The sequence below is a fragment of the Apibacter sp. B2912 genome, from assembly GCF_009827835.1.
In the GTDB taxonomy this organism is placed as follows: Bacteria; Bacteroidota; Bacteroidia; order Flavobacteriales; family Weeksellaceae; genus Apibacter.
Genome location: NZ_WINV01000002.1, coordinates 1 through 461,373, shown reverse-complemented (window position 1 = coordinate 461,373; position 461,373 = coordinate 1). Strand labels below are relative to the sequence as shown.

The following is a 461,373-nucleotide window of genomic DNA, read 5'->3' as shown; positions in this document are numbered from 1 at the left end:
TTTATTCAGAAATTAAAAACAAAATTACTACAGATATTGAAAATTTTGTAGATAAATATTATAAAAATGTATTTATCGTAACCTCAAGATCGGGGGGCAATGCGGAATCTTTATCAAGATTTGATAATTTTGAAGTACAATCTTTAGAAGAATTTGAAATACATGAATTTATAAAAATGCAACTAAGATTACAAGAAAATCATGAGTTAGAAAGAAAAATTATGTATGAAATTAATAAACATGAAAATGATGAGTATAGAGATTATTTATCTAGTCCCCTTTTATTGTCAATGTTTATTTTCACATTTAATAATTATCCGGAACTCCCTAAACAAAAAAGTAAATTTTATTGGAATGTTTTTGATACGTTGTGTAGTAAGCATGATTCTTTTACTAAAGCAGGGGGATGGCAACATGAACGAAAGTCCGGTTTAAAAAATGATGAATTAGAAACAATTTTAAGGTGGTTTTCTTATGTTTCTTTATTTGAAGGAAAATATAATTTTGATGAAGAATATTTAAGTAATTTATTAAAAAAAATTAGTACTAAACTGAGTATAAATATTGATTTTGATAATGTTCTGTACGATCTAACCACATCTGTTTCAATTTTAATACAAGATGGAATAGAATATACTTTTCCTCATAGATCTTTGCAAGAATATTTTGCAGCATCTTTAATAAAATCTCTTAATAATGATCAAAAAATTAAAATATATACAGAAAGGTTCTCAAAATTTTTTGATTTTAGTAGTGGAGGTAATAAAAACTTTTATAAATTATGTTATGAATTAGATAAAATTAATTTTTTGAAATTTTTTTTAATACCTCAGTTAAAATTAGCTTTTCCTGAAAATATAAATGATAAAATTGAAATATTCAATATAATTTGTGATAATATTGGTATTGAATTTACATTTTTTTATGATAAATATAAAATAATCAAAACTGGATTTATCCATTTTTCAATTACAAAATATGATGATATATTTTTGAATTCAATTGAAAGATTTGAATTAATAGAACCAAAAACAATCAAAATATTAAATGAAGAGTTCAATAACTATTTATTCATAAAGTATAAAGATTCAATTAGTAATAAGAAAATTGGAGTATATCACATTAGATTCGAAAATTTCAACCATATGGATCATCAAGTTATTGACTTTATAAAAAAAAATGAAATTATAGATGATGCATATAATTTCTATAATAATATTTGGAACTATATTGATAAATTAGAATTAGAAATAGATAAAGACGAAAAAGGAATTTCAGAATTACTTGATATTTTATAATATTTCATCTAAAAACATTTAAATTTTTTAGGTGAATAAAAATAGAATAATTGAAACGCCTTAGATAAAAAACTAATCAATGAATAATAAAACAAAAAAATCCTTACAATTTTGTAAGGATTTTAATTTTAATGTGGTCCCACTTGGGCTCGAACCAAGGACCCTCTGATTATGAGTCAGATGCTCTAACCAACTGAGCTATGGGACCGCTGCTGCTTTGCGTTTGCAAATATAGTTATTTAATTTATTACTGCAAATTTTAAATACAAAAAATAAAGGCTATTTATACAATAAATAGCCTTTGTACTTTAGTATCAGGTAAATAAAAAATTATTTTCCTAAATAAGATTTTAAAATTTTACTTCTACTGGTATGTTTTAATCGGCGAATAGCTTTTTCTTTTATTTGTCTAACCCTTTCACGAGTAAGGTCAAAAGTTTCACCAATTTCTTCTAAGGTCATCGGATGTTGACCGCTTAAACCGAAATATAAACGGATTAAATCGGCTTCTCTTTGAGTTAAGGTAGAAAGAGATCTTTCAATTTCAATCTGAAGAGATTCCAACATCAATTCTTTATCAGGACTTGGAGATTCACCCGAACGTAAAACGTCGTATAAATTAGAATCTTCCCCTTCCACTAAAGGCGCATCCATAGATAAGTGACGACCTGAATTTTTCATGGATTCTTTAATATCGTCCTCACTCATATCCAATACCTCACTTAATTCGGCAGCAGAGGGAGCCCTTTCATGTTCTTGTTCAAGATGGGCATATGCTTTATTAATCTTATTAATAGAACCGATTTTGTTTAAGGGCAGACGTACAATTCTGGATTGCTCTGCTAATGCTTGAAGTATGGATTGACGAATCCACCAAACAGCATAAGAAATGAATTTGAAACCTCGGGTTTCATCAAAGCGTTTAGCCGCTTTAATTAATCCTAGATTTCCTTCATTAATTAAGTCAGGTAAACTAAGTCCTTGATTTTGGTATTGTTTAGCCACAGAAACAACAAACCTAAGGTTTGCTTTAGTTAATTTTTCCAAAGCCACCCTGTCACCCGCTTTAATACGCTGTGCCAAATCAACTTCTTCATCAGCAGTAATTAGATCCACTTTTCCAATTTCTTGTAAATACTTGTCAAGAGAGGCTGTTTCTCTGTTCGTTACCTGCTTAGTAATCTTTAATTGTCTCATTTAATAGTAACTCTTTTTATCTTAAACAAAAGTAGATGAACTGTTTACTCACCTACAAATTATACTTACTTACTTATATATACGAAAATTACTTGTAAAAGGTTACAATACCTGCATTAATTTGTGAATATTTCGAATAATCTTGTTAAATTGCAAAGAATAATTAAACATTATCTTAAATGATAACCTTAATTCAACTGCAATATGTATTAACTGTTGCCGAATATAAAAATTTTACGATAGCAGCAGAAAAAGCTTTCGTAAGTCAGCCTACTTTGAGTATGCAGATACAAAAGCTTGAAAAAACGTTACGAGTTGAGCTTTTCGACAGAACAACCAATCCTATAAAAATAACTCCTATAGGAAAGAAAATTGTAGAACAGGCCAAAATAATTTTATCAGAAGCTAATAAATTATCACAAATTGTAGAAGAAGATAAAAAAAGTATGAACGGAACGGTTGTCATTGGTATTATACCAACAATAACCCCCACCTTAGTGCCACTTTTCTATAAAACTTTCAGGAGTAAATACCCGGAATCCGACTTGGTTATTAAAGAAATGAAAACTGAGGACATTTTAAAAGGCATTAAAGAAGGCTATTTGGATTTTGGAATTGCAAGTACACCTTTACATGACAATCAAATTATTGAAAAGCCTATTTATAAAGAGCCATTAGTAGCTTACGTTTCTCCGCAAGATGCTAAAATGTATAAAGAAACAGTTTTAGATGTTGATAAATTAGACTTCAATTATCTTTTAATGTTGGAAGAAGGCCATTGCTTTCGGGATGTTGTGTTGGATCTTTGCAAGCATAGAGAAGCCATTAATTCTAATATAAAATTAGAAGGAGGAAGTTTTACTACACTGATTAACTTAGTTAATGAAGGGTTCGGATTTACCATTTTACCTTTATTAGAATCAGAAAATTTATCGGAAGAAGAAAAGAAAAATATCAGATATTTTTCATCTTCACCCTCCAGGGAAATATCATTAATTTATTCTACCAATCAAATTAGAACGACTTTTGCAGAGAAATTTGTGGATTTAATTAAAAGTATTTTAAGAGGGAAATTGTTTTTGGAAGATAAAATAGAACATAAGCCTCAATTAAAAGTAATTTAATATTTATTTGGAAATAAGTTATCTATAAGTTTCAGCATTATTTAAAAATGTTTTATCATTAAGAAGATAAAAAATAAGAACTTATTTTCCTTAAGAAAAATAGATTTTAAATAAACCTTTTATACATTGTTACTATATAAAAATATTTAGAAAAAATTATGATTGAAACAGATATTTTGATAATAGGAGCAGGTCCTACAGGACTTTTTGCTGTATTTGAAGCGGGATTATTAAAATTAAGATGTCATATTATTGATGCGCTTCCAAACATTGGAGGGCAATTAACAGAACTCTATCCTAAAAAACCGATCTTTGATATTCCGGGATATCCTTCCATTCAGGCAGGTGAATTAGTTAAAAATTTACGCGAGCAAATCAAGCAATTTCAACCCGGGTTTACTCTCAATGAAACAGCTAAAACCATTGATAAACAAGCAGACGGAACTTTTATTGTTACTACAGATAAAGGTACCCGGCATCATGCTAAAGCTGTGGCGATTGCTGCCGGATTAGGGAGTTTTGAACCTAGAAAACCTTTGATAGATAATATTGCCGATTATGAAGAAAAAGGGGTTGAATACTTTGTAAAAGATCCCGAAAAATATAAGGATAAAAAAATAGTAATTGCAGGAGGAGGAGATTCGGCGTTGGATTGGACCATTGTTTTAGCAGATATCGCTAAAGAAGTAACATTGGTACATCGTAGAAATGAATTTAGAGGCGCTTTGGATTCCGTTGAGAAAGTTCAATCATTAAAAAATCAAGGAAAAGTAAATTTAATCACTCCTGCCGAAATTGTAGGAATCAAGGGGAACGGTAAGGTAGAATCCTTAGTTATTGAAAAGGAAGGGCAAACCTTTGATAAAGAAGTGGATTATTTTATTCCTTTATTTGGACTTATTCCTAAATTAGGACCTATTGCCGATTGGGGATTGGAAATTGAAAAAAATGCTATCAAGGTAAATAATGCGTTGGATTACCAAACCAATATTGAGGGGATTTATGCCATTGGAGATATCAATATATATCCGGGAAAATTAAAATTAATTCTTTGCGGTTTTCATGAGGCCACCTTGATGTGTCAAAGTATTTACAATAAAATATATCCCGACAGAAAATACGTTTTAAAATATACTACCGTTGGAGGTGTACAAGGATTTGACGGAACAGTAAAAGAAGCAGAAAAACCGGTTGTTAAATCAATTCAATAATTTTAACAAATTATATGTCAGAAGTAACCATCAATATCACCGATAGGGAAGGAAATAAACATGCGGTTTCAGCGCCGACGGATATGTCCATGAATATCATGGAATTAATACGAGCTTATGAATTAGTACCTGAAGGAACGATTGGAATTTGTGGAGGTATGGCGATGTGTGCATCATGCCAAATCTATATTTTAAGTAACAATATTCCTTTACCGGAAAAAGGAGATGAGGAAGAGGCTATGCTTTCAGAAGCATTTCATGTAAAAGAAAATAGTCGCTTAGGATGTCAAATTCCAATTACCAATGATCTAAATGGGTTAGAGATTCAAATCGCTCCTTTTAGCTAATTTAGATTATTGGGTAAATAATACACGTGGAAAAAATTCTGAAATTGAAGCCCTTTTTAGATGAAAAGGTAGAACAATACAATACTCTCAATTTTATTGAAACAGATCCCATTCAAATTCCTCATCGATTTAGTAAAAAAGAAGATATTGAAATTTCAGGTTTTCTGACAGCAATTATAGCTTGGGGAAACAGGAAGTCTATAATTAAAAATGCAGAAAAAATAATGCATTTTTTAGACCATGCACCCCATGATTTTATCTTAAATCATTCTTTTCAAGATTTAAAAAAGATTGAAGGAAGTATACACAGAACTTTTAATTCACACGATTTAGTGTTTTTTATCAAATCTCTGCAAAATATTTATAAAAATCACGGAGGACTTGAAAAAGTTTTTTCTGCAGAAAAAGAAGAAGAAGACACTTTCTTAGTAATAGAACGATTTAGAGAAAGATTTTTCGAAATAGAACATTTACAGCGAACCCAAAAACATATAAGCAGTCCGGCCAAAAATTCATCAGCTAAGAGAATTAATATGTTTCTTCGATGGATGGTACGAAACGACCCTAATAAAGTTGATTTTGGATTATGGAATTCCATTTCTCCATCCCAATTGGTTTGTCCACTGGATGTGCATTCCGGAAATGTAGCAAGATTTTTAAATTTGTTGTCCAGAACTCAAAATGATTGGAAATCAGTTTGCCTTCTCATGAAAAACTTAAAAATGCTGGATGCCGATGATCCCGTGAAATATGATTTTGCCTTATTCGGACTGGGAGTTTTCGAAAAATTTTCAAGTTAAGTGGATAAATAAATTATTGTAATGGCTGCAAGCGCAAGTACCAATCCCAAATAATTGAGTTTATTCATTTTTTCCTTAAAAACTAATATTCCAACTAGGCTGCCCAATACAATTACTCCTAAATTCATCGAAGCAAAAACAAGAGATGGATTATCTTTAAAAGTTTGATGCGCTTTTAAATAAAAATATACATTTCCGAAATTAAAAATACCTAAAGCAATTCCCCATAAAATTTCTTTAAAAGTAAACCGTATTTTTTGTGCGAAAGTAATAATACAACCAACTATAAAAGAACCAATGAAAATAAAAAAGGTGGAAGTTGTAAACGAAAAATTTTGATTTACCGCTATTAATTTATATAAGATGTTAATAATCCCTAATCCGAAAAATATAAGAATAAGGAGATACAATTTAGTATAAGGAAAAGTTTGATCTCCTTTTTTAGCGTAAAATATAAAGAGTATTGAGATAAATCCAATCAATAATCCCAAGATTTTAAGAGAATTGATAGACTCATTAAAAAATAAAAAAGAAGCACTCACTGTTAATAGTAAAGACATTCTTTGCGCTATGTCCGTTCGTGCAATTCCCGTATATTTAATAGATTCTGCAATCAATAAAAAAACTACGGGCATTAAAATACTCATCAGAAAATAAATGAACCACGGAGCCGATGAATAATTTAAAGAAGGTAGATCGGGTTTGAAAAGTATATAGCAAAAAATTGCTGAAAATAAATAATTGTACGTAATGACTAAAGAAACCCCTTTGGATTTCTTATTATATAGTTTTAATAGGATTGAAACAACTATATTGAAAAAAATACTAATTATAATTTCTTTCATAATTTTTTAAATAGTTAACAAAAATACAATTACAAATTCTAATTTTTTTGAGAAGCAAACTACAATTAATAAAATTTATTAGCAATCATGTAAACTTATCAAACATGAATTATGTACAACTTATATTTCGTATGGTAGAAAAACGAAGAAGCAAATTATTTTATTTCATTCTCTTTTGCAGTTTTTACTAAAACACTTCTCATATAAACATAAAAAATTCATTTAAAATGCAAAATACTTTATGACATTTAATAAAAAAATTTTAGATTTACATACTTTTAGAAAACATATTTATGAGTTTACAAGATTTAGACCAGAATTGGATTAAACAATTCGAAAAGCCGTTAGTAATAGCAGGGCCGTGCAGTGCAGAAAGTGAAAAGCAAGTTATGGAAATAGCTGAGCGAATGGATCGGAATTATATGCAGGTGTTTCGTGCCGGTATTTGGAAACCTCGTACTAAACCCGGAAGCTTTGAAGGGGTAGGGGCTATAGGTCTTAATTGGCTTAAAAGGGTAAAAGATGAATTTAATATGCCTATAGCTACGGAAGTAGCGAATGCTTCTCATGCTAAATTAGCTTTGGAATTTGATGTGGATTACCTTTGGATCGGAGCTCGTTCAACTGTAAACCCTTTTACCATACAAGAAATAGCAGAATCTTTACGAGATACAGATAAAATTGTTTTAGTTAAAAATCCTGTTAATCCTGATTTAGATTTATGGATCGGGGCATTGGAAAGATTGGCTGCTCAAGGAATTAAAAATTTAGGGGTTATTCATAGAGGTTTTTCTTCACACAATAAATCAAAATATAGAAATAACCCTCAATGGCAGATAGCCTTAGAACTTAAAGACCGATTTCCCAATATTCCTATTTTAGGAGATCCGTCACATATAACAGGAAGACGAGATTTAATTGCAGAAGTTGCTCAACAAGCTTTTAACTTAGAATATAACGGATTAATGGTTGAAGTCCATAATAATCCGGATGAAGCTTGGAGTGATGCCAAACAACAAATTACGCCTGAAGCCTTGAAGGATATTTTGGTAGATATTACTTTACGAAAAAAGAATGATAATTCGGATGATTTTTCAGCCAAATTAAACCGATATAGAGGAGAAATAGATGAGTTGGATAATCAATTGTTAGGTTTATTAGCAGCCAGAATGGATGTAGCCAAAAAAATCGGAAATCTTAAAAAAGAACATAATGTGGCTATATTTCAACCCGATCGATGGAATGTGTTAAAAAACTTAGCCATTCGCAATGGAGAAAGAATGGGATTATCAGAAGATTTTTTAGAACATCTTTTAGTTTCCATTCATAAAGAATCCGTTGAATTGCAGAATAAAATTATGGAAGAATAATCATAAGTTTTAGATAGTAATAAAAATGCATCAATCTAGGATGCATTTTTTTATATTTTTGAGTTATGAATGAAGCAATCGTATTAAAATCTACAGGAAGTTGGTATTTGGTAAAAGACATAACAACGGGAAAAGTTTATGATGCTCGAATTCGCGGGAAATTTAAAAAAGATAAAATTAGAAATACCAATCCGTTAGCTGTAGGAGATCGCATACAATACGAATTAGAAGATCATGATATTGCTTGGATAACGAAAATTTATCCTCGAAAAAATTATATTATTCGCAAATCGGTTAATTTATCTAAAGAAACACACATTATAGCATCCAATATAGATTTGGCTTGTATAGTTTTTACCCTAAAACATCCTCAAACCTCTTTAGGTTTTTTAAATCGATGTTTAATTACTTGTGAAGCCTATCAGATTCCTGTTTTGATTGTGTTTAATAAAATCGATTTGTTATCCGAAACGGAGTTAGAAGAATTGCAAGAGATTGAAAAAATATATCAAAATATTGGATATTCAACCTTACGAATTTCTGCTTTAACGAATCTTCATATAGAAGAGTTGAAAAATAAAATAAAAGATAAAACTTCTGTATTTATAGGACATTCAGGAAGTGGAAAATCTTCTACCATCAATGCTTTACAAGAAAATTTAAATTTAAAAGTAGCGACTATATCAAATTATAATGAAAAAGGAAAACACACCACCACATTTGCGCAAATGTATGAGTGGGATTTTGGGGGGGCAATAATTGACATACCCGGAATTAAAGAATTTGAATTAGTAGACATTCATAAAGAAGAATTACAAGATTATTTTCCCGAAATTTTACGCGAAAAGGTTTATTGCAAGTATTATAATTGCTTACATATCAATGAACCGCAATGTGCCGTTATTGAAGCAGTCAAGGAAGGAAGAATATCAGAAAAAAGATACTCACATTATTTAAAGTTAATGCAAGAGTTAAAATAATACGTGTGTTCACATTTTAGCATACCGGTAATTTACAGCATAAAATAAAAAAGTCGGATTTTTATAAAATCCGACTTTTTTAATACATTACATCTTTGATTTAGTTAACACCTCCACCTAAAGCTTTGTAAAGGTTAATTGAAGCTTGTAATTGTTGAAGTTTATCATTTACTTGACTTAATCTTGCATTTAATAAGTCTCTTTCAGCATTTAAAACTTCTGTATAATTAGCATCGCTGTATATTAATAATTGTTTAGTATAATCAACAGATTTAACTAAAGAATTTATCTGTAAACTTCTGTCGTAGTCTTTACTTTTAGCTTTTTCATAAGCAAATAAAGCATTAGAAACTTCAACACTTGAATTTAAAACCGAATTTTTGAAATTAAGCAAGGCTTCTTCTTGTTGAGCTTGTCTTATTCTCAGTTGGCTTCTTAATTTTCCTTGATTAAAAATAGGTTGTGTTAAACCTCCTACCACACTTGCAAAAAGACTGGAGTGGTCAAAGAAATTATCTAAATTCTTTAAGGTAGAATACCCGGCGTTACCGGTAATTGTTAAAGATGGATATAAGGATGCTTTCGCAACATTGGTATCTTCAAATGCAGCACGATATGCAAGTTCATACATCATTACATCAGGTCTTTTTGACAATAATTGAGCAGGCACTCCATAGTCAAATTGACTAGGAACTGTTTGTTGTGCCATTGAAGATCTTTGTATAGGTCCGGGAGTTCTACCCAATAAATAACAGATGTTGTTTTCCAAAGCTTTGATATTATTTTCCAAATCAGGAACACTCACTTGAGTAGAGTATAATAAAGCTCTGCTTTGTTCAACAGCTGCACCGGTAACAATGTTAGCTTCTTTTAGATCTTCCATAGTTTTCACATTATCTTCTAATAATTTAATGGTGTTTAGCGTTATTTTTAATTGTTCATCTTGAGCAATTAGAGAATAATAATTATTTGCAATATTTGCCACTAAAGAAGTTTGAACTAAACGTCTATACGCATCACTTTGAAGATAAGAAGCCAGAGCAGATCTTTTGGCACTGGAAATTTTTCCCCAAATGTCAAGCTCCCAGCTTGCAGATGCTCCCAATTGGAAAACTTCTGAATGAGTTTTAACTCCGTTTCCTTGAACAGTATTTAATTTACTGTTAGAGTAAGAAGCGTCTGCAGACAAACTAGGCAAATAACCTAGTTTGGCAGAACGAAGCGCAGCTTCTGTTTGTTTTATTCTCGTAACAGCAATTTTTAAATCATAACTGTTTTGAATACCTTCATTAATCAAGCTTTGCAAATTAGGATCTTTGAAGTAATCACTCCAAGGAATATCTGCAATAGTAGTACTATCTTTAACAGGCATATCCCTGTACAATTGATTATCGGTTATCTGAGGTTTCTCATATTTAGCGGTAATACATGAACTAAGTACTACTGAAACTAATAATAAGGTTGTATATTGAATTGGTCGAATTTTCATTCTTAATTCTTTTATTTTGTTATACTTATTCATCATCATCATCATCGTTATCGTTTTGTTCTCTTAAAACCACGGAAGGTTTATGCGTTGTCTTTTCCTGTAAAGATTGGAATACAGCAAACAGCATAGGAGTAACTACTAATCCAATTACAGTACCAATTAACATACCACCAATAGCAGCTGTACCGATCGAACGGTTACCAACAGCTCCTGCACCGGTTGCTACCATTAACGGGAATAATCCGAAAATAAATGCAAAGGAGGTCATTAATATAGGTCTTAAACGGGCAACGGCACCTTCAACGGCAGCATCGATGATACTCATTCCATGCTCTCTTCGTTGAACGGCATACTCTACGATCAAAATAGAGTTTTTCGCTAATAAACCGATAAGCATAATTAAACTGATCTGTAAATAAATATTGTTTGTAATTCCGAATAATTTAGCGAATAAGAAAGCTCCTGCTAAACCTATAGGTAAAGAAATGATAATAGCTAAAGGTAAAATGTAGCTTTCATATAAAGCTGATAATAAGAAATATACGAAAATCAAACACAATAAGAATATATAAACAGTTTGTGAACCACTGTTGTTCACTTGCTCTCTGGTCATTCCTGAATATTCGAAAGAATATCCTTGAGGAAGCGTTTGTTTAGCAACTTCTTCAATAGCTCTAACCGCATCACCGGCACTATATCCTGCATTGGGTTGTCCATTTACAGGTATGGATTGGTAAAGGTTAAATCTTTGTAGAGATTGCGGACCGTACACTCTAGTCAAGGTAATAAATCCGGCAATTGGTGCCATTTCACCACTATTGGTCCTTACATACATTCCATTAAGATCTTCCACATTTTTTCTGTATTTAGGATCTGCCTGGATCATAACCTTATATTGTTTACCGAATTCATTGTAATTAGAAGCATATACACCACCAATGTATCCTTGTAAGGCACCTAAAATGTCTGTTACGGCTAAACCGGCTTGTTTAACTTTAGCAACATTTACATTAATTTGGTATTGAGGATAGTTCGGGTTGAATGAAGTAGTTGCATACATGATTTCAGGACGTTGATTTAACGCTCCTAAGAACTTACCGCTGATTTCAGAGAATTTACGGATATCACCTCCGGTTTTATCTTGAATTTGGAATTCAAATCCGTTACTGATACCGAAACCTTGAAGGGTAGGAGTTCCGAAGAAGATAATCTTACCACCTTGTATTCCTGCTGTTCTAATGAACAGTTGTTTTACTACATCGTTTATTTGGATTTTAGGACGCTCTTTCCACGGTTTTAATTTTACTAATATTACGGAGTAGTTTCCTCCCGCACCACTAATAAAGCTCATACCGTTAATTTGAGCAACATTGGATACTCCTTCAATTCCTTTCGCAACTTCAAATACTTGTTTAGCAATAGCTGTTGATTGCTCAAGTGTTGAAGCCGGAGGAAGACTTATATCCCCGATGATAAATCCACTATCTTCTTGAGGTACAAAGTCGGTAGGAGTTGTTTTCATTAGAAAATATAAAATTCCGCAGAAAACTATAATAATTGCAAATGCAGACCATTTAGCTTTAGAGGTCCAAATTAAAACTTTTTTATATCTGTTGGTTAAACTTTCAAAAGCTCCGTTGAATCCGTCTTTTAATTTTTTAACAACAGAATTTTGTTTTTTGTCATCATGAGGTTTTAATAATAATGCACATAATGCAGGACTCAACGTAAGCGCATTAATCGCAGAAAGTACAATAGAAACCGCTAAGGTTAACCCGAATTGTTTATAGAAAACTCCTGAAGTTCCACCAATAAAACTAACCGGAATAAACACCGCAGACATTACTAATGTAATGGCTACAATTGCTCCCGCTATTTCGTCCATCGCATGTAAAGAAGCTTTTTTGGCATCTTTCATTCCGTCTTCCAATTTAGCATGGACGGCCTCGACGACCACAATCGCGTCATCCACCACGATACCAATTGCCAAAATTAATGCGAATAAGGTTAAAATATTAATGGTAAATCCAAATATTAACAAGAAGAAGAATGTACCTACGATAGCCACGATAACTGAAATGGCAGGAATCAAAGTAGATCGTAAATCTTGTAAGAATACCAAAACAACGATAAATACTAATACGAATGCTTCAAATAAGGTATGAATAACTTTTTCAATGGAAGCATTAAGGAAATCGTTCGCATTCATCATATATACAGTTTCTACTCCCGGAGGATAAGAACTTTTTGCATTATCTAAAACTTTTTCAACTTCGTTGATAATTTGTTGTGCATTAGAACCTGCAGTTTGCGCAATACTGATAATTACAGATGGATTTCCATCGATGGTAGAAGTAATTTGATAGTTTTCAGAACCAACTTCCACTCTTGCTATATCTTTTAATCGTAAAACATCTCCATTTGGAAGAGATTTTAAAACCATATCACCGAATTGTTCAGTACTTACTAAACGACCGGTGTATTTTAACGTATAGGTAAATGTTTGTGCACTATTTTCACCTAATGCACCGGGAGCTGCTTCTAAGTTTTGCTCTGCTAATAAAGCATTTACGTCAGCAGGAGTAATACCGTACGTTGCCATTACGTCAGGTTTCAACCATATACGCATGGAATAGGTATTAGCACCTCTCGCTTGAGCATCACCCACTCCGGAGATTCTTTTTATCTGAGGTAATATGTTAATGTTGGCATAGTTTTGTAAAAATTTTTGATCGTAGTTTTTACTTTTACTAACTAAACCGATAAACAAGATATTACTACTTTGTGTTTTTTGTACAATCACCCCGTTTTTGGTTACTTCCGATGGAAGTAAACTGTTGGCACGAGCTGCCAAGTTTTGAACGTTAACGGCAGCAATATCCGGGTTCGCATCTTGTTTAAAATAAACAGTAATGGTAGCACTACCGTCATTAGTTGCACTCGATGTTATATAAGTCATGTTTTCAACTCCATTGATTTGTTCTTCCAATGGAATAATAACACTTTTCATAACCACGTCAGCATTTGCTCCCGGATAGTTAGTAGTTACCTGTACCGTCGGCGGAGCAATTTCGGGATATTGGGCAACCGGTAGAGAAACTACCCCTAAAATACCCAGAATCACAATTATAATGGATATAACTGTGGAAAGAACGGGTCTTTCTATGAATGTTTTAAGCATTGTTTTATTTCTTTTTTATTATTTAAAGTTATAATACTTCTTTTTACGATAAAAAAATTAAAGTTGAGGTTTGATCTCCATTCCCTCTTTTAAATTCTGAATTCCATTAACAACTATTTTATCGTTTTCGTTTAATCCTGAATTTACAATAAAGGATTGTCCATCCGGCGTTGGAGTAACTTTGATGGTTACTTGTTTCACTTTATTATCTTTTTGAACTACGAAAACAAAGGTTTGACCTTGAATTTCAAAAGTTGCTTTTTGCGGGATAACCAAAGCATTTTCAACAGTTGTACTGATTCGTATGGATCCGGTTGAACCGCTTCTTAAAATACCTTGCGGATTAGGAAAACTAGATCTGAAATTTGCAGAACCTGTAGAAGTGTTTACAATACCGTTGATAGTTTCAATTTTACCTTTTTCATTGTATTCGGTACCGTCAGCTAAAATTAAAGTAACCGGTTCGGATTTTTTAATTTTTTCTGCTTGAGTTGCTCCCGGTGTATTTTTAAGGAAATCCAATAATTGCTTTTCATTTAAAGAAAAATATACATATACATTGGAAGTATTCGCCACAGTGGTTAAGGTAGTGGTACTATTAACTAAACTACCTAAACGAAAAGGTATGGAACCTACAATTCCATTAACCGGACTGGTAAGAACGGTATAAGATAAATTGGTATTCGCAATAGCTAAAGCAGTTTGTGCTTGATTTAAAGCGGCACGTTTAGTCTGTAAAGCATATTGCGCGGATTCTAATTGATATTTACTTACAATACCTTTTTCAACCAAAGGGGTAATTTTAGTTACATCCATAACTGCATTGTCAACTTGGGCTTTTGCTGTTTTAATGGCAGCTTCTGCATTCAATACATTTTGTTTGTATTGTGGAGCATCCAATGTAAATAAAACTTGTCCTTTTTTAACTACAGAACCTTCGTCAACATTAATTGTTTTTATGAATCCTTCAACCATTGGTCGAATTTCAATGTCTTCTTCCCCTTTTATGGTTGCCGGATAATCTGTTTCCAAAACAGCAGTTTGTGAACTAACTACTTTTACCGGATAGGGTAGCACTTGATTTGCTTGCCCGCCCATAGCAGCCATACCTGCTGCATTTTTCTTATCACCGCCACAAGACACATACAATGTGGATGTTGCAGCAGTGAATAGCAAAGCTATAATTTGTATTTTTCTGAGTTTCATATTTATGATTTTTCTAAATTATTGATATTATTATATTCGTATTCTTTACAACAAGTTTGTTTAATTTCATCAGTATAGATATCGTCATCTAAAAGAGTTACCAAATTTTGTTGAAATTGGTTTTGTTGATCTTTTAATGAACTAAAAAATGATGTATTGAATTTTTTTATAATCTTAGTTGCATCTTTAATAATTGATTTTCCATCTTCTGTTAATGAAATTAGTTTAGTTCTCGAATCTTTTTTATTAAATTTTCTTTTGATCAAGCCTTTTTTTTGTAAAGTTCGTAAAACGGTAGAAGTAGTCATGGGATCAATACCCGCTTTATCTGAAAGACTTTTTTGAGTTACTTCAGTTTGGTTAGTTTCCCCCCATAAAATAGATAAAAGCAATACTAATTGGCTATGTGTCAAATCTAAGTGTTCAAAGTTTTTTTTAAATTCTCTTTGCCAAAGATTATTTACTTTCCAAAGCAGAAATCCTGTTTTGTCGCTATCGGTGATATTTAGGAGAAATCCCTTATAATTAGTTTGCATATTTTTTCGTTAACAAAAATTGAAAGTGCAAATATAATATGTATACTTACTAAAATGCAAATTATTGTTTGTTAAATTTATAAGTTTCCATATAATAAGTGTGCTTATTAATCGTGTTTTACAATATCAAATACTGGGCCAAAATGTATTTGACCTAAATATTTGACGGTGCAAATATATAGTTATTTTAACAATATAAATAAATTTTTAACTTAAATTTTTAAAGACATTCGTAAAATTTTTCAAAATAATTAAGTTAGTTTAAAGGGAAGCTAGATTTTTAAAAAGCTAGTTTTAGCTATTAATTATCATTAGCCATATGCACGGTAAGCTGAGGGAATGGTATATTAATTTTGGCATGTGTAAATTTCTCATAAATGTTTTCATTGAGAAAGAAATAGACAGGCCAATAGTTGGATGATTCAACCCAAACCCTTATCACAAAGTCAATAGAACTGTCATTTAATTTTAATAATCCAATGAAAGGTTCAGGAGAATTTAATATGGAGGTATTAGATCTGATAATTTCATTAAGAATGTCTTTGACATCTTGAAGTGAAGTTCCGTAATCGACCCCTATGGTTATATCTATTCTTCTTTGTGGTTGCGTTGAAAAATTAAGTATGGATCCTGTGGATAATGGTCCGTTAGGGATATATATGGTTTTATTATCACCGGTAGTTAAAACTGTATATAATATACCAATGGATTGCACTACTCCTTCTTGATTTTGAGCTAAGATGTGATCTCCAATTTTTATAGGTTTGTTAAAAAGAATCATGACTCCTCCGGCAAAATTTCCAAGATTATCTTTCATTGCCATACCAATAGCCAAACCGGCAGAAGCAATTAATGCAGCAAAGGAGGTGGTTTGAATTCCTAAAATTCCAATTATGGACATAACCAACAAAATGGTTAATGTAATACTACATAAACTTCCCAGAAATGACTTGACAGAAGGATCAATTTTTCTCCTTTCTAAAAATTTATGAAATAATTTTTCAATCCATTTTATTAAAAACCTTCCCAGGTAATAAACCACTAAGCAGGTAACAATTTTTATTCCCAGATCATAAACCAAATCAAGTAATTTATTTAGCAATTTTTCAATAGCTGTGGGATTGATTATTTCATTGGAAATTGATTGATGATTTACTTGGTACAAATTCATTTTTAATTTATTTATTATCTATTAATTATACATTATTTTATATATAAGCAAAAATAATACTATTTTATAATTAAATCTTCGATTTGTTAAGATATTAGTTAAAAACAGTTTATCCGTCTGAAATTTTTATTTGTTGAATGTTTCAAATTTTTCGGATAAATTATAATTTACCGGTTAGATTAATAGAACTTTATTTATTTTGGTAATTAATTACTAAAATCCATATAGTATATTATAAAAAATTGATACGTATAAAATAAAAATTAATAATTACAAATTAATATAAATTATAGATATAATGTAGTGATGATAAAATAATATGAAAATTTAAATAGAAATAAGATTATAAAATTAAAATTTTTGCAGTACTTAAAATTATCTAAATTTGTAAAATAGTTATGGAAAGCAATAGACAAAAGAAAATAAATCAATTATTACAAAAAGAGTTAGCTGAAATTTTTAGGAAACAATCAGCGGAGATGAATTCTAAAATACTAATATCTGTTACCGAAGTAAAAGTGTCTTCAGATTTAGGAGTGGCTAAAGTCTATTTAAGTATTTATCCGCAAGAGTACAGAGAGGCCTTAATGAAGGAAATACAAATTCTTAATCCAAAAATTAGAAAAATTTTAGGTAATAGAATTGCTAAACAGGTAAGGCAAGTTCCCGAATTGATATTTTATCTTGATGTAACTTTAGATACAGTTGAAAAGATAGAGAAAGCTTTAAAAGGCAAAGATGAAAATCCTATTTTGTAATTTGTGAAAAATCTATCCTGGTACATAGCCTTCAGGTATTTTATATCCAAAAAGAGCACTCAAGCTGTAAGTATCATTATGTATACTTCTTTAACAGCCATAGCGATTGCTACCTGTGCTATGTTTGTTATCCTTTCGGTGTTTAGTGGATTAGAAAGTTTTAATATTAAACTTTTTAGTGATGTAAATCCGGATATAAGAATTTTACCTGCAACAGGTAAAACCTTGCCTGATATTGAACGGGTTGAAAAAATTCTTTCTTCTCATTCAGAAGTTAAAGCATTTACGAAAGTCATAGAAGAGAAAGTTTATGTCTTGTTTTATGAAAAGGATGAAATAGCATATCTTAAAGGGGTGGATGAAAATTTTTTGAAAGTTGTTAAAATCGATACTTGTTTTCAAGCGGGTAAATTTCCTAACACATCTTCTGATAATGAAGCGGCTTTTGGTAATGCTTTAGCTTATCGACTGGGTGTTCCTATTGATAAAGAATATTACGCTTCATTATATATGCCTAAGCCGGGAAAAAAATTGATATCTAATACGGATGATGCATTTAAAAAAGCAACGGTGCATATGACGGGTGTATTTGCTTTAAATGATCAATATGAAAATTATATTTTTGTACCCATACAGTTATCACGCAATCTTTTGAATTTACCACCTAATAGTGCTTTTTCAATTGAATTAAAAGTTAAGAATAATGTAAAATCGTTGCAAAAGCAATTAAAAGACGAACTGGGAAAGAACTATATCATTCAAAATAGACAAGAGCAAGATGCTTCTTTTTTAAAAATGATGAAAGTGGAGCAATTGTTTATTTATTTGATATTTATTTTAGTAATTATAATTGCCTCATTTAATTTAGCGGGGGCTATTATTATTATTATATTGGATAAGAAATATCAATCCAAATCGCTTATTGCTCTGGGATATAGCATTTCAGGATTAAAAAAATTATTTTTTACCATTGGTATTATCATAACCATGTTTGGAGTTGTTATAGGTATAGTACTAGGAACCTTTTTGACCTGGTTACAATCTAATTTCGGACTAGTAATGGCAAATCCTTTTATGCCATTTCCGGTTAAATTCGATCTTACTAACTATCTTATTGTATTGATTACTGTATTATTTATAGGATTTTCTGTATCATTTTTATCGTCGAGAAAATTAAATTTTTAAAATGTTTTTTTATTTAAATAATTAATTTAATATTGTTCATTGAAAGAAATTGAAGTTCATTTTTTCTATATTTGTATAAAATAAAATATGAATTAACAAACATAAATAAATCATTTATATATTTTATTGAACTAGCTATTTTTAACCGTTATTTATAAAATTATGAAAAAAGTAAAAAAGGCCGTTATTCCGGCTGCTGGTTTAGGTACCAGGTTTTTACCAGCTACAAAAGCATTGGCTAAAGAAATGCTTCCTATTGTAGATAAACCTACTATCCAATTTATAGTAGAAGAGGCTATAAACTCCGGTATTGAAGATATCTTAATTGTAACCGGCAAAGGAAAACGACCTATAGAAGATCATTTTGATTCCAATCCTGAATTAGAAGCTAATCTTAGAGAAAAGCATAAAACGGAATTATTAAAACTCGTTGAAGAAACGACTGATATAAATTTACATTTTATTAGACAGTCTCATCCTAGAGGATTAGGACATGCTGTATTACAAGCAAAAGCATTTGTAGGTAATGAGCCTTTTGTGGTAATGTTAGGAGATGATATAATGGAAGATAAAATACCATTAACAAAGCAATTAATTATGGATTTTGAAAAAACCTATGCTTCTACCATTGCAGTAATGAAAGTTCCCCATGAGGAAACTTCAAAATATGGAATTATCGCTCCTGAAAGAGAAATTGAAAAAGGGTTGTATAATGTGCTCAACTTTGTAGAGAAACCCAAGCCGGAAGATGCTCCCAGTGATCTGGCAATTATCGGTAGATATTTATTGACACCTGAGATATTTAGTATTTTGGAAAATCAAGCTCCCGGAGCTGGTGGTGAAATTCAATTAACAGACGCAATTGATACACTAAATAAAATTCAAAGAGTCTTTGCTCGTAATTTTTGCGGTACGCGTTATGATGTAGGAGATAAATTCGGTTTTATGAAAACTAATATTCAATATGGTTTAGTCCATCCACAAATAAAAGATAGTTTGCATGACTACATTATTGAATTGGGCAAAGAACTTGAAAAAAAACAAATTGCAGAAAAAGAAAAATTAGCAGTAGTTAGCAAAAAATAATAAAATAAAAAATCTTTCAACTTCATGAAAGATTTTTTTTATTTAAATTTGCTTCCAAATAATTTATACAATCTAAAGTGAAATTTCTTCATTTCAATAAAATACGAATTATCTATCTTTTATTTTCGATAGTATTCGTATTTAAGATATTTTCTATACAGGAATATATTCACTTAGAACAACATAAAGTAAACAAAATTAGTCATGATCATTGCCAACAATGTCATACTATTTTTCATTTAGGAAAATATCAATTATTTGATGTAGCGGAAGACCCAACATTTATACTTCATCATCACTCTGAAATAATTAATCACCCTGAAGATATTTATACCTTTATATTTTATAAAAATATAAATAAATCTAATTATTTCAACAGGCCACCTCCTAAATTTTCATAAAAATAATAATATGATGCGGATTTTTTAATAAAAATTAAAAAAAAAAGATTCGTATTTATATCTTTTTAAAGGATATAACTTTTTTCAATTAAGTCATACCTTATAATAATTATTTTATGAAAAAGACAATATACGTTTTTTTTACATTTTTTATTTTATTGAATATAAAATCGTATGCTCAATGTACCTTGCATATTAAAGGAAAACTTACCGATTTACATTCCACTCGTGGAATAAAAAACGGTTCTATTCAGCTCATAGCAACTAATGGAAAAGAATCCATAACAATAACTGATTTATCCGGAGAATATACTATTTCCAATGTTTGTCAAGGAGTGTATCGACTTATCATTTCACATCCTAACTATAGTTCTCAAACATTAGAAATAACAGTAAAGAATAATTTAAATCAAGATATTTCATTAGAACGTAAAGAAAAAGAATTACAACAAATAGTAACTGTTGGAAAATCTTTAGGAAAAACTAAAACTTCAACAGAAAATAAATTAACCAAAAATCAAATTAATGAATTTTCGGATACTAACTTAGCTAGTGCATTAGCTTCGATTGCGGGAGTGAGTATATTAAAAACGGGAAATAATATAGCTAAACCTATTATTCATGGATTGCATAGCAGTCGTGTGCCCATATTTAATCATGCCATAAGGCAGGAAGATCAACAATGGGGTGTTGAACATGCTCCGGATATTGACCTTAATGTTGCCAATTCCATTTCAATCATTAAAGGAGCGGGAGCTTTACAATATGCGGGCGATGCTACCGGGGGAATCGTATTGGTTGAACCAAAAAAATTATATACAAAAGATACTCTTACGGGGAATCTTATAACTTCCTATGTTTCCAATGGCAAAGGAGGAAATACAACAGCCCAAATTGAAAAAGGATGGAAAAAAGGATGGGCTATGCGCTTACAAGGTACTTATAAAAGATCCGGAGATCTATCAGCGCCTAATTATATTATGTCTAATACGGGGCTTAAAGAAAATGATTTTTCAATTCAAGTAGGTAAAAATCAAAGAAATTACGGCATAGAATTATTCTATAGTTATTTCGGTTCAGACACTGGTATTTTAAAAGCAGCGCATGTAGGTAACCTGGAAAATCTTTTAAATGCCATCAATAATAAACAACCCTTAGTTATTGATGATTTTACGATGAAAATAGATGCGCCCAAACAGAAAATTCAGCATAATTTATTTAAATTCAATACTCATTATAATTTTAATTTTGGTAAATTAAGTTTAGTGTACGGATATCAATTTAATAATCGGAAAGAATATGATATCAGAAGAAGCGAACTTGCCGACAAGGCATCTCTCAATTTGGATTTAACTACACATACTCTCAATTTAGATTATGAATCGATTGTCCATACTAAACTTAAAACAAAATTAGGAAGCGGCTATTCTTATCAAGAAAATTTTCCAAATGCTGGTACCGGCGTAAGTCCATTAATCCCCTTTTATGAAAAAAATAATTATTCCTTCTATTGGATTGAATATTTTACCATAAGTAAAAAATTACTAATCGAAGGAGGAATACGATTTGATCATCAAAAAATAGATGCTTTAAAATTTTATAAAAAAAGCCGATGGGTATCTTTGGGTTACGATAAAAAATATTCAAAAAAAATACTTAAAGATACCGGTCTTAATTATTTGGTAAATCCGATTCTTACCTATAACGGTTTTGCATCTACTTTAGGCTTAAAATTAAAGTTGGGAAAGTTTGATGAAATTACATTCAATTATTCATTAAGCAGTCGAGCACCCAACCCAAGTGAATTATTTAGCGACGGATTGCATCATTCAGCCGCAGCTATTGAATTGGGAGACTTAGACTTAAAAAATGAGAAGTCTAATAAGTTCATGACGACCTATAAAGGGTTTGGATTGGATAATAAGCTAACTTTTGAATTAACGGCTTATTATAATTATATAAATGACTTTATAAACTCTATTCCTGTAAGTGCAGAATATACTATTAGAGGAGCATTTCCGGTTTGGCAATATAAACAAACCAATGCTAAAATTTACGGTATCGATGTAATGGCTGATTATCAAATATTGGGACCATTGAAATTTTCTACTAATTTTTCTTATTTGAGAGGAAAAGATATAAAAAATAAAACGTCCTTAATTTCCATGCCTCCTTTGCAATGGATCAATTCAATAGAATATAAAAATAAAAAATGGAGAAATTATTTTGCAAAACTTACTTCCACTTCGGTGTTTAAGCAAACGCACTTTCCTAATTATAATTTTGAAATTGACATAGTGAAAAATGGAGCACTGGTTTCGGAAACATTAGATATTAGTTCTCCTCCTGCTGCTTATCAGCTATTTGATTTTATTACCGGTTTTTCATTCGATATCACAACCATACATACGATGAATATTTCATTAGGTGTAAAAAATATTTTTGACACTGCATACAGAGATTATATGAATCGGTTGCGTTATTATACGGACGAAAGCGGAAGAAGCTTTTTATTAAAAATACAATTTAACTTTTAAAAATATACAATACATATATGAAAATTAAAAATTTAATTTTTTGGTTACCGTTAACCTTACTTTTAGTTACTATTTTTTCTTGTTCTTCCCATGACAGAGATGACATTTTAAATTCCCTACCGGAACACGATCACGATGAAATGTCAAAGGTGATATTGCAATTTAGAAATAGTTCAGACCCAAATTTAATTCGAGAATATGTTTACGAAGTACCGGAAGGAAGCAACGAAATACCGATTACGGATATTAGCTTACCCACAGGAACGTATAATGTTGAAATAAAATTTTATTCACAACATGAAAATCATTTACACGATGTGACCGATGAAATTTTTATTGAAGATGCCGATGATCATTTTGTATTTTATCAGAAGGTTGATTCTAAAGGGTTAAGCATTACCTATGCTGATCATGATAATATTGATACATTAGGCAGAAAGTTAGGACATCATACAGTGTGGACCGTAGAAGATCAAGCTTTTTCAACGGTGTATATTTATTTACTGCATCAACCGGCAAAGAAAGATCCTGAAGCCACTTCTGCAGCATTATTAGGTGGTGAAATTGATTTAGAAGCTCATTTTAATGTTAATTTACAAAATAATTTATAAAAAATTGTATAATCTATAATAAAACTCATACAACTTTTGTTTATATTATAAATTAATCTTAATAAGTTAATCAAATTACTTATTAAGTATATTTTATATATACTATAAAATTATAGTAAATAGAAAAACTAACGTTGTATGAAAATTAACTGTTTATTATTGGCAATATCGTGTTTATCTGTAAGTAAAATCAATGCACAAATTAATGCATGCTGGAAGTATATATCTGTAAAAAATTATTACAGTTTGGGTATACATTATAATGGATCTTTATGGGGCTGGGGAAAAAATGATAAACGACAATTAGGAGATGGCTCCGACCAAAATAAGTCCCTCCCAACCGAAGTGGATCTTTCCAAAAAATGGAAATTGGTGTATTCCGGTTACAATCATTCATTAGGTATAAAGTCAGATGGTTCTTTATGGGGCTGGGGATTGAATGATAATGGTCAGTTAGGTCAAGGTACTAACTATACCAAAATTTATCCGGTTCAAATTGATCATTCCAATTGGAAAAGTGTTTCCGCCGGAGAATATCACTCATTAGCTATCAAAGAAAATGGTACTTTATGGGCATGGGGAAGCAATGAAGAAGGTCAGTTAGGAGATGGCACTACCGATGATAAAAATAGACCGATTAAAATAGGAAATGCAAGATGGAAGTCTATAACGGCCGGTTTTAATTATAGTATGGGAATACAGGAAGACGGGACATTGTGGGGGTGGGGTAATAATGAAGACGGGCAATTAGGGACTGATCAATTTAGATATTCGACTATTCCTGTTCGAATTGGTTACAGTAAATGGAAATGCATTGCGTCCGGATTCGATTATACTTTAGGAATTCAAGCAGATGGGAGCCTTTGGGCTTGGGGATACAATGAATTTGGCCAATTAGGAGATAAATCCAATCGGGATAAGGATTTTCCTGTACGTATCGGTCATTCTAAATGGAAAATGGTTGCTGCAGGAGAATACCATTCCTTAGGTATTCAAGAAGACGGTTCACTTTGGGGATGGGGAAAGAATAATAGCGGACAAGTAGGAGACGGAACTCAAGTTAATAAAAATCTCCCCGTATTATTGGATCATTCCCAATGGAAAACAGTTTCCGCCGGTTTTGAGCATAGTATAGGCATCCAAGAAGATGGGAGCTTATGGGGATGGGGGAGGAATGATTACGGAGAACTTGGATTTGGAATTGAATTTAGCAGAAATATACCTACGCAAATATCCACATGTGCTGTGAAACATTGATTAATAATAATCTCTCACATATTCCAATACTTTTTGCATCTTCTCCTTTATTTCCCCGGATGAACCTTGGAAATTGTTATTCATAAAGCTAAATATCAATACTTTTCCCGAATTGGTTTCTAAATATCCGCTCAGGTTTGATACTCCTTTCATTCCTCCTGTTTTTGCAAATATATACGGCGGATTCCCTTTATAATAATTTTTTAAAGTTCCACTAACTCCTCCTGCCGGAAATAAAGAAATTAATCTTTTATACGGAATTTCTTCATAGAGCTTAGTTAAAACATAAACCATATCCTTAGGAGTAAAATTATTATATCTGGAAAGTCCGGATCCATCAACCCATCTGGGTTTTTGTGGCAAATCTTTTAAGTAAGAAGATAACATAAGATTTATTGCAGAGGAGCTGTTTAATTTATCTGAAATGGAAAGACTTCCCATCAGTAGAATTTGTTCTGCTAAAAAGTTATCACTTACAACCATCATTCTCCTGTATAAACTGTCGCCGGGTATGCTATATAAATAGGAAGGTTTTTCTTTGGGAAATTTTTCGGTTAAATAAACGGATTTATTTAGTTCTCTTTCTAAAAGTATTTTAGTTAACGAATCGGAAGTAATAAAGGGTATCTCCATTTTTTTATTATCGGAGTAATGAAACTTATTTTTTCTTAAATCTCTTACAATTTCTTTATGGTCCAATAGTACATCATTTATAAAATAAGAGGGATATACTTGAGTTGGTGAAGAAATAGTTACTAAATTTCCGTACATAGGAAAAGAAGTGCGTTCGGGTGAAAAATATTCTTTATAATCTTCCCAAGACCAACCGGGGCCGTAAATAGTATCATCAAAATTTTTTGTAAATAAAGCTATAGTTTCTTTTCGATTTTTTAAAAATTCAATTACTTTATTTTGTTTAAAATAGGGTTCCAATAGAGTTGGATCTCCTGTTCCACAAATATAAAGCGTGTCATTTTTGGAAACATATTTTAGGGAAGGTATAGAATCAGAAATTAATTTCAATCCGGTATATAAGGTAAAAATTTTTACATTGGATGCCGGAATAAAATACTTATTACCATTATAATTAAAAATTTCCTTTTTTTGCACAGGATCATATAAATAAAAGCCGGCCCACTGTTTTGCATAAAAATCAGAATCAAAATGTTTAATTAAAAATGTTTTTTGTGAATAAAGAGATATACTAATCAAAATATAATAAACTATAAAAAATATTTTTTTCATATGATAACTAATTTATAGCATTTCATTCAAAAGTACTAATATGAAATCTTAAATTCTAATTTTTTATCTTAAATTTAAAATTTATAAAATTTAAGCTAATCAATCTATCTATGAATATCGAAGAATTTAGAGAGTATTGTTTACAATTTTCAGATGTGGAAGAATGTTTTCCTTTTGATGAAAAAACTTTAGTTTTTAAAGTAAAGGGTAAGATGTTTGCATTAACGAATCTATATGATCCGGATTTTAAGATAATTTTAAAATGTGAAGCAGATTATTCGTTGGAATTAAGAGAAAATTACTCGGAAATACAACCCGGATATCACATGAATAAAAAGTATTGGAATACAGTTTTTATGAATGGGAATTTAACGGATGTTTTTATAAAAAATCTAATTAAACTATCTTATACAGAGGTGCTTAAAAAAATAACTAAAAAGAGAAGAACAAAATTTTAAAATTTTGGTTACTCAAAAATCTTATTATATCTTAGCATAATGATAATTACCAATTATATTTCAAATGATGTATTAACTCTTTATGAAAATGACAGCGTTGCAAGAGCAGAGCAATTGATGATTGATCTGGGAGTTAGCCATTATCCTGTTATAAGTAAAGGAAGAGTAAAAGGAAATATAGGTTTAAATATCATTAGAGATTTAGATAAATCAGAATCATTAAAAGATCATCTTTTAGATTTAGAACAGTTCTATCTACTTGATAGTGCTATACTTTTTGATTCCTTACGCGTTTTTAGCGAAAATGAAACTAATATAATCCCAATCTTATCCTACCAAGAAAAATTTTTAGGAGTAGTATTAGAAGAAACAGTTATTGATGAATTAGCCTCCTTTCAATTTACTACCGAATATGGAGTTTATATGATCATTACGACTCCTATAAAAAAATATTCTACCAGTGAAATAGCAAATATAGTAGAAAGCAATAATGGAAGAATATTAGGGATGTTATTAGTCAATACCGATGAAGACTCAACTCAAATAGTACTTAAGATTAGTGCAGAAAATATAAGTTCCATTGGAGATACTTTCGAGAGATTTGGATATCAAATTTCCAACAAATACTTTGAAGATTCCAAGCAAGAACTTTTAAAAGAGAGATTTGATCAATTGCAAAAATTTATGGAAGTATAAATTAATTATAATTCAATGATAGTAGGTGTATATGGAAAAGTAGTTCACAAAGAAGATTATGAACTTTATTCGGCTTTTTTTCAACAATTAGAAAAAAAAGGTATAACCATTTATGTATATGAATCCTACGTGAAGGAATTAGAAGAAATGTTAGGATTAATAAATCCCGGCTTTATTCCTTTCACCAAAAAGAAAGGGCTTCCAAAAGAAACCCAATTATTATTTACTTTTGGTGGAGACGGAACTATTTTGTCTACTGTTGCTTATATTAAAGGATCTAATATTCCGATTGTGGGAATCAATACAGGGAGATTAGGATTTTTAGCCACATTTCAGAAAAATGAATTTTTGAAAGAATTGCCCCATATTTTAGATGGTAATTGCACTATAAGTGAACGCTCCGTATTAGAAGTAAAAAGTAATTTTCATAAATTCTTGCCTTATGCCATAAATGAAGCTGCAGTAATGCGTAAGGATACAACCTCAATGATAACCATAGATGCCTATGTAGATAATATATTTCTGAATACCTTTTGGGCAGATGGTTTAATTATATCCACACCTACCGGTTCAACGGGCTATTCTTTAAGTTGTGGAGGACCCATCATTTATCCTAAAGCCGATATTGTTGTTATAACCCCAATTTGTCCGCACAATTTAAATGTAAGACCATTAATTTTAAAAGATGATGTAGAAATACGGTTGAAAGTTCATAGTAGATCGGAAAAATATTCTTTGTGTCTGGATTCACGATATAATACGGTAGGAATAGACGATGAAATAATCATAAAAAAAGCACCATTTAAAATAAAAATAGTCAAGTATAATAATTACTCTTATTTTAAAAATCTTCGAGAAAAATTAAAATGGGGAACTGATTCGAGGAATTAAAAAACTTGTTTTTTCAATTCAAAATAAAATTGTGTGTTTATAACTTCTTAATATCTTTTGAAATTCTCTAGGGTCAAGTATGTTAAATATTTTTAATTTTAAATACATAGTAAGTGCCTAAAACAAAAGAATTAATTAATTGAAAGAAAGTTAATTATAAAAATCATAAGATTATAAAATTTGAATATAAGAGTTTGTATATGTTAAAAATTATACACGAGACCGGCTCTTATAAAGAATTTTCTGTCTTTTAAAAATAAAGTAAAAATTATAAAAAAAGAAAAATAAATTAAGGATTATGTCAATATTTGATAGAAGAATTAATTACAAGCCTTTTGAATACCCTGAAATTTTACAATTTACAGAGGCAATCAATCATGCCTATTGGGTACACTCTGAAGTAGATTTTACCGCCGATATACAGGATTTTCATTCGCATTTAGAAGACAGAGAGCGAAATTCAATCAAAAACAGTTTATTAGCAATTGCCCAAATTGAGGTCGCTGTTAAAAGTTTTTGGGGAAATATATATCAGCATTTTCCGAAGCCGGAGTTCAATGGATTAGGAAGTACTTTTGCGGAATGTGAATTTAGACATTCAGAAGCTTACTCAAGATTGTTGGAGGTTTTGGGATATAATAATGAATTCGAAAAGTTGTTGGAAATTCCCGTTATCAGGGAAAGAGTGGAATACTTAGATAATGCATTAAAATATGCTAAATCCGATGACCGAAAAAAATACGTAGTATCACTTATTTTATTTACTATTCTTATTGAAAATGTATCTTTATTCAGTCAATTTGCCATAATCTTATCATTTACAAGATTTAAAGGTCTGATGAAAAATGTTAGCAATATCATTGGTTGGACTTCGGTAGATGAGCAAATTCATGCAAATGCGGGAATCTATTTAGTTAATAAAATTAAAGAAGAATATCCCGACTTTTTTGATGAAGATACCATTAAGCACATTCAAGATACCGTTAAGAATTCAATCATCATTGAAGGTAAAATATTAGATTGGATATTTGAGAAGGGAGAAGTAAACTCAATTGAAAAAGAAAATCTCCTAAACTTCATGAAATTCAGGGTAGATGAAAGCTTACAACAAATAGGAATGGAACGGTTATATCATGTTACACCTGAGCAATACAAACCTATGGCATGGTTTGAAGAGGAAGTATTTGCCAATAGTTTGGACGACTTTTTTGCGAAAAGACCTACCGAATATACCAAATATGATAAAAGTATAACTGAAAACGATTTATTTTAAATGGGAGATTTTTATTTAATTAAAGCCAATTTTATATATCTTGATTTTAATGCAACCATCGAAAGAGAAATTGCTACCAAATTAGAAGACAGAGATCGTCATATAGAAATATGGGAGGAGTTAGTAGAAATAATTTCAGGATATCTTCGAACATTTTCTTTATCTGAAATATATGAAATGCCTTTTATTGATGAAGAAGGAAAAGATAACGGGTATTTTTTAAGAAGAATGGCAGTAAATAATGAAACCGGATTAAAAGGTAAATTAGAATTAATGGTTAAAAGATTAGATTAATATATATTATGAGCGAAAAACTTTGGTGGAAAAATTCGGAAAGTGAACAAATATTAAATAGGGGGTATCTTCTAAAGGGAGAGACGGTTGAAGGTGCAATTGATCGTATTACTTCCGCTGCAGCTCAACGATTATACAAACCTGAACTAAAAGAAGCTTTTCAGGAAATGATTGAAAGGGGCTGGATGAGTTTAAGCTCACCCATATGGGCAAATATGGGAACAGAAAGAGGATTGCCTATATCATGTTTCAATGTTCATATTCCTGACAGTATAGAAGGAATAACTCATAAATTAGGAGAAGTAATCATGCAGACCAAAATTGGCGGAGGTACTTCCGGTTATTTTGGAGCTTTAAGAGAAAGAGGATCAGCGGTTTCGGATAATGGCAAAAGTAGTGGAGCGGTAAGTTTTATGAAATTATTTGATACTGCCATGGATACCATATCTCAAGGGGGAGTGAGAAGGGGGGCTTTTGCAGCTTATTTGGATATTGATCATCCCGATATTGAAGAATTTTTATCCATACGCGATATAGGAAATCCGATTCAAAATTTATTTTTCGGTATATGTGTTCCTGATTATTGGATGCAGGAAATGATTGACGGAGATATTGATAAAAGAAAAATTTGGGCTAAAGTTTTAGAAAGTCGTCAACAAAAAGGGTTGCCCTATATATTCTTTACTGATAATATTAATAAAAATAAGCCACAAGTATACAAAGATAAAGGAATGGTTATTCATGCTTCTAATCTTTGTTCTGAAATCATGCTTCCTTCCACAGAAGAAGAATCTTTTATATGTTGTCTTTCATCCATGAATTTGGAATTATATGATGAATGGAAAGACACGGAAGCAGTAAAATTAGCCGTATTCTTTTTGGATGCCGTTTTACAGGAATTTATTGTAAAAACAGAAGGTAATTATTACTTGTCACCCGCAAATAAATTTGCTAAAAAACACAGAGCACTAGGCTTGGGAGTTTTAGGATGGCATTCTTACTTGCAGAAAAACATGATTCCTTTTGAAGGAATGGTTGCTAAACAAAAAACCGTTGAGATTTTTAAATATCTGCAGGATAAATCCAATAAAGCAACTGAAGATTTAGCCAGGATTTATGGAGAACCAGAATTATTAAAAGGTTATGGAAGAAGAAATTCTACTTTATTGGCTATTGCGCCAACCACTTCATCTTCTGCGATCTTAGGTCAAACCTCGCCGGGGATAGAGCCGTTCAGTTCCAATTACTACAAAGCGGGTCTTTCCAAAGGTAATTTCATGCGTAAAAATAAGTATTTGGATATGCTTCTTACAGAGAAAAATATTAATAATGAAGATACTTGGAGAAGTATTATGCTAAATGGTGGAAGTGTACAACATTTAAAAGATTTATCGTATGAAGAAAAACAAGTTTTCAAAACTTTTAAAGAGATCAGCCAATTGGAAATTGTTCAACAGGCCTCTATAAGACAAAAATATGTGGACCAATCCCAGTCTTTGAATTTAAATATACCTGCTGAACTTCCGGTAAAAGAGGTAAACCGATTATTAATAGAAGCTTGGAAATTAGGTATTAAAACTCTTTATTATCAAAGAAGTCAAAGTGTGGCCAAAGAGCTGGTGGTTAATTTGGTTAATTGCAGCAGCTGTGAATCGTAGTGATTATAACTATCTTATATCTTAAAAAAAGACTATTTTTAAATAGTCTTTTTTCGTTTAAATGTTTATCAATCGGTGTAAATGTATTTTAAATAGCTTATATTTGTGCCGAATGTTCTTTTTAATACTGGTTGTAGCCTAAAATAATGAAAGATTTTTATACTATATTAGAAGTCGATCCGACTGCATCGCGTAAGGAAATTAAAAAATCTTATAGAAGATTAGCTCTTAAATATCATCCGGATAGGAATTTAAATAATAAAGATAATGAAAAGCTTTTTATAGATATTAACGAAGCATATCATATTTTATCCAATGAAGAATTTCGTAAAAATTATGACGTAAGGTACAGAAAAAAAATTTCTTATTATTCTCAACCTATTACACCTTATATTTTTTTGAAAAAGTTTCAGGATATTCGTAAATTCATTTATGATAGAGGTATTAATAAAATAAGTAAAAATGCGTTATATTCAGGGTTGGAAAAATTATTGTCTGATGAAAATATCAACTTCTTACTTTTAAAAAGTGATAAAGAAGTTCGTAAGCAGATTATAATTGAAAATTTAAAATGTATAAAGTTTTTACCATCTTTAGATAAAGAAAAAATCATAATCAAGCTATTAAAATTAGCCGATAATGATCATAGTCTTGTAGCTCTTATTAGTTTCTCTACTAATCATACGGAAAACAAGTATTTTTTTACCTCTATTTTTTCAAAGTTTACTTATAAAATAAAACAAATGTTTGTTCCATAAATTAATGGAATTAAACAATAGGCTAAAACAGACGTTACCGTTTGAAATTGTAATCTTAAAGCCAAAAAATTAGATATATTGTAAGATACTAAAATAATTATAATGAAAAAAATTGTATTCGTTTTCACTCTACTAATGATTTTAAACAGCGGAGAGCTGTTTTCACAAAATAAAACCAATAGGATAACAACTACTAAATTAAAAAAGAAAAGCCTTATTTTAGGTCCCAAATCTGCGGCTAAAATTAAAGAATTATTTTTTACTGCTAAAGGATTTAAATTACCGCAAAAAATAGAGGCAATCAATACTATAGCTACTTATACGGGTGCAGAACCCATTGAAGGTTCAGGAAACATATATACTTGGGATTTCACGAATGGTTTTCAAATTAGTGCAATATCAGAGGGTGGCGGGCGATTAGGAAGTAATGATAAAATTTCATTGGTTAGTTTCAATTACGGAGGAATCAATTCAGTGGAATTATCAAATTCAATTGTCTTACATCAATCTTCTCTAAGTTCCATTGAAAAAATATATGCTAAGCGTTTAATAAAATTTAAAAATACGAAACAACCTACATATAAAGTAGTGTCAGATAAAATTTATACTACTTTTTACTTTAATGAAAAAAATATTTTAATAAGTTTAACTATCTCTAATTATGATTTAGAATTTTAAATATTTATTTCAAAAAATCGACAAAATTTACTGAGAATGAAATAATCAAGTTATATTAAACTTACTTGATTATTTATATAGATTATTGTTTAATTAAATATTCTTCGGTATCGTATTGACCTGTATTGTCAAGATAGTACAGTTTTTTCTCAAAAGCTTTAAATTTAAAACCAAATTTATCTAAAGCTATCGTTGAATTTTTTCTATCCCAATTGAAATTACCTTGTTCATAGATAATTGATCCTTTAGAATCTTCGTCATTAAAAAGCTGAATTTTTAACATATACGAATAATTTTGATCTAAAGTAAGAACCACAAATTCACAATCATCACATGAAATACTTCCTTGATAAGTTCCGATAAATTTCTTAGGTAAAGTATCCCTAATTGAAGAAGATACTGATAAAGAATCAGTTTGGTTAGAAGCTTTAATCGTTTGTTTCTTATCGCAACTGTTCAAAAGGCAACTAAATATAATTAGCAGTATATAATATTGTATTGAATGGATGTTCACAGGAAACAATCAATTTATTAAATATATTTCAACTTTAAAATTTTGTATTAGGATCAAATTTTTCCAAATAATCAGAAACCCTCTTAGCAAAAGCACCTCCTAAAGCTCCATCTATGACCCTGTGATCATAGGTATGTGAGATAATCATCATATGGCGTATACCTATCATGTCTCCTTGAGGAGTTTCAATAACTGCCGGTTTTTTAACAATCGATCCAACAGCCATTATAGCAACTTGAGGTTGGTTGATGATCGGCGTTCCTGCAAGGTTTCCAAAACTTCCAATATTACTCAAAGTATACGTTCCATTATTGGTATCTTCCGGTTTTAGCTGATTATTTCTTGCACGATTTGCTAAATCATTTATTGATCTTGCAAGTCCGGATAAACTCAACTGATCAGCATTTTTTATAACAGGGACTATTAAATTGCCATTGGGAACAGCTGTTGCTATACCTATATTAATATTTTTCCTTTTTATAATTCTATCCCCATCTACGGAGATATTAATCATAGGAAAATCTTTTATTGCTTTAACAATTGCCTGAATAAACATAGGCATAAAAGTGAGCTTAACTCCTTCATTTTTGAAGAAAGAATCTTTATTTTTATTTCTCCAAAGCACTATATTGGTAACATCTGCTTCAACAAATGAAGTAACATGGGCTGAAATTTGTCTGCTTTGCAGCATATTTTTAGAAATAAGCTTACGCATACGGTCCATTTCTATGATTTCGTCACCATCCGATATGGAAGGAGAAGAATTTAATATAGAGGTTTCAGATGTATTTTCTGATACTTTAGGGCTATTATGAACCGGTTCCAGTATAGGTGATACTTTTATGGTAGCGGAAAGATTTCTACTTTTTAAATAGGAAAGGATATCTTCTTTTGTAATTCTACCGTTTAATCCCGTACCTTGTAGTAAATCTAATTCCGATTGAGAAATATTTTCTTTTTTACAAATAGATCTAATTAAGGGTGAATAATACGTACTTTTAGAAGCATTACTATTATGTAGTTCAGAGTTAGAAACCAAAGGTTTTTCTAATTCAGCTGTTATATTAGGTACATTTATAGATGTATTGATTGTTAGAGTATCATCCTGATTTAAAGATATTTCGGTTTTAGAAACAGCAGATGATTTTTCATCAATATCTTCAATTTCTAATATAGCAAAAGCTTCTCCAATTTTGCAAATGTCATTTACTTCTTTAAGCTTTTTTAGTAGTTTTCCCGAAATGGAGGAAGGAACATCTGAATCGACCTTATCTGTCGCAATTTCAACAATAGTTTCGTCTTCTTCTACATAATCTCCTTCATTTTTTGCCCATCCGGTAATAGTAGCTTCCATTATACCTTCTCCCATAGGAGGTAATATAAGTTTATATTCAGCCATAATTAATAATTAGAAAGACAAAACTAGGAAAAAAATATGGAATGAGATTAAATTTTTTAGGTTGTACTAAGATACACTATTAAATTATTAAAAAAACCAAATTTCATTGATTAAATTGATGAAAAATTGTATAGTTTTGAATTACTAACTATTCAATTCTTATTATGAATTATAAATTAAGTATAAAATTGCTATTGCTTAGATTATTATTCTTAATTTTTTGTTATCAGCTTTGTAGAACAATATTCTATCTATTCAATTTACATTGTTTTGAAAATATAGGATTATCGGAATTTTTAGGAGGCTTACGATTTGATCTAGCGGCAATTTTTTTAAGTAATATATTAATAATTGTATTATGTACGATTCCGGGAAACTTCAAATATAAACTTATTTATCAAAAAAGTTTAAAAATACTATTTTTTTTAATCAATGCCTTTTTTATAGGTTTAAATTTCATTGATATAAAATATTATATATATACTAATAAAAGAAGTACCTATTCATTGATTACTGCTTCCGGTATGGAAGGAGACATACTCAGACTAATTCCTGTATTCCTAACTCAATATTGGTATATGCTTTTAGGATATTTATTGGCTATGTTTTGTTTTTGGAAATTTATTCCTGAAATTTCATATAGACAAGAAAAAGAAAACGGATGGAAAGGTATTTTCGTAAGCTCATTAGTTTTTTTATTATTTATCGGCTTAATTATATTATTAGGAAGAGGAGGAATCCAAAGAGCTCCAATTAAAACGGTTGATGCTATCAATTATACCGATTATCCCCAAAATACCGCAGTGGTATTAAACACAACTTTTACAATTTTTAAAACTTTAAATAAAAAAGATAATTTAAAAAAGAAGAATTATTTTACCCCTCTACAATTAAAAACTTTTTATCAACCAATTATAGATATCAATTCTTATGGAATTTTTAATAAAAAGAATTTAGTAATTCTTATTTTGGAAAGTTTTGGAAAAGAAAATATTAATCAACAATTCGAAGGAAGGAAATTAACTCCGTTTTTAGATTCTTTATTTACAGAGGGCAGGTATTATACCAATGCTTTTGCTAACGGATTAAAATCTATAGATGCTGTACCTTCAATAATTACATCTATACCTTGTCTTATGGAAGTTTCTTATATATCTTCACCATATTCCTTTAATCAAATTGATGGTTTTAATGCTGTTTTAAAAAAAGAAGGATATAGTACTTCTTTTTTTCACGGTGCATTTAATGGAAGTCAAAATTTTAATGAATTCGCCCTTATTTCCGGCTATGATCATTATTATGGTAAAAATGAATACACGGAAAAAGGTGGATATGATGGAGTATGGGGGATTTTTGATGAAGAATTTTTACAGTTTGCATTAAAAAAATTTAATACATTTAAACAACCTTTCTTTTCAACTATTTTCACCATTTCATCACATTCTCCTTATACCATTCCTGAACAATATAAAAATAAATTTCCTAAAGGAAACAGAGATATACACGAAAGTATCGCTTATTCCGATTTTGCTTTAAGAAAATTTTTTGAGAATGCTAAAAAACAAGAATGGTATACTAACACGGTCTTTGTTATAACTCCCGATCATACAAGTAGAGGAGGGGCTAAACCTGAATACTTTTCAACAGAAATTGGTAATTATTCAATACCCATATTACTATTTGACCCTTCTAATTCTAAATTAAAGGGAAAAGAAAATAAATTAGTGGGTCAAATTGATATTTATCCTGAAGTTTTGAGTTATCTGAATTATAAAGGACAAATTTTTTCATTTGGCAATCCCGTTGAAAGTGAAGATCGAGTTGTTGCCAATTTTAATGAGGGTATTTATAGATTTTTAATCAATCAGTATTTTGTGGCTTTTGATGGTGAAAAGATTTTACGTGTATATGATTATACAAAAGACAGTTTATTACAACATTCAATTTCAAATTATCCTAAAGAAAACTTTGAATTTAAAATAAAATCGTATATTCAACAATATAATAACAGGCTGATAGATAATGAATTATCTTTAGTTAACTCAAAGGATTAAATCGACTACAAATCCCTCATGATTTCTAACATTAAACACCATATTATTATCTAAAAGCAAATATTGACCTTTAACACCTTTTAGAATTCCTTCAAATTCAAAAACCTTTTTAAGGTTTACCGAATTTACTTTATGTGGGTATGAGATCACAGGATATTGAAAATTAAAAATTTCGTTATCCTCTAAAATATAATTTTCTAATTGATCGGGTATAAATGTTTTAAGCTCATTTTTCACAATTGATAAATCTATATAGGGAACTGATTCTCTCAACATTTTCCTATAATTGGTTTTATCTGAAACGTGCTTTTTAAGAATGGATTCAATGACTCCTGCTTCATATCTATTTTCAGTTTCTGCTAATTTTATGGCATACTCGGCACCTTGATCGATCCATCGATAAGGTAATTGTGATTTTCTAGTGACACCTACCTTAACTCCTCCGGAAATAGCTAAGTAAACTATATGAGGCTGAAGTTGAGCTTGAGATTCAACACTTAAATCTCTGTCTTCCTTTCCTAAATGGGCTTTTGATAACTCGGGCCTTAGGATCCAATCTCCTGCATAGGGAGACGTAAAATAACATTCCTTACAATATCCCATGGCAAAGATTACTTTATCTAAACCACATCCCAGACATTTATAATGGTCAAATCGAATTTTTATTTTTTTATCTAATAGTTGATTTATAATAATAATTTCATCATTAAAATTTAGATAATATTGAATAGGAGAATTATATTCGGTTATCATTTTGGTTAGTTGTCCGGTTAGATGCATAAAGAATAATTTATTTACATTTAGTCTGTATTGTAATCTTGAATATTACAAATGTATTAAATATGCATTTATATAATAGTTTAATATTAAGTTTATATTAAAATATAATTTTTAAATATATGGGTTTAATTTACTTTAAGATAATAAATTAGTAATAATAAACGTTATACGACGTATAGGGAAAATTTATATTAGTTAAAAAAAAATCTAAAAAAATAGTTGTTATTGCAGGTTTTTTATATCTTTACCTAATATTTATTTTGCTCAAAAAGTTAATTAATCGTATAATACATACTTAAATATTATGAAAAAAAGTTTATTGAATTTTCATTTGATCTTCTTAGGGTTATTTCCATTATTTCTTATTACAAGTTGTGGAACATCAAAAAAAGCTATAGTTTATAGTGATGAAGTTGAGATTAATCAACACGAAGATGTAATAGATAGTTTAGAAATAATTGAGAATGGTAATGAAGATAAAATAATTGAAGTTAAAGAAACATTAAATATTAGAAAACCTAAAGGTAAATTAGATAAAATTTTAGTCTATTTAGGCGATGAAAATGTTGTGAAATGGAGATTAGTAAGATTGAATTCTCAAAATGTTGAAGATTTATATGAGAATGTTCCCTTGATGAGATTTGATGAACCTTGGAAACAAATTTACGGAACAACAGGTTGTAATAAATTTACTGCCTATTATACTTGGGAGAATACTATTTTTAACATTTCAAGATTAACTTCTACTGAATTGTCTTGTGATTTTGATGAATCACAATTTCTAAATGCTATGCAAAGTATTGATGAAATAAGAGAAGAAGATTCTATTTTATCATTTTATAATGATGGTCAAGAAATTTTGGTTTTTGAAAGATATAATCAGTAAAATTTGATTAAAAAAATATTATAATAGCTTCGTGTTAAAATACATGAAGCTTTTTTTATATTTTCATTTTGTAAACAGAAACGTCTGTTGTTCTACGGTTAATTCGTGTTAAAACTTCTTTGAATTTTTTAAAATCTCTACAGGTAAAAACTACTTCATTACGTATTATTTTTTCTGTACTTAAAATAGATCCATTTAAGATTTGATTTTTTATTTCAAAATTAAATTTTAAAGGAAAATCATAATTGTTTTTAATTTTTAAATCTTTTGATTCGTATAAAACCAATGCTTCAGCACCTAATGGGTATATTCTTTGTTCTTTAGTGAAATGATCTACAGATGAAGGATGTCTCTCAAGTATTGCTAATCCACTTACTAGTGCTAGATGGTAAATAATACTGCTGTATATCTCGTATAGTAAGATTGAGTCAGAATTTTCTGAAATGTGAGCTGGATTTCCTAAAATTTTCCAAAAAGAAAATTCCTGTTTGGGTTTAACTACTACATTAGACAATTTATTTTGTATCCATAAAATCTGACAAGCTAATTGTTCTACAGAAACAAAAAGATGATCTATAATCCTATATGATAAGAGAATTTTATAAGGATAAATATTTAAATCTTTTTTTTGTTGTTTTGCATAATTAATAATTGAAAAATATTCCTTAAAGATTTTAATTGGGTTTATCATAAAAGTTATTAATCATATAATTAGAAGTAAAAAGACATCACTAAATTTAATTAAAAATAATTAATGATTAAATTTGCAAAACTAAAAAATTATGAGAATAAATTATTCTACAAGAATATATATAATTTGTCCTGCAAATATCTCAACCGGAGGGCCTGAAGCATTACATCAATTAAGCCATAAATTAAGAACTGTTTTTAAATTAGATGCTAAAATGTATTATATACATAAAAAGTCTAATGAAAATCCCAAACCGCAAGTTTATAATATCTACGATACATCAGAGATTGAAACTATTGATGATCATCCTAATAATATTATTATCATTCCAGAATCTCTTACTAATTATATTTTTAAGTTTAAAAAAAGTAAGAAGATTATTTGGTGGTTGAGTGTTGATTTCTATTCAATTTGTATGAAGAATAGGCACAGAGGATTAAAATTTTATATTTCAAAATATTTTAAAGGTCAATTAGAAGAGCAGGAGTACCATTTGGAAAATCTTCCAGATGTGTATCATTGGGCGCAATCTTACCGATCCTATATATATCTTGTCGAAAACCATATACCAGAAAATAAGATATCTTTTGTATGTGATTATGTTAATCCACTTTTTTTAGCAGAAAGTAATCGAATTAAAAATTTAGTAAATAAAGAAAATATAATAATCTATAATCCTAAAAAAAATAATAAAGATTTAAAATCCATACAAAAGAAAAGCTCGAAGTATACATGGATAGCCATAAAGAATATGACACCCGATCAAGTGGTTGAAACCATGAAAAAAGCAAAAGTATATATAGATTTTGGATACAATCCCGGAAGAGACAAAATGTTAAGAGAATCATCTGTAATGAAATGTATTATTATTTCAGGTATGGGTGGATCTTCAAAATATCAACAAGATTTGAATATTTCAATTGGATATAAGTTTAAATATACAAAAAATGAACTTTCAAAAATTATTGATAAAATAGAATATTCTATAACCAATTATGAGCAAGCAATTTTGGAATTTAATGAGTACAGAAACGAAGTTCTAAATGAAGAATTAGAATTTGAAAATCAATTACAATTATTTTTTAATATAAATCCGGCTAAGAAATGATATCAGTTATAATTCCCATCTATAACGTAGAAAAATATTTAAGTAGATGTTTAGATTCTGTAATAAATCAAACGTATTCAGATTTGGAAATACTATTAATTAATGATGGATCTACAGATTCTAGCGGATTTATTTGTGATGAATATGCAAAAAATGATTCCAGAATTGTTGTTATTCATCAGGAAAATAAAGGTCCCTCACATGCAAGAAATAAAGGATTAGACAAAGCAAAAGGAGAATATATTAGTTTTATTGATCCTGATGATTTTATCTCTTTAAATTTTTTTGAAATATTACTTAATCAGTTAATTGAAACAGATAGCGATATTTGCATATGTAATTTCCAAAGTTTTTCTAATACAATACAAATTAAAAGTTCCGATTTAATAAATACATATAAAAAAGTATATAATGGGAGTATTTTTATTACTGAATTTAAATATACTAAAGATACTGTTCGTTATGTGGTATTGTGGAATAAACTATATAAAAAATGTTTATTCGATAATTTAAGAATGCCAGAAGATGTAAAAATTTGTGAGGATGAATATATATGGTATAAGTGTATGTATAATGCTGAAAAAATTTGCGAAATAGATACAATATTATATTATTATTATAAAAGAGAAAATAGCACAACCAATAGATTATATAAAGAATTTTCATTTAAAAAAGAAATAGCATTTTTAGAGGCCTTAGAAGATCGCATTAATTTTTGTGAAAAAGAGGGTTTAAATTATTTTATGAAAGATACAATTTTATACCGAAATAAAATTTTAAGAAAGATTTATATTTCTACTCCTAAAAATAATGTTCCAGAATATATTAAAATAGAATTAGAAAAAAGTATAAGAAAAATTTCTTATCTGAAAAGAATTAAAATATATTTGAAGAAAATTTTTAGCTAATAACATGTTCACTTATTCAATCATAATTCCACATAAAAATATACCTCATTTACTAAAAAGATGTTTAGATTCTATACCATTTAGGAATGATATTCAAACTATTATAGTTGATGATAATAGTGATCCTACAATTGTTAACTTTGATAAATTTCCTGGATACGATAAAGAGAATATTGAAATTTATTTAACTAAAGAAAATAAAGGAGCTGGTTATGCTAGAAATATAGGTTTATCCAAAGCCAAAGGAAAATGGATATTATTTGCTGATGCAGATGATTTTTTTAATACAAATTTTTTAACCGAAACAGATAAATATGTTGATACTGATAATGATTTAATATATTTTTTAGCTACTAGTGTCTATAGTGATACATTGAATAAAGCTTTTAGAAATAAATATTTGCTTTCCACTCGTAAAAAATATTATAAAAAACTTATCAAAAATGAGGTAGAAGCAAAGAATGAATTAGTATATAAAAATTGGGAAGCTTGGGCTAAAATGTTTAATCGAAGTTTTATTGAAAAAAATAATTTATTTTTTGAAGAAGAGAAAATAGGTGAAGATGCTATATTTGTAATTAAAGCTGGAGAATTATCAAGAAAATATTATGTAAGTGATTTTCCAATTTATTGTATTACTTACAGAAAAGATAGTTTATGTTTTAAAATGATCTCTGAAGATGATTTTGATCATAATTTTTTAGCTAAAGTCCGTATAAATAAATATTTAGAAAGCGTAGATAAGAATTCGTTTAAAATAGATTTATATCATGATATTATATTGTCATATCGTTTTGGAAGGAGAAAAAAAATGATAAATATATATAAAATTGCGAAAGAAAATGGTAATAAAATCCGAATTAAAGCTATATTAAAATATTTTTTAATTTCACTAAAAAAAAAATTTTAATATAAAAAAAAATCATAATAGTTATTTAATATAAAATATTTCATTTAGATAAAATAATTGAAGTATTTTATATAAGTTCTTTTAATAAAATTTTGTTATGTTATTTAGTTTTTAAACATTTTGTTATAATATTTAATTAATATATTTTTTGCAATACTATTTTAACCAAATTTTAATTATATTTTATATTAGAATAAAGCATTTTTTAAATTTTTTACAATCTATTTACATACTATTTGTTCTTTAAAAGTTAGAATATAAATATTTTATTAATTTATATTAACTTATTTAAGTTATATTAGCTTAATATTTTTTTTAAAAAATATTAAGCTGATATATTTTAAATTATAACTTTAAAACATTGTTGCTTATGTAATATCGAAAATGTTTTAGATAATTAATTTTAGGATAAAAAAAGACAAATAAATGATTTACATTTTAAAATATAAAAAAGTTATATCCTATCAAGCATAGCTAATCAACATAATCATATTTAATCTTGATAATAATAAATGAATACTATCTTAATATATTTCAAAGTTTACTGTTTTTTAGGATTTATTCCATATATTTCATTATAATTAGCGGTGATATTTCCTTTAGTTATAGTAATTTTACAAGTATTATGATCTATTCTAAATAATGAGACGTAATCATTCAAATATTGTATATGCGCTATTTCACCTTTTCTAGTTCCACCTATTGTAATTTTTTTATTCCAATAAACGGTAAATAATTTAATAATTAATTGAGTTGTTCCAGTAATCTCAACACTATCAACTAAATATACTTTTTCTTCCTCATCCCCGTATTCGCTTGCAAAATAACCTATTATATCGGTATGAGGTATAAGATTAAATTTAACTTTTAAATATTCGTTTTTAGAAGAAACAACAGGTATATATTTTTGACTTATATATTTTTCTTTAACTATGTAATCATTTGTGGGGGTTAAATTCATATAATCCTCTTGCAAAAAAAAGCTGAATTTAAAATTAATAAAATTATAGTCTATTCCTCTAAATAAGGTAAAAAATCTATTATTTGACATACCATATAAAGATTGTCGAAATGTATCATATAATTTAGGAGTAGGTTCATTTTTATTTAATTGAATTTTTAATAAACTATCTTTTTCTTTTTTTAATTTCTGTTCTTCCATGAATTTTATTTTTTGAATACTATCTTTAATTTTATAAATGCTATCTTGCTTTTTTTTCAATATTTGCTTTTTGATTTCATGGGCATTCCAAACACTATCTATAAATTGTTTTTCCTTTTTTAAACGTTTTTCATTTTTAGATTTTTCAATTTTATCTTGTCTAATTTGTTTAGCATATAATAATGGGAATAATATCAAACTTTTGATTTGTGCAGAAGTAAATAAAGGAATTAAAATTAATAATAAGGTAGGCAGTATTTTTATTTTCATAATTATTTTTTTTCAAATATATAAATATGAATAAAAATGCGATAAATATTAATTTTTATTTAGAAATTAATAATTTATATTTATTATTAAATTATGATATTAATTAGATTATTTTAATTTATAAACATGTTATATTTTATTATGTATGACATTAAAAATGTTATTTTTAAAAATATTCAATTAATCAAAATAATTAAAAAAAAATAAATATATAATGCCATTATTAATTAAAATTGACAAATCATAAGCAAAATGTGAATAATATGATGAATATCTATAAAAAAACATAATAATAACAACCTAAATGAATTAGTCTTATTACTTAAAATTATATATGGTAAAATTTTGATATACGAGTATTATAACTATTTAAAACTAAGAAAATGTGTTTATTAATTTTCTATAAATATTTAATTAATTTTTCAGTCAGAAATTTTCTGTGAAAATTGGAAATTTTTGATGATGGGACATGCGCAGTATTGCTTTTCCAATTTTTAAACTCAGTTAAAATGAATTGTTTTAGATGATCGTTATCGTTATAAGTAAAATGTTTACCGGATTCAGTTTCAATTAATATTTTTTCAACATCAGCATTTTGTGGTCCTATAGATAAAATGGTTTTACCAGTTGCTAAATATTCAAATAATTTACCCGGAATGATACCTTTGGAATTTACATTATTAAAATTGGTTAATAGCAATAAATTAGAATTATTCATTTCATTAATCGATTCAACATGAGGTAAATATCCTATATTGATCCAATTATTTTTTAAAGCCGAATTATTTAACTCTTCTATAATCGAATCAGAAATTTTTCCCACAAATTTTAAACGGAATTGAGAGGCAAATGCTGGATTCTCTAAAATTAATTCCATTAATACTTTCCATAAATTAGTGGGATTTCGTAGCGTCTCGAGCATTCCAACATACGAAATGGTGAATACAGAAGTTGGTTCATCTGCTCTATTTACTTCTGAATCAAAACCATTAGTAATACATTCAACATTTTTAGCTCCTAATTTTTTAAAATTTTCTTTATCTGTATAACTGGTTGAAAGAATCAGATCGGCATTTTGAAAAACTTCTTTTTCCATTTTCTTATGTTTTAGATCTGATCTTTGAGTTAGTTTTAGTTGAGAGTAGTAGGAAATTTGAGTCCAAGGATCTCTAAAATCGGCGATCCATTTGATTTTGTCTTTTTTTATTTGCTTTAATCCTAATCCTATTAAATGCATACTATGAGGAGGCCCGGTTGTTACTAAAGTATCTATATTGTATTCATCCATATATTTTTCAAGAAACTTAATAGAAGGTTTAATCCAAAACATACGAGCATCGGGAATAAAAAAATTTCCTCTTATGAATACGGAAACCCTGGATAAAATGCCTTGTTTTTTAGCGGTTTCAAATTGACCGGCTTTAAAATCTTTATTTTTCTTGGTGAGTGTCTCAGCTAAACGGTACGGTTCCCATATAGGTTTTTTGATAATTTTTATTTTAGGATTTATTTCATCAACCAAGCTTGGGTCTAAAATAGGATAGGAGGGATTTTCGGGAATATAAACATGAGGTTCAATACTGAATTCCGGCAGATATTTTGTAAATTTTAACCATCTTTGTACCCCTGGGCCTCCGGCCGGAGGCCAATAATAGGAAATGATCAAAACCTTTTTACACATGTCTTACAAAGATTTTGAAATCTCAGAGGATTTACTTCTTTTTTTGTAGTCATATATCAATAATATACTGCTTATAATTACAAAAAGAAGACAAGTGCCCAGAGTTATATATTTTCCTTTTTGAATTACGGGAGGATTAAAGGAAAAATTTATAGTATGTTTTCCTGCAGGTATTTTTAAGGCACGTAACGTATAATCGGCTCTATAAATAGGAACTTCTTTTCCATCGATTGAAGCCTTCCAACCATGTGGATAATAAATTTCCGAAAAAACTCCTAATTTTTCCTCTTTACTATTAGAAACATAGGTTAAATTATTCGGTAAATATTCTTTTAATTCTATAGAAGACAAACTATCAGAGGAAGATTTTATGGTAAGGTCTTTTTTATATTTTGAATTTATTACTGCTTTTCTTTTGTTATCAATCTTTCCCAATGCTAATAATTCCTCATCGGCATTGTTGGCAAAAACAATTTCATTTACAAACCAAGCATTTCCATTATTATTAGGATTAGGAATAGGTCTGATTATAGAATCGGCAGTGATGATGTACTTAGTATTAAGCATATCAAGTATAGGTAAATTTAAGCTGTCCGATAAATAAAAATCTATTAAATCTTGATATCTCCTTAATTTAGCACCATGATATCCACCAATCGATTGATGAAAATAAGAGGTATTAGTTTCATTAAAAGGACTTAACAACAAATTGAATACTCTGTAATGAGCATGATCGTTTTGTTTAATTATATCTAATGCATGGTTAATAGGTGCTGCATTGACAATACGAGCCAAGGTTGGATCGGTTTGTGCTTTTTCTAATTGACTTTCTGTTACTTGAGTAGGAAAAGGATTTTTATAAAATTGTTTGTCCACAAAATTATCATCATTTAAATAACGTTTATCCACTCCCCATAAATCAACTAAAGATAATGCGGCAATAGCTAAAACTGCATAACTTGATTTAAAGGACTTAATTTGAGCAGCCCAAAGAAGTACAGAACAAACTAAAACGAAGAAAAAAGTTCGTAAAATATCTGATTGGAAAAGGGCAAAACGATCTTTTCTAATAGCTTCAAGTATTTCAGATTTTATAGCATTACCTTCTAAAGTAGTATGAAAGCTAAATATATGTAATCCTAATACATACAGAAGTAATAATATAACCAATATAAAACCGGAACTTATATATAAAATTTTAGTTTTATAAACTTGGGTAAGAGTTTCATCCATAAAATATGAATACGTACCCAATAAAGCTAATAAAGGAATAGTAAATTCAGCAATCACAAGAGCGGAAGAAACAGCTCGAAATTTATTATATAATGGGAAATATTGAATCATGAAATCAGTAAATATCCCAAAATTTTTACCCCAAGCTAAAAAGAAACTTAGAACGGTTGCTGCAACCAACCACCATTTATATTTGCCTTTATAGTAAAATAAAGCTAAAAAGGCTAAGAATATTACTACAGAACCTTGATAAGCAGGGCCTACGGTACCCGGTTGCTCTCCCCAATAAGAACCATTAAAAGCACGTTGAAATTGAGTATATTCTTCCTGTGATCTAATATTTTCCTGTAAAGATGATTCAAGATTAGAGGTTTTAAATCCTTTTTCATTGTTGCCACCCCCCATAAAATTAGGAACAAATAAATTTGCCGTCTCTAAAATCCCGTAGCTCCAATGAGTAATATAATCTGTATCTAATCCCTGATTAGAGGAAATGTTATTTTTACTTATAGTTAAATCTGACTTGCCTCGCGTGGTTTCCTTTGAATATTCATAGGTTGATAGTAAACGGGTAGAATTCATTCCTAGCGCCAGTAAAATGGCCAGAAGAAAAAAGCCAGAAGAAATACCAAAAGATTTTAATGTTTTCGTTTTAAAGCTGTGAATAAGTTCAATCAAACCAAAAATTCCTAAAGCTAAAAACAGATAATACGTCATTTGTGGATGATTGGCTGCAATTTGTAACGATAAGAATAAAGTGGTAAGAATAAATCCGGTAACATATTTTTTTTGATACAGTAAATATACACCTGCAATAAATGGCGCAAAATAGGCTATCGTATGAATTTTAGCATTATGACCGGCTCCAATTATGATAAAAAAATAGGTTGAAAAAGAGAACATAATACTTCCCAACAAAGCATATTTCCAATTTTTTAACCATACCATACCTAACAAGTAAAAACCGGATAACAACAAAAATAAATAACTTGCGGGAGTAGGAAAAGTTCTTAATAAACGATCGATACTTTTAATTATATCTGAAGGATAATTAGCTCCCATTTGGTAGGTGGGCATTCCCCCAAACATGGAATTGCTCCAATAGGTGTCTTCTCCATGAATAGATCGATACTCTTCTAATTCATGCGCGCCGCCTTTATAATGGATGATATCAGGTTGAGAAATATATTTACCTGATAATAATGGACTAAAATACATAAAGGAGAGGATGACAAAAAAAAGCAAACATCCTACAACCGGCAAAAAATAACTATTTTTTTTCATTGTCTTTAGTTTCTACTTCTTCGTAATCAATTGTTTCTGCATCCCATTTAATACCCTTATTCTGAGAAGAATTTTTTCTTTGGTTATTAAATTGATGGGGCTTGGACCTGGAATATTTCTTTTTTGCACGAATACCCGAGAAAATTTTATTTAAAATATTAAAAACAAAATAAGCAACTGTTGCAAAAAATATAAATTCAATTAATCTTCCCATCGATAAATATATAAATTAATTAGTAACCTATCAATTAATATACGTGTTATTTACAGATTTTTGCACCACCTTTTCAGTTTCATTACCTTTACTGGCTGATTTGGTTTCCGTAACAGTCATAGTAAAATTGGCATTGGAAATCCAACCTGATTTATTATTTATGATAATTTTTCCACTTTGAGTGCCCTTTACAGACAATTTATAAGTTATCCCTTCTACCACTTTAGAATCTGTTTTAGAAGGTAAAATTCCCTGAATACGAACTTCAGTTAAACTGTCACCCACTTTTACTAACTGATTATACCCTTGATCTTTCAATTCCGGATGAGTATTCCATTTCTCTCCAATTTTTAATCCTTTTGAAGGAAATTTCATAATGGATCCTTCAAATTGAGCTTTAAAAGTTTCAGGATTCAGACCCAATTTAAAAGCATTAATAAAATCATCCAGTTCTTTTCCTTTCAATTCGGATTTTAAGGTTGATTTTGCTTTTTCATAAATAGCGTCCATACCCTTTATGTTGGAAGCATTTCCGTAAATATCCATCGTTAATGTAAAAGTAACATTGCTGATTGCCCTGTATATTTTCCACAATTTTGCTTGATCGGGATTTTCCGGTTTTTTACCGTTGGTATCAAATACCACTACTTTACCATCCGCTTTAGTAATAACTTTTTTGCCTCCCATGGATACTTGTAAGGTATATATATCATTTTTGATATCTAATACCGTAAAGCTTATTGGATCTATGGATTCTTGCGAAACAGATTGACTTTTATCTCTAAAAGTTACTGTTTGCTTATTAATTTCTCTGGAATTAAAAGAATAGGTTTTACCTTTTTCAAGAATATATCTAAGATGATAAAGGCTATCCGCATCTTGATAGATTCCGGTTATAATTTCAGGACTACTTTTTTCTTGTTTATGAGTATCATTACTCGGTAAAGAAGATTCCGCGTTCAAAGATATTCCTGAACGGTTTGTTTCATCTTTTTTTGAAATGGAAGTATCTGGTAATTGTTTGGATTTTTCTTCATTTTTGCATGAAACAAGACCACCACCCAATAAAATAGATATAAACAAATAAGATACGACTGACAATTTTTTCATTACGTCAAAATTTTCTGCAATTTACTAAAGATAATTAGTAAACAAATGATAAAGCTCGGAAAAACCTAAGTTTTTTCTCAGTTGTTTACAATAATTTTGAAAATTATATATTTTGAAAATTCTATCAGGCTAATTAATTTGTATTTTAGCGCTAAATATTATTTATTCGAGGATTTTTGAAAAATCGTTTAGAACTTAAGACATACAAAGACCAAGAGCTTTTAGATAAATATAGGGAAACTCAAGATATCGAATATTTTGGTGTTTTATATAGCAGGTATATTCCTTTACAATATGGACTTTGCCTTAAATATTTAAAAGATGAGCATAAAGCCCAAGATGCAGTAATGCAACTGTTTGAAAATTTACTTCCTAAAATTTTAAATTATAAAATAGATTATTTCAGATCATGGTTATATACAGTTTCCAAAAATTATTGTTTACAACAATTAAGAAGAGAAGGTATAGAAATAAATATAGATCATGCTATGGAAAATGTGCAATCTGAGGATGTTTGGGACTTATTGGATGAAAATAATGATGATAAAAAATATCAAATGTTAGACGATTGTTTATCCAGGCTACCCCAACCTCAAAAGACATCCATTGAAATGTTTTTTTTCAAAGATAAATCGTATATGGATATTTGTGATGCTACTCAATACAGCTTGAAAAGTGTTAAAAGTTATATACAGAACGGTAAAAGAAATTTAAAGCTTTGCTTAGAAAAAAATCTTAAATGAAAAAATTACTTAACTATATAGGAGGTAGAAAAAGAGGTAAAGATGCCAGAGATATTGAAAGGCAATCCATGAAGGATGACTTTTTAAGAGAAGCTTTAGAGGGTTATGAAGAAGTTCAAGGAGACCCAAATAAGGATATTAAAAAGCTCGAAAGAAAAATTTTAGATAAAACGAATCCTCGAAAGAATATATTTCCAATTTATGTCGAAGCTGCCGGATTAGTTCTTCTAGTCAGTATAAGTATACTATATAAATTAACAAACGGTCAAAGAAAGGAAAGAAATTTAATCGCTTATGAAAAATCAGGAAGTAACGACAAGAATACGAATATTCCCTTTGCAATCAATGAATACAACAATAGTTCAAACAATGAAAAGAAGGATTTTTCCGATACTTTCAAAGTAAAATCACAAAATAAAAGTAAACCTTTGACTATCGTATCTAATCATACATTGAAACAAAAAATTGGTCCTAAAGAATTTATTCGAAATATAGAACCGGAATCAATCGAAGAAGATACCGATACCTTTGAAAATAAATTTATTGCACACCGGGATATAAGCGCTGAACTCAGTCAAGAAAAAGTTGAGGAACCGTTATTATCTTTGAAAACAATGAATAGAGATTCCTCTCTTGAACCGGTAAAAAAACTCAACAAAACTGATCGAGAAATAAATCAGACTTATTTAAGAGATTCTTTAGTAAGAGATTCACAATCTAATGGTATTACACATAAAAGTTTTGAATCTCAGCCCACTATTGGAATGGACAATTTCAATACCTACATCTATAAAAATCTGTCGGTTAAAAAAGAAAAATGCGATACTAATGAAGTTGAGATAGTTATCGGATTTACTGTAAGTAAAGAAGGCATACCGAAAAAATTACACATTCTTCAATCCAATTGCGATAAATTAGCCAATAGAATCATTAAATTAATTAAATCGGGAAGCAGTTGGACAGAAGGAGAAGGAATATATCATTTTGTCAGATAACTTGATTATTTACTAAAATTAATTGGAGTTTCTAAATTTTTATAACTACTTAAATCGGCTTTTAAAGATCCAACGGCTAATTCAGCTTTAATTTGAATTGGAACATGATTTGAGTCATCGGTTACCCACATAGTTACACTTTCTTTCTCTTTAAAAACTCTTCCTGCAAGGACATAGGGTCTGATTTTTAAACATTTTACTTTTCCAAAACTTGAAGAGACTGTTTCTCTATTCAAAATTTTAAGTTTAAAATTTAGAGTTTCACCGTCCATAAATATATTAAGACTGATATAATCTCCCGCTGTATAATTATCGGTATTCATATGTCTTAAATAATAAAATGCCGATAACATATCGTGCATTTCTCCCGTATAATTATAGGTTTTGGAAGTATTGGATTTATTATTGGTATAAGTAATATTTTTATTAGTATGATCAATGACCATCGTTTGATCTCTTACATAAGAACCTTCGCGAATTTTACGGATAAATTTAGAAGAAAGCAAAGTGGATTTATCTATATAAGTTTCATATAGATCTTCCACTTTAAAAAATAATTTTACCGCTCCGGTAGAATATCCTTTACCAACCACATGATAGTGAGTTTTCTCATTAAAAGTTACCACATTTGTGGTAAAAGTAGCATATCCGGCATTTAAAAAACCATAATGAATCCTGTACTTTAAATATTCCCCGTCTTTAAATTGAGTAGGAGAGGGCGTTGAATAATCCGCTGATATAAATATAAAAAAGAATAAGAACGTAACGACTATCGTAAATAATTTTTTCATTCCAAATTTTTGGTTATTAGTTATAGCTCATAACATTTATTAAATAAAAGTAATTAATATAAAAATAGATTAAAATATCATAATTCTATCAAACTTATTGCCAAAAATTAAATAACAAAAGAGCAGGATTAAATTTTTTATTCGCTTATACTTATTACTTCTTCAATTTCGGGTACATGTTTTTTTATAGTTGTTTCAATTCCTAATTTTAATGTACTTTGATTAATTGAACAATCAGAGCATGCGCCGGTAAAGCTTACAAAAACCTTATTATCTTTGATTTCAATAAGTTTAACATCGCCGCCATCGGACATTAAAAAAGGACGAATTTCTTCTAATGCTTGATTTATTCTGTCTGTTAATGTATTCATTTGCATGTAAAATAATAAAATTAATTGTTAGAACATCCCGCCATTGTTGTAATTCTTACCGCTTCTGAAGGTGGTAAATTTTCATTTCTTTTAACCAGGCTGCTTATCATATTTTTAGCCAATTTCATATAAATTCCGGATACCATTTCATCTTCTTGCAATACGGCCGGTCTTCCGTAATCAGAAGCCTCTCTGATGGATTGTATGATAGGAATTTCACCGAGGAAAGGAAGGTCCATAGACTCAGCTAATTTTTTAACACCTTTTTTTCCGAAAATATAATATTTATTATTCGGTAATTCTTTTGGCGTAAAATAAGCCATATTCTCAATTAAACCAAGAACAGGTACATTAATTTCCGGCATTTGGAACATAGCAACCCCCTTTTTTACATCCGTCAGGGCCACATGTTGCGGTGTACTAACTATAACGGATCCGGTTACGGGAACTTCCTGAACGATCGATAGATGTATATCTCCGGTTCCTGGAGGAAGGTCTATAAAAAGGAAATCCAATTCGCCCCAATTGGCATCATGAAGTAATTGGTGGATCGCTTTGGAAGCCATAGCTCCTCTCCAAATAACCGCCTGGTTGGCTCCTGCAAAAAATCCTAAAGAAAGAAGCTTTACTCCGTAACTTTCCACAGGTATAATTTTATTATTATCTGATAAAGGCTTTTCATTGGTAACATCAAACATGGTAGGAACCGAAGGCCCGTATATATCAGCGTCCAATAAGCCCACTTTAAATCCCATTTTAACTAAGGCTGTTGCCAAGTTGGATGCAACGGTAGATTTTCCGACACCGCCTTTTCCTGAAGCAACTGCTATTATATTTTTAATACCCGGAATAGCATTTCCTCTGGAATCCTTTTTTTCCGGTACTTCTACTGAAATATTCAATTTAAGCTGTACATCTTTTCCAAACTTTTGTTCAAAAGCTGTATGCATAGCTGTTTCCATTCTTTTCTTTTCATGTAGGGCAGGTGAATGAGAAAGCATATCGATTATAACGGTATCACCCATTATTTGTACATTCCTGACTAAGTCATCAACCTCTATTTCCTTCAAAAAGTTTTTAATTTCTTCTTTACTTGCCATCTTGTATTTTCTTAAAATAAAAAAGTATAATTCCTTTTTATTGTCTGTACAAATGTATTAATCTTTATGGATTTATGTATACTTTTTACTAAAGAAAATCTATAGTTGAATAGTTTAAATGAATCAAAGTATATTAAATTTTTAAACTTGCCTGGTGAAGGGTATTCGGATTTAATTTGAGTTTAAGCTAAGATAAAAAACTTATGTTGAATGAAAATTTAATTTTTAATAAAAATTAATAGTTAGAAAAAAATGTATCTTTACCGAGGATAACCCATTCACTATGGAACTGAGAAGCGTACACGTTACAAGATACATTACCCCGTTGAGAGAAGGAGGTTCCTTACCTGCCTTGGCAGAAGCTGATGATGGGTTTAATTACGTGATCAAATTCAGGGGAGCAGGACACGGAACTAAGGCTTTAATATCTGAGTTAATTGGAGGGGAAATTGCAAGATTGTTAGGATTGAACATTCCTGAAATAGTATTTATTTACTTAGACGAAGCGTTTGGTCGCACGGAGGCTGATGAAGAAATACAAGATTTACTTAAAGCAAGTAGAGGTTTGAATTTAGGTTTACATTTTTTGTCAGGAGCGTTAACTTATGATCCGGTGGTTACAAAGATTGATTCCTATCTAGCCTCAAAAATTGTATGGTTAGATGCGTTTTTAACTAATATTGACAGAACGATTAAAAATACGAATATGCTTATTTGGCATAAAGAATTATGGCTGATTGATATGGGAGCTTCCTTATATTTTCATCATTCTTGGATAAACTGGGAACGATTATCGGTTACACCTTTTGCCGAAATTAAAAACCATGTATTATTACCTTTTGCCTTGCACCTCGAAGAAATTGATCAACAGTGCAAAGAACTAATAAGTTTAGATAAAATCGGTGAAATAGTAAATTTAATACCCGATGATTGGTTAGATTGGAGAAGTTCAGAAGAATCCATACAGGATATAAAAAATATTTATCAAGAATTCCTTTCTAACAGATTAAATAATTCACAACTATTTATAAAAGAAGCTAATAATGCAAGAAAAACGATTATATGAATATTCCGTTATAAGATTGGTGCCGAAAGTAGAAAGAGAAGAATTTATAAATGTGGGAATTATTTTGTTTTCAAAAGAAGCTAAATTTATCAAAGTCGAATATATAGTTGATCAAGAGAAAATAAAATGTTTTAGTAAAGATAATACTTTTGATATTGATTGTATTATAAATGCATTGGAAGCATTTAAAAAAATTAGTATAGGAGATTCTACAGGACGAGGCATAGCTGCTATGGGTATTGCAGAAAGATTTCGTTGGCTAACTTCTGAAAGAAGTACTATGATTCAAACATCCAGACCACATCCCGGCATTTCTTCGGATCTTAATCAAACATTTTTAAAATTATTTAACGAATTGGTATTGTAAAACAAATTGCTTGTTATCACAAAGATCATTTTCATTTATCTTTTCATTTAAAATTATATGTAATTTTTACGCTAAAATTCAGCAATCATAGTTAGATAATTAGTTCTAATACGAATAATTGTTCCTTAGCTTTTTTTATTGTATTATATAATATTATATCATATTATCAATTAAATTTATTATTACTTTATCCATGTATAAGATTTATTTTTTAAAAAATTATATAGAATCTTTATGGAATTTAGTAATTTAAGCATCTTTATTGTAATAAATTAAGATTAGATATTTTATAATTTGAAATAAAATCATATGAAATCGATTTTTTTATTTTTAAGTTTTTGGATAATTCAAATAGGTATGGCACAAGTTATAAATTATGATAAAGAATGGAAGGAAATTGATATAGAAATGAAGAATGGAGAGTTTAAATCTTTACTTCCTAAAGTTTATCAACTATACATTCAGGCAAAAAAAGAAAATAATTCTTCGGAAATTATTAATTCCTTGATATATCAATATCAAATCTTATCTCAAACTCAAGAGGATAAAGATAATGATCCGTACAAACTTGTAATCCAAAATTTTGAAAAGGAAATGAATTCTTTTAAAGGGATTACTTTATCCTTAACAAAATCGATGTTAGCAAAAATTTATGAAGATTATTCAATTAGAACTCGTTGGGAAAGAAGAAATATTACAGAAACTGAATTTCATTCCAATGATATTAGCGATTGGTCCACTCAACAACTCATGCAAAAGAGTTTTTCCTTGTATAAAGAATCCATTAAAAAAGATCAATTACTTAAGAAAGAAAAAACATTACTTTGGAAAAACATTTTAAATTCAGATGAAGATATAGAATTATACCCTACTTTATACGATATTTTAGTGTTTCGATATATCCATGCGTTAGAAAAAAACGATTTACCAAGCGAGTTTATTTTAACGCAGAATACAACAGATACCAAGGGGTCTTTGGATAAAAAGAATAAAGAAGAAGAAATTAACGATCTTTATAGAGATTTATACGAATTTCACAAAAATGATTTGGATAAATCAGCTTTTCTAAACGGTAAATTAAAACAAATTGAGAATACTATTTATTCTTCTGAAACTTTGGAGAAGAAAGCAGCTTTAGTAGAGAATTTAGCAAATTCTTATCCGACTCAAAAATTTTCCGCCTATTTATATTACAAAGCTGCGAGTATGAATATGAATACAAACAAAGAAAAAGCATATTCAATTTGTAAAAATGTTACCTATTCTGAAAATAATCCGTGGTCTATAAATTGTAAAAATCTTATCGAAGAAATTCAAAAAATATCCCTCAATGCCTCATTGGATGAAGTTCAATTACCAAATGAAAACATCCCGTTGATAATTGAAGCAACCAATATCAATAAAGTTTATTATCGAATTTTTCAGCTAAGTACGGATAATAATACGATATTAAATTCGACTAATTCAGAATTTATATCCAATGGAATTTATTCCTTGGTAAATAAAAAACAGATCAGAAATGGTGTGTTGGAATGGAAATCGTTTTCAGATTTTAAGACTCATTCTACGTTAATTAAATTGGAAGGTCTTTCAGAAGGAAATTATATGTTGGAATTGTCAACTAATTCATCATTTATACCCAATCAAGAATTAAATTCAGAGTTCAATGGAACCTTATACTTTATGGTCCATGATTGGAGTATTGTTAAATTAGGAAGATACGTAAATCCATTATTTCAATTATTAAATCGTAAAACGGGAAAGGTCTATCCAAGTAAATCTATAACTGTATACAAAAAACAAAATAAAAATATAGATTCGAAAAATTTACTTGAGCCCTATACCATTACAACCGACTCACACGGACTTTTTGATTTATCTAAACTCAGCTCAAAATTTGGAGATACTTATATGTATATTCATTCTTCACATTCCTATATGAAACTTCCTTCAAGCATATACAATGATGAAAATGATGTAATTAAAAATGATATTCAAAAGATGAGTGCTTTTTTTACGGACAGATCAATCTATAGACCCGGACAAAAAGTTTTTTTTAAAGTAATACTTTATACTAAAGATAAGGATAAAACCTTAGTAGTAAAACAGCAAAAAGTGACTCTATTATTAAATAATGCGAATGGACAGGAAATTTCAACATTAAATTTAACTACAAATGATTACGGAAGTATATTTGGAGAGTTTATTCTGCCTCAAGAAGGTTTGACAGGAAATTATTATATATCTTCCAATTTTAGTAATGATACTCATTATTTTTCAGTAGAAGAATACAAAAGACCTAAATTTGAAATCACATTTGATGATTTTTCAGGAAATTATAAACTAGATGAACAGGTGGTAAGTAAAGGTAAAGCATTATCATATAACGGATCGCCTGTTTCTGATGCAAAAGTTATTTACAGGGTTGAAAGAAAAGGTTTAGTACCTTTATATAGGATGTATTATCCCATGCCTTATACGGATCAATCCGAAATAATAGCACATGGAGAAGTAAATACAGATAGAGATGGAACTTTTACAATATCCTATCTCGCTAAGGCTAAAGATGTTAAAAAGGATAATGAATATAGATATTATACCTATATTTTAACCGTAGATGTTACAGATAATACCGGAGAAACCCAAACTAAAAAAACTAAAATTTCATTGGGAGATATCCCTCTGCAACTAACCTTACATATACCGGATGTATCCACTCAAAAAGATTTTACTAAACTAATCATACAATCAACTAATTTAAATGAGGTAAAAGTATATGCTCAAGGGATGGTTAACCTATTTAAATTAGAAGGTCCATCCAGAATACTTCTTCCAAATAAATTGTCATTCGTTCCGGAATATCAATTATACGATAAAGAAACATTTGAACGTTATTTTCCACATTTACCTTATGCTAAAGATGAACAGGATCCGTCGGCGTGGAAAAAAGAAAAAATAAATACCTATAAATTTGATACTCAAATATCTGATACTCTTAATCTTTCTTCTCGTGTATCTAAAGGATTTTATTTAGTGGAAGCTGAAACTGTATTGGGTACTGATACCGTTAAAACTCAAAGAATTATTGAAATAAAAGATGATAAAACATTAAAATCATCAGAATATGAATATTTTAGCGTCAATGCCTCTCATTCATCATATCAGGTAGGAGAAAAAATTGAACTCAACTTTTTTTCTGATTTAAAAAATTCAACAGCCATTTTACATTTAGAAAGTAATGGGAAATGGATAGTGCACAAAGAAATACCTTTAATTAAAGGTAGAGGAACCTATTCATTTATTGCAACTAAGGATTTTATTAGCAATGGACTATTTGTTTTAACTTATTTGGTTAATGAAAATGGATATCAAGTAAAAAGCTTTCAAATTGAGGTTGTTGAAAAACCTAAAGACTTAAAAATTAAAACTGATGTATTTAGAAATAAGCTAATTCCAGGACAAAAAGAAACTTGGACTTTGACTATTAGCGGGAATGATAAAGATAAAATTGCTGCAGAATTACTGGCTACAATGTACGACGAGTCTTTAGACCAATTTGTTCCAACTACTTACACATTCACTCCTTGGAAATATTATACGTATGGGGTATTATATCAATCGGCTTCTACCATAGGTTATAATCTCATTTCAAACAGATTATCAGAAAAGTTACCTAATTTAATTTATAAAAATCCAAAAAAAGTTGATTTGAAGGATATATCCATAGGTACTTTATACGATGGGGAAGTGGTAGCTACTTCTGCAATTGCCATTCCTAAAAACGCAGATTATATGCAATCCGATTCAAATTTGGAAAATGGACTTATAGGAAGAAATAATAAGCAAAAGATAATAAATCAAGATGCAGATGTAGATAAGAATCTTTCTCAATTGAAGTATCGTACGAATTTAGAAGAAACCGCATTCTTTTATCCTAATCTTTATACTGACGAGAAAGGTAATGTTACATTTTCATTTACCACACCTGAGGCTTTAACTCAATGGAAACTTCTTATTTTAGCTCACACCAAAGATTTACATACGGGAACAGCCGAATTTCATACACAAACTCAAAAAGATCTCATGGTAGTGCCTAATCTTCCCAGATTTTTAAGAGAAGGGGACGAACTAACGATACGTACAAAAATTAATAACTTAACCGGAAAAAATATAACCGGAAATGCCCGACTTTTTCTTTTTGATGCATTTACTCAAAAATCGGTAGATGATACATTTAATAATTTATCCCCTGTTATACCTTTCAAAGCAGAACTTTCTAAAAATACCGAAGTAAGTTGGAAAATTAAAGTTCCAAAAAATATTCAAGCCGTCAGTTTACGCATAGTTGCAAATGCAGGTAATTTTTCGGATGGAGAAGAAAGTGTACTTCCCATACTTTCCGATAGGGTATTAATCACCGAATCTGTACCTATCAACATAAAAGAAAATGAAACAAAAGAATATCATTTAGATAAGCTTAGTACTCATTCTTCAAAGTCGTTATCTCCATTAAGTTTAAATCTGGAGGTTGCTACTAACCCTGTATGGCTGGCTGTATTTACCATTCCTTATTTAAAGGAATATCCCTATGAAAATTCGGAGCAAGTGTTTAGTCGTTTATATGGGAATATATTGGCCTCTTTTATAGTAAATACCGTTCCGAATATTAAAAATGTATTAAATGATTGGAATTCTAAAGGGATCAACATATCCAATTTAGAAAAGAATCAAGAATTGAAAAATATACTATTAGAAGAAACCCCTTGGATACGTACCGGTGAAAATGAAACCGAAGAGAAAAAGAGAATCTCTTTGCTGTTTGATTTAAACCAAATGGCTCAAGAAAATACGAAAGTTCTAGAGAAACTCAAAAACTTGCAGAACCCTGATGGCGGTTTTGCTTGGTTTGAAGGAGGAAATTCCAATGCATATATAACTGATATTATTATTGCCGGAATTGGTCAACTTAGAAAAATGTTGGGCATTCAGTATTCAACATATATATCGAATGATCTGGAACAGGTGATTAAAAAATCTATTGCATATTCCGATCAAAACGCTTTGGATTATATCCATAAAATTCAAATGGAAAAAACAGGAGAGGAGGGCGATTTATTACAATATTATTATGTAAGAAGTTTTTGGAAAGATCGTTATCCATTACCGTTAGAAACAGAAAACTACAGTAAAGAGATTAACAGAAATTTTTCAAAGTATTTTAAAAAGTTAGATACACAAAATAAAGCGATGTTGGCCGTCACTTTATATAGATTTGGATATACAACATCAGCGCAAACTGTGCTTCATAACCTGAAAGAAACATCGGTGAAATCAGAAACTACAGGTATGTATTGGAAAGATAATCTAGCCGGTTGGTCCAGATACCAAACACCGATCGAATCTCAAACTAAAATTATAGAAGCCTTTGCAGAGGTAACTCCCTGGGATATTAATTCTGTAGAAGAAATGAAAATTTGGCTGCTAGATAATAAACAGACTAATTCTTGGGGCTCTACGAAAGCTACAACCAATGCTTTGTATGCTTTATTGAATTTTGGAAAAGATTGGTCTGAAGGAGAAAAAAATGTGAGCATTTTTAGTGGAAACAAGCAAATTTATCCATCAGTCGATGCTTCCTTGACTCAAACTACAGGATATTTTAAAAAAACATGGAATTCTGAGCAAATGAAATCGGAAATAGGAGATATAAAAATTGAGAAAACATCTCCCGGTATAGCTTGGGGAGGATTATATTATCAATATATCGAAGATTTAGATAAAATAAATGATGCAGGAAATGCTATTAAAATTCAGAAAAAATTATTTAAAAAAACGGTATCCGATCAAGGTTTTATATTACAGGAAATTATGAGTAAAAATTATATATCCATCGGTGATGTAATTACTGTAAGACTGATACTAAAAGCAGATCGTGATATGGATTTTATTCATATTAAAGATTTGAGAGCATCAGGGTTTGAACCAGTTAATATTGTTTCTTCGTATAAATATCAAAACGGATTAAGTTATTATGAAAGTACCCACGATTCATCTACTAATTTTTTCTTTGAACATATAAGAAAAGGAACGTATGTGTTTGAATATGAGGTAAGAGCTACTAATAAAGGAGAATTTTCAAACGGGTTTACTTCAGTGCAATCCGTGTATGCGCCTGAAATGTCCGCTCATAGTGGTGTAGATTATATAACAATCAACTGATTTAAAATATTGAAATTTTAATTTAAATTTAAAAAAATATAAAAAACAAATAAACTATTGTGTGTTTTTTATATTTGTGACGAAAAATAGAATCTATGAAAAAGTATTTTAGCCTAATCGTTATATATCAATTTTGTTTTGTTTTTTCTCAAAGTTATAGTTCATTTACATTTGATTTAAAAGATGGAGATTTACTGTTTCAAGAATCCTATGCTAAAAATATGGATAGCGCGATTAAACAGGTTACTTCAGGCATAGATAATTATAATTTTACCCATGTTGGAATGGTATATAAAGATTCTATAACAAATTCATTTTATGTAATTGAAGCAACTCATCCCAAAGTAAAAATTACACCGCTGGAAGAATTTTTAATTCCAAAAAAATATGAAAATAAACCACCCATTTCTGTTGTTGGGAGATTGAAAGCACCCTATCAAAAGTTAATTCCACAAGCGATAAAAGAAGCTCAAAAATTAATAGGTAAAGAATACGATGATGCTTTTGATTTAACTAATGATCAATACTATTGTTCAGAGCTTATATATAAAATTTTGTATATATCCAATGGTAATAAAGAAGTATTTCCTTTAAATGTAATGACATTTAAATCCTCCGAGACAGGAAAATTTATTCCGTATTGGGAGAGTCATTTTAAAAAATTAGGAATTCCTATTCCGGAAGGAGAATTAGGAATTAATCCGGGAGCTATGTCTAAATCTGATGTCATCGATATCGTTTATTATTATAAACCCTAGATATCAATATGAGGTTTTACATACATCATTTATATGTTCTCATTTGTAAATCATTAATTTAACTAATAAATTAAATTTTTCTTAAAATTATTTCAATCTCCTTTCTTCAGCTAAATTATTTATCATACATTCAGTTTTAATAATCTTCATTTACCTTTGAGTAGTTTATTTAATTAGTATCAAAAATTTATAGATTTTTTGATTGTTTAATATATTATTAAAAAAATTATTTATATACTATTCAATATTCTCAATGTTCACCCAACTAAAATAGAATAAAATTTAAAAATCTAATCTAGTTTTTAAAATTTAGTAATATTATAATAAGATATATAATTTTTTCCATATTAAAAAATTCTTCACTTTCATTTCATGTATTTATATCAATTTTTTTAATAAATATCTATATTTATTAATTAGTTAAACTATTTTACTTGTTTTATATAATATAACTATCACAAAATTTACATAAATACTATATAAAAATATATTTTATTATTGTTTGTTTTTAGTGTTATAACAAATTATTTATAATATTTAAAATTAAATTTAAATAAAATAAATATAAATTAATAATTATTGTATATTTGTATAAATTATATAGTAATTATTGTATATAAATATAATTTATTTATATATTTTAATGCTTTAATTATTTAAGACATTTAATTTTACTAAAATAATTAATTTATGAAACGCTTTTTACACTTTATTATTTGTTTTCTAATTTTTCAAAACAATAGTATAGCACAAACTTTTAATTATAACTTTTCTAGCAATCAAATACCGGAAAAAGAGTATCAAGCCTTGGTTGATATCTATAACCAGCTTAATGGAGCGAACTGGAAAGGATATAATTCTAGTTGGATAAAATGGAACGTAACAGAGAATAACTTACATGAGGTAAAATGGGATGGAGTTAAAGTAGAAAAAGGTCATATAACTGAATTAAGTTTAAATAATTTTTACAATGTAAAAGGTAAACTACCGGAAAGTATAAAAAACTTGGAATATTTAAAAACTTTAGATTTATCAATTAATTCCATAGAACAAGAAAATGATTATCAAGGCACAGACTGGAGTATATTATCCGGATTAAAAAATTTAAATACTTTAGTTCTAAATGGATGTAATATACAGGGGCCGTTACCAGAAAGTTGGGGGGATTTACAAAATCTTGAAAATTTATCAATAGCCTTCGCAAATGTGACCCAAATAAATTCCACCATAGGAGATATGTCAAGTTTAACAACATTTATAATAGCTGGAAATCAAATACAAGAATTACCCACATCAATTTCTAAATGTAAATTTGGATTCTTAGATCTTTCCTTCAATTACTTAAAAAAAGTACCTAAAGAATTGGAAGAAGTAAAAACCTTATATACTTTGAGACTTAGTGAAAATCAAATTTCAGAGATAGAAGGTTTCTTGCCTTATAGCATTGGAAACTATGATTTAAGATATCAAAAAATAACCTTACCCTTGTTAGAATATAAAGGAGAAGATATAAAAATAAGCTTACCCCAAATATTTTCATATAACAGAGATAAAAATGATTTTAGCTATGCAGCAGAAATATATCCCGTCATTAGAGATTCTATCATAGAGTCTAGTTTTTTGGAATTTAATCAAGGGGTACTTACCATATCTAAGGAGTTATTGGCTACCATTAAAGAAGGAGATGACATATATTTTTTTCAATCTACCTATTATCAAAACGGTACCAGCATGGGAGGAAATATTCTACGATTTGATGAAGTAAAAGTAGATAATTCTTTGTCCATTGATGAAATTGAAATAGCTGATACTAAAACGTTAAAATTAGTACCGGTTCCTAATAAAGGAATTTTTACCTTGTTGATGAAAGGTAAAGAAGGAAATTTCAATTTGTCAATTTATGATTTAAGCGGACGTAAAATTTATGGTGAAGAAAAAATAAAAGTAACTGATAACTTTAAGAAACTAATTAATATAAGTCCAATTCAGAGTGGAGTATATTATCTGATTTTACATAACAGTAAAGAAGCATATAAACTTAAATTTACAGTAGAATAATTGATTTAATCTCACTAAAAAGCCCTTTTTTTAAAAGGGCTTTTTTTATATATTATAAATTATAAAAAAATTAAACAGAGATAAAATTATGTGATATATAAAAATGTAAACTTATTGTAATGTTTAACATATTTTTTATAAATATATTTCCAGTACAAATTTTGTATAATTAAAACTATAACTTTACCAAATATAATGTATATATTGAGAGGTTTGTAAAATTATCTTGTGATTTATATAAAAAATGACAGAAAGAAAAGTTTCAAAATATTTACCTTGGATAGCTGCAATGGCTATATTTATGCAATTTCTGGATTCAACCATATTAAATACAGCCCTTCCTTCCATAGCAAAAGACTTACATAAATCTCCTCTCGAAATGCAATCGGTATTGATAGCTTATGTATTAACGTTAGCATTACTAATTCCTTTAAGCGGTTGGCTTTCAGATAAATTCGGATCTAAAAATATATTTATTATTGCTATTGCTGTTTTTACCATAGGATCTTTCTTATGTGTAGTTTCTGTATCTCTGAAAATGTTGGTTTGCATGAGAATTGTGCAAGCCATTGGAGGATCTATGATGGTTCCCGTTTCAAGATTAACGTTGATCTATTCCTATCCTAAACATCAACTTTTGAAAGTTATAAATTTTATTACTATTCCCGGATTAATAGGACCGGTTATTGGTCCAACTTTAGGAGGCTGGTTAGTTGAAATTGCTAGTTGGCATTGGATATTTTTAATTAATATCCCTATAGGTATCATAGGAATTTTAGTTGCCTGGAAAGCCTTTCCAAACTATAAAAAAAATACAGGCAAATTTGATTTTTTCGGATTTATTTTATTCAGTTTAGGGTTAGTATTGCTTTCGTTAAGTTTAGAATTTGCCGGAGAAGGAATGACCGATATAATTAATGTTTTGATTTTATTACTCATCAGTATTAGCTTATTAAGTGTATATGTGATGTATTCAAAAAAAATAGTTCGGCCTATTATCGATTTAAACTTATTCAAAATAAGGACGTTAAAAATTGGAATCATTGGAAATTTGATCACTCGATTAGGTATTGGAGGCGTTCCGTTGATGCTTCCACTTATGTTACAAGTCGGATTCGGTAAATCACCCACAGTATCAGGAATGATGCTTATATTTTCTGCTATTTCAACCATTTTTGCTAAATCTTGGGTAATCCCGTTGGTAAAGAAATTTGGTTATAGAAATTTATTAATTTCGAATACGATAATTTTAGGTTTGTCGATTTCATTATTTTCATTTCCGGATAAAAATACTTCATTGTTTTGGTTGATTCCTATTTTAGTTTTATATGGCTTTTTTAATTCTATTCAAATGACCTCAATGAATAGCATTTCTCTGGCTGATTTAACACCCGCTAATGCAAGTGGAGGTAATACGATACTTTCAGTTACACAACAGTTATCCGTGAGTTTTGGAATATCCTTAAGTTCTCTAATTTTAAGGGGATTCAATCAATCGGAAATATTTACCGAAGTAAGTTCAAGCTTTAAAGCAACCCTATTCATTTTGGGTATTATAACCATACTTTCATCCTTCACATTTAAATATTTAAATCCCGAAGATGGAGCAGAGATGTCAGGAATAAAAAAATTTAAGTAACTGAACAGTAAAAATAAAAAAATACTTATTCATTCTATTTTTAATATCATTATTTAATATTGTAATAAATTAATTAAATTTTATATTATTATTAATATAGGTTAAATAAATATAATTCATGATAGGATTAATATTTAAATTTTTTTGATATTTATGGATGCAAATGTCTTATATACCCAACTTTTAGCTTAATTTGTTTTTTTAAAAAACCATGTTTATATAAAAATAGACATAAATATATAAGGTAAATTTGAGGTTATACATATTTGTGTATTTTTGCATTAATAAACATTTTTATATGAAAAAAGTATTTTTAGTTGTAATGGTATGTATACCTATTTTTTTTATGGCACAAAAAAAAACAATTTATTCGCAAAGTGGAATGAGAGTTGATCCCTCTTTAGTTGATGAGAAAGTGGGAGATAGTGTTACTAAAATAAATACCGTTTTTCATTTCAAGAATGATACAAAAAATTACTTCATTAAAATTTTAAATCTAGACGGTAAAACATATGCACAGGGAATAAGTGAGTTTATTAAACTTGATTTTAACAGCAGAAAAGGGGGCGATTTACACCGTAAAGTACAAAAATTAACCAATATTAAGATAGAAGACGGTAATTTTATTTCAGATCAGGTCAAAGCATCTTTTATATTTTTAAAAGAAAAGGATAAATCTCACAACGAAAGTAATTCGAAAATCAAATTAATGGTTTGTACCAAAGATAAAATCGGAAACAGGAATTGTCGTATTAATGATGATGAAGTTATCTTAACCCCCCAAGAATTTCCCGGAAAATATCCACAAACTGCATTTACTCGTTTAGGTATCGAAGATTTGAAAGATAAAAAACCGAAAGAGTTGGAATTGATGAAAAATGAAATTTTTGCTAGATATGGATATCGTTTTTCAAATCCGGATGATGTAAAATATTTTTACAAACAAGATTGGTATGAACCGATTGTTGATAATAAAAATATTGAATTAAATGATTTGGAATCCGATAATGTAGCTATGATTGATTTATTCAAAAAATTGATTACTTATAAAGATATTAATAAGAAAGCGTACAGTCATATTATTCCCTTAGAAACTACCAGTAACACTTTATATGATCAAAAGGCTCTAAAAAGTATTCAATATATTGTTAAAGATAGTCTTTACGGTAAAAAATGTAAATTAACAGAATTCAATAAACAGGGTATTGCTTTGTTTCAGCACGATTGTGTGGATAAGAAAGATGTGTATGTAAATTATTTTTATAACGATTTTCTTATACAGCACATAGATGATTTAAATGATACCTTTTATTATTATAATGAAAATGGTTTACCTTATAAATCTGTGAAACTCGACTATGCTAATCAAACTACCGAAGAAGCCTATTTTGATTATGATGCAAATGAAAATATAACTAAAAAAAATATTTATCAAAATAATGATTTTAACAGCTCCGTTTTATATGAATACGATGAGGAAGGAAATCTAAAAAAAGAATATTATAAAGATGATGATGGATCGGAACACATGGTTACAGAATATATTTATGATGACGAAAATTTAATGACGGGATATATTAAGGATAAAGACCTTCATTGTGATTATACCTTTAACAAATTTAATGATGTAATTGTGGAAACCAAATGTTATAAAATAGTTGATGATATAGAAAACATCAAACAACGAACGGATGTTAAGGTATTAGTGACTAACAGGGGCAAAGACAATCGATTGCTTTCGGTAATATTTAATGAAAAAGACAGCAGAAATTCATCATTAAATATGATTGAAGTTAAATATAACAACTAGCCGTTTACTGCTATTTAATTATAAGGTATAATTATACTATTAATTATATCTTATAATTGGCTTTATAAAAATAAAAAGTATCTGATTATTAAACAGCTACTTCTGCTTTAATATGAGGATGAGGATCATAGCCATCAATGGAAAAATCTTCGTATTGAAAGCTAAAAATATCCTTCCTATCAGGATTGAGTTTCAATGTTGGAAGCGGTCGAGGATCACGCGTTAATTGAAGATTTACCTGATCAATATGGTTATTATAAATGTGAACGTCCCCGAAGGTATGTATAAATTCTCCCACTTTTAAATTACATACTTGAGCCACCATATGTAACAGCAAACAATAAGAGGCAATATTAAAAGGCACACCAAGAAAAACATCTGCACTTCTTTGATACAACTGTAAAGATAACTTTCCGTCAGCCACATAAAATTGAAAAAGTGCATGACAAGGTGCAAGGGCCATTTGAGGAATATCTGCTACATTCCAAGCGGAGACAATAATTCTACGAGAATCAGGATTATTTTTAATTTGATCGATGATTTCCGAGATCTGGTCGATATGTTTTCCATTCGGAGCCCCCCAGCTTCTCCATTGATGCCCGTAAACTGGACCTAAATCTCCATTTTCATCTGCCCACTCATTCCATATACGAACTTTATGATCGTTTAAATATTTAATATTGGTATCTCCTTTTAAAAACCAAAGTAATTCGTAAATGATGGATCGTAAATGGAGCTTTTTAGTCGTAACAAGAGGAAATCCTTTTTGTAAATCAAATCGCATTTGATATCCGAAAGTACTGATTGTACCCGTTCCGGTTCGATCTTGTTTACGAGTTCCTTTATCTAATATATGTTGTAAAAGTTCTAAATAGACCTGCATGAACAATGAATTTAAATTATATTTTTTTTCTTAATCTTGCTACAGGAATATTGAGTTGATCTCTATATTTTGCAATAGTTCTTCTTGCTATATTATATCCTTTATCATTAAGTATTTTCATCAAGTTATCATCGGTTAGAGGTTTTTTAGTGTCTTCATTTTCAATGACTTCTTGTAAGATGGTTTTAATTTCCCGTGTGGAAACTTCATCGCCTTCTGAATTGGTAAGACTTTCAGAAAATAAATCTTTTATAAGCAAAGTTCCATACGGAGTATTCACATATTTACTGTTGGCAACCCTTGAGATAGTGGATATATCTAAACCGGTGATTTCGGCAATATCTTTCAAAATCATTGGTTTAATTTGTTCTTCATCTCCCGTCAAAAAATATTCCTTCTGATAATCCATAATTGATTTCATGGTAACATACAAGGTTTGTTGACGTTGTTTAACTGCATCGATAAACCATTTAGCAGAATCTAACTTTTGTTTAACAAACATTACCGCATCTTTTTGCTCTCTCGATTTATGTTCGGTATTTTTATATGTATCCAACATTTCAGAATATTCTCTGGAAATTTTTAATTCAGGAGCATTCCTACCATTGAGCGTTAATTCCAAATCTCCGTTTACAATTCTGATTGTAAAATCAGGAATAATTTGTTCCGTATTTTTTGAATTATTAGTAAAAGCCTTTCCCGGTTTAGGGTTCAAGCGTTCAATTTCATTCACCGCGCATTTAAGCTTTTCTTCAGAAATGGAAAATTTTTGCTGTATTTTGCTGTAATGCTTTTTTGTAAAAGCATCAAACATTTCATTAATAATCTTGTAAGCCAGTTCCGTGGATTCTGAAGGATTTTTTGCTCTTAGTTGCAATAACAGACATTCTCTGAGGTCTCTGGCTCCAATACCGGTAGGATCTAATCTTTGAATATAATTAGTTAACAGTTTTTCAATAGTAGGAACATCAGTATAAATTCCTTGGGTAAAAGCCAGATCATCCACAATGGATGATAAATCTCTTCGTAAATAGCCATCATCGTCTAGATTTCCGACAATAAAATCGGCTATTTCTTCTTCATTTTCCGTTAATCTAAATGTGTGTAATTGAGAACATATATGTTCTTGAAATGATTCATATTGAGCATAGGGTAACTCTTTATCATCATCGTCATCGCTGTGATTATTGGATTGAACCCGATAGCTGGGTACTTCATCATCACTTAGATAATCATCGATATTTATATCCGGAGCTTCAATAATCTCATTGTCTGCGGAATCATCATATTCTTTTTCGGAATCAAAGGAATCAGCAGAATCATAATAATCTTCATTAGAATTATCTTCCAAGGCAGGATTTTCTTCGATTTCTTGTTTTACTACTTCCTCAAATGCAAGGGTGGGAAGCTGAACTAGTTTCATTAGCTGAATTTGCTGAGGAGATAGTTTTAAAAGTTGTTTTAGTCTTAAATCCTGTTTTAACATAAAATAGTTTCTTTATAAAAGTAGATTAAGTAAGGTTTATAAATTCAAATTTACATTATTAATATGTAAGATACAAATAAAGGCATAATTTTTGTAATGAATTTTTTTTTGCTAAAGTCTTAAATTTTTTAATTTATATTAAATTAAAACTTCACAATATTTTTTTTGGTTGTTTTATTTTTTTTAAAGCAATTTTTACTAGTTATTATATAGTAAACATATAATAAAAATATCGTTATCTAAGAGATGATTTAATTAAATTTTTTAGAAATTGCTTTTCATTTAATGGATTTTAGACTAGTAATGAATATATTTTATTCATCAATTCTTTAAGTAAATAGTAAAAGAGTTAAAAAAATATAAATTTTAAGATGATAATAAATAATAATAAAAAAGATGCTTATATATAATAATATAAGCATCTTTAAAATAATTATTAATCAATTTTAAAATTCAGCGTTTTTAGGGGTTCTAGGAAAAGGTATAACGTCTCTAATATTACTCATACCTGTAACAAATAAAACGAGGCGTTCTAACCCAAGTCCAAATCCTGAATGAGGCACTGTACCGAATTTACGTGTATCTAAATACCACCATAATTCCTTTTCGTCAACATTCATATCTTTCATTTTTTGTTTTAAAATATCAATTCTTTCTTCTCTTTGTGATCCTCCAATAATTTCACCAATACTCGGAAAGAGAACGTCCATAGCACGTACGGTTTTATGATCGTCATTTAAACGCATATAGAAAGCTTTTATTTTTGCCGGATAATCATATAACACTACCGGACTTTTAAAATGTTTTTCAACTAAATATCTTTCATGTTCAGATTGTAAATCTGCTCCCCATTCATCAATAAGATATTTAAATTTTTTCTTTTGATTCGGTTTCGAATGTTTAAGAATATCAATAGCTTCCGTATAGCTAAGTCTGATAAATTTATTATTTAATACGAAATCTAATTTTTCAAGTAAATTTTGTTCTGATTTTTCTTCTTTCGTTTTTTGTTTTTGTTCTTCTTCAAATCGTTTGTTTAGAAATTCCAAATCTTCTTTACAATTATCAACAGCATATTGGATGCAATATTTTAGAAAATCTTCTGCAAGATCCATATCTTGATTCAAATCATAAAAAGCAACTTCCGGTTCAACCATCCAAAATTCCGCTAAATGTCGAGTAGTATTTGAATTTTCAGCCCGAAAAGTAGGACCGAATGTATAAACTTTTCCTAGACCCATAGCAGCAGTTTCTGCTTCCAATTGTCCTGAAACGGTCAGATTGGTCTTTTTTCCAAAGAAATCTTGAGTAAAATCTGTGTTTCCCTCATCATTTTTAGGAAGATTATCTAAATTGAAATTGGTAACGGTAAACATTTCTCCCGCGCCTTCAGCATCTGACCCGGTAATTATAGGAGTATTGATATAGCAAAATCCATTTTTATTAAAATATTGGTGAATGGCAAAACTTAAAGCATTTCTAACCCTCATTACCGCAGCAAAGGTATTGGTGCGAAAACGAAGATGTGCTTGCTCTCTCAATTTTTCCAATGAATGTCTTTTTGGCTGTAAGATAGTTTCCTGAACATCTTCAGGATTTGCATATCCGTAAATTTTTATTGTATTGGCAACGACTTCAATCTCTTGTCCCGCTCCTTTGCTTTCAGTAACTTTTCCTTCAACATAAAGAGAAGATGCTGTTGTAATTTGTTTTAAAGTTTCAGTATCAAAATCGTTGTAATTGATTATAATTTGAATATTATTTTGCCCCGAACCATCATTAAGAGCAATAAATTGATTGGAACGAAAAGATCGCACCCATCCTCTAATTACTACTTCTTCCTGTAAAGCTTTTTTTCCTTTAGCTAACAATTCTTTAATACTGTAATCGTTCATTTAATATATTTTAATCGGTAAGCAAATATAAATAAATTTCAACGTATTTTATGGTATTACTCCATCCAAATATACTTAAGGTTGACTACTATACTGTTTATTAATAAGTAAATTTAATCGTACTTATATTTATTCATATTTGGTAAAGGGTAGTCGCCGAATAGAGGTGCTAATCGAATAGCCGAATAGATCATATTTGAATATTTATTTCCAATGGCTATAATAGTGACTTTCTCATCCACAAGATGAATAAATATGGCATTGCTTCCATGCCACCATCCGGTATGGTAGATTAATTTTTTGCCGTTTTTAAATACCATTAATCTCATACCCAATCCGTAATTTTTAATATTAGGTATTTCATTACTGTACGGAGTGTACATTTGATCTAATAAGTCTTTTCGTAAAAAATTTGGAGCAAACATGGCCTGACTTAATCGGAACAGATCTTCAGGAGTGGTATAAATGTTTTTATCTCCGTAAACTAAATCCAGGTGATTGAATTTATAGGGTCTGCCGTCAGGATAGTAGGATAGATTAGCTTTTTTTAAATCCTTTTCTTGAAGTATATACGAATGTTTCATTCCCAAAGGGGTAAATATCATTGTATTTATGACTTCCGGAAAAGACATGTTGGTTGTTTTCTCAACGATTAAGGCTAACAGAGCAAAATTAGAATTTGAGTATGAAAAATGAGTATTCGGTTTATATTGTAATAATGGAGTATGAGTTGAAAATAAATCTAAAACATCTTCATTAGACATTTTCTTTCTTTTATCCCAAGTGTTAAGCAAATCAACCAAATGAGTATATTCCGGAAGACCGCTTCGATGTGTCAATAAATCATGTATGGTTATATCCGAATAGGGAAAATCGGTAAGTATGGTATTTACTTTCTGATCTAAATTTATCTTGTGTGCTTCAACTAATTTCAATACAGCTAAAGAAGTTAAAATTTTGCTTACCGAAGCTACGTGCAGAGAGGTTTGGGGTGATATTAATGTTTTATCTTCCCAATTGGAATATCCATTATATTTTTCTAACAGTATGGTGTTGCCTCTAGCGACTAAAATACCACCGCTTAAATTTTTTGATTTCCAGACATGAGTGAAATATTTATTCAACTGATATACAATGGTATCGTCTTCCGGAGAATAATTATCCTTTTTAGTAAATATAGAATCAAAATTTATATTGTAATATCCGGGAATTGAAGGTTTTTTATTATGAACACTTTTATTTACTTCGTAATTTGATTTTTTGCAATTGGTAAAGGTTGTATTAAAAAGGCTTATTAATGATATAATATATATAATTTTTTTATACATTTTTTAATGAATGTTTGAATAATTAGTTCTTCTAAAATGATTTTGCAAGTTAAATTTAATAATCTTAATTATTTCTTAAATAAAATATAAAATGTTATAAAATTAAGTTATATTAAATTGGCAATCTAGATACTTTCTGCCAGCATGCAAATATTTCCTTGTAAAGAACGTGTAAAAATTAAATACTTAGTTCCGCCATCAACAAACTTATATTTTTTCTTAATTTCTTCAGGTTTTAACGGATAATTTCGACTGATTATATTAAATTTTTTTTGACTAGTTTTTTTAGGATTAAAATTTTTGTCAATAAGTATGAAAGTACGTCCCGGAAAATTTTCAATTTTGTTTTCTGAAGTGTACATATGGGAATTGGAATGTAATTTATCAATAGTAAATTTAATACCTAATTGTTTAAAGGCTCCTGATTTTAATAGGGATGAATTGGGTATATATAGGTACGATTTCGGAATGGAATAGGAGGGAACTGGAGATATTTTTTCCTCTTGCCAAAAATAACAATAATCAGGCTGTCCTGATTCCAGATTGATACAATGTACGTAAGGATTGGATAGGTTTAACTTATCCTCAGGATTCAATTGCACTATTAATTCTTTGGTTTCATTTTTAACTGATACAATATAAATTTTTGAAATCGGTAATTGATCTATTGCTCTTTGAAGATCAAGAAGAGGAGAAAGCTTAATAAAAATGGATTTTGAAAATTTGAATAATGTATCTTTTAGGTTTAATATATTGGGGAATAGGTCTTTTAAATCGATTTTTTTATTTTTATTTTCATCACGTCTGGATGGATCTAAATAAACAAAATCGAAATGTGTAGAATTAGTAGAAATAAATTCCTCGGCGGTTTTGTTAATAAAATTCACATTTTTTTTACCAAGTACTTTAAAATTATGTTTTACTATTTCAAGCAAATCGAGATTCGGCTCGACATAATAAAATTCATTGGTTTGTTCCGATAAAAAAAAACTATCAATACCCGTACCGCCTGTTAAATCAATACCGGTTTTACCGTTTATAATTGATTGTTTAAATAATGCCGTACTTTGAGATGAAGCTTGTTCAAGGTTAATATGCGGAGGGTATATGATCTCATTATTCTCATAAAGAAATGGAAATTTTTTTTGAGAAATTTTCTTTCCTTGAATTTGTTGAATTAATTCAAGAGAAGAAATCCCCGTAAAAGGAGATTTTTTAAACCTTAACTCCGATATATTAGAATTAAGGTGGTTGGCTATATATTCTTGAACTTCTTTATGTAGTAAATGAGTATTTATCACAATTCTTGAATGCTATATATTAGTTACAAAATTACATGATTGTAAATAATTTAAATATTGATTTATAAAAAGTACTTTATTTAATTTTAAAATAGATTTTTACCAAAAGACATTAATAGAATCTTTGCAAGATTGAAAGTTTTTTAACTACAAATTTTTTGTAATGGCTTGTACAATTTTAAAACGGTTGAAGAAGCTTTTCATAACGACTCTTAATACCGTATAACCGGGAATTGCGAAAGTAACACCGATAGCACCAAATAAAATACCGAAGATTAGCATAACTAAAAAAATTTCCAATGGATGAGATTTGACACTTTTAGCATAAATTAAAGGTTGAAATATCGCATTATCAATTAATTGGGCAATTAAATATAAAATACTGATCCAAAATATGGTAGGTATAATTTGAGTATTAAAGTCCATACCTAAGGAAAACATACTGCTCATGCTGAGCAAATTGATAATAAAAAAACCAAGCAAAGGTCCTAAATAAGGTATAAGGTTACAAAACGCACAAAACATAGCTATAATTACCATATCTTTAATGTTAAAACCGCCCAAAATAGCTAAATAAAGTAAAAACATCGAACATATTTGCAAACACAATCCAAGAAAATACCTGGTTAATAAATCTTTAATATTAGAGAGCACCTGAATGACTTTTTTTATGTCATTGGTTGGAGCTGCACCAATGATCATTCTGTTAAATAAGTCTTTTTCTCTTAAAAAGAAAAAAGTAATAAATGTTACAGAAAATATGGAAATACCTAATTCAGCTAAAATCGAAAATCCACTTTGCAGCGTATCCATATGTATTTTAAAATTAAACTTTGAAGTAAATAATTGTGCATAATTATCTTCAAATAAATAGATATGCTTGCTTCGTAAGGCTTCATCAATTAATTTTACTTGTTCTGTTATTGAATTTTGTAATTTATCTGTATCCAACAAAGATAAATTTCCGGCTTGTTCGATGGCTAAAGGAATTACAAAGCTTAAAAAAGTAAGAAGAGTACCCACCATAATTAATAGAGTGATACAAGCAGAAATGGTATTAGATATTCGAACCTTTTCACTTAGAAAATTCATTAAAGGTCTTCCCATTAAAGAAAAGGCAAATGCAACAAAAATATAACCTAATACAAATCGAATTTTCCATAATAAAAAAAATAAAAGAACTGTAAGTGCAATAACGGATACAGCGCTAATTATACCTTTACTAATATCTTTGTAATTCATACACATTATAAATATCTTTTACCTTATTAATATTATTCTTATTATTAATCCCATTAACTGGTATTTTTATTTAATATATAGTATACCTTATATGATGCAGTTACTATAAAATTGTTAAAAGTCATAGAATCATATCTTTTTATATTATACTAATTTTTTTTAAAATTATAAAAATATACGTTGTTTTAAGGCTTATTAATTAATTTAATAAAGTAATAACGAAATAAATGTTAAAATATGCATTTTAAATGTATTTATTTTAAAAATCTAAAAAAATATGTAACTTTTTAATTTATGTAAGATTTAAGGGTTAGATTTTGGCGTTATAGAATCATCTTTCGTTACCATGATGAAAATATCTTCATTATTTTTTTTAAAAAAATAATTTTCTCGAGCATATTTTTCTCGAGCTTCTTTATTATTTTTTAAATTTTTATACTGAATATTTTCAGAATCTAGTTTACTTTTATAATATTCTTTTTCGTGTTTTAATTTGGAAATTTCATTGTTTAATTCTTTATGAGTTAAATAAGAATTTGTATCAAAAAAAAGCATCCAAATAATAAATAAAATGGAAAGAATTAAGTAAATACTGGAATACCAATGTTTACCGAAGATAGATTTTTTATCTGACGATTTATTGCCTTTTTTTTCCATTCTTTAATTAGAACGATTTTTTAAAGTATTTTGGATTACCGTACTTAATACATCAATTGCTACTGTATTTTTTTTCATTGTTGGAATTATAATGTCAGCATAAGCCATAGAAGGCTGTATAAATTCTTCATGCATAGGTTTTAAAGTTGATTGATACCTACTCAATACTTCTTCCAAATCTCTGCCTCTTTCTTGAATATCTCTTCTGATTCTTCTAATTAATCTTTCGTCAGAATCAACATTGACATATACTTTAACATCAAATTCTTTTCTTAATTCAGGATTTGTCAATACTAATATTCCTTCGACAATAAGGATTTCCTTAGGTTGAATAATTGTAACATCTTCCGTTCTGGAATGGGTTATAAAAGAATAAAGAGGCTCTTCAATAGCTTGCCCCGCTTTTAACTTTTTTACATGGTCGATTAATAAATCAAAATCAATAGCTCTCGGATGATCGTAATTTAACAGTTCACGCTCATCAAATGACAACTCAGGATTGTAATGATAATAATTGTCTTGAGTGAGTACATTTACACTGTTGGAATCCAATTGATTAAGGATGTTGTTTACAACGGTTGTTTTTCCGGAACCAGTTCCTCCGGCAATACCAATGGTTAACATTTATTTTATTATATTTTTGAGTTTATTTTTTTAAGCAGAAAATAGTGTACCAAAATTTAGCTAAAGTAAATATTAAAGTTCTTTAAGCATACCTTTAAAATCGGATAATGTAACGTAATTTTTGGTTTTCATAATTTCTTTTAATTCAGAAGATAATTTGGAAAAAATTTTAGTATCGTCTTTCATTAACTGTGTACCAACCTGAACCATGGAAGCCCCGCATAAGATGTGTTCAAAAACATCTCTACCGGTTTCAACCCCTCCACATCCGATAATAGAAATATCTTTTCTTAATAATTTATAAAACATTCTAACATTAGCTAAAGCAGTAGGTTTTACATAAGCTCCTCCAATTCCTCCAAATCCTCCTTTAGGTTTTATAACAACGGATTCATCTTCAATATACAAGGCATTTCCAATACTATTGATGCAGGTTACGAATTGAATCGGGTATTTATTTAAAATTTCGGCAACCATTTCAAAATGTACCATATCAAAGTATGGAGGAAGCTTAACCCCTAAAGGTTTTGTATAAAATGAAAATACCTTATTCAAAACTTCTTCAGTTCTTTCAAAATCATAACCCGTTTGTGGTTTTCCCGGTATATTTGGGCAAGATAAATTTAATTCAACCAAACCTTGAAAATCAGACTTTTCAATTTGGTTCAACATTTCTATATTATCTTCTAAGGTTAAACCGGCAACTGAAAAAAATAAGTTATCATTTCCTTCTTTGTGTTCATTAAGAACATAATCAAGATAAAATTCAAAACCTAAATTTGGTAATCCCATGGAATTAATACTTCCTAATTTTAAATCAACATATCTAGGAGACGGGTTACCTTCTCTAGGAGATAGGGTACAACTTTTAGTTATCCAAGTTCCTGATCCTGAGTTTTTCATGTTCGATAACTCTTCTAACGTCATACATTTTACACCCGATGCATTCATCAAACAGTTACTGAACTTTTTATTGGAAATGGTTGTTTCTAAAGATATCATTACTATATTTTTTGCAAATATCAGAATATTTATGGTGAATAGAAAGTTATTTACTATTCACTCTTTAAAAAAGTTATTACTTGCTTTATAATAGATGCTTAGAATATTTTATTTATAACTAATCTAATCTTTAGGATCATGGTTTAATTAATATAATTTATTTAAATTAACATTCTAAGATTATAAATTTATGATAAAAGGTATAATTTTTGTAATTATTGAGATTAATAAAAAATAATTTTTATTTTAATCATTTTTTTACTAAATATTGATTTACAAATAAGAATATATTTCATAAATTAATAAATATTTAAAAATTATTGGTTTAATAAAAAATTATAAAAAATAAAAAATTTTATTTATGGAAGATCAACATTCAAATTTGCAATATGAAAATTCAGCTTCTTCGACAGTTCCAACTGACAAAAAAAACGATAGCTTGCCTAATAATCATATGGTTTTAGCGGTTACTTCTACCATACTTAATGTTTTTTCTTTTAGTTTAGTAGGAATTATATTTGGAGTTTTATCTATAATATTTGCTAATGAGGTAAAAACTATTTACAATTCCGGAGATCATTTTGGAGCAATGCTAAAATCAAAAGACACTCGAATTTTATCAATAATTTCTTTAATTATCTTTTTTTTCAATGTATTAATATACATTTTACTTATTCTCTTTATTATATTTTTTGGAAATATATCTTATTACCAAGGATGGTTTAGGAATGGTTAATTTTTTCTTAAACCACTTATAATATTAAAAATAAATTGATAACTATTTCTGTAATTTATGTTAATCAAAATACTTCGAAATAGGGGTTTAGTGTGGTTTAGCTTACTAACTCTTATTACTTTCTTATGTACCTATTATTATGTTATAAATCCCAATAAAACAAATTTAGCGTTACCATGTCTTTTTAAATTATTAACCGGACTAAATTGTACGGGTTGTGGCGGGCAAAGAGCATTTCATTTTTTATTACATGGAGAATTTTTACAAGCATCACGTTATAATATTTTAATATATTTTCTTCCTTTTCTTTTATATGCATTATTTGCATCAATTCAGATGTATATTTTTAATAGTAAAAAGTATGTTATCAAATTTATATTTTCAAATGAAATTGGAATACTGATTTTAGTGTTTCTAATTATTTTTACTGTTTTAAGAAATATCCCTTATGAACCATTTATATATTTAGCTCCTCCTAAATAAAGACAATTTAATATAATAGGATAAAAACATAAAAATAAGATAATCCTTTTTTAGTATTTTGTTACTTTGTACCTTTGTTAAAGATTGCATACTGCATTTTTTAAACAAAAAACATAATATTAAATGAGTAGATATACTATAACTACAGCACTTCCCTATGCAAATGGCCCTTTACATATAGGTCATTTAGCAGGAGTATATATACCTGCGGACGTATATGCCCGATTTTTAAGAAGAAATGATCATGATGTTATATTAATAGGGGGGTCAGATGAACACGGAATTCCAATTACGATAAGAGCGAAAAAAGAAGGTGTTACTCCTCAAGATGTGGTAGATAGGTATCATGAATTAATGAAGCAAACATTTACGGAATTAGGAATTTCGTATGATAACTATTCGCGTACTACGGCTCCTATACACATTAAAACAGCTCAAGAATTTTTTTTAAAACTATACGAGGATGGAAAATTCATTGAAGAAGAAACAGAACAATATTTTGATGAAAAAGCAAATGAATTTTTAGCAGATCGATATATTGTAGGAACCTGTCCTAAATGTGGTAATACAAACGCATATGGAGATCAATGCGAAAAATGTGGTTCCACATTAAGTCCGGATGAACTAATCAATCCTCATTCCATGTTAAGTGGTGAGAAACCTATTTTGAAAAAGACGAAGCATTGGTATTTGCCTCTTAATGAATATCAAGAATTTATTTCCGATTGGATATTAAAAGGTCATAAAAAAGATTGGAAATCTAATGTTTACGGTCAAGTGAAATCATGGTTGGAAGAGGGACTTAAACCTCGTGCCATGACTCGAGATTTAGACTGGGGAGTGCCCGTTCCTTTAGAAGGAGAAAAAGGTAAAGTTCTATATGTTTGGTTTGATGCCCCGATAGGGTATATTTCCTCCACCAAAGAGTGGGCGGAAAGAACAGGAAAAGATTGGAAACCTTATTGGCAAGATAAAGAAACTAAGCTGGTTCATTTTATTGCAAAAGATAATATTGTTTTTCATTGCATAATTTTTCCGGCTATGTTGAAAGCTCATGGGGATTATATATTACCGGACAATGTACCGGCTAATGAGTTTTTAAATTTAGAAAACGATAAAATATCAACCTCAAGAAATTGGGCGGTTTGGGCGCATGAATATCTTGCTGATTTTCCGGGAAAACAAGATTCTTTACGATATACTTTACTAGCCAATGCCCCTGAAACAAAAGATAATAATTTTACTTGGAAAGATTTTCAAACTAAAAATAATTCTGAACTAGTAGGTATTTTTGGAAATTTTATAAACAGGGTATCCGTTCTAATTAATAAATATTATGATGGAGAAATACCCGAAGTTGGAAATAACTTTCATTCCGAAGAATTAGAATATCTTTCTAAAATATCCAAAGAAATATCAACTTATTTATCTAACTACGAATTCAGGAACGGTTTAAGTTCTTTAATGAATTTAGCTCGTTTAGGTAATAAATTTTTACAAGAGCAAGAGCCGTGGAAAAAAATTAAAGATGAACCGGAAAAAGTAAAAGAAACTTTATACGTATCAGCTCAAATTGCTGCTTATCTCGGGGAATTATCTGAGCCATTTATACCTTTTTCTTCCCAAAAAATAATGAATGGTTTAAATTTAAATTATCATTCATGGAAAGATCTTGAATCAGGTAAAATCTTGTTACCTTCCGGAAGTAAAATAAATCTTATACCCCTTCTTTTTGATAAAATTGAAGATAAACAAATTGATTATCAAATTGAAAAATTAGAAAATTCAAAAAAACAAAATGCTTCTCTAAATAATAACCGGGCCGAACCTCAAAAAGATAATATCACATTTGATGAGTTTGATAAAATTGATTTAAGAATAGGTACCATATTGGAAGCCAAAAAGGTTGAAAAAGCTGATAAATTATTGCAATTTAAAGTAGATACAGGAATAGATGTTCGAACTATTGTATCGGGAATTGCAGAAAGCTTTACTCCTGAAGAATTAGTTGGTAAGCAGGTTACCGTACTTGTTAATTTAGCTCCTAGAAAAATACGCGGCATTGAAAGTCAAGGGATGTTACTTTTATCAAAGAATATAGATGGAAAATTTTCATTTATAACCCCTGATGATGACATTGAGAATGGTACCTTAGTTAAATAAATGAGCTGTATTAAAATAATAAAAACTCCTTATATAAAGGGGTTTTTATTTTATTAATTTATATTATTTAAATATAATAAATAATATTTATTTTATTGTTAAAAAGGGCAGTGGTATAATTTTTGCATTTTTATTAAAAATTTTAACACTAAAAAATATGGAATGTTTATTTAATTCAATTTCTGAATTTATTAGTCCGGAAATTGTGTCCAATATTTCTAAAATTTTAAATGAAAAGGAATCAAACATTATTCAAGCCCTTCATACTACAACAGCAAGTTTACTTGAATTAATTTTAGAAAAAGGAGAGCAAAAAAAACTTGAATCTATATTTAAAGGTATAGGTACAATGAACATATTATTTAGTGTTTCAAATTTATTTTTGGATCCAACGAATTTAAAGAAGCATTGTGCAAGTTCTAAGTTTTTAATTTTTTTACTTAAAGATCGATTAGAAGAATATTATTCGTTAATTGCCTCTTCCTCTCAAATATCTATAGTAAATTCCAAAAATATAGTAAATAAATTAGGTTTATTAATATCCGCCTTCCTAGGTGAAAAAATAATTTCTAATATAAGTTATGTTACTATTTTAAATCAATTGCAAGATGAAAGGAATGACTATCAGATATATATACCTTTTGAAATGTCAGAGATTTTAGATGAATTTAATGTTAAGGCTTACCTAGAACAAAAATTTTGGATATCGTTTTTTTGATGATAGCAATTAATTTAATAAACCAATTTTTTGACTTTTCTAAATAATCAATAAATTATATATATTAAATAAGTTTACATTATCTTACCGATTATTTATACTGCTAATTAAATAAAACATTTGATATATAAAAAATATTTATGCATCATACCATTGCATTTTACAATGTTGAAAATTTATATGAATCCGGAAATAATAAAAATATTGGCGATTTACCTTTTCAGGGTAGTCGTTCCTGGAACATTTCAAGATATAAAAATAAATTAACTAAAATAGCCAAAACCATTAGTCGTATAGGAGAAGAGGAAACTCAAAAGTTACCAACGTTTTTTGGTTTATGTGAAATTGAAAATAAAAAGGTGATAGATGAACTTCTTGAAGAATTTCCTTTTAAATCTAATTATGGCTATGTTCATAAAGACTCATTGGATGAAAGGGGTATAGATACTGCTTTTTTTTACAATAAAGAATTCTTTACTATTGAAGATTCAGAATTTATAAGAATTCCTATATTTAATAGTGATGGTAGTAGAGATTATACAAGAGATATTACGTATGCAAAGGGAAAACTAGAAAATATTACCATTCATTTTTTTGTATTGCATTTACCCTCTAAACGAGAAAATAATATTAATGTATCTAAACGTATTCATATTCTTCACGAATTAAGAAAAAAAATAAATGAAATTTTTGATAAAGATATCTTAGCAAATATTATTATAATGGGTGATTTTAATGAAGATCCTACCACCACCTATTTATATCAACAACTCTGGAATAAAAAAACGATACAAGAATTAAAAGAACGCGAATTATATAATCCCTTTGAGAATTTATATAAAAGAGATTTATACAGTACTTTTCATGAAGGAAAAGGGATGCTTTTTGATCAAATTATTTTTTCCAAATCTTTTTTCGATGAAAACAGCAAACTCAGATATTCAAATTCCAATGTATTTAATCCTCCATTTCTTCAAAATCCGGATAGGGAAAAATTAGGAACCCCTTGGCGGACCTATACAGGAAGTAGATATTTAGGGGGGTATAGTGACCACTTTCCTGTATATGCTATTATTGAAAATATAAAGTAAAAATAAGATTTTATATTTTATACTTTGAAATATTTCTTTTTCAACATATAGATAATATCTTTTTGAGTAATGAATATTTCATCAATAAGGGTATCTGACTCATTCATTACCGGTTTATCTTTAGAAATATCATTCGAATCTAATAACATAGATCCATTACCTGTAAGCAGCCAAGTAGGATTTAATTCTGGAAACGTATGTAAAATTTTTTCAATCGTATCTGTATGTAAACCGGACTTGTTCCTTCTAGCCCTTCCGATAAGTCCAACAGATAAATTTGCTAACTTAGTTAGTTTGTTATCATTTAGGTTTTTATAAACCATAAAATCTAGTAATCTGTCAATAGTAGTTTTATGTTTATTTTCCATAATTTAATGAATAAAATAATGAATATATAAAAAATAAGGTATGTTTATTAATAGTACAAAATTAAAAAAAAAGTTTTATATTGATAATTTTCAAGATTAAATATTTATATTTACAATTAAAATAGTTGTGTAACTGCTTCAATATATGATACAAAAAGATTTTTTAGAGAATATTATCGAAATTTTTAAACAGAATGATAAATTTGAATATGTTGACTTTAAAGTTGATATAAATCAAAATACTATAAAAATTATATATTTAATAGAACCCAAATATTATATTTTATTTAAAGATGAAAATTATTTCATTGAAAAAAAAGATAACGAAAAATACACTATTTCAGGAGAAGCAGTTCCCGGCAGATTTTCAATGCATGAAGATTTCATTATAGATTCAATTGCTAACGTATATGTAAAAATAGAAAAGTGGTTGGAAGTTATTTGGAATGAAATTTCATTAGCTTCACCATTAGGTCTTTTGGCTGAAGAACAAGAACAAATAGACAAAATTTGTGAAAAATTTGATGAATATGATGATTATTTCAATACGGAAGAAATTATAAGAATTAAACAAAAACTTAAACTCCTTAGAAAAAAGCTTGAAGAAGAAATAACATCTATTGTTGATGACGAAGAGATTAGCAGATTGGAAATTCAAAAAATGAATAAGAATTTTGATACATTGGAACAAATATTACCTTCACTAAAAAAGAAAGGGTGGGTGAGAAGCCTGACCGGAAGAGTATTCCATAATATGAAAAGGTTATTGGATCTTAGACAAAAATTAATATTGGATTCCTACAATATGCATAAAGAAGAATAGAAAGTTAATTTATCTATTAGTAATTTTTATAATGCTATTATAAATTTCTATATGGAAAAAAATCTATTAAATAAAGATTCAAGGATAAAATATATAGTTAAAATTTTCTAAAATTTTATACACATAATTTTATAATAATTTTAACATTGCTCATTTTTTGTCTCTTTTTGTTGTATAATTGCTTAATAATCAAATAAATATTTTTTTTTCAGAATTGAAAATATATAGTTTTTTGTCAATAATTGATTAAATGAATTTAAGCGGTTTTGGATATTAGAAAAAAATCTATAACTTTGTAATCAAATAAATGAGGCTAAGGAAAATAAAGATTAATGTAAATAAATTAAAAACTAAATATAATATTATATTAAGATATAAACACTAAAAACTAAAAATTATTAATTTAACACTAAAGCTTAACACACTTTAACACTAATAACTTTATTAGAATTAATTAATTAACGCTTTTAACACTAAAATTATTAATTAACACTAAGACTTAACACACACACTTTAACACTAAAAGCTTAGAAGAATTATTAATTAATTAACACTAAAACTCAATTTTGAAATTGAAAGATCATAATTGATTGAGTATTTATTAGAAAAGTCATCTTTTTAACACAAAAAGGTGACTTTTTGCTTTGCAATATACATATAATAAATTAAATGATATTTATTTTTTTATAAAATTTATAAAAAAAACAGACTATTAAAATAGCCTGTTTAAATATATTATTAAGAATGAGATTAATACATTATATCATAATATATACTACAATGTTTTAACTTATTTTTTAGCTCCCTTTTCTTCTGATTCTTTTTTCAGTATTTCATCAAACTTTTCTAAAGTAACAGTTTTTTCTTTTTTCTGAATTTTTGAATCAAAAATTTTGAATAATTCTTGTTGAATTAAGTTACCGGACGATTGACGAACATGTTCTTCATTTTTCATTGCATTCGCAACATATTTGTCTAACTCTGAATCAGGAATATCTACATATCCATACATTGCAAATTGTTGTTTCATTTGATTTTTAGTGAATTCAACCAAATCATTATATTGTACGCTTATCTGATTATCTGAAAGAATTTGACCTTCAATTAATTGATAACGTAAAGCTTTTGCAGATTTTTCATATTCTACATCCGCTTCTTCGTCGGTCATTGGTTCTTTGGACTTGCTTTTAATGAATTTTTTCAAAAATTCAGTCGGTAAATCGAATTGTATAGTATCTAATAACCATTCAACAGAATCATTCATGAATTTAGTATCAGATTCCTTTTTATAGTAATTTTCGATTTCTTCTTTAATTTTAGCTCTTAATTCTTCTTCGCTCTTAATTTTATCTTTACCGTAAACTTTATCAAAAAGATCTTGATTTAATTCCGCTTTTGTTCTAATAGAAGTTTTTTCAACAGTAATTTTTAAATTGGCATTAAAGTGATGAGCATCTTCATGGGAAAGCCCAAAGAAATGTTGGAGTTGATGTACATCATTAAATAAATCTTGAGCCTTGATAGTAATTACATCACCTTTTTTCTTACCTAAAAAAGAATCTTTATTCTTTAAATCGTCTACCATAAAAGTTATAGTAGTATTTACACCACCTTCTACAGGGTTTCCTTCAGCATCAATTTCTTCTACTTCTCCTACAAAATTTCCACCTTCTTCAATAGCGTCGGCATCTACAACTTCTCCAAATTGAGTTTGCATTCTTGCAACAGTATCATCAATTTCTTTTTCAGTAGCCTCAATTTTATAATAAGGGATTTTAGCTTTTGAAAGATCAACTTTGAATTCAGGAGCTAAACCTAATTCAAATTCAAAGGTCATATCTTGAGCATTGGTATCCAATTCATTATTTTCTTTAGGCAAAGGCTGCCCTAAAATGGATAATTTATTTTCAGAAATGAAGTTACTTAAAGCATCATTTAAAACTTTGTTGATTTCTTCAAAAGTTACCGCACCTTCATATTGTTTTTTAACAATACTCATCGGAGCTTTTCCTTTTCTGAAGCCAGGCATATTCAGCTTTTTACGATAATCATTAAGTGATTTCTCAACGTTGGGTTTATAATCTTCCGGCTTAATGGTGATTTTAACAATAGTATTTAAATCATCTATTTTGTTTTGTGTAACGTTCATTTATATTCTAATTTATAAGCGGGCAAATTTACAAAAACTATTTAAAAAAAGGAAATATTTTAATACTAAGGATAAAATTGAAATCATATTTAATTCTCAATAAATCTGTCATTTATCAAAATTATACTTCCTAGATTTTATGTATTTCTTTAAGTAATTAATAAAAAATGTTTAATATCTTATTGTTTACTATTGTATAAATAAATGGTTCATAAAGACAAACATGAATATTAAATTATACAGTTTTATAAATGGTTTAATCAAATTTATTTAGATTAATAAAAAAAATCTGATCAATCACTTAATTTTAAAAAAGAAAATATAGTTTTACTATCAAAATATACAATTAGTTAATTAAATACCGGTCCATAGACTAATTTCATAAAGTTTATAATGTATATAAAAATTGTGTATGATGTTGATATGATTTATATTTGCTATTCATAATAATAATCAAGCTTTGAAAAAAAGTAAACGATTACATACCTCTAATCCATCATTATCTACTACAGTAAATTTTTTATTTGAAGATAAAAAAGCTTCTTATATCATAAATAATGAAAAAAAAATTATACATTATGAAAATTTAGTGAACCAAGTAGATAAAGAAACCTTAACACATAAACTCTTAAAAAATAATTTTTTTAATACCAAGTGTAATTTTTTAGACATTACACTATTAAATGACAAATTTACCCTTATTCCCAATGAATTTTTTGAAGAAAGAACTGCAGAAAAGTTTTTAAATCTTAATGTTCCGCATTTAGAAAATTTAGGAATACGATTTAATTTAATCCCCAATTTTGATTTAGTTTTAGTTTTTTATTATCCCGAAATAATTGAAACTCTCTTTACCTCTTATTCCGAAAAAATAAGAATTTCTCATACGGGATTTAAATTTTTATCAAAAATTAACAAAAACCTTTACAGTAATGGATTTTTTATACACATTTACGATCATTATTTTGAGATATCCTTCATAGAAAATCAAAAATTAATTTTATATAATATATATCCATACAAAAAAGTTGAGGATATAGAATATTTTTTGAAATTTATTGCAAACACTTTATCCCAAAATCTTTCAACCCATATATTATATTATTACCATATACCGCACCATCTGAATGCAATAAAAAAATTTGAAAAGCTTTTTCAAAAGGTAGTACCCGGTGATGAAAACACTTTTAAAAGAGAAAATTATACACTATTAGATATATGATACGAATTATATCAGGAAAATTAAAGGGAAAGAAGATCTCAGCCCCCAAACATTTTGATGTTAGACCCACAACTGATTTTGCAAAAGAAGCATTATTTAGCATTATTTCCAACAGATATATGATATCGGATATTTCAGTGCTCGATTTATTTTCCGGGATTGGTTCAATAGATTATGAATTTGCTTCGCGTGGTTGTAAAGATATTACCTCGGTAGAACTGAACGGAAAGCATGTTAAATTTATTCAAGATACCATTAAAGTCTTAGGAATAAATGAAGTAAATGTGATAAAACAAAATGTTTTTAGTTTTTTAGAAAAAGAAAGCTATAAAAAATATGATCTCATATTTGCAGATCCTCCTTTTGATTTAGACGATAAACAATATGAAAATTTAATAAAATCTGTATTTGAGAATCATTTTTTATCCGAACAAGGGGAATTTATTTTAGAACATAACACAAGAAAAGATTTTTCCGAATTTCCAAATTTTACAGAATCCAGAAAATACGGTAACGTTCGATTTTCTTTTTTTAGTTTATCTCAAGAATAACCAATAATACATGTTTATACGAATTATCTTAATTATAGAAGATATAAGTTTTATAATTAAAAATAATTTTAAAAATTCATAAAGGATAAATTTGTTTCAATTTCTTTTCTAATCATTTAAAATTTTAAAATGATCTCGTTCTTCTAAAAAATTATACTGAGATCTCCATTTCTTTATTTCATCTAGTGAAATAATGTGACTATAAATTGCATTACGTTTATTTGTTAAATTTAACTTTTTACCAACGGGTGTGTAAATAGATGAATGACCAATATAATTGAGCCCGGTTGGTTCAGAACCGATTCTGTTTACTCCGCAAACATAACATAAATTTTCAATGGCACGAGCTTTTAATAATGTATCCCAAGTATCTATACGAGAATCCGGCCAATTAGCAACATTTATCAATAAATCATAATACTCCGTATTTCTGAACCAAACCGGAAAACGAAGATCAAAGCAAATCATTGGACAAATTTTCCATCCTCTATAGGAAAAAACAACGCGCTTATTTCCCGATGTATAAAATCGATTTTCTCCTCCATATGAAAATAAATGTCGCTTATCATAATACGTTACTATTTTTCCTTCAGCAACAAAAATATATCGGTTATAATATTTGCCATTATCTTCAATTACTAAACTTCCACAAATAGCGGTGTGTTTTTTTAAAGAAATTTCAATCATCCACTTTATTGTTCTACCGTCCATTTTTTCAGCGATTTTAGTATGATTAAGACTGAAACCGGAATTAAACATTTCAGGTAAAATAATAAGATCCGATGAAGTTAAATCTTCTAAAAGTAATGATAAAAAAGAAAGATTTTCAGAACAATTTTCCCACTGAGGAGAATATTCGATTAAATTGACAAATAAATCGTTCGTAATCATACTATAAATTTTACAAAAACGTATCTTTTTAAATACTAATAAATACTTTAACCCAATTTATAAAATATATTTAACATTAATATTTAAGAATCAAATTAGTAATATAAAAAATAGTCTAAGTATAACCTAAAAAATTTATTGATCCTATATTCAATTACCGCGAAAATTTAATATCTAACTGCATGGATAATTAGATTTTATTCTTTTATAATACAAATCTACGAATTTATTAATTTTTAAAGATAAATTTAAGTTGTAAGTTGTGAATTAAATTAATAACTTTGAATAAATTTTATTAGTATGAGCACAAAAATTGATTATATCCCTTATAAAGTAAAGGATATCTCACTGGCCGATTGGGGAAGAATGGAAATAGAATTAGCTGAAGCAGAAATGCCCGGATTAATGGCCTTACGTAAAGAATATAAAGACGAACAGCCCTTGAAAGGCGCAAGGATAGCCGGTTGTCTTCATATGACTATACAAACCGCTGTTTTAATTGAAACCTTACAAGCATTAGGAGCTGAAGTTTCTTGGAGCTCATGTAATATTTTTTCAACTCAAGATCACGCAGCAGCTGCTATTGCAGCTAAAGGAACATCTGTATATGCTTGGAAGGGAATGAATGAAGACGAATTTAACTGGTGTATTGAACAAACTCTTTTCTTTGGTGAAGATAAAAAGCCGTTAAACATGATTTTAGATGATGGAGGAGATTTAACAAATATGGTTTTAGATAAATATCCCGAGTTAGTACCGGGAATTAAAGGTTTATCAGAAGAAACTACTACAGGGGTACATCGTTTGCATGAAAGAGTAAAAAACGGTACGTTGTTATTACCGGCCATCAATATAAATGATTCCGTGACCAAGTCTAAATTTGATAATAAATACGGATGTAAAGAATCTGCTGTTGATGCAGTACGCAGGGCAACAGATTTAATGATTGCGGGAAAAGTAGTTGTAGTTGCAGGATATGGTGATGTAGGAAAAGGTTCAGCTGCTTCATTTAGAGGAGCAGGAGCCAGGGTTATAGTTACTGAAATCGACCCGATTTGTGCCTTACAAGCCGCTATGGATGGATATGAAGTTAAAAAGATGGATTATGCCATTACCAAAGCTGATATTGTAATTACTTGTACTGGAAATTGCGATATTATTCAAAGTAAGCATTTCGAGAAAATGAAAGATAAAACCGTAGTTTGTAATATAGGACATTTCGATAATGAAATTGATATGGCCTGGTTAAATGCCAACTATAGATCTACAAAGGTTACTATTAAGCCGCAAGTAGATAAATATACGATCAATGGTAAAGATATTATTGTTCTTGCCGAAGGTCGATTAGTAAATTTAGGTTGTGCAACCGGTCATCCAAGTTTTGTGATGAGTAATTCTTTTTGCAATCAAACGCTGGCTCAAATAGAATTATGGCACAATTCAAATAACTATGAAAATAAAGTTTATACCTTGCCTAAACATTTAGACGAAAAAGTTGCCATGCTTCACCTGGCTAAAATAGGGGTTGAATTGGATACTCTTTCAGAAAAACAGGCAAAATATATTGGAGTTCCTGTTAAAGGACCATTTAAATCGGATGAATATAGATATTAATAAATTCATTACTACACTAATTATGATCCGGAATTTCTCCGGATTTTTTTTTGCTTTAACTAATTTAAAGCATTATTTTAATTTGAACTAGTGCTTATCAATCCTTAAAATTTGAATAAATATTAAATTCTTTAATAAGAATACAAATTGTATTATTTAATTGGATATTTATCATTTTTAATTAAACTTTTTAAATGAATTATCTTTTAAACATACTAATTAGAAATACTAACTTTTATGAAGTAAAAAGATTAAAATAAGATAAATAATAAAAATATTAATCTACAAGATTCATTTAATTTTTTGCATAAAAATTTAAAAGCTATACTTTTGCATTAAAAATTATAAGGATGTTAATATTAGTTATTAATGCGGGAAGTTCTTCTATAAAATATCAATTGCTTAACATGGATTCAAACTCCGTTATTGCTAAAGGATTGGTAGAAAGAATAGGTACGACTGGCGGAATTATTACACACAAATATCTGAAAAACGGCATTTCAGATAAAAAACAAATTCATCAAGAATTTCCTACACATGTTGAAGGAATGAAACTTATTGTTGAATTGTTAACAGCAAAAGATGTTGGAGTTATTAATGATCCATCAGAAATAAAAGGAGTAGGACACCGAATTGTACAAGGCGGGGGGAAATTTAACGTTCCGGTTTTAATTACTGATGAAGTAAAAAACGAAATTGATGAAATGAGTGCATTAGCACCCTTACATAATCCTGCTAACTTGTTAGGTATTGAAGTTGCGCAAAAATTTTTTCCAAATACCCCTCAAGTAGCTGTATTTGATACAGCATTCCATCTTACTATGCCACCTAAAGCATACAGATATGCAATTCCGAACCATTTTTACACAGATCACAAGATAAGATCTTACGGAGCGCATGGAACAAGTCATAAATACGTAAGAAGGCAGGCCGTAAATTACTTAAATAATCAAGAAGCTAAAATCATTACTATTCATTTGGGAAATGGATCAAGCATTACCGCTATTAATGAAAAAGGGGAGAGTATTGATACCTCAATGGGCTTTACCCCGCTTAATGGTTTAGTTATGGGTACTAGAAGTGGAGATATAGATCCATCCGTTCTTTTTTACATGGTTAGAGAATGCGGAGTAAAATTCGAGGAATTGGATGATCTGCTAAATAAAAAATCTGGAATGTTAGGTCTTACCGGAAAAAGCGATGCAAGAGATGTTGACGAGATGTATTTAAACGGTGATCCAAACGCTATTTTGTGTTTAGACTTGTATTCTTATAGAGTTAAAAAATATATTGGAGCGTATATAGCCGCTTTAAATGGTGTGGATGCGATTGCTTTTACAGCCGGAATTGGTGAAAATGATGCGCAATTACGTTCATTAATTTGTAAAGACTTAGATTACTTAGGTATTAAATTGGATGAAAATAAGAATGTTGAATTGAGCGGTCCGGAAAAGGTAGAAGAAGTTCAGGCTTCCGATTCAAAGGTTAAAATAATGATAATACCTACTAATGAAGAATTAGAAATAGCTAATGAAACTTTGAACATTTTAAAGAAAATGTAACAGGTAATAGTAGATGTAAGATAAAAAATAAAAGCTGCAAATTATTGCAGCTTTTATTTTTTATTAAGTATAAATAACTTATCAATTTTGTATAAACAACTTCCACATTTTGTTGTTGAGGAAGAGTTATAGTAGAAATATAGATATTATTTTATAAAGAAATATTGAAAATAATTACGTATTCTTGATACTTGTTTTTTTAACATTATATAAATTGTGAGTACGCAATTGAAAGAAATCAAAATTAAATGTATTTAAGATTTTATTCCTAATAATTGATTTTTCTTAGCTTTAAATTCCTCATTAGTGATAATACCTTTTTCTAGAAGTTCAGCAAATTTAGAAATTTCATCTGCGCCACTTTTAAATTCGTTTATTGGGTGGGATAAATTATTTTTGTTTTTAGCATTGTTCATTGCTGTATCAAAGATACCTATAAGTTTTGTTGCGACACTTGATTTATATGATACAAGTACTTCAATAGATTTAGTATTAGAATTTAGCTTGATTTTACTCCCAGTTAATCCATTAGAAAAACTATCTATAGAATCCAAATCTATCAAATTAAAACTTTCCATTCTTACATTAAAAAGAATTTTACTATATACAAAAACTCTTTTGTCAGTAAATACAAAAATACCTGGAAATCTTTTCTTTTTTGAACCTGTATATATTTTAGCATTTGTAGGAGCTATATATAATACAGTTTCATCGGAACGTAATTGCTCAACAGCTCTATTAATTTTTTTTTTGTTAAATAAAGTACTTATTCTGTACTCATTAATTATTTTTTCAACATCTTTTCTCATAAAGTTAGTTTTAATAATTTTTATGTTATATCATTGTAGATTCGTAATTAACACATCCAAATAAGTAAAATTATAACTTTAATTAGTATTTAAAGCATCAAAGATAGATATTTAAGAATGAGATATATTTTTTTAATTTTTTAATATAGAACAACCTTGAAGTTTGAATATTACTTTAAATTTTAGATTTAATAAAATAAAAAGCACTAAAATAACAACTTTAATTTCTGGAGAACATTTTATGTAGCCCACAAACTTATTTTAAATAAACAACTTCCACATTTTGTTGTTGAGGAAGAGTTTTAGATCTCACCTCATCAGGAGCTATATGAGCATTTATTTTACCTTTATTTTCTGCAATACCAAAAGTTAACCAATATGGAAGGATACATACTAAAAAAGTAAGACACCAAAAACCTATAAAGGCAATTAATAAAAATAAAATAAATCCTATAAATTTCACAAATGGCCAAGCGCCTATATAAAGCAATGTTACCATAATACAATTATTATATATTGTTTTGCTCAAATGTAATAATTAATTTTAATCAAAACAAAAAATAATTCAGGTTATTATAGCTCAACTTATCAAAAAATTATTTTGAAAGATGAATTGCTCTATTAGTATCAAGTATGGCCTTATTATTTTTATAATCAATCCATTTTTGCCCCTGTCTTTTTCTCATAAAATTATCGTAATTCCTTTTAATGAAAATATTCAATACAGCATTAGCAAAATTTGCAGGTCTTTTAGCCAAAGATCGTAAACTCATTGAAAAACTCGGAGTTAAATATTGCATATAGTGCCACCAACCCTCAGGCATGTATAACATTTCACCATGAGATAAATGAGCCTTATATGGAGTTAAGTATTTTAATCCGGGCCATTTATCAAAATCCGGATTATCAAAATCTATGTCTTCTCTGCAAATTGTAGCATATGGTATCTTATACATATACTTCGTATCTTGAGGCTTCATCAATATGCATTGTTTTTCACCTGCAAAATGAAAATGTAAAATATTGGCTAAATCTATATCAAAATGCATAAAAACATTGGAACCCGCACCTCCGAAAAACAACATAGGTAAATTTTTAAATAAATTTAGACCTAAATCCGGAAACTTAAAATCGTCTTGCATGGCCGGTACTTGTTTCAGTATATTAAATAAGAATATTCTTAAATCAGTCGGGCCTTTTTGAAGTAAATCAATATAGTCGGACATTTTCATTCTGGCGTCCGGTTCATTTACTTTTTTATCAGCACTAACCGGATCATTATTATACAGAGGAACAATTTTATCACCTGCAACTTTTTTAATATAGTCAAAATTCCATTTTTTATAAGCAGGCCAATCTTCAGTCAGTTTTTCAATTACTACCGGTTTTTGTGGTTTATAATATTGATTATAAAAGTCTTCTTTGGATATTTTTTCAACTCGGTCAATAGGTTTATAAGTAAACATAGGTTTAAGGTTTATAGTTTTTTATAGTATCATGAATTCATAAGATCTTCTAATTCTTCAATTTCGATAGGTATATTTCTCATTAAATTGTGCGGATTTCCATTCGATTGAATCACTACATTATCTTCAATTCTAATCCCGAATCCTTCCTCCGGAATATAAATACCCGGTTCAACGGTAAACACCATATTAGGTACAAATGATTCCGTCAGTATACCATAATCGTGTGTATCAAGGCCCAAATGATGAGAATTGCCGTGCATAAAATATTTCTTATAAGCGGGCCATTTCGGGTCTTGATTTCTAACTTCTTCTGTTGTTAAAAGATTTAATTTTAACAATTCTTCCGTCATTATATTACCCACTTCTTCATGGTAACTGTACCAATTATTACCCGTAATTAAAAGCTTAGTAGATTCATTTTTAACATTTAAAACCGATTGGTATACTTCTTTTTGTCGGGGTGTAAATTTTCCGTTCACGGGAAGAGTACGTGTCATATCCGAAGAATAATTAGCATATTCGGCCCCCACGTCTAACAATACAACATCACCGTCTTTACATTCTTTATTGTTTAATATATAATGCAAAACATTGCTGTTTTTCCCGGAAGCTATAATAGGTGTATAAGCCCAACCTTTAGAACGGTTTTTAATAAATTCATAAATTAACTCCGCTTCAATTTCATATTCCCAAACTCCCGGTTTAATAAATGGAAGAATCCTTCTAAACCCTTTTTCCGTTATATCACAAGCTTGTTGAATAGCGTTTATTTCTTCAGGTTCTTTAATTGAGCGTAGATGTTGTAAGATAGGATTGCTTCGTAAATAACAATGACCTCTGTATTTATTTTGTAATTTTTTTATGAATCTGTCTTCTCGGGTTTCAACAACTTTTTCGGCTCTGTAATGTTCATTAATATTTATATATATATTATCCATTTGAATAATAACCATTTCAAGAATTTTATCAAAATCTTGTAACCAATACACATTTTTAATTCCTGAAACCTCTGTCGCTTGCTCTTTAGAATATTTTTCTCCTTCCCAAATGGCAATATGTTCATTAGTTTCCCGTAAAAAAAGCATTTCTCTATGTTCCTCTAAATAAGCATAGGGACATAATACTAAAATAGATTCTTCTTGATCTATTCCCGAAAGATAAAATAAATCTCGTTGCTGTTGAAAAGGGAGAGTACTGTCTGCACTGATAGGATAAATATCATTACTGTTGAATATTGCAACTGATTTTGGGGCCATTCTTTGGACAAATTTTTTTCTATTTTTAATAAATAAATCTTTGTCTAAAGCATTATATCTGGTATTCATTTAACTAATTTTTATTTATCAAAAATAACAATAATACTTCAACTCTTTATAATTTTAGAAAAGTTAAAAGAGCTTTTTTAGTTTATTTACTTTATTGTTATATAGATAAATTTATTATTTCAAAAGAGCATATGAATGCATTATTAATAAAATAAAAGGCTATTTTTCTAAATATTATCAATAATCATTGAATTGCCTAAATGCTAATTATTAGAAGTTAAATTATGTTTTTCTTTTTTTCATGTATTTAAAAGCAAAAAATGTGTGTATAATCATCTTTAAATTTTGTATTATGTCATTTATATTAAGATTAGAAATTGTAAGTAAAAAGTACAACATTTTAAATGTGAATTAATCATTAGCACAAGATATGGACGTTCCGTGTTTTATATCCATTAAAATCTGGTTAAAAATTTTAATTATTGTTGAGTCAACATCTTAAACTAATACTTATGATTGTTAATTCAATAATTAGTAAACTTACTATTTCGGCTATATTGATCACTTTGGGAACGAATTCATATATTAATTAATGGATATATATATTTCTTATAAATCTTACGAGAGTATGCTTCATCGGTTGACATCCCTTTGAATCCTTCGATTGTAATAATGTTTACTTATAATGAATAAATATGGCTAAATATATCTTTCATGGCAATTTATTTTTATGTTTTTAGTTTTAATAGTATCATTAATTAGTTAAATAATTTTTACATTATTACCCTATCTTATTACCTCTAATTCGTCAGAGCCTTCGGGTATATGGACACTGAATAAATAACATCCATTAATTTCGAGCTTATCTTCTTTATCAATTGCTTTAAAATAAAAAACAGAAAAAGAAGGATATTTTTTTTCATTTTTTAATCTCTTTTATAAACTTCAGTCATTTTATTATCCATAAAGTCTGGTGATTGAAAATAATAATTTTTATCCTTAATAAACAGGGTAAAGATAAAATCGCCTTGTGTTTGTTCTTTTGCTAATCCTTAATAGGCGCAAATATTGTCATCGTCTTTTAGGAATAATGGTAAATCATAATCAAGCGTATTGAGTTTAATCTTAGTCATTTATAGGTTTTTGACATGAAGCACTATCAATGGATATAGTTGGTGATAATTGTATCAAGCTAATATCTTTTTCTATATAAATGTAATTTTTATCTTGCTGATAATCTTGAGGTATATATGAGTAACTTACTATTAATTTTTTCTTTAATTTAAAGGTAAATGTATCTTTTTGAAATGAAATAGACATAAATTCTTTTAATAAATATCTATCTGAGTCACTTCTTGGTTCATTAATTAAAAAATCTGATATGATTTTCTCATTTTTAATTATGATAACCTTATACCATTCAGTACCTATATCTGCTGTTGCTTCAATGACAAAAACTATATAAGGAGATTGTTGTGAAGATGAATATTGATAGATCTTGAAACCAGGACCGTCATATTTTAGGGGAGCATAATCGATCACACCTATCTTTTTGTTATTTGTAAACAGGTTAAAGGTTTCACTTGTATCACTGTAGGTAAACCTATATTTTTTACTTTTAAATAAATTTCCGGACTCATCAGAATCTAACACTTTGAATTGATTAAAATCAATTCTAGTTGTCTTACTATATTTTTGCTTGTCATTATTTATTTTAGATATTTGGTTGGATGTAGAATTTCCTTTACACCCAAATAATAATAAAATATAAAGAAATATAATTAATTTATTCATTTTCTTTGTCTTTCCTTTTTTACTTTAGTTTGTTCTTCTTCATTTATAGTATTTAATCTTACGAAAAAAGCAGGATTATATCTATTTATTAAACCCTCACCATTACCCAAAGGTTTTTTTGCGATTTCAAAATGTAAATGAGGATTTATTACACCTTCTGCATTTCCTGTATCTCCAGAATAAGCTATGATACTTCCACTTTTTACTTCACCAGATGTTAATACAGCAGAGTTTAAATGAGCATATCTTAAATAAATATAATCAGCATTAATATCAAATTCTGGTCCAGATTCTATTTCTTTAGTAAATTCTAGTTGATAGTCTCTTCTTCTAGACGCTCTTAAATCTTTTCCTTGAACTTTTAAAACAAGAACATTACCATAACCTATTTGACCTTCATTTGAATAACTCACTATTTCACCATCTAAACATGCTTTACATGGTGTATTTATATTAGCAAATATATCTAATCCTTGATGAGCTTTATCTGAACCATCATCGTATTTTCGTACCATACCAAATGCTCCATTTTGTTCCTTATGAACACCTGAGGAATTATAATATGTTCTTTGAGGGTTATCGATTGGATCATGCCATATAATGGGGGTAATTTGAAAACTTTCATTTTCACCGATTAAAAAATCATAATACCTTGCCCCTTTAACAGCATCGAATTCACCTGTAAGAATACCTTTAAAATTTACCTTAGTTGCGTTGGTATCTTTTATTTCTGTTCTTATGGTTAAACGGGTACTTTTATTTTCTAGACTATTTAATTTGTCTTGTAATTCCTGATGCTCTTTATCATCTTTAGGACGAATTTCAATCTCTTGGATATACTCAATTTTCTCATCAATGGTAAATTGTAGTTCGGTTTTTTCAACTCCATCCACTAAAAAGGTAATGGGATTTTGTAGATAGAGGTTTTGCTGAGTACCTTTTCTTTCAAGTTCACGAATGCTGATAACCAAAGATTCTTTAGGGGGCTTACCGTAACATTTAACAACAAGATAAATTTTGTCACCCAAACGGGCTTGATTTAATTTTAAATAGGTATATTCATTGGGTTCATTCAGGGCATTTACTTTTTTTGCAAAATAGGCATCCGCTACATTAATATCAAAATCAGATTGATGTAACAAATCATAAACAATTTGGTTAGGATTGGCTGAATAAGAATCCACTATTTCGGATTGATCGTTAGAGGATTTTATATTTTCTGTCGGAAGGCTATCGTTTTCCATTATAGGATGTTTAAGTTGTTATGTTTATTTTTTTATTTATTGTTTACTTACCACCGTTCATAATTATGAGGGTGATAAGCAAAATAATTGTGTGTTTAATATACTATCGTTACTTCAATTCATCAATTTCTTTATCCACAAATTTGCGTTCGACAAGCTCACCGTCTTTATAGGTTTCTGTGTACAAAAGTTTGCCTTTTTTACCAGAAGATAGATCGATAGAACTGTCAGGTTTCTTTTGATAATCTAATTTATAAAACTTCCAAATTCCAATCGGTAATCCTTTTTGGTAATTTGCTTCAAGATAAGTATAACCGAGAGGATAAGTATAATAACCATTCGGCTTCATCTCAATCCACAAACCTTCACGGGTATGATTTTCGACTAACCCTTGTTCTTCTTCATTTTGGAAAAATCCGTTTTGGTCGTAATATCGAATAAATTTGCCTTCAGGCGAAATTTGAAATTTTTCATAACGAAAAAAGTTGACGTCTTCAACATCATAATCAAAGTATTTAATATGAATAATTCCTTTTCTGTCAATATACAGGCGTTTTGTTTTAAGATCGTATCCCCTATTAGTATCCAGATAAGCATTCATTGAATCTAATTTGTTTCCGTGATTATCTACAACCATTAATTGCATTTTTTGGAAGTAAATTGTATATGGTTCAATTTGATCACTATAACCTTGACTAAAAAGCATTATTAGAGATTGGTTGTTTGACAAATTAATTTTCCATAATGGATATAAAATTTCTTCAAAATTGTAAAGTATATCTGTTTGTTTTTTTATAAACTGATAAGGAAAAAAGTAATCATAATAGATATTAGGCATATTAGCATTAGTATAAGTATAAGTAATACTATCGGTAGGTTTTAAATCTCGATTTTTATTTTTGTAAACATCGTAAAATAAATCTGAATTATTATAAGCTAAATCTATAGGTGTTTTATACCATGTATTGCTTGGATAATCGTATGTTTTCCAATTTGCTGGGAATTGGACGTCAATTAACTCTTTAGTTCCGAAAGGTAAAGTAATTACGGGAATTGAATTCTTCTTTTTCGAATCTGAAAAATCCTGAGATTTTATGCCTTGACAAGAACATAGAAAAATAACTAAAAGTAAAAGATAATTTTTTTTCATTACAATAATTCCTTATATAATTGAATGAACATAATCTCTAGTAAAATTAACATACTTTGCTTTATAAACAGAAGAATGTAAATGATCTTCATGTCCATCCATCTGAATTGAGTGATTAATTTTTGGATACCAATTGCTTTTCCCTACACCATGTCTTAACAAACCATAGTTTCTCAAGCAATTAACAAATGCGTTTTGTTGTTTAAGATTTTCCAAATAAATGGTATCAACAGCAATTCCATCAACATGTTCAGCACTTGGATAACAAGATCCATCTTTATACGAAAAACCACCACTTTTAATATAAATGTTACTCATTGATTTAGTTTGATTTAACTGAGCTAAAGCCCCCAAAAATGCTGCATAAAATGCCGGATTGGCGTATCGCCTTCTTGTATTTTGAAATGCAAAGGTAATAAGAAAGCTACCGTCTGGACTTTCATAATTTAAAGCTCTAAAAGCTTCACTACCTATGCCCGGATCTTCAAGAATATCGGCAAAAACCAGTTCTACATCATTTTCTTTGTTTTTATACCAAATTTTACCATGAGCATATCTACTTGGAGTACCTAGTGTACCATTCTCATATATTTCAAGAGTTTGCGCATGAATTATTTCTCCAGCATTTATATTTTTTGAATGATCAATGGTATCAATAAGATTTCCTTTATCTTCATCCTTTGGAATATTAATTGATCTTATTTTTGATTTTATAGTTATTTTCTTGGACTCACACACAAAATGTTCGTTATCATTTTTATCATAATAAAAATAACAAACCTTAGAGTTAACGCTGTTATTTAGTTCACCTATCGGCTTTCTGGTATTGGGTAAGGTTCTTATCGGTAAAAAATTAAATAAATTATCTTTGTGATAAATTTCTAGAAAATGTCTATTTACTACTCTAAATTGTTGCTTATCGGTTGATAAAAAAAGCCCCCCTTTGCTTCTCTCTTTGTTGTCGTTACCATACGCACATTTATCTTTTTCTAGTTGTACCGACACTTTTATCGTACCATTGGCATCTTTCAAACGGTTTGCCCAATTATCAAAAGCGGGACGGGTGCTAGGGCGCAGTTGCAATTTCACAATGGCACGGTGAGAATGATCGGCTAAGTTGGTATAAGGACAACTACCGTTATTATTATGTAAGGCATTAGTATTACCTACCACAGCCGTGATATTTCGAGCTGACACGTATTGACGAGATTCATTAAACTGCATGACTTCGAGTACTTCGGAGTTTCCTGTGAGTGCTTTACTTTGTAATTGAACTTTAATGGACTCATTAACTGTCAAATTTCGGGTTTCAATTACTAAATAAACCGTTTTTCCTAAAATAGAATCATACGTTAGCAAATTATTTCCTCCGTCTCGTTGAGGATGTAGTGAATCTATGGGGTCAAATGATACTTCATTTTTTTGTACTTTTTTTTTCGCAAAATATACACTGTATATCCTTTTTAACCCATCGTTTGGTGGGTTAACTGGGTTAACACTAACGGTTTGCCCTGTTTGGATAATGCTAACATTTGTACTTCCACTTTGAGATTGACCGGTGCTGGTACTTGTTTGGGTACTGGAAGAAGAACTTGCAGCTTGTGAACTGCTGCACGAGGTGAAAAAGAGGCAGAAAAACAGAGCTATAATTAAAGCAGCATGAAAACGGCTCGTGCCGTATTTACGATCCAACTGTTTTTGTAATTGTACGGCATGTTTTAATTGTTTATATTTCCTCATGGCGTAAAGTTTTAAGTTGATAGTTTATTTTTTTTTCATAGTGTTTTCCAAAGGTAAAATGAATGTCAAAGGAAGCATCCTTTACCGTGCCTGATGAAGTAAGATTATAGTTTCCTTGATATTGTTCTAAGCAAGGAAGAGCCTTTTCGGATGAGATTTTAATACCTTTCAACGCAAAAAGTTTACGTAATCCGTCAAGGTCGGGCGTTTGGTGTAAACTACCGTTTATTTGGATATTAGTTGAATTTTTTTGCAACGTTTCATGTATATAAAAAATGGTATTGGGTATCAATTGTGTATTCCTAACGATAGGATCTTGTTCATGAGCAAGCGGTAAATATAAGGAAATAGCAGGGTAGTAATTAAGGGTGAGTAAAACCCGTTGTTTATCAGTATATAAATTTCTATATTCCAAAAAATCTGTATTGTCTGTGTATTTTTTAGATAGTTGATCTAAAATTAATTTTGCTTTCATTTGGACTTCGTTAAAGTTCGTAAGGTCGTGCAGAGTGCCTTGTGATGAGATTATAATTTGCAAATCGGAAGTAATAAGATCTAATTTCTTATGTAATATCTTATCAGTTTCCGACATACGAGTACTCCAATATTGATTCTTAAACGTTTCCCAACGTACTTTAAAAAGCTCTTGTGTAGAACAGCAGGTGCAGTATATGAGTGCAGTTTGTACCTCACGTTCTTCGATACCATTAATACGGATCAACTCTTCTTTTTGAAAGTCGTAAAATCTTTGTGTTGTGATTGGAAACGATCCTAAAATTATTTTAGATTTCTGCATGTATTTAGTTATATTTTTGGATAAAAAGGTAAATTTCTTTACTTGTTTCCATAAGACTTTTATTTTTCAAATTCAGCAATAAAAAGCCTTCCACCTCCGTCATCACTCTCATTTTTATCATAAAAAGTAGCATCTAACATGATAAACTTATCTTTATAAAATCCGACAGGTTCAGAGGCAATAAACATGCCTTTTAACTCATACTTATACCAACTATGTCCATAATCATACGAATATCGGATCGACGGGTAAATAGATGATACCAATGTATAGTCGCATATAAAGTTTTTATATTCATAGTATCTATGTTTACTATCTCCCTCAAAAGTATATAAAAGTTCTTCTTTATTGTTATAATAAGAACCACCACCTAAAGGCATATTGAATTTAATTAAGAAATATTCACCATTATCATAATCCAACAAATCATAATTATCGTTAAATTGCTGAATGATTTTTTGCGTATTGTTTTTCGGATCGTATCGAATCAGTTTATTGGAATCAAGAATAAATAACGTATTATCAGAAGTTAATCGATAAGAAAGGCTGTTTAGATTGCTTGGTAAAGGATATTCTTCTTCTCGATTAAAAAGATTAATCAGTTTTAGTTCGCCTTTATTAGAATAAATAACATATTTTCCATTAAATTTTATATAACTGATATCATCTACATATAAATATTCATCTATTTTAACTATTTTTAAGCTATTATTATCTAAAAGATACGTGAAATTTTTTTTAGTGTTATCGGGTAAAACACTTTGTGTTTCAAATAATGAATAATCATTACTAGGGTTTAACCATAATACATTTTGTTCGGAAAGCGTTAACTCTTGATAACTTTTGCCCCGATCTTTCGATACAAGTAAGACTCCTTGATATCCACTTTGGATTGAATCAAAGGCATTAAGATCTTTATTTCCAATCAAAATAATGGTGTTTTCATTAGGGGCTATAAAATCTTTAAAACGAAAAGCAGACATTGGGTCTAAGACAGTTGCTTGATCGGTTAATTGGTATAATTGATTAAAATCGTATTTGGCTATCCATTTCATATTTCCTTGTTTAACGGGGTTACAGCTTAATAAAGCAAAGCTTACTAAAACTGTTATCAGTATTTTTTTATTCAAACTTATCATCCTTTAAAATATATTTTTTAAACAGTTTTTGCATCGTGTCACTTCTAATTGATTGATAATCTAAATTTCGAGCCATAATAAGAGCCTGCCTCCATGTATCCCTACCTAACCACTCTTTCAGATCGGGAGTTAATATTATTTTTATTAAATCATCTGCCGGTAATTTTTTCATTTCCTTAGGATTATACGCATCGGGATGAGTGGCAAAAGCAAATTCTTGAAATCGGTCATTATCTAACTCTATATCAGTATAATATTTTTCTAATTTTTTAGCACGAATTTTATCCAATTCAACTATATTATCTCTAAATTTCCTTTTTTCATTTTCGGATGGTTCAAATTTTTTGTTAAAATTATTTTCCCATTTATTTAATCTTTCTGGTAATATCGTATCATAATTAGCTCTATAAGATTTATTAATCACTCCTTGTTCCATATATTCTTGCAACTTTAATCTTGCTTTTATTAACCACCGTTGACCTCTTTGGGTCAAAGTTGGCATTAAGACTTTAGAGAAGCGCACGCAATATTTATATCCGTAACTGGTAGCGGGAACAGGTTTATATGAACTCCCATTTTTCTTAACTTCTGAGATTACCATTTTGTCCATCTCTTCGGTTAAACTTTTTGTCAACCACTCTTTAGCAGTATTAATAAAATCATATTCACTGATTTCTCGCATTTCTCCAAAATAATAAACCGGAGGCATATGATTGCATAAACTGTGACGTCTCATAAAATCTTCATATCTAAATTTATAAAATTCACAATTTCCATAATTTCCATTATTGTATCTGATAATTACATTTCTATCACAACCAGTTACAGTTATTTTTTTCACTGTAGGAATGGGTTTTGCAACTGCCTTGTTTGGGTATGGGTTACAACATATGTAAGATTCTTTTACTAAAACTCTTTGCTCTTGAACTAATGTCTTACCTAAATTTTGCCATGGCGATAAGTTGATTACACTTTGACAAGCTGGTTTTTTTTTACCCCATTTGGGATGATTACAAATTCCTGAAAATTTCAGATTAATCATATTATTTCCGTCGCCTTCTGTAGCACAGATGCGATCTTGTAATAATATTTCGTTAGAAGTAACCTTTAGTTTTCCTTCTGACTGTGCGTACGGACAATACAAAGTTGCGCCATTAATTACCATTTCTCGTTTTTCTTCGGGCAGTCCTTCCTTTAGTAACTTGTCATTTTCTGCTCTTAATTTATTAGCAATCTCTTCTTTCTGGGTGGCATCTACTTTTTTATTTTGACTTTGAATATGTTGACCCTGACTTTGCATACTTAGGGTTGATTCTTGAAAATTTGCCCATAAGCCTGTTTCAGATTCTTCAGCTAAAAATGAAAATTTCTTTTCTTTATCCATTATATTTTTTATTTATTAGCCTTTACTGATTTTTACATCATCCCCACCTTGTAAGACAGATAGTGTTGTTCCTCTCATCAGTAAACTGCCTTTTAATGTTTGAATATTGGCATTTCCAGATTCTTGATAATAATAATTTCCTATCCTTTCAGACTTATTATCATCTATACTATTGCTCAAATTTTTTGAATAATAATTAGTGTTATGATTTATACGTTCAGTTTTATCATTTTGTACTAAAACATTCATGTTTTCACCTACTTTTATGAAGAGATTTTTTACAACGTTCAAAGTAACATTACCGTCGCCTTCAAACTTTATAAAGCTTCCTGCTGCATCTTCTTCTTTTATGCTGCCTTCTTCATCATTGACAATACGTTTAGTTCCGCTTCGGGTTTGAAATACTTTCAGATCATTATTTTTAGTATGAAATCCGCTTTTCTGATTTCCACTATATAGACTACCTAATACGATAGGTGCTTCGGCATTGTGACCAAAAAAATCCACCCATACCTTATGTCCAATTTCTGGGATCACATGCGCTCCTTGTCCTGCCCCCGAATGCCCTTGTATTAAAGGAATCCACAAGGTACTTTCATGTTCTTTTTGCCAATAAAACCGAATTTTTAGTCGGTTTAAAGATTCGGGATCGTTATTGTCTACCACTATCGCAATTTGACTATCAATATGCGGAAAGGCATTTTCATCTAAATAAGGAGTAAATCTTTGTTCGAATGGTATTCCTTGACAACGATTAGTATATCCTTTATCAGTAAAGCTGTGTTCGATTTCCGTTATACGGTAACTTTCAACGGGTTCAAGTTTATTTTTTTCTTTAGTCCATGTTTTCATTTGCATCGTATCGCCTAGACGAAGACGAGGGTTATCGGTTATAGCAGTGGCTAAAATGGTTGATTCATGACTAAGTTTTTTTCGTTCTACGGCTCTTTCTAATTGTTGAGCATCTCCATAGAATAAATCTGGAGAAGAATAACCCGATAGAGGTTGTATAGAGTTTTTTTCTGATGCACGAACTGATTTAAAATGAAATAGATTTTTTTGATCGGGATACGAAAGTTCAGTTGATTCTTGTTTTAAAACAACATCTCTGCGTAAATCATAACGTTCACGGATAAAATTTTGAGGTTTACTGATTACGTTTAAGGAATATTCTTGAAAATCTTCTCCTTCGCAAATTTCAACTCTTTTTTGATTGCCTTTACCAAAAACAAAATATTCACCATTATGATACATGTATTCACCATACCGTTTAGCTAATCGTTTTAAAAACTGAAAATCGGTTTCATTGTAACATACTGTATAGGGTAGGATCTCTGTAGTTTCGGGGGATATAAGTACCTGTAAGCGATTATCATTATATTTACTGGTAACTTTTGTTACAATTTCCTTCAAAGTATTATTAATAAAGGTTTGGCAGTTTATATTCTGATCCATAAGATTCGTTGCAGCTTCTCCTGTTAAAAGTATATATGGATATCCATCCTGAGAAAGATATTTCACTCCGGTAATTATACCTTCAAATATCGCCATAGTTTGATTAAAGCGAATTAATTGTACGGAAAAGGAAGCATAATGCAGTTTTTGGGTATTGGTAAGTGGATAGCTATTTTTTTCAGCAAAGGCTTCACTCGGACATAAAAACTCAAAATAATTATGGGTTAGTAACTTTTGCACAATTTTCACTTGAATATGATTTTCTCGTGATATTTCCACTCCATCAATACTGACGTTGGCATAGGTTTGAAAGGATTCACCTAATGTATTGCTATAATGTATATTCATAGGATGATTTTTTGGAATTAATTTGATTATTTATAGGGATAGCTTCCAGTTTTTTTCATAAATTGTCTTAGAATTGAACTTTAGTGTACGTGCTACTATAGTAAAATCTATTTTCATAGGAGAAGAGCCCGTTGAATTGAAGGTTTCTTTGAAATCTATACAATAGGCTTTTTCAAATTCAACAGTATAAAGTCTACCCATTCCATCTCGTCGAAAAAAAATGATTTTACCATCTTTAGTATTGTCTTGTGATAAAACCCAGTCAACAAAATCAGTTTTTCCGTTGCTTTCTATACTTAAGTTTATTTGTCCGCCTGAGGTTTCTCCTGTTGGTTTTGAAGTACTATCTTTTTTTTTGTGGAAGAAATAATCGCATTCTAATACTGTATAATTTTCTCCATCCAATTCTAATTTAGCTGAAAATGATGACATATTTATATATTTTAATATTAAAAATTATTTTTTTAATAAATTAATTAATTTGAATAAAATTCATATATTTTTTAATAATAACTATATCTTTTTTTGTATATTTATTATTGTTTTATATTGTAATAGAATTATTTAGCTAATATATTAAATTTTTAATTAAAAAAAATAAATTATGCTAAAAAAATATTTAAAATTATATTTTGATATTAAAAAATAGTATTTTAAAAAAAATATATTTTCTTTCAATATATTAATTGATTTTATGTATATTTTTTTAGTAAACTTAAAATTGGTTCAAGGTTTAGTAAAAGAAATAGCTGGAAAGTAAAACAGTCAAATTATATTTTCATATTTATAATAATGTTAATTTTGCACATATAAATTAATATGATAGTTTTTTTATAGATTAAAACTTATATATAATACTTCAAAGAAAAATTGAAAACCTGTAAGATATATTGTGGAGATACTACAAAAAAATAATTAAACTAAAAATAAGATAACATATAAATATATTTTTTTATAATACTTAGTAACAAACATTAAAACTTAAATCATATTATTTAAAAAAAACGAAATTTGTTCAATAAAAAATTCCTCTTAATAAGATAAGATATGAATAACAACACTATTAAGAAATTGAAACCCGAGTCTATATGGAATCATTTTGCGGATTTGAATTCCGTACCAAGACCTTCTAAAAAAGAAGAAAAAGTTATTAAATTTATTAAAGACTTTGGAGCATCTTTACATTTAGAAACTATTGAAGATATCTGTGGAAATGTGGTAATAAAAAAACCGGCAACCCCGGGATATGAAAATAGAAAAAAGGTGGTTTTACAATCCCATTTGGACATGGTCTGCCAAAAAAATAATGATGTTGATTTTAATTTTGAAACTCAAGGAATACAAATGACTTATGAAGGAGATTGGGTTCATGCATTAGGTACAACCTTAGGGGCAGACAACGGAATAGGAGTTGCTGCCATAATGAGTGTTTTATCTTCAAAAGATATTGAACATCCGGCTATTGAAGCTTTATTTACCATTGACGAAGAAACCGGTTTAACCGGAGCATTTGAATTAAGTAAAGATATATTATCAGGAGATATTTTGCTTAATTTGGATACAGAAGAAGACGATGAAATTGATATAGGTTGTGCGGGAGGAATTGATGTTACAGCGAAAGCAAATTATGAAGAAAAAGAAATCAATAAAAATTCTAAAACTTACCGAATTAATTTGTCCGGTTTACATGGAGGTCATTCCGGAATGGAAATTCATAAAGGTTTAGGTAATTCTAATAAGATATTAAACCGTTTTTTATATGATTTTTTAAAATTTAATATTCAATTGATTTCTTTTGACGGAGGAGGCTTGAGAAATGCTATACCTAGAGAAGCTTCTGCTATATTTTCAATATCCTCTGAATTTGAAAACAAATTACAAGAACAATTTAATCAACTATATTTAGAGATCAAATCAGAATTTAGTAGTATAGATAGTAATCTGACTATTCAGCTTTCTCAGATAGATCATGTAAAAAAAGGATTGAGCGTTGAAGACAGTAAAAAATTTATCTCAAGTCTACAAGCTGCTCCCAACGGAGTATTTCGAATGAGTCAGGATATCGAAGGATTAGTTGAAGCCTCAAACAATATTGCAAGAGTAAAATTGGAAAAAGGAAAGGCTGAAATACAATGTCTAACGCGATCATCAGTTGAAAGTTCCAAAATGTGGGTAGCAACGTCACTTGAAGCTGCATTACAGTTAGGAGGAATGAAAGTTGAATTAACCGGTTCATATCCCGGATGGAAGCCAAATCCTTCTTCAGAAATATTAAAACTGGCGGAAAGTATTTATGAAAAAAAATACGGGGAGAAACCTTCTGTTCAGGCTTGTCATGCAGGATTGGAATGTGGAATTATTGGTGAAAAATATCCATCAATGGATATGATTTCATTCGGGCCAACTATTAAAGGAGCCCACTCTCCTAAAGAAAGAGTTAGTATATCATCGGTTCAAAAATTTTGGGATTTCTTACTGGAAATTCTTAAAAACATTCCGGTAAAATAAAATTTCTTTTATGAGCTTGTTAAAAGAGGAGTAATTTTTTTGCAGATATACCATCATTAAATAAATAATGATCCGTAAGATACTTAAATAAATTAATTTTAATAAGCTCATATTTTAATATATGGTAATAAAAAGTCAAATACTTTTTAAGTAAAATAGCAGCGATTAATATTAATCAATTAATTTTGCAAAAAGAGTTGCTTTTTTAAGTAATTTCTATAAAATAATAAAACTATTATAAATTAAACTATATATGTCAACATATGTTGTTGTCGGCTTACAATGGGGCGACGAAGGAAAAGGAAAAATTACAGACGTTTTAGCGGAAAAATCAGATTATGTAGTACGCTATCAAGGAGGAAATAATGCAGGACATACAGTATACGTAGGAGAAGATAAATTTGTATTACATCTTTTGCCTTCCGGAGTTCTTCAATGTAAAGGAAAATGTATCATAGGAAATGGGGTGGTAGTAAATCCTGAAGCTTTTTTCAATGAAATAGAACAAATTGAAAAAAGAGGCTTAAATACCGATCATGTTTTTATCAGCAGCAGGGCTCATATCATTATGCCGTATCATATTTTACTTGATACCTATAGAGAAGAATTTGCAGGAAGTTCTCAAATTGGAACAACCAAAAGAGGGATAGGACCTTGTTATGAAGATAAAATTTCAAGAACAGGGATCAGAGCCATTGATTTATTAAATCCTGAAGTTTTAAAAACTAAAATAAAGGAAAATCTTAATGTTAAAAATGTTTTATTTGAAAAGCTGTTTAACAAAGAACCATTAAAATTTGATGATATATACACAAAATATCTTGAATTTGGAAAAAAACTTAAAAATCGCATTATAGATTCAGAATACGAAATTAATCATGCGATAAAAGAAGATAAAAATGTTTTGTTTGAAGGTGCTCAGGCACTTATGCTAGATATAGATTTCGGAACCTATCCTTATGTAACCTCATCGTCTCCCACTACCGGAGGCACAACCGTAGGAGCAGGGGTTCCACCGACCAGTTTAAAAAATTTAATAGGAGTATCTAAAGCTTATTGTACACGAGTTGGTAACGGGGCTTTTCCTACAGAATTGGAAAACGAAACAGGAGAACTTATACGTAAAATAGGTAATGAATATGGGGCATCAACCGGACGCCCACGTCGTTGCGGTTGGTTAGACTTAGTAGCCTTACGCTATTCATGCATGATTAATGGGATTACGCATTTAGTAATAACCAAATTGGATGTATTAAGTGATTTTGATAAAATTAAAGTGGGAACCGCCTATAAAACGCCTGAAGGAACTATAACTGATATTTTCCCGTCTACTATTGAAGAATTAGCAAATTATAAAGTTATTTATCAAGATTTAGACGGTTGGAAAGAAGATATCTCAAAGGTTACCTCTTATGAAGAATTACCTATTTTAGCTAAAAAATATTTAGAATTTATTGAAAATTTTCTTGGAGTTCAGATATATTTAGTTTCTGTAGGTCCTGAAAGATCACAAAATATCATTAAATCTAATTTAAAATAATTCTTATTATTACATTTTTTCAAGTACTCTGTTCAAGCCATTATAAATAAAATTTAAATAATATATTGAACATTGTATTTTATTGAAGAATTAATAATTGAATCATAAATATATTCACTTAACATACCAAAAAGGAGAATGAAATCAAATATTATTGATATCATTCTCCTTTTTATGTTATTTACTTATTTTATTTGATATAGTTATATATTCTATATCAAATATTTAGTTTTTAAAATTTAAAAAAGAATTGTAGCAGTAAAAATCATTTTTATATATTATAAAATTTTGTAAATGATTTTTTTTATATAAAAAATATAAATTGAATATTTATATATTATTAATTTTTCATTTCAAAATGCTAATTATATGACAAATATTATTCTATTTTATGAAAATAAATTGCTATTTATGATAAATTATTGTTTATATTGCAAAGTATTTGAGAGAATATATCAGTATCCATAAGATTTACTCTAAAACATTACTATTAAAAGCGAGTTTTTATATAAAATGTTTCGAGCGTTTTATATTGCTTTTTAATGTAACACTGATTACTATTATGAAAAAAACTAATATTATATGCGCTTATGAGAGAAAAATTTTTACTTATTATTCTATTGATTTTTAATATTTATATTGCTCAAGAAACTGAAAATAACATTTCGATTGATTCAACTAATATAAAAAGTATAAATCAAGAAGAACGTTTAAAAAATTCAATACCATCTTATAATTTATCAAAAATTGAAAAGTTGATTTCAAAATTATCATCAATCAATGATACTGAATCAAATGAATATAATGATAGGTACTTATCGGAAAAAGATTTTGATAAATTGACAATTAAAGAAAAATTTACCTATACTATGGTTTATCCCGAAATTAAATCTTCAAGCGAAGATATAGGTTCCCTAGCGATCTATGAGGAAAATAAAATTTTCGGAAAGCTGCCTACTTCGGTTAATGATCCCAAATGGAGTGCAAGACAAAAAAAGTTTTTAAAACAATATCGAAAAAATATTCAAGAATTTATACGTGAAACCTCTTTAAAAAATCAATATATGGGTCTCAACTTTAAAAAAGCTTTATTGGAAATTAATGCTATTGAGTCCATACCATTTCTTGTTGATTTTTATAATTCAACAGATAAAAATGATAAAGATTTATTAACGGTGTTAATGCTATTAGTTAAAAAAGGAAAATATTATCCATTTGTTCGATCCAATGTGTATCGCCAATTATATAATGACGATGTAAATTCTCAAGTCAGCTGCATAGACTATTCGGATATAAATGAGGAATATATATTAAAAACGGCCCATAATTTTTATTTACAAGCGCCAAAAATTAAATAGATTTAATTTTTACATAAAATAATAAAACAGGAAGTATATTCCTGTTTTTTTTATTTTAAAAGTTAAAAATTTATTCTACGATAAGTTTACCTCTCATTGTCGCACTATGCGCGGGAAATGTACATAAATATTCGTAAGTTCCTTTTTCATTAATTGTAAAGGTTATCGTATCTTGTTCACCTCCTCCTAACAATTTGGTATGGGCAACAATTGACGGATCATTTTTAGGAATATAATCATCAGCCGCATCCTTAGCTGCTCGATTTGCAAAATCATTAAAATTGGTACCCGGTTTTATAATTACTATATTATGTCCCATATCTTTAACACTTGCTTTGCCCACATGTTTAAGTGTAAGGGTTATAGGTTTTCCTGCTTTTGCTTTTAATTCGTGTATATTAAATTGCATTGCATCATCTCCCTCTACTATAAAAGTATTTTAAGGAAGATTAGCAATCTCTTCCTCTTTGGATTTTTGAATATCTTCTTTTGTCATAGAAGCGGCTGCAGATAAAGGATCAATTTTATGTGATGAATCCTTTTTATTACAAGAAGTATAAAGATTTAATGAGGTTATTAAAAATAGTGCTAATAGAATAATCTTTTTTTTCATGAATTCTTAAAATTTTAGGGTTGACTAAAAGTGTTCAGATTTTAAGGAAAAATAAATGTAAAAGAGTATAAAATTAGTTTCTTCAAAATTAGTAATTTTTTATTATAATAAAATTAATAATTAGCTATTTATAATTAATATATCGATAAAAATCAATATTTACATAGAAATTGATATAACAATTAAAATTAGTTAAGAATTAATTGTTGCATGTATCCAATTATTTTATAGTTTTATTTGTTTTTTATATTGATATATTAGTATGTTAGAATATTATAAAATAGTAATACAATTTTGTATATTTTTTGATATTATTAATAAACATTATTTTAAATTATAAAAAATCAAACATGAATCTACAAAATATATTTAAACGTTTACCGATTAAGATAACTAGTTATAAGCCTATTTCGGGCGGAGACACAAATAAGTCATACGTTTTACAATCTGAGGAGGGAAATTTTTTTATGAAAACCAATAGTACAAAAGAATTTCCCGGAATGCTCAAAGAGGAAGCAAAAGGACTAAAATCTATAGAGGAAACCCATACATTAAGAACCCCTAAGATTATTAAAATAGATGATAGTGGCAATGAGCAATATTTAATTCTCGAATTAATTTCCAAGGGTCAAGCTAATGAAGAAATATGGGAAAATTTTGGTAAATCTCTTGCTTCGATGCATAAAATTCCTCAACCGTTTTTTGGATTCAGTAGCGATAATTATGTGGGACGTTTACCTCAAAAAAATACTAAAGCGTCTACATGGGGTGAATTCTATGCTCAATATCATTTACAACCCTTAATAAAAAAATTGACTGATATGAATGCTCTAACTAATCAAGAAGTACGAGCGGCAGAAAATTTTTATCAACAAATTGATGATATTTTTCCTAAAGAAACTCCTTCACTAGTCCATGGAGATTTGTGGAGTGGCAACTTCATAATTTCAGATACCGGTGATCCGGTGGTTTTAGATCCGGCCGTTTATTATGGACATAGAGAAATGGATTTGGGCATGACCCGCCTGTTTGGAGGATTTTCCGTCGATTTTTATGAAGGTTACAATTCTAAATACCCATTAGAAAAAGGATGGGAAGAACGTATACCCTTTACCCAATTATACCCTTTGCTGGTTCATTCTATTTTATTCGGCAATTATTATTTAGAGGAAGTTAAAAGTATTTTAAGTGATTTTTAGATTATTAGAATCTCAAATGCTTACAATATTGCGTAATTAAGAAGCTTCACTTTTATTTCTTTTGTAAACCAAGGAAGAAACCAATATACTGGCTTCATATAATAAATATAAAGGACAAGAGGCAACGAGCATTGAAGGAATATCACCGGGGGTGATAAATCCGGCAATTATTAAAATAATAACCAAGGCATGTCTTCTGTATTTTTTTAAGAAATTTGGAGTTAAAATACCGATACTGGTAAGAACATATACAATAACAGGCAATAAAAAAATCAAGCCCATTCCTAATACGGTTTGTAATAAAATTCTTATATAACTGGACAGATCAATGTTAACTTTAATGGTTTCAGAAATATTAAAAAAATATCCAAAGTGCATTGTCAGAGGAGTAACAAAAAAATAGCCGAAACAACATCCGAGAATAAAGAGAAAATAAGTTGATATGAAAAAAGTCAAAGAATTTTTCTTTTCATTTGGTTTTAGTCCGGGAGAAATAAATTTCCATAATTCATAAATAACATAAGGAAACACTAAAATAAAACCTCCTACTATAGATACATAAAAGGCTGTATTTAATTGCTCAAAAATTTTACGCACTTGGATGGGAAATTCATCGGGCATATCAAATACATCACTAGAACCAAAGATCCGACCGAAAAAATTCATAAGTTTAAAAGTCAAAAAATTCTTATGAATCGGACCGAATATAATATGATCCATTACAAAATGAATTTTATATCCAACGAAACATGCCCCTAAACATATAGCCACTAAAGATCGTAAAATATGCTTTCTTAAAACGCCAATATGAGCAAGAAACGGCATATTCGCATTATCATTCTCTTTTTTTTGAGCCATTGAATTTTTTTAGTTAAAAAAGATACTAATTTAAATAAAATTATTTAAATCCATTATCCAATAGAGTATGCAGGTCTATAATACCTACATAATTTTCTCCATCAAGTACAACTAATTGACCTATTTGATTATTTTTAAGCTCTTCAAAAGCAACACTGGCTAATTCATTTTTTTGAATGGTTTTAGGTGTAACAGACATTATATCTTTAGCTGTAATTTGATTGTAATCCACATCTTTAGCTAACGTCCTTCTTACATCTCCATCGGTAATTACTCCTTTAACCTTATGATCCTCAATAACGACAGTGATACCATAAGATGAATACGTTAAGGAATTGATAATTTCTTTAAGATGAGCAGATAATTGAACTTCAGGTTTTCGGTCAGGTTTTACCAATTGTTCCACTTTTAGAAGCAGTTTTTTACCTAAAGCTCCTCCCGGATGATATTTTGCAAAATCGGTAGAAGTGAAATTTTTAGCCTGAAGTAAGGCGACTGCAAGAGCATCCCCCATAGCTAATTGTACTATAGTGGAAGTGGTGGGTGCCAGATTATTAGGATCGGCTTCTTTTTCCACTTGAGTATCTAAAACCACGTCAGCAAGTTCTGCCAATAAGCAATTTTTATTAGAGGTCATGGCTATTAATACTGAAGAATATTCTTTAAGAAAAGGAGCTACTTCTTGAATTTCTGAGGAAGTACCGCTGTTAGAAATGCAGATGACCACATCATTTTTTGAAATAATACCTAAATCGCCATGCTTTGCCTCGGCAGCGTGTAAAAATTGTGATGGTGTTCCGGTAGAATTAAAGGTGGCTACTAATTTATTGGCTATATGTGCACTTTTTCCGACTCCGCATAAAACAAGTTTACCCTTAGAATCAAGTATATAACGTACCGCTTTAACAAAATCATCATCTAAACGATTATATAAGGATTGTAATTCGGTTGTTTCAAATAAAATAGTATCTTTGCCTGCTTTTAAAATCATTTGATCATCCAAAATAAATAATTTTTTTTGTTTAAGAAATTTGTTGTATATTTAATTTAATAAACAGCAAATTTAATAAAAAACTAAAGTTTAAGAATGAAATCTTTGGAAAAAGACTTGCCTAAATTATTAAAAAAATTTTTTGGTTTTAATTCATTTAAGGGGCCGCAAGAAGAAGTAATTACGAATTTGTTGAGCGGCAACGATGTATTTGTATTGATGCCTACAGGTGGCGGAAAGTCCTTGTGTTACCAGTTACCTGCCTTATTATTAGAGGGTACAGCGATTGTTGTCTCTCCCTTAATAGCCTTAATGAAAAATCAGGTTGACGCTGTCAGAGGTATATCCTCAAGTGAAGGAATAGCACATGTCCTTAATTCTTCATTAAATAAAACAGAAATAAAAAGAGTTAAAGATGATATACTATCCGGGACAACCAAATTGCTTTATGTAGCTCCCGAATCTTTAACTAAAGAAGAATATATAGAGTTCTTAAAAACTATAAAATTATCATTTTTTGCGATTGATGAAGCGCATTGTATTTCTGAATGGGGGCATGATTTTCGTCCTGAATACAGAAATTTACGATTCATAATTGAAAAAATCGGTAAAACACCTATAATAGCCCTAACGGCTACAGCAACGCCAAAGGTTCAGGATGATATCCAAAAGACCTTAGGAATGACGGATGCTAAAATTTTCAAATCTTCTTTTAACAGGCCGAATTTATATTATGAAATCAGACCTAAAATAAATCCTGAAAAACAAATTATAAAATATATAAAAGACAATCCGGGTAAATCCGGAATTATCTATTGTTTAAGCAGAAAAAAGGTAGAAGAACTAGCTGAATTATTAAAAGTCAATGGTATAAACGCTTTACCTTATCACGCCGGATTAGACAGTAAATCCAGAGCAGCCCATCAAGACAAATTCTTAATGGAGGAAACGGATGTAATTTGTGCAACCATAGCTTTCGGAATGGGTATTGATAAGCCGGATGTGCGTTTTGTGATTCATTATGATATACCCAAAAGTTTAGAAAGTTATTATCAAGAAACCGGAAGAGCCGGTAGGGATGGAGGAGAAGGTTATTGTCTTGCTTTCTACGATTATAAAGACGTTGAGAAATTAGAAAAGTTTTTAGCTTCAAAGCCTGTTTCCGAAAGAGAAGTAGGCTTACAACTTTTACAAGAAGTGGTAGGTTATGCGGAAACATCCATGTCCAGACGAAAATATTTACTTCATTATTTTGGAGAAGATTTTGACGAAAAAAATGGCTTGGGAGCAAAAATGGATGATAATTCCATGAATCCGAAAACAACGGTAAATGTTGCGGAAGAAATGAAACAAATCCTTACCGTAGTTGAAAAAACGAAAGAAAAATTAAAATTAAAAGATCTGGTTAATGTAGCTGTTGGAAAAGAAACAGCCATTACCAAATCCTATAAGTTGGGATTTGAAGATTATTTTGGTTTTGGTAAAAATAAATCGGATAATTTTTGGAAATCCATCATCAGACAGGCCATTGTCCATAATTTTCTTACTAAAGATATAGAAACTTACGGACTATTAAAATTATCAGAATTAGGCAAAACATTTATTAATGATCCCAAAGAAATTTTAATAGCCGAGGATGTTGATTTTGAAAAGGAAATGGAAACTCCGATCGTCACCCCTCAAGCGGCGGGTAGCAATGCATTAGATAAAAAATTATTTGATGATTTAAAAGATATCAGAAAAAGAGTTGCCAAGAAAAATGCAATTCCTCCGTTTGCTGTTTTTCAAGATCCAAGCTTGGAAGATATGGCTTTACATTATCCGACCACCCTTTCAGAACTTTCCAATGTGTTTGGTGTAGGAGAGGGTAAAGCAAAGAAATTTGGAAAAGATTTCGTTGAATATATTGCCAAATATGTTGAAGAAAATGAAATTGAACGTCCTGATGATTTAGTCATTAAGCAAGTAGCCAATAAATCGTCCCATAAAGTATTCATAATTCAAAGTACGGATAGGAAATTGGATTTTGAAGATATTGCAAAAGCAAAAGATTTAACAATCAATGATTTACTTAATGAAATGGAAAGTATTGTTTATCAAGGAACTAAACTAAACATTGGTTACTATGTAGATGAATTATTGGATGAAGAGCAACAAGACGAAATTATAGATTTTTTGATGGAGTCTGAAAGTGATAAAATGTCCGTCTTGTTGGATGAATTTGGAGAAGATTATTCAGAAGATGAATTACGAATAATGAGAATTAAATTTATTAGCGAAGTTGCTAACTAAATTTAGTTGGATAAATAGTACAATTATTCACCCTATAGACTATAAATAGTAAATAATTTATTAAAATTATTTACTATTTTTTTAAAATTTTAGAGAGTATAATTTTAATCGTATAAAGACGGAATTCTTTTAAAATAAACCGTGAATATTAGCCTCTACTTTATCAATAATTTTTCCTAAATCTTCCTTATTGTCAACAAAATCCATATTATCAACATCGATGATCAATAATTTTCCTTCAGTATAATTTGAAATCCACTCTTCATATTTTTCATTTAATCTTTGAAGATAATCAATGCTAATGGACGTTTCGTATTCTCTTCCTCTTTTTTGAATTTGATTTACTAAAGTAGGAACGGTGGCGCGAAGATAGATCAGAAGATCCGGAGCTTGGATATACTCTTTCATTAAATTAAATAGATTCAAATAATTGTCATAATCTCGAGTTTGCATCAATCCCATTTCATGAAGATTTGAAGCAAAAATATATACATCTTCATATATAGTTCTATCCTGGATTGTATTTTTCTTATTTTCTCTAATTTCTTTTATTTGTTTAAAACGAGAACTTAAGAAATAGATTTGCAAATTAAATGACCATTTTGCCATATCGTAATAAAAATCGTCTAGATATGGATTTTGTTCGGTGTCTTCAAATTGTGCAATCCAATTGTAATTATTTGATAATAATTTAGTTAATGTAGTTTTTCCTGCGCCGATATTTCCGGTTATAGCAATATGCATTCTTAATAAATTTATTTTTTAGTTTCTAATGTGTAAAGGTACATAACCTTAGATTTCCATAGAAATAAATGTTTATTTAAAATATAATATTTTTCACCTAAATTCGGCAAGGGTATTTGAACGGGTTTGTTTTCAAAATCATAGATATATAAATAACCTTTATGTATCCAATAAAAATTTTGTTCCATCCATCCATAGTTTTCCATTTCGGGTATTACATAAGTATAAACATTTTGATTATTTTGCTTATAAATTTTGTATTGATAAGCTTCGTTGGATTCATTATTACTTTTTAAAAGAAGAAATTTTGATTGTTTAAAACTGTAGATATCCTTTAAAACAAAATTATCTGAAAGTTCTTTAGACAAAGTATTTGAAAAAAGTATTGTATTTTTTGATCTGTAATCGTATTGAATAAAGCTTTGAGAGTTCAACTCATCAAAATATAATAAAGAATGGTTATCTTGAACATAAATTAAGTCAGGATTTATAATTTGATCGGTTAAAATAGAAACATTATCCTGAGTATTGATCAGCTTATCGTCATAAAATTCAAGAACTTGGTTCATCTTATCAAAAGTTACTAAAAATAAAGGATTTACGATAAACAGTTTTTTGGATGTATTAAAATTTTTAAGTATAAATGTTTTTTGTGAAGTTAGATCGTATTTTAATAATGTGTTATCCTTTTGAGAAACGAAATATAATGAATTGAAGATATCTGCTTGTTGAAAATTAAACGATTCGGGAACTTCAATTTTAATACTATCTTGTAAAACCAATTGTTGTCCCAATGAAATGTTGATAGATAGTAGTAAAACCAGCAAATTGATGAATCGTGACATTGAAATTTCAAAAAATATAAAGTAAAAGTAAAAAAATAATTTTATTTGTTTGATTCCAAAAAATCTTCTCAAAGAAAATAATTTTCAATAATTGGATAGTGATTTTCAGCTATAGATTATCAACCATTAACAAAGCGTAGCTATAATATATAACGTGGATGAATTTTATAGTTCCTTAAGAAAATAAGCTATTAATTTTTTAAATTTGCGATACTTAAATGATTCCATGAAATATACAGAATACCATTTCAACGTAAAACCATTAGAACCTTGGAGAGACATTTTAATCGCGTTTTTATCAGAGTTGCCTTTTGAAAGTTTTGTTGAAACCGAACAGGGTTTTTTAACTTATATTAAGGTTGAAGAAGAAGATGATCAATTAATTAAGGAATTACCTATTATGTCTTCTCCTGAAGTTGAAATATCTTACGAAAAAAAATTATCTCCCGATATCAATTGGAATGAAGAATGGGAAAAAAATTTTCCACCGGTAGTCATTGAAGATCAAATTTATTTACATGCAGATTTTCATCCTGTCAGAAACGATCTTCCTTTTTCTATTAAAATTGATCCGAAGATGTCTTTTGGTACGGGGCATCATGAAACCACTTATAACATGCTTCATGCAATGTTGACAATGAATTTTGAAGGTAAAGATGTTTTAGATATGGGCAGCGGAACCGGAGTGTTGGCAATTTTTGCAAAAAAGAGGGGAGCCCATTATGTTGAAGCAATAGATATTGATGAATGGTCTTACGGTAATGCTCTGGAAAATTCTAAAAAAAATGAAGTAGATATAGATATTAAATTGGGAGATGCCGATTTATTAGGAAATCACTCATTTGATATAATTTTAGCCAATATCAATAAAAATATTTTATTAAAAGATATGTCAAAATACGTTGAAAATCTGCGTCCTAATGGATACGTATTGGTAAGTGGTATCTTTGAACATGATTTTGATGACATTATTGCAGAAGCTAACGGGAATGGCTTAAAATTTGTTCAGAAATTAAGTAAAAATAATTGGATTTCAATATTATTAAACAAAATATGATTTACAATAATCAACCCCATTGGAAAGAGCAGGAGAGTGTTGATACGTTGGTAAAAGAAGCTGCTCCTCATGTAATTGTTTTGCATAACGATGATTTTAATACATTTGACTATGTCATCGATTGCTTAATAGAGATATGTGAACATACTTTAGAACAAGCCCAACAATGTACTTTTTTAGTTCATTATAAAGGAAAATGTGAAGTTAAAACCGGATATTTAGAAAAACTAACTCCGATCCATCAAGCATTATTGAAAAAAGGGCTTTCTTCACAAATTGTCTAAATTATATAAACATTCTTATATTTTTTTATTTTATTTACTTTAATTTCTTAGTAAAAGAAGTAAATAAATAAAAATACTTTATTATTTTTACTTAATTTAGTTACAGGAAAAAATACGTTGATGAAAATATTAGTAGCTATTAGTAGCGTACCGGATACTACATCCAAAATTAATTTTACGAATGATCAAAAAGAATTCGATACCCATGGAATTCAATATATTATTAATCCTCAAGATGAATATTGCCTAAGCAAAGCATTATATTTTCAAGAAAAACAGGGAGCTGAAGTAACCATTGTTACGATTGGAGATACTACTGTTGAACCCGTAATGCGTAAGGCCTTGGCAATCGGTGCTAATAATGCCATTCGGGTTAATATTCGACCTACGGATAGTGAATTAGTGGCTAAAGAAATTGCAGCAGTAGCAAAAGAGGGAGCTTATGATTTAATACTTTTAGGTAAAGAATCGATTGATTATAACGGAGGGTTGGTTCCGGGTTTAGTTGCCGCTGAATTAGATTACCCATTTGTTAATGCCGTTACCGGTTTGGAAGTTGAAGGAAAAACCATACAGGTGGTACGGGAAATAGATAATGGAAAAGAAACAATTTCAATTGAATTACCTGCTGTTTTAGCAGGTCAAGAAGGTTTTGTTCCTGAAAATCAATTAAAAATTCCTAATATAAGAGGTATTATGACTGCTAAAAATAAACCCTTTACGGTTGTTGAACCTAAATTTTCCGGAAATAAGGTTACCATTGCAGAATTTGAAAAGCCAAAGACAAGATCTCAAGTGGTTTATGTAGATAAAAATAACTTAGATGAATTGGTTCGCTTGCTTCATGAAGAAGCGAAAGTAATTTAAGTATAAACTTACAATCAATTTTGTAATACAAACGTTGAAATAAATGATTTACGCATATATAGAAAACTCTAAAGGAAAATATAAAAAAGAGGCCTACGAATTAATAACATACGCTAAAATTTTGGCATATGAAATTGGAGATTCAGTAACGGCACTAACTATAAATTCTGAGGATTCTTCAGAACAATTATACAAATTTGGAGCAACTAAAGTTATAAATATTCAAGATGAATCTTTGCAATCTTTTAATCCAAAAGTGTATGCTTCGGTTTTATCTAAAATAATTGACGGTAACTATATTCTTTTTGCACATACTAATGAAAGTGTTTCTATAGCTCCTTATATTGTCAAAGAAAAATCTGCGGCTTATATTACACAAGTCATTTCGAGGCCGCTGTCCGTAACACCGTTTAAAGTTAAAAGATCTGTTTTTTCAGGAAAAGGAATTGCTGTCGTTGAAACTCAAGAACCTACTATAGTTTTAACCCTTTCCGTTAATTCTGTGGGAGCAAAAGAAAATCCCGTTTCCGGTATAGAAGAAAAAATTACGGTAACTACCATTGCAGATCCAACATATCAAGTAAAACAACAAGAAGTAGCTACAGGGAAATTAGATGTTAAAGTGGCTGAATTGGTAGTTGGAGCGGGTAGAGGAATGAAAGGACCGGAAAACTGGGGAATAATTGAAGATTTAGCAAATGTACTTGGAGCAGCTACAGCTTGTACTAAACCGGTAGCCGATTTAGGATGGAGACCTCATGCTGAACATGTAGGACAAACAGGGAAAACTATTTCTCCTAAACTATATATAGCAATCGGTATTTCGGGAGCTGTTCAACATGTTGCCGGGATTACTAAAAGTAAAACCATAGTCGTTATAAACAACGATCTTCAAGCACCTTTTTTTAAAACGGCCGATTATGGTATAGTTGGTGATTTATTCGAAGTTGTACCGGAATTGACCAAAAAATTGAAAGCTTTTAAAGATGCTCATTAATTGATCGTCTTTACTCTATACTATAATTATATAGAATCAGTTTAATTACCAAGCTGATTCTTTTTATTTATACTTATTTATCAGTGAGTTTTACTTTTTAATTTTGCTTTATAAAACTGACTGTCTGCTATATAGATTTTTTTCTCTAAATAACAATAAATTTGACCTTCTGAATTAGTAATGTTCATTTGCTTTTTGATAACTATTTCTTTATCATTTTTAACCATTTCTTTTATCTTTTCTATTTCTTCTTTTTGAAATTCAAATACAGCTATGGCTTTTTTATTAATCGGCCTTATGTAATCAACATAAGCAGATTTATCCCAAACGATATAATTAGTTCCCAGAATATGTATGAGCTGCAACATATAGATAGGATCCGTAGCTGAAAGTATGCTTCCGCCAAACATAGTTCCCGAATAGTTTCGGTTTTTGTACGTAAGAGGAATTTCGACTATTATTTTATGTACATCATCTGAAACATATTTGATATTTCCTGTTGTTCTAATGTAAAGAGGAGAAATATTAAAAAAATATTTATAAATGGTTGAGGGTTTAAATAAAGTAGTAAGGAGCTTATATATTTTTTTGTACATACCAATTGATGTCTTTATCCCTATAAAAATAGAGTTTAAAAATTATTTATACAAATAGATAGATAAAGGTTACATTATTGAGGAAAATAAGGCTTGCCAATTTTAGGTGTAATCTTTTTCTCGTTGTTTTTTCTTGATTTGTAGAGAAGAATATTTTTATCGAAAATATTTAAAATCTGGAAGTAATTATTATGATCGTAATAAAACTTTAAATTATGATTTAAATAAGCATATAATATAAAATCATTGATTTCATTTTTTTTCAAACCTATTTCCTCAAAGTAAGGATCTCCAAAATAGTCTCTAACATTTTTGATTATGGTTGACTGTTCTTCAAAAATTGATAAACGCTCTTTACGTTTACCCTCTCCGGATATAAAATCCAAAATACCTTCAATACCAAATTTCATGGAAGATAACTTTGCAGCTTCGGAATCAACATCCGTACTTCCATCCATTTTTTGTGATGGATTTAAACTGCCTAATTTTTTTAAAATCTCGTTGGTTTTATTCATCATTGGAATTCGTTTGACATCCAATTCAAGGCTTCCAAAAGTTTTAAAAGGAGTAACATAAATATCCTCTAATTGCTTTTCTTTAAGATCTAATTGAATTTTCATTTGCAAATGATCAAACATGTCTTGCGTAACCAAAATAGTTCTTTTTTCGATATTGAATGATTGAAAAGTAATGGCATCTCCAATAAGTGCAGGAATGGAAAATTTACCGGTTATATCGGTTAACGTAGTGTAATTGGTTGAAAGATTTTTAACATAAATACCGGAAACCATTTCATGATACTTATCAAGAATATATACTTTTCCTTTAATTTGTTTTCTATCTTGAGAAAAGATGATTATGGTAAATAAAAGTAAAAAATAAGTATAGAAAAGTTTCATGTATTGAAATTACCTAACAAAAATACATTAAATACAACAATTATCTATCAACTCATTAAAAATTAATTATTATTATTGAAAAAATTATATATTTTATTTTTTACCCGTCAAAAAAGATTTAATATTTGAGGATAGTATTTCTTTTATCGGAATAAATTTAAATACACTATTGGCAACGAAAAATATGCATAAAATGAGTAGGGGCTTAGTAATTAAATTAAATAAATTATTGGAAAAATCGGGTATATAATTTACAAGTAAAACACCCATTATTCCGGTTACTATTATATACGTATACTCTTTTGAAAACGGTTGTATGCCGAACTTACGGTAATTAAAGCCTAATTTTATTAAATTAAACAATGTTAAAGATAGGGCCGTTGCTAAAGCAATACCTTCGATACCTAATTTGAAATATGAAATAAAAATAATATTTGAAATAATTGTAAAAATCGCTAAAAACAGCATTGCATAAATATTAAATCTAAAATACTTTGAATAAGAAATAATATTACTGTTAAAACCGGTTGCCAAATCAAATAAGGTGGCTGCTCCTAGAATGTAAATAATAACTTTTGCATCCGATAATTCTTTTCCGTTTTTCATGAATAAGAATAGATAGTCTATTCCGACTAAAATACAAGACAACAAGACCGTACCAAATAAGAATAAAAATTTGGATACTTTTTTATAGAAATCATTTAGTTCATCTAATTTATTATTTTCCAGCTTTTCAACAATTATAGGACCAGATATGGTGAAAATACCCATCAAAGGAACGGTAAGAAAACCCACAATAGACGTTAAAATAGAATAGATCCCGTTTTGTTTAAAATCCAACAGTTCGGGAATCATCAGGTTGTCAATTTGTAGAGCCAATCTATTTCCAATACTTCCAAGAACTGAAAATATACAGAAATTTAATAAGTTAAGTCTAAAATTTTTATCTTTCAATATATCTAATGATCCGCTCTTATGATCTTTGTTTAATTTTACAAAATAATATACCAGCCCAATCATAGCAATCACAAAAAATAATACGAATATATATAGAGCATTTTTTTGTGATATTCCTATATACACACAGGAGATAAAAGCCGTAAGAGCTCCCAGTTTAGGAAAAAAATTTTCAAAAATTCCGGGAACTGTTATTCTTTTTAAATTAGAGATATATTTTGAAAGTAATTGAGTTAACGCAAGAGACAAAGCGACCGGCAAAACATACTGTTTCATTTTCCAGGAATCAGATTCTTGAATACTTGGAATCACTCGAGTGATTATCCAATATACTAATGAGATAAAAATAAAATTGAGACACACAAACTTAATTGAAGCATAAAGAAAGTCGACCTGTTGATTTTTTGCTTTAAGTTTTTGATGGAATTTTATGTTTGCATAACTAAGTCCAAAAAGGATGAAGGGACAGATCAGTTCAGCAGATGGCTGAATGAACCTTAATTTACCCAAAAATTCAGGATTGGAAGGATAGATAAAAATGGTTGAAAATGTACCCAGTAAAAAACTTAGATAACTAATTAGACTGTATTTTATCCCTTGACGTGCTACTATTCCCATTTAATATATGCTAAATAAGTTTTCCTTTTGTTGTTTACGATTCAATCGGATCTTTTTAGAGAAAAGCAAATGTATATAGTGAATCCCTAATTTATAAAATAATACGGAAGTATTTTTAATAGATAACATTTTAAAATAATACTTAGGTATTCCCCAAACATTAATAAAAGCTTCAAAATATGCTTTGTAAAGATTATTATTTGGATTTAAAAGTATACAATCCAATTTTATTTTTGATAATCTTTGTATTTTACTAAAATCTGTCGTTTTACTCCTATCATGATTGGCTTTAGCCGTGGTAACAATTCCTATTTTTAATCCGGAATAAATGACTCGATTACAGTAATTTTTATCTTCTCCGTAATGGGTGAAATAAGGATTAAAAACACCCGTCTTTTCCAAACATTTTTTACTAATTAACCAAAAAGCGGCATTAACGAAATTAGTTTCTAAAATAAATTGATTTTTCTTTTTACTTTTCGCTAAATATTCCTTAAAATTAAAATCCATTTCAGAGAAATCATGATTATAATGTATGGGACTTAGTATACCATACTTTGGATTTTTAATGTAAACATCAGCTAAATATTGTAGACAATTTTTGTCTACCCAAGCATCTTGATTAATGAGAAAATAATGGGTATAGTTTTTTTCTTTATATAATTTTTTTAAAAGGATATTGTTAGCTTGTCCAAACCCTATATTATGTCCACTTTCCATATAAGTTACAGCGGGATAATTTTCGACAATTTTTAAAGTGCTATCGGTCGATCCATTGTCTATAAGGTAAATATCTGTATGTATGCTAGATGCCAATAAAGAATCCAAACATTTTTTTATCCATTTTTCCCCATTATATGTAACAATTACACTTACAATGTTGTACATTTACATGATATAAAACCTATTACAAATATATAAATAATAAAATAGTAGAAACCTTATGATTACTAGAGTTGATGTTTTAAATTATTTAATAAAAGTAAATAATGTTAAAAACTATTTGGAAATCGGTGTAAACAGAGGAAAATGTTTTTTTAATATCAAAGGAGCAAAACAAAGAATTGCAGTGGATCCTTATTTTAATTTTAGCTTTATCAAAAAAATTAGATATTTAGTTAAAAATCCGCATAATTTTAAAAACAAATATTTTGAGATGACCAGTGATCGTTTCTTTGACATGCATCATAAATTTCTTAAAAATAATCCGATAAATCTAACCTTTATCGATGGGTTACACACTTTCAGTCAATCTCTCAAAGATACGCTAAATTCGCTTAAGTATTTGTCTGATCAAGGAATTATAATCTTACATGATTGCAATCCTCAGGATAAAATTGCAGCCTTTCCTGCGAGTAATATTGAAGATGCAAGAATTAAATTTTCATCTCATAAAAGTTGGAAAAATATTTGGAACGGCGATGTATGGAAAACGATCGTTTTTCTTAGAAAAAATCATCCTGAATTAACAGTAAGTGTTTTAGATACCGATCATGGATTAGGAGTAGTCAAAAAAATTCCGACCCAAGAAGTTTTACCTCCTGTTATTGATTCAATATCAAATGAAGATATTCCACAATTGGAATACTCTTTTTTGGCTTCACATAGAAAAGAACTTTTAAATCTAGTACCCATTGAAATTTTTTTAGGAAAAGAATAATAGTTTTTCATATAAAATAGTATAAAAGGAAAGTTGAAAAGTTTACCTTTTAAACTTTTTAATCATTTCATTCCATCGAAATTTGCGAATGAAATTCATTTCCTCTTGAGTGATCACTCGTTCTTTTTTTTCTTTTTCTAAAGAAATAAAAGTTTTAAATGAAATTATAAAATGTCGTAAAGATTTTTCTTTCCATGAAGATTTTGCACAGGATATAAAGGCTAATTTTTTGGATAGTCCGATATTGTAAAAATATTCTCCCAATTTTCGGGATTTAGTTTCTTGATAAACGTATGCAGTTGGTTTTAGATGTTTTACGAAAAGATTCTTTAAGACTTTAACTTCCCAATGATGCATACGGGCAAGTAATATATCGAGATTATCCCAACCCAATGTCATACGAAGGCCACCAATATCAATAAAACATTCTTTTCTATAGGTTTTTATGGGGCCGCGCACGTGATTTTTATTTGAAATATTTTCATAAACCCACTGATTCCCTTTTTTTATGTAAACCAATCCACCGATTATGCCAATTTTTGGATTGTTATGTAACTTATTTATGATTAGTTCAAAATAATTATCAGGGAGAATTATATCGGCGTCCAGTTTAACTAAAACATCATACTGTTTCCAATTAGCTGAATTTAATCCGGCATAAAACGTTTTAACGACTTTTGCACCCGGTATATGTTCAGAGCTATTAATTAAATTAATAAGGCGGAAAGTAGGTTTATCTTTAATAAATTCTTCTATAATTTCCTTTGAATTATCCGTTGAAGAATCATTAACTAAAATCCAATCAATATTTTTATAGGATTGTTCATAGAAAGATTGTAAACATTTCAATATATGTTTAGACTCATTAAATACCGGTATTACAACTAAAATTTTCAAATAGTATATTCTTTCAATATGATTTTAATTTACTATAACATTTTCATTCTAACTTTTCAAAACATATTTTTCGAGTTTATCGGCAATAGCTCGATCATTAGACAAACGAGGAAGTTTATTTTGACCTCCTAACTTACCGATTTCTTTCATATATTCATTAAATCCACCTTTTTTGATAATTGAAATTTTTAAAGGTCTTAAGATAGAACCCGTAATAAGATCATTATAGTAAGAATTTCTTTTTCTAAGAGCCTGATCTAAATTTGATTCAAATTCATCAATGTTGATCGGCGGTTTTTCAAATTCTATGAACCATTCATGATAGGGCAGCCCTTCCGCAGGATTCACCTGAGGAGCAAGAGTAAATTCTTGAACAATACATCCCGTTACTTCCATGGTTTCTTTAATAGCTTCTTCTACTTCGAAAGAAATGACATGTTCGCCAAATGCAGAAGTAAAATGTTTAGTTCTTCCGGTGACAAGAATTTTATACGGATCTTTACTGATAAATCGGACTAAATCACCTATTTCATAAGCCCACAATCCGGCATTCGTTGTCAATAGTATAGCATAATCCGTATTCAATTCCACCTGTTCCAGAGTAAGACGTCTCGGATTATTTTTACCAATATCTTCTGAAGGAATAAATTCATAAAAAATACCATGATTCAACATAAGCAATAATCCTTCATGGTCTACATCATCCTGAAAGGCTATAAATCCTTCCGAAGCCGGATAGGTTTGGATAATATCCAACTTTTTACCAATTAATTCATTTATTTTATCTTCATACGGCTTATAATTTACACCCCCCGTTACTAAAAGCTGTAAATTGGGAAAAATTTTACTTATAGATTTACCCGATTTTGCAATTAATCTTTCAAAATACATAACCAGCCAAGGAGGAATGCCGCTGATTAAAGTCATATTCCTATCAACAGTTTCCTCTACAATTTTAACAACTTTAGTTTCCCAATCTTCAATGCAATTGGTTTTCCATGAAGGCATACGATTGTATTGAAGATATTTCGGAACAAAATGGGCGGAAATTCCTGACAGCCTTCCCGTCATGATCCCATTATTATTTTCCAAAACAGGACTTCCTTGTAAAAAAATCATTTTACCATTGATAAAATTAGGATTTTTTCTTTTATATATATAATGAAGTAAAGCACTTTTAGCTCCTTCTATATGAAAGGGCATGGATTCTTTAGTAATAGGAATGTATTTAGTGCCTGAGGTGGTACCTGAGGTTTTTGCAAAATAAAGGGGCTTATTAGGCCATAAAATATTAATTTGTCCCGATTTAATTTTTTCTATATAAGGTCTTAACGTTTCATAATTCTGAACAGGAACATTTTTTTGAAAATCTGAAATAGAACTTATTTTAGAAAAAGAGTAATCAACGCCAAAATTTGTATTTTGAGATTCTTTAATGAGTTTTTCAAACCAATAGTTTTGTGTTTCCACCGGATTGTCAATCCATTTTTGCTCTTTTTTATGGTGAAGGGATGCCCACCCTTGTGCCAGTTTCTTTTTTAAAAAACCCATGGTAACTAGTATGAATTTATCAGGTAACAAATATCGTAATTTAATTTTAGTATGTTAAATTCTAAAGAATAATAAAACTTATAATTTTTTATAAATAACTTTCTAACAATTAATATAAAAAGAGAATAAAATATAAAATGAAAACTTTTAAAATTAATATTATTAGTATATTCGCAAACAAGAATTAAGGTAAAATGAAGTTAAATTACAATAAATTAAATAACCTTACCGGATGGGTTGTTTTTATTATAGCAGCAATAACTTATTTATTAACTATTGAACCCAATTTCAGTTTTTGGGATTGTGGTGAATATATATCTTCAGCGGTTAAGCTGGAAGTTACTCATTCACCGGGAGCCGTATTTTTTCAAATATTGGGTGCCGTTTGGGCGATCTTAGCCTTTGGCGATCCCACTAAATATTCTATAGTTATAAATGCTATGTCTGCTATTATGAGTGCATTTGCCATATTATTTTTATTCTGGACAATTACTCATATGGTTCGTAAAACTCTATTTTTACAAACCGAACCCAAAGAATTTACTTCCTATCAGATTGCTACCATCTTATTAAGCGGGGCAGTAGGGGCGTTAACTTTTACTTTTACCGATACTTTTTGGTTTTCAGCAGTTGAAGGAGAAGTTTATGCGGCGGCTTCCTGTTTTACCGCTTTGCTGTTGTGGCTTATGTGTAAGTGGGAAAATGATTTATCTGATTCCCGATCCAATAAGTGGCTTATTTTAATTTCCCTGCTTATCGGTCTGTCGGTTGGAATCCATTTAATGGTAATACTAGTGGTTCCTACGTTAGGATATATTTATTATGCTAAAAAATATACCTTTACTTGGAAAAGTTTTATATGGGCCAATATTGCTATTGGTGGTGTATTTTTAGCCGTTTTCAAAATTATATTTCCTTTTACGATGTCTTTCTTCGGAAAATGTGAAATATTTTTTGTAAATAATCTTCAAATGCCATTTAATACAGGTTCGGTAGTGGCATTCATACTTTTAATTGTTGCTTTTTATTTTGCCTTACGATATACATCCAATCATGGATATAAAACAGGAAATACCATTATTTTATCGATTTTGTTTATGCTTATCGGTTTTTCAAGTTGGGTGGTACTTCCCATACGTGCTAAAGCAAATCCTCCTATTAATTTAAATGATCCCGACAATGCAATAGGTATGTTGGATTATTATAACAGGGCTCAATATGGTGATTGGCCGGTGTTTTACGGAGCTAATTATACTGCATATTTAGATACTAACGGAATTATTGGAACCGAGGATAATGGCCCTATTTATGAAAAGGATGAAAATTCAGGCAGGTATATTGAAACAGGCAGAAGGATTAATTATAAGTTTAATCCGGAGCAAGTCAGTATATTTCCCCGAATGTATAATCCGGATCCTAGTGTTATTGAAAATTACGGATTAATGGAAGGATACCCCGATTTTACTTTAAATTCGAAATATATTGGTAATCCTGAAGCACAAAAGGTTTTTGATGAGTTAGTGAGGAAAAAGAAAACGGGAGAAATATCTGTTCGTGATTATCAAATGGCTAAACAAAATGAACTAATTAATGTTAAAAAACCAACTTTAGGCCAAAACTTGGATTTTATGATGACCTATCAAATGGGATATATGTTTATACGATATTTTCTATGGAATTTTGCCGGTCGTCAAAATGATTTACAAGGTAATTATGAATCCACCAAAGGAAATTGGATCAGCGGTATTAAATTTTTAGATAATTTACGTTTGGGAGACCAAGACAAATTACCACAAGCATATGTAAATAAAGCTACTAATAAATATTATTTTTTACCATTATTGTTAGGTTTAGTAGGATTCTTTTTTCAACTAAACAGAGATCCGGGTAGAAACTTTTCTTTAATAGCTTTATTTTTATTAGCCAGCGTGGGTATTATCTTATACACCAGCATAAAAGCATTTGAACCCAGGGAACGTGATTATGCGTTAGTGACTTCCTTTTACACTTTTGCTATTTGGATAGGGATGGGAGTGACAGCAATTATGTTTTTATTAAATAAACTTAAACAAAGGCAAATAGGACTTATTATTGGTTTTCTTGCCTTAGGAGTTCCTGTTCTGGTTGGATTCCAAAATTGGGACGATCATGATAGAAGCAGGAGATATACGGCTTATGATTTTTCAAAAAGCTATTTACAAAGTTTAGATTCAAATCATCCTATACTTTTTGTATATGGAGATAACGATACGTATCCTTTATGGGCATTACAAGAAACCGAAGAATTTAGATCAGATGCCAAAGTGGTTAATTTTACTTTGTTGGGTACTGCATGGTATATTGATCAGGTTCAGAGAAGAACTTATAAAGCACCCGGTATTCCTTCTTCTTTATCTCATGAAGAATTCAGAGATGGCGTTAATGATCAGGTTATTTTATTAAATAGAGATTTTTGGAAGCAAATTTTTGATAATCTTCCGGCAGACAGTATACCTGCGGATATTCTTCCATTTAAGAAATATGCAATTTCAGATACTATATCTGCTAAAGAAGCCATTAATTTTCTTAGAAACAAAAAAGAACAATCTGCTATTAAAGATTTATATACATATGTAACCGAAAGGGATTATAGAGGAACAGATGTTGGATTTATTCCTGTTAACAAAATATCTTTGCCTGTAAACAAGGAGAATGCGTTAAAATATGGAATAGTTAAACCCGAAGATTCTAAATTGATGGTAAACAAGGTAGTACTATCAATAAATAAACAAGCTTTATATAAAGACGGTTTAGCTATGTTAGATTTACTTGCCAATTACAATTGGGATCGTTCCATTTATTTTAGTTCAGGGGGAACCTATTCTCAATCTAATATCATGTTTGCACAAAATTACTTAGAGTATCAAGGTTTAATTTCAAAATTAGTACCTATATACACTCCCGAAACCAACAACGGGGAACAAGGAAGAATAAATCCTAATACGATTTATAACTTAGTTATGAATTATAAATTTGGAAATTTAAAAGATCCGAAAGCTTATTTTGATGAAACTTGTAGAAGTAATATTTTAAATTATAGAATGTCTTGTGGAAGAGCTGCTATCGCTTTAGCTAAAAGTGGAGACAAAAAAAGGGCCAATGATATTTTAGAGTTAATCAATAAAGAGATTCCAATATCTATGTATCCTGCTACGCCTTCTTATAATTCTATCATATCCGGTTATTTTCTTATTGGAAAAGAAAAAGAAGGGTTAAAACTAGCAGAAGCATATAAAGATCAAATTTTTAAGGAATTAAATTATTATTTATCATTACCACTACACGATCAAACGTTTGCTACCGATGATATGAGTAAACTATCCAGTTATTATACACTTATTGTTGATAATATTGTAAATACTTATCTGGAATTAAATCAAAGAGATAAAGCTATAGCATATATCACAGAATCAATGAAACCTTTAGATAAAAGATTAAAAACTTTTGAGATGTTAGGTAAAAATAATGCGAAAGATCAAAAAGTATCTCTTCAGAATTTGATGTATTCCTATGGACAGATGCTTCAAGTTTTGCATCCTATTGATTCTGTATATGAAAAAGAAAAAGCAGAAGAAATTTCAAATATTATTATGAAGTTAGACTAAATTATTAGTATACTTGCAGAAAATATTTTCGGCTACGTAGTTCAACTGGATAGAATATCAGATTTCGGCTCTGAGGGTTGGGGGTTCGAATCCCTCCGTGGTCACAAAACAAGAAAAAAAGAACACTAAAATTCAAGTAACCTACTGAAATAATAGGGTATATAAGTAAAATTCGTTTAGTTATAATTTGGCTTTTTTTTAAATTTTTAGAACAGAATATAGAACAAGAATTTTTTTTGTTCTAAAATAAAAAAAAGTTTGTGCTATTTTATCTGTCACTAACTGTAACACTATCTAAATTAATAAGTTAGATAGTATGGAAGAACTTAGAAATAAACATTTTCAAACGTGTACAGGTATATACACAGCTATGAAAGCCAGATTTTACAGAAGAAAGAATAAAAATAAAAACGGAGAATACCTTATGTATCTTCATGTATGTGGTAATGGAAAGCAACTAAAGTTATCTTTAGGCTTTACAGTAAAAGATAATGAGTTTGATTCATCAACTCAAAAAATTATCGGCAAAGAATCAAGACATAAAGAATTACAGCTTTTACTAGATAATGTGCAGTCTAAAGTAACCGCCGTAAAAACTTTTTATTGGCTTTCCAACAAAATATTAACCCCCGAAAAATTAATAGAAGAATTAAAGAATAACATACCCAGAGGGGAATTTACTTCCTTTTTTGAGTATGAATTAAGCCAAGAGAAAACCATTTTAAAAGATGGCACGTATCGTAGACATCAAAGCGTTCTTATGAATTTAAGAAAATTTAAAAAGGAAATTTATTTTTCAGAAATAGACGAAACCTTTTTAGATAATTATAAAAGCTATTTTTTAAAAACAAGAAATTACAATACCTTTTACTCCAACCTAAAAGTAATAAAGAAATATTTAAGGAAAGCATCCAAAAAAGGAATTCCTTTAAAGATAGACATAGATACCATTAAAATAAAAAATATAAGATCCAATCGGGTAGCATTAACCCCGGAAGAAGTAAAGAAATTGTACAATTTTTATATATCGGAATTTATATTACCGGGAGAAAAAATACCGATCGGAATTTTTCTGTTTTCATGCTATACCGGATTGAGGATATCCGACCTTAAAAAATTAACAAGAGAACAAATATTTACCGGAATATTAGAGTTTATACCGGTAAAAACAGAACTGTCAAAACCGTATATGCATCGCGTACGAGTCAATAACAAAGCCTTATCGATTGTTGAGCAGGTACCCGATTTATTTACCAGATGGATAGCAGAACAAAATATAAATGAGGTTATAAAAAGAGTGACCCAAAAATTAAATATAAAAAAAGAAGTTTCATTACACGTTGGAAGACATACTTTTGCCACCAATTATTTACGCGCCGGAGGCAAAGTTGAGCAGTTACAAAAACTGCTCAATCATACCTCAATAAAAGAAACCATGATTTATGTACATATGGTAGAAGCCGAGGAGGACGAATCTATTTTTTTATTGGACAATTTATTCTGAATAGGTCTCTACTTCAATTTTAACTACCTGATCGGATAAATCCGTACGGGTTATTTTTTTAGGAATATGTACTTTATGGTATGCAAATAATTTCTTTTTAACGGTAATATCTTTTATTTTTTCTTTAAGGGCCGTAAAATTCCAGGTAAAAGAAATGGCATTGATTCTAAATTTCTGTTAATTACAAAAGTATTTGATAAATTTTAAAAGACATCAAAAAATTATAAAAGTATTTAATATATTTGAATATTGATGTCTAAAACAAATATATTATATTTTTTTAAATTATAGATTTAGTGTATTTGTGTAGATATGTTGATAAATATTAATAAGTTTAAAATATAAATATATTATAATGGAGATTCCTATTGCTTTATTAGATCAAATTAAACAGGGGAATGTCGTTTTGTTTCTTGGAGCAGGTGCTTCATTTGGTGCAACTCATCCCAAATTTCAAAAGATCCCTTTAGGGAATGAATTGTCGAATATGATAGCAAATAAATTTTTAGATAATGATTATAAAGATCATCAATTACACTATGTATCTGAAATTGCTATTTCAGAAACAGACTTATTTACAGTACAGAATTATTTATTTGAGTTATTTGAGCCTTTTGAGCCTGCAGAATATCATAAAAAGATTAAAAATTTTACTTGGAAAACAATTGTAACAACAAATTATGATTATATTATTGAAAAAGCTTACAAAGGAAAATCACACCAAAATTTAAAAAGGATCATTAAAGATGGACAAAGAATCAGAGATATAATTAAAACACAAGAGGATTTGCCTTTTTATAAAATACATGGGTGTATTTCAGAAATTAATGATAAAGATTTACCATTAATATTAACCCCGGAACAATATATAACACATAAAAAAAATAGAGAGAGGTTGTTCTCTAGAATTCAGGATTTATCTAAAGAGTATACTTTTTTATTTGTTGGGTTTAGCTTCGCTGACCCAGATATTAGAGCAATTTTTTTAGAGTTAGATTCTTTAATTGATGCTAAACCAAGATCATATATGATAGGTCCAAATATAAAAGATCCTGATGCTAGATTTTGGGATCAAAAAAAAATAACTTCGATAAAATGTACTTTTGAAAATTTTCTTATCGAATTAGAAAATAAGATTGATATAAATTATAGGAAGATAGCATTAGCTAAACCTTTAACAAGTAATATTCATAAAGTGTTTGAAAAATCTGTAATTAATATAAATGATTTAAAACCTTCAGATAATTTAGTGAATTATTTAAATAATGATTTAGAATATATACATTCTACTTTCGCGGAATCAAACACAGAACCTAAACAATTTTATAAAGGTTATTTTAATAATTGGGATCCCATAATAAAAGGATATGATTCAAAAAGAAATATCATTGATACTATATTATTAGAAATATTTTTAAAGGATAATTTACATAATGGTAATGAACTAAATTTTTATATGTTATTAGGATATGCTGGATCTGGTAAATCTGTAAGTATAAAAAGATTATGTTGGCAAGCTTCAACTGAATTAGATCGTATATGCTTATTTTTCAAATCAAACTCTTTAATAAGAGCAGAGCCAATAATTGAGTTATATAATTATTTAAAAGAGCGTATATATTTATTTATAGATGATGTTTCAGATTATAATGAAGAATTAATTTTATTTATAAATAAGATAAAAAATGAAAATATACCAATAACAATTTTTGGAACAGAAAGAATTAATACTTGGAACGTAGATTGTAATGAGCTATCCCTTTTGCTTGATGATTATTATCAGTTAGAATATTTAAACGATAGAGAGATTCAATCTTTATTAGATAAATTAGAACAATATGATTCTTTAGGTTATTTAAAGGGGAAAAAATTGGAAGAACGAGTAAAGGCTCTTTCATATAGAGCAGGTAGGGAGTTACTTGTAGCTTTGTATGAAAGTACAATGGGAAAACCTTTTACAGAAATTGTCGTAGATGAGTATAATTCAATATCAAATGTTACAGCTAAATCTGTTTATTTGACAGTTAGTATTTTACATCGACTAGGTTCAGTAGCTAGAGCAGGATTGATTTCGAGAGTTAATTATATTTCTTTTACCCAATTTAAAGAAAAATTACATAAACCATTGGAATTTATTGTTTTTGATAAAAAAGATAATAAGATTAATGATATTGTATATGTTACTAGACATAGACAAATTGCAGAAATAATATTTTCAGAAGTTTTAAAGGATAAACAATTAAAATTTGATGAGTATAATAGAATATTAAATTGTTTAGATGTAGATTATGAGAATGATAGAATACCTTTTTTAGCAATGATAAATGCTAAAAATTTGATGGAGTTATTTAGTGATCCCAATATGATTAGAGAATTGTATAAGACAGCTATAAAAAGAAATCCTAATGATGCAAAACTTTTACAGCAGTTTGCTATTTTTGAAATGAATGGTAAGGGAGGAAGTATATATGAAAGTGAAAAGATACTTAAAGAAGCTAATGAATTGTCTAAAAATGACCGTTTAATAAACCATTCATTTATAGAATTATCTATAAATAAGGCAGAAAGAGCTAAAAATAAATTAGAAAAAAATAGATTCTTATTAGATGCAGAAAAGGCGGCAAATATTTTAAAAAATAAATTTAAAGAAAACCCTCATACATATCATTCTTTAATAAAAATTAAGCTAATAAAATTAAAAGACATTTTAGAAGACGGTGATGTACCAACAATTGAAAGATTGATAAAAGAAACAGAGGAGTTGTTTAATCATGCAAAACAAAAATTTCCTTATCAAGAATTTATACTTGAGAGTGAGTCAAATTTTAATAAAATTTTAAATAATGCACCTGAAGCAATTGCGCTTTTAGAAGAAGCATATTCTTTAAATAAGAGGAGTCCTTATTTAAGTTTAAGGTTAGCTAATTTGTATGAACAAAATAATGATTGTTCTAAAGCCATAGAAATATTAGGAGAAACATTGAATTATTTACCAAACGATAAAGATGTTAACTTTAAGTATGCGCAATTATTAATTGTAAATAAATCTGATGATTTAGAATGTATTAGACATCATTTAAATAGATCGTTTACAAGAGGAGATAATAGAATTCAAGCTCAATTTTGGTATGGAAGAACACTATATTTAATGAATAATATAACTGAATCTGATGAAATATTTAGAGAGCTTTCAAAAGTTAAGATTGAACCAAAGTTAAAAAGTAAACCACGAGGGAAAGTTAGAAAAAATGGTACTTTAATAGAATATTATGGGGTTATTACTAGTATAGAGTCAAAATATGGATTTATAAAAATTAATAATGTTCAAGATGAAGTTTATTTTTATAGGTATGAAAAAAATAAAGACTATCTGAATTGGGATAAATTCAGGCAAGGAGATAGGGTTTCATTCTATCTTGGGTTTAATTATAAAGGAGCCATAGCTATTAATGTTAAATTAATCAATTAGACACCTTCATGATTAATTAAGTTGAGAGAATTTGTTGTTATCAATCCTATAAAAAGTGGTTTTGCTAATCCCAGCTAATTTTCAAGCTTTATCAATCGGCATATCTTTTTTTCATAAAGATTTTGAGCATAATTATACTTTTCAATAGTTTCTTTTTTTGCCACCCTTTGGTTTACCTAATAATTTCTTTCTCTTTCTAGGATTTGTTAATCCTAATTTAGTCCTTTCATTAATTAAATTTCTTTCAAATTCTGCCACTGCTCCAAATATTTGTAATATAAATTTCCCATTAGATGAAGTAGTATCAAATTGAGGTTCACTTAAACTTTTAAAATATACTTCTAAATGATTGAACTTTTCTATAAGATCAATCATATTTTTAAGAGAACGGAATATATCCTATCATATTTATAAATAATTACTGTGTTTCCTTTTCTTAAGGCTCTAATTTGGATAATTATCCAGGACTATCAATTCTAACTCCACTAGCATGGTCGGAAAATATTTTCTCACATCCATGTTCCTTTAATATGTCAATATAAGATTGAATATTTTGTTCTTCTGTAGAAACTCTAGCATATCCTATTTTCATGTTGCATTTATTTTATTGAAATTTAAAACGACCGTTTTTTATGGAACTCCTTTTAATATAATATTATTTTCAAAAGAATTTAGAATATCCAAAATTCGAATAGGTATTATTTAAAAAGAAATTTTTAGGTAATTGAATTTAATATTTATAATATTTCTTGTAGAAGTTTTTTTAAGAATATAATTATTTTTTTACATCTAAATACCTCGGATAGGTTACTTACTTTTCTTAATAAAAGATTAAATAATCATAAATCTTAAAACAATTTTAATTTTCCTCAAACATTAAATTTCTTCTTTAATTTCAATCAATTTAATCATTATATATTCAGTTATTAATTTAAAAATCCTTAAAAAACTATTTATCTTTTATAAATATTTATTTTGAAAATTAAATAAAATCCTGAGCAAATGCTCAGGATTATTTAAAGACAAATCAGACAGTTTTTGCAAGTGATTAATTAGTTTAAAAAATAATTTTTTTAATTAAATTATTATTTGCTTTTTTATGAAGTTATAAATAAATAAAATGGTTGCATTACGGAAATCCGTAAAATAAAAAACAATATTAAATAATCTTAAATTATATCTTTTTCAAATACCAAATTAAATATAAGAGTGACTATTTATAGAATTTTTAAAATAAAGTATTATTTTGTCTTAATATAAATAATATTTAATTATAAATATTTAAATAACTGTAAATTATTTTATCAATTTAATATTTATAATTTTTTTTAACGAGATTAAATTTACTTTTAGCATGATTTTAGTATAAAAATATTGTTTTATTTTTTATATATAAGATAAATAATATAACATTATAAATTATATGAATTAGTATTAATATTATACATTAATACTAAAATCATATTTTATAATATTTATACATGATAAATATTATATTTATATAAATAAAATAATTTTATATATTTGTAGTATTAAAATAACAGATAATTTATTTATTTTAATTTTTATAATTGAATTTAGTATAAACCTTAAACACTAAACTTTATGAAGCATATTAGACCCTCTATTTCATTACTCACCTTAATTTATTTTATAGCAATGATTTGTGCTGTATATGTTAGTATACGTATTTTAATTAGATAATAAAATAATTATAGATTAATTTTATTTTTTGAGTTTTGTATTATAGCCTCCTATTATAGGAGGCTCTTTTAATTTATTAAGCAATGATTTAAATGAATCGACAGTTATTTTTTTAATTTTAAAAGCAAACTATTACTAACCACACTAACGCTGCTTAAAGCCATGGCAGCACCGGCAACCATTGGATTTAATAAAAAGCCATTGATAGGATATAATATACCCGCAGCGATAGGAATACCTATTATATTATAAATAAATGCCCAAAATAAATTTTGTTTAATAGTTTTAACCGTTTGCTTGGAAAGTTTAATTGCCTCAGGTATTTTTTGAAGATCTCCTGAAATTATAGTCATTTTAGCAACATCAATGGCAATATCAGATCCACGACCCATTGCGATACTAACATCCGCTTGGGCGAGGGCAGCACTATCATTAATACCATCACCAACCATAGCCACAATTTTATTGTTAGGCGAAGCTTGAAGTTTTTTCACATAATCAATTTTATCCTGTGGTGAAACCTCGGCTTTAAATTTGTTAATTCCTGTTTCCTTAGCTACATAATTAGCAGTAGAAGGATTATCACCCGTTAGCATATGAACCTCAATTCCTAACATTTTAATCTGCTTAATAGCAGTTAGGGAAGTTGGTTTAATCTTATCTGAAATAGATATTCCTGCAAGTATAGTATTTTCATTGGCAAATAAAATAGTAGTAGTAGCTTGTTTAAATTTATTATCCAACCAATTTTTAACTTCTTTATCAATGGGAACGGAATATATAGATAACAAAGAAAGATTTCCAATAAAATATTTTTGATTATTGTAAATACCAATAATTCCTTGCCCTGATACATTTGTAATTTCCATGTCAGGAATAAAAGTTATGCTTTTATCATTCAAATAACTTACAATAGCCCCGGCTAAAGGATGTTCAGAGGATCGTTCAATACTATATAAAATGTTTTTTTCAAGATCATGCGTTGAACTAAACCATTTAAAATCTTCAACCTGAGGTTTACCTTCTGTAATCGTACCGGTTTTATCCAAAACTATCGCATTTATATTTTTGGTATTTTCCAAACTTTCTGCATCTTTAATTAAAATACCTTTTTCTGCACCTTTACCGATACCAACCATAATAGCTGTTGGAGTAGCTAATCCTAAAGCACACGGACAAGCAATAACCAATACAGTTACAAAGCTTTGAAAACCATAAATTAACCCTTGTTTACCGCCGAAAATAATCCAAATAATCAACGATAAACAAGCAATAATAAAAACTGTGGGAACAAAAATTCCGGCAATTATATCAACCAATTTTTGAACAGGAGCTTTACTGCCTTGGGCTTCTTGCACCGTCTGAATAATTTGAGATAAAAGAGTTTCTTTACCCACTTTATCTGCATGAAATTGAAAACTTCCTTTCTGATTAATCGTTCCTGCAAATACTTTTGAACCTTTCACTTTTTCAATTGGAATGGGCTCACCACTGATCATACTTTCATCAACATACGAATTACCCGATAGAACAGTTCCATCCACCGCAATCTTTTCACCCGGTTTAACTAAAATGGTCATTCCAATTGAAACTGACTTAATGGGAATTTCATTTTGCTCATTTCCTTGAATTACAGTAACTGTTTTAGGTTGTAAACCTATTAACTTCTTGATGGCATAAGATGTATTTCCTTTTGCTTTTTCTTCTAATATTTTACCTAATAAAATAAATGCAATAACTACAGCCGAAGCTTCAAAATATACATGCGGTTGCAATCCGCGTTTAATCCAAAACGAAGGAAATAGTGTATTAAAAACGCTAAAAATATATGCGGTTCCCGTACTTACCGCTACCAGGGTATCCATATTGGCGGATCTATGTTTTGCTTGTTTATAAGCTCCCGTAAAAAATTGTTTTCCAAAAATAAAAACAACCGGAGTAGCTAAGATCCACATGATGTAATTTGCCCAATGTTGATGCATGAGTGAAGGTGTCATCCCTATAATTAATAAAGGAATGGAAAATATCATGGCACCGATAGTTTTCCTTTTTAGAGCTTTGTAATGATTTTTTTGTATTTCTTCCAATGAATTTTGCGAATCATCATTTTCTTTGATAATCAAATCATAACCGGCTTCTTGGAGAGAGTCTTTCAATTTTTGCGGGGTTATCATTGAAGGTATGTATTCAATGTATGCCATTTCATTTGCATAATTTACTGAGGCGTTTATCACTCCCGGTTGCATTTTTAGAATATTTTGACTGCTATTGGCACAAGATGCGCAGCTTAAGTTGAGTAAAGGAAAGTTGTTTTTGGTAACCGGAACTTTAACTTGTAAGTCTGTGAGAATCGGAACAGCCTTGGCTATGGCTTCATCAGGGTATTTACTGGTTATACGAATCCTTTGATTATTTAATTCTAAATTGCATGTATCAATTTCTTTTATAGATTGTAAAGCATGGGTAATCTTGGAAATATCAGATTCGTCAATGTCATTTTTGAAGGGTATGTAATAATATACCGGATTATTTTTTTTAGAAGAAATCATAATTTTATTTCAGACTGAATATAAATTTAACTATCTATTTACCTATACAAAAGTAGGTTGAAAAGTAGTGGAATATGTTATACAATTATGGAATAAATTTATAGTACAAAATTTCCATAGTTTTTCATATTTTTGCAAAAGATTTTAAAAAAGGCCTCATAGTTCAATGGATAGAACAAAAGTTTCCTAAACTTTAGATGTGAGTTCGATCCTCGCTGGGGCTACTATGAAAAAGACTTAATCTATTGTTTGCAGTATTTTGAGTCTTTTTTTATGTACTTGACCTTCATCATTATAATTTATCTATACTACGAAACAATTGAATAAAGAGCAACTTACATATTTCATAAAAGAAAAAGCCAAAGAATATTCTTTTATAGGATGTGGGATATCTCGTTCAAGATTTTTGGAAGAAGAAGCTCCAAAATTAGAAAAATGGCTTAAAGAAGGTTATCATGGAAACATGAAATATTTAGAAAATAACTTTGATAAAAGGCTTAATCCCGGATTACTTGTAGACGGTGCAAAATCAGTTATTTCCTTCTTATATAATTATTACCCGCAAGAAAAACAGAATACAGAAAGTTACCGTATTGCTAAATATGCATATGGAGAAGACTATCACTTAGTAATACGTAAAAAATTACAAAAATTTGTAGAAGAAATCCAAGATAAAATCGGTCAATTTTCCTATAGAGTATTCACAGATTCGGCTCCCGTGATGGAAAGAACATGGGCGCAAAAATCCGGCTTAGGTTGGATCGGAAAAAACTCACTCTTATTATCCAAACAAAAAGGTTCATTTTTTTTTCTTGCTGAAATCATTTGCGACCTCGAATTGAACTATGATGAAGCTTTTCCAACCAATCATTGCGGAAGCTGTACCCGTTGCATGGATGCTTGTCCCACCCAAGCCATCATATCCGAAAGGGTCATAGATTCCACAAAATGTATATCCTATTTAACCATAGAATTAAAAGATCAGATCGGAGAGGAGTTTAATGGAAAATTGAAAGATTGGATTTTTGGATGCGATATTTGTCAGGATGTTTGTCCGTGGAATAGATTTTCTACACCGCATACAGAAGATAAATTTAATCCGCATCCCGATTTGTTATCATACACTAAAAATGATTGGAATGATATAAATGAAGAAGCCTTTAAAATACTATTTAAAAATTCAGCTGTTAAACGAACCAAATTTTCAGGTTTTCAAAGAAATATTCTTTTTAACAAAAAAACATAGCTGTATCTACTTAATTATTCTTATATACGGGTTTAAAATAAAAAACTGTAAATATTAAATACTGTATCTTTGTTACTTAAAAAATATATCAATTGGAGTTTGCAAACGTAATTATTCCACTTTCATTAGAAGGTGTTTTCACCTATCATATACCTAAAGAATTACAAAACCACATTCAAGTCGGGCAACGGGTGGTTGTTTCATTTGGAGAAAAAAAATTATACACGGCTATAGTGGAAAGTCTCCATGATAAGAAGCCGGAACTATATAAAACCAAAGAAATATATACCATCCTTGAAGATTACCCCTTAGCAACTCCTAAACTGATTGAATTTTGGAAATGGATTGCTGATTATTATATGTGCTCTTTAGGAGATGTATTTAGAAATGCTTTTCCTTCAGCTTTAAAATTGGAAAGTGAAACATTTATCCGAAAAACATCTCAAAATATAATTTGGGAAGAGTTGGACGAAAAGGAAACGTTCATTATGCAAAATCTCGAAATTAAAACTGCAATTAATTTAAAAGAAATAGAAGCTTTTTTAGCGAAAAAATACATCATTCCTACCATAAAATCTTTATATGATAAAAAATTAATTGAATTAGATGAGCAAATCATTGAGAAATATAAACCCAAGAAACTTACTTATATCAAATTAAATCCTTTATTTGAAGATTCAGAACTATTTCAAAAAGCATTAGTAGATATTAATAGGGCGGAAAAACAAAGAGAAGCGTTACTATTATTTATTAAAATGCAACAACAGAGAGCAACATTCATACAAAAAAGAGAGCTGATAGAAATATCATCAACCTCTGTCGTTAAATCTCTGATCGAAAAAAAATATTTAGAAGAATTTAAACTCCAAAAAGATCGTATAGAAGAATATGATGATCATATTGAAGATTCTTATAAACTTTCTAACGCTCAAGATATAGCATTAAGAGAGATTGAAAAGCAATTTCAAAAATTTTCGACGGTTTTATTGAATGGCGTAACTTCTTCCGGAAAAACCGAATTATATTTTCAATTGATTGAAAAACAAATTTCTAATTCTCGTAATTCCCTTTTTTTATTACCGGAAATATCCATCACAACGCAACTGGTAAGTAAAATAAAAAAACGTTTTGGCGATGAAGTAGGAGTTTATCATTCTAAACTCAATCAAAATGAACGAGTGGAAGTTTGGAAAAATACTTTAAAAAATAAATATAAAGTAATTATCGGAGCTCGTTCGTCTATTTTTTTACCTTTATCTAACATCGGATTGATTATTGTAGATGAAGAACATGACAGCTCGTATAAACAAACGGACACAAAACCCTTTTATCAAGCAAGAGATTGTGTTCAAATTTTAGCGCAACAAAATAATTCAAAAGTTCTATTAGGATCTGCTACCCCCTCGATGGAAAGTTTTTATAATCATGAGCAGGGAAAATTCGGTTTAGTAGAGCTTAAGGAAAGGTTTGGCAATGTAAAACTTCCTGAAATAGAAATGGTCTCTTTATGTAAACCTACAGTAACCCCCAATATATCGTATCGGTTACAAGAAGAAATCCATCAATGTTTAATTCAGAAAAAACAAGTTATTCTTTTTCATAACCGACGTGGATTTTCACCTATTTTGGAATGTAATGACTGCGGACATTCACCGTCGTGTCCTAATTGTGATGTTACTCTTACGTATCATAAGGTAAGCTCAACCCTTCGTTGTCATTATTGCGGATATACCATGGCATTTCCCCAATCATGCCCAAGCTGTCATTCCCATGCTTTAGAAACGAAAGGAATTGGAACCCAGCAAATCGAAGAAGAGGTAAAACAGCTTTTTCCCGATGCTAATATTGCCCGTATGGATGTTGATACTATGAAACGCAAACATGCCTATGAAATATTATTTGAAAATATGGCTCTTAAAGAAATTGATATCCTTATCGGCACACAAATGGTAACCAAAGGACTTGATTTTGATGACGTTCAGTTGGTAGGAATCATACGTTCGGACTCTTTATTAAATCTGCCCAATTTCAGAGCAGAAGAAAAAGCGTTGCAACTCTTGACTCAAGTAAGTGGTAGAGCAGGAAGACGAAAAGAAGGAAAAGTATTAATTCAAACTTTTGACCCGGAAAATCCGTTTTATTTATTTATTAAAGAGAATAACTATAATTTGGCAAAAGAAGGTATTTTAAGAGAACGTAAAGAATATTTATATCCTCCTTACTTTAGATTGATTGAATTGACTTTCAAGCATAAAAATAATGAAAAGGTTAAAAAAGCAGCTGCAATTGTAGGAGATTATCTAAAAAATTTTATTCATGAACCGTTCATTTTAGGACCGGAAGAAGGATTGATACCGAGGATAAATAATCAGTTTATATATAATATTCTTTTAAAAATACCATCTACAAAATCTACTAAAACTAGTAAAAAGTTCATAAAAGAAGCTATTTCAAAATTACAAAGTCTCTCGTCGTTTCGTTCGGTAAAAATTGATGTAGACGTTGATCCTTCTTAATCAATTTATATATCCTATTTTTTGAATTACAATTAGATAAAGCTGAATAAAACAGTTGGGTGGGTTTTATATTGAGTGAAAGTAGAAATAGTTAAAATTAGAATTATGGAGCATACCTTTGGCTAATCCAATCCATATCTTGCAATGTATAAACAATCCGATCGTGTAGGCGATTAGGTCTGCCTTGCCAAAATTCAATTTGATATGGTTTAACTAAATATCCTCCCCAATGTTCGGGTCTTTTGATTTCATCCTTAGTTTTAGTAGAAAGTTCCAATTCCCTTAATTTATTTTCCAAATAATCTCGGTTAGGTATTACTTCACTTTGTGGAGATACAATTGCACCTAACTGACTACCCAAAGGTCGGGAATGAAAATATCCATCAGATAAATTAGGTGCCAATTTTTCTGCTATTCCATTAATGGTAACTTGTTTTTCAAGACTTTCCCAATAAAAATTCAGGCAAACATTAGGGTTTTTACTTATTGCTCTGCCTTTCCTACTGTGGTAATTAGTATAAAAAATAAATCCTTCCCAAGTATATTGTTTTAATAAAACTCTGCGAGTTCGGGGAATCAAATTATCTTCAACAGTTGAAAGAGCCATAGCATTGACTTCAGAAACTTGATCGCTTTGTTCAGCTAGTAAATACCATTCTCTGAATAGTTCCATCGGATTGTCTGTTATATCCGATTCGTTTAGCGAACCTAGTTTGTATATTTTTCTGCGATCAGATAAGTCTTCCATTAGTAAAAAATATGTAATTTTATGTCTCTAAGTTATAAAAGAAGATAAAAATGGATTACAAAGGTAAATTTTTAATTTCAAAACCTATCAGCTATGATTCTTTTTTTTCTAAAAGTGTAATTTTTATTACTGATTATGATATGTTAAAAGGAACTATAGGTTTCACTCTTACAAAAATATATCATCAAAAACTATCGGAGTTAGTCCCTGATATTGATATAGATATGGATGTTTATGTGGGAGGGCCGGTTGATTCAGATCATCTTTTTGTTATCCATTCTCGACCTGATGTAATTGGGGACAGTATCTCAATTAACGATAAATACTATTGGTCCGGAGATTTTGAAGACATTAAAACAGCTTTAAAAGAAAAGCTTATAAAACCGGATGAAATTCGTTTTTTTATTGGATATTCCGGTTGGAAAGCTAATCAATTAGAAAATGAAATTAAAAATGATGATTGGTTGATAAGTGATAATAAAGAGTTAAATGTATTAAAATGGGAAGATCATTTATGGAAAAACCAACTGATAAAAGTAGATAAAAAGAATATTATTTGGATAAATTCTCCTAAAAATCCAAAATTAAATTAATATACTTTAATATAAATATTTTTTTATAAAACAATTATATGATATAATAATCAAAAATTATTTGTTTAATTTTTAATTTTTCACCATTAAACCTTGCTATAATGAAATTTATAATAAAATTGTGAATTTTAACAATTTTTTTAATATTTTTGCAGATAAGTTAACATTATCTTATTTAGCTAACCAATATTATCATGAAAATTCACAAATTATTATTAATTTTAATATTAATAATTTTTGCCTGTTTTAATAGAATAAATTATTTCAATGGGCAAACTACTATTGGTAAGTCATATTCTAATCTTTACTTCAATAATTTACATCAAAATAAGAAATCAACAGATTTAAAAATTCATACTGAAAATTTTGTTTCAACCACCTCAAAAAAATTAGCAAGGAATTACGGAATTAAAAATATTTTTCTATGCTGTTTCCGCGATTTATGTAATCAATATATATTCAACACTTCATCTACCAATAAAGGCATTACAACCCATGCATTTAAAGTAAACCCATTCAAAACTCAAATCGTAACTAACTATAAATTATATATAATAGATGTCTTTGAATTATCAGAGACCCACTTTGTTTATTTTTCCAAAATATCATAAACTATTTAAAACCATTGATATCACACAATGGAAATAACAAAGAATGTAAAAGGAGCTATTTTTGTAGCTCCTTTTTAAATTTATATTACAAATATTTAAAACTTTGATTATCTTTAATTGATTTTAAAGCATTATAAATCATAAGAATAGTGCTTTCAACATCTTTTTTATGCACCATTTCAACCGTTGTGTGCATATAACGCAAAGGAAGAGAGATCAATGCAGAAGGAATACCTCCGTTCGAATAAGCAAAAGCATCTGTATCGGTTCCGGTTACTCTACTGGAAGCTTGTCTCTGAAAAGGGATATTATTTTTTTCTGCACTCTCAATTATTAATTCCCTTAAATTATTTTGTACGGCCGGCGCATAGGAAATTACCGGACCTTTACCACATTTTATTTCTCCGTGCTTCATCTTATTTATCATGGGAGTAGTAGTATCATGAGTAACATCCGTAACAATAGCTATATCAGGTTTAATGGTTTGCGTGATCATTTCAGCTCCTCGCAATCCAACTTCCTCCTGAACAGCATTAGTGATATATAAACCATAATCGAGCGTATCTTTATTCTCCTTAATAAGCTTAGCTACTTCTGCAATCATAAATCCGCCAACACGATTGTCTAGAGCTCTGCCGACAAAGTATGTATCATTTAATATAAAAAATTCATCCGGATATGTGATGATGCATCCCACATGAATCCCTAATTCTTCAACTTCTTCTTTAGTGGTGGCACCACAATCAACCCATATAGTTTCAACTTTAGGCGGTTCTTCAACTCCGGTATAATTTCTGGTATGAATTGCCGGCCAACCGAATACACCACTTACGATGCCTTTTTTAGTATGTATATGTACTTTTTTAGAAGGAGCAATCATATGATCGGATCCCCCATTACGAATAACATAAATTAAGCCGTCATCAGTGATATAATTTACAAACCAAGATATTTCATCTGCGTGAGCTTCTATTACTACCTTATACTTTGATTCGGGATTAATAATTCCGTAAGCAGTTCCGTAATTATCGGTTCTGACTTCGTCCACATAAGGGGTAATATAATCTATCCATAATTTTTGTCCCTTACTTTCGGCTCCGGTGGGTGAAGGAGTATTAATATATTTTTCTAAAAATTTCAACGAATTTTCATTTATAATTGAATTTTTCATATTAACCTGTTTTTTTACAAATGTACAAATTTGGGAATAGTTTTTGACGGGATAAAATTTATGAACTTAAGAATTTTTACTCTTTTATTTATCTTGATTTTCAACATCGTTCTATGTCAAAAAACAGATTCATTAGAAACTAGTATTCATTTTAATTCTGATTCAGTAATGCGTTATGAATCATCCCAGTACAGCATTAGGAAAGACAGTGTATTAATTGACTTAAAAACAATACAAGTAGAAGGTATGCCTAAGTTTAACAACAACTTAGATAAGAATCAGTACAACTGGCTTAAAAAAAGAGTTTTTAGAGTATATCCGTATTTTCTTATAGCACTCAAACAATATAATAATTTACATGATTCCTTAAACTTGAATTTAAATAATGCTGCTTTTCGTAAATATTTAAAAAAAAGGCAAAAGCAACTGTCCGAAGAATATGAAGGTAAACTAAAAGGATTAACCAAAACAGAAGGCAAAATATTTTCCAAATTAATGTATCGTTACACCGGTAAAACCGTTTATGAAATTATTAAAGAATTAAGGAACGGTTGGTCGGCCTTTTGGTGGAATGCAAAAGCGGGAGCTTTTGATATTGATTTAAAAGAACCTTTTGATCCTTATCATATCCGTGATGATGCATTTGTAGAATCGATACTTCAAAGAGCTTTTCAACGAGGAGAGTTGATTCCGCCCAATGAATCACATGATTAAAAAATTAAAAAAAATCATGTTTTAACTATTTATTTTATAAACATTTTGATGAAGAGGTAAGTTGATGTATTTTTGGGAGTTTATATAAAATAATATAAAAAAACCAATGAAGAAAATTCTTGACTTGTTGTTTTCTACTAAAACAACAGCGATTATGTTGGTCATTTATGCTCTCTCTATGGCATGGGCAACTTTTGTAGAAAATGATTACGGTACTTCAGTTGCCAAGGCATTAATATACAATTCGAAATGGTTTGAACTCATCATGCTCATTTTAATTTTAAATTTCATAGGAAATATTAAAAAATATAAGCTTTGGTCCTTAAAAAAATGGCCCATTTTAACTTTTCATTTATCTTTTATCTTTATTTTTTTAGGAGGTGCAATTACAAGATATATTAGTTATGAAGGACAAATGCATATTAGAGAAGGAGAGACAAGTAATGAAATTATATCAGATGCAACCTACTTTAAAGTACAAATTTCAAATTTTCAAGGAGAAACCAGAGCATATAAAGATATTCCTTTCACTTTAACCTCAGAAAATATCCCTTTTTTACTTAAGCCGTTTCAAAAGAAATTTTCTGCCAATTACGATTTTTTAGGTCAAAAGGTAAAATTAGAATCTGTAAAATTTATTCCAAGAGCTCAAGATTCATTACAAATAACACCTTCAGGTAAAAAAATATTAAAAGTAATTTGTTCTGGATCAAAGGGAAGAGAAACTATTTATATTGAAGAAGGAAGTGCCCGACAAGTTCAAAATTCAACCCTAAGTTTCAATAATTATCTTCAAGGAGCCATAAATATTACCACAGAAAATGAAGAAATCTATATTTCTTCGCCCATGATGGGAAGGCGTATGATCATGACAACACAGGAAGAACTTCCGGTAGAAGGAAGCGATAAAAAACAAAAATTACATTTTGCCAGTCTCTATCAATTTCCCAATGTAAGTTTTGTGATACCGATTACTCCTCAATCGGGTAAAATTATTTATTATGAAGGGGATAAAAATAAAAATTCTGAAGATCCCGATCTTATTTACATGAAAGCCTCAACCAATCAACAATCTAAAGAATTTTTATTTTATGGAAAAAAAGGGTTAACCGGGGTTCAAAAACAAGTAGCCCTAGATAATTTGCTCATTTCTATAGGTTATGGTTCTAAAATCTATACCACTTCTCCATTTTCATTAAAACTGAATAAATTCATTATGGAACATTATCCAGGAAGTAACAGTCCATCTTCGTATGAATCCGATATATCCATTTTAGATAATGGAAAAGCAACACCTTTTAAAATTTATATGAATCACATACTCAATTACAAAGGATACCGATTTTTTCAATCCAGTTTTGATTCAGATCTAAAAGGAACCGTCCTTTCCGTTAATCATGATTTCTGGGGGACAACTTTAACCTATATAGGCTATGCATTATTAATAGTGGGAATGTTTATGACTTTATTTTGGAAGGGTACAAGATTTTCTAAACTTAATGTTCAACTTAAAAAAATAGCTGCTCATAAAAAATCATTTCTTTTTTTATTTCTTTTATTCAGTCAATATGCTTTTAGTCAAAATCTGGAGAAGAACGATCTGGACACCTTACCTAAATCTTCCGTCCATAAACCGGAAATTCATGAGCATACCCATAGTAAAAATACAAGGTATTCAAAAGTAGTAGACGGGGAAACTTTTAGTAAAAGTATACACATTCCAAAATCACATTCAGATAAATTTGGGGCACTTTTGGTTCAATCATCCGAGGGACGAATAGAACCGGTGAATACATTGGCTTTAGAAATTTTACGAAAATTACATAAAAGCGAAAAATTTTATGAGTTGGACGCTAATCAATTTTTTATTTCCATATCTACCAATCCTATGCTTTGGGCAAATGTTCCTTTACTCAAAATAGGAACTAAGGGAGGGGACCAATTAAAAAAAATTACTAAAGCAAATACAGAAGGTTATACCTCCTTAATTAATTTATTTACTACCCAACCGGATGGATCTCCCGATTTCATTTTGGAAAATGATTTTAAAAAAGCTTTTAGAAAAAAGCCAGCAGAAAGATCAAATTATGATAAAGAAATAATTGAGTTAAATGATAAACTCCAAGTAATGCAAGGATTAATTAGTGGGTATTATTTAAAATTTATTCCGATAACCAACGATAAAAATCATACCTGGACTTCCGGGATTTTACCCAATATGAAAACTGATAGCGTTGCTTTGAACTTTTTGGGAGGGTATTTTAGAGCGATAGTAATCGCTGAAAAAAATAACAATTGGAATCAAGCGGATGAAGCCCTGGAAAAGATATCCGATTATCAACTCAAATGGGGGAAAGAAATTATACCTTCTCAAGCCAAGATCAATTGGGAATTAAGATACAATAATTGGGATCTATTTTTTAAAATAATGATAGTATATGCCGTACTGGGATTTGTATTACTAATATTGGCATTTACCAAGCTATTTACTGAAAACTATAAGCTTTATTCTTGGTTAGAGGGTATTTTGTTAAGCCTAGTTGTACTAACTGCTCTTATACATGGAATGGGATTAGGAATTCGATGGTTTGTTTCGGGGCATGAACCCTGGTCCAACGGATACGAAGCGGTACTATTCATAAGTTGGATAAGCGTATTGGCCGGTTTTCTCTTATATCGAAACAGAAATGGATTTATTCCTGCGGCGGGTTGTTGGGTAGCAGTTATTTTAATGGGATTTGCTCATGGGGGAGATCAGATGAATCCACAAATTACGCCGTTAGTTCCTGTGTTGAAATCGTATTGGCTAATGATTCATGTTGCGGTAATTACATCCAGCTATGGTTTTTTCGGATTGAGTGCCTTAATAGGAACCGTAGTTTTATTTTTGTTTATAATAAACCGTAAAGATATTTCTTATAAAGTTGAAAATTCAATTAAAGAATTAACTATTGTTAATGAACTATCATTGACGATTGGTATTTTTTTATTAACCATCGGAACATTTTTGGGCGGTATCTGGGCAAATGAAAGCTGGGGGCGGTACTGGAGTTGGGATCCTAAAGAAACTTGGGCATTTATCTCCGTAATAGTTTATGCGGTTGTCTTACACCTGCGATTAGTTCCTAATTGGAGGGGTAAATACCTATTTAATTTTTTATCTTTAGTAGCTTTTTCGACCATTATAATGACATATTTTGGTGTAAATTATTATCTATCGGGTTTACACTCTTACGCACAAGGAGATCCGGTTCCTATACCTTTATGGGTATATATTGTACTATTATTGGTTGCTATATTAGGATTTACTTCATATATAGCCCAAAAAAGAAAATTCAATTCCTAAAAAAGTTAAATAAATAAACAAAATATAAAATATAGTTATAAATATTCTAAAAAGATAAATTAATAGAGAATCAAGCTTGTTAAAATCAATTACATTTCTAGATAACCTTATTAATTGCATAAAAATAAAATTATTTACATCAATTAATTATTTATTAATAAAAAAAAAATAACTATATGATAAATAAATATTAAAGACAAGGAAAATATCAAGAATTATGATTATATTTGCAACCTACAAATAGTAGATTTATAATTTACTAAAACTATTGTTCCTTTTAAAAAAAATTTCCGATGACATTATTTATAAGTCCCATAAATGTTTATGATTTATTCTGGAGTTTACAGTATACTATATAATAAAAACAAAAATATACTTTAAAAGGCTAAAGTATAAGCTAAAAAAAGAGACTCAGAAATTTTTATGATAAAAATTTCTTTAAGGCAATTTGTTTATGTTAATGTAATTTACACGGTCTTATATATAAACCATTAGCTTACCTAATAGGTCGGAAAAAAGGAGTCTTTTCTACAGTAAATTTTACACAAAATAATATTTGTATTATTAATTTTAAAATTAAAATATGGAGTATAATACTCAAAGAAAAAAATTAATTATTCCGGAATATGGAAGACATGTTCAACAATTAGTTGATCATTGTATGACGATCGAGGACGATGATGAAAGAAATAAATTTGCCAAATCAATCATTGATGTTATGGGAGATTTAAATCCTCATTTAAGAGATGTGCCGGATTTTCAACATAAACTATGGGATCAACTTTTTATAATGGCCAATTTTGAATTAAAAGTAGATTCACCTTACCCGATTCCAACCAAGGCAGAAATGAATACGACTCCCAAAAAAATGGCTTATCCTTCCAATGAATCTAAATACAGATATTATGGAACGAATGTGAAAAAAATGATTGAAATAGCAAAATCATGGGAAGAAGGTGATAAAAAAGAAGGATTGAAATATGTGATCGCTAATCAAATGAAAAAAAATTACCTGAAATGGAACAAAGATCAGGTAGAAGATGAAGTAATATTTAATCATTTAGAAGAATTATCTAACGGTTCCTTAAAATTGAGTTCAAAAGAAGCTTTAATGAATGTGCCGGTTCAGACTAATTCAAATACTTCTTATAAAAACAAGAATAGAAACAACAATAGTAACTATAGAAATCAAAAGAAAAATAATTTTTCTAAAAACAAAAATAAATAATGAATACTTTTCAGATTTGCGGTGGAAAGCCTCTTCATGGTGAATTCTTTCCGCAAGGTGCCAAAAACGAAGCTCTTCAAGTTATCTGTGCAACCCTTTTAACATCAAAATCAGTTAGGATAAAAAATATACCCGAAATTCAAGATGTTTTAATACTAATTGAAATATTAAAAACAGTGGGTGTAAAAGTTACCCGAAACGTTAAGGGAGATTATACCTTTTGTTCTGAAGAAATTGATTTTGAATTTTTGAAAAGTAAAGAATTTAGAAAAAACGGAGCTCAGCTAAGAGGTTCCATTATGCTATTAGGTCCTCTTTTAAGTCGATTCGGAGAAGCTTATATTCCCGTTCCCGGCGGTGACAAAATCGGTAGAAGAAGATTAGATACTCACTTTAAAGGATTTATTGATTTAGGAGCTCAATTTGAATATGACGAAGAAGAGAAGTTTTATTCCGTAAAAGCTAAAAAGTTAAATGGTAATTATTTACTTTTAGAAGAAGCTTCCGTAACAGGTACTGCAAACATCATTATGGCTGCAGTTTTGGCTGAAGGAAAAACTCAAATATATAATGCCGCTTGTGAACCCTATATCCAGCAATTATGTAAGATGTTAATTAAAATGGGTGCAAAGATTGAAGGAATTGGCTCTAATTTTTTAACTATTTATGGCGTTTCCGAACTTAACGGTGCCGAACACACTGTACTCCCTGATATGATTGAGATTGGAAGTATCATTGGCTTGGCTGCCATGACTAAATCGGAAATTACAATCAAAGAGGTTAGCTGGGAAAATTTAGGTAATATACCGGATACCTTTAGAAGATTGGGTATTCAAATCGAAAAAAGAGGTGAAGACCTATATATTCCTTCACAAGAACATTATAAAATTCAAAATTTTATAGACGGATCTATATTAACGATTTCCGATGCTCCTTGGCCGGGATTCACTCCCGATTTATTAAGTATTATTTTAGTTGTTGCCACGCAAGCTAAAGGAAGTGTTTTAATACACCAAAAAATGTTTGAAAGCAGACTGTTTTTTGTTGATAAACTCATTGACATGGGGGCTCAAATAATTCTTTGTGATCCGCACAGAGCAACAGTTATCGGATTAAATCATGAAATTCCTTTACGAGGAACAGTAATGACTTCTCCGGATATCAGAGCCGGCATATCTTTACTAATTGCCGCCATGTCTGCAAAAGGAACCAGCCGAATACATAATATCTATCAAATCGATAGAGGATATGAAAACATCGATGAGAGATTAAGGGCCTTGGGCGCCGATATTGTTCGGATTGACCTATAATCTATAAAACAAAACTATGCATGGAGATTTACATTTAAAAATTTCAATTATTATAGCAGTCTATAATAGAAAAGATGAACTACAGGAATTACTGTTTAGTTTAATTAATCAAACGGATAAAAATTTTGAAATTATTATTGTTGACGATGGATCTCAAGAAAAGTTAGAACCTATAGTCTCCACTTACGCAGAAGTATTGGATATTAAATATTATTACAAATCGAATTCCGGAGCAGGATTATCAAGAAATTACGGAGCGGAACATGCTTCAGGAAATTATTATATTTTCTTAGATTCAGATTGTATTGCTCCGGTTCATTATATAGAAAATGTGCGTAAAGAATTAAGATTAAATTATGTGGATGCTTTTGGAGGAGCTGATTCGGCCGATAAAAATTATAATGATTTACAAAAAGCAATTTCATATTCCATGACTTCTTTATTAACCACGGGAGGAATTCGTGGCAATAAAAAAGCGATAAATAAATTCCAGCCCAGAAGTTTTAATATGGGTATATCCAAAGAAGCATTTAAAAGTGTTGGCGGATTTTCGGAACTGAGGGTAGGAGAAGACCCCGATTTAAGTCTTACTCTTTGGGAAAAAGGGTTTAAAACCCGATTTTTTCCTGAATGCAAGGTTTTTCATAAAAGAAGAACTTCCCTAAAGAAATTTGCTAATCAAGTATATCATTTCGGAATTGCCCGTCCCATATTGAACCAAAGACATCCTAGCTTTACAAAAATTACTTTTTGGTTTCCTTCTCTTTTTTTGATATTCACTGTTTTGTCCTTAGTATTATCGATAGTTAATTATAGGTGTATCTTTCCTTTGCTTTTTTATTGCTGTGCTATTTTCCTCGATTCAAGCTATAAAAACAGGAGCATCAAAATCGGTCTCATATCTTTACTTACAACATTTATTCAATTTTTTTCCTATGGATTTGGCTTTTTACAATCCTATATAAAATTAAATATCTTAAATAGGGAACCTAAAGAGGCATTTCCATCACACTTTTATTAGTTTTATTTAAATGAAGCATGATTACTTGTTTTAAGCAATCTTCCTTCTCCCATAATTTCTTTTTTACCATCAAAATAATAGGTATTATAGTATAAAATGTTTTTTTCAATTTTAACAGTCTTTACTTTAATCCCTCCATTTTTATTGATAAATCTTTTAAAACTGTCCTTTTTAGCGTCTCGATTTGAGAAAAATAATATATAATCGCAATCATTTAACCATTCAATCCTTTTAAAAGATTCAACTCCGTTGGTAACTTCCAGCTGTTTATTGCCATTTCTCACAATAAGGGAACTTAAGTTGGAATTTTCGCTAATATTTCTGAATTCACCCCGATTAAAGTCAAGACAGGTAAGGTTCTTTTCCTGAGCATAGCAGATAAAAGAAGTATATAAAAATAAAAGTACTGATAGTTTTTTCATGTCTCAAATATAGTAAAATAATATCTCCAAATTTAAGTCCCTGTTAATAACTTTACTACCTAAATGCTGATCTTTTAAAATGTGATTATTTATTATTTTGACTTATTTATTTTTTTAGACGATTCGATCAATAATTGATATTTTTCTATAAATTTTAGTAATAATATCATAAGAAATAATTATGTTGAAAATTAAATTCTTAAATAAAAAAAGCTAAGTAAAAATAAAATTATCTTTGTACTAACATATGAAGCTTTATCGAATACATGACCAATAATGGGAAAAAATCCTGTATTCTTACTACCTTAAATTATTGAATATTCAATAATTACGTTACAATTATTAGTATTCCAAGTTTCATATATAACCCTGTATTTGGCGACAATTAAATTTTATGTCTCCAAGTATAAGGTTTTCATCTTACATAAATTGCAATAGATAAAGTAAACATAAAATGATTCAGACAGTTATTAAAAGAGATGGACGCATTGTCGAGTTTAATAAAAATAAGATTTTTAATGCGATTAGCAAAGCTATGCAAAATACGGAAAATGGAGTGGATTCTTTTTTAATACAAAAAATTACTGAAGATATATCCCAAACAGGCAATGTAGAAATGACGGTTGAAGCCATTCAAGACATGGTAGAGATGGAATTAATGAACAGTCCCCGTAAAGAAGTTGCAAAAAAATATATCTCCTATAGAGATCAAAGAAATGTTGCAAGAAAGGCTAAAACTTGCAATATGTTTTTGGAGATTATTGAAACCAAATCCAATGAAGTTACAAGGGAAAACGCAAACATGAATGCAGACACCCCTGCAGGAATGATGATGAAATTTGCCAGTGAAACTACCAAACCCTTTGTGGATGATTATCTTTTAAGTCCTGAAGCCAAAGAAGCGGTCCTTTCCAACTATATACACATTCACGATAAAGACTATTACCCGACTAAAAGTCTAACCTGTGTACAACATCCATTAAATAAAATTTTAGAAAACGGTCTTTTTGCAGGACATGGAGAATCAAGACCGGCAAAAAGAATTGAAACCGCCAGCATGTTGGCTTGTATTTCGTTAGAAACCGCTCAAAATGAAATGCACGGAGGACAAGCAATTCCGGCATTTGACTTTTATTTAGCGCCGTTTGTAAGAAAAAGCTATATCGAGGAAATAAAAATTCTTGAAAATATAAACGGTCAAAATTATGAACACCTGTATGACTACGCGATTAAGGATTATGTTAAGGAAGAACTTGATCAAAAACAAGGTGATGAAAGAATTGTACAACATGCCATCAATAGAACCGTAAGCAGAGTTCATCAATCTATGGAAGCATTTATCCACAACATGAATACGATCCATTCCAGGGGAGGAAATCAAGTAGTATTCAGTTCCATTAATTATGGTACGGATACTTCTCCGGAAGGAAGATGTGTGATAAGAGAACTTTTAACAAGTACGGATGAAGGTGTTGGAAACGGTGGAACTGCAATTTTTCCTATCCAAATATGGAAGAAAAAGCGAGGAGTAAGTTATTTACCGGAGGATCCGAATTATGACCTGTATAAATTAGCATGCAAAGTTAGCGCCCGACGTTTTTTTCCAAACTTTTTGAACTTAGATGCTACGTTTAATCATCATGAAAAATGGAATGCACAAGATCCTAAAAGATATCAATACGAAACAGCCACTATGGGATGTCGTACGCGTGTGTTTGAAAACAGATTTGGAGAGAAAACATCCATAGGTAGAGGTAATCTTTCTTTTACAACAATCAACTTAGTTAGATTGGCATTAGAAACCCGCGAAATAAATGATGAAACTGAAAGAAAACGTCAATTTTTCCAAAAGCTGGATCATACGTTACAAATAGCTGCCGAGCAACTGCATCAACGTTTTGAATTTCAAAAAACAGCAGCTCCCAAACAATTTCCTTTATTGATGTCGACATTATGGAATGGATCCGAAGAACTAAAGTCTGAAGAGACAGTAGAAAAAGTAATCAACCAAGGTACTTTGGGAATCGGATTTATAGGACTTGCCGAAGCATTAGTAGCTTTAATAGGAAAACATCATGCGGAAGATGAGGAGGCTCAAAAATTAGGACTGGAAATAGTTACATTTATGAGGGATAAGTCTTTAACTTTTTCAGAAAATTATAAACACAACTATAGTATTCTAGCCACACCGGCAGAGGGCATAGCAGGTAGGTTTACCAGAAAAGATAAAAAAGACTTTGGAAGCATTAAAGGTATCACGGACAGAGAATATTATACTAATTCTAATCATGTACCGGTATATTATAAATGCAGCGCTCACTTAAAAGCTAAAATTGAAGCACCTTATCATGATTTAACTCGCGGTGGACATATTTTCTATGTTGAAATAGATGGAGATGCTACTCATAATCCCGAATCAATCATGACTGTAGTGGATATGATGGATAAATATAACATCGGCTATTCTTCTGTGAATCATACTCGAAACAGATGTTTACCCTGCGGGTATGAAAATGCTTCTGCGCATTTAGACGAATGTCCAAAATGTGGAAGCACCCATATTGACCGTTTGCAACGAATTACGGGATATTTAGTAGGGACAACCGATAGATGGAATTATGCTAAGTTAGCGGAATTAAACGACCGAATTATTCATGACTAAACTATCTATACTAGATATTATAAAGGATACAACGGTGGACGGACCCGGCTTTAGAACTTCTATTTATGCGGCAGGATGCATTCATAAATGTGTCGAATGCCACAATCCGGAATCTTGGGATATTGATAATGGAAAACCCTATACGATTAATGAGCTTATTGAGATTATAAAACAATCAGAATTTTCAAATGTAACTTTTACGGGCGGTGACCCGTTAATACAAGTAAAAGAATTTACAGAACTAGCCAAAGAAATTAAAGCTACTTCGCATAAAAATATTTGGTGTTACACAGGATTTACCTTTGAGCAAATACATAAATCCAAAAAATTATCACAAATTTTACCTTATATAGACGTACTTGTAGACGGTAAATACGTGAATACTTTATACGAAGAAGGATTACCATTTAGAGGAAGTACCAATCAAAGAATAATTGATGTCCAAAAAACACTTTTGCATAAAAGTATAGTAATCAGAGAGAACCAATTTATATAAAAATTTAATTAGTAAATATTCCATTGAGATAAATTCAATTGAATCCAAATTGATATATAAACACGAACTATAATCGCACAAAATCCTTAAAAGGCATGTCTAATTGCGTGTTCGATAAAAATTCATTATCTTTACGGTCTTATATACTAAAGAAAAAATAAACAAGTACACTTATGATAGGAGAAGGGGAAAAATTAATTCCTATTAATATTGAAGATGAAATGAAATCATCATACATTGATTATTCAATGTCTGTGATAGTTTCCAGGGCTCTACCCGATGTAAGAGATGGTTTGAAACCCGTACATAGAAGGGTTTTATATGGGATGTATGAATTGGGAGTTACTGCCAACAGTTCTTACAAAAAATCTGCAAGAATCGTTGGGGAGGTTATGGGTAAATACCATCCTCATGGAGACTCGTCAGTATATGACACTATGGTAAGGCTTGCTCAGGAATGGTCTATGAGGTATCAGCTGGTAGACGGTCAAGGTAACTACGGTTCCGTAGACGGCGACCCGCCTGCAGCAATGAGGTATACTGAAGCCCGACTAAAAAAGATTTCTGAAGAAATATTATCGGATATAGATAAAGATACGGTTGATACTCAACTTAACTTCGACGATACATTAGAAGAGCCTAAAGTGATGCCTACCCGTATTCCTATTCTGTTAGTGAACGGTGCATCAGGGATCGCGGTTGGTATGGCTACCAATATGGCTCCTCATAATCTTACTGAATCTATTAGTGCCATTTGTGCGTATATTGATAACAGAAATATTACTATTGATGAATTAATGCAGCACATTAAAGCTCCCGATTTTCCTACCGGTGGTATCATATACGGTTATGAAGGGGTAAAATCTGCGTTTGAAACTGGAAGGGGGAGAATCATTTTACGAGGTAAAGCCAATTTCGAAGAAGTACACGGCAGAGAAGCCATTGTAGTTACAGAAATTCCATATCAGGTAAATAAAGCCGATATGATTGCTCGTACGGCCGAATTAATCAAAGAAGATAAATTACAAGGTATTTCTGAAATCAGAGACGAGTCTGACAGAAATGGAATGAGAGTAGTTTATGAGCTTAAACATGATGCCATCCCGAATGTAGTTTTAAATCTTTTATACAAATATACTGCATTACAAACCTCATTTAGTGTCAATAACATTGCACTAGTAAACGGAAGACCCGTTCAGCTTAATTTAAAAGATATCATTCATCATTTTGTTGAGCACAGACATGACGTCGTGGTAAGACGTACTCAATACCTTCTTAAAAAAGCTCAAGAACGAGCCCATATCTTGGAAGGATTTATGAAAGTTATTGCTACTCAAGATACTTTAGATTTAGCTATTAAAATAATCCGTGAAAGTTCAAGTCCAAGCGAAGCAAAAACGGGCTTAATTCAAGAATTTGAATTAACGGATATACAAGCTCAAGCGATCCTGGATCTTAGATTGGCTCGTTTAACCGGAATGGAGTTGGATAAAATCCGAGATGAGTATAATGCTATTATGAAAGAGATCGAATACCTTAAGACTATTTTAAATGACGAAGGACTAAGATATTCTATCATTAAAGAAGAATTAGAAGAGATCAAGCAAAAATACGGTGACGAGCGTAAGACCGAAATCAATTTTGCGGGTGGAGAAATGAGTATTGAAGATATTATTCCTGACGAAAAAGTTGTTTTAACTATTTCTAAAATGGGATATATCAAAAGAACTTCTCTTTCTGAATATAAGACCCAATCAAGAGGTGGTGTTGGAAACCGTGCAGCATCTACCAGAGATGAAGATTTCCTTGAATACGTTGTTTCCGCTACTGCACATCAGTATATGCTTTTCTTCACAGAAAAAGGTAAATGTTTCTGGTTACGAGTATTTGAAGTTCCAGAAGGTTCCAAAATAGCTAAAGGACGACCTATTCAGAATTTAATAAATATCGAATCAGACGATAAAATCAAAGCTTATATTTTAACTCATGACTTAAAAAATGAGGAATATATAAATAATACGTTTTTAGTAATGGTTACCCAAAAAGGAACCATCAAAAAAACAACATTGGAAGCTTATTCCAGACCACGTGCCAACGGAATTAATGCTATTAATGTTAGGGAAGGAGATACTTTGGTAAGCGCAAGTTTAACTTCCGGTAACGATGAAATAATGATTGCTACCAAATATGGAAAAGCTATTCGCTTCCCTCAAGAAAAATTAAGACCCATCGGTAGAAATGCTTCAGGTGTACGAGGTATTACTCTTGGCGATGAGGATGATGAAGTTATTGGAATGGTTATTATTTCAGATCCTGAAAATGACACTATTTTAGTTGTATCAGAACAAGGATATGGAAAACGAACTCACGCCGATGCATATCGTATTACTAACAGAGGAGGAAAAGGAGTCATAACTTTAAATATAACTGATAAGACCGGTAATCTGATAGCTATCCAAAAAGTTACCGATGATAATGATTTAATGATTATTAATAAATCCGGTGTTGCCATCAGAATGTCTGTGGAACAACTTAGAGTTATGAGCAGGAACACTCAAGGAGTTAAATTAATTAATCTTAAAAAGAACGATGAAATTGCTGCCATAACTAAAATTGAAAAAGAAGAAGGGGTTGATGAAGAAGAATATGATGAAAATGGAAATACTATTAATGGTGAAACCTCGCTAAACGTTACAGAAACAAATGAAAAATTAAATGATTCTGACGATTCAGAAAATGATTTAAATGAATCAAACGAAGAAAATAATTCAGAATCACAGGATTAAAACCATTATATGAAAAAAATATCAGTTTCTCTATTTATATTAGTTAGTTTATGGTCTTTTGGCCAAGAGAAAGAAATAAAAGATGCTTTTAATGCATTAGAGAAAGGAAATAAAACTCAGGCTGAGTCATTAATTCAACAAGTAGAACCAACGGTTAGTTCTAATATATCCGGAATCAATCCTGACGTATATGCTAAATATTTATATGTAAAAGGAAATTCCTTATTGGAACAAGGAAAAACTCTTGAATCTGCTAAAATATTTTCTAAATTAGCTCTTTATGAAAAAGGCCCTATTTATTCTTTAAAAAATAAAAATACTAAAGAAAAGGCTTTTGTTCTTACTAAAGAAGAAGCAGAAAAACTTAAACCCGAAGGTTTTACAGGTTTAAAAGAAACTAAATCGGGTACAAACTATATTCAAAAAATAATTCCGATTTTAGAACAAAAAAGACAAGAATTATCCGGCAGGGCAACTTCTGAATATAATGCGAAACAATTTTCGAAAGCGGCTGATGATTTTTTAGAATCCTTTTATTTAACTCAAGCAGCTGGAAATGCGGATGAAGTTTTCAAATATTATGCAGCAATTTCTTATCATGCAGCCAATAATAATAAAAAAGCTCTTGAACTGTACTTAGAATTACTAAATGAAGGCTATACAGGTAAGACAACCACGTATACAGCGTTACAAAACGGTAAAAGAGTCGGTTTAAGCGAAGAACAATACAATTTATTCAAATCGGCACCCAATTCCGGATTTTCAGACTTTAAAAAAGAGGAATCACCATCCGTTGAAGCAGATTTATACAATTATGCAATTTCCTTATTAGTTGCAGATAAAAGGTATAATGAAGCTATGACTTTAGCTGAAAAAGGATTGAAAAAATTTCCGAATGATACTAATTTAAATTCTCAAATAGGAGAATTATACTATCAAACCGGTCAAACAGATAAATACATTGCTAAATTAAGAGAAGCTATTGTAAAAAAACCTAATGATTATGTTTCTTATTATAATCTAGGAGTATTATACAGCAAAGATCCTAAAACAGCTGAATTAGCTAAAGAATATTATAATAAGGCTTTACTTATTAAACCGGATTATCCGGCAGCATATCTGAATTTGGCAGCTTTATTATTAGCTCCTGATAAAGAAATTGTAGAAAAGATGAAAGCTTTAGGATCTTCTAGAGCTGATCAAGAAAAATATGATGCTTTAGTCGAAAAAAGAAAAGCAATGTTCAAACAGGCCTTACCTTACATGGAGAAAGCATACAGTTATGATCAAAAAGATAAAGGTATTATTCAAGCGTTAATAGAAGCGTATAGAGTTTTACAGATGAAGGATAAAATGGAAGAAATGAAAAAAGCAGAATCTGCTTTATAAAGAAAATAATATATTACAACATATTGTAAGGGAAGTAGTTGAAAACTTCCCTTACTTTTTAGGAATAATATTTGATATTGGATAATATAATTAATTAATCGTAAATATAAATTTAAGTAAAAATTATGAAAAAAGGATGTTTAATCGGAGGTGGTATTATAGGATTAATCGCTATAATTGTAATCGGAGTATTTATGTGGGGGGTAAGCATTAATAATAATATGATTGAACTAAATAACGATGTAAATTTAAAATGGAGTGCTGTAGAAAGTTCATATCAAAGAAGATCAGACTTAGTACCCGGTTTAGTAGCAACCGTTAATAAAGCAACTAATTATGAGAAAGAAACTCTTACTTCTGTAATTGAAGCCAGAGCAAAAGCATCTTCAGTACAGATTGATCCTTCAAATTTATCTCCTGAAAAATTAGCTGAATATCAAAAAGCGCAATCCGGATTAGGTTCTGCTTTAGGCAGATTATTAGTTACTATTGAAAAATACCCTGATTTAAAAGCCAATCAAAATATTTTAGGACTTCAAAATCAATTGGAAGGAACAGAAAATAGAATTAAAATCGATAGAGATAACTTCAACCAATCTGTTACAACCTATAACAATTATATACAAAAGTTCCCCGCAAGTATTGTTGCTAATTTTAGAAATTTTAAAGAAAAAGGAACATTTAAAGCAGATGCAGGTGCTGAAAAAGCCCCAAATGTTGATCAATTGTTAAACGGTAAATAATTTAAAAAAACTACTTTTAGAATGTTATTTTCACCCCGGGACGAAGAAGATATTATTGAAGCCATTAGACAAGCCGAAGCGATGTCTACAGGGGAAATTAGGGTACATATAGACCAAAACCTAACGGGGGATGCGTTAGCCACGGCGCAATCCCTTTTTACCAAATTGGGTATGGAAAAAACAAAAGATAGAAATGGTGTCTTATTTTATGTATCCGAAAATAAGAAAAAAATTGCTGTAATTGGAGATGTCAACATTCATAAATATGTGCATCAAAATTTTTGGGATGGACTTTTAAAGGAAATTACATTTTCATTTAAAAAAGATAATTATAAAGAAGGTTTAATCAACGCAATTTTAAAAACCGGAACTAAATTGAAAAAATTTTTTCCAAGAGATGGAAAAAATATAGAAAATGAATTACCCAATGAAATATCCCGTTAAAATTATTTTAGTCCTTTTTGGCTTATTATTTTTAAATAACTTTATTTACAGCCAAACGGAATTTAAAATCCCGGAAAAACCAAAGATAATTTATCCCGTTAATGATTATGCTAATATTCTTACGGAAGAGCAACAAAATAAATTAAATAATAAGCTAATATCTTATAGCGATTCAACCTCCACGGAAATAATTGTTTGTATTGTTAAAACATTAAATGGTGACGATATCAATTATGTGGGAGCCAAATGGGGTGAAAAATGGCAAATCGGACAAAAATATAAAAATAATGGTATTTTATTATTAATAGCTTCCGATGATCATAAATTAGCTATACAGAATGGGCGAGGAGTGGAAGATGCCATGACTGACTATACTTCCAGTACTATTATTCATCAATATATGATTCCTTATCTTCAGCAAAATGATTATTATGGTGCTATAAACTCCGGTACGGATCAAATCATAAAGGTTCTTCAAGGGAAATTTAAAGCAGATAACCCAGAGGATACTGATGATACTACTTCAGGGATCATAGTTGCCGTATTTATATTTTTCATTATACTGTTGTATATATTAATGCATAAAAACAATAGAAACAACACATATTATGACCGAAACGGTAAGAGAAGGAATAATGATGATGATTTTTGGGGTGGTTTAGGTGGATTTATCGGCGGAAGTATATTTGGCGGAAGTGGGGGCAGTAGTTCCCGAGGTGGTGGTTTTGGAGGTTTTGGCGGCGGAGGAAGCTTTGGTGGAGGCGGTGCCAGTGGTAGTTGGTAATATTAAAAAAATATTACTATTACCTACCGATTATTTTCCTCATTCTTTATTCGTGTTTATATGGAAATGAATAGGAATATAATAATACTATATAATCGCCGGCCAGACTTTTCTAATTAAAAATTGTCATACTTATTAGACGATTGAAATAACTGTTTAATTAATCATAATTTAGTTTTATCTAAGCATTTTTTGAGCTAAACACATCCCATCAATTAATTGATCAATATCTTCCTTAGTTGTATAGATGGCAAATGATGCTCGTACTGTACCTTTTATTCCCAAGCGTTGCATAATGGGTTGAGCGCAATGATGTCCGGTCCTTACTGCTATCCCTTGTTTATCTAAAATAAATCCGACATCTGACGAATGAATATTTTCGATATCTAAATTAAAAGAAAGTGCTCCGGAAGTATGTTTTGCATTTTGAGCATAGATGATTATATTATCTAGTTGCGAAAGTTTATTTTTAGCATACTTCATAATTTCGTCTTCATGTTTACTAATATTTTTAAAACCTATAGTTTGCACAAAATCTATTGCATTTTTTAAGACAATATTACCGGAAATATTCGGAGTACCTGCTTCAAATTTAAAAGGCAAATCTGCATAGGTCGTCTTTTCAAAAGTAACTTCTTTAATCATTTCTCCACCTCCCTGGTAGGGTTTCATGGATTCTAATATATTTTCTTTACCGTATAAAATACCCACACCGGTAGGACCATAAAGCTTATGTGAAGAGAATACATAAAAATCGGCATCTAAATTTTGTACGTCAACCTTTCGGTGGGATACGGCTTGTGCTCCGTCTATAAGCACATATGAACCCATTTTATGGGCTTTAGAAATTATTTCTTCAATTGGATTGACTACTCCCAATGCATTGGAAATATGATTTACAGCTACTATTTTAGTTTTTTCCGAAAGGAGTCGATCATATTCATCCATCATCAAATCTCCGTTGTCATCCACAGGAATAACTTTAATTTTTAGATTTTTTCGTTCGGCTAATAATTGCCAAGGAACGATATTCGAATGATGTTCTAAATTGGATATAATAATTTCATCGCCTTCGTTAAGTAAGGGTTCTATTCCTGTTGCTACTAAGTTGATACTGTCGGTCGTTCCTTTAGTAAAAATAATTTCGTAATCCTTTTTTGCATTTAAAAATTGTTGCACAGACTTTCGGGATTCTTCCATTTCCACGGTAGCCAATTGACTAAGGGTATGAATTCCTCTATGAACATTAGAGTTTATAGTTTTATAATATTTTTCTTCTGCCTCTATTACGGAAATCGGCTTTTGAGTAGTTGCAGCATTATCAAGATAGACTAAAGGTTTGCCATTTACTAACTGATTTAGTATAGGAAAAATATTTTTTATATCTTTTAAATCTTCGTTCATGGTAAGAAAGTTAAACTTCAAAATTAAATGATTAAATTGAATTAAAAATTATTTTTTTGTTATTATTTAATAAAAGAAGATTTTTCTACAAATGGAATATCCGGATCAGCAATTTCTAAGATCAATCGGGAAACTTCCTCAAATAAAATAGTAGCTTGAGATTCGTTTAGACTTTCAGAAGAATCAATTTTTAAAATCTCCAATCCTCGAAAAGGTTTTTTAAAACTCCAAATTCCCACCTTTACCGATTCTGAAAGTTTTTCATGTAAAATCATATAAGCATAGAAAACAAGCTGAATATAAAATTTAAAATTTTTATCTTCTTGAATTTGATCAAATCTATCTGACTTAAACATAAGAGTATCTATAGATGTTGTTTTATAATCTATAATTCGGTCCTGGCCATTAAAACTATCCCAGCGGTCTACAAATCCTTTCAAAAATAAGGTGCCTATTTCAGGTAAATTAATAGTGGAACTAAGTTCTTTTTCAATTTCTTTTAAGAAAATGATATTACCGTTTTTTAGGTCGGTTAAATCTCTTAACAATATTTTTTCAATGGTTTTTTCCGCTAGCAGTTTTTGTAAGTAATTTTGCCCTTTTTTAAATAAGTCGGGATTTAATTCTTTTTCAATATATTTATTTAAATAAACAGAATAATTTTTTAAAGCTGCAAGTAAATCCTTTTCCGTTAGTTTATTTCCTTGCCATGGGGAATAAATAGATTCTAAAGTATGATGAATCAAATTTCCGTAATTTAAAGCAGAAATTTCCTCTTCCATCTCTTGTTGTTCATTAATCTTTAAAATCTTTTGTAAATAGAAATTGATTGGATTGTAATGATAATTGGTTAAATGAGTAGGAGAAATAGGATTTTTTAGCCAATCTTGAATTGAATTCAATACAGCAGGTGATTTTTCAATGATTAGTTCCTTCGATTGTTTTAAATTTCCTCCATAGGTGGCTACAGATTCTATTATGGTATGTTTAGACTCAAATTCTAATTGATTAATAAATCTGCTTTTTTCTCCGGAGTTAATACCTTCAGTATAATTATTATAAACTAAGGTAATGTTTTGTGCGTGTTGTATTAATCTATAAAAATGATACGCATAGATGGCATCACTTTCAAGAAAAGTATTGATTCCGTAATTTTTCTTAACATCAAAAGGAATAAAAGAATTATCATTTTTTCCACCCGGCAAAATTCCTTCATTAACTCCGGTCATTAGTATATTTTTAAAGCTTAGCAAACGAGTTTCCAAAACTCCCATAATTTGAAGTCCCTCTACCGGTTCGCCAATAAAATCAATAGTTTCATTATTGATTACATGCTGATAAAATGTGTAAACAAGAGAAAAACTTTGAAGGGAAATATCTTGCGATAATTGTGTATGTAAAATGGAGAAAAGATTTTTAAATTTTAAATAATTTTCTTTTAACACCTGATGATCAGAATCTGTTTTCCAAAATTGTTCAGTACAAAATTCATAAAGTTTATGTATCAAATCGATAGGATTTGCATATTCTTTAAATATAAAATAATAGTAAGAACTACCTAAACGTTTGTATATGAGAGAATCAGTTAAATAGATAAGATTATTCCTTTTTATTTCAGAAATAAATTCAATAACAGATATAGTATTATGTAGCAATGGATTCTGAAGAAGGGATAAGATATCGTTATAGTAATATCCTTTGGATGTATTTTTTTCTCTAAATATGTGTAATTTAAAAATTTGCTTAAATAATGATGCTAAAAATGAATTTTTAAGAGTAAATCCCATAGTTATATTAACTCGGGATATATTTTTAGGTATGCTTTCCAATATTGCCGGTAGAATTGATTCATCGCTTAATACTAATGCGGTATTGTGTAACTCTTCTTCAGGAAGGGTAGATAAGATTGAACTGATATATTTGGCTTGAGCTACGTCTTGAGAAGTACTCACTACATGTATATTTTTTTTTTGGTTGAAATCATCAGTTACCCATTTGAAATCTCGAGTTGCATAATAATTCCAATTTTTATATTTCCTTAAAAAATCTCCGGCTTCTTGATTACTGTTGTTTAAATAGTATTTATCGGCATCCCAATATAAATACGTTTCGGCATGTGATATATAATGTTTAATCAGCTTTTCTTCTTTGGGCGTTAAGGCATTTAATCCGACAAAAACATACTTTTCATTCTCAGGAATATGAATACCTGTTAATTGGCTTAACACATGGTTTAGAATCATTCCATACGTGCCCAATCCTTTAGTTTCCAAAGAATCCTTTAATTTATGATATAAAATTATGTTGTTTTCCCAAAATTTTACATTTTTATAATATAATTTTTTTTCACTGGTGGTATCCAGCTTATTCACCCAATTTTCTATTCTTTCAATGGAAGCCATATGCTCTAAAACCCTATGAGGATTATCAGAGAAAATTTCTATATCGTTAAAATCTTTAAGAAGAGTAGGTATCCATTTTAAAAATTCATCAAGAGTTTCCTCTGCATTTACGAATTTTTTCTGTATTTGAAAAGCTTCCAACCAAAGAGGAATATTTTCAATTTTAACTAAATGGGAATGATTGTATATAAAATCTTCAATGGTATAGAAAGTAGGCAAAAATCCGTTATACCCTTTTTTAATAAGATATCTTTTAAAAAATATGATAGGTCTTCTTCCGGGAATAATGATAGTAAATTTAGATAAATCATTATTTTTTTCCAATAACTCATCAATTACTTTTTCTATAAAATTTGTATGCATAAATATATAAAAAGCGCTTGTTAAAGAATTAATTTATTTAAAAAAATAATAATAGTAATAGGCAAAAAATTCTCTTATTAATGACATATAATGATGCCTTTTACTATAGTGATGAGAACTTGCAGAACCTAAATTATAAAAGCCTAGCTTATAATACATCAGCTTAATACGAGAAATATGATAATATTGTGATATAATAATTAATTTTCTGTAATTATTATCTTTCATTATTTTTAATGAATTTTCTACATTTTCTTCAGTATTTAAGGCTTTATTATCCAAAATAATATCAGATAAAAGCACTCCGTGTTCCAATAAATATTCCTGCATGAGATCAGCTTCACAAAAGTTTTTATTAGCTAAACCTCCGGAAACAATTAATTTTTGAACTTGACCTTCGTTATATAATTTTAAACCTATATTTAGTCTTCGAATTAAAGACATAGGCATAGAACCGTCTTTTTTATTTTTTGTTCCAAAAATTACTCCTACGTCTGCATCCCTGGTATCTTCTTGGTTTCCATCAATAATAATAGCAATGGTATGAAGAATAAACCACAAGAATAAAAGTATAATTCCTGTAAAAATATATTTTATTAATTTTCTGTAATAAGACATATTACAATTTACAATTCCGAAAAATAAAACTTATATATAATTTGATTAAATTTATTATTTTTTTATAAAAAAAGTTTAAAATTAAATACAAATTTTAGTTAAAAAAAGCTTAATTAATAAATTTTATATTTTATAATAATAAAAGACTGCACCCTCTAATATCGGAATTATCCATTCTTCCTAAAATTTTAAAACCATTCTTGCCTTCATCTTTACCAATATCTTGGGTCGATATAAATGAACAACTATGAATATTTGCCAAGTCTATGATGTTGACACCTCCCGATCTGTTTGTCTCAACATATTCAAAAGGATCATCCACATCTCGAATTAAAATCTTCATCCAGGGAGGACATTTATAAACATTATTAGATAAAGAATAAGCTTGAGACAATAATTCCGTCATACTGTATTCCGAATAAATTTTATCGGTCTGAAATGAATTTTTTAATTCTGCTAGCAATTCATCTTTTGTCATTTCTTTTTTTCTTCCCTTCATTCCTCCTGTTTCGATAATTATAGTATTTCTCAATTGTTGAGGATAAGAATTTGCAAAATCTAACAAAGCATAGGAAACACCAAAAAGAATAACTTTCTTATTCTCTTTTTCCAGTCGATTTATAATAACATGTAAATCATCAAAATTATGTAGATAATAACCATTTTCCACCTTTCCCGATTGCTCCATTAAATAATTTACCATATATATAAGTGAAGAATTATTTCTCTCCAAATAAGAAGGAAGCAAACCTAAATATATGTATTCGGAAGGGTCTCCGAAAAAAATTGAAAATGAATGTAAAATACTTTGTTTATAAATATCTTCATTTGCTATATAATGCTTGGATAGGTTTTCGGAAGTAGTACCGCTACTTTGAAAATATAAATTCGGTGAGAAATATTTATCAACAACTGTATTGGTTTTGAAAAATTCAATCGGTAAAAAAGGTATTTGCCGATAATTGAGAATTTTATTACAATCTATAGATAATAAATCAACAAAAGTTCTATAGGGTATATTATTTTTATATTGATACAAAAAAATTTGGATGGCGAGTGAATTAAATTCTTCCTCCGATTTGATTGAAAAAATATCAAAACTTTTCAACATTTGAATATATTTACTTTATATGCAAATTTAATAAGAAGTATTTAAATAATTTTTTAAATATAGGTCGATTTGACAGCATTTTTACTATGGCAATAAAATTGATAAATATCAGTAACCAATAAAGAATTTAACCATGTCAATTCAAAGTGATAACGAAGAAAACGAATTAATTGAAGAAAATAACAATCAAGAAAATTCAAAGGATACTGAAAATATGTCAGAACCTAACAATAATTCTGACTTAACAGAAAAACTTGAAAAAGAAAAAGACAGATATATCCGTTTATTTGCTGAATTTGATAACTATAAAAAACGTGTAATTAAAGAGAGACAGGATCTTCTTAAATACTCGGATAAAGATATTTTAGAATCATTACTTCCGGTATTGGATGATTTTGATCGCGCAATTACCGAACTTGAAAAAAAGGAGGATGATCTTTCAGTTTTAGAAGGAGTGAAACTTATTTACAATAAGTTGTTCAATACCTTGAAAGATAGAGGATTGACTGTTATTGATGTAAAGGCCGGTGATGATTTTAACATTGATTATCATGAAGCAATTACCCAAGTCCCGTCTCCTGATGAAAGTCTAAAAGGTAAAATTATAGATGTGGTTCAAAAAGGGTACTTATTGCATGAAAAAGTAATTAGATACGCAAAAGTAGTTATTGGAAATTAAGAACTCAAAGAGGTTTATATAAAAAATTATGTCTAAAAGAGATTATTACGAAGTATTGGAGGTTTCTAAGAGTGTAACTGAAGTAGAGTTAAAAAAGGCCTATAGGAAAAAAGCACTCAAATATCATCCGGATAAAAACCCCGGTGATAAAGAAGCTGAAGAAAAATTCAAAGAAGCTGCTGAAGCTTATGAAGTTTTAAGTGATCCTCAAAAAAGAGCAAGGTATGATCAATACGGTCATGCCGGAGTAGGAGGGGCTGCAGGTGGTGGCTTTGGAGGGGGAATGAATATGGAAGATATCTTTTCCCATTTTGGTGATATTTTCGGTAGTGCTTTTGGAGGCGGTTTTGGCGGCTTTTCTTCAAGACCTCAACAAGTTCAAGGCTCCAATTTACGTATCCGTTTATCATTAACTCTTAAAGAAATTATTAACGGTGTTGAAAAAACCGTTAAAGTAAAAAGATTTAAATTAGCTCCGGGAGCTACCTCAAAAAATTGTCCTACCTGTAACGGGACCGGTCAAACGAGAAGAATCATGAATACTCCGTTTGGACAAATGCAAACTCAATCAGTATGTAATACTTGTGGAGGTACCGGTAAAGTTGCGGATCATATACCGCCGGGTGCTAATAATCATGGATTAATTAAAGTTGAAGAAGAAGTATCCATTAAAATTCCTGCCGGTGTTAGAGAAGGAGTTCAACTGCAAGTTAGAGGTAAAGGAAATGATGCTCCATTTGGAGGAATACCCGGAGATTTAATCGTTGTGATTGAAGAAATTGAGGATGAAAATTTAAAAAGGGAAGGGGATAATCTTCATTATGAACTATATATTTCTGTACCCGAAGCTATTTTAGGTACGAAAAAAGAAATTCCTACGATCACGGGAAAAGTAAAAATTACAGTAGATTCCGGAACTCAATCAGGGAAAATTCTACGATTGAAAGATAAAGGATTGCCTCAAGTTCAAGGATATGGATACGGAGATTTATTTATTCATATCAATGTTTGGACACCTAATCCAAATAAATTAACTAAAGAGCAGAGAGAATTTTTTGAATCTATGTTAGATAATGAACATTTTCATCCTAAACCATCAAAAAATGATAAAACATTTTTTGAAAAGATCAAAGATATGTTCATGTAAAAAGTTATCCGGAATTTATATATAAAAAAAATCTTTGAGTATATTGATACTCAAAGATTTTTTTATAGTTAATATACAAAAAGGTACCAACTTTACATTGATACCTTTTCATTAATAATATTTAAAATTATTTATACTATTCAGCTTTTTTCTTAGCAGGTGTTTTTTTCGTAGATTTTTTAGTTACACCGGCATCATCATTTTTATCATCATTTGATATCTCATTTGTAGCTGTTTTTTGTGAAATGTTACAATCTTCTGAATTTTCTTTTTGGCTATCATCCGAAGCTTTAGCTAGGTTGTCTTCATAAGCTTTTACGCTTTCTTCAGTTATGATACTATTTTTAACCAATATATTATACCAAGTAAAAAGCTTTTTAAGATCTGAATTATATACTCTGTCTTCTGCATAATCCGGTTGGGCATCTTTCATTAAAGATCTTAACGTATTGGTATCATTTTTATCAAATTCAATTTCTTTAAATTGATGTTTTTTGGAAATTGAAACTAAAACTGAAATTAATGATACTTCAGAATCTTGAGTATAGATTGAAATGTTTTGCAGTAAACTTACTTGACTATTTGCATTAATAGACAATTTCTTTTGAGCAACTAAATCTTTAACAATGAAACCTCCTTTAGTTTGAGATAATAATTCAAATAAACCGGATTTCCCTGTAATTGCAATGATTTTAGTAAGATCCATATCAATAATGTAATTATATTTTTAATTAATTTCTTTTAAAATTTAATGAGAAGGAAATTTCATTCGGTATTCAGTCTCCACCTTTCCTTTACTAATATTGGCAAGTTTACCTTTTAGTAATTTTTTCTTAAGCGGAGATAATAAGTCTGTAAACAGAATTCCTTCAATATGATCGTATTCATGTTGAATAATACGTGCACGAACATCACCAAAATTTTCAGTTTTTTTATTCCAATTTTGATCAAAATATTCAATTGTAATATTTTCCAATCTTTTAATATCTTCTCGAATATCAGGAATACTTAAACAACCCTCGTTAAACTTCCAAAGTTCACCATCTCTTTTAGTTATTTTCGGATTTATGAAAACTTTCTTACAAAGGGCTAACTCGTCTTTTATGTCAACATAATCCTCATCTTCTGCCAATGGAGAAGCATCAATTACAAATAAACGTATGTTCAATCCTACTTGTGGGGCTGCTAAACCAATTCCATGTGCTTTATACATGGTTTCATACATATTTTCAATTAATTGATCTAAATCGGGATAATCTTTACCGATTTCTACTGTTTTTTTTCTTAAAACAGGTTCTCCATAGCCATAAATAGGTAAAATCATAATTTTATTTTTTCTCTAAATAGGTTTGTAAAATTAAAGTAGCACTTACTTCATCCAATAAATGTTTATTTTCTCTATTTTTTTTATTTTTTCCACTCAAACTAATAAAGTGAGACGCAATTTTTGAAGTAAATCTCTCATCTACTCTTTCAATCGGAATATTTGGAAAAAGAGAAGTAATCTTCTTGATTAATTTTTGAATTGAAATTTCAACATCTGAAAGTTCTCCGTTTAATCGAACAGGTAAACCGATAATTATTTTTTCGACAGAATTTTCAGCCATATATTTTTCAAGAAATGGAATCAAATTGGAAGTCATAATTCCGGCCAACCCACTGGCAACAATTTGCATATCATCCGTTTCTGCTAATCCGGATCTTTTTTCACCATAATCGATGGCCAGTATTTTTGACATGAAAATAAATATTAGTTTACAGATTAAAAGCTTCTTTAATTTGATCTAAATAATCTAATTTTTCCCAAGTAAATAATTCTACTTCGATTTCTTTTATTTCTGTCTTTCCATTCTCACGATTTCTTATAAATTTTTTTGTAATGATTTCGTTCTTTCTTCCCATGTGGCCATAGGCTGCTGTCTCCGTATATATTGGATTTCTTAATTTCAATCTTTTTTCTATAGCATAAGGTCTTAGATCAAATAATTTTTCAACTTTTAATGCTATATCTCCATCGGACAGGTTAACTTTTGAACTGCCAAAAGTATTAATATAAACACCGCACGGTTCGGTAATACCAATAGCATAAGAAACTTGTACTAAAACTTCATCAGCAACCCCTGCCGCTACTAAATTTTTAGCTATGTGTCTTGTAGCATAGGCAGCAGAACGATCCACCTTAGAAGGATCTTTTCCGGAAAATGCGCCACCGCCATGAGCTCCTTTACCACCATAAGTATCAACAATTATTTTTCTTCCGGTTAATCCGGTGTCTCCATGAGGTCCTCCGATTTCAAATTTTCCGGTTGGATTTATATGGTAAGTGATATTATCATCAAATAATGCTTTTATTTCATCTTTTGATTCTGCCTTAACTTCAGGAATAACAATTGAAATAATGTCCTTGGCAATTTTGTCCAATACAACCTTTTCATCCTCATCGAACATATCATGTTGTGTAGAAAGAACTATCGTGTCAATACGTATCGGCTTATTATTATCGTCGTATTCAATAGTAACTTGTGATTTTGCATCCGGACGAAGATAGGTCATAATTTGACCTTCTTTTCTTATTCGAGCTAACACACGTAAGATGCTATGTGAAATATCTAAAGCCAAAGGCATATAATTATCCGTTTCATTGGTGGCATAGCCGAACATCATCCCTTGGTCACCTGCACCCTGTTCTTCTTTATTCTGTTTATCCACCCCGCGGTTGATATCCTGAGATTGTTCATGCAAAGCGGATAAAATACCGCAAGATTCGGCTTCAAATTTATATTCACTTTTCGTATAGCCTATTTTTTTTATAATATCTCTGGTAATATGCTGAACATCAATATATGTGTTGGATTTAATTTCTCCGGCTAATACTACCTGACCGGTAGTAACTAAAGTTTCACAAGCTACCTTAGAATCGGGATCAAATGCTAAAAAATTATCTAATATCGAATCTGAAATCTGATCAGCAACTTTATCTGGATGGCCTTCCGAAACCGATTCGGATGTGAATAAGTAAGGCATATTTTTTGCTTTTATTTTATTATAATCATTGCAAATTTAAGAACATTAATTAATAAATTTACTATATTTCAAAAATTATTACAGAGTTTATGAATTCAAAAAAATGCTTATTATTTTCGCTAGTATCTTTATTAACAGTAGCATGTGCAACTAATCCTTTAACCGGAAGAAAATCGTTAAATTTTGTATCCAATTCTCAATTATTGCCATCTTCATTTCAGCAATATCAAGAAGTTTTATCTTCCAATAAAATTATTACAGGAACTCCTCAAGCAAGGCAAGTGGAAGAAGTGGGTAACAGAATAAAAAAAGCCGCAGAAGATTATTATAGATCCATTGGTAAGTCTTCAGCTTTAAACGGTTATCAATGGCAATTTGTATTAATTGATGATCCAAAAACGGTTAATGCATGGTGTATGCCCGGAGGAAAAGTGGCTGTATATTCAGGAATTTTACCTATTTGTAAAGACGATACAGGATTAGCTGTTGTCTTGGGACATGAAATTGCCCATGCTCTGGCAGGACACGGAGCTGAAAAAATTTCACAATCATATATTTCAGAAATCGGTGGACAGGTATTAGGAGGGGTTACCAACAACCAAGCCTTGCGTTCGGCAATTAATCAATATTACCCCGTAGCCAGTGGCATCACTCTTTTACGTTATGGTCGTAAACAAGAATCTGATGCAGATGAAATGGGTTTATATATTATGGCAATGGCAGGATATGATCCCAGACAAGCCCCTTTATTTTGGCAAAGAATGATTGACGCTACAGGAAGTACCGATACACCTGAATTTCTTTCCACGCACCCGAATCCTCAAAATAGAATTGCAGATATAAATAAAATAATGCCTAAAGCATTACAATACTATCAAGCTTATAAAGCTAATTAATTTGAATTAGTCTTTATGGCATGTAATTTGGCTTTAACTAATGACTTTTAATTTGAAGAGAAGAAACAGATATATTCGAATTGATTACCATATAACCAAAATTTGATCCTAATTCTTTATTTTTGGATATGGTTGTCAATATTTTACCATTCAAAAGGAATTGAATAGAACTTTTGTCTGTTACGATTGAAAAACTATTCTTTTCCTTTTTTTTATATTTTTGAGTTTTTTGTTTAAAATAAATTTGTGATCTTCTTTCTCTTTTGCTCTCGTAAGATATAACTACTTCGTTTTCTGCATTAATTCCAAATAGGAGATAATTTTCAGGATATTTCCGATCATCAGCATATAAAATTATACCCGCAACGCCATTAGGATCATAAAAATTATTAATTTGTAATGAAGTAGTATAGGTAATATTTCGATCGGATATTGGAAGGGAGAGTAAAGAATAATTTAAAACATTTTTCAAATCAGCCTTCATTAATAAATTTCCTTCTTCAAGTTTAGTATATAGTGCATCTGTTGATATCGTATCCCAATGATTGATATTGGTATGAAAATCATCGTTAAACAATAGCGACTCTTTTTTACAGGAATTAAAAATTAATAAACTTAAAATAAATAGTAAGCTTTTTTTATAAAAGTTATTACCAATCATAATCTTACATTTTATATCTAGCGGTAGCTATAGTTTTAAGATCAGAAAATTTATTATGTTCATATTTAATGCTTCCAACCACGGCAATCATGGCTGCATTGTCTGTTGTGTATTCAAATTTGGGGATAAAAGTTTTACAATTTTTTTCTAATTCTAATTTTTTTATTTCTCTCCTTAACTCCGAATTCGCCGAAACACCACCGGCAATTGCTACATTTTTAATTCCCGTAATTTCAATAGCCAACTTTAATTTATCTAACAATGAAGATAGGATTGTTTTTTGGACGGATGCACATATATCTTCAAGATTCTCTTTTATAAAGTCCGGGTTTTTCTGTAGTTCTTTTTGTATGAAATAAAGCACGGAAGTCTTTATGCCACTAAAGGAAAATTTGATTCCTTCCAATTTTGGTAAAGGAAATTTAAATTTATCTTTGTCTCCATTTTGAGAAAGTTTATCAATTGTAGGTCCTGCCGGATATTCAAGTCCCAAAATTTTACCTATCTTATCAAAAGCTTCGCCCGCCGCATCATCCAAAGTTTCTCCCAACACTTCCATATCAAAATAATCATTTACCTGAACAATTTGGGTATGTCCACCACTTACCGTAAGACATAAAAATGGAAATGATATATTTTCTTTAGATTCATCCTCAATAAAATGTGCAAATATATGCCCCTGCATGTGATTAACTTCAATAAGAGGAACGTTCAATGACATAGATAATGATTTTGCAAAACTGGTACCTACTAATAGGGAACCTAATAAACCCGGGCCACGGGTAAAAGATATCGCATCAATTGCTTTTTTATTTATATTTGCTAATTGAATTGCTTGATGTACAACGGGGATAATATTTTGTAAATGAGCACGAGAGGCTAATTCCGGAACTACACCGCCATAATTTTGGTGTATTTTTTGGGTAGATACTACATTAGATAGTATTTTTTTACCTTGTATTACAGCTGCTGATGTATCATCACATGACGATTCTATTCCTAAAATAATGGGTGTTTTCATTTATGACAAAGTTACTAATTAAAAAAATATTTTTTAAGTCATCCAAGGCAATTCTCTATGCTTTTTGCATTTTATTTTTATTACTTCTATCTTTAATTATTGTTATAAATTTACCTTCTGTTAAAGATAAAATAGCAAAAGAGGCACTTTCTTATTTAAACCAAGAATTCAAAACTTCGATTTCTGCTCAAAGAATTGAAGTTGATTATTTTGGTAATCTTACTTTACATAATGTAGTTATTAAAGATCATCATCAGAATAATTTATTAACCGTAAAAGAATTAAAAGGATATTTAAATATCATATCTTTAATTGAAAATTTAGTAATTAAGCATGTTGATGATATCAAAATTGATCAATTGCGTTTACAAGATCCTGTCATCAAAGTAATTACTTATAAAAATGAAAATCATGATAATTTTTCTATTTTCATAGATAATTTTAACTCAGATAAACCTTCTCAAAAAAAAGATTTTAAATTAAACGGAAGGGTAGACATAATCAATGGTCGATTTTCAATTGTAAATCAAAATTTACCATTAGAAGATCAAGTCTGGTTAGATACTTCTGAATTAAATTTAAAAGCTTCGAGCGTTGATGTTTTTAATTCGGATGTAAGGGTTTTAGTTGAGCAATTTAATTTCAAAGCTAAAAGGCATAAGGAAAATTATACGGTTTACCAATTTTCATCCGATATTCACTATTCAGAAACAGAACTTTCTTTCAAAGACCTTCTTTTTGAATCAGATACCTCATTGTTATTAGGTTCTTTATTTTTTAATCACACCAAAGAAAATGGATTGAGTAACTTTTCTGATCAGGTAGCATGGAATATGGAAGTAAACAAAGGAAGTAAAGTATCAGGTAAAGACATACGATATTTTGTAAAAAACTGGGATACTAATTCTATACTTAACATTTCTTCGAAAGTTAATGGTACACTTAATAATTTAACATTAACTAATCCAATCTTATCGGTTAACGGTACTTTTTATTCTTCCCCTAGCTTAGTGTTGAAAAATTTAGTTACTACTGATCCTTCCCAATCTTTTAATATAGAAACCAAAGAAACGCATCTTCAATCTTCATATGCCTCTCTTAATTCATGGTTACCGAAATTTATTTCTAAGGAAATACCCAAAATAGTAGCAGAATTTGGAACTATGAATTATATGGGTTCATTTTTAATTGATAAAAAAGACCTTAGTATAAATGGTAAAATGATTAGCTCTTTAGGTACAGTAACAGCGGATGCTCAATTAAAAGATTATGCTTCCCAAAAACCTAGATATAAAGGAAAATTAGAAACATACCAATTAAATTTAGCTTCTTTTATTAAAACAACAACACTAGGTCCCATATCCGCTAAAATGCAATTTGACGGCAGCGGATTTAATCTGGACCATATGGATACTAAATTTGATGCAAAACTGAATAGTTTAGTTATTAATGGTAAAGCGATTAATGATATTTCAGCTGTGGGTAATTTAAGAGATAAAATTTTTGAAGGTAAAATTATTTCCGATGACAAATACGCTAATTTTGACTTTAATGGTACAATAAATTTTGCTCAAAAATATATTAAAACCAACTTTGATGCAGATATTAAATCATTAAATTTAGGCTATTTTACTTCTCTAGCCGATAAAAATAAATCATTTAAAGGAATAGTCAAAGCAGATATTGAATTCAGCTCCATTGATGATTTGATTGGACAAATCAACGTTAATTCAATTTCTATTGAAGATAATGGTAAAACTACCAATTATAATGATATTCAAATTAAAACAAGTTTTGAGGAAGGAAATCGAAATTTAGATATTTTTTCTCCGAACATGATTACGGCCAATATTTATGGTAAATACAAATTAGAAGATATTCCTGATATGTTACAGAAAGGAATTGGGAACCTGGTAGCTAATTTTAAAACTATTAAACGATTTGACAATCAAGAGTTTTCATTTATTCTGGATATACAAAAGGATTTATTTGATTTATTAATGATGGATGTTAACTTATCTCCGGGAACGACTATTACAGGAAGGTATGTTGGCAATGGAAATAAGTTACAGGCACAAATGATTTCAGAATATATATATTATAAAAATATCAAACTAACCAATCCGAATATATTTTTAAATACAGAAGATACCTTACGACAATTTATGGGATCTTTATCTTCTCTAAATATAGACAATACGAATATTGAAAAAATCAATTTTTCCGGATATAATAAAAATGATTCCCTTTTTGTTTCCACGAATTTTTATCATGGAAAATATAAAGAAAAACAAACTAATTTTGATTTAAATTTATATCAAACTCAAAAAAATAATGATATTATTATTGGATTTAAACCTTCTAATATTAATTTGGCACAAGCAAAATGGAAACTGAATCCTAATTTTAAATCGGATGAAGCCATAGCGAAATATAATTTATTAACTAACAAATTAGTTTTACAAAAAATTGAATTAACATCTGAAAATTCTGAAATTTTATTGTCTGGAGAATATACCACCAAAAATGAATATACTTTTGATCTGAATTTAAAAGATGTTAAATTAGAAAAAATATTACCTCACAGCTTACTTAAAGATATGTCTTTTGAGGGTGTTGCCAATGGATCTGCCAAAGTACTTAAAAATTCAAGCGAACTTAAACCGCTTGTAGATCTTTATATCGATCAATTGAAATTTAATGGTCAAAATTTAGGGAATTTGGCCATGAGAGCAATCTACGATGCTAAAACCAACCGATATTTACTACAAAGTAAATTAGAAGATTCCGGACAAGATCGTTTTTTAGCTGACGGATATATAGCCAATCAAAATGGTAAGCCTTCTCAATTGAATATAGATTTACAAGCCAATCAAATGAACATTGCTCCTATAGGGACTTTTTTACAAAGTATCTTCTCAAATTTCAGAGGAACTGCCACAGGAAATGTTCAAATTTCAGGAGATATAACTTCGCCTAAATATCAAGGTTCCCTTACAATGTCTAAAGTTGGATTTAAAGTTAACTTTTTAGGGGTTGATTATCAACTTACTAAAGATCAAGACTTACAAATATCTGACGGAATATTTTTATTTGATAATATTGAGTTGATGGATACTCAAAGAAAAACTAAGGGAGTAGTTTTCGGACCTTTAATGACTAAAAATTTTTCTGAATGGGGAATGAACCTAGACTTTACTTCGGATAAACTTTTAGTGTTGAATACTACCATGAAAGAAAATGATCTTTTTTATGGAACTATTTATGCTTCAGGTAATTTTTCCATAACAGGAACTACGGATAAAGGTATTGATATTTCAGCAACTGCCATGGCTCTTGAGGGAAGCAGCCTCACAATAAACAGCAGTAGTACAACTAATGCTACCGACATTCAATTTATCAAATTCATTCCTGAACAACATAAAGAAGGAGATGAAAAAGAAACTAAACCACCAATGGGATTATCCATACGTGCAGATGTTACAGCAGACAATAAATCTGTAGTTAATCTAATTATTAGTCAAGAAACCGGAGATAAAATAGTGGTTCGGGGAGATGCAAAACATCTAAAATTTGATATGTCCAAAGCAGGAGTGATTTCTATGGACGGTACTTACACAATAACCGGAGATAGTAAATATTACTATAATATGTTTGTTAATAAGGATTTTACTATTATTCCCGGAAGTACTATCCGATGGGAAAATCGTGGTCCTACCGAAGCCGATTTAAATATTCGCGCTTCCTATACCAGATTAGTAAGTAATATTGGCGATTATTTGGGTATATCTACAGTACCCGCTTCTAATGTAACTGTTTCGGCATTATTAACCGGATATTTATCCAAACCAAGTTTAACTTTTGATATACAAGCAGATGCTTCTTCTTCGGTTCGTGATCAACTCAATACTAAACTAAATAATAATGAAGGGGAAAAATACAATCAAGTAGCCGGAATTGTTGTTTTTGGAAGCTTTTTATCCGATAAGATGGGAGGCAGCAGTTATGCTTCTTCTGCTTATGATGTAGTATTGAAACAATTAACTTCTGCAATAAATAACATAAGTGGTGTATTTTCTCTAGATGCTAATTTTAATGCCGGTTCAAGAGTCGATGATACTAGTGACCGGATCTCTTTAGACCCTACATTTAAAGTGAATCAAAGGTTATCCATAGTTGGATCAGTTAATATGCCACTGGAACAAAAAAGTGCTGCCGACGTGTGGACCTATGGTGCAAAAATTAATTATGATATATCAAAAAACAATGATAAATCGCTAATTATCAATGGTTTTTCAAAACCATCCACTTTTGGGTTGGAAACATCGGTATTATCCACTACAGGGGCAAATAATCAATCGTATGGCGGGGGAATTGTTTACAAAAAATCTTTTAATAAATTCAGTGATTTGTTTAGTAAAAAGAAAAAGAAAAAAGAAATTATAAAGGATAAAAAGGATTCAATTAGTGCAAAAACCATTGGCTCTCAGAAATAAAATAGAGTTAGTTATTATGATTTATTAAAACCATCCTTTGCGATTTTTAACATAAGTATTATAAAATTCTTTATCTGATTGAGTAATATAAATAATTCCTTCTATCATGCCTATAGTGCTCATAATTATAGCTCCTATGCCACAACAAAAAAATGAAATAATAAGTGTAATTATACCCTGTCTAATATATCCTAAATAAAATTTATGAATACCTAGACTTCCCAAAAGAATGGCAAAAATTCCGGCTATTAATTTTTTAATATTACATATTCTAATTTGATCTTTCGATAATTCATAGTCATCATTATTAATATTATTAATTTGATTTGTCTCTTGCATAATTAGTATATTTATGTTTTTATATTAAATACTGATAAAAAAGTAAACTTATAAATTTTTTTTAATTATAATCAAATATTATGCATTTTTTTGGTTTATATATATAAATCTTCTTTTTGGAAAAAAAATAGTATTTTTGTCAACAAAATAATCTGTACCATGAATTATGATATTATAGTTATAGGTAGCGGGCCCGGTGGATATGTTGCTGCTATTAGAGCCGCTCAATTAGGTTTTAAAACAGCTGTAGTAGAGCGAGAAAATCTAGGAGGAATTTGTTTAAACTGGGGATGTATACCAACTAAAGCTCTTATTAAAAGTGCTCACGTATATGAAGAAATAAATCTTGCTGAAGAATTTGGATTGAATAAAACCGAATCATCTTTTGATTTTTCTAATGTTATTAAACGTAGTAGGGGGGTAGCCGATAAAATGAATAAAGGGGTTGGCTTCCTTATGAAAAAAAATAAAATTGATGTAATTAACGGAAATGCCAAAGTTAAGCCCGGAAAAAAAATAGAGGTTACTGATAAAGAGGGTAAAGTAACAGAATATTCAGCATCTCACATTATTATTGCTACCGGTGCAAGATCAAGAGTATTACCTAATTTACCTCAAGATGGTAAAAAAATAATCGGTTATAGAGAAGCCCTTACTCTTCCAACTATGCCTAAATCTATGATTGTAGTTGGTTCGGGAGCTATAGGTATTGAATTTGCATATTTCTATGCAACCATGGGAGCTAAAGTAACCGTTGTTGAATTTTTACCTAATATTGTCCCTGTTGAAGATGAAGAAGTTTCCAAACATGTTGAAAAATCTATTAAAAAACATGGTATAGAAGTTATGGTTAATTCTTCAGTTGAAAGAGTTGAAACTCAGGGAGACGGAGTTAAAGCTTTTGTTAAAACAGCGAACGGGGAAATAACTTTAGAAGCTGATATTATTTTATCTGCAGTTGGTATTACTGCAAATATTGAAAATATAGGATTAGAAGAGGTAGGAATATCTACTGATAAAGGAAGAATCCTTGTTGACAGTTTTTATAATACTAACATTCCAGGCTATTATGCCATTGGTGATGTTATTCCCGGCCCTGCTTTAGCCCATGTAGCTTCAGCAGAAGGAATTCTTTGTGTTGAAAAAATTAAAGGTATGAATGTTGAACCTATTGATTATGGAAATATTCCGGGATGTACTTATTGTTCTCCTGAAATCGCTTCTGTGGGAATGACAGAGAAAAAAGCCAAAGAAGCAGGTTATGATATTAAAGTGGGTAAATTTCCTTTTGTAGCATCAGGTAAAGCAACTGCTAACGGTGATACTGATGGTTTTATAAAAGTTATTTATGATGCCAAATACGGTGAGTTATTAGGTTGTCATATGGTTGGTAACGGAGTTACTGATATGATTGCGGAAGCTGTAGCTGTCAGAAGATTAGAAGCTACTTCACATGAAATTTTAACTACTGTGCATCCACATCCTACTATTTCAGAAGCATTTAAAGGTGCAACAGAGGCAGCATATGGAGAAGCAATCGATTTATAATATTGTTTAATTATATAGTTCTGTTTAAATAGATAGTATGAATTATTAATCTATTTAAATAAATATATAATGGATATAAAACATAATTTTAAAATAAAAGACTATCTATTCATAAGATAGTCTTTTATTTTTTAACTTATTGATTATCGAATTACAACTATATGAATACATTTAAAATTATTTTAGCTTCTCAATCTCCACGAAGACAAGAACTTTTAAAAAGTTTAAATTACAAATTTGAGACCTTACATTTAAATATAGATGAAAGTTATTCTCCTTTATTAAGAGAAAATCAAATTACCGAATATTTAGCAGAGCAGAAATCGAAACATTATGGAGAAGTAGATGATCACACGGTTGTGATCACAGCGGATACCATTGTTTGGATGAAAGATCATGCATTGGAAAAACCTGAAAATTTCGAACAAGCAAAAAAAATGTTGTTTGAATTATCAGGAAATTCACATAAAGTATATACTTCTGTAGGATTTTCAACCAAAAACGATTTTAAGGTTTTTACGGATTGTACAGAAGTTCATTTTTTACCTATGAATGAAAAAGAAATTGAATTTTATATATCTCATTTCAAACCTTATGATAAATCAGGTTCTTATGGAATTCAAGACTGGATTGGATTGGCTAAAATAGGTAAAATAAAAGGTTCATTTTTTACTATTATGGGATTACCAACACATATTGTATATGAATATCTTGAAAATCTTACCTTTTAACTTATACCTTTGTTAGTATAAAATACTAAAATAATTATAATCAAATTATTTCATTGTCTAAATACTTAAAAATATTTTCAGAGTCCTAATTCTTTATATATTTTTGTGTCATATAAAATAAGTAAAAGTGAAAAAATCCATAAGTGTTTGTTTATATTTTTTTACCTGTATTGTATTTTCTCAATCGGTTTTAATGACCATAAATAATGAAAAAATTGATACCGATAATTTTGAAAATAATTACCGAAAAAGTTTAGAACTACTGGGAACGGATAAGACTATAGATAATTATATAGACTTTAATCTTCTTAAACAATATGCACTTACAAAAAATTTAGAAAATTCGATAGGTTTTAAGACAGAATTAGCAAAAGGAGCAAACCAATTAAAAGACAGCTTATTCTATCCTTCTGATTTACTCGAACCGATGCTGCAAGATTATTATAAAAAAATCGTTGTTGAAAAAAAATTTCAATTGTTAGTTTTTAAAAATGAATATTTAACCAATAAAAACGAAACCTATAAAAACAAATTTTTAAAGTCAATTATTGATAGCATCGATAACGATCCCTTACGCTTTGAAAAAGCCATATCAAAGTATTCTATACTTACGGATTTTAAAAAACCTTCTTATTTAAATATATTCGCATTAAATAAAAATGTATTGGATGCAATATATAATGCAGCGCTAAATCAGTTAACTACGTATGTAGATGAAAATGATAATATATATCTTATTTTGGTTTCCAATGAAAGAAAATACTTAGGTGAAGTATCTTTAGGTCAAATATATATTCCGGATACTTCTCGATTAGGTAAAATTAAGATCGATAAAGTTTATAAAGAACTTAAACAAGGAGAAAGCTTTTCTAAAATTAAAGATAAAGTTTTTAAAAATTATAATGTTTTAAATAAAAATAATATCCTTTCGAATGAAGAAGTATACACATATGTGGTTAATCAAATTAAATCCGAACCTAATAATATCCCCGATTATTCTCAACCCATTAAATTAAAAGATGGTTATGTTATTTGTGAATATTATTTTAATGATAATTATGATTCATATTCGATCGCTAGAAAAAAAATTTATAACCGATTAAAAAAATCTGAAGAAATCAACCGATTAAACGATTTATTAGTTTTAAGATTAAAAAACCAATCTTACTATAAAGAATATTTTATCCATCTAAGTAATTTTATTTCTTCTTTACCTCAATCTTACAATCAATTTAATGATTTTACTATTCCAAATAATGAGACAATTATTACTATTGGTGATTCCTATACACTTACCTTCAATGATATACTGGTATACCTTAAAAAATATTTAAATTCTGAAAATTATTCTGAAAGAAATCATTTGATATATGATTATTTAAATAATTGGGAAAAAGAGTATATTTTAGAGTTTTATACGGCACACTTTTTCGAATTGAACACAACTAAAGAGGATTATGAAAATTTAAAAAATCAACTTCTTATTAAATATGCGCTTAATTTAATTGCTTACGAAGCTCAAAATGATAAAATCGGTCAAAAAAAATTTTTACATGATGAAGCTGCTCGATTGACCTGGAAGGAAAGAATTGAAGGTACTTTTTATTATTGTCTCAATTCAGATATAGAAACTAAAGTCCTTAACTGGTTAAAAAATAAAAAGTCAGTAAACTTTATAAAAAATCAATTTGAAGATAATCGTGAAGAATTAATAATTGAAGAAGGTAAAAAGACTCGAGAATCTCTTAATTTGCCTGCAAATATAAAATTAAACAGAGGATTATATGTCGTTGATAGTAAAAATAGAAGATTGATAATTAATATTAAAAAAATCATTAAAAATGATAAAATGAGTTTAGAAGATCTTCAAAAATATTATTTAAATGAATATATTGATTATAAAACGTCACAAACAATTAATTTATTGAAAGAGAAAGCTGTTGTCACAATAGATTCAAATCAAGTAAAAAGATTAAAAGAGATTTATAATTGATAACATTAAAAACTAATATAAACACTAATTACTCATAAAAGAATTTTAAATTTGCAGAATATAAAAATTAAAATGAATAGATTATTTATAGTTGTAACCTTTTTTATGGCTACCTTCATTTTTGCCCAAGAAACAAAAATTGATGGAATTGTAGCTGTCGTGGGAAATGAAATTATTACAGAAACTGATGTTAAAGAAGGTGAAAATTACGCTCGATCTGAAGGACAAACCGTAACTGATCGATGCAGCTTTATAGAAAATATGATGAAAGAAAAAATTATTTTATATAAAGCAAAACAAGATACTCTAATAACTGTTAATAAAGATGAAGTAGCAAGAGAGGCTGAATCACGAATTGAAGGATATAGAAATTATTTTGGATCAGATGCTAATATTCTAACCAATTTCAAATTTAAAACTATGGGTGAGCTAAGAAGTTTACTCGAAACAATGATTAAAAATCAAATGTATACCCAAAGGAAAATGGCTGACATCACCAAAAATGTAGACGTTTCTCCAGAATATTTAAAAGATTTTTACAAAGCTCATGAATCAGAATTTCCTACTTTAAATGAAGAAATCGAATATGGGCAAATCTATATGTACCCTAAATTAACAGAAAGCCATAAACAAGAATTGATTGATCAATTAAAATCTATAAAAAAACAAATTGAAGAAGGAGCCAGTTTTGCTGATATGGCTAAAAAATATTCACAAGATCCAGGTTCAGCCGCTAATGGTGGGCAAATTTTAAATGTTAGAAGAGAACAAATGGTAAAAGAGTTCGATGCGGTTGCTTTTGGATTGGAAGAAGGACAAATATCCGAACCATTTGAAACTGAATATGGATTCCATATTGTTTATCTTGAAAAAAAGAAAGGTCAAGTGATTGATTTAAGACATATATTATTAATGTCTGTTCCTAATCAAGAAGAAATTAAAACAGCTATAAAAAAACTGGAAGATATCAGGGAAGATATTAAATCAGAAAAAATAACGTTCAATCAAGCTGCTTTAAAATATTCTGACGATAAATATACTAAATACAATGGCGGTTTATTATCAAATTCTCAAACCGGTGATAACAGATTTGAAAAAATAAAACTACCTACTAAAGTGCTTTATAACCTTTCAGGACTTGGAAAAGGAGATTTATCCGAAGTATTTGAAGATAAAGAAAATAACAGAACGGTAGTGAAACTATTGAAGATAACCGATGTTATTCCGGCTCACAAAATGAATTTAGAAATTGACTATAACAGAATCAAAGGTTTTGCTCAGAAAACTAAAGAAAACGAAGTAATTGAAAAATGGGTAGAAGCGCAAATTCCTTCAACCTTTATAACAGTTCAAGATGAATATAAAAAATGTAACTTTTCTATCGATTGGTTACAAAATAAAAATAGATAATTAGTAAACTATTAGTTAAAAAGCCCTGTCTTACAGGGCTTTACTTTTTTAACTAATCTTCAATTGTTATTTTATTAGTATATACAATTGTATTTAATAATTTATCTGTAATAAAAAACTATTGATTAAAAATTATTTCGGTTCAATTATTAATAACATTTAATTATCAATTTCTAGAAAAAGTAATCCTATATTTGAAAAATATTTTAAGAATCTATAAAATCTTAAAAAAGTATTTTAAATAAAATTTGATAAATTCCTATTAACACATTTAACTTCATTTTAATTGAAATATTATAATGTTTGCTAATAACGATTCCTTTACGATGCAAGCCAAAACCTTTTATGGCTTAGAAGATGTGCTTGTACAAGAACTAAAACAATTAGGTGCTTCTCAAATTGTTAAAAAAAACAGAGCGGTTGAATTCCTTGGAGATTTAGGATTTTTATACAAAGCGAATTATTCGTTAAGAACAGCCCTGAAAATTTTGGTGCCCATACACCATTTTAAAGCTAAAAATGAAACTATTTTTGAAAAGGAAATAAATAAAATTCCATGGGAAAATTATTTTTTCAATTCGCAATCTTTTGCAATTGATGCAACGGTATATTCCGATTATTTTAAACATTCTCAATACATTATGTTAAAAATGAAAGATGGAATCGTTGATCGTTTCAGAAAAAAATTTGGCAAAAGACCCGACATTGAAAGATACAATCCGGATATAAAATTCCATTTACATATCAGTAACCAAGAAGTTACCATATCTTTAGACAGCAGTGGAGATCCACTCTTTAAAAGAGGTTATAGAAAATCTCATTTTGAAGCTCCCATAAATGAAGTATTAGCTGCCGGATTATTGAATTTAGCAGGATGGGATGGAAAAGGAAATTTTCTTGACCCGATGTGCGGTTCGGGCACTTTGTTAGTAGAAGCCGCCATGATCGCTTTAAATATGCCTCCACAATTACATCGAAAACAATTTGGATTTATGAATTGGAAAAATTTCGATTTAGAGTTATTTAACAAAATAAAAGATACTCGAATTAACAGGATTAAGGATTTTTCAGGTAAAATAATCGGATATGATATTTCTGATAAAGCTTTAGTTTCAGCAAAAAATAATATTGAGGCAGCAGATTTATCAGAATTTATAGAATTAAAAAATCAGGATTTTTTTACTTCACAAAAAGAACTATTTCCCTTATTAGTTGTTTTTAATCCTCCTTACGATGAAAGACTATCCATTACAACAGATCATTTTTATAAAAATATCGGCGATACTTTAAAAAATAATTATAAAAACACATTAGCTTGGTTCATTACTTCAGATCTGGAAGCCTATAAAAAAATCGGCTTACGTCCCTCAAGAAAAATTAAAATTTATAACGGGAAATTGGAATGTCGTTTTTTTCAATACGATATTTATGAAGGAAGTAAAAAGATAAGATAATTAGTTAAAATTTGTAAAAATTGTTGATTATAATATAATAATTTAGTTTATACAGTTAAATTTGCAATATTTTAATAACTACCAATGGTTATATAATAATAGTAAATTATGAAAATCGCTTTAATATCTTTAGATTATTATAGATATGATAAATATATTATTTCTGCAATGAAAGAATTAGATATAGAAGCTATTCATATTGATATTTATGCAAACAGATATAGGTATCCCAATCTTTGGGTTCGATTAAAAAATTTAATTACTAAATCATTTTTTAATAGTAACATCAAAAGAACCCACCTGGAAAAATTGATTAAAAATGCCTTATCTAAAAACGATAAATTTGATAAGATCGTTATTATTCATGCAGAATGGTTATCCCCTGAAACTTTAAAATTTTGTAAACATAAAAGTAATGAAATGATTGCTTACCATTACGATGGTATTCAGCGTATGCCTTCTATTACAGAAACTTTTAAATATTTTGATAAAATTTACAGTTATGATAGAAATGATGCTAAAAAATATAATTTGAAATTTATATCCAATTATATTTATGAGCAAATGGAAGATATAAATCTTAATGAGCAAAAAATAGCTTTCAATATTTCATCATTAGATAATAGAACTCCCATATTAGAAAAAATTGCAAAAATTTTAGAAAATAAAAATTATCCCTATGAATTTCTGGTTGTAAATCGTAACCATTTTAATTTTTACACTCAAAAATTCAAAACCAAGATTAAATATTTAAATAAAATGGTTTCCAGAGATGAAGTCCTTGAAAAAATTAAAAGATCTAATCTCATGGTTGACATACAAAGGCCTGAACAGATAGGCTTGACATTTCGTGTATTTGAAGCTTTAGGACATCATAAAAAATTGATAACTACTAATAAAGACATTATCAATTACGATTTTTATAATCCTGCGAACATTTTAATTATAGACCCTGAAAATATTGAAATTCCGGATGAATTTTTATATTCTAAATACGAGAAAGTTCCGGATCATATACTTAATAAATACCATGTTAAAACATGGGTTAAACAAATTTTAGAATTAAATTGATAAAAATACTATTTGATTGTAATCTATCCTATACATTTCATAAAAATATAAATAAATTTGCCTTATTAAAAATAACAGTGAATGCGAACAAAATCTGTTGGGAAAAAAAAAATTAACGTTATAACTTTAGGCTGTTCTAAAAATATTTACGATTCTGAAGTTCTCATCAATCAATTAAAAGCCAATAACAAAGAGGTTGTTCATGAACAAAATGGAGACATTGTAGTAATTAATACATGCGGATTTATAGATAATGCCAAAGAAGAAAGTATTAATACTATTTTAGAATGTGTCAAACAAAAAGAAGAAGGAACTATTGAAAAAATATTTGTTACCGGATGCCTTTCGGAAAGATATAAACCCGATTTAGAAAAAGAAATTCCTAATGTCGATCAATATTTCGGTACTCGTGAATTGCCCTTATTACTAAAAGCTTTAGGTGCTGATTATAAACATGAATTGGTAGGAGAAAAATTAATTACCACTCCTAGACATTATGCCTATTTAAAAATTTCGGAAGGTTGCGATCGACCGTGTAGCTTTTGTGCAATTCCTTTAATCCGTGGAAAGCATATTTCAACTCCCATTGAAGAACTGGTAAAAGAAGCTCAATCGTTGGCTCGAGGTGGAACCAAAGAATTAATTTTAATTGCTCAAGATTTAACCTATTACGGTTTAGACATATACAAAAAAAGAGCTCTCGCAGATTTATTAAAAGAGCTTATCAAAGTAGAAGGTATTGAGTGGATTCGTCTGCATTATGCTTTCCCTACAGGATTTCCTATGGACGTTCTGGAACTTATGAAAAATGAACCTAAAATTTGCAATTATATTGATATTCCTCTCCAACATATTGCAAGCGATATATTAAAATCCATGAAAAGAGGAACTACCAAAGAAAAAACCAACCGATTATTGAATGATTTCCGTTCCAAAGTTCCCGACATGGCAATTAGGACAACCTTAATTGTAGGCTATCCGGGCGAAACTCAAGAACATTTTGAAGAATTAAAAAATTGGGTTATAGAACAACGATTTGATCGTTTAGGTTGCTTCTCTTATTCCCATGAGGAAAACACGTCCGCTTATTCATTAGAAGACTCTCTTTCTGAAGAAGAAAAAATGAATCGAGTAAACGAAATCATGGAAATACAGTCTCAAATTTCGTGGGAATTAAATCAAGAAAAGATCGGTAAAACCTATAAGTGTATTATAGATAGAAAAGAAGGAGATTATTATATTGCCCGTACTGAATACGATTCACCGGATGTGGACAATGAAGTTTTAATTTCAGCCCATGATGTATATTTATCCGTAGGAAGCTTTGTATCTGTTAAAATTAATCGTGCAGAAGATTTTGACCTTTATGGCGAATTAATTTAGTTAAACTATTTATTTAAAATTTTGCCGGTTATCAATAATCGTTTTTATCATCTATTCATTTGATTAAAAAAATTCTTATTTACGCATTTGCTTTTACATATTGGTAAACAAAATAAAAATGGGACTGATATATAATTTATATCAGTCCCTTATATAAAGTTACAATTACTTAAATTATATGACAATCAACGGTTGTCACAAATAAGCAAAAAAAAATAATATAATTGATTGATTTTCGGCGTTTATTAACTCATATAAAATTGCTTAGAAATCTTAACTCATTAAAAACCCTATCCAACTATAATTCTTTTAATTCTTATCAATCATTTTATTAAGATTTTCCGGATATCGATCTCCAACAATATTAATTTTAGACAATCCTTCATTGATTCGATTTAAAACTTCAGGACTTAATTTTAGAGAAGTAGCTTCTATGTTTTCTTGCAAACGATTTAATTTAGTAGTACCCGGTATGGGAACAATCCACGGCTTTTGAGCTAATAACCAAGCGATAGCAACTTGGGCAGGTGTTGCATTGAGTTCTGTCCCGATAGATTTTATAAAATCAATTAATACAAAGTTTTTTTTCCTGTTTTCAGCCGATAAACGAGGAACTATATTCCTAAAATCATTTTTGTCAAACCGGGTATTTTCATTAATGGTTCCGGTTAAGAAACCTTTACCAAGTGGACTAAATGTAACAAATCCTATTCCTAATTCTTCCAGTGTAGGAATAATCTCTTTTTCAGGATCTCTATAAAATAATGAATATTCACTTTGAAGAGCAGTAACCGGTTGAATGGCATGGGCTTTTCTTATCGTTTGAGGACCTGCTTCCGATAATCCCCAATGTTTAATTTTGCCTTCTTTCATTAAATCTTTTATTGTTCCTGCCACCTCTTCAATCGGTACATTTTTATCAACTCGGTGTTGATAATACAAATCAATATAATCGGTTTTTAATCTTTTAAGTGAGCCTTCCAGAGCTTTTCTGATACTTTCGGGTCTACTGTCAGGCGGATTGGAGGAATTTCCATCTTTAAATCCAAATTTGGAGGCTATTTTTATTTTACTTCTAAAATCTTTTACCGCTTCTCCTAACAGTTCTTCATTCGTAAAGGGGCCATACACTTCAGCTGTATCAAAAAAAGTTATTCCGGAATCGTAAGCAGTTTGTATTACTTTTATTGCTTCTTTTTTTTCAGTGGACGGACCTAAACCAAAACTTAATCCCATACAACCCAAACCTAATTCGGAAACTTCAAGTCCATTTGTTCCTAATATTCTTGTTTTCATTTAAAAATATTTAATAGTAAATTTATATCAACAAAGATACTTTTATAAGATAGCTTTAATTTTATATAATTTACTGAAATTATTATCAATTTTACTGATTATTAATTTCTTATACGAGTAAAAACATGATTTATGTAAATTTGAATGAATCTAATGATCATCTAAAATGGAAAAAATTATTTCTATAGATAGTGTTAAAACCTATAATACCATGCGAGGAGTTGAAACCACTCATCCATTAGTTAACGTACTTGATTTATCAAAAACTAAACCGATAACAGCTCAAACATTCAATTACGGTTTATATGCCATATTTTTAAAAGAATTAAAATGCGGTGAATTAAAATATGGAAGAAATACGTATGATTTCCAAGAAGGCTCTCTCGTTTTTATTTCACCCGGACAAATTATGAAAGTGGAGCCCAATGTAACCACCTATGCACCTAAAGGATGGGGATTATTGTTCCATCCCGACCTATTACTTGGAACTCAATTAGGTAAAGACATAAAAAAATACTCATTTTTTTCTTATGACAGTAACGAAGCATTACATCTATCCGACAAAGAAAAACAAATGATTTTAGAGTGTTTTAAGAATATTCAATATGAAATTGAACAACCTATTGATAAACACAGCAATACATTGATCACTACCAATATTGAACTACTACTAAATTATAGTTCTCGTTTTTTTGATCGTCAATTCGATACAAGAAAAGATATTAATAAAGGAATCTTAGAAAAATTTGAAAAACTACTTTATGAATATTTTTCTTCTGATAATTCAAAAAATTTGGGTTTACCTTCGGTAGCCTTTTGCGCTTCACAATTAAATTTATCATCCAACTATTTTGGAGATTTAGTAAAAAAAGAAACCGGAAAATCAGCACAAGAATATATCCAAGAAAAAGTTATTTATTTAGCTAAAGAAAAAATTTTAGATCTGAATAAAAATATTTCTGAAATCGCTTATGAACTTGGATTTAAATATCCTCAACATTTTACCCGATTTTTTAAAAATCAATTAGGTATTACTCCTAATGAATATAGAAATATCAGTTAAAAATTTTTATAAGTATTGGATATTCAAATTTAAACAATTAACTACCTAATAACTTGTACGTAAATAAAGAAAATCAATTGAAATCTTATCAAATAAAAATAACTTTTAAAATACAATTTATTTACTCCATTTCATTTTAAAATAATTAAAAGAAAGATTCCCTATTTATAAACAAAAAAACTCCGGTTAACAATAACCGGAGTTTATAATTAAAATTTTTTTAAGCAATGAAATTACAATATTTCATAATTAACTTTTATGACTCCTGCATTTAAGCTTGTTAATTCTGCAAAAGCAGCTTTACTTAAATCAAATTCTCTTTTAGGTACAAATGGTCCACGATCAGTAATTCGTACAATAACTTCTTTACCATTTTTTGGATTTATAATTTTAACTTTCGTCCCAAATGGTAATGTTTTATGTGCAGCAGTAAAATCATTCATGTTATATCTTTCTCCGCTTGAAGTCAATCGACCGTGAAACTTTCCTCCATACCAAGAAACACGCCCGGAAAGAGTGGATTTTTCATTACTATCTACCTCTTCTTTGGAAACATTACTTGTCAAACTGTCATTTTGGTAATTTACTTTAATAGTGTCACCGGATACATGAGAAAGAGAAGGAGCTTTTACCAATTCTTCACTGTGAAAAAATGTAAATGATAAAGACACTAATAAAATAATCATCAATGCTAAAGTTACTTTCTTCATATTTTAGTTTTACTCTTTTGTGCTGCAAAATTACAATCTCATTATCTAAAATATTCTTAAATACATTTCACATATGGTAAGCATACATATGAAAACTTCTATATTTATTTTAAATAAAGGGTTTCAATGAGATAGTTAAAAAAATGTTAAATTATATTGATTTTGTTAATTTTTTTCACTTTTAATCATAAATGAAATTCACTTTACTAAAAACAAATGTTTTATTGATAAATGAATATAAATTAATAGTATTATTTTTGACAACTAAACGTAATTATATAATGAAAAAAATTGTTTCTTATTTTCTTTTATGCCTCGTCTTACTATCGTGTACTTCAATTGAGAAAAAGAAAAATATAAAAAATGTAGAAGAATTTTATAAAATATATGCTCAAAGAAAAGACACTAAACAACTTATGAGCTTTTATACGGACAACAATCCTAAATGGGTAGATGCCGTTTCGCAATCTTTATTGGAAGGCAAAAATATAATTTTGGATATGTATGAGAACAGTTGGAATGACAAAAATTTTAAAAAACATCAAGATTATCCCGAAAGCGTAACAATTAAAGAAATAGTTTCGAATGATAGCATCGTAGCAGTTAGTGGGCAATATAATCCCTATTATTATAAGGATAAATTAATACATTCCATGAAATTCACTTCATGGTTCTATTTTGATAAAGAGGGAAAGATTAAAAAACAAATAGAGTGGATGCAATACACCATGAATGATTTAAAGGATATCATAAATTTTAAACAAAACGCAGAAATAAATTAATTTTTTTAAACGAAATTTTAAAATTCTTATTTTTGTAGCTCCAAAAACCAAGTAGTAAAAATGACTTCTAAAGAAATACGAAAAACTTTTCTGGATTTTTTTAAATCTAAACAACATAGTATAGTTCCGTCTGCTCCGATTGTTTTAAAAGATGATCCTACACTCATGTTTTCCAATTCCGGAATGACACAGTTTAAGGATTATTTTTTAGGCTATAAAGAACCTAAAAATAAGCGTACGGCCGACACTCAAAAATGTTTACGGGTTTCAGGAAAACATAATGATTTGGATGATGTAGGTAAAGATACCTATCATCACACTATGTTTGAAATGCTTGGAAACTGGAGTTTTGGAGACTATTTTAAAAAAGAAGCTATTGAATGGGCTTGGGAATTGTTAACTGCTGTATTTCAAATTTCAAAAGACAGGCTCTATGTTACCATATTTGAAGGAGATGTAGAAGAAGGCTTAGAAAAAGATAGGGAAGCCTACAACTTTTGGAAAGAACATATTTCAGAAGATCGAATACTTCTCGGTAACAAAAAAGACAACTTTTGGGAAATGGGAGAAACAGGACCTTGTGGGCCTTGTTCGGAAATACATGTTGATATCCGTTCGGATGAAGAAAGAAAAAAAATCGATGGTAAAGATTTAGTTAATCATGACCATCCGCAAGTCATTGAAGTTTGGAACCTGGTTTTTATGGAATTTCTCCGTAAAGCGGACGGCAGTTTAGAAAAACTTCCTAAAAAAAATGTAGATACGGGAATGGGATTTGAAAGGCTTTGTATGGTATTACAAGGCAAAATTTCTAATTACGATACCGATGTATTTACTCCCTTAATAAAAAAAATAGAAGAAATATCCGAACTAAAATACGGCGAAAACACTAACGTAGATATTGCCATGCGAGTTTTGGCAGATCACGTACGAGCCATCACATTCTCTATAGCCGACGGACAGTTACCTTCTAATTCCGGAGCAGGATATGTAATACGAAGAATCTTGAGACGGGCCATTGGTTATGCATACCGTGTTTTGCATATCAAAGAACCTATTTTATACAAGCTGGTTCCGATTTTAAATACTCAAATGGGAGAGTTTTTTCCCGAAATTTCTAAACAAGAAAGCCTTATATCAGAAATTATAAAAGAAGAAGAAATTGGATTTTTAAGAACGCTGGATCAAGGATTGGTACGATTGGCTAATTTTATGGAAAACAATCCGAAATTAGAAATCATACCCGGAGATGTTGTTTTTGAATTATACGATACCTATGGTTTTCCTTCAGATTTATCTCGAATAATTGCCGAGGATCATGGAAAAACCATTGATGAAAATGGTTTTAATGAAGAAATGAGCAAACAAAAAGCTCGTTCCAAATCTGCTTCCACTTTTAAAAATTATGATTGGGTTATCTTACAAGAAGATGATGTAGAAGAATTTGTAGGTTATGATTTTTTAGAAACTCATGTTAAAATAACAAGATATCGTAAGGTAGAAAATAAAGAAGGAGAATTTTATCAATTAGTATTTCAAATTACCCCGTTTTATGCCGAAAGTGGAGGACAAGTAGGGGATATAGGGTATATTGAAAATTTAAATGAAAAAATTGAAATTCTAAATACTAAAAAGGAAAATAATTTAATTATTCATACGGTAAAAGAACTTCCAAAATACCCTGAATTTCCATTTAATGCAAAGGTAGACAGCAAAAGAAGAGAGGCAATAACCAAAAACCACTCGGCGACCCACCTTTTACATGAAGCATTGCGGGAAGTACTAGGTAAACATGTGGAACAAAAAGGATCTTATGTAGGACCGGACTATTTACGTTTTGACTTTTCCCATTTCAGCAAAATGAGTCCGGAAGAAATACAAAAAGTTGAAATGATGGTCAACACCAAAATTTATGAAAGAATCGAATTAGACGAAAATAGGGCAGTCCCATTTATAAAAGCTATTGATATGGGAGCTATGGCTCTTTTTGGTGAAAAATATGGCGATTTAGTACGGGTAATTAAATTTGGAAATTCGGTTGAATTATGTGGAGGAACCCATGTAAAAAATACGCATGAAATCATATTTTTTAAAATTATGAGTGAATCTTCCAGTTCCGCAGGAGTACGAAGAATTGAGGCGATTACCGGCGAAACGGGAATAACATTTCTAAAAGATCAATTCAGTCAATATGATCGTTTAAAAAGCTTTTTAAAACAGCCGGATGATCCTATTAAATCCATTGAGAAATTATATTCGGAAAATGATCAACTAAAAAAACAAGTTGAGCAACTCAACAAAGAAAAAGCAAATCATGAAAAAATACTTTGGAAAAATTCTATTACTCATGTGAATGGAGTAAACTACCTTGGATTACAGACGGACTTAAGTATTGCATCGGTAAAAGATTTAATTTTTCAACTAAAGAATGAAATTTCCAATTTGTTTATTATTATAGGTACTCATACAGATCAAAAACCTACACTTTCCATAGGAATTTCTGAAGATTTAATCAAAGCTAAAAATTTACATGCAGGAACGATCATAAAAGCTTTATCTAAAGAAATAAAAGGCGGCGGTGGAGGACAACCCTCTTTTGCCACAGCAGGAGGAAGCGATTTATCAGGATTGGAAATTGCTATTAAAAAGTCTTTAGACTATTTACAATAAATTAATAAATAAATAATAATAATTTGTGTTGTGCTCAATTATAAAAAATTATAATTGATCACAAACTTTTTATATGAAAAGATTACGACTTCGTTTAAACTTTTATCTATTATAAACGTTATTCTTAGAACTATAATAAAGAATCTAAAGCACTATCTAAATCGGGATATTTAAAAGTAAACCCGACTGTGCGAATTTTCTCAGATGAAATTCTGCTGCCTTCCAATAAAAGTGTAGAAACTTCACCAAATAACCAGCGCAATATAAAACCGGGCACATTAGGTAAAAATAGGGGTTTATTTAACTTTTTGGCAATGGCAACAGTTAAATCTTTATTAGTTGTGTAGGAAGGAGCCACCGCATTGTAAGTGCCTTGTAAACCTTCATTTACTAAAACATATTTATAAATTGAACATAAATCATCAATATGTATCCATGGGATATACTGTTTTCCTGAACCGAGACAGGCACCTACATAATAGTTTACCATTTTTTTAATTTTATATAAAACGCCTTTTTTATTTTTAGATAAAGATATACCTGTCCTTATTTTTACGACTCTGTCGGCTACGCCTTCTGATAAAAATTCATCAGCTGCTGATTCCCATTGAAAACATACCTCACTTAAAAAATCATTACCCTTAGAATCTGTTTCTTTATATATCTTGTCTGAAGTGGTATTGCCATAATAGCCGGAAGCCGAACCACTAATAAAAGTTTGTATTTTTTGATTCCTATCCTTTAGGGTTTTTAGAATAAGTTTGGCCGAATCTACACGGCTGGAAAGTATAACTTTTTTTCTTTCATCCGACCATCTTTCATCGGCAATACCTGCACCGGCTAGATGAAAAATATGTTTAACTCCCTCCAAAGCGTTGGTATCCAAATATTGCTTTTCAATATCCCATTCATATTCATTCGGTTTGGTTTTTTTTCTGGTAAGATAACGGAGAGAGTAACTTTTTAAGAGTGTCGATAATTGGTTGGCAACCGCTCCGTGGGCGCCTGTTATTAGTATAATTTCTTTTTCTTCCATTTTTTAGTATTTAACGGTAAACGTTGTAATTGCGATAACAAAATAATATGCTGCTAGTTATCAAACTATTATATCAAATAACAGGCCGTTGGTTTAATCCCATAATTTATTTTATATATTTAAAAATAATTTCTAATTTTTTTGAAATAACATTCCTTTAATAAAGAATATTTTTATTATAATGCATGAAATTATAAATTGAAATTAAACTTTTCTAATTTCTTATTGTCTTAATAATAAGGAATAAAAATGGACGAAACAGAACTTTTACTTCTTTTAGAAAAAGATGTTAATAGCGGATTCAGGCTACTGGTAAAAAGGTATAGTCAACCCATATATTGGCATATACGTAAAATTGTCTATACTCATGCAGATGCAGACGATATAACTCAAAATGTATTTATTAAAGTTTTTCAAAATTTATCCGGATTTAAAAGAAATTCTAGCCTTAAAACCTGGATATACAAAATAGCAACTAATGAATCGTTAAATTTTATTAATAGCGCTGCTCAGAAAAAAAATATAAGAAGCGATGAATTAGTCATTCAGTTGTCTTCTCAACTCAAAGATGATAATTTTTTTGATGGAGATGAAATTCAATTCAAATTGCAACAAGCCATAGCCGAATTACCCGAAAAACAACGAATTGTATTTAATATGAAGTATTTTGACGATATAAAATATGAAGATATGTCTGAAATTCTTGAAACATCTGTAGGGGCTTTGAAGTCTTCCTATCATCATGCTTCTAAAAAAGTTGAACAATTTCTTTTAGCCAATATTGAAAAATAGTTTATTTAAAACCTTATATGAATAACGTCAATAAAAATAAATCTACTCCTTTCCAAACCCCTGAAAATTATTTTGCTCAGTTGGAGAAACGAATTGTTTCCAAATCGTTAATTAATAACCGTTCAGAGTCTCCCTACAAAATTCCAAATAACTATTTTGAAAATTTAGACAAGAAAATTGTATCAAATACGATTGAAAAAATAAATCCTGATAAGCCAAAAATTTTTACTTTATCTTCTAAAAAAATATATTGGATTCCGGCAGCAGCCTGTTTATTTTTCGCTGTAATGGTGGGAATAATTAGTACTAAAAATCAATACACTACTGATTCTTCGATAACAAGTGCTAACTTAGAAAATCAAAAACATTTAGCTCTAACAGATAATTTATATGCACCTAAACCGTCGGATTCGTTTGTATCAACTTCCGGTTCAACGACCAATATCCATATAACCACTAATAATATTCCTAAAAGTTCACCTAAAAAAATTTCAAAAAAAATGGAATCTAGTAAAGATAAAATGATTGAACAAGAGATGATTTCTTCTTCAAATGTTATCTATGATTTGTATTTTACCAATGAAGAAACTACCAATTTATACGATGAAGAAACATCACAGGATAGTTTTTTTTTATTTTAGAAAAAGTAAAGTTGTTATTTTTTCTATAATTAATGATGGGTATATTCGAAAAAAGCTTCTTCCAAACTTAAATATTTACCTTTAAAATCCTCAATGCTTCTATCTTGAATAATAGATCCTTTATTTAAAAGTATGACTCTTGAACATAAGGCTTCAACCTCTTGCATAATGTGAGTAGACAAAATAACGGTTTTCTTTTTACCTAATTCCTGAATTAATTGCCTGATTTCAATAATTTGATTTGGATCCAAGCCATTAGTCGGCTCATCTAAAATTAAAATTTCAGGATCAAAGAGAATTGCTTGTGCCAGTCCCACTCGTTGTTTATATCCTTTAGATAATTGACTGATTTTCTTATTTTGTTCCTTTTGTAGGCCAACCTTTTCAATAATGTCGTAGATCTCGCTTTTGGGAGTATGATGAATATCTGAAACAAAGCTTAAATACTCCTTAACATACATATCTAAATATAATGGATTATTTTCCGGAAGATAACCAATTAACGATTTGGTTTTATATGGAAACTCTTGATTATCCATACCATTGATCCAAATTTTTCCCTGGTCAAAAGATAACGATCCTGTAATTGACCGCATCATGGTTGTTTTACCTGCTCCATTAGGACCTAACAAGCCGACAATCTCACCTTTTTTTATTTCCAAAGAAATAGCATGTAAAGCAATTTGTCCTTTATAATGTTTAGATAGATTTTGTATTTTTACAGACATTTTATTTCTAGCTTGAACAAAGCTGTTCCATTAAATTTATGTAAATATAATTAATAAAAATAAAAAAAATTGAGTGTTTAGTACCATTAATTTATGAAGTCAATATCAATACAAGGAATTAAAGGATCGTTTCATCATGAAGCCGTAAACCGTTTTTTTCAAAATGAAAAAGTGGAAATAATTGATAGTCCTACATTTAAAACCGTAGTAAGGGATGTAATTAATGGGAAAGCAAACTATGGAATGATGGCCATAGAAAATTCAATAGCGGGAGCTATTTTACCCAATTATAGTTTAATTACCAAACACGGGTTACACATAGTCGGTGAAGTGGTCTTACCGATTAAACATCATTTATTAGCATTACCGGGAGAAACATTAGATTCAATTTCTGAAGTTAGAACCCATCCTATGGCTTTATTACAATGTGAAAACTTTCTTGAAAAATATCCTGATTGGAAATTATTATCTAAAGACGATACCGCAACTTGTGCATACAACATTCACAGTAAAAAAATGAAAGGTATAGCGACTATTGGCTCAAAATTGGCAGCAGAAATGTATCAATTGCAAGTATTGGCTGAAAATATTCATGATGTTTCTGATAATTACACCCGTTTTTATTTATTATCTCCTCAAACGGAAAAAGTTGAAAATTTTACGAAAGCATCCTTATACTTCACTACAGATCATACAATGGGTAGTTTAGCAAAAGTTTTAAATATTCTTGCAAACCATCAAATGAATATCACTAAAATACAATCCGTGCCTTTATCAGGATCGGTTTTCCAATATTCTTTTCATGCGGATATTATTACTCCCGGAGGAAATGATGACAATTACCGCAGGGCGTTGGAAGAGATAAAAAATAATACCAATTTTTTACATATCTTAGGGGAGTATAAGGAAGATAAAATTTAAAAATGAACTATGAATATATTTTATTGGGAGGCACTCTAATCGGTGCAATTATAGGATATATTAAAGGCTTTCTAAAACAAATTTCTTCAATCGCAGGACTCACGGTCGGATATTTATTTTCTTCTCTGTTTTTATCTCAAATGCATCACATTTTATTACAAAATAAAATAATTTCAGAAGAAACATCGACATGGGTTAGCTATGTCTGCGTTTTCATCATTTTATTTATAAGTATTCTATTTTTATCCCGAATCATTGAAAAAATTTTAAAAAAATTAGGTTTAGGTTTTACTAACCAACTAGCAGGAATGGCATTGGGTGCTTTAAAATATTTCTTACTAATAATGATGATTTATTGTTTTTTATACTATTTAAATATATTAACTGAAGAAAATTGTTCTATTAATTTATTAAATTTTGTATCTTTATTCAAAACTGTTGTTTTTAAATATATATAATGAAAATTAATTTGTTTAGTAAACAATTATGTTTAGCCAATTTTTTTAATTTTTTACTGGTAATTTTTTTAGGGATTAAATATTTAAAATATACCGAAAATTTAAGCGGATTCATTACATATTTTTATATGTTTTCTTCACTTATTACACATTTTTTTATTCTTAATTGTGTTCCACTGTTACTGAGTCTTTTATTCTTATTTTTTACCAAATCAAAATTACTATCTAAACTTATTTTTAGCTTACTTTCTATTCTTATTATATTATATCTGCAAATAGATATACTGGTATTTAGCCAATTTAGGTATCATTTATCTCCTATAGTATTTAAATTAGTCTTTGGAAAAAGAGCTACAGATATTTTTCATTTTTCAACTATAAATACTACCATTGCAATACTTTACCTAATTGGACTTATTTTACTTGAGATACTAATACTGTATTTTTCTTCCAAACTATCCAATAAATTACCTAATTTAAAAATTAAGCTAATCTTAGTGATAGTAGGATTTTTATTAATTGGTACAAACTTTATATATGCTTGGGCTGATGCGAGTCGATACAGGCCTATTGCTCAAATGAAAAATATATATCCTGTCTTCTATCCGTTAACCTCTGAATCACTTTTTCGCAAACTTAATTTAATTAATAAACAAGAAATTGAAAAAAATACTTTACTTAGTCGCTCGTACTCAAAATCATTGATCAATTATCCTTTAAAGCCCATTCTATCTGAAAATAGCCAAAAAAAGAATATAATTTTTATCGTTATAGACTCTTGGAGATTCAATTGCATGACCGAAAATATAACTCCGCATATTTTTGAGTTGTCCAAAAAATCACAAGTATTTCAAAACCATAAAAGCGGATCAAATATGACCACAGGAGGTATATTTTCGTTATTTTATGCCATACCTGCTACTTATTATGATAATTTTACAGGATTACAAGTATCTCCGGTTTTTTTCAATGAAATACTCAAGCAAGGCTATACATTATCAATTTTGTCAAGCTCAACGCTTGAAAATCCCCCTTTTAATAAAAATGTATTTTCAGGAATTCAAAATTTGAGACTGGAATCGAATGGAAATTCACCTTCAGAAAGAGATAAAGACATTTATAATGAATGGATAAAATTTATTAACGGCTATGATTCAAAAGAAAATACTCCCTTTTTTAGCTTCTTATTTTTTGATTCTGCTCATGGCTTTGATTACCCTTCAGATTTTCCTGTTAAATTTAAACCGACGTTAGATGAAGTAAATTATATAGCTTTAAATGATGATTACAATCCAATCACTTTTTATAACAGATATAAAAATTCATTAAATTATATTGATAGTCTCATCGGAAACATATTGAAAAAATTAGAAGAGAAAAAGCTCTTAGACTCTTCAATTGTAGTCATTACAGGAGATCATGGACAAGAATTTAATGACAATAAAAAAGGATATTGGCAACACGGAGGAAATTTTTCAGATTATCAAATTGGCACACCTCTAATTGTATTTGATGCTTCTAGACCGGCAAAAACTTATACTCATTTAACTTTACATTATGATATTATTCCTACGCTTATGAATAACGTTTTGGGAGTTACAAATCACTATTACGATTATAGCGTAGGCCAAAATTTATATGATTGCAAGAATAGAAAATGGTTTATCTGCGGGTATAATCAAAAATATGCTATCATTGAAAAAAATATGATAATTAATGTTTATTCCTCGGGAATGTATGATGTTGTCGATAAAAAATTAAATCCGGTAAATGAAAATACCGTTGATTTTAGTGTAATTAAAGATGCGGTAATTGAAAATTCACGTTTTTACCATACATCTAAAAAATAGTAGTTTTCAGTTGCTAAATAAAGGAATTCTATACATCAAATAACAGAAAATTAAACAAAAAAATATATTCAGAATAATTAATAATACGACTGAACTTCCAATCTAATCGACTTTTAAAGTATTAATGATTTTAATTACTTACTTATTACTTTCAAAAATAATTTTAAAAAAATATATATAAAAGCAAGAAGCTGAAAATATTCTATCAAAGTTGTACATTTGCAAACTTAAACCATCAGTATATATGTCAGATTTAGTATCAAAATTAGAGGCTATAAAACAAAGATTTGATGAAGTATCAGATTTAATTATTCAACCGGATGTTATCTCAGACCAAAAAAGATATGCTCAACTAAACAAAGAATATAAAGACTTAAACAAAATAGTAGAAATCTATCATCAATACAAATCCTTACTTAATACAGTTTCCGATGCCGATGAAATTATTAAAGAAGGCATTGATCCTGATATGGTTGAATTGGCAAAAGAAGAAAAAAATGATGCCTTAGCCAAAATTCCTGAAATGGAAGAAAACATAAAATATATGTTAATTCCAAAAGATCCTGAAGACGACAAAAATATCACCGTTGAATTAAGAGCCGGAACGGGGGGTGATGAATCGGCTATTTTTGTGGAAGACATTTTCCGAATGTATACCATGTATTGGAGACAAAAGGGTTGGAACTTTGAAGTAGTAGACGCTACGGAAGGTAGCGTTAAAGGATATAAGGAAATGATTATTAATGTTAGTGGAGAAGGAGCTTACGGAACCATGAAATTTGAATCGGGAGTACACCGAGTTCAAAGGGTTCCCGAAACCGAATCACAAGGAAGAGTACATACTTCAGCCATAACCGTAGCCGTTTTACCCGAAGCTGAAGAAGTAGATGTTGAAATTAATCCGGCAGATTTAGAATATCAAACCGCTCGATCTAGTGGAGCAGGAGGACAGAACGTTAATAAAGTAGAAACCAAAGTTCAGCTTACGCATAAGCCCACCGGAATAATGATTCAATGTCAGGTAGCACGTTCACAACATGCCAATAGAGAGATGGCGTTACAAATGCTTCGTAACAAATTATACGATATGAAGTTGCAAGAGCATCTTGATAAAATTTCAGCACACAGAAAAACGATGGTATCCACCGGAGACCGTTCGGCTAAAATTCGTACCTATAATTACCCGCAAGGTCGTGTAACGGATCATCGTATTAATAAATCCATCTATAATTTAGATAACTTTATGAATGGAGATATTGATGAAATGATTGAAGCGGTAAAAATTGCCGAAAATGCAGAAAAACTAAAAGGTCAAGAAGACTAAATTCTTACATAATAAGCTTTATATAATTCGCTATTAACTACCATTTTATCTTAATGAATTATATAAAGTTTATTATTTATAAATCATTTTAAAAAGATACTACTCTATAAAGTTCTATTTATCTGTTAAATAAATCCTTTACGTGTTAAAATTACTATCGGTATAAATCATTGATATTTTAGAATTCTTCAGGATTTACTACTTTAAAATCAATATAAACATTTTTTCAATTAATATCTTAAAGGTTTTTCTTTTTACATTTTGCAACAAGTGTTAACTTCAAATATCTTATATTTGAAAATAAAAACACAGATAACCCTAAAGAATGACCAGTCAAGATTGCGATAAAAAACTATTTCTGATTGATGCCTATGCTCTTATATTCAGAGCTTATTATGCCTTTATAAAAAACCCAAGAATTAATTCAAAAGGGTTAAATACTTCCGCTATTTTCGGATTTACCAATACGCTTTTCGATTTAATGAAAAAAGAAAAGCCATCACATTTGGCTGTAGTTTTTGATGTGGGAGAAACGTTCCGTCATCAGGTCTATAAAGAATACAAAGCCAATCGGCAAGAAACACCGGAAGCTATACGGATAGCTGTTCCTTATATCCATAAACTGATGGAAGCATTACATATTCCTTGTCTTTGGAAAGAAGGGTACGAGGCCGATGATGTGATAGGAACTTTGGCAAAAAAAGCGGAAAAAGAGGGATATACTACCTATATGATGACATCGGATAAAGACTATGCGCAATTAGTTTCCGAAAATATCTTTGTTTTTAAACCGGCATCCAGAGGAAACGATATTGAAATTTGGGATGTAGAATCTGTTAAAGAAAAATTCGAAGTTAAAAATCCGTCTCAAGTTATTGACCTTTTGGGTATGATGGGAGACAGTGTAGACAATATACCCGGAATACCCGGTGTAGGCGAAAAAACGGCTAGACAATTTATTAAAGAATACGGAAGCATTGAAAACTTATTTGCTCATTCTTCTGAATTAAAAGGAAAAATGAGAGAAAAAGTGGAAGCAAATGAGGAATTAGGCCTTTTATCAAAAAAATTGGCAACCATTGATACTCATGTTCCTATCGAATTTAATTATGAAAGTTTAACGGTGGATCAGCCGAATGTTGAAGAGGTCATTAAAATTTTTGAAGAATTAGAGTTTAGAAATATGATTACAAATTTTCAGAAAACGTATCATATTATTTCTGAAAGTGAATCTAATTTAGAAAAAAATTCTTCCGGTAAAGCTCCGGTAAATGGACAAAGATCGTTGTTTGATACAACCGATCAGGACATTGAAATGAAAGAAAGCGCCAACTGGAAAACTATTGAAAATACTGATCATCTCTATCAACTGACAGAAACTCCTGTGGCAGTAAAATTGTTGGTAGATAAACTTTTAAAGCAAAAAATTGTATGCTTTGATACGGAAACTACTTCAACTGATTCCATGATCGCGGAATTAGTCGGTATTTCATTTTCATATGAAAATGCAAAAGGGTACTATGTACCTTTTAGTACTAAGGACAAAGAAAAAACACAAGAATTTATAGAACTGCTCCGACCGGTTTTCGAAGATGAAAATATAGTTAAAGTAGGCCAAAACTTGAAGTATGATTGTAAAGTTTTAAGAAAATATAAGGTAGAAGTTAAAGGGGTACTTTTTGATACCATGATTGCGCATTACTTAATCAACCCCGATGCAAGACATAATATGGACCTATTGGCTGAAACAGAGCTTAATTACAAGCCTGTTCCCATAGAATCTTTAATCGGAAAAAAAGGAAAAAATCAAAAATTGTTTTCTTCCGTTCCTATTGAATTGCAAAAAGAATATGCGGTTGAAGATTCTGATATTACCTTACAGCTTAAAGACAAATTTGAACCTCAACTCAAACATGATAATCTTAAAAAGCTTTTTGATGACATAGAAATGCCCTTAATGAAGGTGTTGGAAGACATGGAATGGGAAGGTATCAATTTAGATATCAAAGCATTAGGCGAAATGTCTAAAGAATTAGTTGAAGACCTGTCTATGTTGGAAAAAGAAATTTATTCTTTAGCCGGAGAGGAATTTAATATCAGTTCACCCAAACAATTAGGAGATATTATATTTGATAAATTAAAATTAGGTACTAAGCCCAGAAAAACCAAAACAGGTCAATATGCAACCGGCGAAGATGTTTTATTAAAGCTGGCGCATAAACATAAAATTATAGATTTATTATTAGAATACAGACAGCTGCAAAAATTAAAATCTACCTATGTTGATGCCCTGCCCAATGAGGTAAATCCACTAACGGGAAGAGTACACACAACCTTTGCACAAACTGTAGCAGCTACCGGTCGTTTAGCTTCTAATAATCCCAATCTTCAAAATATTCCTATTAGAACCGAAAGAGGGCAAGAAGTACGTAAAGCCTTTATAGCAAAGGATTCTAAACATAAAATAATTTCTGCCGATTATTCCCAAATTGAATTGAGAATCATTGCAGCCATGAGTAAGGATCCCACCATGATCACTTCCTTTAAAAACGGTGAGGACTTCCATAGGGCTACTGCATCAAAAGTATTTCATGTACCTATGGATCAAGTGACTAAAGAGCAGCGCTCTCAAGCGAAAACGGTTAACTTTGGTATCATTTACGGAGTATCTGCATTTGGATTAAGTGAGCAAACCGGTTTATCTAGATCCGAATCAAAAAGTTTGATTGATGCTTATTATCAGGCTTATCCCGTTTTAAAAGAATACATTTCGGAACAAGTACAGATAGCACGAAAAAACGGATATGTAGAAACCTTATTGGGAAGAAGAAGGTATTTGCCGGACATCCATTCCGGAAATAGCGTAGTGCGTTCTCATGCAGAAAGGAATGCAGTAAATGCGCCTATTCAGGGAACAGCAGCAGACGTAATTAAAATAGCCATGATACACATTCATGAACTGTTGCAGGAAAGAAAATTTCAAACCAAACTTTTGTTACAAGTGCACGATGAATTGGTTTTCGATGCTCCTGATGAAGAAATTAAGGAAGTATCGACACTCATAAAAAATACAATGGAAAACTCCGTACGTATGGAAGTTCCTTTAATAGTAGATGTTGGAGTGGGTCCCAATTGGCTTGAAGCCCATTAAGAATTTATATAGAACACTCTAGAATTGATGAGTTTATAAATATTCTCTTTTAACTATATGAATCTCCTGACATTTGATAATTTATCTGCATACAGAGAATTAACCCATTTTACAACTACAATCGAAGGCGGAGTAAGTGTCGGGAAGTATGCATCGTTCAATTTAGGAACAACCTCCGGGGATGATCCGAAAAATGTGATTGAAAACAGAAAAAGACTCTGTAATGAGATAGGTATTTCAACCCATAAATTATTTATACCTGTTCAAACTCACAGCAATCACGTGTTACTTATTGACCGAAATTTTTTAGATTTAACAAGTGATAAACAATCTGAAATTCTTCAAAATAAAGATGCTTTACTGACTCAAGAAAAGGAAATTTGCATAGGAATAACTACAGCCGATTGTGTACCTATAATATTTTATGATCCTTTAACCCGCACTTTGGCAGCCATCCATGCAGGATGGAGAGGAACCATTAGCAAAATTGCTTTAAATACTCTGTCGGAAATGGTACGTCATTTTAGTTGCAAACCTGAAAATATCAGAGTAGGAATTGGTCCGTGCATTTGCGCGAACTGTTTTGAAGTAGGAGATCATGTCATTGAAGATTTTATTAAAGAAGGTTTTGATAGTAATCTAATTAGTTTTAAAAATAAAGAAACCCGAAAATATCATATTGATCTTAGAAAAGCAAATCAGTTGCTACTGGAACAAGCAGGTTGTCTCGCTCAACATATAGAAATAAAAAATTTATGTACGGTTAATCAACCTAATTTATTTTTTTCGGCAAGAAGGCAAACCATAAATTCCGGTAGAATGGTAACCGGTGGTATTTTACGTTAATTTTTTATGAATTTATTAAAATATTATATAATTTTGTTAATAAATTTATAAAATGGATAAAAATATATCAGATAAACAAAATATAGGAAATACTATTGATAATATCGATAAAAAAGATAATGATCAAAAGAAGAAAAAAAATTCAGGATCCTTAAAGTATTTTTTAGTTACCCTATTAGTGTTAGTCTTAGTAGGTTTAGGATTTTATTATCATATCATCCAAGAGATATTTTACAGTTTTCTTTCTATAATTTTTATTGTAATTGTTTTGGCTTTAGGCTTGGGATGGGAATATTGGGTATTCACTCATTTCACTACCGATGAATTTACGCTCATTAATAAAGAACAAAACAATACTTCTGATTCTTGGAAAAATTTGGAAGAAGAATTTAAATTATGGATAGCAAGTTCTGAACAAAAAATAAAGCAAGTAAGACAATTATCATTGCTTAATTATATGACAGCTATTGGATTGTTTATAATTTCCACCCTTGTTTTATTAGTTAATTGGATCTATGATGTAAATCCATCACCTTCCGCCTATCAACAATTTAATCCTGCGTTTGCATTGACTATTATTTTACTTCTTTTTTCTATACTATTTATGCTTCTTCATTATATCAATCAAAAAGACAGTATAAAAAAACAAGAAAAGTTGGATCATACCATCCAATGGATTCTATCACTTAAAGCAGCCCATACTATAGGTAAAGAGCATATGTTAGAAATTATTAACTCAAATAACCTTAAATCTTAAAATTTTGATATATAACTACTTATATTTTATTTCAAATTTTAGTTAATAAAAAAATTTACAAACTATTTTACAATCTATTTAATGGAAATGCATACAAAACTATAATTAATTAGAAAGTATATAAGTATTTATATAGTTTATTACATGACGATTATACTAAAATATCTGTAATTTTCCCATTAATAGCATCATTTACATTGACGCCTACAAAAAACTAAAGAATTTTATTAAATAAAAATATAAAATAATTTAGTTTTAAATTTGTACCTTACCATTGAGCTTTTTTGTTAGTACAACTTATGAAATTTAAGCTGCTCTATATTTATATAATTATTTTACCCATTTTGCTTCATGGCCAAGTAGAAAAAAATTTCATTAAGATATATAATAATCAAAAACTATGGTTTTCAAAAACCTATTCTGAAAATAAAGTAGGTTCGATTTTAGATTCTTTAGTACATCTAGGTTTTTATACCTTAAAACTGGATTCTTTAAAAAAAGATAAAAAAGAAACCTTAGTTTATATTAACAGAGGAAAATTTTACAAAAAAGTATGGGTACAATTAGACTCTCTTTCACAAGCGGCAATTACTAACAAAAATCATTTTCAAACAGATAATATTGATTCTTTAGCAGGAGTAATCCATTATTATTATATAAAAAAAGGATATGCATTTAACCAAGTCCACACACAATTATTCCTTGCAAATGAACCATTAGAAGCATCCATACATGTTGAACTTCACCAAAAAAGACTCATCAATTCATTTGTTTTAAACGGATATACCAAAATCCCTCGAGGAATAATAAAAGAATTAGAATATGGATTTCTTGGTAAAACCTATACAGACAAGCGACTTAAAGAAATTTCAGCTATGTTACAAGGAACAGCATTTATAGCTGAAGAAAAAAATCCGCAAGTATTATTCACCCCCGATTCTACCAAGATTTATTTATATTTGAAAAAAAGAAAAGCCAGTTCATTGGATGGCATGGTAGGCTTTGGAAATGACGAAAAAGGTAAATTCAAAGTCAACGGTCAATTGCAACTTTCTTTAGGCAATGTATTGAATTCATTTGAAACCATTAACTTAAATTGGTTATCCACACCGGATAAATCTCAAAACTTTGAAGTTCAAGTCAACGTACCCTATCTTTTTAAATCTAAATTCGGATCAGAAACATCGTTAACTATATTTAAACAAGACAGCACCTATGCAACCATTCGCCTAAATGAACATATATATTATCAATACACCGTAAATCAACGGTTAGGTATAGAAGGATTATATGAAAACTCACGATATGTATCGGAATTAGATAATAATAACAACTTTTCCAAAACAGGATTAGGCATAAGTTATCAATACAAAGAAAGAAATGAAAACGAAATTTTAGGTCCTAAAAATTTATACTCCATAAAAGGAATTGCATATAGGAATATACCGGAAGATCGAAAAAATTTAACTGAATATAATGTAAGTGCTTCCCTAGAGAAATTAATAAAATTATCTGCTTCTCATTATCTAAAACCGAAAATAAATGCTTCAACCTTACTTTCGGATACGTTGACAGTAAATGAATTATTTAAAATCGGTGGTTTGAAAACTATTCGTGGATTCAATGAACAATCTATTTATGCCAATGCGTATATCATCGGAAGTTTAGAATACAGATACGTTCCGTTTGAAGAACTGTATTTAAGTTTATTTACAGATGTTGCATGGATTGAGAATAAAAATCAAAATACAAAACCCTTTTTATTGGGAACCGGAGTAGGAATTAGCTTTTTAACACGTTTCGGGATTTTTTCATTGAACTATGCCGTTGGTAAATACGATTCTGAACCTGTAAATTTTTCAGATTCTAAAATTCATATTGGAATACAAGCTACTTTTTGACAAAAAAGAATCGAATTTTTGTTTACCTTTGTATTAATCTCAAGGTAGCATGAAATCATTAAAAAAAATACTAAAAAAATTTGCCTCTCCCTACAGAAAAGAATTTATATTAGGAATTCTATTTAACGTTCTATATTCTTTATTTTCAATAGTTTCCGTTTTTTCCATTATGCCCATTTTGGAAATGCTTTTAGGAGGAAAAAATCAAATTTTAATTGAACAAACGAAAAAAGAAATGCAAGCCTCAACGGGTATGATGGCTGAGCTGAAATATAAATTTTATGTATTTTTAGATCATTCCCTTGAAGGAACCAATCCTAAAACGATTTTAGCTTATCTTTGTGTTACTGTTATAGTTTTATTTTTATTTAGAAATATTTTCAGATATTTAGCTCAATATTTTATTGTACTGTTACGAAGCGGAGTTTCCAAAGATTTGCGGGTTGCCATGTATGATAAAATCCTTACGCTTCCTGTTTCTTATTTCACTGATCGAAAAAAAGGGGATATTATGATACGACTTTCCGGAGATGTAGGAGAGGTGGAAGGCAATATTTTAACTTCTATTTTAGAGCTTTGGAGGACGCCTTTTTCCATTCTTTTTACTCTTATCGCTTTGATAACCATCAGCCCTTCGTTAACTTTAATAGCATTTATTGTTCTGCCTTTTATGGCGTGGATTATTTCCGCAATTGGAAAAAGTTTGAAAAAAGATGCTAAAAAGGGATTAGCCGAATCGGGTAATGTACTTTCAGTAATTGATGAAACGCTAAACGGAACTAAAATAATCAAAATTTTCAATGCCGAAGAATCCATGAAAAACAGATTTATGAATAGCGTTCTTAATCTCAGAAGGCTATCCATAAATATGATGAAAAAATATGAACTTGCTTCGCCCTCTTCTGAATTTTTAGGTTCTGTTGCCATGATTTTTATAACCTGGTACGGCGGAGTTCTTATTTTAGACGGTGAAGGTTTAAATCTTCCTTCCTTTTTAGTCTATATAGCTCTATTTTTTCAATTATTAGAACCGGCCAAAACCTTATCAACTTCCATCACGAATTTACATAAAGGTACGGCCTCTACAGATCGCTTGGTGGAAACATTAGAAACCAGCATACAGATTTACGAACCGGAACATGCCATAGAATTATCCGAAATAAAAGAAGGAATTCAACTGAAAAATATTAATTTCCAATATGTTGACGGACATCCCATTCTTCAAGATGTAAATTTATTTATACCTAAAGGCAAAACAATTGCAGTAGTGGGACAAAGCGGTAGCGGTAAAACTACTTTAGCCAATTTAATTGCACGGTTTTATGACGTAGATAGCGGAGTGATCTATGTAGATGGTCATGATTTAAGAGATTTAAATTTAAAAGTTTACCGTAAATTATTGGGCATGGTTACCCAAGAATCCATATTATTCAATGATACCATTGCCAATAATATTAAATTAAGCAATCCAAATGCATCCATGCATGAAGTTATAGAAGCTGCTAAAGTTGCCAATGCACTGGAATTCATTGAGCAAATGCCGGAAGGTTTCGAAACAACCATCGGTGAAGGAGGCGGAAAATTATCGGGTGGACAAAAACAAAGAATTGCTATCGCCAGAGCTATATTGAAAAATCCACCTATCATGATTTTAGATGAAGCAACTTCTGCCTTAGATACTCAAAGTGAACGATTGGTACAAGATGCTTTAGATAATCTTATGTCTAACAGAACATCCCTGGTTATAGCTCATAGATTATCAACCATTGTCAATGCAGATATGATTGTGGTGATGGATAAAGGAAAAATAATGGAACAAGGAACTCATGCTGAATTATTGGAGAAAAATGGTATTTATAAAAAATTAATTGACATGCAAAATTTTTCTTAACTTTTTGATAATAATATATATACTATAAAATTAAAAAGAGCTTCTATTAGATAGAAGCTCTTTTTAATTGAAATAAGAATTGTATTATATACTATTTTCTTTAGGAACGAAATTTTTTACCCTGTTTATGTAAATGCTTTTTATTATGCATATCCTCTTTAATTTTCTTAAGCTTTTGTCTTTGTTCTTCAGTAAAAACTTTATTTATTTCAGATTTTTTATCTTCCTTTAATTGATGAATTTGTTGACGCAATTCTTCTGATTTTTTCCTCAACTCATCTTCGCGGCTTTTATATTTATCCTCAATTAAATTAATCTTTTTAATTTGATCTTCCGTTAAATTAAGTTCTTTAGCCATCCTATCCCTCATCTCTTTCACTTTTTCTTCTTTTTTATCATGATCCTTAGGATCCTCACATTTAGATTGTGTAAAAGCAAAAGTAGAGGAAAATACTAATGCTCCTACAAAAATTATTTTTTTCATATAACTTTAGATTTACAACTTTATTGACAAATCATATTTTAAAAGGTTTAATTTAAACTTATATATTCTAAACTATTTTTTTAATATATAATAAAGAGAAACCTTTTTAACTTGTAATACTTTTGCGATGAATGTTTAAAACCAAATAAAATTAAAATAAAGTTCAAAGTAAAATAATTAAATTAGAGAGAAAAAACAGCATAATAATACCAAAAAAATAGTCAATAACCTGCTATAAATCCCTCTAATGTTGATAATTTTTTCTGAATATACCGTTTAAAAATTGTATTTTTACAGCTTGAAATTTTATTATACTGATGGGAAAAATTATTGCTATAGCTAATCAAAAAGGAGGAGTTGGAAAGACCACCACAGCCGTCAATTTGGCTGCGGCCATAGGGGTGCTTGAAAAAAAAGTTTTACTCATCGATGCAGACCCTCAGGCAAATGCCAGTTCCGGATTAGGTATTAATATCGAAGAAGTAGAATATGGTACCTATGAAGTGTTGGAACACAGTGCTTCTGCCAAAGATGCCATACAACCTTCTACTTCCCCAAATGTGGAATTAATACCGGCTCATATAGATCTTGTTGCTGCCGAAATTGAATTGGTTGACAAGGTCAATAGAGAATACATGTTAAAAGAAGCTTTAAAAGATATAAAAGATGAATATGACTTCATAATCATTGATTGTGCCCCGTCATTAGGATTAATTACTTTAAATGCTTTAACTGCTGCCGATTCTGTAATAATTCCCATCCAATGTGAATATTTCGCCTTAGAAGGTTTAGGAAAACTCCTTAATACGATAAACAGCGTGCAAAAATTGCACAATCCGGATCTAACTATTGAAGGGTTATTATTAACTATGTATGATGCCCGTTTACGTTTATCGAACCAAGTGGTAGAAGAAGTCAAAACTCATTTTCCGGATATGGTGTTTGACAGTCTCATACAAAGAAATGTGCGATTAAGTGAAGCTCCGAGTTTTGGCGAATCCATATTAAAATATGACGCAGAAAGCAAAGGTGCTATAAACTATATCTTACTTGCTGAAGAAGTATTAAATAAAAACAAGGCTGAAGTTAAATAAATTATGGCTATAGACAAAAAAAGAGCTATGGGTAGAGGTCTATCCGCAATCTTAAGTGAGAATTCTAAAAAAGTTAATTCTGCCGAAGAAAAAGGAGCAGAAGAATTAGTAGGTAACATTTTGGAAATTTCACTTGATGATATTATAACCAATCCCAATCAACCCAGAACTAATTTTGATCAAAAAGCATTAGATGAATTATCCATTTCTATTAAACAGTTAGGATTAATACAACCAATAACTGTTCGTAAAAATGGAGACAAATTCGATTTAATTTCGGGAGAAAGGAGATATCGCGCTTCCAAACAGGCCGGTTTAAAAAAATTACCTGCATTTGTTCGATTAGCTAACGATCAGGAACTTTTAGAAATGGCTTTAGTTGAAAATATTCAACGAAAAGATCTGGATCCTATCGAAATTGCCTTAAGCTTTGAAAAATTAATTGAAGAAATCAATATAACTCAAGAAAATTTGAGTAACAGAGTAGGGAAGGACAGAAGCACCATAACCAATTATTTAAGACTTTTAAAACTTTCTCCGATTATCCAAACGGGAATCCGAGACGGGATAATTTCCATGGGACATGGAAGAGCGCTCATATCCTTGGAAGAGCAAGAGAAACAATTATTTGTTTATGAAAAAATTGTACGAGAACAATTATCCGTAAGACAAACCGAAAGTTTCATTCGAACGTTTAAAAATCCTAAAAGCAAAAAAGTTTCCAAAGAAAAAGAATTACCCAATCATTTAAAAAAGGGTTTGAAAAATTTTGAGGATTATTTCGAAACAACTATTGAAATAAAGGCTACAGAAAAAGGAAAAGGAAAAATTATCATTAATTTTGATTCCACGGAAGAATTTGAAAGAATTCAGAAATTATTAGAATGATACAAAAGAAAATATTGGTTATACTTTCATTATTTCTTACTTGTTTTATTTTAGCGCAAAATCAAGAAACAAACCATGCCACCATTAGTGATGATGGCGTTATAATACGCAATATTAATCATACAGATTCACTTACTCAAACCATGTTGAGAAGCCCTCTGAAAGCTTCTTTATACTCTGCCATACTTCCCGGTTTAGGACAATTGTACAATAAAAAATATATTAAAGCTCCTATTGTGCTAGGGGTTATTGGTGCGGGGATCGGTTTTATAAAATATTACGACAATCGATATAATAAATATCACAAAGCCTATTTAGCGGAACTTAGCGGACAAAAGCATCAATTTTCAGATGTAGCGGGAATCAGTCCTAAAGTTTTAGCTAACGCTCAAGATTCGGAAAGGAGAAACAGAGATTATGCGATTGTGCTGACTTCTCTGGCTTATCTTTTAAATATTGTTGATGCCACCGTTGATGCTCATCTATCAATATTCGATAAAGATAAAGATCTTGCTGTACGACCTGTTATTATGGAAGACGCCGATACCTGGTTTACTAATCAAAAAGTTGGACTTTCATTTTGCTTGTCTTTTTAAAATGATTAATGTTTATAAAAAATAATATATATTCTTATGAAAATAGCTTTAGTAGGTTATGGTAAAATGGGTAAAGCCATTGAAGAAATAGCTAAAAATCATAATCACGAAATTGTAGCCCGATTAGAAGAAAAACCAACTCAAAAAAATTTAAATGGTGCGGATGTAGCTATTGAATTTTCAACTCCTTCTACTGCTTATGAAAATGTAATTGCTTGTTTAGAATTGGGTATACCTGTTGTTTGTGGAACAACTGCCTGGTTAGATAAGCTTCCTCAAGTAAAAGAATATTGCGCAAAGCATAACGGGGGATTTATTTATTCTTCCAATTACAGTTTAGGCGTTAATTTATTTTTCGAAATAAATAAAAGAGCGGCTGAAATAATGCAGAAGTTCCGTGAATATACGGTTCACATTGAAGAAATTCATCATACAGAAAAAAAAGATGCACCCAGTGGTACTGCCATAACGCTTGCCGATGAAATCATACCGATTTATGGTTTTGACGGATGGAATTTATCCTATAAAACCAATAATAATTTATTGGGAATTGAAGCTAAGAGAGTTCATGATGTTCCCGGAACACATACTGTGATTTATAATTCGCCTATAGACGATATTGAACTGAAACATGTAGCCCATTCTAGAAAAGGATTTGCTATGGGAGCATTAATTGCAGCCCAATGGCTTATCGGAAAAAAAGGGGTATTCACCATGAAAGATGTATTAGGCTTTTAGACAAAAACTATTTTATTTTAGGCTACTAAATAACTAAATATTAAAAAGATTTAAAGATTATCTCATGCATTATTTAACTTATTATTTACTATTCGCTTTACTTTCAAATATATTTTATTTCCTGACTGCTTGGAAATTATTTCAAAAAGCAGGTAGAAAAGCATGGGAATCCTTAGTTCCTTTTTATAATATTTTAGTTACTTTAAAAATTATTCATCGACCTTGGTGGTGGTTTATTATAGTATTTATCCCGATTGTCGGTCCAATTATGGGAGCTATTATACTAGTAGATTTTATAAGACATTACAATCGTCGTTCATACTTAGATGCCGTTTTAGTTTTATTCTTCTCATTTATTTTTTTAGCATATATAAACTATTCACCTGAAACACAATACAGTGGTAAACAAGAACGAAAAGAAACATTTATATCTGCCGTATTGTTTGCCGTTATATTTGCCACAGTCATCCATGCTTTTGTCATTCAACCATTTACCATTCCAACAGCTTCTATGGAAAGAACCTTGCTGGTAGGAGATTTCCTTTTTGTCAGTAAGTTGAATTACGGAATAAGAATTCCGATGACTCCGGTAGCGTTGCCTTTTTTACAAAATAAAATTCCGTTGGGAAACAATCAACAACCTCAAAATCAAATAAATTCTTATGTGGATAAAATTCGTTTGCCGTATATGAGACTTCCCGGTTGGACAAAGGTTAACAGATATGATATCGTTGTTTTTAATTATCCTACAGATTCTCTGCATACTGCCATAGATAGGAAAGATCCTTATGTTAAGCGCTGTGTGGGTTTACCGGGAGATAAAATTCAATTGATTGATGGAAATTTATTTATCAATGGAAAACCCGAAGAAATAAAAAAAGATGAAGAACAACAAAGAGACTATTTAGTATATACAACCCAAGCCGGAATCAGTCAAAGAAAAATTGAAGATCTATTGGGATATGCCACATATCAAGAAGGAATGAACGAACAGGGTAATACTATTTATTATTTCAAAGGGCTTACCCAAGAAAATGCAAACAAAATAAAAAATTTTGATACGGTAGACTCTATTCAGATTTTATATGCAAATAAAGGAGAGGAGGGCATCCATTATAGAGATATAGCAAAAACAAAAATTGATACAACTAATTCCATTTTTCCCCTTCATAGTGGTTGGAACGGCTCTCAATATGGTCCTCTCATGATACCTAAAAAAGGGGATATTATTACGTTGACCCGTCAAAATATAGATCAATATAGAAGAATCATTAAAAATTATGAATATAATGATTTGAAGGAAAAGGAAGGCAAATTTTACATAAACGGTAAGGAAACTAACACCTATACCATCCAACAAAATTATTATTGGATGATGGGGGACAACCGAGATAATTCTTTAGACAGCCGTTATTTCGGATACGTACCGGAAGATCATATTATTGGAACTCCTATTTTTACCTGGTTAAGCATTCAAGGTTTATTCGAAAATGATCCTTTCGGGCATCCTGCCAAATTTAAAATAAGATGGAATAGAATGTTTCGTACCGTTAACACAAATGTTCCGCTTAAAGATAAAACTAATTATATACCTGTATTTATCTTATTGTTAGGAGGATATTTTGCATACGATTACTTTAATAAAAAGAAAAAGAAAGCAAGCGATAAAAAATAATTATCAAATTATGAAGAAAACCATCTTTTTTGTAATAGCATTATGGATCTTACCTTCAATAAGTTATGCTCAAGATGATTTAATCAATAAAATTAAAGATAATAAATCAACCCATACCGATTTTCGTTTTACTATCATAAAACAACTGGATAATACTTCCGTAAAAAATCAAGGATCTTCAGGGACTTGCTGGAGTTATGCAGGAAATTCTTTTTTAGAATCTGAAATATATAAAAAACATCATCGGGTATTAGATATAGCAGAAATATACACTGCCAGAAAAACTTACGAGGATAAAGCCAAAAATTATATTTTAATGGACGGTTACGTTAATTATGGTGATGGAGGTTCTTTACACGATGTTATTAATATGTACAAAAAATATGGAATGGTTCCTCAGGAAGCCTATACCGGACTAATTAATGGTGCTATAAAGAATAATTTCAGTAAAATGCAGCAAGAACTTAAAGAGTATCTAGATACGGTAAAATCTCAAAAAGCACCTATTAACACCCAATGGACGCAAAATTTTTCATCTATTTTAGATAAATACATTGGAAAAGTTCCTGAAACATTTATTTATAAGGGTAAAGAATATACACCTAAAACATTTGCAGAAGAAATTGTTGATTTAGATCCAAAGGATTATATAGAAATTTCATCTTTTAAAGATTACGAATATTATACACTATTTTATCCGCCATTACCTGATAATTGGAGTGGTGACAAAATGTACAATGTTCCCATGAAGGAATTGACTGAAATTATAGATCATGCTTTATCAACGGGATATACGATTGGATGGGCCAGCGATGTTAGCGAGCCGTATTTCAGTTGGAAAAATGGTATCGCTTATGTTCCCGATACGAATATTTATTCCATTTCTTCCGAAGAAAAAGCAAATTTATTCAATTATCCCAAGCCGGAAAAGGTTATCACTGAAGAATTGCGTCAGGAAGCCTTTAACAATAAAACTACAACAGATGATCATGCCATGCATATAGTGGGCTTGGCTAAAGACCAAAACGGAAAGGAATATTATTTAGTTAAAAATTCTTGGGGAATTAGTAATGATTATCAAGGATATTTATACGTCACAAAAAATTACGTACAATTTAAAACCACCGCAATTTTAGTAAACAAAAAAGCCATTCCTAAAAAAATTTATAAAAAACTAAACCTTAAGAATTAATACAATGAATTTTTCAATTCAACCCAATTTAGAAAATGATTATGTACAAATATTACCCTTAGAAATCAACGATTTTGAGAGTTTGTATCAAGTAGTAAAAGATAAAAAAATCTGGGAACAACATCCTTGTCATAATCGTTGGAAAGAAGACGTATTCAAATATGTTGACAAAATTTATTTTCATATAGGTTCTACTAACTTTAGATCACAAAAAGCTATAGCTAAAATAAATGCAATCTTACTTAAATATTCTATTTAACATAATATAAATTATAGGACAATATATGCAACCGCACTTTGCCAACGCTTATTTGTAACCGTTACTTTTGAAGTGGAATAACATCGTTTAAATATCCTCAAAGACATTTAGTTATATAATTATATTTATTTATGTTTGCAAATAGTTAGCTTTTAAAAACAGGAAGATAGCCTGTAAACACCACTATTTTATGAATATTATCATGACAAAAGAAGACATCAATCAATATTTAAGCATGCTTGAGGATGAATTGTTGAACAATTCAGAGCAAATTCCTATTAAATTAAGCAGATCATGGGCTGGTCAGTTTCCTGATGAAGCTGCAGTATATATTTTCAGGGAAGATGATATGTTTTGTTATGTTGGCGAAACTGGTAGTTTGAGAGGCAGGATGAATGATATTCTGAATACAAAAAATCATACTTTCAGAAGAAATTTAGGAAGCTCACATTTTGCAGATCATCCCAACTTTGAAAAAGCAAGCTCCCGCAAAAGTTTTCCTGATGATATTGAAGTTCTTTTAAATGAATTTATCACAAAACATTTGAAGCTATCATACATCTTAGTTGATTTAGGAAGAAAGGAATTGGAAGAAAAACTTTATGACAAATTTCAGCCCTGTTATAACTTAAAAGGAAAAAGAGGGAGTAAAAAAACTTATACCAAAGCAGAGAAGCAACAGGCTCATAAAAACGCTTATGAACGTTGATCAACAGAAGATGACGAAAATCTACTGCTCATTAAAAACAGTATTATGCGGCTTAGCCGATAATCAAAGAACTCAAGCCCACCCACCATCCAAATATTTGTTGGAGTTATATTCTATTTTGCTGGTTAGGCACATTGTGGCGCACATTAAGAATTATTAGGGCATGTTCCCTTATAATATATTTTGCAAGGAAAAAAGCATTGTATGAATTTTTTTAAAATTAATTTTTTGTAAATAAAAGTCTGATATTTTTTATATCAGACTTAAAATTAATTTTTAAATTTTTAATTGAAATTATTTAAATAAAATTTATAAAACTTTAATCATTTTTTTTTTGTATTTTAATTAATAATATAATTTAATCCTATCATTTACATCAATTCAGTTCCATCTGTATAAACAATTTTGTTAACTGTAAAATTGAATATTAAATCGTCAAAATTTGAATTCACCAATTTCAGGTCATTAATATCATTTTCTGCATCAAAACTCATCGTTCCTTTATATGTCCCATAAGGCTTAATTCTTTTATCAGTAAAAGTTTTCATATAGCCATCTCCAATTTCATCTCCTAAAGCATTGTAAATATGAAAACCGAATTTGATAGCTTTAATTTCTTTATCCGAATTGTTATGTATAGTATATTTAAATATATGATAAGAATTAAATTGATAATCATTAATATTAGCAGGTTTATGATTATAATCATTAATAGATATATTTAAAGCTTTATTTACTTTATCTTCTTCTTTTTCATCATCGTTATTAATTTTATCTTGTGAAAACTGTTCATCCATTTCAGCAAATTTTTTAGCATCTTCTAAAATTTGATGATATGTTTTACCTGTTAAATCATGTTTTAAATTTGAACTCCTTAACCATTCCTTAAGAATATTTTTATCCTCTTGGTTCATATTCTCAATCTTTTCGATAGCAATTATATCTCTATCTAAATTTATTGCATTATATTCTCTTTCCAAAGGATTTGAGCAAGAAATTAATGCAAATGAAAATAAAAAAATTGTAAAATTTTTATTCATAGTATTAAATTTTATATTATCTTGCAAATATAACAAAAATCTAAATATTTTATCTAATATTTAAATTCCACAGATTTATTTAATCATATTTTCAAAAAATTATATTGATATAAAAAAATAATATATAATTAAATCTATCAATTTTAAATTGACGACTATTTTAGAACTATAAATACTAATTAAATTTTTGATATTAGTATTGTTTTGTATTTAAATAAACTTGATACGTATATTTCGTTTCTACAATTGAGCCATACAGAATATTAAAATGAACCGTATAACAAAATAAAAAAAGAAATCCCATTATATTTTTACTTGAAAATAATATATATCATTCAAACCATACAATTATATCATTAATAAGGTTGAAATAATGATTTTATTAACACCATCAATCCTCAACGAATGAAAAAAATAACCCTATTACTGGCAATGAACCTAGTTATTTGGGCAGCAGGTCAGCAAAATAAACATCAAGTAGAAATGAATCAGACAAAACAAACCGAACATTACACATTCACGTTAAGCGATAAGGTAATAAGACAGAAAGTTACATTTAAAAATCGCTACGGAATTACTCTTATCGGAGATTTATATATCCCTAAAAAACACACTAACATACCCCTACCCGCACTTGCTGTGTGTGGACCTTTTGGAGCCGTTAAAGAACAAGCTTCGGGATTGTATGCCAATCAAATGGCAGAACGAGGTTTTATTGCTTTGGCTTTTGATCCTTCTTATACAGGAGAAAGCGGCGGGGAACCTCGCAATGTAGCATCTCCCGATATTAATACTGAAGATTTTAGTGCAGCCATTGATTTTCTTGGAATTCAAAAAAATGTAGATAAAAATAAAATTGGAATTATTGGTATTTGCGGATGGGCAGGATTTGCCCTAAACGCTGTGGCGGTGGACAAACGGGTAAAAGCTGTTGCCACAACAAGTATGTATGATATGTCCCGGGTGATGTCCAAAGGATATTTTGATAAAATGACTTTAGAAGAACGAACGAACATTTTAAAGCAATTGAGTGAGCAACGATGGAAGGATGCAGAAGATGGCATATTTCATGCAGGCCCTTTATTAAATCCTGTAAAATTAAATGGGGATGAACCGCAATTTGTAAAAGATTATTACGATTACTATCGAACACCCAGAGGATTTCATGAACGTTCTTTGAATTCAACGGGAGCTTGGAATGCTACCAATCCCCTCTCCTTTATGAATATGCCTATCTTAACCTATATTAAAGAAATATCTTCCCGACCAATATTATTAATTGCCGGAGAAAATGCACATTCACGATATTTCAGTGAAGATGCCTATCAATCGGCTTCAGAACCTAAAGAATTACTACTAATTCCAAATGCTGTTCATGTGGATTTATATGATAACGTAACAATCATCCCTTTTGATACATTGGAACGATTTTTTAAAAAGCATTTAAAATAATGCTAAATAAAATTTTTTGTTATTGTAAGATTTTAAATAAATAGTAAAAAATATCTCTGTATTAACCCTATAATTTTATTAATTCGTCATATCTTCATAACTTAGTAACAGAATAAATAATTATTTAAATTTTAAAAATAGAAAATATGGATTTTTTGGAATTAGCAAAAACCAGGTATACTACTAAATTATACGATCCCACTAAAAAAGTATCTGAAGAAAATATTCAAAAATTAAAAGAAATCTTGAGGCTTAGTCCCTCTTCCATCGACAGCCAACCTTGGAAATTTTATTTTATATCAGATCCGTCACTTAAAGATCAATTAGCGGGAGCTTCTGAATTTAATTCACAAAAAATAAAAGATTGCAGCCATATCATAGTGTTTACTGCTCTGGATAATGTTAAAAAATTTGAAGAGGAAATGCCAAACTATTTACCTGAAGGAAGCATGGTTTATTATAATCAAGTACTAAAACCGCAATCAGAATTTGAAATAAAATCTTGGTTTCAAAAACAAGTATATCTATCCTTAGGATTCTTTTTAAGTGCCTGTGCCGCCTTAGGTATTGACAGTACTCCTATGGAAGGAATTGAACCTAAAAAATATAATGAAATATTGAAACTCAACGATTATACAACCCTTTTCGCTGTAGCCATTGGATATAGAAATCCGGATGACAATAATCAACCTTCTAAAACTCCAAAATCCAGATTGGAAATGGACAAGATTATAAAATCAATGTAATTAGAATAAAAAGTTTAAAAAAAATACTATTTAATGTTTAAATAGTATTTTTTTTGTTTATATGCTTCAACGTATTTAATTCAAGATATTTTTTAAATAAATGATACTTGATCAAATACGTATATTAAAATTCCAATTTCATCATAAGATCCGTTTGCTTGTCTTCTCCTAATACAAAAAAATGCGTATCAAAAACCTTGAGTCCATTTTTCTGATAAAATTTTATGGCCTTAATGTTTTTCTCCCAAACTCCTAACCAAACATAAGTGCAATTTTTTTCTTTAGCTATGGCAATGGCCTGATTAAATAATTGTTGTCCTATAAATTGTTTTTGAAAATCCATAAGAACATATATCCGTTCAATTTCCATTCCCTCATTTTCTTTAATTTCCGTTTGAGCTTCTCCAAAATTAATTTTAAAATAACCTACAGGATTTTGATCGATTTCGGCAAAATAAAATTCAGAATTGGAATCAGCTAACTCGGATTTCAATTGATCTGAATTTACATGTTCCTCCAAATAACGATCCATATTTTCCTGGGTATTTGAACTTCCAAAAGTTTCAACAAACGTTTTATAACTTATATAAACCAGTGATTCTATATCTCTTTCACTTATTCTTCGTATCTCTAGCATTTTACCTGAATTCTTTTAAATTCAAAATTAAACTAAAATTACTATTCATACACTATCGTATAGATTTTTTATCAATTGAAACAATTCCTTACAATAATTTCAAACTATAGATAAGTAAAATCAATTCCTTACAATAAAAAATTACTAATTTCGTAATTGTATATATAAAGCAATACCATGGATTTGCAAGATCAGCTTAAGAAATTATTTCCGAATCATCAGTTTGAAGAACCTGAAGAATCATTTTCCACCCCGGAAAAAGAATTGTTTATGCAGGAGGAACCAATTATTTGTAAATATGAAAAAAAAGGGAGAAATGGAAAGCCCGTTACTATCTTGGAAAATTATAACGGAGCAGATGAAGATTTAAAACAACTTGCCAAAGAACTAAAATCCCAATTAGGGGTGGGCGGATCTGCCAAAGACGGAATTATTGTTATTCAGGGAAATTATCGAGATAAAATAATGGATATTTTAAAAGAAAAAGGATTTTCCGTAAAACGAGTGGGCGGATAAATTAAAGATATCAAGTTTAAAAAAATTAGCTTTACAAACTATGGCTTCTAAATTATCAAATTCAGAATTAGTATTAAATCCCGACGGGAGTATTTATCATTGCAATATCAAACCCGAAGAGCTGGCAGATACCATTATACTGGTTGGAGATCCGGGACGAGTACCTAAAGTGTCACAATATTTCGATTCCGTTGAAGTTACGTCTCAAAAACGAGAAATTGTTACTCACACGGGAACACTTAACGGAAAAAGGCTTACTGTAATATCCACAGGTATGGGTACCGATAATATTGATATCGTTTTGAATGAGTTGGATGCTCTTGCCAATATTGAATTAGTTAATAAGAAAATTAAATCTACCCCTACCCGACTTACTTTTGTTCGATTAGGAACCTCCGGTTCTTTGCAGTCTGATATTCCGGTAGATACGATGGTTGCCTCAACTAAAGGATTAGGATTTGACGGTTTAATGAGCTTTTACGCAAATACTGAAAATTTTTACACTAATGAAATAGCAGAAGCGTTTACATCGCAAACCAACTGGAATAAAAAAAGAGCAGCTCCTTATGTTGTAGACGGCTCTCAAGAATTATTGGACCTTATGTGTGAAAATTCAGCCGTCAGAGCCGGTATCACTGCAACCGCTATTGGTTTTTACGGTCCACAGGGAAGAATTTTACGTTTGGACTTAGATGATGAAAAGATGAACGAAAAACTTAATCGATTCGAATATAAAAATCACAGAATTACCAATTTTGAAATGGAAACTTCAGCCATTTACGGTTTATCTCAATTGATGGGTCATCGTGCTTTATCATTAAACACTATTGTAGCTAACCGTTATGCAGGTACTTTTAGTAAAGATCCGTATTCCTCTGTAGATAAAATGATACAATATGCTTTAGAAAAGCTTACAAGTTCTAATTAATTTTTTTTAAATTAATTAGAACCCAAATCTATTTTCTTAATCATTGTATGGTTGAAAATATAATAACCCACTAAATTAAGCAGTAAATTCTCCAGAGAAAATAGGCTAAAAATATAATTAATAAGATCCATTTATATTTAGGAAATCTATAACAGAAATACAGAACAAACAACCATACAGGAATCAGCTCAATAGATAATTCCATACCGGTAAACCACATAATGGGTAAAATTCCAACTAAGAATATCAAACAAATAATATTTCCCAGCGGAAACCATAAAGAAGGAAATTTAGTTTTAAACACTCCTTCTTTATTTTTACTTCTTTTAAAATAAAAATGGGTTAAACTGATGATTATCCAATTGATGATTAGAGAAGAAACTACTAACGACATTAAATAATTGAGAGCTTCTTTCGGCATTACTTTGTTTACAATAACACAAACAGCAGCAAATAAGGCGGAAACCAATATGGCCATTACCGGTACATGATTGGCATTCAGTTTCGATAAAAATTTAGGAGCATTTCCTTGAACGGACAAACCATATAACATCCTGCTGTTACTGTACACGCTGCTATTATAAACAGATAGGGCTGCAGTTAAAACCACCACATTCAGAACATTTGCAATGATGCTTGTAAAATAAAAAGTATGACCTAATAATGTAAAACTAAAACCGTTAAGGGTATCAAAAACGGTTACAAACGGACTGCTTCCGGTTGTTATTTCTCTCCACGGAGAAAGTGAAAATAAAATCAGTAGAGCTCCGGTATAAAAAATAAGGATTCTGTATATTACCTGATTCGTTGCTTTAGGTATAGTTACTTCAGGATTTTCTGCTTCAGAAGCTGTGATCCCGATCAGCTCTAAGCCTCCGAAAGAGAACATAATGAAAGCCATTGCAGCAAGTAACCCTTGATAACCTCCTGCTCCATCTGAATTAAATAAGCCTTTAGGAAAAAAACCACCGTCGTTCCATAAATTAGTTATGGAAGCTTTGGGGCCTCCCGAACCACTTATCAAAAGATAGCTTCCAAAAACAATCATAGCAATGATTGCAATAACTTTTATGATTGAAAACCAAAATTCTGCTTCTCCGTAAATCTTTACATTAGCCAGGTTAATTAAATTAATAACCACAAAAAAGAATAAACTAGATACCCATAGTGGAATTTCAGGCCACCAAAAATGTACATACGTTCCTATGGCGGTTAATTCCGTCATGCTTACTAACGTGTATAACAACCAATAGTTCCAACCGGAAGCAAAACCTGCAAAAGGCCCCCAATATTTGTTGGCAAAATGGCTAAAACTTCCCGATACCGGTTCTTCAACCACCATTTCTCCCAATTGCCTCATAATCATAAATGCTATAAATCCGGCAATGGTATAACCTAAAATAACAGATGGTCCTGCCATAACAGCGGCCGGTCCGATTCCTAAAAATAATCCGGTGCCTATGGAGCCGCCTAAAGCGATAAGTTGTATATGTCGATTAGATAATCCTCTTTTTAATTCTTTCTTTGTTCTATCAGACTTTAAATTCTTCAAAATTAATTCTTTACAGTTAGTAATTTAGTATTAGTATAAAAAATTGTAATTATTTTTGCTCTATTTTCAAATAATATATAATTTCAGATAAAATTTATCTTATTTTATACGGAATTTAATAAATTTTACAAATATAATGAAATTCGAAAGATAACTGTTTTTTTAATGATATATATCTGTTAAAATCTTACATTTTCGATAAATCTATTCCTAAATTAACAATGATTTTTTACCAAATCACAACTAAAACTAAAGATTCAACACTAAAAAATGTAAATTATATACTTTGCTGTATAAGATAAACCAATTGATACATTTTTTTAACGCTTGAAACTATAAATCGATACTGCAATTTATCCATTCTGCATCAAATTTTGCATTATACTTTTTATAAAATTCTATCGCCGTTTCGTTCCATTCCAATACCTGCCATACCATCCCGTTTAATTGTTTATCTTTAGTTTCTTTGATCACAGCCTCAAAAAGTTGACTTCCTATTCCCTTTCCTCTCCAATCGGGACATACATAAAGATCTTCAAGATACAGGCGTTGCCCCTTCCATGTCGAATATCGCACATAGTATAATGCAAAACCTATAAGGGTTTTAGATTTCTCATCTTCAGCTACCAACGCCCACCAAACAGGATGATTTCCAAATCCGCTTTCTTCAAAATGGGATAGATTTACGGTAACTTCACCCGGTGCTTTTTCAAAATCGGCTAATTCTTGTATTAATTCCATTAATCTTTTACAATCTCCTTTAACTGCTTTTCTTATCATTTTATTTACATTTAAAATTAAGTTTATAAAAATTTTAATTTAAACTATTAAAGATAAAAAATTATAATAAATTTATCTTATTTTAGAAAATAAAAATTATCTAATGCTGATAAACCTTTTACCTTTGTTGCCCGTCATTTTGTCATAAGATTTTCATTGGTACTTTTTTTGACTTTTGAAAATTAATTTTCATTAATAAAACGAAAAAAAATAAAAAAAATATATGGCAAAAGGAAATATTAATGTATCGGTTGAAAATATTTTTCCACTGATTAAAAAGTTTTTATATAACGATCACGAAATATTTTTACGTGAGCTGGTATCTAATGCTACTGATGCTACTTTAAAACTTAAACATTTATCGAATATTGGAGAAGCTAACGTTGAATACGGCAGTCCAATTATTGAAATTAAAATAAACAAAGAAGATAAAACCCTTCATATTATCGATCAAGGGATCGGTATGACAGAAGAAGAAGTACAAAAATATATTAATGAAGTAGCGTTTTCCGGAGCTGAAGACTTTATTTCCAAACACAAAGATGCTGAAAAAGAAGGCATTATAGGTCATTTCGGTTTAGGCTTCTATTCTGCTTTTATGGTTGCCGATAAAGTGGAAATCATAACTAAATCTTATACAGATGCTCCGGCCGTGCAATGGGTTTGCGACGGAAGTCCTCAATTCGATTTAGGTCCTGCGGATAAAAAAGATCGCGGTACTGAAATTATTTTGCACATTGCCGAAGATTCTTCTGAATTTTTAGAAGACTACAAAATTCGCGAGCTGCTGTTAAAATACAATCGATTCATGCCTATTCCGATTAAATTCGGAACTAAGGAAGAAATGTTACCGCTACCTGAGGGTGCTGATAAAGATGCCAAACCAGAAAAAGTAATCGTTGATGATATCATCAATAATCCTAATCCGGCATGGACAAAGTCTCCTTCTGAATTGAAAGATGAGGATTATAAAGCATTTTACCATGAGCTGTATCCGATGCAATTTGATGAACCTTTATTTTACATTCATTTGAATGTAGATTATCCGTTTCATTTAACCGGAATTTTATTTTTTCCTAAATTAGCCAATAACCTGAATTTAGATAAAGACAAAATCCAATTGTACCAAAATCAAGTTTTTGTTACCGATGAGGTTAAAGGCATCGTTCCCGATTTCTTAATGTTATTGAGAGGGGTTATTGATTCTCCCGATATTCCGTTAAACGTTTCTCGTTCTTATTTACAAGCTGACGGCGCTGTTAAGAAAATTTCTTCTTACATCACTAAAAAAGTGGCTGATAAGATGGTTTCATTAATTAATGAAAACCGCGAGGATTTTGAAAAGAAATGGAATGATATTAAAATAGTAATAGAATACGGAATGATTTCCGAAGAAAAATTCTATGAAAAATCAGATAAATTCGCGCTTTATCCTACGGTAGATCATGTATATTATACGTTCGACGAGTTAAAAGATAAGATTAAAGATCACCAAACCGACAAAGATGGTAAATTAGTGATCTTATATGCTACCAATTTAGATGAGCAAGATCAATACATTCAAACGGCTAAACAAAAAGGCTATGAAGTTTTATTATTGGATTCTCCAATAGTTCCTCATTTAATTCAAAAATTGGAAACTTCTAAAGAAAATATTTCTTTTGTACGAGTAGATGCAGATCATATTAACAATCTTATCAAGAAGGACGAAAACACCGTATCTGTTTTAACCGATGAAGAAAAAGAAACTCTTAAAAAAGAGATTGAGGAAAATGTAGATTCTAAAACGTATACTATTTCGTTAGAAAATTTAAGTAAGGATGACGCTCCTTTTATTTTGACACAGCCGGAATTTATGAGAAGAATGAAAGATATGCAACAAGTGGGCGGTGGAATGTACGGCATGATGGGTAATTTCCCTGAATCTTATAATCTTGTCGTAAATACCAATAATCCTATTGCTTCCGAGATCTTAAAGAAGGAAAACAAAGACGAAAAAGCTTCCATTATTAAACAAGCTTTAGACTTAGCTAAACTTTCTCAAAATATACTAAAAGGTAAAGATCTTACTGATTTTATTAAGAGAAGTTACGAAATGATAAAGTAATAAATTATCTTTGATACATTAAAAGCCATTCTAATCAGAATGGCTTTTTTTAATTTTATTTTAATAAAACTTATTTTAGTTATCTAATCCTCTATTTTAACCATTTCTTTACTTTTTTCCGAATGACTAAAATTAAGTGATAGATACTGTTTAATTCAAAAATAGCTTTCTTATTAGCTTATTTAACTAACGATTTAATAAGATCTGTAGAAAGATTGGAATTTTTTACTTCATATTCTTCTGCTACTTGAAAAAATCCATTAACAATTTGACTAGTTGCGTACTTTGCAATCGAATTAGCTCCGTTTTCAGTTGTTGAAGCAGGGTTTCCCGTAATCATGGCTAAGGCATTTTGAATTGTTTTGTTGTTTAATGCAGAATTAACCAATGCGGTTACTCCACTGCTGTTTAATTCATTTTCAACCTCAGGTTGTATTGCTTCAAAAAGTTTCGCTTCCGTTTTCTTTTTCAAAAATTGAGTAGCTGCTCCCTTTCCACCTGCTATAATTTTAGCAGCCTCTAAAGGCGTGATATCTTTAATTGCAGAATTAATGATAGGTTTAAATAAATTAACTGAAGATTGAGCTGCTTTACCGATGTTTTGCTTTTCACTTTCAACAATACTGGATAAGCCTAAGGTTTCGAGTTTCGTATTAATATCCTTAAGTTCATCAGGTAAGGCTTCTTCCATTTTCGTATTGATTAGAAATGATCCTGTATCTTTTAGTACGGAAAAACTTTGATTGGTACTGGCAGTTAAAATTTTTTTTACGGCATGTAAGACGGCTAAATGATTGGTTGATCTTTTTTGACAGATACATAGTTGAAAACTCAATATAAAAATAAAAAGCAATCCAATTTTTGAATAAAATGTATAATTCATAAATTTTTATAATTAAAAATAACAAGCAAAAATACTATTATCTTTTAATTATAGTAACGATTTTATCCGATTAACTTTTTTATCGAGTTTTAGAAGTTTTGAAAATCTTATTTATCCGTTTTAAAATAATTTACGATTATTGAAGTTCTTTTATCTCCAATAAGCTTTTGAATTTCATCTTCGCTAGCCTGTCTTATGGCTGATACGGATTTAAAATGATTTAAAAGTATTTCAATGGTTTTTTTTCCAATTCCGGGTATTGTTTCCAGTTCAGTCGTGAATGTTTTTTTACTTCTTTTATTTCTGTGCCTCGTTATACCATACCTGTGCGCCTCATCTCGAACTTTTTGCAGCACTTTTAGGGTTTCTGAAGTTTTATCCAAATATAAAGGGATGGAATCATGGGGAAAATAGAGTTCTTCCAACCTTTTGGCGATCCCGATAATAGGTATTTTTCCCGCCAATCCCAGTAATTCCAATGATTTATAGGCAGAGCTTAACTGACCTTTTCCTCCGTCAATTAGTATAAGTTGAGGTAATTCGTTATTTTCTTCTAATTGCCTTTTGTATCTGCGATATATTACCTCTTCCATAGTAGCAAAGTCATTAGGTCCTTCTACTGTTTTAACATTAAAAATACGATACTCTTTTTTACTCGGTCTGCCGTTGCGGAAGACAACACAGGCAGAAACCGGATTGGTTCCTTGTATATTTGAATTATCAAAACCTTCAATTAATCGTGGTTCTTCCGGTAAATGTAAAAGCGTTTTCATTTCAGCCATAATTCGGTTGGAATGTCGTTCGGGATCTACAATTTTAACCTGTTTTAGCATTTCTAACCTATACTCTTTGGCATTTCTTTCAGATAAATCTAATATTTTCTTTTTATCCCCTATTTTAGGAATATATAATTTTACATCCGGTATTTTTATATCTACAGGAAAAGGAATATAAATGATTCTAGATACTGAATTGAATTTTTCTCGTATTTCAATTATACTTTTTTGTAGTATTTCTTCATCGGATTCATCCAATTGTTTTTTTATTTCAGTTGTATAGGATTGAATGATTCTACCTTTTACAATTTTAAAATAATTAACATAAGCAGCCGATTCATCGGAAGTTATTCCGAATACATCCACATTGGATATAGTGGGTGAAATAACAGTTGATTTCGCTTGATATTTTTCTAAAATATCTAGTTTTTCTTTTATTTGCTGTGCTTTTTCGTATTCCATTTTATCAGAATACTGCATCATTTTTTTTCGTAAGGATGCTAAGGGCTCGGATATATTACCTTTGATAATATCCCGTATTTCTTTGATATTTTCTAAATAATCTTCAAGCGTTTGATATTCCTCACAGGGACCTAAACAATTATGGATATGATATTCCAGACAAACGGAAAATTTATGTGATTCAATTTTTTCTTGAGTTAAATCTAAATTACAACTTCGTAAGGGATAGATACTTTTTATTAACTCTAACAGTGCTTTGGCAACTACAACGGAACTATAGGGTCCATAGTATTCAGAACCGTCTTTTATTAGTTTTCTGGTTAAAAAAACTCTTGGAAAGGGTTCATTTTTAATGCATATACAAGGATAGGTTTTATCATCCTTTAAACGAATATTATATCGCGGCTGAAATTCTTTAATCAGATTATTTTCCAACAATAAGGCATCGTATTCAGTATCAACAATCGTAATTTTTAAATTTTTAATTTTTGAAACTAAAACTTTAGTTTTACCTACATGTTCTTTGTTGAAATAGGATGAAACCCTTTTTTTTAAGTTTTTAGCTTTTCCAACATATAAAATTTTCTGGTTTTCATCAAAAAACTGATAAATTCCCGGTTTGTTAGGTAATGTTTTTAACTGAAGTTCTAATGACATATCTGTTACTGAAATTTCCTATACAAAAATACGTATAACTAAATTAATTAATGATTCAAAAATAGAGACGAACTAAGATTCTTATCTTAGTTGCAACCATTGAAAGGCAATATTGGAAATATTAAAATAAGACTAAAAGGAAGATTTATTCTATTTTTACTACATCTTTTACATCACTGAATTTTAGTCAATTCTGTGATCATATTAAAAATTGTATTTATCCATCCACAAATTTTTAAGATAATCTCTGAGTTTGTTTTCTCTCGGATTATTACCGGGTTGATAAAAACTTTGATGAGAAGCTTGATCGGGTAAAAATTCTTGATATACAAAATTTCCCGGATAATCATGGGCATATTTATATCCTGAACCGTAATTCAGCTCTTTCATTAATTGAGTGGGTGCATTTCTTATTGGTAGAGGAACGGGCAAATTTCCTGTTTCTTTAACATATGCTAAGGCTGTATTTATTGCTAAATAGGAAGCATTTGATTTAGGAGAGGTTGCTAAATAAATAGCACACTGACTTAATAAAATTCTTGCTTCGGGATTTCCAATGACATTTACCGCTTGAAAGGTATTATTTGCTAATATTAAAGCTGTAGGATTGGCCATACCTATATCTTCTGAAGCGGAAATAACCATCCTTCGGGCTATAAATTTAATGTCTTCTCCCCCATCCAGCATTCGGGCTAACCAATATACGGCTGCATTGGGATCTGAACCTCGAATCGACTTTATAAAGGCGGAAATGATATCGTAATGTTGTTCTCCTCCTTTATCATACAAAGCCATATTTTGTTGAATGACTTTTTTTATTTCTTCATTATTGATATGAATTTCATCCTGATCACTGAATTGTTGTACTACTAAATCCAAGCTGTTTAACAGTTTTCTGGCATCGCCTCCTGAATATTGCAATAAGGCCTCTTCTTCATCTATAATTACCTTCTTTTGGGACAAAATTTCATCTTCTGTTATAGCTCTGTGCAATAAATTGGACAACGCTTTTTTATCTAAGTGATAAAGGGTATATACCTGACACCTGGATAATAGTGCTGATACAACTTCAAAACTGGGATTTTCCGTGGTTGCTCCGATTAATACGACCCATCCTTTCTCAACGGCTTGTAATAAACTGTCTTGCTGCGACTTGTTGAATCGGTGGATTTCATCAATAAACAAAATAGGACTTTTTCCGGTAAATAAATTTTGATTTTTAGCCTTTTCTATTACTTCTCTTACTTCTTTAACTCCGGAGCTTACCGCACTAAGTGTATAATAGTCTCTTTGAGATTCATGGGCTATTATTTCTGCGAGAGTTGTTTTTCCTGTTCCCGGAGGACCCCAAAAAATCATGGAAGCCAGATTTCCACTTTCCACCATTCGTTTAATGGGACCGTCTTTTCCAATTAAATGATTTTGATATTGATAGTCCTCAAGGGTTTTCGGACGCATTCTTTCTGCTAAAGGTGACTGGATCATCCTCTTATTTATTAATACTGTTTCTAAATGTAATTATTTATTTTCAAATTTTATTATTTAAAGGCAATAAATTTTCACATTTTCTAGTGTATATATGCTATACATATTTGAATTTAAAACTTTAAAAAAATCCTACTTTATAAAAATAGAGTTACCTAAAGTTTCTGTAGTTTTACCATATAATTTTTCGTAAACTAATTTTATTATTGAAAAGAAATCCTTATTAATTATTTTTGTAAAGCGTTTTGCCCTCTTTTTCTAATTCATAGATATCATTAATTTTTTTTACTACCCAATTTCCATTTTTCCATTCAGTATCATTTATCTTTTGTGCGATCACTGAACCGGGTATCTCTGATGAAAATATTTCTATACGATCTTTATCTACAAGTATATAAGCTGCTTGAGTAGAGGTTGTAGAAACAGGTTTTAATTTAATTCCTACACTAAACGGTTGAACGCAATCTCTTTTAATTTGCGACCATTGAGAACCGGTAGATCTTTTACACCCGTGTTCGTCTGCATCATTTCCTACAATGACCGAATGGGTATTATTTTTAGATGAACAGGCAAGTAAGCTTAAAGTAGTTCCTAAAATTAAAAAAAATTGTTTCATTATTAAAGTTTTTAGATTATTTATGGTTTAAGTTCAGCAATGAATCCAAATATTCCCTGTCATTAGCTAAACGGGGTATTTTATTTTGACCACCCAATTTACCTCTTTGCTTCATCCAGTCATAGAAAAGTTGAGGTCTTGCTAAATGTACTTTGGGCATTGTTAATGTCATATTATTATATCTTTTGGCTTCGTAATCGGAATTTAATTTCTGCAATTCATTATCTAAAATTTCCGTAAATTTTTCCAGAGAATTCGGTTGACACGCAAATTCTATAATCCACTCATGCGAACCTTTTTCTTTTCCTTTCATAAATATCGGCCCGGCCGTATATTCGGATATTATCGCTTGGGTTTCTTTTTCCGCCTCTTTTAAGGCTTTTTCAGCATTTTCAACCATCAATTCTTCACCAAATGCATTAATATAAAATTTGGTTCTTCCCGTAACTCTTATTCGATACGGATTTTTAGAAACAAACTTTACCGTATCTCCTATAATGTATCTCCACAATCCGCCATTCGTTGTTATAACCAATGCATAATTGGTATCTAACTTTACATCTTCAATGGATAAAACTGTCGGATTATCCGAATAAAACTCATCCATAGGTATAAACTCATAAAATATACCATAATCGAGCATTAAGAGCATATCTTTACTTTCATTGGTATCTTGCATGGCAAAATACCCTTCGGAAGCATTATAAATTTCATAATAATTAATCGATTTGGAAAATATGGATGCATACTGCTCAACATAAGGAGTGAAACTTATTCCCCCATGAAAGAAACATTCAACATTCGGCCATACTTCATCAATGTATTTTTTATCTGTAGCTTCCAATACTTTTCTTAATAATACCATCATCCAGGAAGGAACTCCGGTAAAACTTCCCACATCTTGCGTAATGACTTGTTCCACAATTGCCGGTAATTTGATTTCCCAATCTTTTAAAAGAGATACTTCTTTATTTGGAGTGCTTTTCCATTCTGCCCAAAAGGGTAGATTATCTATTAAAACGGCAGATAAATCTCCATATTTCGAATCGAAACCGGCGTAATTTTCTCGGGTTCCTCCCAACCTTAAATTTTTACATTGAAAAATCTTTGTATTTGGATTATGGAAAGCATACATTGAAAATAAATCTTTTCCGGCCTTGTAATGACATTCTTGCAAGCTATCTTCAGTAATTGGAATAAATTTACTTTTAGCATTGGTTGTACCGGATGATTTAGCAAACCATTGAATTATTCCGGGCCATATAACATTTTTTTCGCCTTTTCTTGCTCTCGTTATATAAGGTTCGAAATCTTCATAATGTACTAATGGAACTTGATTTTTGAAATCCTTATAAGAAGTTATTTGATTAAACTTATATTTTTTCCCGTATTCGGTATCTTTTGCCTTATATAAAAGAGCTGTTAATACGGCATTTTGGGTATCTTCAGGATTATTAATGAACACTTCCATTTGCTTAACCCTTTTCTTTACATACCACTGGATAAAGGTATTTACAATTCCTGATACCATTTCTTTACTAATTTTAGGATATAAAAGTACATATATTACTAAATCTAGCCAAAAATTAACTAATTTTTGAAATAATTAACATACCTTAATTTCATAAGAATTATATTATTCTTAACTTTACATTTCGAGATTTAGGCTTATCTTATTCTAAATTTCGATAAAAAAAATTATATATGAATTTTTCGCAAATCATACTTGATAATAAAGTATTATCTTCTAAAGTAGCCTTAAATTTTAAAGAAAATCATGAATGGAAATCGTATACTTGGTTAGAGTTTACAAATTTAGTTAAACAAACAGCCAATGCTCTAAAGTCTTTAGGTGCTAAACCTGATGACAAGATTGCCATATATGCTGATAATATGCCGCAATGGATAATTTTAGATTTAGCGATTCTTACTATTGGTGCTGTTACTGTACCGATTTTTGCTACTCTAACTTCTGAACAAGCTGAATACATCATAGATGATGCTAATGTTAAAATTATTCTTGCCGGAAATGAAAAACAATATACGAATTGTTTAAAGATCTATTCTAAAGGAACTTCTCTTGAACATATTTTAGTTGCTAAGAATTTTATTGAATTACAAAGTAAATATTCCTATCATTTTTATGATTTGATTAAAGATCAGTCAACAGACTGTGAAGTGGTTTCTAAAGATAAAGACGATATCGCTTCTATAATATATACTTCCGGAACAACCGGAGAACCTAAAGGCGTAATGCTTTCTCACGGAAATTTTATCGAAGCTTGTAAAGCTCATGAAAGTTTCTTTGGTTTTACTCCTAAATATGAAAATTCATTAGTGTTTTTACCATTAAGTCATGTATTCGAGAAATGTTGGAGCTCTTTTGTACTGTCAAGTGGTGGGCAGCTTAGCTTTTGTGAAAATCCGAAAGAAATATCACAATTTCTTTTAGAAGTGAAACCAACAACCATGTGTTCGGTTCCTCGCCTTTTCCAAAAGATTTATATTTCTGTTAATGAAAAAATCCAAAGCAGTCCCAAATTTTTAAAGAAATTATTTACATCCTCTTTGAAAATTGGTCAAAAATACTCCAATCTAAAAAGAAACGACAAAAAAATCCCTTGGTTTTTAGCCCTTAAGTATAAAATCGTTGATACACTGTTTTTCAAAAAAGTTAAGAAACAATTGGGAGGTAATCTTAGATTTATTCCTGTGGGAGGAGCTTCGATCAGTCCAGAAATAACAGAATTTTTGGATTGTATTGGAATTCATTTATGCGTGGGATATGGCTTAACTGAAACCACTGCGACTGTGGCAGCTTTTCCGTTGAAAAACTATGACTATAATTCGGTTGGTAAGCCCATGACAGGAGTACAAATACGTATAGGCGATGAGAATGAAATTTTAATTAAAGGATACGGGGTTTTTAAAGGTTATTATAAGAAGGAAAAAGAGACTAAAGATGCATTTACTGCCGATGGATGGTTCAAAACCGGTGATGCAGGAAAATTTGACGAAAACGGAAATTTAATTATTATTGATCGCATTAAAGATTTAATGAAAACGTCTAACGGTAAATATATTTGTCCGCAGCCGATTGAAAATCTTTTAACCAATGATAATTATATTGAGAAAGCTGTGGTTGTGGGTGATAATAAACCGTATGTAACTGCCTTATTAGTACCTAATTTTGAAGCGTTGAAACATTTTGCAGAAAATTTAAATATTCATTTTAATTCTTTTGAGGAGCTTATATCTCATCAAAAAATAAAAGATTTGTTCACTGCGAGAATTAATCATATTCAGCAACATTTAGCAGGATTTGAAAAAATTAAAAAATTTCAATTGCTTCCTATGGATTTTAACATGGATTCAGGTGAGATCACTCCTACTTTAAAAGTTAGACGTAAAATTGTATTGGAAAAATTTAAATTTCTAATCGATGATATGTATAGTTAATAGTAAATAAATTCTTATTATTATAAAAAAACAACTAAGATTATCTTAGTTGTTTTTTTATTTTATAATTAGTGTAATCAGAAAAAGAGTTTTAATACAATTTGAGTTTTATATCTATATTATTAATTTCTTAATGAAATATAAATTTAAACGTTCATCCCGATAAGATTTAATTTTAACAAAGATTATATTATAGTTGGTTCAATTTAAAAATATTTCTATATTTGCGCTCTACTAAACAGAGAGGTGCTCGAGTGGTTGAAGAGGCTACCCTGGAAAGGTAGTATACGGGTAACCGTATCGTGGGTTCGAATCCCATCCTCTCTGCTAATAAACCCGCTTAAATAGCGGGTTTTCTTGTGTTTACGCGGTTTATAGCCCTTTTTTACGTTTTTTAACCTGTGCCATATTCTGCCATATTCTGCCAATTTTTTGATACCTTTTTTTAAAAAAGTATCAAATTTTTTGATACCTTTAATCAAATTTATAATTACATGGATAGCTTATCATTACGCTTTATATTCGACAGGAAAAATGAAATTAAGAATAAAGGTAAAGAAACAGGGCTATTACACATTGAAGTCAGGCAGAACAAAACCATAAACCGTATATTTATATCTACAGGTATTAGATTAAAACCATCTGAATTTACATCCAAAAACGGATTTACTTGTAAAAACCATCCTAATCCATCTGCTATAACCGCTAAGGCTCATTGGATATTTAGGAATATTTAAGATTTCAATTATTTTGGATAGGGGTATTTGATATTTATCCCATTTAAAAATTATTAAACATTTATTTTGTAAAAGTCTCATACATTAATCCAATCCTTATTTTAAATCGTCTACTCATAAAGAAAATATTTTAACTTTTTTGACATAAAAAAGAATTATCACCAAGTTTATTAAAAACTATGGATCTCAAATACTACTATTTTAAAAGTATTATCTTCAAATGGCATTTTTCTAAAATCGCCTATAACATCGGGTTTAATTATTTTACATCTTACGTCGCATGTTATCAATTAATTATTGCGAAAATCATATATATTACTTATGAATCAATTTTGTTAAACCACATCATTGCTGGTTCACAACTGGCATCAAGTATTATATAATTTCCAATATTTAATTTTTTTTATTCTACCTTATATATATTGTCTAGCATGTGTATTTATTAACATATTTCTTTAATAATTAATTCTTTTTATAATTTTATTATTTTAAAACTTCTTTCTTCGTAAACATTCTGAAAGTTCCTTCATCATCAAATCCGTAATATTTATCAGGCTCAATGATTACATTTAAAATCTTCCCTCCTACTTTTGATTTATGTAAATCTATAAAATATCCATCCTTGTCATATTCAGCTATAACAACAAATCCGTTTTTTGCCTTAAACTTAGATCTATAACCTAATGCAAATGCTATAGTGTTTTTACCTTTCGTTGTGCATAGGGAGTTATACCCCATAGCCACGCTAAATGCATCATCTCCTTCGGTGTGGCTTTTTGAGTTACCTCCAAAAGCCATACTGTGTGAATAATTCCTTTGAGTTATGCTTTTTGAGTAATCCTCTAAAGTTAAGCTAAATGACTGAGGCCCTTTAGTTTTACTTTTTGATTTTTTACCTAGGGTTATACTATGTGAATTCCAACCATCTGTTTTGCTTTTTGATTTTTTGCCTAAGGTTACACTATTAGATTTCCAACCATCTATTTTACTTTTTGATTTTTTGCCTAAGGTTACACTATGTGAAAAACTATCTTTAGTTTTGTTTTTAGTATCATCCCATAATGTTATACTATATACTTGATATCTTTTTGTGATACGTATTTTACCAAAATTAAATAGTTTTTTTAGTTTTTTGATAATTTTATTAAGAAAATTCCCTTTTTTCATGATTTAATTTTTAATATTTATAAAATATTTTTTGCTTAAAAATTAAAATTTCTTTTTTTGTTTCTTACTTTTATTTTTTTTAATAATTATGTACCTGACAAGAAACTTGAAAACGAACCTGTAAAAAAATACCGCTAAAATATTTGGGAATACTAAATCATCAAAAGAGTAAATACCCCCTTATATAGTTGGAATATAAGGACTTAAAAATGAACTTTCAAATTTATTTATTAAAATATTAGCACAAGATAACCATTCTAATTTTTTAAAAAATATTTTATAAAGCACTTATCATTTGTTAACATTTGATTATTACATAGTTAGCTCTAAAATTTTATATGAATAGTTTGATACATGATATTTAACATATGGATGTTATACCGTTTTTTTTATAAATTGCGTTTACACTAAGAACTTAAAAAAAAATGAAGAAAAGGAACTGCTTAAGATCATGTTATACCTTAATAAAAAAGGCCTAATATCTAATGAAAAATTTAACTGGTTAAAAAACAATAATACAGTAATCTTAGAACTATTAATTTTTTCTATAGGTTATTTTGAAAAGGTACTATCTAAAAATCAAAATTTCAACTTTTACGATTGGAAACAAGTTGATACCTCTAAAATGTGTTATTATTTTTTAAAAAATAGCTTTAACAACCTTAATTAATACTTTTTGATACCAGTAACTATAAGTTGTTGGTATTAAATTAATGTTCGAATCCCATCTTCTCTGCTAATAAACCCGCTATTTAAGCGGGTTTTCTTTTGTTTACGCGGTTTATAAACATTTTTTACGTTTTTTTATCTATGCCATTTTCTGCCATTTTCTGCCAATTTTTTTGTAACATAATTTAAATTTGTAACAAAATTTTTGTTACAATTTTTAGTATGATCAATATTTAGGATAAGATTTTATAAATACATAGATAATTAAATATACCTGAAGTTAAAGCTATATGTAGTTTATAATAAACACATATATGAAATTAAAGATATTTGATATATATTTAATAAAACTATAATAAATTTAAATTTATTCAATTTAGTGTTTTTAAATATTTATCAAATTACCTAGCAAAACTTAACTTTTTTATAAATACAAAATGAAAATAATTACTTAAGCGAAGTATTCTTTATCAATATTTTCTAAGTACTTGTATAATTATTTGATTTTCAACTGATTTTTACTAATCACATTTTCAATTAAGTTTTCATATTTATTTTATAAAAATAAATTTTAGATTATTAAAATTTATATAGTAAATATTAAATAAGATTTTAACAAAATAAATATTATATACTTATAAGTATTTAATAACTAATAAAAAATTAATATAAAATAGAATACTAAAAATATTTTATAAATAAAAATAATTTTATTTAAACACCAAATCAATTATTTTGGAAAATTATATTTTTGGAATTTATTTATAGTTAAGCTTAATATTAGTTTAAATTAAAATCACTACTTAAAAAACTACAAATTACTAATATTAATAATTAGTTAATAAGTTAAAAAAAGTAAAAATATGATACCGCAAGATTTGATGTATTATGAGACTTATACCATTTCCCATGTTTTGAATATCCATTATTATCTTTATAAATATCATTTAATCCAAAATTGTACCTAAGCCCCACTTCATGTTTTCTTAAAAAGCTTACGCCTCCACCTAGACCTGCAGAAATATCAAATTTTGAAGCCCCTCCATACCATCTTTTATCCCTTCCTTTATTTTTTTCTTTAATTAAATACCCCAATTGAGGACCTACTTCGATAAATAATTCGTGAGTTTCTTTACCTCTACAACATGGCGGAAATATAAAGTCACCAAAATAGTATTTTACCATTAATGGAACATTTATATATGTTTGAAAAAATTTAGTATTCATTTCTTTTCCGTCTTTTTCCCCTTGTTCAGAGTAAACTATTTCGGGTTTAAAAAACCAAGCATCATTAAAATCATTAAAAGGAATTTGTGCAAATAAGCCAATAGCAGGAGCAAAAATACGTGTTTCGGAATGTCTATGGATATTTCTAACATTAGTAAATTGCAAGCTTCCCTTAACACCGTATTGAACTTGTGATTTTAAAATAGAAAAATTTAATAACAAAATAGTTATATAAATAAATGGTATATTTCTTATCATACAGTTTTTTATTATTTTTTATTAATACTTATAAATCTTATAAAAATATATTCTTAAATTTAATATTCTCAATTTTTTTGCCAAAGGTAATAATTAGTTTCTGAAAATAAAACTGAAAATAAAAATGGAATTTTATTTATTTGACCACAATTATAATATCATATATAATATTTAATTTTTCAAATTTTAAGCCATTTATATTTTCAAATAATATAAATATATATGAATATTCAACTTACTACAATAATTTGATTTAATCTTAAAAATTTTAATTCCCTATTTTTTTATAGTATTAATAAAAAAAATAGATTTTAAAATAATTTCATTTTATAATTAAATTTATAAAATATTATTTTATTATAAAAATATTATTTTAAAATATTTTCTATATAATTTATTTTAAATATATATTTATTTTATGATAAAATTATTGTTTATAATTAAATATATACATCAAAATTATTGTTATTAATATTGTTAAATTTTAAATATAATTTATATTAAAATTGAGTGATATATTTTTTTACAATTCATAATAAAAATAGATATTCTCAATCTAAAAAAGAGTTGAACTTATATTTTAATTATGTAAAAATTTATATATTTGCGGAAATTAACACTAAGAAAAGCATACGCCATGAAATTTAAACGATTTATTTCATTACTTAATTTGGAAAATTCTTTATTATTTTTAGCTTTAACTTTATTTTATTGCTCTGTTAAAATGCTTAAATTTGTTACTTCCTATTAATTTAAAATATATAATATATTGACAATTTATTTATATTTTTGAGTTATTTCACCGGATAAATTTTCCTCAAACTGTTTTTTGAGTACATTTCCTTTTAAATTTTGTCCGAGTAAATACATTAGTTTAGTTGTGGCAGCTTCTACTGTTATATCATAACCACATATTACTCCTAAATCTTTAAATATAAGGCTATTATGATATTTCCCAAAATTTACATTTCCTCTTACACACTGTGTAATAACTATAATTTCTTTTCCTAATTCCTTGGCTTTATGTAAGGCTCTTAATGTTTCTTTGTCGGAAGGAATATTTCCCGAACCGAAGGTTCTTAAGATAATCCCTTCTAGATCATTGTCTGAAACCATTCGATCTAATAAATACTTATTTTTTCCCGGAAAAAATGTGAATATATCAATTTTATTAACTAGATTTTTATTTACCTTAAAATCTGTATGACCAGGTTTTAAAAGATATTCTTTAAAAACTCCAAGATTAACGCCGGACTCTCCTAATTTAGGATAATTAGGTGAAATATAAGCATCAAAATGTTCTGCTGAGAATTTGGTTGTTCTGTTTGCTCTATATAATTTATATTCAAAATAAATACACACTTCGTTGATAACAGGCTTATCATTCTCATATAAAGAAGCATAATAAATTGAAGTTATCAAATTTTCTTTGGCATCTGTTCGTAATTCACCAATTGGCAATTGAGATCCCGTAAATACTACAGGTTTTTTCAATCCTTGTAACATAAAACTCATCATAGAAGCAGTATAGGACATCGTATCCGTACCGTGCAATATTACAAATCCGTCATATTTGAAATAAGAATTTTCAAGTATATTGCCTAATGTAATCCAATCATGAATATCTATGTCTGAAGAATCAATAGGTTTTTCAAATACGTTGATATCTATATCTGCATCAATTAGTTCTATCTCGGGTATATGCTTTAATAGCGCATTAAAATCAAAAGGTTTTAATGTACCTGTGCTATACTCTTTGATCATTCCTATAGTTCCTCCTGTATAAATTAATAAAATCTTACGTTTCATTTATATTTCTCGGTTTTAAATTGCAATTTATGAAAATATTAACAGCTTTAATTGTTATTTTTGAAACATGATTTCAAAAGAATTTTTGAATAATTTGGATTTATATAACTATTTAACAGATTTTATATCAAAAGAAAAATTTGAAAAAATAGAAAATTTAGTTAATTACAGATCAAATTATGTACTTCCCATACTTGAAGATCTGTATCAATATCGTAATGCCGGTGCCATAGTTAGAAGTATGGAAGCTTTTGGGTTTCAATCATTGATTGCCCTGGAAAACAGAAATGAATTTAAGCCGGAAAGTACCGTAGCAAGGGGAGCCGATAAATGGATTGATATCTCTTATAAATCTTCAAATCTGGAATCTTTAAAAGAGATTAAAGAAAATGGGTATCAATTGGTAGCAGTTTCTCCTGAAAAAAATGCTATAGATATTTATGATTTTCAACTAACTCAGCCAACAGCTTTAATTTTCGGTACTGAATTTAAAGGTATAAATGAAGAAACTTTAAATTATGCTGATGCGTGTATTAAAATTCCAATGTTAGGTTTTACAGAAAGTCTTAATGTTTCTGTAGCAGCCGGAATATGTTTTTATGAAATGAGAAAGAAATTGGAAGATAGTCATTTAAATTGGCAGTTAACTGAAATTCAAAAACTTAATTTAAAAATAAAATGGGCTATAAAATCGGTTAGTTCAGGTGAGGAAATTGCAGCCCATTATATTAAATCTTTAAAACGATGAATAAAACACCTATTATACTTTTAAGTTTTATCTGTGCTTTTGCACATTCTCAAACTATTGAAGAATCTTCATATACAGAAAAAAACAAGATTATGGAATCCTTAAGTTTTACATTACCAATTTGTAATAAGGAAGTCCTAGTAAATACTTGGAAGAATTTTATCAAAAAACAAGGAGGTAAAGTGAAAGGTGGAATTGTTAATAAAGTGTATGGTTCGGATATTAAATTTTCACCAAATGGTGAAAGATGGTTAGGAAATTTTGCATATGAATATAATGATGATAAAAGTATGACGATATTCACTTCTTTTCATAATTTATCCAATACTTTCATCAATTCAAATACTACTGAAAAAGAATTAGCAATCCCAATTCTTGAAGAATTTAAGTTAGACATTCAAAAATCTTGTGTAATTGATGATTTAACGAATGCGAAAAGTTTTACCATAAAGCTTACTAAAGAAAAAGTTCGTAATTCCGATAGAATTTTATATTTAGAAAAAATTATTCGTGACGATTACAATAAAATTGACTTAAAAGCCAACTCCAAAATTTCCGACAAAGAACAAGATAATCTAACTAAAATTAAAGAAAGGATAATTTTAAATGAAGCGGAGTTACAAACTTTAAAAAACCGTAATAAAGACATTGATCAAGAATTAAATTCTCAAACATTGGTCATTCAAGGTTTCCAAAACAAATTAGACACTCTAGAAGGTAAAGTTTCTACTGAAGGTCAGAGTGAAAATAATATTTCAACTGAAAGTGAACCGAATATTAATTATAATAATTCTGCTACCATTAGTACTGATAACAATGAAAATTTAAATACAACTGATCAAGAAAAAGATTATCATTCTTCAGATTATTTTGATAATCATTAATAAATTTGATCGTTTTGAAATAAATTATATTCAATTTTTTAATAAAAGTGTTTACTCTCAATTTTAAATAAAATTCCATAAATTAATATGAAACTTGAAAAATTAAATCTTTTAGATCAAAATGAAATTACATTTGTCGAAAATAATTATATAAAATCTTTTCCTGTTGAAGAAAGGAGGCCTACGGATCAAATGTTTAAACTTTATGAAGATTATAAAGATAAATTTAAAATCTTATTATGTATAAAAGACAACGAAAGAATTGGTTTCATTACTTACTGGAAATTAAATACTTTTACATTTATTGAACATTTTGCGATTTCTTCTGTTTATAGACAAAAAGGATATGGAAGTAAGATTATGCAACTATTCATAGAAAAAATTTCACAACCTATTGTACTTGAAGTGGAACCTCCTACTTCACATTGGGATATACGTCGAATTAATTTTTATGAACGATTAGGATTCAAATTATGGAATGAAATTGAATATAAACAACCTTCCTATCATCAGGATGGTAAAAGTTACCCAATGAAATTAATGTCTCTTCGTGAAATACAACTAGATAAAGATGAAATAAATGTTATAAAGTTAATACATTCTGAAGTGTACCAAGTTTAATCTAAAATATTACTAATTAAAAAAGCCTATTTTTATTAAATAGGCTTTTTTATATATAATGTTATAATATTTTAAGCATCAATATTTGCATAAACAGCATTTTTTTCAATAAATTCTCTACGAGGCGGTACATCATCTCCCATTAACATGGAGAATATTCGATCAGCCTCAGATGCATTATTGATAGTAACTTGTCTCAACGTTCTTTTTTCAGGATTCATAGTCGTATCCCAAAGCTGTTCAGCATTCATTTCTCCTAAACCTTTATACCTTTGAACGGTAAAACCTTTACCTTGAGCATTACCTAATTGTGAAGCTATTTCCTCTCTATGTTTATCATCCCAGGCATAATATTCTTTATTTCCTTTTTTCAATAAATATAAAGGAGGGGTTGCAATATAAATATATCCTTTTTCAATCATTTCTTTCATGTAACGAAAGAAAAAGGTTAATATTAAAGTTGTAATGTGAGAACCGTCTACATCCGCATCGGTCATAATTACCACTTTATGATATCTTAGCTTAGAAAGGTTTAATTCTTTGGAATCTTCTTCCGTACCTACAGATACCCCTAAGGCGGTATAAATATTTTTTATTTCATCACTTTCAAATACTTTATAGCTAACAGCTTTTTCTACATTAAGTATTTTACCTCTCAATGGAAGGATCGCTTGAAAGTTTCTGTCTCTACCTTGTTTGGCTGTCCCCCCTGCTGAATCTCCTTCGACTAAGAATAATTCACTTTCCTCTGCTTTACGTGAAGAACAATCAGCTAATTTTCCCGGCAAACCGCTTCCTCCTAACGGAGATTTTCTTTGTACGAGTTCTCTTGCTTTTTTAGCCGCTTGTCGCGCTTTTGCTGCAAGAAGAACTTTTTGAACAATTTGTTTTGCTTCATTAGGATGTTCTTCCAGATAATTAGTTAACATTTCTGCAACTATTTTATCTACAGCAGAACTAACTTCCGAATTACCTAATTTAGTTTTAGTTTGTCCTTCAAACTGAGGTTCCATGACTTTAACGGAAACAACAGCAGTCAAACCTTCACGAAAATCGTCACCGGTAATTTCAACCTTTTCTTTTGCCAAATTAATATTTTCATCGGCATATTTTTTCAAGGTTCTGGTTAACGCCCTTCTAAACCCGGTTAAATGTGTTCCCCCTTCATGGGTATTAATATTATTTACATATGAATGAATATTTTCCGTATACGAAGTATTATACCTCATAGCAACTTCAACCGGTATTTCATCAATCTCTCCCTCCATATGGATGATTTCATCCATTAAGGGTTCTCTGTTCTCATCTATAAATTCGACAAATTCCTCTAATCCTCTTTCAGAATAAAATTCTTCCGATCTAATGTTGCCTTCTTCATCTACTTCACGTTCATCTGATAAAGTAATAGTAATTCCTTTGTTCAAAAATGAAAGTTCACGAAGACGAGTGGCTAATGTATCGTAATTATAAATAGTTTCGGTAAAAATTGAACTGTCGGGAATAAATGTTACTGTAGTTCCTGTATGGGTGGAAACCCCAACAATTTCAACAGAAGTTAATGCAACCCCTTTAGAGTATTTTTGCTGGTATTGTTTACCGTCTCTGTTAACGGTAGCAATCAATTCAGTAGATAATGCATTGACACAGGACACTCCCACTCCATGCAATCCACCAGAAACTTTATATGAATCTTTATCAAATTTCCCTCCTGCTCCAATTTTAGTCATAACCAATTCTAAGGCAGACAATCCTGTCTGTTTATTGGTATCTACAGGAATACCTCGACCGTTATCTTTTACCGTTATAGAATTATCTTTTCCTATACTTACATTAATAGTATCGCAATACCCGGCTAAAGCCTCATCAATGGAATTGTCAACTACCTCATATACTAAATGATGTAATCCTCTAACTCCCACATCCCCAATATACATGGAGGGACGCATACGTACATGTTCAATTCCTTCAAGCGCTTGAATACTATCTGCAGTATATTTTTGTTCACTCATTTTTTAATCGTTAATTTATTTCAAGAAATGCTTACAAATATACGTAAAAATATTGATATTTACTAGTATTTAAGGTATTTCATACTCTATAAAACCAAATAAAAAAACAGATTCGAATAAATGAATCTGTTTTTTCTAAATCTAATTTTATAATGTAATTAAATTTCTTTGTATGTATTGATTAATGATCCAAAGTCTTTAACATTTAAAGAAGCCCCGCCGATTAATCCACCGTCAACATCCGGTTTTGAGAAAATTTCTTTAGCATTATCCGGTTTCACACTTCCTCCATATAGAATGGATATTGAATCAGCAACCTCTTTTCCATATTTATCAGCAATTAATGAACGGATATATGCATGTATTTCTTGCGCTTGTTCCGGAGTAGCTGTTTCGCCGGTACCAATAGCCCAAACCGGTTCATAAGCAATTACCACTTTAACGATTTCTTCAGCTGATAAGTTAAACAAAGCTATTTCGGTTTGTCTTTTAACTACTTCAAAATGTTTACCTGCTTTTCTTTCTTCTAATAATTCTCCATTACAAAAAATAGGGGTTAAACCATTATCTAATGCAATTTTAACTTTAGCTCCTATTTGTTCGTCTGTTTCTTTATGATATTGTCTTCTTTCAGAATGGCCAATGATTGAACCGTCTACCTGAATAGAGGTAAGCATTTCTGCGGAAATTTCTCCAGTATATGCTCCCGACTTGTGTTCGGAAATATCTTCAGAAAAAACTTGTACATTTTTATGATTTGCTTTGGCATTTTCTAAATATATAAAAGGTATTCCTACAACAACTTCACATTTAGGAGAATTCGATTGAATAAATGAGTCAATTTCTGCTAATAAAGCTTTAGCTTCAGGCAATGTTTTATTCATTTTCCAATTTCCGGCTACAATTTTTTTTCTCATATGTATGTTTATTAAGTTTATAATTTTTCTATTTCATTCACGGTTGGAAAATCGTTACCATTGTATTTGGCAACAACTATTCCTCTTTTTAATATTAGTACCCCGGGATTGCTTCTATTAATTGTTTTTAATGTTGTTTGATCTGTAATGCATGAAGATAAAGGATTCAAATATTGTGGATCATTCGTTAAAATAACAAAATTAAGTTTTTTCTCGTTAAATTGAAAAGTGATTTTTCTCAATTTAGCTCGTTCAATAATACTAAGTTTTTTTGCAAAAGGCACAGTAATTATTACTATTTTTTCTTGATCTAAAATATCTTGCGTTATATCATTTCCTAAACATTCTACTGTAAAATCGTGAACAGAAGGTAATTTTGCCCCTTTTAAAATTTTAACCGAAGTATCGTTGATCTTCCACGTTAGGGTGTCTTTCCAAATTCCGGAACTGATATATTCCTCGGAATTCATTTTTTTAATCTCATTAGATGTATTCTTGAGTGTATATATAATTATATTTTGCTCCGGTTCACCGTCATTCATACCTTCTTTAAGATTTTTTCCCACAGCATAAGGTCTAAAATCAATAATGGGTAAATGGGCAATGCCTTGATAAACAGTCCATATACAGATAGCAAAAGAGACACTAACGATTATCCAATTAATTTTTACAGAAAATACAGAACGGATGTATTTTGAACCGTAAACTAAGATTAAAATCATTACCAAAAGAACAATATCTTTTCCAAATGAAGTCCACGGTGATAATTTAAGGGCATCTCCAAAGCAACCACAATCAGTTACTTTGTGGAAATATGCAGAATAAAAAGTTAAAAATGAAAAGAAAATTATTAATAAAACTAAAGAAGAAAGTGTAAATTTTTTCCAAACTCCCAATAAAAGAAATACCCCCAACATGACTTCAAAAACTACAAAAAAAATAGACAACGGAAGCGCTAAGTGATGTAAGCTCGGCAGATTAAACACACTTTCTCCAAAATATTCTTCCAATTTATATGAAAATCCAATGGGATCAATAGTTTTAACATAGCCGGAAATTATGAAAACTACTCCAACAAGTATTCTAAAAAATTGAGTTAAAAATTTCATGTAACAACAATTAATTAATTTCCTGATGAAGAATTAAAGCAAATACAGAATAATTTAGTATATCAAAATAATTGGCGTCTAAACCTTCGGAAACTAATGTTTTGCCTTCATTATTTTCAATTTGTTTTATACGCAATAATTTTTGCAAAATTAAATCTGTGATCGAACTTATTCTCAGATCTCTCCAAGCTTCTCCATAGTCATGGTTCTTACGCATCATTAAGTTTTTAGCCTGGCTAACCTTTTCATCGTAAAGCTGTACAGCCTCTTCTAAATTTAAATCAGGATTTTCTGCAATTCCTTTTTCCAATTGAATCAATGCCATAATAGAATAATTAACTATAGCTAAAAATTCTTCGTCGATTCCCTCTGAAATTTTTTGATTTCCTTTTTCCTGAATAGTTCTAATTCGATTGGCTTTGATATATATCTGATCTGTTAAGGAAGGCAATCGTAATATTCTCCAAGCCGATCCGTAATCAATCATTTTTTTTATAAATAATTCCTTACAAACTGAAATTACTGAATCAAATTGTTCTGATGTTTTTTCCATTATTCCATTAATACCTACAAATGTACTATTTAACTATATATTTTCCTAAAGGTATCTTGTCTAAAGTATATAATATGATAATAGATATTAGTAAAGTGAGTAAGGTAGTAATCGGAATAGAAAATAAAGGATTAAAAGAAAATGCGCTTAGTCCCAATTGTTCAACTAAGGCCATAACTAACACATGTATTAGGTAAATTCCGTAACTGTATTTACTTATAAAAGATAATATTTTACTTTTTTTATTGAACACCGGAACTAAGAAGAAAAGTAGAAAAACAGAAAGAGCTTGAAATAAATCCCACGGCTTATATTGCTCTATATAAAAATTGTTCATTTTTGACGTTATATAGGTATCAAAGCAAATACCAAAATAGGACAATAAATAAATAGTTAAACATACATAAACATAATATTTAACATTATATTCATATTTTCTTCTTATTAAATAATATCCTAAAACTAAATATCCCAAGAATTCGGAATATAGTTTTATATAGTTAACTAAATAAACGGTACTAAAGAACGTATAGAAAATTAAAAATATTAAAAAACAAACAACTATAAAATATAATTGTTGTTTTGGATTACTATCTAAAATCCATTGATTGATAATCGGATATAATAGATAAATTCTTATAATCATATAAATATACCACATATGGTAACTCGCTCCCGAAACCAATTCTAGATAGGTATAATCTATAACAAATCTAAATCCCAGATCCACATGATCTTTATAATGAATACCTAGTATTTTAAAGAAAATATATATTAAACTCCAAAATAAAAAAGGTATTAATATTCTCGATAATTTTTTGGTAAAATGTTTAAATGTGTATTGCTTTCCCAAAGATAATAAACCGGTCATCATAACAAAAACCGGTACACCAAACCGGGCTATATTAATATAAAAGTTTGATATCCACCAACTTTTATTAGGAATACTTCCATACTGATGGCACATTCTGGCAGCCACATGCAATAAAATAATTCCTATTGCCGAAACAGCCCTAAGATTATCAATCCATATGATATTATTTTTATTCACAGATTTTTTCATTTAATCCTAGTTTTAAGAGCGCAAAAATAAATTAATTTTACTTACTATATCTTTTTATTTATAGTTGTTTACTAATTGACTATATTGTTAGTTGCATGACAGATAAGATCTGAATACATTTTATCTCTTAATTTTAAGATTAAATTTTGATATCTATTGGTCTATCATTTCATTAAATTGTTACAATATAGTTTATTATACTATTTTAATAATTATATAAAGATCTATCCTTTTTTAATTAAATTAATTATTTTAAAAATTAATATAATAGTAATTATTTTTTCAAGTACAAAAATATAAATAATATAATAATAATAAAATACTGGAAAGTAATTTCATAACCATTTATATTTTAAAATATTTATACTTAATTATAGATATGATTTATAACTAAACCTCATTAATATAAAAAACGGATGATATTAAACCGTATGTCAATATTTATTTTAAACTTTATTTATTTTTTTAAATTTACAGCTTCAAATACGATATATGACAATTAATATTAATGGTGATTTGGTCGATTGTAATGAACCTAAAGTAGCCGGAATACTAAACGTTACTCCGGATTCTTTCTTTGATGGTGGTAGGTATTCCACTATTGATAAAGCTTTAAAACAAACAGAAAAATTAATAGATGAAGGCGCTGATTTCATTGATATTGGCGGACAATCCACTCGTCCGGATTCCGAATTTTTATCTGATGAAACAGAACTAAGCATAGTAATTCCAGTAATTAAAGCTATTAAAAAAGAATTTCCTCGGGTAAAATTATCGATCGATACCTTTTGGTCTAAAGTTGCCATTGAAAGTGTCAATGAAGGAGTGGGAATGATAAATGATATTTCGGGAGGTACTTTAGATAATAAAATGTTTGAAACTATGGGAAAACTCAACGTTCCTTATGTTTTAATGCATATGAGAGGAACTCCTCAAACTATGGGAAATTATACAGATTATGAAAATATAATTACCGATATTAATTATTACTTTTCTAAAAAAATTAGTGAATTACGAAAATTTGGAGTCAATGATATTTTATTAGATCCGGGATTTGGATTCAGTAAGACTTTACAACAAAATTACGATTTGCTGAAAAATATAGATAAATTCAAAATATTTAATCTTCCTTTATATATAGGAATATCCAGAAAGAGTATGATTTATAAATGTTTAGAAACTTCTGCTGAAGAAGCATTGATAGGTACGTCCGCATTAAATTTGTACGCCTTACAAAAAAGTGCTCATATTTTGCGTGTTCATGATGTAAAAGAAGCAAAACAAATGATTAAACTGTGGAAAATGTTAAATTAATAATTAAATGATTTAAAAAAATTAATTTTCACATGAAAAATTCATCAGAAATAATTTTAGTCAGCATATCAGGAGTTGATAAACCGGGAATAACAACAGCAATCACTCATATCTTAGGAAAATATAATGCAAAAATACTTGATATTGGTCAAGCCAATATACATCATTCTTTATCCTTAGCTATTATTTTCATGTCTGAAAACGGAAGTTCCGGAAATATTTTAAAAGAAATTTTATTTAAAGCCAATTCATTAGAAATTAATGTTAGATTTTCAGCCTTAACCAAAGAAGAATACAGTAATTGGGTTAAAGTTCAGGGTAAAAACAGATACATAATAAATATTTTAGGTAAAGAAATCAGTGCTAACCAAATTTCTGAAGTTTCTAAAGTTTTATTGGATTTTAAACTTAATATCGAACGGATTATACGTTTAACTGAACGCATACCTTTAGATCGAAATATTGATCGAACCTGCTTTGAATTTGCTGTAAGAGGAAATTTATCTAACCTTAAAGAAATACAAAATAAATTCTTATCCTTATCATCTGATTTAAATATTGATATTGCCTTACAGGAGGAAAACAGGTACCGAAGAATGAGACGCCTGATTTGCTTCGATATGGATTCAACCTTAATTCAAACTGAAGTTATCGATGAACTTGCAGAAAAAGCCGGAGTTGGAAATGAAGTTAGAGCCATCACTGAGTCTGCCATGAACGGAGAAATAGATTTTTCCGAAAGTTTTAAAAAAAGAATAAAGTTATTAAAAGGCTTGAATGAAAACGTTTTGAAAGAGATAGCAGAAAATTTACCTATTACTGAAGGTCTCGAACGATTAATGGGAGTTCTAAAGAAAAGTGGATTTAAAACAGCAATTATATCCGGAGGATTTACCTATTTCGGAGACTACCTCAAAGAAAAATTCGGTTTTGATTATGTATTTGCCAATAAATTGGAAATTATTGATGGAAAGTTAACAGGTAATTACATTGGAGATATTGTGGATGGCAAAAAGAAAGCCGAATATTTAAAATTAATTTCAACTTTTGAAAATATAGATATACAACAAACTGTTGCGGTTGGCGATGGAGCAAATGATTTACCTATGTTATCCATAGCCGGACTCGGAATTGCATTTCATGCGAAGCCAACAGTCAAACAAAATGCGAATCATTCCTTATCTACCATCGGATTAGATGGAATTTTATATTTCTTAGGATATAAAGATTCTTCCGAAGATATTGAAATGACGTCTATTTCTTAACATTTGATTGTAAAGTTAAATTAAACGTAAACCGACGGTTTATGTGTACTAATTTTAATACTTAAATTAGTAAGCTGCAATGGTAGATCTTACCAGCACATTTCCAAAAGAATCAAGTTTATCCAGGTAAACTTCTTCTAATTGGTTAATAAGTTTAGGATTATAAGGTTGACTAACGCGTACGTAATTTTCAGTATATCCGTACATCATCCCATTTTTGTTCTCATGCTCCCAAAGAACCGTTTTAACTTTGCCTAATTGAGATTCATAAAATGCATGGCGTTTTTTTTCAGAAAGGATTTTTAACATTTTATTCCTTTTCTTGCGCTCAGAATATGGTACCCTGTCTTCCATATGAACAGCTTCTGTATTATCCCTCTCCGAATAAGTGAAAACATGTAAATAACTAATCGGCAAATTTTGTAAAAAATTATACGTTTCTAAGAACTTTTCTTCTGTTTCTCCTGGAAAACCTACAATTACATCAACTCCTATGCAAGCATCTTTGATTACAGAATGTATCTTATGGATTCTATCGCTGTATAAATGAGTCAGATATCTTCTCTTCATTTTCTTCAACAAATCATCGCAGCCGGATTGTAAAGGAATATGGAAATGAGGAACGAAAATATTCGAATCAGCAACATAATCAATAATCTCATCCTTAAGCAAATTTGGTTCAATTGAAGATATTCGTATGCGTTCTATGGCTTCTACCCTATCTAAATTCTGTATTAATTCTAAAAAAGTATGTTGATGTTTTTTATTTCCAAATTCACCTTTTCCATAATCACCTATATTCACTCCTGTAAGTACAATTTCTTTAATTCCTTTCTCAGAAATTTCTTCGGCTTGTTTAATAATGGTTTCAAGCTCTGCAGAACGTGAAATTCCTCTTGCTAAAGGAATAGTACAATACGTACATTTATAATCACAACCATCCTGTACTTTTAAAAAAGCACGTGTTCTGTCTCCAATTGAATAGGAACCTACAAAAAAATCAGCTTGATCAACCTCACAAGAATGAACTTTTACTTCAGAATCTTTTTTAAGATCCATAATATACTTGTGGATATTAAACTTTTCTTTTGCACCCAAAACTAAATCTACCCCGTCAATCTTACTGATTTCATGCGGTTTTAATTGAGCATAACATCCAATAATACAAATCAGAGCATCAGGATTTAAATGTAACGCTCTTTTAACGATAGTTTTACACTCTTTATCGGCATTATCGGTTACCGAACATGTGTTAATAATATAAACATCTGCTGTTTCTTCAAAAGATACCTTTACAAATCCTTCCTCTATTAATTGTCGAGCAATTGTAGAAGTTTCAGCAAAATTTAATTTACATCCTATGGTATGAAAAGCTACGGATTTCCTGATTTCGTTTAGCATAGTGCAAAATTACGTATTTAATTTATTTACTGAAATTAATATAATTAGTATTAAATAATTTTTATGATTTTATTAAAATTCCCTGATTATTAAAAGTATAATCAGGGAATTTAAGTTATGACTGTATTTTTTTAATTATTAAATATTTTTCTACCGTTTAAAGGTTGAAGAGGTCTATTATTTGATTTTGGTAAGTGATATTTTATTTCATCAATTTCTTCTTCGCTCATAGTTATTGGATTTTTAAATACGATCCAAGTAACATTTTCTGCACAAGGAGGGGTAGTCAAAGATCCTAAATATGTGTAATAGGATTTATCTTTTGGATATAAATTTTCAGGGTTGAATTTTATAACTGTATTAATTTTTCCTAACCCTTTTAATGTTTTAAAAATTTCGAGTTTTTCAAAATAAGAATTTAAATTGCCCTCTTTTACCATAACACCAATTACCAATACTGAACCATCTTCTGCTTTATGAACAAAATGTAATTCCAACGGGTATCTCACTCTATCAATGGTATGTTCAGATTCTTCATGAGCGTGGAATTGAACTAAGGTATAAACTTTTTTGTTGTACGTAATGGTGCTTCCCGATTTAAAATCAAATTGAAGAGAATGCCCATTGTCTTCGATATCCTCGATTTCTCCGGATCCGTAATTAAATTGTATAGGCGATAAATCTTTTTTATAGTTAGATTTTGAAATGTTAATTGGCGATTGAAATTTACCTGTACCGCATTGTTTTCCTTCTTCCAATTCTCCCCAATGTTCCGGAGAAGATTCTCCTTCATATCCCCAATGATGATTTTGAGAATAGCTCATACTTGCAGCAAGTATACTTAAAAATAAAAATACTTTTTTCATTGTTTTATCTATTATAATTTAGCACAAAATTATAGAACCACGAAACAATATAAATGTTAAATTTTTGTTAATTAGTTTAATTTAAAACAAAATGTCCTCATTTAAGTGCTTTACATAATATTTTATGATTTTACAAACTTGCGAATTAAATTTGCAGCTAATTTTCAAAAAAAAACAAAATTTTATTCATGACTAACGCTATTGATTCGAAGCCTAACAATCTATCGCCCAAAAGAATCCGTTTGGGGGTATTTGCTTTTTACTTTTCACAAGGAATCTGTTTTTCCAGCTGGGCCAGCAGGATTCCCGATATTAAAAACTTTTTGAAATTAGGGGATGCTTCCTGGGGAACTATTTTATTAATGCTGCCGGTTGGTCAAATTTTAGGGATGACCCTATCGGGATTTTTAATATCTAAGATGGGAAGTAAAAAAATATTGATAGCTTCTCTTCCTTGCTATGCCTTAAGTTTATTATTAATCGGATGTTCACAAACCGAATTAATGTTAATTCTTACTTTAATTTTGTTTGGCTTTTTTGGTAATTTTTGTAATATTTCCGTTAATACTCAAGGAATACTTGTTGAAAATCTATACAAAAAATCCATCATGTCTTCTTTTCATGGAGGCTGGAGCATAGCCGGATTTACCGGTTCTTTAATAGGTTTAGTAATGGTAAACTTAGGATTATCGCCTTTTCAACATTATTTGTTTATTCTTTTTACAGTAGGGGTACTTATTTTGTTTAATTTCAAATATCTACAAATAGACGCAAAAAATATTTCTGATAAAAATTCAGAAACAAAAAGTAAAAAAGAGAAGCAAAAACCTGAAAAATTTTTATTTCTTTTGGGAATTACTGCTTTTTGTGGTATGGCTTCCGAAGGTGCCATGTTTGATTGGAGTGGGATATATTTTGAAGAAATCGTTAAAGCTTCCAAAAATTGGGCTCCTTTAGGTTTTACCTCGTTTATGATTATGATGGCAAGTGGTCGTTTTATTGCTGATCATGCCATACAAAAATGGGGAAGAAAACGTGTAGTTCAACTAAGTGGTATACTGATATCATTGGGCTTATTTATTTCTGTTGCCTTTCCTAATCTGATTATTACTACTTTGTCTTTTATGATTATCGGTTTAGGGGTATCCAGCATAATACCCACTATTTACAGCTTATCAGGACAGAAAACTAAAATTCCAACCGGCATGGCATTGACTATAGTTTCCAGCATAGGATTTATAGGTTTTTTATTAGGTCCTCCGGTAATAGGTTACATATCCGAAGCTCTTAATCTTAGATTTTCCTTTGCTTTAATAGGTATTTTTGGAATTTGTATTTTTATACTTTCTTCTAATTTAAAAGTTTTCAAAGATTAAAATAAGTAGTTTTCCAAAAAAAAATGCTCATAAATTTATTCAAATTTATGAGCATTTTTTTATAAATATTGTGTTATTTTTTTCTTTGCATGCTAAATATTAATAAAGCTAAATAATATCTTATTTTTAATCCGAACAATAGGAAAATATACATTATAAAAGGCTTTTTAAAGTATTTTCTTACAAAAATTTCCATAGCATTATAGAAATTTTTGTAATACAATTTATCTATTTTAGTAGCTGCTCCTTTATAATGTATTATAGAAGTTTTTCCGTAATAATAATTTTGATAACCGGCTTTTAAAATAGTATAACTTAGATCGATATCTTCACCATACATAAAATAAGATTCATCGAAACCTCCTACTTCAGTATATATTTTTTTGGTAGTAAAGAAAAAGCATCCTGTTAAAATTTCCACATTTCCAATATCATATTCACCCAATTCCGTATTATAATAGCCTTTAGATTTTGTTGATTTACTAAAAAATAATTGGCTGAATAACTTATCAAATGTATTTTTAGGATTCGGATAATTTCTTTTTGATTCCGGTCGATAATGGTTGTGTTCATCGGTAATTCGAACCCCTAAGGCTCCAAATTTTTTTGCATGTTCGGCAAAAGGTATAATTTTTTCAAAAACATCCGGCTTAACAATAGTATCGGGATTGAGAATTAGTAAATAGTTTCCCTTTGAATACGTTACACCTATATTATTTGCTTTAGAGAAACCTAAATTTGCCGAGTTTTGAATCCATTTAACTTGAGGAAATAGTCGCGTTATAAATTCTTTGCTTCCGTCATTGGAATTATTGTCTACAATAATAATTTCTGCATCAATTGTTTTTATTGCATGTAAACAACTTTGAATGCAATTTTTTAAAAGATCTTTTACATTATAATTAACAATAATAATTGAAAGTTGTTTCAAATTCATTAATTATTTTTTAATTACTTTAAGAACTACTTAATTCCTTGTTTATAAGGTACTCTGTTTTGTATGGAGCGTATTAAAGTTAACTCATCCGTATATTCAAGTTCATCACCGACTCCTATTCCTCTTGCTATTGCCGTGAATTTTATATGAGAATCATTCAATACCTTATATAAATAAAACATGGTTGTGTCTCCTTCTATAGTAGCACTTAATGCAAATATAATTTCCTCTGTTCCCTGCTCTTTAACTCTTTCAATTAGCGGATTGATACACAAATCGGTTGCGCTGACTCCTTCCATAGGGGAAATTCTTCCCCCCAATACATGATATTTCCCATTGAACTGTTGGGTACTTTCTATTGCCATTACATCTCTTACATCTTCAACCACACAGATAATTTTTTCATTTCGATATGGATTTGCACAGATGGTACAGATCTCAGTATCCGATAGATTGTTGCACAGTTTACAGTGCTTTATTTCATGTACTAACTGACTAATTGATTTTGATAAATTATCTGCCTGAATTTCAGGTATATCCAATAAATGCAAGGCTAGACGTAGGGCCGTCCTCCTACCAATACCCGGAAGTTGTGAAATTTCTTCAACTGCTTTTTCTAATATTTTGCTGGGATAATTCATACAATCATCAAGACCTGCTTAAATTTAATGATGATCTAGGGACGATACATATTTTTCTGCATCCAAAGCGGCCATACAACCTGCTCCTGCGGCAGTAATTGCTTGTCTGTATTTTTTATCGGCAACGTCCCCCGCCGCAAATACTCCCGGAATATTTGTTTCTGTACTAAATGGCTTAACATGTAAATATCCGGTTTCGTCCATTTCCAATTTACCTTTAAATATCTCGGTATTGGGTTTATGTCCGATAGCAATAAATATTCCGTCTACATCCAGTACTTTTTCTTCGTTGTTTAAATTATCAATAACCACGGCTTGAGAAACCAAGTTATTATCGCCTTTTAAATCTTGCAATTCGGTATTATACATAAGTACAATATTAGTGGTAAGGTCTACACGTTCTTGCATAATTTTAGAAGCTTTTAAATAATCTTTACGTACAAGCATATAAACAGTCTTACATATTTTTGCTAAGTACGTTGCTTCTTCTGCTGCCGTATCTCCGCCTCCTACAACTACCACATTTTTACCTCTGTAAAAAAATCCGTCACAAGTGGCACAAGCAGAAACTCCGCCTCCTCTATAGGTTTTTTCAAAATCTTTACCTAAATATTTTGCACTTGCACCCGTTGAAATGATAATAGTTTTAGTTTTAAATTCTTTTCCCGATATAGTTTTTACAATATGTATGTCTCCTATATTTTTTCCTAATTCAACCTCTGATACGGTATCGATGATAACTTGTGTACCGAATTTTTCGGCTTGTTTTTGTAACTGAATCATCATTTCAGGACCGGTAATCCCGTCGGGATATCCGGGAAAATTTTCAACTTCGGTGGTAGTCGTTAGCTGTCCTCCTAATTCTAAACCGGTGATCATAAGCGGATTCATTTCGGCTCTGGCAGCATAAATTGCTGCCGTAAAACCTGCAGGGCCGGAACCTATAATAATAGTTTCTAATATATCTGTGTTTTCTGTCATCTTTATCATATATAATTAACCGGGCAAAGTTACTAAATTTATCTTTGAGACTGTGTGTAAGCATATGTAAACTCTATATAATACTATTATGATTTACTATCTAAAAGAACGGTAAATGAATTATTTCAAGTATTAAGCAATTTTTTCCGCTAATATTAGAAATAAATTATCATGTTTGAATATATTGTTAAGTAACTACTAAGCAAATGAATCCAATTTTTTTCCATTTACAATAATCCACTCATCTAACTTAAAATCAGCCAAAATGCCTATTTTAGGAAACTGTATGGCAGAGTCCGCGAAAACGATACATCTTCCTTCTGCATCAATTTCTTCATGTCCATACATGAATGAAAGGTCACCAATGTCTTCTATCTTGGCAATAAATGAGAGTTCATTTTCTCCCTTAGTAATCTTTTCTACATATTGTATACCAATATCAACTGTTTCTTTTTTATCTTCACGTATGCGTACATTTCTAAATATAATATCAAAAAATGATAAAGAATTATTAGGTATTTCATTATATAATTCATACCCCTTTTGCCATTCATCCTTAACAGAGGCATAATATAGAGCAGTAATCAACGATAATGTAAAATATCGTCTGGTTTTTTGACGATAATAATCTTTGGGAAAATGCCCGCCTTCAAACAGTATAGTAGGAATTCCTAATTTTTGAAAATTATCTCCGACGGATCTTGGATAAAATTCATCGGTAAACCTTGATATCTTATTAGGTAGAAGTTTTGAAATTTCTTGATAAATATCAGCTATTAATCCCATCGATTTTTTTCGGGTTTCAGTCACCTTTCTGTCAACCGATTCCGATGGCGATAAAAAAGCCAGGGTGGCCGGTTCTTTTTTTCCTTCTACTCCGAATATAGTTCTTTGATCGTGTAGATTAAACGCTAAATCATATTTTTTTGCACATGCAGTTTTTTTTAATACTTGCATTTCAATTGATGAAGCGGTTAAAAAATCCCGATTAATATCAATTCCTAAACGATTTCTTCGTGTCCAAATTTCAGCTCCATCCGGATTTAACATGAAAATAATATCGAGGGTAAACTTGCTGAGAATTTCATGTGAGCAATTATTTTCACTTTCAAAAAATTTAAGCAAATCTAGACAACTTAAGGTACCCGTTGTTTCATTTCCGTGCATTTGGGTCCATAGTAATATATTTTTAGGTCCTTTTCCTAAGGTCAATTTATATATAGGTTTATTAAGTTCCGATCTTCCAATTTCTGTAAGTAAGCTTTTATAATTTTTCATTAAAAAATCGGAAAGCTCCGAAGGGTTTACATATCTATTTTTAAAATTTTCTTCGATACTTAAATTTTCATTTAAATCAAAGATTTTAAACTCTGCAGACATAATTATATTTTTTACAAAGATATTCAATTATACACAGTTTTCTTGATTTACATTTGTAATTTACATTTGTAAAAACATCTTCTTCCATAATTTATCCGTTCTAATATTGTGTCATTTAATTATGAGTTATTTTATTTAATTTCTTATTAAAAAATATTTAATTATTTATTTACCAGTATTTTATATATATTTATTTAATGTTTTTATTAAAGTTAACTTTAAGTTATTTTTTGACAGAATCAATGGTATTTTTAGTAACTTTGTATTTATTACTCTATTTCACATATGTAAATAGTTAACATTTGTAAATCATGGAAATTGATAAAAGAATAGCTACACTCATAGAAATATTAGGTTTAACATCAGGAGAATTTGCAGATAAGATAAATGTCCAACGATCGAGCATTTCGCATATCACTTCTGCTCGAAATAAACCTTCATTAGATTTTTTAGAAAGAACTCTATCTGTTTTTCCTGAAATAAATTCTGAATGGCTTATTTTAGGAAAAGGAAAACCTTTGAAATCTCAATTGGAAAATAATAAAAAGGAAAGTTTAGATTTAGAAAATAAGACGGTTCAGGAACAACCATCCCCTACACTCTTTTCTTTAGATGAAATGGATCAAAAACAAAAAGATTCTTCACACTCTAATAATGATAATACTATTCAAGCGCCTGAGAATCGCGTAAATGAAAATTCTCAGACAGAAGATCAAATAATTAAAAATTCAATCCTGCAGAAAACGAAAAATAACAAGAAAAAAATAGAAAAAATCTTAATTATATACGAAGATCATACGTTTGAAGTATTCGAAAATTAATTTTTAAAAGGAAAGTAAAAACCAAAAAAAAGAGGAAAATTTAAATTTTCCTCTTTTATTTTAAAATAAATGCTAAATGTAATATTATTTAACTCTAGCATCTTTAATTCTTGCTTTTTTACCACGTAGATCTCTAAAATAGTAAATTCTTGCTCTACGTACTTTTCCTCTTCTGTTAACTTCAATATTTTGAAGCGCTGGCATATTAATAGGAAAAACTCTTTCAACACCTACATCACCGCTCATTTTTCTGATAGTGAATGTTTTGGTTGCTCCGGTTCCTTTAACCTGAATAACTACCCCTTTAAAATACTGGGTTCTTGTTTTATTACCTTCTTTAATTTCGTAATAAACAGTTAGGGTATCCCCGGCTCCAAATTTTGGAAATTCTTTTTTTGCGATGTACTTATCCTGTACGTACTTAATTAATGGTTCCATTTAAAAAATATAACAGTTATAAAATTGAATAACATTCACGTCTTTCGTCAGAGGTTAATCAATTGGGTGCAAAATTAATAATTCTAATTTAATTGCACAAATACTATACGTAAATTTAAAATTCTTTTGAATACTAAAAAGTTTTATAACAAATAGCTGAATAATTTTATAATGTATTCAAATACGAATTCCTTTATTTATAATCTATGCTAAATAAAGGAGACGTGTTTTAAAAATATAGTTAAAACTAAACTATTGACATTAAAATAGCTTAAACATTAAATCGGAAATGAATAATATCTCCATCGTTAACGATATACTCTTTACCTTCAACTGATAATTTTCCGGCTTCTTTAACCTTAGCTTCCGATCCGTAAGTTACAAAATCTTGATAGGAAATAACTTCAGCTCTAATAAATCCTTTTTCAAAATCAGAATGTATTACTCCGGCAGCTTGAGGAGCTGTCCATCCTTTTTCAATTGTCCAAGCTCTAACTTCTTTAACTCCGGCAGTAAAATAAGTTTGTAAATTTAAGAGTTTGTATGCTTGGCGAATCAAGCGATTTACTCCCGGTTCTTCTAAATTTAATTCTTCTAAAAATATTTTACGCTCTTCATAGGTTTCTAATTCAGAAATGTCTGCCTCAATTTGAGCCGCTAATACGATCACTTCCGCCTTTTCGTTTTTTACCTTTTCTTTTACTTTTTCAACAAATTCATTGCCCTCTTTTGCTGATTTTTCATCTACATTACACACATACATGATAGGTTTAAAGGTCAAGAGTTGTAATTCTGCAATAATCGGCTCTGAAATCGAATCTGTTTCGAATTCTCGTGCATTTTTACCTTCTTCAATAAAAGCTCTCAACTTTTCCAACACAGACACAATTTGCTGCTCTTCTTTATTTCCTGCTTTAGCTGCTCTTTTGGATTTATCCAATTTTTTTTCAATGGTTTCCAAATCTTTAAGTTGCAGCTCAATATCAATAATTTCTTTATCTCTAACCGGATCTATAGTTCCTTCAACATGGGTAATATTATCATTTTGAAAACAACGCAACACATGGATTATTGCATGGGTTTCTCTGATATTAGCTAAAAATTGATTTCCCAAACCTTCTCCTTTACTGGCACCTTTAACTAAACCGGCAATATCTACTATTTCCACTACGGCAGGCACTACCCTTTCCGGCACTACTAATTCTTCAAGTTTATTTAACCTTAAATCAGGCACAGAAACTGTACCTACATTCGGTTCGATGGTACAGAACGGATAATTAGCCGATTGTGCTTTTGCATTAGATAAACAATTAAATAAAGTAGATTTCCCTACATTGGGTAGACCAACAATTCCACATTTCATACTCGAAAAATTTGTGACAAATATATAAAATTATAATTTAGCCTAAGAACAGGCTATTTAAATCAAAATTTGTGTATATGAAAAAACTAGTATTCTACTAAAACATTGCTGAAATAAATATTATACACAGAAAGGATAGCATTAGATAAGATCTTTTGCCAAATTAAAAAAATAAAGATTTATAATAACTTATATAAAGAATACTATAGATTTTCGAAAAAATTAAACATTTTTACTGTAAAATCTTTTCCAACAATTCTTCTGAAATGGTTCGGCCTTTATCCTTATTATAGAATCCTTGAATATCCTTTGCAAAATCATCATGGGTATAGTTTTCAGGATCTGTTTTATATTTTTTTAGGAAAGGTGCACAAGGTTTAGGTCTAGGCCCCCAATGAGCAATTTCTTCGGAAGTTTCCGCATCAATAAAAATTACAATGGGAATTGCCTTTCCTCCATTAGTTAGATATTGATTAATCAATAATTCATCTTGATCTCTAAAAAAAATTCTCATGTCCAGCCTCTCGGATGATTCGCAAATTTTATTGACTACCGGCACTATTTGCGCTGCATCTCCACACCATCCTTCGGATATGACTAATATATGAATTTTACGACTAATTTTCTTCAAACCTTTACTCACTGATTCATCCAATACGAGCGTTTTATCATTCCTATGGATTCGGCTCAAATTTAAACGTGTGTATTCAGCAAGTTTTTTAATATCTTCATTTTTAGAAAGTAAACCTTCTTTTGCTTGAATCTCTATAATATCTTTATATTCATTGTAAGACACTCCTTTGTCCCAATAGTTTTCTAATTTTATTGAATCCATCGTATATTTATTAACTGTTACCATTATAAAGTTTGGTAATCTTTATTAATTATAAAATTACATGTTTTCAAATACATAATTTGATATATTCTTTATTTAACCGATAAATTGAAAATATAGTTATGTATATTCTTGGTTTGTTAAACGAAAGATATCTTCAAATAGTATTTCAACTGGTAAAGGATAATTTCTGCCAATTGTATGTAAAGGTTTATTTTAAAATTAAAAATTACATTTTTCTAACTTTATTCATTAACCAAAAGTCAGCCAAAATAAAAGCTGCAATAGCTTCTACAACAGGAACCGCCCTGGGAACCACACAAGGATCATGTCTTCCCTTCCCTTTAATTGAACATACATTTCCGTTTTCATCTATCGTTTGTTGCTCTTTCATAATGGTAGCAACCGGCTTAAAGGCAACTTTAAAAACAATATCCATACCGTTGGATATTCCCCCTTGTATACCTCCTGAATTATTCGTCAGTGTTTTTCCTCCTTGAGTAAAAATATCATTATGTTCGGAACCTTTTAACCGAGTACCTGCAAAGCCGCTGCCAATTTCAAAACCTTTAGCTGCATTTATACTCATCATTCCTTGAGCCAATCTGGCAGATAATTTATCAAAAATCGGTTCGCCTAAACCCATTGGAACATTTTTAATCATACAGGTTATGACTCCGCCAATAGTATCTCCATCCTTTTTAATTTCAGCTATTTTCTGAATCATTTGATCAGCAGTTTCCCAATCAGGACATCGGACTATATTAAATTCCGTTTGGCTTAAATCCAGTTCATGTATATTCTTTTTCAAAGTAATTTTCCCTACTGAAGAAACAAATGCATGAATAGATATTGAGGATAGTAATTGTTTAGCTAAAGCTCCGGCAACAACCCAGTTAGCTGTTTCCCTTGCTGAGGTTCTTCCCCCGCCTCGATGGTCTCTGATTCCATATTTTTGAAAATAAGTGAAGTCTGCATGTGAAGGTCTGAAAATACCGGTATTATGATCGTAATCATTGGATTTTTGATTGGTATTTTTAATAACAAATCCAATAGCTTGTCCTGTTGTTTTTCCTTCAAAAATGCCGGAAAGAAATTCTACCTTATCGTCTTCTTTTCGTTGAGTTACAATTTTCGATTGTCCGGGTTTTCTTCGATCCAATTCTTTTTGTATTTCATCAAAATTAACGGATAATCCAGCTGGAAAACCATCAATTACGCCTCCCAGTGCCGGTCCATGACTTTCACCAAAGGTAGTAAGCTTAATAAATTTACCGAATTCGTTGAACATATGCTTACAAATGTAAGAAATAAAGTAAATGTATACCTAGCGTTAATTATAAAAACAGAAAATCTAAATTAGATTTTCTGTTTCATTAAGATATTCGGTTGCTTATCCTTTAAATTAAGGATTTTATATGTTTAATATTGCTTTGAATTGTGTCAACCACTTCTTTAATATTTCCTCCAAGCATCATTTTAGTCATGGAAGTTGTCATACCTTTAATTTGGCTCCATTCAATTTTAGGCGGTAAAGCAAGTGAATTTGGATCGGTCATTACATTAACTAAAACCGGTCCTTCCGTTGAAAATGCTTCTTTTACAGATCCTTCAACCTCTTCAGGCTTATTTACATTTATTCCTTTAAAGCCCATAGCCATTGCTATCATGGCAAAATCAGGATTTACCATATCGGTTTCATTGTCAGGGATACCATCCACTTCCATTTCAAGTTTTACCATTCCTAATGATCGATTATTAAACACAAATAATTTGACAGGCAATTTATATTGATATATAGTGGCTAAATCCCCTAAAAGCATTGAAATACCACCATCTCCGCAAAAAGCTATAATTTGTCTGTCAGGATGAGATAACGATGCTCCTATGGACATCGGCATGGCATTAGCCATCGTACCGTGACTGAAAGAACCTAACATTTTTCTTTCTCCTGTGGCATGAATATATCGCGCCCCCCATACACAGCACATACCGGTATCTACGGTAAATATGGCATCTTTAGCTGCTAGATTATTGATAACTGAGGCTACATATTCGGGATGAATTAAATTTTCTTTTCCCGGATCTTTAACATATACATCTAAATCTTCTTTAACTTTATCGTATTTTTTCAGCTGTTTTTTAAGAAAAGAATCATCTTGTTTATCTTCAATCAAAGGCAATAATACAGATAAAGTATCTTCAATTTTTCCGCACAATCCCATATCTACTTTAGCTCTTCTGCCTAAACGGTCTGCCCTTTCGTCAATCTGAACTATTTTTTTATTGGAAGGCATAAAATTCGCATACGGAAAATCTGTACCCAAAAGTAGTACTACATCCGCTTCGTGCATACTTTGGAATGCAGAAGGCAACCCTAATAATCCGGTCATGCCCACTTCATAAGGATTATCATATTGTATACCCATTTTACCTCTAAAAGAATATCCTACAGGAGCTTTCAATTTACCTGCAAGTTTTACCAAGTCTTCGTGAGCTTTAGAAGCACCGATACCGCAATAAATGGTAACTTTATCATGTTCATTAAGAACATCTGCCAACTTTTGTAATTCTTTATCGGATGGTCTTAAAATGGGTTCGTTTTGATAAACTTTTAAAGAACTCAAAATATCTTCCGCCGGTTTTGATTCTAAATCACCGGGTAACCCGAAAACGGCTACGCCTTTTTTAGATATAGCATTTTGAATTGCTCTTTGTAACATTCTAGGGGCTTGTTCCGGTAATGTTGCAATTTGGTTGTATACACTGCAATCATCAAATAGTTTGGTTATATTAGTTTCTTGAAAATAATCTGTACCAAATTCTCTTGTTCCACACGTGGAGGCAATAGCGATAACAGGTACATTTGCCCTGTTTGCTTCATACAATCCATTAATTAAATGTACATGCCCGGGGCCGGAACTACCGGCACAACAAGCAATGCCTTCCAATTCAGCTTCGGCTGCGGCAGCAAAGGCTCCGGCTTCTTCATTCCTAACATGGATCCATTGTATTTTTCCGTTTTTTTTAATGGCCCTGTTAAGCTCATTTAAACTATCGCCTGTTACAGCATAAATCCTTTTTATACCGGCATCAACTAGTATTTCAACTAATTGATCTGCTACTTTTTTTTCCATAATAATTTTTAAATTTATAAAGTATATTTAGATACTGAATGCTCAAAATTTGTTCCAGGTAAATATACTTTATTAATAAATTTAAAAATTATTATTTATATGATACATCTACAAATAGTTATAAATTTAGCTTAATTTAAAATTCATATTTAAATTGCTGTAGCATTCGTATATCATTTTCAGTAAACATTCGAATGTCGCCAATTTGGTACATCAGCATGACAATTCTTTCGATACCCATACCAAATGCAAAACCGCTGTATTTTTCAGGATTTATATTAACATTTTTTAGAACATTGGGATCAACCATTCCGCATCCTAGAATTTCCAACCAACCCGTTCCTTTAGTGATGCGATAATCGGTTTCTGTCTCCAATCCCCAATATACATCTACTTCTGCACTGGGTTCTGTAAAGGGAAAATATGAAGGTCTCATTCGAATTTCGGATTTACCGAATAATTCTGAAGTAAAATATTGTAAGGTTTGTTTTAAATCTGCAAAGGATACGTCAGTATCAATATATAACCCCTCTATTTGGTGGAACATGCAATGAGATCGAGACGATATATCTTCATTCCTGTAAACTCGTCCGGGAGACAATATACGAATGGGAGGTTCATTTTGCTCCATATATCGTATTTGTACAGAAGAAGTGTGAGTTCTCAATACTCTATCCGGATTTTTCTCTATGAAAAAAGTATCTTGCATATCCCTTGCAGGGTGATACTCAGACATATTTAAGGCGGTGAAATTATGCCAATCATCTTCAATTTCAGGGCCATCAGCTACTGAAAAACCTATTTTTTTAAATATGTTTATGATCTTATGCTTAACAATGTTAATAGGATGTCTGCTTCCTAAATTCAAGGCTAGTCCCGGACGGGTTAAATCTTCTTGCAAACCGGCATTTGCAGACTCGCCGACATTCTCTTTTAACGTATTTATTTTTTGAGCAACCGACTGTTTTAAATTATTGATCAGTTGTCCAAATTCTTTTTTATTTTCATTAGGTACTTCTTTAAATTTTTGAAACAGATCGTTTAAAATTCCTTTTTTACCTAAATACTTGATTCTAAACTGTTCAACATCCTCAGTTTTTTGAGAAGTAAAAGATTCTACTTCTTCTAAATATTTTTTGATAGTATTAATCATTAGTTATCTTTAATATTTTCTATTTTATAAAGATTTTTATCTTCTTGCAAAAATAATAAAACAAAAATACTATTATTAATTTAAATAAAAGATATCATAAATAATTTTAGATCAATTAAACAGAAAGTAAATTCAATAAAAAAGCCTCCTTTTACAGAGGCCAAGGTTTTTAAAGAAATAAAAACTAAATAAACATTAAAATAATGCCTTTTTTAATATAAACTATTTTAGTGTGTTTGTAATCATTGTACCAATAAACAAACACCATACCATTTATCTGGTTTTATCCTATTTTATTATTTTTAATTTTTAAAAATTATTTAATTAAAATATCAATTATATCAATATTACTATAAATTTATGACAATAAAGTAATTTTATATTATTATATTTCTATTTTCATATAGCAAAATGTTTATTTTTCTAAACAATTTGTTTTTTTACAGTCAATGACTACATAGAAATTTAACTTATCTATATTGTTTTTCAATTACTTTATGTGTTTAATTGATCGAAAAAAAATATCGTATAAAATAAAATTTGTTAATATAGCCGTTTATATAAATAAATAATGTATTGAATTCATACATATGGCTGAAGAATTTCCGTTCCTATCAACTTTAAAACATAAGATACTAATTAATTTAGTAAATTTGAATTTTCTAAATAACAGAATACGTAAGATACATAAAATCGTACTATATTGTTTATTAATACTAACCTTTATAAATTGTAAAACATTGGAAATAGACAAACAAACGTATGACGGGCTGCAAAGCGGTTTATATGCAAATATTAAAACCAATAAAGGAGATATGTTGGTTAAATTTTTTGATCATGAATCTCCGGTTACTGTCGCTAACTTTATAGGATTAGCAGAAGGTAAAATTCCTAACGAAGCTAAAAAACCGGGAGAACCCTTCTATGACGGAATTATATTTCACAGAGTCATTAAAGATTTTATGATTCAAACCGGAGATCCTCAGGGAACAGGAATGGGAGGCCCGGGATACAGATTTGAAGACGAGAAAAATGATTTAAAGCATACCGGAACAGGAATTTTATCAATGGCTAATTCCGGCCCTAATACCAACGGAAGCCAGTTTTTTATAACAGAAGTCCCTACCCCGTGGTTGGATGGACGACATACTATTTTTGGAGAAGTTATTAAAGGTTTAGAAACCGTTAACGTTATTGCAAGTGTTAAAACCGGAGCTCAAGATAAACCGATTGATCCTGTAATTATGGAAAAAGTTTCTATAATTACCAAAGGGGACGAGTATAAAAATTATGATGCTGCACAATTTTTTAAAGATAATAAAGATTTAATTTCCGAAAGAAATAAAAAATATCTGGAAGAAAAACAAAAACAGATTGCAGCCAAGTTGGATGAATTAAAAGCCGATATGACTGAAACGCCTAGTGGATTATTTTATAAAATTAATGAAAAAGGCTCAGGAGCAAAAGCAAAATCGGGTGATACTGTTTCCGTACATTATGAAGGATCTTTAGCTAATGGAAGTGTATTTGATTCTTCTTTTGCAAGAAATGAACCTATTGAATTTCCTTTGGGCAAAGGAATGGTAATTAAAGGTTGGGAAGAAGGTATTTCATTATTAAATGAAGGTGATAAAGCTACTTTTTTAATTCCACCTTCTTTAGGTTATGGAGCTCAAGGTGCCGGTGGTGGAGTTATTCCTCCGAATGCTTGGCTTATTTTCAAAGTTGAACTTGTGAAAGCTAAATAAAAAAATCTTTTTTTATAAATCAATCCGGTTAGATCGTAACCGGATTTTTTATTTAAATTGAGTATTCTTTTTTTATTCCTTGATTCTTTATGTATACACCAAATTTGATTCTAAAATTCTTCCTTTAGTTATTGAAACCCGGTAAGGATTAAATATTTCTTCCTAAGTATCACAACCATTACCTTTAAGTAATTAAAAAAATAGTATATAAAAATCGTTACCACAGATTTCATAAATCAGATACTTTTATTACTCTCTCAAATTAATTATTAATAATGCGAAACCGTAAACATTCGTTTACTTTAAAAATTTCGTATCATCAGATATAAAAAAAGAATATAAAATTTTCAACTCCTTTATTATACTCATTTTTTCAGGAAGGATATCATGTTTAAATAAAAGAATAAAATTATTTAAATATTTAATATTACCATAAATACATACTATAATTATATTTTTTACAAATATTTAAACTTAAATTATTTAAATGAATAATAGTATTTCTAAATAATTTTATTATACTGATTATCAGATATATATATCAATAATAATAAAATAATATAAAATTTTAATTATAAAGCTATAATAATATAAAATAAATTTTTTACATTTGACATTATTCCTACCTGTTAAGTAGGAAATATTTTTAGTGTAGTAATTATTTTAATTTTTCATGAAAAAAAAATTAACTAGTAAGACTTTGGTAGCGGTTATTAGTATCTTTTATTCGTTTCTATCTGCGCAAACCCTTGTTAAAGGAACGGTACAAAATGATAAAAAAGAAAAAATAAAAGGAGCACAAATTAATGTGGAAGAAATAGGTATGGAAACATCAACTGATGATCATGGAAGGTATGAAATCACCCTTCCGAATGGTAAATATAAATTTATTATTACCACGCCCGATCATGATGAAATTTCGGAAATAATACCTATCAATAATGAAAAACAAAAAATTGTTGATTTTATCATAAAAACTTTTACGATTGAGAATGTTGTGGTAACGGGTACACGCTCTAAACCTAGAACATTATTGGAATCCCCTACTCCTGTGGACATTATTGATGTTAAAAAAATAGCAGAAACCGGAGCACAAGTTAGTGTCAATCAAATATTAAATTATGTAGCACCTTCATTTACCTCTACCACTCAATCCTTAGGAGGCGGAACGGATATGACTGATCCCATATCCTTACGAGGTTTAACTCCTGATCAGGTATTAGTTTTAGTAAACGGCAAACGTAGATATAATTCTGCTTTATTGAATGTCAACGGAACTTTTGGTAAGGGTACTGTAGGTACTGACTTAAATTCAATTCCCGTTTCATCAATTGATCGAATCGAAATATTGAGAGACGCAGCTGCTGCTCAATACGGGAGTGATGCCGTAGCGGGAGTGATTAACATTATCCTAAAAACTTCTATTAATAGATTTAGTGCAACAATTACAGGTGGAGAATATATAAGTAAAAATAGCGCTCAAGGTAAAACTTCCAAAGATGGAGAAGCCGTACAGGTGGGTTTAAATTATGGTATTCCATTGAGTGAAAAAGGAGGATATATCAACTTTTCGGCAACATTCGACCGAAGAAACCCGACAAACAGAGGCGGAAAGTATCAAGGTAGTATTTATAAAGAGTATACATCGGGTGCACCTGTAGATAAAACCGATGAATTTTTAGAAACTACGCATACCAATCGTCGCGATTATAGTTTAATTATCGGCCAATCTAAAGCATTAAACGGGCAAGTTGCTTATAATGCTTCTTTACCCTTAAATACTCAAACGGAAGTATATTCTTTTGGAATTTTCGGATATAGAAACAGCACTGCTTCTCAATTTTACAGATATCCAAATTCTGAAAATAATGTACCTTCCATATACCCCTTAGGTTTTAGACCCCAAGCAGAAGTAAGCATTTATGACAGATCTGCCACTCTCGGGGTAAAAGGAATGTTCATAGGATGGAAAATGGAAGTAAGCAATACTTTCGGACAAAACACATTTACTAATAAAGCGAAAAACACGTTAAATGCTTCTTTAGGCGAACAGTCTCCAACCTCCTTCCGTGGGGGAAAATTACAATTTACACAAAACGTGGTCAATGTAGATATGTCTAAAAAATTTAATTGGCTTTCCGAAGTAGGAATAGCATGGGGAGGTGAATACAGATATGAAAGATACCAAATTATTGCCGGCGAAGAAGCTTCTTATGCCAATTATGCTATGGGCAGAGAAATAGTCAATCCCGATGGCAGTATTTCCCTCGTACCCGATATTAATGGTACTATACCTATGAAGTTCGGACCGGACGGTAAAACACCGATACCGGGAGGAGCACAAGGAAATGCAGGATTTTCTCCGCAAAATGCAACGGACTCTCAAAGAAACTCTCTCGCCGCTTATACAGATGTTGAAATCAATTTCAACCAATCATTCCTGGTGGACTTGGCCGGAAGATATGAATATTACAATGATTTCGGATCGACCGTTAACGGTAAAATAGCTCTTCGTTATAAAATTTCCAATTCTTTTAATTTCAGAGGTTCGGGAAGTACCGGATTTCGTGCTCCGTCCTTACAACAACGTTACTATTCCAGTACGGGGACTTCATATGTAAACGGAAATATGTATGAGGTAGGAACTTTTACGAATGACAGTAAAGTAGCTCAACTTATGGGTATACCCAAGCTCAAACCGGAAAAATCCAGGAGTTTGAGTGCGGGACTTTCGGCTAAGGTTGGAAGATTCCATTTCAGCCTTGACGGCTATTTTACTCGAATTAATGATAAAATTGTATATACTGATTTGTTTAGCGGAGATCCCAACGGTTCCTCTTCAGAAAAAGAAATCTATCAAATATTGCAACAAGCAGGAGCTCAAAAAGCTAGATTTTTTGCCAATGCTGTTGACACGGAAACTAAAGGTATAGATGCTGTCCTCTCCTATAATACTCTTTTAGGAAATGGAAAACTGTTTATAGATTTAGCCGGAACGATCTCCTATACACAACAAGTGGGTTCGATTCATACTTCCCGTTTATTAAAAGATAAAAAAGATATATATTTCAGCAACTCAAGTAAAGTGTATTTAGAAAATGTAATTCCTAACCAGAAATTTAACATCTCACTTACTTATGCTATCCAAAAATGGAACTTATTTTTACGAAATAATTATTTTGGAGGCGTAACGGAACCCTCTAATAAACTTTCAAATCAACAATATTATAATCCAAGATGGATTACGGATGTTTCTATAGCCTATAAATTAACAGATTTTTTAAAACTTACCGTAGGAGCAAATAATTTGTTTAATTGCTACCCCGAAAAAGTAGCCAAAAAAGCCAATAGTAATCAAGGACAATTCGTTTATTCTCGATATGTCAGTCAATTTGGTTTTAATGGTCGTTATATTTTTACTCGATTAAATTTTAATCTATAATTATAATAAAACCATGAAAAAAATTATTTTAACCATTAACTTACTTTTCGGATGGTATATATCCGCACAAGTGAATTCGGTTTTAGAGCCCAAAGATTTTTTACAAAAATTAAAAAATTCAAATAGTATATTGATTGATGTCCGCACACCTGAAGAATTTGAAACCGGACATATCAAAAATGCTATCGACTTAGATTACAGAAATGCTTCTTTTAGTGATAAAATTCGTAAGCTGGATACTTCTAAAACATACATGATCTATTGTAGATCAGGAAAACGTTCCGCTTCAACAGTTGACTCTCTAAAAAACTTAGGGTTTACTCATCTATACGACCTTAAAGGGGGAATCAATGCTTGGAAAACTGAAAATCTACCGGTGGTAGGTGAAGCCGAAGACAAAATATCTAAAGAAGAATTTAAAAAAATGATTTCTTCTGATCGCATAGTTTTAATTGATTTTTATGCTCCGTGGTGCGGACCTTGTTTGAAAATGGAACCTATGTTTAAAAATTTAGCTGAAAAATATAGAAACAAAGTGAAAATTATCAAAATTAACAGCGATGAAAATAAAAATTTAGCTAAACCCTATATTAAAGATGGTTTTCCAAAATTAATAGCTTATAAAAACCAAAAAACGCAATGGGAAAAAGTAGGATTGATCGATGAAGAAGATCTTATACAAAGTATTGAAAAATTAATTAATTAAAATCTTACCTATGAAAGAATATTTTCTTATAACTATTTTAATTTTTTCAATGGCAATAGGATCCGGCTGTACTACTGCCGTGATATCCGGTAAAGCCACCCCTGACGGAAGACCTTTATTATATAAAAACAGGGACACTACCACCCTACATAGTCGAATGGTTTATTCCAATCGTGGAAAATATTCTTTTATAGGAATGACTAATCCCGAGGATAAAGACAATAAAAATATACTAAACGGACATAATAGTGCCGGATTTGCTATCATGAATTCTGACAGCTATAACCTCAATTATCCTGAATTGAAAGAGGATCAAAGACAAGATGGAGAAATAATGAGACTTGCACTGGAAACTTGTTCCACTCTTGAAGACTTTGAAAACTTACTTTCTCATCTTCCAAAGCCTTTGCGCTTAAGTTCCAATTTCGGAGTTATTGACGCACACGGTGGTGCTGCTTATTATGAAACAGGAAATCAGGGATTTGTTAAATACGACGCTAATAATCCTGATGTAGCACCCTTTGGATATTTGATTCGTACGAATTATTCTTTTTCAGGCAAACCTGAAAATGGTAAAGGATATAGTAGATTCCTTCGCGCACAGGAATTGTTATATTCGGCTTCTCTTACTAATTCTCTTACTCCGAAATACTTTTTACAAAATGTTTCCAGATCCTTAGTTCATGGTTTGACCAAAGTTGACTTGACCAAATGTCCTGAGCAATTTTCAGCTTTCAGAGATTTTATACCTCGTTATTATACTGCATCCGTGGTAGTTATTCAGGGAGTTAAACCTAATGAAACGCCTTTACTTACTACTGCCTGGACTATTTTAGGTTCTTCGCTGGGCTCTGTTAGCATTCCTTTATGGTTAAATTCCAATCAAATATTTCCCAAAGTTTTAACTGCTGATTCAAACAATTCGACACCAATGGATGAATGGGCCACTACAATAAAAAAGAAATTATTTCCCATACAAAAAGGAGAAGGATCAGATTATATTCATGTTCCTACTTTAGTATCGGTTTATCCTAAACTTATATCGATTGAAAATGAAATATTGGAACAATCGGGCGTACTTCTTAATGAATGGAGAAATGAGGGTAAAATTAATACTAAAGAATTAATTAATTTTTACTCTTGGATTGATAAATACATCCATGATAAATATTATCCGTTAACACGATAAATACCACTTTTTTTCAATTCGGCTGATTATTTTTTATTACACCTGTTTAAATTTTAAAAAATTTCATTGAAAAGTTTCTGCAGGTGTATATTTTTTATTCTTTGGAATCTAATCGATTTATAAGCATAAATAAAGGATATTTTTTCGATTATGGCAAAAAACGTTAAATTTGCTTTCATATCGATATGAAAAATAAACCTACGCATTACGGATTATTATTGGCAGCAATTACTCTTATTTTATTTTTTGCTGTATATTTATACTTTATAGGATTTAATTATTATATAATTAGTATTCAGGTAAATTTTTTTGTTCTTCCTGCTGTTTATACGTTAGCATCGATACTTTTGCTATATAAACTGACTAATTATGAAAAACTTTCTTTTCTAACGTGTTTACAATATTCATTTACGACGATGTTTATAGGAGGTACTCTTTCCTTCCTTTTTATAGCTTTATTTTTCAATTATATAGATCAAGATGCGCAACAACTTTTGCAAAATCAAGGATTAAATAAAATGTTGGAAAATCTTACTTCCGAATATGCATCCATTGAACACCCAACTGAAGAAATTACGTTAAAATATAAGGAATACGTAAACAATATTCAAACAAGAATAACTGAAAAGGAATCTTTTTTCACGATCAAAAATTCCTGCATTATTTTAAGTGTACTATACTTTTTTTACTTTATAATATCCGTACTTTTGTCAATATTTTTTAGAACCAGAAAACCTAATGCAACTATCTATAGTCATTCCCCTGCTCAATGAAGCAGAATCATTGCAAGAATTATTGAATCGCATACAAGCCGTATGTGAAAAAGAAAACTATACTTATGAAATCATTTTCGTAGATGATGGAAGCACCGACTTATCCTGGAAAATCATTTCAGAATTCAGCCAACAATATGCGGAAGTAAAAGGTATTAAATTTGCTAAAAATTACGGAAAATCTCAAGCTTTAAATGCTGCTTTTAAAGTAGTGAAAGGAGAAGTAATCATAACTATGGATGCCGATTTACAAGATTTTCCCGAAGAAATTCCTGCACTTAGGAAAATGATTGTTGAAGATGGATTTGACCTGGTTTCCGGTTGGAAGAAGAAAAGATACGACAATGTTCTAACAAAAAACCTTCCTTCTAAATTATTTAATAAAGCCGCTCAAATAACTTCAGGGGTCAAATTGCATGATTTTAATAATGGGTTAAAAGCTTATAGAAATGAAGTAGCTAAAGCCATCGACGTACACGGCGATATGCATCGTTACATACCTGTATTGGCGAAAAATGAGGGATTTACTAAAATAACTGAAAAGGAAGTACCTCATCAAGCGCGACTATATGGAAAATCAAAATTTGGTGCCAATCGATTCGTACGCGGATTTTTAGATTTAATTACCGTTTGGTTTATGTCCACCTTTGGAACAAGACCTATGCATTTTTTTGGTTTTATTGGTACTTTAATGTTTATTATCGGTTTTATATCCTCCGCTTGGATAGGCATCAATAAATTGATAAAAGTATGGAAAAAAATTCCTGCTCAACTGGTTACTAATGATCCTTTGTTTTACATAGCTTTAACTATGATGATTTTAGGTACTTTGTTATTTATTGCCGGATTTTTAGGAGAATTAATCGTACAATTAAAACGAGGAAAAAAAGATGATTATACGGTTTCACAATATCTAAATATTAATTAACATGAAAAAATTAGTACATTATAGCATTTTATGTATACTATCTATCGTTTTACTTTCTTGTTCTCGTTCTATTAAAGGAGAAGGAGAAGTAACTACCAAGGAACTTAAAATTAGTCCTGTAAAAGAAATTTTAGCTAATGGCTCCTATAGATTGATTTATTTATATGACAGCAATAATCCGAGAATTGTAATAGAATCTTATAAGAACTTGATCGATAACTTAAAAATTGATGATTCCAACGGAAAATTAACTATCTCTGAAATTGATAACGTTAAAGATCCTGATCTCTATAATGTATATGTTTACAATCCTCAGATCGAAACATTTGACATTCATGATCTTGTTAATGTTGACATAAACTCTCAATTACGAGTTTCAAAATTATCCATTAATTTAAATGATGTTTCTAAACTTATAGCCAACACAGTGATTACCGATGAATTGAATGTAAATGTGAGCGATGTTTCCAAGATAAATTTAAAAGGGACGAGTAATACATTACATTTAACTGCCAGTGATACAAGTGACTTTACTGCGCCGTTTTTAGAAGTATCTGAAGCAAATGTTGAGCTTTCCGATGTTGCCACTGCAGAAATAAATGTAAAAAGCAAATTGGTTGGAAGAATATCCGACAATACGAAAATAACCGTAATTGGTAATCCCGCTAAGAACATTCAACAAAAAGATCTCGCGGTTATCAATTTTAAATAATTATAAAATTAACATTATTATTATATGAATTCATTAGAAATTGCAAAAACATGGTTACAACCTCCTTTTGATGAAGAAACTCAAAAGGCTGTACAAAACTTAATTAATTCTAATCCAAAAGAATTGGATGATGCTTTTTATAAAAACCTCGAATTTGGAACGGGAGGAATGCGTGGAATTATGGGTATAGGTACAAATCGGTTGAATAAATATACCTATGGTCAAGCAACCCAAGGTTTGGCTAACTACCTGCATCAGCAATTTCCTGATAAAAAAATTACAGTAGCCATAGCTTTTGACGTGAGACATAACAGCGACACGTTTGCTAAATTGGTAGCTGATGTTCTTACTGCCAATGGTATATATGTTTACTTATATAAAGAATTTCGTCCCACACCGGAACTGTCCTTCACCGTGCGTAATTTAAAATGCGATGCGGGGATTGTATTGACAGCTTCTCATAATCCACCGGAATATAACGGTTATAAAGTATATTGGAATGACGGAGCTCAAATTGTTCCTCCTCATGATTCTGCTATTATAAAAGAAGTTCGTTCGGTTGATTTTGCCGATATTAAATTTGACGGTGATGATTCCAAAATTACCTATTTAGGGGAAGAAGAAGATAAAAAATTTATCCATGCCGCAGTTGAAAATACTTCCTATTTAAAAGGTAAAAAAGACTTAAAAATTGTTTATACTTCCTTACACGGAACTTCCATAAAAATATTGCCTGATGCTTTGGCCGAAGCAGGTTTTGAAAATGTATTTATTGTACCGGAACAAAAAAATCCCGATGGAGATTTTCCTACTGTAAAATCCCCAAATCCGGAAGAACCGGAAGCTTTATCATTAGCTTTAAAATATGCCGAAGAACAAAATGCTGATATCGTATTTGGTACCGACCCCGATGCAGACCGTTTAGGAGTAGCCGTACGCGGTTTAGACGGTAAATTAGTACTTTTAAATGGTAATCAAACCAACACGGTTATTACTGACTATATTTTAGGAAAATGGAAAGAAAACGGTAAAATAGACGGTAAACAATTTATCGGTTCAACTATTGTTACTTCTGACATATTTTTTCCTTTAGCTAAATATTATGGTGTAGAATGTAAAGTAGGTTTAACCGGTTTTAAATGGATTGCCGATTTGATTAGAAAAGCTGAAGGTAAAGAAAAATTTATTTGCGGCGGTGAGGAAAGTTTTGGTTTTATGCCAAGTGACTATGTTCGTGATAAAGATTCCATTTCATCAATTTTAGTTGCTTGTGAAGCGGCTCAGGAAGCTAAAAATGAAGGTAAAACTTTATTTGATAAATTGATTGAAATTTACACCAAAGTAGGATACTATTATGAAGAATTGGTTTCAATCGTTAAAAAAGGTAAAGATGGAGCAGAACAAATCGCGAAAATGATGGAAGAATTTAGAAGTAATCCTCCTAAAGAATTAGTAGATGAAAAAATTGTTAAACTAGATGATTATCAATCTTCCACCTCTTTAAATTTGATTACGGGTGAAAAAACACCAATCGATATTCCAAAATCAAACGTATTAATTTTCTACACAGATAAAGGAACTAAATTAGCTTGTAGACCTTCAGGAACTGAACCGAAAATTAAATTCTATTTCTCAGTGCAAGATACGTTATCTTATAAAGATGAATTTGAAAGCAAACTGAGCCATGCTCAAAATAAAATTCAAAAGATTAAAGAATTTTTAGAAAAATAAAAAATCTAAATAAAAATTCCGATAAGTATTTATCGGAATTTTTTTTGCATTTATATTTTTGATTAAAATGTTTTAAAATAAACCTTCTACAGAAAAATATCTTTCTCCGGTATCGTAATTGAATGTTAAAATTTTAGCATTTGAAGGAAGATTCAATTCTTGTATTTTTTTAGCAACAGCAGCCAAAGAAGCTCCGGTGGATATACCACCTAAAATTCCTTCTTTTTTAGCTAAAAGCTTTGCATAATTAAACGCTTCATCTTTTGTAATTTGTATGGAACCGTCAAGAATTTTTGTATCTAAAGTTTCCGGTATAAATCCTGCACCAATTCCTTGAATTGCATGAGGTCCGGGATTTCCTCCTGCAATTACAGGAGATTCAGTAGGTTCTACAGCAAAGATTTTTACAGAAGGAAATTTTTGTTTTAATACTTCGCCTACTCCGGTTATATGTCCTCCTGTTCCCACTCCGGTAATTAGAACATCTATTCCATCCGGAAAATCCTGAACAATTTCTTTAGCGGTTGTTTGTGCATGTATTTTAGGATTGGCTTGATTTTTAAATTGCTGAGGAACAAATGAATTTGGTGTATTTTTTTGTAACTCTTCCGCTTTTTCAATAGCTCCTTTCATTCCTTTTTCTCTGGGAGTCAATACCAATTCAGCACCATAAGCGGCTGCAAGTCTTCTGCGTTCAATAGACATGGATTCCGGCATAACCAGTATTACTTTATACCCTTTAACAGTTCCAACCCATGCTAATCCCACTCCTGTATTTCCCGAAGTCGGTTCTATAATGGTTCCACCGGGTTTAAGAATTCCTCTTTTTTCAGCATCTTCTATCATTGCTAAAGCAATTCTGTCCTTGATACTCCCTCCGGGGTTTTGTTTTTCTAGTTTAATGTATACTTCATGATCGGGAAATATTTTGGGTAATCTCACATGGGGAGTATTTCCTATGGCTTCTAAAATACTATTTATTTTCATGACGATTTGCTTTTAAATTTTATGGTTATTATAAGTTTTAAATTACGTAATTAATAGGTTCTTTGAAATCCTTCACGGTTTTAATTTTCATTTCTGAAGAATAATACACCAATGTGTAAGGAAGTATGGATTTTGTTATCCATACATTACCTCCAATAATTGAATCATGACCTATAACTGTATCTCCTCCTAAAATGGTAGCTCCTGCATAAATCACTACATTATCTTCAACGGTAGGATGTCTTTTAACTTTAGACAGATTCTTGGTTACATACAAAGCTCCTAAAGTTACTCCCTGATATATTTTAACGTTGTTTCCGATAATGGTTGTTTCTCCAATGACTGTTCCCGTACCATGATCTAAAAAAAAACTCTCTCCTATTTGAGCTCCGGGATGGATATCTATACCTACTTTTGCATGTGCATATTCAGAAAAGATACGAGGTATTATAGGAACCTCCAATCTATGAAATTCATGAGCAATACGATAAGCTGCCAACGCAAAAAAACCGGGATATGCTAATACGACTTCTTCCAATGAATCTGCTGCCGGATCATTCTTATAAAAGGCATTTGCATCCTTATATAGTGCTTCCTGAATCGAAGGAATTTTATCAAAAAAAGTATTTACTATTGATTCTGAGGCCTTAGTATTAATAATTTTGGAAATATTTTCCAATAAGATATTATAAACGGATGTAAGCTCTTGCTCTATTTTACGTCGATTTTTTCTCTCACAGACCGGAAACATTTTGGAAAATAGTATTTTTACTACCTGCTCTAATTCTTTTTTATTTATAGGCAAACAGATTGGATGAAGTTCTAATCGATCAATAAGTTCATTTATTTTCTTTTTCATGACTATTTTTGGATTATAGTTGATTTATGAAAGAGAACCTTAAATAAATCTTTGCTATCCTATTATTGCGATAAACAAATCTATAAAAATATTTTAAAACCTATTTTATTTTTTTTATAATATTTAATTATTGTCAAATAGTAGACCAATATATTTTATAAATAAAATATAAAATAAGATTTAATGTTTAAATATTTATTATTTTATGTTTAAATATTATTTTCTTTACATTTTAATCTCTTTCAATTAAAACTTTATCTAAAATAAAAAAAGGCCTATTTCAATTGAAATAGGCCTTTTTATTTAAAAGATATTGGTATCTTATTTTAATAAGTCTTTCATTTTTTGTTGTTCTTCTCCTGCTAAATATTCATCTACAAGAATCTTTCCGCTGTGTTCATCCAAAATAATTTTTTTTCTGGAAGCAATTTCAACTTGTTTTTGAGGAGGAACGGTAAAGAATGATCCTACTACAGCACCACGATCAATGCTGGTTATAGCTAAACCGTTTTTAGAACTTTTTCTAATACGACGATAGCTATTTAATAATCTTTCGTCAATTTTAGAAGCAAATTCTTCCGATTTTTCCAATAAGAAATTTTCTTCTTTTTCAGTTTCTTTTATCAAATTGGACAATTCGGAATTTTTAAATTTAAGATGTTCTTGGAAATTAGATAATTTGGTACGTTGTTCTTCTATCTGAGTTTTTTTAAACTCAATTTTAGCATTGATTTCTTTTATTTTTTTATTTTGTAATTGAATTTCCAATTCTTGATACTCAATTTCTTTTGTTAATGCTTCAAATTCACGATTGTTACGTACATTATCTTGCTGTACTTTATATTTTTTTATTTGAGCTTCTGAATTTTTGTTTAATTCATTTTTTACTTTAATCTCATTATTCAGATGAACTACTTCATCTTCCATTTTCCCTATTCGTTTCTCCAATCCGGCTATATCGTTTTCTAAATCTTCCACTTCAATAGGTAATTCTCCTCTTAAGTTTCTCAATTCATCCAGGCGGGAATCTATGATTTGTAAATCATATAATGCTCTCAACTTTTCTTCAACAGTAGTATTATCTGCTTTTTTCTTTATCATAGGGTTGATTATAATTATTTTTGGAATTTATGTTTTTATATCTTATTAAAGTTTACAAAGTTACTAAATTTTATAATATGTTTCAATAGCATGAGGTATTTGCTTAACGAACATTCATTGGTTAGTTAAATTATTAATTTATTATTTAATATAGTTTCTTTATATTAAAAATATGCTTAAGGAAAAAAATTAGTCTTTTAGCATCTATTATTTACAATATAGTTGATTAATCTTGTAATATCATATTTTATGATAGATCTAAATTAATTGTCACAATTTTATAAAAAGGAGTTTTAAAACTCAACTATTATTTAAAGTAATAGTTTATCGGATTTGTATTTATTTCAGAGAGTAAAATATCGATATTATTTAATTTTTCACGTAAATAATTATGCAATAAATTTTTAGTGAACTGCTCGCTTTCATAATGTCCGATATCTGCCAGAAGAATTTTTCCTTCTGCTTGGAAAAACTCATGATATTTTATATCTGCCGTCACAAAAACATCTGCTCCGGCATTTAACGCATTTTTTATTGCAAAGCTACCTGCTCCCCCTAGAACTGCTACCTTTTTGACTTGTTTATTTTTTAAATTGGTATGGCGAATACATGAGGTAGGCAAATTTTCTTTAAGATAAGATAAAAATTGTTCTTGAGATAATGAGGTTTCCAATTCTCCTATTCTACCCATTCCTAATTCTTGATTTACATTATCTAAAGTGAAAATTTCATAAGCAATTTCTTCGTAAGGATGAGATCTTCGTAATGCTTCTAAAACGGTTGCTTGTTTAAAATCCTCAAATATTACACTAATCAATACCTCTTGTACTTCTTCAATTACGTTTTTTTTGCCAATAAAAGGATTAGAATTTTCAGTTGGTAAAAATGTACCGGTTCCTTCAACTCTAAAACTGCAATTTTTATAATTCCCTACTTCTCCTGCCCCGGATTTAAATAATGCTTGTTGCACTTGGGTAAAATGTGTCAAAGGAACAAATGTTTGCAGCTTTTTAATGCTTCTAATTTTAGGAATTAACGGTTTACTGTTTTTAATATGTAAACGCTTACATATTTCATAATTAACACCTTCTTTAGCTATATCTAAATTCGTATGAATGGCATAGATTGCTATATCATTTTTGATGGCTTTAATAACTGCTTTTTCAACGTAATTTTTACCGGTAATTGATTTCATACCCGAAAAAATTATGGGATGAAAGGTAACAATCATATTGCAATTTTTTTGAATTGCTTCGTCTACTACTTCATCTAGACAATCCAGGGTTATTAAAATGCTTGATATTTCAGCTTGAAGGTCTCCAACTAATAAACCAACATTATCAAAGTTTTCTGCATTGGACTCAGGCGCCAGTTGTTTTAAAAGTTCTGCAACATCTGCTACTTTCATATTTTAAATAATTTTTCTTATCAAAGATAAGATAAGAAATAAAATAAGCCAAGAATTTAAGCAATAAAAAAACTGTCAGTTAAACTGACAGTTTTTTGTATTGTATTTACTTTTTACAAGTATATTATTCTTCTGCAGCAATTCCATCGGAAACTACATCAAAGGAATAGTCATATTCAACGGTTCTGTGTAAACGAATTTTTGCTGTATATTTTCCTAGTCTTTTAATAGTATTTCCAGGAATTTTAATGTATTTTTTATCTACATTAACTCCGGCTTTTGCTAATGCTTCTGCTAAGTCAGAATTGTTAATAGAACCGAACAATTTATCTCCGGCACCTACTTTTGCAGGAATAGAAACTACTACTTCTTTTAATTTTGCAACGATATCGTTAGCTGCTTTAACTTGAGCTGCTTCTTCTGCTTCTCTTTCTTTTAAAGTAGCTTCTAATGCTGCTTTATTTTTAGGAGTTGCTAATAAAGCAAATCCTTTAGGTATTAAAAAGTTACGAGCATAACCCGGTTTTACGCTAACCACGTCAAACTCTAGTCCTAAATTTTCAACGTCTTGTTTAAGAATTACTTCCATGATCTCTTTTTTTCTTTAAATTAAGGTTTTAATTGATCTCCAACATATGGCAATAATGCTAAATGTCTTGCTCTTTTAATTGCTTGAGATACTTTTCTTTGAAATTTTAAAGATGTTCCGGTAAGTCTTCTTGGAAGGATTTTACCTTGCTCATTTACAAATTTCAATAAGAAATCAGGATCTTTATAATCAACGTATTTTATACCGTATTTTTTAAAACGGCAATATTTTTTTTCTGTCTTAGTCTCAATATCTAATTGACTTAAGAATTTTACTTCACTGACATTTCCTCCTGCTGCCTGTTTTGCTAATTCATCAATTGCCATGTCTTATTTTTTTAATGATTTAACTTTTTCTTCTCTTTTTCTAGCCCATTCTACCCCGTGCTTGTCTAATTTCACAGTTAAGAATCTTAGTACTCTTTCATCTCTCTTGAATGCTAATTCTAATGTATTAACAATTTCTCCGGGAGCTTGAAACTCAATCAGATTGTAAAATCCATTTCTTTTAAGTTGAATTGGATATGCTAATTTTTTTAATCCCCAGTTTTCCTGGTTTACAATAGTTGCATTGTTTTCTTTGAGTAAAGCCTCAAATGATTTAACTGCTTCCTCTACCTGAGAATCAGACAGAACGGGAGTTAAAATGAAAACAGTTTCGTAATGATTCATAGATCAAAATTTTTTAATTATTTTTTTCGAAGTGCAAATATATAGATTTTTATTGGTTTTGCAAAATGAAATCTACATATATGGATCGAAAAAAGTGATACCTATTAGAGTTAGCTAATTTCATAATATTTTCTCAATTGGTTAATTAAACCATATTCAACCTTCTTACTCTATATATAAATAAATTGCCTCTTTAATAAGTTCTTTTTCCACAGAAATATCATAAACTGCTTGTCCTATTTTTTCCAATAAAACAAATTTAATTTCCCGGTTCACATTTTTTTTATCGTTTTGCATGAATGAAAAAATATCATCAAAATAGTCTTTCTTCAGATTTAATTTAGGATACAAGGAGGAAATATATAGCTTAATCTCTTCGTATTCGGGATAAGAAAGAAAGCCTTTTTTCATGGAAATATAACTTTCTACAATCATTCCCATGGCTACCCCTTCTCCATGCAAAATAGGGGTATTATTTTCTAAAAAGAAACTTTCTACTGCATGACCTACGGTATGACCAAAATTTAATATTTTCCTTAATCCTGATTCGGTAAAATCATTTGAAACTACTTTCTTTTTTATTTCAATACTGGATTTTATCAATGGTTCTAAATAATCGGGATTTCTATCATCTAAGCGAATTATTTCTTCCCAGTATTTTTTATCTGCAATTAGTCCGTGCTTAATAATTTCTGCAAAACCGCTTAAAATTTGCTCGGTAGGAAGCGTAGTAAGGAAACCAACATCTACGTGGACTAATTGAGGTAAAACAAAGTTACCTATTTGATTTTTATGACTGCCTAAATCAACGCCCGTTTTTCCTCCAATGGAGGCATCCACCATTGCTAAAAGTGTGGTTGGAATATTTATGAAAGGAATTCCTCTCTTGTAACAGTTTGCTACAAATCCTCCCATATCCGTAAGTACTCCCCCTCCAACATTTATCAGCAAGGCTTTTCTATCTATTTTGAGTTCTGTTAAAGCCTCCCATAAATTTATACATATATATAAATTTTTATTATGTTCTCCTGAATCAATTTCCAAAATTTCAATTTCAGCAGAACTTTCAATTTCAGTAATAATTTTCGGGTAGCATAGCTCATGCGTATTTTCATCCACCAAAAAAACTATTTTGGAAGGTTGATAGCTTTGAATATACTTATTGATTTCTTTGATTCCTTCAACTCCGTAATATATAGGATTTATAAAATTCATAACTCGTTATGATTAGCTTATTAGTTAGTCATTTCTTCGATTATTTCCTAAAAATATCATGACGAAATAAATTAATTGAGCTAAAGACCCGGCAGCTGATACTAAATAAGTTCTTGCTGCCCATTTCAAAGCATCTTTACATTCATCATATTCACCGGGTTGAACGACATGATTATTTTCTAACCACTTTAATGCTCTGTTACTGGCATCATATTCTACCGGTAAGGTGATAAATGCAAAAAGGGTAGTTATGGCAAATAAACCTATTCCAACCCCTAATACAATCGTATTTCCTGAAAACACCATAATAGCTAACCCTGCTAATAATACCCATTGTAGAAATTTAGAACTAATACTAACTATGGGAACTAATTGGGAACGTAATTGTAACATGGAATATCCAACGGCATGCTGTACGGCATGTCCGCATTCATGAGCAGCAACCGCTGCTGCGGCTGTAGACCGCTGGTTATAAACACCTTCAGATAAATTGACAGTTTTATTTACCGGATTGTAATGATCTGTTAACATTCCGGGAGTTGATGTAACTTTAACATCGGTTATTCCATTATCTCGTAACATCTTTTCTGCAATTTCTTTTCCGCTCAACCCATTGGATAACCTTGTTTTGGAGTATTTTTCAAATTTTGATTTTAATTGTCCTTGAACAATCGTACTTACTATGAAAATAATTGCTGTTATTAATAAATAAATGGGATCGTTTACCATAATTGTTTAAATTCTTTATAGACTTATTAATATTGTAAATTTTAAAATTAATTTATACTAAGTATATTTGCTAAAATTATAACTTTTTAGTTGTAAAACCAAAAAGACTTGTAAATCTAACAGTACATGAACAAAATTAGTATTAACGAGGTTATTACGAAATCAGATTTAAAAAATTTTGTAAAATTTCCAACTAAACTCTATAAGAATAATCCTTATTATGTACCAGCGCTAATTTCTGAAGAAATGGCAATTTTCGACGAAACTAAAAATCCTGTTTTTGAATTTTCAACATGTAAAAAATTTCTTGCCTACAGGGATAATGAAATCGTTGGAAGAATTGCTTTGATTATCAATAAAAATGAGGAAAAATTTTCCGGAATAAAGAAACTACGATTCGGTTGGTTTGATGTTATAGATGATCTTGAAGTTACCAAAAGACTTTTAGATAAAGCTTATGAAATGGCTGAGGAAAAGGGTATTCAACGAGTTGAAGGACCGGTTGGTTTTACTAATCTTGATAAGGCGGGATTTTTAAGTAAAGGATATGATAAATTAGCAACTATGATTGGTATTTATAATTTTCCTTATTATCATGATCATTTTAAAAAATTAGGTTTTACTGAAGCTAATGAATGGGTTGAATTTTACATTGAAGTTGTTAAAGAATTACCGGATAAAGTTATTCGGTTCTCCGACTTATTAAAGCAAAAATATAAATTAAAATCTTTACAGTTTAAAACGAAAAATGAATTAATTGAGCGAGCGGATGAAATTTTTAAATTGTTAGAAGATACGTATAAGGTTTTACCTACTTATGTTCCCTTTTCAGATAAGCAAATACAATATTATAAGGAAAAATACATTCCATTTATAAACAAGGATTATGTAATCTGTATTGCAGATGAAAGTAATAATTTAGTGGGTTTTGCCATAACCATGCCTTCCTATTCCGTAGCCTTACAAAAAGCGAAAGGGAAATTATTTCCCTTCGGATGGTATCATTTGCTTAGAGCTTCCAAAAATAATGAATGGGCTAATTTTTATTTGATAGGCATCCATCCCGATTATCAAAAGAAAGGAATTACTGCCATTGTTTTGAAAGAATTCTTTGATTTATTTAACAATAAAGGAGTTAAATATTTGGAAACTAATCCTGAATTAGCAGATAATAAAAGTATTCAATTATTATGGAAAGATTATAATCCTATTAATCATAAAAGGAGGAAAACATATTATAAGGAAATATAATATTTTCAATTTATTTGAAATTTTACCAAAGGTAATTCTGAATTATAATAATTATGAAAGATTATTAACGTTTACGGATCAATTAAGCTCGTAATATATCTTTATTTTTTTTGGGATAAATAGTTTTCGGATTATATACTGATACAAAATATTAATATAGTAGATGAGATTATAAAATAAAAAAACAGTTCGAAACGTACGCTTCGAACTGTAAATTATACTTAAAAATATTTGACAATTATTCTGCCTTAATATCATTTACAATACTGGCATGTAGAAATTCTCTGTTCATTCTGGCTATATTTTCAAGAGAAATTCCTTTAGGACACTCAACCTCACAAGCACCTGTATTGGTACAGTTACCAAATCCTTCTTCATCCATTTTTCTAACCATATTTAATACCCTGCGGGTAGCTTCTATTTTACCTTGAGGTAATAATGCATATTGAGAAACTTTAGCAGAAACAAACAACATGGCTGATCCATTTTTACAAGTAGCCACACAAGCTCCACAACCAATGCAAGCGGCTGCAGCAAATGCTTTATCTGCTTTTTCTTTTTCAATTGGTATCGCATTAGCATCAATTGTATTTCCTGAAGTATTCACAGAAACAAATCCTCCGGCATGTTGAATTCTGTCAAATGCAGTTCTATCAACAATTAGATCCTTAATTACAGGAAAAGCTGCTGATCTCCAAGGTTCAATAACAATAGTGTCACCATCATTAAACATTCTCATGTGTAATTGACAAGTGGTTATTCCTCGATCCGGACCATGAGCCCTTCCATTTATATATAGTGAACACATTCCGCATATTCCTTCACGACAATCATGATCGAAAGCAACGGGTTCTTTATCTTGTTCCACTAATTGCTCATTTAGCATATCTAACATTTCTAAAAATGAACTTTCAGTAGATACTCCTTCTAATTTATATTCTTCAAATTTTCCTTTTTGTCCCCTACCTGCTTGTTTCCAAACTTTTAGTGTTAGGTTTAATAATTTTCCTGCCATTTTTTTATTTTTATTTACAGGTTATTTATAATTTCTTGCTGCTATTTTAATGTATTTGTAATTTAGATCTTCCTTATGCAGAATTTCTTTATTTAAATCTTCACCATTATACTCCCAAACGGCTACATAAGAATATTCTTCATCATTACGCAGCGTTTCACCGTCTTCTGTTTGGTATTCAATTCGGAAATGTCCTCCGCATGATTCATTTCTATTTAATGCATCCATGGCCATTAATTGACCTAATTCTAGGAAATCTGCCACTCTACCCGCTTTTTCAAGTTCCATATTAATTGTATTATCGGAACCCGGTACTTTAACATCTCTCCAAAATTCTTTTCTGATTTCTTCTATTTCAGAGATTGCTTCTTTCAATCCTTTTTCATCCCGAGCCATACCTACTTTGTTCCACATGACACGACCTAATTTTTTATGAAAATAATCAACGGTTTTAGTTCCTTTATTGGTTAGAAAATGTTGAATTCTATCTTTGACTTGTTTTTCAGCTTCTACGAATTCCGGTAAGTCTGTTGATATCGGTCCGGTACGTATATCATCGGCTAAATAGTCAGCAATAGTGTACGGCAAAACAAAATACCCATCGGCTAACCCTTGCATTAAGGCTGACGCTCCTAAGCGGTTAGCTCCATGATCAGAGAAATTAGCTTCACCCGTTACAAAACAACCCGGAATGGTACTCATTAGGTTATAATCAACCCAAATTCCTCCCATAGTATAGTGCACTGCAGGATATATTTTCATTGGAGTTTCGTATGGATTATCACCTGTAATTTTTTCATACATGGTAAATAAGTTTCCATATTTTTCTTCAACTACTTTTTTTCCTAATTTAATAATTTCTTCTTGTGATGGATTGTGAATATCCAGCTCATTTGCTTTTTCTTTACCGTATTTTACAAAAGATGAAGAAAAATCCAAATAAACTCCTTCTCCTGTAGCATTATTTTCGATTCCGTATCCTGCATCACATCGTTCTTTTGCTGCACGTGAAGCCACATCTCTTGGAACTAAATTTCCAAAAGCCGGATATCTTCTTTCCAAATAGTAATCCCTGTCTTCTTCAGCTATTTCAGTAGGTTTCAATTTTCCTGCACGTATAGCTTGTGAATCTTCAATTTTTTTAGGTACCCAAATTCGCCCGTCATTTCTTAAAGATTCTGACATTAAGGTTAATTTGGATTGTTGATCTCCATGAACCGGAATACAAGTCGGGTGAATTTGTGTAAAACAAGGATTACCAAAGGCTGCCCCTTTTTTATGTATTTTCCAAACTGCTGTTCCATTCGATCCCATCGCGTTGGTTGATAAGAAAAATACATTTCCATATCCTCCTGAACCAATAACAACCGCATGAGCAGAGTGTCTTTGTATTTCTCCGGTTACAAGATCTCTGGCTATAATTCCACGAGCTTTTCCATCAACCACAACCAGATCGAGCATTTCATGTCTATTAAACATTTGTAAACGCCCTTTACCTATTTGTCTGTTCATTGCGGAATATGCACCTAGTAATAATTGTTGTCCGGTTTGTCCTGCTGCATAAAAGGTTCTTTGTACCTGTGTACCTCCGAATGATCGGTTATCTAATAATCCTCCGTATTCTCTTGCAAAAGGTACTCCTTGTGCCACACATTGGTCAATGATTGAATTGGAAACTTCAGCTAGTCTGTATACGTTTGCTTCTCTCGCTCTGTAATCTCCTCCTTTAATTGTATCATAAAATAATCTGTAAACGCTGTCGCCATCATTTTGATAATTTTTAGCTGCATTGATCCCTCCTTGAGCTGCAATGGAGTGAGCACGTCGCGGAGAATCTTGATAACAGAAAGCTTTTACATTATACCCCATCTCTGCTAACGATGCTGCTGCTGCACCTCCCGCTAATCCTGTACCTATTACAATTATATCTATTTTTCCTCGGTTATTGGGCGCAACCAAACGCATATGATCTTTATGATTTTTCCATTTTTCATGGATATCTCCTTCCGGTATTTTTGATTCTAATTTTATACCCATAATAGTATTTTCTTAAAATATTTTAAATTAAACCATTGCCTTTGAAGTAAAAATAAATTGCAATTGCGGCAAATCCAACTGCGATAAATATAAAATATGCTTTTCCCAGTATTTTAATAACAGGAGTATAAATTTTATGATTAAATCCTACTGACTGGAAAGAAGATGCAAATCCGTGACTTAAATGCATACCTAAAAATATAAAAGCCAAGACGTATATTAAGGTATATACCGGACTTTTAAATAATTCTGTCACTAATAAATAATCATCTCCTACCGTACCGAATTTAATGGGAACAAAATAATTATAAAGGTGTAATAATAAAAATATTAAAATTAACAACCCTGTATAAATCATAGTTCTTGAATTAAAAGGAGTGTTTGCTGAAAACTGATTTACGGCATAACGTTCTTTTCCTCTTGCTTTTTGATTTCTGGAGGTTAATATAATTCCTAAGAAGATGTGATAGATAAAGCCAAAAGCCAGTACATATTGCATGATCTGGATTAAGGGATTAGTTGCCATAAAATGTGACGCCTGATTAAAAATCACTTCTTCTTTAGGCAATAATTTTCCTTCATTATCTGTATTACCTGCAAATAGAGTTAAATTTATTCCTAAATGCACCAGTAAAAAAATCATGAGAAAAAAGCCTGTTAAAGCCATCATAAACTTTCTTCCTATGGAGGAAGAGTAAAATCTTGTCATAATACTTTAATGTTTAATTTTGGAATACAAATTTAAAAAACGTCTAACCCTGTGTGTTATGACTTATATCACCTTTCGTTCTTTTAGAATGCATCTAAATAATTTATTTCATCCGTATATAATTGTATATAAAAACAAAAAAACTATCTCTTTCTAAAAGAGATAGTTTTACTATTATTGTAAATAATTATAAAATTATTGTGGCAATCTGAATGCTACGGGTACTCTAAAATAAGATCTTACCGGTTGATTATTTACTTTGGCCGGAGTCCACATTTTACTGGTTTTCTTAATAGCTGCAATAGCTACTTCATCTAACCCGTCACCCAATTTTTTACCGGCAACCTGAACATCGGTTACGCTACCGTCTTTTTCTACCACGAAACGTACGGTTATTTTCCCTTCAGTTCCATTATCTATTGCTCGATCTGTATATTCCATATAACGGGCAATAAATTTACTTACTTCTTTCAATCCTCCTCCTTTAAATTCGGCTTCTTGATCTACTTGAGTAAATACTTTGTTAGGATCTGCTGGAGGGATTGGCGGTGGTGGTGCCGGAGGTACATCATTTTTAGGTCCATGAGATATGGCTGCATCTGTTGTATTTTTTCCCTCTTTATCTTCTAATCCAATTGCCTTGTCTTTGGTATCTTGAACTTTAGGAACGGTTTCTTCTTTAACCACAACCTTTTTAGGTTCAGGGATAACCATTTTTACTTGAGCCACTTCATCTTGCTGTACGGGTGGTGGCGGTGGCGGTTCATCTTTAGGTTCAAAGATTTCTTCTTTTTCCTCTTCAGGAGTTTGTATATCCGTTAATTCAATATTTACCGCCTTTTGTACTTCTCCGCTGTTAGCTTGCCATCTGTTATAAAAATATAATAACAAAACGAATGCAATAAAGATAGCCGTTCCTATAATAAATGCTCTTGTCAGATATTTTCTTTCTGTATTTCTTATCCAATAGGCTCCATAGTCTTTATTTTTATGTTCAAAAACTATGTCGTCTAAGGACTTCATATTATTTTCTGCCATTCTTTTAATTTTTCGTTAGTTATTAACTTTTTCTTTATATACTGCTTTTTCTTTTGAAGAAAGCTCTTTAATTCCGTATCGATCAGAATTAGTAATTTCCATTTCATCTAATATATCCACCAAGTTCTTATAACTTGAATCATCGGTAGGTTTTATAATCACAGTGAATTTATTTTGATCTGCTTGTTTCTGAGCTCGTAATATTTCTTTACGTATTCCTTCTTTTGAATAGTCGGATTCCATCAGAGTGGAAGCATTTAAATCCTGTTGTTCCTGTTGATGCCAATATATTTTATCGTCTTTTCCTAAAATTATAGTTAACGAATTCTTTGTTTTAATTTCAGGAATATTAGAAGGGGGGATTTCAACCTTGGGTGGCATGTTTAAATGCATGATATTCGGTTTACTGAATGTGGTTGTAAACATGAAAAATGTAATTAAAAGGAAACCTAAATCACACATCGGTGCCATATCCACATTAAGGTTCATTTTTTTAGCCCTTACCTTTCCATCCCCTTTTCCACTATTACTTGTATCTACGCCTGCTGACATATTTTTCTTTTTCGTTAATGGGTTAATTTAATTACATTATTCCGGTTTACTTTCGGCTGACGTAATTAATTGAAATTTATTCATATTCTTCTCCTGTAATCTAGATAAAAGATTTTTAAATACAGGATATTGCGTATTAACATCACCTTTGATCCCTAAGTCTAATGAATCGCCATTTTTCTTAGCTATTTCTCTAGCTTCAAAAACCCAATCGGTAATTTCAGGTTTTGCACTGTCTGCAGGTATTCCCTGAACTTTTACAGATTCTCTTTGTCCTTCCGGAATATTTAAATATTGCTTAAGACCGGTTATTGATACCCCGAAATCCGTTAATTTTTTAAATTCGCTTTTTTCTCTATCCGTAAAATTGATGCCATACTTCTTTCCCATTGCATCGAGCAATTGAACTTTGTATTTTTCCTCATCCATTGAGAAATAGTATTTTCCATCTGAAGTTATAGATATCTTCATCATTCCATGATCTCTGACTTTAATTTGAGATATAGATGAAGGCGGATCAATGGTTACCGTTTCTTTAGGCTTAAATTGTGTTGTCAAGATAAAGAACGTTAACAGCAACCACGCCAAATCACTCATTGGCGTCATATCTATGTGTATCCCGTGTCTTTTTGGTTTAACTCTTGCCATATTATTTTTTAAGTTTTTAAAATAATTTTTAATCTTATCTTTTTAATTTTCTTTACTCTTTAAAGAAAATTAGAAACTTAATTAATGGTGAGCAGAAAAAGACTGTTGAATACTTAAACCTATTTCATCAATTTTGAAAGTTAAAGTATCTATTCTTGATGTAAAATAGTTATAAGCAATTATAGCAAGTGCTGAAGTACCAATACCTAATGCAGTATTTACTAAGGCTTCAGATATACCTACTGATAAAGCAGCTGCATCCGGAGACCCACCTCCTTCACCTAATGCAAAGAATGCTTTGATCATACCGATTACGGTTCCCATTAAGGCAACTAATGTACCGATTGATGCTATTGTTGCTAAAATAGTCATATTTTTCTCAAGCATTGGCATTTCCAATGAGGTAGCTTCTTCTAATGTTTTGTTTAATGAAACTAATTTTTGTTCTTTATCTAAAGTTGTATCATTAGCTAATGCTCTATATGAAATTAACCCTTCTTTTACTACATTTCCTATAGAACCTTTTTGTTTATCACATAATGAAATGGCATTATTGATATCGTTTTTATCTAATAATACACGGATATCATTTACAAATTTTTTTAAGCTGTCTGTTCCTTCCGCTTTTCCAATGATAAAAAATCTTTCAATTGAAAATACGATAACCATAAGTAAAAAGGAAATCAAAAAAGGAACAATCACACCCCCTTTATGGATAATACCCATAAATGTTTTAGGGTCGCTATCGGTAGTATCACCTTTAAAATTTGAAGGTGCACCTAGTACAAAGTGATAAATGCATTCTCCTATAGCTATTAAAATAATGATCGTAATAAAAGGATTTAATCCTCCTACTCTAGTCTTTGAATTTGTTTGGGTTAATTGTTGTTTTTCCATCTGATATATAAATTAATTTTTTAACTATTCGTAAAAATATCACGTAAAATAAATACAAAAAAATTAACTAAGCAATAATTTTTATCTAAGTTTTACTAGATATTATTAACATTCCTCCTTCATTAATCGAACTATATTTATTTTAAGAATATTGATTTCACAAAAAATCTTAGCAGCCGTTCTTAGTTATATATTATTTTAATAATAAATTCATATTCTAACTGCTTTTGGCACTAATATTTCATAATCTCCGTTATATCTCATTATTTCTCTTACAATGCTTGAACTTATGAAAGATTTTCCGGATGATGTTAAAAAGAATACGGTTTCTACAGATTTTTTTGCCAATGTGCGATTGGTATGTGCTATTGCTTTTTCAAACTCAAAATCTGCTGGATTTCTAAGACCTCTAATAATATAAGGAGCTTTTCTTTTTGCACAATAATCAATCGTAAGCCCATCAAAAGAGTCAACTTCTACATTAGGAAATATTTTAACTGTCTCACGTATCCATTCCATTCTTTTTTCTAAGGGAAACATATATTGTTTATTGGAATTATTTCCTATGGCAACAATAATTTTATCAAATAATGGGACAGCTCTTTCAATTATATTTGAATGTCCTAAGGTAATTGGATCAAAAGAACCAGGAAATACTGCTACTCTTTCCATGTTTATTTATTTTCAAATCTTTGTAATGCAATTGAAATTTCGTTGTCTAATAATTCCGAAAAATCCAACCCTGCTTGTTTAACTTGTTGTGGAAATATACTGGCCGGTGAGCATCCAGGAGTTGTATTAATTTCTAAGAAATAGGGAGTTCCATTAACTATTATGAAATCTAATCTTGAAAATCCGGTCATATCTAAAGATCTGTAAATATGGGCCGCAGCCTCTCTTATTCGTTTATCTTCTTCGTCTGAAAGAGGGGCGGGAGTTATTTCTTCTGATGCTCCCAAATATTTGGCTTCGTAATCAAAAAATTCATTTTTTGAAATTATTTCGGTTGTATTTACTACAACCACTTCTCCTTGATTTTTAAATACTCCTACTTGAACTTCTCTACCTTCTAAATAACTTTCTATCAATACGGCTTTATCTTCTTTAAATGCAAAATCTAAGGCTGTTAAGAAATCTTCCTTTTTTTTCACTTTTGATACTCCTAAACTAGACCCCGACTGATTGGGTTTTACAAAACAAGGCAAACCTACTTCTTCAATAATAGAATCAACATCTATATGATCTCCTTGATTTAAATAAACTGAGTTGGCTACCGAAACATTAAATTTTTTAAGTACGGATAAAGTATCTCTTTTGTTAAATGTTAATGCAGAATTATAAAAAGAGCATCCTGAATAGGGAATATTCAGCAATTCCCAATAAGCTTGCATCAATCCGTTTTCACCCGGATTTCCATGTATTGTATTTAACAACACATCAAAATGGATTTTTTTTTCATTTAACTGAAAACTAAAATCTCCTTTATTTATACGATATGATTGATCATTTATAATGACATTCCATCCGTCTTTTAAAATGGTTATTTTAAAGACAGTATATTTTGATTTATTTATTTGAGAATAAAAATAATCACCGCTTTTTAAAGAAACGTTACTTTCTTCAGAATAGCCTCCCATTACAATTCCGACTGTCATCATAAAATTTCAATTATTATAATAGTAATTAATTATTTATTGTTATTTAGAGTTAGAACGTACAAAATTAAACATATTTTTAACTAATAAACCATAATATTTTTATTATTTATATATTTGCTTTGTAAAATGTAAGTATGAAATTCTTAAAACTGTTAGTATCTTGGCAATTTTGGGTCAGCATTATTCTAGCTATAGTAATATTTTTTGGACTTTTACAAGGAACCTTTCTATGGTTGAATGCTTACACAAATCACGGTGTTCAAGTGGAAGTTCCTAATTTAAATAATTTAACTCTGGATCAAGCAGTAGTTAAGCTTGAAGATAATGACTTGGAATATGAGATTGATACTTCTAAGTATGATCCTAAATATAAATCATATCAAATTTTAGATATATATCCTCTAATAGGTTCGCATGTTAAAAAAGGCAGAAGAATATTTATTCGAGCCAATGCCAAAACATGGAAACCTGTAACGGTACCTAATGTTATCGGAAAATATAAATATTTAGCTTTCAGTCAATTAGACTTAGTCGGATTAAAAATCACCGATACGATTTATGAACCAAGTTTGGCAACAAATACTGTTTTAAAATTATTATATAAAGGCAAAGAAGTGCAGCCGGGTTTAACTTTACCCCGTTTTTCTCCTTTAACCATTGTATTGGCAAAAAGTCTTGCCAAAAATGTTTCCGTACCTAATTTTATTGGATTAAACGAAGAAACAGCTAAAAAACTGATTACAGAAAACTTGTTTTCTATTGGTAATATAACCTATGATGATCCTGCCAAAACAGAAAATAATCATGTTTATTATCAAGTGCCTGCTCCTTTACTTGTTTATGATCAAGGCCAACCCATAGATTTATATCTTAGTAACAAGCCTTTGAGTAGCTTACGTGAAAAAATTAAAGAATTGGATCAAACATTTAACATTCATAAATATTCCGATTCTTTGAACGCTGTTAATTATTCTCATGATTTTAGTAAACCTACTATAAATCATCAAAACATTCCTTCTTCTAACGAAACTACTACTAATAATTCTAATACTCACGAGAATTCGTCTCACCCCATTCAACTTCCTGAAGATAATACTTCGAAAAAACCTAAAAGATTAATATTGGAATAGTATAGTTAGAACAGATTTATAATTTTTATGGAGAAAAAAGATTTATTAGATACTGATCAGAATAATGATGCGGATGAATTATATGAACATTTTAAAATCACTGTAGATAAAGGTCAAGGTTCCGTACGTATTGATAAATATCTTGTAAATTTAATAGAAAATTCTACAAGAAATAAAATTCAAAAGGCAGCTCTTGCCGGTAATGTTTTAGTTAATAATATACCTGTAAAATCTAACTATAAGGTTAAACCTAATGATATTGTTTCCATTGTTTTAGCACATCCTCCACGTGATACGAGCATTGTACCGGAAAATATTCCTATAGATATTATCTATGAAGATGAAGATTTGTTGGTGGTTAATAAGAAAGCCGGAATGGTGGTTCATCCCGGATTTGGAAATTTTGAAGGCACCCTAGTTAATGCTTTGGCTTACCATTTTGGTACTCTCCCCTATTTTCAAACAGACTTAGATAAACGTCCCGGACTAGTTCACAGGATTGATAAAGATACTTCGGGATTATTGGTAATTGCTAAAAATGAATTTGCGATGAATCATTTAGCTAAGCAATTTTTTAATAAGACTACTAAAAGGGTGTATAATGCATTAGTTTGGGGTAATTTTGAGGAAGATGAAGGAACTATAATTGGTCATATAGGACGCGATTTGAAAGACCGTATGCAAATGGCTGTTTTCCCTGATGGCTCTCATGGTAAACATGCGGTAACCCATTACAAGGTTTTAGAAAGATTCCGTTATGTTACACTGGTTGAATGTCAACTTGAGACCGGAAGAACTCACCAAATTAGGGCTCACATGAAATACTTAGGGCATATTCTTTTTAATGATGAAAGATACGGAGGTAACATTGTTCTAAAAGGAACTACTTTCACAAAATATAAACAATTCGTTGAAAATTGCTTTCAAGTTCTTCCGCGACAAGCTTTGCATGCTCGTACCTTAGGTTTCGTTCATCCAAGAACAAAAAAAGAAATGTTTTTTGAAACTAAATTACCTGAGGATATGAAACAGGTGATTGAAAAATGGAGAAATTATATTTCCCATAATTAATCTTTATAAACTTTTTAGAATGTATTTATATAAAGAAATTAAAGAAAATTTTCCTTTAAGAACATTTTTATTAATTATAATTATCTGGATTGTTCTGGCTTTACTAAATTATGTGGCTATGCAATCGGGTATTTATACAGGTTTAGGATATTTGTTCCCAATTTCAGTTTTATACCCTTCTCATTTTACTATTACCGGGCCAATATATTTATTAATTTTTTTATGCATTGGATATTATAGTTTTTATAATGCAAGTAAATTTAATGCATTCAGTTGTTACATTTTTTGTACTTTATTAATATTATTCGGAAATTTAGGACAGGGAAATATTCATCTTGCAATGGTTGAATCTTTTTATATTAAAGGATATGAATATTATTCCGATGCAATTTTAATAAATGATTGGAAGTATTGGCTTGATCATTTTAATGAAAATCAACCCAATTTGTTGATCCATACTAAAACTCATCCCCCATTTATTACTTTATTTCATTATTTTATTCTATTTCTTTGTAATAATATTTTATTCTTATCAATATGTTTTTCTTTATTATCAACCTTATCATTTATTTTCATAAGAAAAATTCTTTTATTATTTTTAGGTAAAGAGTATTTATATCGTATCAATATTCTAACTTTATTATTTTCCATCATCCCTTCAGTGAATATTTATACAATAGTTTCTGTTGACGGTATAATTTTATCTTTTGCTACTATGTCTTTATGGGGAATAATTAAAACTGCCATAGATAATAAAATTACATTTAAATCCACATTACTTACTTTTGTTGGCTTAGCTGTTATGAGCAGTTTTACTTTTGGATCAACCTTCTTATTAGGTACATTTGGCTTATTCTCTTTTTTTCAACTTTTCAAAAATAAAAGCACTTTAATTTTAAAACTTTTAATAATTACTTGCATTTTATTATTTATATATTTTGTTGCATTATACTTTATATTAAATTATAATCACATAAAAACTTTTCAGATTGCCTCTTATTTAGAAAACAAAAATGGTTTTAGAGGTTTTTACCAACCTAAAGTATATATTAATACAAGAATAGAAGATATATCAGAAGTTTTATTATTTTTATCATTTGGATATGCTGCTGTAATATTGAATGCTAATAGAAAGTATTTAAATATCCTATTATCTCCAAATTCTAATAAAATTAATGTTCAATTATTTTACTCTGCTATCTTCACTTTTTTAGCTATGTTAGTTACGGGTGCATATGCTACCGGTGAAACTGCAAGAGCATGTTTATTTATATACCCTTTTTTCTTAATTATACTCACCAAATGCAATCAAATTACATTAAATATTATTTATTTCCTAGCTCTATTTCAAACATTTGGTATGCAGTTAATAGGTAATTTTCATTGGTAATAAATATATAGTAAATTTGTAAAAAAGATTCCTCATGATAAACAGCTTATATTTAATTCCTAAAATAAAAAATACAAATACTAATAATTTTACTTTAATTGCAGGACCTTGTATTATTGAAGGTGAGCAAATGGCTATGGATATTGCCGGAAAAATTATTGAAATAACAGATAAATTAGGTATTCCTTATATTTTTAAAGGTTCTTTTAAAAAAGCAAATCGATCAAGGGTCGACAGCTTCACAACGATTGGAGAGCAAAAATCTTTAGAAATATTAAAAAAAGTTGGTGATACGTTTTCAATACCCACCACTACCGATATTCATGAAAACGAACATGCTCAATGGGCTGCAAAATATGTGGATGTATTACAAATTCCTGCTTTTTTGGTTAGACAAACTGATTTGTTAGTTGCCGCTGCAAAAACCGGAAAGTATATTACCTTAAAAAAAGGTCAATTTTTGTCTCCTGAAGCCATGCAATTTGCCGCTCAAAAAATAAAAGATTCAGGAAATTCCAACTATGCAATTATTGATAGAGGAACTTCTTTTGGATATCATGATTTAATTGTAGATTATAGAGGAATACCTACTATGAGGAACTATGCTCCTGTAATATTAGATGTTACGCATTCGTTACAACAACCCAATCAAACAACCGGTGTAACGGGAGGAAGACCCGATATGATTGAAACTATTGCTAAAGCAGGTATCGCCGTTGGTGCTGATGGAATTTTCATTGAAACTCATCCGAATCCTGAAATTGCCCTTTCCGATGGGGCTAATATGTTAAAACTGGATTTACTGGAAATCTTGTTGGAAAAATTAGTGAAAATAAGAGGAGCTATCAATTAGTACATTAGTTGAAATGATTTCATTTAATTCAAAATAATCTAATCGTTTCAAGTTCTTTATTGACTTTTTTATTACTTAATATTTTTATCCAGAGTTAACTATTTTAAAAAATCTTTATTGGTTTGATTTATAAATATATAATTCAAAGTAATTGAATTATGTAAGTCATATATTTTGTTATCAATAAATTTGCAGTAACGAAACGAAATATGCAAAATAATACTCTTATACAAAAATATAATGTACCCGGTCCCAGATATACCAGCTACCCTACGGTACCCTACTGGGATGAAAAAAATTTTTCTTCTGAAAAATGGATTCAAACGCTACAAAAATCTTTTTTAGAAAGTAATAAAAGAGAAGGCATTAGTTTGTATATTCACCTTCCTTTTTGTGAAAGTTTATGTACTTTTTGTGCGTGCAATAAGCGTATTACTAAACAGCATAATGTTGAGTTAGTATATATAGAAACTCTTTTAAAAGAATGGCAGTTGTATCTAGCTTTACTGCCTGAAAAACCCATTATAAAAGAATTACATTTAGGAGGTGGAACTCCTTCGTTTTTTTCTCCTGAAAATCTAACGTATTTATTAGAAAATATTTTCTCAAAAGCAGAAATTCATTCGGAAAAAGAATTTAGTTTTGAAGGGCATCCGAATAATACCACACGTGAACATCTTCAATCCTTATACAATCTCGGATTTAGAAGAGTAAGTTTTGGAGTTCAAGATTACGATCCTAAAGTACAACAAGCGATACACCGTATTCAACCCCTTGAAAACGTTAAAAAAGTAACTGATATTGCTCGAGAAATAGGATATGAAAGTATAAGCCACGATTTAATCTTTGGGCTGCCTTTTCAAGATTTAAATAAAGTGAAGCACACCATCAAAATGACAGAAGTAATGCAACCCGACAGAATTGCATTTTATTCTTATGCCCATGTTCCGTGGATTAAAGGTGTTGGACAAAGAGGTTTCAAAGATGAAGATTTGCCAAACGGTGAGGAAAAAAGAGAATTGTATGAAAAAGGTAAAGAATTATTGGAAAATATGGGATATTTTGAAATCGGAATGGATCATTTTTCCTTAAAATCAGATTCTTTGTATCAATCCATGCTAAATAGAAAAATACATAGAAATTTTATGGGATATACCTCCTCTTCCACTCAAGTAATGATCGGATTAGGAGTTTCTTCCATTTCAGACAATTGGTATGCATTCGCTCAAAATGTAAAAACTATAGAAGAATACTACCAAAAAGTTAATAATCAAGAACTTCCTGTTTTTAGAGGGCATATTTTAAATAAGGAAGATTTATTTATTAGAAGACACATACTGAATTTAATGTGTTTGTTGGAAACCCGTTGGGAAGATGGAATTATTCAAAAAAATTATCCTGAAATCATCGAAAGATTACGAGAGTTTGAAGCAGACGATCTTATTGAATTATCGGGAAATTCTTTAGTTATAAAAGAAAATGGTCGATCGTTTATTCGTAATATTTGTATGGCTTTTGATCTGAGAATGATGAAAAATGCACCTCAAACTAAATTGTTTTCTATGACAGTTTAAGCTTGAATTTTTTTTGTTTAATTATATCAATAGATTTTTACTGAATTTTTCTTGCATTTTATAAATAGTTAATTTACGTAAAATTTATTTTTAAAGCGATCGCTTAATTTATAATTTATAATTTCATTGATTGAATTTAATTAATTCCAAAACTATAAATATGTAAATAAAATTTGCAAAAAGAATTGTTACATAACATATTTAATATAAGAAATACTCATTTTTTTAATATTGGTAACAATAACAAAATAACTCACATTAGTAAATGTGAGCTTTAACTGTACTATTACTGGATTTTAAAATTAAAAGGTTATAATATCTGAATATCTCTAATTTTTATTTTATCTATTGTTATATCATTAAAATTTATGCAATGAAATTCAAATAATAATCAGATAAAATTCAATAAATAGCTATTTGATTTTTCCCTATTACTACCGAAAACACAAATATTTTTATTTAATAAATGTGCATGTGTATAATTTATTAATTTAGATAACAACAAAGATAAAGGTTAAATTAACAATTATTTTTTCTTAGTTCTGGGCTTAACCCGATCAGTCTCCCTTACCGTAGTCTTAGGATTTTCTTCAGCATATTTTTTTGTAGTGTAGTGTCCAGTTTCGGCATCTCTGTACCTTACTATTTTTTTTTCTTTAGCCATAGTATTAATTTTTGTGATTTATAAGCAAAGATAAAATAATTTTTAAAATAAAGTATATATTTTTACTTTTTATCTTCTCTTACTTAAAAAGTAAAGGTATTTATTTTCACTAAGCATAATATTAGATTCTATTTTTACTATAAAATAAAAAAAATTACAAGGATAAATGCAGATTGAAACATTTATTTTTTTATAAAGTAATAATTTTAAGGATGCTAAATTTGAGCATTAGTAACCTCCTATTTAATCTAAAAGATATAAAATTATGGATTATAAAATGATGTTCAATAAAACATACTACCAATTAAAATTTAGATCAAAAAAATATCATTTATAAACTAAAGTTCATCTTTGTTGAGAATATATAGTGTGGGGTTAACATGAAAGAGCGAATAATTCATTTCTTCAGCGGTTATATATATTTTGGAATCTGTTACGGCAATACCTTCTGTTTGACCGATAGCAGCGGTTAAACCGATCAAGGTTTGTTTGGATTTACCATTAAAAAAATTATGATCTTCAAAATCATAAAATTTCCATACATAGGCTGCTTCTTTGGTATATCCTATCAAATATAATGTATCATGGTGTATGTCTGCTCCGGTTATTAAACATTCCGTATTAAAAGTTTCTATCTTTTTTGCAATTTTAGATTTTGATACAGAAGTTAAATCTATTTCGTAATGAGCGGTATGAAAATCTCCCCATCGTTTAGTAAATAAATGAAGCTTATTTTTATAATAAATAAATGCTTCGCAATCAAAGTTTGTCTTAAAGTTTCCTTTGTATTCATAATCTCTTTGATCTTCGAACGTAAATTGAAACTGATCGACTATAGTTATTTCTTTTAAATTTGTTGCATTGGTTGGTAAAACTACTTGATATACAGTTAAATCTTTGCGAATGCCTAAATTATTTCCAAAATCACCAATAAAAAGAGTATCTCCTTTACGTGCCAATTCTTCCCAATCAACATTTTTAACTCCTTTGATTTTTATCGTTTCTACTATTTTTCCATCCAGGGTGCTTAATTTATATATTTCGGATTCTCCTCCGCTGTCGTTACAGGTATATAGGAAATCATTATAAAACTCAAGTGCAGAAGTTTCATTGATTTTAGACGACAATATATATTTTTCGGGATATTCGGATAAGTCTAATATATTTTTTTCTACCTGACTATATAAAACTATTGAAACTAAACAAAAAATAAGGCTAAGTAGCTTCATCATACGTTCTCAGTATTTAATTGATAGGATTTGTCCTATTTACTTATTAATTCAAATAAATCATTTATAAATGTTTCAATAGTTTTATTTCTTTCTGTAAACTAAAATTTGATAAAAATAGCTAGTCTTATAACTTTTTTAAGCTCTCTTTTAAAATAGTTAATTTTTCCAGTGTATCAGATTGCTTCTTTCTTTCCATTTCGACTACTTTTTGAGGAGCTCCATTCACAAATTTTTCATTAGACAGTTTTGCATTTACGCTTTTTAAAAATCCTTCTAAATAAGCTATATCTTCCAATATTTTTGCTTTTTCTGCTTCTGTATCGATTGTTTGTGTAAAAGGTATGGCAAATTCCAATTTACCAACTAAAAATGTATATGATGGCTCATTTTCATTCAGTTGATCCTTTATTTGTGAAATATTAGCTAATTTTTTTATGGTAGCAATATTTTCCAATTTATCGGATGATTTAACTATAAGCGTTAACGATTCTTTGGGTGAAAGGCCTTTTTCAGAACGGAAATTTCTAATACTTGAAATAATTTCTTTGGTTACTTCAAAATTGGATATAATGGATTCATTATATGCGTTTTCAGAGACTGTGGAAGTGATAATAAGGCTTTCTTGTATTTCTCTTTTTTTAATTGTTTGCCAAATCTCTTCAGAAATAAATGGCATGAATGGATGAATCAATTTTAACAGGTCTTCTAAAATCGCTATTGTTTCTATATAAGTTTTTTCATCAATATCTTCACCAAATGAGGGTTTAACAGCTTCTAAATACCAAGAGCAATAGTCGTCCCAAATGAGTTTATAAATATTCATTAAAGCGTCGGAAATTCGATATTTTTCAAAATCTCCATTTATTAAAGTAACTGTTTTAGCTATTTTATTTTTTAGCCAAGATATAGCTTCTTTACTTTCAATGGTTTGAGGTTTTGATGAATCTACATTCCAAGATTGTACTAAACGGAAAGAATTCCAAATTTTATTTGAAAAATTTCTCCCTTGTAAACATAAATCTTCATCAAACATAAGATCATTTCCGGCAGATGAACTTAATAATACCCCTACTCGTACACCATCTGCTCCGTATTCTTCAATCAATTTTAAAGGATCCGGAGAATTTCCTAGCTGCTTAGACATTTTCCTTCTTAATTTATCTCGTACAATTCCGGTGAAATAAACGTTAGAAAATGGTTTTTCATTTCTGAAAGCATATCCTGCCATTACCATTCTGGCAACCCAGAAAAATATAATATCCGGTCCGGTAACTAAATCTTGGGTAGGATAATAATAATTAATTTCTTTATTGTCCGGTTCATTGATTCCGTTGAAAACTGAAATAGGCCATAACCAGGAAGAAAACCAGGTATCTAATACGTCTTCTTCTTGTCGTAAGGTTTCAGATGTGATGGATGAGTTTTTTTCTTGAGCTAACTTTAGAGCCTCTTCTTTTGTTTCTGCAATTACAAAATCGTTTTCGCCTTCTCCATAATAATAAGCAGGTATTCTATGTCCCCACCAAAGCTGACGTGAGATATTCCAATCATGAATGTCTTCTAACCAATTTTTGTAAGTAGTAACGAACTTATCCGGATACAGTTTAAGCTCTTCATTTAATACTGCATCAAGAGCCGGTTTAGCAAAATCCTTCATTTTCATAAACCACTGTACCGATATTTTAGGCTCAATAACTGCTCCGGTTCGTTCAGAAGTTCCCACTTTATTTACATAATTTTCTTCTTTTTCAAGAAGATTTTTTTCTTTAAGCTCTTTAGTTATTTCCTTACGAACTATGAATCTGTCTTTCCCTTTATAATGCAATCCATTATCATTTAGTGTTGCATTATCATTAAAAATATCAATGGTAGCTAATTGGTGCTTCTTGCCCAAGTTATAATCATTGACATCATGAGCAGGAGTTATTTTTAAAACTCCCGTTCCAAATTCCATATCTACGTATTCATCCTCAATGACCGGTATTTCTCTGTTACAGATCGGTACTATAACTTTCTTTCCTTTTAAAAATTGATAACGCTCATCATTGGGATTTATACAAAGAGCGGTGTCACCGAATATAGTTTCCGGCCTTGTAGTAGCTACGATTACATAATGGTCTTCATGAGCTACTTTATATCTCAAAAAATATAGTTTTCCGTTATGTTCTTTATAAATTACTTCTTCATCGGATATATTGGTTTTCGCTTCCGGATCCCAATTAATCATCTTGTTCCCTTTATAAATATACCCTCTATTATAAAGATCCACAAAACATTTAATTACTGAATTATATAGATCGCCGTCAAGGGTGAATTTTGTACGATCCCAATCACAAGAACAACCTAATTTTTTTAATTGTTCTAATATGATACCACCATGTGTGTGAGTCCATTCCCATGCATGTTCTAAAAACTTTTCTCTTCCTATGTCAAATTTACTAATTCCCTGTTCTTTTAGCTTGTTAACTACTTTGGCCTCAGTGGCTATGGAAGCATGATCTGTTCCGGGAACCCAGCAAGCATTATATCCCAACATTCGGGCACGTCTTATTAATACATCCTGAATTGTATTATTAAGCATATGTCCCATGTGTAATACACCGGTTACATTAGGGGGAGGAATTACAATAGTATACGGTTTTTTCTCATTCGGTTCTGAATGAAAAAAGTGGTTATCCATCCAAAATTTATACCATTTATCTTCAACGTTTTTAGGAGAATATTTTGCTGTAATTTCTGACATGTATTCTTATTTTTTGAGAATGACTACAAAGGTAATATTTTATTAAAATTTTTTAAAAAAATTATATTACTAGATATAAAAATAGGATTTTCAAAATTTGAAAATCCTATTGCATTTGCTTTTGTGTCTTATCACTTATCTGATTTTTTAGATAAAGTCATAATTTCCAAAATTAAACTAATTTATATGACTATTATTCTGTTCGCAAAGCCTCAATCGGTTTTATTTGCACTGCTCTTTGGGCCGGTATAAGTCCAATAAACAAACCTAAACTTACCATTAAAAACAAGGCTGCTAATACGTTCCAAATATTTACGGTTGGATTATAGAACGGAAATTTAGGATTGGCATCGCCCATAAATGAACTCATTCCTATTAAAAGTAATACTCCTAATATGAAACCGAGTAAACCGGAAAAGACAGTTAAAAACACACTTTCCATAAGTATTTGTGATCTTATCTCACCCGGTTTGGCACCTAATGCTCTTCGAATACCTATTTCCAGGGTTCTTTCTTTCACCGTTATTAATAAAATATTGGAAATAGCAACTACTCCGGCAAGAATGGTTAATCCTCCCACAAACCAAGTAAGGATTTGCAATCCTTTTAAGAAATTGGTTAATTTTCTAAAGTTCTCAGCGAAATTCCAAGCACCGAAAGCCTTTTCATCTGTGGGGGCTACATCGTATTTTTTTCTTAAAGCTGTTTTGATCTTTTCTTCGACCACATTAACATTGTATTGAGGTTTAATGGAAATTACCATCCAATTTACTTTATCTCCTTGATTGTAGATTTTCTGATAGGTATTGAAAGGAATATATACCACATCTTCCGGTAAAAACCCAGAATTTGGATTTCTGTAAACTCCTACTACTTGAAAATAAATTCCGTTAATTTTGATATATTCACCTATAGCATTTTCTTTATTATTGAATAATTGTTCATAAACCTCTTTACCGATTATCGCAACCTTTTTTTTCTGAACATCATCTTCTTCATTTAGTAATCTTCCTGTAATCAATTGTTTCTTTTGTACTTTGGATACCGAAGCAAAATCACCAAATACGGTGAAGTTTTTACTTTTATTTTTTCTGTTTATAACACTTTGTTCTGAGGAAGCAGCATTTCTAGGTACTACAAAATCAATTTCAGGAACTTGTTTTTTCAAATATTCTACATCATCCAAATGTATAGCTAACTCCCTTCCTCTCGGGTATCCTTTATAGGGTTCACCTGTAGATCCACCCCAAAGAAATATACTGTTGGTTGCATATCCATCAAATATTTTATAAAAACCATTTTCAGCACCTTTAGCAGCTCCTAAAAGAAATACATACAAAAACATTCCCCATGCCACACCGATCATTGTTAAAATGGTGCGCAACTTATTTTTGCTGAGAGTATGGTAAATTTCAACCCATGTTTCTCTATCTAAAATTTGCATTTGTATAAGATATTAAATTTCAATAAATAGTTTAATCTGAACTTAAGGCTTCTATAGGTTTTATTTTTGCAGCTTTTCTTGCCGGAATAAATCCTGCTACCGTACCAAAAGTTATTAAGGATACCGTTGCAAAAATTAATAATTCTTTACTTACCGAAGGATCTACTATAAGATAGGTGGAAAGGTTATTACCTATAAAATAAAGAGCCAGACTACCTAAAATAACCCCTGAAATACCGGAAATAACTGTAATGAAAATAGATTCTTGCAATATAAGCCAAACAATACTGAACGGTTTTGCTCCTAAAGCTTTTCTAATTCCTATTTCTTTTGTCCTTTCTTTTACAATATAAACCATAATATTACTAATACCGATAATTCCGGCCATTATGGTACCAAATCCTATAAACATAACCAAAGAAGAAATCACCGTGAAAAACGAGTAGGTATCTTCCATATTTTGGGCTCTGTTTCGAATAACCAAACCGGTTTTATCCGTAGGAGAAATTTTAAGTTTAGAACGTAAAGTTCTCTCAATCTCATCTCCTAATTTCACAGCTACACTAGGTTTCATATCCGATAAATAAGCAACATCTATCTGGCTTACATGATCCGTACTTTTTTTGAGACTTTGTAAAGTGGATATAGGGATGTAAATTATTCTTTCATCATTATCCCCTCCTTCATCGTAGAATATACCAACCACTTTATAATTGATTCCGCCTATATTTATATATTTACCTAAGGCTTTTTCATTTTTAAAAAGATCTTTTTCAACCAATCGACCTATAACGGCAAATTTAGTTTTGTTTATTATATCTGATTGATTTAAAAAACGTCCTGATGTAATAATGGCTTTTTCAATATATTGCTTATCCGGGTAAGTTGCCTGAACTGTATAGATTCCTGAGGATGTTCTGTAAGTAACATTTTCAGGCTGTGTGATGGTAGCTGTTTTAAACTCTAAATTTTCATCAAATTCTTTCTTTACAAGTTCAAGATCTTCATTTTTAAGAGTTACATCCCTGTTTTGTTGTAAACCTAAATATGCTTCGGTTGCTTTTCCCGGAATTATATTAATTGTACTGGAGGAATCCAATATGAAGGCTTGTGAAAAGCCATTTTTTAAACCATTTCCAAAACCGAAAAGTATAATGAAGATAAATAATCCTAATGATATTGTAAAACCCGAAAGAAAAGTTCTTAATTTATTTTGCTTGATGGAATAAAATATTTCCTGCCAGCGATCTATATTAAACATAGTTAATAAATTATACTAAAACTTCTTGATTAATAAATTCATCCCTTTCAATTATACCATCTTTTAAATGAACTACCCTTTTGCATTGTTTTGCCACATCGGGTTCATGTGTAACTATTAAAATAGTTTTTCCTTCGTTATTAATTTTTTGTAAAAATTTTATTACGTCATAAGTGGTTTGACTGTCAAGCGCTCCTGTAGGTTCATCGGCTAAAATAACTTTAGGATGTGTTACCAATGCGCGAGCAATTGCCACCCTTTGTTTTTGTCCACCTGACAGTTCATTGGGCATATGATCTGCTCTATCATCCAATCCTACCATTTTTAAATATTCCATAGCCCTGGAATTTCTTTGAGAACGTTTTACTTTTTGATAATATAAAGGAAGTGCGACATTTTCCATAGCATTTTTAAAGCTTATCAAGTTAAAGGACTGAAAAACAAAGCCTAAAAATTTATTTCTGTAATCTGCTGCTTTTGATTCGCTTAAATCTTTTTCAATTTTAACCCCATCCAAGAGATATTCTCCTTCGTCAGCGTAATCCAATATTCCAAGAATATTTAACAAGGTAGATTTACCTGATCCGGAAGACCCCATAATAGCAACCATTTCTCCTTCTCCTATTTCCAGATTAATTCCTTTTAATACATGTAATTTATTATGACCTATGTCATAATACTTATGTATGTTTTTCAATGAAATCATGTCGTTTGCAATTGTAGTTACTAATTTGTATAATTTAACTACTAAATGTTACAGATTACCGCAAAATCGAAACAGTTTATTTAATATATGTTTAACATTCTATATAAACTAAAAATGATCGATAAATTAAATTTAATGTTTATTTATAGCTTTTATTAAAGCAAATTAATTATATCCGTATAAACCTTTAATGAATTTTTGTTTAATCTGTTTTTAAAAATTTTTATAAACATAAATTCTAAATGGTGATATTATATACAGATTTAAAATCTTTTTGTTTAAAAAAAGTTAATGATTTATCATTAAAAAATATTCGTCATAAAAAAAGAGATCTTATATAAGATCTCTTTTTTGTATTCTATTAAATTTTTTTAGTTGGAGAGTGAGGAAACTTCAACGGAACTGTCAATTTTTTTAATTAATCCTTGTAAAACCTTTCCAGGACCGGTTTCTGTAAATACCGAACAATTATCTTGTATCATGTTACGAATTATTTTTGTCCAGTTTACCGGATAGGTCAATTGTTTAATAAGATTTTCTTTTATTTCTTCAATATTGGTAACAGCTTTACTGGTATAATTCTGATATATTGGGACACTAGGTGTATTAAATTTAGTTTTAAGAATAACTTCTTCTAATCTTTTCTCGGCACTTTTCATAAGTGGTGAATGGAAAGCCCCGCTAACAGGCAGCAAAATTGCTCTTTTAGCCCCTTTTTCTTTTAAAATTTCACAAGCTTGTTTAACTGCTTCTGTATGACCTGATATTACCAATTGCCCCGGACAATTATAATTTGCCGGAACTACAATATTATTTTCAGAGGATATCTCCTGACATACCTTTTCGACAGATTCATCATCTAAACCTATAACCGCTGCCATCGAAGAAGGATTTTCTTCACAAGCTTCTTGCATCGCCAAGGCTCTTTCGTAAACTAATTTTAAACCGTTATCAAAAGACAGGACTCCATTTCCAACTAATGCAGAAAATTCTCCTAAGGAATGCCCTGCTACCATTTCAATTCGGGCATTTTCATTAACTTTAGCAGAAGCTATGGAATAGATAAAAATCGCAGGTTGAGTTACTTTTGTTTGTTTTAGTTGTTCTTCGGTTCCCTTAAACATGATATCAATGATATTAAACCCTAATATATCATTAGCAGAGTTCATCATTTCTTTAATATCAGCTCTGCTCTCATATATTTCTTTTCCCATGCCTGGGAACTGAGAACCCTGTCCGGGAAATACTAATGAATTCATTAATTTTTTTTAATATTAAGTATTTTATTGTTATATGTAATTTTGTTTGTTCTAAGTTATTTTAATAATTGAATAATTCTAGCTTCTTGATTAACCCAAGCTCCATTTTTATTTATTCTTCTAAAAGAATATTTATTGCTGACTTGTTTGCTTTCAGCTTTCATAATTGCGTTAGATAAATTCCCTTTTTCATCAACACGACTTAAAATATCATAGGTTACATCAAAACCGGTAATTGCGTATCTATCCGGCATATGACAATATTTTTTCTTATATAAATTCATCATTTTTTGTTCATTAAAACCAAATTCATTCACATAATTAGTATCTAAATATAACAATCCGAAATTTATAAGTTTTTCTTCATATTTTTTATTATCAAATAAAGAAGAGTAAAATAAAGAAATAGGTTGTATTTGATTGTTTTCAAAACTAGTTATCGTATCCAAATATTTATTTATTACCGGATCTTGATTTGAAATTAATAGGGCATAAATTTTATTATATTCATCAGTAACTAAATTCTGATCCGGTTTAATATCTTCTGCATTTTTAGTTAAAATTACTTCCGCATTATTTTTTCTATCTTTAATTATTGATTGAATAAACTGAGCCGTTTTAAAATGTTCCTCATCATATACTATATATATTTTTTCGTTGGAATATTTTTTTAACATTTCATCAGTTACTTTCTCAGCTAATATTTGATCTTTTGTATTATATAAAATTAAATTTTCGTGTTTATCTAGGTCATCGCTGGAAGAAAATGGAGAAATTATCGGAATTTTTTTAATTTTATCTGCTAGAGTCAATAAGTTCGATTTAAATAAAGGTCCTATTATAAGATTGGTATTCGAAAAATCAAAGGTATTAACAATTTCTCTGAATTTATTATCATTACTTGTGTCAAATATCTTTACATGAACTCTTTTTCCTCTATTGGTCAAAGAATCCAGTGCAAGTTTAACACCTGAATAAAATTGGGTTGCTATACGCCTTTCCGCATTAACGGACGATTCTCCGGCATGGAAAGGTAAAAATAAAACCACATTTACTCCGTCTTTTCTAAATTCACTGTCGGCTTGACTTGATGATTGATTTTTAGCATCATTATGTAAACCATTTTCAGGTAATTTATTCTTACTTAAGATATCAGATTCTTTATCATTCTGATTTTCAATATTTTCTTTTTTATTAGTTTCTATTGGATCTTCTTTTGCCGAAGTTAACTCTTTGTTATCTTTTATGTTGATTTCTTCTTTTAAATCTGAATTATTTATTTTTAATTCTTCCTGATCCTTTTTATCATCACTATAAACATGATTATAAGCATTTGAATTTTCCAATGAGGAATTGGCAGGAATTTTTAAAATTTCACCAATTTTGGGACCGTTCTTATCCATAGCCGGATTAAGAGCTATTATGCTTTTAATTGTAGTATGATACTTTTTACTTAATCCGTATAACGTTTGTTTAGGCTCAACGGTAATATAAAAATAATCTAAATTTTTTGAATTTTCTATATTTTGGGTGTTATTAGCAGTGTTGGAAGTTAAATATTCATTCGCTTTAGAAGAAGCTTTTTTATCCGGTATATTAAGTATTTCCCCTATCTGAAGCGTACGGCTGTTTAATTGAGGATTTACTTTTTTTAAATCATCAATAGAAACATTGTATTTTTTACTTAACCCATAAAGCGTTTCTTTCGCCATAACAGTATGTTTTTGCTGTTGCGAAAGCATCAAGGAACTTATAAATAATAATAGCAGCGTATTAAATTGCTTTTTCATTTCTAAATAACTTTGTTGCAAATGTAATTAAATTATTTATTTCCCTTTTTCTAAATTAAATACTGTTACAATATTTTGAAATTCATTGATTTCATTGTATATTCGAGCTAAAAATTCAGATCCCATTGTCGCATAATAAAATGAAAAATTATAGACCCTTTCCTGCCAACTACCTTCAGGAAATAATTCTTCATATAATTTTTCAAAATTGTACACAATTTCTTTATGTTTTAATCTATTTGCTTTATAAAAACGTTTGTTTATTTTTTCCAACCCATTGAGTTGCTTTTTCTTTTGAGCCATAATCATATTTTCCCAACTAGGATCTGTATTAGCAGATTCTTTGAATAAATCATCGAAAATTTCTTTTAAACGTCTTTCGTACTTTGTAAAATCAAATATATAAGATGAATTTTGAGTTACTAGGGTATTAATTGTTTGTTCTTTTGGAAGAAATAAATGATTGATATTCAAAGAAAGTCTTTTCATTCTTTTTTCTTGATTGTCATTAATCAATAAAAAAGAATTTCTTGGCACCAATATAGGAAAAGGAATTTTTTGTTCAGAAAAATAATCTTTAAGTTCCATCCAATATGCAATTTCTGCATTTCCACCAATATAGGCAACGTTAGGCAATATGACTTCCTGATACACCGGTCTCATCAATGCATTGGGACTGAAATTTTCGGGATGTTTATCTATTTCTTCCAGTATTTCAACTTCACTAAAATTTTTACAGCTTCCTAAAATATAATATTTACCATTGGTTTCATCTATACGGTTTCTTTCTTTATTTTTATGATAAAAAAAATTAATTTTTCTTGGATTTACTTGTATTTTATAATGATTCGATTTTAATTTTTCGATTGTTTTTGAAATGATTCGGAAAGATTTTTTTTCCTTGATATCATCTTTAATAAACGGTATAAACAATTTTTTTAAAGACTCTGTATTACCATCTATAAACAATAGACCATATTCTTTAAACAATTCATGAACTAAAATTCGAGTGGCATCTGAAAGATTATCCGCGGTATAATAGGATTTTTCAATAATCTTTCTTAATTCCTTTCCAAAAGGATAATATTTCAATTCTTCATAAAAATCGGATAGGACAGTTTTTAATCCACCGGTTGAAATTTCACCTACATAATCATGATGTTTCTCATTCCAACTTATAAATTCCCTATTAAAATTAAAATGATTTATTTCCTCAAAATCATGATCTTCCGTAGCCATCCAGAAAATTGGAATAAATTTAAATTCCTCTTGTCTTTTATTCATCGTATCACATAATTTTATTACCTGTAAAATTTTATAGATGAAATACAATGGACCGGTCATTAAATTTAGTTGATGCCCGGTTGTGATAGTTATTGAATTCGCTAAACTAAGATTTTTTAGATTGATTGTTTGCTTTTCAGACAATTGTAAATTTTTTAGCTGTCTTTGCAATTCATCAACTAACTTTTCCCTGTGTTTATAATTGGTAATTTTTTCTCTAGCCTGTAGAAGTAAAGATTCAGGCGATAAATTTCTTCCATAAAGAGATGCTGTTTTTTCCTCCTTAGTTACATAATCTTTAATTAATTGAGAAATTCCGGGAATATCGGCAATGTTAATCTGATTTTTCACAATTCAAATTTACAATAAATTTTTTCAGATAAAAACTACACTTTTGTATTTAAATAGTAATGACAAAGATTTAGTTTTTAACCTTATGTACTGTAAATAAAATAATTGTGCCAAATAGTTATAATAACAATAGTAACGTATATTAATTACTAATTTAAAATATTTAATGAAATACAGATTAATTAGTAGAATTAAATCCTATGTTTATGTTGATTTTAAATTAAAGAATCGTATTTACTATTAAAAACTTCATCTCCAATATATTACATTATAAGTTATTATTTCATCTATGTTATAATTATAGTATAGATATTAATAAAATATTCAAAACTCATAAATCTACTCTATTATTTAATTTTATTAGCTTTTATAGATATATATTTATTGTTTTATGTATTTATTTAAGATATTTTTTAATATTTAATTATTAATAAATAAATAAAATAACTATATTTACTCCATATTTTTTATAAATATTAGTTTTTATTTTTTAACTTAATTAAATTAAAATCCCATGAATCCTTTGGATAAAAAGAATTCGGTGAATCTTAACACTAAAGATTTGACTAAAAATATAGTTGATTCTTCCGGAATTACCGATAAGGTAAATCAAAAAATTAATTCGTTTACAGCTTCTGCTTCCGATCATTCGGATAAGCTTGATTTGCTTAAAAAAAATATAGTTGCCGGTAGTGATAGATCCATTAAACTTGAAGATGCCATTAAACCTCCTGATTGTTTTAGTGTAACTCCTCCGGGTGCTCTGGAAAAGAAAATTAAAGATATGGCTTCTCAATTTTTTGCTAAATATGGAGGGGATTTAGCTTCTCAACTTAAAAATTCTCATATTGTTTATGCAGCTATTTCTATTGATGGTAACGAAGTATTACGAGACAGTCATTTTACTCTTACGCTAAACCAAAAAATGGCGGACCATGACCATTTTGAAATTTCTTGTTATGCGGAAGCATTCGGTGACAGGGATTCTTATCCGATGACCAATTCTCGTGAGCTTTTAGGTAAGAAAATTTCTATTCAACTCAAACAATACGGACAAACCGCTTATATTTTTTCGGGTATTGTTACCGAGCTTTCCAATAAAAAGGTGGATGGCTATAATAAGCTTTTTATCAAGGGCCATGCTCCTACTATTTTATTGGAAAACGGGCTGGATTGTCAAAGTTTTGAAAATCAAAGTTTAGACGCTATTATTCAACAGGCCACTTCAGAATATCAATCGGATTTGCTCAGCTGGGACTTACGTCCTATGTTAAAAGATACTCTACTTTATACGGTACAATATCGTGAATCGGATTGGGAGTTTATTAAACGTTTAGCTACAAGGTATGGGGAATGGCTCTATTATAACGGGCAACAAATTGTCTTTGGAGGAGCGGGAGGTAAAACCGTCGAATTGGTGGAAGAAAAAGATGTCTACAGTTATGAGCTGAAAATGAGATTAGTTCCTCAAAAATTCAGCTATGTTGGTTATGATGCGAAAAGGGCTCAAAACCATACGGTAGACTCTGACAGTATTCCTCCTAAATGGAGTATTGTTAATCCTTTTCAACAACATGCTATCACTGCTTCGGAAAAAATATATACTAAGGTGCCTTTATCCTTATACAATCAATCTTTATTGGAAAAAGGTTCTATTGAGGTAACCCAAGCCGTGGAAAGGCAAAAGCTTAGACGTCAACATGTACTGTTTTTAGAAGCTAAAACCAATAATCCTAATTTAAGATTGGGAGATATTGTAAAGCTTAAAGGCTGGATGCCTAAAAGCGGGCTTTTTAAAGACGGGGAAGTTCCTTTGGAACGATATAAAATTATAGAAATCACGCATTCTCAAGACATTACCGAAGGATATTATAATGAATTGGTGGGCGTACCTATGGACAATATGGTTCCTGAGTATATGGATGAGGATGCTATTCCTATGTGTGAAGAGCAATCGGCTACGGTTACGGATAATAACGATCCGGAAGGAATGTCTCGAATTCGGGTACAGTTTCCTTGGCAAAAGCCTTTTAACGGTACGACTCCCTGGATTCGTTCAATTACCCCGTATGCAGGAAAAGGCAAAGGAATGCATGTAGTGCCTGAGATAGGGGAAGAAGTAATCGTAAGTTTTGAGAACGGAAATGCAGAAAAGCCGGTAAGCTTAGGGGCTATGTTTAATGGAGGAGGTAAATCCGGACACGGGGGAGCAGGTAATTATATGAAAGGTTTGCAAACAGTAAAAGGAAATAAATTATTATTGAATGATAAAGATGGAAGTACTTTATTGACCGATACTCCCGGTTCTGTAAATATGAAATTTGATGGTAGTGGAAATTCTTCCATAGGCGCTTCCTCTACTCAAGTCATTACGGTTGGAGGTTGTAAGGAGGCTTTATTGAAAATGGACAAAGACGGTAATATCAGTCTAGAAGGAAAAACTAATATTACTCTTAAAGTAGGAGAAAATTCAATAACTATTAACGAAGATGGCACTATAACCTTTACTGGAGATAAAATTACAACAACCGCCAATACCTTCTTTAGCGTAAATGGAGGTAATAACGTGGAAATTACCGCTAAAAACAACCATATTGAAGGTATCACCAAAATAGACGGAGGAGATGTATTTATCAATTAAAAACATAAAGTATGGGAAATAAAATAATAACCGAAGAAGACTTTTGGGTATGTACATTAGGTGCCATGCCGGTTCCTTTACAAGGAAGCAGAGAAAGTTTGCACAACCTAGATGATAAAAAATATATAACTAAAGAAGATACCTGCACGCTAAGTTGGGGTGATTTCAAGTGTAAAAAATATATGCTACTTTCCGCAATATTAGTTGCAGTCGGAGTTGTTACCTTTGTTGCAGTAAGTATAGCAACAGTTGCCACCGGCGGAGTAGCGTTAATTGCAATGGGAGCCGTAGCCGGCATGGTAGGTGGTTGGATAGGTGCAGTTGCAGGCACTTTACTCTGCGGACAAAAAATGGGCCATGCCAGAAAGTGGTTAAATAGTAAATCCAATTTAAAATTGCAAGGCATAGAAGTCATAACCGGCAGCTGTGAAATGCAATGTAAAGCCGGAGGCATCATACGATATGCACCCAACATTAAAAACTGGACAGATGCATTAAATTACGCCGACTTAAGTTATACCAATGAAATGATGATGTGCACGTTTGCAGGCGCAGGCATAGGGATGTTAGGATCACTTGTAGGCGTAGGCGCAAAAGCTAACGTAGGCGGATTAACAGGTACAGGAGTAAATTTTGCAGGTAGAGCCATGACATTAGCCAAACCCACCATAACAAGCGTATTAAAAAATATAAGCATGTCGTTTGGTCCGATAGGAGGCATGGCAAGAATCATAATGGGAGCAGAAAATGCACAATATACCCATAGTACCGATGGAATAAATAAAGCCGGACATGAATCCACGCCCGAAGACTCATTTCTACAAGGTGCACTGCCCGAATATGACCTTTACCTAAGAGTAAAACAAAACGGGTTGAGCGGATTGCAATGGACGGATACCCTATTTCTATTATATTTATTAAATTTAAAAGTAGACCCTAAAGGAATATACAGAGACCTGAATGGTGTAGTAAGATACCAACGCAACAACCCTTGGAATAAAAGAGCGGGTAGTTTAGCCGCTGAAGAATTAAATCCCAGGGCCATCCCCAAAGCCAGAAACGGTAAACCCTATGAAAATCACCGCCCGTCTCATAAAAAAAGTATAATTGAACAAGTATTTGAAGCAAATAAAAGTGCTGACGGAAAAGTATTCGATCCAGCCCCCGACGGAAAGGAAATATCATGGAGTCCGGGCGAGCCTCGCAACTGGCACATGGGACATAAACCCGGTTATGAGTATAGGCATTTACTCAAAGCGTATAACGAAGGAAGAATAACCAGAGAACAATTTTTAGAATATTATAATGACCCGCAATATTATAGACCGGAAACACCAGCCACCAGCCATTCGCATGAGCATGAGTCAAACACTTCTATATATGATTTTGATGAATAATTTTCAATATTATTTCTTATCTTACGTTATAATAAATACACTTAAAAAATTAAAATAATTAATTATGGAAGACAAATTAAATAAACTTGCTTTTAGAAATAATTGCGAGAAATTAGAGGAAGAATTAAGTAAATGCACAGTATCACAGATTAATGAACCGGAGAAAGGGTTACTATTTACTCCAATCTTTTTTTCTGTTTTAGGAGGTGCAGTTGAAACCGCAAAACTGCTTATAAAATATGGGGCAAATGTAAATGCGTTAGATGTTTATGGCAGGCCGCCGCTTTATTACATCGGAGACCCAAGCCCCGTACCGAGCGCAACAGCGGAAAACCGCTTACAGGTCGCAAAACTACTGCTGGATAACGGAGCAGATGTCAATATCACTGACGTAGACGGCGCACAACCTTTATGGCGCATTGTATATAATGCACTAGGTAAAGGAAAAGAAAATGAACTGCCGATTGTTAAATTATTACTTGAATATGGTGCAGACCCTGATTTTAAAACTAAACCAGGTGGAAGCCCCTTAGACTTTGCAAAAAAAGTTGGTTACAAACCCATAATAGAATTACTAGAAAGCCACAAAAAATAAAAAAAGAAAAATGACAAATCAAGAAATAGCAATAAAATGCCCATTTCAAGAACAGTATCGTTTAATAATAAATATGGAAAGTCTATTAGTAGACTCATTTTTAGAATCAACAATCGAAATACGGTACGATTTTCATATTTTAAAGATAACAGAATCATTTTTTGAATGCAGATTGATACAACTTGACCGCTCATTAAGTAAAGCGAGCAACCCATTAGTAAAAGAGATTGCGGATGTTACTACTGCTTTCAATCAAATGTTTAAAGAATTACATTTCAAAATAACCACAAAAGGTGAAGTAATAGAGGTAATAAACTTACCTATAATTTTAGAAAAATGGTCAAGAGTAAAACAAGATATGCTTTCTGCGACTTCACAAAATGAAGATGTTAAAAAATTAATATCCTTAAATGATTCTATTTTCACTAATTCAACAAAAATCATTCAGGCTATACAAGCTAATGAATTTTTATCTTTTTATTTTAATCATATTTATGGAAATAAATTACCATTTGAAAATAAAAGCATAAAACCCAATTTCTTTAACACGGCTTATATAGAATGGGTTACATCAGCAAAAATATCCGAAAAATCCACTTCAAATTCTATTTTTTTAGATTTAAAATCAGAACCCATATATATGTTACCTGCCGATTTTTATAAAAAAGCATATGCTTCATTTGCTGAAAAGATCGATATATCTAAACTTTTTACAAAAATAAATGAAAAAGGTAAATATCAAATTGATACCCAAACAGGTAAATTAATTAGAGCAGAAATAAACAGAATTGAAAGAGCCGATCAGAGTCTATATACCAAACTTACCTATTCTTTAATAACAGAATCATTATACCAAGAACAATTACAAACATCTCCCAAAAGATACAAAACCTTGTCGGGTATTAATGAAAAAAATAATTCCGAAAAACTATAAAAAAATATATATAAGATATACATAAGCAAAAAATACAACAAATAACAATGTAAAATCAAAAGAAGAACTATGGACAGCCTATTGCTAAAATCTTAATTTTAGACTTTACGGCATAGACATTGAAAAAAGAGAAAAACAAAAAAGGTGGGGGTATTTATTAGGCGAAATAGGTTCACGTGATCACTTAATAAACAACAAATTTCAAAAGACAATGGATACAATCTAAAACGCATAGGCGATAATGCCCCCTACAGGATTAGATGATAAATAAAGAAAAAGTATTGACGAAACTTAAGATAACACCACCCCACAGCCTAAATACGTAATTGATAAAGCAAATTTGGTTATTCTAACCTAAATTCTTAAACAAAAGACGGGCTTCAAATGTTAGGTTGGGGATAAGGAAATAAATGGAATATCAGACTACTTCGCCGATATAAATGATAAGAACCTAATAATAGAAGCCTACTATGTAAAATATTAATCTAAATTATAACTAAATCTAAATAGTTTAATTGAAAATAAACAAATTACCATTACATAACAACAAAAAATTCTTTCACAGGCTAAAAAGTATTCAATTGCTTTTGATAAGGTTGTTTATTATATAAATAGCCGAAATTTTACAATACTATACTCAAAAATATTCCAAAAAATCAAGATTTGATAATGTAAAATTTAAGATAATAGTATTAATGAATATAAGTAATAGACATATTCAAAAACAATAAAAGTAGTGGAAAGCGAATACCTTATATATTGCAGACAATGGAGATGAATTTTTCCAAAAATGAAAAGTAGCTAAGAAACAATCATTATTTGATAAAGTTAATTCTATGTTTGAAATAGCTCAAAGCGGAGGGTAATGTCGGAAAAAATAGACTACTAGTAAATTATTTTACGGATAATTCCATTCAAATGATCACAATTAATTTAAATTTTAAGAAACATCATGAAAGATAAAATCTAACTATTCATAATCCCTTTGTTGAATTAAATAAATTCACACATTATTAAACATTTATTAATTAAGCATTAATATATATTGATAAAAAATAATAAATATAAATTTTTAAATATATATATTTATATTTCAATTAATATGCTTATATTTATAAAAATATAAAAATTATGGAAGATTCTGATTATACATTGGAGAGAAAAATTAAAATTGGTAAAGAAGAATATACTTGTACTTTTGACTTTGATTTTAGAAGTAATCACTTATTTAAAGATGCAACTAAGGATAAAAATTATTTTGATGATCATTACAGCAATAATTCCGAAACCAACCATACGCTTTTAAATTTATTTGAATTAACTAAAGCATTTGAAAGTGGAAAAATTACCTTTATACCAAACGTTTATAAAGATAAAAGATTTTCAATTAATATACCTAATTCACATGATTTTATATATACCTATCGCAGGTCTTTAAATGGAAATGAATCCAGTATATGCGCCCGTAACTGTAGCGGAATTAAATTAGAAGGAACGTATGTTACCGATAAAAAATTGAAATTTTCTCGTTTAGGAAGTATTATTTTATAAAATAAATCTTATTTTTTATCTTAAATTTTATTTTTTTTATTTCTAAAGCAATAATTCATTTCATAAAAATTACTTGTTTAGGAAGCTATTTCTTTAGCCTTAATCATCCTAAAATTACCGGATATATCTTGTTTTAATTCTACGTAATTAAAGTATTCCAAAAACAGTTGTCTGGTTTTTTCTCCTAAATCTTGATTAATTTCAACATATACTCTTCCTTGTGGTTTCATGTTTTTTAGTGAAAAATCTATTATACTCCTGTAAAAAACCAATGGATCATCGTCCGGTACAAACAAGGCCTTGGATGGTTCATGATTGACTACCCTACTTTCCATATCTTCTTTTTCATATTCTCTGATATAAGGAGGATTGGATACAATAATATCATACTTTTCAGTATTCTTTATTAGGTGCCCCGTATTAAGTAAATCAGCCTGTATAAAATCTACCTGAACTTGATTACTTTCTGCATTTTTTTTGGCCAAATATATAGCCTTTTCGTCAATTTCAAGAGCAGATACTTTTGCTTTTAAGTTTTTAGCTAATGCAATAGCAATACATCCACTTCCGGAACATAAATCGATGATATTCAATTCCTCATTTTTATTTTCAAAGTCATTACAAATCCAAGATACCAATTCTTCTGTTTCCGGTCTGGGAATCAAAACATGGGGATTTACAGAAATTTTACAGCCGTAAAATTCCGTATAACCTACCACATATTGGTAAGGCATACCGCTAATTAAATGAAATAAGGCTGTTTGAAAAAGTGTAGGTTTTATTTGAGAATCTTCTTGCATTTCATCCAATCCTAATTTTAAGGTAATTTTATCTTTATGCAAATAAGTTTCTGCCAACGCATAAAAAATAATATCTATTTCTTTAAGAGTATATTGCGAAGAAAGATTTTTAATAAACTCGTTTCTAATTTCTGCTAATGATTTCATGCTAAATGCATTTAGGTTTTAATTTTTTTATAAAAAACCGGAATAATAAAAAATTACTATTCCGGCTCAATGTTCTAATATTTTTTAGAGGTTATTCATCCTCTTGATCAACCAATATCCAACTTCCCTCCTCTATAAGACTTTGCGCTTGTTTAAATTTCAAAGATTTAACTTCTCCGGTTCTCAAATTACGCACATGTACCATTTCATTTCTTCCGATCTTGTTTACACGTAATGGTTCGGAAACCGGCTTTTCTTGAGTCTGTTTTTCATCATTTTCAACAAATTCTCTGCTCTCAACCACTTTTTGTTTTACTTCATGAGCTTGTTCTATTTTTGATTCTTCAGGTTCAGATGGTAAACCTCCTTTGAACAAGAAAGAGATAATTTCTTTATTGGTTTTATCTAACATATCCCTAAATAAAGCAAAGGATTCTTGTTTATAAATAACCAACGGATCTTTTTGTTCGTAAACGGCTGATTGTACAGACTTTCTTAATTCATCCATCTCTCTTAAATGTTCTTTCCAATTTTCGTCTATTAATGCTAAAGTAATTCCTTTTTCAAAGTCTTTTAATAAAGCTTTTCCTTCAGAGTTATAAGCATCTTCTAAATTGGTGGTTACATTTAATACTTTTGTGCCGTCAGTAAAAGGAACGGAAATATTTTTAAATGTGTTTCCTCTTGCTAAAAAGACGTTAGATATGATAGGATACAACTGTTGTGCCGTATTTTCTAATTTTTCTTTATAATAAGCTTCTGCTTGTTCAAAAACTTTATCAACAAGTTCTTTTTCAGATAATCTGTTAAACTCTGCTTCATCTACAGGAGTATCCATAGCAAACACTGTTGCTAACTCAAATTCAAAATTTTTATAGTTTTTATCTTGTTTATTATCTCTTACTAATAAAGCAGCCGTATCATAAATCATGTTAGCGATATCGATACTTAACTTCTCACCAAAAAGAGCATTTTTACGTCTGCTGTAAATTACTTCCCTTTGTTTATTCATTACATCGTCATATTCCAACAATCTTTTACGAATTCCAAAGTTATTTTCTTCAACTTTTTTCTGAGCTCTTTCAATAGAGTTAGTGATCATAGAATGTTGAATTACATCTCCTTCCTTATGCCCTAATCGATCCATCATTTTAGCTATTCGATCAGAACCGAATAAACGCATTAAGTTATCCTCTAGAGAAACATAAAATTGAGAAGACCCCGGATCTCCCTGACGACCGGCACGACCTCTTAACTGTCTGTCTACCCGTCTAGAATCATGTCTTTCCGTACCAATAATAGCTAACCCTCCTGCGGCTTTAACTTCATCCGTTAACTTAATGTCGGTACCCCTTCCTGCCATATTGGTAGCAATAGTTACTACTCCCGGATTTCCCGCTTCTGCAACAATGTCTGCTTCTTTTTTATGTAATTTTGCATTCAATACATTATGCGGTATTTTTCTTAATTTTAAAGCTTTGCTTAATAATTCGGAAATTTCTACAGAAGTAGTTCCCACTAATACCGGTCTTTTATCTTCTTGAGATAAACGTATCACCTCATTTAAAACGGCATTGAATTTTTCTCTGTTGGTTTTATAAACTAAATCTTGTTGGTCGTTTCTAATTACAGGTTTATTGGTAGGAATAACCACTACATCTAATTTATATATTTCCCAAAATTCTCCGGCTTCCGTTTCGGCAGTACCGGTCATACCTGCCAATTTATTATACATTCTAAAGTAATTCTGTAAAGTAATTGTAGCAAATGTTTGTGTTGCTGCTTCCACTTTTACATTTTCTTTAGCTTCTAAAGCTTGATGCAATCCATCAGAATAACGACGCCCTTCCATAATACGTCCGGTCTGTTCGTCAACAATTTTAACTTGTCCGTCAATTACAACATATTCTACATCTTTCTCAAACAAAGTATATGCCTTGAGCAATTGACTTAAAGAATGAATACGTTCGGATTTGATAGCAAAGTATCGTAAGAATTCTTCTTTTTCTTTATGTTCTTCTTCTTTGGATAAGTTTTTATTTTCAATATCGGCAAATACAGTTCCTAAATCTTCTAATACAAAAAAGTTAGGATCGGAATTTCCTTTTGACAAAAATTCAATTCCTTTATCGGTAAGTTCCACCTGATTATTTTTTTCATCAATTGAAAAATATAAATCTTTATCTGCCTCTGGCATCATTCGGTTATTATCCGATATAAAATAAGCTTCAGCTTTTAACAAAATAGCTTTGTTCCCTTCTTCTGAAAGGTATTTAATTAAAAGCTTATGTTTAGGTAATCCTCTATATACTTGATATAATTTATAACCTCCTTCTTTTTTATCTCCTGAAGCTATTAATTGTTTTGCTTCCTGAAATAATTTTAAAATTTCATTTTTTTGAGCCGTAAAAATGGTTTCAACAACCGGTTTTAATTCCTGATATTCTTGTTTATCTCCTTGAGGTACCGGACCGGATATAATCAATGGCGTACGTGCATCATCTACTAGAACGGAATCTACCTCATCGACAATGGCATAATTAAGTTCTCTTTGAACTAAGTCGTTTGGAGAATTTGCCATATTGTCACGTAAATAATCGAATCCAAATTCATTATTAGTTCCGTAAGTAATATCAGCAAGATAAGCTTGTCTTCGAGATTCCGAATTGGGTTGATGGTTATCAATACAATCTACTTTTAATCCATGAAATTCAAACAAAGGTGCCATCCATGCGGAGTCCCGTTTTGCTAAATAGTCATTAACAGTTACTACATGAACTCCACGTCCCGGTAGAGCATTCAAATACATAGGAAGCGTTCCTACTAAGGTTTTTCCCTCTCCGGTAGCCATTTCAGCAATTTTTCCTTGATGTAATACTGTTCCCCCTATATATTGAACATCATAATGAATCATGTCCCATTTTACTTCTTTACCCGCCGCATTCCAATAATTTCTCCATAGTGCTTTATCTCCTTCAATGGTAACATAATCTTTAGTTAAAGCCAATGTTTTATCAAACTCGGTGGCTGTAACAGTTATAGTGTTATTTTCAGCAAATCGTCTAGCTGTTTCTTTAATTAAAGCATACGCTTGTGGAAGTATTTCTTCCAATATTCTTTCTTCTACATCGTAAGATTCCTTCTCAAATTTCTCAATCTCGCTGTATAATAGTTCTTTTTCGTCAATATTATCAACATTTTGAGTTTGTCCTTTTAATTCTGCAATTTTATTTTTAAGATCAAAAGTTGCTTGAGATATTTTTTCTTTAAACTCAATGGTTTTAAATCTTAGATCATCAAAAGATAAAGAAGAAATACTTTCTTCTTCCTTTTTAATTTTGTCCAGATATTTATTTAATTGTGCAAGATCTTTTTTATGTTTATCCCCAATAAATAATTTGAGGACTGAATTTAATATATTCATTATATGTAATTAATTTGTACGTACAAATGTACTAAAAAAAAGCTTTTTTAGTATGAACTATGAAAAGTAAAGCCCTAAACGAGCTAGGGCTTATAAATTAGTATTCATCTTCGTTCCAGAGGAAATCATCATCAGTCGGATAATCCGCCCATATTTCTTCAATGCTATCGTAAATCTCGCCCTCATCTTCAATTGCCTGTAGATTTTCAACTACTTCCAAAGGGGCGCCGGTTCTTATAGCATAATCAATTAATTCATCTTTTGTGGCGGGCCACGGCGCATCACTTAAATAAGACGCTAATTCTAAGGTCCAATACATAAGGTAAAATTTATATTATGATTAATTTTTCCTTCCACACATCAAACTTCAAGCCAAATTTTTTAATCCCATTTTTTATTTCTATTTAATACAAATAGTTTCAATTTATAATCTAATTATTATAGTATTTGAGATAATTTTTTCACTTAGTTTATTGGATTATTATCGTCAATAATTTTTATTAAGTTGACTATTATATAGGTCAGACAATATATAAAAGTGATAATTATTGTGTTTAAAATATAAATTATTGAACTGTTATAAATAAAAATATTAATATTATTTTTATAAAAAGTGTCCTTTAGTTTAAATAATACATATTTTAAAAATAAATGTTGCAATTTAAAAAAAATAATAGCTGAAAATTTTCTGTCACAAATGTCATATATTATAACTGACAATTTTTCATAGATAAAGCTTAAAGCTGTCGGTATTTTAGATAAAATTTTTTAAAATGGTATGAAATTTAAAATAGTATATTAATAGTTTTAATTTACTTATACTAAAGCCAATTATATTATAATAGTATTAAAAATCAGAAAGTATATAACCATAAAAAAATGGGATTAAACAAAATTAATCCCATGAATATATTTTTTTTATTTTGTTAATCAAAAATATAGGCAAAACCTAAAGCAATTACCGATGTATTCTGCCTTTTATAAAATTTATCATAGATATCAATTAAACCATAATTATAACGAATAAAAAATTCTGATTTTCTATTTATACTATACCCCAAACCAATTCCTACAGAAGCATCAAGATTTTTAGGATTGGATCCATATCGTTTTTTTTCTAATTCTTTATCTTTTTGATAAACAAGTATTCCTATTTGTGGTCCAATTTCGCTAAAAAACTCACTTTCGGATTCTGAAAAATATGCTCTAAAATAAACTGGTATATTTATATAATTTTGAAAAAATTTAGCATTGGTTTTATGACCATACATATCAAACTTATCTTTTTCTCCTTGTAGTGAATATGATATTTCAGGTTGTATATAAAATCTATTATAAACATCTAATGGTATTTGAGCTAAAACACCTATAGATCCTGCATATCTATTATTGGAATTTATATGTATCTCCGAAATACTTGTATTTTGTAAAGTACCTCTAACCCCAAATCTTAGTTGTGAATAAGATAAAATCGGAATTAATAATAATAAAAGAACACTTTTTCTCATAAAATAATTATTGATTTTATTAATTAAGCTAAAAAATCTAAACGAATATTTTGCCAACCGTTTTTCCTATATCTGCAGGAGAGTTGACTACGTGGATACCGCATTCAGCCATAATTTTCATTTTTGATTGTGCTGTATCATTTTCTCCTCCAACAATAGCCCCGGCATGCCCCATAGTTCTTCCTTTAGGAGCAGTAAATCCTGCAATAAATCCGACAATAGGTTTGGTTATATTATTAGATTTATACCATAATGCCGCTTCTACTTCCAGTTGACCTCCTATTTCCCCTATCATAACAATACATTCTGTATCTTTATCTTCAATAAGTAGTTGCAAGGCATCTTTAATAGATGTTCCTACGATAGGATCTCCACCAATTCCAATTGCGGTTGAAATGCCATACCCGGCTTTAACCACTTGGTCAGCAGCTTCATAGGTTAGCGTACCAGATTTAGAAACTATACCGACTTTTCCTTTTTTAAAAATAAAACCGGGCATGATTCCAACTTTTGCTTCTTCCGCTGAAATAATTCCCGGACAATTAGGGCCTATTAATGTGCAATGGTACGATTTGAGATAATTTTTAACTTGAACCATGTCTTCAACGGGAATACCTTCTGTAATGCATATAATCACTTTTATTCCGGCTTGTGCTGCTTCCATTATCGAATCTGAAGCAAACGCAGGGGGAACAAATATGATGGAGGTATTAGCCCCTGTCTGGTCGATGGCTTCCTTAACTGTATTGAAAACAGGTCTATCCAAATGGGTAGTTCCTCCTTTTCCCGGAGTTACTCCTCCAACCACTTGGGTTCCGTATTCAATCATTTGTTCTGCATGAAAAGAACCTTCTTTACCTGTAAATCCTTGAACAATTACTTTGGAATTTTTATCAACCAAAACAGACATATCTATAATTTAAAGATGAATAATTAATTCAATTTTTATTTGGCTAATCTTTTGAGTGTAGCCATTTCTTTTAATTTCTTTTTAGCTTCTTCGGCAGGGTAACCAAAATAAGTTTTTCCTGCTTCCAAATTTTTAGAAACTCCCGATTGTGCCAATATCACAGCTTTTTCTCCCACGGTAAGTGAAGAGGCAAATCCTGCTTGTCCCCATATGCTCACTTCATCTTGAATATTACAACAACCGGCAATACCTACTTGAGATGCTATTAAACATTTTCTTCCAATAACGGTATCATGTCCCACTTGTATGAGATTATCCAATTTTGAACCTTCACCGATTATGGTAGAAGCCGTAACTCCTCGGTCGATAGTACAATTCGAACCAATTTCAACATTATCTTCTATTATAACATTACCTACAGATTTCAATCGATCATAATAACTTCCGCGGTTTTTATAATAAAAGCCATCACCTCCAAGTACCGTTCCTGATTGTATAACGACATTATTACCTATTTCAGTATAATCATGTATGGTAACATTTGGAAAAATTACACAATCATTGCCAATTTTTACATGTTTACCAATGTAAACTCCCGGTTGTATAACGGTGTTTGTACCAATTTGAACATCATCGGAAATTAACTTATTTTGAGGCGTAAATTTTACAAAATAATCATTGATTTTATTAAAATCTCTAAAAGGATCATCAGATAAAAGGAGTGCTTTATTTTTCGGACATTCAACCTTTTTATTAATCAAAATTACACTTGCTTCGCTGCGTAATGCTTTGTCATAATATTTGGGATGGTCTACAAAAACTATTTCTCCTTCTTTTACGCGGTGAATTTCGTTAGTTCCATAAATTGGAAAGTCATCTTTTCCAATATATTCACATCCTATAATTGATGCAATGTTTTTTAGTGTAAATGATTTTGGAAATTTCATGATATTAAATAAAAATGATAGGTAAATATACGAATATATTTAATCTTTTCTAATCTTTTACTCTTTCGATATAAGAGCCGTCATCTGTATTAATTTTTATTTTTTCACCGGCCTCAATAAATAGGGGCACTAAAACCTTAGCTCCGGTTTCAATGATTGCATTTTTAAGCGCATTGGTAGCTGTATTTCCTTTAACGCCGGGTTCTGCTTCTATTACTTCCATGATAACACTTGCCGGTAATTCTGCTGACAATGGTGTTTCATCTTCTTCTTTCAGGATAATCATAACCTCCTCTCCTGCTTTCATAAATTGAGCGTTTTCAATCAAATTTTTATCTATATAAATTTGAGAAAAATCGTCGTTGTTCATGAAATGAAAACCATGATCATCATCATATAAATATTGATATTTGCGAGTAATAACTTTTACATCTTCTATTTTACTACCTGCTGAAAAGGTATTATCAACAACTTTTCCTGATGTTAAAGATTTTAATTTAGTTCTTACAAAAGCAGGGCCTTTACCCGGTTTAACATGTAAAAACTCAATTACTTTATAGATGTCATCATTAAAATTGATACAAAGTCCCTTTTTTATATCTCCCATTCCAGCCATATGTATATAATTTAAATTTTTTTACTATTATTTTTATAATCCTTGAGCGTTAAATCCTCTCATTACACCTCTCATACTTGATTGTATAAATTGGATGATTTCATCTCTTTCGGGGGTGGCCTCAAATTCAGCTTCTACTACTGATAAGGCCTGTGTGATATTCAATTTATTTTGAAAAATAACTCGATATATGTTTTGTATTTCCGCAATTTTATCGGAACTGAAACCTCTCCTTCTTAGTCCTACAGAATTAATACCAACATAGGACAATGGATCCCTGGCTACTTTTACAAAAGGGGGAATATCTTTCCTTACAAGTGATCCTCCGGTTACAAATGCATGATTACCGATAGAACAAAATTGATGTACGGCAGTCATTCCTGCCATTACAACGTAATCTCCTACAGTTATGTGTCCTGCCAAGGTGGTATTATTAGAGAATATACAGTTATTCCCAACTTCGCAATCATGGGCGATATGGGAATAAGCCATAATCAGACAATTTTCACCTATAACGGTTTTCATTTTATCTGAAGTTCCTCTACTTATAGTAACGCATTCTCTCAGTACTGTATTATCTCCAATAATCGTTAATGATTTTTCACCTTTATATTTTAAATCTTGAGGTTCAGCTGAAATTACTGCTCCGGGAAATATTTTACAATTTTTTCCAATTCTAGCTCCCTCCATAATAATTACATTAGAGCCTATCCATGTTCCTTCTCCAATTTCAACATCTTTATAAATTGATGAAAAAGGTTCAATAACTACATTCTTTGCAATTTTAGCATCAGAATGCACAAAAGCTAATGGTTGAATCATTTTTCTATTCCTTCTCTTCTTTGGTTTTCGCTACTTGAGCCATCATTTCTGCTTCAACAACCATTTGTCCATTACAGTATCCATATCCTTGCATATGTACAATTCCTCTTCGTATAGGTTCTAATAAGTCAATTTTAAAAATTAAGGTATCTCCAGGTATCACCTTTCTTTTGTGCTTCACATTATCTAATTTAATCAAGTAGGTAGAGTAATTTTGAGGATCATCTACATTTTCCAGCACAAAAATACCTCCTGTTTGAGCCATAGCTTCAATTTGTAAAACTCCCGGCATCACAGGTTCATTAGGAAAGTGACCTACAAAAAATGGTTCATTAATAGTTACGTTTTTAACTCCGATTATATGTTTATCATCAACTTCCATTATTTTATCCACCAATAAAAAAGGAGGACGATGGGGAAGCATTCTCATAATATCTTTTATATCGTATACAGGTTCTTTTTGCAAATCAATTTCCGGTATATTTTTTCTTTTAAATAATTTATATAATTTATTTAATTTTTTTGCGAACTGTGTATTGCAATGGTGTCCGGGCTTGGTAGCTATGATTTTAGCTTTTAATCGAACCCCTACTAAGGTTAAATCACCAATGACATCTAATAATTTATGTCTGGCTGCTTCATTAGGATAGTATAAGGTCACGTTATCTAATATTCCGTTAGGTCTTACACTAACTTCCGGTTGATTAAATACTACTTTAAGTTTATCCAGAGTATCCGGAGAAAGTTCTTTATCTACATAAACAATGGCATTATTTATGTCTCCGCCCTTTATTAATCCAGAATCTAATAAAGTTTCCAGTTCATGAAGAAAACTGAAGGTCCTGGCATTGGCGAAATCAGATTTAAAATCTTGAATACTTTTCATAGTAGCATTTTGTGTTCCCAATACTTTCGTACCAAAATCAACCATAGTTGCTACTTCATAATGATCGGAAGGTATTGCAGTAATCTCTGAGCCTGTTTCCGGATCTGTGTAAGAAATTATTTCTTTTATTGTGAAGTATTCTCTGTTTGCTTCTTGTTCAACTACACCAGCTTTTTCAATAGCTTCTACAAAAAATTTAGATGAGCCATCCATAATAGGAGGTTCTGAACTATCCATCTCAATGTATGCATTGTCTAAATCCATTCCGGTTAATGCAGCTAATACATGTTCACAAGTATGTATTTTTACTCCTTTTTTTTCTAAAACGGTACCTCTTTCAGTAGAAGTCACATAGGTTGCATCAGCTTCAATAGTAGGTTGCCCTTCCAAATCCACCCTAACAAAAATAAATCCTGTGTTTACAGGTGCAGGTTTAATTGTCATGACAACTTCTTTACCTGTATGCAAACCTTTTCCTTTTAATGTAAACTCCTGTTTAAGTGTCTTTTGCTTATCTGACATTTTATATAAATTACTAGTTAAAGATTTACTTTTTACCTTTTTCTAACTTCTCTAATCTATTGACTATTTCAGGAAGTTTTTTAAAGTATATAAAACTTTTTTGATATTTTAAATATTGTATTGCAGGAGAACCGAATAGTCTTTGGTCATCTTCTACATCATTAGTTATCCCGCTTTGTGCTTGAACTATAACTCTATTTCCTACATTTAGATGTCCGGAAATTCCTACCTGTCCACCGATCATACTCCATTTTCCTAATTTTGAAGAACCTGCTATACCTGCCTGAGCTGCTATAACTGTATGTTCTCCAATTACTACATTATGTGCTACTTGTATTAAATTATCTAATTTAACTCCTTTTTTGATAATTGTTGATCCTATGGTGGCTCGGTCAATAGAACAATTTGATCCTATTTCTACATTATCTTCAATAATAACATTACCTAATTGGGGTACTTTTTCGTATCCTTCGCTTGTTGGCTGAAATCCAAAACCGTCTCCTCCTATTATAGTTCCTGCATGAATAGAACAATTATTTCCTATTACACAATCATCATAAATTTTAACTCCGGGACCTAAGTAACAATTATCTCCAATACTAACATTTTCACCTATGAATACCTGAGGGTAAATTTTAGTATTGTTACCTATTTTCACATGATTTGATATATAAGCAAATGCCCCTACATAAACATCTTCCGATAAATTTGCAGATTGAGATATAAATACAGGACTTTCAATACCCTGTTTTTTTATTTTCATCTCATTATAAATAGTCAATAATTTATTGAAAGCTGAATATGCATTTTCCACAACAATAATAGTTGGTAAATTGGAAATGTCCTTCGGTAATAGTTCTTTTGATATAATAACAATAGAAGCTTTGGTACCTCTTAAATATTCCTGATATTTTTCTCCTCCTAAAAAGGTTATGGTGCCAGGCTTACCATCTTCTATTTTAGATATATAAGATACTTTTTCCTGGGGGTTACCTTTTATAACCCCATTTACTAAATTTGCTACTTGTTCAGCGCTAAATTCCATGATTGGCAAATGTAAACATTTTATTATGATTATAAAAATCTTTATTTAACACCACTAATTTCTCTGGGTATACATAAATGATAACGAGTTATTTTCTTTCTTAAATCTTTAACTAAGACTTGATTATCTGCTTTTTGTAATTCCAAAATTTCCCCATTTTTTAAAAGTAATTTGATCGGGTCTTTGGTATCGTTGTATGCTAATACACTTAATTCTTTTTGGTGTACAAAATACCCTGCATCTTCTATGGAATATAATTTTTTAACTTCATTTTTTATTTGTTCTACTTTTTCATTTGAAATAGGTTCTGAAATTATAAGTGAAGAGGGTAATTTTCTTTGAATAATGAATTGACTTAATAAACTCAATGTTTTGTCTTCATGAGACTGCCATAATTTCAAGGCTGAAATTACATCAGAATCATCAAGCTGAGCAAATTTCTCCAAGTCCATTTTATTAATTTCAACAAAGTCAGATTTTTCCAAAAAATATTGCAACACATCGGATGAAGGGACATTTTTACCTTTTTTTACCAATTGTTTGGCTCTTTTTAAAGCTTCAATTAAATATATTTCAGCTGTTACCGATGTTTTATGGAAATATACCTGCCAATACATAAACATTCTTGATGTCAAGTATTTCTCTATTGAATAGATTCCTTTACCATCAATTACCAACTCATCATTAACTACATTCATCATAGTTATTATCCTTTCTGAATTTACATTCCCTTCAGAAACTCCGGTGAAGAAACTATCTCTTTTTAGATAATCCAATCGATCTAAATCTATTTGACTTGAAATTAACTGATGGAAAAATTTACGAGGATATTTATTTAAAAAAATATCAATTGCTAGTGATAATTCATTATTAAATTCCTCATTTAATAATTTCATAAAAGTGATTGAAAGTTTTTCGTGATGTATTCCTTCCAACAATGTTGATTCAAGTGCATGAGAAAAGGGTCCGTGTCCTATGTCATGTAATAATATAGCTATTAAAGAGGCTCTTTCTTCTTCCTTAGAAATTTTAACGCCTTTATCTTTAAGGACTTTATGGGTAATTTGCATTAAATTGATACACCCTAAGGCATGTAGGAATCTCGAATGAGTAGAACCGGGATAAACATAATAGCTTAAGCCTGTTTGAGATATCCGTCGTAACCTCTGAAAATAGGGATGTTCAATGATATCAAATAGTAATTCATCGGATATGGAAACAAATCCTAATACCGGATCATTAAAAATTTTCCTCTTATTTATTTTTTCCAATAGGCATATTTTTTGTACATTAATGCAAAATTAATGTAAATAAATAACTATATAGGCATGGGTAAAAAAATATTATGGATTGATGACGAAATAGAACTATTGGAACCTCATATAATTTTTTTAAAAAACAAAGGATATGAGGTTATTTATGTCAACAATGCAGCTGAGGCCTTAGAACTAATTCCCATAAACAATTTTGATGCAGTTCTGCTTGATGAAAATATGCCCGGAATTGGCGGTTTAGAAGCTCTACAAAAGATAAAGGAAATAAAATCGAATTTACCTGTAATTATGGTAACCAAAAATGAAGCTGAAGATATAATGGAAGAAGCCATTGGCGAAAAAATCACAGATTATATCCTTAAGCCTGTTAATCCCAATCAAGTATTGATAAGTTTAAAGAAAATACTTAAAAGCGATGAGATAATCGAGAAAAAAACGGTTCAAAATTATCAACAAGAATTTCGAAAGATCTCCATGGACTTAATGTATGCTCAATCGTATGAAGATTGGATACAACTTTATTTAAAACTTATTCAATGGGATATTAGTTTTGATAAACTTTCCGATGTTGAAATGAGTGCTATTTTAAGTAATCAAAAGGATGAAGCAAACAGTTTGTTTGCAAAGTTTATAGAAAATAATTATCATGATTGGTTGCATTCTGAACAAAAACCGATTATGACTCATACTGCATTCAATGATGTCGTTAGACCGGTGATTAATAATCATCAAAAGGTTTTGCTTCTAATGATCGATAATTTGCGTTATGATCAATGGAAAATTATTGAACCTTTATTTTCTAAGTATTATAATTCTATAACTGAGAAATCCTATTTCAGCATTCTTCCTTCAGCTACCCAATATGCAAGAAATTCTTTTTTTGCCGGTTTACTACCTTTAGAGATTGAAAAAAAATTTCCTCAATATTGGATAGGCGAGAATGATGAAGAACATAAGAATCAATATGAGAGTGAATTATTAACCGCTCAGCTTCAGCGTTTAGGACTAAAAAATATCAGAAATAAATATTTTAAAATTTTAAATGCAGAATTTGAGAAAAAAATTTCTGATGAATTTAAACATCACAGCAGTAATGCTGATTTTATCACTATCGTTTATAACTTTATAGATATTCTTTCTCACGCAAAAACCAATAATAATATTGTCAATGAATTAATCAGGGATGACAAAACGTTCCGATCATTAACTTATACCTGGTTTGAAAATTCAAGTATATTAAAAATTATTCAATCCGCCGCTGAGGAAGGATTTAAATTGATCATTACCACCGATCATGGGACCATTTATGTGAAAAAGCCTAGTAAAGTAATCGGCGATAAAGAATCATCCACTAACCTTAGATATAAATTAGGAAAAAACTTACAATACGATGAAAAAGATGTTTTTGCTGTGAATGATCCGGAAGATTATTTTTTACCAAAAGTTAACCTAAATTCAAAATATATTTTTGCTAAAGAAAATAAGTTTTTTGCTTATCCTAAAAATTATAATCATTATGTTAATTATTATAAGGATACTTACCAGCATGGTGGAATTTCACTTGAAGAAATGATAATTCCTATAGCTGTTTTGGAATAAACTTCTATTAATACCCTATCTAAACGGGAAAGCATGAATTTACAGCACATAGCATAAGAACAATATATTAGATTATTTACGATAAACTAGCAAGCATTATCTTTTATTATTTATTTTAATGCTTAAGAATAAATAATTTAATACTTAAATAATATATTTTATATTATTGATATTCTTAAATTAAATTTTGTGGAATAATGATATATTAAATGTTTGAACTATTCTTTTTAAGATAATAGATGGAGATTTGTATATTTACCAAAATTATATTTATATGAAGTTAAAACAATCCCTTATTTTTATATTTATTTTAACTATACTTATAAGTTGTAGAACATCCGATAAAATGATTGTTAATAAAAAACTAACTGATTCCGAGGGCGAAACTATTTTATTTGGTCAAATAACTCGAGATGCTTTGAAACAATCTGATTTTAGTTCATGGTATACGGACGAATATAATTCTTATGTTCCTGATCGTAATGTTATAAATAAAATAAAAAATAAAATAAAAATTTATAGCATTGAAATATATTTTGGTACTTGGTGCAGTGACACTCATGAGCAACTTCCTCGATTTTTAAAAATCCTGGATGTAACCAATTATCCTCAAAGAAAATTAAAACTTTATGCTTTAAATCGTAAAAAAGAGAGTTTGTATGGCGAACAAAATCAAAAAAATATAGTTAGTATACCGACTTTTATACTCTATAAAGCCAATCACAACCCTAAACGTCGCGATATAGAAATTGGCAGAATAGTTGAATCTCCAAAAGAATCCCTGGAATTAGATTTATACAAAATTTTTACAGGAAAAGAATTTAAACAATAGTATATTAATATACTATTGTTTAAATAAAATAAAAATCCTACATAAAAATTATTCCATTCACGCCTTAAACTCTTTTTTATTTTATTATCTTTTTGCATGATTTATGCACTATTATTAACACTAAAAAATATATAATGATAATCCTTAAATTTTTAAAAAAATATTTTATATCCATAGTATTTTTAATCTTAGGTTTATTACTATTTATATTTATTTTAAGACAATCGGGTAAAGAAAATGTAAAATCTGAAACCAGAATTATAAATCATGAAATTCAGCGTTTGAATAAAATGATTGTTATTGAACAAAATTATTCTTCATTTAAGACTAAAAAGTATAATAATTTTAATCCTAAATATTTTGATTTTCTAAATAAAAATATTGTCTTGTACATTACTGCTATGGCTCAAGTAACGTATGATATGAAAAAGATGAAAATTGAGGTAGATTCAGCTCATAAAACAGTACATATTTTGTCAATACCCGATCCCGAATTACATGTATATCCCGATGTTGAAATTTATAATATGGAAACCGGTTTTTTAAATGATTTTTCAAAATCTGAACTTAATGAAGTAATGGAAGAAGGGAAAAAAGATATAACTAAAGAAGTTCAAAAATCTAATATACAATCTTTAGCTAAAAAACAGTTGATTTCCAATCTGAAAGAATTGTATAACATGGTAAAACTAAATAATTGGAAAATCATTGATGACACCCCTTATGCCGGTCAAATACAATCAATGAAAGATTAATTGAGTTTGGATAATTACAAAATTTTATCCATCGACTAATGGATATGAATTTTGATTATAATAATTTATTATTATTTATTTATTTCATGTTTACCATAATCAAACCCGTAGGAAATTTAGGTTCAATATAGGTGATTTTATCGGGTAATTTTTCTCCTAATTCCAACACTTTTTGTAAGTCGGAAAATGAAGGCGGATAAAAACCAAATCCTATAGTAAAATCACCCGTATCTACTTCTTCTTTTATTTTTTTTATCCCTTCAATACCGTTGAAACCTTTTATATAAGATACTAAATTCATTTCTTGCTTGGAATCCTTTATATTAAAAACCTTTTCTAAGATAAAGGTATTAAATAAATACGTATCAATAGTACCTAATCCTTCCTTCATTCCCCTAAATTCATGTTTAATGTATAAACCAAAAAACTCTCCGTCCATGTACATGCTTATATGATGTTTATGTGAGGGAAAATAGGGTTCTTTGCCTTTATAATTAATAGTAAAATGTTCTTCCAGTTTTGAGAAAATATCTTTTTTTGTTAACCCGTTTAGTGATTTTATTAATCTATTATATTCTATAATTTTTAAGTTTTGACCTGAAACTAATAAAGATAATACTTGATGGTTTTGGTCAAATAAGAAATTTTTAGTTTTACTCTTATCTTTAATCTTGTCTGAGTGATTTATAGCTCCCATCAACCGGTAATATCCATCGGCTAAATATAAAGAAGGCAAATTGGAAACAACGTCTTTAAATTGTGATAACTTTAATCGGTTATCTATTCTCCATAATCTATGTGAAACCTCCATTTCATCCTCAAAATGGATAAATGGTTTACTTTTCATTTCTAAATCCATTAATATCTCTATTTTGGAATTAGATTCATAACAAAGTAATATCGGATTAGTTTGCAAATAGGTGGTATCTAAAAATTGGGTAAATCCATTGACTTTTGTTTCATTAGTAGGCGAAGGTACTTTTATATTTTTTCCATTAAAATCATCAACAGAGATTAATCCTATAACCCCTCTAAAGGTTTCTCCGGATTTTTTTTTCTGCTCATAAATATAAAATGAGGCAGGATCATGATCGAGCAAATTGTCTTTCACATAATCCTCATACCTTTTTCTTATCTTTTTTAAACGATTTTCCAAAGGACTTTCTCCTTTGAAAAAAATCGGTTTAATAAGATCGATATAAGAAGGAGTTTTGCCTCTTAGTTTCATTCTTATTTGCTCATCAGAATATATATCCGGCGAATACATGGGAAAATCTTTGATATCTTCCTCTTTAGCATGTATTCCTTTAAAAGGTTTAAAACTTAACATATAAGACCATTTAAGAACAATGTAAGAACTAAATAAAATTTTTAATGTATATTATTTACAATACTATTTTTTTGCTAATTCAATAATTTGATCAGCTAATTCCATACCTACCCTTTCTTGAGCTTCTTTGGTATTTCCTCCTATATGTGGAGATAAAGATAGTTTAGGGTTCATTAATAAAGTAATTTCCGGTTTAGGTTCTTTTTCAAAAACATCTAATGCTGCTCCGAATATTTTATCTTCATTTAAGGCATTAATTAAGGCAACTTCATCGATAATCCCCCCTCTTGAAGCATTCACAATAATTGCATTAGGCTTCATTTTATTAAGTTCTGCTTCGCCAATTATATATTTATTTTGTTTAGGAATATGGACAGAAATAACATCAGAATTTTTAATGACTTCTTCCATTGGAACTGTGGATATTTCAAAATGAACTTGTTGACCGTCAAAGAAATCCAATGTAATAGTTTTAGTGATGTCATTTACATCAGAAACCAATATTTTCATTCCTAAACTCAATCCTATTTTGATAACTTCCACCCCGATTCGTCCGAAACCGATAACCCCTAAAGTTTTACCTCCAAGCTCCATAGCTCCTGAATAAGACTTTTTTAATGCTGCAAAATTCGTGTCTCCTTCTAAAGGCATGTTACGATTAGAATCTTGCAAATATCTGTATAGGCTAAACATATGTGCAAACACCAATTCTGCGACAGATCTGGAAGATGCAGCCGGAGTATTAATTACATGAATTCCTTTTTCTTTGGCATATTGTACATCTATATTGTCCATGCCTACTCCTCCTCTACCAATAATTTTTATTGACGGACACTGATCTATCAGTTCTTTTCGTACCTGAGTAGCACTTCTAACTAATAATACATCAATGTTGTTATCATTTATAAAGTTAGCTAATTGTTCTTGAGCTACTTTATGGTTTAAAACTTCATGTCCTTCTTTTTCTAAAAATTCGATCGCAGATAAAGAAATGCCATCGTTAGGTAATATTTTCATTGTAATACTTTTAAATTAATTTTTAAGCGGTTTTTTCAAGTTCTTTCATAACATTAACTAACACTTGCACCCCCTCTAAAGGCATGGCATTGTAAATGCTGGCTCTGTATCCTCCTACTGTTCTGTATCCTCCCACACCTACAATATTTGCATCTTTCCACATTTGATCAAATCGGGCTTTATGTTTTTCTTCATCGTTCAAAAAGAAACATACATTCATAGGCGATCTGTCTTCTTTCACACAAACACCTCTAAATAACGGATTTCGATCGATTTCATTATATAACAATTCCGCCTTTTCTTTATTTTTTTTCTCAATGCCTTCTATTCCTCCTTGTTTCTCCAACCAGCGTAAATTTAATAAGGTGGTGTACACTGCAAAAACGGGTGGAGTATTAGCCATGCTTTCTTTGGCAATATGAACTTCATAATCTAAATAAGAAGGTAAATTTCTTCCTGTTTTTCCTAATAATCTTTTATCTACAACAACCAGGGTAACTCCTGCCGGACCAAGATTTTTTTGAGCACCTGCATACAATACAGCAAATTTATTGTAATCGATATTCCTGCTTAAAATATCCGATGACATATCACATACTAAAGGTATATCAGTATCAGGAAATGTTTTTATTTCTGTTCCGTAAACCGTATTATTAGTGGTTATATGTAAATAATCAGCATCAGAGGGTATCACATAATCTTTAGGAATATAGGTATATTTATCTTGTTTAGATGAGGCAACAACTTCTATATTACCGATTTTTTCTGCTTCTTTAATTGCCATAGATGCAAAATTTCCGCTGTCAACATAAGCCGCTTTCGACTTAAGCAGATTATAGGGAACCATAGAAAATTGCAAACTGGCTCCTCCTTGTAAATATAAAACTTCATGATTATCATCCAACTTCATTAATTTCTTAGCTAGCGATCTAGCTTCTTCCATGATAGCTATAAAATCTTTACTTCTATGAGATATTTCAATTAAAGAGATCCCGTTATTATTAAAATCCAATACAGCCTGAGAGGCTTGTTGAATAACTTCTTCCGGTAAAGTAGAAGGTCCTGCACTAAAGTTATATTTTTTCATTATTTAATAAATATAATGTTTTTATCTTATTGAGAAATAAAGTAAATGCGTACAACTTCTTTTAAGAAGGATGTAAAAAATCTTTTTTAGCGTGTAGTTCTTCATTACTTTCAACATGAGCATCATCCGGAACACAACAATCGACAGGACATACAGCAGCACACTGGGGTTCTTCATGAAACCCTACGCATTCTGTACATTTGTCAGCAACTATATAATAAATATCGTCAGATATAGGTTTTTGAGGAGCATCCGCATCAATTGAAAGACCACTTTTCGTAACTACCATACCGGTTAAACCTGTTCCTTCAGACAGTTTCCAGTCAACAGCTCCTTCATATATTGCATTATTAGGACATTCCGGCTCACAAGCTCCACAATTTATACATTCATCCGTAATTTTTATAGCCATTATTTAATTTTAATTTACTTTTGTGCAAAATTATACAATTTTTTTCACATTTATCATAAGTAAAAATGAGTTTAAATCAAAGAATAAAGTCGTTAGCTGCCGTAAGAAATATTTTAGATCAATTTCTTACTAAAAACCGGGCGGAATCCCCAACATATTCCGAATTTAAAAATAGTATCTCTCTTGCTGAGATAAAAAACCCTTGGTTTACTGAAAACAGCATTCTTTCGGTTTTGACTTATTGGAATAATGTTCTTACTGAAGAAATACTAACCCAATGGTTATCTAACTATACAATAAAATCTGAAGAATCTAAAAAAATTGGATTGGTATTAGCGGGTAATATACCTATGGTTGGATTTCACGACTGTATCAGTACTTTGCTGGCAGGGCATCAGGCAAAAATAAAATTATCATCTAAAGACTCTGTTCTTATCCCTTTTATACTTAACTTATGGAAAGAATTTTGTGAAGAATTGGAATTTGAATGGGTGGATAAACTTCCTCCTTGTGATGCAGTTATTACTACCGGAACTACCAATACTGCCAGGTATTTTGAATATTATTTTAAAGATATACCGCATATAATACGTAAAAATAGAACATCAATCGCTATACTTAATGGGAATGAATCGAAAGAAGATTTGCACGGCCTGGCTGATGATGTATTTTCTTATTTTGGTTTAGGATGCAGAAGTGTTACTCAACTTTTCATTCCTGAGAATTATGATATTAATAAACTCTTCGAAGTTTTTATTTCCTATCAAGGTTGTATTAATCATACCAAATATTCGAATAATTACGATTATAATAAAGCGATTTATCTAATGAATCAAGAACTGTTTTGGGACAATAACTTTATACTATTGAAAGAATCTCGAAATTTATTTAGTCCTATAGGCACTCTATATTACAGTACGTATTCGGATGATTCCGAACTTGAAAAATTTATCTCTCAGCATGCAGATTCTCTACAATGCGTAGTGAGTGCCCAACCTTATCAACAATTTAAAACAGTAGCTCCCGGACAGGCTCAAAATCCTAAAATAGATGATTATGCAGATGGCGTTGATACTTTAGACTTCTTATCAAATTTGTAAGATGCTTATTTTTAAGGCCATAAAATAGTTATATCTATCATTCATTTTTTTACATATTTCAATAATTAATAGTATTTTTACTTTTTATAGTATAAAGACAAAATTGTTACTCTTATGAAATCATTACAAGGATTAGGTGTGGCCTTGATTACACCTTTTTGCGAAGATGGGACGGTTGATTTTCCATCCTTAGAAAAATTAGTAAATTACAATATTGAAGGCGGTACCAATTACCTAGTAATTTTGGGTACTACTGCCGAAAATGCTACTTTAAACTCAGAAGAAAAAAAACAGGTAATTGATTGCGTAAAAAAGAGTAACAACAAGAGATTACCTTTGGTTTTGGGTATAGGGGGAAATAATACGGCAGATATATTACATCAAGTTCGTACAACCGATCTGGAAGATTTTACGGCAATACTTTCCGTTTCTCCTTATTACAATAAACCTTCCCAAGAAGGAATTTACCTTCACTATAAAAGCATAGCAGAAAACAGCAACAAACCTATATTACTATATAATGTTCCCGGGAGAACCGGCTCTAACATTGAAGCTGCAACAACCCTACGATTAGCTCAAGACTGCTCAAATATTTTAGGAATTAAAGAAGCAAGCCCAAACTTTTTACAGTCCACACAGATTATTAAAGATAAACCATCGGATTTTATGGTGATTTCCGGAGATGATGAATTGGCTTTACCTATGGTATTAGCAGGTGGTTTGGGAGTTATATCTGTTTTAGGTCAAGCTCTTCCCCATGAAGTTTCTCAAATGATGCAACTGGCATTAGAAAGGAAAGTCGATGATGCGTATAAAATTCATTATAAAATTAAAAAACTGTTTGAACTTATCTTTGCTGAAGGTAACCCTTCCGGTATAAAAGCATTATTATCTCTTAAAGGAATTTGTAAACCCTATACGCGTTTACCATTGACTCTTGCGTCTTCTAATCTCATTGAAAAAATAGAAAAAGAATTAGAGAACCTATCCATCTTAGCTTAAATTTTATTGCAATAAGGGTTTATCGACCTATTTATTAGCTGTTTACTTTTAGGTATCATTTATATCAATAAATGTTATTTATTTGTTTTAAATTATAAAAAGATGTAATTTTGTAGTTAGATGAAAAAAATACCTCTACTAGGTTTGTCATTTCTCCTTTTAATTAGTTGTGAGAGAAGATTAAATCAAGCTTTGAAAAGTACTGATAAAGACTTGATATTAAAGGTTGCTGAAGAATATGAACAAAGAAAAAAATATTCTCAAGCCATTAGCTTATACGAGTATGCAAACAAATTTATAGTAGGAACAGATGAAGCTCCTGAAGTTTCTTATCGAACAGCTTATTTAAACTACCTGGATAAAAACTACAGACTTGCGGCTCATCAGTTTAAAAATTTTGTAATGTCGTATCCTAAAGATTCAAGAGCAGATGAAGCTGCATTTATGGCTGCTTATTGTTATTATGCAGATTCTCCTGATTATAATTTGGATCAAACAAATACTCGTGATGCGTTAAAAGAATTACAACTCTATATTGATACGTATCCAAACTCGGATAAGATTGCAGAATGCAACCGAATGATGGACGATTTGACAAGAAAGTTGGAAAAGAAAGCCTTTGAAAATGCTAAAACTTTATATAAAGTAACAGAATATAAAGCCGCAATTATTTCTTTTGATAATGTATTAAGCGATTTTCCGGATACTAAATTACGTGAGGATATCTTAATTTATTCTTTAAGAGCAAAAACTGAATTAGCAGTTAATTCCATTCATAGATTGCAAAATGAACGGATTAATGATGCGGTTAATTCATATAACAACTTTTGCAAATTATTTCCAAAATCTGAATATTTAGACGAAGCTAAAAGATTGAATAATCGATTGGAAAATGCCAGAATAGTGTATCAGAACAAAGAAAAAAGCATTAATGAAGCAAAAGATCAATCGGAAGATAAACTAAAATCAGCAGAAAAAGAGCGAAAAAATAAAATAAGTTAACTAATTATACACCATCAAAATATGAATTTAAAAGAATTAAATGCACCCAACACAACCATTACTTTCAACAGACAACAAATTGAAAGTAAAGTAGGTAACATTTATGAAGCCATAGTAATCATAGGTAAAAGAGCTGAACAAATCAATACCTTTATTAAAAATGATTTAAACCAAAAATTAGATGAATTTGCTTCTAATAGCGATTCTTTAGATGAAGTATTCGAAAACAGAGAACAAATCGAAGTTTCTAAATATTACGAAAGATTACCTAAACCAACGTTAATTGCCATTCAAGAATGGTTAGATAACGAAGTTTATTTTAGAAAAACAGACGCCTAATATCCATTTTTTCAAATGTCGGTTTTAGAAGGGAAAAAGATCGTTTTAATTATTACAGGTGGCATAGCTGCTTATAAAACTGCTTCCCTTGTAAGGCTTTTCATGAAAAGAGGTTGTGAAGTGCAGGTAATTATGACCCCTAAGGCCCATAATTTTATTACTCCCTTAACTTTATCGACTCTTTCCAAAAAACCGGTATATACTCAATTTTTTGAAGGTAACACCGGAGAATGGAACAACCATGTTGATTTAGCTTTACATGCCGATTATTTAGTGGTAGCACCTGCTACCTCCAATACATTGTCTAAAATGGCCAGTGCCGAAGCTGATAATCTAGCTTTAGCAACTTATTTGTCAGCAAAAAACACAGTTTTTTTTGCTCCTGCAATGGATTTGGATATGTATAAAAATCCATACAATCAGGAAAACATTAAGAAACTTCAACAAAAAGGAGATATTTTAATCCCTCCAAATAAGGGCGAACTTGCCAGTGGATTGGAAGGTGAAGGAAGAATGGCAGAGCCGGAAGAAATTTTAGACTTTATTGAAAATTATATACGAAAAGATTTAATTTTTTATAAAAAGAAACTATTGATTACTGCCGGTCCTACCTATGAACCTATTGATCCGGTACGTTTTATAGGCAATCATTCTTCAGGTAAAATGGGTTTTGAAATAGCTAAAGCAGCTGAAAAATTAGGGGCTGAAGTTACCTTAGTATCCGGTCCTACCTGTCAAAAACTCTCTCATTATTCTTCTATTAAAAGAATAGATGTTATGTCTTCTGAAGAAATGTATCAAAAAGTAACGGAACATTATCAGAGTACAGATATTGTTATTATGGCCGCAGCTGTAGCCGATTATAGACCAGAAACTGTATCTAAAACTAAAATTAAGAAAAATGAAGAATCATTTTCTTTACCCTTATTAAAAAATAAAGATATACTTTTAGAGTTAGGTAAAACCAAAAGTAACCAATTTTTAGTGGGATTTGCTCTTGAAACGAATAATGAAGAAGAAAATGCTCTTACTAAATTGAACAAAAAGAATTTGAATATGATTGTTTTAAATTCTTTACAGGATAAAGGCGCAGGGTTTTCTTACGATACCAATAAAATAACTATTTTAGATAACAAGGGAGGTATAGAGTATTTTGATCTTCAAACCAAAGAAAAAGTTGCTGAAAATATTTTAAAATCTATTCATGAAAGAATTAAAACCTGATTTATGAAACATATATCTTTAATTACTCTATTGCTGTTTTTACCTTTGTTTGCTGCTTGCCAACAATTATTGGCTGATGTTAATATCGATTTCAGTAAAGTTCAAGGATCAAACAATCAAGTTTTTACTACCTTGAAAAAAGATTTAAAAGAATTTATCAACAATACGGATTGGGTTCAGGGTAAAAAATTATCTGTGCAGGAACGAATTAAATGTTCGTTCGGAATTATTATTGAGGAACGAATTTCAACAGATAAATTTAAAGCTACCTTATTAATTCAATCCAGCAGACCGGTTTATAATTCTTCTTATATCACACCGGTGTTAAATTATCAAGACACCGATTTTACCTTTAATTATCTAGAATCCGAAAATTTAGTATTTAATGAAACCCGATTCAGCGGAAAAAATTTAACTGATGTTATTGCCTATTATATTTATATGATCTTAGGATATGACGCTGACACATTTTCACGATACGGAGGAAATGAATATTTTGATAAAGCTCAAAAAATTGCAGATAATTCCATTAATCAAGGATACAACGGGTGGAATACTTTTGACGGTCCTAGAACCCGAGGATCTCTTATTTCCGATCTTATAAATGATAAAGCAAAAATGTTAAGAAATATTTCTTATAATTATCATCGTTTAGGATTAGATGTAATGTCTTCGAATGAATTACAAGCTAAAACTCACATTGCTACTTATTTAATGAAAATAAATGAATATTCTTCCAATTATCAGTTTTATCCTTTAGATCTTTTCTTAACTGCAAAACGTGAAGAAATAGCCAATATATTTTCTGGCGGGACTCCAGTTACTTCAATGAACATCTCAGAATTGAAAACTCTGTTACAAAAAATCAATCCAATCAACAGTAACGAATACTGGAATAAAATTAAAAATTAAAAATTTATGCTATCTCATTTATCAATTCGTAATTATGCGTTGATAGATATCCTGGATATTGACTTTCCTTCCGGTATGATAACTGTTACAGGCGAAACCGGTGCCGGTAAATCCATAATTCTGGGAGCATTAAAATTAGTTTTAGGCGAGCGGGCAGATTACAAATCTTTGAAAAATGCTGATGAAAAATGCTTTGTTGAAGCGGAATTCACTCTTGATCGCGAACTATTTTCTGACTTTTTTATTCAAAATGAATTGGATTTCGATCCTATTACTATTATTAGAAGAGAAATTTTACCTTCAGGTAAATCTAGAGCTTTCATTAATGATACTCCGATTACCCTATCTGTATTACATTCGCTAACTGAAAAACTTATTGATATTCATTCTCAATTTGATACTTCGGATCTGATGAATGAAAAATATCAATTACATATATTGGATACTTATTCCGGTGCAACTTTAGATTTGAAAGAGTATCAAAATGTTTATCAAAAATACGTATTTGAAAATTCGAGGCTTACCTCGTTAAAGGATAAATTACTTTTAGGTAATGAAGAAGTTGATTATAAAAACTATTTATTAGAAGAGTTATATACGGCTCAATTAGATTCCATCAATTTTGTTGAAATGGAAAATGAACTGAGTTTGTTGAAAAATTCAGAATATTTAGCTCAAATCTTAACTGAAGTTAAACAAATCTTAGATAATGATGAGATAGGGATTTTAAATCAATTACGAGAAGTATCTTCGCGCATGGATAAAGGCTCGCAATATTCAGGGGATTTAATGAAATTATCTGAAAGAATCAGCAGCGTTAAGTTGGAATTACAAGATATATCAGCAGAATCCGACTTTTTCCTTGAAAAATTAGACTTTAATCCGCTGCGTTATGAAGAACTTACTCAAAAAGTTGATTTAATTCATTCTTTATATGCGAAGCATAAAGTAACCACTATAGAGGAATTAAAACAAATTAGAGATTCTTTATCTAAAGATACCTCTGATTTGATGAATTTGGAAAATCAAATCCAAGCCTGTCAAGATACTATCAAAACACTTTCTTCAGAACTAACTAAATGGGCTCAGGATCTTCATACTAAAAGAAAGACACATCTTCCTGAATTAGAAAACAAAATACTCACTATACTTTCACATTTAGGAATGGAAAAATCTAAAATTGAAATTTCCATACAAAAAACAGATCAATTTACTGCAAACGGTACAGATATCGTCAATATTTTATTTTCCGCTAATGCCGGCATGTCCTTACAGCCTATAGCTAAAGCCATATCGGGAGGTGAACGATCACGCGTAATGTTAGCAATAAAAAAAATTATGTCTGAGAAAGAAGCATTACCTACTTTAATTCTTGATGAAATTGATACGGGGGTTTCAGGACGAATTGCTAATGAAATGGGAAAATTAATGCAGCAAATGTCTTCAACCATGCAATTAATTGCCATTACTCATTTGCCTCAAGTTGCAGCAAAAGGAAACAGTCAATTTAAAGTCGAAAAAACGGAAAAATCGGGGGAAACTCAAACTCAAATACGTTTACTGAATCATGAGGAAAGGATTGAGGAAATTGCTCAGTTAATAAGCGGTTCTGATATTACAGAAAACGCAAGAAAACAAGCTATTGAGTTATTGAAATAATTTCAAGTTTTTTTAGTCATATTTTGAATTAATCCTTACATACTAAAAATATAGTCTGATTCCCTTTTTATTCAAAAGTTTAAAATATACACTATTTTAAGTATAATCATTTATACTTCTTTATTTTTCAAATTACATTTCTTTATATTGGTTAAGTACTAATAATTATTGAAATCTAAATTATTCAACTATTTATTTTTTAGCAAATATTGATACATAATTATATTAAATTTGATTTTAAATTAATATATTTACAATGATTACAATATATATTTTGAAAAACTATAATCAAATTAAAAAAGATGAAAACATTAATCATCAATGGTCACCCAAATTTAGATCAATCGATAATTCATAAAAGATGGTCCGAAGAATTAAAAAAATATCCGAAAGATTTTACAATTCATAATCTTTGCTATGAATATCCGGATTATAAAATTGATGTTCAAAAAGAACAAAAGTTAATTGAAAAACATGAAAACTTAATTTTACAATATCCAATATATTGGTTTAATGTACCCGGTTTAATAAAACGTTGGATCGATGAGGTATTTACTTATGGCTGGGCATATGGATCTAAAGGAGATAAATTAAAAGATAAAAAAATTGCATTAGCATTGTCTGCCGGTATAAGTGAAGACGATCTTAAAGATAATAAAAATCTGAATTTGGAAGATTTAATTTTACCTATTAAACTCACGGCAGCCTATGTTAATTCAAATTTTAGGGGATATTATATGTTATATAATTCTTATTATGCAGCCGATAATGGTACTTTGGATAAAAGCATAGATGAATATTTATCCTTTATAAAAAACTTATAAAATTCATTGTATAAAAAAATCTTTCCGAAAGAAAGATTTTTATGAGTTAGTGAATCTTGTTTTTATTTAAAAATTGAGTCCAAATTTATCCCACCGTAATTTCCGGAACTCATCATTAAAAAAATACTGTTATTTTTATCAATTTCTTTTAAATAATTCTCTAATATAATAGGATCTGTAAAAACTTGTAAATTATTTTTTTCGAAAGAATTTATTATCAGTTCTTTTGAAATTGGTTCCATCCTTTTGATCTTTAAAGCATCTTCACTATAAAAAACAAGTGCCTCATCAGCTTTGTCTAATGTGTTTTTGTATTGTTTTAAAAATTCAGGGTTTAGTGAACTGTACGTATGGAGTTCTAAACAAGCTACCAGTCGTTTATTGGAAAAATTTTCTTTAACCGCCTTAACCGTTGCCATTACTTTAGAAGGTGCATGTGCAAAATCTTTATATACTATATATTCATTTGTTTCGTATATTTTTTCCAGTCTTCGTGAAGCACCTTTAAATGATAGTATTGCTTCATAAAACGCTTCATTTTGTATACCTATTTGATTACAAACCAATCGTGCACCTTCTAAATTCAAAAGATTATGTCTACCAAATAACGACAATTGTAATTCTCCTTCAGAAGTTTGAAGATATACTTTTTCATCTTTAATTACATAATTGGGTGTATGATAGGGAAACTTTTTCAGATAGTTACTCGATTGTTCTGTTACCTCAACAACTTCTTTATCTTCTTCATTATAAATTAAAGCACCTCCTTGACTTATCGTATTTACAAAATTTATGAAGGGTTGCTTATAAGACTCAAAAGTTGGAAACACATTGATATGATCCCAGGCGATCCCGCTGAGTAAAGCTATATTAGGTTGATACAAAAGAAATTTAGAACGTAAATCGATCGGTGAAGATAAATACTCATCCCCTTCTAAAATCATAAATTCATTAGTATCTGTGAGCTTCACCATGGTATCAAAACCTTCCAACTGAGCACCAACCATATAATCAACATCTACCTGATGATACTTAAGTACATGAAGAACCATGGAGGTTATCGTGGTTTTACCATGAGAACCTGCGATAACTACTCGGGTTTTATTTTTAGATTGTTCGTATAGAAATTCAGGATATGAATAAATTTTTAAATTTAATTCTTTTGCTTTTTGAAGTTCGGGATTATCTGAATGAGCATGCATTCCCAAAATTACTGCATCTATATCCGAAGTAATCTTGTCGGGAAACCACCCCAATGAATTGGGTGCTATACCTTGTTTTTTTAATCTTGAGAGGGAAGGTTCAAAAATTGCATCATCAGAACCTGTAACAGTGTAGCCTTTTTGAGCCAAGGCCAAAGCCAAATTATGCATGGCACTTCCACCTATCGCTATAAAATGTATTTTCATTTACCGATATTTTTCAGAACAAAGATACTTTTTTAAACTAAAAAAGACAGCTAAATACGACTGCCTTTTTTTATCTCTGTAATAAATTATAGTTCAAAAAATGATCGGGTCTTTTCTTCTTCCCTTTCTGCTTCCAGTTCCTCAACCGATTTGACTTTTAAAAAACTTGGATCTTGTTCTATAGCTATCATGATTTTAGCTAAAATTTCATTTGAATCTTCGTTCTCATAATCGATGTCTAAAGGAGCTTTAAATGTCATTTTGGGTTCAACTCCCCTTTTTTTAACGAGTAAGCCTTTACGATCAAAAGCTCTTCTGAATCCATCGATTACAACAGGTATTACAATGGGTTTATTTTTTTTGATAATTTTTGCCGCTCCTCTTCGACCGGGTGACCAAGGAGTTACCGTACCTTGTGGAAAGGTAACTACCCATCCGCTATCCAAGGCTTGCAAAATATTATCTATTTCATTCATATCAACTTTTCGATTGACATCTTTTCCTGCATCTCTCCAAGTTCTTTTAACAGTAATTGCTCCTGCTAAAGAAAATAATTTGGCTAATAATCCCTTATTCATGGTTTCTTTTGCCGCCACATAATATAAATCTACTTTCGGATCTAAAAGATAAACAGGATTTTTAATGGTGTCAATATATCCGTGCTTTACGGCACAAAATACATGATACATGGCAAATACATCCGCAAAATAGGTTTGATGATTGGATACGAACAATACATTGGTATCGGGAAGCTTTAACAGGTTTTCAGTTCCTTTAAGCTTTAATTTATTAAATCCGTTGAATCTATTATATGATATAACCCCAAAGGTGAATATAAGAAATCTTTTTAAGATAAACCAATGGCCAAACGCATCTCTAAATATTCTATTCTTCTTCTTTCCTTTTTCCATTTTTACACCCAGGTTTTAAAATTGTAAATTTATTACTTTTAAATTTATAATTAATTCAATCCGTATTATTAGTACATTAATGATTACACAAAATTATAATTTATATATAGAATTCTTGTTAATTAAATATTAATTAAAACGAAAGTATTTTTAATTAACCCTATATTTATCTTTATTTTTATTAAAAAAAAGAAATATCCTACAATTAAATCATTTAAATACAAATTCTATTCCAAGATAAAATAAAAATTTAAATTTAGTTTCCTATTTATATTTTAATAAATTTATTAGTTACTTCTTTTTAAAAATATAAAATAATTAATTTAATAAACTATAATTAGGTCTAATCCCTATCCACTGATATAAGGAATCGCTCAACTGATTTCTCATCACTTGATCCATGTTTGCGATTCTTGCTGAAGCATGGTTTGCTCCGGGAAGTTCCAATTTAAGGGAATTAGTTTTTAAAGAAGGGATAACTTTGGTAGCGCTCCATGTGTCCAATTCCCCATAAATATATATAAAATTAGTACCCTGAGTATCTAACCATTTTTCTAATTTTTTAGTGAGTTTCGGACTATACGTGATTTTTCCTGCTTCTTTAGGAGGAAATGTTGCTAAAGGATTCTCAGTAAAATAATTTAAATAATTTTTAAATGGTGAAATATCATATCCGTAATATCCCATTTCTAAGGCTGCTTGATAATAATGTGGTGCATATTGCTTAATTTCCTGATCACTAAAAAAACTTATATCAACGGCTTTTATAAGATAATCCACTCCCTTCGCAACCTCGTTTGATTGAGGAATGGAATCACAAGAATATCCCCATTGCCAAAATGAAAAAGGATATTCCAATACCGTATATTCAAATGCTTTGCCTATGGATCCCAAATATTTATAGGTAAGACCTTTTATATCAGAATAGGCTTGTACATATTTTAAGGCTTCCTTTTCATTTTTCAGCATAAACAGTTGAAATTCTTTAATTTTCTTTCTGCAAGTTTCCGATCCTACCGAGTTTAAAAAACTGTATATTCGCGAATCTTCCAAAGAATAATTTATCGGGGCCACATATGGAACGGAGACATCTACATCTTCAGGAAAAAAATATCGATAATATATAGTTGTTTGCCCTCCTTTGCTTATACCTGTACTGATCCATTTTTTACCGTATATTTTTTTAAAAATAGTATTTATATGGTGTAAATCATGAGCTGCATTATAAAGAGTCAAATATTTCCAATTAAATATTGACGAATCGGGTATTGAAGTTCCAAAATATCTATGTTCAATATTTAAATCGTTAGAATTTAAGATTTGCTGCAATTCATTTTTAACATCATACATCCCATACCCTTGCGTTTCCATGAGCATAGGCCGATCAAAGCCTGTATGGGTCAAAATGACTTGTTGATTAAAATAACCGGTATGGCTATCCGACCAATCTAAAGGTTGTTTAATTTGTAACTTATATTGTAAAGGTCCTCCTTTATAAGTTTCAATCCTTTCATAAGTTATATCTTGCTGTTTCGAAAGAAATTCTTCCAGTTTTTTTCTGTCTGACTCTTGAGCTGATAAAATAAGAAACGAAAATAATAGAGTAAAGACAAAGAGTATTCTTTTCATATTAAAATATTATATATGCTTTATTTTATGGATTTAATCTTAGTATAAAAACGTTTTTGGTTCATAAAAAAAACCGCTATAAGCGGTTGTATAGTTTTTTATAATTCTAATGCTTTATTTATGTTATTATTCATCAATAGTTCCAATGGATTTTCAAGTGCTTCTTTCACAGCCACTAAAAAGCTAACCGATTCTTTTCCATCGATAATTCTATGATCATAAGAAAGGGCAACATACATCATGGGAGCAATAACAATTTGTTTATTTTTTGCGATGGGTCGCTCAATTATGTTGTGCATTCCAAGAATTGCACTTTGTGGTGGATTGATGATCGGGGTAGATAACATAGAACCAAAAACCCCACCGTTGGTAATGGTAAATGTTCCTCCGGTCATTTCATCCACGGTAATTCTTCCGTCTCTCACTTTTTCCGCAAGGATCTTTATATTTTGCTCTACTCCTCTAAATGTCATGGTTTCCGCATTTCTAAGGACAGGAACCATTAATCCTTTAGGTCCGGACACAGCTATGCTTATGTCTTGAAAATCATAGGTTATTTTATTCTCTCCGTCGATCATAGAGTTAACATCGGGAAACAGTTGCAAAGCTCTTACAACAGCAAGGGTAAAAAAAGACATAAATCCTAAATTCACATTGTGTTTATTTTTAAATGCCTCTTTATATTCATTCCTTATACGATAAATTTCACTCATGTCCACTTCATTAAAAGTAGTTAACATGGCGGTTTGATTTTTTACGGTTACCAATCTTTCGGCTACTTTTCTTCTAAGCGCCGATAATTTAACTGATTGGTACGTTCTGACTCCATTTCCTGTAGAATTACCAAGAGATGGAACTGCTTGTAAGGCATCATTTTTTGTTATTCTTCCATTTTTACCGGTTCCTTGAATATCTTCGGGAGAAATATTTTTTTCTTTAACTATTTTTCTGGCTGCCGGTGAACAAGTTCCTTTTACATATGAATCGGCGGATATTGCTTGAGAATTTTCCGTAGTTTGAATAGGAACAGTTGTTTCTGTTTCGTTGGTTACTATTTCTTTTTTATCATGAATTGGATTTACAGCATCCGTGTCAATTAAACATATAATATGTCCTACCTGAACTGTATCTCCCTCTTGAGCCTTCAAAGATATTTTGCCGGAAGCTTCTGCCGGAAGGTCTAAAGTGGCTTTATCGCTGTCTATTTCCGCTATAGCCTGATCTTTTACAACATAATCTCCCTCTTTAACCAACCAGGTTGAAATTTCTACTTCTGTTATTGATTCCCCGGGAGAGGGAACTTTCATTTCAAGTATCATAAGTTCAAATATTTTATTTTTTAATGGTTTATTTTATATTTTCAAACACAGAATTGATTAATTTTTTTTGTATTTTATCGTATCGTTTGTGTGAACCCGGTGAAGGAGAACCGCTTTCGGATGTATAAATTCCTTCAATATTGAATTTTCTAAATTCTTTGAGTATGTACCACCAAGCTCCCATATTTTCGGGTTCTTCTTGTGCCCAAATTAACTCTTTTTGAAAAGAATATTTTTGTAATATTTGTTGGATTTTATCCCAATGTAAAGGATAGAGTTGTTCTATACGTACCAATGCCACTCGATCCTCTTTTAGTTCTTCTCTTTTCTTATCCAATTCATAGAATAATTTACCTGAACATAAAACGACACGAGTTATTTTTTCTATCTTAGTTGCTTTTGAATCATCGATAACCTCTTCAAAGGCTCCTTCTGCTAATTCTTCCAGGGTAGACACTACTTGAGGATGTCTTAGTAAACTTTTAGGAGAAAAAACAATCAACGGTTTCCTATAATCAGTTTTCAGTTGTCGTCTTAAAGAATGGAATAAATTCGACGGAGTAGTTGCATTTACTACATACATATTTCCATTGGCACAAAGAGATAAGAATCGTTCGATCCTTGCCGAAGAATGTTCTGCTCCTTGTCCTTCAAAACCATGCGGAAGCAACATAACCAATCCGTTTTGCATTTTCCATTTATCTTCAGCAGCAGAAATATATTGATCAATTACAATTTGTGCTCCGTTGGCAAAATCTCCAAATTGTGCTTCCCAAATTGTAAGCGAAAAAGGAGAAGTCATGGCATAGCCATATTCAAATCCTAAAACTCCATATTCTGACAGCAAGGAATTATAAACATAGAATTTAGCTTTGGTATTCAAGCTGTTTAATAAGATGATTTCTTCTTCTGTGTCTTCCGTTTTAATTACTGCATGACGGTGTGAAAAAGTTCCTCGTTCAACATCCTCTCCGGATAATCGGACATGATGTCCTTCCGTTAACAGCGAACCGTAAGCCAATAATTCTGCCATCCCCCAATCTATGGTTTGGGTAACATCAATCATATCCCGCCTTTGTTTCAATAAACGTTTGGTTTTATTAAAGAGGTTTTTTCCTTCTGGTATTTCCGTAATTTGATGCGCTATGGTACGCAAGTTTTCCAATGGAAAGGTTGTATCTATGGGTGTTAAAAGTTCGGCAGCTCCTACTCTTTCAAAATCTTTCCATTCTTGCTGCATGAATAATTCAACGGTCGCTTGTTCCATTTCTTTGGAATCTTCCAAATTTTTATCCAGTAACTTTCTGTATTCTTCGTCATCGTCAGCCACCATTTTTTGCGTAATGATATCATCTTTTTCAAGTTTTGCTCGATATATTTCTCTGGGATTCGGATGATTTTCAATTATTTTATATAATTGAGGCTGTGTAAAACGAGGTTCATCGCCCTCATTATGTCCATATTTTCTATAACCTAAAAGGTCAATAAAAACATCTTTATTAAAGGTATTCCTGTAATCCGAAGCAAATCGTACTGCATGGATAACTGCTTCCACATCATCTGCATTTACATGCAATACCGGACATAAAACCGTTTTAGCTATGTCTGTACAGTAGGTGCTGGAACGTGCGTCTAAATAGTTGGTAGTAAATCCTACCTGATTATTGATTACAATATGAATGGTTCCTCCGGTTTTATAGCCGTCCAAGTTCATCATTTGAATTACTTCATATACGATTCCTTGAGCGGCAATGGCTGCATCTCCATGGATTAGTATAGGCATGACTTTACCGTAATCTTCTTGATATTCGTGATCTGTTTTTGCTCTCGCAATTCCTTCCACTATGGCATCAACGGTTTCCAAATGCGACGGGTTGGGAGCTAAACTTATTTTAACGGTTTTACCTTTTTTAGTTTTATAATTATTACAAGATCCTAAATGATATTTTACATCTCCTGAAAAAATGGTTTCTGAATAATCTTTACCCTCAAACTCATTAAATATTTGCGAATACGATTTATTAAATATATTGGCTAAAACATTTAATCTTCCTCTATGGGCCATTCCGATAACGATTTCTTCCACTCCCAGTTCTGAGGAATGGTTAATTATTTCATCTAAAGCAGGAATTAAAGTTTCTCCTCCTTCTAATGAAAATCTTTTTTGACCGACAAATTTCGTATGTAAGAAATTTTCAAAGGCAACGGCATGTGAAAGCTTTTTTAATATTCTTTTCTTTTCTTCTATATCTAAAAGGGGCTGATTAAAATTTTGCTTTATCCAATTTTGAATCCAACGGATTTCTTCGGGTTTTCTAATATATATGTATTCAATTCCAATGGAACTGCAATATTCTTTATTAAGTATATCTATTATTTCTTTTAAAGTATATTCTCCTTCTATTCCTATAATTTTACCGTTGACAGGTACGGATAAATCTGACTTGCTAAGTCCGAAATTTTCTATGCTTAAATCGGGGGTATAGGTTCTTCTTTGCCTGACCGGATTGGTTTTAGTAAATAAATGCCCTCTTGTTCGATACCCGTTTATTAAATTTATTATCTTAAATTCTCTTATGATATCTTCAGAAATTCCTTTTGCATTTGAAAAGTCCTTTTCACTATATTGATTATCTTCTGATGTTTCATTGTAGGATTTTCGGGCAAAATCAAATCCTTGAAAAAAGCTTCTCCAGCTGGGTTCTATGCTATCAGGAAATTTCAAATATTTTTGATACAACTCATCTATGTATTCTGAATTGATTGCATTTAAAAATGAAAATTGGTCCATTTTATTTTTTGCTTTAACGGGTATATTTTATTTACTGTATAGGTTCAAATCTACTGATTTTGATAATATCTTCAAAGTAAATATTTTTTATATTATAAATTTATTGACAGTAAGTGATCAATTATTTTTTGAAAATAAGATTCTTATTTTTAGTTTGTATGTGCTTTGATACATTAATTTTCTATATAAATTCCTCATTAACTATCCTATTCATACAAATTTTAGTTATGCTATAATTTTAACATTTCTAGAATTTATCTATATTTTAGAAATAACTTTAAGCGATTTAAAGAATATTAATTTATAGGTTATATATTTAAGCTATTAAAACTTTAAGTGATTGAGGTAATAAGGAAACTGTTAGTTTTTTAGCATTGGTGGGTATATATTCTCCATCAATTTGTAAATATTTTCCATCAAATTCAATTTCTAATTGATTGGATTTAAAAAATATTTTCTTCTTACTTCCGAAATTAGTATTAAATAAATATCCCATACCGATTAAACCAAATGCTCCCCAGGAACATTCAGCTATCAAATTAACATCAAATTTACCGTCCTGTAAAGAAGCTTTTGGCGAAATGGAAAACCCGTATCCTAAGCAATTACTGTTAGAAATATTCAGCATCATGGCTTTTCCCTTGAAGTTTTTCGTTTCTGAATGCATATCAATCTGAATGGGCTTATATTTAAAAACACTTACTATAGCACTTTTAACATATCCTGCTAATTGTCTTTTCTTTTGATGAGCATATTCTTTCACAGTATGTGCATCAAATCCTATACCTGCATTACTGAAGAAATATATATTATTAATCTTTCCACAATCAATTTTTTTACTAGTATGTTGGGAAGTTTTCAACGATTGTAATGCTTCTTCATAAGTAAGTGGAATATGTAAATGTCTGGCCAATCCATTTCCGGAACCTATAGGAACGATTGCTAAGGGGATTTCTTTATTAAGTAAGGCAGTAGCTACTTCATTAAGTGTTCCGTCACCTCCACAACTTACAATAATGTCGGCTCCTTCTTTAATGGATTGCAATGCAAATTTATATCCATCATCTTTTTTTCTTGTTACTTTGATTTCTTTATCATAGTCTGCAAAAAGTTCTTCAATCCTATTTTTTACTTTCTTACCTAATCCTTTACCTGAAATAGGATTAACTATAAAATGAATTTTTTTGTCTTTCATTTTAATGGTTTATGAACTTAGTTGGTACTATTTTTTAAATCTTTGATCATTTGTATGGGATCTTTCGCATTGAAAATGCTACTTCCGGCAACCAATACATCGGCTCCGACATCTGTTAGCTTTTTAGCATTTTCCAGACTGACTCCTCCGTCAACTTGTATTAATGCTTGTGAATTTTTTTGAATAATTATATCTTTACAGGAGGCTATTTTTTTATATGAGTTTTCAATAAATTTTTGTCCTCCAAACCCGGGATTTACAGTCATCACTAACACTAAATCCAAATCTTGGATAGTATCATCCAATAAATTAATATTGGTATGCGGATTTAAGGCTACTCCGGCTTTCATACCTAAATTTTTAATTTCCTGAATAGTCCGGTGTAAATGGATACAGGCTTCATAATGAACCGTAATATAATCTATACCTAAATTTTTAAAAGTTTGAAAATATTGACTCGGATTTACAATCATTAAATGAGCATCTTTGATTTTTTTAGCTTTTTTATTAACGGCTTCTAAAACCGGAAATCCAAAAGAAATATTAGGGACAAATACTCCATCCATGATATCTATATGAAACCAATCGGCTTCGCTCGAATTGATCATTTCTATATCCTTATCTAAATTCCCAAAGTTTGCCGAAAGGATGGAAGGTGCTAGTAGTGCCATTTTTTTTATACAAATTTATAAAAAACTATTTACTAATCGATATTGAAATTTAGCCGAAAAAATGAGTGTCACTTACTATCCATCACTTTACACGAAGAATTTAGGCATTACATTTGTATAAAATTTCATTTATGAATTTATATATTAAAAATATGGTTTGTGATCGCTGTATTTTTGCGGTTGAGGAAATTTTAAAAGAAATTCATATTAAGCCGGTTACTGTTAGGCTTGGGATGGTTATTTTAAATGAGGAATTGAGCAAAGAAAAGGAGCATATTTTTAGTGATAAATTAGAAAAGCTGGGTTTCGAGCTTATAAGTGATTCTAATCAAAAAATAATTGAAAAGATTAAATCTCTGTTAATTTCACAGATTCGAGAACATACAGCACCATCGATAACTTATTCTGAATTTTTATCCCAAAAATTAAACAAAGACTATTCTTATTTAAGCAAACTTTTTTCTTCTTCTGAAGGCATTACCATTGAACATTATATCATTCTTCAAAAAATTGAAACCGTAAAAGAATTATTGTCTTATGATGAATTGAATTTATCGGAAATCTCTTATAAACTGGGATACAGCAGTGTAGCTCACCTTTCTGCGCAATTTAAAAAAGTAACCGGTCAAACACCCTCTCAATTTAAAGCTCAAAAAATAAAAACAAGAAAAAGTATAGATAAAATAATATAATATTTCCCATTTATTATTATATATTAATTTATTTATTCAAATATTATATTATTTTAGCATATAAATATAAAATGATTTACTAAAGTTTATGTTTATAAGATATTAAATTTATGATATTTATCTATTTTTATTCAATTTCATATAAAATTTTAGGCATGAAATAAAATTTTTTATAATATACTTATTAATTTGGACTTTTACTATTATATTTATAGTTTTGTCGTCGTTAATTTAATTGCTTTTTAACAATGAACAGGAATAAGACCTTTGACTCTTTGAAATTTATATTAGTTTGTTTTGTAGTATATGCTCATACTACCGAAAACCTTTACAAAGATAGAGGAACAGCAGTTTTAGTTAGCTTTCTCTCTACTTTTACCATGCCTCTTTTTATATTTATATCCGGCTATTTTTCAAAAAACATTACGTGGGATAAATATGTCAAATCATTTAAATCTTTAGGACTCACCTACTTAGCAGCACAGCTAACTTATTCCATCCCTTTCATAACTGTACAAGCAGTAACCCTTCCTGCGGATCAATTTAATATTGTTCAAAAAATTATTTCGATTTTCATTCTTCCTTATGGAGGGCTTTGGTATGTGGTTGGTCTATTAGTTTGGAGATTACTTGTTTACTATATTGCTAAGTTAAATTTAAAATTCCCATTAGTGTTTAGTCTTTCACTAATTATACCTTTACTGTTTGGCTTTATAGATATCCAATTAAATGCCTTCAGAGTAATTACCTTCTTTCCGTACTTTGTATTAGGTTATTATTGCAATGAACAAATGTTCAATAAAATCAGAAAAGTTAATCCTATTATACCCGTTGCTATTTTATTAACCTTATTCACCGGCTTATACTTTGCTAAAAACCTTTTTTATTTCGTGATGGCTACTTTCGGGGAAGGATCTTATAAAAGTACTTATCCGACTCTTTTACAGGGATTTTTATATAGAGCATCTTTCTATTTAATTAGTATGATAAGCATTACTTGCGTAATAAATTTAGCAACTGATCGATTTTATAAATTAGGTAAATATTCGTTGGGAATATTTTTGGTGCATCCTTGTGTTATTTTTATAATATCCGGTATCAGGATGTATTTACTTCCTCCTTTAGATATTACCTACCCGATTCTTTTTGATTTTCCACTAGCAATGGTTATAAGCTTTATAAGTTTATACTTATCGGAAATAAAACCGGTCCAATATTGGATGAGTCCAATTATGTTTTTTCAAAAAAAATAAAAAAATTGCCTGTTTAATACAGGCATTTTTTTTGTTATTCACCCTTTTTTAAAATACTCATACTTTTATATAAAGATTTTAGAGATATTTTTTTAATAAGCAATTTACTTGTATATTATTTAATTTGTTAAATTGTGTATTTGATAAATAATAAGCTTATTTTTTTATTGAAACTAACTACTTTATATTTTCAAAACTTAAGCTAATTTCACTAATATATAAAATTAAAAAGCTGTAATTTAGCAATCCATTATGATATTAGTTACAGGAGGTACGGGCTTAGTAGGAAGCTATCTTTTAGTAAAGTTAGCCGAAAAAGGTAACCAAGTTAAAGCTTTATATAGATCGGAAGATTCTAAACAAGAAGTTTTCAACTTGTTTAAATTATACGAACCGGAAAGATTTAACGAATTATATGATTCTTTACAATGGATTAAAGGGGATATTCTTGATATTATTTCCCTGGAAGAAGCTTTTATAGATGTAACAAAAGTATATCATGTTGCCGGAAAGGTTAGTTTTAATGAAAAAGATAAAAAAGAATTACGCAAGATAAATATTGAAGGAACTCAAAATATGGTTAATTTATCTATTAATCATAAAATAGATAAATTTTGTTATATAAGTTCAATTGCCACCTTAGACTCCAACTTTGAGGATTTTTCAATTAATGAAAATGCTGATTGGAATTTTAAATTCAATCATTCATCTTATGCTTGCTCAAAATACGGAGCTGAAATGGAAGTGTGGAGAGGTTCTCAAGAAGGATTAAATGTGTTAGTTGTATATCCGGGTATCGTATTAGGTTCCGGAAATTGGAATCGAGGCAATGGATTACTATATGATCTGGCATATGCAGATCGAGCTTATTATACATCGGGGATCACCGGATGTATTGATGCTTCGGATGTCGCCGATGTTTGTATACGACTTATGGATGATCCTTCAATAAGTAATGAAAAATTTATTTTAACTGCAGACAACATATCGTATAAAAACCTCATGTGCCTGTTAAGAAAAGAATTGAACAGGAAACCTCCTATTAAAATATCTAATTCATTGTTAAAAAGGATATCCGTATTGTCTCGATTTTTACCCGGTAAGAAAACGATAAGTAAGCCTGTTTACTTAGCATTGACTTCTCAAAACACCTATTCCAACGACAAGATAAAAAAATTATTGTCGTATGCATTCATACCTATTCAAGATTCATTAAAATTTCACGCTAAAAATTATCTACAATATAAAAAATTAAGTAATGACTGAGGAAAATTTTATTCCATCTGAAACGTATAAAAATATAGAAAATGGAGAAGTGAACGCTAAATGCAGTTCGAATATAGCATTAGTTAAATATTGGGGTAAATATGACACACAATTACCAGCCAATCCGTCCATAAGTTATACACTTACCGAAAGTTTTACGGAAACTTCAATCCAATTTCAAAAATCCGACACCTTTTCGGTAAAAGTATATCTTGAAGACCAAATTCAAGAAAATTTCGCAGCAAAAATTCATACCTATTTTCTATCTATAAAAAAGTATTTACCATTTATTGACCAATACTCCTATTCCATACATACCAAAAACTCTTTTCCTCACAGTAGTGGAATTGCTTCATCTGCATCCGGATTTGGTGCTTTGGCCTTATGTCTTATGAATATGAGCGAATTATTGGGAGAGAAAAATTCTGAAGAGTTTACATTAAGAAAAGCTTCTTTTTTGGCTAGATTAGGTTCCGGAAGTGCATGCAGATCAATTTACAAGGGATTGGCTATATGGGGTAAAAGCCCAGATATACCTTCCAGTTCCGATTTATATGCTATTCCTTTTCCCTATGAAATAGCGCCTATATTTAAAGAAATTCAAGATACCATTTTATTGGTCCATGAAGGATCTAAACAAGTGAGCAGCTCCGTTGGTCATAGTTTAATGAAAGGACATCCCTATGCATCCACACGTTTCCAAGAAGCAAATAAAAATTTATCTGAAGTTTGCGATTTGATTCAATCAGGAGATTGGGAACAATTTGGTAAAATAGTTGAACATGAAGCATTGACACTTCATGCCATGATGATGACTTCTAACCCGCCCTATATTTTAATTAAGCCAAACACTTTGGCGATCATTGATAAAATTTGGAAATTCAGACACGATTCTAACGCTCAATTATATTTTACTTTGGATGCCGGAGCTAATATACATTTGCTTTATCCTGAAAGAGAAAAAGGTCTGATTACCAGTTTTATAAAAAATGATCTTATTAAATATACTGAAAATGGAAATTTAATATTAGATAGGGTTTTATTTTAAACATAAGGTATAAAAAAACAATTTAAATCTTAACAAAAAAATGTAAAGTCTTCTTTGTTAGAACGAAAAAAAGAGGGAATTTGCTTGTTTATATCAAACAAAATATTACCTTTGTTAAATTAAGATAAATAACCTTATTAAAATTAAATCATCATGAACAAATCAGAATTAATTGATGCAATTGCAGCTGATGCTGATATTACTAAAGCAGCAGCAAAAAAAGCTTTAGATTCATTTTTGAATAATGTAACCAAAGCATTAAAAAAAGGAGACAAAGTTACTCTTGTAGGTTTTGGAACTTTTTCTGTTTCTAAAAGAAGTGCAAGAGAAGGAATTAATCCTCAGACAAAAGCTAAGATTAAAATTCCTGCTAAAAAAGTTGCTAAATTTAAAGCAGGTGCAGAATTATCCACTGCAGTTAACTAGATAAACTAAATTAATTAAGTTTAAAAAAATTAAAGGCTGTTATGATAACAGCCTTTTTATTTATTTTGTAATGGATTTGATATGTATTTAATTTAAAAAAACTACTGTTTTCTAAATTTCGTCATCTTCATTAAAATTCCTCAGAGCTTTAACTTCATTTCTGTTACGTATAGTTGATATAATATTTCTACCTCTAGAAATGACCATAGGAACAACATAAGAAGAAGCTAACATGATCAATTTCCCTGATAAAGATTTCTTATTTACAAACCTTGAAATTACTTTTTCCGTTCCGAAACCTATTCCAAAATTAATTAGCATCTTTAAGAGATTTGAATTAGAAGCAAAGTTTAATGCTTTGTTTCCTACATTATCATTAACTAAACCTAAGGTTTCAGGTAAATGACTTAGGGAAAGTTTATTCTCCATATCAGAAATCTCATCTTTTAATACACGTTTACGTAATAAAAAATCTTCGTACGTATATCTTCCGTTAGTTTTTGTCATTAAGTTCATTTTCTTTTACATTTAAATGTAATTCAATAATTTTCCTCTCAATAAATTTTTTGATTTTCGAATAATTGGAAAGAAGAATCATAAAAATGATGAGATAGATACAAGAAATAATTAAAATGCCTAATCCCATATTATTAAAATGAGTTCCAAGCATTACTCCCAGAGCAATACTGGCTAAAAATAAGAACATCATTCCTAAGCTGAAAACAATAATGATGAAAATTACTATGCTCAACAAACCGGAAATAGTTTCAGTCAATTCCAATTTAAGAAGTTCGATTCTATTATTGATATATTTTTTTACAAAACCTAACATAAGTTATAAAAATATAGTGATAAAATTAAAAAAGAGTCATTAAAACAGACTCTTTTAAATTTTCAGTAATTATTTTTTGGTCAACTCATCGTATTCCTCCGCGAGATGATCAATTGTCTCATCTTTTTTTCTGTTAAACTCTTTTTTGTACTTATCATACCCCTCCTTCAATTCATCTTTATATTTATGATAAGAATCCTTAAGACTTTCCCCTAAATCTTCTGCTTTTCTTTTTATTTTTTTACGGGTGTTTTTACCTTTATCAGGAGCAATTAACACACCGGCAAGAAATCCGGCAACAGCTCCTAATACCATACCGGTTAAAACATTTTGAGCATTTTTATTTCCCATACTAATTACTATTAAATATTATTATAATGTTATTTTTAGAATTTTCACACTTTACTTAAGACAAGAAAAAACAACTAAGATTATCAATTATTTAGCTAAACATTTAAATAAATTTACTATTTATACAATATGCTTAAACTATAATAATTAAAAATTTAAAACTTATTTTTAATTTTGTTGCCTTAAACAAATTTACTCAATAAATTTGTAATTTCCAAAACAACATAAAAAATTATGCCAAAGTTCTCTTCACGAGGTTTAAATATGCCTGAGTCTCCTATTAGGAAACTAGCTCCTTATGCAATTAAAGCAAAGGAAAAAGGATTACATGTATACCATTTGAATATCGGACAGCCGGATATCAAATCCCCGCAAACTTCCATCGATGTTTTAAAAAATATTGATATTGATATTTATGCGTATACTCCTTCTGAAGGAAAATTTGATTATAGAGAAACACTAAAAGATTATTATCACTCGTTAGGATTCAATGACTTAACCAGAGACAATTTTATTATTACCAACGGGGGGTCTGAAGCCCTTTCATTTTCTTTAAGTTGCTTATGCGACCATGGAGATGAAATTATTGTTCCTGAGCCGTTTTATGCAAATTATTATAGTTTTGCAGAATCTATTGGTGTTACTATAGTTCCCATTGTTTCAACTATTGACAACGGATTTTCATTACCCGATATTGAAAAATTCGAAGAACTAATTACACCCAAAACCCGTGCAATTCTCATTACCAATCCAAGTAATCCCACCGGTTACCTTTATTCAAGAGAGGAATTGCAAAAATTGGCAGATATTGCAATTAAACACGATATATTTCTTATATCCGATGAAGTATACAGAGAATATGTATACGATGGATTAACGTTCCATTCCGTATTAGATTTTCCTGAACTTAAAGACAATGTGATTGTTGTAGATTCCGAATCCAAACGTTACAGCCTTTGTGGAATCCGTTGCGGTTTTTTAGTTACCAGAAATACAAAATTTTTGGAAATAGCCTTAAAATTCGCACAAGCTCGTTTGAGCCCTTCTTTAATTGGACAGATTATTGCCAATGCCGCACATAAACAACCTCTTTCTTACATTGAAAACGTAAGAAAAGAATATTCGGAAAGACGGGACTTATTGGTAAAATTACTTAATGAAATCCCGGGGGTAATTTGTCCCAATCCCAAAGGATCTTTTTATTGCACTGTAGAATTGCCGGTTGATAATGCTGAGGATTTTTGTTTATGGATGTTAAAAGACTTTGAGTATGAAAACGGTACGGTTATGCTTACCCCTGCACAAGGTTTTTACTCCAACCAAGAACATGGCAAAAAACAGGTTAGACTTGCTTATGTAATCAATAAAGATGACATTGCCCAATCCATAAAAATTATCAAAAAAGGTTTAGAAAAATATAATTCACTTCAATGATAGTTCAGGAGAATAAGGATATCAAAAAATTTACGACTTTTCAAGTACCTGCGCTTTGTAATTTTTTTACGGAAATATCTACACTCGAAGAGCTCAACGAGGCTTTAAATTTTTCTGAGAATCAAAATTTACCTGTATTATTTATAGGAGGAGGAAGCAATATTTTATTTATAAGAGCTTTTAACGGTTTAGTTATACAAGTTAATTTAAAGGGAATTCAAGAAAGGCCGGGTAACGATGAGAATCATGTATTCGTATCTGCTATGGCCGGAGAAAATTGGGATTCTTTTGTGAGCTATTGTGTAGCTAAAAATTACGGAGGATTGGAAAATTTATCTTTTATTCCCGGAAATGTTGGAACCTCTCCCATACAGAATATCGGAGCTTATGGAGTTGAAATGAAAGATTCTTTTTATCAACTGAAAGCTCTTAATCTAAAATCCCGTGAAATAGAGATTTTTTCTTCTGAAGATTGTAAATTCGGATATAGAGAATCTTTTTTTAAGAATGAAGGAAAAAATAAATATGCCATTATTGAAGTTACTTTTCGATTAACCACTAAAAAACATAAACTTAAACTCTCATATGGTGATATAAAAGAAGAACTTATAAAAAATAATATTTCTGAACCCTCTTTGCTGGACGTAAGAAATCAAATTATAGCTACCCGTAAACGTAAACTTCCTGATCCCGCACTTTTGGGAAATGCAGGAAGCTTTTTTAAAAATCCGATTATAACGATTGATCAATTAACTAAAATTCAAGAAAATTATCCAAATATACCTTTTTATACCATTTCCGATACTTGGGTTAAGATTCCTGCTGCTTGGTTAATTGAAAAAGCCGGTTGGAAAGGCCAAAAAATCGGAAACGTGGGTGTACACGAAAAACAACCGTTGGTATTAGTTAATCTGCATAATGCCGACGGAGAAGAAATTTTATCACTATCAAACTCTATAATTGAAGATGTTAATAAAATTTTTAACATTCAATTAGAACGAGAAGTAAATATCATCTTATAAATTTATATTTTTGCTTCCTTATTAAAATATGAAGATATTCCTTTATCCCTTTGCCGGTCTGTATTGGCTGGTTACTTATATTAGAAATAAATTTTTTGATTGGGGACTTTTACATTCAAAAAGTTATAAAAAACCGATTATTACGGTAGGAAATTTAAGCGTTGGAGGAACGGGTAAATCACCTTTCGTTATATATTTAATCGGATTGTTGAAAGATACTCATCTTATAGGCGTTTTGAGCCGCGGCTATGGCAGGAAATCCAAAGGTTTCCATTTTGCAAATTATACCACCAGTTATGAAGATATTGGTGATGAACCCATGCAATTTTTTTTACGTTTTAAAAACAAAATAATTGTAGGAGTAGACGAAAAAAGAGCCCATGGAATCGACAATTTAATTAAGGATTTTAATCCTGATCTTTTTATTTTAGATGATGCTTTTCAACATCGGTATGTAAAGGCGGGATTGAATATTCTTTTAACAGATTACAGTCATCCCTATTATGAAGATCATATTTTACCTGTTGGACGTTTACGTGAAGGCAGATATGGTGCTAGAAGGGCACAAATAGTTGTTGTTACCAAATGTCCCGAAAATTTAGATGAAGAAAATAAAAAGACTATTGAACGAAAATTAAAATTACAACCCTATCAATCATTGTTTTTTTCAACTATCATATATGAAAAACAGGTAATCTCTTCTACTTTAACTTTACCTATTGATGATCTGCTTTCTTATCAGATCTTATTAGTAACAGGAATAGCTAAATATCAGGATATATTGGAATTTGCGGAAAGTAAATTTTCATCGGTTACTCATTTACAATTTAAAGATCATCATAATTTTTCGGAAGCGGATATTGTGGAAATTGAAAAAGCTTATCAAAAATTAGATGGTAAAGCAGTCATTTTAACTACTGAAAAAGACTTTATGCGGTTAAAACATTTTCAACAACTGCAAGATATTCTTTTTTATCTTCCTATTAATATAAAATTAGACAGACCGGAAGAGTTTAAAAAATTACTAACAAAATTCGCAGGATAATGAGAGGTATTCATCTTTGAAATAGATATTTATCTATATTTGAATGGATTTCCTTATCTTTATCACTAAATTTTAACATTAAATTACCTTTACATGAATAAAAAGATATTATTTTGGGTTTTTCTTATTACGGGAATAATATGGATTTTAGGGGCAAGTTATTGGTATATATGGATTGAAAATCTGGATTTAAGCAAATTAAATTTAAGCAGTAATGACCCGAATACTAAGGCTTTTTTTAAAGCTGTTTCTGTGGTATTCGTACCTTTATTGATCACAGCTTTTCTTTTTTATTTTATAGGTTTATTGTTTGGTAAAAAAGAGGAAAAATATTTTACGGATATTGAAAAAGAGAATGAGCAATTAAAAAACGAAATTGCCACACATATTGATAAAATTGAAACCATGAAGGTTTTATATACCGGTGGAAAAATCAGAAGAAGACCCATAGAGACGCTTGAAAACACCTCTACCCTCTCTGCTTCTGAAAACGGTATTGTTGATGAAGAAAATAAAGAAAATACGCCCATTAAAAAAGATGATTTAAAAATTATTGAAGGTATTGGTGAACGTATTGAATTCTTTTTAAATGAAAGCGGCATTTATACTTGGGAACAACTTTCTCAACAATCTGTAGATTCATTGAAAAATATTCTTGAGCTTTATGAAGGAGCTTCCTATCGTATACACAATCCGAGCCATTGGCCGCAACTGGCTGAACTGGCTGCAACAGATCGATGGGATGAGTTTGAGGCTTTGCAAAAGTCCTTGTAGAACAAATTCTGTTTCTTTTTTTTATTTATAAAATATAAAATCGAGAAATTTTAAAATTATATTCTTATTTGATTTATTGACATTTTGATTTTAATTGCAAAGTCTTAAAAATTAAATGCCTTCTTCGTTCATTATTGGTTAATACCTAAACGTAATTATAAATTTATCAATCTTTTCTACTAAATCTTTTTTTAAATAAGTTATCTGACGTTTTCAATTCCTATGCGTATAAAGGGTTGATAGAGTTACTTATAACTCAGCTTTTTTTGATGCGGACTATCTATTTTATCAAGATAAATTCTATTTTAATTGTAAAAATTCACTTTTTACCTGAAAATTTTTAAATAAAACTTGCATTGTAATAAATTTGTTGTATATTTGCACTCACAAACACCGCGGGATGGAGCAGTAGGTAGCTCGTCGGGCTCATAACCCGAAGGCCACAGGTTCGAGTCCTGTTCCCGCTACTAAGTTTAAAAGAGAATCAAGCATATTGATTCTCTTTTTTTGTTTATTGTTAAGGAACTACTATATAATTTTAACTCCTAAAAAATATTTAAATTTTATTATTTCGTTCTAAATAAAACCCAACAATTTGAGGACATATTTATGAAAATAAAAAACATTAAAAACAAAAAGAAATCTATATAGAATTTCTTATTATAAATCATATCATAAAAAATATTTTTTGTAAATATCTTCTCCCATTTTTCTATATTGACTTGACTTATAATTTTTAAACGGAAATTTATTTAATCCTTCTAATTTTTTGGAATATTCTGAATATTGATTTAATTTTTTGTTTTCTATAAGTAATCTAAGCACATTTAGAAAACCATTAAAAAAAGTTACATTTAATATTCCTTTTTGAGTTTTATGGCTATATAATGACCATTGATCCTTATCTAAATTGTTTTTAACAGCAATAAATAAATCTCTAATTCTTTGGACACTATAATTTATATATTCATCTAATAAATCAAAATTTTCTATATTATTATCTTTTAATTTTTCTTTATCATTTCTATCCCATATATAAAATAAACTATCATGAGTTTTTTCATTATCAAGTTTAATTAGTGGCCTTAATCCAAAACTAACAATAGATGCTGTTTTTAATTTTCCTTTTTCAAAGCTATATTGTTCTATTAAATTTTCAAATGGACCACTCTCATTAAGTTTTATCAAAATTCTTTTTCCAATAGCTATATTAGAAAAAGGTCTTATCATTAATTCTATTTCTTGTTTTAATTTAGATTTTACATTCGTTTGGTTAGAATTAATTTCCAAGAATAAGTTAGCCTCAAATTTTAATCTTGTTGATTGATTTTCATTTTTAGGAAAAATAATTCCTGTAACTAAAAGGTTTTGTATTTTTCTCAAGGATTTAATTTTTTCTTCATAAGAATCATCTCCTTCATGATACGCATAAGTTCTATGCTGTCCATCAATTATCCCAATAATATTACATTCGTCATTAATCTCAATTTGGGCTGGAGTAACTCTTGTTTTAGAAGAATTAACAAATTGTCCATTTTCATCTATTTGCAATTGATTTCCATCTTCATCATATAGCTTTATCTTAGATTCTGAAATTGTAGAAATAATATTATTAATAAAGACTCGCTTTTTTTCAGATAAATATTTACGCATACTTGAAATTTTACTTCCTTCAATCATACGTTGATAATAACCAATATTTTCTTTTTTTCTCCATCCTTCTTGACGTAAAACATAAGCTCTTCTCATTAGAGATTCAGCATCAATATAAAAAGATACAATTTTATATCCTTCTTTAAAAGAACTTTTTTCTTCTGGAAGTATATGTCCTAAATATTTATTTTTTTGAGAATTATCACTTTTTAAAATATTTTCACCAAATTCATCAAATGGTAATTGGATATAATCGCAAAATTCATATTTACCTGTCTTTTTTATAACTTTACACAATAATTTAAAATATTGAACAAGATCATAATCAAAAAAATATACTCCTTTAGCTATGTTTTTATGTTCTTCAGCAACGTTATATCTTGAACAGTATAAGATTCGTAATCTTAGCTGATTAAGAGTATAACTTGTTTCTACATTTTCATTATAATATTTTTTAAAACTATTTAATTTAGGTTCATTGAGTAAGAATTCTATAAATTCTTTCTCGTTTTTAAGTACTTTATTGTAAAAAAAAGATTTGTTTTTTATATGATTTCCAGGGTTTTCTGATATGGTATATTCAGTAATTAAAATTACATTCTCACAGATAAATATATCGTCCATTTCAGATGTTCTATCTTTATAGTGAATCTGTTTTCCATCAATATTAGGCAATCGTATAAATCCTAAATTTTTAAAAATTGTTCTTATTTCATTTTCCTGAGTTCTTTTTAATTTATTTTGATTTTTTTGCTCAGGCGTCAATTTTTGAACTTTTTTTTTTGAAGATATCTTTATTCTTTTGGCCATAATTATTAATTATAATCATTTTCATTAAAATCTACACATATTTCACTAATGACTTTAATTTTGGGAGATGTTGAAGGTAAATCAGAATATGAATATGTGTTAGTATTTGTGTAGTTATAATATTTTTTAGAATTAAATTCTTTATTTTTTAAAAATTTGAAAACTGGATTTATACCAAATTTAGAAAGAGGAGGTTTACTTGTTAAATCATTTATTTCATTTATTAAAAACTTTTTTTTATTTGAAATATCTCCTATAATTTGATATTCAACGTTTATATGGGTTTTGCTATCATTAATATACTCTTTTATCTTAACAAAAATTTTTAAATCAAGTTCAAATTTCTTTTCAATTTCATTAATTAATATACGACCATATTTTAAAGATCTTAAATTAAGTATTCTTTTTCTAAATTCCTCTTGATCAGTTATTTTCTGTAATAAAAGATAATCCTTTTTTGATTGCTCTAAATTCTTTTTTAGATAATCATCAAACATTTCGATATAAGTGGTATTTAATTCAAATCCAATATATTTTCTATTCATTGATGCAGATTGGAATGGAACAGATCCACTTCCAGCAAAAGGGTCTAAAATGATATCTTCTTCATTTGAACTAATTTCGATTATAGTAGCCACCATTTCTTTCGGTAGGGGGCAAAAATGACGAATATATTTATCACCCCAAGATCCTTGAACAGGAATTGGAAATTCCCATATTTCATCCAAAGCTTTACCTCTAGGGTTATAACGCTCAGGATATTTAACCCACCATTTTTTTAATTGATTTACATCAAAATTTCTGACTTTATCCTTATTATATTTAAATTTTTCTGACTTTGCAAAAAATAAAATATATTCAAACTTTCTTTGGACAAAGCCATTATTTGACCAAGGAACAGTTTTGTCTTTTTTCCAAATAATAATGTCTTGTAGTAACCATCCTATTTCTTTTAGCTTATTAGAAAGATCAAAAGGAAGAGTAACAACTTGATTTTCTCTTTTAAATGTATCAATAATTATCCATAGACTACCATCTTTTTCTGTTATCTGAAATATCTTCTCAAATATGTCTTTTAAATCATTAAGATACTCTTGATATGATTGACCATAGCCAATCTGATTATCTGAACCATAATCTTTCATATCAAAATAGGGAGGAGAGGTAATAGTCGAATTAATTAAAATAGACTTACCAAGAAAATCTAAAATATTTCTTGCATCTTTATTGAAAATTTTATTTAAAATATCATTCTTTATTTTCTTCATTAATAAACTTCCAATAATTTGTTACTTAAGTAAGTTAAAAATTTCATAATATGCAAAACTACATAATAATAAGATAAAATCCTAATGGAATTTTTTTTAGATAGATTTTACATGTGTAACCTACATAAAAATATACTCTCACTAATATTAAATGAAGACCTTCCATCACTAATATATAATATAGAAAACTTAAATATTTTGAGATAATAAAAATTCAATAAGAATCTTGGTCTTTTTCCGCTGTATTTTTATTTACCGGTGACTTTACTAACTCAATAACATAAATCAATGATAAAAATTATAACCTTCAAAGAAAGAAAATGAGAAGATTCAAGTTACATGAGTATGAGAAATTTCTGATAGCATTGAAATGAGATAATTTTAGCAGATAGACAATTATTAAGTTAGGAATAAAATGAAATTTATTCCTTCTACTTTTGATAAAATCATTTTCCATTGTAATTATTCTTACTTCTTAAAAAAATTATAAAAGTGATTGAATTTAACAGAGAAAAATGTAACAAGCTTATAATTTAATGTATTTAGTATCTGCAATCTATTTAATAATAATCAAATAAACTTATTATTTTTTGGTTGAGTGGTAACTTATGAAAATATATTTTTCACCTTTTCTAGGCTTATTCTGGATTGTTTAAACTATGAACTGAATAAAACAAACTATTTACTCAATAATCTCTCAATCAACTCATTTTTTTCTTGAATCATGTGTTTATAGAGCTCTTTTTTTCTTTGTAAAGATCTTCTTTTACTGTATAAAGGTTAATGATATTTACTTAATCCCGTAACTTTGCTCTATGGGAAACCAATATTTATTGCATAAATGGTTTTGTTTAACTATTTCACGCTCAATAAATATATAATTTCTTATAAAATCAGGCTTTCAAAAATAAGCTGGCGATTGTCTTAGTTTTATTCTAAGGCTATATTCACGATAAGTAAGAATAAAAAGCCATTATAATTTTGTACTACATTTATAAAATTAATCTCTTTTTTAAAAATTATAAATTTTCCAGTAAACAAAGTGAATAATTTTCGAAAAGATCTATTCTTTTTATATTGTTTAAATAAGTTTACTTATCCTTTTTTATAAGTAATAATTTAAATCGTTATTCATTGTCTTCATCATTATAAAACACATAATAGTTTTGTAGGTGTTTTATAAGAAGTATTTTCTATATAAGTCTTATTCTCTTGATAAATTGGCAGAGCTGCAAAAAGCATTGAAACATTAGTAAATCGCTGTTGACCATCTATTATTTGCAATTGGGATATATTCGAAATGGCAAGAATGCTTTCCTGAAAATAGATCACAAACTCCATAAAGTGTCAACTGGTATATTTTCAACCAATACTTAAAATATTTTTAAATAATTCTTGACAATGTTCCAATATTTAGTTATAAATACGTTGGTATATTGGAATAACAAATTGATTACGTGATTTGAGTATAGATGCTGATTCTTTCATAGATTTTAGTTTTCAGGTTTTACGTTTACTTTTTATTATAAACTTTTTATTACTTCAGTAATTGTTCTGAAAGTATAAGTATCTGGTACTTGAACTGATTCGAAAGCCATAAAATACTTATATTTTTCACCTGCTTTTTCAGCCCATTTTTTACCTAATAAATTTTTATTTTTACTATCTTCATTATTTAAATGATCTCCTTTTACTTCTAATAAAATCAGATTATTCTTTTCGGTACAAATGATAAAATCCGGGTAATGGTTTTTGTTATATCCGTTCAGAAAAAAACCTTTCTTTCGCTCTAAATTCCGATGCCAGAACTTTACATTTTCTAAAGCGGCTACTTCCATAATGATTTTATGTTCTGACTGATTCATTTTCTCTTCCTGTTCATATAAGGATTTAATGATTGGACTGCTAGATTCTACCAGGTTTACCTGCTTAGGAAAACTCCAACTTTCTTTAGTGATAATCTGGTTGGTATCTAGTAATCGATTAAAACTTTCCCGGGAATAGACATCGGTTAATTTATTTATTTTTTCTTTTATTTTTGCTATGTATATATATACGTTAGTAACTATATCTCTAATTTGTTCCGTATTGGTAAGATTTTCAAAAATTTTGTTTACATATTTGGTTAAATCCTGCTGAGAGATAGGGCTCTGATCTCCCAGTTTTCTAACTATTAAACTACTTATCTGTCTTTTTTGTACTTCTTTCGGAATGTTGAGTATGGCGTCGAGTAACAATTCTTTTCTCCGGTTTACTATTTTTTCCGTTTTAACGGTTCCTGTTCGTTCATCTATATCTGTTTGATAAATATCGGCAGAGATTTTAAAGTCAATCTGTGTATCCTGAGTGGCTAAGACAAATCCTTCTAAGAGACTGTTTTTACTAAGAAAAATTTCATTTTCTTTCAATTCCTTAAAAAGAATTGCATTCAAATCTTCTACTGGAGATTTTTTAAAAAACTGAGGTAATTTCATATTACCGGCAGTATATTCTTCATTTATTTTATAGGTTTTCACTGTTCCTCCCATTGCTTGTATAAGATAGGTGTCATCGTCTTCATCGGTAATTGCAAGTTTTTGTTCAAACTCTTTTCCTTCAATTATCGCTTTTTCGGTTATTTGCTGAACAATACTATTATTTGTTACTTTCGAAACAATTCCGTTATCATTTAACGGAATATACTCTATTTTTTCGATTGCAAAATCATCATCTGAAGAGGTGGTTTCCGGTGTATCAACAGAAAGCAATTCCTGCTTTAAAATATCATTGTCTGTAAGCTCTTCTTCTTGTTGGGTATCAGTTGCGTAATAATCTTCTTTACTAAAGCCGGAATCCTGCAATCCTTTTACAATTTTATCCAGCGTTTCTTTAAATTTAGCAGAAGCCGTAAGAACAAAGGAAAGGTTTAGGAGATTTTCCGAGTGTTGAGTTACATAGGGTTGACGTAAAATACGCCCTAAAATCTGTTCAACATCTACTGCGGAAGATTTATCTGCCAATGAGGCTAAAATATAGGCATTGGGACAATCCCAACCTTCTTTTAATGCATTAATAGTAATAATGTACCGCACCGGACATTCTTTGGAAGTTAAGTCTATTCCTTTTAGTTCATCTATTCCGCTGACTTTTATTTTGATTTGTTCTTCTGGTATACCTAAGCGAATTAGTTTTTCTTTTATATTCTGAAAAGTGGTATTATCTTTTCCTTTAATATTGGATTGGGCCTGAAATAAAATAATCGGGCGTATGTATTTGCCCTTCTGTTTTTCTTCTTCTTGTGCCAGTAATTCTAATTGTCGTTGTAAATGTAAGGCACTGCTAATCACCTCTTCTTTCCGGTTGTGATTGTACACAATCACCGGAAGTTTTACCATGTGTTCTTTTTTCAGCTCTACTGCATTTACAAAACTGATAATATTACTGTTCGATTTGGGGGTGGCTGTTAAATCCAAAACCAAAGAAGGGTTTAAATTATTCAGCATTTCCACGCTTAAATCGCTCTCTGCATTATGACTTTCATCTACTATAACCACCGGATTCAGGCTTCTTATTACATTAATCAGAGCCGTTCTGTCGGTTCCTTCCAATACTACTTCTTCATCAATAAGAGTGTCGGCAAAGGATTCTAAGGCACCATTTTCCTGATATATTTTACGATCTTCCTTGTTGGCTTTATTTATTCGTAAACTGCTAAAATTGAAAACAAAAATATTTAATTGCTCCAGTGCTGAGGAAGGATTAAAATTAGCTCCCTGCAATAGTTGCTCTTTTCCGTATACCTCTACTCTTCCGTTAAAGAGAGTATTGAGTTTTTGGCGGTACGGATGAGAAGAGTTGGATAAATTACCCACCGTTTGTTGCAACAGGTTAGACCAGGGTACCAGCCAAACCACGGCCTTTGGATTTCCTTTGTTAAAATAAGTGTTAATACTTTTTAAGGCATTACAGGCAATAAAGGTTTTTCCGCCGGCAGTAGGTACTTTTATCGCAATATGAGCCGCTCCGGGAATGTTATCTTTATACGGTCGCTTTCCGGTGGTAGAACCGTCTAATTTTACGGTATATTCTCCCAGTTTATCTTTCCAATACTCATTAAATGCCTGTGCCGGAGAGCTACATTCTTCCAGATAACTCAAATAGTTTTCTAAATCGGTTATTACTTTTTGTTGGTAGGGTTTTAATTCCATAAAGGTTATCCTTAAAAACGGGTAATATCCCGGGGTATTTTTTTAAATATAAGGGAATGTTTGTTCATAAAATCGGCATCGAGTAAGCAGTTATCTGCATAAATAATATATTGTTCTGCCTTCGTTTTCAGGGTGCGCAAAAAGTTCTCATCCAGTGTAGTAAGCTTTTCTTTATCGTAATAAAAATAATACGCCGTTTGGTATTGTTTTCCTAACAGATAGTTTTCTTCCTGTTTTTGGTAAGGAGTTTTTACCTCAGAGTACCAAATATATTCCCTGATTTTTTCTTCTCCTACTTCTTCATTTAATATATTTTCTTCTAAGAACAGCGGTTTACCTAGTTCGTAATAAGAAAAATCTCCTCCGGTCCCTTCTACCGCTTTGTTTTCTTCTCCATAGCCGGAAATTACCCGTTTTACCCTTTCGGCGGTAATACTTTCTGCATAGTCTTCCATTTCTACCAAAATAAACTTGCGGTTGCCTCCGTCTTGTTTATTAAGATTTAAAACGGCATGAGCCGTGGTTCCTGAGCCTGCAAAGGAATCTAAAATAATGGAGTTTTTTTCATATTTAATAAAGTTTAATATATTATAAATTAAATTAACAGGCTTAGAATAATTAAATACATTTTTATTGTCAAATAAATTTTTTAAATCTGATGCTGCATTAGCATTTAAAACATCTGTAATTAAATTTTTTTTTGGTGCAGCCCTTTCTATAGTAATGTTTGTATTATCAACTTTTAAATAATTCTTGTAACAAACAGCCCATCCACTTTTTTTATTTTTTGATTTTCTAAATTCCAAAAAATTATTTTGCAACGCCCATTTTATTTTTTCCTTTCCCCATTTCCAAATCCATCCATCATTAAAATATTCTTTTCTACCATTGGGATAAGTAAAAGTCCCATCAGGGCATTTTATTTTAAAGTTTAAGCTATCACTATATTGTAATCCTCCCCTATCAAGGTTATCTATATAATAAGGACCTCTTTGTTCAAAAAACTCATCTTTATATTTATATCTTTTTAAATCGTAAGATTCCTTGTTTTTATTAAAAATCACGTTATTATTCTTTGAATATATTAGAACATATTCAATAATATTTGCTATAGTTTTTGCATCTGATGCACCTGTTTTTTTTTGCCAAATAATATTATTTACAAAATTACCTGCCCCATAAATTTCATCACAGATTAATTTTAGGTTTGCCTGTTCGTTATCGTCAATAGAAATAAAAATAGCCCCATCGTTAGCTAATAATTTATGTAATAGTTTCAACCGGGGATACATCATGCAGAGCCACTTATCGTGCCGGCTTAAGTCTTCGCTTTCCTTACCTACTACCTGCCCTAACCATTTTTTTATTTTAGGATCGTTTACGTTGTCGTTATACACCCAGCCTTCGTTTCCGGTATTGTACGGAGGATCTATATAAATACATTTTATTTTTCCTTCGTACTCAGGAAGTAAACTTTTTAAGGCTTCGAGGTTATCGCCGTGTATAATTTTATTTTCGCTGGTTTTCTCTTTCTCTTCTGTTTGTGTACCGTTTGTATAGGTATATTGCTTTTCCAGTATCCTAAAAGGTACTTCCTGATGATGATTAATTACTTTCTCTTTTCCTATCCAATGAAGTGTAGGCATTTATCTAATTTTTTATCTAGGGCAAAGATAAAAAATATAGACTTTTGTATACAATATAAATTAACAAATTTATTATATTAATTTTTATTTTTTAATCGATTTTTATTTCTTATTTAATGTATATGGATTAAATTACTGCAAATATTTGTATTTAAAATATTTCTAATTTTTTGTTTAGAGTTAGTTATTTATCTTATTTTTAAACTAAAATATTATATCAATGAGCAAAAATTTGGAAAATTATCCGTTAGTATAACTTTAAAAGATAAAAGTAAAGAAGGTTTTATAAAGAGAATAAACAAAATATTTAACTATGTTAAATGAAAAAAAATAGAATGGAAATTCAATTATTTAAATTATTTTAGAAATAAAAGTAAACAATTTAACAAATATATAATATTCTGTTTAACAATAACTTTCAGAATAAATTTTGTAAAAATTAATAATTAAAAAAATTCATTAACTTATTATAAGAAACAAATATTGCTTATCCAGTCAATATATATTATATGTTTTTTTTATTAATGAATGGATTAATAATAAACCAATATCTTGATTATTTTAGCAGCCTAAAACAAACTATTTATTCAATAATCTCTCAATCAACTCATTTTTTTCTTGAATCATGCGTTCATAGAGTTCTTGTTTTTCTCTAAAAAGATCTTCTTTTTCGGTATACAGTTCAATGATTTTTTCAATAGGATTAAATGTGCATTTATAATGAAAACTTTCAATTGTATTTGCAATAAAATTCAAAGCGCCTTCATCATTGAAATTTTCAATCGCCTCTACGGGAATTTTAAGAATTTGAGCGATTTTTTCAAGAGTTTCTTTTTCAATTTCTTCTTTGGCTTCCAATTTAGAGACTCCTGCTTGCGTTATATGTAATTCAACGGCTAAAGCATCTTGTTTAACGCCTAACATTTCTCGCAATCTCTTTATATTTCTTCCGTGATGTACTTTTTTAGAGCTAATATCAGCATTCATGGTTTGTTTCGTTTTATCTGTTTACAAAAATATAAAATTATACGAATTAAATAAGATATTCTTCGGTTGTTGTGCGAATTAACATTTTATAATTATTTATCTTATCTAGGTGTCGTTACTTTGCTTGTATAAATATAATTAAAATATGAAACACAAGCCTTATAAACACATACAAGATTTGATTGATGATTTAAAGAAAGATCACGCTAAGCACAGTGAATATGCAGGTATCGGAAGTTATAAACATTTAGGGTTTACTATTCTTTCAATGCTAAATAGTTGTCAAACGCATTTGTTTTCTTTGGAAAATCAAGGTTCAAAGGAAGAAGAAGAAATACGGATTGATATTTATAACCTTTTGGAATTAATAAAAAAACTTCTTCCACATCTCGAATTTGAATTTTTAGATAGGGTATTAGTCGAAGACTAACGAAATTGGAATACGCAATTATACTTTAAAAATATCTTGAATTAGTTGTTGCACCCTTTGGGTTGAATAATAATACAAAAACATTTTATAGTTAAGCAAATCCATGACCTCAACTTTCCAAATATATTTGTTGTACGATTGAATTCTAATCTCCATTGAAGCATCTACAAATAAACCTAAAACGGCATTTTCAATCGAATTTATTTTAGAAAAAATTTCGAGTACTTGCGATTTTAATGCAGGTAAAGCCTCTTCCCTTTTAATAGAAAGTAATTTAGAACTATTTTCTAAATAAAGTAAAATCAATGGTTAAATTTCTTTTTATCTTTCGTAAGAATATGAAAACGCCATAACAACATAACGGCAGCAAATCCTAACCCAATACACAAACCGATCCAGGTTCCCACAGCTCCCAATTTTTGTTGGATGCATAAATAGTATCCTATGGGAATAGCTAAGATAATATACGCTATAAAACAAATAAGGGTCGGAATTTTCACATCTCTCATGGCTCGTAAACAGCCTAAGCTCACCACTTGTATACCGTCAAAAATTTGGAATAAGGCCGTTAAAATCACTAATCGTGAAGCAATAGCAATAACTTCGGTTTTACTTTTATCAAAAAATATTAACGGAAGTTGATCTTTAAAAATGATAAAAAGTATACCGCATATCGTCATAAAACCGACAACCAAATATATATTTGCCATCCCTGCTTTTTTTAGATCCGCCATATTCTTAACTCCATAATATCCGGCTACTCTAACGGTTGCTGCCACACCAAAACCGGTACATACTTGAAAGGTTATAGAAGCCAAATTGGATGTTACCGAATGGGCGGAAGTATCTAAATAGCTGTGCATTCCTGCAATAAATGCAGCAAGGGCAAACGAACTTATTTCAAATAAAGACTGTAATGAAGAAGGCAACCCTATGGAAATAAGCTTACGAAAATAGGCCGCTTGAAAATTTTTCCATTTAACCCCTTTTAAATAAAATAATGATTTTTTGTTAGTATATAAAACCACTATAATAATACACATCATTAAAATACGCGCTATTAAAGTTGCCGTTGCAGAACCTTGCAATCCCATTTCCGGCAATCCCCAATATCCGTATATCAATCCGAAATTCAAGATTACATTTACAATATTAGATATGATGGTTGCGATGGTAACTAAAATAGTCATGGAAATACCTTCAGAAAATTGTCTGTAAGATTGAAAAATCATTAAAGGCAATAAACTCCATGCGCTTATATTAAGGAAAGTAATTGCGTCGGGAATTACGGATACATCTTGTCCGGCTTTGTACATCAAAGGAGAGCACAACTCTAGTAAAAGAATGACCCCTAAGGCCAAAGATACATTCAAAACCATTCCGTGAGTAAATATTTTTTTCACTCGGTCAGTGTTTCCATTGGCTACGGAAGAAGATATAAGAGGCGACATGGAATAGGAAAACCCTAACAAAAAAACCAAGAAAATGAAAAACAAACTGGTTGCCAATGAAGATGAGGCCACGGCTCTTTCTCCTAAGTTTGCTATAATAATAATATCAATAAAATTCACGGAAACTTGTCCCAATTGAGTAATTACAACAGGTAATGCTAATTTAATATTTGCTTTAAAATGTCCTTTTAAATCCATTTGATTTTATTAGAGCCTGCAAAGATAGTGAATTAACAGAAATTCAATTGCTAAGCTTTCTGAATCTTTATACTAAAAATCCAAAATAATTTAATTTTATAGAATAAAATCTATTGTATCAATGGCATTTTGTATTATATAGAAGCCAACTTTTAAAATTTCAAGAATAATATCAGTATTAATGAAACAAAAGATGTACCTTTGCACTGCCAGGCATTCGCCATTATAAATGTAATACACTAATACATGAATACCCCTGCAAAAGAAAATTATTTTTTTCAGAAAATTGTGGTTATTGTCGGAACAGCTTTATTTATTATTAAAGTTATTGCCTGGCAGCTTACCCATTCCATAGCGATTTTAACCGATACGTTGGAAAGTATTATTAATGTTGCTGCCGGATTATTTTCTTTATACAGCCTTTACCTATCTTCCAAACCCAAAGACAGAGACCATCCCTACGGACACGGTAAAATTGAATTTATTTCGGCCGGGATTGAAGGAAGTCTTATTACTGTAGCCGGTGTGCTGATTATTTACGAATCGATACTTAATATTTTCAACGTTCATGAAATACGCAAACTGGACTTTGGAATTCTTTTAATTGCCGTGACCGGACTGGTGAACTATATTATGGGAGTTGCCGCCATTAAGAAAGGTAAAAAAAATAAATCTTTGGCTTTAATTTCGGGAGGAGAGCATTTAAAATCAGATACGTATTCCACCTTAGGACTTGTATTGGGTCTTTTTGTCATGTATTTTTTTAAAATATACTGGATGGATAGCGTGATAGCCCTGATTTTTGCTTTGATTATTATTTTTACCGGGGTTAAAATTATTCGTAAATCCTATGCGGGAATTATGGATGAAGCCGATGAAGAATTGATCGTTCAATTAGTTGAAACTTTAAATAAGAACAGAAATCCAAATTGGATTGACATTCATAATGTACGGTTTATAAAATACGGAAGCAGCTTACATCTGGACTGTCATTTAACCTTGCCCTGGTATTTTAATGTGAGGGAAGCTCATAAAGAATTAGATGCGCTTAAAAAGATAATTATTGATAACTTTGGCAACAGTTTTGAAATGTTTGTTCACGTTGATGATTGCTGTGAATCTATTTCATGCAAAATTTGTACAAAAACCAATTGCCCGTATCGTAAATATCTTTTTGATAAGGAGGTTTTGTGGACAAAAGAAATTATTGAGATTGACAAACGCCATAAATTAGATAAATAAAATATGAGTAAGAAAAAAAATTATTTACGTATTGAAGAAACTATTTTTAAGTCTTTAGGAAAAATTGGATATATCATTATCTTTACTTTAGTATTTTCTCTCGTAATGGTGTTGGTAGATTTTATACTTCATTGTTTTGTAGATAATCATTATACTTCTAAATTCTTATTCTCAGGAGAAATACCTTTTTCAAATTGGATCAACTTAATGTGGAAAAATTATTCTTTCTCCTTATTTAAAATAGTTTTCTTTGGCGTTATATTTATTATTTTGGGCTTTTATAGAAGCAAAGCTTTAACGAACGAATTTTCTCAATAGATCTAACAATTAAAATTACACTAAAATAAAAAGCTGCTTCCTGATTAGAAAGCAGCTTTTCTATTTATAAAAATATATTCTAATTTTATTTTTTAGTTAAAATGCTTGAAACGGCAGATTTTATAATTTCTGCTTTTTTAGCTAATTCTTCATCATTCCACAATAATGAAATAGGAATGGTTACCGTTTTGCTGATAATATCATCTGATTGTGAATAATCTGCATTAGCATAATTTGGTAACAATTCTTTGTGCTCTTTATAAAGAGGGGCTAACGATTTCAGTAATTTCAAATGATCCCATTTTCTGATATAATGCCAATTGTTATCATACCAATAAGCATTGCCAATACCTTTACTGCTTAATTCAAGCGATACTTTTTTTGCTAATTCTTGGCTAGGTAAAAATATACTTAAAAAAGAAGCATTATCTCCCGCTTCATCCGGTACTCGTCTGAAATTAACACCCTCTACTTCCTTTAACGCATCTTTTAATACTTTTTTATTTTTACGTTGTATGGAAAGTATTTGATCTAATTTTTCAAATTGAGCAAGACCTACAGCGGCGTGTAATTCAGAAATTCTGTAATTTAATCCTAAATACGGATGATTTTCGGCGCCTCTATTATTTCCGATATGATCATGTCCGTGATCCGTATATTGATCGGCATGTACATAGTACTCATCCTTATTGGTTACTACGGCTCCTCCTTCTCCACAAGTTACGGTTTTAACAAAGTCAAATGAAAAGCATCCTAAGTCTCCTATAGTTCCCAAATATTTACCTCTATAAGTACCTCCAAATGCTTGACATGCATCTTCAATTAATAATAATTTATATTTTTTTGCCAATTCTTTCAATGCGGAAATATCTGCCATAGCTCCGCACATGTGTACGGGCATAATTACTTTGGTTCGGGAAGATATGGCTTTTTCTACAGCTTTGGGATCTAAGGTTAACGTGTCGTCAATGTCAACCAAAACAGGAATGGCTCCCACGCTTAATACCGCCTCGAAACTGGCCACAAAGGTAAAGGTTGGAAGTATCACTTCATCTCCTGCCCCAACTCCTGCAGCATTCAAAGCCGTTATTAAGGCTGTTGTTCCACTACTGGTAAGTTGTGCATGACTTACATGCATTCTTTTTTGAATGGCCTGTTCAAACTCTTTTGCCTTCCAATGATTATTCCTTGCGGATTCAAAGTTATAACGCATAAGAATACCACTTTCAATAACATCGTTCAGGTGTTTTTTTTCTTCTTCACCCCAAAGCTCATATCCTGGCATAATAAAACTATTTTTATATTATTTTTTTTGTTAAAAATGTTAAACAAAGGTAACAAATTGACTGAAAAGAATCTTTATAAAAACAAATAAAAAAAAGTTAATACCTGAACTATTTCACTATAGATTATTTACAAATTTTGGAGCTGAACTCCCGTTTATAAAGGTAAAAAACAGTAATCAAGCTTTTATATTTTCCCTATTAGAAATAAAAAATACCAACTATTATATTAACTCATTTTGTAAAATTATAATATATCTAATTTTATTGTATAAAATTTATTAAATATTTAAATATTATTAATTTTTATTTATAATAATTTATTTTATTTGAAAAAATATTTAAAATTATATAAAATTAAATGTTAATAATTGTTAACTTTGTTAAACTAACATTAACATTAAAAAAGTACATGAGCACACAGGCTCCATACCGTTTTTTCATTTTATTATTTTTAGGAATTTTTAATTCAATTCCTGCCCAAATTATGCCCCCCCCTTCGGTGACGATAAAAGATCATAATGGCCTGAAAAGTCCTGTTACCATTGATTGTAATTATAAATTCAACGAAAACCATAAAATTTTACTGAAGGCTGAATATCCGGAACTAAAAAACACGTCTTCCTATGCTGTAACCTCTATTCCTTTTAATCCGGTGGGAACATTCTCTGAAGGTCAAGAAGTTATCATTGACAGTGATGATAAATGGAGCAACGCACAAGAACTCCCTTTTAATTTCTGTTTTTACGGTAATACTTTTAACTCTATTATTTTAGGTGATAACGGAGTCATCTGTTTTGATACCCAATATGCGGGAACTGAATGTCCTTATGCCATTGCAGGATCTATCCCCGATCCTAATTTAATGCATAATACCATATTTGGGGCTTATCATGATATGACCAATGATAGTGATGTATTTGGATGTACTCGTGATTGCGGTAAAATCACCATGTATACGACAGGGATGATTCCTTTCCGAAAAACAATCATAAATTATTATAATATGAATCATTTCGGTTGCGAAGACTCAAAATCGACCGTGCAAATAATACTTTATGAAACTACTAATGTTATCGAAGTCTATGTAAAAGAGAAACCGTTAACTTGTGAAATAGGAAATGAAAAAAGAGCACTTATCGGAATCACTAATTCTGATGGATCTGAAGGAGTTTCACCCGATCAAAGAAATACAGGAATCTGGGAAGCCTATCATGAAGCATGGAGATTTGCTCCGCAAGGTACTCCTACTGTTCCTAAAGTTGAATGGAAAGATGCCGATCAAACCCTTCTTCCTTCATCGGAAGTTAATCCGAAAAATTCAACAACTTATTATGTGAACGTATCCTATGCCGGTTGTACTCCGATTACCCTAAATGATGAATTCCAAATTATTTTCGCCTCTGACTTTCCAAAAGTGAAAGATATACAGGTAAATAAATGTTTTGAAGGTATAACCCCAAATGAAGTTATCAATTTAGAAGAATTGATGAAAGAAGCATCTGAATCTACTCCCGATGTCATTACCACTTTACATCAGAATATAGAAGATGCCCATTCAGGACAATATCCTTTGACGGGTTTAAATTCCTATCCGATTACTTCTAATTCAAATTCCTTTTATTTACGAGCTTCAAAGGGTAAAGATTGTTATTCGACCTCGGTGATTACCATTCACATGAAAAGAAAACCCGGCCTAAAAGAAATGGAACCTATTATTATTTGTAGTAATGGTGACCGGGATTCTGAAATAATATATTTAAACAATTATACGAATCAAATAAATGGATATGAAGAATGGATGAACCTTGATTTTTATGATTCCTATGCTAATGCTCTAAACGGAAATCATCCCATTAGTACCCTTTCGCTTTCTTCTGCGGTAACCGTCTATGCAAAAGCAAGTAATAAAGATTTTGAAGATTGTTTTTCTATCATTCCTGTAACTTTCAAATTTCAAAAAACGATTGTTTCCAAACCTCAAGAAATTATACTTTGTAATGAAGATTTAAAAGGACGAGAAATTTATAATTTGAGATCCTATGAAGCCTCGATTACGGGATATGATAATCTTTCTTTTAGTTATTTTACTTCCGAATCTGATGCTTTACAAAATATAAATCCTATAGTAAATCCTAATAATTATTATGTGACCAATGGAGAGAAAATTTTTATAACCATTACAAGTCCGGGCTATTGCTCTTCTATATCATCGTTAACTTTTACTTTTAAAAAGTCTTTAGTAGAAAACTTACATAAATACGTGTGTGATGATAATTCCCAAGATATAAAGGTGAATCTTTTAGACTATTATTATTTAATGAAAAAAGAACACGATATAGATCTTTATGGAATGTACACTACCTGGCAAGGAGCTATAGATAAAGATAGTTTGCTGCTAATTACTGATTTAGAAAATTTTAAAGTCAATTATCCATTTTCAATTATTTATGTTCGTTTTTATGATAAAAAGATTAAATGCGATTTTATTCGAGAAATAAAATTGGAGATTAGAGATAAAATTGAAAAAAGGCCATCTTATAATGTTTGCGATATTAATAATTCAGGTAAAGTTAATTTTAACCTTAATACGTTAAGACCTATTTTTCTTGCCGGATATCCACCATCTTCAATCGCATTTTATGAAACATTGGATGACTATAACAATGAAATTAATCCGGTAACTGAAACTATCATCACCGGACCCAAAACCATTTATGTCAAAGTTAATGTTGATGATGGATGCAAATATTTCTATATGATTAATCTCTTTTTAAAATCTTTAGAGGTATCTGAAACACAAAAAATTTCATTATGCGATAGAGGTAATGATGGAATTGAAAATTATTATTTGAACGATTTAATCAATTTTTTAGGCCTAACCGATTACAGTTCTGTTCAATTCTACACGTCTGAACACGATGCTTTCAAAGAAATACATCCGATTTCTGCTATAGAACCCTATCCTATAAGTATAAGTAATAATAAAGTATATGTTAGAACTAATTATGAAAACAGTTGTCCAAGTATTATTCCTGTAGAAATATGTTTGTTGGAATCGGTAACAGTTCCTGATTTGAAAACTATTCAGGTTTGTGATACAGACAATAGCCATAACAAAATAGTAAATTTAATTCCGGTGATTGCAGAAAGCGGAGTAGATACGAAACTAGTTTCGGTAGATTTTTATTTAACGGCAGAAGGAGCTCAAAATCAAAACAATAATGAAAAAATTTTAGATCCTACTGCATTCGCCTTATACAACACTACTACACTATATGTTCGTTTTACCAACAAAAAATCAAAATGTTGTGAAATAAAGCCTTTAAAAATAAAGTTAAATCCTTTTCCTATTGTTTTAAAATATAACTTGGATATCTGTGACTTTAGTAATGATAATGAGGAAGAAGTAATTTTAAGTGAATTAAACTCTCATATAGTTATCAATCCGCAAAGTTTTACTTTCTCCTATTATTTAAATGAACAAGATGCTTTAAATAACATTAATACTATTATAAAACATACTATAAAAAATTCAACGCAACTATATGTTAAAATCTCTTCAGGTAAGGAATGCCAGATCATTCAAAAATTAGGTTTTACGTTACAATCTTCACCTTTAGTTAAAGATAAAATTGTTGAAATATGCGATAATAATGCCGATGATACGGAAATTGTAGATTTAACCTTATATGAAGAAGATTTAGTTACAACTTCCCGATCAAATTATCAATACTCATATTATACTTCATATGAAAATGCGTATGCAGATAAATTTAGTATTTCCAATACAAATGAATATGTCATTCAACCATTTCCTACTACCATTTATGTAAGAATTACTAATTCTTCAGGATGTTTTTCCATTGCAAAAATCACTTTTAAAAGTGCAGAAAAAGTGTTAGCTCAAAATAAAAAAATACATATTTGCGATGTGGGATCAGATATGCAAGAATATGTTAATTTAACCAACTATATATCTGATGTTTTAATTACCTCGGGCCAAAATTTAACTATTAATTATTACAAAACCGAGGAAGGAGCTAATAATAGAGACAGCCATACGCTCATAAAAAATCCTGAACGTTATTCTGTTACCTTATCAAAAGATTATGTATGGGTACGGATGGATAATCCTTCTACCGGTTGTTATACGGTTAGATATTTAGAAGTTAATTTAGAACCTCTTCCTAAACTTATTAATGCTAAATATTTAGTTTGTGATACAGATTTTGACGATATATATAAAGTAGATTTAGATGATCTTCGCTATACCGTAATATTTAACCCCGACGGGTATACATTTTCCTATTATCATTCTCAGGAAGATGCTGTTAAAGACATCAATAAGATCAAAAATATACATCAATACACAGTAAAAAGCTTTAATGAAAAAATAGTACTGAAAGCAACCAATAAATACGGGTGCAGCTCAATCAGAACTGTTACCTTATACACAAAAGATAAAATTAAGGTTTCAACTCAATCCATGGAAATTGAAAGTTGTGATGATGACTTTGATGGATTAACATTTTTCAATATCACTACCATGAACTCATCCATAACCAAAGATCCAAAGGCTACTTTTGAATATTTCAGCACTTTAAACGATGCTAAAAACCAAACCAATCCTATTGTAGATCCTTATAATTATAAAAATATTATACCTTTTAAGGACCAAGTATACGTCCGAGTTTCATCTCCCGATTACTGTCCGGCTCTAAGTGTAATAAACCTTAAGGTTTTACCGGTTCCTGTAAGTTCATTACAAAAGAACCTAAAAATATGTCCGAATGGAACTCTTGAACTAGTAGCGGATACAAAAAATCCTGAGGATTTTTACGAATGGAATACCGGAGTAAAAGGATATGATAAACATACAATAACCATATATAAAGCAGGTATTTATACGGTTACCATTACCGGTAAAAACGGTTGTAAGTATACTTATACCACTCATGTAACCGAATATGCTAAAACGAGAATTACAGATTTAAAGGAAGGTAATGATTATATAACGGTAATTGCCGAAGGGGATGCTCCTTTGGAATATTCTATGGATAATAAAAATTGGCAATCCCATAATACATTTTATAATCTAAAACCGGGGATATATACTTTCTATGTAAGGTCATTGGCAAACGGTTGTTATTCTCCCGAAAAGAAAGGAGTTTTATTTAAGATAAATAATGTGATAACTCCCAATGGAGACAATCTTAATGATGCGTGGAGATTATGCGGCTTGGAAAATTTCGACTCACTTCCTTCTCATATCAAAATTTTTGACAGATATGGTAAAGTTGTATTTTCACAAAGTTCTAATTCATGCTTTGTATGGAATGGATATTATTTGGGCAGACCATTACCTACTACTTCCTATTGGTATGTTATTGATATTGCTGACGGAAGACAATTTACAGGATGGATCGTTGTAAGAAACCATAATAATCATGTTGATTAATGAATAAATAGTTCTCATATAAATTTTTATCTTTAAAACACGTACAGGCATATACGTATTCAATTTTTTGAGCAGCGATTATATGTCTGTATTTTTTTATGATTTAACTCCGTCTTTACTTATAAAATTTTTTGAGAAGACTAAGGAATACAAAGTTTAGAGTCGAGGGCATTTTAAAAATTTTTGAATTGGTAATTTAAAAGTAAGCCATTCTGAATGAATTAAACAATCAGAAGGCTTAGCGGTTGTTAAGATTAAAATTTAAACTATTAAATTTTAATCTTAAAAATGGTTTGTGTATTTATATAATGTAGTGTAGTTTATATTTTATTTGCTATAAAACAACTTCTTTAAGAATATTTATTCCGTTTATAGAAGCAGGAAATCCTGCATAGACTGTCATAAGTAGCATTACCTCTTTAATTTGATCATGAGTTAAACCTATATTCAATGCTCCTTTTATATGAAAATTTAATTGAGATTGTGCATTTCCCAATGTTGCTAAAGCTGCTATGGTGGCAATTTGTCTATATTTTTTATCTAAATTATCTCTTGAAAAAATATCTCCATATCCATATTCAATAACAAAGCTAACCAACTCCGGTGAAATGTCTTGATACGCCTTTTTTAGAATATCTTCTTGTTCTTTATTCAACATGGCTAAATAATCAGCTCCTAACTTATATCGGTCTGTCTCATTTTTAGAAGCCTTTTTACCTTCTTCATCTTTGATTCCTTTTTCTTTTCTTTCTTTAAGGACCTCTCTAAATGCATTCATTCCATTAATACATTTTGGAAATCCACAATAAACCGACATTTGCAAAATAACCTCTTTTATTTCATTTATGGAACAACCTACTTGTAAGGCTCCATGTAAATGGACTTTTAATTGAGGTATGGCTCCCTGTGCCGTGAGAGATGAGATGGCCGCTATTTCTTTTGATTTATTATCCAGTGCTTTTAAACTATAGACTTCTCCAAATGAATATTCAATAATAAATCTACTTAATTCAGGTGAAATATCTTTTAAGCTTTCAACAGTTCTGATTCCGGCTTCTCCATCAATTTCTTTTAATTTTTCCCAACCTTTTTGGTAACGTTCTGATTTTTCCATTTGCGCATAACTATTTAATGTTAATATAAATACCATTAATACGGTAAGTAATTTTTTCATTTTGTTTTTAAGCAAAAATACCGGAGATCAGCACTCTACAGGTAGGACTTTTATTTCTGTTTTCGGTACTTTTCCAAAAAGGTTGAAGGAGAGAAATCTGTTTTCTTTTTGAAAATACGTGAAAAATAAGAGGGATCTTCAAAACCTAATTTATAAGCTATCTCGTTAACATTATACTTGCTAAATAGTAATAATCGTTTGGCCTCTGTAATTTTAAGATCTATAATATATTGTTTGGAAGAAATGCCTTTGTAATGTTTACAAATTTCATTTAATTCTTGAGTTGTAACTTTCAATTTTTCAGCGTAATATTCAATGGATGATGTTTTAAAATTTTCTTCAAAAATTACCATTTTGAAATCGTCTAAAAGAGTATGATGAAAGTTTGTTTCTTTTTTAAATGACAATCTGTTAAGTATGGAATAGAGATAGGGAATTCCTAATTTTATAGTTGTATCGGCTACTTCATCTTTAAATCCAAATTCATGAATAAGGTTCATAAAACAGCTTTCCATAATTTGTATATATGTAGTTGGAACATCTACAAATGCCCTATGATTATCAATACCCAATTCCAAGCCCAGGCAAGCATCCACCATCAAAATATACCCTTTGCTGTCAGAAGAATATTCCCAATTATGTATCTGTTTAGTATTTACAAGAAAAATACGGTTGGGTTTTATGGGATACTCTTGAAAATCGACTACATAAAATCCGCTTCCATGAGTAAACCAAACCAGAGAATAGAAGGAATGTCGATGAGGCCATTCAATATCCGGATCTTCTGTTCCTTCAAATGTTCCCACAAAATACGAAATGAAATGATTCGGTACCCCTAAGATATTTGCTATTGAATATTCTTTTAACATATAACAAAGATAAAATATATTGTGAGTGATATAATAGAAATATATTTTTTAAATTTCTGATACTGAACTTAAAAACTAGTTTGAAAACCTATTGATTACCTTTTTTATAATGGAATTATATAATTTATTGACAGTTAAATTTGTATTATTGATTAGTATCAAATATACTTTATATAAAAAGTTTCCATAATTATATAATTTACTTTCATTAATTATAGAGTACATTTGAGATATCAAATAAATTTGAACAATAAATATGAAAAATGAATTAAAATTTAAAACTAATATAGATTGTGGAGGTTGTGTAAAAGCAGTAACCCCCTTTTTGTCTAAAGTAGAAGGTATTTCAAAATGGGAAGTTGATACAGCTAATCCGGATAAAATCTTGACTGTAGACTTAGCGGGTGCTACGGAAGAAGAGGTTGTCAATGCAGTAAAAAAAGCCGGATTTACCATTGAGAAAATTTAATTTTTCAATAAAATTGCTAAAAGAACCTTTATTTTTTTAAGGGTTCTTTTTATTGTTAACTTCTTTTTGTTCTTTAATCCTATAATAATATTAATTACCTTTGCATTTTAAAAATTTATATATATATAAAATATAATTTGGATAGCAATGACTAACTCTGAAAAAGAAAATTCGATCGGTTACCAATTAAGTTATACAGAAAATCTGCACAGGAATCTTTTAAATAAAAAATTTTCAACCAATAAGTTAGACATTACTCCCGAACAATTTATTATTTTAGATTTATTAACGGAACATTCTACAGGAATATCCATGCAGAAAATATCAGAAAAAATACACAGAGATAATTCTGCCATTACCCGATCCATTGATATTTTAGAAAAAAAAAATTTGGTAAGCAGAGTCAATGCAGAAAAAGATCGTAGGAAAAAAATTATATTAATTACTAAGCAAGGAATTACACTTTTACATAATGCTAAAGACATAGCAAAGCAATATGCAAAAGAAGTTGCAAAAGGACTAACTGAAAAACAACTTAATGATTTATTTTCTATTCTTAAGATTATCCAGAAAAATATTAATGAATCTAATATATAGAAATGCCTTATAACCTTTTTATATAAAAGGTTTATTCTTCACAACTATGCTTTTTGAAATTTAAAATTTGCGGTAAAGATATGCGTCTTAAATAAATAATAGCTTACCCTAACTATCAATTATAATTTAACAGCTTCAAACATTTGAGTCGGATTTACAATTTCATCTTGTGCTGCTACCAATTGCAATTCATACTCTCCTTGTCTATGAGTTTCCAGCATTACGGCATAAACAGCAGCAGTTGTATGTTCTAATACTTCTTTATAATTTTTCCCCAGTAACATATGGGTCAGTAATAAACCGGAAGTAAGATCCCCTACTCCAACCGGTTGACGAACACCAAAATCTACTAAAGGTCTTGATATATGCCATTTTCCTTCTGAAGTAGACAATAACATCTCAAATTTATCTGAACGATAGCCTGCCCTGCTTAAGTGTTTAACTAATACAGTTTTTACCCCTTTACTGTGAATTACATCAACTGCAGAAACTACATCTGCAACTGAAGTAATGGTTCGATCGGTTAAAATTTCCAACTCTAATAGGTTAGGTGCCATAATGTCACTTACTCCCATCGCTTCATTTTTAAAAAATTCCGACACTCCGGGAGCTACAATACAGCCTTTTTCAGGATGTCCCATAACGGGGTCACAAAAATAAACGGCATTTGGATTTTCATTTTTAACCTTTTTAACTATTTCCAAAATTGATTTTCCTTGTTCGGGAGAACCGATGTATCCGTTTAAAACTGCATCGCATTTTTTCAACTGATGGATGTTGTCGATTCCTTGAACAATATCCAATAAATGTTTGGCTGTCATTACTTCACCCGTCCATTGTCCATATTGTGTATGATTGGAAAATTGCACCGTATTTAATGACCATACTCTAACACCGCAACGCTGCATAGGAAATTCAGCTGCGCTGTTTCCTGCGTGGCCATACACTACATGAGATTGGATGGATAAAATATTTTTCATTAGTTTTATAATTAATAGTTACAAATTTATAAACTTTATTGGCAATTAGTAGTAATTTATAAAGAATTGTTCAGTATGTTCATTTCTCAATATGAAAAGTAAAATAATTAATAAACCATATAAAAGAAGATTAATTTCTTGTTAAAAACCGTTAAAGCAACAAAATAATTGAAATTTGGTATTACTTTTGAAATAAAAAAATCCAGTATTTATTTAAATTAAATTGTACTATGAAAAAAAATAAGTTTGAAATTAAAAAAATAGGTTCTTATATTTTAGTAGGTGTGATAGGGGGATTGATTTCTGCAGGTGCAGTTACCTCCATATCAAAAAATACGAATTTAAAAGATTTTGAAATATTTAAAAATCCTACCCAAAACGAAAAAGCTTATTTTACTTCAGCTTCTACTAATAGCGTATTGGGATTAAATCCTCCCGATTTAACCATCGCAGCAGAAAAAACCGTGAATGCAGTAGTGAGTGTAAAATGTTATTCTTCCTATGTGCAGCAGCAACAACGCAGATCCTTAGATCCGTTTGATTTCTTTTTTGGAGATCCTTTTAATTCTCAAGGGCAACAAAGACAACAACAAAATCCAAAAGATTCTCCAAACGGTTTAGGTTCGGGAGTAATTATTTCTAGTGATGGTTATATTGTTACTAATAACCACGTGATTGATGGAGCTGATAAAATAGAAATTACACTTAATAATCAAAAAACATATACAGCCACTTTAGTCGGAACGGATATTAATTCAGATATTGCTCTGTTAAAAATTGATGAAAAAGGGCTCAGCTTTTTAAATTTCTATAATTCCGATAATGTGAGAATTGGTGAATGGGTATTAGCTGTAGGAAATCCATTTGGATTAACTTCAACAGTAACAGCGGGAATCATTTCAGCCAAAGGCCGTAGTTTAGATCTCTTGCGTTCCAATTCCAGAAGTCCTATTGAATCTTTTATTCAAACGGATGCGGCAGTAAATCCCGGGAATAGCGGAGGTGCTTTAGTAAATGCCAACGGTGATTTAATCGGTATTAATACAGCAATTGCTTCTCATTCCGGAACCGGAACATTTGAAGGGTACAGTTTTGCTGTTCCTTCCAACATAGCTAAAAAAGTTGTGGAAGATATTCGCAAATACGGTTTGGTTCAACGGGGTTATTTGGGTATTGGTGCTATTGACTTAAGTGATGATTCTGCAGTTAAACAATATAATTCTCAAAATAAAACCAATTATAAATCTCAAGAAGGTGTACTTATCACTGATATTCAAAATGACGGAGGAGCAAAAGATGCCGGCTTGAAAAAAGGAGATATTATCAAGCAAATTGACGGAACGAATATTAAGAACTTCCCTACTCTTTCGGGAGTTATTGGTGAAAAAAGACCGGGTGACCAAGTAAAGGTTACTGTTATACGAGATGATTCGTATAAATCTTTCAATGTTAGAATTAAAGATGCTAAAGGAGGGACTTCGGTTAAAACGAAGAACGATTTAAGTGTCGCCGAAAAGTTGGGTGCTGAATTTCAAGAATTGACTGATGACCAAAAGGTTAATTACGGTTTAGAATCCGGTATTGTTGTAACCAGAATCGATTCTAACGGAAAATTGAAATTAGCAGGCATTGGTGAAGGATATATCTTAATGGAAGTAAACGATAAGCCTGTTAATAGTGAAAAAGACATTGAAAAAATATTGAAAAATTATAAAGGAACGGTTTCTGTAAGATATGTAGATCCTTATGGTAGAATCTATCGTAGAGGATTTAAAATGGAATAAGAAATGTAGTTATTGATATATAATTAATTAGTAGTTTGAATTGCAACTTTTTAAATTTATTAAAAAGTTGCAATTCTTTTTATATAATGTTTTTATGATACATAAATTATTACTGATGTAATAATTTCCAAAGTTCGTCTTTTAATTGAGTTAAATTTTCTCCGGTTACGGCAGAAATAAATAATAATTTGAAATTTTCAGGAAAAGTCTTCCTTATTTCATCCTCCAATTCTTTATCCAGTAAATCTGATTTTGAAATTGCAATTACTCGATCTTTATCATTTAATTCCGGATTATATTTATTCAGCTCATTTAACAGAATTTTATATTCTTGGTAATAATCTTTTGCATCAGCCGGAATCAAAAACAATAAAATTGAATTTCTTTCTATATGTCTTAGAAATTTATATCCTAAACCTTTTCCTTCAGATGCTCCTTCAATAATTCCCGGAATATCGGCAATTACGAAAGATTGAAAATCCCTGTATTTAACGATTCCTAAATTAGGTACTAAGGTGGTAAAAGCATAATCGGCTATTTTCGGTTTTGCAGAGGTTAATGCAGACAATAATGTTGATTTTCCTGCATTTGGAAAACCTACCAATCCCACATCACCTAATAACTTTAATTCCAAAATAAAATTACCTTCCTTACCGGGCAATCCGGGTTGAGCATATCGCGGTGTTTGATTGGTTGATGATTTAAAGTGTGAATTTCCTAACCCTCCTTTTCCTCCTTCAAGTAAAATTATCTCTTCTTTATCTTTAGTTATTTCTCCAACAACAGTTCCACTTTCATCTTTAGCAATAGTTCCTACGGGAACCTCGATATACAAATCCGCTCCATTAGCTCCGGTTAATTCTTGCTTTCCTCCGGGTTTACCGTTTTCTGCTTTATTGTGTTTGGAATATTTTAAAGCCAAAAGGGTCCATAGTTGAGCATTACCACGTAAAATTATATGTCCCCCTCTTCCTCCATCTCCTCCATCAGGGCCACCTTTAGGTATATATTTTGCTCTGTGAAGGTGTGCAGAACCGGCGCCTCCGTGTCCGCTTTTACAAAAAATTTTAACATAATCAACAAAATTCGACTGCATATATCTTTTATTTTTTTATAAAAAAAGGATTATCATTTTTCATAATAATCCTTTTATTGGTATGTGTTACATGTATTTTTTTATACAAACTTTTCTATTTCTTTAGACAGTTCTGCGGTTATATCTTCAATACTTCCCTCTCCATCTAATTCAACCAGTTTATGTTGTTCTTTATAATAGTTGGAAACAACGGCTGTTTTTTCATAATATTCTTTAATTCTGTTACGAATTATACTTTCATCTGCATCATCTGAACGACCGCTTTCTTCACTTCTTTTTAAAATTCTTTTAACTAGAATTTCATCTTCTACATAAAGGGCTAACGTTACATCTACTCGGGTTTGAAATATAGAATCCAATAATTCATCAAGGGCTTCTGCTTGGCTTTTAGTTCTTGGATATCCATCTAAGATAAACCCTTTTTTGTTTGAATTTCTTTTAAGTTCATCTATCAACATTTCTGTTGTAAGTTCATCCGGCACTAATTTTCCATGATTTATATAGGTTTGAGCCTCTTGACCTAATTTCGTATTATTCTTTATATTATATCTGAATAAGTCTCCGGTGGAAATGTGTTCTAAGTGATACTTTTCTGCTAAAATTTTTGCTTGAGTCCCTTTTCCACTCCCGGGAGGGCCAAATAAAACAATTATATTCATATTTGAAATTCTGTTTATTCTCCTTTTAATTGGTATAAGTCTTTAAAATTCCTTCCTAAACCATTATAATCCAACCCATACCCTATAACAAATTTATTAGGTATATTCATTCCTATTAAATCTATATTTAGATCCTTTTTATAAACATCAGGTTTAAAAAACAAAGTTGCAATTTTAATGCTTTTCACCGGTTTTACTTCAAGTAATTTATAAAGGTATTCCAAGGTGTTACCGGTATCAATAATATCTTCAAGTATTACTATATCTCGGTTTGTGATGTCTACAGTCATATCTGTAATTAAATCAACAGTTCCTGAACTTTGCATTCCGCTTTTGTAAGAAGACAACTGAAGGAAACCTATTTCACAGTTGCCTTTATAATTTTTTAAAAAATCACTGAAAAACATAATAACTCCGTTGAGCACCCCTATAAAAACGGGGACGGTGTCTTTGTATTCTTCATACAAAGTATTGGTCATCCTTTGTATAGAATGGTCTATTTCTTCCGAAGATATAAAAGGGGTAAAAGTTTTATCCAGAATCTTAATTTCTTCCATATATAACTATCTTTACTATGCCGCAAATATAATGATATTGACTAAATATCAAAGTTTGAAGTATATAATTTTTAATGTTAGATAAATGAACCATCATAAAAGATTATTTTTCATGATGATGTTGATGTTGATTGGGAGGAACTATAAGAATGGGTACTTTAGATTTATTAATTACGTTTTTTGAAACACTGCCGAGAATTGCTTCCATAAGTAAACCTCTTCCATGAGAACCCATAATGATAAGATTAGCTTTTCTGGATTCTGCTTCTTTCAATATAATATCTGCCGGTGTTCCTTGTTTTATAACAATTTCAACTTCAACGCCTTGTTCTTTAATTGATTTTTCATATTCTACCAATTGTCTGGTTTCTTCCTTCATACCTGCTTCTTCCAATTCCGGAAGATATTGAAAACCGATATCCCCTATAATAAAACCTAAATCTAAACTGGCAACATGTAAAAGGCACATTTTACTTCCGGTAGCTTTGGCATAGATGACAGCTTCTTTCAAAATATATTTGGTAGTTGCTGAAAAATCTACAGGGACTATCATTGTTTTCATAACCTAATTTTTTATTATACAGCTTAAAGTTAATGAATATTTTTATTTTTATCATAAAATTTCAATAGAATAAATTTTCTTACTTTTGCAAACTAAGTTTTATTTTGAATATGCATATATTTATCCAAATTGCCCAGTTATTATTATGTTTATCTATTTTAGTTGTCTTTCATGAAGCAGGACACTTTTTAGCGGCAAAATATTTTAAGACAAAGGTTGAAAAATTTTATTTATTCTTTGATCCATGGTTTTCTTTATTCAAAAAGAAAATAGGTGATACTGAATATGGTATTGGTTGGTTGCCGTTAGGGGGATATGTTAAAATAGCAGGCATGATTGATGAAAGCATGGATACTGAGCAAATGAAAAGTCCACCTCAGCCTTGGGAATTTCGTTCTAAACCGGCTTGGCAACGTTTAATTATTATGCTTGCCGGAATTTTTGTGAATATTCTATTGGCTATCATTATATATGCCGGAATTTTAATGACTACAGGTGAACAAACTATTAATACGGATCTATTAAAAGACGGATATGCATTTTCTGATGTAGGAAAAAAATTGGGATTTAAAGATGGTGATATTATATTAGAAGTTGATAATAAAGAGATTCCAACTTTTAATTATTTACCTGTTTCTCTTTTATTCGGTGATCATGTAACGGTTAAGCGCGATGGAAAAATCATTAAATTTAACCTTCTCCCTGAAGAAAAAAGGGATGTTTTAAAACAGGAAGGAAGAGGCTTTATTTCTCCGAGAATAATTGCCGATGTTGATTCGATTTTACCTAATTCACTTGCTTCAAAATATCTTAAAAAAGGAGATATTATAACTAGTTTCAACAAGCAACCTATTAAGTATATTGATGAATTTAGATTAGAACTTTCTAAACATAAAAATGACAGTGTAACTTTAGGGATATATCGAAATGGACAAAATATAAATGAAAAACTTTTTGTTCCAGATAGCGCCATTTTAGGTTTTGTTCCTAGTGCTTCGAATTTAAAAAATGCAACTGCATATAAAAAATATAATTTTATGGATGCCTTTAAAAGGGCGCCGGTATTGTCTTGGGAAATGTTATTGGTTCAAATAAAACAATTTAAACTTATTATTAATCCAAAAACAGAAGCTTATAAACAAGTAAGCGGCCCTTTACGATTATATAAAGCATTTTCACCTGAATGGGATTGGGGACAATTTTGGAGTTTTACCGCTATGTTTTCTATATGGCTTGCGTTTTTAAATCTTTTACCGATTCCAGGATTAGACGGAGGTCATGCTTTATTTACCATTGCTGAAATGATTACCGGTCGTAAATTAAGTGATAAGACGATGGAAAAGGTTCAGATGGCGGGTATATTTATCCTTCTTGGATTAATGATTTTGGTATTTGGAAACGATATATGGAATATTATTGAAAGTTTGATAAATAAATAGTCATTATTTGTATTAAAAGTATCAATTTTAAAATTTAATATAACTTTAAGGTTACATAGTATATGTAACCTTTTTTATTTTCAATATTATAATAATTACTTATTTTAAATCGATATCAACTTTTAAGATTTTCTAAATAAATTAAAAGTCATCTCATGCCCAAAAATTAAACATTTAATTTTTATACCTATATTTAAAATCATAGAATTTATTTATTTTTATTGTTTACGTATTATTAAATTTATATATAATATTTGTATAAAATTAATATAAATATTAAATTTAAAAAAAATATATTTTTATGAAAAAGATAATAATAGTTCTTTACTTCTTTGTAAGCACTTCATTTTTATTTTCACAAGACGATAAACCCTATCCGAGGTATCTAACAAATCGTTTTTGGGATAATTGGTTTATAAATATTGGTGGTGGTGGCGGAATGTATTTTGGAGGTAAACAATTCAAAGAAGCTAGTTTTATTGATCGTCTTACATGGGCGTCTCATATAAGTGTCGGCAAATGGTTTTCACCACTTGTTGGGGCAAGATTGACGTTTCAAGGTGGTCTAAAACATACATTCAATCCAAATGGAAGACCCGTTTTTGATGAAAATAGAAATCCGGTTGATATAAGTACTTTAGACCCTAAATTAATACATCATATGCATCGTGGTTACTATATAACAGTTCATGCTGACGCGATGTTAGATCTTTCTAGCTTATTTTATGGGTATAAAGACGATAGAGCCTATAGTTTGATATCGTATGCAGGAGCTGGTATAGGAACTGATAGAAATGCAATCGATAATAATTCTCCAGTAATTTTACTTGGTTTATTAAATACTTTTCGAATTAATAAAAATTTTGCGATAAGTTTAGATATTTCTGCCCAAGCTGTTCAATCAAAGTTCAACGATTCCAAATACCCAAAAAGATGGACAAAATCTTATAAAAAACAAGATTGGGATGGAATCGGTTCTGTGAATTTAGGTTTTATTTTAGGTTTAGGTGGTAAACAAATATTTGAAAAAGCAGATAAGGTACATGTTGTTGACAATGCTTATAATAATGAATTAGTAAATAAATTAACTAACCAAATAGATAGTTTAAATAATGAAAATAAACTTTTAGCTGACAATCTTGATAAAATTAAAAATGTTCCACCAAAGGTTGAAATTTCTAGGGAGGTTATTATTAAAAATAATCCATATCCTATTCAATTTGAAATTAATAGCAGTATTATAAACTCTAAACAAGAGGCTATAATTTATAATATTGCTGATTTCCTTAAAAATAATGAAGATTGTATTGTTGAAATTGTTGGTTTATGTGACAGCAAAACAGGAACAAAAAAATACAATGAAGCACTTTCAATTAAACGAGCTAAATCTGTTGAAAACAAATTAATCAAACAATACGGAATATCTAAAGATCGTATCATATCAATTGGAAAGGGTGATTCAATTCAACCTTATCCTAATAATGATTGGAACCGAGTAGTTATAATAACTTTAATGGATAAATAATTTATAATTTGTAAAAGGGCTATATACACAAAGTGTTTAGCTCTTTTATTTGATTAAAGATTGCTTATTTTTCCATGTAACTTAATAAATTTAACAAAATTAAATTTTAAATAAGTTTCGAGTTTAATTAAAAATGCATGATATTATAATGTCAAAATTATTTATCTTATATTAATTTAAATTAATTATGTTTAATTAAATTTATACAGTCGATTATTATAATATATTAATGCAAATTCGTATTTAAAAATGATTAAAAGATAATTACAGATTTGTTTTTAAATATTTTTAAAATAAAATTTAATTTATTCGTTAATAAATTAATTATCTTTACCCTCATAGGTTTGTCAAATAATATAAAATAACTTGATAAAGGAATTAATATAATAGATAAAAAGCAAACTAATAGTAATCTTATCCATCCTTCTGTTAATAAATAATGTAGATATATCTGAATTACAGATCCAAAAAATACAGCCATTAAACACAAAAATAAATTTTTTAACGATATAAATTTATAGGAAAGTTGTGGAAGTAAATATTGCAAAACTATTGTTATTGAAAAGTAATAAATTATCATCATGATAACATTTAATATATATGGAATAATGGGTGAATATCCCATTTTAAAGAAGACATAAGAGAATGGTAAAACCATTAAATATATTGTTCCAGAAATAAAACTAAAACTTTTTATCCTTCCTGTAGCATGTATAGCAAAAAGCATTGGAGCACTAACAACATAAATTATATTTGATACTAGATTTAGTTGTGTAAATTTCAAAGCATAGTTTGGAACTTCTTTTAACCATATGTGTAATATAAAATTACATTCTAAAATGAAAGGTAATTCTAATAAAAAAATTAAGATAAAAGCAAGTTTTGTTGCATTATTCATTAAATTTCTCATTCGATTTAATTCACCCGATGCAAAATATTTTACGATTTGTGGTTGAACTGCTGATAAAAAACTACTTGAGAAGCTTGTAATTGCTCCTTGAACCTGATTCGCTATTCCATAAGCAGCGTTTAAAAATACACCAAAAAAAGAATTAAGCAGCATATTTACACCTTGAGTTTTAGCAATAACACTGACATTTCCATATAAATCCCATGCAGAAAAATTCAACATAGGATAAATAATGGTTTTATCCCATTCTAGTTTATACTTATAATTTTTTAAAATTCTTAAACAACAAATTATATATGCTATTGCTACTATAACCGCCACACATAAAAGTAAAAAGGAATATAAAATCAATTTGTCTAAATTAACAAAAATTAGAAGTATAGTAACACCTAATTTTAGCAAGCTATTGACAACTTCAAGAATGGCAGAAATATTCATTTTTTCATGTGCTATAATCATTGCATAAAAAGGAACTAGAATTATACTAATAATAGCACTTAAAACCGAAAATTGATATACCCACTGCGCAGCAAATAATTTATCTTGATTAATAACAATTTTATTATTCAACCACCATAATCCTATAGTTTCCGCCAAAAGTAAAATGATACCAGCAATTATAAAATGAACAGATAACGCAGCTGTAAACGTTTTAAACAAAGATTTTTTAGTTCCTTTACCAAGTTCAAATGTTAAAAATCGAGATGTTGCTCCACTCATCGACGCATTTAGAAATCCGAACATAACTATGACTCCCGCAACAATATTATAAATTCCATAATTTTCAACACCTAATGTCTCTAGAATTAGACGAGAAGTGTAAAAACTTATTACCAATGAAAATATCATTCGTGAATATAAAAAAAGCGTATTTTTAGCTATACGTTTATTATCATCATGCATTTTTTATTAATATATTTTGGAGTTAGCAGTGAAAAATATTTTAAAATAATTTAAAATATTTTTATATATTTTCTAGTCAGTTTTATAATTCAGTAAATATAATATTTTTATGCCTTAAAAATATATTTTTTTACGAAATGTTTAATTTTAGTGTATTTTTTGTCGTTATAGCCGTAAGTATAATTATATCCATATCCATCTTGTGTATCTACATAATTTATAAGTATGGATGTTTTGTGAATATCAAATTTACCCTCTTTTTTAGTATGATGTAATATATCTAACATATTTTTTTGTAAATAATTTACTCTAATTATAAATAAAACTAAATCAGAATATTTATTAATCAACAATGTATCTGTCACTACACCTATAGGGGCTGTATCAACAATTATATAATCATAATTCTCACGTCCGTATTTAATAATATTTTCAAATCTTCCATTCATTAATAATTCAGAAGGATTAGGTGATATTTTGCCTGAAGGAAATAAATCTATTTTTAAGCAAGAAGATTGTTGTTTGAAATAGGTAAATATATTTGAAATACTTGAATTAATAGATATTATATTCGTTGAAATATCATTAATATTTCCAGATAAATAATCCGATACTCCATCTAAATTGCCTTCTATACCTAAATTTTCTCTAATTTTTGGTTTGCGAATATCTGCTTCAATTATTAAAACTTTTTTATTCGCTAAAGCTAATGTAAGTGCTAAATTTATTGAAGCAAATGTTTTACCTTCACCACTTATTGTTGAAGTTACGTATACACATTTAGATTTATAATCCATTTCTGGGAGGAAAAAATTTATATTTGTTCGCAATAATCTAAAAGCTTCTGCTGAAGTAGAATTTATACTTGTAATATCCACAATTTTTGTATCGGATTTCGGTAAATATCCTATAACAGGAATATTTGTTATTACTTTTTCAATATCATTTTTATTTTTAATTTTATCATCGAATAAAAAATTTATATAAAATATTACAACTGGAATTATAAAACCTATAAAACCAGATATAAAAATAATTATATAAGGCTTTGGAAAAATAGGATTTTTATTATAAAAAGCTTTATCAACAATTTTAACAATATTGGGAGTTGAAGCGGTAAATATTTGTGTTTCTTCTCTTTTTTGAAGTAATAATAAAAATAATGCTTCAATGGTTTGTTGCTTTCTAAAAATATCTTTAAATTCTCTTTCTTTTGAAGGCAATTCTGATATTTTACTTGAAACTTGTCCTATTTGTTTTTCTAAATTTCCAATTGCAATACTAGTAGTATTTTTATAATTTCTTAAACTGACGCGAATGTTATTGTTTAGTTCCGAGATTTGGGAATTTAAATTTTTAACTATCGGATTTTCCTTAGTTGAACTAACTAACATTTTATCTCTTTCAAGAACGAGTTCATTATATTGTTTTGTTATGGCTATTAGAGAATTATCTGTTAAACCTATATTTGAGGGTAATAATGAATTTTTATTAGAATTAATAAAATTATTCATATAATCTATTAAACTTAATTGTATGGAATGTTGCTTTATTTGTTCTTCAATTCTAGAAGATTCTAAAACTTGTTTTTTCCCCTCGGTTTCAAAATCAAATATCTTTTTTGTTGATTTGAATTTTTCCATGCTACCATCTGTTATACCGAGCTCTTTAGATATTAAAGACAATCTATCATTTATAAATGAAATAGTTTTTTTTCCAATCTTCTTTTTATCATCAATTATATCGTCTTGAAACTGTAGTATTAAAAGATCAATTATTTTATTGGCATTATTAGGTAAATTACTTTTCATGCCTAAATTAATTACATGCCCATTTTTAGACATACTATAAACATCCAATAAATTTATATATTCTAAGGTAATATCTATAAGGGGTACAATTGATACTAATACGGATTTTTCCGAATTAGATATATGGTTGCGAAAAAAAATAATTTCTCCAAACTTAAATTTCAATGGTTTGCCGAAAATACCTTCAATTTTATTATTAGTTTTTAGGTCTTTACAAATAAAGTTTTTACTAGATTTAATAACTATCTCATAATTTTTGGTGCTATCTACTAAATATTTAGATTTCTCGTCAACAAATTTTAATGTAATAGGTGAATTTTCTTTATAAATTTCTGTGGTTAAAAACCCTTTTTTTTCTTTATACTTAATATTTAAATCTAATTTGTCCACAACCTTCATCATTAAACGACGCGATTTAAGTATCTCAATCCAATCATCTAATTTATTTCGAGATAGATCCGCAAAATCTGTCATATCCATCCATTCTGAAATGAGAAAACTTTCTTTATTTCCTGTTTCAAGAATAATTTTGCTTTCTGACAAATATTTTTTAGGAGTAATTTTCAAAAATAAAATTCCGATAGACGTAGTTATTATGATGGAGAATAAGAACCATCTCCAATATTTAATATATTGAAATATTAATTCTTTTAAATTTATAAAATCTTCTTTTTCATAATATATATTTTTGTCATATCTATTCATATTCATACTATTTACAAATATATTAACGGGTAAGAATTGAAATTACGGATATAATTATACCTGCTAAAGATATAAATACCGAATTTGTTGCGCTATAAGCTGAAGAATTAGTTTTTGCATTGTTAGGATGAACATAAATTACATCATTTTGAGATAAATAATATACCGGCGATCTAAATATTTCTTTTGAAGTTAAATCTACCGTAGTAAAAGTTTTATTTCCTCCTTTATCTCGTATGACTAAAATATCTTTTCTTTTTCCATATATAGTAAGATCACCTGCTAAACCAATAGCTTCAAGAATTGTAATTTTTTCATTGGATAATGTATATGTTCCTGGATTAGTAACTTCACCTAAAATTGTAATTCTGAAATTGGATATATGAATATTAACTGATGGATCTTTAATATATTTTCTAAGTTTATTTCTTATAAAATCCATAGCTTGAGATCGAGTTAATCCTCCTAACTTTAATTTACCAAGTACAGGAAAATCAATTTCACCCTTTTCATCTATTAAGTAGGTTTTCAATCTAGGATTTGTTGAAATTAAACTTTCTGATCCAGTAGTATTTGCATTATATGGACTTTGTTGATTAAATGGAAGCGTAGACTCCAAATTCAAGGCTGAAACAGTAATTATTAATAAATCATCTGGTTTTAAAGTTGGTGTATACTTATAAAATTCTTTCAAAACTGCTTCATTACCTTGAAAATAATATAGATCTTTTTTCGAGACACATGAAGATATTAATCCTGATAAAAGAATTAATAAAAGTGGTATGATAAAAGAACTATTTTTTTTCATTAGTTTTTTATTTTTATAAATAAATATATTATCAAAATGTTTTAAAATACAATATTTTTAATTATTATATTTTTATTCTTTAATACTAAATTAAGATTGGCAAAAATAATATATTTTAAGATTATAATCTAAAAATTATTTAAAATTTAATAATTAAATTTATTAAAATTAAATAAAATAAATACATAAGTAAAATACACATTTAATGATAACAAATAAAATACTATAAAAATATCTCATAAATAATTTTAAGTAATATGAAAATATTTACTTTAAAATATTATTGATCTAAATTTAGTAAATTGTATTAACATAAAACATAAATTATATGTTTTTTATTTTAATGTTTTTTTTTATAAAAATTATACATCAAATTAATCATTCCATCAGCAGCACCAATTTTTGGAACATGAATTCTTGTTGAATGTGCAAATTTCATGACCGAATTATATATTAATAATGCCGGAACTATTACATCTGCCCTATCCGGTTTCATATTAAATTTTTCAATTCTTTCCTCATAAGAAATGCCTTTATATAGTTCGTACTGATGATGTATATAAGAAGCCGAAAGAAATTTACCTTCTTTTTTTCCTGAATTTTTAAATACAAAATTTATATTTCCTCCTGATCCTATTAAATCCACGGATTTACCTTTTGTTATTTTAGTCACCCAGGGTTTAATGACATTTGTTAGATAATTTTCATCTACCTTTTTATCTAATAATCTAACGGTTCCTATAGGAAAAGATTGACTATGATGAACTTTACCTTTATTTAATAGGGATATTTCCGTACTGCCCCCTCCAACATCTACGAATAAATAATAATTTTCGGAATACAAAAAATTTTTAAGTTCCGAACTAAAAATGATCTTTGCTTCTTCTTCTCCTGAGATAATATCTATTTTAATTCCGCTTTTGTCTTTTATATAATTGATAACATCTTTGGAATTTGATGCTTCTCGCATAGCAGATGTTGCAAATGCTCTATACTCATCTACATTATAAACTTTCATCAATAAGCTATAGGCTGACATTGCATCATTTAACCGCACCATAGTTTTTTTAGATATTTTCTTATCTGTAAAAACATCTTGTCCCAGTCTTATAGGTACACGAACTAAACTGGTCTTATTAAATGTTACAGTTTCTTTAGTTTCATAAATGGTATTTATTAGTAGTCGTACTGCATTAGAACCAATATCTATAGCAGCAAAGGTTAATATATTCATCATTTATTGAACTCTTTAATATATTGGTATATAGTTTCTTGAGAACGATTTTTCTTTTTTCTGTTTTTCTGATAGGGTTCCTCAAATCCTTCTTTTATCAAACGTCCTTTGACATTATCGTTAAAACCTAGTTCGAAAATTTTCATAATCTCCTGTTTATTTTTTGCGCTGATAATAGGACATGCAACTTCAACTCTATGATCAAGATTTCTTGCCATAATATCAGCCGATGAAATATAAATGAGGTCATCACCTCCATTCTTAAACCAATACACTCGTGGATGTTCTAAAAATATATCTACAACACTAATTATTTTAATATGATCACTTAAACCCGGAACTTGAGGGATTATAGAACAAATACCTCGTACAACCATTCGAACTTCAACTCCCATTTTACTGGCTTCATATAAATAATCAATGATTTCTTTATCACATATACTATTAACTTTAATATTAATTTGTGCGGGTAATCCGTTTTTTTTATTGTTTATTTCCCGTTCAATACCTTGTATAATTTTTCGACGTATTCCCCAAGGGCTTACTGCTATATCTTTATAATGTTTTACCAAATAATTGGCATTAAAAAAATCAAATACTTGATCCACTTGTTTTACTATAGCTTCATTAGCTGTAAAAAGAGTAAAATCCGTGTACAATCGTGCTGTACCTTCATGAAAATTTCCTGTTGAAATAAATGCATATTTAGTAGCTGCACCTCGCTGAGGTTCTCTTTCTACAATTCCTATTTTTGAATGGACTTTTAATCCGGGAACTCCAAAAATTACCTTGACTCCTTCATCTTGTAATTGTTTTGACCATTTAATATTATGAGCTTCATCAAATCTTGCCCTTAATTCTAAAACTGCCGTTACTTCTTTTCCATTCCTTGCAGCATTGAGTATGGCACTTAGAACTTGGGAGTCACTGGCAACCCTGTATATGGTTATTTTTATTTTTTTTACTTTTGGATCGATAGCCGCTCCTCTTAAAAATTTCAAAAAAACAGAATAATCATAATACGGAGCATAAAGTAAAGTATCTTCTTTAGCAAAAGCCTTAAAATAGTTTTTTTCGCCTTTTAAAATTTTAGGTATAATCGGTTCTATTTTTTTATATTCCAGATCTTGCCGTCCTAAGGTAGGAAATTTCATAAAATCTTTTTTATTATGATATTTTCCTCCGGGCGCTAAACTATCGTATTCATCAAGATCAAACATTTTCTTTAAAAACCTGAGCGTTTTAGGATCAATAGTTTTATCGTATACTAAGCGGACCGGTAATCCTTTTAATCTTTCTTTTAAGGCCACTGCTATGCTTTCTACATAACTGACTTGCACATCGTTATCAATGGATAGATCCGCATCTTTCGTTAATTTTATGGATTTCCCCTCGATGGTCTCGAATTTAAAAAATTGAAAGATATCTTTTAAATGATATCTAATAATATCTTCAAGAAATATTACATAATGTTTATCATTAATATCAGGTAAGACTAAAAAGCGCGAAAATCTGTCCGAAGGAACTTCAATAAGAGCATATTGTTGATTTCCATTTTTTTTAGTCATGGTTACTATTAAATAAAAAACATTATCTCTAAGGTTGATCGTTTTATCTCCTTCTTTCCAATATAATATAGTTAAATTATGACTTAATTTATTTTCAAAAAAATCTTGCACGAAAGGTTTCAAGCTCTCGGGTAACGTCTTATCATCAACTAATAAGGTTTTTTCTTTAGCCAGCTCTTTAATTATTTGTTCATACAATTTATCATATTTTTCTTGCTGATGAGCAACTGTCATATTAATCTCTTCCAATAAATTTACATCTTCTTGACTCTCAACAATATTATTATATTTTCTGTTGAATTGGACCATTCGAGCTATATAAGCATACCTAACTTTATAAAATTCATCTAAATTGTTAGAATATATTCCTAAAAAACGAAGTCTTTCTAATAAAGGATTTTTCTTATCCATTGCCTCTTGAAGTACTCGAGAGTTGAATTTAAGCCAACTTATTTCCCTATTGATATATCGAAAATTAGATCTATCCATGACTAAAATTTATTATATTAAATCTAAAAAAATTTATTCTATTTTCAAATGGGTTAAAAAAAAACAATCCATAAAATTTATGGATTGTTTTTACTATTATTCAATTACTTTTTATTAATAATATCATTTAAAACATTGACAGATTCTCTAAGGTTAAAATCTTTTTTCATTCCTTTGTACCAATCTTCACGTTTTGCTTTAAGGACAGTATCTTCTTTGAACTTGACTAACTCGTAAGCCGGAGCCTCTACTTTTATTTTTGCATCAAAATTAGTTTCCTTTTCATATACTTTACTTTGATCCCTTCTTTTATTCATTTCCTGCATGAACTTATCATACTTTAGCGGGATATTAGTAATCTTTTCCAATTCTTTTGTCCATTTACCTGCTTTCTCTATAGACGAAACATAGGTACTACCTTTTAATCTTTCTGCACTTCTAGCTTTAAGATATTCATAATCTATTTTAGGGGTACCTTTCCAGGTAGAATAATTTGTTGGAGATATCTGATCCCACGGTAAAGCATATTCTTGAGACTTTTCAAAGATATCAGAATAGGAAAATATACCGGGAATAACTATATCGGAATTTACCCCTTTCAACTGAGTTGAACTTCCGTTTATCCTATAAAATTTTTGAATAGTTACCTTTAAGGCTCCGAACTTATCGTCTTTCATACCAAATCGATCCAAAGGAAAGATAGTTTGTACCGTTCCTTTACCATATGTTTGAGAAGGTCCGACAACCACAGCCCTATGATAATCTTGCATGGCTCCGGCCAGTATTTCTGACGCAGACGCTGAAAGTTCATTGGTCATAAGAATTAAAGGTCCATCCCAAACAATATCTTTTTCTTTACTGTCTAATACTTTTATTTTTCCGCTTGAATCTTTCACTTGAACTACGGGCCCCTTTCCTACAAATAATCCGGTTATATCAACCACCTCAGACAATGATCCTCCCCCGTTGTTTCTTACGTCCATAATTAAACCGGTAATTCCTTGCTTTTTTAATTCATTAATTTCTCTTTTAATATCATCAGAACAATCTCTACCTTTACTGTTACTCTCTAGATTCACATAAAATTCGGGCAAATACAATATACCGAATTTATTACCTTTTTCATCCGTTATAATTGCACTTCTAACAAAGGTTTCCTGAATTTCAATTTCTTCTCTTACCAGAGTTACCGTTTTGGTACTTCCGTCCTTTTTCTCTAAAGTTAATACTACCGTAGTTTTTTCTTCCCCTCTTATTAATCGGATGGCATCATCTAATAACATTCCTACGACACTTACCGGAGTACCGTTTTTACCTTGTTGCACTTTAATTATTTTATCTCCTGCCTCAATTTCTTTAGATTTCCAAGCCGGACCACCAATTACTAATTCCCTGATCGTAGGATATCCTTTAACATCTTGTAATGTTGCACCAATTCCTATAATTTTACCACTTATAGAGCTGTTAAAATTTTCTTTATCTTTAGGTGAAAAGTAGGTAGTGTGAATGTCAAAAACTTCCGTGTATGCATTGACAAATATGGAAAATAGATCAGATTTTTTTCTTAATTTTATTTGTCTAAAATATTCTGACAAGTTTTCTTTAACTTTTTTTACAGCATCTGCTTCTATTTCTTCTTTTGTTTTGGGCTTTTCATTTTTTTTAGTAACTTTTTTAGTGATCGAATCCGTTTTTATGGAGTCACTAGTATTTATGCTATCTTTTACGTTTTGAGTATTAAATATTTCCTGCAGTATTCTATATTTAATGTAAGATTTCCAATACTGTTTTGCCTGATCTTTATTTTTTGGGAATTTTCTTTTTTTATCATCAGAATAAAAATAATCATCATTAGAGAACGTAATTGGCTCGCTGAAAATATCATTAACATATTGTTCCGTTTCATCAATTCTTTTATATAACCTATCGATGGTTAAATGATAAAATGAAACATCATTATTAATAAACATATCACTCATTTTATCTCTGTATTCAGAAAACTCATCCATATCGGAATCCAGGAAATATCTTTTAAACGGATCTAAGTCTTCCATATATTTTTTAAAAACATCCCTTGAATAAGACACATCTAAATTTTTAGGCGCATAGCTTGTAAAAAGTAGTGTTTCTCTAACTCTTTTAATTATCTCTCTTTCATTGTCGGCATGAGAAGAAGCATTAAAACAAAACACTAACAGGCTCATGGAACATAGCGATAAAAATATCCAGGTCTTTTTTAAATTAAGCATCGGTTTACGTATATTATTTGTAATTTTAAAAAATAAATTCAAAGATACTATATTTTTACAAGGAAAAATCTTAGTTTTGTTATAAATTTTAAATTTCATTGAAATCCTATGGAAAAGCCCTTAATATTAGTTACCAATGACGACGGAATCAATGCTCCGGGAATACGTGAGTTGATTGATATTATGAATGAAATCGGTGAAGTATATGTTGTTGCTCCGGATAAGCCTCAAAGTGGAATGGGTCATGCAGTAACCATTCATTCCACTATTCGTGCAGAAAAAATGTATATTGAAAATGATACCCGCAGAGAATGGGCTTGTAGCGGTACTCCTGTGGATTGTGTGAAATTAGCCATTGATCAATTATTACCCCGAAAACCGGATATTTGTGTCTCCGGAATTAATCACGGTTCCAATTCCTCTATTAATGTAATCTACTCCGGAACGATGTCTGCTGCCATTGAAGGAGGTATTGAAGGAATTCCTTCCGTTGGTTTTTCTCTATGCGAATTTTCTTATACTGCAAATTTCAAAGCAGCCAGAAAACATATAAAATCAATATGTGAAAATATTTTAAAGTATGGATTACCGGAAGGGATCGTTCTTAATGTAAATATTCCTGAAGCCGAAGAAAAAGATATTCAAGGAATTAAAATTTGCAGACAGGCAAATGCTCATTGGGATGAAGAGTTTGACCGTCGAATTGATCCTAAGGGCAAAACTTACTATTGGATGACGGGTAAATGGTGTAATTCAGATAAGGGAGATGACACGGACGAATGGGCATTAGAAAATAATTTTATAAGTATAGTTCCCGTTCAATTTGATTTAACTGCTTACCATTTTATGGAAAAAATTAAACAATGGAATTTTGAAATAAAATAACATAATTTATAAATAAACTTTAAAAAGGAAATATTTCAAATGTTGGTTGTTATTGGTATATGTATTTTTGCAGTTTTGGGGATAATTCTTTTTGCTATATTGAATAATAAAAAATAGCTTCCACATTAAACTTTTCTCTTAAAGAATTTAAAATTATATTGATATTAAGGATTATTTTGTGATAGTTTATTAAATTCTTTCTTGATATCAAACTTTTGAATTTCTTCTTCTACTTTAGGAAATAAGAACATTTTATCGAATATTCCTAATCCAATAGTTTTCCATTGATCATGATATAAGATTTCAATGGTAGAAAACAGATAATAATTTTCTCTTCTTATATGAGTATCCATCATGTAAGTAACGATCTTATCACTGATAACGGGAATTATATTCTTACTAAATTCAGCTAAAAAATTAAGATTAAGATCTTTGTTTTCATTTAGTTCATCCTCCACTTTCTGATTCATAATGGATGTTAATTTATCTTTAATAAATGCTTGGTGCATTTCTTTGTCCGGATTAGTAAAAAAAAGACTACCAGCCAATAGTATAATGATAAAAATAAATAAATACCTTAATTTCATATTTCTTCAAATTAAAAGTTGCAAAGATAAAATAAAAATTTTATACAAATATTTATATTCTACTTCATTTATCCTTATACTTTATCTAATTACATGAAATAAATTAATATTAAATATTGGAACTTATCTTATAATTTAAGTTTAAATAAAACTATTATATTGTTTTGAATAACAAAAACAGTAATATAAAATTTTATATAAAAAATCACCTTCTTCATCTAAAAAAACTCATATTTTTGTGTAAATATTATTCGGAAATGGGCAATTATAATTTTGATCAAATCATAGATAGAAAAAATACAGATTCACTTAAATTTGGAGTACTTAAAGAAAGATTTGGAAGAGATGATCTTATCCCTCTTTGGGTTGCAGATATGGATTTTCAATCTCCAAAGGAACTTGTTGATGCTATGGTTGAAAGGTCAAAGAACGGAATTTTTGGATATCCTTATGTTTCCAATGAATACTATCAATCAATCTGTAATTGGCAATGGAAACAACATCAATGGAAAGTAAACAAAGAAGAGATTAGTTATTTACCCGGAGTAGTCAAAGGAATCGCTTTTGCTATAGATGTCTTTTCAGAAAAAGGAGACCAAATTATAATTCAACCGCCCGTTTATCATCCTTTTCGCATTATAACCCAATTACATGACAGAGAAGTGGTAACCAATCCCTTACTTTTAGAAGGATATCTATACAGAATGGATTTTGAGGGTTTGGAAAAATTAATGACTCCTAAATGTAAAATTTTATTACTCTCAAATCCCCACAATCCCGGAGGCAGAGTTTGGAGTCGAGATGAGTTGAAAAAACTTGCTGAAATTTGCTATAAAAATAAAGTTATAGTTATCTCGGATGAGATACACTCTGACCTGGTACTATTTGGAAATAAGCATGTACCATTTGCAACAGTTTCTGAAGAAGCAGAACTAAACAGCATTACCCTTAGTGCACCTTCCAAAACGTTCAATATAGCCGGTTTGGTTACCTCCTACTCCATTATTAAAAACAAAAATTTAAGAGAGCGTTATCATAAATATTTGGTTAGCAACGAATTGAATCAAGGAAGTATATTTGCCTATCTGGCAATTCAAATTGCGTATGAAAAAGGGGAAGATTGGATGAATCAATTAAAAAAGTATATCGAAGAAAATACTAAATATGTAGACCAATTCCTAAAATCAAACTGTTCAAAAATCAAAGTAATCATACCAGAAGCATCTTTTTTGATATGGCTGGATTGCAGAGAATTAAAATTATCTCAAAAAGAATTAAATTCGTTTTTTATAGAGAAAGCTCGTTTAGCATTAAATGATGGCGCCATGTTTGGTAAGGAAGGTACAGGATTTATGAGGATGAACGTCGGATGTCCTCGATCTGTACTTGAAGTTGCTTTAAAGCAATTATCGGATGCTGTCAGAAAATTATAATTAGGTTTATTATTTTAACTAATCATTAACTTATTTATAATTAAAATAAATTAATAGTTAACTTTTCGCTTTTCGACCACATTATCAGCACGTTAGATTATATTATACATATACATGTTAAAAATCATATAAATAAAAAATGATAAATTATCTAGTTTTATCCTTGAAAAAGGAATTATATGAAAAACATTTATATTATATTGTTAACTTTCATCTTATTCACGCCAATATTTATTAAATCTCAGAATCTAAGTTTACTTGCAACTGTCTCAACAGCTCAGGTAAATCAAAAAACTTCTGCGAATTCTAATGAAATAAAATCAGAGGAAACTAAAAAAGAAACCATTTCTAATTCGAAAGCAACGAATGAAAATAACGCCCCTTTAAAATTTATTACACAATTAGGGTTATTATTAATCGTTATTTATTTTGGTATAAAAAAAGGAGGAGTTTCCTTAGGTTTATTAGGGGGATTTGGAGTGGCCATATTAGTTTTATTATTCAGGGATTCTCCCGGATTACCTCCCATTGATGTAATGCTTATAATACTTGCCGTAGTTACTGCTTCTTCAACCTTAGAGGCCACTGGTGCACTCGGTATGTTGGTGAGTTTTGCGGAAAGAATTTTACGTAAAAATCCAAAATATATTGTCTATTTAGCTCCATTATCCACTTTCTTTTTAACCATGCTTGTAGGAACCGGTCATGCTGTATATCCATTATTACCGGTTATTTACGATGTATCTTTTAAACAAAAAATTAGACCCGAACGACCTATGGCGGTAGCTTCCATAGCCAGTCAAATGGGAATTACAGCCAGTCCTATAGCAGCAGCAACAGCAGCTATGATCGGTGTAGCCTATAAAGCCGGAGTTACCATAAACTTAATTGACATTTTATTAGTTACCGCTCCTTCTTGTTTTTTAGGTGTGATGTTAGCTGCAACTTGGAGTTTAAATAGAGGAAAAGATCTCGATAAAGATCCTGCATTTTTAAAGAAAATGGAAGATCCTGATATGAAAGCTTATATAGTAGGTGATTTAGAAAGATCTGAAAGTACTAAACCTTCAAAAGATGCTAAAATATCATTAAGCTTATTCTTTATTGGAATCCTATTTATTATCTTAATTGCTTTATTCCCGGATTCAATTTTACCAAAAAATAACGGTAAAACTATTCCAATGACCAGCGTATTGCAATTTATCATGTTAGGAGTTGGTGCTATTATAGTCTTAATAACGGGAGTTAAAGCTAAATCTATATCGGATACTAAGGTTTTTAATGCGGGAATGATTGCTGTAATTATGATTTTTGGTATAGCTTGGATGAGTGAAACCGTAATAAAAAATAATGAATCCTACTTATTATCTTTAATAAGTGATATGGTGAAAGAACGTCCCTGGACATTTGCCATAGCCATGTTCTGTGTGTCTATGTTTTTAAAAAGTCAAGCAGCCACAATATTAGTTATGATGCCCATTGGATTTATGCTACATATACCTGTATCCATTTTAATCGGATGTATTCCTGCATCTTATGCTTACTTCTTTTTTGCTTTTTATCCATCGGATTTAGCGACCATAAATTTTGATAGAACAGGAACAACCCATATCGGAAAATATATTCTTAATCACAGTTTTATGATACCGGGTTTAATCGGAGTAATTTCAGCTACAGCCATTGCTTTATTTTTATCCTATTACGTAGTTAATTAAATTAACTGATTAACTATTTTTTAACTTTAAGAAATTGATAAGTGTTTCTATGGATATAAAACTGTATTCATTTTGAATCTTATCAAGAAGATAAAAGACGGAATCTTTTTCTAAAATTTGGATGGATGCTTGATCGGAAATAACAAAATTATTTTTTACCAAAGCTTTTTTTAACCAGTATGCAGATTGTGAATTGGAATCTACTCGTACCGTTTTAGAAGTATCAGATTTGAAAAAATTATATTCATTGGCTTGATAATCAAAACGTATCGTATCGTTTACAAAATAATCATATAAGTTATATTTGTTAGCAATATCTTCTGTAAAACCTGTATGTAACAAATCATCTTTTATAAACCATAATCGGTCTGCTACGGCAAGGCCTAAGGATAAATCATGAGAAGTAAATAAAATAGATTTACCCTGATCGTGGGCGTACATTTTAATTATTTTCATGATTTCTAATTTATTAGCTGTATCTAAATGTGAGGTAGGTTCATCTAAAATTAATATTGGACAATTTTGAACTAAAGCTCTGGCAATCATTACTTTTTGAAGATTACCATCCGAAAGTTTAGTTATATTATATTCTCTATATTGGCTAAGATTCAACAGGTGCAGTATATCGTCAATCGCTTCAATTTCTTTTTTTGTAAGACTTTGATACCATTTTTTATAAGGATATCTACCTAAAGCCACTAAATCAAAAACCCGTAGAGAGGGGCTGACAGTGTTTTGAGAAAGAACTACCGCAAGATATTTTCCTGTTTCTAGGGGTGAGATTTCAGAAATATTTTTACCCTCAATTTTTATTGAGCCCTCAAGCAAAGGAAGTTCACCATAAATGGATTTTAATAATGTTGTCTTTCCACTTCCGTTTTTTCCAGTCAAAAGTATAATTTCTCCTTTTTTCATGGTAGCATTTATCCCTGAGAGAATTGGCGATTGATAACCTATGGATAGATTATGAAATTCAAGTATAGAATTACTGTTTGTTTCCAAAGGATTAATTTTTAAATCTGTCTTTTAAAATTATAAATAATATTGTTGGTACACCAATCAAAGAGGAAAGTATATTTACAGGCAATTGCGTATAACTCATAATAAGACTTACCAATAACATAAATCCGCTGCCTATTAAAATATTTAAATTAATTTGAGTCCAAAGTGCGGAAGGATTCCAAATTTGTCTGCAAAAATGCGGAATAATAATACCTACAAATACAATCGGCCCAAGCATAGCGGTTGTACTTCCCGTGAGTAAGCAGACGGCTATCAGAATATTAATTTTAAGCTTCGCCATATTCACTCCTAAAACCTTTGCATACTCTTCTCCCATTAGATAACCTATTAATTTTTTTACCGACATAAAAGCCGAAAGTAGTCCCAGTATCGTGCAAATTGTATAAACTGAAATTTGATTTCCGGATAATCCTTCAAATGAACCAAAAGACCAATATACGTATTGTTTCAGAGTTTCAGACTGTGAGTAAAATTGTAAAGTACTGATTAATGACCCACAAAAAGAGGATAAAAGGAAACCAATAATAATAAATGTGGAAATATTCTTAATTTCTTTGGATATAAACAATAACAGGAGTGAAGTAAACAAGGCACCCGTAAACGCACTTATGATAAGTAACCAACCTTCTAGCCATTGATATTGAAGAAAGAATAGTCCTCCACCTAAAAAAATAAGCAATGCTACAGCTAAAGCTGAAGCAGATGTAATTCCTAAGACAGAAGGTTCTGCTAAAGGATTTTTAAAAAGTTCTTGAAGTAAAAATCCGCTAACGGGTAATGATATCCCTGCTAATACTACAGCTACCGCCCTGTAAAATCGATACGAAATAATTAACTTTTTAGTTTCTTCTTGAGTAAAAAAAAGATCGTATAAAGAAATATTTTCAAATCCGGTCAATAAATTAATAAGAAATAAGAATATACAACTTAGTAAAAGTAAAATTATAAGAAGTATGAATCTTTTTGAAAACATAAATACAAATATAAAAACTACTCGACCATTTGTAGTGAATAATCTACTAAATTCTGTTATCAAATTAGTATTTTTGCATTGAATTTTAACTTTATGCCTGAATATATTGATTTTTTTGTTGAATTATTAGGACCTGAACATTGTTTCTACGATGAACAAAGTCTTGAATTTTATTCTTATGATCATACCGAAAATTTAAGTTTTAAACCTTTGTTGGTTGTTAAACCTGAAAATTCGGAAGAAATTTCTCAAATAGTTAAATTCTGCAATGAAAAGACGATACCTATTACAACTAGATCCGGGGGTACCGGACTAATGGGAGGAGCTTTACCTATACATGGAGGAATTATTTTATCCATGGAAAGACTTAATAAAATTATTAAAATCGATATTCAGAACTATCAGGCTGTTGTAGAAGCTGGTGTTATCAATTATCAACTTCAACAAGCCTTAGAACCGCACGGTTTATTTTATGGTCCCGATCCTTCGAGTTGGGGCAGTTCCTATATAGGAGGAAATATTGCTACCAATGCAGGAGGATTACGAGCGGTGAAATACGGAGTCACTTCTGCTTCTGTATTGAATTTAGAAGTAGTTCTCCCCAATGGAGAAATTATATGGACAGGTGCTAATACGCTTAAAAATTCAACCGGATATAATTTAACCCAATTGTTTATAGGCAGCGAAGGTACGTTAGGTATAGTTACCAAAGCCGTTTTGAAAGTTCTTACAAAACCCAAAACTGATATTACTCTGCTTATTCCTTTCCACAATTTAGAGGATTCGGCAAAGGCTGTAACGGAAATTTTTAAAAGCGGTTTACTACCCTGTTCACTTGAACTTATGGAAAGAAATGCTTTGGAACAAACCTTATTGCATTTAGATGAAAACTCTATTATTTTACAAGAAAATGTACAAGCTCATTTATTAATAAATTTCGACGGAAATTCTCAAGAAGAATTATTACCATTACTTGAACAAACCATAGCGGTTGTTGAATCGTTTCCGACAGAAGAAATTTACTTTGCCGATAATGAAACAGATAAAAACCGTTTATGGGAATTAAGAAGAAAAGTTGCTGAAATTGTAAAATCAAACGGGTATACTATTGAAGAAGATACGGTTGTACCAAGAGCTGAATTACCTAATTTGATAAAATTTGCTCATCAATTAGCTGAAAAAAATGAATGTAAAGTAGTTTGTTACGGTCACGCAGGAGATGGAAATCTACACATTAGATTCAATCATCCGAAATATAAAAATTCGTATAATAATCCGGTTATCCACGCTATGCTTTATAAATTATTTGAGTATATTCATTCTCTTGGGGGAACAATTTCAGGAGAACATGGAATTGGATTGCTTCAAAAAAGATTCTTGCCCATAGTTTTTTCAAAGGCTAATTTGCAAATCCAAAAAAACATAAAAAAAACCCTTGACCCTAAAAATATTATGAATCCTGGAAAATTAATCCCCGATTAGAATAATCCAAATTCTATTTATGTAACAAAATTTTTAATGTAATTACTTATAATTTAATAACTAAATCTGTGAAAAAAATCGAATTAGAATTTTCTAAATTAATTGAAAAAAATCAGGGAATCATTCATAAAGTTTGCCGAATTTATACAAACAATGAAGAAGATTCTCAAGATTTATTTCAAGAAATTCTTTTACAACTTTGGAAATCCTATAAAAGTTTTCAAGGAAATTCTAAATTCACTACATGGATGTACAGAGTTGCACTAAACACGGCTATTACTCTTTTTAGAAAATCAACTAAAACCATCAATACCCAAGAAATTGATAACACCTTATATAAAATATCTGAAAATGATGATTTTAGTGAAAAGCAAGAACAAATTAACAAGCTTTATGAGGCTATTAAAAAACTTTCTGAAATAGAACGAGCGTTAGTGTTGCTATATTTAGAAGATTTATCTTACAGAGAAATTTCCGAGACTTTGGGTATTACAGAAGTTAATGCACGAGTAAAGATGAATCGCGTGAAAACCAAATTAAAAGAAATAATGAACAAAAATGAAGAATGAATTGGATATAGACAGTCTAAAAAAATCTTGGCAGAAGCAAAGTGAGACCAATCAATATTCTCAGGCAGAATTAATATTGATGCTTAATAAAAAATCGCGTAATAATGTAAAATACATTGTAATCATAAGTGTTATTGAATTTATAATTTTAATGACCTCTCTCCTGTTTACAGCAGCGGATATGAACCTTATTATGCCCAATTTGGGAGGAGAAGCTCTCAAAGTTTACATTCGTAACTATCACATTAGCAGATTGCTCATCTATTTTAATCTCATAACTTCCATTGGATTTATATTTTATTTTTACAGATGCTATAAAAAAATTGATCTCCTGTATTCGACCAAAGATTTAATCAATAATATACTAAGATTTAGAAAAAGCGTTAATTGGTTCATTTGCATTAATATTTTGCTGGGTGTATTGATACTTATTTTAACCGGCTTTTATGAATTTATGTACGGAAAAAGATTGGGACGAGGATTCAATTCAACAGATATTTTAAATATTGATCAAATAAGACTTAATTTCTCTTATCCTGAAAATATATTTGTTTTTATTATCATTTGCATAATTTTATTTTTAATAATTATTGCCTACTATTTATTAATTTATGGAATATTACTCAAAAAATTAAAGAAAAATTTGAACGAAATTAAAAAATTGGAAAAAGACAATCAATAATTTATTTTAAAAACACAAGAGATAGACTAATAGTCTACCCTATTACAAAATCATATACAATATACTATTTGTGTATGATTTTTTTTATAAATGAAAAATCGTATTTTTGCACATATTTAGTTGGAAGAAGATGAATCAAAGTACTCAATATACCGAGGATAATATAAAAACTCTCGAATGGCAGGAGCATATTCGTATCCGTCCGGGAATGTATATTGGAAAATTAGGTGACGGATCTTCCCCGGATGATGGTATCTATATTCTCTTAAAAGAAATAATCGATAATTCCATCGATGAATATGTTATGGGAGCAGGAAAAAAAATTGATCTTTCCCTTGATAATACCATAATAAAAATACGAGATTACGGAAGAGGTATTCCTTTAGGAAAAATGGTTGATGCCGTTTCTAAAATGAACACGGGAGGAAAATATGATTCCAGAGCCTTTAAAAAATCCGTTGGATTGAATGGAGTGGGTACAAAAGCCGTAAATGCATTATCCTCCTACTTTAAGGTTAAATCCGTACGTGACGGAGTTTCACGATATGCTGAATTTTCAAAAGGTGTACTGACATACGAAAGCCCTGAAACAGAATCCAAAGAAAGAAAAGGTACCGAAATTTCTTTTGAACCTGATTCTTCCATATTCGGAAACTTCAAGTTCAGGAAAGAATATATAGACAAAATGCTTAAAAACTATGTCTATCTTAATCCCGGACTGAAAATTTTCTTTAATGGAGAAGAATACTATTCTGAAAATGGATTGCAAGACTTACTTCAAGATAATATTGAAGGAGAAACGATTTATCCTATCATCCATTTAAAAGATGAAGATATTGAAGTAGCTTTCACTCACAGCGAACGTTCTCAATCAGAAGCTTATTTTTCCTTTGTAAACGGTCAACATACCACACAAGGAGGAACACATCTCAACGCTTTTAAAGAAGCCTTCGTGAAAACCATACGCGAATTTTATAATAAAAACTACGATGCATCTGATATTAGAAAATCAATAATAGCTGCGGTTTCAATTAAAGTTATTGAACCGGTTTTTGAATCGCAAACTAAAACTAAATTGGGAAGTAGTGAAATGGGCCCCGATTTACCCACGATTCGAACTTTTATGAATGATTTTCTTAAAAAACATTTAGATAATTTTTTACATAAAAATCCGGAGGTGGCGGATGCTCTTCAAAGAAAAATTATAATATCTGAAAAAGAAAGGAAAGAGCTTTCAGGCATTCAAAAACTGGCAAGAGAAAGAGCAAAAAAAGTAAGTTTACACAATAAAAAATTAAGAGATTGTCGTCAACATTACAATGATCAGAAGTCTCAAAGAAAATTAGAATCTACTATATTTATTACGGAAGGTGATTCAGCCTCCGGATCCATAACTAAGAGTAGAGACGTGGAAACCCAAGCGGTATTCAGCCTTCGTGGAAAACCATTGAACAGTTATGGATTGACCAAAAAAATAGTTTATGAGAACGAAGAATTTAATTTACTTCAATCTGCTTTAAATATTGAAATAAGCTTAGAAGATTTACGTTATAATAATGTAGTTATCGCAACAGATGCCGACGTTGACGGAATGCACATCCGTTTGCTTATGATAACTTTTTTCTTACAATTTTTCCCTGATTTAATAAAGAACGGGCATTTATATATTCTCCAAACTCCTTTATTCAGGGTTAGAAATAAAAAAGAAACACGGTATTGTTATACAGATGAAGAGCGAATTAAAGCAATCCAAGAGTTAGGAAAAAATCCCGAAATAACTCGTTTTAAAGGGTTGGGAGAAATATCACCTGACGAGTTTAAAAATTTTATCGGCAAAGATATAAAATTAGAACCCGTAATGTTAAGTAAAAATACTTCTATTGAAGAACTATTGGACTTTTACATGGGAAAAAATACACAAACCAGGCAAGAATTTATAATTAACAATTTAGTAATAGATACTTTTTAATAATTGAAATTAAAAAAAACTATATAAGATGAATAATCCAAAAACTGCTTTTTTATGAAATTTCAAAATCCAAAAACCAAAAGTAAAATTGCTATAATAAATATTGTAATATTGATAGTTTTTTTTACTAGTTTTGTATTTATCTATTTAAATGTACCTGCTTTTGGCAGAAGTGATGAATTTGTTTTATTTATAAGTCTATTATTGCTTATTTATTTAGCCTATTTAGGTTGTCCTTTCTTTAGGTATGACAGTGAGGGAGAGACTTTAATCTTTCAAAATGAGAAATCTCTTCCGATTGCATTTTTGGTTAGAGAATCATTATCTGACTTTCCTAAAAGAAAACTTGTTAAATTTGTTATAAAAAACAAGCCTTTATTTAAAAAAGTTTTAGAAATTTACATATCCAGTAAACGAGTAAGTTCAGGACAATCTAAAGTGAATTTCGATATTTCATATTTAAATTCTAGACAAATTAGAGATATACGAATTTCACTTAATAAGGTAATCAGCGAAAACAAAAAAGAAATTTATCAATAAAAGTTTATAATAAGTATATAAAGACACTTTTAAACTAATAATGAACGAAGACAATCAAGAAAACGTAAATAAAAATAATCAAAACACTGAAACTATTCAAAAAATATCTGGTATGTACCAGAATTGGTTTTTAGATTATGCTTCTTATGTCATTCTTGAAAGGGCTATTCCATCCATCTTCGACGGTTTAAAACCCGTTCAAAAAAGAATCCTACACTCAATGAGGGAATTAGAAGATGGCCGATATAATAAGGTTGCCAATGTGGTGGGTAATACCATGAAATACCACCCCCATGGAGACGCTGCTATTACCGATGCTATCGTTCAAATAGGACAAAAAGAACTATTAATTGATACCCAAGGAAACTGGGGTAATATATATACAGGAGACGGAGCAGCTGCTGCCCGTTATATTGAATCCAGACTAACTCCTTTTGCTTTGGAAGTTGTCTTTAATCCTAAAACTACGGTTTGGAAACCATCTTATGATGGACGGAATAAAGAACCTGAAAACCTTCCTATAAAATTTCCTTTACTTTTATCTCAAGGAGTGGAAGGTATTGCCGTGGGATTATCAACTAAGATTTTACCACATAATTTTTTAGAATTAATCGATGCATCTATTGCGATTTTAAAAGGAAAACCATTTACCTTATATCCTGATTTCCAAACAGGAGGTTTAATTGACGTTGCGAATTATAATGACGGAGAACGCGGAGGAAAAATAAGAGCTAGAGCCAGAATTTCAAATCCGGAAAAAGGACTTCTTCTAATAAATGAAATTCCGTATGGAACTAATACAGGTTCTCTTATAGACAGTATTCTTAAAGCCAATGAGAAGGGAAAAATTAAAATAAAAAAAGTTGAAGATAATACCGCTTCTGAAGTTGAAATTTTAATACACTTACCTAACGATGTCTCTCCGGACAAGATGATTGATGCTTTATATGCATTCACAGATTGCGAAATTTCAATTTCTCCGAATGCATGTGTCATCAATGTAGACAAACCTGAATTTTTAAGTGTTTCTGAAATATTAAGAAGAAATACCAACCATACTGTAAATCTTCTTAAACAAGAATTAGAGATTGAACTCGGCGAATTGCAGGAACAATGGCATTTTGCTTCGTTAGAAAAAATATTTATCGAAAACAGAATCTACCATCAAATCGAAGAACTTGATAAGTGGGAAGATGTGATCTCTACTATTGATGACGGATTAAAACCTTTTACCGGCCATTTGATTAGAGAAGTTTCCGAAGAGGATATTAATAAATTAACTGAAATACGCATTAAAAGAATTACCCGATTTGACCTGGATAAAGCAGAGGAAAATATTGCAGCATTAGATGGAAAAATAAAAGAAGTAAAACACCATTTAGATCATTTAATCCAATATGCAATTGAATACTTTACCAATATAAAGAAAAAATACGGGAAAAATAAAGAAAGGAAAACCGAAATTCGAACTTTTGATACAATCGACGCAGCAAAAGTTGCAGTTGCAAATATTAAATTCTATGTCAATCGTGAAGAAGGATTTATTGGATATTCCCTTAAAAAGGATGAATACCTTTTTGACTGTTCGGATATAGATGATATAATTGTATTTAGAAAAGACGGGATAATGCTGGTTACTAAAGCAGATGCTAAAACTTTTGTAGGAAAAAACATCATCCATGTAGGAATTTGGAAGAAAAATGATACCCGTACTATTTACAACATGATCTATCGTGAAGGTAAACTAGGTCCTTGGTATATGAAAAGATTTCCGGTTACCTCCATAACCAGAGATAAAGAATACAATTTAGCCTCTACCGCTAAAGGTTCAGAAGTCCAATATTTTACTGCGAATCCCAATGGTGAAGCGGAATCAGTTACCATTTTCCTTAAACCCAGCCAAAGGTTGAAAAAATTAAAGTTTGACATAGATTTTTCGGAATTAGCCATTAAAGGAAGAAGCTCTAAAGGAAATTTGGTATCAAAAAATTATATAAAGAAAATTGAATTAAAAGAGTCAGGTATTTCTACTTTAGCCCCTAGAAAAATATGGTTTGATGAATCGGTACAACGCTTAAACGTTGAAGGCCGCGGTAAATATTTAGGCGCTTTTAAAGGAGCCGATAAAATTGTTACCCTCTCTTCGAACGGTATTGCTAAACTTCATACTTTTGATCTGTTAAATCATTTTGATGATGAATTTTTAGTACTTGAAAAATGGAATCCGGAAAAACCGGTATGTTGTATATATTACGACGGAGATAAATCCATATATTATATTAAACGCTTCTTATTAGATGATACCTTGAATCCGCAAGTATTTTTTATCTCAGAAAATCCAAGATCTTTTATAGAATGGGTTGGAACCGGATGGAAATTAATTGCTGAAATCAATTTTGGAAAAGATAAAAGTCCGGAAACTATTAATTTAGAAGACTTTATAGCTATTAAAGGAATTAAGGCACAAGGAAATCAAATTTCTAAAGAAAAAATAAAAAAGATAACCATTACAGAAGAACCTTACGAACAGGAAAATGAAGCAAATGCCGATGCTGAAACTGAAGAAGCCCCAACTGAACCTAAAGGTTCTCAAGATACGAACTCCGGTACAGATGGTGAACAGATAAATCTTTTCTAATAATCTGAATATTTTTTATTTTAAAAAAACAGTAAATATTTGTTTACATATTAATTTCAAATATCTTTATTAAATAATTTAATGCCTTTACCGCATACTTACTCTTAAATTCACTAGATTTGTTTAATAAATTTAAGTTAAGTTTAATTTTTAATTAAAAAAAGAATATGGCATTTGAATTACCAAAATTACCGTATGCATACAATGCGCTAGAGCCTTATATCGATGCAAAAACCATGGAAATCCATTATACGAAACATCATGGTACTTATACTACAAATTTAAATAATGCAATCGCCGGTACAGAACTTGAAAATTTACCTATAGAACAAATTATAATTAAAGGTTTTGATAAAACCCCTATAAGAAATAATGGTGGTGGTTATTTGAACCATTGTTTATTTTGGGAATGGTTAACCCCTAATGGTAAAGGTAAACCGGAAGGAAATTTAGCTGCAGCAATCAACGAATCTTTTGGATCTTTTGATGCTTTCAAAGATGAATTTTCAAAAGCAGCAGCCGGCAGATTCGGATCCGGATGGGCTTGGTTGTTATCCAATAATGGAAAATTAAGTATTGGCTCAACGGCAAATCAAGACAATCCTTTAATGCCGGGAGTAGGTGCATCAGGAACTCCTATTCTAGGGTTGGATGTTTGGGAGCATGCTTACTATCTTAACTATCAAAACAGAAGAGCAGACTACATCAGTGCTTTCTTTAACGTGATAAACTGGGATAAAGTTTCTGAATTATTTGAATCAAGTAAATAAATCAGTATAAAGATTTAATAAAAAGCCGTCTAATTTAGATGGCTTTTTATCTTTTAGTAAAGATTGACACCAATGCTAAAAGGAAAATAGCGCCAAGAGTGGACATAGCCAGCATAAGAGTTTTATCATTTTCATTAACCGGTATTTGAAGATGTTTAAATAACCAATTTCCTAAAAAACTACCTAAAATACCAACCATTAAATTTCCAAAACATCCAAAACCTCGACCTTTAATTAAAGTCCCTGCTAAAAAACCGGATGAAATCCCTATAAGTAATGTCCACATTATTTTATGTTCTAATTTTTTAACTTTTGTGAATTAATAATTTTTTTCCAATCTAAATATCCAAAAATTGCGATGATAAATAAAAATATAGTTAAAAGAGAATATAATAAAAGTCCTTTATGAAGTAATAATGGAACGGCTATAAAATTACTAATATTTAAAAAAATCCAATTGTCCAGTTTTCTTTTTGCTAATAGCCACATACCGGCCCAAGCAAATGCGCTCACCAATGAGTCCCATACAGGAACATCTGAATTAGTGTAATTCGTTAAGAAAAAATATAAAAGAATCCATGAAAATATCACAATGCAACATGCAATAAATCTATCTTTAAAAGTGCATAAACTTACCGTACTACTATACTTAGTTTTACTTGTCCATAAAATCCATCCATATATACTCATTACAAAATAATATCCTTGCAATAAAATTTCCGCATATAAACGAAAATCCCAATAAATATACATGGTTATGAGTATATTAAGTAATCCGCAAGGATACAACCAAACCTTGTTATATTTGGCGAATAAAGCTTCCGCAATACCAAAAACTACTCCTATGGCTTCTAAAAAAGAAATTTGATAAAATTGTTGTTTTAAAATTGTCCACCATTCGTGTATTGAAACCATAGTCACACCTATTATTTATTTATTAGTACTTAAACATAAATTATATGTAGATATTTTATTTTCTTAGAAAGTCATGATTTTAAAATAAATTTTAAAATCAATCCGATTAATTAAAACGTAGTATTCCTGAATTCGTATAGTAAATTATTATTTTACCTGCAAAGATATTAAAAAGACCTACTTTAATTAGTATTCTTTTGCAAATAATTAAAATATAGATTATTTCAATAATTTTTATGGCAATAAATTTGATGTGATTTAAGTTTTTAATAAGTAATATAATCCAAAATTAGTATGATAGCAGGTATGACTAAAGAAAAAGAAAATTCAGATAACCCTATTGACATTCTAAAAAGATGTAAAATTATACGAGAAAAGCATACAAAATCAGCTTATTTAAATATAAATATTTCGGGAGAATGGAAATTATATTCAGGCGATTCAGTTCAAACTATTGATACTAAAAAACCGATCGCGCAAGGTAAAGATTACGGAACTTATCCTTTATATATATTACCATCCAAAAGAAGTTATTTTAAATTAGAGACTTCCGAAGGATCGGCTATACTTGCGGAAACACACCTTCCGATGGAAGGAGGATATAATTTTAGAGATTTAGGAGGTTTAGAGTCTAAAGACGGAAAACGAATTAAATGGGGGAAATTATTTAGAACAGACGATTTATATAATTTAACCCATAATGATTTACTATATTTATCCAGTATTCCTATAATTACTCTGGTTGATTTCAGATGCGAAGAAGAATATAAAGCCTTACCGGACAAAATTCCTGCAGAAGTTAAAAATCATTACTATTTATGTATTGAACCCGGTCGTTTAAAAGCATATGCTAAAAGTATTCATACGAGCAAAAATGATGTAATAAATGCTATGAAGCATTTATACAAACTTTTAGTTACAGAAGATAAATATTTAAACGCATACGAAGAATTTTTTACCTATATACAAGATCAAGAAAAATTACCGCTCCTTTTTCATTGTTCAGCAGGGAAAGATCGCACCGGATTGGCTACCGCATTGTTGCTATATGCTCTAGATATTCCTAAAGATATTATTTTAAAAGATTATTTAGCATCCAATGATTATCTGGCGGATAAATACCATCCGTTGATTGAACAAAATCCATCCAACAAATATTTATATACGGTCATACCGGATTATTTAGAAAGCGCATTAAACGAAATAGAAAATGAGTATGGATCCATTCAAAATTTTTTGATTAACCGAATGCATTTAAATATTGATAAATTGAAAAATAATTTATTGTATTAATATCTGTTTAAACATTAGAATCAAAAAATAATCTTCAATCAACATATATCGAATTTTAAACAGATAAGTACCTAATTTACTTACCTGTTTTAATAAAGAATGTATTAAAATTTATTCGTACAAATGGTAGAGAAATTCTATTTATTTAGGTTGGCTTTTTGTAGACGAACGGCATTTAATATAGCTAAAAGGGCTACACCCACATCGGCAAATACAGCTTCCAATAGATGGATATCACCAAAAATTCCTAAAATCATTACAATAATTTTAATACCAAAAGCTAATATCACATTTTGCCATACAACATGTTTGGTGGCTTTTCCTATTTTAACGGCTAAAGGAATTTTAGAGGTCTGATCGTCTTGAATTATGACATCGGCTACTTCAATCGTCGCATCACTACCTAAACCTCCCATGGCAATTCCAACATCACTTAAAGCGATCACCGGTGCATCATTAAATCCATCACCTACAAAAGCTACTTTACCAATCACTGTTGATTTTATTTCCTTCATTTTAGTTACCTTATCTTCCGGTAAAAGTTCACCATAGGCATGATCTATACCTAATTCCCGGGCAACTTTTTGTACGATTGTATTTTTATCACCGCTAAGAATAGTTGCCCCGATGCCTAAATCATGTATTTTTTTAATATCTTGTTGAGCTCCTGATTTAATTTGATCTGCAATTTCCAAATATCCGGCGAACTTATTATTTACTGCAATTAAAACTACAGTATTTATGATTTCTTTACAAGTTTCCGGATAAGAAATAGAATAGGCATCCATTAATTTAAAATTACCTACTAACAATTCATTATCTTCTATTTCCACTTTAATCCCTTTTCCCGGAATATCTTCCATGGAAGTAATTTTTGTTACCTCAGGTTTTTGATTTACATAAGCTTGAATTGCGGTGGCAATCGGATGATTACTATGAGATTCGGCTATATTAATCCATTGTAACAATTGATTCCGATCAAAACCTTGCTCAACATGCACGTTTTGAACTGAAAAATTTCCTAGAGTTAAAGTTCCTGTTTTATCAAATACAATTTGCTTCACTTCAGCCAAGATATCCAAAAAATTGGAACCTTTAACCAAAATTCCGTTTCTTGAAGCTAAACCTATGCCTCCGAAATATCCTAAAGGTATTGAGATTACCAAAGCACAAGGACAGGATATAACTAAAAATATTAAGGATCGATATAACCAAGTTTCATATTCATAGTTTGCAACAAAAAAATAAGGTAATATAAACACCAGCAAGGCAATAAAGAAAACTGCTGGAGTATAAATCTTCGCAAATTTTCTGATAAACAATTCTGTTTTCGCTTTTTGACCGGTAGCATTTTGAACTAAATCCAATATTTTAGATAGTTTACTGTCTGAATAAGGAGTAGTAACTTTTACAAGTGATGAAGTGTTAAGATTTATCATTCCTGCTAAAATGGTCTCCCCTTTTTCTTTACTTTGCGGAGTACTTTCCCCGGTTAACGCAGAGGTATTGAACGTAGCCGTTGAAGAAAGCAATTCTCCATCCAATGCTACTTTATCTCCCGGTTTCAATTGTATAATTTCGCCTACTTGAACCTCTTTAGCTTTTACGACTTTAGAAGTTTGATTTTCAATAATTGTTGCTTCATCGGGTCTTTGATCCAATAAAGCATTAATATTTCTTTTAGCTTTAGCTACTGCCAACGATTGGAAGTTTTCTCCAATGGAATAAAATAACATAACTGCAACCGCTTCCGGATATTCTCCTATATAAAAAGCACCTACCGAAGCTAAAAACATCAACGATAGCTCATTGAAAAAATCCTTATGCTTAAATTCTTCCAACATTTCTTTAAATACAGGAAACCCTACAGGCAAATAAGCTAGAATATATGCTCCCAATCTAATCCAAGAATTGAAAAATGAAGTTTTAGAATAATCTAAAATGAGAGCGAGAGCTAAAAGGATAGAACTTATGATGGCCGGTAAAAATAATTGAAAAATATTTATGTTGAAATCTAGTTCGTGATCATGGGTATGTCCATGAGAAGATTCATGATCTCCTTGATTAGTAATATTTTTTCTATCGTTGTCATTACAGGCGCAACCGGGTTTATAAGAAGACATAACTATCTGTATTTTTTAATTGTATAACAAAAATAATTCCCCTATGTTGCAATTAGATTGCAAAGAAAGAAATAGTAAAAAAATTAGAATCGGTATTCTTTCCTCTCGCCCAATCCTTGAGTTTAATTTTTTATAAATTTGCATGAAACGTAAATAATAAAAAATGGATAAGGCAGAACTTTTGGCCAAGCTAAATGAATCTTCACCAAATACACTAATGGATACCTTAGGGATCGTATACACTGATTTTACAGGAGATACACTAACTGCAGAAATGGAAGTAAATTCTCGGGTACACCAACCGATAGGATTTTTACATGGTGGAGCCTCATTAGCTCTTGCTGAAACTGTAGGTTCGGTTTTATCTATTACCACGGTTGATCCTTCAAATTATTATGTTTTCGGAACGCAAGTAAACGGCTATCATTTAAAATCTGTTAAAAACGGAAAAATTTCAGCTACAGCCCAATTTATCAACAAAGGTAACACATCCCATGTAGTTGAAATTAATATTTTTTGTACGGATGATGAGGGAAATACTTTTAAAAATTGTTATGTTACCATGACTAACCGCATTGTTCCTAAAAATAATTTTGAATAATGGTACTTTCTGAAACAGTTAAAGATTGCATTAAAAAAAATATTCCTTTTGCTTTTATTCGACTTCCTAAAGACAAAAAAATATTTTTAATCAAAAAGGAAGAGGGCGGCTTATATGAATATTCTTTTCAATCTTTTGATAATTCAAAGAAATATACATTCCATTTTTCAACATTTACTGAGGTAAATGATTTATTACCACAGAATGACCTTATATTTCCTCTACCTAACAATGAAAATACAAAGGTTATTTCAGAACAAGAATATTTAAATCTTCTTCAACGGACCATTCATTATATTCAACAAAAACAAACAGATAAAATTGTAATTTCTCGCGAAAAATGGATCGATAAGGATAAAATCAACCCTTTCAAATCGTTTTTGTTTTTATGTGAAAAATATCCATGCTCCTTTTGTCAGGTAAGCTATTGGAATCAAAATGAAATTTGGATGGGGGCTACTCCTGAAATCTTAGGTTCTTTTGAAAATTCTTTATTTACAACGATGGCACTTGCCGGAACGTTACCGGATATTGATTCGGTTCAATGGGAAAGCAAAGAAATAGAAGAGCAAAAATATGTCACAGATTATATTTGTGAAAAAATTAAAGCCTATACTTCGAATTTAACGGTAAAGGGACCTGAAACACTTCATTTAGGGCTTGTTAAACATTTGGTAACCTATCTTTCTGCAAAATTAAACACTTCTGATCAACTACCTCAATTGATAGCAGATTTGCATCCTACACCTGCCGTTTGTGGAATTCCGTTAAATAAAAGTAGAAATTATATTTTGGAGAATGAAGGATATAATCGTGATTTTTATGCAGGATATATAGGATTGGAAACTCAGAAATTTAAAAAGTATTTCGTTAATTTACGATGTGCTAAACTATATGCTAATGGAGCTTTACTTTATGTTGGTGGTGGTATTACAGCGCAAAGTAATCCGCAAAAAGAATGGACGGAAACAGAATTAAAGGCTAAATTTATTGGTGAAAGTCTTTAAATACCTTCTTATGATTAATTGATTAATCAAACAGGCTGAGTTGGTTTTTATCAATTTTTTTAATTACAGATTTATTAGTTTTCTTGCCGGTTTTTTTTATAAGACTGCTGTTTTCAATGGCATCTCCATAGATGGTTTTACCACCGTATTTCCAGGAATTTTTTCGTTCATTTTCAATCCATTCATGAAAATTGTCACTGGGTTTGAAATTCTTTTCAATTTCCATAGATACTTTGGAAAGATTTTTCAATGCTTCCAATTTATCGGTATCTCCTAATTTAGATCGTTGCAATGCTTTATCAAAAATTTCAATGGTTTCATCATATACTCGAGTGGGTACAGGAAAAGGATGTCCGTCTTTTCCTCCGTGTGCAAAAGAAAATCGGGCGGGATCTGAAAATCTGGAAGGAGTGCCATGTATTACCTCACTAACTAAGGTCAACGATTGAAGCGTTCTGGGTCCTACTCCATTCAAAAGCAACAGAGACTCCACATCTTGAACATCTGTTTCATGAGCAAGTACCAAAGCAGCGCCCAATCTCTTCAAATTGACGTCTTTTTCGCGTACCTCATGATGAGAAGACAGTATAAGGGATATTTCTTTCATTAAACGATCCGGATTTTCCTTAGTTAGTTCCAAAATTCCCTGTTTGGTAGTAGAAGCATCTTTATCGGTCAGATTAAGGATTTCTCCTTTGTTTTTACCATAAATAAAAGTATGGGGAGTTTCTGTAAAGGATTGAACTGAGGAAGACAGCCAATGATACCTTCTTGCCAATTTATCGTTGATATTCATTCCTTGCTGCACAACTGTCCAATCACCATCTATAGTAACTACAAAAGAATGTAAATATATTTGGAAACCATCTTGAACCGCACAATTATCAACTTTAGCTACCAATCTGCTCTTAGTAATAAGTTCATTTCCATCTAAACCGGTTTTATCGGCAATATGAAGTAATTCCGTTGGAGTATTTCGTGAAGATTTCCCCCTGCCCCCGCATACATAAATACCAAGTTCCGAGGATCTTTGATTTATTGCTTTCTTCAAAGCATTCATAACGGAAGTGGTTATTCCTGAAGAATGCCAATCCATTCCTAAAACACATCCTAAAGATTGAAACCAAAACGGGTCGCTTAATTTTTGTAAGAAAGTTTTTCTTCCGTATTCTTGAACTATAGCCTCTACAATCGCTCCACCTAATAAAGCCATTCTTTTAGCTAACCAGGCGGGAACTGTTCCATAGTGTAAAGGTAAATCTGCATATCCCTTCTTCATATAGTAAATATAGTAAAAATTAAATTAATTAACTCATTTACTGCACTTTTACCTTATAATTAAATGATAGTAATTGCGCGGTAACTTTAATTTAAACAATTTTTGACTAAAAGTTTTTCAGCAATCATATTACTTAAAACTTCTGTTCTATTTTGACCTACAATTTGAACGGTTACACTTCCGTCAAACTCTTCGACTGATTCAATCTGAAATTTAATTCCTAAATTGAAATTTTTAGAATTTAAATATTTTAAAAATTCTTTAGAACTGTGAATGATAGCGGATAATTCCACGATTTCTCCAATCTGGTATTCGTTTAACTTTTTAAAGCGTCCCCCTTCAATATTTCCTTGTTTATCCGGTATAGGTGAACCGTGAGGATCGAACTTAGGATAATCTAACAATTCGTCCATTTTATTGAAAAATTTTTCTGAATGTATATGTTCGATTTGTTCGGCTACTTCATGAACATCTTCCCAACTAAATCCCATTTTTTCAACCAAATACATTTCTGTTAGACGGTGTTTCCTAAGAATTAAAGCGGCTTCTTTTTTACCTTTTTCGGTCAGTTTTAACGGTTTATAGCTCTGATAATATACCAATCCTTTTTTCAAGAATTTTTTCATCATGCTGTTCACTGTAGGCATTTTGATATCTAAGGATTGGCTTAACGCCAAAGTAGATACTTCTCCCTTTTCGTCAGACAGATTATATAAGGCTTTTAGATAATTTTCTTCTATAGATGAGAACATTTACAAATATATTTAAAATATTAATTTTTCAAGATCAAATAATTTATTTTTCCAAAATACAATCGTAAAATAAATTTGTTAGACTAATCTAATTTTATATATTTGCTAGTCTAAAATTAATAATTATGAAAAGAGGATTGACTGTACTTTTTGCATTATCCCTTTGCACTCTATATTCCCAAGAAGTTAAAGATTCGATTAAAAACCCTAAAGAAAAATCTATTGACGATGTTGTCGTGACAGGAACCTTGAAGGAAGTTAGAAAATCTGACAGCCCGGTGCCTGTTGAAATTATTACACCAAAACTATTCAAAAAAAATCCTACTCCCAGTCTCTTCGATGCCGTTGGAATGATTAACGGAGTTAAACCTCAAATAAATTGCAGCGTTTGTAATACGGGAGATATTCACATAAACGGTATGGAAGGTCCTTATACTATGATATTAATTGACGGGATGCCTATCGTTAGCGGATTAGCTACTGTTTATGGTTTAAGTGGGATTCCCAATAGTTTGGTAGAAAGAATTGAAGTAGTTAAAGGTCCCGCCTCTTCTTTATACGGCTCAGAAGCTATGGGGGGAATTATAAACGTAATCACTAAAAACCCGCAAAAAGCACCTAAATTTGCAGCGGATATTTTCAGTACAAGCTGGGGAGAATTAAGTACGGATTTATCCTTTAAATTTAATGCCGGTAAAAAAGTAACCAGTTTACTGGGTATCAATCATTTTTATTATGATAATCCAATCGATGCCAATCACGACGGTTTTACCGATTTAACTTTACAAAACAGAATATCGGTTTTTAATAAATGGAGTTTTAAACGAAAAGAAAACAGAGTTGCCAGTTTAGGGCTGCGATGGGTCAATGAAGATCGCTGGGGTGGAGAAATGAACTGGAGTAAAAAATATCGAGGAAGTGACGAGGTTTACGGAGAAAGTATATATACGAAACGTGCCGAAGTGATCGGACTTTACCAATTACCTCTACATGAAAAAATATACACCCAATTTTCATATAATTGGCATGATCAAAACTCATGGTATGGGAATACTCCGTATATGGCAACTCAACAAGTAGCTTTTATCCAAAGTTATTGGGATAAAACCATAAAAAATCATAACTTTTTAGCAGGTGCTTCTTTTAGATATACTTACTACGATGACAATACACCTGCGACCGCTTCTCCTGACGGCTCAAAAAACAGACCTTCAGAAACTCCGTTACCGGGATTATTTTTACAAGATGAATGGTCTATAAATTCTAAAAATAAACTTTTACTGGGATATAGATACGATAACGATAAACATCATGGAAATGTACATTCTCCAAGAATTGCCTATAAGTTTTCACCCAATTATACGAATACCTTCCGAGCCAGTTTTGGAACCGGTTTTAGAGTTGTAAATATCTTTACGGAAGATCATTCTGCTCTTACGGGAGCTAGAGATGTAGTCATCTTGAATTCTTTAAAGCCTGAACGTTCGTATAACGGAAATTTGAACTATGTTAAAAAATTGATGTTCGATGATCTGAATGTTAATCTGGATATCACCGGTTTTTATTCTTATTTTACTAATAAAATTATTGGTGACTTCGATTCCGATCCTACTAAAATCATTTATGATAACTTAGACGGACATGCTGTTTCGCAAGGTATATCTTTAAATACGGAATGGTCTTTTTTAATTCCTTTTAAAATTATGGCGGGTGTTACTTATATGGATGTTTACACCAAAGAAAAAGATGACAAGGGTTCTTATCTTAGAACAGATCAGCTTTATGCTCCCAAATGGTCCGGAACATTTGTTATCACTTACACATTTCCTAAAAATTATATATTGGACTTTTCAGGACAATGGAACGGAAAAATGAGGTTGCCTATCGAGCCTAATGATTTTAGAAGTGAATATTCCCCGTGGTATTGCATTGCAAATATACAGGTAACCAAGAAATTCCATAATGGAATGGAAATTTACGGAGGAATTAAAAACCTATTTAATTTTACGCCCAAAAACCCGATCATGCGTCCTTTTGACCCTTTCAATAAAGAGGTTGATAATCCGATTACCAATCCTAACGGGTACACTTTTGATACTTCTTATAATTATGCGTCCTTGCAAAAATTAAGAGGATTTTTGGGTATACGATATAATTTTTTCTAATTAATTTTAAAGACAGAAAAAAAGTAAATTTCATATAAAATAGATCGCATACATATTTTGTTAAAATAAGAAGATCATATTTATTTTTATGGTAAATTAGCACTTTCATAAAAAATAACTATGATCGTCTTACCTTGTTTTTATTTTCCTCCTGTTTCTTATTTTGAAAAATGGATCCATTCGGAAAAGATCTATTTGGAACTGTGGGAAAATTTTCCTAAACAAACTTATCGTAATCGTTGCATTGTTCAAGGAGCTAATGGAAAATTGCCTCTTATTGTTCCTATTGAACATTCAGGAGCCAGAATTATAAAAGATATTAAGATTTCCTATGCGTCTTCATGGCAAAAATTACATAGTAAATCATTACAATCAGCATATCAAAGTTCTCCTTACTTTGAATATTACGAAGATAAGCTAATCAAATTATTGGAAAAAAAAGAAACCTTTTTATTAGATTTAAATCTAAACACATTAGAATGGGCATGTTCTATCCTAAAGTTGGAATGTTCGTACGAACTCACGGATGAATACGTAAAAAATCCTCCGTTTACCGATGCGCGAGAAGCATTCAATGCAAAAAAAGAAAGTCCCTATAAAAATAAAAAATATATTCAGGTATTTTCAGACCGTTTCGAGTTTATGAATGATCTTTCCATACTAGATCTTATATGCAATCTTGGCCCGAAATCTGCTAATTACCTTACTAATGTCGAATAAATAAATAATTTTAAATGAAGATAAAACTATTAAGCCTAAGCTTCGCTTTTGCATTCTTTACTGCCAATGCATTTGCTCAAAATAACGTTCCGGCAGTTGATTCCCTTGCTTTAAAAAACTGGTATCATCAAAGTTATGAAAAAACCGGTATTTATGGTGTAGGGACTACTGATGCTATTGAATTTTTAAAGTCTAAAGGACTCAAGCCCTCTCCTATTATCGTTGGAGTAATTGATAGTGGTGTACAAATTGATCATCCGGATTTGAAAAATAATATTTGGAATAATCCAAAAGAAATCGCTAATAACGGTAAAGATGACGACGGTAATGGATATGCTGACGATGTTCATGGATGGGATTTTATCGGTGGAAAAGATGGAAAAGATGTAGACCACGATACTATGGAATCAACCCGTATTGTTTCTTTATATGAAAAACTATTCGAAACCGGTGATCTGAAAACGAATGAAAAAAATCGGGAAAAGTATCCGAACGAATTCAAAGAATATCAAAGAGCTAAATTTATATATGATAAAGATTTAGGTGAAGCTAAAGATGCCCTATCTAATATTGAAGAGCAAAAAGCTTTGATAAGACAAATGACCACTGAATTACAAAATGCTCTGGGTGACAAACCTTTGACTCTTGAAAATGTAAATGAGGCAACTTTTACTGTTCCTCAATATAAACAAGCTTTCCTTCAGATGATTGCAAATAATAGCGATTTGGAAGGAAAAAATGCAACTCAAATCAATATGTTGGCGGATAGTGAAATGGGTGAAGCAGTTGCTTATTATTCCGGAAAAGTAGATTACATGCTTAATAAAAGTTATGATCCTCGCTACATTGTAGGTGATGATTATACTGATATTAAGGAAAAACATTACGGTAACAATGAAGTGGAAGGCCCGGATGCATTACATGGAACTCATGTTTCCGGTATAATTGCAGCAGTTAGAAATAATAATATAGGTATGGACGGTATTGCCGGTGATGTTGCAAAAATCTTAGTAGTTCGAGCCGTTCCGGATGGTGATGAAAGAGATAAAGATATTGCCAATGCCATATATTATGCCGTTGATAATGGCGCTAAAGTCATTAATATGAGTTTTGGTAAGCCTTTTTCTCCTAATAAAGAGAGAGTATGGGAAGCTATGAAATACGCGGAAAAAAAAGGCGTATTAATGGTTCATGCTGCCGGTAATGATAATAAAAATGTAGATACCGAGTATAATTATCCAACCAATTTTAAGGATAATGAGCATAAATCTTTTGTAAACAATTGGATTACCGTAGGAGCCAGTACTCGATATAATAATGCATTGAAAGCATCTTTTTCTAACTACGGAAAAGAAAAAGTTGATATTTTTGCACCCGGATTAGAAATTTACTCTACCGTTACTAAAGGAAAATATAAATTTTTACAAGGTACCAGTATGGCTTCTCCGGTTGTTGCGGGATGTGCTGCCCTTTTATGGTCTTATTTTCCTCAGTTAACTGCTGAACAAGTGAAAAATATATTATTCATAACAGCAAATAAATCTACTATAGAAGTAACAGCAGGTGGCGAGAGTGAAAACAGTCCTATGATTAAAACAACTTTTGATCAACTTTCAGCTACCGGAGGTGTTGTAGATGTTTTTAGAGCCGTGAAATATGCGTATGATAATTTCAACCCTGAAAAAGGAAGTAAAAAAGGAAAAAAATAAGTTGAATATTCTTTATATAAAAAAAGCTATTTTAAATAAAATAGCTTTTTTTATGTTTCAAATTTAACATTATGAAATTTTAGTAACTCCTTCCGTTAAAGCTTTAATTAAATTTTTTAAAGGTTTTTCAACCATGGCAGATATAAACATATTAAATTTACCATCGAAAGTAAATTGAACTTCACTTGTACTATCTGTAACCTGATCTATTAATAAACTTAAGTCAAAATTCAAAGTTTCTTTAGCCGAACTTAATACAATTTTTGAATAAGGAATTCTTTCTTTCATTTTCAAGGCAATTTCAGGCATTCCTTTTAATGCAAAAACAAATCCATCTTCATCTGCCTCAAACTTATCAATGGTTTCAGGCATGAACTTTTTAAATTCAGAAGGCTGAGATGCTAACGTGTAAATATCTTCTGCCGATTTATTAACCAGTATTTTTTCTCCTTTAATATTCATTTTTGTAATTTTGGTAAAAACAAACACAAATGTACAAAATTTCTGTAAACGAAAGATTTCTTACCCTTGGTAAAAATAAGAGAAAAGGTGTCATTAACCTTCCATACGAAAATTCGAAAACTTTGGTATACGCTCTGGATATTTTGTACCATACGAAAGTAAATTCCATTCATGTTTACTCATCTGAAACCAAAAAAGTTTGGAAAAAATTACAAAAAATAGCTACACCAGTGTATGCAGCGGGAGGATTAGTTAATAATAGTAAAGACAGTTATATATTTATTAAAAGAAACAGTTATTGGGATTTACCGAAAGGTCATGTGGAAGAAAATGAAACTTTTAAAAAAGCTGCCAAACGGGAAGTAGAAGAAGAATGTTCTATTTCTAATCTAAAATTAAAAAAATACCTAACGACAACTTATCATGTGTATCAATCTGAAAAAAAATACTTTTTAAAAATAGTTCAATGGTTTGAAATGAAGTATGATGGAAATGAAAAACCTAAACCTCAAAAAAATGAAGGAATTGATAAAGCCCAATGGATTAGAAAAAAGGATATCCCTAAACTTATGAAGAAAACCTATGTAAATATCAGGGAATTAGTCGGCACTTATGTTTTAACTAATTCTCGAATTAAAAAATAATTAATATAAAATTCAATAAAAAAAGGAGTACTATAATTACTCCTTTTTTTTCTTTTTAAATCGTATGATTTTTAGAATGTAAATTGCATTCCAAATTTAACTCCGAATTTATTAACATCCGGCATATGTAAGTAATTCCCTCTCCAGTTAAAATCTACTCTAAAGATTCTTAAATTTCCAAACCCTATATTTTCGATACCAAATCCATATTCATAATAGATATCTTTATTAGGCGCTACATATCTGATATTAGAAGCATTCATATTCTTGGAGCCTTCGGATATATCTCCCCAAACACCTCTGAAAATCGCTACTTCTCTTAATTGTAATTTTTTCAATAAAGGAATATAGGAAAATATCCTTCCGTTGAAGTGATGTTCAACATGCAATGCCGTATATATATCTGTTACGAAATCATAGTAATCCAGCAATGCAAAGGTATTATTTACGATACCGTAAGACTGGTTACCCGGTATAATTCCTAACAAGGATAAGGGCAATTTATTAAACGATTTTCCGAATTCAAAAGTAACATTCGATTTACCAATCGGTCCCCAAAGGATCGGATGATTGTATAAAAATTGTATTTTATCATAGTTAAAATCACCATCCAATACTCCATTGAATCCTTTTATATATTTTAAAATTAAGGTTGGAGATAAAGTCGTATGTTCATATCTGTCTAATCCAAAACGAGAATATTTAGCTCCCGGTCTCGCTTGAATACTAAATGTTAAATGAGAATCATACAAATCGTTTTTAATATCTCCTTTTTTGTTGTAATACCCGATATTAAATTTGAAAGGATTCGCCGATTTTATGTATTGATAAGTTCCATCTAATCGCAATTGTACATTTTTCCACGGTTCAATAGATAAAAATGCATTGGTTTGATTGACAGAACTCAAATATTCATTACTTCCTCGGGATATGATGGAAGATGATGCAAAAGAACGGGTCATAATTCCCTCATTTTCTGTAAGCGAAGTCCCTAACTGAGTTATATCCCTTTTTGTTCCAGCACCTATCGTAAAACGATTGTATTTGTTTAACATCAAGCGCCCTTCAAAACCATATTTAAATTGATTATCTTTAAATCCGTATGCCGTATATCCTTCCACTCTCCACATATCATTGGGAGAGAAAAACGTCCTGGCTCCTAAACGAATTCTGGTTCCTTCAACATCGTTATATCCTAGTGTTTGATACAGATTTCCAATATCAATGGCATTACCCACATTGACATAACCTGAAGAAAGAATTTGTACAGCATCTACTATATTTCTAAATAATCGGGTTTTAGATACCTTGTCTACCATTTCATATGCCTTTTTATCATCTTCATTAAGACGATCCGGACGATTGTCGACCCAAAAATCATCTTTTCGGTTGTAAGCTCCTTCAGAAATAGGTTCCCATTGTTGATCTAAAAGTTTTTCTACAGTGCCTTGCGGCTCATCGAATTTATAATCATTATAAGTTATGGTACGTTTTGCAAACATACCTTTTCCTCCTTCTTTTTTAGTTATAAGAGACATATCCAAAACCGTGTAATTTCGTAATGGAATAAAGATTGAATCATTGACATTGTCATAATTCAATTCCATATATATATCTTTAACGAAGTTTACATTAATACCCGAAGTGGATTGTAAGGTAACTTGCTTTACTGCATAAGTATCTTTAGTAATATATAAATCTCCTTTAAAAGTAAGCTCATTTTCTCTTCGAGGTCTGTATTTAATATAATAACAATCAACTCCATCTACGGAAACCGTATCAGCTAATAAATAATCGTATACGGAAAATCCAATAGTAGCTACCGGACTGGTGAATCCTTTATTAAAAAAGTTTAACACATTATCGTATATGTTAACATCTTTATACAAATTTTTAACCGTATTGGCTACAATATCATTATTAGGAATTCCGGAAGCTTTATTTCCTCTTAAAAAGGATTTTTCCCGTTTGGAAGGCGTATTTTGTCCAACTATATCGGAAAGGGATTCGTTAAGAAAAACGGGAATGTACGTTTTTCCTGAGATATCTAATGTATCTATGTCTTTGGCTGAAATGTTTAATTTTTTAAAGATTTTTTTACTTATAAAAGCGCTATCAACATTATTTAAATCAAATTCGATTTTCTCATATTCTTTATATTGATAATTCTTAAAATTAGTCAAACCGTTGGTTCTTCTTCTCTTCCATAATTCACGCAGTATGCGGTATGCCGGATTTTCTTTTTTAGGTAAACGCTTTTTCGGAAAGCCGGTAACTACTACCTCGTCTATTTCCTTTTCTTTGCTTACGGTTCCTTTATCGGTTGATTGGCTACTATTTTTGTTTTTTAATTTGAGATTTACAATTAAGCCTAAATTATCTCCCCTTTGTAAAGGTATATATTTTGTCGGGTATTTATCTGTAATAATTTGTAACGTGTCAATGAATTTATTGGATTGTAATTCAAAATTTCCATCACTGTCGGTAGTGGCGTAAACCTGAGTATTTTTAAGAAAAATATCAGCATCCGTAATTGGCTTTTCTGTATCTTCATCTAGCAATTGACCGGAAACTCTAACGTAATTAACTTGTTGGTTAGAAGATGATGATATACTATCCGTATCAATTTTAGTTTGATTGGTGATTGATGAAGGAATGGAGTATGAACCAATCTTATCTTTTTCAGAGAATTTAATAATTAAATTTAAGTTTTGTTTTTTATTGACAGGAAATGACTTTTTCTTATAATTTACAATCTGAACAACGATAGAATCAAAGTTATTTTTAGATTCGAGTGAAAAATATCCAATATTATTTGAAAGGGTTGAAATCTCGGGAGCTTCAGGAAAAGATATTTTTGCTCCTTCAATAGGACGCTGGGTATCCTGATTTATAATTACCCCCGTAATTTTGATTTGTGCATTATAAGATAAACTAAATAAAAATGCAAACAAAAAAAGTAATTTATTACTCATTGAACGTTATTTAAAAAAACAAAAAACTTTCGTTTGTAGATATCGAACAAACGAAAGTCTTAGTATAAATATTATATTATATGTATGTGGTTCTCAACAAAACAAAGCTTTACCGTTTTTCAAGAACTTCATCAATAAGTCCATATTCTTTAGCTTCTGAAGCAATCATCCAATAGTCCCTATCTGAATCCTTCTCAATTTTTTCAAAAGGTTGACCGGAATGCTCTGCCAAAATTTCATATAGTTCTTTTTTCAGCTTCAAGATCTCCTTTAATGTAATTTCCATATCGGAGGCTTGCCCTTGAGCTCCTCCCAATGGCTGATGAATCATAATTCGAGAATGTTTCAATGCTGATCTTTTTCCTGCAGCACCGGCTGTCAATAATACGGCTCCCATAGAAGCAGCCATACCAGTACAAATAGTAGCCACATCGGGCTTAATAATTTGCATGGTATCGTATATCCCTAGTCCGGCATACACTCCTCCTCCGGGAGAATTAATATATATTTGAATGTCTTTATTGGCATCTGTACTTTCCAAGAACAATAATTGAGCGGTTACAATATTGGCTATTTGATCGTCTATACCTGTTCCCAGGAATATAATTCTATCCATCATCAACCGAGAGAAAACATCCATTTGTGCTACATTTAATTTTCGTTCTTCAGTAATATATGGAGTCATTGAATTTACGTACTGATCTACCGCCAGACTATTAATTCCCTGGTGTTTTACTGCATATTTATGGAACTCTTTTCCTAAATCCATTTTTATTAATCTTTTTCTAAAATTTTTTACTTAATTTTCTCACTAAAATTATACCAAACAAGAGTCACTATAGATAAGACTTTATTTTGTCAGCAATTTCAGTAAATTCTTCCGAACTCAGTGTCAATTTGTTTCCAAAATTCATGTCTCCGATAGCGTTTAATGGGATCAGATGAACATGAACATGGGGAACTTCCAATCCTTGTACAGACATTCCTACCCGTAAACATGGAATAGCTTTCCCTACTGCCTGAGCTACCCTATAGGTAAAATCCATTAATTCATCATACTCTTCTTTGGGCAAATCAAACAATTTATCGGTTTCTTTTTTAGGAATTACTAAAACGTGACCTATAACTACCGGAAATGCATCTAAAAAAGCAAGGTGTTTTTCGCTTTCTGCAACTTTATAACAGGGAATTTCTCCTGCTACGATTTTTGAAAATATACTTGCCATAGGTTGTAAATTTAGCTTATTAATCTAATGAAATTTCTAAAATTTCAAAATTAATTCGATTACCGTTCGGTAAATTGATTTCGGCAGTTTCTCCTACTTCCTTTCCTAAAAGACCTTTAGCTATGGGGGTATTAACAGAAATTTTTCCGGTTTTTAAATCGGTTTCCGTATCCGGAACCAAGGTATACTTCATCTCCTGTCCATTGGCAGTATTCTTTATTTTAACAGAACATAATATAGCTACTTTAGAAGTATCAACTTGCGATTGATCTATTATTTTAGAATTAGAAATTATATCTTTAAGCTTAGATATACGCATTTCAAGCAGACCTTGTGCTTCTTTAGCCGCATCGTATTCCGCATTTTCAGATAAATCACCCTTATCCCTAGCTTCAGCAATTTGCTGTGTGATTTTAGGTCTTTCAACTTGTTCCAATTGATCAAGTTCCTTACGTAATTTATCTAGACCTTCTTTCGTTACATAATTCATGATACTATTTTTTGTAATTTTGCGTTGTAATTTATAAACATAAAAAAATAACCCGACTCTTCACGGTCGGATTATCCGTATGCAAATTTAGCAAATTTATTATGATTAAAAAATTAATTCTTTATATATTATTAATTTCACAGTTATTCTTCTTCATCCAATGCGAAAATGGAAATAAAACAATTAGTTGTTTTCCTAATTCTTCTATAAGTTATTCAGCCGATCTTAATTTACCTCAGTTCCAAAAATTATCCGGTATTAATGGTTATGCTTATATTGAAGCGGGGCCTTTAACCGGTACTAAGGGCTTAATATTGGTTAGAATAGATGCTAATAAGTTTTTAGCATACGACAGAAATGCACCGCATATTTGCCCGGGACCTAATACCCGATTGGAAGTAAAAGACGATTTTTATATCTATTGTCCTGAAGATGGAGCAAAATGGTCCTTAACCTCAGGTCAACCGTTAGAAATAGCTGACCGAGCACCTAAAATTTATCCTGCACAATTGATTGGAAATACAGTTATAATATCGTATTAATTTTATATAATATTTTTAATACTTATCAGTTATAATAATATACTTGTATAGTATATAAAAATTAATGCATTGCCTGAGCAGCTGTGAATTGTTTTCAAATTTATTTAACTACTTATTCACGCCTTTTTTTCAATTATACTAATAATGTAAGGATACTGAAGGTATAAATTTTAAATAAATTTAAAATATTGATTCTTATATTCTGATACTATATTAATTAATATAAATTTTATTTTATGATAGTTATCAGAAGCTTGTTGTGAATTGTTTTCAAATTTTATAAATTATAAATTCATTATTTCTATTTGAAATCTCAATTTTATTTATTATAACCAGATGAGATTAAATAATTTAAAAGATAATATCTTTTATGATTTATAAGATTTAGTTTATGAAGATTTAATATATTAATTTGATAAATTTATACTATTTTTTTGATAGTTAAACATTTTATTTTCTTAAATTATCTATTTCATATCTTTTTCATCTAAAAAAAATCCTTCCCCTTTTTTCTTTATTTCTTTTTTACAGTCAGTATTTCCATTACCCAAATTATTTTTTTGAACATAATTTTCGTATAGCTTTTGTTCCATATTTTCCCATTCTTCTTTAGTATAATTTTTTCCTTTATATGTTTTATAAAAATTTTTATTTTTTAAAAATTTATTATTTTTATCGTAATCTTCAAATTCTAAGTTATTAAATGATTTTACAATAAGTTGTAATGCTCTTTTACTAATTTCCCAATTATAATTTTTTAAATTTGGATTAGAACCAATAGATTCAAAATAATACCATCCTTTTAATGTGCGAATTATATAGATTTGTATAAAAGCATTAAAAGTTAAAGAAGATATACTTCCAGATAAAGTAAATAATTCTTTTATTTTAGTATTAATATTGTTTATAGATAATTCTTTTATTGCTGAAATTTCTAAACTATATTCTTCTCTATTTTTTAGACGTTGTATAGAGTTATTATATACTTCGTCTACAATTTTAAATTTTTCATTTTCATAGAAAAAAGAAATAATAACTCCTTTATTATCACCATCAATGGTATGTTCAAATAAAAATTGAGATAAATTATTATTATTATTTATACTGTATTTTGCATCCCAAGAAGCCGGATAATAAAACTCAATTGGTTCATTAAAATTATAATCAAATGGTTTCAACATTTCAGCCATTTGCCAATTAGATTTATTTATTAAATCCCAATTAGAAGAAATATGATACATAGTTTCTGCTAATTCTTTATATGATTCTGAATAACATGAAACTTTAACTAAAAAATAGTTGGCCCCTCCACTAGGATTATAATCCTTCATTGTTGTATAACGTGATATAATATTCTTTTCTCCCTCGTTTTTTGATGTGAGGACATCTAGATAAAATCCTGTGGTTTTTCCTTGAATTTTTCTTTCTTGTAATAAAACTTCTCCCATTAAGTAAAGTTTTTTCTTTAGCCAATCCGAACAATTTATATCATATAAAATAGTTTCATAACCTACGGTTATTTCTATATATGGACTTTCATCTATTCTTGAATAAAAACCAATTTCTGTGAGATTTAAATCTTTATTCTTTATTTTATCTATTGAGAATGGTTTCACATTATTTGGTAAAACTATCCAATAGTGTAAATAATCGTTTGATTTAGTATATAAACATTGCCAATAATTTGCTTTCAAATATTCCTCTGAAAATGAAGTTTCTAAAGGAAAAATAGTCTCAAATTTCATAATTTTTTTTTTTAAAATCCAAAATTTGATGTTATTAATTGCATAGTTTGATCTAAAACAGGATAATTTTCTGCATTACAATCAACACGAACGCAAAAGTAAACATTTTCCTTACTGTAAACAGTGTGACGCGTAATTATTGAATCTCCATTGTCGGTAACTGTTGTTAATATATCTATATATTTCTGACCTTTAAATTGTAATTCCCTACTTTTTAATATTGTTTCCTTAGATAGTTTCAGTTTATTTAATAGCCAATCAGCAGGAGATATTTTATTTTTTATTTCTTCATAATATACAGTTACCTCAATGAATGGAAACTTCTTATCTATATTTTGATACCTACCTATATTAATTAAATCCATCCCATCAATAGGTAATGGATCTAATTCTAATGGTTTCACATTAATAGGAAGTACTATCCAGTATTTGAATTTATAACCAGCTTTTTTATTATTATAATTACATTGCCAAAAGTTTTTTTGTAAATATTTTTCTGAAAAGCTATTTTTTATTGGAAAGGATATATTTTTTTTTTCTATTGAATCTTTTGTTTCTTCCATAGTTGTATCTTTACTTTTTATTGATTGAAAATCTAAATTGTTCTTATTACATGATATTAAAAAGTGGAACAGAACAAAGATTGTGATATATTTTTTTTTCATATTTTTTATTAAGATTTTAAATTTAAAAAAATATTCCATATAGCATTAAAAATGCTCCCAAACAAAAGATTACTTTAAAACCTAATATAATTTTATCTCTATAATTTATAAAAATACTGATAGGAAATTTATTTAGATTCATAGCGTTGTATGTTTTATGAAAATTTATTAATGTGTCTAACATTAATGGCACAGTGTATGTGGTCCAAATTACTAAGGTTATTACACCTGATCCCATAATTAATGAAAAACTTATATCATCATATGTATTTTTTATTTGAAATTTGAATATACTTAATAAAAAAGTAAACAAAAAATCTAAAGGAATTATAATAAATATCGGTAAAAATATATACCAAAATTTTATTTTTATATTATTATATCCAAACGAAATTATAATACAAACTAAACTATATAAAAGATAAAAAAAAATTTTCATAAATTTTAATTTCATTTATTTACCTATCCAGACACTTGATAAACCACTTATCACAATTCCCTCTTTATTATCTTCTTTCTTTTTTTTATCATCTTTCTTTTTTTTATATCCGAAAAGCCCTCTTGTATAATCAACTATGTTATTTTTTATATCAACTATGTTATTTTTCATATCAACTATGGGCTTATAACTTAGACTTAAACCTCCACCTAATTTGACACCTAAAATAAATGATGCACTTACATCTAACCCAAGATTTAATGAATAATTATCCTTATCGAGGTAGGCTTCTGCTCCTATATCCCAACCAACACCACATTTTACTCCAGCTTCTATTCCTGTTTTAATTTTATTATTTTTACCTTTATTCTTAATACCTGCATTTAATACATCTGTGCCTATTTTACCTTCTGCTTTAGCCCATCCAGCTTCTTCTGTTGTTCTTAATTTAAATCCGTATTTTTTTTCTTTACCTCCCTTATAAGCCTCAGCAGTTGCTTCATGCGTAGCGTATAATGCTTTAAATTCAGCTTCTCCATAGGCCAATCTTGCATCATCTTTACCTATTTGACCTTCCACATTATATCCTATTGCTTGAACTTCTGCACTAGATGTTGCACCATAATATCCATTACCCCATCCGGCACGTGCTTCCCCTTTTGCATTAAATAATTGAGCTTCAAGTTTACCACTTGCAAAATCATTTCCAAATTTTGACTTATAATCTAATGCGGTAATTTGTCCCTTTATTTTATCAAATTCTCCATTTTTTTTTTCATCTATTAGATCATATCCCATATAAAAAGGTCTAGCTTTGATATCTGCCCAATCAGGTGTGTTTTCTCCTTTTTTTATATAACCTTTTTTATCCATATTTTCAGCTAATGATAGATGTCCATGTTGTGGTGGTTTTCCAATTTCTGGCTTATTAGGACTTGACACACAACTGGTTTTATCTCCTTTTCTGGCGGCTGGTTTACCGTTTATCAATACAGTAGAATCTCCCTCTACAATTTTTCCTTTACTATGAGAGGAACACTTAAACCCATCTCCTTTCCTTGCCGCAGGCATACCTCCTATTAACACATTGGAACTTCCTGAAATAATCATTCCTTTATGCCCCGCAGTATCTTTTAAAAACCTTGCTGCAAACTTTGCCATAATCTATGAATTTATTTTAACTAATACTGCTTTAACATCGGCAACCTTCCCTCCTTTTATATCTAATTTAGATACTGCTTTTATATTACCTTTTTTTAAAGCTCTCATAATAAATTTTAAACCAACAATTGAAATGTTATCCTTTTTAGCATTCAATTTTATTGAACTTGTGTCTGATGTAATATTTGTCTTTTTCTTTGATTTAATTTCTATTTGTCCTTCGTCAGCTAACATTTTTATTTCCTTTTCAGTTAATGTTAATGAAGTTTTTCCTACTTGTAATGTTATTTTTGTATTTCCTTGTAAAGTTATGTTTCCTTCATTATCCATTTTCAACAAGGCATTCTCATCTTGAGAATCTTTATCACCTCCAACTGTAATAACCTGAGTGGTAGAGGTGCTTATAAATGAATTACCTGCACCATCAAATTTCATGCTTGTTTGTCCATGATCTTCCAATATAACAGAACCTTTTTGGTCGTTCATTAATAATTTACTTCCGCTAGCCGTTTCTAATCCTTTCATATAATTACCTGCTCCCCCGTGTCCCGATTTACCTCCTCCATTAAACATAGCCCCTAAGCTTACCGGCTTTTCCGCATTTCCGTTTTCAAAACTTACGATTACTTCTTCCCCTATCTCCGGCACAATATGCATCCCTTTTCCTTTTCCTGCATACGGGGTAATTGAACGAATCCAGGGTGTCGTACCATTAAAAGGCTTTTGCCAAGGAAACTGTACCCGAATTCGAGACATTCCCTCCGGGTCGTTATTATCCATAACCGTAGCCGATTGCTCTTCACACAAAGGAATTGCATCTTCATCCATATATTCAGGAACCATATTATCCATAGGCACGCCCACCAATTCATTATAATATCCTTCGGTAATGTCTTGTGAATGCGTGATTTCTATAATTTTATATCGTTCCAAAGGAACTTCCCCGTCTTTAAAAAGTCCGCTTTTAGGCATCCAGCCTTTTAGCTTTACAATATCTCCCAAACGCAGATTAGGATTATTTGTTTTAGCTTCTAAAAACAGCACATGCTGACGTCTGAGCTTTTGCCTTTCCACGGCTTGGGTTACTTCAATAGAACCTTTTTCCAATAAAGATTGATTGTATAAGGATAAAGGCACCTTAGCATATATTTTTTCCGAAGCAGTGATAGCATGTTGTTGAAAAGGATTAACAATACTCCATTTAGGAGGAATACTGTCAGAGTCTACCGTATGGTTTTGAGCCCTTTTAGCATCATAACCAACATAGCTGAATTTTTGAGGAACTAATCTCATTTTCAGCTCATAACTGTAGACATCTTTTTCTTCCACCAATTCCACGGTTTTACCTCCCGCTCCTCCAAAAACAATTTGTTGTCCGTTATAATAGAGCCATTCCCCATACCTTGTAGCCAAACGTTTAATAAACTCCCAATCCGATTCACGATATTGTACCGTATAAAGTAGAGGATCTTTTAACATAGGACGTAAGTCCCAGCTGAGCAAATCCGATTGATATTCTGAAGTGGCCTGTTGAATAATAGCGTCTAAACTTTGATTTTCAAAACTTTGACAATCCAGCCCGTTTTCCAATAAAATAGTAGGAGCGTGGCCCTTGATAAAAAGCTTATTATAGCCATCCACCTTTTTATTGGAAAGCTCGGTAACAATACCCGAAAAAATATAAGCGGTTTGTCCGTATTGTTTGAGTTGAATAGAAATTTTCTTACCTAAAAGCTCACGAGAATTGGTCATCGGATAAGAATCCCTGTCACCGAAAGCCTCTGCATAACAAGAAATTTCAAAATGGTCATGGTCCGCCATTTTTTGATTTAGCGTAAGAGTAAAATGACTGTCTCGTAATACTTCGTTACCATCAATAGAAATAGCTGCATAAACAATATGAGAATTTTTAAGTTGAGAAGCTAAATCACCTCCATATTTAGCAAAAAAATTAGAATCCATATCTTTAATTTTCTTTTCCAGAGCATCCGGAGGGGTTACACTAAAACAATCGGGAGGTTTAATGGCATCTTCAAGTTTAATGGATCTATCACTACCGGCAACTATATTTTTTTTAAGCATATCAAGCTTATCCGAATGATCGGAAACAGGAGCTGTAAAAGAATTAATTTTTTGATTTACCTTATCGGTAATTCCGGAAGAATCAACTATATTTTTAGTCAAATCTTTAGTGTTAATATTCACCGAATTCTTTTTATCCAAAGGATTCATGGGATTGTAATTTAATTAAGTTAAAAAATAAAAACTAATATTTATAAAAAATATGGAGTAAATATAATGATTTTATTTATTTATTAATAATTAAATATTAAAAAATATCTTAAATAAATACATAAAATAATAAATATATATCTATAAAAGCTAATAAAATTAAATAATAGAGTCGATTTATGAGTTTTGAATTTTTTATTAATATCTACACTATAAATATTACATAGATGAAATAATAACTTATAATGTAATATATTGGAGATGAAGTTTTTAATAGTAAATACGATTCTTTAATTTAAAATCAACATAAACATAGGATTTAATTCTACTAATAAAAAGCTTTATTGTCTACTTTCTAAGTCCTTCTTTACGTTTCTCCCAACCATGCGGATCAGGTTTATCTTTATGACCTGGCGAATATCCGTTAAGTATTTTAGACTGCAGCCAAAAATAATTTTCCTCTTCTCCGCTTTCTTCCATAACCAAAGCCAATCGGTTTAAACTTTGATCTAATCCTTTACTAAAACGCTCCCGTTTCCATGCTTTGATTTGTTTTATTTCAGCTGAATCATCTTTTTTATCTTCCCATGTTGAAACCCTTTTAAAAACCTCCCATTCCCAACCGGCACTGTCTATGGCATAATGTAGATCTTTGGATATC

General features: G+C 29.9%; 386 protein-coding genes and 5 tRNA genes (1 of these 391 only partly in view). 191 read left to right on the top strand and 200 right to left on the bottom strand.

Features of this window, described 5'->3' with window-relative positions:
- Window positions 1-1,298: the 3' portion of an NACHT domain-containing NTPase gene (locus GFV01_RS05320; protein WP_160565401.1), read on the top strand. The gene continues 526 nt to the left of window position 1, outside the view; 1,298 of the gene's 1,824 nt are visible here — the last part of the coding sequence; its start codon lies off the left edge, out of view; it ends in the stop codon at window positions 1,296-1,298.
- 134 nt (window positions 1,299-1,432) lie between these two features.
- On the opposite strand, the gene GFV01_RS05315 is transcribed toward GFV01_RS05320, so the two are convergent.
- Window positions 1,433-1,506 (bottom strand) — tRNA-Ile (locus GFV01_RS05315).
- A gap of 122 nt (window positions 1,507-1,628) precedes the next feature.
- Window positions 1,629-2,495: an RNA polymerase sigma factor RpoD/SigA gene (locus GFV01_RS05310; protein WP_055425808.1), complete on the bottom strand. Its 867-nt coding sequence runs from the start codon at window positions 2,493-2,495 to the stop codon at window positions 1,629-1,631.
- A gap of 179 nt (window positions 2,496-2,674) precedes the next feature.
- Here GFV01_RS05310 and GFV01_RS05305 point away from each other — a divergent pair, with 179 nt between their 5' ends.
- The 4 genes from GFV01_RS05305 (at window position 2,675) to GFV01_RS05290 (ending at window position 5,977) form a co-directional block, all read left to right on the top strand.
- Window positions 2,675-3,619 carry a LysR substrate-binding domain-containing protein gene (locus tag GFV01_RS05305; RefSeq protein WP_185149971.1) on the top strand — a complete coding sequence of 315 codons (945 nt, stop codon included), beginning with the start codon at window positions 2,675-2,677 and terminating at the stop codon, window positions 3,617-3,619.
- A gap of 158 nt (window positions 3,620-3,777) precedes the next feature.
- The gene (locus GFV01_RS05300) at window positions 3,778-4,830 is read left to right on the top strand and encodes an NAD(P)/FAD-dependent oxidoreductase (protein ID WP_160565399.1); all 1,053 of its coding nucleotides are present in this window, start codon (window positions 3,778-3,780) and stop codon (window positions 4,828-4,830) included.
- Between the two features lie 14 nt (window positions 4,831-4,844).
- On the top strand, window positions 4,845-5,177 hold the full coding sequence (locus tag GFV01_RS05295) for a 2Fe-2S iron-sulfur cluster-binding protein (RefSeq protein WP_105297415.1): 333 nt from the start codon (window positions 4,845-4,847) through the stop codon (window positions 5,175-5,177).
- A 26-nt stretch (window positions 5,178-5,203) separates the two neighbouring features.
- On the top strand, window positions 5,204-5,977 hold the full coding sequence (locus GFV01_RS05290; protein WP_370513729.1) for a TIGR02757 family protein: 774 nt from the start codon (window positions 5,204-5,206) through the stop codon (window positions 5,975-5,977).
- Here the strand turns inward: GFV01_RS05290 and GFV01_RS05285 are convergent.
- Window positions 5,974-6,822, bottom strand: a complete 849-nt coding sequence (locus GFV01_RS05285; RefSeq protein ID WP_160565397.1) for a DMT family transporter — start codon at window positions 6,820-6,822, stop codon at window positions 5,974-5,976. The two genes, GFV01_RS05290 and GFV01_RS05285, sit on opposite strands and share 4 nt — an antisense overlap.
- Before the next feature lie 293 nt (window positions 6,823-7,115).
- On the opposite strand from GFV01_RS05285, the gene GFV01_RS05280 reads away from it, so the two are divergent.
- Entirely contained in the window at window positions 7,116-8,192 is a 1,077-nt protein-coding gene (locus tag GFV01_RS05280; RefSeq protein ID WP_105297417.1) for a bifunctional 3-deoxy-7-phosphoheptulonate synthase/chorismate mutase type II, read from the top strand.
- Between the two features lie 65 nt (window positions 8,193-8,257).
- Complete coding sequence (rsgA, locus tag GFV01_RS05275; protein WP_160565395.1) at window positions 8,258-9,172, top strand: ribosome small subunit-dependent GTPase A; 915 nt, start codon at window positions 8,258-8,260, stop codon at window positions 9,170-9,172.
- Between the two features lie 100 nt (window positions 9,173-9,272).
- On the opposite strand, the gene GFV01_RS05270 is transcribed toward rsgA, so the two are convergent.
- The 5 genes from GFV01_RS05270 to GFV01_RS05250 all read right to left on the bottom strand — a co-directional run bounded on the left by GFV01_RS05270 (window position 9,273) and on the right by GFV01_RS05250 (window position 16,755).
- Window positions 9,273-10,661 carry an efflux transporter outer membrane subunit gene (locus tag GFV01_RS05270; RefSeq protein WP_160542401.1) on the bottom strand — a complete coding sequence of 463 codons (1,389 nt, stop codon included), beginning with the start codon at window positions 10,659-10,661 and terminating at the stop codon, window positions 9,273-9,275.
- A 25-nt stretch (window positions 10,662-10,686) separates the two neighbouring features.
- Window positions 10,687-13,842 (bottom strand): efflux RND transporter permease subunit, encoded by a 3,156-nt coding sequence (locus tag GFV01_RS05265; RefSeq protein ID WP_160565394.1) that lies wholly within the window; start codon window positions 13,840-13,842, stop codon window positions 10,687-10,689.
- A gap of 57 nt (window positions 13,843-13,899) precedes the next feature.
- Entirely contained in the window at window positions 13,900-15,048 is a 1,149-nt protein-coding gene (locus GFV01_RS05260) for an efflux RND transporter periplasmic adaptor subunit (protein ID WP_160565392.1), read from the bottom strand.
- A gap of 2 nt (window positions 15,049-15,050) precedes the next feature.
- Window positions 15,051-15,584: a MarR family winged helix-turn-helix transcriptional regulator gene (locus GFV01_RS05255; protein WP_160565390.1), complete on the bottom strand. Its 534-nt coding sequence runs from the start codon at window positions 15,582-15,584 to the stop codon at window positions 15,051-15,053.
- A 301-nt stretch (window positions 15,585-15,885) separates the two neighbouring features.
- The gene (locus GFV01_RS05250; RefSeq protein WP_160565388.1) at window positions 15,886-16,755 is read right to left on the bottom strand and encodes a mechanosensitive ion channel family protein; all 870 of its coding nucleotides are present in this window, start codon (window positions 16,753-16,755) and stop codon (window positions 15,886-15,888) included.
- Between the two features lie 398 nt (window positions 16,756-17,153).
- Between GFV01_RS05250 and rbfA the strand changes: the two genes are divergently transcribed.
- From rbfA to GFV01_RS05220, 6 genes are all read left to right on the top strand, one after another.
- Window positions 17,154-17,513 carry a 30S ribosome-binding factor RbfA gene (rbfA, locus tag GFV01_RS05245; protein ID WP_160542256.1) on the top strand — a complete coding sequence of 120 codons (360 nt, stop codon included), beginning with the start codon at window positions 17,154-17,156 and terminating at the stop codon, window positions 17,511-17,513.
- Window positions 17,514-17,516: 3 nt separating this feature from the next.
- Entirely contained in the window at window positions 17,517-18,698 is a 1,182-nt protein-coding gene (locus tag GFV01_RS05240; protein ID WP_160565386.1) for an ABC transporter permease, read from the top strand.
- A 162-nt stretch (window positions 18,699-18,860) separates the two neighbouring features.
- Window positions 18,861-19,784 carry a UTP--glucose-1-phosphate uridylyltransferase GalU gene (galU, locus tag GFV01_RS05235; RefSeq protein WP_160565384.1) on the top strand — a complete coding sequence of 308 codons (924 nt, stop codon included), beginning with the start codon at window positions 18,861-18,863 and terminating at the stop codon, window positions 19,782-19,784.
- A 517-nt stretch (window positions 19,785-20,301) separates the two neighbouring features.
- Window positions 20,302-22,722, top strand: coding sequence for a TonB-dependent receptor domain-containing protein (locus tag GFV01_RS05230; protein ID WP_160565382.1), 2,421 nt, complete (start codon window positions 20,302-20,304; stop codon window positions 22,720-22,722).
- Between the two features lie 17 nt (window positions 22,723-22,739).
- Window positions 22,740-23,333, top strand: a complete 594-nt coding sequence (locus tag GFV01_RS05225) for a hypothetical protein (RefSeq protein WP_160565380.1) — start codon at window positions 22,740-22,742, stop codon at window positions 23,331-23,333.
- 138 nt (window positions 23,334-23,471) lie between these two features.
- Entirely contained in the window at window positions 23,472-24,590 is a 1,119-nt protein-coding gene (locus GFV01_RS05220) for a hypothetical protein (protein ID WP_160565378.1), read from the top strand.
- Here GFV01_RS05220 and GFV01_RS05215 read toward each other — a convergent pair whose 3' ends face one another.
- Entirely contained in the window at window positions 24,591-25,835 is a 1,245-nt protein-coding gene (locus tag GFV01_RS05215) for a D-alanyl-D-alanine carboxypeptidase (RefSeq protein WP_160565376.1), read from the bottom strand.
- A gap of 110 nt (window positions 25,836-25,945) precedes the next feature.
- Between GFV01_RS05215 and GFV01_RS05210 the strand changes: the two genes are divergently transcribed.
- The 8 genes from GFV01_RS05210 (at window position 25,946) to GFV01_RS05175 (ending at window position 32,541) form a co-directional block, all read left to right on the top strand.
- Window positions 25,946-26,293 carry an MmcQ/YjbR family DNA-binding protein gene (locus GFV01_RS05210; RefSeq protein WP_160565374.1) on the top strand — a complete coding sequence of 116 codons (348 nt, stop codon included), beginning with the start codon at window positions 25,946-25,948 and terminating at the stop codon, window positions 26,291-26,293.
- Window positions 26,294-26,332: 39 nt separating this feature from the next.
- The gene (locus GFV01_RS05205) at window positions 26,333-26,989 is read left to right on the top strand and encodes a CBS domain-containing protein (RefSeq protein ID WP_160542248.1); all 657 of its coding nucleotides are present in this window, start codon (window positions 26,333-26,335) and stop codon (window positions 26,987-26,989) included.
- A gap of 15 nt (window positions 26,990-27,004) precedes the next feature.
- Window positions 27,005-27,880 (top strand): NAD kinase, encoded by an 876-nt coding sequence (locus tag GFV01_RS05200; RefSeq protein WP_160565372.1) that lies wholly within the window; start codon window positions 27,005-27,007, stop codon window positions 27,878-27,880.
- 298 nt (window positions 27,881-28,178) lie between these two features.
- Complete coding sequence (locus GFV01_RS05195; RefSeq protein ID WP_160542246.1) at window positions 28,179-29,153, top strand: ribonucleotide-diphosphate reductase subunit beta; 975 nt, start codon at window positions 28,179-28,181, stop codon at window positions 29,151-29,153.
- Entirely contained in the window at window positions 29,154-29,447 is a 294-nt protein-coding gene (locus GFV01_RS05190) for a hypothetical protein (RefSeq protein ID WP_160556529.1), read from the top strand. It begins immediately after the preceding gene.
- 8 nt (window positions 29,448-29,455) lie between these two features.
- Complete coding sequence (locus GFV01_RS05185; RefSeq protein ID WP_105297435.1) at window positions 29,456-31,105, top strand: ribonucleoside-diphosphate reductase subunit alpha; 1,650 nt, start codon at window positions 29,456-29,458, stop codon at window positions 31,103-31,105.
- Between the two features lie 146 nt (window positions 31,106-31,251).
- Window positions 31,252-31,863, top strand: coding sequence for a J domain-containing protein (locus GFV01_RS05180; protein ID WP_160565370.1), 612 nt, complete (start codon window positions 31,252-31,254; stop codon window positions 31,861-31,863).
- A gap of 102 nt (window positions 31,864-31,965) precedes the next feature.
- Window positions 31,966-32,541 carry a hypothetical protein gene (locus tag GFV01_RS05175; RefSeq protein WP_160565368.1) on the top strand — a complete coding sequence of 192 codons (576 nt, stop codon included), beginning with the start codon at window positions 31,966-31,968 and terminating at the stop codon, window positions 32,539-32,541.
- Between the two features lie 82 nt (window positions 32,542-32,623).
- Here GFV01_RS05175 and GFV01_RS05170 read toward each other — a convergent pair whose 3' ends face one another.
- Window positions 32,624-33,001 carry a copper resistance protein NlpE N-terminal domain-containing protein gene (locus GFV01_RS05170; RefSeq protein WP_160565367.1) on the bottom strand — a complete coding sequence of 126 codons (378 nt, stop codon included), beginning with the start codon at window positions 32,999-33,001 and terminating at the stop codon, window positions 32,624-32,626.
- A gap of 88 nt (window positions 33,002-33,089) precedes the next feature.
- Window positions 33,090-34,454 (bottom strand): dihydrolipoamide acetyltransferase family protein, encoded by a 1,365-nt coding sequence (locus GFV01_RS05165; RefSeq protein ID WP_160565365.1) that lies wholly within the window; start codon window positions 34,452-34,454, stop codon window positions 33,090-33,092.
- Window positions 34,455-34,978: 524 nt separating this feature from the next.
- Between GFV01_RS05165 and GFV01_RS05160 the strand changes: the two genes are divergently transcribed.
- Window positions 34,979-36,508: an LTA synthase family protein gene (locus GFV01_RS05160; protein ID WP_221411115.1), complete on the top strand. Its 1,530-nt coding sequence runs from the start codon at window positions 34,979-34,981 to the stop codon at window positions 36,506-36,508.
- Here the strand turns inward: GFV01_RS05160 and GFV01_RS05155 are convergent.
- Window positions 36,497-37,288, bottom strand: a complete 792-nt coding sequence (locus GFV01_RS05155) for a DUF2797 domain-containing protein (protein WP_160565361.1) — start codon at window positions 37,286-37,288, stop codon at window positions 36,497-36,499. The two genes, GFV01_RS05160 and GFV01_RS05155, sit on opposite strands and share 12 nt — an antisense overlap.
- A 304-nt stretch (window positions 37,289-37,592) precedes the next feature.
- On the opposite strand from GFV01_RS05155, the gene GFV01_RS05150 reads away from it, so the two are divergent.
- The gene (locus GFV01_RS05150; protein WP_160565359.1) at window positions 37,593-38,174 is read left to right on the top strand and encodes an META domain-containing protein; all 582 of its coding nucleotides are present in this window, start codon (window positions 37,593-37,595) and stop codon (window positions 38,172-38,174) included.
- A gap of 55 nt (window positions 38,175-38,229) precedes the next feature.
- Here GFV01_RS05150 and GFV01_RS05145 read toward each other — a convergent pair whose 3' ends face one another.
- Entirely contained in the window at window positions 38,230-38,865 is a 636-nt protein-coding gene (locus GFV01_RS05145) for a VanW family protein (protein WP_160565357.1), read from the bottom strand.
- Window positions 38,866-38,956: 91 nt separating this feature from the next.
- Here GFV01_RS05145 and GFV01_RS05140 point away from each other — a divergent pair, with 91 nt between their 5' ends.
- Genes GFV01_RS05140 through GFV01_RS05130 form a run of 3 tightly spaced genes read left to right on the top strand, consistent with a single transcriptional unit; the run spans window position 38,957 to window position 41,791 of the window.
- Window positions 38,957-39,973: a hypothetical protein gene (locus GFV01_RS05140; RefSeq protein ID WP_160556538.1), complete on the top strand. Its 1,017-nt coding sequence runs from the start codon at window positions 38,957-38,959 to the stop codon at window positions 39,971-39,973.
- Window positions 39,970-40,881: a glycosyltransferase gene (locus GFV01_RS05135; RefSeq protein WP_160565355.1), complete on the top strand. Its 912-nt coding sequence runs from the start codon at window positions 39,970-39,972 to the stop codon at window positions 40,879-40,881. Before GFV01_RS05140 ends, GFV01_RS05135 begins: the two co-directional genes overlap by 4 nt.
- A 4-nt stretch (window positions 40,882-40,885) precedes the next feature.
- On the top strand, window positions 40,886-41,791 hold the full coding sequence (locus GFV01_RS05130; RefSeq protein WP_160565353.1) for a glycosyltransferase family 2 protein: 906 nt from the start codon (window positions 40,886-40,888) through the stop codon (window positions 41,789-41,791).
- 541 nt (window positions 41,792-42,332) lie between these two features.
- Here the strand turns inward: GFV01_RS05130 and GFV01_RS05125 are convergent.
- The 5 genes from GFV01_RS05125 to GFV01_RS05105 all read right to left on the bottom strand — a co-directional run bounded on the left by GFV01_RS05125 (window position 42,333) and on the right by GFV01_RS05105 (window position 48,745).
- Entirely contained in the window at window positions 42,333-43,223 is an 891-nt protein-coding gene (locus tag GFV01_RS05125) for a hypothetical protein (protein ID WP_160565351.1), read from the bottom strand.
- Between the two features lie 400 nt (window positions 43,224-43,623).
- On the bottom strand, window positions 43,624-44,904 hold the full coding sequence (locus GFV01_RS05120; RefSeq protein ID WP_160565349.1) for a glycosyltransferase family 4 protein: 1,281 nt from the start codon (window positions 44,902-44,904) through the stop codon (window positions 43,624-43,626).
- A gap of 3 nt (window positions 44,905-44,907) precedes the next feature.
- Window positions 44,908-47,421 carry a YfhO family protein gene (locus tag GFV01_RS05115; protein WP_160565347.1) on the bottom strand — a complete coding sequence of 838 codons (2,514 nt, stop codon included), beginning with the start codon at window positions 47,419-47,421 and terminating at the stop codon, window positions 44,908-44,910.
- Window positions 47,408-47,635 carry a hypothetical protein gene (locus GFV01_RS05110; RefSeq protein ID WP_160565345.1) on the bottom strand — a complete coding sequence of 76 codons (228 nt, stop codon included), beginning with the start codon at window positions 47,633-47,635 and terminating at the stop codon, window positions 47,408-47,410. The genes GFV01_RS05115 and GFV01_RS05110 overlap by 14 nt, the downstream gene beginning before the upstream one ends.
- A gap of 30 nt (window positions 47,636-47,665) precedes the next feature.
- Window positions 47,666-48,745, bottom strand: a complete 1,080-nt coding sequence (locus GFV01_RS05105) for a DUF6263 family protein (RefSeq protein WP_160565343.1) — start codon at window positions 48,743-48,745, stop codon at window positions 47,666-47,668.
- 176 nt (window positions 48,746-48,921) lie between these two features.
- On the opposite strand from GFV01_RS05105, the gene GFV01_RS05100 reads away from it, so the two are divergent.
- Both GFV01_RS05100 and GFV01_RS05095 read left to right on the top strand, forming a co-directional pair.
- Window positions 48,922-49,488, top strand: coding sequence for an RNA polymerase sigma factor (locus GFV01_RS05100; protein WP_160565341.1), 567 nt, complete (start codon window positions 48,922-48,924; stop codon window positions 49,486-49,488).
- Window positions 49,485-50,483 carry a hypothetical protein gene (locus GFV01_RS05095; RefSeq protein ID WP_160565339.1) on the top strand — a complete coding sequence of 333 codons (999 nt, stop codon included), beginning with the start codon at window positions 49,485-49,487 and terminating at the stop codon, window positions 50,481-50,483. Before GFV01_RS05100 ends, GFV01_RS05095 begins: the two co-directional genes overlap by 4 nt.
- A 5-nt stretch (window positions 50,484-50,488) precedes the next feature.
- Here the strand turns inward: GFV01_RS05095 and GFV01_RS05090 are convergent, their stop codons facing one another.
- The 3 genes from GFV01_RS05090 to GFV01_RS05080 form a co-directional block, all read right to left on the bottom strand.
- A complete protein-coding gene (locus GFV01_RS05090) occupies window positions 50,489-51,274 on the bottom strand; it encodes a DUF3108 domain-containing protein (protein WP_160565337.1) in 786 nt (261 codons plus the stop codon).
- Window positions 51,275-51,411: 137 nt separating this feature from the next.
- Complete coding sequence (locus GFV01_RS05085; RefSeq protein WP_160565335.1) at window positions 51,412-51,651, bottom strand: NifU family protein; 240 nt, start codon at window positions 51,649-51,651, stop codon at window positions 51,412-51,414.
- 14 nt (window positions 51,652-51,665) lie between these two features.
- Window positions 51,666-52,745 (bottom strand): Mrp/NBP35 family ATP-binding protein, encoded by a 1,080-nt coding sequence (locus GFV01_RS05080; protein WP_160565333.1) that lies wholly within the window; start codon window positions 52,743-52,745, stop codon window positions 51,666-51,668.
- A 283-nt stretch (window positions 52,746-53,028) separates the two neighbouring features.
- Here GFV01_RS05080 and GFV01_RS05075 point away from each other — a divergent pair, with 283 nt between their 5' ends.
- The 7 genes from GFV01_RS05075 (at window position 53,029) to GFV01_RS05045 (ending at window position 66,662) form a co-directional block, all read left to right on the top strand.
- Complete coding sequence (locus tag GFV01_RS05075; protein WP_160565331.1) at window positions 53,029-53,811, top strand: HipA family kinase; 783 nt, start codon at window positions 53,029-53,031, stop codon at window positions 53,809-53,811.
- A complete protein-coding gene (locus tag GFV01_RS05070; protein WP_160565329.1) occupies window positions 53,789-54,178 on the top strand; it encodes a DUF3037 domain-containing protein in 390 nt (129 codons plus the stop codon). The genes GFV01_RS05075 and GFV01_RS05070 overlap by 23 nt, the downstream gene beginning before the upstream one ends.
- Window positions 54,179-54,487: 309 nt before the next feature.
- Complete coding sequence (locus tag GFV01_RS05065) at window positions 54,488-60,397, top strand: alpha-2-macroglobulin (RefSeq protein WP_160565327.1); 5,910 nt, start codon at window positions 54,488-54,490, stop codon at window positions 60,395-60,397.
- 95 nt (window positions 60,398-60,492) lie between these two features.
- Window positions 60,493-61,155 (top strand): YiiX/YebB-like N1pC/P60 family cysteine hydrolase, encoded by a 663-nt coding sequence (locus tag GFV01_RS05060; protein ID WP_160565325.1) that lies wholly within the window; start codon window positions 60,493-60,495, stop codon window positions 61,153-61,155.
- A gap of 690 nt (window positions 61,156-61,845) precedes the next feature.
- Window positions 61,846-63,213, top strand: coding sequence for a T9SS type A sorting domain-containing protein (locus GFV01_RS05055; protein WP_160565323.1), 1,368 nt, complete (start codon window positions 61,846-61,848; stop codon window positions 63,211-63,213).
- 244 nt (window positions 63,214-63,457) lie between these two features.
- A complete protein-coding gene (locus GFV01_RS05050) occupies window positions 63,458-64,852 on the top strand; it encodes a DHA2 family efflux MFS transporter permease subunit (protein ID WP_160565321.1) in 1,395 nt (464 codons plus the stop codon).
- A 298-nt stretch (window positions 64,853-65,150) separates the two neighbouring features.
- Window positions 65,151-66,662, top strand: coding sequence for a YARHG domain-containing protein (locus tag GFV01_RS05045; RefSeq protein WP_160565319.1), 1,512 nt, complete (start codon window positions 65,151-65,153; stop codon window positions 66,660-66,662).
- Window positions 66,663-66,750: 88 nt separating this feature from the next.
- Here the strand turns inward: GFV01_RS05045 and GFV01_RS05040 are convergent, their stop codons facing one another.
- The 9 genes from GFV01_RS05040 to GFV01_RS05000 all read right to left on the bottom strand — a co-directional run bounded on the left by GFV01_RS05040 (window position 66,751) and on the right by GFV01_RS05000 (window position 77,080).
- A complete protein-coding gene (locus GFV01_RS05040; RefSeq protein WP_160565317.1) occupies window positions 66,751-67,545 on the bottom strand; it encodes a thymidylate synthase in 795 nt (264 codons plus the stop codon).
- Between the two features lie 16 nt (window positions 67,546-67,561).
- Window positions 67,562-69,031, bottom strand: a complete 1,470-nt coding sequence (gene rpoN / locus GFV01_RS05035) for an RNA polymerase factor sigma-54 (RefSeq protein ID WP_160565315.1) — start codon at window positions 69,029-69,031, stop codon at window positions 67,562-67,564.
- Between the two features lie 446 nt (window positions 69,032-69,477).
- Entirely contained in the window at window positions 69,478-70,926 is a 1,449-nt protein-coding gene (asnS, locus tag GFV01_RS05030) for an asparagine--tRNA ligase (protein WP_160565313.1), read from the bottom strand.
- Window positions 70,927-71,039: 113 nt separating this feature from the next.
- A complete protein-coding gene (locus tag GFV01_RS05025; RefSeq protein WP_160565311.1) occupies window positions 71,040-72,254 on the bottom strand; it encodes a serine hydrolase in 1,215 nt (404 codons plus the stop codon).
- Between the two features lie 125 nt (window positions 72,255-72,379).
- Complete coding sequence (locus tag GFV01_RS10270; protein ID WP_160565309.1) at window positions 72,380-73,555, bottom strand: class I SAM-dependent methyltransferase; 1,176 nt, start codon at window positions 73,553-73,555, stop codon at window positions 72,380-72,382.
- Window positions 73,556-73,702: 147 nt separating this feature from the next.
- Window positions 73,703-74,797, bottom strand: coding sequence for an AI-2E family transporter (locus GFV01_RS05015; RefSeq protein ID WP_105297494.1), 1,095 nt, complete (start codon window positions 74,795-74,797; stop codon window positions 73,703-73,705).
- A gap of 303 nt (window positions 74,798-75,100) precedes the next feature.
- Window positions 75,101-75,454, bottom strand: coding sequence for a septum formation initiator family protein (locus tag GFV01_RS05010; RefSeq protein ID WP_160565307.1), 354 nt, complete (start codon window positions 75,452-75,454; stop codon window positions 75,101-75,103).
- A 3-nt stretch (window positions 75,455-75,457) separates the two neighbouring features.
- Complete coding sequence (gene udk / locus GFV01_RS05005) at window positions 75,458-76,078, bottom strand: uridine kinase (protein ID WP_160542185.1); 621 nt, start codon at window positions 76,076-76,078, stop codon at window positions 75,458-75,460.
- 72 nt (window positions 76,079-76,150) lie between these two features.
- On the bottom strand, window positions 76,151-77,080 hold the full coding sequence (locus tag GFV01_RS05000) for a dihydroorotate oxidase (RefSeq protein WP_160565305.1): 930 nt from the start codon (window positions 77,078-77,080) through the stop codon (window positions 76,151-76,153).
- 361 nt (window positions 77,081-77,441) lie between these two features.
- On the opposite strand from GFV01_RS05000, the gene GFV01_RS04995 reads away from it, so the two are divergent.
- The 5 genes from GFV01_RS04995 to GFV01_RS04975 all read left to right on the top strand — a co-directional run bounded on the left by GFV01_RS04995 (window position 77,442) and on the right by GFV01_RS04975 (window position 82,271).
- A complete protein-coding gene (locus GFV01_RS04995; protein WP_160565303.1) occupies window positions 77,442-77,816 on the top strand; it encodes a CD225/dispanin family protein in 375 nt (124 codons plus the stop codon).
- A 57-nt stretch (window positions 77,817-77,873) separates the two neighbouring features.
- On the top strand, window positions 77,874-78,299 hold the full coding sequence (locus GFV01_RS10265; RefSeq protein ID WP_370513727.1) for a DUF2752 domain-containing protein: 426 nt from the start codon (window positions 77,874-77,876) through the stop codon (window positions 78,297-78,299).
- 123 nt (window positions 78,300-78,422) lie between these two features.
- Window positions 78,423-80,462, top strand: a complete 2,040-nt coding sequence (gene metG, locus GFV01_RS04985; RefSeq protein WP_160565299.1) for a methionine--tRNA ligase — start codon at window positions 78,423-78,425, stop codon at window positions 80,460-80,462.
- A gap of 157 nt (window positions 80,463-80,619) precedes the next feature.
- Entirely contained in the window at window positions 80,620-81,180 is a 561-nt protein-coding gene (locus GFV01_RS04980; protein WP_160565297.1) for a hypothetical protein, read from the top strand.
- Window positions 81,181-81,320: 140 nt separating this feature from the next.
- Window positions 81,321-82,271, top strand: a complete 951-nt coding sequence (locus GFV01_RS04975; protein WP_160565295.1) for an endonuclease — start codon at window positions 81,321-81,323, stop codon at window positions 82,269-82,271.
- A gap of 17 nt (window positions 82,272-82,288) precedes the next feature.
- Here GFV01_RS04975 and GFV01_RS04970 read toward each other — a convergent pair whose 3' ends face one another.
- Window positions 82,289-82,639: a hypothetical protein gene (locus tag GFV01_RS04970; RefSeq protein ID WP_160565293.1), complete on the bottom strand. Its 351-nt coding sequence runs from the start codon at window positions 82,637-82,639 to the stop codon at window positions 82,289-82,291.
- A 145-nt stretch (window positions 82,640-82,784) separates the two neighbouring features.
- Here GFV01_RS04970 and GFV01_RS04965 point away from each other — a divergent pair, with 145 nt between their 5' ends.
- A complete protein-coding gene (locus GFV01_RS04965) occupies window positions 82,785-83,462 on the top strand; it encodes a hypothetical protein (RefSeq protein ID WP_160565291.1) in 678 nt (225 codons plus the stop codon).
- A gap of 790 nt (window positions 83,463-84,252) precedes the next feature.
- On the opposite strand, the gene tig is transcribed toward GFV01_RS04965, so the two are convergent.
- Entirely contained in the window at window positions 84,253-85,611 is a 1,359-nt protein-coding gene (gene tig / locus GFV01_RS04960) for a trigger factor (RefSeq protein WP_160565289.1), read from the bottom strand.
- A 460-nt stretch (window positions 85,612-86,071) separates the two neighbouring features.
- On the opposite strand from tig, the gene GFV01_RS04955 reads away from it, so the two are divergent.
- Together GFV01_RS04955 and GFV01_RS04950 are read left to right on the top strand one after the other, a co-directional pair.
- Window positions 86,072-86,833 (top strand): DUF3822 family protein, encoded by a 762-nt coding sequence (locus GFV01_RS04955; protein ID WP_160565287.1) that lies wholly within the window; start codon window positions 86,072-86,074, stop codon window positions 86,831-86,833.
- On the top strand, window positions 86,830-87,384 hold the full coding sequence (locus tag GFV01_RS04950) for an RsmD family RNA methyltransferase (RefSeq protein WP_160565285.1): 555 nt from the start codon (window positions 86,830-86,832) through the stop codon (window positions 87,382-87,384). The genes GFV01_RS04955 and GFV01_RS04950 overlap by 4 nt, the downstream gene beginning before the upstream one ends.
- 108 nt (window positions 87,385-87,492) lie before the next feature.
- Here the strand turns inward: GFV01_RS04950 and GFV01_RS04945 are convergent, their stop codons facing one another.
- Window positions 87,493-88,275 (bottom strand): nitrilase-related carbon-nitrogen hydrolase, encoded by a 783-nt coding sequence (locus tag GFV01_RS04945; protein WP_160565283.1) that lies wholly within the window; start codon window positions 88,273-88,275, stop codon window positions 87,493-87,495.
- A 300-nt stretch (window positions 88,276-88,575) separates the two neighbouring features.
- On the opposite strand from GFV01_RS04945, the gene ahcY reads away from it, so the two are divergent.
- A complete protein-coding gene (gene ahcY, locus GFV01_RS04940; protein ID WP_160565281.1) occupies window positions 88,576-89,889 on the top strand; it encodes an adenosylhomocysteinase in 1,314 nt (437 codons plus the stop codon).
- Between the two features lie 350 nt (window positions 89,890-90,239).
- Window positions 90,240-91,451, top strand: coding sequence for an acetate/propionate family kinase (locus tag GFV01_RS04935; protein WP_160565279.1), 1,212 nt, complete (start codon window positions 90,240-90,242; stop codon window positions 91,449-91,451).
- Between the two features lie 254 nt (window positions 91,452-91,705).
- Here GFV01_RS04935 and GFV01_RS10155 read toward each other — a convergent pair whose 3' ends face one another.
- The 13 genes from GFV01_RS10155 to tssD all read right to left on the bottom strand — a co-directional run bounded on the left by GFV01_RS10155 (window position 91,706) and on the right by tssD (window position 106,476).
- A complete protein-coding gene (locus GFV01_RS10155; RefSeq protein WP_255448754.1) occupies window positions 91,706-92,260 on the bottom strand; it encodes a PH domain-containing protein in 555 nt (184 codons plus the stop codon).
- 256 nt (window positions 92,261-92,516) lie between these two features.
- A complete protein-coding gene (locus GFV01_RS04925) occupies window positions 92,517-92,759 on the bottom strand; it encodes a hypothetical protein (RefSeq protein ID WP_160565277.1) in 243 nt (80 codons plus the stop codon).
- A gap of 97 nt (window positions 92,760-92,856) precedes the next feature.
- Window positions 92,857-93,726: a cupin-like domain-containing protein gene (locus GFV01_RS04920; protein WP_160565275.1), complete on the bottom strand. Its 870-nt coding sequence runs from the start codon at window positions 93,724-93,726 to the stop codon at window positions 92,857-92,859.
- A gap of 29 nt (window positions 93,727-93,755) precedes the next feature.
- Window positions 93,756-95,054, bottom strand: a complete 1,299-nt coding sequence (locus GFV01_RS04915; protein WP_160565273.1) for an aminopeptidase P family protein — start codon at window positions 95,052-95,054, stop codon at window positions 93,756-93,758.
- A gap of 1,065 nt (window positions 95,055-96,119) precedes the next feature.
- Window positions 96,120-96,788 (bottom strand): hypothetical protein, encoded by a 669-nt coding sequence (locus GFV01_RS04910; protein ID WP_160565271.1) that lies wholly within the window; start codon window positions 96,786-96,788, stop codon window positions 96,120-96,122.
- Window positions 96,785-98,032, bottom strand: a complete 1,248-nt coding sequence (locus GFV01_RS04905) for a M23 family metallopeptidase (protein ID WP_160565269.1) — start codon at window positions 98,030-98,032, stop codon at window positions 96,785-96,787. Before GFV01_RS04905 ends, GFV01_RS04910 begins: the two co-directional genes overlap by 4 nt.
- A 109-nt stretch (window positions 98,033-98,141) precedes the next feature.
- Entirely contained in the window at window positions 98,142-99,182 is a 1,041-nt protein-coding gene (locus GFV01_RS04900) for a hypothetical protein (RefSeq protein ID WP_160565267.1), read from the bottom strand.
- 12 nt (window positions 99,183-99,194) lie between these two features.
- Window positions 99,195-100,922: a hypothetical protein gene (locus GFV01_RS04895; RefSeq protein ID WP_160565265.1), complete on the bottom strand. Its 1,728-nt coding sequence runs from the start codon at window positions 100,920-100,922 to the stop codon at window positions 99,195-99,197.
- The gene (locus GFV01_RS04890; protein ID WP_160565263.1) at window positions 100,909-101,718 is read right to left on the bottom strand and encodes a hypothetical protein; all 810 of its coding nucleotides are present in this window, start codon (window positions 101,716-101,718) and stop codon (window positions 100,909-100,911) included. Before GFV01_RS04890 ends, GFV01_RS04895 begins: the two co-directional genes overlap by 14 nt.
- 59 nt (window positions 101,719-101,777) lie before the next feature.
- On the bottom strand, window positions 101,778-102,848 hold the full coding sequence (locus GFV01_RS04885) for a hypothetical protein (protein WP_160565261.1): 1,071 nt from the start codon (window positions 102,846-102,848) through the stop codon (window positions 101,778-101,780).
- Window positions 102,841-104,241 carry a PAAR-like protein gene (locus GFV01_RS04880; RefSeq protein ID WP_160565259.1) on the bottom strand — a complete coding sequence of 467 codons (1,401 nt, stop codon included), beginning with the start codon at window positions 104,239-104,241 and terminating at the stop codon, window positions 102,841-102,843. Before GFV01_RS04880 ends, GFV01_RS04885 begins: the two co-directional genes overlap by 8 nt.
- A 15-nt stretch (window positions 104,242-104,256) precedes the next feature.
- Window positions 104,257-106,044, bottom strand: a complete 1,788-nt coding sequence (locus tag GFV01_RS04875) for a type VI secretion system Vgr family protein (protein ID WP_160565257.1) — start codon at window positions 106,042-106,044, stop codon at window positions 104,257-104,259.
- A gap of 30 nt (window positions 106,045-106,074) precedes the next feature.
- Window positions 106,075-106,476 carry a type VI secretion system tube protein TssD gene (tssD, locus tag GFV01_RS04870; protein ID WP_160565255.1) on the bottom strand — a complete coding sequence of 134 codons (402 nt, stop codon included), beginning with the start codon at window positions 106,474-106,476 and terminating at the stop codon, window positions 106,075-106,077.
- A 615-nt stretch (window positions 106,477-107,091) separates the two neighbouring features.
- Between tssD and GFV01_RS04865 the strand changes: the two genes are divergently transcribed.
- The 3 genes from GFV01_RS04865 to GFV01_RS04855 all read left to right on the top strand — a co-directional run bounded on the left by GFV01_RS04865 (window position 107,092) and on the right by GFV01_RS04855 (window position 111,450).
- Entirely contained in the window at window positions 107,092-108,552 is a 1,461-nt protein-coding gene (locus GFV01_RS04865) for an aminoacyl-histidine dipeptidase (protein ID WP_160565253.1), read from the top strand.
- Between the two features lie 253 nt (window positions 108,553-108,805).
- Window positions 108,806-110,092: an adenylosuccinate synthase gene (locus GFV01_RS04860; RefSeq protein ID WP_160565251.1), complete on the top strand. Its 1,287-nt coding sequence runs from the start codon at window positions 108,806-108,808 to the stop codon at window positions 110,090-110,092.
- A 590-nt stretch (window positions 110,093-110,682) separates the two neighbouring features.
- Window positions 110,683-111,450 (top strand): hypothetical protein, encoded by a 768-nt coding sequence (locus GFV01_RS04855; RefSeq protein ID WP_160565249.1) that lies wholly within the window; start codon window positions 110,683-110,685, stop codon window positions 111,448-111,450.
- 70 nt (window positions 111,451-111,520) lie between these two features.
- Here GFV01_RS04855 and GFV01_RS10150 read toward each other — a convergent pair whose 3' ends face one another.
- Window positions 111,521-111,859 (bottom strand): plastocyanin/azurin family copper-binding protein, encoded by a 339-nt coding sequence (locus GFV01_RS10150; protein ID WP_255448944.1) that lies wholly within the window; start codon window positions 111,857-111,859, stop codon window positions 111,521-111,523.
- Between the two features lie 30 nt (window positions 111,860-111,889).
- Complete coding sequence (locus GFV01_RS10145; protein WP_255448943.1) at window positions 111,890-112,063, bottom strand: hypothetical protein; 174 nt, start codon at window positions 112,061-112,063, stop codon at window positions 111,890-111,892.
- 350 nt (window positions 112,064-112,413) lie between these two features.
- On the opposite strand from GFV01_RS10145, the gene GFV01_RS04845 reads away from it, so the two are divergent.
- The gene (locus GFV01_RS04845; RefSeq protein ID WP_160565247.1) at window positions 112,414-113,262 is read left to right on the top strand and encodes a fructosamine kinase family protein; all 849 of its coding nucleotides are present in this window, start codon (window positions 112,414-112,416) and stop codon (window positions 113,260-113,262) included.
- A 36-nt stretch (window positions 113,263-113,298) separates the two neighbouring features.
- On the opposite strand, the gene tatC is transcribed toward GFV01_RS04845, so the two are convergent.
- Both tatC and GFV01_RS04835 read right to left on the bottom strand, forming a co-directional pair.
- Window positions 113,299-114,120, bottom strand: a complete 822-nt coding sequence (tatC, locus tag GFV01_RS04840; protein ID WP_160542164.1) for a twin-arginine translocase subunit TatC — start codon at window positions 114,118-114,120, stop codon at window positions 113,299-113,301.
- A 40-nt stretch (window positions 114,121-114,160) separates the two neighbouring features.
- Window positions 114,161-115,123, bottom strand: coding sequence for an SIS domain-containing protein (locus GFV01_RS04835; protein ID WP_370513726.1), 963 nt, complete (start codon window positions 115,121-115,123; stop codon window positions 114,161-114,163).
- Between the two features lie 84 nt (window positions 115,124-115,207).
- Here GFV01_RS04835 and recQ point away from each other — a divergent pair, with 84 nt between their 5' ends.
- Window positions 115,208-117,403: a DNA helicase RecQ gene (gene recQ, locus GFV01_RS04830; RefSeq protein WP_160542162.1), complete on the top strand. Its 2,196-nt coding sequence runs from the start codon at window positions 115,208-115,210 to the stop codon at window positions 117,401-117,403.
- A gap of 129 nt (window positions 117,404-117,532) precedes the next feature.
- On the opposite strand, the gene GFV01_RS04825 is transcribed toward recQ, so the two are convergent.
- Together GFV01_RS04825 and GFV01_RS04820 are read right to left on the bottom strand one after the other, a co-directional pair.
- Complete coding sequence (locus tag GFV01_RS04825) at window positions 117,533-118,147, bottom strand: deoxynucleoside kinase (protein ID WP_105297521.1); 615 nt, start codon at window positions 118,145-118,147, stop codon at window positions 117,533-117,535.
- Between the two features lie 11 nt (window positions 118,148-118,158).
- Complete coding sequence (locus GFV01_RS04820) at window positions 118,159-118,992, bottom strand: hypothetical protein (protein ID WP_160565245.1); 834 nt, start codon at window positions 118,990-118,992, stop codon at window positions 118,159-118,161.
- A gap of 226 nt (window positions 118,993-119,218) precedes the next feature.
- Between GFV01_RS04820 and prmA the strand changes: the two genes are divergently transcribed.
- The 4 genes from prmA to GFV01_RS04800 all read left to right on the top strand — a co-directional run bounded on the left by prmA (window position 119,219) and on the right by GFV01_RS04800 (window position 122,197).
- Window positions 119,219-120,049, top strand: a complete 831-nt coding sequence (gene prmA, locus GFV01_RS04815; RefSeq protein WP_160565243.1) for a 50S ribosomal protein L11 methyltransferase — start codon at window positions 119,219-119,221, stop codon at window positions 120,047-120,049.
- Window positions 120,046-120,333, top strand: a complete 288-nt coding sequence (locus GFV01_RS04810) for an ATP-dependent Clp protease adaptor ClpS (RefSeq protein WP_160565241.1) — start codon at window positions 120,046-120,048, stop codon at window positions 120,331-120,333. Before prmA ends, GFV01_RS04810 begins: the two co-directional genes overlap by 4 nt.
- 120 nt (window positions 120,334-120,453) lie before the next feature.
- Complete coding sequence (locus GFV01_RS04805) at window positions 120,454-121,200, top strand: electron transfer flavoprotein subunit beta/FixA family protein (protein WP_160565239.1); 747 nt, start codon at window positions 120,454-120,456, stop codon at window positions 121,198-121,200.
- Window positions 121,201-121,243: 43 nt separating this feature from the next.
- Complete coding sequence (locus GFV01_RS04800; RefSeq protein ID WP_160565237.1) at window positions 121,244-122,197, top strand: electron transfer flavoprotein subunit alpha/FixB family protein; 954 nt, start codon at window positions 121,244-121,246, stop codon at window positions 122,195-122,197.
- Between the two features lie 80 nt (window positions 122,198-122,277).
- Here the strand turns inward: GFV01_RS04800 and GFV01_RS04795 are convergent, their stop codons facing one another.
- The 4 genes from GFV01_RS04795 to GFV01_RS04780 form a co-directional block, all read right to left on the bottom strand.
- Window positions 122,278-122,793 (bottom strand): PaaI family thioesterase, encoded by a 516-nt coding sequence (locus tag GFV01_RS04795; protein ID WP_160542157.1) that lies wholly within the window; start codon window positions 122,791-122,793, stop codon window positions 122,278-122,280.
- Window positions 122,794-122,867: 74 nt separating this feature from the next.
- Window positions 122,868-123,692 carry a hypothetical protein gene (locus tag GFV01_RS04790; RefSeq protein WP_160565235.1) on the bottom strand — a complete coding sequence of 275 codons (825 nt, stop codon included), beginning with the start codon at window positions 123,690-123,692 and terminating at the stop codon, window positions 122,868-122,870.
- Between the two features lie 93 nt (window positions 123,693-123,785).
- On the bottom strand, window positions 123,786-125,267 hold the full coding sequence (locus tag GFV01_RS04785) for a lipopolysaccharide biosynthesis protein (RefSeq protein WP_160565233.1): 1,482 nt from the start codon (window positions 125,265-125,267) through the stop codon (window positions 123,786-123,788).
- Window positions 125,268-126,155: a glycosyltransferase gene (locus GFV01_RS04780; RefSeq protein ID WP_160565231.1), complete on the bottom strand. Its 888-nt coding sequence runs from the start codon at window positions 126,153-126,155 to the stop codon at window positions 125,268-125,270. It lies immediately after the preceding gene.
- Window positions 126,156-126,210: 55 nt separating this feature from the next.
- Between GFV01_RS04780 and GFV01_RS04775 the strand changes: the two genes are divergently transcribed.
- A complete protein-coding gene (locus GFV01_RS04775) occupies window positions 126,211-126,927 on the top strand; it encodes a class I SAM-dependent methyltransferase (protein WP_160565229.1) in 717 nt (238 codons plus the stop codon).
- 42 nt (window positions 126,928-126,969) lie between these two features.
- Here GFV01_RS04775 and GFV01_RS04770 read toward each other — a convergent pair whose 3' ends face one another.
- Both GFV01_RS04770 and GFV01_RS04765 read right to left on the bottom strand, forming a co-directional pair.
- Window positions 126,970-127,824 (bottom strand): glycosyltransferase family A protein, encoded by an 855-nt coding sequence (locus GFV01_RS04770; RefSeq protein ID WP_160565227.1) that lies wholly within the window; start codon window positions 127,822-127,824, stop codon window positions 126,970-126,972.
- 48 nt (window positions 127,825-127,872) lie between these two features.
- Window positions 127,873-129,375 (bottom strand): GH3 auxin-responsive promoter family protein, encoded by a 1,503-nt coding sequence (locus GFV01_RS04765; protein WP_160565225.1) that lies wholly within the window; start codon window positions 129,373-129,375, stop codon window positions 127,873-127,875.
- Window positions 129,376-129,569: 194 nt separating this feature from the next.
- Here GFV01_RS04765 and GFV01_RS04760 point away from each other — a divergent pair, with 194 nt between their 5' ends.
- From GFV01_RS04760 to GFV01_RS04745, 4 genes are all read left to right on the top strand, one after another.
- Entirely contained in the window at window positions 129,570-133,019 is a 3,450-nt protein-coding gene (locus tag GFV01_RS04760; RefSeq protein ID WP_160565223.1) for a DUF2723 domain-containing protein, read from the top strand.
- Window positions 133,020-133,049: 30 nt separating this feature from the next.
- Window positions 133,050-133,123: transfer RNA gene (locus tag GFV01_RS04755), tRNA-Arg, on the top strand.
- A gap of 212 nt (window positions 133,124-133,335) precedes the next feature.
- Entirely contained in the window at window positions 133,336-134,523 is a 1,188-nt protein-coding gene (locus GFV01_RS04750; protein ID WP_160565221.1) for a site-specific integrase, read from the top strand.
- Between the two features lie 355 nt (window positions 134,524-134,878).
- The gene (locus GFV01_RS04745) at window positions 134,879-137,992 is read left to right on the top strand and encodes an SIR2 family protein (protein WP_160565218.1); all 3,114 of its coding nucleotides are present in this window, start codon (window positions 134,879-134,881) and stop codon (window positions 137,990-137,992) included.
- Window positions 137,993-138,133: 141 nt separating this feature from the next.
- Here GFV01_RS04745 and GFV01_RS10140 read toward each other — a convergent pair whose 3' ends face one another.
- The 3 genes from GFV01_RS10140 to GFV01_RS04735 form a co-directional block, all read right to left on the bottom strand.
- Window positions 138,134-138,367: a recombinase family protein gene (locus GFV01_RS10140; RefSeq protein ID WP_255448942.1), complete on the bottom strand. Its 234-nt coding sequence runs from the start codon at window positions 138,365-138,367 to the stop codon at window positions 138,134-138,136.
- A gap of 82 nt (window positions 138,368-138,449) precedes the next feature.
- A complete protein-coding gene (locus GFV01_RS10135; RefSeq protein WP_255448941.1) occupies window positions 138,450-138,584 on the bottom strand; it encodes a recombinase family protein in 135 nt (44 codons plus the stop codon).
- Between the two features lie 1,216 nt (window positions 138,585-139,800).
- On the bottom strand, window positions 139,801-142,245 hold the full coding sequence (locus GFV01_RS04735; protein WP_160565216.1) for a cation-translocating P-type ATPase: 2,445 nt from the start codon (window positions 142,243-142,245) through the stop codon (window positions 139,801-139,803).
- A 152-nt stretch (window positions 142,246-142,397) separates the two neighbouring features.
- Between GFV01_RS04735 and GFV01_RS04730 the strand changes: the two genes are divergently transcribed.
- From GFV01_RS04730 to priA, 3 genes are all read left to right on the top strand, one after another.
- Window positions 142,398-142,469: transfer RNA gene (locus GFV01_RS04730), tRNA-Arg, on the top strand.
- 95 nt (window positions 142,470-142,564) lie between these two features.
- Window positions 142,565-143,491 carry a tRNA epoxyqueuosine(34) reductase QueG gene (gene queG / locus GFV01_RS04725; protein ID WP_160565214.1) on the top strand — a complete coding sequence of 309 codons (927 nt, stop codon included), beginning with the start codon at window positions 142,565-142,567 and terminating at the stop codon, window positions 143,489-143,491.
- Between the two features lie 92 nt (window positions 143,492-143,583).
- On the top strand, window positions 143,584-146,007 hold the full coding sequence (gene priA, locus GFV01_RS04720; RefSeq protein ID WP_185150325.1) for a primosomal protein N': 2,424 nt from the start codon (window positions 143,584-143,586) through the stop codon (window positions 146,005-146,007).
- Between the two features lie 103 nt (window positions 146,008-146,110).
- Here priA and pdxH read toward each other — a convergent pair whose 3' ends face one another.
- Window positions 146,111-146,755 (bottom strand): pyridoxamine 5'-phosphate oxidase, encoded by a 645-nt coding sequence (pdxH, locus tag GFV01_RS04715; protein WP_160565212.1) that lies wholly within the window; start codon window positions 146,753-146,755, stop codon window positions 146,111-146,113.
- A gap of 50 nt (window positions 146,756-146,805) precedes the next feature.
- Between pdxH and GFV01_RS04710 the strand changes: the two genes are divergently transcribed.
- Window positions 146,806-147,348, top strand: coding sequence for a YqgE/AlgH family protein (locus GFV01_RS04710; protein ID WP_160565210.1), 543 nt, complete (start codon window positions 146,806-146,808; stop codon window positions 147,346-147,348).
- A gap of 194 nt (window positions 147,349-147,542) precedes the next feature.
- Complete coding sequence (locus GFV01_RS04705) at window positions 147,543-147,959, top strand: hypothetical protein (RefSeq protein WP_160565208.1); 417 nt, start codon at window positions 147,543-147,545, stop codon at window positions 147,957-147,959.
- Window positions 147,960-148,044: 85 nt separating this feature from the next.
- On the opposite strand, the gene GFV01_RS04700 is transcribed toward GFV01_RS04705, so the two are convergent.
- On the bottom strand, window positions 148,045-149,130 hold the full coding sequence (locus tag GFV01_RS04700) for a M42 family metallopeptidase (protein ID WP_160565206.1): 1,086 nt from the start codon (window positions 149,128-149,130) through the stop codon (window positions 148,045-148,047).
- Between the two features lie 60 nt (window positions 149,131-149,190).
- On the opposite strand from GFV01_RS04700, the gene GFV01_RS04695 reads away from it, so the two are divergent.
- From GFV01_RS04695 to GFV01_RS04675, 5 genes are all read left to right on the top strand, one after another.
- Window positions 149,191-149,844 carry a DUF4294 domain-containing protein gene (locus GFV01_RS04695; RefSeq protein WP_160565204.1) on the top strand — a complete coding sequence of 218 codons (654 nt, stop codon included), beginning with the start codon at window positions 149,191-149,193 and terminating at the stop codon, window positions 149,842-149,844.
- 106 nt (window positions 149,845-149,950) lie between these two features.
- A complete protein-coding gene (gene ccsB, locus GFV01_RS04690) occupies window positions 149,951-153,190 on the top strand; it encodes a c-type cytochrome biogenesis protein CcsB (RefSeq protein ID WP_160565202.1) in 3,240 nt (1,079 codons plus the stop codon).
- A 583-nt stretch (window positions 153,191-153,773) separates the two neighbouring features.
- On the top strand, window positions 153,774-154,418 hold the full coding sequence (locus GFV01_RS04685) for a DUF4290 domain-containing protein (RefSeq protein WP_160565200.1): 645 nt from the start codon (window positions 153,774-153,776) through the stop codon (window positions 154,416-154,418).
- Complete coding sequence (gene murA / locus GFV01_RS04680) at window positions 154,415-155,728, top strand: UDP-N-acetylglucosamine 1-carboxyvinyltransferase (protein ID WP_160542398.1); 1,314 nt, start codon at window positions 154,415-154,417, stop codon at window positions 155,726-155,728. Before GFV01_RS04685 ends, murA begins: the two co-directional genes overlap by 4 nt.
- 16 nt (window positions 155,729-155,744) lie before the next feature.
- Entirely contained in the window at window positions 155,745-156,749 is a 1,005-nt protein-coding gene (locus GFV01_RS04675) for a glycosyltransferase family 2 protein (RefSeq protein ID WP_160565198.1), read from the top strand.
- A 2-nt stretch (window positions 156,750-156,751) separates the two neighbouring features.
- On the opposite strand, the gene GFV01_RS04670 is transcribed toward GFV01_RS04675, so the two are convergent.
- Window positions 156,752-157,171 carry a hypothetical protein gene (locus GFV01_RS04670; RefSeq protein ID WP_105297550.1) on the bottom strand — a complete coding sequence of 140 codons (420 nt, stop codon included), beginning with the start codon at window positions 157,169-157,171 and terminating at the stop codon, window positions 156,752-156,754.
- Window positions 157,172-157,625: 454 nt separating this feature from the next.
- Between GFV01_RS04670 and GFV01_RS04665 the strand changes: the two genes are divergently transcribed.
- The 7 genes from GFV01_RS04665 to GFV01_RS04635 all read left to right on the top strand — a co-directional run bounded on the left by GFV01_RS04665 (window position 157,626) and on the right by GFV01_RS04635 (window position 166,475).
- Window positions 157,626-159,833 (top strand): anaerobic ribonucleoside triphosphate reductase, encoded by a 2,208-nt coding sequence (locus GFV01_RS04665; protein WP_160565196.1) that lies wholly within the window; start codon window positions 157,626-157,628, stop codon window positions 159,831-159,833.
- The gene (gene nrdG, locus GFV01_RS04660) at window positions 159,826-160,329 is read left to right on the top strand and encodes an anaerobic ribonucleoside-triphosphate reductase activating protein (RefSeq protein ID WP_160565194.1); all 504 of its coding nucleotides are present in this window, start codon (window positions 159,826-159,828) and stop codon (window positions 160,327-160,329) included. The genes GFV01_RS04665 and nrdG overlap by 8 nt, the downstream gene beginning before the upstream one ends.
- Window positions 160,330-160,502: 173 nt before the next feature.
- Window positions 160,503-163,115 (top strand): DNA gyrase subunit A, encoded by a 2,613-nt coding sequence (gene gyrA, locus GFV01_RS04655; RefSeq protein WP_160565192.1) that lies wholly within the window; start codon window positions 160,503-160,505, stop codon window positions 163,113-163,115.
- Between the two features lie 9 nt (window positions 163,116-163,124).
- Window positions 163,125-164,504 (top strand): tetratricopeptide repeat protein, encoded by a 1,380-nt coding sequence (locus tag GFV01_RS04650; RefSeq protein ID WP_160565190.1) that lies wholly within the window; start codon window positions 163,125-163,127, stop codon window positions 164,502-164,504.
- Window positions 164,505-164,629: 125 nt separating this feature from the next.
- Window positions 164,630-165,247: a LemA family protein gene (locus tag GFV01_RS04645; RefSeq protein WP_160556611.1), complete on the top strand. Its 618-nt coding sequence runs from the start codon at window positions 164,630-164,632 to the stop codon at window positions 165,245-165,247.
- A 21-nt stretch (window positions 165,248-165,268) separates the two neighbouring features.
- Window positions 165,269-165,691, top strand: a complete 423-nt coding sequence (locus tag GFV01_RS04640) for a TPM domain-containing protein (RefSeq protein WP_160565188.1) — start codon at window positions 165,269-165,271, stop codon at window positions 165,689-165,691.
- Window positions 165,675-166,475 carry a YgcG family protein gene (locus GFV01_RS04635; protein ID WP_160562680.1) on the top strand — a complete coding sequence of 267 codons (801 nt, stop codon included), beginning with the start codon at window positions 165,675-165,677 and terminating at the stop codon, window positions 166,473-166,475. The genes GFV01_RS04640 and GFV01_RS04635 overlap by 17 nt, the downstream gene beginning before the upstream one ends.
- A 177-nt stretch (window positions 166,476-166,652) precedes the next feature.
- Here GFV01_RS04635 and GFV01_RS04630 read toward each other — a convergent pair whose 3' ends face one another.
- From GFV01_RS04630 to GFV01_RS04615, 4 genes are all read right to left on the bottom strand, one after another.
- Entirely contained in the window at window positions 166,653-167,879 is a 1,227-nt protein-coding gene (locus tag GFV01_RS04630; RefSeq protein ID WP_160565186.1) for an aminotransferase class V-fold PLP-dependent enzyme, read from the bottom strand.
- A 62-nt stretch (window positions 167,880-167,941) separates the two neighbouring features.
- Window positions 167,942-170,644 carry a PD-(D/E)XK nuclease family protein gene (locus GFV01_RS04625; RefSeq protein ID WP_160565184.1) on the bottom strand — a complete coding sequence of 901 codons (2,703 nt, stop codon included), beginning with the start codon at window positions 170,642-170,644 and terminating at the stop codon, window positions 167,942-167,944.
- Window positions 170,645-170,677: 33 nt separating this feature from the next.
- Entirely contained in the window at window positions 170,678-171,262 is a 585-nt protein-coding gene (locus GFV01_RS04620) for a YdcF family protein (RefSeq protein WP_160565182.1), read from the bottom strand.
- Between the two features lie 130 nt (window positions 171,263-171,392).
- Window positions 171,393-172,373, bottom strand: coding sequence for an acyl transferase (locus tag GFV01_RS04615; RefSeq protein WP_160565180.1), 981 nt, complete (start codon window positions 172,371-172,373; stop codon window positions 171,393-171,395).
- A gap of 133 nt (window positions 172,374-172,506) precedes the next feature.
- On the opposite strand from GFV01_RS04615, the gene GFV01_RS04610 reads away from it, so the two are divergent.
- Entirely contained in the window at window positions 172,507-173,052 is a 546-nt protein-coding gene (locus GFV01_RS04610; protein ID WP_105297562.1) for a nucleotide exchange factor GrpE, read from the top strand.
- Window positions 173,053-173,080: 28 nt separating this feature from the next.
- Complete coding sequence (dnaJ, locus tag GFV01_RS04605) at window positions 173,081-174,199, top strand: molecular chaperone DnaJ (RefSeq protein WP_160542127.1); 1,119 nt, start codon at window positions 173,081-173,083, stop codon at window positions 174,197-174,199.
- A 136-nt stretch (window positions 174,200-174,335) separates the two neighbouring features.
- Here the strand turns inward: dnaJ and GFV01_RS04600 are convergent, their stop codons facing one another.
- From GFV01_RS04600 to metK, 4 genes are read right to left on the bottom strand one after another with little or no spacing between them, the layout of a single operon-like run.
- The gene (locus GFV01_RS04600; RefSeq protein WP_160565178.1) at window positions 174,336-174,905 is read right to left on the bottom strand and encodes a DUF5606 domain-containing protein; all 570 of its coding nucleotides are present in this window, start codon (window positions 174,903-174,905) and stop codon (window positions 174,336-174,338) included.
- Between the two features lie 42 nt (window positions 174,906-174,947).
- Window positions 174,948-175,523, bottom strand: a complete 576-nt coding sequence (def, locus tag GFV01_RS04595) for a peptide deformylase (protein ID WP_160542125.1) — start codon at window positions 175,521-175,523, stop codon at window positions 174,948-174,950.
- A 4-nt stretch (window positions 175,524-175,527) separates the two neighbouring features.
- Window positions 175,528-175,938 carry a Holliday junction resolvase RuvX gene (gene ruvX / locus GFV01_RS04590; RefSeq protein ID WP_160565176.1) on the bottom strand — a complete coding sequence of 137 codons (411 nt, stop codon included), beginning with the start codon at window positions 175,936-175,938 and terminating at the stop codon, window positions 175,528-175,530.
- Between the two features lie 16 nt (window positions 175,939-175,954).
- A complete protein-coding gene (gene metK / locus GFV01_RS04585) occupies window positions 175,955-177,223 on the bottom strand; it encodes a methionine adenosyltransferase (RefSeq protein ID WP_160565174.1) in 1,269 nt (422 codons plus the stop codon).
- A gap of 89 nt (window positions 177,224-177,312) precedes the next feature.
- Here metK and GFV01_RS04580 point away from each other — a divergent pair, with 89 nt between their 5' ends.
- Window positions 177,313-178,119, top strand: coding sequence for a M48 family metallopeptidase (locus tag GFV01_RS04580; protein WP_160556622.1), 807 nt, complete (start codon window positions 177,313-177,315; stop codon window positions 178,117-178,119).
- A gap of 37 nt (window positions 178,120-178,156) precedes the next feature.
- Here the strand turns inward: GFV01_RS04580 and GFV01_RS04575 are convergent, their stop codons facing one another.
- Window positions 178,157-178,780, bottom strand: a complete 624-nt coding sequence (locus tag GFV01_RS04575; protein ID WP_160565171.1) for a hypothetical protein — start codon at window positions 178,778-178,780, stop codon at window positions 178,157-178,159.
- A 4-nt stretch (window positions 178,781-178,784) separates the two neighbouring features.
- The gene (tsaD, locus tag GFV01_RS04570) at window positions 178,785-179,801 is read right to left on the bottom strand and encodes a tRNA (adenosine(37)-N6)-threonylcarbamoyltransferase complex transferase subunit TsaD (protein ID WP_160565169.1); all 1,017 of its coding nucleotides are present in this window, start codon (window positions 179,799-179,801) and stop codon (window positions 178,785-178,787) included.
- A gap of 2 nt (window positions 179,802-179,803) precedes the next feature.
- Between tsaD and GFV01_RS04565 the strand changes: the two genes are divergently transcribed.
- Window positions 179,804-184,297 (top strand): hypothetical protein, encoded by a 4,494-nt coding sequence (locus GFV01_RS04565; protein WP_160565166.1) that lies wholly within the window; start codon window positions 179,804-179,806, stop codon window positions 184,295-184,297.
- Between the two features lie 24 nt (window positions 184,298-184,321).
- Here the strand turns inward: GFV01_RS04565 and GFV01_RS04560 are convergent, their stop codons facing one another.
- A complete protein-coding gene (locus tag GFV01_RS04560) occupies window positions 184,322-184,636 on the bottom strand; it encodes a TM2 domain-containing protein (RefSeq protein ID WP_160565164.1) in 315 nt (104 codons plus the stop codon).
- A gap of 159 nt (window positions 184,637-184,795) precedes the next feature.
- Here GFV01_RS04560 and lpdA point away from each other — a divergent pair, with 159 nt between their 5' ends.
- The 7 genes from lpdA (at window position 184,796) to rimO (ending at window position 194,226) form a co-directional block, all read left to right on the top strand.
- Window positions 184,796-186,184 (top strand): dihydrolipoyl dehydrogenase, encoded by a 1,389-nt coding sequence (gene lpdA / locus GFV01_RS04555; protein ID WP_160565162.1) that lies wholly within the window; start codon window positions 184,796-184,798, stop codon window positions 186,182-186,184.
- 161 nt (window positions 186,185-186,345) lie between these two features.
- Complete coding sequence (locus GFV01_RS04550) at window positions 186,346-186,915, top strand: Maf family nucleotide pyrophosphatase (protein ID WP_160565159.1); 570 nt, start codon at window positions 186,346-186,348, stop codon at window positions 186,913-186,915.
- 127 nt (window positions 186,916-187,042) lie between these two features.
- The gene (locus GFV01_RS04545) at window positions 187,043-188,908 is read left to right on the top strand and encodes a hypothetical protein (RefSeq protein ID WP_160565157.1); all 1,866 of its coding nucleotides are present in this window, start codon (window positions 187,043-187,045) and stop codon (window positions 188,906-188,908) included.
- Window positions 188,909-188,980: 72 nt separating this feature from the next.
- Window positions 188,981-190,318, top strand: coding sequence for a peptidylprolyl isomerase (locus GFV01_RS04540; protein WP_160565155.1), 1,338 nt, complete (start codon window positions 188,981-188,983; stop codon window positions 190,316-190,318).
- A gap of 299 nt (window positions 190,319-190,617) precedes the next feature.
- A complete protein-coding gene (locus GFV01_RS04535) occupies window positions 190,618-191,772 on the top strand; it encodes a class I SAM-dependent RNA methyltransferase (protein ID WP_160565153.1) in 1,155 nt (384 codons plus the stop codon).
- Window positions 191,773-191,880: 108 nt separating this feature from the next.
- Window positions 191,881-192,843 carry a hypothetical protein gene (locus GFV01_RS04530; protein WP_160565151.1) on the top strand — a complete coding sequence of 321 codons (963 nt, stop codon included), beginning with the start codon at window positions 191,881-191,883 and terminating at the stop codon, window positions 192,841-192,843.
- Window positions 192,844-192,924: 81 nt separating this feature from the next.
- Complete coding sequence (gene rimO, locus GFV01_RS04525; RefSeq protein ID WP_160565149.1) at window positions 192,925-194,226, top strand: 30S ribosomal protein S12 methylthiotransferase RimO; 1,302 nt, start codon at window positions 192,925-192,927, stop codon at window positions 194,224-194,226.
- 309 nt (window positions 194,227-194,535) lie between these two features.
- On the opposite strand, the gene GFV01_RS04520 is transcribed toward rimO, so the two are convergent.
- Complete coding sequence (locus GFV01_RS04520) at window positions 194,536-195,522, bottom strand: aldo/keto reductase (RefSeq protein ID WP_160565147.1); 987 nt, start codon at window positions 195,520-195,522, stop codon at window positions 194,536-194,538.
- 166 nt (window positions 195,523-195,688) lie between these two features.
- On the opposite strand from GFV01_RS04520, the gene GFV01_RS04515 reads away from it, so the two are divergent.
- Window positions 195,689-196,585, top strand: a complete 897-nt coding sequence (locus tag GFV01_RS04515; protein WP_160565145.1) for an AraC family transcriptional regulator — start codon at window positions 195,689-195,691, stop codon at window positions 196,583-196,585.
- A gap of 233 nt (window positions 196,586-196,818) precedes the next feature.
- Here GFV01_RS04515 and GFV01_RS04510 read toward each other — a convergent pair whose 3' ends face one another.
- A complete protein-coding gene (locus tag GFV01_RS04510; RefSeq protein ID WP_220264894.1) occupies window positions 196,819-197,295 on the bottom strand; it encodes a septal ring lytic transglycosylase RlpA family protein in 477 nt (158 codons plus the stop codon).
- A 281-nt stretch (window positions 197,296-197,576) separates the two neighbouring features.
- On the opposite strand from GFV01_RS04510, the gene GFV01_RS04505 reads away from it, so the two are divergent.
- Window positions 197,577-198,077, top strand: coding sequence for a hypothetical protein (locus tag GFV01_RS04505; protein WP_160565143.1), 501 nt, complete (start codon window positions 197,577-197,579; stop codon window positions 198,075-198,077).
- 60 nt (window positions 198,078-198,137) lie between these two features.
- Window positions 198,138-200,747: an alanine--tRNA ligase gene (gene alaS / locus GFV01_RS04500; RefSeq protein ID WP_160565141.1), complete on the top strand. Its 2,610-nt coding sequence runs from the start codon at window positions 198,138-198,140 to the stop codon at window positions 200,745-200,747.
- 130 nt (window positions 200,748-200,877) lie between these two features.
- On the opposite strand, the gene GFV01_RS04495 is transcribed toward alaS, so the two are convergent.
- Window positions 200,878-201,783, bottom strand: a complete 906-nt coding sequence (locus GFV01_RS04495) for a TIGR01777 family oxidoreductase (RefSeq protein ID WP_160565139.1) — start codon at window positions 201,781-201,783, stop codon at window positions 200,878-200,880.
- A 249-nt stretch (window positions 201,784-202,032) separates the two neighbouring features.
- Here GFV01_RS04495 and GFV01_RS04490 point away from each other — a divergent pair, with 249 nt between their 5' ends.
- Entirely contained in the window at window positions 202,033-202,575 is a 543-nt protein-coding gene (locus GFV01_RS04490; RefSeq protein WP_160565137.1) for an RNA polymerase sigma factor, read from the top strand.
- Window positions 202,576-202,592: 17 nt separating this feature from the next.
- Window positions 202,593-203,216: a hypothetical protein gene (locus tag GFV01_RS04485; protein ID WP_160565135.1), complete on the top strand. Its 624-nt coding sequence runs from the start codon at window positions 202,593-202,595 to the stop codon at window positions 203,214-203,216.
- A 29-nt stretch (window positions 203,217-203,245) separates the two neighbouring features.
- Here the strand turns inward: GFV01_RS04485 and GFV01_RS04480 are convergent, their stop codons facing one another.
- On the bottom strand, window positions 203,246-203,944 hold the full coding sequence (locus tag GFV01_RS04480) for an ABC transporter ATP-binding protein (RefSeq protein ID WP_160565133.1): 699 nt from the start codon (window positions 203,942-203,944) through the stop codon (window positions 203,246-203,248).
- A 93-nt stretch (window positions 203,945-204,037) separates the two neighbouring features.
- On the opposite strand from GFV01_RS04480, the gene GFV01_RS04475 reads away from it, so the two are divergent.
- From GFV01_RS04475 to GFV01_RS04435, 9 genes are all read left to right on the top strand, one after another.
- Window positions 204,038-204,865 (top strand): prephenate dehydratase, encoded by an 828-nt coding sequence (locus tag GFV01_RS04475; protein ID WP_160542104.1) that lies wholly within the window; start codon window positions 204,038-204,040, stop codon window positions 204,863-204,865.
- A gap of 2 nt (window positions 204,866-204,867) precedes the next feature.
- The gene (locus GFV01_RS04470) at window positions 204,868-205,323 is read left to right on the top strand and encodes a CvpA family protein (RefSeq protein ID WP_160542103.1); all 456 of its coding nucleotides are present in this window, start codon (window positions 204,868-204,870) and stop codon (window positions 205,321-205,323) included.
- Window positions 205,323-207,173, top strand: coding sequence for a DUF3413 domain-containing protein (locus tag GFV01_RS04465; RefSeq protein WP_160565131.1), 1,851 nt, complete (start codon window positions 205,323-205,325; stop codon window positions 207,171-207,173). The genes GFV01_RS04470 and GFV01_RS04465 overlap by 1 nt, the downstream gene beginning before the upstream one ends.
- Before the next feature lie 244 nt (window positions 207,174-207,417).
- Entirely contained in the window at window positions 207,418-208,497 is a 1,080-nt protein-coding gene (gene prfA / locus GFV01_RS04460) for a peptide chain release factor 1 (protein ID WP_105297590.1), read from the top strand.
- A gap of 325 nt (window positions 208,498-208,822) precedes the next feature.
- Window positions 208,823-211,648 carry a DNA polymerase I gene (gene polA, locus GFV01_RS04455; protein WP_160565129.1) on the top strand — a complete coding sequence of 942 codons (2,826 nt, stop codon included), beginning with the start codon at window positions 208,823-208,825 and terminating at the stop codon, window positions 211,646-211,648.
- A gap of 57 nt (window positions 211,649-211,705) precedes the next feature.
- Window positions 211,706-212,494, top strand: coding sequence for a peptidoglycan editing factor PgeF (gene pgeF / locus GFV01_RS04450; protein ID WP_160565127.1), 789 nt, complete (start codon window positions 211,706-211,708; stop codon window positions 212,492-212,494).
- A 52-nt stretch (window positions 212,495-212,546) separates the two neighbouring features.
- Window positions 212,547-213,251, top strand: a complete 705-nt coding sequence (locus GFV01_RS04445; protein WP_160565125.1) for a hypothetical protein — start codon at window positions 212,547-212,549, stop codon at window positions 213,249-213,251.
- Window positions 213,252-213,550: 299 nt separating this feature from the next.
- A complete protein-coding gene (locus tag GFV01_RS04440) occupies window positions 213,551-215,152 on the top strand; it encodes a BamA/TamA family outer membrane protein (protein WP_160565123.1) in 1,602 nt (533 codons plus the stop codon).
- Window positions 215,153-215,201: 49 nt separating this feature from the next.
- A complete protein-coding gene (locus GFV01_RS04435) occupies window positions 215,202-217,043 on the top strand; it encodes an ABC transporter ATP-binding protein (protein ID WP_160542097.1) in 1,842 nt (613 codons plus the stop codon).
- A 100-nt stretch (window positions 217,044-217,143) separates the two neighbouring features.
- On the opposite strand, the gene GFV01_RS04430 is transcribed toward GFV01_RS04435, so the two are convergent.
- Complete coding sequence (locus GFV01_RS04430) at window positions 217,144-217,527, bottom strand: Spy/CpxP family protein refolding chaperone (protein ID WP_160565121.1); 384 nt, start codon at window positions 217,525-217,527, stop codon at window positions 217,144-217,146.
- 317 nt (window positions 217,528-217,844) lie between these two features.
- On the opposite strand from GFV01_RS04430, the gene GFV01_RS04425 reads away from it, so the two are divergent.
- The 8 genes from GFV01_RS04425 to GFV01_RS04390 all read left to right on the top strand — a co-directional run bounded on the left by GFV01_RS04425 (window position 217,845) and on the right by GFV01_RS04390 (window position 224,678).
- Window positions 217,845-218,621, top strand: a complete 777-nt coding sequence (locus tag GFV01_RS04425) for a ParA family protein (RefSeq protein WP_160542095.1) — start codon at window positions 217,845-217,847, stop codon at window positions 218,619-218,621.
- Between the two features lie 3 nt (window positions 218,622-218,624).
- On the top strand, window positions 218,625-219,509 hold the full coding sequence (locus tag GFV01_RS04420; protein ID WP_105297598.1) for a ParB/RepB/Spo0J family partition protein: 885 nt from the start codon (window positions 218,625-218,627) through the stop codon (window positions 219,507-219,509).
- Window positions 219,506-220,105: a DUF5683 domain-containing protein gene (locus GFV01_RS04415; RefSeq protein WP_105297599.1), complete on the top strand. Its 600-nt coding sequence runs from the start codon at window positions 219,506-219,508 to the stop codon at window positions 220,103-220,105. The genes GFV01_RS04420 and GFV01_RS04415 overlap by 4 nt, the downstream gene beginning before the upstream one ends.
- A gap of 36 nt (window positions 220,106-220,141) precedes the next feature.
- On the top strand, window positions 220,142-220,843 hold the full coding sequence (gene dapB, locus GFV01_RS04410; RefSeq protein ID WP_160556652.1) for a 4-hydroxy-tetrahydrodipicolinate reductase: 702 nt from the start codon (window positions 220,142-220,144) through the stop codon (window positions 220,841-220,843).
- A 64-nt stretch (window positions 220,844-220,907) separates the two neighbouring features.
- Window positions 220,908-222,518, top strand: coding sequence for a signal peptidase I (lepB, locus tag GFV01_RS04405; RefSeq protein WP_160565119.1), 1,611 nt, complete (start codon window positions 220,908-220,910; stop codon window positions 222,516-222,518).
- 10 nt (window positions 222,519-222,528) lie between these two features.
- Window positions 222,529-223,710, top strand: a complete 1,182-nt coding sequence (locus tag GFV01_RS04400) for an aminopeptidase C (RefSeq protein ID WP_160565118.1) — start codon at window positions 222,529-222,531, stop codon at window positions 223,708-223,710.
- Window positions 223,711-223,714: 4 nt separating this feature from the next.
- Window positions 223,715-223,969, top strand: a complete 255-nt coding sequence (locus GFV01_RS04395) for a hypothetical protein (RefSeq protein ID WP_160565116.1) — start codon at window positions 223,715-223,717, stop codon at window positions 223,967-223,969.
- A 235-nt stretch (window positions 223,970-224,204) separates the two neighbouring features.
- The gene (locus GFV01_RS04390) at window positions 224,205-224,678 is read left to right on the top strand and encodes a GIY-YIG nuclease family protein (RefSeq protein ID WP_160565114.1); all 474 of its coding nucleotides are present in this window, start codon (window positions 224,205-224,207) and stop codon (window positions 224,676-224,678) included.
- A 371-nt stretch (window positions 224,679-225,049) separates the two neighbouring features.
- Here GFV01_RS04390 and GFV01_RS04385 read toward each other — a convergent pair whose 3' ends face one another.
- Entirely contained in the window at window positions 225,050-225,718 is a 669-nt protein-coding gene (locus GFV01_RS04385) for a hypothetical protein (protein ID WP_160565112.1), read from the bottom strand.
- A 405-nt stretch (window positions 225,719-226,123) separates the two neighbouring features.
- On the opposite strand from GFV01_RS04385, the gene GFV01_RS04380 reads away from it, so the two are divergent.
- Together GFV01_RS04380 and GFV01_RS04375 are read left to right on the top strand one after the other, a co-directional pair.
- Window positions 226,124-227,170 (top strand): alpha/beta hydrolase, encoded by a 1,047-nt coding sequence (locus tag GFV01_RS04380; protein ID WP_160565110.1) that lies wholly within the window; start codon window positions 226,124-226,126, stop codon window positions 227,168-227,170.
- A gap of 146 nt (window positions 227,171-227,316) precedes the next feature.
- Entirely contained in the window at window positions 227,317-227,916 is a 600-nt protein-coding gene (locus GFV01_RS04375) for a nitroreductase family protein (protein ID WP_160565108.1), read from the top strand.
- Window positions 227,917-228,040: 124 nt separating this feature from the next.
- Here GFV01_RS04375 and GFV01_RS04370 read toward each other — a convergent pair whose 3' ends face one another.
- Window positions 228,041-228,553 (bottom strand): GNAT family N-acetyltransferase, encoded by a 513-nt coding sequence (locus GFV01_RS04370; RefSeq protein WP_160565106.1) that lies wholly within the window; start codon window positions 228,551-228,553, stop codon window positions 228,041-228,043.
- A gap of 177 nt (window positions 228,554-228,730) precedes the next feature.
- Between GFV01_RS04370 and GFV01_RS04365 the strand changes: the two genes are divergently transcribed.
- A complete protein-coding gene (locus GFV01_RS04365; RefSeq protein WP_160565104.1) occupies window positions 228,731-229,069 on the top strand; it encodes a translation initiation factor in 339 nt (112 codons plus the stop codon).
- Window positions 229,070-229,109: 40 nt separating this feature from the next.
- Window positions 229,110-229,997 carry a nucleoside phosphorylase gene (locus tag GFV01_RS04360; RefSeq protein WP_160565102.1) on the top strand — a complete coding sequence of 296 codons (888 nt, stop codon included), beginning with the start codon at window positions 229,110-229,112 and terminating at the stop codon, window positions 229,995-229,997.
- A 70-nt stretch (window positions 229,998-230,067) separates the two neighbouring features.
- On the opposite strand, the gene GFV01_RS04355 is transcribed toward GFV01_RS04360, so the two are convergent.
- Window positions 230,068-231,549 (bottom strand): amino acid permease, encoded by a 1,482-nt coding sequence (locus GFV01_RS04355; RefSeq protein WP_160565100.1) that lies wholly within the window; start codon window positions 231,547-231,549, stop codon window positions 230,068-230,070.
- 333 nt (window positions 231,550-231,882) lie between these two features.
- Window positions 231,883-232,329: a GNAT family N-acetyltransferase gene (locus GFV01_RS04350; protein WP_160565098.1), complete on the bottom strand. Its 447-nt coding sequence runs from the start codon at window positions 232,327-232,329 to the stop codon at window positions 231,883-231,885.
- Between the two features lie 223 nt (window positions 232,330-232,552).
- Between GFV01_RS04350 and htpG the strand changes: the two genes are divergently transcribed.
- Window positions 232,553-234,436: a molecular chaperone HtpG gene (htpG, locus tag GFV01_RS04345; RefSeq protein WP_160565096.1), complete on the top strand. Its 1,884-nt coding sequence runs from the start codon at window positions 232,553-232,555 to the stop codon at window positions 234,434-234,436.
- A gap of 178 nt (window positions 234,437-234,614) precedes the next feature.
- Here htpG and GFV01_RS04340 read toward each other — a convergent pair whose 3' ends face one another.
- The 5 genes from GFV01_RS04340 to GFV01_RS04320 all read right to left on the bottom strand — a co-directional run bounded on the left by GFV01_RS04340 (window position 234,615) and on the right by GFV01_RS04320 (window position 240,846).
- Complete coding sequence (locus GFV01_RS04340) at window positions 234,615-235,319, bottom strand: DUF4197 family protein (protein ID WP_160565094.1); 705 nt, start codon at window positions 235,317-235,319, stop codon at window positions 234,615-234,617.
- A 107-nt stretch (window positions 235,320-235,426) separates the two neighbouring features.
- On the bottom strand, window positions 235,427-237,214 hold the full coding sequence (uvrC, locus tag GFV01_RS04335) for an excinuclease ABC subunit UvrC (RefSeq protein ID WP_160565092.1): 1,788 nt from the start codon (window positions 237,212-237,214) through the stop codon (window positions 235,427-235,429).
- Window positions 237,215-237,418: 204 nt separating this feature from the next.
- Window positions 237,419-238,696: a replication-associated recombination protein A gene (locus GFV01_RS04330; RefSeq protein ID WP_160565626.1), complete on the bottom strand. Its 1,278-nt coding sequence runs from the start codon at window positions 238,694-238,696 to the stop codon at window positions 237,419-237,421.
- Window positions 238,697-238,922: 226 nt separating this feature from the next.
- On the bottom strand, window positions 238,923-239,315 hold the full coding sequence (locus GFV01_RS04325; RefSeq protein WP_160565090.1) for a hypothetical protein: 393 nt from the start codon (window positions 239,313-239,315) through the stop codon (window positions 238,923-238,925).
- 16 nt (window positions 239,316-239,331) lie between these two features.
- On the bottom strand, window positions 239,332-240,846 hold the full coding sequence (locus GFV01_RS04320) for a GH3 auxin-responsive promoter family protein (protein WP_160565088.1): 1,515 nt from the start codon (window positions 240,844-240,846) through the stop codon (window positions 239,332-239,334).
- 173 nt (window positions 240,847-241,019) lie between these two features.
- Here GFV01_RS04320 and GFV01_RS04315 point away from each other — a divergent pair, with 173 nt between their 5' ends.
- From GFV01_RS04315 to GFV01_RS04305, 3 genes are all read left to right on the top strand, one after another.
- Window positions 241,020-242,774: a long-chain fatty acid--CoA ligase gene (locus GFV01_RS04315; RefSeq protein ID WP_160565086.1), complete on the top strand. Its 1,755-nt coding sequence runs from the start codon at window positions 241,020-241,022 to the stop codon at window positions 242,772-242,774.
- A 240-nt stretch (window positions 242,775-243,014) separates the two neighbouring features.
- A tRNA-Ser gene (locus GFV01_RS04310) sits at window positions 243,015-243,101 on the top strand.
- A gap of 167 nt (window positions 243,102-243,268) precedes the next feature.
- A complete protein-coding gene (locus tag GFV01_RS04305) occupies window positions 243,269-243,511 on the top strand; it encodes a hypothetical protein (RefSeq protein ID WP_160565084.1) in 243 nt (80 codons plus the stop codon).
- Between the two features lie 483 nt (window positions 243,512-243,994).
- On the opposite strand, the gene GFV01_RS04300 is transcribed toward GFV01_RS04305, so the two are convergent.
- The 3 genes from GFV01_RS04300 to GFV01_RS04290 form a co-directional block, all read right to left on the bottom strand.
- Complete coding sequence (locus GFV01_RS04300) at window positions 243,995-244,678, bottom strand: hypothetical protein (RefSeq protein WP_160565082.1); 684 nt, start codon at window positions 244,676-244,678, stop codon at window positions 243,995-243,997.
- A 1,515-nt stretch (window positions 244,679-246,193) separates the two neighbouring features.
- Window positions 246,194-246,832, bottom strand: coding sequence for a porin family protein (locus GFV01_RS04295; RefSeq protein WP_160556675.1), 639 nt, complete (start codon window positions 246,830-246,832; stop codon window positions 246,194-246,196).
- Window positions 246,833-247,609: 777 nt separating this feature from the next.
- Window positions 247,610-248,641, bottom strand: a complete 1,032-nt coding sequence (locus tag GFV01_RS04290) for an asparaginase (RefSeq protein WP_185150323.1) — start codon at window positions 248,639-248,641, stop codon at window positions 247,610-247,612.
- A gap of 67 nt (window positions 248,642-248,708) precedes the next feature.
- Between GFV01_RS04290 and GFV01_RS04285 the strand changes: the two genes are divergently transcribed.
- The 3 genes from GFV01_RS04285 (at window position 248,709) to GFV01_RS04275 (ending at window position 250,894) form a co-directional block, all read left to right on the top strand.
- Entirely contained in the window at window positions 248,709-249,389 is a 681-nt protein-coding gene (locus GFV01_RS04285) for an RNA methyltransferase (RefSeq protein ID WP_160565080.1), read from the top strand.
- Window positions 249,386-250,273, top strand: coding sequence for a hypothetical protein (locus GFV01_RS04280; RefSeq protein WP_160565078.1), 888 nt, complete (start codon window positions 249,386-249,388; stop codon window positions 250,271-250,273). Before GFV01_RS04285 ends, GFV01_RS04280 begins: the two co-directional genes overlap by 4 nt.
- 87 nt (window positions 250,274-250,360) lie before the next feature.
- Window positions 250,361-250,894 (top strand): GNAT family N-acetyltransferase, encoded by a 534-nt coding sequence (locus GFV01_RS04275; RefSeq protein WP_160565076.1) that lies wholly within the window; start codon window positions 250,361-250,363, stop codon window positions 250,892-250,894.
- Window positions 250,895-250,965: 71 nt separating this feature from the next.
- On the opposite strand, the gene gyrB is transcribed toward GFV01_RS04275, so the two are convergent.
- From gyrB to GFV01_RS04250, 5 genes are all read right to left on the bottom strand, one after another.
- Complete coding sequence (gene gyrB / locus GFV01_RS04270; RefSeq protein WP_160543257.1) at window positions 250,966-252,903, bottom strand: DNA topoisomerase (ATP-hydrolyzing) subunit B; 1,938 nt, start codon at window positions 252,901-252,903, stop codon at window positions 250,966-250,968.
- A gap of 158 nt (window positions 252,904-253,061) precedes the next feature.
- Complete coding sequence (gene tpiA / locus GFV01_RS04265) at window positions 253,062-253,820, bottom strand: triose-phosphate isomerase (RefSeq protein ID WP_160565074.1); 759 nt, start codon at window positions 253,818-253,820, stop codon at window positions 253,062-253,064.
- A gap of 17 nt (window positions 253,821-253,837) precedes the next feature.
- Window positions 253,838-254,929 carry a BT_3928 family protein gene (locus tag GFV01_RS04260; protein ID WP_160565072.1) on the bottom strand — a complete coding sequence of 364 codons (1,092 nt, stop codon included), beginning with the start codon at window positions 254,927-254,929 and terminating at the stop codon, window positions 253,838-253,840.
- A 10-nt stretch (window positions 254,930-254,939) separates the two neighbouring features.
- A complete protein-coding gene (locus tag GFV01_RS04255; RefSeq protein ID WP_160565071.1) occupies window positions 254,940-255,482 on the bottom strand; it encodes a DUF1599 domain-containing protein in 543 nt (180 codons plus the stop codon).
- Window positions 255,483-255,507: 25 nt separating this feature from the next.
- A complete protein-coding gene (locus tag GFV01_RS04250) occupies window positions 255,508-256,545 on the bottom strand; it encodes an acyltransferase (protein ID WP_160565069.1) in 1,038 nt (345 codons plus the stop codon).
- A gap of 492 nt (window positions 256,546-257,037) precedes the next feature.
- On the opposite strand from GFV01_RS04250, the gene folP reads away from it, so the two are divergent.
- Window positions 257,038-257,859 carry a dihydropteroate synthase gene (gene folP / locus GFV01_RS04245; protein WP_160565067.1) on the top strand — a complete coding sequence of 274 codons (822 nt, stop codon included), beginning with the start codon at window positions 257,038-257,040 and terminating at the stop codon, window positions 257,857-257,859.
- A gap of 32 nt (window positions 257,860-257,891) precedes the next feature.
- Window positions 257,892-259,124 (top strand): phosphoserine phosphatase SerB, encoded by a 1,233-nt coding sequence (serB, locus tag GFV01_RS04240; RefSeq protein WP_160565065.1) that lies wholly within the window; start codon window positions 257,892-257,894, stop codon window positions 259,122-259,124.
- 66 nt (window positions 259,125-259,190) lie between these two features.
- On the opposite strand, the gene mtaB is transcribed toward serB, so the two are convergent.
- Together mtaB and GFV01_RS04230 are read right to left on the bottom strand one after the other, a co-directional pair.
- A complete protein-coding gene (mtaB, locus tag GFV01_RS04235; protein WP_160565063.1) occupies window positions 259,191-260,525 on the bottom strand; it encodes a tRNA (N(6)-L-threonylcarbamoyladenosine(37)-C(2))-methylthiotransferase MtaB in 1,335 nt (444 codons plus the stop codon).
- Between the two features lie 131 nt (window positions 260,526-260,656).
- Window positions 260,657-261,391, bottom strand: a complete 735-nt coding sequence (locus tag GFV01_RS04230; protein ID WP_160543249.1) for a carbonic anhydrase — start codon at window positions 261,389-261,391, stop codon at window positions 260,657-260,659.
- 188 nt (window positions 261,392-261,579) lie between these two features.
- Between GFV01_RS04230 and GFV01_RS04225 the strand changes: the two genes are divergently transcribed.
- On the top strand, window positions 261,580-262,767 hold the full coding sequence (locus GFV01_RS04225; protein WP_160565061.1) for an MFS transporter: 1,188 nt from the start codon (window positions 261,580-261,582) through the stop codon (window positions 262,765-262,767).
- A 73-nt stretch (window positions 262,768-262,840) separates the two neighbouring features.
- Here GFV01_RS04225 and GFV01_RS04220 read toward each other — a convergent pair whose 3' ends face one another.
- From GFV01_RS04220 to GFV01_RS04205, 4 genes are all read right to left on the bottom strand, one after another.
- Entirely contained in the window at window positions 262,841-263,704 is an 864-nt protein-coding gene (locus tag GFV01_RS04220; RefSeq protein ID WP_160565059.1) for a glycosyltransferase family 2 protein, read from the bottom strand.
- A gap of 26 nt (window positions 263,705-263,730) precedes the next feature.
- Window positions 263,731-264,345, bottom strand: a complete 615-nt coding sequence (gene recR / locus GFV01_RS04215; protein ID WP_160556690.1) for a recombination mediator RecR — start codon at window positions 264,343-264,345, stop codon at window positions 263,731-263,733.
- Between the two features lie 24 nt (window positions 264,346-264,369).
- Window positions 264,370-265,326, bottom strand: a complete 957-nt coding sequence (gene trxB, locus GFV01_RS04210) for a thioredoxin-disulfide reductase (protein WP_160556691.1) — start codon at window positions 265,324-265,326, stop codon at window positions 264,370-264,372.
- Between the two features lie 198 nt (window positions 265,327-265,524).
- A complete protein-coding gene (locus GFV01_RS04205) occupies window positions 265,525-266,706 on the bottom strand; it encodes a M14 family zinc carboxypeptidase (protein WP_160565057.1) in 1,182 nt (393 codons plus the stop codon).
- Between the two features lie 311 nt (window positions 266,707-267,017).
- On the opposite strand from GFV01_RS04205, the gene GFV01_RS04200 reads away from it, so the two are divergent.
- Entirely contained in the window at window positions 267,018-267,527 is a 510-nt protein-coding gene (locus GFV01_RS04200) for a helix-turn-helix domain-containing protein (protein WP_160565055.1), read from the top strand.
- A gap of 84 nt (window positions 267,528-267,611) precedes the next feature.
- On the opposite strand, the gene rplS is transcribed toward GFV01_RS04200, so the two are convergent.
- The 6 genes from rplS to pheS all read right to left on the bottom strand — a co-directional run bounded on the left by rplS (window position 267,612) and on the right by pheS (window position 274,453).
- Window positions 267,612-267,965 (bottom strand): 50S ribosomal protein L19, encoded by a 354-nt coding sequence (gene rplS / locus GFV01_RS04195; RefSeq protein ID WP_105297718.1) that lies wholly within the window; start codon window positions 267,963-267,965, stop codon window positions 267,612-267,614.
- Between the two features lie 271 nt (window positions 267,966-268,236).
- Window positions 268,237-269,328 carry a redox-regulated ATPase YchF gene (gene ychF, locus GFV01_RS04190; RefSeq protein WP_160543242.1) on the bottom strand — a complete coding sequence of 364 codons (1,092 nt, stop codon included), beginning with the start codon at window positions 269,326-269,328 and terminating at the stop codon, window positions 268,237-268,239.
- Between the two features lie 232 nt (window positions 269,329-269,560).
- Window positions 269,561-270,163: a thioredoxin family protein gene (locus GFV01_RS04185; RefSeq protein WP_160565053.1), complete on the bottom strand. Its 603-nt coding sequence runs from the start codon at window positions 270,161-270,163 to the stop codon at window positions 269,561-269,563.
- A gap of 229 nt (window positions 270,164-270,392) precedes the next feature.
- The gene (gene aroC / locus GFV01_RS04180; protein ID WP_160565051.1) at window positions 270,393-271,454 is read right to left on the bottom strand and encodes a chorismate synthase; all 1,062 of its coding nucleotides are present in this window, start codon (window positions 271,452-271,454) and stop codon (window positions 270,393-270,395) included.
- Window positions 271,455-271,563: 109 nt separating this feature from the next.
- On the bottom strand, window positions 271,564-273,300 hold the full coding sequence (locus tag GFV01_RS04175) for a thiamine pyrophosphate-dependent enzyme (protein WP_160565049.1): 1,737 nt from the start codon (window positions 273,298-273,300) through the stop codon (window positions 271,564-271,566).
- 136 nt (window positions 273,301-273,436) lie between these two features.
- Window positions 273,437-274,453, bottom strand: coding sequence for a phenylalanine--tRNA ligase subunit alpha (gene pheS / locus GFV01_RS04170; RefSeq protein WP_160543238.1), 1,017 nt, complete (start codon window positions 274,451-274,453; stop codon window positions 273,437-273,439).
- Between the two features lie 740 nt (window positions 274,454-275,193).
- Between pheS and GFV01_RS04165 the strand changes: the two genes are divergently transcribed.
- From GFV01_RS04165 to GFV01_RS04130, 8 genes are all read left to right on the top strand, one after another.
- Entirely contained in the window at window positions 275,194-276,201 is a 1,008-nt protein-coding gene (locus GFV01_RS04165) for a peptidylprolyl isomerase (protein WP_255448939.1), read from the top strand.
- Between the two features lie 673 nt (window positions 276,202-276,874).
- Window positions 276,875-279,643, top strand: a complete 2,769-nt coding sequence (locus tag GFV01_RS04160) for a TonB-dependent receptor (RefSeq protein ID WP_160565047.1) — start codon at window positions 276,875-276,877, stop codon at window positions 279,641-279,643.
- A gap of 13 nt (window positions 279,644-279,656) precedes the next feature.
- Entirely contained in the window at window positions 279,657-280,349 is a 693-nt protein-coding gene (locus GFV01_RS04155; protein WP_160565045.1) for a thioredoxin domain-containing protein, read from the top strand.
- A 10-nt stretch (window positions 280,350-280,359) separates the two neighbouring features.
- On the top strand, window positions 280,360-281,538 hold the full coding sequence (locus GFV01_RS04150) for a carcinine hydrolase/isopenicillin-N N-acyltransferase family protein (protein ID WP_160565043.1): 1,179 nt from the start codon (window positions 280,360-280,362) through the stop codon (window positions 281,536-281,538).
- A gap of 185 nt (window positions 281,539-281,723) precedes the next feature.
- The gene (locus GFV01_RS04145; RefSeq protein WP_160565041.1) at window positions 281,724-282,311 is read left to right on the top strand and encodes a DUF4199 domain-containing protein; all 588 of its coding nucleotides are present in this window, start codon (window positions 281,724-281,726) and stop codon (window positions 282,309-282,311) included.
- Entirely contained in the window at window positions 282,277-283,239 is a 963-nt protein-coding gene (locus tag GFV01_RS04140) for a glycosyltransferase family 2 protein (protein WP_160543233.1), read from the top strand. Before GFV01_RS04145 ends, GFV01_RS04140 begins: the two co-directional genes overlap by 35 nt.
- A gap of 1 nt (window position 283,240) precedes the next feature.
- Window positions 283,241-283,951 carry a GIN domain-containing protein gene (locus GFV01_RS04135; RefSeq protein WP_160556702.1) on the top strand — a complete coding sequence of 237 codons (711 nt, stop codon included), beginning with the start codon at window positions 283,241-283,243 and terminating at the stop codon, window positions 283,949-283,951.
- Window positions 283,952-283,975: 24 nt separating this feature from the next.
- On the top strand, window positions 283,976-285,682 hold the full coding sequence (locus tag GFV01_RS04130; RefSeq protein WP_160565039.1) for a phospho-sugar mutase: 1,707 nt from the start codon (window positions 283,976-283,978) through the stop codon (window positions 285,680-285,682).
- A 72-nt stretch (window positions 285,683-285,754) separates the two neighbouring features.
- Here GFV01_RS04130 and cysK read toward each other — a convergent pair whose 3' ends face one another.
- From cysK to GFV01_RS04085, 9 genes are all read right to left on the bottom strand, one after another.
- Complete coding sequence (gene cysK / locus GFV01_RS04125) at window positions 285,755-286,669, bottom strand: cysteine synthase A (protein ID WP_160565037.1); 915 nt, start codon at window positions 286,667-286,669, stop codon at window positions 285,755-285,757.
- Between the two features lie 37 nt (window positions 286,670-286,706).
- Entirely contained in the window at window positions 286,707-287,528 is an 822-nt protein-coding gene (gene epsC / locus GFV01_RS04120; protein WP_160565035.1) for a serine O-acetyltransferase EpsC, read from the bottom strand.
- 321 nt (window positions 287,529-287,849) lie between these two features.
- Window positions 287,850-288,626 carry a zinc ribbon domain-containing protein gene (locus tag GFV01_RS04115; protein WP_105298147.1) on the bottom strand — a complete coding sequence of 259 codons (777 nt, stop codon included), beginning with the start codon at window positions 288,624-288,626 and terminating at the stop codon, window positions 287,850-287,852.
- Between the two features lie 310 nt (window positions 288,627-288,936).
- Window positions 288,937-290,037, bottom strand: a complete 1,101-nt coding sequence (locus GFV01_RS04110; RefSeq protein WP_160565033.1) for a Nif3-like dinuclear metal center hexameric protein — start codon at window positions 290,035-290,037, stop codon at window positions 288,937-288,939.
- Between the two features lie 124 nt (window positions 290,038-290,161).
- Window positions 290,162-290,626: a 50S ribosomal protein L9 gene (gene rplI / locus GFV01_RS04105; protein ID WP_160556706.1), complete on the bottom strand. Its 465-nt coding sequence runs from the start codon at window positions 290,624-290,626 to the stop codon at window positions 290,162-290,164.
- Between the two features lie 20 nt (window positions 290,627-290,646).
- Window positions 290,647-290,952: a 30S ribosomal protein S18 gene (gene rpsR / locus GFV01_RS04100; protein WP_055425972.1), complete on the bottom strand. Its 306-nt coding sequence runs from the start codon at window positions 290,950-290,952 to the stop codon at window positions 290,647-290,649.
- Window positions 290,953-290,955: 3 nt separating this feature from the next.
- Window positions 290,956-291,297, bottom strand: a complete 342-nt coding sequence (rpsF, locus tag GFV01_RS04095) for a 30S ribosomal protein S6 (RefSeq protein WP_105297735.1) — start codon at window positions 291,295-291,297, stop codon at window positions 290,956-290,958.
- A gap of 165 nt (window positions 291,298-291,462) precedes the next feature.
- Entirely contained in the window at window positions 291,463-292,512 is a 1,050-nt protein-coding gene (gene aroB, locus GFV01_RS04090; RefSeq protein ID WP_160565031.1) for a 3-dehydroquinate synthase, read from the bottom strand.
- A gap of 24 nt (window positions 292,513-292,536) precedes the next feature.
- Window positions 292,537-293,241, bottom strand: a complete 705-nt coding sequence (locus GFV01_RS04085; RefSeq protein ID WP_105297737.1) for a zinc metallopeptidase — start codon at window positions 293,239-293,241, stop codon at window positions 292,537-292,539.
- A 126-nt stretch (window positions 293,242-293,367) separates the two neighbouring features.
- Here GFV01_RS04085 and GFV01_RS04080 point away from each other — a divergent pair, with 126 nt between their 5' ends.
- Window positions 293,368-294,492 (top strand): GNAT family N-acetyltransferase, encoded by a 1,125-nt coding sequence (locus GFV01_RS04080; RefSeq protein WP_160565028.1) that lies wholly within the window; start codon window positions 293,368-293,370, stop codon window positions 294,490-294,492.
- 238 nt (window positions 294,493-294,730) lie between these two features.
- Here GFV01_RS04080 and GFV01_RS04075 read toward each other — a convergent pair whose 3' ends face one another.
- The 9 genes from GFV01_RS04075 to GFV01_RS04035 all read right to left on the bottom strand — a co-directional run bounded on the left by GFV01_RS04075 (window position 294,731) and on the right by GFV01_RS04035 (window position 303,043).
- Window positions 294,731-295,507, bottom strand: coding sequence for a succinate dehydrogenase/fumarate reductase iron-sulfur subunit (locus GFV01_RS04075; RefSeq protein ID WP_105297739.1), 777 nt, complete (start codon window positions 295,505-295,507; stop codon window positions 294,731-294,733).
- A gap of 21 nt (window positions 295,508-295,528) precedes the next feature.
- Entirely contained in the window at window positions 295,529-297,544 is a 2,016-nt protein-coding gene (locus tag GFV01_RS04070) for a fumarate reductase/succinate dehydrogenase flavoprotein subunit (protein WP_160543225.1), read from the bottom strand.
- 22 nt (window positions 297,545-297,566) lie between these two features.
- Window positions 297,567-298,253, bottom strand: coding sequence for a succinate dehydrogenase cytochrome b subunit (locus GFV01_RS04065; RefSeq protein WP_160565026.1), 687 nt, complete (start codon window positions 298,251-298,253; stop codon window positions 297,567-297,569).
- Window positions 298,254-298,448: 195 nt separating this feature from the next.
- The gene (locus tag GFV01_RS04060; RefSeq protein WP_160543223.1) at window positions 298,449-299,291 is read right to left on the bottom strand and encodes an energy transducer TonB; all 843 of its coding nucleotides are present in this window, start codon (window positions 299,289-299,291) and stop codon (window positions 298,449-298,451) included.
- 15 nt (window positions 299,292-299,306) lie between these two features.
- Window positions 299,307-299,843, bottom strand: coding sequence for a biopolymer transporter ExbD (locus GFV01_RS04055; protein ID WP_160543222.1), 537 nt, complete (start codon window positions 299,841-299,843; stop codon window positions 299,307-299,309).
- A gap of 36 nt (window positions 299,844-299,879) precedes the next feature.
- Window positions 299,880-300,491 carry a biopolymer transporter ExbD gene (locus GFV01_RS04050; protein ID WP_105297743.1) on the bottom strand — a complete coding sequence of 204 codons (612 nt, stop codon included), beginning with the start codon at window positions 300,489-300,491 and terminating at the stop codon, window positions 299,880-299,882.
- Between the two features lie 81 nt (window positions 300,492-300,572).
- Entirely contained in the window at window positions 300,573-301,388 is an 816-nt protein-coding gene (locus GFV01_RS04045; RefSeq protein WP_160565024.1) for a MotA/TolQ/ExbB proton channel family protein, read from the bottom strand.
- Window positions 301,389-301,598: 210 nt separating this feature from the next.
- The gene (gene coaD, locus GFV01_RS04040) at window positions 301,599-302,060 is read right to left on the bottom strand and encodes a pantetheine-phosphate adenylyltransferase (RefSeq protein WP_105297745.1); all 462 of its coding nucleotides are present in this window, start codon (window positions 302,058-302,060) and stop codon (window positions 301,599-301,601) included.
- A gap of 2 nt (window positions 302,061-302,062) precedes the next feature.
- Window positions 302,063-303,043: a D-alanine--D-alanine ligase gene (locus GFV01_RS04035; protein ID WP_160565622.1), complete on the bottom strand. Its 981-nt coding sequence runs from the start codon at window positions 303,041-303,043 to the stop codon at window positions 302,063-302,065.
- A gap of 137 nt (window positions 303,044-303,180) precedes the next feature.
- Here GFV01_RS04035 and GFV01_RS04030 point away from each other — a divergent pair, with 137 nt between their 5' ends.
- From GFV01_RS04030 to hemN, 5 genes are all read left to right on the top strand, one after another.
- A complete protein-coding gene (locus GFV01_RS04030) occupies window positions 303,181-304,176 on the top strand; it encodes a PASTA domain-containing protein (RefSeq protein WP_160565022.1) in 996 nt (331 codons plus the stop codon).
- Between the two features lie 27 nt (window positions 304,177-304,203).
- Entirely contained in the window at window positions 304,204-305,247 is a 1,044-nt protein-coding gene (locus tag GFV01_RS04025; protein ID WP_160565020.1) for an RluA family pseudouridine synthase, read from the top strand.
- A 19-nt stretch (window positions 305,248-305,266) separates the two neighbouring features.
- A complete protein-coding gene (locus tag GFV01_RS04020) occupies window positions 305,267-306,637 on the top strand; it encodes a hypothetical protein (RefSeq protein WP_160565018.1) in 1,371 nt (456 codons plus the stop codon).
- A 34-nt stretch (window positions 306,638-306,671) separates the two neighbouring features.
- Window positions 306,672-307,490, top strand: coding sequence for a 3-deoxy-8-phosphooctulonate synthase (kdsA, locus tag GFV01_RS04015; protein WP_160565016.1), 819 nt, complete (start codon window positions 306,672-306,674; stop codon window positions 307,488-307,490).
- 209 nt (window positions 307,491-307,699) lie between these two features.
- On the top strand, window positions 307,700-309,064 hold the full coding sequence (gene hemN / locus GFV01_RS04010; protein ID WP_160565014.1) for an oxygen-independent coproporphyrinogen III oxidase: 1,365 nt from the start codon (window positions 307,700-307,702) through the stop codon (window positions 309,062-309,064).
- A 526-nt stretch (window positions 309,065-309,590) separates the two neighbouring features.
- On the opposite strand, the gene GFV01_RS04005 is transcribed toward hemN, so the two are convergent.
- The 9 genes from GFV01_RS04005 to bshC form a co-directional block, all read right to left on the bottom strand.
- Window positions 309,591-309,728, bottom strand: a complete 138-nt coding sequence (locus GFV01_RS04005) for a multidrug transporter (RefSeq protein ID WP_160556716.1) — start codon at window positions 309,726-309,728, stop codon at window positions 309,591-309,593.
- A 338-nt stretch (window positions 309,729-310,066) separates the two neighbouring features.
- Window positions 310,067-310,960 carry a hypothetical protein gene (locus tag GFV01_RS04000; RefSeq protein WP_160565012.1) on the bottom strand — a complete coding sequence of 298 codons (894 nt, stop codon included), beginning with the start codon at window positions 310,958-310,960 and terminating at the stop codon, window positions 310,067-310,069.
- A gap of 124 nt (window positions 310,961-311,084) precedes the next feature.
- Window positions 311,085-313,703 carry a valine--tRNA ligase gene (locus GFV01_RS03995; protein ID WP_160565010.1) on the bottom strand — a complete coding sequence of 873 codons (2,619 nt, stop codon included), beginning with the start codon at window positions 313,701-313,703 and terminating at the stop codon, window positions 311,085-311,087.
- A 193-nt stretch (window positions 313,704-313,896) separates the two neighbouring features.
- Window positions 313,897-315,147 carry an ABC transporter permease gene (locus GFV01_RS03990; protein ID WP_160543213.1) on the bottom strand — a complete coding sequence of 417 codons (1,251 nt, stop codon included), beginning with the start codon at window positions 315,145-315,147 and terminating at the stop codon, window positions 313,897-313,899.
- A 31-nt stretch (window positions 315,148-315,178) separates the two neighbouring features.
- Complete coding sequence (locus tag GFV01_RS03985) at window positions 315,179-316,408, bottom strand: ABC transporter permease (RefSeq protein WP_160565000.1); 1,230 nt, start codon at window positions 316,406-316,408, stop codon at window positions 315,179-315,181.
- A 10-nt stretch (window positions 316,409-316,418) separates the two neighbouring features.
- Entirely contained in the window at window positions 316,419-317,114 is a 696-nt protein-coding gene (locus GFV01_RS03980; RefSeq protein WP_160564998.1) for an ABC transporter ATP-binding protein, read from the bottom strand.
- A gap of 371 nt (window positions 317,115-317,485) precedes the next feature.
- Window positions 317,486-318,373, bottom strand: a complete 888-nt coding sequence (fabD, locus tag GFV01_RS03975) for an ACP S-malonyltransferase (RefSeq protein ID WP_160564996.1) — start codon at window positions 318,371-318,373, stop codon at window positions 317,486-317,488.
- 56 nt (window positions 318,374-318,429) lie between these two features.
- Window positions 318,430-320,163 (bottom strand): LysM peptidoglycan-binding domain-containing protein, encoded by a 1,734-nt coding sequence (locus tag GFV01_RS03970; RefSeq protein WP_160564994.1) that lies wholly within the window; start codon window positions 320,161-320,163, stop codon window positions 318,430-318,432.
- A gap of 36 nt (window positions 320,164-320,199) precedes the next feature.
- Window positions 320,200-321,798 (bottom strand): bacillithiol biosynthesis cysteine-adding enzyme BshC, encoded by a 1,599-nt coding sequence (gene bshC, locus GFV01_RS03965; protein WP_160564992.1) that lies wholly within the window; start codon window positions 321,796-321,798, stop codon window positions 320,200-320,202.
- Between the two features lie 514 nt (window positions 321,799-322,312).
- Here bshC and GFV01_RS03960 point away from each other — a divergent pair.
- The 5 genes from GFV01_RS03960 (at window position 322,313) to GFV01_RS03940 (ending at window position 328,916) form a co-directional block, all read left to right on the top strand.
- Window positions 322,313-324,439, top strand: coding sequence for a type VI secretion system Vgr family protein (locus tag GFV01_RS03960; RefSeq protein WP_160564990.1), 2,127 nt, complete (start codon window positions 322,313-322,315; stop codon window positions 324,437-324,439).
- An 11-nt stretch (window positions 324,440-324,450) separates the two neighbouring features.
- Window positions 324,451-325,836, top strand: a complete 1,386-nt coding sequence (locus tag GFV01_RS03955; RefSeq protein ID WP_160564988.1) for a GH-E family nuclease — start codon at window positions 324,451-324,453, stop codon at window positions 325,834-325,836.
- A gap of 64 nt (window positions 325,837-325,900) precedes the next feature.
- Window positions 325,901-326,431 carry an ankyrin repeat domain-containing protein gene (locus GFV01_RS03950; protein ID WP_160564987.1) on the top strand — a complete coding sequence of 177 codons (531 nt, stop codon included), beginning with the start codon at window positions 325,901-325,903 and terminating at the stop codon, window positions 326,429-326,431.
- 10 nt (window positions 326,432-326,441) lie between these two features.
- Window positions 326,442-327,365: a hypothetical protein gene (locus tag GFV01_RS03945; RefSeq protein ID WP_160564985.1), complete on the top strand. Its 924-nt coding sequence runs from the start codon at window positions 326,442-326,444 to the stop codon at window positions 327,363-327,365.
- 1,131 nt (window positions 327,366-328,496) lie between these two features.
- Window positions 328,497-328,916, top strand: coding sequence for a hypothetical protein (locus GFV01_RS03940; RefSeq protein ID WP_160564983.1), 420 nt, complete (start codon window positions 328,497-328,499; stop codon window positions 328,914-328,916).
- A 77-nt stretch (window positions 328,917-328,993) separates the two neighbouring features.
- On the opposite strand, the gene prmC is transcribed toward GFV01_RS03940, so the two are convergent.
- The 11 genes from prmC to GFV01_RS03885 form a co-directional block, all read right to left on the bottom strand.
- A complete protein-coding gene (prmC, locus tag GFV01_RS03935) occupies window positions 328,994-329,863 on the bottom strand; it encodes a peptide chain release factor N(5)-glutamine methyltransferase (protein ID WP_160564981.1) in 870 nt (289 codons plus the stop codon).
- Window positions 329,864-329,954: 91 nt separating this feature from the next.
- Window positions 329,955-333,287, bottom strand: coding sequence for a preprotein translocase subunit SecA (gene secA, locus GFV01_RS03930; protein ID WP_160564979.1), 3,333 nt, complete (start codon window positions 333,285-333,287; stop codon window positions 329,955-329,957).
- Window positions 333,288-333,384: 97 nt separating this feature from the next.
- Complete coding sequence (locus tag GFV01_RS03925) at window positions 333,385-333,606, bottom strand: DUF2795 domain-containing protein (RefSeq protein ID WP_055424695.1); 222 nt, start codon at window positions 333,604-333,606, stop codon at window positions 333,385-333,387.
- 607 nt (window positions 333,607-334,213) lie between these two features.
- Window positions 334,214-334,795, bottom strand: a complete 582-nt coding sequence (locus GFV01_RS03920; protein WP_160556732.1) for a porin family protein — start codon at window positions 334,793-334,795, stop codon at window positions 334,214-334,216.
- 37 nt (window positions 334,796-334,832) lie between these two features.
- Entirely contained in the window at window positions 334,833-335,705 is an 873-nt protein-coding gene (gene sucD, locus GFV01_RS03915; RefSeq protein WP_160564977.1) for a succinate--CoA ligase subunit alpha, read from the bottom strand.
- A 35-nt stretch (window positions 335,706-335,740) separates the two neighbouring features.
- Window positions 335,741-336,652 (bottom strand): UDP-3-O-(3-hydroxymyristoyl)glucosamine N-acyltransferase, encoded by a 912-nt coding sequence (locus GFV01_RS03910; protein ID WP_105297764.1) that lies wholly within the window; start codon window positions 336,650-336,652, stop codon window positions 335,741-335,743.
- 49 nt (window positions 336,653-336,701) lie between these two features.
- Entirely contained in the window at window positions 336,702-337,268 is a 567-nt protein-coding gene (gene efp / locus GFV01_RS03905; protein ID WP_105297765.1) for an elongation factor P, read from the bottom strand.
- Window positions 337,269-337,301: 33 nt separating this feature from the next.
- The gene (lpxA, locus tag GFV01_RS03900; protein WP_160564975.1) at window positions 337,302-338,090 is read right to left on the bottom strand and encodes an acyl-ACP--UDP-N-acetylglucosamine O-acyltransferase; all 789 of its coding nucleotides are present in this window, start codon (window positions 338,088-338,090) and stop codon (window positions 337,302-337,304) included.
- Window positions 338,091-338,094: 4 nt separating this feature from the next.
- Window positions 338,095-339,498 (bottom strand): bifunctional UDP-3-O-[3-hydroxymyristoyl] N-acetylglucosamine deacetylase/3-hydroxyacyl-ACP dehydratase, encoded by a 1,404-nt coding sequence (locus GFV01_RS03895; RefSeq protein WP_160564973.1) that lies wholly within the window; start codon window positions 339,496-339,498, stop codon window positions 338,095-338,097.
- 25 nt (window positions 339,499-339,523) lie between these two features.
- The gene (gene lpxD, locus GFV01_RS03890) at window positions 339,524-340,543 is read right to left on the bottom strand and encodes a UDP-3-O-(3-hydroxymyristoyl)glucosamine N-acyltransferase (protein ID WP_160564971.1); all 1,020 of its coding nucleotides are present in this window, start codon (window positions 340,541-340,543) and stop codon (window positions 339,524-339,526) included.
- 41 nt (window positions 340,544-340,584) lie between these two features.
- A complete protein-coding gene (locus tag GFV01_RS03885; RefSeq protein ID WP_160564969.1) occupies window positions 340,585-341,814 on the bottom strand; it encodes an HD domain-containing protein in 1,230 nt (409 codons plus the stop codon).
- Between the two features lie 57 nt (window positions 341,815-341,871).
- On the opposite strand from GFV01_RS03885, the gene GFV01_RS03880 reads away from it, so the two are divergent.
- From GFV01_RS03880 to GFV01_RS03870, 3 genes are all read left to right on the top strand, one after another.
- Complete coding sequence (locus GFV01_RS03880; RefSeq protein WP_160564967.1) at window positions 341,872-343,416, top strand: bifunctional response regulator/alkaline phosphatase family protein; 1,545 nt, start codon at window positions 341,872-341,874, stop codon at window positions 343,414-343,416.
- Window positions 343,417-343,690: 274 nt separating this feature from the next.
- Window positions 343,691-344,248: a hypothetical protein gene (locus GFV01_RS03875; protein ID WP_160564965.1), complete on the top strand. Its 558-nt coding sequence runs from the start codon at window positions 343,691-343,693 to the stop codon at window positions 344,246-344,248.
- Window positions 344,249-344,382: 134 nt separating this feature from the next.
- Entirely contained in the window at window positions 344,383-345,003 is a 621-nt protein-coding gene (locus tag GFV01_RS03870; RefSeq protein ID WP_105297772.1) for a DUF4230 domain-containing protein, read from the top strand.
- A 79-nt stretch (window positions 345,004-345,082) separates the two neighbouring features.
- On the opposite strand, the gene GFV01_RS03865 is transcribed toward GFV01_RS03870, so the two are convergent.
- The 4 genes from GFV01_RS03865 to GFV01_RS03850 all read right to left on the bottom strand — a co-directional run bounded on the left by GFV01_RS03865 (window position 345,083) and on the right by GFV01_RS03850 (window position 348,849).
- The gene (locus GFV01_RS03865; protein ID WP_160564963.1) at window positions 345,083-346,333 is read right to left on the bottom strand and encodes a DUF1015 domain-containing protein; all 1,251 of its coding nucleotides are present in this window, start codon (window positions 346,331-346,333) and stop codon (window positions 345,083-345,085) included.
- Window positions 346,334-346,396: 63 nt separating this feature from the next.
- Window positions 346,397-347,350 carry a D-2-hydroxyacid dehydrogenase gene (locus tag GFV01_RS03860; protein WP_160564961.1) on the bottom strand — a complete coding sequence of 318 codons (954 nt, stop codon included), beginning with the start codon at window positions 347,348-347,350 and terminating at the stop codon, window positions 346,397-346,399.
- Window positions 347,351-347,372: 22 nt separating this feature from the next.
- On the bottom strand, window positions 347,373-348,437 hold the full coding sequence (gene serC, locus GFV01_RS03855) for a 3-phosphoserine/phosphohydroxythreonine transaminase (protein ID WP_160564959.1): 1,065 nt from the start codon (window positions 348,435-348,437) through the stop codon (window positions 347,373-347,375).
- 61 nt (window positions 348,438-348,498) lie between these two features.
- Complete coding sequence (locus GFV01_RS03850) at window positions 348,499-348,849, bottom strand: 4Fe-4S dicluster domain-containing protein (RefSeq protein WP_105297776.1); 351 nt, start codon at window positions 348,847-348,849, stop codon at window positions 348,499-348,501.
- Window positions 348,850-348,914: 65 nt separating this feature from the next.
- Between GFV01_RS03850 and GFV01_RS03845 the strand changes: the two genes are divergently transcribed.
- The 8 genes from GFV01_RS03845 to GFV01_RS03810 all read left to right on the top strand — a co-directional run bounded on the left by GFV01_RS03845 (window position 348,915) and on the right by GFV01_RS03810 (window position 356,911).
- On the top strand, window positions 348,915-349,949 hold the full coding sequence (locus GFV01_RS03845) for an acyl-CoA reductase (RefSeq protein WP_160564957.1): 1,035 nt from the start codon (window positions 348,915-348,917) through the stop codon (window positions 349,947-349,949).
- A 114-nt stretch (window positions 349,950-350,063) separates the two neighbouring features.
- On the top strand, window positions 350,064-350,951 hold the full coding sequence (dapA, locus tag GFV01_RS03840; RefSeq protein ID WP_160564955.1) for a 4-hydroxy-tetrahydrodipicolinate synthase: 888 nt from the start codon (window positions 350,064-350,066) through the stop codon (window positions 350,949-350,951).
- A gap of 120 nt (window positions 350,952-351,071) precedes the next feature.
- Window positions 351,072-351,953 carry an outer membrane protein assembly factor BamD gene (locus GFV01_RS03835; RefSeq protein ID WP_105297779.1) on the top strand — a complete coding sequence of 294 codons (882 nt, stop codon included), beginning with the start codon at window positions 351,072-351,074 and terminating at the stop codon, window positions 351,951-351,953.
- A 21-nt stretch (window positions 351,954-351,974) separates the two neighbouring features.
- A complete protein-coding gene (locus GFV01_RS03830; protein ID WP_160543115.1) occupies window positions 351,975-352,292 on the top strand; it encodes a DNA-directed RNA polymerase subunit omega in 318 nt (105 codons plus the stop codon).
- 15 nt (window positions 352,293-352,307) lie between these two features.
- Complete coding sequence (gene coaBC, locus GFV01_RS03825; protein ID WP_160564953.1) at window positions 352,308-353,516, top strand: bifunctional phosphopantothenoylcysteine decarboxylase/phosphopantothenate--cysteine ligase CoaBC; 1,209 nt, start codon at window positions 352,308-352,310, stop codon at window positions 353,514-353,516.
- A gap of 3 nt (window positions 353,517-353,519) precedes the next feature.
- Window positions 353,520-354,428, top strand: a complete 909-nt coding sequence (locus GFV01_RS03820) for a DUF4835 family protein (protein WP_160564951.1) — start codon at window positions 353,520-353,522, stop codon at window positions 354,426-354,428.
- 6 nt (window positions 354,429-354,434) lie between these two features.
- A complete protein-coding gene (gene recN, locus GFV01_RS03815; RefSeq protein ID WP_160564949.1) occupies window positions 354,435-356,087 on the top strand; it encodes a DNA repair protein RecN in 1,653 nt (550 codons plus the stop codon).
- Window positions 356,088-356,389: 302 nt separating this feature from the next.
- Window positions 356,390-356,911, top strand: a complete 522-nt coding sequence (locus tag GFV01_RS03810; RefSeq protein ID WP_160564947.1) for an NAD(P)H-dependent oxidoreductase — start codon at window positions 356,390-356,392, stop codon at window positions 356,909-356,911.
- Window positions 356,912-356,973: 62 nt separating this feature from the next.
- Here GFV01_RS03810 and murC read toward each other — a convergent pair whose 3' ends face one another.
- The 7 genes from murC to rpe all read right to left on the bottom strand — a co-directional run bounded on the left by murC (window position 356,974) and on the right by rpe (window position 366,836).
- A complete protein-coding gene (gene murC, locus GFV01_RS03805) occupies window positions 356,974-358,320 on the bottom strand; it encodes a UDP-N-acetylmuramate--L-alanine ligase (RefSeq protein ID WP_160564945.1) in 1,347 nt (448 codons plus the stop codon).
- Window positions 358,321-358,406: 86 nt separating this feature from the next.
- Window positions 358,407-359,231: a 1-acyl-sn-glycerol-3-phosphate acyltransferase gene (locus tag GFV01_RS03800; RefSeq protein WP_160543121.1), complete on the bottom strand. Its 825-nt coding sequence runs from the start codon at window positions 359,229-359,231 to the stop codon at window positions 358,407-358,409.
- Window positions 359,232-359,549: 318 nt separating this feature from the next.
- Complete coding sequence (locus tag GFV01_RS03795; protein ID WP_160564943.1) at window positions 359,550-360,860, bottom strand: S28 family serine protease; 1,311 nt, start codon at window positions 360,858-360,860, stop codon at window positions 359,550-359,552.
- 98 nt (window positions 360,861-360,958) lie between these two features.
- Complete coding sequence (gene odhB / locus GFV01_RS03790) at window positions 360,959-362,179, bottom strand: 2-oxoglutarate dehydrogenase complex dihydrolipoyllysine-residue succinyltransferase (RefSeq protein ID WP_160564941.1); 1,221 nt, start codon at window positions 362,177-362,179, stop codon at window positions 360,959-360,961.
- A 28-nt stretch (window positions 362,180-362,207) separates the two neighbouring features.
- Entirely contained in the window at window positions 362,208-364,970 is a 2,763-nt protein-coding gene (locus GFV01_RS03785; protein WP_160564939.1) for a 2-oxoglutarate dehydrogenase E1 component, read from the bottom strand.
- 316 nt (window positions 364,971-365,286) lie between these two features.
- Entirely contained in the window at window positions 365,287-366,165 is an 879-nt protein-coding gene (locus tag GFV01_RS03780; protein WP_160564937.1) for a diacylglycerol kinase family protein, read from the bottom strand.
- 17 nt (window positions 366,166-366,182) lie between these two features.
- Window positions 366,183-366,836 carry a ribulose-phosphate 3-epimerase gene (rpe, locus tag GFV01_RS03775; RefSeq protein ID WP_160564935.1) on the bottom strand — a complete coding sequence of 218 codons (654 nt, stop codon included), beginning with the start codon at window positions 366,834-366,836 and terminating at the stop codon, window positions 366,183-366,185.
- A 131-nt stretch (window positions 366,837-366,967) separates the two neighbouring features.
- On the opposite strand from rpe, the gene GFV01_RS03770 reads away from it, so the two are divergent.
- The 5 genes from GFV01_RS03770 to GFV01_RS03750 all read left to right on the top strand — a co-directional run bounded on the left by GFV01_RS03770 (window position 366,968) and on the right by GFV01_RS03750 (window position 371,521).
- Complete coding sequence (locus GFV01_RS03770) at window positions 366,968-367,528, top strand: AraC family transcriptional regulator (RefSeq protein ID WP_160564933.1); 561 nt, start codon at window positions 366,968-366,970, stop codon at window positions 367,526-367,528.
- 248 nt (window positions 367,529-367,776) lie between these two features.
- Window positions 367,777-368,781 carry an acyltransferase family protein gene (locus GFV01_RS03765; protein WP_160564931.1) on the top strand — a complete coding sequence of 335 codons (1,005 nt, stop codon included), beginning with the start codon at window positions 367,777-367,779 and terminating at the stop codon, window positions 368,779-368,781.
- Window positions 368,782-369,033: 252 nt separating this feature from the next.
- Window positions 369,034-370,047 carry an NAD-dependent epimerase/dehydratase family protein gene (locus GFV01_RS03760; RefSeq protein WP_160564929.1) on the top strand — a complete coding sequence of 338 codons (1,014 nt, stop codon included), beginning with the start codon at window positions 369,034-369,036 and terminating at the stop codon, window positions 370,045-370,047.
- Window positions 370,040-371,095 carry a diphosphomevalonate/mevalonate 3,5-bisphosphate decarboxylase family protein gene (locus GFV01_RS03755; RefSeq protein ID WP_160564927.1) on the top strand — a complete coding sequence of 352 codons (1,056 nt, stop codon included), beginning with the start codon at window positions 370,040-370,042 and terminating at the stop codon, window positions 371,093-371,095. The genes GFV01_RS03760 and GFV01_RS03755 overlap by 8 nt, the downstream gene beginning before the upstream one ends.
- Window positions 371,096-371,248: 153 nt before the next feature.
- Entirely contained in the window at window positions 371,249-371,521 is a 273-nt protein-coding gene (locus GFV01_RS03750) for an HU family DNA-binding protein (protein WP_105297795.1), read from the top strand.
- Window positions 371,522-371,632: 111 nt separating this feature from the next.
- Here GFV01_RS03750 and GFV01_RS03745 read toward each other — a convergent pair whose 3' ends face one another.
- From GFV01_RS03745 to GFV01_RS03735, 3 genes are all read right to left on the bottom strand, one after another.
- On the bottom strand, window positions 371,633-372,028 hold the full coding sequence (locus GFV01_RS03745; protein WP_160564925.1) for a hypothetical protein: 396 nt from the start codon (window positions 372,026-372,028) through the stop codon (window positions 371,633-371,635).
- Complete coding sequence (locus tag GFV01_RS03740) at window positions 372,015-372,353, bottom strand: phage holin family protein (RefSeq protein WP_160543133.1); 339 nt, start codon at window positions 372,351-372,353, stop codon at window positions 372,015-372,017. Before GFV01_RS03740 ends, GFV01_RS03745 begins: the two co-directional genes overlap by 14 nt.
- A gap of 69 nt (window positions 372,354-372,422) precedes the next feature.
- The gene (locus GFV01_RS03735) at window positions 372,423-372,704 is read right to left on the bottom strand and encodes a YtxH domain-containing protein (protein ID WP_160543134.1); all 282 of its coding nucleotides are present in this window, start codon (window positions 372,702-372,704) and stop codon (window positions 372,423-372,425) included.
- Between the two features lie 234 nt (window positions 372,705-372,938).
- On the opposite strand from GFV01_RS03735, the gene GFV01_RS03730 reads away from it, so the two are divergent.
- The 5 genes from GFV01_RS03730 to GFV01_RS03710 all read left to right on the top strand — a co-directional run bounded on the left by GFV01_RS03730 (window position 372,939) and on the right by GFV01_RS03710 (window position 377,446).
- Window positions 372,939-374,138, top strand: coding sequence for a pyridoxal phosphate-dependent aminotransferase (locus tag GFV01_RS03730; RefSeq protein WP_160564923.1), 1,200 nt, complete (start codon window positions 372,939-372,941; stop codon window positions 374,136-374,138).
- A complete protein-coding gene (gene murB, locus GFV01_RS03725) occupies window positions 374,135-375,160 on the top strand; it encodes a UDP-N-acetylmuramate dehydrogenase (protein ID WP_160564921.1) in 1,026 nt (341 codons plus the stop codon). Before GFV01_RS03730 ends, murB begins: the two co-directional genes overlap by 4 nt.
- Before the next feature lie 28 nt (window positions 375,161-375,188).
- Complete coding sequence (gene lpxK, locus GFV01_RS03720; RefSeq protein ID WP_160556764.1) at window positions 375,189-376,205, top strand: tetraacyldisaccharide 4'-kinase; 1,017 nt, start codon at window positions 375,189-375,191, stop codon at window positions 376,203-376,205.
- Between the two features lie 93 nt (window positions 376,206-376,298).
- A complete protein-coding gene (locus GFV01_RS03715; RefSeq protein ID WP_160564919.1) occupies window positions 376,299-376,979 on the top strand; it encodes a hypothetical protein in 681 nt (226 codons plus the stop codon).
- Between the two features lie 394 nt (window positions 376,980-377,373).
- Window positions 377,374-377,446, top strand: a tRNA-Met gene (locus tag GFV01_RS03710).
- A 205-nt stretch (window positions 377,447-377,651) separates the two neighbouring features.
- Here the strand turns inward: GFV01_RS03710 and GFV01_RS03705 are convergent.
- From GFV01_RS03705 to GFV01_RS03685, 5 genes are all read right to left on the bottom strand, one after another.
- A complete protein-coding gene (locus GFV01_RS03705; RefSeq protein WP_160564917.1) occupies window positions 377,652-379,442 on the bottom strand; it encodes a DGQHR domain-containing protein in 1,791 nt (596 codons plus the stop codon).
- Between the two features lie 5 nt (window positions 379,443-379,447).
- A complete protein-coding gene (locus GFV01_RS03700) occupies window positions 379,448-380,710 on the bottom strand; it encodes a site-specific DNA-methyltransferase (RefSeq protein ID WP_185150321.1) in 1,263 nt (420 codons plus the stop codon).
- Window positions 380,711-382,233: 1,523 nt separating this feature from the next.
- Window positions 382,234-384,897, bottom strand: a complete 2,664-nt coding sequence (locus GFV01_RS03695; protein WP_160564915.1) for a DEAD/DEAH box helicase — start codon at window positions 384,895-384,897, stop codon at window positions 382,234-382,236.
- 11 nt (window positions 384,898-384,908) lie between these two features.
- Complete coding sequence (locus tag GFV01_RS03690; RefSeq protein ID WP_160564913.1) at window positions 384,909-386,543, bottom strand: site-specific DNA-methyltransferase; 1,635 nt, start codon at window positions 386,541-386,543, stop codon at window positions 384,909-384,911.
- A gap of 579 nt (window positions 386,544-387,122) precedes the next feature.
- Complete coding sequence (locus tag GFV01_RS03685; RefSeq protein ID WP_160564911.1) at window positions 387,123-387,530, bottom strand: helix-turn-helix domain-containing protein; 408 nt, start codon at window positions 387,528-387,530, stop codon at window positions 387,123-387,125.
- Between the two features lie 145 nt (window positions 387,531-387,675).
- Here GFV01_RS03685 and GFV01_RS03680 point away from each other — a divergent pair, with 145 nt between their 5' ends.
- Entirely contained in the window at window positions 387,676-387,960 is a 285-nt protein-coding gene (locus GFV01_RS03680) for a hypothetical protein (protein WP_160564909.1), read from the top strand.
- A gap of 18 nt (window positions 387,961-387,978) precedes the next feature.
- On the opposite strand, the gene GFV01_RS03675 is transcribed toward GFV01_RS03680, so the two are convergent.
- Together GFV01_RS03675 and GFV01_RS03670 are read right to left on the bottom strand one after the other, a co-directional pair.
- Complete coding sequence (locus GFV01_RS03675) at window positions 387,979-388,266, bottom strand: hypothetical protein (RefSeq protein WP_160543145.1); 288 nt, start codon at window positions 388,264-388,266, stop codon at window positions 387,979-387,981.
- Entirely contained in the window at window positions 388,263-389,609 is a 1,347-nt protein-coding gene (locus tag GFV01_RS03670) for an MATE family efflux transporter (RefSeq protein WP_160556771.1), read from the bottom strand. Before GFV01_RS03670 ends, GFV01_RS03675 begins: the two co-directional genes overlap by 4 nt.
- 246 nt (window positions 389,610-389,855) lie before the next feature.
- Here GFV01_RS03670 and GFV01_RS03665 point away from each other — a divergent pair, with 246 nt between their 5' ends.
- Window positions 389,856-390,851, top strand: coding sequence for a cation diffusion facilitator family transporter (locus tag GFV01_RS03665; RefSeq protein ID WP_160564907.1), 996 nt, complete (start codon window positions 389,856-389,858; stop codon window positions 390,849-390,851).
- Window positions 390,852-390,854: 3 nt separating this feature from the next.
- The gene (locus GFV01_RS03660) at window positions 390,855-391,169 is read left to right on the top strand and encodes a hypothetical protein (RefSeq protein ID WP_160556773.1); all 315 of its coding nucleotides are present in this window, start codon (window positions 390,855-390,857) and stop codon (window positions 391,167-391,169) included.
- Window positions 391,170-391,254: 85 nt separating this feature from the next.
- Here GFV01_RS03660 and GFV01_RS03655 read toward each other — a convergent pair whose 3' ends face one another.
- Window positions 391,255-392,454: a DegT/DnrJ/EryC1/StrS aminotransferase family protein gene (locus tag GFV01_RS03655; RefSeq protein WP_160564905.1), complete on the bottom strand. Its 1,200-nt coding sequence runs from the start codon at window positions 392,452-392,454 to the stop codon at window positions 391,255-391,257.
- Between the two features lie 410 nt (window positions 392,455-392,864).
- Here GFV01_RS03655 and GFV01_RS03650 point away from each other — a divergent pair, with 410 nt between their 5' ends.
- On the top strand, window positions 392,865-397,913 hold the full coding sequence (locus tag GFV01_RS03650) for a T9SS type B sorting domain-containing protein (RefSeq protein ID WP_160564903.1): 5,049 nt from the start codon (window positions 392,865-392,867) through the stop codon (window positions 397,911-397,913).
- Between the two features lie 334 nt (window positions 397,914-398,247).
- Here GFV01_RS03650 and GFV01_RS03645 read toward each other — a convergent pair whose 3' ends face one another.
- Together GFV01_RS03645 and GFV01_RS03640 are read right to left on the bottom strand one after the other, a co-directional pair.
- Window positions 398,248-399,087 carry a carboxymuconolactone decarboxylase family protein gene (locus GFV01_RS03645; protein WP_255448937.1) on the bottom strand — a complete coding sequence of 280 codons (840 nt, stop codon included), beginning with the start codon at window positions 399,085-399,087 and terminating at the stop codon, window positions 398,248-398,250.
- Window positions 399,088-399,137: 50 nt separating this feature from the next.
- Entirely contained in the window at window positions 399,138-399,956 is an 819-nt protein-coding gene (locus GFV01_RS03640) for an AraC family transcriptional regulator (protein ID WP_160556776.1), read from the bottom strand.
- Window positions 399,957-400,212: 256 nt separating this feature from the next.
- Here GFV01_RS03640 and GFV01_RS03635 point away from each other — a divergent pair, with 256 nt between their 5' ends.
- The gene (locus tag GFV01_RS03635; RefSeq protein ID WP_160543152.1) at window positions 400,213-400,425 is read left to right on the top strand and encodes a heavy-metal-associated domain-containing protein; all 213 of its coding nucleotides are present in this window, start codon (window positions 400,213-400,215) and stop codon (window positions 400,423-400,425) included.
- 147 nt (window positions 400,426-400,572) lie between these two features.
- On the top strand, window positions 400,573-401,022 hold the full coding sequence (locus GFV01_RS03630) for a MarR family winged helix-turn-helix transcriptional regulator (protein ID WP_160556777.1): 450 nt from the start codon (window positions 400,573-400,575) through the stop codon (window positions 401,020-401,022).
- A gap of 119 nt (window positions 401,023-401,141) precedes the next feature.
- Here GFV01_RS03630 and pdxY read toward each other — a convergent pair whose 3' ends face one another.
- Window positions 401,142-402,002: a pyridoxal kinase PdxY gene (pdxY, locus tag GFV01_RS03625; protein ID WP_160543154.1), complete on the bottom strand. Its 861-nt coding sequence runs from the start codon at window positions 402,000-402,002 to the stop codon at window positions 401,142-401,144.
- A gap of 230 nt (window positions 402,003-402,232) precedes the next feature.
- Here pdxY and GFV01_RS03620 point away from each other — a divergent pair, with 230 nt between their 5' ends.
- A complete protein-coding gene (locus GFV01_RS03620) occupies window positions 402,233-403,786 on the top strand; it encodes a Do family serine endopeptidase (protein WP_160564901.1) in 1,554 nt (517 codons plus the stop codon).
- A 109-nt stretch (window positions 403,787-403,895) separates the two neighbouring features.
- Here the strand turns inward: GFV01_RS03620 and obgE are convergent, their stop codons facing one another.
- From obgE to GFV01_RS03600, 4 genes are all read right to left on the bottom strand, one after another.
- The gene (gene obgE, locus GFV01_RS03615) at window positions 403,896-404,882 is read right to left on the bottom strand and encodes a GTPase ObgE (RefSeq protein ID WP_160564899.1); all 987 of its coding nucleotides are present in this window, start codon (window positions 404,880-404,882) and stop codon (window positions 403,896-403,898) included.
- 80 nt (window positions 404,883-404,962) lie between these two features.
- Window positions 404,963-405,541: an adenylate kinase gene (locus tag GFV01_RS03610; RefSeq protein WP_160564897.1), complete on the bottom strand. Its 579-nt coding sequence runs from the start codon at window positions 405,539-405,541 to the stop codon at window positions 404,963-404,965.
- 14 nt (window positions 405,542-405,555) lie between these two features.
- Window positions 405,556-406,098: a hypoxanthine phosphoribosyltransferase gene (hpt, locus tag GFV01_RS03605; RefSeq protein WP_160564895.1), complete on the bottom strand. Its 543-nt coding sequence runs from the start codon at window positions 406,096-406,098 to the stop codon at window positions 405,556-405,558.
- 103 nt (window positions 406,099-406,201) lie between these two features.
- Entirely contained in the window at window positions 406,202-406,660 is a 459-nt protein-coding gene (locus GFV01_RS03600) for a universal stress protein (RefSeq protein WP_160564893.1), read from the bottom strand.
- Window positions 406,661-406,770: 110 nt separating this feature from the next.
- Between GFV01_RS03600 and rseP the strand changes: the two genes are divergently transcribed.
- Together rseP and GFV01_RS03590 are read left to right on the top strand one after the other, a co-directional pair.
- The gene (gene rseP, locus GFV01_RS03595) at window positions 406,771-408,099 is read left to right on the top strand and encodes an RIP metalloprotease RseP (protein WP_160556783.1); all 1,329 of its coding nucleotides are present in this window, start codon (window positions 406,771-406,773) and stop codon (window positions 408,097-408,099) included.
- 301 nt (window positions 408,100-408,400) lie between these two features.
- Window positions 408,401-409,624: an OmpA family protein gene (locus tag GFV01_RS03590; protein ID WP_160556784.1), complete on the top strand. Its 1,224-nt coding sequence runs from the start codon at window positions 408,401-408,403 to the stop codon at window positions 409,622-409,624.
- A gap of 253 nt (window positions 409,625-409,877) precedes the next feature.
- Here GFV01_RS03590 and GFV01_RS03585 read toward each other — a convergent pair whose 3' ends face one another.
- The 6 genes from GFV01_RS03585 to GFV01_RS03560 form a co-directional block, all read right to left on the bottom strand.
- Window positions 409,878-411,437, bottom strand: coding sequence for a polysaccharide biosynthesis protein (locus GFV01_RS03585; RefSeq protein ID WP_160564891.1), 1,560 nt, complete (start codon window positions 411,435-411,437; stop codon window positions 409,878-409,880).
- Window positions 411,438-411,544: 107 nt separating this feature from the next.
- Window positions 411,545-413,959, bottom strand: a complete 2,415-nt coding sequence (locus tag GFV01_RS03580; RefSeq protein WP_160564889.1) for a polysaccharide biosynthesis tyrosine autokinase — start codon at window positions 413,957-413,959, stop codon at window positions 411,545-411,547.
- Between the two features lie 16 nt (window positions 413,960-413,975).
- Entirely contained in the window at window positions 413,976-414,761 is a 786-nt protein-coding gene (locus GFV01_RS03575) for a polysaccharide biosynthesis/export family protein (RefSeq protein WP_160556787.1), read from the bottom strand.
- A 340-nt stretch (window positions 414,762-415,101) separates the two neighbouring features.
- Entirely contained in the window at window positions 415,102-415,998 is an 897-nt protein-coding gene (locus GFV01_RS03570; RefSeq protein WP_160564886.1) for an exopolyphosphatase, read from the bottom strand.
- Window positions 415,995-418,052 (bottom strand): polyphosphate kinase 1, encoded by a 2,058-nt coding sequence (ppk1, locus tag GFV01_RS03565; protein WP_160564884.1) that lies wholly within the window; start codon window positions 418,050-418,052, stop codon window positions 415,995-415,997. Before ppk1 ends, GFV01_RS03570 begins: the two co-directional genes overlap by 4 nt.
- A gap of 104 nt (window positions 418,053-418,156) precedes the next feature.
- Window positions 418,157-420,301, bottom strand: coding sequence for a carboxy terminal-processing peptidase (locus tag GFV01_RS03560; protein WP_160564882.1), 2,145 nt, complete (start codon window positions 420,299-420,301; stop codon window positions 418,157-418,159).
- Window positions 420,302-420,409: 108 nt separating this feature from the next.
- On the opposite strand from GFV01_RS03560, the gene surE reads away from it, so the two are divergent.
- Window positions 420,410-421,186 (top strand): 5'/3'-nucleotidase SurE, encoded by a 777-nt coding sequence (gene surE / locus GFV01_RS03555; RefSeq protein WP_160556791.1) that lies wholly within the window; start codon window positions 420,410-420,412, stop codon window positions 421,184-421,186.
- Between the two features lie 164 nt (window positions 421,187-421,350).
- Here surE and GFV01_RS03550 read toward each other — a convergent pair whose 3' ends face one another.
- Window positions 421,351-421,773, bottom strand: a complete 423-nt coding sequence (locus GFV01_RS03550) for a DUF4359 domain-containing protein (RefSeq protein ID WP_160556792.1) — start codon at window positions 421,771-421,773, stop codon at window positions 421,351-421,353.
- Window positions 421,774-422,030: 257 nt separating this feature from the next.
- On the opposite strand from GFV01_RS03550, the gene GFV01_RS03545 reads away from it, so the two are divergent.
- Window positions 422,031-423,206 (top strand): MalY/PatB family protein, encoded by a 1,176-nt coding sequence (locus GFV01_RS03545; protein WP_160564880.1) that lies wholly within the window; start codon window positions 422,031-422,033, stop codon window positions 423,204-423,206.
- A gap of 179 nt (window positions 423,207-423,385) precedes the next feature.
- Complete coding sequence (locus GFV01_RS03540; protein WP_160564878.1) at window positions 423,386-424,921, top strand: anaerobic C4-dicarboxylate transporter; 1,536 nt, start codon at window positions 423,386-423,388, stop codon at window positions 424,919-424,921.
- 9 nt (window positions 424,922-424,930) lie between these two features.
- Here the strand turns inward: GFV01_RS03540 and GFV01_RS03535 are convergent, their stop codons facing one another.
- Entirely contained in the window at window positions 424,931-425,923 is a 993-nt protein-coding gene (locus GFV01_RS03535; RefSeq protein ID WP_160564876.1) for an ABC transporter ATP-binding protein, read from the bottom strand.
- A gap of 4 nt (window positions 425,924-425,927) precedes the next feature.
- Window positions 425,928-426,917, bottom strand: coding sequence for an iron ABC transporter permease (locus GFV01_RS03530; protein ID WP_160564874.1), 990 nt, complete (start codon window positions 426,915-426,917; stop codon window positions 425,928-425,930).
- Between the two features lie 93 nt (window positions 426,918-427,010).
- On the opposite strand from GFV01_RS03530, the gene GFV01_RS03525 reads away from it, so the two are divergent.
- The 7 genes from GFV01_RS03525 to GFV01_RS03495 all read left to right on the top strand — a co-directional run bounded on the left by GFV01_RS03525 (window position 427,011) and on the right by GFV01_RS03495 (window position 435,567).
- A complete protein-coding gene (locus GFV01_RS03525) occupies window positions 427,011-428,399 on the top strand; it encodes an FAD-binding oxidoreductase (RefSeq protein WP_160564872.1) in 1,389 nt (462 codons plus the stop codon).
- A 68-nt stretch (window positions 428,400-428,467) separates the two neighbouring features.
- Window positions 428,468-428,968, top strand: a complete 501-nt coding sequence (locus GFV01_RS03520) for an RNA polymerase sigma factor (protein WP_105297843.1) — start codon at window positions 428,468-428,470, stop codon at window positions 428,966-428,968.
- Window positions 428,958-429,650 (top strand): hypothetical protein, encoded by a 693-nt coding sequence (locus GFV01_RS03515; protein WP_160564870.1) that lies wholly within the window; start codon window positions 428,958-428,960, stop codon window positions 429,648-429,650. The genes GFV01_RS03520 and GFV01_RS03515 overlap by 11 nt, the downstream gene beginning before the upstream one ends.
- Before the next feature lie 130 nt (window positions 429,651-429,780).
- Window positions 429,781-431,619, top strand: a complete 1,839-nt coding sequence (locus GFV01_RS03510) for a DNA topoisomerase IV subunit B (protein ID WP_160564868.1) — start codon at window positions 429,781-429,783, stop codon at window positions 431,617-431,619.
- 54 nt (window positions 431,620-431,673) lie between these two features.
- Window positions 431,674-432,159: a hypothetical protein gene (locus GFV01_RS03505; protein ID WP_160556799.1), complete on the top strand. Its 486-nt coding sequence runs from the start codon at window positions 431,674-431,676 to the stop codon at window positions 432,157-432,159.
- 40 nt (window positions 432,160-432,199) lie between these two features.
- Entirely contained in the window at window positions 432,200-434,797 is a 2,598-nt protein-coding gene (locus GFV01_RS03500) for a DNA gyrase/topoisomerase IV subunit A (RefSeq protein ID WP_160564866.1), read from the top strand.
- 167 nt (window positions 434,798-434,964) lie between these two features.
- Window positions 434,965-435,567, top strand: a complete 603-nt coding sequence (locus GFV01_RS03495) for a superoxide dismutase (RefSeq protein ID WP_160556801.1) — start codon at window positions 434,965-434,967, stop codon at window positions 435,565-435,567.
- 46 nt (window positions 435,568-435,613) lie between these two features.
- Here the strand turns inward: GFV01_RS03495 and GFV01_RS03490 are convergent, their stop codons facing one another.
- Both GFV01_RS03490 and pnuC read right to left on the bottom strand, forming a co-directional pair.
- Complete coding sequence (locus GFV01_RS03490; protein ID WP_160543190.1) at window positions 435,614-435,853, bottom strand: GlsB/YeaQ/YmgE family stress response membrane protein; 240 nt, start codon at window positions 435,851-435,853, stop codon at window positions 435,614-435,616.
- A gap of 11 nt (window positions 435,854-435,864) precedes the next feature.
- Window positions 435,865-436,482: a nicotinamide riboside transporter PnuC gene (pnuC, locus tag GFV01_RS03485; protein ID WP_160564864.1), complete on the bottom strand. Its 618-nt coding sequence runs from the start codon at window positions 436,480-436,482 to the stop codon at window positions 435,865-435,867.
- Between the two features lie 294 nt (window positions 436,483-436,776).
- On the opposite strand from pnuC, the gene GFV01_RS03480 reads away from it, so the two are divergent.
- Window positions 436,777-437,775 carry a tyrosine-protein phosphatase gene (locus GFV01_RS03480; protein WP_160556804.1) on the top strand — a complete coding sequence of 333 codons (999 nt, stop codon included), beginning with the start codon at window positions 436,777-436,779 and terminating at the stop codon, window positions 437,773-437,775.
- Window positions 437,776-437,912: 137 nt separating this feature from the next.
- Here GFV01_RS03480 and GFV01_RS03475 read toward each other — a convergent pair whose 3' ends face one another.
- Window positions 437,913-439,898: a heavy metal translocating P-type ATPase gene (locus GFV01_RS03475; RefSeq protein WP_160564862.1), complete on the bottom strand. Its 1,986-nt coding sequence runs from the start codon at window positions 439,896-439,898 to the stop codon at window positions 437,913-437,915.
- A 163-nt stretch (window positions 439,899-440,061) separates the two neighbouring features.
- Here GFV01_RS03475 and GFV01_RS03470 point away from each other — a divergent pair, with 163 nt between their 5' ends.
- Window positions 440,062-440,499 carry a hotdog fold thioesterase gene (locus tag GFV01_RS03470; protein WP_160564860.1) on the top strand — a complete coding sequence of 146 codons (438 nt, stop codon included), beginning with the start codon at window positions 440,062-440,064 and terminating at the stop codon, window positions 440,497-440,499.
- Window positions 440,499-441,506 carry a chorismate-binding protein gene (locus GFV01_RS03465; RefSeq protein ID WP_160564858.1) on the top strand — a complete coding sequence of 336 codons (1,008 nt, stop codon included), beginning with the start codon at window positions 440,499-440,501 and terminating at the stop codon, window positions 441,504-441,506. Before GFV01_RS03470 ends, GFV01_RS03465 begins: the two co-directional genes overlap by 1 nt.
- Before the next feature lie 22 nt (window positions 441,507-441,528).
- On the opposite strand, the gene GFV01_RS03460 is transcribed toward GFV01_RS03465, so the two are convergent.
- Together GFV01_RS03460 and GFV01_RS03455 are read right to left on the bottom strand one after the other, a co-directional pair.
- The gene (locus GFV01_RS03460) at window positions 441,529-442,785 is read right to left on the bottom strand and encodes a DUF763 domain-containing protein (RefSeq protein WP_160564856.1); all 1,257 of its coding nucleotides are present in this window, start codon (window positions 442,783-442,785) and stop codon (window positions 441,529-441,531) included.
- An 86-nt stretch (window positions 442,786-442,871) separates the two neighbouring features.
- Window positions 442,872-443,537, bottom strand: a complete 666-nt coding sequence (locus GFV01_RS03455; RefSeq protein WP_105297856.1) for a metal-dependent transcriptional regulator — start codon at window positions 443,535-443,537, stop codon at window positions 442,872-442,874.
- Between the two features lie 125 nt (window positions 443,538-443,662).
- On the opposite strand from GFV01_RS03455, the gene GFV01_RS03450 reads away from it, so the two are divergent.
- The 3 genes from GFV01_RS03450 (at window position 443,663) to GFV01_RS03440 (ending at window position 448,131) form a co-directional block, all read left to right on the top strand.
- Complete coding sequence (locus GFV01_RS03450; RefSeq protein WP_160564854.1) at window positions 443,663-445,702, top strand: TonB-dependent siderophore receptor; 2,040 nt, start codon at window positions 443,663-443,665, stop codon at window positions 445,700-445,702.
- A 120-nt stretch (window positions 445,703-445,822) separates the two neighbouring features.
- The gene (locus GFV01_RS03445; protein ID WP_160564852.1) at window positions 445,823-446,422 is read left to right on the top strand and encodes a WbqC family protein; all 600 of its coding nucleotides are present in this window, start codon (window positions 445,823-445,825) and stop codon (window positions 446,420-446,422) included.
- Between the two features lie 14 nt (window positions 446,423-446,436).
- The gene (locus tag GFV01_RS03440; RefSeq protein ID WP_160564850.1) at window positions 446,437-448,131 is read left to right on the top strand and encodes a S8 family peptidase; all 1,695 of its coding nucleotides are present in this window, start codon (window positions 446,437-446,439) and stop codon (window positions 448,129-448,131) included.
- Window positions 448,132-448,200: 69 nt separating this feature from the next.
- Here the strand turns inward: GFV01_RS03440 and GFV01_RS03435 are convergent, their stop codons facing one another.
- Entirely contained in the window at window positions 448,201-448,593 is a 393-nt protein-coding gene (locus GFV01_RS03435; RefSeq protein WP_160564849.1) for an SRPBCC family protein, read from the bottom strand.
- A 29-nt stretch (window positions 448,594-448,622) separates the two neighbouring features.
- Between GFV01_RS03435 and GFV01_RS03430 the strand changes: the two genes are divergently transcribed.
- Window positions 448,623-449,237 carry an NUDIX hydrolase gene (locus GFV01_RS03430; RefSeq protein WP_160564847.1) on the top strand — a complete coding sequence of 205 codons (615 nt, stop codon included), beginning with the start codon at window positions 448,623-448,625 and terminating at the stop codon, window positions 449,235-449,237.
- A gap of 71 nt (window positions 449,238-449,308) precedes the next feature.
- On the opposite strand, the gene GFV01_RS03425 is transcribed toward GFV01_RS03430, so the two are convergent.
- From GFV01_RS03425 to greA, 4 genes are all read right to left on the bottom strand, one after another.
- Complete coding sequence (locus GFV01_RS03425) at window positions 449,309-452,212, bottom strand: DUF5686 family protein (protein ID WP_160564845.1); 2,904 nt, start codon at window positions 452,210-452,212, stop codon at window positions 449,309-449,311.
- 109 nt (window positions 452,213-452,321) lie between these two features.
- Entirely contained in the window at window positions 452,322-452,981 is a 660-nt protein-coding gene (gene clpP, locus GFV01_RS03420) for an ATP-dependent Clp endopeptidase proteolytic subunit ClpP (protein ID WP_105297863.1), read from the bottom strand.
- A 67-nt stretch (window positions 452,982-453,048) separates the two neighbouring features.
- Complete coding sequence (locus GFV01_RS03415; protein ID WP_160564843.1) at window positions 453,049-453,438, bottom strand: HIT family protein; 390 nt, start codon at window positions 453,436-453,438, stop codon at window positions 453,049-453,051.
- A 19-nt stretch (window positions 453,439-453,457) separates the two neighbouring features.
- Complete coding sequence (gene greA, locus GFV01_RS03410) at window positions 453,458-453,928, bottom strand: transcription elongation factor GreA (RefSeq protein WP_105297865.1); 471 nt, start codon at window positions 453,926-453,928, stop codon at window positions 453,458-453,460.
- A gap of 101 nt (window positions 453,929-454,029) precedes the next feature.
- Here greA and GFV01_RS03405 point away from each other — a divergent pair, with 101 nt between their 5' ends.
- Window positions 454,030-454,470: a hypothetical protein gene (locus GFV01_RS03405; RefSeq protein ID WP_160564841.1), complete on the top strand. Its 441-nt coding sequence runs from the start codon at window positions 454,030-454,032 to the stop codon at window positions 454,468-454,470.
- 467 nt (window positions 454,471-454,937) lie between these two features.
- Here GFV01_RS03405 and GFV01_RS03400 read toward each other — a convergent pair whose 3' ends face one another.
- The 5 genes from GFV01_RS03400 to GFV01_RS03380 form a co-directional block, all read right to left on the bottom strand.
- Window positions 454,938-456,215, bottom strand: a complete 1,278-nt coding sequence (locus GFV01_RS03400; RefSeq protein ID WP_160564839.1) for a hypothetical protein — start codon at window positions 456,213-456,215, stop codon at window positions 454,938-454,940.
- 11 nt (window positions 456,216-456,226) lie between these two features.
- A complete protein-coding gene (locus GFV01_RS03395; protein ID WP_160564837.1) occupies window positions 456,227-456,778 on the bottom strand; it encodes a hypothetical protein in 552 nt (183 codons plus the stop codon).
- A gap of 556 nt (window positions 456,779-457,334) precedes the next feature.
- Window positions 457,335-458,480, bottom strand: a complete 1,146-nt coding sequence (locus GFV01_RS03390) for a PAAR domain-containing protein (RefSeq protein WP_160564835.1) — start codon at window positions 458,478-458,480, stop codon at window positions 457,335-457,337.
- 3 nt (window positions 458,481-458,483) lie between these two features.
- Window positions 458,484-460,712, bottom strand: a complete 2,229-nt coding sequence (locus GFV01_RS03385; RefSeq protein ID WP_160564833.1) for a type VI secretion system Vgr family protein — start codon at window positions 460,710-460,712, stop codon at window positions 458,484-458,486.
- Window positions 460,713-461,060: 348 nt separating this feature from the next.
- Window positions 461,061-461,373 (bottom strand): hypothetical protein (locus tag GFV01_RS03380; protein WP_160564831.1); only part of this gene is annotated, 313 nt, incomplete at its 5' end.

Coding starts and splice junctions, on each gene's coding strand:
- GFV01_RS05310 (WP_055425808.1), bottom strand. CDS start 2,495: ATGAGACAATTAAAGATTACTAAGCAGGTAACGAACAGAGAAACAGCC.
- GFV01_RS05305 (WP_185149971.1), top strand. CDS start 2,675: ATGATAACCTTAATTCAACTGCAATATGTATTAACTGTTGCCGAATAT.
- GFV01_RS05300 (WP_160565399.1), top strand. CDS start 3,778: ATGATTGAAACAGATATTTTGATAATAGGAGCAGGTCCTACAGGACTT.
- GFV01_RS05295 (WP_105297415.1), top strand. CDS start 4,845: ATGTCAGAAGTAACCATCAATATCACCGATAGGGAAGGAAATAAACAT.
- GFV01_RS05285 (WP_160565397.1), bottom strand. CDS start 6,822: ATGAAAGAAATTATAATTAGTATTTTTTTCAATATAGTTGTTTCAATC.
- GFV01_RS05280 (WP_105297417.1), top strand. CDS start 7,116: ATGAGTTTACAAGATTTAGACCAGAATTGGATTAAACAATTCGAAAAG.
- rsgA (WP_160565395.1), top strand. CDS start 8,258: ATGAATGAAGCAATCGTATTAAAATCTACAGGAAGTTGGTATTTGGTA.
- GFV01_RS05270 (WP_160542401.1), bottom strand. CDS start 10,661: ATGAAAATTCGACCAATTCAATATACAACCTTATTATTAGTTTCAGTA.
- GFV01_RS05265 (WP_160565394.1), bottom strand. CDS start 13,842: ATGCTTAAAACATTCATAGAAAGACCCGTTCTTTCCACAGTTATATCC.
- GFV01_RS05260 (WP_160565392.1), bottom strand. CDS start 15,048: ATGAAACTCAGAAAAATACAAATTATAGCTTTGCTATTCACTGCTGCA.
- GFV01_RS05255 (WP_160565390.1), bottom strand. CDS start 15,584: ATGCAAACTAATTATAAGGGATTTCTCCTAAATATCACCGATAGCGAC.
- GFV01_RS05250 (WP_160565388.1), bottom strand. CDS start 16,755: ATGAATTTGTACCAAGTAAATCATCAATCAATTTCCAATGAAATAATC.
- rbfA (WP_160542256.1), top strand. CDS start 17,154: ATGGAAAGCAATAGACAAAAGAAAATAAATCAATTATTACAAAAAGAG.
- galU (WP_160565384.1), top strand. CDS start 18,861: ATGAAAAAAGTAAAAAAGGCCGTTATTCCGGCTGCTGGTTTAGGTACC.
- GFV01_RS05230 (WP_160565382.1), top strand. CDS start 20,302: ATGAAAAAGACAATATACGTTTTTTTTACATTTTTTATTTTATTGAAT.
- GFV01_RS05225 (WP_160565380.1), top strand. CDS start 22,740: ATGAAAATTAAAAATTTAATTTTTTGGTTACCGTTAACCTTACTTTTA.
- GFV01_RS05220 (WP_160565378.1), top strand. CDS start 23,472: ATGAAAATTAACTGTTTATTATTGGCAATATCGTGTTTATCTGTAAGT.
- GFV01_RS05215 (WP_160565376.1), bottom strand. CDS start 25,835: ATGAAAAAAATATTTTTTATAGTTTATTATATTTTGATTAGTATATCT.
- GFV01_RS05210 (WP_160565374.1), top strand. CDS start 25,946: ATGAATATCGAAGAATTTAGAGAGTATTGTTTACAATTTTCAGATGTG.
- GFV01_RS05205 (WP_160542248.1), top strand. CDS start 26,333: ATGATAATTACCAATTATATTTCAAATGATGTATTAACTCTTTATGAA.
- GFV01_RS05200 (WP_160565372.1), top strand. CDS start 27,005: ATGATAGTAGGTGTATATGGAAAAGTAGTTCACAAAGAAGATTATGAA.
- GFV01_RS05195 (WP_160542246.1), top strand. CDS start 28,179: ATGTCAATATTTGATAGAAGAATTAATTACAAGCCTTTTGAATACCCT.
- GFV01_RS05190 (WP_160556529.1), top strand. CDS start 29,154: ATGGGAGATTTTTATTTAATTAAAGCCAATTTTATATATCTTGATTTT.
- GFV01_RS05185 (WP_105297435.1), top strand. CDS start 29,456: ATGAGCGAAAAACTTTGGTGGAAAAATTCGGAAAGTGAACAAATATTA.
- GFV01_RS05180 (WP_160565370.1), top strand. CDS start 31,252: ATGAAAGATTTTTATACTATATTAGAAGTCGATCCGACTGCATCGCGT.
- GFV01_RS05175 (WP_160565368.1), top strand. CDS start 31,966: ATGAAAAAAATTGTATTCGTTTTCACTCTACTAATGATTTTAAACAGC.
- GFV01_RS05165 (WP_160565365.1), bottom strand. CDS start 34,454: ATGGCTGAATATAAACTTATATTACCTCCTATGGGAGAAGGTATAATG.
- GFV01_RS05160 (WP_221411115.1), top strand. CDS start 34,979: ATGGAAGGAGACATACTCAGACTAATTCCTGTATTCCTAACTCAATAT.
- GFV01_RS05155 (WP_160565361.1), bottom strand. CDS start 37,288: ATGCATCTAACCGGACAACTAACCAAAATGATAACCGAATATAATTCT.
- GFV01_RS05150 (WP_160565359.1), top strand. CDS start 37,593: ATGAAAAAAAGTTTATTGAATTTTCATTTGATCTTCTTAGGGTTATTT.
- GFV01_RS05145 (WP_160565357.1), bottom strand. CDS start 38,865: ATGATAAACCCAATTAAAATCTTTAAGGAATATTTTTCAATTATTAAT.
- GFV01_RS05140 (WP_160556538.1), top strand. CDS start 38,957: ATGAGAATAAATTATTCTACAAGAATATATATAATTTGTCCTGCAAAT.
- GFV01_RS05135 (WP_160565355.1), top strand. CDS start 39,970: ATGATATCAGTTATAATTCCCATCTATAACGTAGAAAAATATTTAAGT.
- GFV01_RS05130 (WP_160565353.1), top strand. CDS start 40,886: ATGTTCACTTATTCAATCATAATTCCACATAAAAATATACCTCATTTA.
- GFV01_RS05125 (WP_160565351.1), bottom strand. CDS start 43,223: ATGAAAATAAAAATACTGCCTACCTTATTATTAATTTTAATTCCTTTA.
- GFV01_RS05120 (WP_160565349.1), bottom strand. CDS start 44,904: ATGTGTAAAAAGGTTTTGATCATTTCCTATTATTGGCCTCCGGCCGGA.
- GFV01_RS05115 (WP_160565347.1), bottom strand. CDS start 47,421: ATGAAAAAAAATAGTTATTTTTTGCCGGTTGTAGGATGTTTGCTTTTT.
- GFV01_RS05110 (WP_160565345.1), bottom strand. CDS start 47,635: ATGGGAAGATTAATTGAATTTATATTTTTTGCAACAGTTGCTTATTTT.
- GFV01_RS05105 (WP_160565343.1), bottom strand. CDS start 48,745: ATGAAAAAATTGTCAGTCGTATCTTATTTGTTTATATCTATTTTATTG.
- GFV01_RS05095 (WP_160565339.1), top strand. CDS start 49,485: ATGAAAAAATTACTTAACTATATAGGAGGTAGAAAAAGAGGTAAAGAT.
- GFV01_RS05090 (WP_160565337.1), bottom strand. CDS start 51,274: ATGAAAAAATTATTTACGATAGTCGTTACGTTCTTATTCTTTTTTATA.
- GFV01_RS05085 (WP_160565335.1), bottom strand. CDS start 51,651: ATGCAAATGAATACATTAACAGACAGAATAAATCAAGCATTAGAAGAA.
- GFV01_RS05080 (WP_160565333.1), bottom strand. CDS start 52,745: ATGGCAAGTAAAGAAGAAATTAAAAACTTTTTGAAGGAAATAGAGGTT.
- GFV01_RS05075 (WP_160565331.1), top strand. CDS start 53,029: ATGGAACTGAGAAGCGTACACGTTACAAGATACATTACCCCGTTGAGA.
- GFV01_RS05070 (WP_160565329.1), top strand. CDS start 53,789: ATGCAAGAAAAACGATTATATGAATATTCCGTTATAAGATTGGTGCCG.
- GFV01_RS05065 (WP_160565327.1), top strand. CDS start 54,488: ATGAAATCGATTTTTTTATTTTTAAGTTTTTGGATAATTCAAATAGGT.
- GFV01_RS05060 (WP_160565325.1), top strand. CDS start 60,493: ATGAAAAAGTATTTTAGCCTAATCGTTATATATCAATTTTGTTTTGTT.
- GFV01_RS05055 (WP_160565323.1), top strand. CDS start 61,846: ATGAAACGCTTTTTACACTTTATTATTTGTTTTCTAATTTTTCAAAAC.
- GFV01_RS05050 (WP_160565321.1), top strand. CDS start 63,458: ATGACAGAAAGAAAAGTTTCAAAATATTTACCTTGGATAGCTGCAATG.
- GFV01_RS05045 (WP_160565319.1), top strand. CDS start 65,151: ATGAAAAAAGTATTTTTAGTTGTAATGGTATGTATACCTATTTTTTTT.
- GFV01_RS05040 (WP_160565317.1), bottom strand. CDS start 67,545: ATGCAGGTCTATTTAGAACTTTTACAACATATATTAGATAAAGGAACT.
- rpoN (WP_160565315.1), bottom strand. CDS start 69,031: ATGTTAAAACAGGATTTAAGACTAAAACAACTTTTAAAACTATCTCCT.
- asnS (WP_160565313.1), bottom strand. CDS start 70,926: ATGAACGATTACAGTATTAAAGAATTGTTAGCTAAAGGAAAAAAAGCT.
- GFV01_RS05025 (WP_160565311.1), bottom strand. CDS start 72,254: ATGTATAAAAAAATTATATATATTATATCATTAATAAGCCTTTTTAAT.
- GFV01_RS05015 (WP_105297494.1), bottom strand. CDS start 74,797: ATGAATTACAAAGATATTAGTAAAGGTATAATTAGCGCTGTATCCGTT.
- GFV01_RS05010 (WP_160565307.1), bottom strand. CDS start 75,454: ATGGAAAAAAAAGGCAATAAATCGTCAGATAAAAAATCTATCTTCGGT.
- udk (WP_160542185.1), bottom strand. CDS start 76,078: ATGTTAACCATTGGTATTGCCGGAGGAACTGGTTCCGGAAAAACAACC.
- GFV01_RS05000 (WP_160565305.1), bottom strand. CDS start 77,080: ATGATATCTTTAGAAACAACCATTTCCAATAAAAAGTTCAGTAACTGT.
- GFV01_RS04995 (WP_160565303.1), top strand. CDS start 77,442: ATGGAAGATCAACATTCAAATTTGCAATATGAAAATTCAGCTTCTTCG.
- GFV01_RS10265 (WP_370513727.1), top strand. CDS start 77,874: ATGTTAATCAAAATACTTCGAAATAGGGGTTTAGTGTGGTTTAGCTTA.
- metG (WP_160565299.1), top strand. CDS start 78,423: ATGAGTAGATATACTATAACTACAGCACTTCCCTATGCAAATGGCCCT.
- GFV01_RS04980 (WP_160565297.1), top strand. CDS start 80,620: ATGGAATGTTTATTTAATTCAATTTCTGAATTTATTAGTCCGGAAATT.
- GFV01_RS04975 (WP_160565295.1), top strand. CDS start 81,321: ATGCATCATACCATTGCATTTTACAATGTTGAAAATTTATATGAATCC.
- GFV01_RS04970 (WP_160565293.1), bottom strand. CDS start 82,639: ATGGAAAATAAACATAAAACTACTATTGACAGATTACTAGATTTTATG.
- GFV01_RS04965 (WP_160565291.1), top strand. CDS start 82,785: ATGATACAAAAAGATTTTTTAGAGAATATTATCGAAATTTTTAAACAG.
- tig (WP_160565289.1), bottom strand. CDS start 85,611: ATGAACGTTACACAAAACAAAATAGATGATTTAAATACTATTGTTAAA.
- GFV01_RS04950 (WP_160565285.1), top strand. CDS start 86,830: ATGATACGAATTATATCAGGAAAATTAAAGGGAAAGAAGATCTCAGCC.
- GFV01_RS04945 (WP_160565283.1), bottom strand. CDS start 88,275: ATGATTACGAACGATTTATTTGTCAATTTAATCGAATATTCTCCTCAG.
- ahcY (WP_160565281.1), top strand. CDS start 88,576: ATGAGCACAAAAATTGATTATATCCCTTATAAAGTAAAGGATATCTCA.
- GFV01_RS04935 (WP_160565279.1), top strand. CDS start 90,240: ATGTTAATATTAGTTATTAATGCGGGAAGTTCTTCTATAAAATATCAA.
- GFV01_RS10155 (WP_255448754.1), bottom strand. CDS start 92,260: ATGAGAAAAGATGTTGAAAAAATAATTAATGAGTACAGAATAAGTACT.
- GFV01_RS04925 (WP_160565277.1), bottom strand. CDS start 92,759: ATGGTAACATTGCTTTATATAGGCGCTTGGCCATTTGTGAAATTTATA.
- GFV01_RS04920 (WP_160565275.1), bottom strand. CDS start 93,726: ATGTTTACTTATAAACCTATTGACCGAGTTGAAAAAATATCCAAAGAA.
- GFV01_RS04915 (WP_160565273.1), bottom strand. CDS start 95,054: ATGAATACCAGATATAATGCTTTAGACAAAGATTTATTTATTAAAAAT.
- GFV01_RS04910 (WP_160565271.1), bottom strand. CDS start 96,788: ATGAATAAATTAATTATATTTCTTTATATTTTATTATTATTTGGGTGT.
- GFV01_RS04905 (WP_160565269.1), bottom strand. CDS start 98,032: ATGGAAAACGATAGCCTTCCGACAGAAAATATAAAATCCTCTAACGAT.
- GFV01_RS04900 (WP_160565267.1), bottom strand. CDS start 99,182: ATGAAAAAAAATTATCTTTTACTTTTAGTTATTTTTCTATGTTCTTGT.
- GFV01_RS04895 (WP_160565265.1), bottom strand. CDS start 100,922: ATGAGGAAATATAAACAATTAAAACATGCCGTACAATTACAAAAACAG.
- GFV01_RS04890 (WP_160565263.1), bottom strand. CDS start 101,718: ATGCAGAAATCTAAAATAATTTTAGGATCGTTTCCAATCACAACACAA.
- GFV01_RS04880 (WP_160565259.1), bottom strand. CDS start 104,241: ATGGATAAAGAAAAGAAATTTTCATTTTTAGCTGAAGAATCTGAAACA.
- GFV01_RS04875 (WP_160565257.1), bottom strand. CDS start 106,044: ATGAATATACATTATAGCAATACATTAGGTGAATCCTTTCAAACCTAT.
- tssD (WP_160565255.1), bottom strand. CDS start 106,476: ATGTCATCATTTTCAGCTAAATTAGAATTGGATGGAGAAAATTATACA.
- GFV01_RS04865 (WP_160565253.1), top strand. CDS start 107,092: ATGAATAACAACACTATTAAGAAATTGAAACCCGAGTCTATATGGAAT.
- GFV01_RS04860 (WP_160565251.1), top strand. CDS start 108,806: ATGTCAACATATGTTGTTGTCGGCTTACAATGGGGCGACGAAGGAAAA.
- GFV01_RS04855 (WP_160565249.1), top strand. CDS start 110,683: ATGAGAGAAAAATTTTTACTTATTATTCTATTGATTTTTAATATTTAT.
- GFV01_RS10150 (WP_255448944.1), bottom strand. CDS start 111,859: ATGCAATTTAATATACACGAATTAAAAGCAAAAGCAGGAAAACCTATA.
- GFV01_RS10145 (WP_255448943.1), bottom strand. CDS start 112,063: ATGAAAAAAAAGATTATTCTATTAGCACTATTTTTAATAACCTCATTA.
- GFV01_RS04845 (WP_160565247.1), top strand. CDS start 112,414: ATGAATCTACAAAATATATTTAAACGTTTACCGATTAAGATAACTAGT.
- tatC (WP_160542164.1), bottom strand. CDS start 114,120: ATGGCTCAAAAAAAAGAGAATGATAATGCGAATATGCCGTTTCTTGCT.
- recQ (WP_160542162.1), top strand. CDS start 115,208: ATGAAATCTTTGGAAAAAGACTTGCCTAAATTATTAAAAAAATTTTTT.
- GFV01_RS04825 (WP_105297521.1), bottom strand. CDS start 118,147: ATGCATATTGCTATAACCGGAAATATCGGCGCAGGAAAAACTACATTA.
- GFV01_RS04820 (WP_160565245.1), bottom strand. CDS start 118,992: ATGTCACGATTCATCAATTTGCTGGTTTTACTACTATCTATCAACATT.
- prmA (WP_160565243.1), top strand. CDS start 119,219: ATGAAATATACAGAATACCATTTCAACGTAAAACCATTAGAACCTTGG.
- GFV01_RS04810 (WP_160565241.1), top strand. CDS start 120,046: ATGATTTACAATAATCAACCCCATTGGAAAGAGCAGGAGAGTGTTGAT.
- GFV01_RS04805 (WP_160565239.1), top strand. CDS start 120,454: ATGAAAATATTAGTAGCTATTAGTAGCGTACCGGATACTACATCCAAA.
- GFV01_RS04800 (WP_160565237.1), top strand. CDS start 121,244: ATGATTTACGCATATATAGAAAACTCTAAAGGAAAATATAAAAAAGAG.
- GFV01_RS04795 (WP_160542157.1), bottom strand. CDS start 122,793: ATGTACAAAAAAATATATAAGCTCCTTACTACTTTATTTAAACCCTCA.
- GFV01_RS04790 (WP_160565235.1), bottom strand. CDS start 123,692: ATGAAACTTTTCTATACTTATTTTTTACTTTTATTTACCATAATCATC.
- GFV01_RS04785 (WP_160565233.1), bottom strand. CDS start 125,267: ATGGGAATAGTAGCACGTCAAGGGATAAAATACAGTCTAATTAGTTAT.
- GFV01_RS04780 (WP_160565231.1), bottom strand. CDS start 126,155: ATGTACAACATTGTAAGTGTAATTGTTACATATAATGGGGAAAAATGG.
- GFV01_RS04775 (WP_160565229.1), top strand. CDS start 126,211: ATGATTACTAGAGTTGATGTTTTAAATTATTTAATAAAAGTAAATAAT.
- GFV01_RS04765 (WP_160565225.1), bottom strand. CDS start 129,375: ATGGGTTTTTTAAAAAAGAAACTGGCACAAGGGTGGGCATCCCTTCAC.
- GFV01_RS04760 (WP_160565223.1), top strand. CDS start 129,570: ATGAAGTTAAATTACAATAAATTAAATAACCTTACCGGATGGGTTGTT.
- GFV01_RS04750 (WP_160565221.1), top strand. CDS start 133,336: ATGGAAGAACTTAGAAATAAACATTTTCAAACGTGTACAGGTATATAC.
- GFV01_RS04745 (WP_160565218.1), top strand. CDS start 134,879: ATGGAGATTCCTATTGCTTTATTAGATCAAATTAAACAGGGGAATGTC.
- GFV01_RS10140 (WP_255448942.1), bottom strand. CDS start 138,367: ATGATTGATCTTATAGAAAAGTTCAATCATTTAGAAGTATATTTTAAA.
- GFV01_RS10135 (WP_255448941.1), bottom strand. CDS start 138,584: ATGAAAATAGGATATGCTAGAGTTTCTACAGAAGAACAAAATATTCAA.
- GFV01_RS04735 (WP_160565216.1), bottom strand. CDS start 142,245: ATGATTTCTTCTAAAAAAAATAATCCGGTATATTATTACATACCCTTC.
- pdxH (WP_160565212.1), bottom strand. CDS start 146,755: ATGGAAGACTTATCTGATCGCAGAAAAATATACAAACTAGGTTCGCTA.
- GFV01_RS04710 (WP_160565210.1), top strand. CDS start 146,806: ATGGATTACAAAGGTAAATTTTTAATTTCAAAACCTATCAGCTATGAT.
- GFV01_RS04705 (WP_160565208.1), top strand. CDS start 147,543: ATGAAAATTCACAAATTATTATTAATTTTAATATTAATAATTTTTGCC.
- GFV01_RS04700 (WP_160565206.1), bottom strand. CDS start 149,130: ATGAAAAATTCAATTATAAATGAAAATTCGTTGAAATTTTTAGAAAAA.
- GFV01_RS04695 (WP_160565204.1), top strand. CDS start 149,191: ATGAACTTAAGAATTTTTACTCTTTTATTTATCTTGATTTTCAACATC.
- ccsB (WP_160565202.1), top strand. CDS start 149,951: ATGAAGAAAATTCTTGACTTGTTGTTTTCTACTAAAACAACAGCGATT.
- GFV01_RS04685 (WP_160565200.1), top strand. CDS start 153,774: ATGGAGTATAATACTCAAAGAAAAAAATTAATTATTCCGGAATATGGA.
- GFV01_RS04675 (WP_160565198.1), top strand. CDS start 155,745: ATGCATGGAGATTTACATTTAAAAATTTCAATTATTATAGCAGTCTAT.
- GFV01_RS04670 (WP_105297550.1), bottom strand. CDS start 157,171: ATGAAAAAACTATCAGTACTTTTATTTTTATATACTTCTTTTATCTGC.
- GFV01_RS04665 (WP_160565196.1), top strand. CDS start 157,626: ATGATTCAGACAGTTATTAAAAGAGATGGACGCATTGTCGAGTTTAAT.
- nrdG (WP_160565194.1), top strand. CDS start 159,826: ATGACTAAACTATCTATACTAGATATTATAAAGGATACAACGGTGGAC.
- gyrA (WP_160565192.1), top strand. CDS start 160,503: ATGATAGGAGAAGGGGAAAAATTAATTCCTATTAATATTGAAGATGAA.
- GFV01_RS04650 (WP_160565190.1), top strand. CDS start 163,125: ATGAAAAAAATATCAGTTTCTCTATTTATATTAGTTAGTTTATGGTCT.
- GFV01_RS04645 (WP_160556611.1), top strand. CDS start 164,630: ATGAAAAAAGGATGTTTAATCGGAGGTGGTATTATAGGATTAATCGCT.
- GFV01_RS04640 (WP_160565188.1), top strand. CDS start 165,269: ATGTTATTTTCACCCCGGGACGAAGAAGATATTATTGAAGCCATTAGA.
- GFV01_RS04635 (WP_160562680.1), top strand. CDS start 165,675: ATGAAATATCCCGTTAAAATTATTTTAGTCCTTTTTGGCTTATTATTT.
- GFV01_RS04630 (WP_160565186.1), bottom strand. CDS start 167,879: ATGAACGAAGATTTAAAAGATATAAAAAATATTTTTCCTATACTAAAT.
- GFV01_RS04625 (WP_160565184.1), bottom strand. CDS start 170,644: ATGCATACAAATTTTATAGAAAAAGTAATTGATGAGTTATTGGAAAAA.
- GFV01_RS04620 (WP_160565182.1), bottom strand. CDS start 171,262: ATGTCTTATTACAGAAAATTAATAAAATATATTTTTACAGGAATTATA.
- GFV01_RS04615 (WP_160565180.1), bottom strand. CDS start 172,373: ATGTTGAAAAGTTTTGATATTTTTTCAATCAAATCGGAGGAAGAATTT.
- GFV01_RS04610 (WP_105297562.1), top strand. CDS start 172,507: ATGTCAATTCAAAGTGATAACGAAGAAAACGAATTAATTGAAGAAAAT.
- dnaJ (WP_160542127.1), top strand. CDS start 173,081: ATGTCTAAAAGAGATTATTACGAAGTATTGGAGGTTTCTAAGAGTGTA.
- GFV01_RS04600 (WP_160565178.1), bottom strand. CDS start 174,905: ATGGATCTTACTAAAATCATTGCAATTACAGGGAAATCCGGTTTATTT.
- def (WP_160542125.1), bottom strand. CDS start 175,523: ATGATTTTACCTATTTATGGCTATGGAGAACCTGTTTTAAGAAAAAAA.
- ruvX (WP_160565176.1), bottom strand. CDS start 175,938: ATGTCAAAAATACTGGCCATCGATTATGGTGAAAAAAGATCCGGATTA.
- metK (WP_160565174.1), bottom strand. CDS start 177,223: ATGCCTTACTTATTCACATCCGAATCGGTTTCGGAAGGCCATCCAGAT.
- GFV01_RS04580 (WP_160556622.1), top strand. CDS start 177,313: ATGAATTCAAAAAAATGCTTATTATTTTCGCTAGTATCTTTATTAACA.
- GFV01_RS04575 (WP_160565171.1), bottom strand. CDS start 178,780: ATGATTGGTAATAACTTTTATAAAAAAAGCTTACTATTTATTTTAAGT.
- tsaD (WP_160565169.1), bottom strand. CDS start 179,801: ATGAAAACACCCATTATTTTAGGAATAGAATCGTCATGTGATGATACA.
- GFV01_RS04565 (WP_160565166.1), top strand. CDS start 179,804: ATGACAAAGTTACTAATTAAAAAAATATTTTTTAAGTCATCCAAGGCA.
- GFV01_RS04560 (WP_160565164.1), bottom strand. CDS start 184,636: ATGCAAGAGACAAATCAAATTAATAATATTAATAATGATGACTATGAA.
- lpdA (WP_160565162.1), top strand. CDS start 184,796: ATGAATTATGATATTATAGTTATAGGTAGCGGGCCCGGTGGATATGTT.
- GFV01_RS04550 (WP_160565159.1), top strand. CDS start 186,346: ATGAATACATTTAAAATTATTTTAGCTTCTCAATCTCCACGAAGACAA.
- GFV01_RS04540 (WP_160565155.1), top strand. CDS start 188,981: ATGAATAGATTATTTATAGTTGTAACCTTTTTTATGGCTACCTTCATT.
- GFV01_RS04535 (WP_160565153.1), top strand. CDS start 190,618: ATGTTTGCTAATAACGATTCCTTTACGATGCAAGCCAAAACCTTTTAT.
- GFV01_RS04530 (WP_160565151.1), top strand. CDS start 191,881: ATGAAAATCGCTTTAATATCTTTAGATTATTATAGATATGATAAATAT.
- rimO (WP_160565149.1), top strand. CDS start 192,925: ATGCGAACAAAATCTGTTGGGAAAAAAAAAATTAACGTTATAACTTTA.
- GFV01_RS04520 (WP_160565147.1), bottom strand. CDS start 195,522: ATGAAAACAAGAATATTAGGAACAAATGGACTTGAAGTTTCCGAATTA.
- GFV01_RS04515 (WP_160565145.1), top strand. CDS start 195,689: ATGGAAAAAATTATTTCTATAGATAGTGTTAAAACCTATAATACCATG.
- GFV01_RS04510 (WP_220264894.1), bottom strand. CDS start 197,295: ATGAAGAAAGTAACTTTAGCATTGATGATTATTTTATTAGTGTCTTTA.
- GFV01_RS04505 (WP_160565143.1), top strand. CDS start 197,577: ATGAAAAAAATTGTTTCTTATTTTCTTTTATGCCTCGTCTTACTATCG.
- alaS (WP_160565141.1), top strand. CDS start 198,138: ATGACTTCTAAAGAAATACGAAAAACTTTTCTGGATTTTTTTAAATCT.
- GFV01_RS04495 (WP_160565139.1), bottom strand. CDS start 201,783: ATGGAAGAAAAAGAAATTATACTAATAACAGGCGCCCACGGAGCGGTT.
- GFV01_RS04490 (WP_160565137.1), top strand. CDS start 202,033: ATGGACGAAACAGAACTTTTACTTCTTTTAGAAAAAGATGTTAATAGC.
- GFV01_RS04485 (WP_160565135.1), top strand. CDS start 202,593: ATGAATAACGTCAATAAAAATAAATCTACTCCTTTCCAAACCCCTGAA.
- GFV01_RS04480 (WP_160565133.1), bottom strand. CDS start 203,944: ATGTCTGTAAAAATACAAAATCTATCTAAACATTATAAAGGACAAATT.
- GFV01_RS04475 (WP_160542104.1), top strand. CDS start 204,038: ATGAAGTCAATATCAATACAAGGAATTAAAGGATCGTTTCATCATGAA.
- GFV01_RS04470 (WP_160542103.1), top strand. CDS start 204,868: ATGAACTATGAATATATTTTATTGGGAGGCACTCTAATCGGTGCAATT.
- GFV01_RS04465 (WP_160565131.1), top strand. CDS start 205,323: ATGAAAATTAATTTGTTTAGTAAACAATTATGTTTAGCCAATTTTTTT.
- prfA (WP_105297590.1), top strand. CDS start 207,418: ATGTCAGATTTAGTATCAAAATTAGAGGCTATAAAACAAAGATTTGAT.
- polA (WP_160565129.1), top strand. CDS start 208,823: ATGACCAGTCAAGATTGCGATAAAAAACTATTTCTGATTGATGCCTAT.
- pgeF (WP_160565127.1), top strand. CDS start 211,706: ATGAATCTCCTGACATTTGATAATTTATCTGCATACAGAGAATTAACC.
- GFV01_RS04445 (WP_160565125.1), top strand. CDS start 212,547: ATGGATAAAAATATATCAGATAAACAAAATATAGGAAATACTATTGAT.
- GFV01_RS04440 (WP_160565123.1), top strand. CDS start 213,551: ATGAAATTTAAGCTGCTCTATATTTATATAATTATTTTACCCATTTTG.
- GFV01_RS04435 (WP_160542097.1), top strand. CDS start 215,202: ATGAAATCATTAAAAAAAATACTAAAAAAATTTGCCTCTCCCTACAGA.
- GFV01_RS04430 (WP_160565121.1), bottom strand. CDS start 217,527: ATGAAAAAAATAATTTTTGTAGGAGCATTAGTATTTTCCTCTACTTTT.
- GFV01_RS04425 (WP_160542095.1), top strand. CDS start 217,845: ATGGGAAAAATTATTGCTATAGCTAATCAAAAAGGAGGAGTTGGAAAG.
- GFV01_RS04420 (WP_105297598.1), top strand. CDS start 218,625: ATGGCTATAGACAAAAAAAGAGCTATGGGTAGAGGTCTATCCGCAATC.
- GFV01_RS04415 (WP_105297599.1), top strand. CDS start 219,506: ATGATACAAAAGAAAATATTGGTTATACTTTCATTATTTCTTACTTGT.
- dapB (WP_160556652.1), top strand. CDS start 220,142: ATGAAAATAGCTTTAGTAGGTTATGGTAAAATGGGTAAAGCCATTGAA.
- lepB (WP_160565119.1), top strand. CDS start 220,908: ATGCATTATTTAACTTATTATTTACTATTCGCTTTACTTTCAAATATA.
- GFV01_RS04400 (WP_160565118.1), top strand. CDS start 222,529: ATGAAGAAAACCATCTTTTTTGTAATAGCATTATGGATCTTACCTTCA.
- GFV01_RS04395 (WP_160565116.1), top strand. CDS start 223,715: ATGAATTTTTCAATTCAACCCAATTTAGAAAATGATTATGTACAAATA.
- GFV01_RS04390 (WP_160565114.1), top strand. CDS start 224,205: ATGCTTGAGGATGAATTGTTGAACAATTCAGAGCAAATTCCTATTAAA.
- GFV01_RS04385 (WP_160565112.1), bottom strand. CDS start 225,718: ATGAATAAAAATTTTACAATTTTTTTATTTTCATTTGCATTAATTTCT.
- GFV01_RS04380 (WP_160565110.1), top strand. CDS start 226,124: ATGAAAAAAATAACCCTATTACTGGCAATGAACCTAGTTATTTGGGCA.
- GFV01_RS04375 (WP_160565108.1), top strand. CDS start 227,317: ATGGATTTTTTGGAATTAGCAAAAACCAGGTATACTACTAAATTATAC.
- GFV01_RS04370 (WP_160565106.1), bottom strand. CDS start 228,553: ATGCTAGAGATACGAAGAATAAGTGAAAGAGATATAGAATCACTGGTT.
- GFV01_RS04365 (WP_160565104.1), top strand. CDS start 228,731: ATGGATTTGCAAGATCAGCTTAAGAAATTATTTCCGAATCATCAGTTT.
- GFV01_RS04360 (WP_160565102.1), top strand. CDS start 229,110: ATGGCTTCTAAATTATCAAATTCAGAATTAGTATTAAATCCCGACGGG.
- GFV01_RS04350 (WP_160565098.1), bottom strand. CDS start 232,329: ATGATAAGAAAAGCAGTTAAAGGAGATTGTAAAAGATTAATGGAATTA.
- htpG (WP_160565096.1), top strand. CDS start 232,553: ATGGCAAAAGGAAATATTAATGTATCGGTTGAAAATATTTTTCCACTG.
- GFV01_RS04340 (WP_160565094.1), bottom strand. CDS start 235,319: ATGAATTATACATTTTATTCAAAAATTGGATTGCTTTTTATTTTTATA.
- uvrC (WP_160565092.1), bottom strand. CDS start 237,214: ATGTCATTAGAACTTCAGTTAAAAACATTACCTAACAAACCGGGAATT.
- GFV01_RS04325 (WP_160565090.1), bottom strand. CDS start 239,315: ATGAAACAATTTTTTTTAATTTTAGGAACTACTTTAAGCTTACTTGCC.
- GFV01_RS04320 (WP_160565088.1), bottom strand. CDS start 240,846: ATGGTATCAGGAATTGTAAATACCTTTATCCAGTGGTATGTAAAGAAA.
- GFV01_RS04315 (WP_160565086.1), top strand. CDS start 241,020: ATGAATTTTTCGCAAATCATACTTGATAATAAAGTATTATCTTCTAAA.
- GFV01_RS04305 (WP_160565084.1), top strand. CDS start 243,269: ATGGATAGCTTATCATTACGCTTTATATTCGACAGGAAAAATGAAATT.
- GFV01_RS04300 (WP_160565082.1), bottom strand. CDS start 244,678: ATGAAAAAAGGGAATTTTCTTAATAAAATTATCAAAAAACTAAAAAAA.
- GFV01_RS04295 (WP_160556675.1), bottom strand. CDS start 246,832: ATGATAAGAAATATACCATTTATTTATATAACTATTTTGTTATTAAAT.
- GFV01_RS04290 (WP_185150323.1), bottom strand. CDS start 248,641: ATGAAACGTAAGATTTTATTAATTTATACAGGAGGAACTATAGGAATG.
- GFV01_RS04285 (WP_160565080.1), top strand. CDS start 248,709: ATGATTTCAAAAGAATTTTTGAATAATTTGGATTTATATAACTATTTA.
- GFV01_RS04280 (WP_160565078.1), top strand. CDS start 249,386: ATGAATAAAACACCTATTATACTTTTAAGTTTTATCTGTGCTTTTGCA.
- GFV01_RS04275 (WP_160565076.1), top strand. CDS start 250,361: ATGAAACTTGAAAAATTAAATCTTTTAGATCAAAATGAAATTACATTT.
- gyrB (WP_160543257.1), bottom strand. CDS start 252,903: ATGAGTGAACAAAAATATACTGCAGATAGTATTCAAGCGCTTGAAGGA.
- tpiA (WP_160565074.1), bottom strand. CDS start 253,820: ATGAGAAAAAAAATTGTAGCCGGAAATTGGAAAATGAATAAAACATTG.
- GFV01_RS04260 (WP_160565072.1), bottom strand. CDS start 254,929: ATGAAATTTTTAACTCAATTTTTTAGAATACTTGTTGGAGTAGTTTTC.
- GFV01_RS04255 (WP_160565071.1), bottom strand. CDS start 255,482: ATGGAAAAAACATCAGAACAATTTGATTCAGTAATTTCAGTTTGTAAG.
- GFV01_RS04250 (WP_160565069.1), bottom strand. CDS start 256,545: ATGAAAAAATCTGTGAATAAAAATAATATCATATGGATTGATAATCTT.
- folP (WP_160565067.1), top strand. CDS start 257,038: ATGACAATTAATATTAATGGTGATTTGGTCGATTGTAATGAACCTAAA.
- serB (WP_160565065.1), top strand. CDS start 257,892: ATGAAAAATTCATCAGAAATAATTTTAGTCAGCATATCAGGAGTTGAT.
- mtaB (WP_160565063.1), bottom strand. CDS start 260,525: ATGCTAAACGAAATCAGGAAATCCGTAGCTTTTCATACCATAGGATGT.
- GFV01_RS04230 (WP_160543249.1), bottom strand. CDS start 261,391: ATGAAAAAAGTATTTTTATTTTTAAGTATACTTGCTGCAAGTATGAGC.
- GFV01_RS04225 (WP_160565061.1), top strand. CDS start 261,580: ATGACTAACGCTATTGATTCGAAGCCTAACAATCTATCGCCCAAAAGA.
- GFV01_RS04220 (WP_160565059.1), bottom strand. CDS start 263,704: ATGAATTTGAAACAACTTTCAATTATTATTGTTAATTATAATGTAAAA.
- recR (WP_160556690.1), bottom strand. CDS start 264,345: ATGAATTATCCCAGCAAAATATTAGAAAAAGCAGTTGAAGAAATTTCA.
- trxB (WP_160556691.1), bottom strand. CDS start 265,326: ATGACAGAAAACACAGATATATTAGAAACTATTATTATAGGTTCCGGC.
- GFV01_RS04205 (WP_160565057.1), bottom strand. CDS start 266,706: ATGTCTGCAGAGTTTAAAATCTTTGATTTAAATGAAAATTTAAGTATC.
- GFV01_RS04200 (WP_160565055.1), top strand. CDS start 267,018: ATGGAAATTGATAAAAGAATAGCTACACTCATAGAAATATTAGGTTTA.
- rplS (WP_105297718.1), bottom strand. CDS start 267,965: ATGGAACCATTAATTAAGTACGTACAGGATAAGTACATCGCAAAAAAA.
- ychF (WP_160543242.1), bottom strand. CDS start 269,328: ATGAAATGTGGAATTGTTGGTCTACCCAATGTAGGGAAATCTACTTTA.
- GFV01_RS04185 (WP_160565053.1), bottom strand. CDS start 270,163: ATGGATTCAATAAAATTAGAAAACTATTGGGACAAAGGAGTGTCTTAC.
- aroC (WP_160565051.1), bottom strand. CDS start 271,454: ATGTTCAACGAATTCGGTAAATTTATTAAGCTTACTACCTTTGGTGAA.
- GFV01_RS04175 (WP_160565049.1), bottom strand. CDS start 273,300: ATGGAAAAAAAAGTAGCAGATCAATTAGTTGAAATACTAGTTGATGCC.
- pheS (WP_160543238.1), bottom strand. CDS start 274,453: ATGATTAATACTATCAAAAAATATTTAGAAGAAGTAGAATCTTTTACT.
- GFV01_RS04160 (WP_160565047.1), top strand. CDS start 276,875: ATGAAAAAAAAATTAACTAGTAAGACTTTGGTAGCGGTTATTAGTATC.
- GFV01_RS04155 (WP_160565045.1), top strand. CDS start 279,657: ATGAAAAAAATTATTTTAACCATTAACTTACTTTTCGGATGGTATATA.
- GFV01_RS04150 (WP_160565043.1), top strand. CDS start 280,360: ATGAAAGAATATTTTCTTATAACTATTTTAATTTTTTCAATGGCAATA.
- GFV01_RS04145 (WP_160565041.1), top strand. CDS start 281,724: ATGAAAAATAAACCTACGCATTACGGATTATTATTGGCAGCAATTACT.
- GFV01_RS04140 (WP_160543233.1), top strand. CDS start 282,277: ATGCAACTATCTATAGTCATTCCCCTGCTCAATGAAGCAGAATCATTG.
- GFV01_RS04135 (WP_160556702.1), top strand. CDS start 283,241: ATGAAAAAATTAGTACATTATAGCATTTTATGTATACTATCTATCGTT.
- GFV01_RS04130 (WP_160565039.1), top strand. CDS start 283,976: ATGAATTCATTAGAAATTGCAAAAACATGGTTACAACCTCCTTTTGAT.
- cysK (WP_160565037.1), bottom strand. CDS start 286,669: ATGAAAATAAATAGTATTTTAGAAGCCATAGGAAATACTCCCCATGTG.
- epsC (WP_160565035.1), bottom strand. CDS start 287,528: ATGAAAAAGAAAATAAATGAACTTATTGATCGATTAGAACTTCATCCA.
- GFV01_RS04110 (WP_160565033.1), bottom strand. CDS start 290,037: ATGAAAGTAGCAGATGTTGCAGAACTTTTAAAACAACTGGCGCCTGAG.
- rplI (WP_160556706.1), bottom strand. CDS start 290,626: ATGGAAGTAATTCTTAAACAAGACGTTGAAAATTTAGGACTAGAGTTT.
- rpsR (WP_055425972.1), bottom strand. CDS start 290,952: ATGGCAATTGATGAATTAGCAAAACAGGCAGCAGGAGGAAATGTCAGT.
- rpsF (WP_105297735.1), bottom strand. CDS start 291,297: ATGAATCATTACGAAACTGTTTTCATTTTAACTCCCGTTCTGTCTGAT.
- aroB (WP_160565031.1), bottom strand. CDS start 292,512: ATGAATTTTATAAATCCTATATATTACGGAGTTGAAGGAATCAAAGAA.
- GFV01_RS04085 (WP_105297737.1), bottom strand. CDS start 293,241: ATGGTAAACGATCCCATTTATTTATTAATAACAGCAATTATTTTCATA.
- GFV01_RS04080 (WP_160565028.1), top strand. CDS start 293,368: ATGAACAAAATTAGTATTAACGAGGTTATTACGAAATCAGATTTAAAA.
- GFV01_RS04075 (WP_105297739.1), bottom strand. CDS start 295,507: ATGGCAGGAAAATTATTAAACCTAACACTAAAAGTTTGGAAACAAGCA.
- GFV01_RS04070 (WP_160543225.1), bottom strand. CDS start 297,544: ATGGGTATAAAATTAGAATCAAAAATACCGGAAGGAGATATCCATGAA.
- GFV01_RS04065 (WP_160565026.1), bottom strand. CDS start 298,253: ATGACAAGATTTTACTCTTCCTCCATAGGAAGAAAGTTTATGATGGCT.
- GFV01_RS04060 (WP_160543223.1), bottom strand. CDS start 299,291: ATGGCAGAAAATAATATGAAGTCCTTAGACGACATAGTTTTTGAACAT.
- GFV01_RS04055 (WP_160543222.1), bottom strand. CDS start 299,843: ATGTCAGCAGGCGTAGATACAAGTAATAGTGGAAAAGGGGATGGAAAG.
- GFV01_RS04050 (WP_105297743.1), bottom strand. CDS start 300,491: ATGGCAAGAGTTAAACCAAAAAGACACGGGATACACATAGATATGACG.
- GFV01_RS04045 (WP_160565024.1), bottom strand. CDS start 301,388: ATGGAAAAACAACAATTAACCCAAACAAATTCAAAGACTAGAGTAGGA.
- coaD (WP_105297745.1), bottom strand. CDS start 302,060: ATGGAAAGAGTAGCAGTATTTCCTGGTTCTTTTGATCCAATTACCTTA.
- GFV01_RS04035 (WP_160565622.1), bottom strand. CDS start 303,043: ATGACAGTCGGAATTGTAATGGGAGGCTATTCTGAAGAAAGTAACGTT.
- GFV01_RS04030 (WP_160565022.1), top strand. CDS start 303,181: ATGAAATTCTTAAAACTGTTAGTATCTTGGCAATTTTGGGTCAGCATT.
- GFV01_RS04025 (WP_160565020.1), top strand. CDS start 304,204: ATGGAGAAAAAAGATTTATTAGATACTGATCAGAATAATGATGCGGAT.
- GFV01_RS04020 (WP_160565018.1), top strand. CDS start 305,267: ATGTATTTATATAAAGAAATTAAAGAAAATTTTCCTTTAAGAACATTT.
- kdsA (WP_160565016.1), top strand. CDS start 306,672: ATGATAAACAGCTTATATTTAATTCCTAAAATAAAAAATACAAATACT.
- hemN (WP_160565014.1), top strand. CDS start 307,700: ATGCAAAATAATACTCTTATACAAAAATATAATGTACCCGGTCCCAGA.
- GFV01_RS04005 (WP_160556716.1), bottom strand. CDS start 309,728: ATGGCTAAAGAAAAAAAAATAGTAAGGTACAGAGATGCCGAAACTGGA.
- GFV01_RS04000 (WP_160565012.1), bottom strand. CDS start 310,960: ATGATGAAGCTACTTAGCCTTATTTTTTGTTTAGTTTCAATAGTTTTA.
- GFV01_RS03995 (WP_160565010.1), bottom strand. CDS start 313,703: ATGTCAGAAATTACAGCAAAATATTCTCCTAAAAACGTTGAAGATAAA.
- GFV01_RS03990 (WP_160543213.1), bottom strand. CDS start 315,147: ATGCAAATTTTAGATAGAGAAACATGGGTTGAAATTTACCATACTCTC.
- GFV01_RS03985 (WP_160565000.1), bottom strand. CDS start 316,408: ATGTTTAATATAGATCGCTGGCAGGAAATATTTTATTCCATCAAGCAA.
- GFV01_RS03980 (WP_160564998.1), bottom strand. CDS start 317,114: ATGATTTCATTGAAAAACATACATAAGTATTATGACATAGGTCATAAT.
- fabD (WP_160564996.1), bottom strand. CDS start 318,373: ATGAATTCATTAGTATTTCCCGGACAGGGTTCTCAGTTCCCAGGCATG.
- GFV01_RS03970 (WP_160564994.1), bottom strand. CDS start 320,163: ATGAAAAAGCAATTTAATACGCTGCTATTATTATTTATAAGTTCCTTG.
- GFV01_RS03960 (WP_160564990.1), top strand. CDS start 322,313: ATGAATCCTTTGGATAAAAAGAATTCGGTGAATCTTAACACTAAAGAT.
- GFV01_RS03955 (WP_160564988.1), top strand. CDS start 324,451: ATGGGAAATAAAATAATAACCGAAGAAGACTTTTGGGTATGTACATTA.
- GFV01_RS03950 (WP_160564987.1), top strand. CDS start 325,901: ATGGAAGACAAATTAAATAAACTTGCTTTTAGAAATAATTGCGAGAAA.
- GFV01_RS03945 (WP_160564985.1), top strand. CDS start 326,442: ATGACAAATCAAGAAATAGCAATAAAATGCCCATTTCAAGAACAGTAT.
- GFV01_RS03940 (WP_160564983.1), top strand. CDS start 328,497: ATGGAAGATTCTGATTATACATTGGAGAGAAAAATTAAAATTGGTAAA.
- prmC (WP_160564981.1), bottom strand. CDS start 329,863: ATGAAATCATTAGCAGAAATTAGAAACGAGTTTATTAAAAATCTTTCT.
- secA (WP_160564979.1), bottom strand. CDS start 333,287: ATGAATATATTAAATTCAGTCCTCAAATTATTTATTGGGGATAAACAT.
- GFV01_RS03925 (WP_055424695.1), bottom strand. CDS start 333,606: ATGTATTGGACCTTAGAATTAGCGTCTTATTTAAGTGATGCGCCGTGG.
- GFV01_RS03920 (WP_160556732.1), bottom strand. CDS start 334,795: ATGAGAAAAAGTGTTCTTTTATTATTATTAATTCCGATTTTATCTTAT.
- sucD (WP_160564977.1), bottom strand. CDS start 335,705: ATGTCTGTTTTGGTTGATAAAAATTCCAAAGTAATTGTTCAAGGATTT.
- GFV01_RS03910 (WP_105297764.1), bottom strand. CDS start 336,652: ATGAAATTTCCAAAATCATTTACACTAAAAAACATTGCATCAATTATA.
- efp (WP_105297765.1), bottom strand. CDS start 337,268: ATGGCTGGAATGGGAGATATAAAAAAGGGACTTTGTATCAATTTTAAT.
- lpxA (WP_160564975.1), bottom strand. CDS start 338,090: ATGATTCAACCATTAGCTTTTGTGCATTCTGATGCTAAAATTGCAAAG.
- GFV01_RS03895 (WP_160564973.1), bottom strand. CDS start 339,498: ATGTCAGATAAGCAAAAGACACTTAAACAGGAGTTTACATTAAAAGGA.
- lpxD (WP_160564971.1), bottom strand. CDS start 340,543: ATGGAATTTAGCGCTGAACAAGTAGCAAATTTAGTAAATGGGGTTATA.
- GFV01_RS03880 (WP_160564967.1), top strand. CDS start 341,872: ATGGGTAAAAAAATATTATGGATTGATGACGAAATAGAACTATTGGAA.
- GFV01_RS03875 (WP_160564965.1), top strand. CDS start 343,691: ATGAAGTTAAAACAATCCCTTATTTTTATATTTATTTTAACTATACTT.
- GFV01_RS03870 (WP_105297772.1), top strand. CDS start 344,383: ATGATAATCCTTAAATTTTTAAAAAAATATTTTATATCCATAGTATTT.
- GFV01_RS03865 (WP_160564963.1), bottom strand. CDS start 346,333: ATGTTAAGTTTTAAACCTTTTAAAGGAATACATGCTAAAGAGGAAGAT.
- GFV01_RS03860 (WP_160564961.1), bottom strand. CDS start 347,350: ATGAAAATATTACCTAACGATGGCATTTCTTTATCTGCGATCGAATTT.
- serC (WP_160564959.1), bottom strand. CDS start 348,437: ATGAAAAAATATAACTTTAGTGCAGGACCTTCTACTTTACCGGAAGAA.
- GFV01_RS03850 (WP_105297776.1), bottom strand. CDS start 348,849: ATGGCTATAAAAATTACGGATGAATGTATAAATTGTGGAGCTTGTGAG.
- GFV01_RS03845 (WP_160564957.1), top strand. CDS start 348,915: ATGAGTTTAAATCAAAGAATAAAGTCGTTAGCTGCCGTAAGAAATATT.
- dapA (WP_160564955.1), top strand. CDS start 350,064: ATGAAATCATTACAAGGATTAGGTGTGGCCTTGATTACACCTTTTTGC.
- GFV01_RS03835 (WP_105297779.1), top strand. CDS start 351,072: ATGAAAAAAATACCTCTACTAGGTTTGTCATTTCTCCTTTTAATTAGT.
- GFV01_RS03830 (WP_160543115.1), top strand. CDS start 351,975: ATGAATTTAAAAGAATTAAATGCACCCAACACAACCATTACTTTCAAC.
- coaBC (WP_160564953.1), top strand. CDS start 352,308: ATGTCGGTTTTAGAAGGGAAAAAGATCGTTTTAATTATTACAGGTGGC.
- GFV01_RS03820 (WP_160564951.1), top strand. CDS start 353,520: ATGAAACATATATCTTTAATTACTCTATTGCTGTTTTTACCTTTGTTT.
- recN (WP_160564949.1), top strand. CDS start 354,435: ATGCTATCTCATTTATCAATTCGTAATTATGCGTTGATAGATATCCTG.
- GFV01_RS03810 (WP_160564947.1), top strand. CDS start 356,390: ATGAAAACATTAATCATCAATGGTCACCCAAATTTAGATCAATCGATA.
- murC (WP_160564945.1), bottom strand. CDS start 358,320: ATGAAAATACATTTTATAGCGATAGGTGGAAGTGCCATGCATAATTTG.
- GFV01_RS03800 (WP_160543121.1), bottom strand. CDS start 359,231: ATGGAAAAAGGAAAGAAGAAGAATAGAATATTTAGAGATGCGTTTGGC.
- GFV01_RS03795 (WP_160564943.1), bottom strand. CDS start 360,860: ATGAAAAGAATACTCTTTGTCTTTACTCTATTATTTTCGTTTCTTATT.
- odhB (WP_160564941.1), bottom strand. CDS start 362,179: ATGATACTTGAAATGAAAGTTCCCTCTCCCGGGGAATCAATAACAGAA.
- GFV01_RS03785 (WP_160564939.1), bottom strand. CDS start 364,970: ATGGACCAATTTTCATTTTTAAATGCAATCAATTCAGAATACATAGAT.
- GFV01_RS03780 (WP_160564937.1), bottom strand. CDS start 366,165: ATGAAAGACAAAAAAATTCATTTTATAGTTAATCCTATTTCAGGTAAA.
- rpe (WP_160564935.1), bottom strand. CDS start 366,836: ATGGCACTACTAGCACCTTCCATCCTTTCGGCAAACTTTGGGAATTTA.
- GFV01_RS03770 (WP_160564933.1), top strand. CDS start 366,968: ATGAATTTATATATTAAAAATATGGTTTGTGATCGCTGTATTTTTGCG.
- GFV01_RS03765 (WP_160564931.1), top strand. CDS start 367,777: ATGAACAGGAATAAGACCTTTGACTCTTTGAAATTTATATTAGTTTGT.
- GFV01_RS03760 (WP_160564929.1), top strand. CDS start 369,034: ATGATATTAGTTACAGGAGGTACGGGCTTAGTAGGAAGCTATCTTTTA.
- GFV01_RS03755 (WP_160564927.1), top strand. CDS start 370,040: ATGACTGAGGAAAATTTTATTCCATCTGAAACGTATAAAAATATAGAA.
- GFV01_RS03750 (WP_105297795.1), top strand. CDS start 371,249: ATGAACAAATCAGAATTAATTGATGCAATTGCAGCTGATGCTGATATT.
- GFV01_RS03745 (WP_160564925.1), bottom strand. CDS start 372,028: ATGACAAAAACTAACGGAAGATATACGTACGAAGATTTTTTATTACGT.
- GFV01_RS03740 (WP_160543133.1), bottom strand. CDS start 372,353: ATGTTAGGTTTTGTAAAAAAATATATCAATAATAGAATCGAACTTCTT.
- GFV01_RS03735 (WP_160543134.1), bottom strand. CDS start 372,704: ATGGGAAATAAAAATGCTCAAAATGTTTTAACCGGTATGGTATTAGGA.
- GFV01_RS03730 (WP_160564923.1), top strand. CDS start 372,939: ATGCCAAAGTTCTCTTCACGAGGTTTAAATATGCCTGAGTCTCCTATT.
- murB (WP_160564921.1), top strand. CDS start 374,135: ATGATAGTTCAGGAGAATAAGGATATCAAAAAATTTACGACTTTTCAA.
- lpxK (WP_160556764.1), top strand. CDS start 375,189: ATGAAGATATTCCTTTATCCCTTTGCCGGTCTGTATTGGCTGGTTACT.
- GFV01_RS03715 (WP_160564919.1), top strand. CDS start 376,299: ATGAATAAAAAGATATTATTTTGGGTTTTTCTTATTACGGGAATAATA.
- GFV01_RS03705 (WP_160564917.1), bottom strand. CDS start 379,442: ATGGCCAAAAGAATAAAGATATCTTCAAAAAAAAAAGTTCAAAAATTG.
- GFV01_RS03700 (WP_185150321.1), bottom strand. CDS start 380,710: ATGAAGAAAATAAAGAATGATATTTTAAATAAAATTTTCAATAAAGAT.
- GFV01_RS03695 (WP_160564915.1), bottom strand. CDS start 384,897: ATGGAATTAAAACCCTACCAACAAAAAGTAATAACCGATTTAGAAAAC.
- GFV01_RS03690 (WP_160564913.1), bottom strand. CDS start 386,543: ATGCCTACACTTCATTGGATAGGAAAAGAGAAAGTAATTAATCATCAT.
- GFV01_RS03685 (WP_160564911.1), bottom strand. CDS start 387,530: ATGAATGCTGATATTAGCTCTAAAAAAGTACATCACGGAAGAAATATA.
- GFV01_RS03680 (WP_160564909.1), top strand. CDS start 387,676: ATGAAACACAAGCCTTATAAACACATACAAGATTTGATTGATGATTTA.
- GFV01_RS03670 (WP_160556771.1), bottom strand. CDS start 389,609: ATGGATTTAAAAGGACATTTTAAAGCAAATATTAAATTAGCATTACCT.
- GFV01_RS03665 (WP_160564907.1), top strand. CDS start 389,856: ATGAATACCCCTGCAAAAGAAAATTATTTTTTTCAGAAAATTGTGGTT.
- GFV01_RS03660 (WP_160556773.1), top strand. CDS start 390,855: ATGAGTAAGAAAAAAAATTATTTACGTATTGAAGAAACTATTTTTAAG.
- GFV01_RS03655 (WP_160564905.1), bottom strand. CDS start 392,454: ATGCCAGGATATGAGCTTTGGGGTGAAGAAGAAAAAAAACACCTGAAC.
- GFV01_RS03650 (WP_160564903.1), top strand. CDS start 392,865: ATGAGCACACAGGCTCCATACCGTTTTTTCATTTTATTATTTTTAGGA.
- GFV01_RS03645 (WP_255448937.1), bottom strand. CDS start 399,087: ATGAAAAAATTACTTACCGTATTAATGGTATTTATATTAACATTAAAT.
- GFV01_RS03640 (WP_160556776.1), bottom strand. CDS start 399,956: ATGTTAAAAGAATATTCAATAGCAAATATCTTAGGGGTACCGAATCAT.
- GFV01_RS03635 (WP_160543152.1), top strand. CDS start 400,213: ATGAAAAATGAATTAAAATTTAAAACTAATATAGATTGTGGAGGTTGT.
- GFV01_RS03630 (WP_160556777.1), top strand. CDS start 400,573: ATGACTAACTCTGAAAAAGAAAATTCGATCGGTTACCAATTAAGTTAT.
- pdxY (WP_160543154.1), bottom strand. CDS start 402,002: ATGAAAAATATTTTATCCATCCAATCTCATGTAGTGTATGGCCACGCA.
- GFV01_RS03620 (WP_160564901.1), top strand. CDS start 402,233: ATGAAAAAAAATAAGTTTGAAATTAAAAAAATAGGTTCTTATATTTTA.
- obgE (WP_160564899.1), bottom strand. CDS start 404,882: ATGCAGTCGAATTTTGTTGATTATGTTAAAATTTTTTGTAAAAGCGGA.
- GFV01_RS03610 (WP_160564897.1), bottom strand. CDS start 405,541: ATGAATATAATTGTTTTATTTGGCCCTCCCGGGAGTGGAAAAGGGACT.
- hpt (WP_160564895.1), bottom strand. CDS start 406,098: ATGGAAGAAATTAAGATTCTGGATAAAACTTTTACCCCTTTTATATCT.
- GFV01_RS03600 (WP_160564893.1), bottom strand. CDS start 406,660: ATGAAAACAATGATAGTCCCTGTAGATTTTTCAGCAACTACCAAATAT.
- rseP (WP_160556783.1), top strand. CDS start 406,771: ATGCATATATTTATCCAAATTGCCCAGTTATTATTATGTTTATCTATT.
- GFV01_RS03590 (WP_160556784.1), top strand. CDS start 408,401: ATGAAAAAGATAATAATAGTTCTTTACTTCTTTGTAAGCACTTCATTT.
- GFV01_RS03585 (WP_160564891.1), bottom strand. CDS start 411,437: ATGCATGATGATAATAAACGTATAGCTAAAAATACGCTTTTTTTATAT.
- GFV01_RS03580 (WP_160564889.1), bottom strand. CDS start 413,959: ATGAATATGAATAGATATGACAAAAATATATATTATGAAAAAGAAGAT.
- GFV01_RS03575 (WP_160556787.1), bottom strand. CDS start 414,761: ATGAAAAAAAATAGTTCTTTTATCATACCACTTTTATTAATTCTTTTA.
- GFV01_RS03570 (WP_160564886.1), bottom strand. CDS start 415,998: ATGATGAATATATTAACCTTTGCTGCTATAGATATTGGTTCTAATGCA.
- ppk1 (WP_160564884.1), bottom strand. CDS start 418,052: ATGGATAGATCTAATTTTCGATATATCAATAGGGAAATAAGTTGGCTT.
- GFV01_RS03560 (WP_160564882.1), bottom strand. CDS start 420,301: ATGCTTAATTTAAAAAAGACCTGGATATTTTTATCGCTATGTTCCATG.
- surE (WP_160556791.1), top strand. CDS start 420,410: ATGGAAAAGCCCTTAATATTAGTTACCAATGACGACGGAATCAATGCT.
- GFV01_RS03550 (WP_160556792.1), bottom strand. CDS start 421,773: ATGAAATTAAGGTATTTATTTATTTTTATCATTATACTATTGGCTGGT.
- GFV01_RS03545 (WP_160564880.1), top strand. CDS start 422,031: ATGGGCAATTATAATTTTGATCAAATCATAGATAGAAAAAATACAGAT.
- GFV01_RS03540 (WP_160564878.1), top strand. CDS start 423,386: ATGAAAAACATTTATATTATATTGTTAACTTTCATCTTATTCACGCCA.
- GFV01_RS03530 (WP_160564874.1), bottom strand. CDS start 426,917: ATGTTTTCAAAAAGATTCATACTTCTTATAATTTTACTTTTACTAAGT.
- GFV01_RS03525 (WP_160564872.1), top strand. CDS start 427,011: ATGCCTGAATATATTGATTTTTTTGTTGAATTATTAGGACCTGAACAT.
- GFV01_RS03515 (WP_160564870.1), top strand. CDS start 428,958: ATGAAGAATGAATTGGATATAGACAGTCTAAAAAAATCTTGGCAGAAG.
- GFV01_RS03510 (WP_160564868.1), top strand. CDS start 429,781: ATGAATCAAAGTACTCAATATACCGAGGATAATATAAAAACTCTCGAA.
- GFV01_RS03505 (WP_160556799.1), top strand. CDS start 431,674: ATGAAATTTCAAAATCCAAAAACCAAAAGTAAAATTGCTATAATAAAT.
- GFV01_RS03500 (WP_160564866.1), top strand. CDS start 432,200: ATGAACGAAGACAATCAAGAAAACGTAAATAAAAATAATCAAAACACT.
- GFV01_RS03495 (WP_160556801.1), top strand. CDS start 434,965: ATGGCATTTGAATTACCAAAATTACCGTATGCATACAATGCGCTAGAG.
- GFV01_RS03490 (WP_160543190.1), bottom strand. CDS start 435,853: ATGTGGACATTACTTATAGGGATTTCATCCGGTTTTTTAGCAGGGACT.
- pnuC (WP_160564864.1), bottom strand. CDS start 436,482: ATGGTTTCAATACACGAATGGTGGACAATTTTAAAACAACAATTTTAT.
- GFV01_RS03480 (WP_160556804.1), top strand. CDS start 436,777: ATGATAGCAGGTATGACTAAAGAAAAAGAAAATTCAGATAACCCTATT.
- GFV01_RS03475 (WP_160564862.1), bottom strand. CDS start 439,898: ATGTCTTCTTATAAACCCGGTTGCGCCTGTAATGACAACGATAGAAAA.
- GFV01_RS03470 (WP_160564860.1), top strand. CDS start 440,062: ATGGATAAGGCAGAACTTTTGGCCAAGCTAAATGAATCTTCACCAAAT.
- GFV01_RS03465 (WP_160564858.1), top strand. CDS start 440,499: ATGGTACTTTCTGAAACAGTTAAAGATTGCATTAAAAAAAATATTCCT.
- GFV01_RS03460 (WP_160564856.1), bottom strand. CDS start 442,785: ATGAAGAAGGGATATGCAGATTTACCTTTACACTATGGAACAGTTCCC.
- GFV01_RS03455 (WP_105297856.1), bottom strand. CDS start 443,537: ATGTTCTCATCTATAGAAGAAAATTATCTAAAAGCCTTATATAATCTG.
- GFV01_RS03450 (WP_160564854.1), top strand. CDS start 443,663: ATGAAAAGAGGATTGACTGTACTTTTTGCATTATCCCTTTGCACTCTA.
- GFV01_RS03445 (WP_160564852.1), top strand. CDS start 445,823: ATGATCGTCTTACCTTGTTTTTATTTTCCTCCTGTTTCTTATTTTGAA.
- GFV01_RS03440 (WP_160564850.1), top strand. CDS start 446,437: ATGAAGATAAAACTATTAAGCCTAAGCTTCGCTTTTGCATTCTTTACT.
- GFV01_RS03435 (WP_160564849.1), bottom strand. CDS start 448,593: ATGAATATTAAAGGAGAAAAAATACTGGTTAATAAATCGGCAGAAGAT.
- GFV01_RS03430 (WP_160564847.1), top strand. CDS start 448,623: ATGTACAAAATTTCTGTAAACGAAAGATTTCTTACCCTTGGTAAAAAT.
- GFV01_RS03425 (WP_160564845.1), bottom strand. CDS start 452,212: ATGAGTAATAAATTACTTTTTTTGTTTGCATTTTTATTTAGTTTATCT.
- clpP (WP_105297863.1), bottom strand. CDS start 452,981: ATGGATTTAGGAAAAGAGTTCCATAAATATGCAGTAAAACACCAGGGA.
- GFV01_RS03415 (WP_160564843.1), bottom strand. CDS start 453,438: ATGGCAAGTATATTTTCAAAAATCGTAGCAGGAGAAATTCCCTGTTAT.
- greA (WP_105297865.1), bottom strand. CDS start 453,928: ATGAATTATGTAACGAAAGAAGGTCTAGATAAATTACGTAAGGAACTT.
- GFV01_RS03405 (WP_160564841.1), top strand. CDS start 454,030: ATGATTAAAAAATTAATTCTTTATATATTATTAATTTCACAGTTATTC.
- GFV01_RS03400 (WP_160564839.1), bottom strand. CDS start 456,215: ATGAAATTTGAGACTATTTTTCCTTTAGAAACTTCATTTTCAGAGGAA.
- GFV01_RS03395 (WP_160564837.1), bottom strand. CDS start 456,778: ATGGAAGAAACAAAAGATTCAATAGAAAAAAAAAATATATCCTTTCCA.
- GFV01_RS03390 (WP_160564835.1), bottom strand. CDS start 458,480: ATGGCAAAGTTTGCAGCAAGGTTTTTAAAAGATACTGCGGGGCATAAA.
- GFV01_RS03385 (WP_160564833.1), bottom strand. CDS start 460,712: ATGAATCCTTTGGATAAAAAGAATTCGGTGAATATTAACACTAAAGAT.